Source organism: Roseibium album, from assembly GCF_001404515.1.
GTDB lineage: Bacteria > Pseudomonadota > Alphaproteobacteria > Rhizobiales > Stappiaceae > Roseibium > Roseibium album.
In genome coordinates this window covers 1-461,373 of the sequence record NZ_CXWE01000002.1, presented here as the reverse complement: position 1 = coordinate 461,373, position 461,373 = coordinate 1, and the positions used below count along the sequence as shown (strand labels likewise).

The following is a 461,373-nucleotide window of genomic DNA, read 5'->3' as shown; positions in this document are numbered from 1 at the left end:
CGTTTCGGAGTGGGCTGTCAGGATTATCTGGACATTTCCACAACCTTCGAGGACGGACAGGCGGCTTTCGGCATCGGCCTTGAGCGCTTCCATCTCACTCATGCGGCTTGCGTCGATCTCCATCACGAAACGGATGGTACCGTCTCCGATCTGGAGGGCGCGCACCATGCCCGAGGCGACGATGTTCTCGCCGGTGTTCGGATCCTTGACGGATTTCAGTGTATTCAGAACGGTTTCACGCGTCAGGGGCACGACCGGTTTACCCCTCGATCTCGCCGTTGACTTCGTGCGCCAGACCGATTTCCTCGATGGTCACGACCGCCTTGATCCTGTATTTCTTGCCTTGCGATGGACCCGCATTTCTGACCGCTTCTTCAATAGCCTGCTGAGAGGTGACCCCGACCTGTTTCAGGAATTTGCGCATGGACATGTTGAATTCGTCGCTCATTTTATCCTCCCAATAAGCGTTGTGTGAATTGACGGCCCGTGCCCGTGTACCCTAACGTCTGGTTTCGGCAACGTGAGGGAGGAGCGCGTGTGCTGTCGTCTTTTTCTTGTAGTCCTGTTCGGACTGGTTTTTGGTGCCGGGCTGCTGCCGTCAGGCATGGCTTCGGCAAAATCGTTTCGCGTGAGTGCGCCGGAAGACTTGGTGGCGTCGGGCTTCCTGAAACATCTGCTGCCGCGGTTTTCACTCAAGACCGGTATCCGAATTGAAATCGTTCCGGAAGATACCGCTGCAGATGCCGCTTTCTCAAGAACTTCCGAAGGGGTGCCGGCTTTTTCGGGAATAGGAAGCGACTGGTACTTTGCCGTCACCGATACCGGGAACGAGTTTGTCATCCGTTTTGAAGACTGGATAACAGGCGATATAGGCAGAAAAACAATAGACGCCTTCAAATCGGGGGGCGCGCAGCTTTTCACCGCGGCGGTCGCAAAACCGAAGGCAGATATTTCCGAGGCGGTTTCCGGTGATGTCGTCTTCGGCGAGAAACTGGCGGTACTGCATTGCGGGCGCTGCCACATGGTCAATGAGGCAACCCGGTTGACGACGATCGGGTCGTCACCGTCGTTTGCCGTCATGCGCAGTTTTTCGGACTGGAAAGTACGATTTGAGGCGTTTTTCGTGCTCAACCCGCACCCATCCTTTACCCAAGTTGAAGGTGTTACGGAACCGTTCGATATCAGCCGGCCATCGCCAATAGCACCGCTTGAACTCACGCTGGACGACCTTGATGCCATCCTGGCTTTCGTTTCAAGGATCCCTCCGGCAGATCTCGGCGCACCCATACAGTACCAGTGATCTTGATTTCCGTGGTTCAATGGTCGCGCCGCTTGCTGATGTAGTCTTCGGTGGTGCGTACCTTTGGTTTTTCGCCCATGGCGAATGGGTTGTTCTCCGAGTGATACACCGCGTTGACGCGGCAGTCGTCGCACATCTGAATGAGCTTGGCTGCCTTGTTGTCCTGGAACATTCCATGTTTGCCGGCGAGTTTCTCGGTCATTCGCTCCACCATCGAGCGGACACCGAACGGCTTGCCGCATTCGACACAATTGAACGGCTCCTCCTCCTTGAGGACAACAGGTGTCAACGCGTCGTCCGCAAGGTTCAGGCGTGGCTCCAAAGACAAGGCGCTTTCCGGGCAAAGATTTACGCAGATCCCGCATTGCAGGCAGGCATCTTCCTGGAAGCGCAGCTGCGGCTTGTCCGGATTTTCCTTCAGAGCACCTGCAGGACACAGAGAGACGCATGACAGACAAAGTGTGCAACTGCTCAGGTTCAGATCGACCGCACCATAAGGCGCGCCTTTCGGCAGCACGATCGGTTCATCCGTGTCATTCAGCGCCTTTGCCGCAAGACGGGTAACCTGCCGGCGCGACCCGATGGGCAGGATAGGCTGGGCGACAGGCTCGACCTGCCTTTCCTCGTAAAGATATGCTTCAAGCTGGTCCGGATCCGTCGGCTCAATCGATCGGATCTGATCGTTCCGGGCAATCGCGTTTGCCAGCTCCAACTGGAACGAAAGGCCGTCCCTTTCCGTTTCCGGTGACAACAACAGCGTCACCGACCCGAAGCCGCTGGCCAGGGCTGAGAGCATCTCCGAATGACCGAATCCGGCGAGTGCCTGTATTTCCAGGGGGATCACATCGTAGGGCAGACCCTTGCCGTAGCGCGCGCTGAGACGGATCAATTCAAGTCCGTGACTGCCGTCGTGCACGAGAAGATGCGGACTGCCGGTATCCAGTTTTCGCCATGTGGAGGAAAGTGTCCGGATCCGTTGAAAGATATGCTCCACGGGCGGTGCATCGTAGGAAATTGCGCCGGATGGACAGACAGCAGAGCAACTTCCGCATCCGGCGCAGGTCATCGCGTCGACAACGACATGGTCACCTGCCGGAGAGATCGCCCCGGTCGGGCAAAGATCGAGGCAACGTGTGCAGCCGGTCTTTTGAGCGCGCGAATGCGCACAGAGCTGTTCGTTCAGCTTGACGTAGATCGGTTTTTCGAATGTGCCGGTGAGCTGAGAGGCTTCGAGCAGGGCCTTTATGCGGGCCTCGGTGTTGCCGGGATCGGTTCGCAGATACCCTTCCCGCTTGTCCGGTGCCGGAAAGAGCGGTTGCACCGCCTTGCGCAGGTCCAGAATAATGTCGCATTCAGTCCGGCCACCACTGCGTGGTTCCGTCCAGCCGAAGGTTCCCCGGCCTCCTGGAATGCGCTCCTGAAGTTGTTCGAACGACAGGCTGAACTGTCCGAGCGCGCCGGTCGCCGCCTTGACCCTGCCGCGGACGATATCGAAACGCCGGTCGTCCGTGACCGGCAAGTCCGCGTCCGGTGCAAGCACGACCGTGACACTCAACGCGTCACACAGATGACCGGCAGCAGAAAGCGCAACCTCCGCATCGCCAAGAATGATGCAGGTTCCGGCGGACTGGACATCGAGAACCTTTTCGGCCGGCAACGGCAGCAGGGCGTCTGCAATCAGCGCCGCCATCTTGGGGGTCGGCGCGTTTGTGCTCGCAGTCCAACCGGCGCGATCGCGCAGGTCGACGAAGATCGGATCGTCGGCGTCGATGTCGGCTGCGATCTCTTCGAAAAAGGTCTGTTCCTGACCGCAGGCGATCAGAACGTTGCCCGCGCGAATCGCTTCTTCGGCAATTCCGGCTTCCGCGCGGCAGAGTTCGGTGTGAATTTTCGAGCAGGATAATCCGGTGGTTTGTTCAATCCGTTCTGGCTCGATTACCTGACTTTTCCGGCAATCGCACAGCAGAATCTTGCTGTCACTCATAATTGTTCGCGTCCTCTCCCGGGAACCGTCAGCTCCGTTTTCTCCTCACCGGATGCAGGTGTTCCAGCCCACATAACAAGGGCGGATGTCGTGTCAGGTCAAGTTCGACTTCTGCGGGGCTTGAATTTTATTCAGCTTGCTACAGCATGTAGGGAAATCCGCGAAAGCGATTTGTGACCCGCGGGTGGGAGGAGAATCCGCAGTGACAGGCGAAAGAATGCGAGCGATGCCGGTTGGTGTCGTGGTTAGAAGATTGCCCGGTGTTACGAAATGGCAGAAATGGAGCTGGCGCCCCGTTTCCCTGCTTCCCGGCGCCAAAGCTGCCGATTGGACCGTTCTGCGCAAAGAAGGCGAGGCGGTCGAATATCACGCCGCAACGCTGAGCCTGGAACTGCACCGCACTGATACCGAAGCCTACCTGACCGCGCTTTCCGACAAAGTGCCGTCCATTTACGTGATCATGCGTCCGGCCGACGAGGTCGAGCGCGACGTGCCGATGGACGTGATGCTGCTGACCGCATCGGCCTACGAGGGACAGGACTATGCGGATACGACGGATGTCATGGTCGAGAAAGTTCCCATGCCTCCGGGGCTGATTGCATGGATCCGCGAGTTCGTCGAACTCCATCACCAGGACGAGATCTTCATCAAGCGCAAGCGTGACAAGAAGAGGATCGATCTCAAAGAAGACGGGATCGGGGACGCCCGTATTCGCCAGATCAGCGATGTTTACCGGGCACCGGGACGAAAGCCCAAGGACACTTTGCAATGAGTGGGCACGACGAAACAGGCGGCGACTTCTGGTCGAGGCGGAAAGTGGCTGTTCGCAAGGCGGAACAGGCCGAACTGGCGGAGAAGGAAGCAGACGCCGTCGCGGAAGAGCGGGCCGAGCTGGAGCAGAAGAGCGACCAGGAAATTCTGGAAGAGCTGGGGCTTCCCGATCCGGACACGTTGACGAAGGAAGACGATTTTTCCGGATTTCTGTCGGCAACCGTCCCAGAACGGCTTCGGCGGCGAGCCCTCAGGAAACTTTGGGGGATAAATCCGGTCCTTGCCAATCTCGATGGGCTGGTCGACTACGGCGACGACTTCACGGATGCTGCAACAGTCGTTGAGAACATGCAGACCGTGTACCGGATCGGCAAAGGCATGCTGGATCAGTTCGCGCAGGCCGAAGACGAAGAAATTGATGTTCTTGCCGCAAACGACGAAAATCCGTTGCCGGCAGATGCCGACAAGACAAGCAGCGAAGAGCCAGAAGAAAATACTGCACTGCACAATGATTATATTGAAAATGAAAAAGCATCTGTGCAATTGACGCAAGCTGATCAGGTCGTGCAGGCTGACGAAATGCGCGCGAACCCAACGCAAATTCAAGAAACGGAAGAAATTCCAATAGACGCAGAACCACGAAATGTGCGGAGGCGTCTCCGATTCGACTACTCTTAGTACTAAAGTCGAATATATGGGGAGCAGTAAAACGTTGAAACTAGTACCGCGCATGAGGGAGGAACATCGCGGATGTCCGCAGCGATGACGGAATACGTAATCGATCCGGAAGACCGGGCTCGATCGGAACTCTATGATTTTATTGGATTGCTGCTGGTCAAATCGGCGAATGCTGCGCTGTTGCGTCAGGTTTCTCAACTTGGTGGTGATGAAACACCTCTCGGTAGCGCACTGACCGTTCTGGCGAAGATCGCCTCGGTTACGTCTCCCGAAGCGGCCGAACGCGAATTCAATGCTCTTTTTATCGGTCTGGGGCGCGGTGAACTGCTGCCCTATGCGAGCCACTACCTCACCGGATTCCTCAACGAAAAACCACTCGCCAATCTGCGTAGTGACATGTCGAGCCGGGGGATCGGCCGCGCGGAAGGCAAGCGCGAACCGGAAGACCATATCGCGTCCCTCATGGAAATGATGGCGGGCATGATTGTCGGGCGCTTTGGAACGGTCACTTCTGTTGCGGAACAGAAAATATTCTTCCAGGCGCATATCGAGCCTTGGTCAATACACTTTTTCTCAGATCTTCAGGCAACGAAGAGTTCCGTCTTTTACGGAGCTGTCGGTGCTTTGGGGCGGCAATTCATGGAGATCGAGGCCGAAGGTTTCGGCATGCTGCCCAATTGAGTTCACGTTGGCAATTTAGGCGGCTGCCAGCCGCTGCAAGGAGAGGAGGATTGCAACGATGAAAAAACCCGATCAAGCGGTGCCCAAAAGTGGGTCTGGCCGCCGGGATTTCCTGAAGCTGGCTGCTTTGTCAGCTCCTGCTGCCGTCGCTGCGACAGCAGCAACAGGAACCGCTGAAGCAGCGGAAGTTGATCCCACGTCCAGCAAAATGCAGGACACGGCGCACACACGCGCATACTTCGACAGCGCCCGGTTCTAACCGGACCCTGTATCACACCCGGTCTATGGTTGCGTGACGCCCGCTGACCGGTTCGCTGAAATCCAACCCAGCCGTATCGATTTCGGTACAAGCAAGGTAGGGCAATATGCTTAGGAAAAAGACAAATGGGGTCGCGCGACGCCCCCAGGGTGCAAGTATCCTCAGAGACACTGCACATAAATCGGTAGACCGCCGGACATTCCTCAAGGGATCCGGTGTCGCCGCGGGTGGCCTGGCTGCCATCACCGCAACGGGTGGTTCCGTTACCAAGGCCCAGGCTCAGTCATCTGACGATGCCGTCAATCTCGTAAAGTCGGTCTGCACCCACTGTTCGGTTGGCTGTACCGTGATTGCCGAAGTCAAGAATGGTGTCTGGACCGGCCAGGAGCCGGGATGGGACAGCCCATTCAATCTTGGTGCCCATTGCGCCAAGGGCGCTGCGGTGCGCGAGCACGCGCACGGTGAGCGCCGGCTGAAGTATCCGATGAAAAAGGTCGGTGGCGAGTGGACCAGAATCAGCTGGGACGAGGCGATCAACGAGATCGGTGACCAGATGATGCAGATCCGCGAGGAAAGCGGACCTGACAGTGTTTACTGGCTCGGATCAGCCAAGCACAACAACGAACAGGCTTACCTGTTCCGCAAATTCGCGGCCTATTGGGGGACGAACAACGTCGACCACCAGGCGCGTATCTGTCACTCGACAACGGTTGCCGGCGTAGCCAACACATGGGGCTACGGCGCCATGACCAACAGCTACAACGACATCCACAATTCAAAGGCCATCTTCATCATCGGCGGCAATCCGGCAGAGGCTCATCCGGTCTCACTGCTGCATTTGCTGCGTGCCAAGGAGCAGAACAATGCTCCGGTGATCGTTTGCGATCCGCGCTTTACCCGCACGGCCGCACATGCAGATGAATATGTGCGTTTCCGTCCCGGTACGGACGTTGCCCTGGTCTGGGGCATCCTCTGGCACATCTTCGACAACGGCTGGGAGGACAAGGAGTTCATCCGCACCCGCGTGTGGGGCATGGACCAGATCCGTGAAGAAGTTGCCAAGTGGAACCCGGAAGAAGTCGAACGGGTTACCGGTACTCCGGGAAGCCAGATGAAGCGCGTTGCGCGGACACTGGCGAACAATCGTCCGGGCACGGTTATCTGGTGCATGGGTGGAACCCAGCACACGAACGGTAACAACAACACTCGCGCATACTGCGTTCTCCAGCTTGCCCTCGGCAACATGGGTACGTCAGGCGGCGGCACCAACATTTTCCGCGGCCACGACAACGTGCAGGGTGCGACGGATCTGGGCGTGCTCAGCCACACATTGCCTGGCTACTACGGCCTGAGTGCAGGTGCCTGGGGCCATTGGGCGCGTGTCTGGGAAGAAGACTCCGATTGGCTGAAGGGTCAGTTTGCCACCGTCAAAGGTTCCGACGGCAAGGAAAAAAGCCTTCAGAACCTGACTGGTATTCCGGTCAGTCGCTGGATCGACGGTGTTCTGGAAGATCCCGATAATACCGATCAGCCGAACGCGGTTCGGGCAATGGTCCTGTGGGGCCATGCACCGAATTCGCAGACCCGCATGACGGAAATGAAAACGGCCATGGAAAAGCTGGATACTCTGGTCGTGATCGACCCGTATCCGACGGTCTCCGCCGTTCTTCATGATCGTACCGACGGTGTCTATCTGCTGCCGGCCTGTACGCAGTTCGAAACACGCGGTTCAGTGACCGCTTCGAACCGGTCTCTGCAATGGCGTGACAAGGTGGTTGAACCGCTGTTCGAAAGCCTGCCCGATGAAGTCATCATGGCCAAGTTTGCGAACAAGTTCGGCTGGGGTGACAGGCTCTTCCGCAATATCGAAATGGAAGATCCGGAAACGCCGAATGTCGAAGACATCACCCGCGAACTCAATCGCGGTCTGTGGACAATCGGCTATACCGGCCAGTCGCCGGAGCGGATCAAGTCGCACATGGCGAACCAGCACACATTTGACCGGACGACGCTTCAGGCGGTCGGCGGCCCGAATGATGGCGAATATTACGGCATGCCGTGGCCGTGCTGGGGAACCCCGGAAATGAAACATCCGGGTACTCCGAACCTCTACGACATGTCCAAGCCTGTCGCAGAAGGCGGTTTGTGCTTCCGCGCCCGTTTCGGTGTGGAACGTGATGGCGACAATCTCCTCGCTGACGGTGTTTCGAACCCAGGCGCGGAAATTCAGGACGGCTACCCCGAGTTCACCATGCAGATGCTGATGGATCTTGGCTGGGACGGCGACCTGACCGATGAGGAGCGGGCTGCCATTGAGGCGGTTGCCGGGCCGAAAACCAACTGGAAGACCGACCTTTCCGGCGGTATCCAGAGGGTGGCCATCAAGCATGGCTGTGCACCGTTCGGCAACGCCAAGGCACGCGCCGTCGTGTGGACGTTCCCGGATCCGGTTCCGCTGCACCGCGAGCCGCTCTATACCAACCGCCGGGATCTGGTGGCAGACTATCCGACCTATGAGGATCGGAAGTTCTATCGTTTGCCGACGCTCTATGCCTCGATCCAAAAACAGGACTTCTCGAAGGATTACCCGATAATCCTGACCTCGGGACGTCTTGTGGAATACGAGGGTGGCGGTGACGAGTCCCGGTCCAATCCGTGGCTCGCCGAACTTCAGCAGGACATGTTCGTCGAGATTAATCCGAGGGACGCCAACAATCTTGGTGTGCGCGATGGTGCGCAGGTCTGGGTTGAAGGTCCTGAAGGCGGCAAGGTCAAGGTCATGGCAATGGTGACCGAGCGGGTCGGCGAAGGCGTAGCCTTCATGCCGTTCCACTTCGGCGGTCATTTCCAGGGCGAAGACCAGCGGTCGAAGTACCCGAAAGGGGCCGATCCGTATGTCCTTGGTGAGAGCTCCAATACCGCTCAAACCTATGGCTACGATTCGGTGACGCAGATGCAGGAGACCAAAGCGACTCTCTGCAAGATCTCGGCAGCGTAAGGAGGATACGCAATGGCAAGATCAAAGTTCCTTTGTGACGCCGAACGCTGCATTGAGTGCAATGCCTGCGTTACGGCGTGTAAGAACGAAAATGAGGTGCCGTGGGGGATCAACCGCCGCCGTGTCGTAACCATCAATGATGGCCGGCCTGGCGAACGGTCGATTTCCGTGGCCTGCATGCATTGTTCGGATGCACCGTGTATGGCGGTGTGCCCGGTCGATTGTTTCTACCAGACCGAAGAAGGCGTGGTTCTTCACTCGAAGGACCTGTGCATTGGCTGCGGCTACTGCTTTTACGCCTGTCCGTTCGGCGCACCGCAATTCCCGCAAGCGGGCAATTTCGGATCGCGTGGCAAGATGGATAAATGCACCTTCTGTGCAGGTGGTCCGGAAGAAAACAATTCGACCGCCGAGCGTGCCAAATACGGTGCAAACCGTATTGCGGAAGGCAAGTTGCCGCTTTGCGCTGAAATGTGCTCCACCAAGGCCCTTTTGGCAGGTGACGGCGATGTCGTTTCAGCCATTTACCGCGAGCGCGTCGTCGCCCGCGGGTTCGGCTCCGGCGCCTGGGGCTGGGGCTCTGCCTACGGCCAGAGAGGCGGCTGACCAACGGATCATTCTGCGATGCCGGGGTGAACCCGGCATCGCCAGATCCGTTGTAATTCAAAATGACAAAGAGCTGGGGCGGCGCTTACCAATCCGATTGGTATCCAGCCGCCCCGTTTGTCCTTAACGGCATTTGTTCGAGGGTCCTTTCATGAAACGTTTGGCTCTGGCTGTGGTTCTGCTGTTTGCGTTTCTGGTTCAGGGAATTGCTCAGGATCAGACGCAAGGTCAGCAACCGGTAGACCGCTCCGCGACCGGAGGAGCGCAGACGCTCGAAGACATCATGAAGCGTCAACGCGGCGAAAAGGTCGATACCGGGTTCCGGCGCAATGAGACCGGCGATCCGAACTCCGCGGCTGGAATCTCCTCGCAACTCGGCACTCTGGGCGGCGCGTCCGATCCGGAGCTCTGGCGGGCACTGCGTTACGGATCGGCCGATATTACTGTTTCTTCCGGTGGCAAGGAGGCAACCGTGCTGATGCAGGACGGCGGTATGCGCTGGCTTGCCTGGCGCAAGGGGCCGCTGGCGACCTATGGCGCCTATCTCCTTGCGGGAACGCTTGTCTTCCTGGTGCTGTTTTTCCTCCTGCGTGGCCGAATCCGGATCGACGGGGAGAAAACCGGCCATACGATCACGCGGTTCAAGGCTATCGAAAGGTTCGGGCACTGGTTGCTTGCCGGCAGCTTCATTCTGCTTGCCATCACGGGTCTGATCACACTGTTTGGACGATTCGCGATCATTCCGCTGATCGGCAAGGATGCGTTCGGTCCGGTCGCGTTCGCCTCCAAATGGGTCCACAACAATGTGTCCTGGGCCTTTATGCTGGGCCTCGTCATGGTCTTTGTCATGTGGGTGGCGCACAACATTCCGAACAAGACGGATCTTAAATGGATTGCCGTAGGCGGCGGGCTCTTGAAAAAAGGCGTGCATCCGCCCGCACGGAAATTCAATTTCGGACAGAAGCTGGTGTTCTGGGGAGTGATCGTGCTCGGTGTGTCGATCTCCGCTTCCGGCATCTCGCTGCTGTTTCCGTTCGAATTCCCGATGTTCGCTGTCACGTTCGAGAAGCTGAATGCTCTGGGTCTGCCGCAACTGGTCGGACTTGGACCCCTGCCGACCGAACTCGCCCCGCACGAGGAAATGCAATATGCGCAGCTTTGGCATTCGATCGTTGCGTTCCTCATGATTGCTATGATCCTGGCCCATATCTATATCGGGTCGGTCGGCATGGAGGGGGCTTACGACGCCATGGGGTCCGGTGAAGTCGAGCTTCAATGGGCTCGTGAACACCATGGCCTGTGGGTCAAGGAAGTCGAAGAGGCGCAGCGAAGTTCGAAAGCGCCGGACAAAAATACGGTTCCTGCTGAATAAGGCAGGTAGTCAATGAAGGCCTTCTGCTTCCGAAAAATTGCCACAGGAGCGTGGAGCTTCTCGCTCTATCTGTCATGCCTTGCCTTCTTCAGCCTGGCACCGTCAGCAACTGCAGCGGAGTTCCAGACCCTGAAAGGGCATGGCGGTCCGGTGATGGATATTTCCGTGTCGCCGACAAACGGCATCGTTGCAACAGCAAGCTTCGACAATGCCGTCGGGGTCTGGGCAGGACGGAAACCGCGCTGGTTCGACGGCCATGCAGCAGCCGTCAAGGTCGTCAGGTTCGTCGACGAGAAACATATCGTTTCTGCCGGCGACGACAATGATCTGATCCTGTGGAGTCTCGACGACGGTTCGCGGAGACGACTGGAAGGCCATACGGCCAAGGTCACGGGACTGGCGATATCGCCTGATGGCAAGACGATCGCCAGTGCAAGCTGGGATTCGCGGATCGGGCTTTGGCCGGTGGAAGGAGGCGAGCCGACATTCCTGAGCGGGCACAACGCGGGTGTAAACAAGGTCGCCTTTTCAGCCGACGGCGCCTGGCTTTACTCCGCTTCCGTCGACGGGTCGATCAAGCTTTGGGATTTTGCCAAAAAGAGTGAAGTGCGTGTCATTGAACGCAACGGCTTCGGCATCAACGTGATGGTGCTTGGTGGTGGCAACAGCAACGAGACATGGGTGGCCTACGGCTCGCAGGACGGCGTGACCCGCATCGTTGACATTGAAACCGGTGAACGGCTGCATGACTTCACTCTGGAGCGCCGTCCGATCCTCGCAATGGCGCTCAGTCCGGACGGTAGCAGGATGGCGACAGGTGACGGACATGGATACATCACCGTATTCGACACGAAGTCCTGGTCCATCGAATCCGATTTCAAGGCGGCATTGAAGGGACCGATCTGGGCGCTTGCCTTCTCGAAGGATGGTGAATTGCTGCATGCCGGCGGTATCGAGGACATCGTTTATTCCTGGCCGGTCGAAGATTTGGGAGCGTTCGATCCGATGGCGCAGGAGACCCCCCAGTTCCTGCGCAAACCCGAAGACATGACCAATGGTGAGCGTCAGTTTGCACGCAAATGCTCCATCTGCCATGCACTGAGCCCGGATGGAGGCCGCAAGGCCGGTCCAACGCTTCACGCCGTGTTTGGCCGCCGGGCAGGAACCCTGCCGGACTATCCCTACTCGGAAACACTCACCGGATCTGATATTGTCTGGAATGAAGAGACCATTGATCAGCTGTTTCTTGACGGACCGGATCATTTCATTCCCGGTTCGAAAATGCCGATGCAGATCATCGCCCGTCCGCAAGACCGGATTGACCTGGTCGACTACCTGAAAGCGGCAACGGCCGGACAAGAAACCAATGGAGAAACACAATGAAGGCGATGTTCGCGGCTTTTGCCGCTATCGTGGTGATCGCGATAGGAGCCCACCAGATCCTGGAACGGTCAGGCTTTTCCAGTGCTGAACAGGCAACCAGTTCGTCGGTGAGACTTGGGGAGTAAGACGGCAAAACGGGGCCCCGAAATAGCCGCCATGAGGTGAGTGATATCAGATTTGAAATCCTGTCGAAAAGTTGCATTGCGCACTTCAGCAGCACCCGCGCCTACATCATCGCGCCCAGGGATTTCTCGGTGAACACCCGGATGTAGTCTCCAGGTGAAGAGCCGGCCCAGAATACCCAAAGTCGATGCGGGTCCTGCCCATCGACCCATACCCTGTCTCCCGGCTCAAGTCCCCGCAGTTCCGTGCTTATGTAGTTCACGCTGTTGTTTGCGAGAAAATCGGTCGCTGCCATCGTGTCCTGAAAGGCTGCAATCCCCAATACCGGCGCGTCGAAATCGACGTATCCGTAGTGAACACCGGCCAGGCTGTCGAAGAAGACATAGTGACTTGCAACAGTCTCGCCTTGCGCGATGACGCCATTGTCACCACCGAAGTCGACGCGGATCGGTTCCGTGAGGAGAATGTTCTGGTCCTCGTCGAAGGCATAAAGATTGTCGGTATTGAAATTGTCGGCGCCGACATCGAAGGGCACGTTCGTGTCCAGCAGGACAAATCTACCGTTGCCACGCTGGTCGACAATCTCACCGCCAAGAACAACGGCCATTGACGGAGTTGCCAGAACAAGTGCCAGCAACGCTGGAATGAGCCGGTGCAGCATGTTTCGCTCCAATATGTTGGGAAAGCACCATGCAGTATCTTCTTGTTTCCAAACAATCACAGCTCGATAACAGTCTCGTGTGCGAACCTGGCCGCGCACAGGCCAAACCATGTGCAACGTCATCCCGGAGCCGGATCGCCGAATGGATCTGTCGTGACCCGGCCCGGTTTTTCTGCTTCAGGCGATCAGCGAAAAAGACTGTTGTTGCCCCGGCACACCGTCCCTGCTTTCTGCAACTCAGCTCGAACCGTCATTCGCATTTGGAAAGAACAGCTGCTGGCCGTCGACCTTGTAGCCGGCGATCGCCTGTTGGCCTTCCCTGGACAAGAGCCAGTCGATGAAGGTCTGTGCCATTTCCGCCTTCACATGCGGATGGATTTTGGGGCTGACGAGGATCACGCCGTACTGATTGAACATCCTGGGGTCACCTTCGACCAGAATTTGGTGGCTGCCCTTGTTGCCGAATGCGATCCAGGTGGCGCGGTCGGTCATGATGTAGGCATCCATGCCAATTCCGGTGTTCAGTGTAGCCCCCATTCCGGAACCGGTCTCGCGGTACCAGCTGCCGGACTCCGCTCCCGCGTCGATGTCTGCTGCTTTCCAGAGGCGAAGTTCCGCCTTGTGCGTGCCGCTGTCGTCACCTCGTGATGCAAACGGTGCCGCGCCTTTCGCAATTGCCTTCAGCGCTGCGATAACGTCCCGTCCACCAGCAATGCCGGCCGGGTCCGCATCGGGGCCGACTATAACGAAATCGTTGTACATCACATCTGCACGGGACACGCCCAGGCCGTCGGCAACGAATTTTTCTTCCGACGGTTTGGAGTGCACCAGGAGAACATCACCATCCCCGTTGGCTGCATTCCTGATTGCCTGACCGGTTCCCACGGCGACGACCCGGACTTCAATTCCGCTCTTTTCCTGGAATTCCGGCAGGATTTCGTCGAACAGACCGGAATTCTGGGTTGAGGTTGTTGACTGGACGACAATGAACCTGTCTTCCCCACTCGCAGACTGGACGGTTGCGCTCCCAATCAGGGCGGCTGCTAGGATTGCCGCGAAAAAGCGTCTGTTCAAAAGGTCCTCCTGGAACGGTCGTTGATGGATCTGGTGTTGGCTCCGAGATAAAGCCGCCCGTCTTGCCAGGCACGGGCAGGTTCGCTCCGCGGCGCGCCGAGGACCTGGCTGGCCGGGCCGGCTTCGGCGACGCAGCCGTCCTGGAGAAAGATGACGTCTTGTCCCAGTCGTTTTGCCTGTCCCGAATCATGGGTGACGAGCACGATCGTGACGCCACGTGCATTTGCCTCCAGAACGAGGGTTTCGATAGCTGCCGTGGATGCCGGGTCGAGATTTGCCGTGGGTTCGTCCAGAAACAGCAGGTCCGGTTCACAGGCGAGCGCCCGGACAACCGCAAGACGTTGCTGCTCTCCGCCGGACAGAACGCGCGCCGGTTGTTTGGCGAGATGAGACAGTCCGGCAGCGGTAAGCGCCATGTCGATTTTTTCGGCGCGTTCGGCGCCGCGCAGACCGCGTACGGAGAGGGCGAACTTCAGATTTGCGAGGACGGAGCGGCGCAGCAGAACCGGGCGCTGGAACACCATCGCCTGCGCGCGCATTGCCTGTTTCGTCAGGGGTGAGCCCTGCCAGAGAACATCGCCTTGCGCTGGTTTGAGCAGCCCGTGGAGCAGCCGCAGGAGCAAGCTTTTTCCAGCGCCATTGGGGCCCATGACGAGTGTGCGTGCGCCTTTACGGATCGAGACATCGATGCCGCACAAAAGCCGTTGACCACCTGCTTCAAAGACGAGGTTGCTGGCTTCAAGGAGCATTTCATCCCTGGCAATCGGACGATAGCCGGATGGAGCGGCGGGCATGTCGAATATGGCGTCACGCATAGGCAGCTCTCACGGCAGAGGCCCTCAGGGCCATGACACATGCATTCACGGAAAATGCGATCAACAGGAGAATGACACCAAGTGCGAGTGCAAGCTGCAGGTTCCCCTTGGAGGTTTCCAGCGCGATTGTCGTGGTCATCACGCGGGTGACATGATTGATGTTGCCGCCGACGATAAGGACGGCACCGACTTCGGCGACAGCACGGCCGAAGCCGGCCAGGGTCACTGTCAAAAGGCTGTAGCGGGCGTCCCACAGGAGCGACAGCAGTCGGTCCAGGGCGCCTACACCGAGCGAAGCGAACTGTTCTGCATATTCACGATCAATGTCCTCGACAACCTGACGGGTGAGGGCGGCGACGATCGGCATCACGATAATCATCTGGGCAATTATCATTGCGCCTGGAGTGTAGAGCAGGCGGAGCGGGCCAAGCGGTCCGGACGCGGAAAGAAGAAGATAGACGACCAGGCCAACCACAACGGGGGGCAAGCCCATGAGGGCATTCAGGATCACCGCCAGCAAAGTGCGCCCCGGAAATCGGAAGGCGCCGACTGCCGCGCCAAGGGGCAGTCCGATCAGGCAGGCAAACAGGACAGCCGTAAGCGTGACCCGCATGGAAAGGCCGATGATTTCCAAAAGATCCGGATCGAGTGCGAAAACAAGGGCAAAGGCCCCGCCCAGCACGCTCCAGAAACTGTCCATTTCTGCGTTTCCTCCCGATTGTTGGGAAAAAATAACGTAAAATGCACAAAAAACCAATTCACTGTTGATGTTTTGGTGCGAAAAAAACGCAGCAATCCGGACAGGTGCAGTGAATTGGCCGGTTTCTGGTATTTCGTGCTGTCGTAACGCGCTCTCCAATATGCTTCCCCGGCCGTGAACCGGGGTCACATCTGAACACCTGAAGATGCCGTTTCCGGCCCGGGTCCGGAATTGCAGCGGACACGCGCCGGATCGGCATGGAAAATCACTTCCGGTTCGGGTCCTGTTCCTCCAGCACCTTCTTTGCGACCCGGAAGCACTCAAGTGATTGCGGGACGCCGCAGTAGATTCCAACCACATGAATGATCGCGCGGATTTCCTCCCTGGTGACGCCGTTGTTGATTGCGCCGCGACAGTGAATTTCCCACTCGGTCATCTTGCCGAGCGCGCCGATCATGGCGAGATTCATCATGGAGCGGGTCTTGGCGTCAATCACGTCATCGCCCCAGCCGAACCCCCAGCACCAGGCGGTCATGGCCTCCTGAAAGGGGCGGGTAAACTCGTCCGCCTTGGCCAGGTTGTTCTCGACATACTCGGCTCCGAGCGTTGCCTTTCGTTGTTCCAGTCCCTTTTCGAACAGATCCTGATCCATCTCTTACCTCAGCTTGATCGCAACATTCTTGGTTTGTACGTTGTTGAACAAAGCCTGTCGTCACTCGGCGCGTCAACAGAGCTAACCTTACTCGCGCAAAATCGAGTTATCCCTGATCGTTGCGCCTTTCACGCATCCTGCGTGGTATTCGGCGCGCTCGAAACATCAAGCGGCAGCTCTGTTTTGAAGCTGTGTCCCAGGGTCGGTTCGTCCGCTTTGCGGGTCTGAATGGAAGCAATGTGATTTTCATGTGAAATCACAGGTTCGTGCCTTATTTACTGCCTGAGGCGTGTCGTCGAGAGCTCGGAGGGCCAAATGAGGGTGCCACACCGATTTTTAGCAGCAATTGTCTATTCGTTTCTGTTGATTGTTAGCGGTCCCGGTGAAACGCGAGCGGAAGCCGTTGAGAACGTTGTCCGGGCTGAAGAAACCGCTACATTGCAGGAAAAGATCGGCCAGATGATTCTGGTCGGGTTTTTGGGAAACACGGTCGATCGAGCGGGCTTCAAGCAGGTCCGGGCGCAAATGGAAAGCGGCGAGATCGGCGGGGTTCTCTATCTTGGGCGGAATTTGAAGAACAGGCAGAGCGTGCGGCGGATGAATGCGGAGCTGAAGGAAGCTGCGCAAACCCATCTGCCGCCTTTGATTGCGATCGACCAGGAAGGCGGGAAAGTGCAGCGTTTGAAGCGGCATCACGGCTTTCCGCATACACCAGCTGCAAAACGAATGGCGCGTCGGGGGAACCTGCCCGAAGCGGCAAAGACCTACGGAGCGCTTGCCAGTGCACTTGCAGACTGGGGTTTCACGCTCAATCTCGGACCCGTCGTCGATGTTGATGTCAACCCACGCAATCCGATTATCGGGCGGCTTGGACGGTCCTATTCCTCAGATCCGGACCGCGTTGCAGACTACGGAGCAGCTTTTGTTTCTGCCCACAGGCATCATGGTGTTCTGACCGCGTTGAAACACTTTCCTGGGCATGGTTCGAGCCGACGAGACAGCCACAAGGGCGCAGTCGACGTAACGGCTACCTGGTCATCGGACGAGTTGGAACCCTTTCGGCAACTGATCGACGATGCAAATGTCGACCTGATCATGACAGCCCATGTCATCAACCGGTCGATTGAAAGTGTCAATGAGGATGTACCCATGTCTCTTTCAGAGACAGCGCTGGTGGAAGTTCTGCGAAACGATCTTGGGTTTGACGGCGTTGTCATTTCAGATGACATCCAGATGGATGCCATCAGATGGAACTTCTCGCTGGAAGAGGCCGTCTTACGGGCTGTTCAAGCACAAACCGACATCCTGCTCTTTGCCAACGACAAGCGGCCTGACCCGAGAATTCCTGAAAAGGTTGCAAAGATTCTCCTTGAGGCAGCCGAAAATGATCCGCTTCTGGTTCGGAAAATCGATGCGGCCTATGGCCGGATACTGACCCTGAAAGATCGTCTGCGTGAATCACATGATCCCAGGACATCCGATTCACGGATGCCGGACAGCAGGTTGTCGGCGATCGCGCCCGGCGAGCACCTTTGTCTGCTCTCACCGGATCAGTAAAGCGAACGCGGCAACCAGGTTGCGAGGATCGGGAACAGCCACAAGATGGCCACTGCGATGATCTGAAGCCCTATGAAGGGCACCACTCCGCGATAGATCTGGCCTGTGGTGATTTCCTTGGGCGCCGCGCCGCGCAGGTAGAACAGCGAAAAGCCGAACGGTGGCGTCAGGAACGATGTCTGGAGATTGATCGCGATCAGGACAGTCAGCCAGATCGGGTCAATCCCCATCAGGATGAGTGGCGGGATTAGCACCGGCAGGAGGATTACCGAGATTTCGACGAAGTCGAGGAAGAAGCCGAGGACGAAGACAAACAGCATTGCAAAGATCAACGCACCGGTTGCTCCGCCAGGCATTTCGTTCAGGATGGCATGCACCCTGTCTTCGCCGCCAAGGCCGACAAAGACGAGCGAAAAGAAACTCGCCATGAGGATGGTGGCGAAAATCATTGATGTGACCGTGAGGGTCGACAGGAGGGAGGCCTTCAAGAGACCGTCGGCAAATGCTGCCAGCAGGATGCGGACCACAACGCCAACGGCGAAGATGGCAAGGCCCGCATAGACTGCCGCAAGCAGATATCCAACGGGTGTGACGTCGGATCGTTGCAGACGGACCGGCATAAGTGTTGCGACAACTGCAAGGACGAGCAAAGCGAGCGTTGCCAGTACAATCAGCTTCGTGGAAACGCCAAGCCGGCGCCCGGCAAGAAGAATTGCGCCGACTGCACCGACGGATGCGGCTTCGTTCGGAGAGGCGATGCCGCCGAGAATAGAACCCAGAACAGCGATGATCAGTAGAATTGGTGGAACAATGGCGGCGGCGATTTCCTTGCCGGAGGGCCGGTCGACATTTTCGTTCATGGCCGGGGCATCACCCGGAAAGAGCCTGGCACGGGCCAGGACATAGACGCAATAGACGAGAACCAGCAGCAGGCCGGGGACCATGGCGGCGGCAAAGGTCTGACCCACGGATATGGTCTCTATCGTGAATTTTCCTTGTGCGTATTGCGCCTGCTGGAAGGCATTCGACATAACGTCGGCAAGGATAATCAAGAGGGTCGATGGCGGGATGATCTGGCCGAGCGTTCCGGCGGTGCAGACCATTCCGGAGGCGAGTTTCGGATCATAGCCATTCCGCAGCATGGTCGGCAGGGCAATAAGCCCCATGGCAACGACGGTTGCGCCGACAATGCCGGTAGAGGCCGCAAGCAGTGCTCCGACGAGTATGACGGAGACGCCGAGACCGCCGTTCATCCGCCCGAAAAGGCGTCCCATGGTCTCCAGCAGTTCTTCGGCAATCCGGCTCTTTTCCAGAATGACTCCCATCAGAACGAAAAGCGGAATTGCAGTCAGAACGGGATTGACGAGGACGCCAAAGAACCTTTGGCCCATCGCTCCCATGAGTTGGATATTGAAGTCTCCGAGCATCCAGCCGAGAAGCGCAAATCCCGTGGCAACTCCGGCTATCGTGAAAGCCACCGGATAACCGAGCAGAATGAAGGCGATCAGCGCTCCGAACATGATGAGGTCGAGTGGCAGGCTCATGCACGGGCACCTCTCAGCTTCGCAATGTCACGGATGAAGGCCGCAACGCCCTGGATGAGCAAAAGCACGCAGTAAGCCGGAATGAGGGATTTGAGCAGATAGGAGGCCGGAATGCCGCCGACGGATATCGGACCTTCCAGGATCGCCCAACTGCCGCGCACATAGGGCCAGGAAAACCAGATCAGCACGATGAGTGCGGGCGTGAGCAGAAAAAGGTGACCGAACAGGTCGATCCATGCCTGGGTCCGTTCGGTGCATTTGGCGTAGAAGATATCTACCCTGACATGGGCATTGACGAGGAATGTGTAACCTGCGCCGAGCATGAAGAGGGCTGCGTGGAAGTAAAGGACACCCTCATCCAGAAAAATGTAGCTGTAGCCAAAGACATATCGCAGGAGCACGATCACGAATTGCAGGAGCATCATGGCAAGCGCTGCCCAGCACAGCGTATTGCCTATGAGAGAATTGACGCGCTCCAGCACGTCCGCGAGTTTTAGCATTGCGGTTTGTCCTGCCCCTGTTGTTGCCTGATCTCTTAATGCTACGTCATCGCAGAGCAGGTCTCTGCAATCGGTGCCGTCACCATGCCGCGATTCCAATGCGGAGTGGAAGCGGAATGGATCCCGTGGTCAAGCCGGAGGATGACCCTGGAAGGGGGTGGTTTCCAGTCGCTTGTTTCTGTCATGCCGGCATAACCATTCGGGCCCGGGTTTCGAAACCATCGCCCTGTCTTGTCATCCCGGACGGAGCAAAGCGGCGATCCGGTACGCCGCCAGGCTCATCTTTCTTTTCAAAGTTCACGGCTACTGGATCCCAGCCTTCGCAGGGACGACAAAGGGTGTTTCGAGGGGCCTTTTGGGGGTCCCTCGAAACTTTGGAAAAGAGCCGTTGGAACAGCAACCTAGTCGTACTTGTAGTCCAGCAGCCGTGCGTTCATCTGGCCGTTGTCGGCATACGGCATGTACTCATGCATCAGCGCACGGTAGGCGAGGAAACTTTCCGTGATACGCTTGACCAGTTCGTCATCGCTGGAACGAAGATCCGTGATGACTTCACCAGCCGCGTTGCCCATGGCCACGATGACCTCGTCCGGCAACTTGCGCACCATCACGTCATGCTCGTTGACCAATTGGGTCAGGGCTTGAGCATGCTTGGTGTTGTATTCGGTCAGGACATCGTTGTAGAGGCTGGCACAGGCGTGCGAGACGGCAGCCTTCAGGTCGTCCGGCAGATCATTGTAGGCTTCCAGATTGACCGCACACTCTTCCGCGGAAGACGGTTCGCCGACGCCAGGCCAGTAGTAGTTCTTGGCAATCTGGTAGTAGCCGAGTGCGCTGTCGGTCCATGGCCCGATGAATTCACCTGCATCGAGTGCGCCGGATTGAAGCGCCTGGAACATGGCAGGACCGCTCATGGCCTGAACCGCCATGCCGAGCTTGGAACACATTTCGGAGGCCAGACCTGTCGACCGGAACTTCAAGCCTTTCAGGTCGTCGACACTGTTGATTTCGGTGCGGAACCAGCCTGCCCATTGCGGACCGGAGTTGCCGCAGAGGAATGGTTTCAGGTTGAACCCGCCATAGATCTCGTCGTAAAGCGCCTGGCCACCGCCGTGGATCAGCCATCCAGCCTGTTCGGGCGCTGTCAGACCAAAAGGCTGGGATCCGAACAGAAGGATACCCTTTGACTTGGAACCCCAGTAGGCCGGTACGGCGTGGTAAAGCTCCGCTGTGCCCTGACCGACCGCGTCGAAGACACCGTTGCCTGGAACAATCTCGCCGGCTGCAAAGAGTTTAACCTCGATGCGTCCACCGGACAGAGCCGTGATGCGGTCCGCAAGCATCTGGGCCGCGACACCGGGACCTGGCAGGTTTTTCGGCCAGGCAGTGACCATGCGCCACTGGCGGACGTCCTGGGCAATCGCCGGAGCGGCGAGCGCTGTTGCTGCCGCAGCGGCAGCGGTTCCGGTTGCACCGGCTTTGAGAAAATCACGTCTTTTCATGCTAATTCCCCTCAGTTCAAATTCGTCGGTTCAGGGCGTCCTGCCATGTTCGTTACTTGCCCAAAATGCCCGGCAGGTTGAGCCCCTGTTCTTTCGCGCAGTCCAGCGCGATCTCGTAGCCGGCGTCGGCGTGACGCATCACACCAGTCGCCGGGTCGTTCCAAAGCACGCGGCCGATCCGCCTGTCGGCATCTTCGGTACCGTCGCAGCAGATGACCATGCCCGAATGTTGCGAAAATCCCATGCCGACACCACCGCCATGATGCAGCGATACCCAGGTCGCACCGGATGCGGTGTTGAGCAGTGCGTTCAACAAAGGCCAGTCCGAAACAGCATCGGATCCGTCCTGCATCGCCTCGGTTTCGCGGTTGGGAGATGCGACAGATCCTGAATCCAGATGGTCGCGTCCGATCACGATCGGCGCTTTCAACTCGCCGCTGCGAACCATCTCGTTGAAGGCAAGACCGAGCCGGTGCCGCTGGCCGAGACCGACCCAGCAGATGCGCGCCGGCAGACCCTGGAAAGAAATTCGCTCTCGCGCCAGGTCGAGCCAGTTGTGCAGATGCGGATCGTCCGGAATCAATTCCTTCACCTTGGCGTCGGTCTTGTAGATGTCCTCCGGATCGCCGGAAAGAGCGCACCAGCGGAAGGGACCGATACCGCGGCAGAACAGCGGACGGATATAGGCTGGGACAAAGCCAGGGAATGCGAACGCGTTTTCAAAACCCTCTTCCAGAGCCACCTGGCGAATGTTGTTGCCATAGTCGAGGGTCGGTACTCCGGCATTCCAGAAATCAACCATTGCCTCGACATGGACCCGCATGGAGGCGCGCGCGGCCTTTTCGACAGCCTTGGGATCTGTCTCTGCCTTTGCGCGCCATTCGGCCACTGTCCAACCCTGTGGCAGGTATCCGTTTACCGGGTCATGCGCCGACGTCTGATCTGTGACGATATCGGGTTTCACGCCGCGTCTGACCAGTTCGGGAAAGACGTCCGCAGCATTGCCGATCAGGGCTACGGACTTCGCTTCGCCTGCCTTGGTCCAGCGGTCGATCAGTTCCAGCGCTTCATCCAGTGAATGGGTCTTTTCGTCCACGTATTGCGTGCGCAGCCGGAAATCGGCACTCTTTTCATCACATTCGACCGCCAGGCAGCAAGCGCCCGCCATGACCGCAGCAAGCGGCTGTGCGCCGCCCATGCCCCCCAGGCCACCGGTCAGAATCCAACGCCCATTCAGGTTGCCGTCGTAGTGCTGCCGTCCGGCTTCCATGAATGTTTCGTAAGTGCCCTGAACGATGCCCTGCGTGCCGATATAGATCCAGGATCCGGCCGTCATCTGACCGTACATGGCAAGACCCATCTTATCCAACTCGTGGAAATGGTCCCAGTTCGCCCAGTTCGGCACCAGATTGGAATTGGCGATCAATACGCGCGGGGCGTCCTTGTGGGTTCTGAAAATGCCGACCGGCTTTCCGGACTGGACAAGCAGTGTTTCGTCTTCGTCAAGCTGCTTCAGGCTGGCGACAATACGGTCGAAATCGTCCCATGTGCGGGCTGCCCGACCGATGCCGCCATATACGACGAGCTCGTGCGGGTTTTCCGCGACGTCCGGATGAAGATTGTTCATCAGCATGCGCAGCGGAGCCTCGGTCAGCCAGGACCTTGCATTCAGTTCCGTCCCGGTCGGCGGATAAACATCGCGCGCATTGTGTCGGCGATCATTCATGATGCGCTCCCTCGATCTTTGAATTCTGGTCGGCAAGCACCGGTGCTATGGCCTCAAGTGCCGCGAGGATGTCTTTGAGGTGGGTACGAAGCCTGCGTGCCTTGTCTTCGTCGTAGTCAAAGGGCAGATCTTCGGTTGCCAGATGGGTCTTTTGAGCCAGTTCCATCTGAATGGCGTGAAAGCCCTCCGACGGGCGGCCATAGTGACGTGTTGTCCAGCCGCCTTTGAACCGTCCATTGAGAACGGCGGAATACCCGTCCGCGTTTCTGGTGCGATCAAAAACAGCGGTTTCGAATTCCGGCGCACAGGTCACGCCATTATTCGTGCCCGTGTTGAAATCCGCCAGCGTTCCCTCAAAGAGAAACGGTACGACCGAACGTATGGAATGACAGTCATAGAGAATGGCGACACCGTGTTTTGCCCGGACACGCTCAAGTTCGGCACGAAGGGCTGCGTGATAAGGCGCGTGCCAGGCAAGGCGTCTGGATTCGATCTCGTCGGCGTTCGGTTCCTGGCCTTCGTGATAGATCGGCTTGCCGTCAAAGTCGGTTGTCGGGCAAAGGGTCGTGGTGTTCTGGCCGGGGTAGAGGCTGACGCCCTCAGGGTCCCGGTTGGCGTCGATCACATACCTATGGAAATTGGCGCGCACCATTGTGGCACCGGGCAGGAGATCTGAATAGAGACGGTCAACATGCCAGTCGGTATCGGCACGCTTTTGTCCCAGTGAATTCAACCGTTCCCGGATATCTACCGGTATGTAGGTTCCCGAGTGGGGCACACCGAGAACGAGCGGGCCGTCGCCCAGTGTGACGTCAAGCGGCTGCATGGTGCGTTCCCAGCTTTATCATGTGCTCGCCCGAGACCGTCGACACCAGTGCCCGGGACCGAACAAGGTCTGCGGCCGTTTCCAGATCTGGCGCGAGATAGCGGTCTTCGCTCAGGGCTGGAATTTCCGCCCGCAGCTTGGCGATGACCGACAGAAGTAACGGGCTGGTTCTGAGCGGTGCCCTGTGTTCGATGCCCTCGACCGCACACAGGATCTCGACGCCCAGGATATGTGACAGGTTCGCGTTCATCCGGCCAAGGCGACGGGCCCCATGCGCTGCCATGGAGACGTGATCTTCCTGATTGGCGCTGGTTGGCGTTGAGTCTGTCGAGCAGGGATTGGCAAGATGCTTGTTCTCGCTCATCAGGGCCGCGGTGGTGACCTCTGCGATCATCATGCCGGAGTTGAGGCCGGGATCCCTTGCAAGGAACGGCGGCAGGTCGAAGGACAGGGTCGGGTCGACCATCAGCGCAACGCGTCTTTGTGCAATTGCTCCGAGTTCGGCAACCGCTAGCGCGAGTTGATCAGCGGCGAAAGCGACGGGCTCCGCATGGAAGTTGCCGCCTGATACGATCCTGTCGGCATCGATCAGAACGAGGGGATTGTCCGTTGCCGCATTGGCTTCGACTTCAAGCGTCATTGCCGCCATGCGCATCAGGTCCACGCAGGCTCCTGCGACCTGAGGCTGGCAGCGGATGCAGTAAGGGTCCTGGACGCGGGTGTCGCCTTCCCGGTGACTTTCCCTGATTTCCGATCCGGACATGATGTCCCGCATTGTTCTTGCGACTTCTATCTGTCCGCGGTGGCCACGCAGTTCGTGAATTTCGGCAAGCAGTGGAGCCGTTGACCCCATGATCGCATCGGTGGAAAGACTTGCAGTGACGAGCGTGGCCTCCGCGAGGCGCCAGGCATCGAAAAGACCCGTCAGCGCGCAAGCGGTCGAAAATTGTGTGCCGTTGATGAGGCCGAGGCCTTCCTTTGGGCCGAGTACGACAGGCGAAAGCCCCGCGCTTTCAAGCGCTTTGCCGCCCGGCATCCGCTCACCGTCCAGCACTGCTTCGCCTTCTCCGATCATGACCGCCGTCATGTGGGCGAGAGGGGCGAGGTCGCCGGAAGCGCCAACGGAACCCTGGGAGGGGATAACCGGCGTCACGCCATTTTGGAGACAATCCTCGATCAGCTGCAGGACTTCTAACCTCACCCCGGAGGCCCCGCGCCCAAGCGAGAGAAGTTTCAGCACCATCATCAGCCTGGTCGTCGTGCGGTCAAGCGCTTCGCCAACACCGCAGCAATGCGACAGGATCAGATTGCGTTGAAGGGTCTCCGTGTCCTCAGCCGCGATCTTGACGCTGGCAAGCTTTCCGAACCCGGTGTTGACGCCATAGACGGCCTCAACGCCCCGAGCCGCCTTCGCCACGCGTTCAGATGCCTGCCTGATTGAAGCTTCGGCAGACCGGTCAACGCGAACGGGCAGTTCTTCCCGGTAGATGCGTTCCAGATCGGCAAGGATCACGGACCCCGGTGTCAGCGTGAGGGTGCTCATTCAGAGCCTCCAAAAATACGGTCATGAAGCGCGTTGAAACCGATGCGGTAGCTGAGTTCGGCAGGATGACTGACATTCCAGACGTTCAGGTCCGCGCGTTTTCCAACTTCCAGCGTTCCCTGGTCGTCAAGGCCGAGGGCCCTAGCTGCCTCGCGTGTCACGCCTGCCAGGGCTTCTTCCGGTGTCATGCGGAACAACGTGCAGCCCATGTTCAGGGTGAGGAGAATTGAGGCAAGCGGCGAAGACCCGGGATTGCAATCGGTCGCGAGCGCAATTGGCACCTTTTCCTGCCGCAGGAGGTCCAGGGGAGGTTGCCGGGTTTCGCGCAGCGTGTAGAAAGCTCCAGGCAGAAGCACGGCAACGCTGCCGCTTTCGGCGAGCGCCATTGCTCCGGCCTCGTCCAGGTACTCCAGGTGATCAGCCGAGAGTGCACCGTACGAAGCGGCGAGCGCGGCCCCGCCCAGGTTTGAAAGTTGTTCGGCGTGCAGCTTGACCGGGAGACCCAGCCTTCGCGCCTTGTCGAAGACCCGGTCAATCTGTTTGGGCGAAAAGGCAATTCCCTCGCAAAATCCGTCGACCGCATCGACCAGTCCCTCTGCGTTGGCAGCTTCAAGTGCCGGCAGGCAGACTTCATCGATATAGGCATCCGGACGATTTTTGAATTCCGCTGGAACGGCATGTGCACCGAGAAAACTCGTCCGGACGTGAACGGGCCTGACGCTGCCGATCTTTCTTGCAACGCGCAACATGCGCAATTCAGTGTCCAGGTCGAGGCCATAACCCGACTTGATTTCAAGCGCGGTGACACCCTCGGCGATCAGGGCATCGACCCGGATCAGGGCCTGGTCCAGCAAGTCTTCTTCGCTGGCTGAACGTGTCGCCTTGACTGTCGAGACAATGCCGCCACCGGCTCTCGCGACTTCCTCGTAGGTGGCGCCTTCGAGCCGCATTTCGAATTCTCGTGCGCGATTGCCGCCGAAAACGACATGCGTGTGACAATCGATCAGGCCGGGTGTTACCAGGCGTCCGGCGAGATCCTGCCGTTCCCAGTTCTGATAGGCAGCAGGAAGATCTGCCACCTTGCCGATCCATGCGATCTTGCCGCCGTCCAGCGCCAGGATACCTTCTTCGATCAAGCCATAAGGTGTGCCGTTGTTAGCAAGTGTTGCCAGGCTGGCGTTGATCAGGAGGCGCTGGGACAAGAACCATCTCCGGCTTGATTAGATTGCGTTATAAGATAATATGCATGCACATATTAATGTGTCAACGAAGGAAGCACAGTATGTCGGCAGTCCCTGGAGCAGGTGTTTTTGCGCAGAAGGCACTTTTGCCCGATGGATGGGCGGAAAATGTCGCCGTAACTGTTTCAGACGAAGGAAGAATAATTTCGGTCGAGCGAGATGCCGAACCTTCCGGACAAACCGTTGGTATTCTGCTTCCAGCGCCCGTGAACCTGCACAGCCATGCGTTTCAGCGTGCGATGGCCGGCATGAGCGAGCGACGAGGGCAGAACGCGCGCGACAGTTTCTGGACCTGGCGCCAAATCATGTTCCGATTCCTTGATACCCTGACGCCGGAGGATGTCGAGGCGATTTCCGCCTTCGTTCAAATGGAAATGCTTGAGGCCGGCTATGCCGCTGTCGGCGAGTTCCACTATCTCCATCACCAACCTGGCGGCACACCTTATGAAAACCTTGCCGAGCTGTCCGAACGCATCATCTGCGCAGCGTCCGAAACAGGGATCGGATTGACCCATCTGCCGGTGCTTTATCAGTATGGCGGCTGTGACAAACGCGGACTTGCCGCGGGACAGATCCGCTTCGGAAACGATTTCGACCGATTTGCAAAGCTTCGCGAGAAATCCGAAACGGCGATCAAATCGCTGCCGGATGACGCGGTTCTCGGGGTTGCGCCGCATTCCCTGCGCGCGGTCGACGAAGAAGGCCTCAGGGATGCGGTAGCCCTGGCTGGCCAGAGACCGGTTCACATGCACCTTGCCGAGCAGGTTGCCGAAGTGGAAGAGGTGCAGGAAGTCAGGGGCAAACGGCCTGTTGAATGGCTATTGGAAAACCAGGACGTTTCTCAAAACTGGTGCCTGATCCATTGCACGCAGATGACGCCTCGCGAAACCACTGATCTGGCGAAATCGGGAGCTGTTGCCGGTCTCTGCCCGATAACAGAGTCGAGTCTCGGCGATGGTATCTTCGACGGTGTCCGCTTTTTGCAGAATGATGGCCGGTTCGGTGTTGGATCTGATTCAAATATCCGCATCTCTCTTTCAGAGGAACTCCGGACACTTGAGTATTCCCAACGCTTGCGGGACAAGTGCCGGGCATCGGTTGCAACGCCAGAAAAATCCACCGGACGCATTCTTTTCGACGGAGCCGTTGCAGGCGGTGCGCAGGCTGCCGGGCGGTTGTCGGGAATGATCTCCACGGGTTGTCTTGCCGATTTCCTTGCCCTTGACGCGAACGCGATCGATCTTGAAGGACGCGACGGTGATGAAATTCTGGATACCTACATTTTCGCTGGCGATGACCGACTCGTTTCCGATGTCTGGTCTGCCGGGCGGCATGTTGTTCGAGACGGAAAACATGTAAAAGGCAACGCTATCCGCGCGAAATACCGGGCTACGATGGCGTCGCTGCGAGACAGAATGTAAGGAAATGACTTGACGCTGACGGACACGAATTCCTGGACAGGTATCCGTGAAGTGCTGCTGCGCCGGATACACAACCGGATCTGGCAACCGGGGGAGCTGATACCTCACGAAGCCGATCTGGCAGAGGAATTCGGTTGCGCCCGCACCACCGTAAACCGCGCCCTGCGGGACCTGGCTGAGAGCGGTCTTGTCATCAGGAAGCGCCGCGCAGGAACGCGGGTCGCCATCAATCCGCCCCAGCGGGCGACGTTGACCATTCCGATCATCCGGGAAGAAGTGGAGTCGCTTGGCCGGTCCTATCGGCATTCGGTTCTGGAACGGAACCTTCGGGCCTTGCCACCCATGCTGCATGGCGCTTTTCAGGTGTCGCTGAGCGAAGACGTTCTGTTTCTCAAGACGCTGCACTTTTCTGACGAGCGTCCCTATGCGTTCGAAGAGCGTCATATCAATCTCGACGCGGCCCCCGATGCGCGCGATTTGGCATTCAACGAGATCAGCGCCAACGAGTGGCTGGTTCACAATGCGCCCTACACGCACGGAGACCTGTCATTTTTCGCCGTGAATGCCGATGAAACCCTTTGCCGCAAGCTGGACGCAACAACGGGAATGGCCCTGTTTGCGATGGAACGCATAACCTGGGCGGGCGAAATGCCGATTACCCATGTGCGACTGATCTTCGCGCCCGGATATCGGATGCGGACGGAAATCTAGCGGACCACCTTGTCGTCAGATCAGTCTGACCGTTTGCCTGCTCGCATGTCGGATTGCGCTGACCGGGCAATGCGGTCATGACGTTGACTGCAACCGGTCTCCAGGCAGTCCTTACTAATACCAAGCTCAAGAAACAAGAACCTATCTGATGGCGCTGTTCCGGTTTGCCGGCAAGGCGCTTTGTGCAGGACGGCCGGGTTGGCCGCTCAAACAAGGCAACGCCGTCCGGAGAGCCGGAACAGGCCACCGAAGGCCAAGTTTAAAGGCTGTTCTGCCGCGTCGCAGGTTTTGGACGATAACCCATATCGCCCTACAACCTGCTTCTTGCCGAACAGCCTTCAAACCCGGTCAGATCGGTTCTTATTTCTTGAGCTTGGTATAAGGAGACAGGATCAGCAACAACATCAACAAAACAAGCTGGCGCCAGGCTTCAGAATCCCGGCTGATTTCAGGTTGTCCCGCCAACGGCTCTGATCCCGGAAACCATTTCCGGTGCATCCCAGACCCGTTCACCGATTGCGCCCAAGGCAACCTTGCCCTGCGGATCGATAATGTAGGTTACCGGCAAGCCGCGCAAAAACCACTTGGCCGGCATTTCCTTGTCGTTGTCGAGGAGAATGGACATGCCATCATGTTCGATTTCACCGAGGAACGCCTCGATCTTGTCCTGCCTGTCGCCGATGTTTACGGCCAGAACGGCGTAGTCATCGGTGCCGAGCTGCTGACCGAGGCGGGCCAGTGTCGGCATTTCCTTCCGGCAAGGCGGACACCAGGTAGCCCAGAAGGAAACAACCACCGTCTTGCCGCGGTAATCTTCAAGTTGATGGACCTTGCCGGCAAGGTCAGGGATGTTGAGTTCCGCGTCGACAGTGAAGGCCGGTTCTGCCAGGCCAAGGCTACGGAAATCGGTCTCCTGTGCAAAGGCGGGAGTGCCCGCGACTGCTACTGCAGCACTTCCCACCAGTATTTCCCGTCGGTTCAACCTGATCATGTCGGCACCCTGCGTTTGAATTGGCAACTCTCCAATGGCGATGCGTTTTCCAGAACGCCTCGCCGCCGGTTGCCTCACAGGTAATCCGTCCGGGCGCGATCGCAACTACACGGATTTTCAAATTCAGGCGATGGGAGCACGTCTTCAAGGCCTTCCTGTCGAAAATGCCTTTCGATCAGGATGATATGATGTGCGAATTCGAAGGCTCTTACGGCCCGGAAACATAATCGGCAAGCGTGTCGGTGACCCCAAGCCTCTGCAGTTTATCGGCGGCTTTTTCAAACTCCGCGAGAAAAACCGTATTGGTGGCAAGCGGACCGAAGAGTTCGGGCCAGACTGTCGCCGTACTGTCAGAAAATGCACTCTTTGCCCACGCTTTGAGGCTGTCGGCATTTTCGTCCTCAAGCAGGATTTCCCGTCCAGCCTCATCGCTGCCAAGGCAATACCGGCACCACAGTGCGGTTTCCAGCGCCAGACCGCTAATGTTCAGGCTGTTGTCCAGCCGATCCAGGATCACCGGAAGGATGAATTTCGGCTGCCGGTTCGATCCGTCCAGACACAGCCGTGAAATCGTGTCACCGACCGCCGCGTTCGAAAACCGATCCATGACCGTTGCCAGATAGGTCTGAAAGCTGACCCCCGGAATTTCGGGAACAGTGGGCAGGATTTCTTCCGATTCGAGTTTGTTCAGATAGGCTCGGATGAGCGGGTCGGTCATGGCCTCATGAACAAAATGGTGGCCGCGCAAGGCACCGACATAGGCAATCGCCGCGTGACCGCCGTTCAAGATTCGCAATTTCATGAGCTCGTAGGGTGCGACATCGCTCACGAATTCGACGCCAACCTTTTCCAGAGCGGGCCGGCCGGATGGAAAATTGTCTTCCAGAACCCATTGCCTGAACGGTTCGCAGACGACAGGAGCGGCATCTTCTATGTCGAAGGTTTCGCGGATGAGAGCTCTTTCGCGCTCTCCCGTCGCAGGTGTGATGCAATCCACCATGCCGCTCGGAAAAGCCACGTTTTCTTCGATCCAGTCAGCTTGTTTAGCCGAAACGGCTCGCGCATAGCCAACAACTGCCTGTCTTGCCATGAGGCCGTTTTCCGGCAGATTGTCACAGGACATGACCGTAAATGGGGCCATTTGCGTGGCTCTTCTTCGAGCGAGTGCAGCATAAAGCACGCCGAAGACTGTCGATGGTTTCTCCGGATTTTCAAGATCCGCCAGTATTTCTGGATGCGATACATCGAAGCCGCCGGTGGTCGGATCGACAAAATATCCGCCTTCCGTAATGGTCAGCGATACGATCCGGATGTCTGGTTGACAAAGTCTGTCGATCAGGGCGGGTGGATCAACGTCGACAAAGTCGATCATCGATGCGCATACCTGAGCGCTCAAGCCTCCCGGATCAAGTTCGACGACGGTGGTGAGCCAGTCCTGCGGATGCAGGCGGTCACGCATTGCCCTGTCGTAAGGCATGAGACCTGCACCCACGATCGCCCAGTCGAGGCCTTCACCGCGTTCGAACAATCGGTTCAAGTAAACAGCCTGATGCGCGCGGTGGAAGTTTCCGACCCCGATATGCAGGATGCCGGCGGATAGGGTCGACCGGTCGAAAGCCGGAGTTGCAATGGTGTCCGGAAGGGTGGAGAGCACAGTCATGTCCAGTTTTTTTGTCATTGGTCAGCTCATCCAGTTGCCACCGTCGACATTGTAGGTCTGGGCCAGGATGTAGTCGGCATCTGCAGAAGCCAGGAACACGGCCATGCCAGTCAGGTCTTCTGCGGTTCCCATGCGTCCGAAGGGGACTGAATCGCCCACGGCTGCCTTTTTCTCGCCCGGTTCGAGCCCTTCGTACTTTGCAAAAAGGGCGTCTACTCCGTCCCAGTGTTCGCCGTCGACGACACCCGGTGCGATGGCATTGACGTTGATGCCATGCTGAATGAGATTGAGACCCGCCGATTGCGTGAGGCTGATGACAGCGGCCTTGGTCGCACAATAGATGCCAACCAATGCCTCACCCCTGCGACCCGCCTGGCTGGCCATGTTGATGATCTTGCCACCCTTGCCACGCCTGATCATCGATTTCGCTGCCGCCTGCATCATGAACAGGGTACCGGCAACATTGATTTCGAAAAGACGCTGGTAACTCTCGCGGGTGATTTCAACAATGGGAGCCAGGTCAAACAGGGCGGCGTTGTTGACCAGAATGTCGAGACCGCCTTGTTGCTCCTCAACGGTGGCAACGACACGGTCGATCGAGGCCTGATCCGTGACGTCGAGGTGTACCGCATACGCGGCGGGTCCGATTTCGGCGGCCGTTGCCTGCGCCCGCACCAGATCGATATCCGCTATGGCAACCGTCGCGCCCTCACGGATGTACCGTTCGGCAAAAGCCTTCCCGATACCGCGGGCAGAGCCGGTGATCAAAGCAGATTTCCCCTCAAGGCGCATCACGCAATCCTTAAACCCTGATTGTCGAAACGATGGATCTTCTCGGGATCCGGCGTCAGGTGGATCATGTCTCCGTGCCTGAAGGAAACCTCGCCGCTGGAGCGTACGGTGACAGGGTCTTCGATGCCTTCCACGTCGACATAAAGAAAGGTGTCGGAGCCGAGATGTTCCGAAACGCCGACCTTACCCTTCCACTTGCCGTCTGTCGGGGAGACGGAAATGTGTTCCGGTCGGACGCCGATGGTCGTCGCATCGTACTCGGACGAGAAGGCGCCCATCATGAAGTTCATTTTCGGTGACCCGATGAAGCCCGCAACAAACCGGTTGCGGGGCGTGTGGTAAAGCTCCAGCGGTGACCCGACCTGCTCGATGATGCCTGCCTGCAGCACCACGATCTTGTCGGCCATGGTCATGGCCTCGACCTGATCGTGGGTGACGTAAATCATCGTGGTCTCGAGCGTCTGGTGAAGCTCGGAAATTTCCAGGCGCATATTGACGCGCAAGGCTGCGTCGAGGTTGGAAAGCGGCTCGTCGAACAAAAAGGCGGCGGGTTCGCGAACAATTGCCCGGCCGATCGCAACCCTTTGGCGCTGGCCGCCGGAAAGCTGGCCAGGCCGCCGTTCCAGATAGTCCGTCAGGTTGAGCACGCTGGCGGCCGACTCGACCTTCTTGTCCTGCTCTGCCTTGTCGAGACCGGCCATTCTGAGCGGAAAGGCAATGTTCTTGCGCACAGACATATGCGGATAGAGCGCATAGGACTGGAACACCATCGCGAGACCGCGCTTGGCCGGGGGCACTTCCGTGGCATCCCTGCCATCGATGCTGATTTCTCCGCTGGAAGTGTCTTCCAGTCCGGCAATCAGGCGCAGGAGGGTGGACTTGCCGCAGCCGGATGGCCCGACAAAGACAACGAACTCACCATCTTCGATCTGAAGATCCAGCGGCGGAATCACCTGGACGTCGCCGAAGCTCTTGGTGATCTGTTTCAGTGTGATCTGACCCATGTCGGGAACTCCTATTTGACCGCGCCGAATGTCAGGCCGCGCACAAGTTGTTTCTGGCTGAACCACCCAAGAATTAGGATGGGGGCAATCGCCATGGTCGAGGCAGCGCTCAGCTTGGCGTAAAACAGGCCTTCCGGGCTGGAATAACTGGCGATGAAGGCGGTGAGGGGCGCGGCTTTCGCTGCCGTCAGGTTCAAAGTCCAGAACGCCTCGTTCCACGCAAGAATGATGTTGAGAAGCAGCGTCGACGCAATTCCCGGAATGGCCATTGGCGTCAGGATGTAGAGGATCTCCTCCTTCAGCGTCGCACCATCCATGCGGGCTGCCTCCAGGATCTCCCCCGGAATTTCCTTGAAATAGGTGTAGAGCATCCAGACAATGATCGGCAGGTTGATCAGCATGAGCACGATCGTCAGGCCGACGCGGGTGTCCAGCAGACCAAGCTCGATGAACACGAGATAGATCGGGTAGAGCACGCCGACTGCCGGCAACATCTTGGTCGACAGCATCCACATGAGTATGTCCTTCGTGCGTTTGGAAGGCACAAAAGCCATCGACCATGCCGCAGGGACCGCGATAATCAGGCCGAGTACCGTGGAACCACCGGCGATGATCACCGAGTTCCAGAGATAGCGCATGTAGTTGGAGCGCTCCTGAACGACAGCGTAGTTCTCCAATGTCCAGTCGAAGAAAAAGAACAGTGGTGGATCGTTGATCGCCTGAGCTTCCGTCTTGAAGCTGGTCAGGATCGTCCAGAGGATCGGGAAGAAGATCAAGAGACCTATCGCCCAGGCGGCTAGGGTATTGATCGTCTTGCGGCGGGTGGTAACAGAGCGAGCCATTTCTTTCCCTCCTCAAGTGTCCAGGTTTTTGCCGACGATGCGCATCAGGAAGATGGCAACGATATTGGCAAGAATGATTGCGTAGACACCGCCGGCCGATCCGAGGCCAACATTCTGGCTTTCCAGAACTCGCTGGTAGATCAGGTAGGTCAGGGTCCGGGTGCCGAAGGCGCCGCTGGTCGTCACGAAGATTTCCGCGAAGATCGCCAGCAGGAAGATCGTCTGAATCAGAACGACAATGGTGATGGCGCGCGACAGGTGCGGCAGAATGATAAAGGCGAAACGTGAGAGCGGCGGCGCGCCATCCATTTCGGCGGCTTCCAGCTGTTCGCTGTCGAGGGACTGGATCGCTGTCAGCAGGATCAACGTGGCGAACGGTAACCATTGCCAGGAAACGATCAGGATGATCGAAAACAGCGACAGGTCACTCAACCATTCGATCGGCTGTGCTCCGAAGGCCTTCCACAGATGTGCAAACAGACCGTTCACGGGATCCATGAACATGTTCTTCCAGACGAGTGCGGAAACAGTCGGCATGACGAAGAACGGCGCGATTACGAGTATGCGGACAATGCCCTGGCCCCACATGGGCTGATCCAGAAGGATCGACAGCAGCACACCGAATATGATCGTGATCAGCAGGACACCGCCGACAATGATCAATGTCGTTTGAACGCTTGGCCAGAAGGCGCTTGACGAAACGAACCGGACGTAGTTGTCGAAACCCACCCATCCGAGATCACCACCGCGTAGGGGCAGATATTTCTTGAACGAGAATATCAGGGTCATCGTGAGCGGGATAAGCATCCAGCCGAGCAGCAGAATGACTGCGGGAGCCATCATGAAGCGGGCTGCGGAACGGGAGTGCTGGGTTGCCATGGACACACCTTCTCTGTTGACGGCAGCGAAACTACCGCGGCGAACTGGGCGATGGGGTGCAGGTTAACAAAAAGGGAGGGCGGAGTTATTCCGCCCTCCCAGTCGGGGGAGGATTCCCTTAGTAGCCGGCGGCTTCCATTTCCTCGGCGGTATTCGCCTGGGCTTTGGCAAGCGCTTCGTCAACGGTCTGTTGTCCAGCAACCATTGCGGAGAATTCCTGTCCGGCAGCGGTGCCGATACCTGCCCATTCCGGGATCGCGACATACTGGATGCCGACATAGGGGACTGGCTTGACAGTCGGGCTGTCCGGATTGGCGGCGTTGATGCTTTCCAGCGTCATCGCGGCAAACGGAACTTTCTGGTACTCGGGATTCTGGTAGAGAGAGGTCCGAGCGCCCGGGGGCACGTTGGCCCAGCCTTCTTTCGAAGCAACCAGTTCAATGTAGTCCTTGGACGTTGCCCATTCGATGAACTGCTTGGCAGCTGCTTCTTTCTGGGTTCCGGCCGGAATTGCCAGCGCCCAGGCCCAGAGCCAGTTTGAACGCTTGTCGACACCCTCTTTGTTGGGTGCAAGCGCAAAACCGACCTTGTCGGCAACCGTGGAGTCGTCCGGGTTGGTTACAAAGGACGCAGCAACGGTTGCGTCAATCCACATGCCGCACTTGCCCTGCTGGAAAAGTGCCAGGTTTTCGTTGAACCCGTTGGTGGATGCGCCCGGAGGGCCGTAGGTCGTCAGGAGATTGTTGTAAAAGCTGACTGCTTCTTTCCACTCCGGTGTGTCGAGCTGCGGCTTCCAGTTCTCATCGAACCAACGTGCGCCGAAGGAATTGGCGACCGTGGTGATGAACGCCATGTTCTCACCCCAGCCGGCCTTGCCCCGGAGGCAGATGCCGTAGATCTCGTTGTCCTTGTCGGTCATTCCCTTGGCGGCAGCCTCGACATCACTCCATGTCGGTGCGTCAGGCATCGTCAGACCAGCTTTTTCCATCAGGTCCGTGCGATACATGATCATCGAGGATTCGCCGTAGAACGGGGCCGCATACAGGCTGCCGTCATGGCTGAGGCCGGCGCGCATCGCAGGCAAAATGTCGTCTGCGTCATAGCTTGCCGGCAAGTCGTCCAGCGACACGAGCCATTCATTGCCAGCCCAGATCGGCGTTTCGTACATGCCGATCGTCAGGACGTCGAACTGTCCGCCCTTTGCGGCGATGTCCTGAGTGACGCGCTGACGCAGAACGTTTTCCTCAAGAGTGACCCATTCAACGTCGTGACCGGTCTTCTTGGTGAAATCTTCCGTCAGACCCTGCATCCGGATCATGTCGCCGTTGTTAACGGTTGCGATGGTGATCGTTTCGGCGAAAGCGCCTGTGGTGGTAATCAAAGTAAGTGCTGTGACCGCACATAATGCGTTCTTCAAAGACATCCTATGTCCTCCCTGGCTTGGATGTTGACCAGAGCCTGAGCCAAAAATTATCTGGCGTCAAGAGAAAATTTGCGCGCGTAAAATTTTAAGCTGACGCGCGCAGTATAAGTCGCGCTGCGAAAAGGGTTTCCTGGCGATCATTGAATGTGCCTCCGGCCTCGATAAGTTCGTTGAGCGTGCTGAAGGCATGGTTGGCAACTGAGTCATAGTCATGTGCGGCGGTGGTCAGAGAAGGGCAGGTAAACCGGGAGAACGGATGATCATCATGCGAGGCGACACGAAGAGCGCAGCCTTCGCCGCGGCCGACCCTGAAGCCCATTTCGTAGCAGGCAGACAAGAGGCCGATCGCGAGCCGGTCGTTGCTGCACAGTATTGTGTTCGTCGGGAAACCGCGAACTTCAAGGATACGCAATGCCCCTTGATGGCCGATCTCCTCGAAAGACCAGCCTTCACCTTCGACCTTTACGACGTGTGGCTCCAACCCCAGTTGGTCCATGGTCTCCAGATACGCCGCCCGGCGTTTGTTTGCATTCGGATTCGCCGGCGTCGTCATCTCGAAAAAACAGGGAGGTTCACCTGAACGCGTCAGATATTCAACAGTCTGAGAGACGAAGCTGAAATTGTCCGAGCCGACAAACGCTTCCCCGATGCCTTCGAGATTGCTGTCGAACAGAACAGTTGGAACATCCCTGCAAAACTTTTCGATTGAACCACGGTCCGAAGCCCGGCCCAAGGGGGCGAGAAGGACGCCGGCCGGCTTCAGGGATCGCAAACTGCTGAGAATGTCGTTTTCCAGACTTTGCTGGCCGTGGGAGCTGAACAGAATTGGCCAATAACCGGCATCGATGCATCGGCGTTCGATATTTCGGGCAATTTCTGCGAAGAAGGGATCGGCAAGATAGGGCACCACAACGCCAATATTCTTTGTGAGGCGCCGATTCTGGTTGATTGCGAAAATATTCGGCCGAAAATCGTACCGTTCCAGAGCTTGTTCAATGCGGTCACGTGTCGTCTGGCGAACACTTTCCGGGTCATTGAAGTATTTCGAAACAGTCGGCCTGGAGATGCCGCTTACCGAGGCGAATTCTTCCATGTTCTTGATTTTTCGATCTGCCATAATTCGCCTTGGCGTTCTGCCCTGTCTGTTTCGCTTGCAGTTCGCAACGTTCTCTCCATCAGGAAAGAGCAAAACTTTCCGCGTGTAAAATTTTTTATTTACAATAGAAACTTTGTGCCGGACTGGTCAAGAAGCATCGTCATCAAATCAATCGCCACTTTGTTGTTGATCGTTTTCGAGGGATCCGGAACAGCAGATTGGCCGAACAGGCAATAGGCAATCGGGAAACCGGCCGCCGTGATACGGACGGCCTTGCCGATCCGTTCGGCGTTGCGAGTCAATTTGGAAAAACAAAGGCGACGACGTTTCGTCAATTGGGCCGACATGCCGACGCACTGGTGTTGGCATGGCCACAAACCTGCGGCTTGGCGTTTTGACCTGACCGGCGCGGCCCTGTCCCCGATTGTTGCTTTCAAAGGTGCCGCAGACGGCGCTATGTGCTGCCCGAGTTGATTTTCTGTGCGCGGGTTCCCCGGGATGACATGGTTTCCTGAGGGCGTGAGAACCGTCAGCCGAACCAGCGCTTGAACCAGCGACGAAAACCACTCGTCGCGGCGGTCGCATGTTTTTCTGCGCGCACGCGCGCCTGTTCCGCGTTGTCACCGACATCATCGATGAACTCGTCAATATTCTCGACAACCGGATCGATGCGTCTGCGCTTGAAGGCTTGAACCGCCCGGAATATGAGATAGGCGATCAGCGCAAGAATCGTGAAGAATGCGATGTTGAACCAGGGGATCAGGATGGCATTGGGTCCCGCGACTTCCTGAATACTGATTATGTTCGGGAAGATCGTGAACAGTTGTATGCGCCAGCCATAGTGGGTTATGGCAACCCAGACTTCTCCCTGTTTTTTCGCCAAGTCCTGTGCCTGGGCAGTCACGTTACTGCTGTTGAACTTGAAATAGGGCGGCCAGCTCCACTCCGTGTCTTCGTTTCTGTAGACCCGAGGTTCACCGCTCGGCCAGACAGCGTTGATGAAACGAACGTCGCGTGTCCAGTTCGGGTTCGTGCCGGCGTCGGGTGCAGCCCAGAACAACGACGACGAGCCGATATCCATCCGTTTTACGTCAGTCCCAACGATGCGGACGACATCGCGCCCCGGCAGCGTGTACTGCGCAAACAGAAGCACAACCAGAACAAGCGGAATGCCGACGATCCACTTAACATACTTCATCAGTCGTCGTCCTCGTCGTCGTCGTCATCTTCATCGTCGTCTCTGGGAATGGCACCCCAGGGCCCCATGTTTTGTTCGGTGCGGAAGTTGTTGTCCTCGTCTTCACCACTCATGCCGGGTTCGGGGCCGAACAGCTCGGTGCGCGTTCCGACCTTGTCCACGACATATTCCTCGGAGAGGAACCGTGCGGCGAAAGTCTTCTTTGCATCGCTCCAGGACTGGTACTGGGTGTAAAACGAATCCTTGTTGCAAATGAAAAGCTGCCTGAAGTCCAACGGAGTCAGCTCCGACAACAGCATGTTGACAAGCTGTTTGTCTGCATGGTGCCGGGACCGGAGCAGATAAAAGAAGGCCGGGTCTTCAGGCGTGATCCTGGGTAGCCTCTCTCCCTTGACCAACTGTCGAACCACCCGCTCCAGATCGTGGTATTCGTCCGGGAGATCCCTGTGGTGTTTTCGCTTCAGGGCACGCAGGTCCCGCCGGGAAACGTCTGAGAGATCCTCACCCCTGGTCGCCGCCGTGTCTATTACAATGAAGTCGAGCTTTTGCCTGAGAATACTCTCGGCACGTCTTTTGTCAGCCTCAAAAACAGGCTCGACCAGTTTGTTTCTGGACAGGAAAGAGGCAATTTCACGCCGGTTCTGCAGCGTCAGGATATGTTTGACAGGAAGGTCATCAGCCTCCAGATGCTGCCTCGAAATGCAGGCAGTTCTCTTCACATTCCGGAAAACATAAAGGCCACCATAGTGGCTGGTGTAAAAGTTTCCCTGCTCGAAGCTTTGCGGTTGAAGGGCTATGGGGGTGCGGATGATATCGCCGGTATGTTTGGACAACTCGACCATCTCGGCGATCAGGACATCATCCCACCACCCGTCCGGTTCGGTCATGAACCGTTGGATCTTGTCCGTCAGTTCGTCCCCGGCTTCAACATGTCCACCAACCGTGTCGGCTTCCACATCGATCGTCCGGATATCGAACAGGTCGAGCGGGGTTCTGATTGAAAAGATCGTGTTGACCAGTTCGCCGACGACGGCGTCGCGGATGGAAAGAGCAAAAAGCTGCTCTTCGTTGTCTTCAATGAAGCGCCTGAGGATCGACCGTGATGTCGAAAAATGTGCGTTCAGCAGCGGCGCGGTCTTCTGAGCCACATTGAGCAGGATGAACTGCCTGTTGCAGCCGTTCGGGTTGAGATAAAGCGGGTCGTCAAACTCGTCGCCGATCTCGGGAGAAAACCCCGAAATGTCGATATGGAACTCTTTGAGGTCAGTCTGCTTGCCGGTCAGATGTTCGAGCGCACGATTGTAGCGGCCCACCATGGAAGGCGAAGAGACCTCCACAAGGTTTCCGTACATCAGCCCGTGTCTCACCAGTCGCATCATGAGCGTGACAATTCCATGTAACGGCGTTTTGCCTCTTCCATGCGCTGCATTTCCCGAACCGCGTTTTCAATCGCGACCTCGTCGGACTTGTCGGCATACCGGAATTCGCTGTCAGCGTAGCGATTGATTTCCTGGATCACCATCTCGACGGTAATCGGCCGGGCGAGTTCTGCAATCATCGACTTCTTGGTTTCATAGTCCTTGAACAGGAAGAGATCCGGATTTTCCATCCACTCGTCCGGCAGTTCGAAGTCCATCGCCCGGACCTTGACGGCGTCGGTAATGTTCTTGATCGCACGTCCCGTAAAGCGTTCGTCCGCATCCTGGATGGCCTTCAGATAAACACCGAGCCTTGCGATCGTGTCGAGGGCACCGACCTCGGCATTGACCCGGTCGAAGACACGCACCAGGGCATCTTCTTTCGGTCGCGCATGGCTTTCATAGGAAGCGGCAACCGCTTTCTGGATCACCTGCGCCTCGAAGAGGTCATGATCGCCAACAGGGATCGAGTGGTTCTTTCCCATCAGCAGATAAAGAATGTCGATATAGTCTTCCCGCGATTGCGGACCGTCGACGAGGAATCTGGCTCCCGCGCGCTGACGCAGAGCGTCGTCGACATTTTCGGGATAGTTGGAAAACATGCCGAAAGTACAATTGCCGCGCACGACTGTGTTCGCACCGGCGAAGCTTTCCATAAGGACCGCGGTGATTTCAAGTTGTCCGGCAGAGGACTGCCGGTCGCCGCGTTTGCCGGCAAGCTGATCTATATCGTCAATCGTGCCGAAGCCGATGACGTTCGGGTCGGTGACGGTCTTGATGAAGGCCTTGGCGTTCTGGGCGGATTTGCCCTGATAGCTGTCAATGCTCTCGGTGGAAAGGTTCTGGTACCGGAAGGCAGATCCGGCGTTGGAACAATAATCGTTGATCAGGCCGGCCATCATCTGGATCAGTGTCGTTTTGCCGGTTCCGGGTTTGCCGTCGCCCATGAAGGTGAAGATAAAGCCGCCAAGTTCCGCGAAGGGGTTCAGCTTGCGATCAAAATCATAAGCCATCAGCATCTTGGAGAGCTTCATTGCCTGATATTTGGCAATGTGGTTGCCGACAACCTCTTCGGGTTTCTTGAACGCCATGGTCAGAGCCGTGGAGCGGGCCCTGGCCGCCGGCGTAAAGCCGGTGATCTCGAAGTTGTCCTCTTCAACCCTGTACCGGGCTTCCGAAAAGGGTTGCAGCAGCGCGAGGCCCTCTGCGCGGAGGGTCACCTTCTCCATCAGCTGTTCGCAAAACGAGGTGACGAGAGCAAGAAGCTGAGTATCGGTTTCGACGGACGAGGTGGAAATCTCCTGATCAAGCTCCCAAAGCGTGCCGTGAAGCGCGAGCTGGTCGTTGTCGAGAAGGATTTCCTCCACGTCACCACACTGGATTTCGCTTTCCTCAGTCTCCGCGGAAAGGCCCGTGACAAGGTAATCCGTCATGTTGGCAAACACATGCAGCGAGATCAGCGCCGAGGCCGACAACAGTTGCTGAAACCTGTCCTTTTGCGATGCATCGAGCGTTCCCGCCAGGTTGCTGCGTTTCAGATCGGATAGCCCTGTCTGTTCCGCGAACTGGTCGGACATGACCTGGGCGACCGACAAGGCTCTGCGCAATGCTCTCAAGATGCCCGCCTGGAGGGGCGTTGTCAGTGCGTCGTCATCGCTTTCCAGTATGCGTGCGGACAACTGCACGCCTTCGGGACGCGCAGTCGACCGGGTGACGAGGCCGGGCGTTGTCGAGCGAAAGCGCCGTCTGGTGCCGAGGCCTGGAGAGCGTTCCTGGACGGTGCCGGGGTCACGTTTTGCAGCAATGCGGGGCGTGTGGTCAAACCCTGAAAGCATGGCTTCCGCGCTCTTGTATTTTTCGCGGATCTTGTCTTCTTTCAGTTCCATGAGGTCGTTGGAAAGGGTCACGCTGGAAACCTATTTGTAGCTGAGAATCTTGCCGCTCGGACTGACGGCATATTTGCGAATATTGGCCAATCCGGGCGGGTTCAGTTCCTCCAGGACCTGATAAGGCCGCTGCGGGAGGATAAGCGAGCGCTGCCGGTGCGTATGTCCTGCCGCTTCGTTCGTGTCGTCACCTGCGGCAGCAAACGGATCCAGATCATAGATTTGCCGCTCGACAGACGAAAAGAAACCGGTCGATTCCTGCTCGGTTCCGCTCGCCACCAGGGTTTCGGTTGTCCAGGCAAGGGCCCAGTCTTCCCCGGGCTTCTGGCCCGCCTGGGCCAGGACCTCGCGCAACGGGCCGGATTGCTGTGTGAAAGTGTGGCTGTACATCGGGCCGACGTAAAACCGACGGAGCCGTTTGGGATGCAGGTCGGCGAAGTCGTGATCGAAACCGCGCGCGATTGTCAGGAGTTTCAGACCGGCAGAAGACTGGGCAGTCAGATGACCCTGTACACGGGGCCAGCGGCGTTCGTCCTTGGCCAGTGGTCGCTTGCCGCTGTCTTCCAGATCCATCACATAGATCAGCGGTATGTTCTGCAAACTGTCATAGACAGCCCAGTGAATGCGATACTTCCTGCGCGCTTCGGTGACGTTTCCGGTCCAGGCAAGACGCGGATCATTGCGTGCCCAAAAAAGTGTCGCAGTATTCAGCTGTTCGTAATATTGCCGTTCGGAGGCTGCGAATTGCAGGTTCACCGGAGCAGTTTGCTCGCGCAGGATATGGTTCACCATGGCGACCTTCAGATCGCGCATGACGGGCAGGGACCTCAGGTGGTTTTCCGCCTGCATGGCATCATTGGCCATTTCAAGCAGCTCCTGATAAATCGGGAAGCCACTATCCTGCCGGTCGATGCTCAGGAGGTTCGGCATCTTGTCCGATACGCGGCCCGCCAGAAGATATTTGTAGGACAGGGCCGTGAAGGTTCCTGAGAGCGCCTCGAGATATTGTTTCAGGATCGGGATCTCGGAGAAAAGTGCCGTGTTTTCCGACACGACACTGTCCGCAACACCCTGGAGATGCGTAATGATGCGCTCAAATTTGGCGAAGTAGCGCCGGGTTTCGTGCGCTTCCTCGAGTACTCTGTGATCGAGTGTCAGGTCCAACGTTCAGACCTCAGGCTCCGTAGGCATTCTTGTCGTGCTTCTCGACAATCTGCTGGAACCGCCGTGCAAACCGTTCATCCGACTTCGCCTTCTCTTCAAGTACCTTGCGCGCAAAGACCATGTGGTCTTCGTGAGCCTCCATCATGTCGGCCATGCGCTGGTTTGTGGCAGAGCCGATGGCGGCCATAGCCGACTGGGCTTCCTTGTCGGTGGCAACGCCAATCTCGTTGATCTTGTGGGCGACGTCTTGCTGCTGCGCAGTTTTCAGAGACTTCACCAAGGCGTCATAGAGCACGACGCGCTGCTTCGTGTCCGTCTGCAACTTGTTGATCAGCACCATCTGAGTGGCTGCCTGGTTCTGGAGGCTGTCGACCCAGGTCTTGCCTTTTTCGACGTAGCGTTCGAGCGTCTGGCTTTCGGCAAGCTTGACCTGTTCTTCCTGTGCAAGCCGGTTGTACTCGGAATTCAGTTCGGCGAGTTCCGATTCAAGCTTGGTGCGGGCCGCGGCATCTGTTTCGACGGAAATCTTGTTCTCCAGGGCGATGATCTTCGGATCCATGCCCAAAAGTTCTTTCTTGATGCTCTCAAGAACGGCGACGGTCTGCTCGCGCTGGTTAAGCGTTTCGCTCAGATTGCCTTCCACGCGTTTGCTGTGATCGTTCAGAGTGTTCAGCTGATCCTGAAGCAGTTGCCCGATGACATCTGATTTGGCGATCAGGTCTTGCAGCTTGTCATCAATACTTGCCGTCCGCATGCGTTCCTGCCGAATGCTGTCGGACCTTGCCTTGGAGAATATTCCGATGAACGATTCCCAACCGGTTTTCGAGCGCATGGCGTCGAAATCCTTGGAAAAATTGGCGGTGACGTCGTCGAGACCCATGATGAGTTCAGCAATATTGGACCCCATGAGCTCGGTGTGGGCGTGGACGTCATCCAGCGTGGCATTCTCGATATCGATTGAAATATCCTGTCCTGAATCCAGCTTCGTTCGGGCGGTTTCGATCTTGGATGTGAGCTCGTCGATCTTTTGCTTCGCAGCTGCAACTTCCTTTTTGGATTTCTCAATCTGAGCGCTGAAATCTGCCATGTGCCCCTTCCCGAATATCTAAGAATATTTCAGTTTCTATGTAGCAACTCTGTGTAGAAATACAATTACAAAGCGGGAACCAAGGCCAGACAACCCCGGAAGTCATTGTTAACCAAGCGCGCGCGCATTACCGCGTTTTGCCGGTTCTGCCGCCGGTGCGTGCGAAGACTTGCACGCGCGTTACAAGTCACCGGGAAACACGGGATTTGTCCTTGATCCTGAGCCCTGGTTTTGGCTGCCGCGTCGTCGAATGGGGTATCGACCCCATACAGGGCAGACGCTTCTGCTGTCACCTTTCCATCATCGACATTTCGATGAGCCCGCTCTGAAGGAGCGCATTTTTGGAAAGGATTGAAAAGATGAAAACTATTGCAAAAACCGCCGCTGCCGCCGCCGTCGTCGCTCTGGGGGGAATTGCCTCGCTGACCGGTGTCCACGAAGCACACGCCGGCTTCGATATCTGCAAAAAAGTCAAGATCACCGTCAAGAACAGCACCGGAGCACCGGTCAAGCTTTTCGATCTGGACTATTACGATTATGGCTCGAACCGCAAGCGCTCCGAGAACATCTCCAACCGTGTCATTCCAAATGGCGGCTCCTACAGCTGGAAGCGCAATCTGGAAGGCGTGAACAATGCAAAGACTTATGTCCGGGCTCAATACACGCGGCTGAAATCGAATGGCCGTTGGGACCAGGGGCGCTATTGGTGGTCCAATTCCGGCACGTCCGTCTGCTCACGGGGCAAGAGTTTCCGGATCGTGCTGCGCTGATTTCCCTGCCATCTGAAACACCGCACCAGCAGGGGGTGCGGGTTTCAAACCACATACACCAGTTGAACCCGAGAGGACTACGCCTTCGGGCCGTGTCCTTCGGAGGTTCGGAAGGACTATTATCATGCTCCTGAGCAAACATCTCTCCAAAACAGTTTTGATCAGTTCGGCTTCCATTGTGACACTGGCCATGGTCGCCATCGCCGCACAGACTGTCGATTGGGCCGAATTGGGCGAAAGCCTCTCAAATCGTCAGGAAACCGTCGACGCTCGGATTTCAGAGGTGGAGCCAACCCCGGGCCCGCAGGAAAATCGGCAGGATGCGGTATTGCCGTTACCGGTGCCCAAACAACCTCTTCCGGCAGAACCACGTGCGAATTCAAAGGTTTCCAGCTCCGGTGGGGGTTTGTTGTCGCTCCACTCCTCAGTCCCGTCGAGTGCACGCACAGCCAGGCTGACAGCATCTGCCGACGGGGTGCGGCCCATTGCCCGGATGCCGGACCGCGAACGTTTTGCCAGCGCCGATCCCAATCCGCTGCGACAAACGGCTCTGGATCCGGTTTCGACATTTTCAATTGACGTCGATACCGCATCCTATTCCTTTGTCCGGGCGAACCTGAATGATGGACGCTTGCCTGGTCCCGACGCGGTCCGGGTCGAAGAAATGGTCAATTACTTCGACTACGAGTATCGCGTCCCGGATGGACGCGATGTGCCGTTTCAGACAAGCGTTTCCGTTGTCGAAACTCCATGGAACAAAGACACCAAGCTGATGCAGGTCGGCATACAGGGATACAAGGTTCCCCTTGCCGATCTCCCACCCCAGAATCTGGTGTTTCTGATCGATACGTCCGGCTCCATGGCGGATGCCAACAAGTTGCCTTTGCTGCAGCAGTCCTTCCGCCTCCTTTTGTCATCGCTGCGCGATGAAGACGAAGTCGCGATCGTGACTTATGCAGGAAGTGCCGGAGTGTTGCTCAAGCCGACGAAAGTGTCGGACAAGTCCTCCATTCTCGAAAAAATCAATGCGCTTACTTCGGGAGGGTCGACCGCAGGGCATGCCGGCCTGAAAGGTGCCTACGAGCTCGCAGACGAAATGACCGGAGATGGCGAACAGACGCGGGTTATTCTGGCAACCGATGGTGACTTCAATGTCGGTCTTTCAGACACCGAAAGCCTCAAACGCTTTGTCACAGAAAAGAGAAAGCAGGGAACCGCTCTTTCCGTCCTGGGATTTGGTCGCGGCAACTACAATGACGAACTGATGCAAACACTTGCGCAAAACGGCCAGGGTGTCGCCGCGTATATCGATACGTTGTCGGAAGCGCGCAAGGTCCTGGTGGATCAGGTTGTCAGTTCGATTTCCATGATTGCCCAGGATGTGAAAATACAGGTGGAATTCAACCCGGCCACGGTCGCTGAATACCGTCTCATCGGCTATGAAACCAGGGCGTTGAAAACCGAAGACTTCAAGAACGATAAAGTCGACGCTGGTGATATCGGTGCCGGGCACAATGTGACCGCGCTGTACGAGATCACGTCGGTTGATTCTCCTGCACGGAAATTCTCCGATCTTCGGTACGAAAACGAACACGAAGCCGAAAAACCCGTCAAGGGGTCTTACCAGGGTGAACTTGCCTACGTGAAGCTTCGCTACAAGATGCCTGGAGACGAGAACAGTCAGCTGATCGAAACGGCGGTTACAGCCAGCTCCAGCGACATTCCCGAGAAAGAAACTCTGTTTGCCGCATCGGTTGCTTCCTTCGGGCAAATGCTTAAGGGCAGCGATTATCTCGGTGACTGGACGTTTGAGGCAGTCGAAGACCTTGCGCGTGAAACCAGGGGTGAGGACCGCTTCGGTTACCGGTCTGAGTTCCTGACACTTGTCAGGCTTGCGCAGGTCGCGGAGCGCTGACTGGATAACTATAATCAAACACCGCCGGCGGGTTTTGCGACCTGCCGGCGGTTTATTGCTTTTCCCGGCTATCTGTCCCTGATCCAGTCCAGTGTGACCTGGGTGCCGTCAGCGTCGTTCAGATCCAGCCGGTTGGAAAGGATCAGGGACAACGCCCCGATATCGTTCGTTTTCCAAAGATAAAGCGTATGGCGGGTCGGTTCGAAGCGCGCGCAGGTCGTGGCACCGATATCTGCGATATACCTCGGTGGACCGTTTCGGCGAATATCAAAGGCTTTTGGTCCGCTGGCATCTTCCGGATTGTTCAGGCAGACAGCAACGAGACGCGAGCTGATTTCTTCGCTGAATCCAGGTCGGGGAGACGGAGTTTCCAACACTGGCGCGGGTTGAGAGGGAGCGGGTTCGAGCGTCTCGCTTTCCATTGCGGTATCTGCGGCAAGGCCGCTTGCTTGCGGCGCACCTCCTGCGTACAAGCCCGCGCCCTGGGTTTTCTCGACCGCTCGTGCGTCTTGTTCGTTCGCATCCGGCTTCGACAAGGGGGCCGGTGCCGGTTTCGCTGATGGTGGCGCAGTGACTGCGTCTTGCGGCATTATCCGTCCGGAACTTGCCTGTCCTCTCGTGCGCGCCTCCTGTCGGGCAGAGCTGTCTGCAGCCAATTGTTTCGTTACACGCGGCAAACTTTTGCTTCGCGATACGCTCACTGTGTTCTTGCGTGCGACAGGCAAAGGTTCGGAAACGCTCTGAGGGGCCTCCAAAAACTTCGCCATCGTCTCTTGCGTTGGTACGCCACCCATCTGGAAGCGGACAAGATCGTTGTCACCACTTTCCAGAAAGGTCGGCTGCGGTGTATCGCTTGCGACAGACAATCCGCATGTTCCAACGGTTGCAAGGCCTCCAAGAACAAGGCCAAGCACGACGTTTGCGTTTTTGTTTGAAGTGCGTCGCATACTGTGGCGAACTTTTCTGGTCTGTCAGGAAACCTGGGTTGCGTGCTGTTTGGTTCAGTTTTCAGAAGCAAGATAACGGGTATTTACCCAACCGGAAATCCTTCCTGAGCGGATCTGACACCAGCTGCCTTCGCAGATGTCGAAAAGTTCGACCGTGCATGTGTCGGCGGCAAGAGAACCTACGACCGGGTGCCGTGTTCCCGGTCCCGAACGTAGATTCAGCGTATCGTCTGCGGCTACCTTGACGCACATGGCGGCCGCGACCGATTCGACTTCGGGCGCCAGAATTCTCTCGCTCGGGGGTGGACTCTGGCAATAGCCGTCGATGTTCCAGCCACGTGCGCAAAGCGGTTTGACGGACATTGACAAAAGCTCCCATCGGTCATCCTGCAACGGAATGACGAAGCCGCGGTAATGCTCTCCGGACAGGCTGTCATCGAGGTAACCGGTCAGCACAATGTTCACGGCATAGCCGCCGTCTTCCTTTCGAATGCTCAATTGCATTCCGCTACTGCCTTCATCTCGTTCCGGGTGACCTTTCAAGAAGGGCAGCACCACGTCGATCATGTCGTCTGCAGTCGCAACGCCGGGGGCTACGCGAATTTCCCGAAAGCCCTCATCGTCGGTAACCGATTGTGCCTGCACTTGCGCGGCGGCGAGCAACGCGGCAAAGGCCAAGCCCTTGGCAATGACGCGTTTCATTGTTTTGATGGCAGGCATGAAGCAAATCCTTGTGTCAGACTGTTTCAGCAATGATCTCGTTTCCAAGCTGCCGGCACCATGGGGCAGATCCCCCAGTCTGCAGCTGTCCTATAGTTCCTTGGACGGATCGATCAGTCCTTCCTTCAGAGCACGGGCAATCAGTTGCGGCACGGAATGAACCTTCAGCTTCTGCATCAGGCTGGTGCGGTGCTTGTCAACGGTCTTGATGCTGATCCCGAAACCTTCCGCGATTTCCTTGTTCGATCTTCCCGACAGGATCATGTTGAGCGTCTGACGCTCCCTGTCGGTCAGAACCGGCGGTCTCGGCGTTTCTTCCAGGATCTTCTGAAAGTGTTCCGAGATGTGACGTTGGCCACGCAGGATACCCGGCAGTTTCCTGTAAAATTCGGAGTTGTCCGACGCCTTGGAAAAGAGGCCGTCAACACCGGCTTCTACAAGATCCGATACGAGACCCACTGCGGAGATGCCGGTCAACACGACGACCCTGGTTTCCTTCGACCATCGCCGAGCTTCCACCAGAACTTCGACACCGCCTGCCATGGGCATTGAAACGTCCAGCAGCAAAAGATCAGGTCGGTGTTTGCGCACTTCGGCGATTGCGCTCAAGCCGTCGCCTGCTTCCGCCAGCACACAAATGCCGTCAGGCTCTATCAAACCCGGTTTTTCCAGTGCATCTTTCAGGCCGGCCCGAACAATTGCATGATCGTCTGCGATAATTGCATTGTATCTTTGTTCGTTCACGACCCGGTATCCTGGAATTGCAATATGGATAACCCTTACATGCCTTTTGGGAAATGACCAGTTTGCTTCGTCTTGGTTTCAGTCTTCTTTTTTGTCTGATGATGCTGGCCGGCAGCCGGGCGGAGACTGTTTTCCTCGAACCAGGGCGCGGCGCTGCTGATCTGAAGGCGAGTCTGACCTATCACGCCGATCCTTCGAAGTCGCTTGGCGAGGTTCTGAAGTTGTATCGGGCAGGGGGATTCGGACGCGATCTGGATACGACCATGCTGGAATGGAATTATGCTCCCGAAGCATGGGCAGGTGTGGAAATCTTCAACGACACGATTGATGACGGTCGCGGGTCCGATCCGTTCGTACTCGTGGTCGATCTTCCCCTCGTCAGTGAAGTGGATGCCTATCTCATCAGGGAAAGCGGTTTTACGGAGGGCCTGATCAACTATTCGATCTTTGAGCCTTTCGTCGGTGAAGATCACTCCGTCACACGGCTCAGAACACCGGTTGTCGAGATCGCACCGCAGGAAACCGTCACATTGCTGGTGAACTTCAAGTTCGGTCCGTTTCAGTCCTTTCGCATGGCGCTTGAAACACCGGCCGAACTTGAACGATCCGCTTTCACCTCCGGCATAACGCACACGGCCTTTTATGCCTTTTGTATATCCAGCCTTGTATTTTTCTTCGGTTTTCACCTGGCCATGAAAAACTGGATCGGGATGCTTTACGCCATTCAGTTCAGTATCGGCCTTGCCCTGATCGCCTATATTGACGGCATCTGGTTCCGTTTCTTTTACCCGGACAGCCCTGGGCTGCAGTCTGCCGTGGGCTTCTTCCTGCTCTTTGCGCTTTCCGGTATCGGGTTTGTCATTTGCGGCCGGTCCGTCAGGACCGAGGCCGGAGAAACACGATTCTCCATTGCGCTAACCTTGCTCAGCCTGGTTTCCGTATTCGGATATGGCGTTTCGTTTTATTCGCCAGGACCCTACACGGCATTGTTCAGTTATGTACTGCTGGTCGTGATGTTTGCGGCAATGTTCGTTGCAAGCGGGATCTGGCGGAGAAACAATGGAGAGATCCACGTCACGAGCACGCTGATTTCGATCGTGGGGTTTTTGCTTGGTGTGGTGCTTGTTGTGCTTCTGGTCGCAGGAAGCCGTGCCGAAATCATTCCGGTCTCGACCGCCGTCAAAGGCGTCTTCTCGGTTCTTCTTGTTGCCACGATGACCGGTCTGACGGCGCATATCATCAATCTTCGCAGACAGCACTCCAAGGCCGTGCAGGCAGAACTTTCCGCACTCGAGGCCGAGGCCAGGCGCAGCCAGGAGCTGCTGGTCGCCGAGCGGAACTACTCGCGCTCCCGGGAGCTTGCAAGCCTGCGCCAAAGGCAACTTGCGACGGCTTCACACGATCTCAAGCAACCGATCATGTCACTGCGGATGAATGTCGACAGTCTTGCTACCAACATGGATCCGGAGGTTCGTGGCCGGTTGAAGGAAGCCTTCGACTATATCGAGGCACTGTCCAATGATTATCTGCGCCAGACCACGCCCGAAGCGCCGGGGCCGAGCGAAGAAGAGGGGGCAACAGAAGAGGACCGTGTGGAAGGCACGTCCAGTTCCGCCGCCGAGATCTATGAGATTTCCCTTGTCCTCGACACCGTGTTTCAGATGTTCAACGAGGAAGCAGTTTCCAAAGGTGTCGATCTCAGGCGTGTTCCGTCCAGCAAACGGGTCGTGGTTCCGCCGCTCATCGTGATGCGGATCGTCAGCAACCTTGTCTCGAATGCGGTGAAGTATACCGAGGCCGGGAAGGTCCTCTTCGGGGTTCGGGCTCAGGGGAACATGCTGAATCTGTGCGTGCTCGATACCGGTGCGGGAATGGATGCCGGGGAGATTGCGGAATATGCCGAAGCCTATCGGAAGGGAGACAATTCCGAGGGCCACGGTCTGGGGCTGTCCGTGTGCTATGAACTTTCGCGTGACAACGGCATGCAGCTTTCCTGCGCCTCGGAGAAGAACAAGGGCACACTGTTCGTTCTGACCATTCCGATGGCGTAATGAGGGACGGTCCAGGTTATCCGGAGCTTTCGACCGGCAAACAAACCAGATGCATCCGGCTGCTGAATGCACCTGGCGAGTTTTTTCACGACTTTATCCCGTCAATTATTCTTCACTCAGACAGTTCCGCCGAGAGAACCTTCGAGTTGAGCGAGTTCCTGACCGCCAGCCATGAGTTCCTGCAGTTCCTCGGCCTGTATGTTTCCGCGTTCTGCTGTGCCGAGGGTTTTTCCCCGGTTCAGGACCGTAAACCGGTCCCCGACGGCCATTGCGTGGCGCACGTTGTGTGTGATGAAGACAACGCCGATGCCCTTTTTGCGGACCTTGTCGATTGTGGCGAGCACGTTTGATGTCTGTCTGACGCCGAGGGCGGAGGTCGGTTCGTCGAGGATGAGGACCTTTGCGCCGAAATAGACCGCCCTTGAGATGGCGACGGTCTGGCGTTCTCCGCCCGACAGGGTGCCGACGGCCTGGTCTGGCGAGCGCAGATGAATGCCCATCTTGGCCATCTCGCTCATGGTGACCTGGTTGGCCCTGGTGAAGTCGAAGAACTTGAGCGGGCCGATCCGCTTTTCCGGCTCGCGTCCCATCCAGAAGTTTCGCGTGACCGACATCAGCGGGATCATCGCCAGGTCCTGGTAGACCGTGGCGATGCCGGCGGTCATGGCATCGCGGGGGCTTTCGAAGTTTACTTCCCTGCCTTCGATGAGGATCTTGCCATGGGTCGGCTTGTGGACACCGGACATGGTCTTGATGAAGGTCGACTTGCCCGCGCCGTTGTCGCCCAGAAGGCAGTGGCATTCTCCGGCCTTGACCGACACGGTGACCCCGTTGAGGGCGATGACCGGGCCGAAGTGCTTCTGGATGTCGACGAGTTCGATCAGTGCATCGCTCATGTCAACGTTCTCCCGTGATCATGCGGCGGATATAGGTGTTGAGGATCACCGCGAGCAGCAGGATCACGCCGAGGAAGACGCGGAAGAGCGAGCTCTCGACGCCGGCAAAGAACAGGCCCTGCTGGACGACACCGAAGATGAGGGCGCCGAGCGCGGCGCCGATGACCGAGCCGTAGCCACCGGTCAGCAGTGCCCCTCCGATGACGACGGAGATGATGGCCTCGAATTCCTTGAGCAGACCGCGGTCGGCGGCCGCAGAGCCGAACTCCATCACCTGGCAGGTGGCGAAGATGGTGGCGCAGAAGGCGGTGAACATGAACATCGAGATCTTGACCCGGTTGACCGGCACACCGACATAGCGGGCCGCCTGGGCATCGCCGCCGGAGGCGAAGATCCAGTTGCCGAACTTGGTGCGGGTCAACAGGAAATGACCGAAGATGATCAGGATCAGGGCCCAGATCATCAGCATCGGAATGCCCTCGACCACCGGCTGTCCGGCCTTGGGACCGGCAACGAACTTGCCGACCACGCCCAGATCGGCCAGCCAGACGAACAGCCAGTTGAAGACCTTGCCGCCGAAGAGCCAGGCGATGGGATCGCCCTCGGCCGCATCCTTGACGCCGCCGATGATGGTCTTGCGGGTGGTGGCAATGGCAATGAAGATCGTCAGACCGCGCAGGATGTACAAAAAGGCCAGGGTGACGATGAAGGAGGGCAGGCCGGTCTTGACCACCAGATAGCCGTTGAGGGCGCCGATGGCCAGCGCCAGGGCAAAGGCGACCAGAATGGCAAACCAGGTGGGAAAGCCCCACTGGACGCTCATCAGGGCAATGATGATGCCGGAAAAGCCGATCATCGATCCGACGGACAGGTCGAACTCGCCCGCGATCATCAACAGACAGGCGCCGACGGCGATGATGGCGAACTGGGCGGAAACCGTGCCCCAGTTGAAAATGCCTTCAGGCGCGAACATGCCGCTGTCGCTGGCAATACTGAGAAAGAACACGAAAACGAGTATTGTGCCGCAGATCGCGCCCAGCTCGGGACGGATCAGGGCCTTGCGCAAGGATGACATCTCGCGGACGCGTTCATCCTTTTGAGGCGCGGCGGTCGGTTGGGACTCAGCCATGGATTTCCTCCTGCGTGCCGTGTGGCCGGCCGCTTCACTGCGGCCCTGCCGCAAGACCTTTATGTCCTGGGTTGGTCGACAAGGCGGGACAGCGCCAGCCCGGTCTCTTGTGTGCTGTCCCAGGAAACGGACCTGCAAACGCGGTCGTTCCGGTTCGGGCCCGTGCCCTGAACGGAGAGGCAGCGCGCCGCCTCTCCAGGTGACCGCCGCGCGGCGGTCACAAGACGCTCCTAGCGATACTCGCCGGCAAACTCTTCAACCTTGGCAAGGGCATCCTTGGTGATGAAGCCCGGGCCGGAGTTGATGTTGTTGCCCGGCAGAACCCCAAAACGCTGGTAGTTCGCAAGAACGATCACCGGCAGGTAGGCCTGCAGGAAAGGCTGCTGGTCAATGCCCCACTGAATGGTGCCGTCCTTGATGCCCTTGACGATCTCGGTGCCCAGATCGAACGTGCCGAAATAGATCTCGCCGGCCTTGCCGATGTCCTGAAGAGCGCCGATGGTCGGGTCCGCAGAGGTCGGGCCGAGGGTCAGGATCGCGTCCACGTCCGGATTGGCAGACAGATACGCCTTGACCTTGTTCTTGATCTCGGCCGGATCCTGGCCGCTGTCGATCATGCTGTCGCCAAGATCAACACCAAGACCGTCGGCAAAACCGCGGCAGCGCTCGCCGACAACCGGGTTCGATACAACGTGGTTCACACACAGGAACGAACCAACACCATCCCGCTTGGCGCGCTGTCCAGCCGCCAGACCGGCATCATATTCCGGCTGGCCGACATACATCAGCGCGCCAACCTCGGCGGCCTGCTCGGGCGTGCCGGAGTTGATGATGATCACCGGAATGCCCTTGGCAACCGCATTCTGGATCGGGCCGCTCAGAACATCAGGATCGGCAAGCGTGGTGATGATGCCGTCAGGGTTGGACGCCGCCGTCTGCTCGATGATCCGCGCCATGTCGGCAATGTCACCCGTCGGCGGATTGCGATACTCAACCTCCGCACCAACCTGCTCACCCGCAAGAGCCAGACCGTTCTTGATCGTGTTCCACCAACTGTCGCTGTCAGGCGCATGGCTGACAAGAACAAAACGCTCCCCTTCAGCCAGAGCCGGTGTCGACAAACCCGTAAATGCAACAGCTGCTGCAGCCATCGCAAACAATGTCTTCTTCATCCGTTCCTCCCAAAATTACAGGCACAAAGTTGCACTTCCTTCACTTGGAAGCGTGCCTCAGATCAAACAAACACAATCCAGAGAATTTTGCAACCGGTTGCAAAAAAATTGACGAGGTTGGGCTTTCGTGTAGTTTCGGAGGAATTGGTGGCTGATTTGGTTGGGCAAGGGACTTGGCGGTTACATTAAAGGAAGTCGCAGAACTCGCAGGCGTTTCCCGTTCGGCGGTCTCGCGCACTTTCACCGACGGTGCCAGCGTGTCCGCGCGCACACGCGAAAAAGTGGAGAAGGCAGCAAAAACGCTCGGCTACAGGCCATCGCTCATTGCAAGAAGCCTTGCAACAAACCGAACCAAGCTGATCGGCCTTGTTGCCAACAATTTCCAAAATCCTGCGTTTCTTGATGTTTTCGACCTGTTCACAAGTGAGCTGCAGAAACGGGAACTGCGGCCCCTGCTGGTCAACCTTTCCGGTGAAACGTCACCGAGGAAAATCGTCGAACTTCTTCGTCAATACAGTGTCGACGGCGTCATCGTCGCGACATCCACGTTGCCGACCAGCTTTGCCACTGCATTTCAGACTGCCGGGATACCTGTGATCCATACATTCGGCAAATTCCAGGCAAATGCGAATGTCCATGTGGTTGGCATCGACAATGAATATTGCGGCGCGATGGCGGCGCAGACCTTTGCCGAACGTGGCTACAAAACCGTCGCGCTGCTCGGCGGACCTGAAAGCGCGACGTCGACACAGGACCGCTCGACCGGATTTGTGCAGACTGCCAAAAAACTCGGCCTGGACGTCGCAAAGATCAGTTACGCGGAAAACTATACATACCAGGCCGGCCGCGACGCGATGCGCGAGGTTCTCGATGACAGACGTGTGGAGGCCGTTTTTTGCGGTGACGACCTTATCTGCATGGGGGCAATGGACGCCGCCCGCGCCGCAGGCCAGTCGATACCGGAAGACATCGGTTTTCTGGGCTTCAACGATATCGGAATGGCCAGTTGGGACTCCTATTCACTCACCACCATCAGGCAGCCGATTCGCGACATCATCATGAGTTCGGTAGAACTCGTGGTGGGCATGGTCGAAAACCCCGGCAGAAGTCCCGAAATCAGGCTGTTTCCCTGTTCGGTGATCGACCGTGGTTCATTGCGGCCCGTCACCGATCCATAAGGGCGCAGCCGCCGCGGGGGCGACTGCGCGTCAGTGCCTACATGCCTACCCAGGCACCTCCGGATTTTGCAGACTTTGCCGCGGCCTCGATCGCGCGCATGGACCATAGTCCGTCCAGGGCGGTTGGGTAATCCAGCGCAAGAGGATCGGCGGCGCTTCCTAGTTTTTTCGCCCTCAATACCTCAGCCAGGTCGTGATAGATGTTGGCGAAGGCAACCGGCATGCCTTCTGCGTGACCAATCGGGATTCTGGAAGCCCGGACTGCCTGAGGTGACAATGCTGCGTCCCCACGTTCCAGAATCTGGGTTCGACCGTTCAACGGCGTCCAGTGCAGCTGTTCAGGGTGTTGCTGCTGCCAGGAAAGCCCACCTTTTTCACCAAAAACCTGAAGGGTCAGGCCGTGCATCCGGCCGACCGCGATAGCGCTGGTCCAGAGTCGGCAAAGCGCACCGTCCGACAGCCGGATATTGATCATGGCGTCGTCTTCCAACTGCCGGTCGCCGACCATGGAAGCAAAATCGGCAGAGAGCTCGGTCGGCGTCTGACCGGCGACGAAACAAGCCATGTGGAAGGCGTGAATGCCCGCGTCCGCGAACACGGCAGAGGTCCCTGCCTGCTCGGGATCGTACCGCCAGCGAATCCGCGGATTGTCCGCCTCTTCCGCGTCCGCATGGAATCCATGAGCGAATTCCGCCTTGATCAGGCGGATCCTGCCAAGTTCACCTTCGGCGACCATGGCCCGCATCTGCCGCACAAGGGGATAGCCGCTGTAACCATAGTTCACCGCGCAGATCCTGCCGGTCTCGCTGGTGATCGCGACGATCTGCTCGGCCTCGTCCGCAGTCATCGTCAATGGCTTTTCGCAAAGAACGTGAAAGCCGGCTTCCAGAAACGCGCGGGAGATTTCGAAGTGAGTCGCATTGGGTGTGGCGATGGTTACCAGATCGAGCCGATCCGGCCTGTCTCGCTCACCTGCCAGCATTTCCTGCCAGTTTCCATAGGCTCGGTCCTCGGCGACACCCAGTTGAACCGCGTAGGATTTGCCCCGTTCCGGATCAATGTCGAGTGCTGCGGCGGTCAGTTGAAAATGCCCGTCGAGAGACGCGCTGATGCGGTGAGCCGGGCCGATTTGCGAGCCTTCGCCACCGCCGATCATTCCCCATTTGAGCCTGGTCATGACGCGACCTCAAAACCGATAGAGTGAAGATAAGACCGATTTTCGCGCGCATCATCCAGCGGCGACTGGGCCTGTTCGGGATCGCAGTCCTGCTCAACCGTGCACCAGCCCTCGAAGCCAGCTGCTTCCAGCTTTGCCTTGACGGCAGGAAAGTCGACCGCGCCCTTGCCCAGGTTACAGAAAATTCCGTTGCCGCAGGCCTCGTAGAAATCGGTTCGATTGGCGACAGTCTCGCTTCGGACCTTTGGGTCGATGTCCTTGAAATGCATGTAGGAAATCCGGTCCATGTGGCGTTCCATGAACGCGAGGGGATCGAAATCTGCGTAAAGGCTGTGTCCCGTATCAAGGCAGATCTTCAGAAGGGAACTGTCGACCTCCTCAAGCAGGCGCTCGATCTCGTCCTCGAAGTCCATAAACCCGCCCGCATGCGGATGGATTGCGGTCACAAGGCCGTATTCTTCAGTACCCATCTTTGCAATGTCGTGGATCCTGGTGCGATAGTCGACCCATTCAGACGCCGACATCTTTTCGGCTTCCGACGGCCGGCCTGCCGTTGGAGCACGGCGCGGTGAAATGGAATCGATCAGCACAAGGTGCCGAGCGCCATGTGCCTTGAGCGCTTCACAGGTGCGCACGGCACCATCCTTCACATCATCCCACTTCGAAGGGTCGTGAAAGGGGCGGAACACGACGCCGCCGATCAGCTCAAGATCCCGTTCTTCCAGGGCAGCACCCAGTATTGCCGGATCTTCCGGCATGAAGCCGACCGGACCGAGTTCTATGCCCCGGTACCCGGCATCCCGGCATTGGTCCAGTACCGTCTGCCATGAGGGATTGCGCGGATCATCAGCGAATTCAACACCCCAGGAACAGGGCGCATTTCCGATCTTGATTGTCATGTGATTCATCCAGAAATGACGGTCAGGCAGCCTGTTTTGCCTAGACGTCGTCGAGTTTAATCCAGCTTTTGGATTCGTGTGATTTCCAGGCCGCCTCGATGACCTGGTTTACGTAAAGCCCGTCCTCAAAGGAGGGCCAGATGTTCTGTCCTGTTTCGATGGCGGTCAGGAAGTCCTTTGCCTCGATAATGATCTGGTCCTGGTAGCCGGTGCCATGGCCGGGACCAAGACAAAAATTGACATAGTCCGGGTGATGCGGCCCGGTCAGAATTTTCCGGAAACCTTCCCTTGCAGGGTTTTGGCCGCCTTCATACAGCCAAAGCGCGTTCTGATCTTCCTGGTCGAAACGAATGGAGCCCTTCGTGCCGAAGATTTCGTAGGCATAACCCATCTTGCGGCCCCAGGCGGTGCGGCTGATGTAGAGGGCTCCGAGGGCTCCGGAAGCGAACCGGCACATGAGTTGTGCCTGATCGTCATTGGTAACGGGTGTCATGCCCTGACCGGAAGGCCGTTCCTTCACGACAGTATCGATTTCGGCGAGCACACGTTCGATGGGGCCTGCGAGCGCCTGTGTGCCGTTGATGATGTGTGGTGCCAGATCTCCCATGTTGCCGTTGGCGCGGCCTTGCGCGCGCCACGTTCCCGGCAAGTTCGGATCCGCAAAGAAATCTTCGGTGTGTTCGCCGCGCAGGTAGGTGATGTCGCCGATCTCGCCCGCTTCGATGATTTCTCGTGCGAGCTGCGAAGCCGGTGTGCGGATATAGTTGAAGCCAACCATGTTGACGCAGCCCGAAACCTTCGCTGCGGCTGTCATATCGCGGCTTTGCTGGAGATCCTGTCCGAGCGGTTTTTCGCAAAACACCGGTTTCCCGAGTTCGAACGCGGTTGTTGCGATCTCAAGATGGGTGCCCTGGGGAGAGGCGATTACCACCGCTTCGACCCCGGGGTCCGTGACCAGTTCCCGCCAGTCCGCGGTTGAGCGTTTGAAACCGAGTTCGCGTGCCTTTGCCGCCGCGCCGTCCACTGTGGTCGTGCAAACCATTTCCAGCACGGGCCGCAATTTCGTGTCGAACACGGCGCCGACGGAATGCATGGCAACGGCATGAGCTTTGCCCATGTAGCCACCGCCGATGATGCCGATGCCGATCTCGCGCTTTTCCATTCGTTTTTGATCCATTTTTGCAACCGCTTGCAAAACAGCTAAACACCCATTAGCTTCCACAGTCAAGGGTCCCCAGGACCGCAAACAAAATATCCGTTCCGGGAGGTGTTGAGGCCTATGGTCCAGAAGACGGTACGCCTGACGATGGCGCAGGCTCTTGTTCGCTATCTTGCTGCACAGTTTGTCGAGATAGACGGCCAGACAATCAGGTTTTGCGCCGGAGGTTTTGGTATTTTCGGGCATGGCAACGTGACCTGCCTCGGCGAAGCGCTTTACGAACACAAAGAGGAATTGCCGCTTTGGCGCGGTCAGAATGAGCAGTCGATGGCCATGGCCGCCGTCGGGTATGCCAAGCAGCAGCTGCGCCGGCGCTTTATGTTCGCGACATCGTCCGCAGGCCCCGGGACCACAAACCTGCTGACGTCGGCCGGGATTGCGCATACGAACCGGTTGCCGCTCCTGATGCTGGCGGGCGATGCCTTTGTGACGCGTTTGCCGGATCCGGTTCTGCAGCAGGTCGAACATACCAACAATCCGGGCCTTTCGGTGAATGATGCGTTCAAGAGCGTGACGAGATACTGGGACCGGATCACCCATCCGGCCCAGTTGCTGCAGTCGTTGCCGGCTGCCATCAATACACTGGTCGATCCGGCTGATTGCGGCCCCGTGTTCCTGGGCCTGCCTCAGGATGTCCAGGGATGGGCTTACGACTACCCTGAAAGATTCTTTGAAGCCAAAACCCATTACCTGCGGCGGCAAATGCCCGATGAACGGGAACTGCATGTTGCAGCGGACGCGCTGAAAACAGCAGAACGTCCATTGATCATCGCCGGTGGAGGCGTTCAATATTCACTTGCGACTGCGGAGATGACGGACTTTGCTCATCGGCACCGGATCCCCGTTGTCGAGACGATAGCAGGTCGCGCCAACCTCGTTCATTCAGACGATCTGAATTGCGGGCCGATTGGCGTCACGGGATCGAATTCCGCCAACAACCTGGCAAAGGATGCCGATGTCATTCTGGCTGTTGGGACGCGGTTACAGGACTTTACCACAGGCTCCTGGACGGCCTTTGCCGAGGACGCGCAGATTGTCACGGTGAATGTAGGACGACATGACGCTGCAAAGCACCTGTCCACACCGGTTGTCGGTGATGCGAAACTGACCTTGCCCGCGCTTTCCGATGCGCTCGGCTCCTATGTGTCGCCATCGGGCTGGCTGGAACGGGCCGCGAATGAACGGGCCGATTGGTCGGTCTACCTGGACGACAACTCCTCTCCAGTAACCAAAGACGGAAGCAACCGGCCATTGTCCTATGCACAGGTGATCGGGGCGATAAACGACATATGCCATGCCGAAGACCGGGTCGTTGCGGCGGCAGGGGGACTGCCGGCTGAAGTGACCGCCAACTGGCGCACGAAATCCACCGGCAGCGTTGACGTCGAATTCGGCTTTTCCTGCATGGGTTACGAAATTGCGGGAGGCTGGGGTGCAAGACTTGGCCAGATGGAAAAAAATCCCGACCGGGAAACCATCATCTTTGTCGGTGACGGTTCTTACATGCTGCTCAATTCCGACATCTATTCGTCCGTCCTTGCGGGGGCGAAGATGATTGTCGTTGTCTGTGACAATGGCGGTTTTGCCGTCATCAACAAGTTGCAGAACAATACCGGTAACGAGTCCTACAACAACCTGATTGCCGACTGCAAACTGGCCGTCGAACCGTTCGCAGTCGACTTCGAATCTCATGCAAGGGCGATGGGGGCGAATGCCGAGACAGTGCATTCGATCGCGGACCTCCAGGATGCATTCGGCAGGGCGCGGCAGTCCGACCGGACCTATGTCATCTCGCTGAAGGTGGATGCCTTCGAAGGCTGGACCCAGGAAGGCCATACCTGGTGGGAGGTCGGAACACCGCAAGTCACGAACAGCGAGCGCGTGCGCAAGGCACACGAGGATTGGGAAGCCGGTCGCGCTCCTCAAAGAAAGGGCGTGTAACCTTGCCGGCCTCTCTCACTTCGCGCTCAAAGTTTCTGGTTCTCGGCCGGGCCGGGATGGATTTCTATGCCGACCCGCCGGGCGCGGAGGCAGAGCGCGCAACGCGGTTTACAACAGCGCTTGGAGGGTCTTCCGGCAATATTGCCGCGGGAATCGCCCGGCACGGCTTGTCGGTCAGTCTTCTGACGTGTGTTTCCGACGACTCAATCGGCCGCTTTGTCCTCAACCAGCTGAAAAACTACGGTATCGGGACTGAGCATGTCCGGGTTCTGTCGGGTGAATCGCGCACGTCGCTTGCGGTGACGGAAACCCGGATCGAGAACACACAAAACACCCTGTATCGCAATAATGCCTCCGATCTTCTACTGAGCGAAGATCAGGTTCTCGGTGTTGCTTTCGAGGCATTCGATTCATTGGTGCTGACAGGTACGGCGCTTGCCGCAAGCCCGTCCCGGGAGGCAACGCTCACGGCGATGGAACGCGCGCGCGCCGCCGGTGCGCTGGTGGTGATCGACCTTGACTACCGGCCGTATTCCTGGCCAAGCGCAAAGGAAGCTGCCGAGATCTACCGGGCGGCGATCGAAGCCGCGGATGTTGTGGTTGGCAACGATGACGAGTTTGCCGTCGTTGCCAATGGAACGCACGAGGACGGGCTGAAACTTGCCGGCAAACTGGGATCGTCCGACAAGACCACGATCTACAAGATGGGTGAGCGCGGGTCGATCGCCTTTTCCCCGGGCCGTTCGTTTGAAACCGGAATCTTTGCCGTTGATGCGATCAAGCCGATGGGGGCGGGAGATGCGTTCATGGCCTCGCTCATGGCGTCGCTTGCCGCAGAACTTTCCCTTGAAGACGCCGTTCTCAGAGGATCGGCCGCCGCCGCAATGGTCGTATCAAAATTTGGATGTGCGCCCGCGATGCCGACGCCTGCCGAACTTGGCGTATTTCTTTCCAATCACTCAGCCCCACAGTCCTGAGGAGACACACAGATGCACTTTCCTCCCTATGACAATGAAAACAAGGCGATCGTCGATGTCGAGGACAGCCGGGTTCCGCTGAACTACTTCAATATCGTCAAACTGAGCCGCGGCCAGGCTTTCGAATATACCGTGCCGGGATACGAAACCGCAGTCGTTCCTGCGACCGGAAGCGTGGATGTTGATGTTGAAGGTGTTGCTTTTGCTGCAATCGGCAATCGAGGTGTCGACGTCTGGGACGGGGAACCGGAAGGGGTCTATGTCCCCAGCGGCGCGAAAGCGCGGTTCGTCTGTGTAAGCGATGACGCGGAAGTTTTCATCGCCGGTGCCAAATACGACAAGGTGCTCGACCCCTTTGATGTCCGGGCTGCAGATATCGATCTTGTTCAATACGGATCTGACGACACCAAAACCCATCGCAAGATCAAGCATATCCTTGGAACGAAGTTTCACGACAAGGTCGGGCGGCTGCTCGTCTCCGAACTGTTCACGGTTGGGGAGGGGGGATGGTCCGGGTTCCCGCCGCACAAGCATGACACCGACCGTTTGCCGGAAGAGAGCCGTCATGACGAAACCTACAATTTCAGGTTCCGGCCCAAAAACGGCTTCGGCATGCAACTGGTCCAGCGAGAGGATGGCGAAGTCGGTGATGCCTATCATATCGTCGACGGATCCACGATCGTTCTGGACAAAGGCTACCATCCGTGTGTCGTCGCACCCGGATACCAGATGTACTATTTCACGATTCTGGGCGGTCTGTCGCAGCGTTCGCTTGTGCAGTTCTTCCAGCCGGATCACGCCTGGCAGATCGAAACCATCCCCGGCATCAAGGACATGATCGCGAAGTTCAAATGACAGCAGCAACGCTCGCCGACGTGCTTGAGCCGGCGATACACGGTCGTTACGCCATTGCCGGGCTTGTCGTGCTCGGCTGGGAGGATGCGGTCGCCTTTGTCGAAGCTGCCGAGGAAGCCGGGTGCGCCATCATCCTGCAGGCCGGTCCCGGATGCAGGGCGCACACACCCGTTCCCGTCATCGGAAAGATGATCCGTTATCTTGCCGATCAGGCGCGTGTGCCGGTCGTCTGCCATCTGGATCACGGCTATACGGTCGATGAGTGCAGAAGTGGTATCGATCACGGCTTCACCTCGGTGATGTTCGATGGGTCCAAACTGCCGATTTCCGAGAATATCGACCTTACGGCGGGCCTTGCAGAAGAAGCACATGCCGCAGGCGTTTCGGTGGAAGGAGAAGTTGGCTATGTCGGCTATGCGGACGGTGCGGCCTCGGCCTTCACCGACCCCCTTGAGGCCGGGCGCTTCGACCGCGAGAGCGGCGCCGATGCGATTGCGGTCTCGGTTGGCAACGTGCATCTGCAGACTGAAAAAACGGACGGAATTGATTTCGAGGTCCTGAAATCCATCGAAGATGTGACGTCAAAACCGTTGGTGCTCCATGGCGGGAGCGGCATCCCGCCGGAAATCCGCCGACGTCTTGCGCGTCAGACCCGGGTCTGCAAGTTCAATCTCGGCACGGAACTCCGCCAGTCCTTCGGAGCGTCGCTGAGGCAGACGCTCGAAGAGCAGCCAGAGATTTTTGACCGGCTGGCAATCCTGAAATCGACCATGCCGGCAATGCGAGCCAGCGTTTCGGAAATACTGGGGACAATAACGCAGGCCTGAGCCGGACACCGGTTCAATCGATCTGTGCAGTTGCCTCAATTTCGATCAGTGCGTCGTCTTCGATCAGACCGGCAACCACCACGACAGACATGGCAGGAAAATGCCTGCCGAAGACCCGCCGGTACGCCTGGCCGACTTCCTTTTGGCGGGCGAGATATTCCCGCTTGTCAGTGATGAACCAGGTCAGCCGAACAATATCCGTGACCTCTCCACCGGCTTCCCTGACGATTTCGGCGATATTCGCGAGTGTCTGTTCCATCTGACCAATGAAGTCACGGGACTCGAATACCTGGTCCCTGGTCCAGCCAATCTGCCCGCCGATATGCAGGGTTTTCCCGCTGGTCAGCATTCCGTTTGCATATCCCCTGGCAGGTGCCCAGCCCTCAGGCTGAATGAGTTTCGATGGCATGATGAAAGTTATTCCCTGGTTGATATTCTGCCGTTCAAGGCGACCCTGGTAACGTCAGCGAAACTCTAACTCGGCTTCACCTGTGAGTTCTTGTCGCTAAGGCTCCTGCCTTAGCCGGAAGCGCTGGATTTTTCCGGTTTCGGTTTTCGGCAAGATGTCGGAGAAGACGATCGACCGGGGGTACTTGTAGGGCGCAATGGTCGCCTTCACGTGATCCTGCAAGGATTTGCGGGTGTCATCGGTCGGATCAGCACCGTCGATCAAAACCACATGTGCCTCCACAATGGCACCACGGCTTTCGTCAGGGACGCCGATCACAGCGCACTCCTGAACCGACGGATGGGACAGGAGGGCCGCCTCCACTTCCGGTCCGGCGATGTTGTAACCGGAAGAGATGATCATGTCGTCGTTCCGGGCTGCAAAGTGGAGATGGCCGTCTTCGCTCATTGAAAAGCTGTCGCCGGTGATGTTCCAGCCGTCGACCACATAATCTCGCTGCCGCGCGTCTGCCAGGTAGCGACAGCCAGTCGGGCCGCGTACGGCAAGGCGTCCGGTTTCTCCAGCCGCGACAGGTTCCCCGTCGGCACCCAGAACCCTGACCTCGTAACCGCTCACCGGCTTACCGGTACAGGCTGGTTTATGATCGTCGAAGCGATTGGAAACGAAAATATGCAACATTTCCGTTGCACCGATACCGTCGAGCATCGGCTTGCCGGTCTTTTGCATCCAGGCGTCGTAGACGGGCGCCGGCAAGGTCTCGCCTGCGGAAACGGCGGCACGCAGCGACGAGAGATCCGCCCCGTCCTCCATTGCCTGAAGCATGACGCGGTAGGCCGTCGGCGCGGTAAAACAGACCGTTGCTTTGTATTTCTGGATTATCTCGATCATGTTGGGCGGCGTGGCGCTTTCCAGAAGCGTTGCCGCTGCGCCGAAACGCAGCGGAAAGACGGCAAGACCGCCAAGGCCGAATGTGAAGGCGAGGGGTGGTGAGCCGATGAAGATGTCGTCGGGCGTTACGCCGAGAACTTCCTTGGCATAGCCATCAGCGATGATCAGCAGGTCCCTGTGGAAATGCATGGTCGCTTTTGGCGTTCCGGTTGATCCTGAGGTGAAGCCCAACAGGGCCACGTCGTCGCTTCCCGTTGCAACGGCTTCATACCCGACCGGCTTTTCCAGGGCCAGGCGATCCAGTTCCGCGTCGTGATTGGAGGTTCCGTCAAAGCTGATGACTTTCTTCAGAAAGTCGGATGTCTTGGCACAGGCAACGAGTTCGTCCATCAGACGTGTATCGCAGAGGGCAAATTCGACCTCCGCCTTGTCGACGATCTTGGACAGCTCTCCTGCACGCAGCATCGGCATGGTATTGATGACGACGGCTCCGGCTTTGGTCGCCGCCAGCCAGCAGGCAACCATCGCGGGATTGTTGGCGGATCGGATCAGAACGCGGTTTCCGGGCTTGACACCAAGGTCTTCGGTGAGAGCGTGAGCCAGGCGGTTGGTCCAGTCCGCAAGTTCCTTGTAGGTCCGCCGCCTGCCGTTGCCGATGAGCGCCGTGTGGTCGCCGAAGCCCTTTTCAACCATCCTGTCGGTCAATTCGACGGCTGAATTGAGCCGATCCGGATAGTCAAAGCCATCGAGCAGAAATTCCGGCCACTGGTCTTCGGGCGGAAGGTTGTCGCGCGCGAAAGTATCCACATGCGCGGAAGGCGAGAGTGCACCGGCCATGATCGATGTGTGCTCCTTGTCGGCTGCCTGTCGCGCCAGAACCTTGTGCTTCCGGTCGGTTGGGATCGGGAGGTTCCGGCGCTGTTGAAACGTTGAGACTTCCTGTGCCTGGCCTAGTCGTTGGCTTCCGGCGGGAGAAAGTCCACATCGTGTTCTGCCGAGACACGCACGACAGCTTCCACATCCGTCATCTCGTGCAGCTCATCGAAAAGTTCCTTGAGCTTGCCTGCCGGGGACACCCAGAAAAGTGCGCGGCACGGGCTTTCCGACTTGTTGAAATAGCCATGCGGAACACCCATCGGCATGCGCACGAGATCACCTGCCCGGGCCTTGGTCCATTTCCCGTCGAGCTTGAGGTCGAGTTCGCCTTCCTGGACGAGAATAAATTCGTCCTGGGTCGGGTGAATATGAACAGGAACGAACTGACCGGGCATGGAATTCGTCTCAAAAGCGAACGTGCTTTCGCACCATGCCTTGGGGTAATAGGTCTGGCCGAGAATGTTGAGTTCTACGCCGTCAAAACCCTCACCGTTCGGAGTAATTCCACCTTCAAGTTTGTTGGTCATGGTCCTGTCTCTCTTTCTGCTTCGAATTCAGAGGATTTGCTGCAAGGTCTGACGCGCAATTATGATTTTCTGAACATCGGAGGCGCCTTCATAAATGCGTAGGGCCCGGATCTCCCGATACAGTTTTTCGACCGTTGTGCCCGAGCGTACACCATCACCGCCGTGCAGCTGAACCGCCTTGTCGATCACCTGTTGTGCCTGATCGGTGGAGAACAGCTTGGCCATGGCTGCCTCGCGCGTGACCCTTGGTGCGCCACTGTCCTTGGTCCAGGCAGCGCGGTAGATCAGGAGAGCCGCGGCATCGATGTCCAGCGCCATGTCGGCGATATGTCCCTGGACAAGCTGAAGATCAAAAAGCGGAGCTCCCTGGATGTTCCGGGTCGTTACCCGGTGCAGGGCCTCGTCGAGTGCCCGGCGGGCAAACCCCAGCGCAGCGGCGGCGACCGTTGAGCGAAAGATATCCAGTACGGACATGGCAATCCTGAAACCCGCGCCCGGTGTGCCGATCAGGCTGGATTTGGCAATACGGCAGTCCGTGAAACGCAGTGTTGCCAGGGGGTGCGGTGCGATGGTTTCCAGACGCTCGACGACCTCGAAACCTGAAACATCCGGTGTCACCAAAAAGGCAGACAGCCCCTTTGCGCCGGGCGCTTCGCCTGTTCGGGCGAACAGTGTGTAAATGTCGGCGATCCCGCCGTTGGAGATCCAGGTCTTTTCGCCGTTCAGCACATAGGCGTCGCCGTCATCTTCTGCGGTCATGGTCGAGTTGGCGACGTCAGACCCCGATTGCGGTTCGGTCAGGGCAAACGCGGAAATCGCCTTTCCGTTTCGCGTGAGCGGAAGCCATTCTTGCTTTTGTGCATCGGTGCCGAAAAGGGAAATTGCGCCGGTTCCGAGACCTTGCATCGCAAATGAGAAATCAGCGAGCCCGTCATGGCGCGCGAGCGTTTCGCGGATCAGGCAGAGACTGCGAACATCCAGGGTGCCACCCGGTGACCCGGTGTGTTGCAGAAATCCGGCATGACCAAGGTCGGCGACCAGGTGTTTGCAGGCCGTGTCCGTGTCGCTGTGATCAAGGTGGTCCAGATTTGCCTCGGCCCAAGTTTCCAGATCGGCTGCAAGTGCGCGGTGCCGGTCGTCGAGGAACGGCCAGGTAAGGAAGGTCTTGTCTGCCATCAGTCGCCCTCGAAAACGGGTTTTTCCTTCGCGGCAAAGGCCTCGTAGGCTCTACGGAAATCATTGCCCTGCATACAGATCGCCTGGGCCTGTGCTTCAGCCTCGATCGCCTGATCCAGGCTCATCGACCATTCCTGGGCAAGCATCGTCTTTGTCATTGAATTTGCAAATGTCGGTCCGGAGGCAATACGTCCGGCCATGCTCAAGGCAGTCGCCTCAAGGTCCCCCGTTTCAACCACCGCATTGAAAAAACCCCAGGCATGGCCTTCGTCCGCCTTCATGGAGCGACCGAGATACAAAAGTTCGGCGGCGCGTCCCTGCCCTATGATCCTGGGAAGGATCGCGCAGGCCCCCATATCGCAGCCGGCAAGGCCCACGCGGTTGAACAGGAAGGCGACCTTGGCGTCCGGTGTCGCGATCCGCAGATCGGACGCCATCGCCATGATGGCGCCGGCGCCTGCGCAGATTCCGTCGACGGCCGAAATGATCGGCTTTCCGCATCCAAGCATTGCTTTCACCAGATCGCCCGTCATACGGGTGAAGGCGAGGAGCTCCTTCATGGACATGCGGGTCAGCGGACCTATGATGTCATGGACATCTCCACCGGAACTGAAGTTGCCACCATTGGGCATGATCACCACGGCATGCACGTCGTCCGCATAGTGAAGATCGCGAAACCAGTCGCGCAGTTCTGCATAACTTTCGAAGGTGAGCGGATTTTTCCGTTCCGGCCTGTCGAGCGCTATTCGCGCGATTCCGTCGGCGATTTCACAGCGAAAATGTTTGACGTCGCTACGCATCCGCGCGCTCCTTTTCAGTGCCTTGGGCGAGCACTCTTTCGAGAGTATCGGAAAGGGTTTCGAGATCTTCCATCGCCAACGTATCCAGCAGCGTGTCGATCCAGCCTTCGTGATATCCGGCGAGCGTTTCGAATTCGGCCTCGCCCTTCGATGTCAACCGGGCGATCTGAGCGCGCTTGTCGCCGGGAACCGGGACCCGCTGAACGAGTTCTTCTTCCGTCAGCTTGTCGACAATGCCGGTCACGTTGCCGTTCGAGACCTTCAGGAATGAAGAGAGATCGCTCATTTTCAATCCGTCGGGAAACCTGGCGAGAGCGGACATGACGTCGAAACGCGGCAATGTCGTCCTGTGACCGTCCCGTAGGTTTCGGCGGATTTCGCCTTCAATGCCGTTTACGGTCTTCAGGAGTTTCAACCAGACGCGCAAACGTGCCTTGGAAAGGGATTCCGTGTCCGAGGTCACAACTCACCTCCCGCGAGACTGAGTGCCTGGCCGTTGACGGACCGGGCTCCATTCGTGCAAAGCCAGTATGCCATCTCGGCAACCTCGTCCGTTTGGATGAAGCGGCCCTGGGGATTGTCGGCTTTAAGCGCGTTTTCTGCGTCCTCCCGACTGAGGCCCGTCTTTTCGACTATTTTTGATATGGAGCGTTCGAGCATGGGTGTTTCAACGAAGCTTGGACAGATCGCGTTCACGGTAATTCCGGTTTTGGCGAGTTCCTTGCCGAGCGCCCGGGTCAGGCCGACGACGGCATGCTTGGCAGCACAATAGGCACTCACATATGGATACCCCCGCAATCCGGCAGTTGAAGCGATTGCAATCATGCGACCCCCGCCTGATGATTTCATGTCCGGAAGCGCGGCCTGCCAGACATTGGAGACACCGATCAGATTGACAGCCAGCAGGGCCTGAAGCACATCCGGCTTCATTTTGGCAAAGGGGACACTTTCTGCAGCCCCCGCATTCGCAATGACGATTTCGATCGGGCCTGCGAGTTCGCGCGCTGCACCGAACGCGCGTTCGACATCATCGATTTTGGTTACGTCGCAGACCTGATAGGGAAGGGATTGTGCGGCGAGGTTTTCTTCTGTCCGGCCAAGGATCGTCACGCGGGCACCCTTTGCAGCAAGGTAGTGCGCGCAGGCCGCACCGACGCCTGTTCCGCCACCCGTAACGACGGCGTGACGCCCTGAAACGCTCATGCACCCAGGCTCCCTGCGACTTTGTCGGTGAGGCGCCGTGTCAGGTTACGGCCGCTCGGGTCATCCCTCAACAACACAGTCCTCATTTGCTCCTCCCAATGTCGACGCTCACAGCGAAACACGTTTTCGAATTTGTTTCAAGGCTGAAATTTTAAGCTTAAAATATCTGGATGCACATTGCCTCTACCGACGAGGTTGAAGCGAGGCGTCACCTAGAGAGGTCTGACCCTCCGGCTGACCTGTCCGCGGATCCAGGTCAGGAACTCGGCAGCAGGCGGGCTGAGCTCGCCGGCCGGGGTTGCAAGATAGTAGTTGTGACCCGATCCGTCCTGAACGGAGGCCAGATTGACAAGGTCGCCAGACGCGAGTTCGGTTTCGATCAGATATGTCGGCAGAATGGCCGCGCCCATTCCATTCGCCGCCGCCGAGATAACGAGCGAAAACTGGTCGAAATAACTGCCGGTCTGAACATGCGCGGTCGCGTCATGAACCGTTTTTTGAAAGGCCTTCCATAGATGCGCCCGGGAGGTCATGTGAAGCAAGGGCATATCCAGAATGTCTGCCTTGCTTACCACCGGATGTGTTTCCAGCAGCGCAGGTGCAGCGACAACAATCAGGTCTTCCGGACACAACGGACTGAGTTTCGCGCCGGGCCAGTCGTTGGCGCCAAAATGGATTGCCACGTCAATTCCCAGTTCGACGAGATCGAACGGCTCGGAGCGGCTGTAGACCATGAGGTCCAGATTGGGGCGTCGGATCTTGAAGTCCCTCAAGCGCGGCACAAGCCAACGGGTTGCAAATGTCGGCAGGGCCGCAATCGTCAGGATCTCCTGGGTCTCACCCGCAGCGACGGCCAGACTGATCGTTCTGCGCAATCTTGAAAGGTCGGAGAAAACGCCGTCTGCCAGGGATCTGCCGGCCTGGGTCAGCCGAATGCCCCGCCCTTCCCGTCGAAAGAGTGTTGCACCGATCTGGTCCTCCAATTCCTTGACCTGACGGCTGACGCCGCTCTGCGTCAATCCGAGCTCTTCCGCGGCTGCGGTGAAGCTCTGGTGTTTGGCGGCGGCCTCGAAGCAGCGGAGGACCGAAATGCTGGGGATCGGTATGTCGCGTTCCATCAAATTATCCGAAGATATGAGTAATAGTCATGAATATAACTATTTTTCAGGTGTTTTTGTGCCGGTCAAGGGCGAGTATTCTGATCGGAGAAATTCTTCAGGGAAAAATCGCACATGAAAAAGATAGCGGTTCTCGGGCTAGGCAAGGTCGGTACGCTTGCAAGCGAGTTGCTTCATGAAAGCGGCTTTGCGGTGACGGGTTTTGATACCCACGTCATGAGCACCTTGCCGTTCGAAACGAAACAGGTTGATGTCGGCAATCTGGACAGGTTGAAGGACGCCTTGTCGGAGTTCGACGCGGTCCTGTCCTGCCTGCCGTATTTCCTCAATGTCGGCGTTGCAAGTACGGCGCATGAGCTGGGCCTGCATTATTTCGATCTGACCGAGGACGTGCCGACCACCAAGGCGATCATGGAACTTGCCAAGTCCTCAAAGGGACTGATGGCACCGCAGTGTGGCCTTGCGCCGGGCTTCGTGGGAATCGTGGGAGCCAGCCTGATCGAGGATTTTGACTCGTGCCGTTCCTGCCGCATGCGCGTCGGTGCCCTGCCGCAGAATCCGACGGGCCTGATGGGTTATTCCTTCAACTGGTCTCCCGAAGGTGTGGTGAACGAGTATCTCAATGATTGCGAAGTCCTTGAAGATGGCGAAATCAAGTGGGTTTCGCCGATGGAGTGGATCGAGAAAATCGTCATCGGCGGCATAGAGCTCGAGGCCTTCACCACGTCCGGCGGGCTTGGCACCATGTGTGAAACCTATCGCGAACGGGTTCCGAACATGGACTACAAGACCATGCGATATCCGGGCCACGTGCAGCTGATGAACTTCTTTTTCCACGAACTTCTGATGCGTGACCGGCGACAGGAAGCCGGTGAGATCCTGGTCAACGCCAAGCCGCCCGTCAGTGACGATATCGTCTATATCCACGTCGCGGCGGAAGGCGAGGTCGATGGGCGCACGCAGCGCAAGGAATTCGTGCGCGGCCTGAAGCCTGTCGAAATTGCCGGCAAGGAAAGCACTGCAATCGCCTGGACAACGGCTTCCTCGGTCGTCGCCATTATCGAGATGGTGAGGGACGGCACACTTCCTGCCCGGGGTTTCCTGAAGCAGGAAGATGTACCGCTGGAAGCGTTTTTGAAAACGAAGAACGGCGCTCGCTACAACAGATAAGCGCTGAAGGGAGAAAATCATGGAGCACGCACAGGTTCTAAGTGCGCTCGGATTTGTCGAGAACGAGCTTGCAGGCGGTGGTCTGCTGGTCAGATCACCGATCGACGGAGCTGAAGTTGCAAAGGTGGCCGAAACGCCTTCGGCAGATATGGAACACGTGATTGCGCGCTCGCGAGCAGCATTCAGCAAGTGGCGGGTCCTGCCGGCGCCGCGGCGCGGCGAACTGGTTCGTCTGCTGGGTGAGGAACTACGGGCGGCAAAAGACGAACTCGGCGCCCTCGTGACGCTGGAAGCTGGAAAGATTACCTCCGAAGGGGCTGGTGAAGTCCAGGAGATGATTGATATCTGCGACTTTGCCGTTGGTCTGTCACGTCAGCTTTATGGCCTTACCATCGCGTCAGAGCGTCCCGGTCACAAGATGTCGGAGACCTGGCACCCGATGGGGCCTTGCGGTGTCATCACCGCTTTCAACTTTCCTGTTGCAGTCTGGTCCTGGAATGCGGCGCTTGCGCTTGTGTGCGGCAATCCGGTCATCTGGAAACCATCGGAGAAAACGCCGCTCACCGCGCTGGCCTGCAAGAAGATTTTCGACAGGGCGGTTAGCCGCTTCGGTGCCGATGCGCCGGAGGGGTTGATGCAGGTTGTAATCGGTGGTGCCGACATCGGTGAAGCCCTGGTAACGTCAAAAGACGTTCCGATCCTGTCAGCGACGGGTTCCACCCGTATGGGTGGCATCGTCGGTCCAAAGGTTTCCGCCCGCTGGGGCCGGCCGATTCTGGAGCTCGGCGGAAACAATGCCATGATCGTCGCACCTTCCGCGGATCTGGAAATGGCGGTCCGCGCAATTGTCTTTTCGGCCGTTGGCACGGCCGGACAACGCTGCACCTCGTTGCGCCGGCTGATCGTTCACAAATCGATCAAGGACGATCTCGTGACCAAGCTGGCCAAAGCATATGGCAGCCTGCCGATTGGCGACCCGCGCGCGGAAGGAACGCTGATCGGACCACTGATCGACGACGCATCGCGCGATGCCATGCAGGCAGCGCTCGACAAGGCGAGGTCCGAGGGCGGTATCGTTTACGGAGGTGATGCGGTGACTGCAGGCGTGCCGGGCGGTGCGTATGTTGCCCCGGCGCTTGTCGACATGCCCGGTCAGACCGAGACTGTGAAGACGGAAACCTTCGCCCCGATCCTTTACGTCATGGAGTATGAGGATCTGGAGCAAGCGATCAATCTGCAAAATGACGTGCCCCAGGGTCTGTCGTCCTGCATCTTCACACTCAACATGCGCGAAGCGGAGACCTTCCTGTCGGCAACAGGTTCAGATTGCGGTATCGCCAATGTCAATATCGGCCCGTCGGGTGCGGAGATTGGCGGGGCCTTTGGTGGAGAGAAGGAAACCGGTGGCGGCCGTGAATCCGGTTCCGATGCATGGAAAGGCTACATGCGCCGCCAGACGTCGACAGTGAATTACTCAGCGGAATTGCCGCTCGCACAGGGCGTCAAATTCGATCTCTGACTGATGCGAAGGCGTGCAATTGTTGCGCGCCTTTGACTTTTGTGTCCTGTGGCTGACGTCGTCAGGCGGCAGCTTCGTGGTCGTAATAGAAAATCACTCTCAGAAAGCCGCCGTCGACACCCTTCTTGTCAGCCTCGAGTTTGACTTTCATCAGAAATTCCTGCTCAACGCGAAACGGGTTTTGGATGGGCATCTGCCCCGTGTAATTGCCGCCGTCAAATGCCAGTTTCAAATCCGTGACGGGAGAGACGTTACCCGCCAGGTTGTCTTCCAGGGCGAAGGTCTTCACCGTCACCCGCTTGCTGCCGGCGACGTTGTGCCCGGGAATGTAGACGAACCCGATTGCGACGACATGCATGATGCCGGGAACAAGGGCAGGTGCCCCGGTTTCGTTCGCCGCCATGTCTTCGATGATGAATTCCCCTGGTTCGTAGGGTTCGTAATCTTCAATGTTGAAGGTCTTGGCCTTTGCCATCTGTTCACCTTTGAGGTTGATCTCCTCCGGTCCGGAGCCTCTGGGTTTGTTTCGAAGCCAGTTGCGACCTGCCGGAATTGTTTTCGTTGTACGCTCGTTATCTGTCTTGGCCTTTGCTGCTCATCGCCGGTGCGCCAGTCAGCCGCGACAGCAGCGTGTGAGTGACTGCGGCATCGCGCGAAAGCCAACACTCCGTCAGGCGACCGCCATCAGGAATTCAGACGCCCGGACCTGTGTGCCATCTGCATATTGGCCGCGTAGGAATTCGGCGAACGGCGGCCAGGCAGATTGGCTTCCAGAACCAGTGTCTCCAGCAATCCTTCCTCGACGGTGACTTCGGCTGTGCGTGCCAACTTGCTCATCCGCCAGAACTTGAGGGGGCGGTTGTTCGGAAAATAATTACCCGGGAGTTCCTCTCCCTTTCCCGATACAACCATGATTTTCGGCTTGGGCAGCTCGTATTTCCTGCCCTCGTAGATATAGGCGTTGACAAGAGCCAGCTCGCAATTTGGCGTATGCCAGAGCTGAAGGGCTATGCGGCTGAAGCTGTTGCTGCCTTCGGTGTCAATCTTGACATCCGCGGCCCTGGGGCTGTTGATCCCTGAAATATTCATGCCTACCAGGACGATCTCGGACGGATCATAAAACTTATCCGGCTGAATTGTCGGAAGCTGGTCGTTGGAATTCTGATCTGTCATTTGTTAGTCCCCCATTGAAGAGTTTTTGTCGATGTTTCCACGTCTGGCTCAGGCTCGGACGACGATTTCCCGCCATTCAAGATTTTCCATAAGGATATCTCCAGCTTCCGGTGCGCCCATCGCATCGAACTGGTCCGCGATCGCGGCTCCCGCGACTGCATAGGTGAGCGTATTGGGATCCAGGGTGGCCCAGGATCTTGCGATTGCTGACCCCAACAGGTCACGGGCGTCTTCGAGCGTTGACTTGAGCAGGAAGGACCGGGCATCGAATGCTTCTGCGAACCGGTCGCCTATCAGCTCTATTTCATGGTGATCAAGTTCGAACAGCCGGTCATGGCTTACATCCAGAGGCAGATCGACAAATCCCCGGTCCACGGCATTTCGATGGTAGAGTTCCACAAGCGTGTCGAACATGGCGCCGGTAAACGGCTTGGAGAGGTCGTGGACCGCGTCGCTGACCGTGCTCATCTTCCGGTCGTTGCTTGCAGTGCGGATCTGCTTGTCGCCCGCAAGTTCCGCGATCCTGTTGAGTTCGTTCATTGTCAACAGGTTGCCTTGCGTCGATTGCAGCAGCCGGTCGAGCACGCTGTCGAAATGAAGCAAAGAGATGAGCGCGATAAGATCTGAGACGCTTTCGTGATAGCCAAAATACTCACGGCTTGCCATTCCATCGGGCGTGCCCATTTCCGCAAAAATTATGGCATGACCGAACTCATGCGCAATCACGTCGAAATTCAGTGCGTATGGGACAACATCTTCGCTGTTACCCCGTTCCGTTCCGAATTCCATGTATCCATAACCGGACTGGGCGTTGTTCCAGTTCACTTGTGGAATGATTTCCAGGCGCTCGTAGGTTTGCGCGAAGTGCCAGACGATATCGTGACCGAGATAGCTCTCCCAAATGTCCAGGACACGCCTGAGCGATGCGAAGACATGAGCACAGACGAATTGCCGGCTTCCCGGGTCAAGGTGATCAAAATGCCCGTCGGGACCGGCCTCGGCCGGTGGAAAGCGCTCGCCGACGAAAGGCGGTTGATAGGGATACTCGTAAACCGGTTTTTCAAACAGCGGATCGACCACATACATGCGCTGGTCGGCCGGGCCAGCCTGGATTTCGTTCGGAGGGGTGCTGATCCAGATTGTTTCCGGCTTCTCATAACCAGCAAGATGGGGAACCTGAGGATAGATCAGAAACCGCGTTCCCAGACTGCCTGTCTTTGGTGAGATTGTTCGCTGGTCCAGATGGATACTCAAATCGGCCTCGATAAATCGGATGTAAACCAGCCGGACAAACCGGTGTCGTGGATACAAGAGGTACGCGTTCGCCGCGAAAATTTTATTGTTTTGTTTTGCCCCTAACGAACGATATTATTATGGACCTGTTGGAGATTTTCGGTTTAACGCTAGGTAATTCCTAGAGGCTATCAATCAACCTTTAACGTGTCCAACGAAAAACCACCCGCAACCATGTCATGAAGAAAGACATCAGTTGCGAAAAACTTTGGAACAGATGCCGGGACCGGCCAAATTCCGTCTTTTTGCCGGTCGCGAAGCTCGCGCAGGAGGAGTTGGGCATCCTGTTGCTTTTGAGACCGGTTCAATATCCGGGAATCAAGATCCGCTAGTTCAGGCCGAAGCCTGGCGGCGTCGCGCAGAACATTCGGCATTGTTCGTCTCGTGTAGTGCAGCTTCTCGGCGACCTTCGCAAGGTCCTCAGCAGTCGCGCGATCGACCAGTCCGGCTCGCAGGGCGCGTTTGAAACTCATTCTCAGGTCTACAAGTGCATTTGTTATCGCTCCCCCGCCCAACTCCTGCGGAGCATGCAAGACCGCGACTGCATCGTCCGGTACAAGCGAATATCTGCGCAGCCACCGATAGACGAGACCGCGTCCCTGCATACCATGGAGCGACAGCTCGGCTGCTCGCATTGCGCCCATGCTGGCGGCACCATAGACCAGTGCACCCTGGTCGAGTGCCCAAAGAATTTCCTTGTGCCTGACGGCGGGCACACCCTGAAACAGGCCGTCGATCAGCGCGATTACACATTTTTCGTTTTGCTGGACGGCTGCAACAATGTCCCCCTGGGCCGCGGGGCCAAGTATCTCGGCGTCCAATCCTTCCGGCAGTCCGTTCGGCCCGAGGCTTGGCCCTGCGAAGACAACAACGTGACGCATCTGTTCAGTTGCCCTCCGCATTCGGAATGCCGAGCGTGACAACCCGTGTGATGAATAGCGGAATTTCCGAATTCGTCATCAGTGGCACGGCGACAGCCTGCTGTCCTTCTTCCTTGAGCATCCGGGCCAGATCGGAGGGTGTCTTGCTGAGTGGTGCTCCGGACAAGGGAGGTCGTCCTGCCGGTTTGCGATGCATTTGCGCGCGCTCGAACGCGATCAGGTCTTCGTCCGGCCGCCGGGGATAGTACTGCCAGGTTATGTCCTCCCTCCCGCCTGCGATCACCGAAACCCTGGTTTGGACCGCTTCCAGGAGAGCGGCAGTGAGCGCATCTGCTACCGTTTCACGGCAGGCAAATCCGTCGGCACAAAAGGGAAGCGATGTTGGAGAGGCGGATGCATCAAGAAGGCGGGCCCAAATGACCGGCAAGCCTTGTACCGCAGGACATTCATGAGCGGCGAAGAGAATACCTGCGTCCTTCAGGTTTCCCGCAAGGCGACGGCTGTTGCTGTCCATGAACTGATCAGGATCGAAGCGCGTCTTTTCAAAGAAACCGTGTGTCTGGGTGGCTTTGGCGGTGCTGAACCTTTCAAGCGTTTCGAACAATCCGTGCAGCAGGGCTTCGTCCGGGGTTGCGCCGCCGCCAAGTCCGGTTGTCGTTCTTTGAAAGGGTGTATCCGCATGAGGTGAAGCTGGCGTGTAGTCGGTGCTGACAAGTGCAGCCGGTACGGGGACGGGCGCGCCGGACAAGACGTCTGCTCCGTTGACAAAGGGCATCCCGGTTTCTTGCCATTTGTCATCTGCGTCGGGCAGAAGATGCCGGCACAGAATTTCTGCGGCCGCAGGGCCATATGTTTCTCCGGGCGTGGCGTTGCGATTGCCATTCTTGTCGACCTGTTCCCCGGCGAAAGTTTCCAGTGATTCCATCGCCGACGACACAGCGGCCTCTGCCAACGTCAATCCCTTTCCCTGACTGACGATGTTGGATCTGGCAAGCGGACGGATCGTCTGAACGACGGGAACCCCCACACGGTCAAGGCCGGTAACGTCGGCAAGCCGTGTTATCCCGAATGACTGCAAATGCGGCGTCAGGCGCTCAAGAAAGGTGTCTGCAGAAAACAGGCGCTGAAAATTCGATTTCCTGTGCTGGAGTTCCTGTTCCGGCGCATCACCTTCGGACACGGTGTCAGCCCCGTGACCCGGGCAGAAGTGCCAAGGCGCGATCGCGTTCGCGGCCGGCTTCGAGCTGTTTCAGAAAGCTGGCCGCGTCACTGCGGTGTTCACCAGTGGTCCGCTCCGGCAGAAGCATTATCCTGTCCGTCAGTGTTCGGAGAGCCAGCACGCTTGCATTTTGCTGTCTGGCGATATCTTCCGCTCTGGAAAGATCAGCGTCGACTTCAGTCTCATTTGATCCTGAGGCAGAGGTCAGGCGCGCGCGGCGGCGGTAAAGTTCGGCAAGCCAGAACGCATGGCCGGCAGCTTCGGCGCGTTCAATTGCAGAGCTTACGAGCCGAATGCCTTTTTCCTGCTGTCCAAGTTGTCCATCCAGCTCCGCGGCCATTTCCAGATAGACCGGGAAATCCTCTTCGGTGCCGATTTCCTGCTGGATCGCAAGACCCTGCGCAAGAGACTCTCGTCCATGAAACGGATCTCCTGCCATTCCGTTTGCCCAGCCGCCGAATATCAGGCTTTTGGCTTCAAGCGATTTGAGGTCATGTTCATCGGCAGCTTCACGCATCCGGCGTGCAAGAAGCGCGACCTGATCGATTTCGCCGCGATAGCGATGAAGCATGATTGCAATATCGAGAGCGTGACAGTTGCTGCCGACATGATCGATATGCCGGGCCCATCGTTCGGCTTCATCCAGATATCGAACAGCGGTTTCCGTCTGCCCCATGAACCAGGAGGACAGCGCCTTTTCGCCAAGACCGCAAACACGTGCATCATGGCCGCCATATCGCGTCCTGTGGTCGAGCGCTTCGTCTTCGTTATAGAGCTCCAGGCCTTTTGAAATCGCCTCCATGCAGTCTGTATGCTGTCCCGTATTGAACGCGGTTGCCCACCTGCAGTGCAGGGCCTGCAACTCGACTTCCTGATTGTTGGAACCGGCCAGATCGGCAAGTATAAGCTCGGCCCGCTCGCGCTGGGCCTGGAAGTCGGGTGCGGTAAACCACCAGCCCCAGTAGAGCGGAAAGCCAGCGGAGCGGTCTGTCTCCGGGTGCTCATGCAAGAGTTCAACACCGCGCTGATAAAGTTTGGAAGCCTCTTCGGAGCCTGTTCCATCCATAGTCGCCACGACCGGTCCCAGCAGTTTGACGATTTCGAGCTCAAGTGTGTCCGCTGCCGTTTTGTCCCTGAGTTTCACCGTGAGCTGCCTGGCATGGACCAATAACGCCCTTGCTTCCTTCAATGCAGATTGGGACGAAGCGGATCGGGCGGCATCGATATAGTGCCTGATGGCTTCTTCGCGCATTTGCGCATGCTCGGCATGCAGGGCCAGCTCAGCGCTGGTAAAGGTTTTGCCAAGCTCATCGTTCTGGGTAACGATCTTATAGAGTGCGGAATGAAGCGTTCGCTTGTTCGATCGCAGCAATCCGGAATAGGCCGCCTGTTGCACCAGCATGTGGCGAAACCGATAGGAATGCTCGATATCACTCGCCTGCTGTTCGATGAAACCGCCAGCAACGAGCTGTTGGAGGCTTTCTTCCGCCGATGCCGACGTTCCTGTTGTCGACAGGAGCGCGACCAGAGTGAGGACATTGAAGCTCCTGCCGATCACGCTGGCTGCCTGGGCCACGAACTTGGCGGATCCGAGAGCGCCAAGACGGGTCGCGAGCAGATCCTGAAGACTTGCCGTCTCATCAGACTCAAACAGTTTTTCCCACAACTTCTCATCAAGCGCGTCATCCGCACCCCGGTCCAGTACGAACCGCGTCAACTCTTCTGCAAAGAGCGGCACGCCGTCACATCTTGCAGTTATTGCCTCAACAAGCCTGGACGGCAGATGTGAAGCTCCTGCAAGGTTCTGGATCAACTCAACGATGCTGTCCGAATTCAATCGCGCCAACTGAAGCGCAGAAAAGTTCTCCGCGTCTTTCCATTCTCTTTCGGGCGGGTTTCTGGACGTGACAATCACATAGACGGGGGAGGATCTTATGCGAGCCCGTAATTGTGCAACGATCTCAAGTGTCTGGCTATCCGCCCAGTGCAGGTCTTCAATCTTCATCACGCAAGGCTTTGCGCTCGCGATTGCCATAACCGCATCGACCAGCGTCTCGACTGCGGAATGCGCCGGACCAGTCTTGTCCGGTTCAACTCCCTGAGCTGTCTGCGAAAGCGGTGCCATCAGAAATGCCATGGATTCGAAAAACTCGGCTGGATGATCACCCGGCAGGGACAGGGTGGCCCTGATAGCGTCGGCAGATGGCGCTTCGAAATCAAAATCAGGGTCGTGCCTTTGCAGCACCGTGCGCAGGCTCCTTACCACCGGGTAGTAAGGTGTATCCTGGCTCGCCGGCTCACACTGAAAGTCGAGCACGTGCGCGCCGTCGTTGCGGGCAAGTTCCACGACCTGGTGGCATAGACGGGATTTGCCGATCCCGGGTTCTCCATGCAGGTAAAGAACCTGCCCCTTGCCGGAAAACGCCTCCTTCCAGCGCAACTCGGCGTGTGAAAATTCGGACTCGCGAGCCAGAAACGGTTGAGACTTGTTTCGCAATGTCTCGAAGCGATCGTTCGATTTTCTCCGTCCCAGAGGCTGCCAGAGAGCATGGGGTTCATTGAATCCCTTCAGCTCCCGCGCTCCAAGGCTTTCGTAGTGAAACAGTTTGCGCGTCGCCTTGTAAGTCGCATTGGATACGGCGACCGTTCCGACATTCGCTTCACCTTGAATGCGCGCTGCAAGCGTTGGTGCGATTCCGACAATCTCATCGCGGGTTGCAAGGGCACCGCTGCCGGCCTTTCCGGCCACCGCGGTTCCGGTTGCAATTCCAACCCTGATCCTTATTGCCTCGTCAAAATTCTCCTGGACCTTTGTGCACTCGCGCAAGATCGCCAGTCCGGCTGACACCGCTTGAAAGGGGGCATCTTCATTTGGCTCGGGATAGCCGAAATAGGCCGAACCGCCATCGCCCATCAGAAGGTCCAGATGTCCGTCATACGCTGCAAGTGCGCGGTGCGCAGCCTGGTGAACTGCTTGCTGGATTTCACGGAAGTCTTCGATATCCATGTTGTTGACCATGGTCGTGGAACCGACCATGTCATAGAACAGGGCCGTAATCTGACGGCGCTCTCCCATTTCAATATCAATATCTCTGGAAGTGTCCCGTGTCATTTCCCGCCTTCGGCCTGCATCGCCAGAGTGAAGCAGAAGCGTCGATATTATCAACACTTCGCATGTCAGCTAGGGGTGAGCATATCCCGCCCCGGAACAAGGAGAATTGTCATTCGTTGTTGTCTCCAGTCTATCAGATAGCGAAAAAATCAAAACATAACTATTTGTTAATTCTGCAATTATTGTTTATCGCGCGCATGCATCCCGTGAATGCACAGTTTACCGTAATTCCCCGTTTCGACGACCTCGAGACGAGGCGCTGATCCGTGCCAGTTTCGCTGCGCTACAGAACCCGTCGGTACCGTGCGTTGGGGAAATGGTCAGACCCCCAGCTTGTCCCTCAGTCGGTAGACCAGGACAGACGGAGCCAGGAACCACGGGTTTCCGGTGTAGAGCGGCCGTGTCGGATAGGAAATGCGTTCGAACGCCGACGGCGTCTTTTCGGTGCCGGCGGCTTTCCGGCCCATCCGCATGCCAAGATAGCTGGCCATGCCAACCCCGGAGCCGCAATATCCCGTTGCGAAATAGAGCCCGTCATCCTCCCCACAATGTGCCAGCGTGTCGAAGGTATAGCCGACAAATCCCATCCACCCATGGCTGACCCTGACGTCTGCCAGGTCGGGAAACAGCGCAACCATGTCTTTGTGCAGCTTCGCCGCGCTGTTGTGCGGGTCGGTTTCTCGCAGGGATACACGTCCACCAAACAGGATCCGTTTTCTGTCGGGTGACAGCCTGTAGTAATAGACGAGCTTGCGCGTGTCCGAGAGCACGCGGTCGGTTGGGAACAATTTGTCGATTGTTTCCTTCGGTATCTCGTCCGTGGCGATGACGTAGGAGCCGATCGGAATAATCCGGCGCTGATGCCAGGGGGACAGCGCTCCTGAATACCCGTTGGTTGCCAGAATGATCCGGCCTGCCTTCAGGCTGCCCGCGCTCGTTGTCACCTTGAAACCATTTCCACAACGTTCGATCGAGTTCACCCGGCAATTGCCGCGGACGATCGCTCCCACCGAGAGAACCTTGTTCAGGAGTGAAGGAAGGTATCTGGAAACATCAATGCTGCAGTGCCGGGGCAGAACCATGCCACCGTGATAGGCATCGGTTCCGAGCTCGGATGCCATCTCGGTTTTCGGGACCATGAATGCATCGGTCTTCCACACTGGATGTGCCGCCTCGCATTCTCTCGCAAGGGACTCGTAGAGATGGCGTTTGTGCGCCCCGTGAAAGCGACCGACTTCCTGCAGGCCGAGGTCAAGACCCTCCTGGCTGGAAAGTTCGTGCATGTAATCGAGAGACGTCTGGCCCTCCTGGCAGAGTGCTACTGCAAGGTCGGTTCCATACCTTTTGGCTAGCTTCGAAAAGGATGGTTTCAGACTCGTTGATAGCTGGCCGCCATTGCGCATGGAACAGCCCCAACCCGGGTGTTCCGCATCGAGAACCAGGGTGCCGAGGCCCTCGCGCGCAGTCTGGAGGGCCGCGTTCAGTCCGGTGTAACCCGCGCCGATGACGAGGATGTCGATCTCGTCGGGCAGGGAAGTTTCCGGCACCTCCACTTTCGGTGCAATATCCTGCCAATATGGAGTTGTCTTGTAGTCGTTCGTGAACAGCTCCGCGCGCATCCCGTTTCTTTATGCCGCCCTTGTGTCTTCCAGGATCATGTCCGAACCCTTTTCGCCCACCATGATCGCAGGTGCGTTGGTATTGCCGGAGGTGACGGTCGGAAAAATCGAGGCGTCGACAACACGAAGCCCCTCAATGCCATAGACCTTCAGCCGGTTGTCGACCACGTTTTCGTTGTCATCCGGGCCCATGCGGCAGGTGCCGACGGGGTGGAAGACTGTCGAACAGCGATTGCGCACGTCCTCCAGAATTTCCTCGTCCGACTGTACGCCGGAACCCGGTTTGATCTCTTCTTCAATGATTTCCTGCAGGGCAGGGCTTTGCGCGATCTGCCGCAGCAACTTGCAGCCTTCGACCATCTCGTTGAGGTCATGGTTGGTGCTGAGCGAATTCGGGTGAATTTCCGGTGTGTCGAACGGATCGCCCGAGCGAAGTGCGATATGGCCTCGGCTCGTCGGACGGGTGGGCTGCATGCCGAGCAGGAAACCCGGGAAAGGGTCCGGGTTCATCAGTGGCCGCTTGCCCTGCGGGGCCTTGGTGTAGCTTACCGGTGAGAAATAGAGCTGCATGTTCGGCCGGGCGCACTCCGGATTGCTTTTCACGAAGCCGCCTGCCTGATTGACGCTGAGCGACAGCGGACCGCGCCGGGTCAGCACATAGCGGATGCCTTGTGCCAGCTTGCCCCACCAGGGATAAAGTTGCTGATTAAGGGTCGGGACCCTGGATCTGTAGAGGTAGTCATGCCCCAGATGATCCTGAAGGTTCTTGCCGACGGCCGGGTGATGAAGAACGGTTTCAATGCCCTTTGCCTGCAATTCGCTGCCATCCCCGATCCCGGAAAGCATCAGGATCTGGGGCGAGTTCACCGCTCCGGCGCTCAAGACGACTTCCCGCCGCGCGGTCACGGTCGTCTCTGCATCATTGCGACTGTAGACAACACCCGCAACCTTGCCCGCCTGTAGAACGAGCCGTGTGGCATGCGCCCGGGTGATCACCGTTACATTCGGCCGCTTTCTTGCCGGAGACAGATAGGCGCGCGCAGTCGACATGCGAAAACCGTCTTTGGCCGTTATCTGGTAGAGCCCGACGCCTTCCTGGTCAGCGCCGTTAAAGTCCGGATTTTGTGCGAAACCGGTTTCCTGCGCGGCAGCAAGAAAGTTTGCGCAAAGAGGGTGGACATCCCCTGTCACGCTGGAAACGTGCAAGGGGCCGTCGCCGCCCCGATAGTCGCAAGACCCTGCGTCATTGGTTTCCGAACGGCGGAAATAGGGCAGGACGTCATCCCAGCCCCATCCCGGATTGCCCATCGCCTTCCAGTCCTCGAAATCCGCGTGCTGACCTCGGATATAGACCATCGCATTGATGGAACTGCTTCCACCCAGCACTTTTCCGCGCGGCCAGTATCCGGACCGGTTGTTGAGACCCGGATCGGGTTCTGTCTGGTACATCCAGTTGATGTGCCGGTTATAGAACGCCTTGCCGTAGCCGATCGGCATCCAGATCCAGAAATTCAGATCCGATCCACCGGCTTCCAGAACGCAGACTGAGTATTTCCCGTTTTCAGAGAGCCTGTCGGCAACCACCGCCCCGGCGGATCCCGCTCCCACAATGACAAAGTCAAACTCGGCCATGATGTTTCCTTACCTAAACCGGGAATGCGGAGCCTATTGGCCCGACCTGTCGCGCTGTATCAAGATCGACAAGAGCGCAAGCAGGCCCGATCCGACCATCAGGAAGAACGAGACCGCGTTCAGAACCGGAGTGGAACCGACCTTTGCCATACGGTCATACATGGTGATGGTAAGCGGGGCTTCAGATCCGACCAGGAACAGGGTCGTGTTGAAATTTTCGAACGAGACCAGGAAGGCAACAATACCCGCGGCAATCATCGCGGGGCGCAGGAATGGAAGCGTTATCGTGCGCAAGACTCGCGCCCTGGAAGCTCCCAGGTTGAACGCCGCTTCTTCCATCGTTTCGTCAAACTTCTTCAGCCTGGCCGTAATCACCAGCGATGTGATGGTGGCGATGAAGGAAAACTGGCCGACGACTACAAGCAGAATGCCGGGTCGCAGAAACTCCAGTTCCAGATCGAACCGGTTCTCGACATAGTTTGCCGTGTCGCTGGCCAGCACCAGTATGGAGATGCCGAGGATCACACCGGGGATCACCAGCGGAACAACCATCATGATGTAGAAGAAGTTCTTGCCCGGAAATTCTCCACGAACGAACAGGAAGGCATTGGTCGTGCCGACAAAGACCGAAAGGGCCGACACGAAAATCGCGATGACAAAGGAATAATAGAGGCCCTGCAGAAGGCGCCGGTCATGAAACATGCCGAGTTTCGGTTCCGTGTCACCGAAGAACCAGTCCAACGTGAACCCCTGCCAGGGCAAAGCGGGGAACAGGCTGTCATTGAAGGCGAAGGCGCCGGCCGAGATGAGTGGCGCTGCCAGAAAAATGAAGAAGGCGACGACGTAGAGCCGGTAACCGAGCAGGAACGGCGTGGCCTTTTTTTGCACAAGCATGACGGTCCTCCTCAGCTCTTGGCGACAGTATTGGCCAGCGTCTGTCCGCTCAGTTTCAGGCCGAGCCAGATGACGAGGGAGGTGAAGAACAGAAGCAGCATGCCGAACGCCGCGCCGCCTTCCCAGTTAAAACGGGTGATGAACTGGTTGTAGATCTGTTCGGTGAACCAGCTCGAGTTCTTTCCGCCCAGCAGGATCGGTGTGAGGTACGAGCCTGCGGTCAACATGAAGGTCACGATGCAACCGGCGACGATGCCGGGCATTGCATAGGGAATGATGATGCGGCGCAGCACGGTAAACCCGCTGCCCCCGAGATTGTAACCCGCCTCGATCATCGCGTTGTCCATGCCGTCGAGGGTCGAAACCAGTGGCACGATCATGAACAGGATCACCGTGTAGGTCAGGCCGACGATGACCGCGACATCATTGTAGAGAAATTCGACAGGTTCGCCGATGAGCCCGGTCCAGAGCAGGAAATTCGAAATCACGCCCGTTTCGCGCAGAAGCAGAATCCAGCCAAAGGCGCGGATCAGGTCGCTGACCCACAACGGAATGAGACACAGGAGAAACAGACCGCCACGAGAACGCGGGCCCGCGATCTTGGCAATGTAGTAGGCAATCGGAAAGCCGATCAGCAGCGCCAATGCGGTTACCAGCAAGGACATCGATCCCGTGCGCAGGAGCGTGTTCCAGTAGATCGGCTCGTTCAGGAATTCCAGATAGTTGGCAAAACTGTATTCATAAACGCGCGGGGCGATTTTCTCCTTGAGCGAAAGGACAACCATGCCGATATGCGGCAGGATGACCAGAAGGATGATCCAGAGCGCGAAAGGCGCAAACAGCAGGTAGAGCGAAAGCCGCTTGATATCCTTGTTCTGCATCATGCTTTCCCCTGGTCGGCAAAGCACATGGACTGTTTGGACGACCAGACGAGATGCACGTCCTCACCGGGTTTCAGATCGTTTTCACCTGTCAGCGTGACATCGGATTCGACCAGCTCCCCGCTACCTGTGCGCACCAGCACCCGGCTGTTCGCACCATTGAAAAGCAGGCTGTCGACAATACCGTCCATCCGGTTTTCACCTGCGGCGTCCTGCAAGTCGCCGCCACCGGCCCGAACCGTCCTGATGAATTCGGGCCGAACAAAGATGTTGACCCTGGAGCCTTCCTGCATGGTTTTTTCACCGGCTGAGGAAAAACTCATCGGCAGACCCTGTTCGGTTTCCACCTTGCCACCCGTGCTGTCACTCGACTTCACGACACCAGACCAGCGGTTGCTGTCGCCGACAAAGCTTGCGACGAATGCGGTGCTGGGGTGGTGATAGAGTTCCTGCGGTGTGCCGATCTGCTCAAATTCGCCCTGATTCATGATGGCGACGTTGTCCGACATCACCAGAGCTTCCGACTGGTCGTGGGTGATGTAGACGAAGGTGGTGTTGAACTGGTGCTGCAGCAGTTTCAGTTCGATCTTCATCGCTTCGCGCAGCTTCAGATCGAGTGCACCAAGCGGCTCGTCAAGCAACAGAACGTCCGGATCGAGCACCATGCAGCGCGCAATGGCAATTCGTTGTTTCTGCCCCCCGGACAGCTGGTGTATTTCACGCTCAGCCACATCGGGCAGAGCAATGCGTTCCAGCACGTCGTGAACCTTGCGTTTGATTTCGGCATTGCCGACGCCGTTGCATCTGAGGCCATAGGCAATGTTCTCGTAGACGTTCATCATCGGGAACAGTGCCAGATGCTGGAACACCATCTTGACGTTGCGCTTGTTCGGCGGTGTGCCGAGAACAGATTTTCCCTTGATCCTGATGTCGCCTCCACTGGGGTCTTCAAAACCGGCAATCATCCGCATCAATGTCGTCTTGCCGCATCCAGACGGCCCGAGGATGGAAAAGAATGAGCCACTCGGGATGTCGAACGAAACGTCCTTGACCGCACGAATGGAGCCAAAGTTCTTGGATACGTCCAGGCATTCAAGATCGTAGGAAGGGTTGTCTGTCATCGGGGCACGCCAACTGGAAGTTCAGAAAGTTGGGGGATACCGGGTTGCCGCGGTATCCCCCAACTGCAGGTAATTTGAGCCTTTTTGCTCTTGTTCGACGGGCGGGTTCAACCTGCCCCGAACGGATCAGCCTCCGGTGGCCGCCTTGATTTTCTCAAGGGTCTTGCCTTCCATGTCTTCCACACCTGGAGGAATGTTCGCGAAAAACTTCAGGTTGTCGATGTCTTCGGCCGTGAATGCCGCATTCACGGCTGCCTTCTTGTCTTCGGGAAGAAGATCCTGACCACCCTTGACGGCCGCGATCGCGCCCGTGCTCGCGGACATCAGCGTGACATTTTCCGGGCGCAGGACGAAGTTGATCCACTTGTAGGCAGCATCGTCAGCCTTGGCCTTGCGTGGCAGCGCGAAAGTGTCGATCCAGGCAAGCGCGCCTTCCTTGGGTGGCACGAACACGATGTTTTTGTTCTGGTCGAACAGCTTGTAGGCCGTGGAGTCCCAGGTTTCGGAGCCGACGATTTCACCCGACAGCATCATGGCGGACAGATCGTCCCCGCCTTTCCAGTAGGCCTTGATGTTGCCCTTGCACTCGATCAGTTTCTCGGCAACCTTGTCCAGAATGCCCTGGTACTTATCAAGATCGGAATAGGCGGCAAAGGGATCCTCGCCCATCGAGAATGCCGTTCCCAGCAGGATCGTGCGCTTGAGGCGCATCGAGGTCTTGCCTTCGTAAGCGGGATTGCAGAGGTCTGCCCAGCTCTTCAGGTCCGGTGCCTTGGTCTTGTCAGCCATCAGGCCGGACGTGCCCCACTGGTGCGGGACCGCATAGACCTCACCCTCGATCGTGGTGTTTTCCTTCACACCGTCGAGAAGTTTGGCTTCCATGACGGAAGTATCGATCTTTGACAGATCCAGTGGCTTGTAGATGTCATATTCCAGCTGCGCGGCATAGATGCGGTCGTGGCTCGGCTGGGCAAGATCAAAGCCTGCACCGCCGGTTGCACGCAGTTTCGCGATCATTTCCTCGTTGTTCGAGAAAGTCACTTCAACATCAATGTCCGGATATTCAGCTTCGAATTTTTCGATCAGCTCATCCGGTGCATACGACCCCCAGGTCAACAGGCGCAGCGTTTCCGCCTGTGCGGATCCGGCCCCGGCGAGCATGGTCGCTGCCAATAGTCCGGCTAAAGTTGTTTTGAAATGCATGACTTCCTCCATGAATACACGCAGCAAAATTACCGATATCGAGGTTAGGAGTGAATTGGCCTGTGAAATATAGCCATTACGGATAATTTAGCAGTCCAATTGACTATGCCGATATGCGTCCACTTTGGCAGTCCGCGAGAATTTTCTCAAGTATGTTGATGCCCTTACGGATTTCATCGGGACCAGTACTGCCGAAGCCGAGTACAATACCGCGCTGCGAAATCGGGCCGAGGGCATATCGTGAAAGCGGTACCGTGGTGATGCCTTCTTCTGCCGCTCTTGCAACGATCAGATCTTCATCAAGCGGGGGCCGTACAAGCCCGACGGCATGAAAGCCGCTACTGGTCGGCTGCAGGTCGATCCGGCCCTTCAACCTTCCTGCTTCGTCCATCAGTGTGTCGTGGCGTTCCCTGTAAAGCTGACGCATCGTTCGGATATGCGTGGCGAACATGCCCTCGTCCATGAATTCGGCAACGATCGCCTGCGTGACGGTGGGTACCCCGGCAAGCCAGGTCTGGCAGACGCGCTCGAAACTTTCCACAAGGGGTTCGGGGACCAGTGCGAAACCAAGCCTGAGCGCTGGAAACAGAGATTTCGAGAAGGTGCCGACATAGATTACCCGTCCGTGCGTGTCGATGCTTTTGAGGGTCGGCGGCGGTTGATCGCCGTAGTAGAATTCGCCGTCATAGTCATCTTCCACGATCATCGCATCGGCGTCGTTCGCAGCTTTGAGAAGCGCAAGGCGACGGGACAGGCTCATTACATGTCCGAGTGGTTGCTGATGCGACGGAGTGACGAATGCCAGCCGGAAATGGGGTGACTTGGACAGTCCGTCGTCGATGCACAACCCATCCTCGTCGACCTTCACCGGCACCGGTGACGCGCCAATTGCAACGAAGGCATTGCGCGCACCGATCGCACCGGGATTTTCGAACCAGATCGGCTCGCCGGGATTGACCAGCATTCCGCCGATCAGCGAAAAGGCGCGCTGGGCTCCGTTGGTAATGAATATCTGCTCGGGGGAGCACTTGATGCCGCGTGAGGCGTTGAGTTGTCTTGCGATCGCATTTCTGAGGCCCGCGTAGCCGAATGGTTCGCCGTAGCCGGTGATATGGTCGCGGTCCTTGCGCCAGTGCCGGCCGGACAATTTCGCCCACTGCGCCATCGGAAAGGCGTCGAGGGCCGGCAATGCCGACACAAATGCCTGCGACTTGTGTGGCAGCCGCGCCCGCGGTGCAAGATCCGGTATGGCGTGCCTGGATGCATGCGACAGCCGGGGAACGACCGGAACGACATTGTCAGCGCTGCTGGAAGGCTTGGGAACCAGGCGGGCATTCAGTGCCTCGCTGACATATGTGCCGGATCCGACGCGGGCTTCCAGAAGACCCTCGGATATCAGCCTGTCGATGGCATCGATCACGGTTGTCCGCGAGACGCCGATTTCGCGCGCCAGCGTGCGGGTCGCCGGCAATCTGTCACCAGGTGTCAGGGCGCCGGTCAGCAGCAGGTCGCGCAAGGCCATGTAGAGCTGGATCGAGATTTTCTTTTCGGCGGTCTTGTCGATCTTGATGGATGACAGGACAGCGCCGGCGTGCCGTTTCATGATGCTCTCCCAATTGGTATGAGAGTTTCAGCAAAACGGACCTTAAATCAAGTCCAATTTTGAGTAGTTTGCAGTAAGGAAACCGAATTTGCCCTGTGGGTACATCCCCCTCAAGGACCTGATATGAATATGAAAATCCGATCCATCGAAACATTTACAGATGAATTTGTCTGCTTCGTCCGCGTGACGTCGGACAGTGGCGCAACCGGTTGGGGGCAGGTCGCACCCTATTATGCCGATATCACTGCCGAGGTGGTGCATCGACAGGTGGCTCCCTATGCACTGGGCGAGGATGCGCTCGATATCGAGAAGCTCATGGATGTCATTCCGGACCGGGAGCACAAGTTTCCGGGGTCTTACCTGCGCCGGGCGATGGGTGGGCTCGATACCGCCCTGTTCGACCTGAGGGGCAAGCTGGAAGGCAAGCCGGTTTGCGAACTTCTCGGAGGGACGCCAGGCCGGGTACGCGCGTATGGTTCGTCGATGAAGCGGGACATTACAGCTCGCGATGAGGCCGATCGGCTGAAGAAACAGCAGGACGACCATGGATTTACCGCTTTCAAATTCCGGATCGGTGCCGAATGCGGGCGCGATCAGGACGAGTGGCCGGGACGCACGGAAGAGATCGTGCCGACGATGCGAAAGTCATTCGCTGATGATACCGCCTTGTTGGTGGATGCGAATTCCTGTTACTCGCCGCAAAAGGCGATCGAAATCGGGCGGTTCCTCCGGGACAACGGAATATCGCACTATGAAGAACCGTGTCCCTACTGGCATTACGACCAGACCAAAGAGGTGACCGAGGCCCTGGATATCGACGTAACAGGAGGTGAACAGGATTGTTCGCTGGTCGACTGGAAACGCATGATCGATCAGCGGGTCGTCGATATCATTCAGCCGGATGTCTGCTATCTCGGCGGCATGGTGCGCACAATGAAGGTTGCGCAGATGGCTCAGGAAGCCGGGATACCCTGCACACCACACGCTGCGAACCTGTCGCTGGTGACGCTCTTTACCATGCATCTTCTGCGCGCGATCCCGAATGCCGGAAAGTACCTGGAGTTTTCCATCGAGCAGGAGGACTACTATCCGTGGCAATATGATCTTTACGTTTCATCGCCCTACACGATCACCGATGGACACGCCACGGTAACGGACGCTCCGGGCTGGGGCGTAGAGATCAATCCCGAATGGCTGGCGAAATCCGCTTACAAGATCAGTTCCCTGGAGCACTGACATGACCGATGCCAACGACCTGATTGCCGAATACCGCAACACCGGCACGCTCGGCTCGCTGCCGATGGGACATTTCATCGACGGCGCTTTCTCCGAACCGGTGCACAACCGGACCATGGAGAGTTTCGACCCCGGCACGGGTGTGCCTTTCGCACGCTTCACGGCCGGCACAAAGGAGGATGTCGATCAGGCTGTCGCGTCGTCGCGACTGGCGTTTGAAGCTGACTGGCGCGACATGGCACCGGTCGAACGGTCTCGCATCCTGCAGCGCGCCGCCGCACTGATCCTTGAAAACCTGGATCTTCTTGCGGTGGTGGAGACGCTGGACAGCGGCAAGGCCCTTCAGGAAGCAATGGGTGATGTTCGTGGTGCCGCGCGCACGTTCGAGTATTATGCCGGGGCTTGCGACAAGCTTCAGGGGGACAGTTTTCCGCTCGGTCCGGACTATATCGGGTATACGATCCATGAGCCGGTTGGCGTGACGGCCCATATCATTCCATGGAATTTTCCGATTTCAACAGCCGCGCGGGGGTTTGCGCCTGCGTTGGCTGCTGGGTGTACCGTTGTTGCCAAACCGGCAGAGCAGACGCCGTATACCGCCCTGATCCTGGCAGATCTGCTGCACAAGGCGGGCCTTCCGGCGGGTGTTTGCAACGTTGTCACGGGAACGGGGCCGGAAACCGGTGCTCCGCTGACAAACCATCCCGGCGTCGACCATATCACCTTCACCGGCTCCGTTCAGACGGGGCGGGCGGTGATGAAGGCGGCCGCGGAAGATATCACCCGTGTGGTGCTTGAACTCGGCGGCAAATCGCCTGTTGTGGTGCTTGGCGATTGCGACAGGGAGCAGGCACTTGCCGGTGTCCTTGGTGCGATTTACGAAAACGCCGGGCAGATCTGTTCAGCCGGCTCGAGGCTTGTGGTTGAAAAAAGCATTCACGACGAGTTTGTTGATGAGCTTGTCGCCCGAACCAGGGCGTTGAATTTGGGGCACGGACTGGCCAATCCGGATGTCGGGCCGGTGAATTCCTCGGAGCATCTGGCAAAGATTGCAGGCTTTCTCGATCGGGCCAGGAGCAGGGGGGCTGAAATCGTCACCGGTGGTTCGGTCACCGAAGACCCGGCAACCGGCCAGGGCTGGTTTTTCGAGCCGACAATCGTCAACTCGGTTGCTGCTGATGACGAATTGGCACAGGAGGAAATTTTCGGCCCTGTCCTGGCGGTGCAGGTCGCAGATGATGCTGACCATGCTCTGGCGCTTGCCAATGACTGCCAATACGGCCTGGTTGCCGGAATCTATACCTCGAATTTTGCGAAGGCACATCAGCTTGCCCGCAAGATCGACGCCGGGCAGATTTACATCAACGAATATTTCGCCGGTGGAATTGAAGTGCCGTTCGGTGGCAACAAGAAATCGGGCTTCGGCCGGGAAAAGGGTCTTGAGGGTCTGGCCAGTTACTGCAAGACCAAGAGTATTGCTGCCCGGATCGGCTGATACGACACGTTGACAGTTCAAGTTTGCACTGGCCGGCTTCAGGTTCCCCGAAGCCGGCTGTTTTTTTGTTCTGGCCGCTCCGACGCATCGGGTTTTTCCAGCAAGGATATCGCGATTTTGGTTCGGATTCACCGGAATTGGCGCTGAGGAATTTTGCTTTTTTTAACCTAAAAAATCAATTAAAACAATCTCTTGATAGGAGAATCTATTTTTCAAAAAACTTTGTCTGACATAATGTTTACAATGTCTGACAAAGTGATATCATTCGATCCAGCAACAGAAAGGTCGACATCGGTCCATGCCGGGAAAAGCACCGACAAAGAAACTCTCCACCCAAGAACACGCCGCAGAAGAGCCTCGTGATGTGCCGCACGCGCTCATCAAGCTGATCGAGGACGAAGGGCTGCAGGTTGGCGACCGGTTGCCACCGGAGCTGGAGCTCGTGCACCGGCTCGGTTTTGGTCGATCAACCATTCGCGAAACCCTGAAAACCTGGGAGAGCATGGGTGTCGTCAGCCGAAACAAGGGGGCGGGCACCAGGCTGATTGCAGAGATGTCCCGGAACACGTTGCGGGTGGCGCTGACCATCAAGCACGAAGCGGAAAGCCTGATCAGGATGCAGCAGGTCCGCAGGCCGCTGGAAATCGAAGCGGTGCGCCTGGCAACGCGGCTTGCCACCCCTGATCAACGCCGCGTCATCAATGCACGTGCTGCGGAACTTATTGCCGTTTTTGAGGCTGGTGAAGACTGGCGCCCGGCCGATCACCGATTTCACAAGGCGGTTCATGAAGCGACCGGCAATCTGCTGTTCGAACAGATCATCGACCAGATCCTGAAGTGCTTTCACGACATTTACGAAACGCCGTTCGGAAAACCCCATCTTGGTCAGGACACGATACCGCTGCACAAGCCGTTGGCCGCCGCAATCATCGCCGGCGATGAGGAAGAGGCCGCCGAACTGACCGCGCGTATCATCGACATGGTCTGTACCGAAACCCAGAAAATCGCCGAGGAATGCAATGACTGAGCGTCCTGATGGTGATTTTTCGATCGATACCTTGCTGGCCGCAGTCGCTGTCGGAGCGGGTGGCGCCGTTGTCCCACCCATTGTGCAGACGTCGCTCTTCTCGTTTGACAACTACAAGGCGTTCGAGGACCGGATGGCCGGCCGGTCCGACGATCCGCTCTACACCCGCGTCCAGAACCCGACCGTGGCGGCGTTCGAGAACATGGTTGCCGGCGCGGAGGAAGGCGAGGCAGCCGTCGGTTTCGCTTCCGGCATGGCAGCCATTTCCTCGACAGTTCTTGCGCTGGTCAAGCCGGGAGACCGCATTGCCTGCGTAGAACATGTCTACCCGGACGCGTATCGGTTCTTTGAGCGCTTGCTCCGGCCTTTCGGAGTGGACGTCACCTATCATCCGGTGGATGATTTCGAGAATGACCCGGACCTGCTTGCAGGCGTGAAAATCGCCTATCTGGAAAGCCCGAATACCGTGGTGTTCCAGGCGATGAACCTGCCGAAAGTCGCAGCTCATGCGAAACGGCACGGCGCGCTCACGGTGATCGACAATTCCTGGGCAACCCCGGTGTTTCAGCGTCCGCTGACCCTCGGGGTCGACATCGTGCTTCACTCAGCATCCAAATACCTGTCCGGACATTCAGACACGGTCGCCGGAGTTGTTGTTGCCAATGCCGAACTGATCGGCCGGATCCGCGACCTGTCGCTGTCGTTGCTTGGCGGCAAGCTTGCGCCTTTTGAAGCCTTTCTGCTCACACGCGGGCTGCGAACACTCGGCGCCCGCATGAGGCAGCATCAGTCCACAGCGAACCGGTTTGTCGACAATCTTTCCGCCCATGCGCTGGTCAGAAACGTTCTGTCTCCCGGACCTAATTCTGTGCCGGGACTGACCGGACGGTCAGGGCTTCTGTCCGTCGAACTCGACGAAAGAGTCAGCATTCCGGATTTTGCAGATGCGTTGAAGCTGTTCCGTCTCGGCGTGAGCTGGGGCGGATTTGAAAGCCTGGTTCTGCCGGCGCAAATCGCACTCAACCAGGCCGGGGAAGAAAATTCCCTGCAGCATTTCGGAGTGTCCGGCCGGATCGTGCGGCTGAGCCTTGGACTTGAAGACCCCAGAGACCTTTGGGCCGATTTCGACGCGGCCCTCAACTTAAGCGCCAACCGGAAATAAGGCGTGTTGCAAAACCATCAGGGAACCAGGAGGAGACTATGAGGAAATTAATTGGAACGATCAGCGCTCTCGCCGTTATGGCCACGACTGCTGTACATGCCGAAACCTTGAAGCTGGTCGAGGTGATCACCAGCCCGGAACGCACCGAGGTTCTTCAAGGTCTGGTGGATGAATTCGAGGCGGCGAACCCGGGAACGGAAGTGGAAATCGTTTCTTTGCCCTGGGGGCAGGCGTTCGAGAAATTCGCAACGATGGTTGCGGGTGGAGACATTCCCGATGTCGTCGAAATGCCGGATCGGTGGGCCGGTATCTACAAGGACAGGCTTGTCGACCTGAACGACAAGATTGCAGGCTGGGAACACGGCAAGACCCTGACCCAGAAAACAGTCGACATGGGTCGCCAGACAGACGGCAAGTCCATGCGGATGATCCCTTACGGGTTCTACCTGCGCGCCCTGTTCTACAACAAGAAACTGCTTGAAGAAGCCGGCGTCGCGGCGCCACCGAAAACCATGGAAGAATTCATGACGGCTTCCAAGGCGGTGTCCGAACTAGATGGCAAGTATGGCTATTGCCTTCGCGGTGGCCCAGGTGGGCTCAACGGTTGGATCATGATGGCCGCCACCATGAACGGCGACAACACCTTCTTCGACGAGAACGGCAAGAGCACGCTCAATCAGCCGGGTTCGGTTGAAGGCATCCAGTTCCTGATCGACCTCTATCAGAACGGGTATGCGCCGAAGGATGCCGTCAGTTGGGGCTTCAACGAGATCGTGGCCGGATTCTATTCGGGCACCTGTGCATTCCTTGATCAGGACCCCGACGCGCTGATCGCGGTTTCGGAGCGTATGGAGCCAGAAGATTTTGCCGTAGTTCCGATGCCTGTCGGCCCGGGCGGCAAAGCCTTCCCGACGATCGGGTTTGCCGGATGGGGAATGTTCGACACCACGAAGGATGAAGATCTGTCCTGGAAACTGATCGCGCATCTCTCCAACCCGGAAGCCAACAAGACCTGGGCAAAACGTGTCGGTGTCATTCCGATCCACGAAGGCGCCGAGCAGGATCCGCATTTCAAGACCGAGCAGTTCGCAGGTTGGTTCGAGACGCTCAACGGTGAGCAATACATCCCGACCGTCATGCCGACCTACCTGGAACAATTTGGCTACTTTGCTGACTCAATTGCGCTCGAAACCAGCCAGGAAGCGCTTCTTGGCCAGATCAGTGCACAGGAAGTAGCCGACCAGTGGGCCGCATTCCTGACCGAAGAATACGGCCGTTGGAAAGAAGCTCAATGACAGCTCGCGCTGACAACGCGCCCGGGGAGACCCGGGCGCGCGGTTCATTTTACATTCGCTACATGGTGGAGCCCTATCTCTACCTGTCGCCAGCGGTAATCGTGATTGCCCTGGTCATGCTCGTTCCTTTGGTGATCGGCATTTCCTATGCCTTTCAGGCGGTCAATCTGCTTCGGCCATTCGATACCGGCTGGGTCGGGTTCGAGAACTTCCAGGCGCTTTGGAGCGACCGGAAATTCTGGCTCGCGCTGAAAAACACGTTCTGGTGGACGGTCGGTTCCATCACCTTCCAGTTTTTCCTGGGTCTTGGTCTGGCACTTTTGCTGAACACCCGGTTTTACGGCAAGAGGCTCGTTCAGGCGCTCGTGTTCCTGCCGTGGGCTGTCCCTACTTTTCTGTCCGCGCTGACCTGGGCGTGGCTCTTCAACCCGACGATCGGTCCGCTGCCGCACTGGCTGGCAGCGCTCGGTATTCTTTCTGAGCCTTACAATATTCTCGGAGATCCGGATCTGGCCATGTGGGGGCCCATAACGGCCAATGTCTGGTTCGGTATTCCGTTTTTCGCAATCACGCTTCTTGCGGCACTGCAATCGATACCCGGTGAGCTTTACGAAGCTGCCGAGATCGATGGCGCGTCCGCCTGGCAGACATTCACCAAGATCACGCTGCCTTTTCTTGCTCCGATGATCGCCATCACCGTGATGCTGCGCACCATCTGGATCGCCAACTTCGCGGACCTGATCTTCGTCATGACGGGTGGCGGACCTGCAAATTCAACGCAGATCCTTTCCACCTACATCTTTACGACCGCGTTCAGGAAGCTCGACTTCGGTTATGCCTCCGCGATTGCCGTTGCGCTGCTCGGCCTGCTCCTGATCTATGCGGTCGTGCTGCTTGTTCTCCGCCGCAAGCTCGTCAAGATTTGAGGCCTGCAATGAATGCCTTGCGTCAAAGTTCACCATTGGCCGTGACCGGGAAATACCTGGCGCTGGCCTTTTACGTGGCCTTCGCACTTTTTCCGCTCTACTGGCTTGCCAAGATTGCGGTCACGCCCGACAAGCTGATTTTCAGCGAAGGAACCGCGCTCATTCCGAGCAAGTTCACCTTCGAGAATTTCCAGACGGTTCTGCTGCAAACTGATTTTGTCGCCTATTTCCGAAACAGCCTCATTGTTTCCATCGGAACCGCCGCCATTACAACGGTGATCGCGGCTGCCGCCGGCTATGCGTTTTCCAGGTTCGATTTCCGGGGCAAGAGACTGATCATCGCGCTAATGCTGATCACGCAGATGTTTCCCCTGCTGATGATCATCGCACCGATCTACAAGATTGTCGCGGCGCTCGGGCTCCTGAACTCGCTGACGAGCCTCATCATCGTCTACACGGCATTCAACATACCGTTCGCCACCTTCCTGATGCAGTCGTTTTTCGACGGTATCCCGAAGGACCTTGAAGACGCGGGAATGATTGACGGCTGCACGCGGTTCGAAGCCCTGCGCAAGATCGTGTTGCCCCTGACACTACCGGGTCTTGGTGCCACGCTCGGCTTTATCTTCACCGCAGCCTGGAGCGAACTTCTGTTCGCGCTGATGCTGATCAATTCCAACGACGCAATGACGTTTCCCGTGGGGCTTTTGACCTTTGTGTCCAAGTTCTCCGTGGACTGGGGACAGATGATGGCGGCGGGCGTGCTCGCACTGGTGCCGTCCTGTCTCTTCTTCATCTTCATTCAGCGGTACCTGGTCCAGGGTCTGACGACCGGAGCAGTAAAGGGCTGACGCCCCAGGGAGGACGATGTGGCAGGCATCGAGTTGAACAATATCGCCAAGTCCTATGGTTCCGTCGAGGTTCTGAGGGATATCAACCTGACGATCGAGGACGGTGAATTCATCGTTCTGGTTGGACCGTCCGGGTGCGGAAAATCGACCCTTCTGCGCATGATCGCGGGTCTTGAGCCGATCACCGGTGGTGAATTCCACGTCGACGGCAGGCGCATGAACGAGGTGCCTCCGCGTGACCGGGACATGGCCATGGTATTCCAGTCCTATGCGCTTTATCCGCATATGGATGTTTCGCGGAACATGGGTTTCTCGCTGGAAATCCGAAAGGCGCAGAAGGAAGAACGCAGCCGAAAGGTCGGCGACGCGGCCAGAACGCTCGGGTTGACGTCTCTTACGGAACGCCTTCCCCGGGCTCTCTCCGGCGGTCAACGTCAGAGGGTGGCGATGGGACGTGCCATCGTTCGTGATCCGAGTGCCTTTTTGTTCGATGAACCGCTTTCCAACCTTGATGCAGCCCTGCGGGTTGAGATGCGCCTGGAAATCGCGCGTCTTCACCAGCGGCTAAATGCGACCATGATCTACGTGACACACGATCAGGTGGAAGCCCTGACCCTGGCGGACCGGATCGTTGTGCTCAACGCCGGCGATATCCAGCAGGTCGGAACGCCGCTGGATCTGTATGAGCGGCCTTCCAACAAGTTCGTTGCGCAATTCATCGGCTCACCGACGATGAACATTCTCGGTGTCGACCGCGCGGAGACCGGGGTGAAGCTGAAGGACGGAACGATCCTGGACGTCGGATCCAGGGGAGAACAGAAGAGGGCGCACGAATTGGGTGTGCGCCCGGAACACCTTGATGTCGTGCCGGAGGAAGCGGCGCACATGAAAGGGGTTGCCGAACTCGTTGAGCATCTGGGATCCGATACCAATATTCATGCAAGCGTTCCCGGTGTCGGTCCCGTTCTGGTGCGCCAGCACGGGCATTTCCCGTTAAAAACCGGAGACGCCGTCAACATCGCGGTCGATCTTGAAAAAGCCCACCTCTTCGGGCCGGACGGGGTTCGTCTGGCCGCATAAGATCCATCTCGGCTGAAACTGGTTTCCGGTTTCGGTGACGTCAACCAAGTGCCGGAAACACGGCGGTCTTCTTCACCGTACCGTAGACGAAACTCGTATCTATGGAGGCAATGCCGCCGATCGGGTGTATCCGGTTGCGGATGAAATCCTCGTAAGCGTCAAGGCTCGCGACAACCACGCGCAACTGGTAGTCCATGGCTCCGGTCAGGACGTGGCATTCCAGCACTTCATCAATTGTCTGAACCCTGCTTTCGAAATGGCGGACATCCTCCTCGTTGTGTCGTTCGAGGCGAATGCGAACGAAAACGGTAATCGGCAAGCCGTATGTCTTTGGATCGACATCCACTGAAAATCCTCGAATGGCCCCCGAATTTTCAAGGTTCCGCAAGCGCCGGAGGCATGGAGACGGAGACAGGTTGACGGTTTCGGCAAGTTCCTGATTGGTCATCCGTCCGTCCTTTTGCAAGGCCCGGATAATCTGGCGGTCTTTTGAGTCCATTTGAATGCTCATTGGTAGATTCTGCTAATTTGAATACTAATACTGGTAGATTTTGAAATCTATCGCCCCTTGGCTTCAAGTATGTTGCTTAAAGACAAGAAGGAGACTGTCATGAGCCGAGCCAAGGGATTTGCAAGTCGCGCTATCCACCATGGGTATGAGCCGCGAGACAACGAAGGTGCATTGACGCCGCCGTTGCATCTGACGTCAACTTTTGTGTTCGAGACCGCCGAGGCTGGGGGAGAGCTCTTTGCCGGCGAGCGTTCGGGGCATGTCTACAGCCGGATTTCCAACCCCACGCTGGACCTTCTCGAGCAGCGAATTGCCGAGCTGGAAGGTGCAGAGGCAGGACTGGCTCTTTCATCAGGAATGGGTGCCATCACGTCGACGCTCTGGACGTTGGTGGGTCCGGGCGATGAGATCATCGTCGACAAAACGCTCTACGGCTGCACCTTTGCCTTCATGCGCCATGGATTGTCCAGGTTTGGTGTCAAGATTTCGCATGTGGACATGACCGATCCGGAAAACCTGCGCGCGGCCATATCCGAGACGACGCGCGTCGTATATTTCGAAACGCCTGCCAACCCGAACATGCGGCTGGTGGACATTGCCCGAATTGCAGATATTGCCCACGAGGCAGGCGCGACCGTTGTCGTCGACAATACTTATGCAACGCCCTATCTGACCCGCCCGATCGAGATGGGTGCCGATATCGTTCTGCATTCGGCAACCAAGTATCTGGGCGGTCATGGCGATGTTGTCGCCGGACTGGTGGTCGGCAATTGCGAACAGATCGGCGAAATTCGTCTCGTCGGCATGAAGGACATGACCGGCGCAGTTATGGCACCGTTCAACGCGCTACTGATTCTGCGCGGTCTGAAGACCCTGGCCCTGCGAATGGATCGTCACTGCGCGACGGCCCAAAGAGTTGCCGAATGGCTGGAAACACACCCTGCCGTTTGCAAGGTTCATTTTCCGGGACTTGAAAGTTTCGAGCAGCATGAACTGGCAGAACGGCAGATGGACCAACCGGGTGGCATGATCGCATTCGAACTCGAAGGCGGACTTCAGGCCGGCAGGGAGATGATGAACGCACTCTTGATGATCCAGCGGGCGGTTTCGCTCGGCGACGCGGAGACGCTGATCCAGCATCCGGCCTCGATGACGCATTCCACCTATACGCCCGAGGAACGGGCAGAGCATGGTATCAGCGACGGTCTTGTCCGGCTTTCCGTGGGTCTGGAAGATCTGAATGACATTCTCGACGACCTGAACCAGGCAATGCCGTCAAAACCGGTCGCAGCGGCGGCGTGACACGTGGTGTCAGGTTCTACGGTGTTCTGGCAACCCCTGACTTGACGCGGCGCAAAGGGATCGAGCTTTCGATATTGGCAACACCTGGAACCTTGGTGAGTTTCCCGGTCAGGAACGTTTCGAAAGCTGCAAGACCTGTCGTTGCCACGCGCAGCAGATAGTCACGGTTGCCGGTCATCAGCCAGCAATCGACCACTTCAGGAAATGCCTGGATTGCATTTTCAAACTGGTCCAGCGTCACGTCGACCTGCTTGTCGAGCTGAACCGAAACGAAGACAGAAACCTCGTAGCCAAGGGCGACCTCATCGATCAGGGCGCAGTAGCCGGTTATGATCCCGACGTCTTCCAGATGACGCAAGCGGCGTGCGACGGGGGTGGCGCTGAGCCCAATGCGTTCAGACAATTCCTGCAGGGAAATCCTGCCGTCGGTTCTCAACTCCCGCAGGATCTGAATATCGAATGCATCAATTTTGGTGGAATTCACTACAATCGTTCTCCAAGTGGGGCGTATTCCCCAAAACTTAGCCAAAATGGGTAGGAAATAGCAAGAATTCCATTCAACTCCGCCGCTAAATTGGGCGAAAGCATCGGATTAACAGGATCTTCGCAATGAGCACCGAGCATCTCAAAACGATCGAACAACGGCTGCTTTGGCTGTCACATTGGATGATCCATCACGCCAATCACATCCGGCCGAAGGTCGACGGGATCAAGACAGGCGGCCACCAGGCAAGTTCCGCGTCGATGGTGTCGATCATGACCGCGCTCTACTTCTCCGCACTCAGACCGGAGGACAGGGTTGCTGTGAAGCCGCACGCCTCACCGGTCTTTCACGCGATGCAATACCTGATGGGCAACCAGACGCGTGAGAAGATGGAAAACTTCCGTGGTTTCGGCGGCGTTCAATCCTATCCATCACGTACAAAGGATATCGACGACGTCGACTTTTCTACCGGTTCGGTCGGCCTTGGTGTCGCGATTACTTCCTTTGCATCCCTGGTACAGGATTACATTGATGCAAAATCCTGGTCGAAAGACCGCGCGCTTGGCCGGATGATCGCGCTGGTCGGCGATGCGGAGCTTGATGAAGGCAACCTCTACGAGGCTTTGCAGGAGGGCTGGAAGAACGATCTGCGAAACTGCTGGTGGATCATCGACTACAACAGGCAATCCCTGGACGGCATTGTCCGCGAAGGGTTGTTCGACAGGGTAGAGAAGATATTCGACGCATTTGGCTGGGACGTTGTCAGGGTCAAGTACGGGGCCTTGCAGCGATCCGCTTTCGGTGAACCGGGTGGTGAGCGTTTGCGGCAATGGATCGATGCGTGTTCCAACCAGGAATATTCGGCTCTGACCTTCATGGGGGGAGCGGTCTGGCGCCAGCGCCTGATGGATGATCTGGGAGATCAGGGAGATGTCACTGCCTTGATCGACCGGCGCAGCGATGAAGAACTCGCGGAACTGATGGAAAACCTCGGCGGCAATTGCACCGAAACCATGGCAGGGGCCTTTGCGGCAATCGATCACGACCGTCCGACCTGTTTCCTCGCATATACCATCAAGGGCTGGGGGACACCGATTGCCGGTCACAAGGACAATCACGGCGGCCTGATGAACAAGGCGCAGATGAGTGCCTGGCAGACGCATATGGGCGTGCACGAAGGCGACGAATGGGAACCGTTCGCAACGGTTGAGGACGTTGCCGGACTGAAGGCGTTTCTTGACGAGGCCGCGTTTTTCTCGAAAGGAAAACGCCGCTACTCGGACGCGTGTATCGATGTGCCCGGGATCGACCTCAAGTCAGGTGGAGAAACATCGACCCAGATGGCCTTCGGCAAGATACTCGATGATCTTTCGAAGGGAGACAGCAGGCTGGCACAACGGATCGTAACGACTTCGCCGGATGTCACCGGAACTACAAATCTGGGTCCCTGGGTCAATCGCCGCAAACTGTTTGCCCGCCACGCCAAGGCCGATGCCTTCATCGAACATCGTATTCCCTCGACCGCAAAGTGGGAGTTCACGCCAGAGGGCCAGCATATCGAGCTTGGCATTGCGGAAATGAACCTGTTCCTGCTGCTCGGAGCCGCCGGACTTTCACATACTCTATTCGGTGAACGTCTGATCCCGATTGGAACGGTCTACGATCCGTTCGTCTGCCGCGGGCTCGATGCCTTGAACTATGCCTGTTATCAGGACGCGCGGTTCATGATCGTCGGAACACCATCCGGCATAACATTGGCGCCTGAAGGCGGGGCGCATCAGTCTATCGGAACACCGCTGATCGGCATGAGCCAGGACGGTCTTGCCGCGTTCGAGCCGGCTTTTGCCGACGAACTCGCGGTTATCATGGAATGGGCCTTCGATTATCTTCAAAGGGATGGTGGAGGTGATCCGGATGAACGCACCTGGTTGCGCGATGAAACAGGAGGGTCGGTTTATCTGCGGCTTTCCACCAACCCGATCGAACAGCCGGTTACGCGGGCCGACGATGCCTTCCGGCAAGGAGCAATTGACGGCGCATACTGGCTGCGCAAACCCGGACCGAATTGTGATGTCGTGATCGCCTATCAGGGCGTCGTTGCACCAGAAGCGATCAAGGCTGCGGGTCTGCTCGCCGGCAACCGGCGGGACGTCGGTGTTCTCGCCGTAACTTCGGCTGATCGGCTCAATGCAGGCTGGACCGCGGCGCAGCGGGCGCGTTCGCGTGGCAATGATCTGGCAATGTCACATATCGAACGTCTGATGAGAGACCTGCCTGCCCATTGCAAACTGATCACCGTGATTGACGGACATCCGGCGACCCTTGCCTGGCTCGGCAGCGTTGCCGGCCATCAGACGATCCCGCTTGGCGTCGAGCATTTCGGCCAGACGGGGACGATCGGTGATCTCTATCGTCACTTCGGCCTTGATGCAGACTCGATCATCGAAAAGGTCAACGGTCTGACGCCCGGCCGGCGGATTCAACTGGTGCAAGGGTGATCCTGCCCGCGTTGTCGATCCAGAACAGGGCGGTCGGGGGGTGACCGTTCAATCGATCTGGGATTGTCACCTGCAATTCCCTAAGCCAGCGCCTGAAGACAGGCGGACAGGCAGTCTTCGCTGCCATGGTCGAGCATCGGCATGTGTGTGTGACCTGACCTCAGGTCGTGACCGGATCGGATCAGTGTGGCCCTGCCGCCGTGCTTCCTGTTCGTCACGACCCAATCGCTCCAGTGCTGTTGTCTTTCCTGCCAGCGGTGGTCGATGTCCAGAAAGTCGCCGGCAAAAAGAACCGTTGGAACGGGTGCCACCAGTTCGGGGTCGCTCAGGCGTGTGGATGGTTCAATACCGATGAAACCGGCGAACAGGTCCGGAACCTCCGCCATCGCATCCAGGGCGATCTCACCTCCTTGACTGTGACAGATGATGATGGCCGGGCCGAGCCGTTTCAAAACAGCGACCAGCGCGGCAACATGCAAGGGGGTTGTGGTGAGCCAGCGCGGCACCAGCATGCGCGAGAAGGCGTCGAACGACTTCACCGGAAATTGCCCATTTTCGAACGGAGTGCGAGTTGAAAACCCGCCTGACGGTCCGATCCTGAACAGCGTCCAGGCTTCTTGCTGCGAACGACAGATCGGGTCTCCTTCCCAGATCCCGGTCGCAAAGCCGGAGCGGCCACGTTCGACGTTGTCAACGACATGGGTTTCGTAACCGAGCCCAACCAGATGATTGACCCAACCCGGGCGACCGTCCGGCGTGGTTTCCCAGGTGCTACCGTGCATACCCCCACCATGGACCAGGACGACCGGCGGTGAACTGTTGCGATTTGCCGGCACGAAATACTGAACGTATGCGTGCTCGATCGCGAAGTGGCCTTTGGGATCGTAGGTGTAGCTGGCCGAGCGGGTGAACCGGATATTCCGGGGCTCGCCCACCGTCACCTCGTGCACACGACCGGCGACCGTGTAACTGCCGAAGTCCGACAGGCTGTAGGTCAACGCTGATGCTCCTCTAATATCCGGCACACTCATGGGTGCATTGCTGGCTGCACCCCGCTCAGCAGGGGCGGGGTGCGTGTTTTGGAATTGCAGTCAGTTCAGATCCGACAGGTTCTGATATTCGTTATAGTTCGCGGCAAACGCGCGATAACTGTCGATGACCTTCCTGAACATCTCGTTTTCAGCAGATTTTTCAGCATAGACTTCATCAGCGGCTGCGCGCAGGGCATCCATGACGCTGTCCGGGAACCGTTTTATCTCAACACCGTTTGCCCGGAATTCCTCCAGGATCGGGCTCTGAGCACCCGCGGCTACTCCCATTGCGTAGAGATTTGCATCAGCACATGATACCTCAATCGCGGTCCGTTGGGCGTCCGTCAGTCCGTCCCACTTGTCCTTGTTCATGTAAAACTCGATGAAGCCCGCCGGCTGGTGCCAGCCAGGGAAATAGTAGTGCTTTGCGACCTTGTCGAAGCCAAGCAGCTTGTCGACCAGCGGGAAGCTGAGTTCAGTGGCATCCAGGCGCCCGGTTTCGAGCGACGTGGAAATTTCACCCGCAGGCAGCGACATGGCGTTGGCACCAAGCTTGGCAAGAATTGCGCCGCCCAATCCACCTATCCGGATATTCAGCCCTTGCAGGTCCTCCGGGCTTTCAATCGGTTTCGTGTACCAGCCACCGGCTTCCGAGAGGATCACGCCACAAGCCATCGGGACGAGGTTGTAAGGCTCATACAGTTCCTGCCACAGTTCCAGTCCACCGCCGTGATGCAGCCAGCTGACATAAGATAACGGATCACCGCCAAAAGGTACGGAGCCGAACAGTGCCGCAGCGGGCTCTTTTCCGGAAGCGTAGGCCGCATAGGACCAGGCGGCATCGATCGCTCCGGCACTGACGTTGTCGAAAATTTCAAAGGGTGGTGACAGCTCTCCGGCGAGCAGGTAATCAAACTCGACTTCGCCGCCGGTCAGGGTGCTGATATTGCCGACGAAACGCTCGGCTGCCGGATTGAGAACAGGCAATGCACCGAACGCGCTTTGCAGCGTGAATTTTTCGGCCTGTGCCCCGGATGCGGTTAGCGCAACAAGCGCTGCGGCCATAAGTGTTCGTTTCATGGTTATTCCTCCCTTGGTCATATCAACCCGGTGATCAGTCCGGGAAACAGGATCAGCAGCGCCAGCACCAGGAGCTGCAATGCGATGAAAGGAGCGACGCCGCCATAGATTTCAGGTGTCGACAATTGATCACCGACCGCGCCTCGCAAATAAAACAGCGAAAAGCCGAATGGCGGCGTCAGGAAGGATGTCTGCAGATTGACGGCAACCAGAATCCCGAACCAGATCAGGAGCGCATCGCCCGCAAGGCCGTTTCCAAAGTCGAGTCCGGAAACAATCGGTGCGAAGATCGGCATCAAGATCAGGGTGATTTCGAGCCAGTCGAGCACGAAGCCGAGCAGGAAAATCGAAATCATCACGACAGCCAGGATCGTGTAGGGCCCATCGCCGAATGCTAGGATGCCGGTTTCCACAAGATCGTCTCCGCCAACTCCCTTGAAAACGGCCGAAAAGCATGTTGCTCCGATCATCAGAAAGAGAACTGTAGAGGTGGTGATCACCGTCTTGCGGGCGGCGTCGGATACCATTGCGAAGCTGAACCGGCCATAGAGCAACGTCATCAGAATGGCGCCAAAGGCACCCAGGCCGCTTGCTTCCGTCGGTGTCGCCACGCCGGCGATAATGGAGCCAAGAACGGCAGCCACAAGCCCGAGCAGCGGGCCAAGGTCCAGAAGGACCTGAAGGGGAGACGCCCGGTCGTCCCTGCTTATCCGCGGAAGGCCCCGTGACCGCCAGATCACGAAGAAAGCGTAAACCAGCACCAGCAAAAGGCCGGGGCCGATCGCGCCGGCGAACATCGACGGCACCGGCGTTTGCAACTGATCGCCGAGAATGATCAGCATGACCGACGGCGGGATCAGGATGGCAAGTGTGCCTGAAGCCGTCACAAGACCTGCTGTTGTCCGCTTATCGTAACCGGCCTCCAGAAGGCGGGGCAACGCGAGCAGGGCGAGCAAAACGACGGAAGCTCCGACAATTCCGGACGATGCAGCGAGCAATACCCCGACGACCAGGACTGAAATTCCCATGCCGGCAGCACTGCCGCCGAGTGCCTTCTGCGCGGCGCGGAGCGAACGTTCGGCAACGCCGGAGACTTCCAGGACCAGTCCCATGAAAATGAACATCGGGATCGCAACCAGTAACCAGTTGGACAAGACATTGGCATAGATGCGACTGATCAGGAGGTTGAAGAATGCGATCGGCAGATCCGAGATCAGAATGAACAGGGCAGCCGAACCGGCCAGAACCATGCCGACCCGATAGCCCAGCAGGATCGCGCCGAGTGTGAGACCGGCCATGGCAAGGGGCAGGAACGTCTCACTCATCTGACGGTCCGGATGAGACGGAGGGATTCAACCAGAACGGCGAGCGCCAACAGAAAAAGACCGACTGGCAGAATGGATTTTATCAGCCACAAGTCGTTTAGCCCGCCATTGCGCGAGGCTTCGTCCGATGTCCAGGCGCGCAGCATGAATCTTGTCGAGGCCGGCAGCATGAAGAAGAAAAAAGGAACCGCGAATAGCAGATTGCCTGCCAGATCAATGCGAGCCTTCCATTGAGGCGTCATCGGATTGTAAAGAAAATCCACCCGGACATGCGTTCCTTGAAGCCAGACCAGACCGGCTGGTACCAGTCCGATAATCACCAGAATATGCCATTGAAAATCCAGCAGCGAGTTCAGCGTGATCGCCTTGCCCAAAAGTGGGATATCGGCCTGGAAAGAAGCCAGCGGATTAATGTCAAGTGCGCTGCATACCACCTGGAGGACAATCGCCCCCATCAGCACGACGACCCCGGCGGCAAGAATCTTGAGGCTGACTTCCCGAAACGCTTTCACAGGCCTCTCCTTTTAGCTCCATATGGAACTATATATTTCCATCTGGAGCAATCTTTATTTTTCCATTATCGTGATGCTTATGAAACTGCTTGGTATTCTTGATGCGACGCCGTTCCCGATCGGCTATCGAATTTCATTTCTCACGAACTTCTGGCGCGAGCCTCTCCTGAGATGGATGGAGCGCGACACGGGGCTGATCCGTCCGGAATTGACAGTGCTCATGTGTCTCAGCTTTCAAAAGGACCTCAACGCGCGTGATATCTGTGAAATCACCGAACAGCCTTCAAACACGGTCAGCCGTGCAGTTACTTCGTTGAGTGATAAAGGCCTGATTTCACGTGTACCGGACACGGTGGATACGCGACGCCGCGTTTTGAACATAACCGAAGAAGGGCAAGCGGTTCACGACCGCCTGATGGCCCGGTTCGCCGAAGCGGAAAAGGTGATGCTGGAAACGCTTTCAAAGCAGGAAGTCGAAACACTTGAACACCTGCTCGACAAGCTGGCCCGCGATGTGCCGCGCTGGCGCCAACCCTAACCCTAACTTGCCATCTGGTCAGAAACAGAAATCCTGGTTTCAGGGCCGTGATACGACTGGCATCTTCCTCAGGAAACGGCTTGCAGTTCGCCTTGTCCAAGCTTTGTCAGAAGGAAGTTCGCCGCGAGAGATACATGTGCTTCGCATGGGCTGGATTGATGAACGGATATCACAACTTCTGAAAGCGGCGGCAGGCCTGTTGTTCCGTCTATGACCCTCAGGCCGGAAGGCATGACGGATGCCTCCATCGCGGATACTGCCGATCCGTCCGCCAGGGCCTTCTCCATCAGACCAATGCTTCGGGTTGAATATGTGATGCGCCAGGAGCGGTCGATGCTTTTCAATGCATCCAGGGCGATCTCTCGACAGACGCAACCGGCAGGGAATAGTACCAGTGAAAGCGGTTCATCGGGGTCGTCCATGAAATCGGGTGAGGCAACCCAATGAAGCGGTTCATGCCTGGCAATCTGTCCGGCCACTGCATCAGGACGATGTGTGGCGATGACCACGTCGAGTTGCCCCTGTTTCAGCATGGGCAGCAGGTCGCTGGCATTGTCGCACGTTACCTCGAACTGCAATCGCGGGTGCTCCTTTGCCAGGGCGGACAGGAGAGGGGGGATCAGAAATGTCGCGTAGTCATCCGGTGCCCCTATTCTGACCAGTCCGGCTGCCTCCGGGCGCTGAAGATGCGACAGAGCCGCGTCGTTTGCTGCCAGAATACGGTTTGCGTAAACCAGTAATGCTTCACCGGTTTGCGTTATGGAGACGGATTGACGGCTTCGCTCGAAAAGTCGCTTTTCAACAATGTCCTCAAGCCGTTTGATCTGAAGACTGACTGCCGATTGCGTGCGTCCGACAGCCTCGGCAGCACGTGTAAAGTTTCGATGCGCAGCAACAGCAACGAATGATCGCAGAAGGTCCATTTCGAGGTCACGTTTCATCCTGTATCATTTTCAGATCTCATCACGATAAGCAATATTATTCGTTTTTCTAATTATGTGCCTGGATCTACGGTTGCCGCAGGAGGTCCAGAAAATGCTAGATTTGTTCGCCAAATCCATGTTCGTGGCAACGCGGGTTGCTCCCTTGACCGGCCTGGCAGGCAGCGGAGACCTGCGCTCGCCGCTAAGCCTCAAAGTCGATGTGACAAAGAAGAAATCAGTATCAGGGAACAAAGCGCACCGGCAAAGGCTATCTGCGAACGCGGACAAGCGCAGCCGGTCAGGTCCGGCAGATTAGCGTCCATGCAATGTCCGCAGACATTGACGAAACTACCGGCAACGTCGGGGTGGACTGTTCAGAGCGGGTTTCTTGTTTCTGTCAGGCTGATGCCGAGCCCCGCCAGGATGCGACGGCGGGACATGAAGATGTGGTTTCGGGCGGCCAGTCCCAATCCGATGGGGTCTTCCAAGCGGATCAGACGGGCTAACTCGTCAAGTTCATCCGAGACTGCGACTATCACTTCACCCCAATTCAGAGATGGAAGCGAAATCAGCCACATGCGGGAAGTCTGGAAAAAGAGTTTCAGCATCATGTCACGCAAGCAACTGTTGGTGATCAACGATATCAGTCCGGTGTAGTAGCGGATATTGGCCCGGCCGAATCCGACCACATCACCCGGTTCGAGTGCCTGGAACACTTCCTTGTAGTCGACGAATTGCCTCGCCGTTCCCTCTGGAAAAGGCGAAGCGAAGAAATCCCCGGCGGATTGCGCCAGAATCATGCGAACAGTGTAAATCTCAACCAGCTCTTCAGGTTCGACCAGTGAAACCACGTTGCCGACACCGTGCTTCACCGCGAGCAATCCATCATGCTCAAGCGTGGTCAGGACGTTGCGGATCGGGGTGCGGCTGACTTCAAATTCTTCCGCCAGATCGGTTTCGCGCAATTTGCTTCCCGGCGGATATTCTACCGCGCAGATGCGATCCCGCAGGATTTGGTAAATCAGCTCCTTTCGGGCGTGAGAGGCGCTGCCGTCAGTGTCGGTGCTGGACTGTGTCATATAGCAACCTTGAACGGTATTTCTCAGTCAATGTGTATGTCGTCAGCGCAAAAACTCAGTGAAAATGAACTAATTCATGTTTGTCGTCTTAGAATGCGCCAAGTTGTATACTTCACCGAGATTTAAGAGACATCGCATTTTGTGAAGAAACAATGCCGGTCGCAAGCTTAGCCGCGCACGCCATACCGTTATGGCGATCGCAAATCTGCAAAGTGGGCGCAAGCTGTCCAATTCAATAACGAAAGCGTTTGCGGGGATTTCACAAACCAGCAACCGGGCGAGTTCATGCTGAGCGTGAATACACGTCTCCGGTCGGGCGCTTCTGATTTCTCGCCACCGTCAGATGATCGTTGTGTTGCGCCATTCAGATTGAGCGATGTTCATTCCCATGTCGAGCAACACCATGAATCCTGGGTGGCAGACTGGTAGTCTCGACGGCGTTCAAATTATCGGCGCCTTCGCTAGTTCAACCCATAAGCACGCAGGGCATTAAGCCCCAGAACGGCTTCTTTTTCATCGGGCGTGAGGCCGTTCAGAAGTGTCTCCGTGGCTTCGACCCATCTTTCGTAACTGCTTGCCAGAAGGCAGACCGGCCAGTCGCTGCCCCAGAGAATCCGTTGCGGGCCGAAAGTTGACAGAAGGTGATCGACATAGGGACGCAGATCGTCGACCGACCAGTCCGGTTTTGCTTCGGTGACCAGGCCGGAGAGTTTGCAAAAGGCGTTTGTGTCTGCTGCCAGTTGTTTCATGCTGGCCGCCCAGTCGTCGATCAGGCTGTCACGGATCAGAGGTTTTGAACCGTGGTCAATGACGACCCTCATGTCCGGATAACGGATGAGGAGTGCAGACAGGTTTTCAAGGTGCCGCGGAAAGGTCAGCGCATCGAAAGTCAGGTCGTTTGCGATCAGCGCTTCGAAAGCCGGCGTCAGATTGTCCCGCAACATCCAGTCGTCATCTTCTATGTCCTGGATCATCGGCCTCAACCCCACGAGAGCCGGGTGGGCGGCCAGGTCCGAAATGATCTGAGGAGCATCGGTGCTTTCGAAATCGACCCAGCCGACAACACCTTTCACGGCCGGGGAATTGTCGGCCAGCGACAACATGAAACGGGTTTCTGCAAGCGTGGGGGCAGCTTGCACCAGTATGGTCCCCGAAATGCCGTGGGCCTCAAGGTTGGGAGCAAGATCCGAAGGCAGAAAATTCCGGTAGATGGGTCCAAGTTCCGGCGTGAGCCAGTGATAGTCACCACGTGCGATATCCCAGAAGTGTTGATGCGCATCGATCCGTGTCATCCGATCACGCCCTTCTTGAGAATGATATTGCCGTAAAAGCGCCGCTCACCCGTTTGCACGATGGCAAATGTCCCGGCAGCCCGTTCGTAGAAGGCAAACCGTTCCAGCGTCTGGATCTCGGTCGGTTTGTCGGCGGTTTCGTTGATTATCCGCTGAAAGTCCGCAACTGCCTCAGGGACGGCGTCCGGGTCTCCGACAACCTGCATGGTCAGGGCGGGATCAGGGACGAAACTGTCCAGTGGCATGACGGAAAGGATCGCCTCAAGGACTTCGCTCGCCGTCGAACCATCCGCCCGGATGCAGTCAGGCCCGATGCCTTCGCCGGGAAAGTTCGCATCCGAAATGACGATTTCATCGCCATGACCCATGGCGCGCAGGACATATAGAAGTTGCGGCGAAAGGATCGGGTTGATGTTACGCAGCATGACTGGTCTCCGAAGGGAATGGCGCATCGGGACGGATTAGTCCCTGGTCGCGAAGGTCCGACCATAGTGCGGCAGGGATCGGTGTTTCCAGAACCTCAACATTCGCACTCACCTCCCGCGCATTGACCGCGCCGGGGATCACGGTCTTGACGCATGGATGCCCGAACACGAACTGCAGCGCAGCTGCGATCAAGGGTGTGTCATGAGCCTTGCAGACGGCTTCAATGTTCCTGACACGCTCCAATACATCGTCGGACGCATCGTCATAATTGTATTTTGCGCCCGGGACAGGCCCGGTTGCCAGGATACCGGAATTGTAGGGGCCACCCAGAATGATGCCAACGTCGCGTTTTTCGCAAAGCGGGAGGAAGCTCTCCAGTGCCTCCTGCTCCAGCAGCGTATAACGGCCTGCCAGCAGAAATCCGTCAAAGTCGCCCAGACCGAGAAGTTTTTCACAGACCTGCCATTCATTCACACCTGCGCCGATGGCGGCCACATCACCGGCATCTCTCAGTTCGCGCAGGGCACGATAACCGCCTCCGTCAAAAAGTTCCCTGACCTTGGCGTCGCTTGCTTCCTGTGAACCCTGGGAAAAGGCGCAGACGTCGTGGACGAGCAGAATGTCGACATTGGCGACGCCCAAACGCTTGCGGCTGGCTTCGTAACTGCGCATCACGCCATCATAGGTATAGTCGAAGACAATGCGTTTCTGGGGAACATCGACAAAGGCTTCCGGAGTTACCTCGTGCGGTTCGCAGTCTAGGAGAAGGCGGCCGATTTTGGTGGACAGTTGAACGTTGTCGCGACCGACCCGTTCCAGTGCGACACCGAACCGCTCCTCAGAACGGCCGAGACCGTATTGAGGAGCCGTGTCGAAATAGCGGATGCCGGCATCATAGGCGGCCTGCAGGGCAGCTTGTGCATCTTCCTCGGAGACCTTGCGGTAGAGATTTCCAAGCGGCGCACCACCGAAGCCCATGCGCGTCAGGGGAACGGGCCGTTTGGTCCGGGCGTTCAAAAGTGTGGTTTCGGTGACCTTCATGCCTGGTTCCTGTCTCAACGGGATTGGAATAGTTCTGGGCGTGTTTCAGCAAGGGCTTCGATACGTGGCATCAGCTGGCCCAGGTGGTGCCGCATAGCGCGTTGTGCCGCGTCCGCGTCCCGCGCCCGGATGGCGTCAACCACTGCCTGATGTTCATCCAGCGTCTCCGTTGCTCGCCCCGGTGTCGGCAGCAGCAGCATCCGTGCCCGGGTAACCTGCAATGAAACCATTCTGGCGACGGTCTTCAGGCGGGGATAGCCGGTGAACAGCATCAAAAGCGCATGGAATTCTTCGTCGGCCTGGTAAAATCCGGAATAGTCAAGATCTTCGACAAGCAGGGTCTGTAACCGCAGGTTCCTGTTGATCTGGGCGAACTGGTCCTCGCTCCGGTCTTCCGCAACCTTGGCCACGCTGGCAAGTTCGAGAGCCTGACGCAGAAATGTGCCTTCACGAATGTCTTCCATCGAAAAGTAGGCGACCCGCGTTCCAGACTGTGGAATCACATCGACGAGGCCTTCGTTTGCAAGACGTGCGATCGCCTCGGAGACCGGTGATCTTGAAACTCCCAGCTTTTCGCACACTGGTCCCTTGCGTATCACCTGTCCTGGCAGAAACTGTAGTGACAGGATAGCCTCCTGGAGTGCCAGGTAGACCTTGTGCGCCAGCGATCCATCAAAAGCGCTGATATCCTGAAGTCTGGTTGCGTCGATATCGGTCGTATTCATTGCCGCCTCTGGTTGACTAACATGTTAGTTTTCATAGTCAGCAAGTCAAGCGAGTTCGAAGAGCGCCGTGGTGTCGCAGGCATGACGGGAGAACCGGGTGTTTCTGGCGGAACGGAAGCAGCAATACCTCAAGGCTGAAATTCGAATCGCTCCAGGCTGTCTTCCTTGATCTCGATCGAGAAACCAGGCTGGACGGGTGGAAGATAGGCGCCGTTTTCGACGGTGCAGGGAGCAACGAAATGCTCATGCAAATGGTCGACGTACTCGATACGCCGGTCATCTTTTTTGCAGCTGATCGCAAGATAGTCGATCATCGACAAGTGCTGAACATACTCGCACAGGCCGACGCCGCCCGCGTGAGGCCAGACCGGAATGTCGAATTTATGTGCCAGGAGCATGACTGCCAGCACCTCGTTCAATCCCCCCATCCGACAGCTGTCGATCTGCACCACATCGATGGCCCCCGCGGTGATAAACTGCTTGAACATAATGCGGTTTTGACACATCTCACCGGTGGCGACCTTCACCGGGGCGATGGCGTCGTGAATTGCCTTGTGACCCAGTATGTCGTCGGGACTGGTTGGCTCCTCGATGAAATACGGGCGGGCAAACGACAGTTTTCTGACCCAGTCAATCGCCTGATCGACTTCCCAGACCTGGTTGGCATCGATCATGATGTTCATTTCGTCACCCAACTCTTCGCGTGCGATGGTCAAGCGACGGATATCGTCGTTCAGATCCCGGCCGACTTTGAATTTTGTATGGGTGAAACCCGCCTCGCGTGCCGCACGGCACAAGTGGCGCAGCTTGTCATCGGAATACCCCAGCCAGCCGGCGGATGTGGTGTAGCAAGGATAACCTTCTGCGTGCAGTTTTTCGACGCGTTCCGCTTTGCCGGATTCGGACTTTCGCAGGATAGCAAGGGCTTCGTCCGGTGAAAGTGCGTCGGTCAGGTAACGAAAGTCGACGAGTTTCACAATCTCTTCAGGCTTCATTTCCCCCACGAGCCGCCACACCGGTTTGTTTTCGGTCCTGGCCCACAAGTCCCAGGCAGCGTTGATCACTGCACCCGCCGCCATATGGATGGCACCCTTGTCGGGACCTATCCAGCGCAATTGACTGTCCCCGGTGACATGTCGCCAGAAGCGCCCCATGTCCTCGGTGATCCATGCCAGATCGAGCCCGACTACCAACGGTGCGAGAGCCTCGATGGCAGCGATGCATATTTCGTTGCCCCGGCCAATCGTAAAAGTCAGGCCATGACCTTCATGGCGACCATCTGTTTCCATTATCACGTAGGCGGCCGAGTAATCGGGATCGGGATTCATCGCATCCGAACCGTCGAGGGTGTCGGAAGTCGGGAACCGCAAGTCGTGTGTTCGGACTCGAGTTATCCTGGTCATTTCATCCCCCGTACAATGGATCCAATAGCGTCGAGTTGCTGGGGAGTGCTTGCGTCCTGACCCGCATGAATCTTTTTCGCTTTTGCTGACTAACATGTTAGTTGACATAGTCTGCAAGTCAAGCTAGTTCTCTGGCCTGGTTGAAACAAACCCGCGGCGACAGGAGAGGGGCGCGCAAATGAGTGGAGGCGACGTTCTCAAGCTGCAGGACAAAGACAATGTGGTCATTGCCCTGCGTGCACTTCCGGCCGGCTCGGAGCTTCAAGGTGTGGCGGAGCCCTTGTCTGCGGCCGTCATGCAGGGGCACAAGATTGCGTGTTCGACAATCGCCGCCGGCGAAGACGTTCTGCGTTACGGTCAGATCATCGGTCAGGCCAAAGTACTGATCAAGCCTGGGGAACATGTTCACACGCATAACCTGGGAATGGACGCCCACAATCTGCAGGACTACGAATTTGCCACGCAGAAAGACGCTCTCGAGCCGATTGCAGGCCAGCGCACATTCGATGGTTACCACCGGGCGGACGGCAAGGTCGGCACCCGCAATTATGTCGGTATCCTGACATCGGTGAACTGTTCGGGCTCAGTGGCGCGTTTCATTGCGGAGGCGGTTGAAAAAACAGGCCTTCTGGATGAATTTCCCAATGTTGATGGCGTCGTTCCGATCGTGCATGGCACCGGATGCGGCATGTCGGGTGAGAATGAGGGATACGCTGCGCTGTTCAGAACCTTGTCCGGCTATGCCCAGCATCCGAATTTTGGCGGCATTCTGCTTATTGGGCTTGGTTGTGAGGTCATGCAGGTTTCGGATCTTGTCGGCGGCAGGTCGATCCGGGCCGATGGTGCATTGCGATACATGACAATTCAGCATGAGGGCGGAACCCGGAAGACCATCGAAAAAGGTTTGGAGGAACTCCGCGGGATCTTCGAAATCGCAAACAGAGCGACCAGGTCACCGGCGCCGGTCAGCGAAATTACCATTGGTATGCAGTGCGGCGGATCCGACGGCTATTCCGGCATTACAGCCAATCCTGCGCTTGGGTTTGCCTCGGACCTTCTGGTTCGTCACGGCGGCACGACCATTCTCTCCGAAACTTCGGAAGTCTACGGCGCCGAACATCTGCTTACCCGTCGCGCCCAGTCGGTCGAGGTGGGAAAAAAACTTATCGAACGGATCCACTGGTGGGAGGATTACACCGCCCGAAATGGCGGTGAGATGGACAACAATCCCAGTCCGGGAAACAAACGGGGCGGGTTGACGACAATCCTTGAAAAATCACTTGGCGCAGTCGCGAAGGGAGGGACCGCTCCGCTTGCGGACGTCTATCAGTTCGCAGAGATTGTCGACAAGAAAGGCTTCGTTTTCATGGACAGTCCAGGGTTTGACCCCTGTTCCGTCACCGGACAGGTGGCCTCGGGCTCAAATCTCATAATTTTCACGACCGGCCGGGGATCGGTCTCCGGCTACAAACCTACGCCGTGCATCAAGCTGGCGACGAATTCCGAAATGTACGCACGAATGTCCGGCGACATGGATCTCAATTGCGGGGACATCGTCACGGAGGGCATCAGCATTGAAGCAAAAGGCGAAGAGCTTTTCGAATTGCTGATCCGTGTTGCTTCAGGTGAACAGACCAAGAGCGAAGAGCTCGGCTTTGGCGGCGCGGAGTTCGTGCCCTGGCAAATAGGAGCGGTAATGTAATGCGGCTGCAAGGAAAGACTATTCTCGTAACCGCGGCGGGTCAGGGCATGGGCCGGGCCAGTGCGATCGCATGCGCCGCCGAGGGCGCACACGTCATTGCGACCGACAGGGACGAAGCGTTGCTTGCAGGGCTCGATGCGATGGAAACCAGGGCGTTGGACGTTACCGATGGCGCTGCGATTGCACAGCTGGCGTCCGACATTCCGGACCTGGACGGTATGTTCAACGTGGCGGGCTTTGTTCATCACGGATCGCTGTTGGACATATCCGACGAGGATTGGGCTTTCAGTTTCGATCTGAATGTCACGTCAATGATGAAACTGACCCGCGCCTGTCTTCCCGGGATGTTGCGCAAGGCGGAAACGACAGGGTCTGCGTCCATTGTCAACATGGCTTCCATGGCCAGTTCGATAAAGGGATTTCCATTCCGAACCGCATACGGCTCGACGAAGGCCGCCGTGATCGGCCTGACAAAAGGGATTGCGTCGGACTTCGTTTCCAAAGGTATCCGTTGCAATGCGATTTGCCCGGGGACGGTGGATACGCCGTCGCTTCGTGGCCGCATTGATGCTGCTCCCGACCCGGTGCAGGCAGAAAAGGACTTTGTAGCAAGACAGCCCATGGGGCGTTTGGCAGTGGTTGGAGACATCACGCCTCTGGCCGTCTATCTCCTCTCCGACGAAAGCCAGTTTGTCACCGGTCAGGCGCTGCTGGTCGACGGTGGCGTGACGATCTAGAGCAGCAGGGGGGCTGGTCGTGGCACCAATCGTCAAAATGACAGGCATCGAAAAGCGTTTTCCGGGCGTGCATGCCCTGAAGAACGTGCAGTTCGAGCTGGAGCCGGGTGAAGTGCATGCCTTGATGGGTGAAAACGGGGCCGGCAAATCAACGCTGATGAAGATTCTGGCAGGGATCTATCGGTCTGATGCGGGCGACCTGTCCATCGACGGTGAAAGCGTGGAACTCGATTCACCGCGGGCTGCGCAGGACCGTGGTATCGGCATCATTCACCAGGAACTCAGCCTGATGAATGATCTCACCACCGCGCAGAATATCTTCATCGGCCGGGAACCGCGCAAGAGTTTCGGCAGGCTCGATGAGAATGCCTTGAACCGGAATGCAGCCGAGATCTTCGCCTCGATGAACCTTAATCTCGACCCGAAGGCGAATGTCGGCAGCCTGACGATTGCCAAGCAGCAGATGGTGGAGATTGCGAAGGCGCTTTCCTACAAGTCACGTGTCTTGATCATGGACGAACCGACGGCGGCGCTCAATGATGCGGAAATCTCCGAGCTCTTCATCATCATCAACCGTCTGAAGGCTGAAGGTGTCGGTATCGTCTATATCAGCCACAAGATGGATGAGCTGAAGAGAATTGCCGACCGTGTGACGGTGATGCGTGACGGTGAATATGTTGCAACCGTCGGCGCGTCGGATACTCCAATATCCAAGATTATCGCAATGATGGTCGGCCGGGAGGTGAACGAAGAGCCGGTCGAGGTGCCGGATCTGTCAGAAGCGGAGATCGCGCTCGAGGTGTCGGGCCTGTCGCGCGGCAAGGACATCCGGGATGTCGGATTTTCGCTGCGCAAGGGCGAGATTCTCGGGTTTGCAGGGCTTATGGGTGCGGGGCGGACGGAAGTCGCACGTGCCATTTTCGGCGCAGATCCGCGGGATGGCGGAGACATAAGGGTTCACGGCAAGGACGTGTCCGTGACGACACCGCACGACGCTGTTGCCGCCGGCATCGGTTATCTGTCCGAAGACCGCAAGCATTTCGGCCTCGCGACCGGAATGAATGTCCGAGACAACATTGCCCTTGCCTCCCTGGACAAGTTCACCGGTCGCGGCGGCGTCCTTGACGATGACGCGATGCGCAAGACCGCGCAGGACTACATTCGAAAACTCGGCATCCGCACACCGTCCGATATCCAGGAGGTCAGGCTTCTGTCCGGAGGCAATCAACAAAAGACAGTCATTGCCAAATGGTTGCTGAGGAACTGCGACATCCTGATTTTCGATGAACCGACGCGCGGCATCGATGTTGGTGCCAAATCGGAAATCTACAAGCTGCTGGAAAGCCTGGCTGAGGAGGGGAAGGCGGTAATCGTGATTTCCTCCGAGTTGCCGGAGATCATGCGGCTCAGTCACCGGATCGCGGTGATGTGCGAGGGACGGCTGACCGGCATTCTTCCGGGCGGCAAGGACACAACTCAAGAACAAATCATGCAGCTTGCCACGCAGCGCGAGGCAGCGATGCAACCGACGGGGGAAACACCTTGAAGACCGTGGAGGAAACGAAACCGGTCAATCTGCTTTCCAGATTGACCGATACCGGAGCGCATCAGAAACTGCTTGCCTTCGCGTCCCTGATTGCATTGCTGATCGCATTTTCGATCGCGTCTCCGAATTTCATGCAGACCTCGAACATGATCGCGATCCTGCAGGCCACCTCGGTGAATGGCGTTCTGGCGATTGCCGCAACGCTGGTGATCATCACCGGTGGCATCGACCTGTCGGTCGGCACGCTCATGACGTTCTGTGCGGTGATCGCCGGTGTCGTGCTGACCTATGCCGGCATGCCGTTGCTGCTTGGCGTGATGGCGGCCATCGCGGCCGGTGCCCTTTGCGGACTGTGTTCGGGAACGTTCGTCGCCAAGATGAAAATCCCGCCTTTCATCGCAACGCTCGGCATGATGCTTATCCTGAAAGGGCTTTCCCTGGTGATTTCGGGAACGCGCCCGATCTATTTCAACGATACGCCCGGTTTCGACCAGATTTCGCGCGGGTCGCTGATCGGGGAGATTCTTCCCTCGCTGCCGATACCGAACGGTGTTCTCATCCTGTTTCTCGTGGCAATGGCGGCAGCTTACATTCTCGGCCGCACGGTTCTGGGACGCTACACATTCGCGCTTGGATCGAACGAAGAAGCGGTCCGCCTGTCAGGTGTGAATACCGACGCCTGGAAAATGGCGATCTACGCTCTTGCCGGAGGCATCTGCGGCATTGCCGGCATTCTGATCGCGTCGCGTCTCAACTCCGCCCAGCCGGCGCTCGGGCTCGGTTACGAGCTGGAAGCCATTGCGGCGGTCGTGATCGGCGGCACATCGCTTTCAGGTGGTCGCGGAACCATCATCGGAACGCTGATCGGTGCGTTGATCATGGCCGTTCTGACCAATGGATTGCGCGTCCTTTCGGTCGCCCAGGAATGGCAGACGGTCGTGACCGGCGCAATCATCATTCTTGCCGTCTATGCCGACATGGTGCGGCGCAGACAGGCCAAGTGAAAACCAAGAAGAGAGCGGTCGACGTTCCAGACAAACAGCAAATAACTGAAACGCATAAGAGGAGGAGATTTCATGATTTCACGTCGTTTCGTAATTGGCGCCATAAGCGCGCTGGCAATGTCCATCCCAGCCACATCCGCTCTTGCAGACGAGATGTACATTCCGCTGGTATCCAAAGGCTTCCAGCATCAGTTCTGGCAGGCCGTCAAGCTGGGTGCGGAAAAGGCGGCGGACGAGGAAGGGGTACGCATTACCTTCGAAGGTCCGGATAACGAAACCATGGTGGACCGCCAGATCGACATGCTGTCGGCCGCCCTGGCCAACAAGCCGGTTGCGATCGGCTTTGCCGCGTTGGACAGCCAGGCAGCGATTCCGTTGCTCCGTCAGGCCCAGGAAGCCGGTATTCCGGTTGTTGCATTCGACAGTGGCGTCGACAGCGATATTCCGGTAGCCACAGCGACCACGAACAATGTTGCTGCAGCTTCGCTTGCCGCCGACAAGATGGCCGAGAAGATCGGCGGAAAAGGCAAGGTCGCAGTCGTCGCTCACGACCAGACGAGCCGGACGGGCATCGACCGCCGGGACGGTTTCGTCAATCGTATCGGTGAAAAATATCCTGACATTGAAATTGTCACCATCCAGTATGGACAGGGCGATCATCTGAAATCGACCGAAGTGACCAAGGCGATCCTGACTGCGAACCCGGATCTGAAAGGAATTTTCGGAACCAACGAGGGATCGGCAATCGGTGTCGTCAACGGTGTTCAGGAACTCGGCAAGGACGGATTGGTCATCATCGGCTACGACTCGGGCAAGGCTCAGAAAGAAGCGATCAAGAGCGGTGTGATGGCAGGGGCGATTACCCAGAACCCCGTCGGGATCGGTTATGAGACCGTCAAAGCCGCCGTTGCCGCATCAAAAGGCCAAGACGTACCGAATCTTATCGATACGGGCTTCTTCTATTACGATGCATCCAATATGGATGATCCGGAGATTGCCGCGGTTCTTTACGACTGATTGGCGAAAAGACAATTCGATCCGCCGGGATAACCGGCGGATCGTCAGCACATAGGAAAGATCTGTTACATGAAACTGCTGAGATACGGGCCCGTTGGGGAAGAAAAACCCGGGTTGCTGGATAACGACGGGCGTGTACGGGATCTATCCGCGCATGTGAACGATATTTCCGGTAACACCTTGCTGCCGGATGCAATTGCAAAATTGCAGGCTCTGAACATTTCCGACCTGCCACTGGTCGATGGGCAGCCGCAACAGGATCTGCGCCTGGGTGCGTGCGTTGGCAATGTCGGCAAATTCGTCTGCATCGGTCTGAACTATGCGGACCATGCCGCCGAATCCGGACTGGACGTTCCGCCGGAACCGGTGGTTTTCGGAAAGTGGACCTCGGCGATCGTCGGACCGGATGACAATGTGGAAATTCCGCGCGGTTCGGAGAAAACCGATTGGGAAGTCGAACTCGGTGTCGTGATCGGCAAGGGCGGAAAGTATATCGACGAAGCCGATGCCTTGCAGCATGTCGCGGGTTTCTGCGTGATCAACGATGTCTCTGAGCGTGACTTTCAGCTTAACCGGTCCGGAACGTGGGACAAGGGCAAGGGCAGCGACACCTTTGGTCCGCTAGGCCCCTGGCTGGTAACACCGGACGAAGTCGGCGATTTCGACCAGCTTGCGATGTGGCTGGAAGTTGACGGTCACCGCTATCAGAACGGGTCGACCGCAACGATGGTCTACAAGGTGCCGCATCTCGTCAGCTATTGCAGCCGCTTCATGAGCCTGCAGCCCGGTGATGTGATCTCCACCGGCACACCTCCGGGTGTCGGCATGGGGCAGAAACCGCCTGTCTATCTGAAGGGCGGCGAAATCATGCGTCTCGGGATCGACAAGCTGGGGGTTCAGACCCAGAACGTCAAAAACGCCTGAGGCTGCGGCCGGCCCTACTTGGTTTCGGCAACATAGACGCCGTCCCAGTCAGACGGGGGCGGCTCCTTTGCGAAACGCTCGATCCGCTCGCCGAACGTTTCTGCCAGATTTGCGAAATCGCTGTTACCCAGGTCAATCAATGCGGCGCACAGCGATTTTGCACGCTCCCAATCCTGTTCACGATAGGATTCGAGCATAGTTTCGAAATGTGACCTGGCCTCGCGGAACGCGCTGCTGCCGGCATAGGCTTCGTCTCCCAGCAAGGTGAATATCCGTTCCGGTTCCTGCTTGCCCTTGACCCTGATGAGGTCGACTTCACAAACGGCGAGCTTTTCCCTCACCGTCCGGGCGGTGTTGTTGCCAATCAGCGTGGTGACCCCGTAAGCCTTGGTCTGACCTTCCAGACGTGACGCAAGATTGACGGAATCGCCAAGGACCGAATAGTCGAAGCGGAATTCGGACCCCATATTGCCGACGACACAGTCTCCGGTGTTGATGCCGATCCCGACATTCAGCGGAAAGAACTCCCTGCCTTCCTTTTCGGCTTCCTCCTTGCGTTCGAGATTGATTGCACGCATGCGCTCAACCATGATCAGGGCTGCCTGGCAGGCATGGAATTCCTGATTGTTGTCATCAAGAGGGGCGTTCCAGAACGCCATGACGGCATCGCCCATATATTTGTCGATTGTGCCGCGCTTTTCCATGATGCCGTTCGAAAGCGGCGTCAGAAACCGGTTCATCAGCGTGGTTAGTCCCTGGGGATTGTCAGCGAAGCTTTCAGATATTTTCGTGAAATTGCGGACATCGGAAAACAGGACCGTCATGTTGCGCCGTTCGCCCCCCAGGGCAAGGCTTTCAGGGTTCCTGGCGATCTGTTCAACGTAGTCGGGCGCCAGATACTGGCCGAATGCCGAACGGATTTCCTGCCGCTGGATTTCCTCGCGGCGATAGTTGATGAAGACCAGTAGAAGAAACACGCAAAAGCTTGCAAACAGCGGGTACCCGGCGTCCAGAAGCAGCTTCTGGCTGGCAAACATGTACCAGCTTCCGGCAACCCAACTCGCGGCAAGAACGAAGCCGAAGGCAAGGACCGGCAGCGCACCGAGTATGGGAACCAGCAGGACGGTCAACAGGGACAGAGCCGTCGTTGCAATCAGTTCCGCACCCAACGCATAGTTCGGACGTGTCAGAAATGACTGGCTTAGAATGTTCTCCAGAATTTGCGCATGAACCTCCACTCCCGGCATGGCCGGATCCAGCGGTGTCGCCTTCAGATCGAGCAATCCGGTAGCGGACGGTCCCATCAAAATGAGGTGGTTCTTGATCCTGGTGACGTCAAACTCACCGCTGACAATGTCGGACGCCGAAACGTAACGCTCCGCATTCGACGGCGTGTAGTGAACCCAGATCCGCCCGTTGCGATCCGTGGGGACTTCGACACCGCCGACGACCAGTCCACTGATACCCGCTTCGTCACTTTTGACCGCGAACGCGTTTTGCCCTGTAGCAACACGCAGGAGCTCGACACTCAGCGCCGGCTGGATCTGGCCATCGGCCAACGCAGTCAGTGCCGCACGCCTGACGATGCCGTCCGGGTCCGGGTAGATGGAAAACAACCCTTTTCCGGCTGCGGCCTCTTCCAGTATCGGGATATTCCTGAGAAGTTTTGGATAATTGAACATGACGCCGGTCGGGTCCGGTCCCAACAGGGCAACCGGTGTCTGGCTTTGCTTCGGGCGACCGGTTTCGACAAAGTCGACACCGCCTGCCTGTCCGACGACGACGCGCGTTCTGCGCATGGCATCGCTCATGATCTTGTCAGTGCTCGGAAGTGCGGCCAGTTCGTCTTTCAGTGTTTGGCTGAGACCACCGATGGATTTGCTGTATTGGTCGGGTGACAGGCGATCCGGCTCTGGGAAGACGATATCGAAGGCCACCGCGATCCCGCCGGCCTGCGCGATGTTCTGGAGGATGGTCGCAAGGGTTGTCCGCGCCCAGGGCCACTGACCCAGTTCGGCAAGGCTTTTTTCGTCGATATCGACAATCGCGACCGGCAGATCCTGGTAGTCCCGCGGCTTGAGGGTCTGGTAGAAGTCGAAGGTCTTTAGTCGAACGAGCTCGACAACCAGGGGATCAAGGACCCGGACACCCAACAAGACAAGGAGCAAGAGGACGGCCGATAATCGTGCACTCCCGAACAGGAATGCCAATTTGCCGATCCCGCGTTTCATGTGGGAAAAATACCGGCGGCACTCGGCATATGGAGTTTGTCTTGCGAATTATCAGGCGACAATCGTGTCGGTTGCCTGAACCCCGTTATCTGAAAAGACAAAGTCAATGATTCCCCCTGCTTCAACGGACTGAAGCACGGCGACGTCTTTGAAGTCGTTCGCGGTGCCGGTGCCGTCTCGATCGACGCTGACAACCGCGCCGTCTCCCCTTTGTTCGACATCGACATAGTCGCCAACCTCTCCGGTGTTGAAATTGGCATCCAGCAAGGAAGACAAATCGAGCCGATCTTCCCCGCTCTTGAAATCGACAATCATGTCGGCGAGGTCGTCGTGTGACAGCACGAACGTGTCCGCACCGCCGCCACCGATCAGTGTATCCAGCCCCGCACCGCCATCAAGTGTTTCGCCAAGACTGGTGCCGATGAGGAGATCGTCCCCTGCGCCACCGATTGCACTTTCGATAACCGTCCCGAAGGCAATCCCGATGTTGTTGGTCATGCCGTTGGCAGATGAATAGGATCCCGGATTGAGGTCAATGATCGCAGGTGCATCCCAACCGGAAAAATCAAGTGCATCAACCCCGGCAGCGTCGTAAATCGTCAGAACCGGGTCCCTGTTGACCGCGAAATCATGAACGGTGCCGGTTTCCGAGCCGTTGAAGCCGTAGACCGTGTCTCCGCTGCGTGTTTCTTCGTTCGCGCCGTAGGCCAGCTGAACCGTCGCGATGTCCTCAATCATGGGGGTCTGTGCGTAGATCCACGATCCCGCATCGTTCCACCAGTGCGCACCGAGGGTGTCAGGCGAAACCGAAGACATGACGCTTTGTGCCTGCGTCAGGTCAGGAGGCGGATGATCAAGGCCGATGGCATGACCGGTTTCGTGGAGCAAAGCGAAGAAGCCGTGGGAGCCTGGTTGCGGGGAAATTATCTCGGCGAAGTCCGGATTGGTAACAATCGTGCTGCCGCTTTCGGTCTCAAAGATTTCGGCGAAAGAGACGCTTGTCGAATTCAGGAACCTGGCCGTCGGCGTTTCAGCCACTGCCGCTTCTGCTACCGCGAGACCTGAAACGTCCGCCCAAAGAGACAGAGCGGCAACGGCTGCGGCTTGCTGCGCGGGTGAATAACTTGCCAGTCCGTTGTTCGCAGGAGAGACGATAGGAAACGCATACGTGACCGTGTTTGCCGGCAGAGTTTCGTGCAGCGGAACGCCGGTTCCCGATGTTTGCATTGCGCCGGCAACCAGGCCATTTGACGAGGGCGCCGTCTGATCAGACACCGGCGCATATCGGAGCGGGATACCTGCGGCAGCGCTCCCGGTTCCGACAACATCGACTGACGCCGTTGCGGACGCAAACCCGCCATTTCCATCCGCAATCGTGTATTGGAAACTGTCGGTCGCCGTTTGTCCTTCCGCAAGAAAGGCAAAGGCAGAACCGGTATCGTAGACAACTTCGCTGCCAACCAGTGAAATGCTTGCTCCGAACGCGCTCGTTGAAGAAACGCCTTGGAGACTGAGCGTGTCTCCATCCGGATCAGATGCGTTTTCGAGGAAGCGGATTTGTCCGAAAGTCTGCGTCGCGCCTGCCGGGACACCGGTTCGGATCAGCCCTGCATTTCCGATGACCAGTCTTGCGCCAAGAGCGCCATCATCATTGGTATCGACACTGCCGATCCCGAATTCGATCTGGAAGTTTCCTGTGTCCGGGATCTGAATCTCGACGGATTTCACTTCACCGGACACATCGACGGGAGTCGATTCGCGAAAGACCAGGGTTCGTGCACCGGTTTCGACATTGACCAGCTCGGCCGTGTGCAAAGCCTCGTCGGCCCCGAAAAAGGACCGATATTCAATACTGACATATTCACCTGCAAAGGCGGTGAACGGGCTGCTGATCAAGGATGGTCCGGCAGCTGCGGCACTTTCAGAACCGTCCGACGAAGCGTCGAGCTGACCGGAAAATTCAACGACGGCAACGATGATGTCATCGGGAATGAGGGAACCGGACTGCGCGACATCGAAAGCCGTGACATAGGATCCGGCGATGAACTCTCCATTCGGTCCGGTCTCGGGCCCGACGACCTGTTGCCAGTTCGCAAAGCCGTCATTGAAGCTGCCGTTGAGGGTTCCAGGTGGACTCAGATCGATATCCGGCGCAACCGGATCGTCATTGAGGCCCAGAACCTCAATCGTGACCGTCGCGGGTACTTCCGAAACCAGTCCGGTGCTGTCCACTGCGCTATATTGAAAGCTGATTTCCTGAGATGTGCCAGCCGTCAGATTGTCGAAATCGCCATTCGTCCCGAATGTGAACGTGCCGTTGTCGAAGACTTCGAGTGTGCCCAGGGATGGCTCAGACAGTGCAAAGAGGGTGAGGGTATCGCCTTCGTCCGGATCGTACCCAACGAAGGGTGCCGAGATGCTGCCGTTTTCATCTACGGTGAGATTGATATCGAAAACAGCCGGTGCATCCTCCACAGGTTCGATTGTTACAGGAAGGTCTGCCAGGAGTGTGCTCTCTCCGTCGAAGACTGTCAGACTCAATCCACCTGTTTCACTGTTTGGGGAAGGCGTATATGTCATGCCCGAAAGGGCAGCATTGATGTCCGCTTCAGTGCCGCTAAAGGCGACCGTCTCGTCATCGAAACCGTCGCCCTCAAGGAACGTCAGTCCGGTAATCCGGGCGAGCGTGACCGTGGATCTCGCGACAATTGTGACTGTGCCTTCGCCGTCTCCCGGAATCTCGACATTCAAGCCACGCAGAGTGATCGCCTCGTCTTCCAGGGTGAAAAGGTCGGGCGGCAGGACGACAGACAGATCGTCTCCGCCGGTGTCGGGTATGGAGCTGTCGTCGAAAGGCACAGTCGGACCTGGATCATCCGACGGGTCGCCACCGCTCGAAGATGCGGGCGCTTCCGGCACCAGGGGTGAAGACCGGCTTCCACTTCCCGAACCTGTGGGGATGTCTCTGCTCAGTCCCCCGTTCCGGTCGCCCAGAGGAGACAGGTCAGGATCGGACAGATCGGGAACCGGGCCGCCGAAAAGCTGATCAAGTCCGGCATCCGTCTGATCCGGTCCCGGCGCGTTTTGAGCGCCATCGTCACCGTCATCACTGCTCTGCTGTCCGAGACCGGCTGCGGAATAGGCATCAAATGCCTGCTGCAATTGACCTTCAACGGATGCTGACTCGGCTGGCGTTCGCGGAGTGACAACGGGGGCTGTTCCAGCGGACTGAATGAAATATGTCGCGTCGGTCGAGTCGACCGTTCCAAGCAGTTGACCGGAAATTCGGTCAAACAGCTGATATGACCCGATCAAACCGTTCGGATCGACGGCCAGTGCAAATCGTGTCGCGCCATCCAGTGCATCGATCTGCACGATAGGAGTTGTCCCTCTGATGCCCATCGTGGCGGTCGGCGTTTCGACCCGCATGTCGCCGGTCGGAGCCACTTGCCCGGTGACGAACACGAAGCTTCCCTGCACCAGGTTCATCACCATGGAGTTTCCGGAACCGTTCGGCGTGTAGATCAGTTCGTCCAGAACCATACGGGCGCCGGCTGACAGGGAGAACAGGGTTTCATCAACAAAAACGATCACCAGGGAAGAGTTCTCGGCCGTTTCCACGACATCTCCCTGAAATACAGGATCACCCGAGGAGAGCGTCACCGTGGTGCCGTCGGTTCTCTGCGCGGTAACGGTTCCTGCAGAGGTCTGCACGTTTCCGATCGGAGCGCCGGCAAGACCGGAGCCAGCCTGCGCATACTGTCCCGGGGCCAGGGGCCCCGCCAATTGTGCGACCGTGTCACCTTCAAGGACGGCACCATTTGCCGCAACCAGATCAGGCAGCTTGTCTTGCAGAAAGTAGTTGGCGATCGTCAGGGAACCGTGTTCGGGATGGCTGATCAACAGATCCGATCCCTGCCTGGCATAATCTCCGCGAAACAGAAGAGGAGCATCCACAATGGGTGGCAGGGGAACTGCCGCGTCTAGCACCGCAGTTTCTTTTGTATCCGGCGATGATATTCCGGAGTTCGGAATGTTCGACACGACCCACGCTCACCAGTATGTCAACTATTAAAGGAAATGCGGACGTTAAACCCAAATATAGGCTTAACACTTTTTTAACAAAAAATCTTTGCCGCGTCCAAATAAACTGCGTTATGGTTATTTGGTGGGTTGAGCAAATTATAATCTTTCTTGTTCAATGTGGGAAAGTGCCGTTAAGTTAGTTGTCTTGGTTGGAAAAAGAGCTTTCCGATTGAATTGGTTCGTTGGCGTTTGGCAGGGTGGAATGAGGTGCAGGACTCAATTTGAGCTTGTAGGTGGGAGTTTATCCTTTCAGGATCCACGTCCGTTTGCCTGTTTCCGGCGCCTGATAGGTGTGACGGCGCTATCCCTGTCCGCGATTGTTTCTTTTTCGGTCGATGCTTCCGCAATGACGCTGGAAGAAGCAATCGCGCGAGCTGTAACCACAAATCCGCAGGTTCTGGCTGCGGCTGCAAACCGGCGTTCTGTTGATTACGAATATGATCAGGCGCAGGGCGCCTATCTTCCCTCCGTGGATCTGGAAGCTTCCTTCGGCGCGCAGTATATCGACCGGCCCAATTCGCTTGAGGTCACGGACAATCGTGAATGGCGAAATGCAAGGGATGCCACACTGATTGCTCGCCAGGTGTTTTTCGACGGATTCGCGCGGGCAAACGAAATCTACCGGCAATCCGCGCGCGTTGACGGATCGGCGGCACGTGTCATGGAGCGCGCCGAGTTGATCGGTCTCGATGCAACAGAAGCGTTCCTCGATGTATTCCGGCACCACAGGATCCTGCGGGCCGCAGATGCAAACATTCGCGAGCATGTTCGGCTGCTCGGAATTGTCCGTACTAAAGTGCAAGGCGGGTCGGCGACAGAAAGCGAATTGCGTCAGGCGGAAGAGCGGGTTGCAGCCGTTCACGCGGTGCGCGCGGATGTCTTGAGAGAGCTCGGTGCGGCCAATGCCCGGTTTGAAAGCGTTATCGGTGTCGCGCCACCGTCGCTCAAGTCCCCCCGGCGACCGGAGTCTCTTCCCGCGACCCAGGCCACTGCCATTGCCACGGCGCGCAACAACCATCCGTCACTCCGGGCCGGGTCTGCCGATGTCGACGCGGCAGCGGCCGATTATGACAAGTCCCAGTCACTGTTCCTGCCCAACCTGGGTGTGGAAGGGTTGGCCTCTGTCGGTGAAGATCTTGACGGAACACCGGGCCGAAACAATGAATTTGCGGTCCGCATGACCATGTCCTGGAACCTTTTCAACGGGACGATCGATACCAGTCGGCGACGCCAGCTTGGTGAAAAGGTCACAGAAAGCAAAATGCAGCTGGATCATCTTCGGCGATCTGTCGATGAAAGCGTGCGCAGATCCTGGAGCGATATCGTCACCAACGACATCCGTCTCAAGGCCCTGCGGGAGCAGACGGTTGCCGCTGATGCCGTTATCAAGAGTTACGAAAAGGAATATGAAGCCGGGCTTCGGGATCTCCTGGACCTTCTGATAGCGCAAAATTCTGCCTTTACCTCTCGTGTTCAGCTCATCAGTTCGGAAACAATCTCCGTGTTCTCGCGCTACCGTCTACTCGCCTCCACCGGAAGTCTTCTTGCATCTGCCGGTGTTTCCGCGCCTCCGGAGAGCCAGGCAGGGTCTGCGGAGGTTCCCTGGTTTGTGGGTTCCAGGGGGCTCATAGAACCATTGCGCAAGTGGTGAGGCGGTTGTTGTGGATGGAGGGGAGCCGACAGTTCGCCTGGGTAGTCATCCTGCCGCTCCAACACAGGTGACGAGTTCCGGGGACCCCGCTCGCGACCAGCATCCAGCATCCAACGGTCTTCTGGAGGCTCTCGTCAGGGTCGCCCGGTATCACGGCCTTGTTGCCAACACGTCCGAACTCTCGCGTGGTCTCCCCGTCGGGGAGCAGGGGCTTGCAGTCAGCAGTCTTGAAGAAGCAGCGCGTCGGCTTGGGCTCGCGGTCCGGATAGAGCAACTCGATGTTGCCTCTATTCCGGTTGTCACGCTTCCGGTGATTGTTCTTGTGGAAGATGAGCCGGCAGTCGTTGTGGAACAGATTGACCGCTTGGCTGGAACTGCACGGATACATTCTGCTCTTGAGCCCGGGGGTGTTCGAAATGTGCCGCTGTCCTCATTTGAAGGATTGAAACTGCCGGTCGTAGCGTTTGTCGGTCTTATGCCTTCACAGGCGCAGGCCGAGGCCTCACCGGAAAAACCCAAGGACTGGTTCTGGTCTGCCGTGCGCCGGTTCTGGCCCAACTATACTCAAGTCATCATTGCAGCTTTGATCGGCAACCTGCTTGGCCTTGCCAGTCCATTGTTCATCATGAACGTCTACGACCGGGTCATACCCAATCTGGCAATACCGACACTCTGGGTTTTGACGCTTGGTGTCCTGATCGCGTTTCTGTTCGACTTCATCTTCAAGATGCTTCGCATGAAAATCGTCGATGAAACCGGCAGGCGCGTAGACATGGCGGTTGCCGGCCGCATGTTCGATCACTTTTTAAGACTGAAAATGGCGGCGCGGCCGGCGTCGACCGGTGGAGTTGCCAATCAGGTCCGCGATCTGGATTCCGTGCGGGATGCTCTGACGTCATCAACGGTCATTGCTGCGACCGATCTTCTGTTTATCGGCATTTTTGTCTGGGTGATGTGGTTCCTGGTCGGACCGCTGGCCTGGGTTCCGGCGTTTGCCGTTCCGGTCGTGATTGCCGTGACCGGTCTTGTTCAGGTTCCGCTGTCAAGGGCACTCTCGGAAAGCCAGAGCGACGCCGCGCGTCGTCAATCGATACTCGTCGAAACGGTGTCTTCTCTGGAAACCATCAAGGTGAGTGGCGGAGAAAGCTGGTTCCGCCGGGCCTGGGACCGGGCGGTCGCTGCCGCCAGCCGTTCGACCACGAGGGCAAGATACTGGGCAAATGTCGCGGCATCCTTCACCGGGGTGGTGTTTCAGCTTGTTTCGATCGTGATCGTGGTCTGGGGCGTGTTTCTTGTCCTGGAGGGCCGGATCACGGTGGGCGCCCTGATTGCTGCCAACATCCTGGCGGGGCGTGTTCTTGCGCCGCTCAACAACATTTCTCAGACACTGGCGCGCCTGCTTCACGCACGAAGTGCGCTCAGAAGTCTTGACGTTCTGATGAAATCGGAAACAGAAGGAGGCGTGACCGCTCGTGACCTGAACTCATCGGGGAATGCAGGTGTCGCCTTTCAGAACGTTTCCCTGACCTATCCCGGAAGTCGTGTTCCTGCTCTGGAAAACATCAGTTTCACGGCTGAAACCGGTGAAAAAATCGGCGTTATCGGGAGGGTGGGATCCGGCAAGAGTACGCTGGTGCGCATCCTGTCCGGTCTTTATGAACCACAATCGGGCACCTATTTGCTGGGTGGCATCGACACACGCCAGTTTTCTGCCGCCGACCTGCGGTCGACTGTCGGATTGTGCCTGCAGGATGCCGAGCTCTTTACAGGTACCTTGCGTGAGAACATCCTCATGGGGGCCCCCAACGCCAGCGCATCCGAGCTCGAACGGACCGTGCACCTGGCAGGTGTTGATTTTTTCACGTCGCGCCATCCGGACGGCCTGGATATGCATATCGAGGAGCGTGGAAGAAGTCTCTCTGGCGGACAACGGCAGGCAGTCGCGCTGGCCCGATGCCTGATCCGGTCACCGAAAATCATCTGCCTGGATGAACCGACCGCTTATCTCGATATCATGTCGGAGAGGCAGTTGTGCGCGCGACTCAAGGAGATTGCGAATGAAGGCATCACGCTCTTTATCGCAACACATCGTGACGGGCCTCTCGATCTGGTCGATCGCATCCTGCTGCTCGACAAGGGCAAGCTTCTGATGGACGGCCCCAAGGACGATGTTGTCTCCCGCCTGAAGGCAGGTGCACAGGCAGGACACAAGACGCCTTCTTCAAGTCCGGGAGGTGGTCATGCCCCGGGTGGATGAGGATTTTGCCAACGATGTGCGCGCGGCGCTGGAACGGCGAAACAACGCCGGCATCTGGGGTCTTCTTCTGGCCATGCTGCTTATGCTTGGCGCTCTTGTCGTCTGGGCCTATTTCGCCAGGATCGAGGAAGTCACAACGGGCGACGGGCGGGTGATCCCGTCCAGCCAGATTCAAATCGTGGAATCTCTGGAAGGCGGGCTCGTTGCGGAAATCTTCGTCAGGGAGGGTGATGTTGTTGATGTCGGCGAACCGCTGATAAGGATCGACGATACCGACTTTGCGGCCAATCTCGGAGAGCTTGAGGAGCAGCGAAACGCGCTTGTGATAAGAGCCAGGCGCCTGGAAGCGGAGGCCCACGGCGAACTTCTCGTTCTGGATGAAAGTGATGCCGGCCGACCCGCATCGGCCCGAGAACTTGCCTTGTTCAACGCTCGCCAGACCGCATTGAAGCAGGAGCTTTCCGTCATCGAACAACAGCTTTCCCAACGGAAGCTGGAAAAGGTTGAACTCGAAACGCGCCTTGTCAGCGAACAACTGTCTTCAGAATTGCTGAACGAGGAACTGCAGAGCGCTCGCAAACTCTCGGAAGCAGGTGCTTATCCGAAGATGGACCTCCTGCGGCTCGAACGCGAAGCCCAGGGGGGCAAGCTGGAAGTCGAACTTCTCAATGCCTCCATCCCGCGGTCGGAAGCGGCTATCACGGAAGCCTCGGCACGTCTTGAAAGCGCGGTTCTTGGCTTTCGTGCCAAGGCACATGAAGATCTGACGCAGACATTGAACGAGCTGACAATCCTGGACGAAACGATCAAGTCGGCGAGCGACAAGGTCAATCGCACTGTGCTCAGGGCGCCAGTGCGCGGGATCATCAACAAGTTCTCGGTTGCCACGATCGGTGCTGTGGTCTCACCGGGAGAGAACATCTCTGAACTCGTCCCACTTGATGACACTCTTCTGATCGAAACACAGATCCGGCCACAGGATGTAGCGTTCCTGTTTCCGGGACAGGCCGCCCGTGTGCGTGTCACGGCATATGACTATACAGTCTATGGAGACATTCCAGGTGTCGTTGAGCGCATCGGCGCGGATACGATCACCAACGAAGAAGGCAATACCTTCTACAGGGTGATCTTGAGAACGGACCGGAACTGGCTCGGGTCGGAAAGCAATCCTTTACCAATAATTCCGGGAATGGTCGTCAGCGCTTCGATCTTAACCGGCGATAAAACGGTTCTCGACTATCTGTTGAAGCCAATAATCAAGGCACGCTCGGAAGCATTGCGCGAAAGATAAGCAAGCATCGTCGTGCCTGAACAGGGCAGATGTCGATGCGAGTTTCTTTCGGTTTTCAGCCGGTGCTGGTGCTTTTGTGCATCCTGGGCGCAAGTGTGGGAGCGCTGCTTCCATCGCAGGTACATGCGTTCGAATTCAGGTTTGCGGCCGGTATCGGAAAACATGTAGCGCCGAACGGGCAGGGGCAAGTTGCCGGTTCGCGTCTCGTGCCCGTTCATTACTCACAGCCAGACCGTGAGCTGAAACGAAGCTCAGGTACGGTTCTCGCGCGGCGCTGGGCGATGACAAGGGCACGGGTGCAGGCCGAGGCCGATTGGTTGCAATCTTGTGAAAAAGGTGCCTGCCGCGACTGGCGCGCAGCGACCTGGCGGAAGCTGGTTTCCCGGGTCGAGGCCGTGCCGCAGGCAGTCCAGCCCGCACTGGTCCACGAGATTGTCAATGGAAACATCAGGTATCTCAGGGACGAGGCAACCGACGACCATTGGGCAAATCCACTCTCGACGCTGCTCCGCGGTGCAGGTGACTGTGAAGATCATGTTCTCCTGAAACGTGCCGTTCTGACCGCAGCCGGGTATCGGGAAACCGATACGCGCCTTCTCATTCTTGAAACAGCGTCCGGCGCAGGGCATATGGCGCTGGAAGTCGATGCCGATACAATTCTTGTTCTGGACAACCGGTATCGATCCCCAAGAACTGAACGCTCGCTCGCCGGAGACCGGGTTGCAGCGATCGCGACGGATCGGGGATATTTTTCCGTTAGGTAGGGCGCCTGTCTTTGACAGGTCGACGAGCGAGTTGCTTCGGTTGGTGTTCGTGGGAACGGACGTAACCGTTCTTCGAAGTCCTTCGGCAACGACAGCGGAGCGTTTTCGTGCCTGCTGCGGCCGTTTGCTCATGCTCCTGCCACGATGGAACTCAAAGAGCGTTTTGCTGTGACCCGTTGCGGTCAGATGACCTGATCCTCCGCCTTGGCCGACAAGGAGACGCCCCGCGCCCTGGAAAGATATCTTGGAGTTTCTATTCACGCACGACACCCGTGCAGGGTCTAGTCGAAGACGTATCCGATACCACGCACGGTCCGGATGGTTTCGGGCTTGGTTGGATTGTTCTCGATTTTCCTTCTCAATCTGGAAATTCTCAGGTCGATCGAACGGTCAAAAGGTTCCCAACCCTTGTCGTGGGCCTGTTCGAGAAGCTGATCGCGGTTGAGAACACGGCCGCGGTTTTCCACAAATACCCTTAGCAGGCTGAATTCCATCGCGGTCAACGGGATTTCATCGCCGCCCTTGTCGAACAGTCTCGCTCCGTCAAGGTCGAGCCGGCATGGCCCGAAAACAACTGTTCCGCGGACCTTGTCCTTTTGCTCTATCTCCGCATGTACCAGGTTCTGGCGGCGCAGGGTTGCCTTGATACGGGCCTCCAGTTCGCGCAAGTCCACCGGTTTTCCGACGTAATCATCGGCACCCATTTCAAGACCTATGACACGGTCGATCACTTCGCTTGCCGCCGTCAGCATGATGACCGGGATCTCGGAAGAAGACCTGAGCTCCCTCAGCGCCGTCAGTCCGTCCGTACCGGGCATGTTAATATCCAGAACAATCAGATCGGGTGTCCTGCTTTCAAGCAGGGATTTCATATCCGACGCACTGGCGGCCTCCAGAATGCCATACCCCCGTTCGCTCAGATATTCGGCAACCATTTCCCTGAGATGAGGTTCGTCGTCACAGACGAGTATCAGTCTGTTGTCCGTGATTGCATTCATGGCTGGTTCTCCCGGGCACCAAGCTGCCTGACCAGGGCCTCCAGCTCGGTTCTGGAAATCGGTTTTTCAATGTGGGGACGTTCGCTTTCGGTCAGAAAATGCGTCACCGCCTTACCCATCGAGTCTCCCGTCACGAATCCAATACGATCCATGTATCCGGGCATGCTTTTTTGCAGGGCTGCGTAAAATTCCTCGCCGTTCATGCCCGGCATCTTGAAATCGCTGATAATGATATCGAAAGCAATGTCGGAGAGAAGTGAAAGAGCTTCTCTTGCACCTGGCGCCAACGTGGTCTCGCATCCCATTTCCGTCAGAAGATCGGTGATCAATTCACCGACATCGGGCTCGTCGTCGATGACAAGAACACGCTGCTTTACCAAAGTCTCGGCTGGTGCGTCCGTCATCGGCCGCTGCGTCGTATCAGGTCTTTTGGCGCGCAGGCGGACGAAAAAACTGGTCCCGATATCGGGGTCGGAAGCAACTTCGAGAACCCCGTCATGCGTGTCGATAATGCGATGAGAAAAAGCCAAACCCACACCAGTTCCTTCTCCGACATCCTTGGTCGTAAAGAACGGTTCGAATATGCGCGCCTGAAGTTCCTTCGCAATACCGGGACCGTTGTCCCTTACTTCGATCACCGAATGATCGTTGTCGACATCGTGGAAGGAACGGAGCACAAGCACACCGTTTTCTCCCAGCGGGGTCAACGCGTGTTCCGCATTCACGATGAGATTGGTGAAAACCTGAACCAGCTGATCACCGTCACCTGCGACTGGAGGAAGAGATTCATCGAAATCCGTCACGACCTGAACACCGTTGGCACGCAGCCCATAGCCGCCAATCTCCTGTGCGATCGAGACAATGTCGTTGAGCGAACATTGCTCTATCCTGGCCGGTTTCTGCCGTGCCATTGCAAGGAAGGTCTTTACGATCCTCGCGCTTCGGTCTGCAGCCTGCGCAATTCTGTCGACCCGCTTGGAAAGAACCGGATCGTCCAGCTTGCCTTCCAGCATCTGTGCGTAGCCGACAACAATGGACAGCGGATTGTTGAGTTCGTGGGCAACCCCGGCGAGAAGTTCCCCCAGGGCTGACAGTTTTTCATTCTGATGAGAGATTTCGCGTTGTTTTTCCAGTTCTTCCTGCATTGCAAGCTGATCGGAAATATCCCGCGTCGAGGACACGATCACGTCCTCGCCCTTGTAGTCGGTTATCCGCGCCGCTGTCAGGCCCTGCATGATCGAGCCGTCCGCGCGGCGGAACTGGACCCGGTAGTCATCCAGTGATCCCGTCGGCAACAGGGCTTCGAGGTATTTTTCACGATCTTCAGGGTGCATAAAGAAGCTCAAGGTCGATTTGATCTTGCCGAAGCGCTCGCGCGAGGCCGGCGGGCAATAAATGATCTTGCCGTCTTCCACGCGCGAAACGAGAAAGTTTGCGGGGCAGGCTTCCACGATCGTGCGCAGCAGGAGGTCAGCCTCCCGCTGTTCTTCTTCGGCTCTTCGCTGTTCGGTAATGTCGGTGAATGAGAGAAGGTAGCAGTCAAGCTCCGTCTGGTGCGCAGAGGCAAGCAATATTGTGCCGTCGGCGAGTTTGACCGTCTCGTTTTTCCGGTAGGTGCCAACGAGCCCTGTCAACCGGTCAATATAGTCCTTTTTGGCGATCCCCTCCGGTATCAGCATAACACCGGCGTCGAACAAACGGTTCAGAAGAGAGACGAGATTTTCATTTCCATCAGGTGGTGGTTCGTTATTGAAATAGAGGTCGAAATACTTTCGGTTGCCCATGACGAAATTCAGATCGGTGTCGAACAGTGCCAGCCCCTCATCGAGCGACTCGATGGCATCGTTGAGCACTTCGAGGCTTCGTGTTTCCGCCCTTTTCAGGGCCGTGACATCGGTGACAACGACAACCCTTCCGTCATTTTCGGTGAAAGCGCGCTCGACAACATAGTGCCGCCCGTCCTTGAAAGTGACCTCCATCGGCATCAGCGTTGCACGCTGCAGCGTGACCGCCTGCCTGAAAGCCTCGGCGGCACTGTCTCCAACGGGTATGCCCTTGATCGTGGCGATCTGTGGTGCCAGAAGCGCAATTCGTTCGACATCGGAGTATTCCAGGATCTCCTTCGATGTCAGATTGAAGGGTCCTGCGAATGCGTCATTGCAATGGGTGAACTGCCCTTCGGGGCCTTCGATTGCGACCCCTACCGGAAGACGCGCGACAGCGTCGGTGAACAGGCGTTCGGCCCGGGCCTGTTCCGTCACGTCCTCGATCGTAAAAAGCCGGCCCTGCAAGGCAGTTTCGTAGACATTGCCAACCAGCGAGCTGCCGTGGTTGTTGGGTATCTGGAAGCCTTTGGCTGCCTCCCGGATTAACTGATCCAGATCATCGAGCAGCGCGTCCGGTGCAGCGCCGGGTGGAAGCGGGAACAATCCGGTTCTGATGGCTTCGGCATGTATTTCGCGCATGGTTTTTCCAGCTGTCAGCAGATTGCCGTTCGGGTCGCCAAGTTGGCGAAACTTCCGGTTGGCGAAAACAAGCCGATCATCATCACCAACCAGCGCGATGCCGAAATCAACACCTTCGATGGCGTCGTTGAGCAATTGCCGTGCGCGGGCCTGGCTCGTTCTTTGTTCCGTGATATCGCGTGCTGTTGCGACAATGCCGCCATCCCTGAGACGGGCGAGCGTGATCTCCCGCTGGGTTCCATCAGCCACTTCAACTTCGATCTTGAGATTTCCTCTCCCTTCAAGGGTTCGCAGTATACCGGCGATGCCGCCGTCGGGACCCCTGGTGATCGAGATCTGCCCGCTGGCGACAGCTTCGCCGACGATGACCTGCATGGGGACGCCAGGAACCAGAAGACAACTGTGCGGCCCCAGCATTTCGGCGTAGCGGCTGTTGGCAAAGACCAGCCGCTGGTCCTGATCATAAAGAACAATACCTTCATCGAGAGCCTCTACCGCATCTCTCAGTTGCGCGTTTGCACGATCCCGTTCGCCGTGTTCGGGCGGCGCGACCTTCCGTTCCGTGGTGACATCAAGGGCAGATACAAGAAAGCCACCTGTTTCGGTGAGACTTCCCGTGAGAGACACGATGCGGCCATCGGCGCGCTTCACTTCCACCTCTCTGGTACCGTCACGCAGAATGTCGACAACGGCGGTGCTCAAGGCGGAGATGTCGGTCTCTTCCGGAAATACAAAACAGCCGCTATTGAAACTTTTCAGAAAGAGATTTTCAGCGCTTTCGCCGGTTTCGGGAGCAGGTGCGTCCACTGCGCATGCGAGATTGCGATAGGTGTGGTTGCACATCCGGAGCCGGAAGGATGCATCAAAGAGGGCGAAGCCTTCCCGCAGTGCACCGGCAGCTTCTCTCAGCAGCGCCAGTTCCGCCGCGTCCTGTTCTGCATCGGCACTTCGGCCGGCAGCGCTTCCCTCGACCGTTCGCAACATCAGTTCCCACTCTGTCCTGCCTGCCAGTACCGATATCGCAAATGTGGCAAACCGGCCAAACCCGAATACAGCGCCAGCTTATCAGTTGGGCATTGCCGAATGTATCAATTGTATCAACCGATCCGGAAGCGTCTCTGGATTAGTTGAACATGGCGTTCGGTATGAGAAGGGCGATGTCGGGAAAGGCCACGATGAGGGCCAGGGTCGCGATCATCGCGAGCCAGAACGGCATGATGCCGGCAAAAATAGTCTCGATCGGAACGTCGGGTACCACGCTTTTGACGATGAAGACATTGACGCCGACGGGCGGGGAAATCAGGCCCATCTCCAGTACGATCACCATGACGACACCCAGCCAGATCGGGTCGAAGCCGAGGCCGACGATCAGGGGAAAAACAATCGGCAAGGTGATGACCAGAAGAGAAAGCCCTTCGATGAACATTCCCAGAATGACGTAACCGAGAAGGATGAGAAAGAGCGTGCCGTAGGGGCCGAGCGCCAATCCGGTCATGCTGTCGGCGATTGTCGCGGGCAGATGGGACAGTGCCACAAAGGGCGCGAATACATTGGCACCGATGAGGATAAAAAAGGCCATCCCCGTTGTTTTCAGCGTTTCCGCGCTGATCTGATAAAGTTCCGGCAGCGTGCATTTGCGTCGGACAATCAACATGACCAGGGCGAAGAAGGCACCAACCCCCGCCGCTTCGACCGGCGTGAAGAATCCGGTGTAGATGCCACCGATTGTGATCAGGATAATCACGCCGATCCCGGTCGCCCGGAGCAGGCTCGCGAGTTTTTCGCGAATGCCGAATTCCGGACCGCGCGGAGCTTCATCCGGCCGCAGAAAGGTGACGAGGGCAATCGCCATGAGAAACATCGACGTCAGGAGCAATCCGGGCAGAACCCCGGCCATGAACAGGCGGCCGATCGACTGCTCCGTCAAGATGGCGTAGATCACGAAGCCGGTGGAGGGGGGAATAAGGATACCGAGTGTTCCGCCCGCCGCGATGGACCCTGTTGCGAGCCTGGCGCCGTAGTTGAACCGTCGCATTTCCGGATAGGCGACCTTTCCCATCGTCACGGCAGAAGCGATGGACGAGCCTGACAGGGCGGCAAACCCGGCACAGCCCATGATCGTCGCGGCGGCCAGTCCGCCTTTCATGTGGCCGATCACCTTGTGGGCGGCCTCGAAGAGATCCCGGCTGAGACCGGCGGACGACGCAAGATTTCCCATCAGGATGAACAAGGGAATGATCGTCAGTTCATAGACGGTCACCGTCGCAAAGACCTGGCCGCTCAGCGTGAAGGCGGCGGCTGTGAAGCCTGACAGAAGGACTGTTCCCGCAAAGCCGACGACGAGGAGTGAAATGGCAACGGGCGTGCCGAGTGCCAGCAGCAGGAAAAGCGCTGCGAAACCGAGAACGCCGTAAATTTCGGGGCTCATTTGGTTATTCTCTCCAGCAACAGCACCAGGGCGGACAGGCCACAGCCGATCGCAACCGCGTAGTAGGACGGCGCAAAGGGGAGCTGCAGCAAAAGTGTCGTTTCCCCGAATGTCGCAGCTTCCAGTGCATTGAAGAAGGACCGCCAGGCAAGATAGGCGAGCATTGCAATTCCGAGGATCGTCGTTGACCAGTCGAGAAGGCTTTGCACGGGCGCAGGAAAGCGGCGCAAAAGCGTATCGATGGCGATCAGGCGGCCGGAGAGCACGCACAGAGGGAAACTGATCGCGATGGCAAAGGACAGCAGGATCTGTGCATAGTCGTTCGCGCCGAAAATGGGTTTGTTGAAGAACGACCTGAGCAGGGCATCGGAGACGGACAGTCCCATGAGCGCGAAGATGATCGCTGCCCCTGAAACCACCAGCAGTATCTCCAGCCGCTTGAACCAGCCCGCAGGACGCGGGCCGGTCTCTTCAGGGGACGGTGAACCCACGGTTTACTGACCGCCGAGGGCTTTGACGATTGCGTGCGCGTCACTGCCGGACTGTTTGCCCTTCTCGTCGATGACCGCGGTGAGCGCAGGCCCCATCTTGCTGCGGAACTCGGCTTCTGCGTCCGGAGTGATCTCGATCAGTTCCAGGCCGGTATCGGCCGCCAGTTTCAAGCCGGCCTGACCGGCCTCGTAAAAGGCCTTGGCACCGCGCAGGCTGATTTCCCGGCCAGTCAGCTCGGTCAGCCTGGCCTTGTTCTCATCGCTCAGGCCATCCCAGCTGGACTTGTTCATCAGCAGATAGAAACTGTCGAGTGCCGAGGGAATGTTGGTAGTCACATACTTGCCGGTTTCGTTGAGCTTGTAGGACCGGATGCCGGACGGACCGATCATGACGGCATCGATGACGCCGGTGTTCATGGCGTTATAGACATCGGGAACCGGCATGGAAACGGGAATGCCACCCCAGGCCTCGACAAGCGCGGCCATGACCGGGTTGGGCGTGCGGATCTTCATGCCTTCCATATCCGCCAGCGTGTGGACCGGTTTGTCGCGGGTGATCAGGACGGAGGGATTGTTTGCCCAAAGGCCGAGCAGCTTGGCCTGTGCGAACTCGTCCTCGATCAGGCCGATATTGTCCCAAAGGGCGTTGGTCGCTTCCGTGCCGTTGGCAAAGAGGCCCGGAATGTGAACGAGGCCGGTTTTCGTGAACTGTCTGGGCGTGTATTCGGGAATGCCGAAGACGATGTCGGCAACACCCGTCACAACGCGTTTATACTGCTGTACCGGACCCTTGCCCAACTCGCCCGACGGGTAGATACGCATGGTGACTTCGCCATTTGTAGCGGCATCGATTTCCTCCGCGAGAGGGGTCATCACGCCCCGGTCCATCGGATGCATGGACGGCATGAAGTGGGCAATCTTGAGTTCGTCCGCCAGGGCGGACTGCATGCCCATCAAAACGACTGCCGACGCGATCGCAGCCGACAGTTTCGACCGCAGCCCAAGAGCATTCACGTTCATTGTTTCTCCCTCCCGAAACTGATAACTCAGTTAATTAACTTGAATAATTATCATTGTTAACTGCATAAGAGGATATGGTGGATACCAAGTCAACCCGGTTCGTCGGCGAGGAGTGGAATGGCTGAGGAATACACGCTGCACAACCGGATCGGGTTCAAGGTGACACGCCTTGCAAGGATCATGGAAGCGCGGTTGGAAAAGCAGTTGTCGGAACATGGCATCACGCGGCTGATGTGGTGCGTTCTGCGTGGCGTCGGCATGGAAAACGTCACAACGCCGTCCGGACTGGCCGACTACATCTGCATTACCCGCCCTGCCGTTTCCCGGTTGCTGAAAACCATGGAGGAACGCGGTCTTCTTGCGCGCACCGGAATGGACGACAAGCGGTTTACCGAGGTGGCGCTGACGAAGCTGGGCGAGGAGAAGACGAGGGCTTGCCATGTTCTGGTGCGCGAGCTGAACGATCACTTTGCCGGCAAACTGGATCCTGGAATTTATGAAACCTTCATGACCGCGATCGACGAACTGACACAGGACGAACAGGTTCAGCTGATGCGCCTTTGAGGCTGAGCGAGGGGACGGGCACATTGAAATTCTTTTCCGACAAGACAAGGCCGGTTCATCTCGGTCCGTTTCCGATGGAACGGCTCGCCAGGGCGACCGGTTTGCCCGACCTCGAAAACGTGCCGGCCTTCACCCGGATGCCCTTTCAACTCAGGGAAGACCCTGAAAACATCATCAACGCGATGAGCGAGGGGCAGGCAATGCTTGACGCCATCCGCGACGGCATCGTCAACAAGGCGCGGGCCGACGTGCCATCGGACCCGGAAGAGCGCAGCAACCATCTGAAGTCCTTCGGCTATTTCTCTGATGCCTCAATGGTGGGAAGCTGCGCTTTCGGTCCGCAGATGACCCTCGAAGTGCCGTTCCGCAATCCGGATATCGACAAGCTGGCGGAAAAGCTGCGCACCTCGCAGACCAAGACGCTTGCCTCGGGCATCGACATGATCATGGCGGATCTGCGAGATGCCATGAATGCGCCGCCAAGGGGTGTTTCGTCCCACAAGCACGCCCTGGTTATCGCGGTCCAGACACCACGGGACATGCGGCCGGGTGAACCGGGCGAAGCCTGGCTCAAGGGGGCAGGGGCGCATCGCTCGGCGCTGCGCGCGATGGAAATCGCCGTTGTGCTTGCACAGTATATCCGCCTGCTCGGCTATGAGGCCTGTGCACACGGTCACTCGTCTTCCGATGCCGATCTCAACCGGCTCGCCGTTGCCTGCGGTCTGGCGACCGTCGAAGATGGCCATCTACACAATCCCTATCTCGGCTCCGGCTTCGCCCTTGCCGCCGTAACAACGGACTTCGAGTTCGCCCATGACAGGCCGCTGCTGCCGCTGGCCGAGCAGCCGAGGGGCAGGACCCACGGGATTGCCTGGCAATTCGGCTACCGCACGGCCAAAAGCGCCGGAAACCTCGACCCATACGCAAAGCGCCGCTTTGTCGACGGTCCGCATCCGTTTGAAAAGCTGAAGCGGGTCGACACGCCGACCACCTATTTTGACGAGGAACGCATCGCCCGGGTGCCCAAGCGCACGGACATGTTCGCCCGTTCCCAGTTCGGCGACATGGGCAAGAAGAACCAGCAGGCGGCGACCAACGGCCACTATGCCCGCAAGTCCGCGCCCTCCATGGCGCAGAGACGGGCGCTCGGCGCCTTCGTGCTGTTGCAGGACGGTGATCCGGTGCCGGAAAAGGCCAGTTCGACTTCCGAGCCGGAGCGTAACGCCGAAAATCTCAAGGCGATGTGCTATTTCCTCGGTATCGATGCCGCGGGTGTCTCCAGGTGTCCGGACTGGGCCTGGTATTCGCACGACGCGACCGGTGCATCGCTTGACCCACCGCATGACCAGGCGATCTCGATGGTCGTCGACCAGGGCTACGAGACGATGGAAGGCGCCTCGGGTGACGACTGGATCGCGGTGTCGCAGTCGATGCGGGCCTACTTGCGCTTTTCGGTCCTCGGCAGTGTTGTTGCAAAACAGATCCGCAATCTCGGCTACCGGGCAAAGGCCCATACGGTCCTGGACGGCGAGGTGCTGCAGCCGCCGCTGCTGCTGCTTTCCGGCCTCGGCGAAGTCAGCCGGATCGGCGAGGTTATCCTCAATCCCTTTCTCGGACCGCGGCTGAAGTCCGGCGTCGTGACGACGACCATGCCGGTGGCCCATGACAAGCCGATCTCATTCGGTTTGCAGGCATTTTGCGAGAACTGCAACAAATGTGCGCGCGAATGTCCGGCCGGAGCAATCACCGCAGGGCCGAAGCTGATGTTCAACGGCTACGAGATCTGGAAGTCCGACAGCCAGAAATGCACCACCTACCGCATTACCAACGAAAGCGGAGCTATGTGCGGGCGTTGCATGAAGACCTGCCCGTGGAACCTGGAAGGCCTGTTCTCCGAAGCGCCGTTCCGGTGGGCTGCGATGAACCTTCCGGGCGCAGCACCGGCGCTGGCAAAGCTGGACGACATGGTCGGCAATGGCGAGCGCAACCCGGTCAAGAAATGGTGGTGGGACATCGAGCTTGACGAAGACGGCGCCTATCGCGCGGCGAAGCAACCGGTGAACCGGCGCGACCTGCAGAAGGATCTCGATCTCAAATACGAGGATCAGACCCTCGCCGTCTATCCCGCCAATCTTGCCCCGCATCCCTGGCCGTTTCCGTTTCCGATGGACCGGGAAAAGGGCATCGAGGCCTACCAGGCCCTGATCACGGCGGAGCAGTACAAGGCACGGCTTGAGAAAGGCGAGACCGACGGTCTTGCCCATGAATATTCGATTGCCGGTGATGCGCCGGTGATCCGGGTCGAGATCGTCAAGGCCGAGCAGATGACAGGCGGTGTGACCAAGTACGAGTTCGCGTCGCTTGACGGCGCGCCGCTGCCCGAATGGCAGGCGGGCGCCCATCTCGACATTGTCGTGGCGCCGGAATTCCTGCGCCAGTATTCGCTTTCAGGTGATCCGGCAGATCGGAGCAAATACCAGATCGCGGTGCTGAAGGAAGACGAAGGCAGAGGCGGCTCGAAGCTGCTCCACCGGATTTTCACCGAAGGCCGCAAGATCTTCATTTCCAAGCCGATCAACCACTTTCCACTGCAGGACGCCGCAAAGACCTTCCTGATGGGCGGTGGGATCGGCGTTACCCCCATGATCGCGATGGCGCACGAACTTCATGCCAAGGGCGCCGACTTCGAGCTGCATTATTCCTGCAGCAGGAAAGACGATGCCGGGTTTCTGGAGGACTTTGGGCACTTCCCCTGGAAGGACAAGGTCAGCTTCTATTTCAGTGACCAGGGCACGCGGGCCGATCTCGACAAGGTTCTTGGCCCATACCAGACGAGTAGCCACGTCTATGCCTGCGGCCCGGACCGCTACATGACCTCCGTGATGGAAGCCGCCGAACGCGCCGGATTTACAGATGACGAACGTCATGTTGAATATTTCAACGTGCCGGACGTCCCCGACTACGTGAACCACCCATTCACGCTCAAACTCGCCAGCTCGGGCCGCGAGCTGGAAATCCCGGCCGACAAGTCGGCGACGGATGTTCTGAATGAAAACGGTATCCCCATCGACATCAAATGCTCCGACGGCATCTGCGGCGTCTGCAAATGCGGACTGGTGTCGGGGGAAGTCGAGCACCGGGACTTCGTACTGTCGAAGAAGCAGCGGGAAGAGGCGGTTATTCTTTGCCAATCCCGGGCAGCGGAAGCCGGGGGTGTGGTGGAGGTGGATTTGTAAAGGGGAGGCTTTGCGTCCTCAGATGGGTCACCATGACTTCCAGGTCTCGGCGGTGAACACTATATCGGCAGCAGCAACAATCGATCACAATTCGGCCGCGGCTGAAAGAGGAACCGATCCCGCCGGTGAGGCTCAATCTCGCCGGCGGTGATTTCGGATAGTCTTGGTAATGCTGGCCGAAGTCACAGTCTGGAAAATGAGCTTCGCTCGCAAACGCGCATTTCAGCTTCGACCATTTTCTTGATCTTGTCCTGGAGCCCGGCAACGCCTTTGAAGGGGTTCATGTTGACCTTGCCAACCATAACGTTGAAGGCCTGCTCCTTCAGGAGCCGGTTGAAACTGGCCTGATAGGAACAGTCCGGTGCTTCGAGGCCGACGGGTGCCACTGTAACGGTCGAGACGTGCTGCCTCTTTTCGCGTGCGGCTTTGTTGACAGCCAGCGCCGCGGCTGAGTTCAATCCATGAAGATCCTTCAACGGCGTATAAAAAATCCCTTCGAAAGCTGAATTCATCGAGAGTGCGCGCCCGCATTTCATCTCGATATCGGAATATTGCATCTGGATACCGGATTTCCTTATCTGCTTGAGCATCTGACCGCCCGCAGACTGAAGGACAACTAAAACCACGCCCGGATAGTCCTGGTTATGGTAAAGTTGAATCCACTCGGCCCTAGTGTCATGCTTCTTGGCAAATACTTTCCATGACATGAACGTTGTCTCCATCTTGATAGCTTTTATCGTCTGATGCTTGATGGATGCAGTGACACCGTTTTTTGTCCGTCACAAATGACCGCTCACGCGATCATGGAACGTTAAAAATGCGCCAAATCAGGAGTGTCGGCAGGTGCAGACTATTCCGGGACAGCTGTCGGCGATCCCGCCTGCCGCATGTGTTCTGCACCAACGCGGCGCGCTGGAAACTCAGTTGGCCATAGGATCCTCTGTGAACAAGGCCCGTCTGGTTGGGCAAAGCAGTGGTTCAAAATTCGTCTGGAAAGATCGACATCAGCATCAGGGCGCCGTATTCGCTCCCGCAAGCACCTGATGTGATCATTTCGCTAAAAATCCTGCGCCGTTCGGCGGCGTCCATTTGGGTGGTTTCGTCAGCCTTCTGTTGGCCCTTCCAAAAGAACCGGCTGAGAAACGAAAGCGGAGAAAGGGGCAAAACAGTCATCTTCGGCTCCTAAAATTTGTCAGAAGCAAAATACGCCGGAAGAAAGTTCCGCTGGTATCCGCCACGGCACCGTGCTGTTATGCAAAAATGCAGAGCCGGTTCAGAGATTGGGGAGACGTGCGCGTATTCCTCGCTGTCATGCGTGAGGGATCGACCCTTGCCGCTTCGCGGCATCTGGGCCTCAACCAGACCACTGTCGCGCGGCGCATCGACGTTCTTGAACACATCTTTGACGAGACGCTCTTTGACAGGTCCACGCGCGGTGCAGAACCGACGGAGCGTGCGACCACCTTGTTACCCTATGCCGAAAGCCTCGAGCAGGCAGCTCTTGCGTTTGAGGCGGAAGCCCTGAAGGGCAGGGCCAGCGCACCGATCCGCATCACCGCGTTTGAAGACGAGACCTTCGGAAACATAGGCGCCGTGGTCGCCGAGTTTGTTGAAGAGAACCCCGGTATCAGTTTTGAGTTCGTGTTCTCGGAACGGCATTTGGACATGATGAAGGCAGAGGCTGATGTTGCCCTGCGTATGGCCCCGGCGATCTCCGATGGCAGGCTGGTCGCCCGGAAGGTCGGTCAAACCCAATGGACCTATTATGCGTCCGGAGCCTATGCCGCCAAACATGCTCTTCCGGTAGAATATTGCGATGATATGGAAGACCATACGGTCCATCTTTTGAACCATGTTAAAAGCAAACGGCATAACCTTGTTCGGTGTGCGACATCGAACGACATATTGATAGCGCTCCAGACCGGACAGGGCATCGGCCCGTTGCCGGTGACTGTCGGAGATGCCAACCCGAATCTGGTCCGCTGCTTTGACCCGCCCGATCACGCCAGCCTGCCGATCTGGCTGATCACCTCTCCAGCTGCGCTCAAGCGCCCGGACGTCCGCCGCTTCACCACCTTCGCCGCACCCCGGCTGGTCCGCAACCTCAAAAATTCGAACCGAGTCTCGGATCAGTAGGGCTTTTTGCCGCCGAGTGTGCCGCGTTCCACTAGGCAGAACGCCACCTTGACCGTTTCAACGCGCCGGAGGGGCCTGGCGACGTGAACCACCCTTTCACGAGCAATCTCGTCCGCTCCGGCCGCGAGCTGGAAATCCCTGCCGACAAGTTGGCGACGGATGTTCCGAATGAAAGCGGCATTCCCATCGACATCAAATGCTCCGGCGGCATCTGCGGCGCCTGCAAATGCAGGCCGGTGTCAGGCGAGGTCGAGCACCGGAACTTGGTGCTGTCGAAGATGCGGATATTCTTTGCCAATCCCGGGCAGCAGAAGCCGGGGGTGTGGTGGAGGTGGCTTTGTAAGGGGTTTTCAGGCGTCCGGCTTGCGTTGCCTAAATTGTCGATCTCGAACTTAAGAAATCGTCTTTTACAGACAGTGATTTTACTTGATACGCTAGGTAAATTTTTTTCAGATCCCCTAGAGGTTGGTCTTGCATTGTCGGTCAAGTCGATCCACCATGCAGAGAAGTTACTTGTCATGCAGTGTCCCGTGGCGCGCCAATTCTTGTGCGCTGCGAAGCATAATATGCTTCTCAAAAGTATTGAATGCATTGAAAGCACGATAGACGATTTGGAACTTGACCTATGCCAACTGTCTTCGCCCCGCGTATACCCATGTTCGGCTTCGATGCCTCAGCATCACCCAAGTGGCAAATGGTCCCGAGGGGGTGGGAGCGCACGCTTGTGGTGCGGGGGGCGGGAGCCCTGATTCCTGACTTGATCCCCAACGACATTGCCAAAATCACCTATAGCCGTGTCGGCGCTGATCATCATTTGACAATCAAAGGACTTAAGGCCGGCAAGGGGTTTATTCGTTTTGTGCCGAACGCAGGATTTACAGGCCCCGTCCTCAACAGCGACATACTCGAAATCTCGGTCAAGACCGAAGTCAAGATCAATACGGCATTCCACTATGTCAAAGACAACGCCGGCCACAAGACAAACCGCAACATAGGCGACCTCAACGCCCTGATACGGGGCGTCAATCGTTTGCTGGACACCCAGGCCAACGTGCGGATGTACAGAAAGAGTGCGCGCTCTATAACGGTTCCACAGAACCTGGGCGCAACTGTGCGGTTTTCCAGTCACCTGCCGGGCGTGGCAGCCGCTGAACATGAATGGGACGACGTCACGAACTTTGCTGACGCTGCCGCAGACTTCAATGTCTTCTTCGTATGGCAATATGAGCAGGATGCGACACCTGCGGTCAACAACACCCGTGCCGGAACTTTGGCGGGCGAAAAAAACTGCCTGATGCAGGACGTCATCACTGGTTCATCTCATGCTGAAACCCTGGCGCACGAGACCATTCACCTGCGTGGGATCGGTCCGCACAGCGGTACTGCAACGCACCTGATCGCAAGTGGGGCGGTGCGAACGGGGCAGCTCATTTCGCGCGCTCAGGCCAACACTATCAATCCGTCGGGCACATAATGGCTCGACACCGCAACCTGGCCAGAAACACCGCATGGGCGTTTCTGTTCACTTGGCTTGCAGGAAGCACCATGGCAGACGACATGAACCTTGAGGCAGTTATCGAAACCGCGTTGGCCGGAGGTTCCTCGAAGGCTCTGGTAGAGGCAGGTCCGGCTGCCGTTGCGCTGCTGGCTGTACGCTTGGCCGCGGCAGAGACCATTGACGCGAAATCGAACCTGGTGGATCTGTTGGCTGCCGTTGGCGGTGCAGAGGCACTGGCGCCCGTGTTACCTTATGTCGGCGCCCCGGACCCGGATCTGCGAGCCCGCGCCAGCGCTGCTGCGCTCAAATTCGTGTTGGCCCATGGCCCACCAGCCGACCCCGTCGCCACGCAGCTTCGAACCACGGTGATGGCGGCTCTCGCGGCACCAGATGCTGAAGGGGGCGTATTGCTCCTGGGGGCATTGGTACCCGGAGCGGAGGCCGTGCTCTCGGCTCACCTTTCCGGCACCCGCCTGGTTAAGGCACAACCACAGGAGCCGACTGTTCCGGCGGGCTTGGCAGCGCGGCTGGCGCTATCGGCATTGGGTGACGGGCAAGCGCGGACCAGTCTATTGACACAAATCCCCCAGGCCGACCCTGACAGCCTCGTATTCATGCTCAAGGCCTTACCATTGATTGATGCGCCTGAGGTCCTGCATGCCCTGTCCGCCTCCGCATTGGCCTCGGACGCTCCCGTCGGAGATGGGCGCCCCAGCGGACTCACACCTGCCCGGGAGGTTGCCGACGTCGCGGTCGAGGCGTTTGTAGCCCGGTTGAGCCTCACTCCCAGCTTCGCGATCAAGCCGGGAGCCATCTATACGGCGGAACAACGGGCCGAAACCGCCAGGCTTATCGCCGGGTCCATCCCAAACTAGTTCGTATCGTTTCTGATTGGGTCGGCGGATCTCTTGAGCGTTGGTCGAAGTGAGCTCAAGGCGGGCCTACGTTGCAATCTATCCAAATAACCGCTTCGCGCTCCAAATTCGGACGTTCGATGCATCCGTGTGTTTCACCGATAAGAGACAATGTTTCAGTCGATACAGGAAGCTCGTCCCGAATGTAGATGACGGGCGGAATTGAAAGAACTCCTTGACTGCCGGGAAATACACTGTCGAACTCAACCGGTCCTCGATGAATGCAGTGTCAAGGCGGAATCCATTCCGTTCTTATGAAGGCACAAGTCTTCCTGCTGGCGCGAGCAAAAAACAATTTCGTCACGTTTACGCATAATCAGGCCGCTTGCCGCGTCATCGACCGCAGCTTGTCGGAGAATTTGGCAACCTTGCCGCCGCCGGGAAGGGACTTGAGGCAGGCCAGCGTTTCGGCGCGCTCTGGTCTGGTTCCGGCCTCTACATGCAGCTCATACAATAGTTCCAGCATGCCGCCCAGATCGCGTGGACATTGCTCCGGTTCAAAATCAAGGAGCAAGCCGATCACCTCGCATACATGCCGGGAAGCGCCTGCCTCGGCCATCGCGGTGAACCCTTTGGTCCAGCGCGCAGTCGGCAAAGACCCCGACAGCATGAAGGTTTTGACGGCATCGGCAAAGACATTTGCTGACAACCGGCCGTCTGCCAGGACGGTTACTGCGGCTTCCGCGGCTAGAGACGAAACGGACTTGTCTTCGACCGCCAGATAATAGGCCAGCACGCCAGCCGCCAGATAGCTGACGTCAAACCCTGGACGGAAGAACGGTTCGAGATAACCACGCGTGTGGTTGTCGGTAAGCTTTTGCCAGACATCTTGATGAAGCAGCGCCTGACGGAAGAATGTGTCGGACGCCGCAGGCAGGCTGAGCGATGCCCACGAGACATCCGCAAATGTGCGTCCGCAATGGAGAACCGGGAAATAGCGCCGCCCTACCGAACAGGTTGGCGTCGCAGGTAAAACGATGCTTTCGCCGGTGATCTCGGGTTCAATCGGAACAGTGACCTTGACCCAGAAGTATTCGCCGCCGCGACTTTCCTCCCGAACGACATTCAGCTTTGTTCTTGCCGGAACGCCGCAGTCCGGCATCTGCGTTCCGAAAAGAGATACAATGCGCTGATCTTCCTTGTTGGGCCGCCTGGCCCGCCATGCCGCTGCCCAAAGTTCCGGGGTTGGCCCGATGTCCGCATCGCGGCCCATCGCGTAGGCGAACGCACGCTCCGCCTCTGAGGATTGTGGCAGATCCTCAACGCAATCCCGTGCGTTTCCAGCCAGACGCAGAAGCGCCAATGACAGGTCGGCAACTCCCGGGGTTGCTCCGGCATCACGGTAATCTGCGAGCCGGCCAGCCAAATCCCAGGCAGCGACTGTGCCCGAACTGTCGCTCGGCAGGGATAGGATCGGCAGCGAGGTTCCCGACAAGATCCTCTCAACCATTTCGCCGTTTCGCGCCAGATGCAGGCTTTGCAGCGAGCTTTCTTCGATCGGCCGACGGTAGTCGCCTTCGGTCTCTTGTCTCAGTGCCGCGATAGACGTGCCTTCGCACAGCGCGCGGCCCGTAAGTGAGAGGACGGCGCGGATGTCGGCATCGCCAGGGTTCTTGCAGACCTGTCCGGCGCGTTTCTTGAGAGGGGAAAGGCGCGCCCCGTCGTTTTTCAGTTCGACGCCAAACCGCGAAATGCCATCAACAGCGCGCTCGACCTCGAAAGGATCGCGCGGCGATTCAAGAACCGTCAGAAACAGGGCAAGTGCATCTTGCGCACCAGCGACCGGCTTCAGTTGCGTTGCCGTTGGAATATTTGCTGGCAACATCGGTTTCGGGGCAGCCTGTTGTACAGCAGTCCCAGCCATCAAGGCGATACGCGTGCGCAGTGACGGGGCAACCATATCGACATAGTCCGCCAACGACGCGCGGACGTGTTCAGAATTGTCCTGATCCAGTTTGTCGACAAGGTCCAGTGCTTTGCCCTGGACGGCGGGGTCTTCAGACACCAGAGACAGTGTCGCAGCGTGCGCGGCGTCGGTCCTGATAGCCTTGTCTCGCTTCGCCGTCCGCTCGACAAGCTTCAAGGCGGCAAGAGCAGGTCCTTTCGCGCGGGCTTGAAGCGCCGGTTCAAGGCTTGCAAGCAATCTGGCAGGTTCGACAGGGGAACTCCTGTCCAATGCCTGGACATATTTCAGAGCGAAGGAAACAGTCGGCGGTACGGAAGACGACAGCAATCCCAAATAGCGTTCGGTGCGCGCGGCGATTTCGTCCGCGGTCGGTGCGAGAGCAGTATGGAAGCGCGAATACCAGCCAGCCCGGTACTGTCCGAAATCTCGCTCAAGAGCATCAAGAGACGCGTCGAGGAGCCTTTGTCGGTCGAGCCGTCCTTCTTCGGCATAGTTGATCAGCCGGGTAGACCAAGTCTCCATTCCGGGTTTGACGAACTTGTCGTGATTGGCGAGGCTTAACTCCCCGGCACCCTCGACTTCAAAAAAGCGCCAGACGTCTTTGGAGAGCAGGAGCTCTTCGTCGACGCCCCGACGCGCATGCCAGAGCCCGTAGTATCCATGAATGATCCCGTCACTTTCCGGCCGTTGCGCCAAGCCACTTTGCCAGAGCGGCGCAATGGATCCGATCGCATTGGGATTGTCTTCGACCAGATAGTCCACCAGATCCTGGGCCCAATTCAGCTCCAGGGCCCGAAAAACGTCTTCGATTGGCACGGATGCAGGCGTTGGTACATAACCAAGCTTTTTGAGCTCAGACAGTGTCGCCGTCGCAAAGAGACCGATGATGACCGCATCCTGGTCGTGCGGTCTGATGCCCTTGGTCTTGTCCTGCTGAAACGCGAACAACACCCGATCATTGTAAAGTCTGGCCACCGCTTTTGCATGCTTGCGACGCTCTGCCGGTGCAATAGCAGCCAGGGCTTCAAGCGCTGCGCGCGCTTTTTTCCTGGATATGATCGAAATCAGATTGTCTTCGCTCACGCTTGCTTCTCCAATTGCATTTCGACCGCCAGAACATGCTTGCAAGGCCCCCTTTTGCGGCCATGTTTGGCAAACCAAGGACACGTGCAGCGCCATCCCTCATCGCTCTGATTGACGCTGTGAACGATGCCCTGGCTTGTGACGTCAGCGCCAGCCGTCGTCAGCTTCACGGCCCCGTCGTCAAGCAGCTCGATTGCGGCCTTCAGGCGCGGGTTGAGATCGTCGAGTTGTTCCAGGTCGAAGGGAAGAACGCGGTGGAAATATCCGTTGCGGCTGAGGTCAAAACCAACGAGGCCTCTGGCCGCGAGCTCGGCCAATGCGCTCTCAACCATCTGGGGCGTGTGTCCGGTTGCCGTCGCCAGGGAACTGACATCGATCTGATCCTGCCAATTGAGCTGTGCGCGTAATGCTGAGACTGCATCCGCACCTGACTTTGCCATGCCGGACAAGGTACCACCGTCACCAGAAAATCCGCGCCAGGGGTCTGCGTTCAGAACCAGCCAGAAGCGCTGAACGCCAAAATCAAGAGCCCACGCACTCGCGCCCGTCGCATCGGATGCGAACACCTCCAGCCCCTCGGACCGACCGACCAGCGGTTCCAGGACGCGCAGCCTGTGACTGCCCCGTAACGGGATTGAACCGTCATTTGGACGAGCCGACAGCTGCGCCGCACCTCCACGGACGGAAACAAACTGAACCTGATCATTTTTGCCGCGCGGCAACGCCCGCAAAAACCGTTGTGCCGCAACCCGAGGCAAACGGAAAGTTGGCCGCATGTTCGCCATGACGACCTGTACCTCGGCAAATCCCTTTATCCAGCGGGACGGCAACGGCACTTTCTTTTCAACGATCGTCCGGTTGTTCCGGGTAATACCGACGGCGTTTTCCTCGATGCTGAGTCTCAGCTCCGCGTTGGCGCCGACATTGGCAAGTGCCCCGCGAAGCTCCTGCCCAAAATCGACATTCGTGGTCCCGTTCCGCCGAAAAGAAACGTCAAGTGCTCCTTCGTTCAGGTCCATTCGGGCATATGCGCTGCAGCAGCTGGAGAACCCTTCGAATCTCACCGCTCCCGGACTGACTGTCGCGACCGGATCAGCCTCGCGCAGGGTCTTCGCCAGCATCGTAGGGGGAACGTAATAGCGTGCGGCCACCACCTCCGAGACCGCCCGAAGTCCTTTTGCGGAGATGTCGGGTATGAGCGCGCGTGCTTCCAAAAAACGTTTGAATCCATCGAACGCGGTCGTGCTGTCGCTGGTGAGAGACAGCCGGCTTGCGTCAGTACCTGTCAGATATGCGGAGGCGCGCGCGTAACGATAGGTTCTGTCAATGGCGGACAAAGCTGGGAAATCCTCGTCAGACTCAGAAACAATGTCTCCCCTTTTTCGGTGTTTCCGATTAAATTGAAGTGAAGCTGAAATTTACAATTGTCTTGAGTTTTCTTGCCTGAACGAGCGGAATTGAAGACGTCCGGTCGCCAGATTCTCTCCGGCCCAGACCGGATTTCAAAAAGTGACGTGTTGTAACACTCCGCCGCGCCTGAAACGGTTGGGTTTTTGGAATGTGCGCGGTTCTTTTTGATGGTCGTGCTGCCTGTTCTGACCGGAAAGCTGCCCGCCTGAGCAGTTTTTCCGTGTCAATCTGTCAAGCTGAAAGATCGGGGCGACAAGTGTTCGCCAAGAGCATCAAACGTCAACGTGCCCTCCGTTTCAGCGCCAGTAATCCGGCCAGGACGATCAGGATCATGCCCGTTACCGATGCCCAGCCCGGTGACAGTCCGAAGACCAGGATGTCCCAGAGGGCGACAAACGCCAGATAGCTGTATTCAAAGGTCGAGATAAGGGCGGGCGGTGCAGCCTGATAGGCTCCTGCCAGCATCATGCCGATAACGATTGCAAGGCCTGCGAGCAGCAGGAGAACAAGCCAGTCCGTCCATTCGACTTCAGACCATTGGCCGAGAATATAGGGAAAGTCCCGGGCGAGGCCGCCCTGAGGCTTCAACCAGAGTAGCAACAGACTGACAATGACGCCGGCCGCCAGCATGACGATGGTCTGGGACAAGGCCAATGCAGGGAGGGGAGTGTTCTGACACTTCGCGCGTGTGGTGATGTGCGCCAGCGCATAAAAGCCGGCTCCGACAATCGGGAGGATCGCCCAGGCCGAGAAGGCGTCCGTGCCCGGTTGCAGCAGGACAATGACGCCTGCAAAGCCAAGCAGCACGCCCAGCAGGCCAAAAGGCCCGACGGCCTCCCCGATCGCGTAAGCGGACAGCAGCATCACGAAGACGGGTGCAATGTAATTGGCCGCGCCAACGGTCGACAGGCTCAGGAACGGGATCGCCGCGTAAAAGGCGAGAAACGTGGTCGTGATGAAGACCGACCGCAGAAGTGACCATTTCCCGAGTGCCGCGCGCAAAACGCCGCGATGGGTGTCCCTTACCCAGAGCAATGCAAAAAGCATCGGCACCGCAAGGATGCCGCGGAGCGCAAAAATCTGCCAGAGGGTCAGGTCGCTGCTGTGGAGTTTGAAAACGACATCCTGGATCGAGATCGTGAAGGCTGCCGCAACGATCAGCAAGACCCCGCCGGCAATGTTGTGCGGGCGGCTCTCTGCGCCGTGGCTCAAGGCAATCTCCTTGTCTCCGGGTGGGGTCGACCAGAACTACAGCGATGCCATTGATTTGTGTATCCATTGCAAACTGAAGTCATTATTTGGTAATTTCAAACAATGGAGCGCATACCCACCCATGGCATTGAAGTCTTCCTGACCATCGTTCGCGAAGGGTCCATGCGCGCGGCAGCGGCCGCGCTCGGGGTCGGAGCATCGGCCGTCAGCCTGCAACTGAAGGCGCTCGAAGACCGGCTCGGCATCGAACTCTTCTTCCGAACGACCCGCAGCGTTGAACTGACCGAAGCCGGAAAGATCTTGTTCGAGGCTGCAGCCCCGGCGCATCGTGATCTGACCTATGCGTTCAAGAAGACAAGGGAGATGGCCCGGTCCACCACGGGAACCTTGCGGCTGAGTCTGTCGCGCGGGGCCTATATGGCAGCGCTCGCACCCGTGTTGAAGGCGTTTCTGGCCGAGAACCCCGGTATCAAACTGGAGATTTCGTGGGATGAAGAACTGGTCGACATCAATCGCCAGGGGTTCCACGGCGGTATCCGCATGGGTGACGCGCTGAGCCCGGACATGATCGCGGTCCGCATCACCCCGCCGATCAAGTCGGTCTTCTTCGCCGCCCCGTCCTACCTCCAGGCCTTTGGGGCTCCCGAACACCCCCGTGATCTGCTGGATCATCAGTGCATCCGGCACCGGCACCCGACATCAGGCAAGCTGCGGGAATGGCGGGTAACGGAAGATGGCCAGGACATAAGCATAGATCCGCCGGCACGGCTGATCTTTGATTCAGCGGCGGGTGTCATTCAGGCAGCGCGTGAGGGGCACGGGATCGGCTGGTCGATGAAGGCAACGATGGCAGACCACCTGAAGACGGGCGAGTTGGCGACGCTCCTTGAGCCATTTGCCAGGGACCTGCCACCGTTTTATCTCTACTTTCCAAAGCAGAACAAACGTGTCGAGTGTCTCAGACTGCTCGTGAATTTCATGAAGACCCAGCTGAAAGAACGCCAAAGGTCCAATGCCGAGATTGCTGCGGAAAGGTGAAAGACAGGGTTGCCTGCCGGGTGCCTGACCTGCCGAAGACGAAAGCCAAGTTGACCATTTCAAAGCGCCGGATGCTCCGACGACGTGAACCACTTGTTCACGCTCAAATTCGCTCGTTTCAGTCATCAGCTGGGAAACCTGGCGAACAGGACCGCGACCGATGTTCATCGCAAGAGCGGCATTCCAGTCTGCATCAAATGAACCGATGGCATCCGTGGCGTCGGCAAACCCGGGCTGGTGTCAGGAGAGGTCGAGCATCGGAATTTCATTTCGTTGAAGAAGAAGCCGCGAGACGTTGCTGCCGACTAAGTGTTGCGCGTAAACTTGCTCACGGCCCAAACCACATGAAAAAGCGTTCAATGAAACTCTAACGCATTCCAGCGCCCGTAAGTGCTTCCGTCAGTGCGTCAACCTCTCTTCGAACCGGATATGGAAACATGCGTTTTGAATGGGCGAGACCATACCTGGGAGCGATCTCCCTGACCCTATCAACCATCTGCTGTGCTTCTTCAGCATCGCCGATCTCCCAAAGCGCACGCACCAACTGGATACGGGCAGGAATGAAACGCTCGACGCGATCAAGCACAGATCGAAAATGCCCTATGGCCGTCTCCTGTTCGCCAAGCAAAAGTTGGCGATGGCCTTGGGGGAATTCCCAACTGGGTGGCAAAAAACTGTCTTTTGAAAATACTGTGTCCAGAAGAGGGCCGGCCTCGTCCGGGCGTGCCAACCTGTTCATCGTTTCGCCATACGCCAAAAAAGCCTCGGAGTTATCCGGATCTCGGGTCAACGCGGCTTCAAATGCGGCAATGGATTCTTCCGGTCGCCCAAGATAACCCAGCACCCACCCAAGTCTTGCGTATCCGAGTGCTGAGTATTCGTCCCGTTGAATGGCCTCGCGGGCGAGGTTCTCTGCCGCATCAAGCGTTTTGTCGCTTCCGGGCAATCCAAAAACATACAGCGTTGTGCGGCAATATGCCTGTTGTGCGTATGCGTTCGCGAAGTCGGGATCGATCTCTGCCGCTTTCGTGAAATGTGACAAAGCGTTGACAAATGCCAGGGGTTCATAGCGAAAATAGGCGTAGCGCCCTTTTTGGTATTCATCATAGGCTTGAGAATTCAATGTGCCGCGCCGCTTTTGGGCCGGTCGGGAATGATCCGGCGCAAGCACGCCGAGCAGTCGATCGGCGATCAGATCATGGCCTGCCAAAAGGCTTTCCGGCGAGAGATCAAATGTCTCTGCCCAGGTTTGCCGTTGTCCATTTCCAGTCAGGATCACTGCGGTCACGCGCGTGCGCGATCCGCTTTTTCGGATATTGCCATCAACGATGTGGGTGACGCCGTAAACCTTTGCCGGAACCGTGTCCTTCAATGCTTGGGACGTGTTGTATGACAGCACGTTCAATGCTCCGTTTCGGGACAAGCCGTTGATCAGATCTTCCGCAAGTCCGTCCGCGAGATAGTTGAGCTGCGTTTCCTCGCCTGCAGACCGAAAAACGCGGATCAGGACTGTTGGTTTCGGCGCAGGAGGCTTTTCGGGTGTTTTGGAAATGACATCCGACACAAAGCGAAACCCTCGTCCATGGATCGTCTTGATGAAACTCCGGTCGCGAGCGGTATCGCCAAGCGCAATCCGAACGGCCTTGATCGCCCCCGAAATCGCCCAGTCACTGATCGCTCGGCCTTGCCAGATTTCCTCGATCAAATCGTCTTTGGAAACCACGCGATCCCTGTGACGAATAAGAAAGATCAGGATGCGTAGACTTTGCGGTTCAATGGCAACCGGGACGTCAGATTGTGTGAGTTCGCTGCACGCCTCATCAAGTGCGAAAGCACCGAAGGTCCAGACCTGAGAGTTATTTTGGGTCAAAAACATTCCTCCAAAAATCCTCCAGAATCCGGTTCTCACAGGGTCTAGACATTGGACGGTCCCGGTACCGCTCGGGAAAATGGACACCCAGGAGACAACCATGAAAACACTTATCGCACTAGCGCTTATCGCGACAACATTCGCAGGCACCGCCATGGCAGAACGTATCAATGTGGCAAGCAACGCAAACGTTGACCGATCGGTGCAGCGCCTGGTCGACGCGGTGGAAGGGGCAGGTGCACACGTTTTTACAAAGGTCGATTTTGCCCGCGGATCCGCATCGGTTGGCGAAGCCTTGCGCCCGACAACGGTCGTCATTTTCGGCAGTCCAAAAATTGGCGCCAAGGCACTGCAGCAAGGTCAGACCATGGCGCTAAATCTGCCGCTGCGGATGTTGTTTTTTGAAGATGCAAATGGACAAACCTGGGCGGTCTATGACGACCCGACAACGATTGCACCGTCTCATGGGCTTGCGGCAGATCACCCGGCGGTTTTGGCGATGAGGGGTGCATTGGAGAAATTCTCCGCAGCGGCCACGGGAGAATAGCCGCGCGCCAGATGGTGAAGCCTTCGCGCTTCACCATACCGGCCATTCGAGAACGCCGCAGTGTTTGCCAATAGGCTTTTGGTCGTCTTTCGTTGAACTGGTGACCAACGGCTGTTTCGGGCCGATCTTTCCATCATGACAGTAGGATTTGCTGGCCAACAAATGTTCGGACTATCCTTGGCATTAATGTGTCGGATATCGAGGAGGTTTCATGGCCGGAAAACATGTTGTTTATCACATACCGGTTTGTCCGTTTTCGCAAAGGCTGGAGATCCTGCTGGCGTTACGGGGCCTGGACGATGCCGTTGAATTTCGCGTGGTGGACATCACCAAGCCGCGGGATCCAGAGCTGCTGGCGAAAACCCGAGGGACAACAGCCCTACCTGTTCTGGAAACATCCGGAGGCGCAATTATCAAGGAAAGTCTGGTCATTCTTCGGTATCTCGACGAGGTGCTTGAAGGGCAGGCACTCCGGCGGAGCGCCCCTTTGGAACATGCAATCGAATCGATGCTGATCGCTCGTGAAGGCCCATTCACGATGGCAGGATATCTTTATGTCATGAACCAGGATCCAGATCGCCGCAAAGAACACCGTGACAAACTGCTTGGCCTTTACCGGGACATTGATGGTTTTCTAATGGAGCACAATCCAAACGGAACGTATCTCTTCGACGATTTCGGACTTGCAGAGGCTGTGTTTACACCGATGTTCAAACGCTTCTGGTTCCTCGGCTACTACGAGGGTTTCGAACTTCCGGATGACAATGCATACGCTCGGGTGCGTGTGTGGTCAGAAGCCTGCATGTTGCATCCGGCTACCAAACAGGTGAGCGAAGAAGAGATCGTCAAGCTTTACTATGACTATGCGCTGGGAGCCGGCAACGGGGCTTTGGTCGCTGGCAGGGCCGTTTCGAGTTTTGCCTTTGAGCCAAAGTGGCAAGACCGCCCCTGGCCAGCAAGAGACAAGTATTCCGGAACAGCATCCGACGCGGAGCTGGGTTTGGCTGGCTAGACCAACCATGCAGCATTTCCTCTCTCCGATTAATGGTTTGCCATCCGTCGATCATTGCTCGTAAGCTTTTGTCTTGTGGAGGGGGAACACATCATGAAAGCGATTTTTCTATTTGGCGCACTGGGCCTTTTTATCATGCCGAGCATCACCTTGGCGGAACCAAGTGTTGATCGCGGACGCTATCTCGTCGAAGGTATTGCCGGGTGCGGCAACTGTCACACGCCCATGGGACCCAATGGGCCAGTCTTGGACGCAAATCTGAGCGGGCGCCTTGTTGAAGAAAATCCTGCATTCAAAGCAATTGCTCCGAATATTACACCGACGTCACGGATCGCCGGTTGGTCAGATGATGAGCTTGCACGCTCGATCCGGGAAGGTCTTCGTCCTGACGGATCCCTGATAGGACCGCCAATGCCCTTTACGATGTATCGCGGTCTGTCAGACGACGACGTGATGAGCATGGTCCTTTACCTTCGAACGATCCCGGCGGTCGAAAATGACCCGGGTGAGAGCGAATACAAGATTGATTTGCCACCGGCATATGGCCCGCCCGTCGGCTCCGTGGCGCAGCCGGCTGAAGGTGTTACGATCGAGTATGGGCGATACTTGGCGGGTCCAGTTGCGCACTGTATGGAATGTCATTCTCCGATGAGCCCAAAAGGACCGATGGTGGAGACCCACCTAGGTGCGGGAGGCTTCGAATTTCATGGTCCGTGGGGTGTGTCGGTCGCCTCCAACCTGACGAGCCATGAAGATGGGTTGGCTGATTACACGGATGCCGAAATCAAAACGATGATCGTCGGAGGCAAGCGACCGGACGGAAAACCAATGCTCCCGCCGATGCCCTACGGCAATCTGGCACAGATGAGCGACGACGACCTCAGTGCGATAGTGCTCTACCTTCGAAGCCTTCCGCCTTTACCCGACTTCGAGGGTTAGCTCTGCATCGTTTCAGGCCGGTTAGAGACGGCTTATGCGGGGTGGCGGTAAGCCGCCTCGCGTGCTTGGCCATTTGCCGGAAAAGCAGACATTGACCGGCAAGGCGAGCAATGTCCGGAGAGGGCCGGAAGCGATTGCATGCCTGGGGCACGCGAATCTCAGCAACCGTCCCTAATGCGGAACCGGTCGTGAAGCCATGCACCACAAGCTCCATGTTTCGAATCAAACCACGCCAACTCGTGGCGGCCGTATCGATCCTCGTGCGAAGTCTCGGCCTTCGTCTCAAAACTTTCAGCAACCGACTGCAAATGCCAAATTACCCGACTGGTGATGGTTCTCCTTTTTGAACGCACGGACTTCCCGCAGGACTGGCTTCGAGATCCGGCCGCCGTTCGCAAATGCGGCGAACGACCGGTCGCAACCGAGTTCAGCAAGAGGTTCCAGATTCACGTCCGTGACGTGGGGTATGCACCGGGTGCCTGAAGCTCAACAGCCTGTCCAGAAAACTGACATTTGTTGTCATGAAGGCAGATGACCGCCTGGATGACCACGCTCTCAGATCGCCCGTATCCGGTTGTTTCGAGCGTTGTGTTCCAGTTCGGCCAGTCCCAGGAGTTCCAGCGTCGGACCTACATAATTTGCGAAGCGACCGCGGTAACCCTTGCGCAGACCGTAGTAGCCGCCGACGGGGTTGTCCCTGGAACGCGCCCAGTCTTCCAGGGTTTCGGGCTTGGTCGGTTTTCCCTCGTCTGCGTTGCCGAGCGGCATCCAGTCTCCATGGCTTTTCAGCATTTCATGTGCATCTTCCAGAGCGCGGAGCTGATAGGAGAGGCGGGTCTTGCCAACTTGCACGACCAGAGCAGGTGGGTCGTTCGCTTCATCCTTCCAGACCTGGAATTCTGAGGTCAGCGGGGGTGTTTTCAAAATCCACGGATCTTCCGGCGTGCCCGAACCGTATACGACATCATCCATGATGCTCTGCCTTTTCCTTCAGTGCGTTAGCAAACTTTTCAAAACTCGATGTCAGATCCGGCATGGACTTCACGATCAGACCGGACAACAGACCGCTGAAGACTTCTTCCATGTCAAATCTCGTCGTCCCGCCAGCCGTCGACAAGGAGAATTTCCGGGTTCCCGTAAAGAGCCTCAGCGGCATCCCCCCGCGCCAGACCATCGTGTGAGGGGGCTGGAAGTCGGTCACGGTTAGCGCAAATGTTCGCTTCGGTTCAATTTCGGACCAGAGCTTTATGCGGCTCCCAGCAGCAAGTGTGCCGTCGATCCGAAGAATGCCGAATGGATCCGGATCGCGCGGCAGGTCTTCGGTCAAGACCTGCCAGACCTCACTGATCGGGGCGTCGATGTCGATGGATTTCCTGTAGGTTTTCATGCCGCTCCTCTTGATTGACACTGGAACGCTTAAAGGAGGTAACATGACATCTTATGTCATGTTTGGAGATTTCTCATGCGCGCGGCCCGCTTGCTGCAAATCCTGCTTGTCCTGCAAAACCGGGGACGGCAGACGTCGGTTCAACTGGCAGAGGAGCTCGAGGTTGCCCCGCGCACCATTCTGCGCGACGTTGATGCCATGACCGAGGCCGGATTGCCGATCGTCGTCTACCAGGGCAATGGCGGCGGCATTGAGCTGGGGTTCAATTATCGCACGCGCCTGACGGGACTTGCTCAAGACGAAGCGACCGCACTTGGCCTCATTCTGTCGGCCGAGACACCCATGGTGTCTGCCCTGGGTCTGGAGAATGCGGCAAAGCGCGCCCAGGCGAAGCTGATCGAAAGCCTGCCGGACAAGACCCGGCTGGAAGTCAGGACAGCCACAGAGCAGTTTAGCCTGAACCGGAACACTGCGGTGGATGATCTGCGTGTCCGCGCCATGTCATTGGCGGTACGCGCCGGCACCAAGGTCAGGTTGCGTTTCGCAACACCGGACGAATTGTCGATCCACCCGGTCGGGTTGGCGCTGGATGACACGAACTGGTCCGTCAGGGATGATGTGACGCAAGAGTCGATACCGCTGGATGACTGGGGCCGGGTGAATATTTCCTCCATCAGGTTTCAGAGGAAAGAACGCGGCTGAACCATACTCTTCCGGATTGTCATGCAGGCGAAGGCGGATATTCGGCAGACGTTTGCCAGACCGTGTTGTTTTTTCGCCGGTCTCATGGCGTGCCGGATCCCGGATCTCCCCTGCGCCTTGTTCGGGATGACAAGGTGGAGAGACATGGCTTTTGTGCCGGAGGCTGAACTAGCCCGACTGTTTCAGAACACGCTCACGCCACATCATGTAGAGGCCCGAGAAGACGATCAGCGATGCTCCTGCAAGGACCGGGAGGCCAGGGCGCTCATCGAAGACCAGCACGCCCAAAATCAACATGAAGACGAGGCGTGCATATCGAAAGGGAGAAACGACCGAAATGCTGGTCGCGCGAATGGATGCGGTGAGCAGCAAATATCCCAGCGACCCCAGCAGGATGATGGAGATCAGCATCACCCAGTCTGCCTCCGGTGGCAGAAAATTGTCTCCATCCAGAAGGATCCAGGCCATGGCAAAAGGCAACGCCGCTACCGCCGAATAGGCAGCAAGGCTTGCGGACGCCATGTCGGGTGGCGTCATGCGTGTTGTCAGGTCGCGGACAGACAATCCAACCATCGAGAAAACCGCCCAAAGGGCCAGGGCATCAAAGCCTTCGGCACCCGGTTGAACGATGAGCAGAACACCGGCAAATCCCAGGACAATGGTGCTCCAGCGCCGCCAGCTCACTTTCTCTCCGAGGAACAAGACGGCTCCAAGGGCAACCAGCAGGGGCGTCGCCTGGATTATCGCTCCTACCGCTGACAGCGGCACATGGGCCAAGGCCATAACCATGCCGACCATGGCAACGACTTCTGCGAGATAGCGAACCAGGAAGACGGGCGCGATTGCACGGCGATCAATCAGCCGCGCACCTTGCGCCTTGGCCATCAGGCAAAACATGACCGAGCCACCGGCCATCATCAGAAACATGATTTGTGCCGGAGCGACTTCTCCCGACACAAGTTTGATCAACGTGTCGGCCATTGCGAAGGCGCCCATGGACAGAACCATCAGGATGATGCCACGTGCATTCGCTTCTGAATTCTGTTGCATATCGCCTTTGTGATTCTCTGTTGGATTTTATCCTGGCACGCATATGGACCTAATTTCTCAAGGTCGGCAATGGTTGGAAAATGCACGTAACTGGAAAGGGCCTTCAGCGACGGTCCGTTCTGGATGTGGGAATGTCCGAATTTCCTGACTGAAGACCCCCAAGGCACCGGTCCGCTCGCGATGATGTCAAAACCAATCGGAACCTCGGTCCTTCTGTCGGCAAGCACCTGCGGGCCGAGGTGGGCAAAGGTGCGGAGGAAAGCACCGTCACCGTTGCAGAGGGCTGAGATGTAGCAGCGTCTTAAATGCATTGGTTGAGCGCAGCCATTGGACGCGGGAAGACGAAAACGGGAAGGCGGCTTCGCAGCCTCAGGCGTTCAGTCTGCCTTTGACGCTGAAGTACGGCTGTCGTCACCCTTGGCGGAGCGGGGCGGAAATGGCTATGTTCGTTAGTGCAAGAGCGGATATTGGTGATGTGAGGGAGAGGGATGTCGTATCAGCCGTTATCGGAGGTCCGGGAAACCCTGAAGCCGCAATGGTATCGCTCGAAGATGCCGCCGGCCAGGTTTCGGGAGCTCTCCAGGCGCGACGACGCCAAGGGCTGGTTCCAGGCGGGCGGCCATTTCGCCCTCTTCTGCCTCACGGGTCTGGCGGTCTATCTGACCTGGGCGCTGAACCTTTGGTTTCTGTTCGCGATCGCGCTCTTTGCTCACGGCACCGTGGCGTCATTCTTCAAGGGTACCGCTGTCCACGAACTCGGCCACGGGACAGTGTTCAAAACCAAGTGGCTCAACGACTTCTTTCTCTATCTCTTCAGCCTGATTTCCTGGTGGAACCCGTTCGACTATGCCGCCAGCCATACCTATCATCATCGCTATACCCTGCATCCGGAAGGTGACCGGGAAGTCCTGCTGCCTGTGCACCCGAATGTGGGCCGGACGTTCCTCTTGCAGATGTTCACGGTCAACCTCATGACCCAGCCGGGGAGGACATTCGGCAAGGGCGGTTTTGTGTCGGCCGTCTGGTTGACGGTACTGGACGCGCTCGGCAAGACCGGCCCGGTCGAGGTTCCGGCCAACGAATGGCTCGAGGCGCTGCATGAGGACCAGCCGGACCAGCACAGGAACTCGATCCGCTGGTCCAGAATCCAGCTGGCATTTCACGGCACCGTGCTCATTGTCGCGATGGTCACGGGTCTGTGGGTATTGCCGCTGATCATCACGGTGCCGAGTTTTATCGCCAACTGGCTGAGTTATTTTGTCGGGCTGACGCAGCATTGCGGATTGATGGAAGGCACGAATGATTTCCGCAAAAGCACCCGGTCCATTCGCCTGCCGAAATTCGTCGAATTTCTCTATTGGCACATGAACTGGCATGCCGAGCATCACATGTATGCGGGCATTCCCTGCTACAATCTGCCGATGCTGGCAGAAGAGATCAGGGACGACATGCCTGAACCGCGCACTCTTACGGGAGCCTGGCGCGAAATGCTTGACACCTGGGAACGGCAGAAGATCGACCCGGACTACGTATTCGACACGCCCTTGCCGGCGACCGCAAAAACCGAGAGACAGCAACCGCCGGAAGTTGAAGAAGGCTCGATTGGCGACCTCGCACCAAAAGGCTTGTCGTGAAGCCGCCGGTCCTGCGCACCAGACGGACTTTTTTGAACGGTGTCAGTCACTCTCTTTCACGGGATAGGAGACGGGCGTGCGATGCTCAGCGGCGTCGTGCATTTGCCAGTACATAGTCCTGATGTGCTTGTAGAGCGGGCCGATTGCGCCCGATCCGATCGACTTTCCGTCAATGCGTGTCACCGGCATAATCCCCCCGGCGGTTGACGTTATGAAGACCTCGTTCGCTGATCTCAGGTCCTTAACCGAAATGTCTTGAGACCGGCATGTGAGATCCATCCTTGCGCAGATATCGAAGACGGTCCGGCGGGTAACGCCCAACAGGATGCTTGTGTCCGGCGTGGTCACCAGGCCGTCCTTTACCGCGAAAATGTTGAAGCCGGGCCCCTCGGATATGTTGCCCTTGCCGTCAACCAGAACCGCCGTGTCCGCACCGCGTTCATAAGCAGCGTAAAGGCCTTTCACCAGGTCCAGCCAATGGTAGTTCTTCACGGTCGGATCGACCGAGCTCGGCGGAATGCGCAGGACATCTGTTATTGCCAGATGCAGACCGTGTTCCATCTGTTCCTCGTTGGCCACGGACCCGAACGGAAGGGCAAATGCGATGAGGCGGTTTTCAGAATTCCTCGGATCCCGGCTGAATTCCGGCGACGTTCCCCTGGTGCAGATCACCTCGACATAGGCGTTCCTGAACCCGGACAAGGCCACGCAATTGCGGAGAACCTCCGTAACCTGTTCCTTGTCGTAGCCGATGGACATATGCAGTTCGTCCATACCGCGAAAAAAGCGGTCCAGGTGATCCTGCAGTCTGAAAAACGAGCCGTTCCACACATGAGCCACATCATAGGTCGCGTCCGAGTGGAGAAAGCCGTAGTCCAGAACCGAGATTTTTGCCTCGTTCATCGGCAGATACTGGCCGTCCATATATGCCACTCCCGGCGGGTAGGCGCGGTGATCGATGTGACGTCGGGACAATTCAGGCAGTTTGCGCATGATCAGGCCTTCGATTGGTGCAATGGGTTCCTTGGCAAAGACTAGCGGAGAAAATTGAGCAACTTGCCTGTTTTTTCGCTCCTGATAGAGTAAATTGTTGCAAAATTTGGTATGAGAGCAAGCAAAATGCCCAATGTCATGGATGATGCCGACAAGCGGCTTCTTGAGATTCTTCAGCGAGACAATCGCCTGACGGCTGACGAACTGGGCGAACAGACCCGATTGTCGCGGTCATCCGTTCAACGTCGTCTGAAGCGGTTTCGGGACGAGGGAATTATCGAGGCGGATATTTCAGTTCTGTCGGCCAAGGCGGTCGGACGTCCCATGACCTTCATCGTCGAAGTGGAACTGGAGCGGGAGCGCACAGACCTTTTGGATGAATTTCGGCGCTCAATGATGGAGTTGAAGGATGTTCAGCAGTGCTACTACGTCACGGGACATACCGATTTCATCCTGGTCGTGACTTCAACGGATATGGCGGCGTATGAAGACTTCAGCCGCCAGGTGTTCACGGACAATCCAAACATCCGCCGGTTTCATTCCAACGTCGTGGTGAACCGTGTGAAAGTCGGGCTGCAGGTTCCAGTTTAGCGTTAGACCCTGTCGTGAGACCGAAATGCCCGATCGTCAGACAGTTCCGTGCGTGCCAGGACCGACGCTCAAGACGAATTGATTAAGCGGCCCGGAGAGGCGCTGGTAACTCTTTCTCATGCGCTACCTTATTCTGATGTTCGCAGTTCTTGTCACCCCTGCCAACGCGAGTGAACACGTCGCCTTTCGTGGAACCTGGGGTACGAAGGCGCAGTGCGCGAGGGCGCCGGTCCAGCCCGACGGGACGGTGCTGTCGGAACCGTTCGAGATCGGGCGGAACTGGCTCAGACAAGGGCAGCTCTGGTGCGCTCTCAGGTGGGGGCCGGTCGAGGCGAGAAAGAACGGTGCATTCACTGCAGCTAATGCGCAATGCGGTGAAGATTCCGTGCGCAGCTATCTCATAGGAATGCAGCTCACCGGCGATGAGTTGATCCTGCGCTGGAATTTCCCGCACAAAAGCGGGCCGTTGAAACGCTGCCCGGGTTCGTGAGTCTCAGGGCAGCATCTTTGTGAAATCGATCCTCGCGACATTTGCCGAAAGGCAAGCGTTCAACCGGGGTCACATGCTAAGAGCCTGCCAGTGGCCTGTGACCACTGGCACTCTTTTTCATGCGGTTGATGTCCACAAGCCGAGCCGCCTGTTGCACCCGGTCTGCACGGGTTTGTCCTGACGGTCCTTGCATAACCGGCTGGGTCAGTTGACGCCGATGCGCATGCCATCGAACCGGTTGCCGAATTTGCGGGCCGGCTGGACATCTTCGGCGAGGGGGTTCTTACCCTTGGCAAATGCCTGGCCTGAAAACTGTCCTGAAACACTCTGGAACTGGCCATCGGTTTCGCCGGAGAAGGTCAGGTCATAGACAATTTGCGACGCACCATTGCCATCGGCTGTTGTTTCCGGGTCGTTGAAGTCGATGATGGCAGCGCGGGCCGTGTCCGGTCCTGTCATTTTCCAGCTTCCAAGTCCGGATGTGTAACCGCGAACCTGTTGTCCCTGGCTGACAAGATTGACCGAACCGCCGGGGTTGAGGGCGAGGACCCGCTGGCTTTCGTTGGGCTGCACCAGCAGATAGGTGCCTTCGATCGCCGTGCTGTCGTTGCTCGCTGCCAGAGCGACCGGCGCGGCAGCCAGCGTGGTTACCAAAACGGCGGCAGGAAGCAGGGTTTTCATCATGTTCAATTCTCCTCACAAGTTGTATCTGCCCCATGCCGGGGCGGCTGATCAGCAACTGGGGACGAAATGTGGCAGAGACCAGCCAACGGAATCCCGGGCATCGAGATGCATGTGTTTTTTTCGAACGATCAACACCCTGCTGCCGACCATCGAAATCACGGTGTCGCCTGACACGTGATGTGGCATTCGGATCGATCTCTTCCTGTTCATCAGGTGAAAGGATCGGGCATTCCGGGTGGCCTCGGCGAGGCGGTCATGTTTGAACCGATAGGCTTGACGTATTTCAGAAATATTAATTTTTACAATAACTTGAATGGTTCTGGCAATTGCCTTGCCGACGTCTCTCATGTCGTAACAAAGATGTTTCAATGACTGCAAGGCGTGGTATCTGGCAAAGCGCCGTGTTGCGGCAAGTCACACGACATCGAGGAGGCGAAACCTGCGAAATTCGGCGAGATCTTTCCGGCTGTTTTGGAAGGTTTGGTCCTTACAATTAAATCTTTGTAAGATGGTGCACTGGATCAGACCTGGCGGAATTATTAGAAAAGAAGTTCACATTTCTATATCGGAATTTGTCGCCGAAATGTTGCACCTGCCCATTGTTCAGGCTTCGCGCAAGGAATGCCCAGGGACAAAATTGTTCTCCCGCAAACGGCCAACAGCCATTTCGGTTTCAGGCCCTGAATTGCCATGGGATTTCCTGAACCTGTCAGTTTCGGAAACTCTTGAGTTGATGATGTACGGACTGGCTGTCCCGCCGGTGACGCTTCGCATCTGCGGCGAAACGGATTGATGTCATGGCCAACAAACCGTTTCGCGAGGTTCGATTGGACCGGCGGTCCTACAAGTATGAAATAGCGACGGCACCGGTTTTCGGCTTGATGGACGCCGGGTCGATGACGCCCGCCTGAACCATCTTGCCAAAAGCTGCCTGTGCAATCGCCCCCGCTGCTTCCATCGCGGCTTCATTGGGATACTTTGCCACGACAAGTCCGGCTCCATCGCCGAAATCGATGATATCTATGAAGACTGCACCAGCATCTGCGAGATCGCCGCGTAAATCTTCGGCGGCCACCATTGCCGCTCCCATATCCGGTGAAGAAAATTCAGTAAATCGATATACAGTCATCTCGTTTTTTCCCCCTCGTTTTTCTATATTCCGAGATTAGGTCATGTTTTCCAAGTATTGCAAGAGATTAAGATGAAATGCTCCGCAGGGGAAAGTGAACTTTTATTCCTGTCTATTTGGAATTCGATGCCTTCCCATTTGAATTGTCCCTGAGCGGCAACAGAAACCAACGCGGCCATCAGGTTGCCCAAATCGCAACGCTCCGGGAATGGGGGCCGGCAGAACATTTTCAGCGGAATGGTTGTTGTTTGGAGTGCTTATTCAATACCGGTTCGTTCAGCGCCTTTCGTGGTGATCAAGGTATTGAAGGTCTAGTTCACACCAGGGTTGAAATTCACTACAGAAACTGTCTGAAAAATGATTTTGTGTGATATAATTTATTGATCTGAAAACTGGAAGCCGCATGTCGACCGCCGAAGTAAACACCAAATTCCAAATGTTGCCGGGTGCGGATGTTCCACGTGCGCCTGTCTTTATCGTCACGCTTTACGGGGACGCGATCGAGCCGCGTGGCGGCACGCTCTGGATGGGGGATCTTGTCACTTGCTGCGCCCGCCAGGGCATCAGCGAAAGTCTCGTCAGAACAGCCGTGTCCCGGCTGGTGACCGCCGGCAAACTTTTCGGTGAACGCATCGGACGCAAGAGCTTCTACCGGTTGACCGGGCAGGCGCGGGCGGAGTTCAGGCAGGCTGCCCGGGTTCTTTATGCGCCGCCCCCTCCCGCCCGTGGCTGGCTGGTTGCTGCCAAGGCTGCCGAGGCCCTTCCGGAAGGCTGGGCATCCCTGGGGCAGGGGGCCGCGATCGCCCCTAATCGTGAAGACATTGCTTTTCCGGCCGGCCCGTTGCTTTCCGCAGAAACCGTTGGGGATCCGGCAGGTTGGCCTGCTCTGGCGGCGGACTACTGGGATCTTCAGGGCGTTGCCGACCGGTACAAGCGTTTCCTGTTGCGCTTCGAAGCTCTCGGCGCGCTCTTGAAATCTGGCAATGGCACCGTTGACCTTGAAGGCGAGGAGGCCCTGGCCCTGCGGCTGCAACTTGTCCATCACTACCGGTTGGCAGCGCTCAAGGATCCTCGCCTGCCGCGTGACGCTTGGCCTTCCGACTGGCCCGCAGAAGAGGCGAGACAGTTGTTCGTCCGGGCCTATCTGTCGCTCACTGCCGAGGCGGACTCCTTTATCGGCCTGACATTTCGTGATGCCATCGGCCTGCTGCCATCGGCCACCGAAGAGACCTGCCTCCGCCTCGATCGACTTGAGCGAGAGATGGCAATGCTAACGTGCTGATGCAAAAAGACAATTTGTTCCGTGATTGAAAAGCATCACGTAATTACTTAAAAAAGAGTTTGAGGTGTGATGTTTTAATGCTACAACACTGACCGATCGGTCGGTGAATTTTGCGTCGACCAAGAGGCTGCGTTGGGAGAGAAGAATGTCGGAAGCCTTTATCTGCGATGCAGTGCGCACGCCTATCGGACGCTACGCAGGCGCCCTTGCATCCGTGCGAGCAGATGATCTGGCAGCCATACCCCTTGCAGCGTTGAAAGAGCGCAATCCGGACGTGGACTGGGACGCGGTCGACGATGTCATTTTGGGTTGTGCCAACCAGGCAGGTGAAGACAACCGCAACGTCGCACGCATGGCGGTGCTTCTTTCCGGCCTGCCGGTCTGCGTCCCCGGGACGACGGTCAACCGGCTGTGCGGTTCGGGGATGGATGCCATCGGACTTGCGGCCCGCACCATCCGGGCTGGAGATGCCGGTTTCATGATCGCGGGTGGCGTGGAAAGCATGAGCCGCGCTCCGTTCGTTGTCGCAAAGGCGGGGACAGCGTATTCGCGAAATGCGGAAATGTATGACACGACCATCGGCTGGCGCTTCAAGAACTCGGAGATGGACCACGCATTCGGAACGCATTCCATGCCGGAAACGGCGGACAACGTTGCCGAAGACTACAACATCTCCCGGGAAGACCAGGACCGGTTTGCCGCGCAAAGCCAGCGCCGGTGGGAGGTGGCACAGAAGGCAGGTGTCTTCGCTCAAGAGATTGTTCCGGTAACGATCCCCCGGCGCAAAGGGGACCCCGTCGTCGTCGACAAGGATGAGCACCCGCGTCCGGGAACGGGCCTTGAGGCGCTTGCGAAGCTGCGCGGTGTCAATGGCCCCGGTCTGACGGTAACTGCGGGCAATGCCTCCGGCGTCAATGACGGTGCCGCCGGCGTGATCGTTGCCTCGGCCGCGGCGGCGGCCGGAAACGGTCTTGTGCCGAAGGCCCGTGTCGTTGCCATGGCTGCAGCCGGTGTGCCTCCCAGGATCATGGGCATGGGGCCCGGGCCCGCTTCAAAAAAGGTTCTGAAGATCGCGGGACTGCGCCTCGACCAGATGGATGTGATCGAACTCAACGAAGCCTTTGCCTCCCAGTCGCTGGCGGTTCTGCGGGAACTCGGGCTGCCGGACGATGCGGCGCATGTCAATGCCAATGGCGGTGCTATTGCCATGGGCCACCCACTTGGCATGTCGGGCGCGCGGCTTGTGCTGCATGCCGCCTATCAGCTTCAGCGAACAGGCGGTCGCTATGCGCTCTGCACCATGTGCGTCGGTGTAGGGCAGGGCATCGCACTTGTACTGGAGCGGGTGTAGGTTTGAAAGTGATCAGGGCCTGAACAGGCACTATTGGAGGAAATGCCATGTATGCGCAGCTCGTGAAATCTGAAGGTCTCAAATCACGTGAGGAAATGTCGCCGCAAGAGCAGGCTTTTCAGGACCGCGTCGACAAGGGCGAGAAGATCGAGCCGAAAGACTGGATGCCGGAGGGATACCGCAAGACGCTTGTGCGCCAGATCGGCCAGCATGCACATTCGGAGATCGTCGGTCAGCTGCCCGAGGGAAACTGGATCACACGGGCGCCGACACTGGAGCGCAAGGCGATCCTGCTGGCGAAGGTCCAGGATGAAGCAGGCCACGGCCTTTATCTCTATTCGGCTGCGGAAACTCTCGGTGTTTCCCGTGACGAACTGCTGGACAAACTCCATTCCGGCAAAATGAAATACAGCTCCATCTTCAATTACCCGACGCTGAACTGGGCGGATATCGGGGCTGTTGGCTGGCTCGTTGACGGGGCAGCGATCATGAACCAGGTACCGCTGCAGCGCACTTCCTACGGGCCATACAGCCGCGCCATGATCCGGATCTGCAAGGAAGAAAGCTTCCACCAGCGCCAGGGCTACGCGATCATGATGAAGATGGCCCAGGGCACGCCGGATCAGAAAAACATGGCGCAGGACGCGCTGAACCGGTTCTGGTTTCCGTCCCTGATGATGTTCGGCCCGTCCGACAAGGACTCGGTCCATTCGGCCCAGTCCATGGCATGGAAGATCAAGATCAACACCAATGACGAGTTGCGCCAGAAATTCGTCAACGAGACCGTGCCGCAGGCGAAATATCTCGGCCTGACTGTCCCGGACGAAAAGCTGGAATGGAACGAGGAGAAGCAGGGCTATGACTTCTCAGAGCCGGACTGGTCGGAGTTCTTCGAGGTGATCAAGGGCAACGGGCCCTGCAATCGGGAACGCATGGATGCCCGGGTCAAGGCCTGGGAGGACGGTGAATGGTTCCGCGACGGCCTCAACGCCTATGCCGACAAAGCCGCCGACCGCCGCAAGGCTGCGTCTGTCGCCGCCGAATAATCGAGAAAATGGGCTATTGAGGGAGAACCAGCCATGTCCAAGAAAGAATGGCCGCTCTGGGAAGTCTTCATCCGGGGTCAGCATGGGTTGAACCACCGTCACGTTGGCAGCCTGCATGCACCCGACGCGGAAATGGCGATCAATCATGCGCGCGACGTCTACACCCGCCGTCGTGAAGGTGTCTCGATCTGGGTAGTGCCTTCAAGGGAAATTACCGCGTCAAGCCCGTCCGAGAAAGGCCCGCTGTTCGATCCGGCCGAGAGCAAGACCTACCGTCATCCGACATTTTTCGACATTCCCGATGAAGTTGGAAAAATGTGATGCCGGATGTTGAAACAACAGTGGACGTCGCAGCGAACGATCCGATCATGACTGACGCTGCCCTGCGGCCCGCATTTTTTGAATGGCTGTGCAGGTTGGGAGACAATGCGCTGATTCTCGGCCACCGCACGTCCGAATGGTGTGGTCACGGCCCGGTTCTGGAAGAGGATATCGCGCTTGCAAATACGGCACTGGACCTGATCGGACATACCCAGATGTGGCTGGGTCTTGCCGGCGAACTGGAAGGGGAAGGCCGCGACGCCGACACTCTCGCCTATCTTCGGGACGCGATGAAATTCCGCAATATCCTGCTGGTCGAACTGCCCAAGGGCGACATGGCGGTGACGATGATGCGGGAATTCCTTTTCGACGCCTATCATCATCTGCTGTTGACCTGGTTGTCGAGCAATTCCAGTAGCCCGCGCGTTGCTGAAATCGCCGCGAAGGCGGTCAAGGAAGTCAGTTATCATCTTGACCGGGCTTCCGATATCGTCGTCCGTCTTGGCGACGGTACTGCGGAAAGCCATCGCCGGATGCAGGACGCGCTCGAACTGCTTTGGCCTTACACCGGAGAGATGTTCAAGGCAGATGAAGTCGACGAGCGGCTTTCCGATGCTGGAGTTGCTCCCGATCTTGCGCAATTGCGCGGCGCCTGGGAAACAAAAGTGCGGGACATTCTGGAAGAAGCCACTTTGACCATGCCGGATCCGGCAGGTTACGCCCATCTGGGCGGAAAGCAGGGGCGGCACACCGAGCATCTCGGTTTCATTCTAGCCGAAATGCAGTTTCTGCAACGTGCCTATCCCGGCGCGAGCTGGTAGGAGCGGGCGATGTCCACCACGCTTCTGCCAACGATCGACGAGGTCTGGAGCTGGCTTGCAGAGGTTCCCGATCCTGAAATTCCCGTTGTCTCGGTGACGGAACTCGGGATCGTTAGAGACGTTCGCTACGAACATGAGACGCTGGTTGTGGCCGTCACACCGACTTATTCGGGATGCCCGGCAACGGCAGTGATCGATCTGATGATCGAGGACAAGCTTCGTGAAAAGGGTGTGGCGGACATGCGACTGGAGCGTCGGTTGTCACCCCCCTGGACAACGGACTGGGTGACAAAGGCCGCGCGGGAAAAACTGAAGGCCTTCGGCATCGCACCGCCGATCGACGGAACGGCATCGGATGGCATGAGCGCCAAGGCCGCGCGGCTTTCCGGCCAAAACAGTCTCAGTGTTGCGTGTCCGCGCTGCGGTTCGGTCCAGACCGAGAGGATCAGCCAATTCGGATCTACACCCTGCAAGGCTGCATGGCGCTGCAAGGACTGTCTCGAACCGTTCGACTATTTCAAGTGTATCTGAAACCCGAAGGAGGGTATCGCCCATGGCTCGTTTCCATTCGCTCGAAGTGACCGACATCCGCCGCGATACGCGCGACGCGGTCGTGGTAACGCTCAAGCCCGAGGAAACGGAGGCCGACGCATTCGGTTTCGTGCAGGGCCAGTATCTGACATTCCGCCGGAATTTTGACGGCGAGGAACTGCGCCGGTCCTATTCGATCTGCACGGGTCTCGACGAGGGTTGTCTGAAGGTTGGCATCAAGCGGGTCGATGGCGGTGCCTTTTCAACATGGGCAAACGAGGAGTTGAAGGTCGGCGACCGGTTGGAGGCCATGACGCCGATGGGCCGATTTTTTACGGAGCTGGAGCCAGGGGCTGCGAAGAGCTATCTCGGTTTTGCCGGTGGTTCGGGCATTACCCCGGTTCTGTCCATCATCAAGACTGTGCTGGCGCGGGAGCCGCATAGCAATTTCACACTTATCTATGCCAATCGTCAAACCAGTTCGATCATGTTCCGAGAGGAGCTGGAAGACCTGAAGAACAGGTATCTCGGCCGCTTCTCGCTGATCCATATTCTGGAAACGGAGTCCCAGGAAATCGATCTGTTCACCGGCCGGATCGACGCTGAGAAGATGGAGATGCTGTTTCGTCTCTGGATCGATGCGGAAGAGGTCGATACGGCATTCATTTGCGGACCTGAACCGATGATGCTGACGATCGCCGACAGCCTGCGCAGTCACGGGCTTGGCGATGACCAGATCCGTTTTGAACTTTTCGCGTCTACCCAACCCGGGCGCACCAAGAGCCCGGTTGCCTCCAAGGCGGTCGCTGCCGGATCGGGCACCTGCGAGGTGTCGGTTACGCTCGACGGTACGACGCGCAACTTCCAGATGGACAAGAGTGGGACATCCGTGCTCGAAGCTGCGGTCGCTAATGCCATGGACGCTCCATTTGCATGCAAGGCGGGGGTCTGTTCCACCTGTCGCGCCAGGGTGATCGAGGGTGAGGTGGAGATGGAAGTGAACCATGCGCTGGAGGACTACGAGGTCCGTGCCGGTTACGTCCTTTCCTGCCAGTGCATCCCCGTTTCCGACAAGGTGGTGATCAGCTATGACGAGTGAAGCAATCCTTCCGCAGGACGACGCCATGTCCCTTTCCGACTATCTTGAAAGGGGCGGCAAGCTGACATCGCCGGAGAACGTTTCGCCGCGCTACCGTGGTGAGCTTCTGCGCCTGATGTCTTCCTTCGTGGACAGCGAACTCGCCGGTTCTGCGGGTTTTGCAGATGCCATCAACTGGGCGCCGGGCCTGAAGGAGAGGATCGCAGCCAGCCGGATCACCCTGGAGAAGGTGGATCACGCGGAACGTGTTCTCGATCTGATGAGCGAATTCGGCACGGACAAGGCGCTCTACAACAAGACGCACGCCTGGTCGGCGCGGCAACCACGCGATGCCCGGATTGACCCGAAACGGCAGGGGGGCGACATGCGCCTGTCTGTCTTTCACTATCCCCTTGAAAGCTGGACCGATGCTGTTGTCATGAACACGCTGATGGGAATGGCGACCGTCTATCAGCTTGAGGAACAGGTCCTGACTTCCTACCAGCCGCTCGGCGAGATCTTTCGGGAAATCCTGCCGAGGGAAAAGCGCCATATGGAACTTGGGCTGGAGGGCCTTCAGCATCTGGCGGAGGACGATACAACCCGTGCCGAGGTTCTGGCTTCGGTGAATTACTGGCTGCCCCGCGTGGCGGAAACTTTCGGCCCGGCTCAGTCAGACCGTTTCGAGCGGATGAAGAAATTGGGCCTGCGTCACACCGACAACGAGACGCTGCGTGCCGCGTGGAAAGCCGACGCCGAGGCAAGGCTGGCCGAGCTGAAACTCGGCTGAACATTCAGAAAGGACGATCCATGGACGGGACGGGAACGGTTCAGCGCCGGCTGGAAAGCTATGTCGGGGGCACATGGCGGCGGGGTGACGGCGATGGCAGGCCGGTGCTGAATGCGGCAACCGGTGAGATGCACGCCCTGATCGGCACGGAAGGCCTTGATTTCAAGGGTGCGCTTGAATGGGGACGCGAGGTCGGCGGCCCGGCTCTGCGCGCCATGACGATCCATGAACGCGCGTTGATGCTCAAGGCAGTCGGCCTGAAACTCATGGAACTTAAGGAAGAGTTCTATCTGGAGAACTTTGCCACCGGTGCGACGCGCAAGGACGGCTGGATCGATATCGACGGGGGCATTGGAACGCTTCTGACCTTCGCGTCCAAGGCGCGTCGGGAACTGCCGAACACGAAGGTCCTGAGTGAAGGCCCCGTCGAGTTGCTTTCCCGCGACAACTCTTTTGCCGCACAACACATCCTGATGCCGCTGCAGGGTGTTGCCGTCCATATCAACGCCTTCAACTTTCCCGTCTGGGGAATGCTGGAAAAGATCGCTCCGACCCTGATTGCAGGCATGCCCTGTCTGGTCAAACCTGCCTCGCAGACCGCCTATCTGACCGAACTGGTGGTGCGCAGGATCCTCGAAACCGGCATTCTACCCGCAGGAGCACTGCAGATCGTTACCGGATCAGCCGGTGATCTGCTGGAGCATGTCATCGAACAGGACGTCGTCACTTTTACCGGCTCGGCTTCAACAGGACAGAAACTGAAATCCGGCCCGGCGATCCTGAAGAACTCCGTCCGCTTCACCATGGAAGCCGATAGTCTCAATGCCTCGATCCTGGGAATTGATGCGGCGCCCGGAACGGAGGAATTCGATCTCTTCGTCAAGGAAGTCAGTCGCGAGATGACGGTCAAGGCAGGGCAGAAATGCACCGCCATTCGCAGGATCATCGTGCCGAGGGAAAATGAGTCAGCGGTCGTCGAAGCGCTCTCCGCCCGACTGACATCCACGCCGATCGGTCTGCCGGACAATGAAAACACCCGTATGGGTGCGCTGGTTTCCCTGAAGGACCGAGATGACGTCAAGTCGAAAGTGAGTGTCCTGGCAGAGGAAGCGGAAATCGTCTCCGGTTCGATAGATGCCGTTGATCTTGTCTCGGGAGATGCCGACAGGGGCGCCTTCATGTCGCCAGTGCTCCTGCGCTGCGCCAATCCGACCTCAGCGGAGGCCGTGCATTCCGTTGAAGCCTTCGGACCGGTCGCAACCGTCATGGCCTATGATGGAAATGACGAAGCGGTTTTTCTCGCACAAAAGGGGCGCGGATCACTGGTTTCCTCACTCTTTACCAATGACGGAAACGTGGCCCGGGACATCGTTACGGGTCTCGCGCCATTCCACGGGCGCGTCCTTGTCGGTAACCACCGTTCGGCGAAGAGTTCGACCGGTCACGGCTCACCGCTGGCGCCGCTCGTTCACGGCGGTCCCGGCCGGGCCGGGGGCGGCGAGGAAATGGGTGGCATGCGCGGCGTGAAGCATTTCATGCAGCGTACGGCGGTTCAGGCGACCCCGGAGCTGCTTTCTGCGATCACCGGTCAATGGATGGACGGCGCCGGTGTCCGTACCGATGTCCATCCTTTCCGCAAGTCGCTGGCGGAGTTGAAAATCGGCGATCAGATCGTCACCAGGGCGCGGAAAGTCACGAAAGAGGACGTCGAGCATTTCGCCGAGTTCACCGGCGATACGTTCTATGCCCATATGGACAGCGAGGCGGCCAGGGCCAATCCGTTCTTCGAAGATCGGGTCGCGCACGGATATCTGATCGCTTCCTTTGCCGCCGGTCTCTTCGTCGATCCGGATCCGGGACCGGTTCTTGCAAATTACGGGGTCGACAATCTGAGATTTCTCACGCCGGTCTATTTCGGTGACGCATTGAAGGTGCGTCTGACCTGCAAGGAAATCAATCCGCGCGAAAACGCCGAACATGGTGAAGTGCGCTGGGACTGCCAGGTGACCAATCAGAGCGATGAAGTCGTCGCCCAATATGATGTCCTGACCATGGTGGCAAAGGAGTGGCCGGTTGGTGCCAGTTGACGAGGTTGCCGGGGCAGCGGAAATTCGGGTTACATTCGAAGAAATTGCCGGTACGTTTCGATGGATCTTGTTCAGATCGAATGTGGTCGGGTGGTGCATCTGCTGCCGGCAGGTAATCGGAGTGGAGTTTCAGAGGTGATCGCCCATACCCATCTGCATGTCAGCGACTACGCGCGATCAAAAGCGTTTTATGAAACCGTGCTGGCGACCCTCGGCTATACGGTCAGCATGGAGGTTGGAGAGGCGGCAGGTTTCTTTGACGGCAGGAACACAGACCTCTGGGTGGTAAAAGACCCGGTCGTTCCAACGCATATTGCGTTTGAGGCAGCCAGCCGTGAGGCGGTCGAGGCATTCTACTCTACAGCCCTGGACGCGGGCGCGGCAGACAATGGCCAGCCTGGATACCGACCGGAATACCGGCCCGGATACTACGCGGCCTTTGTCCTGGATTTCGACGGTCATAATATTGAAGCGGTCTGGTATGACCACGGCAAGGAAGGCTGATCACTCAATGCAGCGGTGCGGATCGTTGAAACCGCCAACAGGCTGATACATTCTGAGCCGATTGCGTTTGATGTCCAGAATATCGGTTTTGTCCGCTGTCTCTCTTGAAGATGTCCCTGTTGGAGGGAGAGCCGGTGCGTCGATCTGGTTCAACGGTATGACCAGCTTGAACTCCGCGAGATCACGATCAATCCACATTTGATACTGGTCCTGTATACGCAGATCGTTGAATATCGTGTTTGACCGGTCACTTGAGCAACCCCCGAAAACTGTCAGGGATGTCTCCTGGTCGTAACACCGGCTTGCCGCATTTTTTACGCTGACAAACCCACAAAAAACGGCCGGTGATGAACCGGCCGAATCTGTTTGTTTAGCCGGCTATTGTCAGCCGAGCAGGCCACCATCGTCACGGGTTACCGTGATGATTGCCGAACGCGGCACAGCGTCGCCGCCCTCCGGCCAGTGGCTGTCACCGCGTTCACCCGGATGTTGAATGCCGACGAACATGGTGCGGCGGTCCGGCGACCAACAAAGACCGGTGACTTCACATTCTTTCGGCCCGACGAGGAAGCGACGGATTTCACCGGTGACAGGGTCGCCTGCAAGCATCTGGTTGTTACCCTGACCGGCGAAGTCGCCTTCGTTCTTGTAGCTGCCGTCGGTCTGGATCCAGAGCAGGCCGTTGGCATCGAATGCGAGGCCGTCAGGCGAGTTGAACATGTTGTCGGCATTGACGTTTGACGACCCTGCATAGGCATCGGAATGCACGGTCGGATTTCCGGCCAACACATAAAGGTCCCAGGTGAAGCCCGGCGTGGTGTGATCGCCTGCATCCGGACGCCAGCGGACGATCTGACCGTAGTTGTTCTTTTCGCGCGGATTCGGACCCATGGCCGGTGTTTCATCACCTCCGGCATTGGTTTTCACGCCGCGGTTCTTGTTGTTGGTCAGGCAGCAATAGATCTCTGCTTCCTTGGGGTTTGCCGCAACCCATTCCGGACGATCCATTGTAGTCGCGCCAACGGCTGACGCGGCCTGACGGGTGTGGATCTGGATTTCTGCCTGCGACCCCAAGCCAGTGGTTTCCGGGGTTAGCGGGATCCAGGCCCCAGTACCGTTTTCGTTGAACTTGGCGACTGAAAGGGTTCCGTTTTCCATCAGTTCGTCGGTATCGACGCCAGCTGCATAGACCCCGTTCGAAACATATCGGTAGAGGAATTCACCACGTTCGTCGTCACCCATGTAAATGACGACACGTCCGTCGTTGTTGATGACAGTTTCCGCATTTTCATGCTTGAAGCGGCCGAGGGCTGTGCGTTTCTTGGGGTTTGAATTCGGGTCGCTGGGATCGATTTCCACGACATATCCCGCACGGTTCGGTTCATTGGCGTGCTTGGCAACGTCGAAACGCTCGTCAATTTTCGCCCAGCCGTAGCCCCAGTCCTTGGTGCTGACACCATAGCGTTTCATTTCAGGAGTAATGGATTTCGGGTTGTCGTCCTGAACGTCTTCGCTGGAGGAGAAATAGCCGTTGAAGTTTTCTTCGCAAGCCAGGTACGTGCCCCACGGGGTTGCACCGTTGCCGCAGTTGTTCCAGGTGCCGAGCGCTTTCTTTCCGGCCGGATCAGCCGCGGTTTTCATCAGGTCATGGCCTGCGGCCGGGCCGGTCAGTTCCATTTCGGTATTCGGTGTGATGCGACGGTTGTAAGGGCTGTCCTTGACGATATGCCACTTGCCGTCCGTGTTGGCGATTTCGACGACAGAAACGCCGTGCGCCATCATGCCCTTGGCAATGTCGTCGTCCGAAGCCGGTTTGGCATCCGGATTGTTGCCCCACAGGATGTCCCGGTTGGTGTATTCGTTATTCACCACGAGAAGGGTCTTACCGTTGTGGAAGAAGACATCCATTCCGTCGGTATTGTCACCGAACGCACGCTCCTGACTTGCTGCCGTGCCACGGGTGGCGTGATCGAATTCCTGCGCGTCTGACCAGAGAGGGTCCCCCCAACGAACCAGAACTTCTGCCTTAAATCCGGGCGGAACAACGACATCGTCTGCCACGGATGTTCCAATTGCCTCGAATGCAAAGCGATTTGAAGCTGCCTCTGCGGGCGAGAACCCGCCACCGACGGCGGCAAAACTGCCGAAAGCAAGAACGCCACCCAGGAAACCACGACGGCTGAGGGCTGCTTCAACAATCCGGTCAAAGTCGCATTCTTCCGGGCGGGGGTTGATCATCTCGTCGTAATCGTCAAACGAGAGCGTGTGGTTCTCGGTGTCTTTCATCGGTTTTCCTAACTCGCTTATCAGATGATTAGCTGGCTACTGAGTTGACGCCGCCGCCCTGTCGGAATTTGCATCCGAAACGGGTACTTTCCTGTCAGGTGGCAAAAAGAGTGTGCCGCAGAGTGCTTCATGTGTACACCCATAAGGTGAGGCCTTCGTCGCGCTGTCACGGTATATCGCGCTCCATTTTGTTTTGATGACAGAACGGAGGATCTTTTGTCTCTCTGCCGCTGTTTTTTTTGCCTGTATCCGGGTCTGGACCGGGAAGATGCGAGCGGGCGCAAATTCACATTCCCTCTCTTTCTTCACATTGCGTTGATAGGCCGAATTCCACCGGACAAGATCAATCCCCGGCCCTAATCTGAGGCTTCAGGCTTCAATGCCGGTTATCACGAATGTTGCGTGCCGTTGGAGGCCGCCAGAAAATCGAAGGTTAGAGTTGTCCAGTCTGTTTTCCCCTTTCAAGCTGCGCGGAATCACGTTCAAGAACCGTATTGCCGTCTCCCCGATGAGCCAGTACAGATCCCGTGAGGGATATGCGAATGACTGGCATCTCGTTCATTTGGGTCGCTTTGCCATGGGCGGCGCCGGGCTGGTGTATGCCGAAGCCACTGCGGTGGAAAAGGACGGGCGCAGGACACATGGAGATCTCGGTCTTTGGGACGATGCGCACGTGGACGCCCTCAAACCAGTTGCGGCGTTTATTGACCGCGAAGGTGCGGTTCCAGGCATTCAGATCGGACATGCAGGCCGCAAGGCCTCGGAACGGCGTCCGTGGCATGGCGAAACACCGGTCGATCTCGAAGATGTATCGGAAAGAAACGAGGCGCCGTGGCAGGCAATTGCGCCTTCCTCGATACCCTATGCTGACGGCTGGCCACTTCCGGCCGAGATGTCCGAGGAGGATATTCAGCGTGTGATCCGCTCCTTCGGGCAGGCCGCCCGCAGAGCAGGAGACGCCGGTTTCAGGATTTTGGAAGTCTATGCCGCCCACGGGTTTCTGGTTCATCAGTTCCTGTCTCCAATCTCGAACCGGCGAGAGGACAGGTGGGGCGGGAGCCCGGAAAACCGCCGCCGGTTCGCAATTGAAGTCGCCCGATCAATCCGCGCAAACTGGCCGGAAGAATTTCCGCTGGCGTTTCGACTTTCGGCAACTGACTGGCTTGACGGAGGAATTGAAGTTGAAGAGACGGTGGAGACGGCGAAGGCGCTAAAATCGCTCGGCGTCGACATGATCGACTGTTCGAGCGGAGGCATTGGCGGAAAGGAGAGGCCGCGACGCATGGTCATCGAAGAAGGTTTCCAGACGCCATTTGCCGAAGAGGTTCGCAAGACGGCCGGTATTGCCACCATGGCAGTCGGTTTCCTGTGGGGTGGCAAAGCGTGTGAGGACATCGTTTCGTGCGGGAAGGCCGACATGATCGCGCTGGCGAGGGAATTGCTCGATGACCCGAACTGGCCGCTTCATGTCGCGGAGGAACTGGGATTGGATGAAGGCCATCAAATGTGGCCAATGGAGTCTGGATGGTGGCTGATGAAACGAGACCGGCTTTTGAAAAAGCTGGGACTTCGCCAGGCTCCGGATAATCGGACGTAGCCGAACATGGGGAGCAGCAATCTAGCTAGCCAATTCTGGAAATCTAAGAGCACCAAAAGCAGGAATTGCCACCTCCAGCGCGCCTGGATTAATCCCGGCGACAAGACCCAGAAAGTTGATTTCCAAGCCACGTCCGCCTCCGGCAACGACACCGAAATATCCGCCCAGTGTCGCGAAAAGTGCGCCGTTCTTGCGACGTCCGATCCACCTGCCATCGGCAGGAAAATCCCGACCGATAGCGGTGCTGGGCGTGGCTGCGGCGAGGCCGGGAATTTGCCCCAACACGCTTGCGACAAACGTGTTGGAGTTTGGGCCGGGCCAAATCGTGTAGTCACCGCGCTTGCGCCAGCGATAGGCAGCAATGGCTTTTTCCACCTGCGGCAACAATAGTTCAGCTTTCTTGCCGGTCAGCCTATAGCTGATCTTGGGTTTGTTTGAATACCAATGGCCATCCGCATCATAGGCGTTTTTGCGCACCGGATTTCCCCAACCCACAACATCGTAGCGGTCGTAGGTGCTTGCACCCAACGGCTTCAATACCAGCCAGGAATGCGTTGCAAATGCGCCTTTGATCCCGCCGGTACGGGCGGTCATGACATAAATTGTCGCTTCGTCCGGCGAAGGGGTCAGCGGCAAGATACCGGCACTGGACCAGGTCGCCTGGCGCCATCCGTCAGGCCGATCCGTCAAGCTCCAGACGCCGAGATGGAGGAGGGCCGGCAATATGAATACGGCCAGTAAAAAAAGCAGCAGCCGGCGAGAGAAGCGAAGAAAGAGCTTTGCGAATGAAATCATGAAATCGATTTGTGGTGCAAAATCATGGAATCATCGTGGCCATGTCCATTCGAATTTCAAAAATGCGCATCGTCCTGTCCCGTTTTCATGAGTGCGTGCATCCGGTTCAGGATCCAGGACAGCAAGGTTTGGATGTCTTCGCGCAGCGTCTTGGTCCAATTTGCCTGAGCGCGAAGAAAATCAGGCACGCAGGACAAATTCGGCCGGTCTGCTTTTGGTCGAAACAAGCTCGGCATTCGGCAGGTCATTTTCGGCAAGTTTTTTTCGGCAATCCTCAGGAGAGAGGTCCTGCCAGCGTTCCGACAAGCGTCTTTCAAGCTCATCCAGGGGAACATCAAGAAAAACCGTCGTATCGAACAGCGGTACCAGTTCATGCCAGGGCGACTGATCCAGAAGCAGGTAATTTCCCTCAACGACGAGATGGCGAACGGAGCGGGGAATTATCCGCGCGCTGTTTCGCGCAATCTCGATGCTGCGATCGAAAACCGGAACTGCGATCTCCGCTTCTTCGTTTCGCTTCAGGCGTATCAGCATCTGCGCAAAGCCGGCGACATCGAACGTATGCGGCGCTCCCTTGCGTGCGCGCCAGCCACGAGCATTCAAAATGAGATCGTCGAAATGATAGCCATCCATCGGAAAGACCGCAGCGCTGTCGGTTTCCCGGTCATTCAGGTGCGCGGCGAGCGTGTCGGACAGTGTGGATTTTCCCGCACCCGGGGCTCCGCAGACAGCAGTGATGCTGCGCGCTTTGGAGCCGCGTTCCAGCGCAGTGGCCACAAGTTCCTCAAATGATGTTTCACGCGTATCGTTCATGACAGATCAAGTCCGGCGGCCTGCGCCTGTTCGACAATGAAGGGGAGCCCGATATCGATGACATCTTCCGGCCGATCGGCAACCGGGCGCCACACAGCAAGCCCCGAAGCGATTTCCGGAGCCAGATAAACAAAACTCTCCAGGGTCATTGTGCCCTGATAGCCAATGTCTGCGAGAGCCTTGAACGTTGCTGCCCAGTCGAGCGTTCCCTTTCCCGGGACGCCGCGGTTGGATTCTGACAGGTGCACATACCCAAGGTGCTCGCCCGCATCTTCAAATCCGGCTGCCATGCCTGCCTCCTCGATGTTCATGTGATAGGTATCAAGGTGGATAAAGACATTTGCAGCACCGACGCGTTCAATGATCCCTGCAGTCTGTCTCGCTGTGTTGAGCAGATGCGTTTCGTACCGGTTGCAAGGCTCAAGTCCCAGACGCATGTTGAGCGTTCTCGCCTTCTGGGAAACCCGGTCGACAAGACGGCAGATCGCATCGCTTTCGGCTTCGGTGACGGGGCCTCCCGAGGTCTTGCCGATGGTGCCGTAAGTAACACCCGAAAGCGAAGCGGCACCGGCATCCCGTGCGACCTGCAGAGCAAAGCCAAGATAGTCGACGGCATCGCCATGGTTTCGGACGATATCGAATTCCGCTGGAAGTCCGAGCGAGCAGACGATCTCGACACCGTTGCGTTCCGCGGCGCGTCTGGTACCGGTACTGTCGTAGTTTTGAGGATCCAGCAGGGGCGTCTCGATGACCGACACGCCATGGGCAGTGATCGGTGGCAGCAGGCGATCGGCTTCGCCTGGGTTCCAGAGAGGCGTGAAGGCAAGGCCATGTAGTCCAAGTCGGGGCATACGCTTTCCTATCCGTGGGCGCCTACAATATAGGAGACGACTTCCGCCATGTCGGTTTCGTCCCGTTTCAGGTCAGCAATAACATTGCCGCGGCGGAGTACGACGATCCGGCCGCAGGCTTCGAATACATCGTTGAGGCGATGACTAATCAGGATGGTCGCAATGCCCTCTTCCTGCATCTGCCGTATCAGGTTCAGGACGCTTTCCACCTCGCGTACCGCGAGTGCCGCAGTCGGTTCGTCCATGATCACGAGCTTCGGCTTGAACGTCAGCGCGCGGGCAATGGCGATGGTCTGTTGCTGACCACCGGAGAGCATGCCGACCGGAATCTGGATCGAGGGGACATGAACGCCCAAACGGTCGATCATCTCCTGAGCCTGGGCGTCAATCTTTGCCTTGTCGACGAAACGTGGAAGGATCCCGAGGAATCTCTTGGTCGGCTCTCTTCCCAGGAAAATGTTGTTGGCGACATCCTGTTGCGGTGCAAGCGCGAGATCCTGATAGATCATCTCGATACCCCGTTCGCGCCTTTCGCCCGGATCGCGGCCGGTGACATCCTGATCGTCAAACGTTATGCGGCCGCTGTCGGTAGTGTAGACCCCGGTGATGGTCTTCATGAGCGTCGATTTGCCCGCACCATTGTCACCGACTAGCCCGACAACTTCACCGGCCGCCACTGACAGGTTCACTCCGTGCAGAACCTGCACCGGGCCGAAACTTTTCTCGACACCTGAAAGCTCCAGAAGGCTCATTGCAACGACCTCCCTCTGGTCCGGATCTGGTCGAGCCAGACTGCGGCGATCAGAACGGCACCAATTGCCATCTGCTGGTAGTAAGCCTGTACGGCCATGAGGTTGAGGCCGTTTTGCAGAACGCCCATGATCAGGGCACCGATCATGGTCCCGAGGATCGAGCCGCGTCCGCCAAACAGGTTGGTTCCGCCGATGATGGCCGCGGTAATGGCCAGAAGCTCGTAGTTCAGGCCGGCCGTCGGATCTCCGGTGTTCACGCGCGCCGTGAAGATCAGGCCGGCGATCCCCGCCATCAGCCCCGAAATCGTGTAGAGCATCATGCGTTGACGGCGGATGTTTATACCTGTGGCCCGGGCCGAATTCTCGTTGTCGCCAAGCGCGAGGGTGTGATGCCCGAACGGGGTGTGCGCGAGGACGTAATGCGAGGCCAGGGCGACGAACAGCATGATGAAAACAGGTGTCGGGACGCCAAACGGGCGGGCCTGGCCCAAAAACAGGATCTCTTCCGGCAACCCGTAAATACCCCGGCCGCTTGAGATGATCAGTGCCAGACCACGCGCGATCCCGAGCATGCCGAGGGTAACGATGAAAGCGGGAACATGTCCTCGCGTGATGATGAAGCCGTTGACTGCACCCGCTGCTGCGCCGGCCATGAGCGAGCCGATGATTGCAAAGTACCAGGGCAATTCGAGCGTCACGACCAGTGCCGCTCCCGTAACCGAAGCCAGGCCGAGAACAGAACCGAGAGACAAATCGATCCCGGCCGAGCTTATGACGAATGTGGCCCCGATCGCCAGAATGCCAAACGTGGCACTGGCCAGGATGATGTTGAAGAAGTTGTTCGCGGTCAAAAAGACCCGTACGCCGGAACCGGTCACCGGAGACAGAAATGCCATGACGATGATCAGTGCCAGGAGCACCGCGAGCGATTCCACGCGAACGTGCGTTCTTTCGAGAAATTTCAGCATATGCCTACCCGATAAATGCGGGCCTGGAGTGTCTTTCGTTCAAACGAACGCACAAAGATGTTCAATCGATTTCGATTGAACATCCGTTGACCCGGGGCCCGCATTGTTGCTGTTACTTGACGTATTCGAGCATCGGGTCGGAACCGCCTTCAAGGACTTCCTTGGTCAGAACCATGGTCGGCACATAAATCCAGTCAGGTTGTTCGCCGCCGGCCTTGACCATTTCGACTGCCTGCTTGCCGACGAGGTAGGGCAACTGCGCGACGGACGCGTTAAGACGTCCGGACTTGATCGATTTCACCGCATCCGAGTTGCCATCGACGCCAATCACGGTCACCTGATCGCCTTTTCCGGCTGCATAGACCGTTTCAACCGCTCCCAGGGCCATGCCGTCATTGGCGGCAAAGATGGCCACAAGCTCCGGATTGGCGGTCAGAATATCGTTGGTGATGTTGGCTGCCTTGCCGCGGTCCCAGTCGCCCGGCAGCGACGCCACGATTTCCAGTCCGGGTGCCAGTTCGGCAAGTTTTTCAGAAAAGCCGTTAGCCCGTTTCTGGCCGGTGACGTTGCCTGAAAGACCTTCTATCACAAGGATCGGTCCCTTTGCGTCCGCACCAACCTGGCTGACCAGCCATTCTGCGCCCTGTGCACCTGCCGCGACATTGTCCGAGCCGATGGAGAAGGCGATATCGACACCTGCATCTGTTGCGATCTTGTGGTCAAGGTTCCCATCGAGGTCGACAACGGGGATGCCCATTTCGGTCGCACGTTTCAGGCAGGGGAGCAGGATGGTGGAATTGATCGCGGCGGTGATCATCGCATCCGGCTGGCGCTCCAACATCGTGTTGCAGACATTCAACTGCGGCTCGGCGGCCTGGTCACTTTCAACTGCCTGGAGGTAATACTCCACACCAGCCTCGCTGGCGCCATCCCTGACACCGAGTTCCATCGCGCCCCAGAACGGGTTGGACAGGGTTTTCATCAGAACACCGTACGTTTCAGCCTGAGCCGGAACGGCGAGCAATGCCACGAGGGCAGTTACGGTCAGTTTCTTGAACATTTGCTTTCCTCCACTTTTCGTCTCTGCGTACTGGCGCTTCTGCGTCACCTTCTGTTTCTGCCGGCCGCGTAGCTGCCGACAGTATTCTTCCAACCGGCTTCGAACTGCGCCGGGATCAGTGTGCCCCTGGCTTCGAGCCGGCAATTGATACGGACGGTCGCCGGGGGCGACGTGTCACCTTCTATTCGGGCCAGCAGCCGCTCCCAGGCGGTCCTGGCAATCTCTTCCACTGGCTGAACAATTGCGGCAACCGGCGGGTGGACATGCGCCATCCAGGCACTGTCGTCGAAACCTGCGAGTGCGGTATCCTTCCCCAGGACATGTCCTCGCTCCTGGAGAAGGCCGTAACTCGCCAGCGTGGCGGTGTTGAACAGGCAAAAAACAGCGCCGGGTGCCGGATTGTTGTCGAGATATTCTTCGAGGGCCGACCGAGCTCCACCGACGCTGTCGCCTGTCGGCAGGTAGTCGACAACAACCTTCTGTCCATGGTCGGCAACGGCCTTTCGAACACCGGCAAGCCGTTCGGCGACGTTGTCAAGTCCGTCGCCAAGATAGGCGACCAAAATACGGATATGCCCGGCATCGAATAGCTGTTGCATCATCATCGCGCTGGCATCCGCGTTGTTCACGCCAACGCTGTCCGCACCTGCTTCCTGCAGCAGACGGTCGAGAACCAGAAAGGGTGTTTCGCTTGAACCGATCAACTCCGCTGAACGCGATTGAAGCGATGGAATGAGAAGAACTCCGGCAACCCGCCAACCAATCAGCTCGTCTATTTCACGGGCTTCAATCTCCGGATCTTCGCGGCTGGAGGTTGCGACGATGCGGTAGTTGGTGGCTTCCGCGCAATGCTCGAGTTTTGCCACAAGCTCTGCAAAAAACGGGTTTTCGAAATTGGGAATGACAAGGCCGATGATCCGGCTCTGGCTGCGCCTCAGGTTGGACGCCATCGTGTTGCGGCGATAGCCGAGTTCACGCACGGCCTGCAAGACGGCACGTCCGATCGGGTCGTCATTGCGTCGCCTGCCATTGATCACATTGGAAACGCATCCGGGTGAAACACCCGCTTGTCGCGCGACATCGCGAATGGACGGTCTTGCTCCCGACTGCCTTTTTTCAGTCTTGCCGGACATCAGCGTCCTCCTCCTTGCACTTATGTTAGAAAAAACGTTTTATGTTGTAAATCGTTTTTCGAGAGGAGCGGTGATGCGCATTCTATACGATCCGGCCCCACGCAGAACCGAGGAGATCTTCAGCGATGCGGACAGGGACAGGTTTTTTTCGAAATTTCAGGTGGTTGAGATTGATCCAGCCGACAGAGAACAAGCCTACCTGCGCCATCTGCCGACGACCGATGTCCTGATCAGCCAGCAACCCATGGGAGCGGATCGCCTAGCGCAGGCACCCGGTCTCAAGGCAATCGTCAACGTGGAAACCAATTTTCTCCCGAATATTGACTATGGCACCTGTTTTCAACGCGGAATCCACGTTCTGACACCCGCCTCGGTTTTCGCGTTGCCTGTTGCCGAAATCGGTTTGTGCATGGCGCTATCCCTGGCGCGCGGTGTTCACACCAGCCATGGTGACTTTCTGACCGGGCAGGAGAAATACGGTCTTGAAGGCAACGCCAATGCCGAGTTGCTTACCGGAAGCCGGATCGGATTCATCGGTTTTGGAGATCTGGGAAAGGCGCTGCACAAGCTGCTTGCTCCCTTCCAGGCCGACATGCTGGCTTATGATCCCTGGTTGCCCGACAATCACCTGCGTCGGCTTGGTGTTCACCCCGCGCCACTGGACAAGGTGCTGCAAACCTGTCGCGTGATCTTTGTCGTGGCGTCCATCACGACCGAGAACGCGTATCTTCTGGACAGTGAAAAACTCGCGCAGATGCAGGATCACGCAATGCTCATACTGCTGAGCCGTGCTGCAATCGTCGATTTCGACGCTCTTGCCAGGGAGGCCAGCGACGGTCGGTTGCGGATCGCGACCGATGTTTTTCCCGAGGAACCGGTTCCCGAAGGCGATCCAATTCGCAGCATTCCCGGCATTCTCTTTTCCGCGCATCGTGCAGGTGCACTGGCATCAGCGTTGCAACAGATCGGCGCGCTGACGCTGGAGGATCTCGACCAGATTGCCAAGGGGCTGCCACCTGTCGCATGCCGGCGCGCGGAACCGGAAACCGTCCAGCGCCTGAACAGCAAGCCTGTCGAGTTCACGTAGGAAAGTGCTTCTGCCAAACCCTGTTGATGGACATTGTTGCGGTCAACCGGTTCGCAAACCTGGCTGTTCAACAACCCGTCTGCCTGTCTGTCCGAAGGAGATTTATAGAGGATCTTCCTTGAAGTTCCTTGTTTCTGCCCGACCCTTGGGTGTCAGTGCAAAAACACCACGCTCAACACGTTCAAACCAGCCGTAATGGTCGTCGGCCATCATCCTGGTCGCCCGATCAACACCTGTTGATTTTGCCACATCCGCGCCGCGACTCGGTCCGTTGGCTTCCAGATGTGAGGCGCACCGAAGCGCATCCTGTCGATAGGCGGTAACCAGGGTTACACGCGTCGACCCGCCGGTGTTGGGATCACCCACGCGGCGGGAAAACTCCCTGAGCAGCCTGTCCTTGCGTGGCTTGGACTTGCGCGGTGCATATGGCGCGGGGTCGAGATGAACCTCGACAAAACTGTCTGAAAGCCGGACTGTCATCAAACCGAGACCGAGACGCCGGGCCAGTTTGGTGTTGCTCTTGAGCGATTGCTGAAATCGCCGCCCGGTTCCCCTGGCAACCGCGACATAGACCGCATCGGTCATGGACAGGCGCGCAATGGCTTGATGAAAAAGGCTCAAGGTGAATCCGGTCTTCAATTCGACGATCACGGGATCCGCATCACCCCGGCAGGCGACAACGTCCGCAGCCCCGACTTCGGCTTTCACGTCGTAGCCCTGTCCGACAAGAAAAGTCTTTACCGGAAGGTAGAGTTCGGTTTCCAAAATGCGCGCCATGCCGACACCCTACGCCCGGAAAACTTACCCTGTGGTTAGCTTCGGTCCAGTTTGATCTGATCGGTTTGCCGAAGCTTTCTGCAAAACCCGATTTGCCGACAATTTGTTTGACCTTGTCAACCGGAACACATTGCCCTTCGAACGCTTGTCCTAAAGTGCACTAGGCGGCCACAATCCTCGTGCTAGGCTGATCGAGAAATGGCAAAAACCGGCGAAAACCGCCATTGGCGCGATATCGAGACATGCGCATTTTGCCTGGTCTGTCTCTCGGCGATGTCCTCGCCGGATCCTCGATTGTCCATCTGAGGCCAACACGCTGAGGGAAGGCTGGTGATTGGGGGTGGTGGCAATCCGGTACTGTTTCCTGGGGGGGCACGATGAAAACCGCGGTATTTTGGTCTCTGTTCTTTCTTTCAGGTGTTTACACCGGTTCGGCTTTTGCATTTTCACTGGGGGGCGAAAAGACCGTCAATCTGGTTGACCAGAATGGTGAAAGGCATCAGGTGGCGACTATCGTCTTTGACAGCGCCGGCAAGGACATAACCTACAGCATCGACTGGCACGAAGAGGCCTTCGCAGACCATTTCCTTTCCATGAGACCCTTCAAATGTTTCGAGGGACCGGACAAATACTGGTGCCGCGTACCTTACCCGTATGAGATCCGGCGCTCCGTTTCCAAGCAGGATTTCACGGATCTGGAATACGATCTTCTGTTTGTGTGGAAGGGGTCAAACGAATACGGCGTCAACCTTTGGAACGGGATCTACTACAAGCTCGCGGAACAAGACAATCAGCTGGTGGGAACGCTTCACGAGATGGACATGGACAAGTTGGGTGTTCCCCCCGAGGCAGGAGATCTGAGACCTGTTGGCGAAACGGATCTTGAGGCGGGCGATCCGGACAGCCATTGGCTTCCGAGGCTCGTCATCGAATAAGCAGAACGGGCCAACCCTTTGGCCGTCCCGTTCCGCCGGTTTCCGATCCCGCAAAGCGACTTTGGAATACGCTGCCTGACCAGTCGACGCGGTGCCGCGTCCCAGGTGCAATCATGTCAGACCACGGCGTGCTCCTGTCGATCCAGTCGGGGCGTTTTCGCATGGGTAGAGCCGGTGATTTTTTCGAGCATCGGTCCCAACTCGGGATGGTGAAACTCAAAACCACGATCCAGGAGCCGCCTCGGTGCGACACGCACGCTCCCGAGCATGGTTTCACGGGCCATGTCACCAAGCAAGGCCGACAACAGCCAGGCAGGAAAATGCAAGAACGCGGGCCGGTGCAGGGCGCTTGCAAGATCACGAGTGAACTCGCTGTTGCGGACCGGTTCCGGTGCCGTCGCGTTCAGGCTGCCTTTCAGGCTCTCGTCTGCCATCGCGTGAACAATCACGCGAATGAGGTCGTCCCGTTCTATCCAGGACATCCACTGGCGTCCTGTACCCATCGTGCCGCCGCCGCCGAATTCGAACGGCGCGAGCAACCTTGCGAGCATGCCGTCATCAACGCCAAGCACAAGACCGATGCGCAGAACGACAACACGGATGTTTTCCGCAGAGATCTGATTGGCCGCAGCTTCCCATCTGTCGCACACCTCGTGCGTGAAAGCGGGCGCCGGTGCGGATTCCTCGGTGAGAACTTCCTCGCCGCGCAAGCCGTACCACCCGATAGCCGACCCGCTGATCAGGCATTCCGGCTTGTGTTCCAGCCGTTTGACAACCTTGTGGAGCGCTTCGGTCATCTCCACCCGGGACTTTATGATCCGATCACGCTTCTTTTTGGTCCAGAGGCCATTTGCGATCGGGTCTCCTGCAAGATTGACGATCGCGTCCACGCGGTCGCTGGCATGGATCCGGTCCAGGTTGGTAATCACCCGCACAGGATGGGCCAGCTTGTCCGCATTTCGCAGGTCACGGGTGAGAACTGTGACGTGATGCCCGCTCGAGACCAGAGCTTCCACCAGCCGACGTCCGATAAAGCCGGTTCCACCGGTAACCAGAACATGTTGGGGAGACGGCAGACCCTCCGCAAGATTTGCAGGGTCTGCGAGCCCAATACGATCGCTGCGGGCAGCGGCCAGCAGGTCGCGTGCCGAAAAAATGGCGACGCCGAGGGCAGCCACTGTTGCCATTGCGCTCCACCAGCCATAGCTGACGGGGATGATTGCACTCGGCAGAAGCGACCAGTGCCAAAGCACAGGCGCGAGAAACGCAAGGATCGCGCCATAGTTCAGGGTCAGCAAAGTGTGGTTGATGCGTTCCGTCCAGGGGAGTTTGCGTGTCATGTCCTCTTCGACGAAGTCCCACAACGTGATGATGACTTCGGCCAGCAGAACAAAGCCGAGTGAGATCGCGAATGCGCCGTGAGGCTCCATCCAGGCAAAGCAGAGAAAGATCAGAGCGTAAAAGAAATTGCGCACCCCATGCAGGCGCAATTCAAGCTTTTGGGAGGCGCGCCAGGCAAGCCGTTCGGTACCTTCATGATGGACCAGCGTATCGTAGAGACCCATGAAGATCTGAATGGAGATCAGTGTCCACAGAACGGGATTTTCCATTGTTATTGCTCCATGTCGTGAAAGAGGGCGTCCTGATGGACGAGTTCGCCGAAAAGCCGGCTTTTCAATGTGAGTGAAAACAGGAACCGCGTTTTGCCGAGGTCCCGGTGGCTGATGGTGAGCGCGCCTGGGCTGAGCCAGGCGGGAAGCCGCAGTTTCCTGTTTCGGATCTGCAGGAAATAGTGATCGCTCTTGAAACTCAGACCGTTCTGGTTGATGCCGACGCGCAGCGCTATTCCCAATCCCGCGCCGATGTATTCTTCAATGCCGGTCGGGCCGGAGAATCTCTTGGAACTATGTATGACCTGCGGGAAACCGGATGCCCGGCCATATTGACGTATCCAGAACTGGCCATCGCCAGCGCAATCCTCTGTCACCGACACCACCGCCGGTTGCCGGACGGATGACAGGTCATGGGGAAGGGGCCCGCCAATGAGCCTGGCGAGCTGTGACAAGAAGAATCCGGCAAGGTTCCTGCGCATTGAAACAACGACACCCTGATAGACGACACTTGCGCCGCCTTTCAGGCGCTTGCCGAAGCGCCGGCGGACGGATACCGGGAGCGTGTTCCACGCTTTTTCACCGACAAGATCGTGGAAACGATAATCTGGAACAACATCCTGAGGATGGATTTGACGACAAGCCTGTTTCATACCGTTCTTCCTGTCATATCCGTTATTTCTGTATAAAGAGAAATTTAGATTTAAAAAATTTGCCTAGTCCGTTTTTCCGCCGCCGACCCTCAAAAGAGTCAAAACCTTGGTGCCCATCTTCATCAAAGCGGAAAGGTTTGATTTCGGAACGCTCAGCATCTGGTTCGACCACTTGTCGGCCGTGGCCAGAAAGTCCTGCATCGCATGCATCCGGGATAGCACCGCGGGATCGAGCTTGGTTTCGGTTTCCGCCTGGGTGACGCACATGTCGATCGCACGGATGGCGGGGTCGATCTCACGTTCCTTGCGGCCCCTGGCAATCAGCAGCGCCATTTCCCATACGTCGGTTTCCGCGACAAAGTGCTCCCGCCGGTCACCGGCGACGGGAACCCGCTGGATCAACCTCCAACCCACAAGTTCCTTCAGGGAGTTGGAGACGTTGGACCGCGCAATTCCGAGCTCCTCGGAAATCTGTTCGGCGTTCAGCGGGTCGGTGCTGAGGTAGAGCAGCGCGTGTATCTGGGCCACCGAGCGGTTGACGCCCCACTGAGTGCCCATGTCGCCCCAGTACAGAATGAACTGAGCTCTTGAGGAATTGTCGTTTTTGTCAGTAATTTCTGTCATGACAGAAATATCAGATATAACTGGAGAAGAGTCAAGAGTGCGAGAAGAGGTGAAATTGTCCGGCCCGCATGCCGGTGCGGCGATTCTTCCTTTCAGGTGGGAAGGTGCAACCGATCAGGTGATTGCTTGCCTGCCGCATTTCCAATTCAGTTCCTCACCAAATGCTGATGCATCGTGATTGGAAGCGAAGCGCCTCGCGGCCTCTTTTATAGGGCCAGCACGCTTACACGGAACTGGTTCCCGGCCGGGTCCGCATGCTCCATGTGCTTGTGGTTGTACACGCGAGGCTTCAAGCCGCGCGCGTGCTCCACTGGATGAAAACAGCAGTCGAAAGGTGTTTCCATGGCAAATGCGACGTGTTCCCAATCCCGCAACGCTCTTGTTGCGTTGCTTGCAGCCTTTGCCCTGATGTGGACGTCCGTTTCATATAGCCAGGATCGGGAGGCCTTGCCGGACTATGTGATCAAGCAATACGGCGAGCCACCGGCCATACCGGGGGGCGATCTGCCCGAAGCGTTGCAAGCGGCCGTGAAGACAGCTTTTGTCGACAGCCTGACACAATCGACATGGGGCCGGGACCAGACAATCGCGCTCGGGGAAGTCGCCGCATCGAAAGATCCGCGCCTTGTCTGGATCATCGCCGACTTGATGCGCTTCACGTCCGGATCTCAGCTGAGTGCTTCGCTCACCGATGCTGCCGGGAGCCTGCTGGAAAAAGACATTCCGACCAGCAACAACTGGGGTGTTGTCACGGATCACCTGATCGCGTGGGACATACCAGCGCCGCCTGACTATCTCCCTGTCAAACGCGCCATTTTCACAACCATCGTTCCAGGCTGGGACAAGATCTTCGTCGAAGGGAAAATCGACTGGAGGCACGTTTCGTGGGGGGGCGTTCTCATCGATGACCGTCCCTACGACAAGACCAATGAAGTGTGCAACTGCATACCGGCGGCAGACAATCCGGCTGTAAGCACCGTCGAAGAGGCCAAATGGCTGAAGGATGATGATATTGTTTTCGGCGTTGAAGTGAACGGCGAGTACCGGGCCTACCCGAGGCGTATCATGGAGGTGCGCGAGATGGTCAACGACACATTGGGTGGACGCGATCTCGGAATTCCGTATTGCACCTTGTGCGGCGCGGCACAGGCCTATTTCACCGATCAGTTGCCGGAGGGTATCGAGCGCCCTGTTCTGCGCACGTCCGGATTGCTCATCCGTTCAAACAAGGTCATGTATGACGTCAATTCCTATTCGGTGTTCGATACTTTCCTGGGCAAGGCGGTGACCGGTCCTCTTGCGGAGAAGAACCTGCAGCTGGAGCAGGCCAGTGTCGTGACAACGGACTGGGGAACCTGGAAGGAAGCCCATCCTGAGACAACGGTGTTGATCGAGCCGCTGGCGCTCGGTCGGGATTTTGATTTCCGCAATGGCCGGGATGCCAACGGACCGATTTTCCCGGTGGGTGATGTCGACCCCCGGCTGCCGGTACACGAAGATATCATCGGCGTCGTCACCGCATCGGGAAAACCGGTAGCGTTTCAACGGAGCAAGGCTGTTGCTGCGTTGAAAAAAGGCGACGATATCGCATACGAGAACGTGCGCCTCAAGCTGGACGCCGGTGGGGTCAGGGCGGTTGACGCAGAAGGTTCGGACCTCGGCAGCCATCAGGCGTTCTGGTTTGCCTGGTCGCAGTTTCATCCTCAGACAGAGCTTTGGCCAGGGTGAATTCGGCTGTGTGATCTTGATATCGGGTCGGTCCGGGCACATTTACTTGCCCGACCGCCGCGATTTCCCGGATCGCGGGGTTTTGTTTCCGGTCAATATGGGTGCGCCGGGCAAGATGAAAAGATGCGCAATTGACGGCTTGACCTAGGACCCGCGAAGGAACAAAATAAGAACAAACTTGGCGTCGTGAGGGAGCAGCCATCGTGACAGACCTTCGTCGGTACAAAGCAAAATCAGGCACCTTTTTGCCTGTCTGGACACTGGAGATTCAGACGTTGCCGGAGGATACCGACCGTATCCTTGATGAAGTTCAAAAGGTTCATCCAATGAGTTTCGGCCGTTATCAGCGTAATGCGAGCATCTCCGCTGTCGGCATGGAAACATCGCAACCCGAACCGGGGTCGACAACGACGACGCATGTCGATGGTTTCGAAGCCGGAGAAACCGAAACCTATCCGATGGTTGAGCTCAAAATATCCATCGAGAGGGATCTCGGCATACTGGAAAAAGTGATGGATGCCGTGCTTCATGCACACCATTACGAAGAGCCTGTGATCTTCCTGCGTGAGGACTGGGCCAGCAGGGCGGCCTATGATCCCGAAAGCGACAATCCAAATCGCTGGTGGAACAACGGCCGGGGGTTGCCGCAGCGGCTCTCCTGATCGATAGTCGTTGTCGCCTTCTCAGACAGTATTGGAGCTTTCCGCAAGTGCTCAAGCTCGACCACCTGACCGTGATTGCCCCAACGCTGACCGAAGGGGTGTCGCATGTCCGCGAGTGCCTTGATCTCGACGTGCCCTTCGGGACACGCCATGACTACATGGGCACCCATAACCACAGGCTTCAACTCGGCGACAGGATCTATCTGGAGATCGTTGCGCTTGATCCGGACGGCCGAGCACCTGGCCGTGCAAGATGGTTCGGGCTCGATGATCAGGAACAAGTCAGAACGGATTGGGACGACGGCCGGCGCCTGCGCGGCTGGGTCGCCAGTACCCACGACATTCAGGTCATTGTGTCAAAGCATGACAAGGTCTTCGGAGAGGTCGTCGCGCTTCCGTTCAATCGACCGGAATTTGCGTTTTCGATCCCCGATGACGGGTCGCTTCCCCTTGACGGTGGTGCGCCTTCGCTCATCGATCACCAAGGCGATCCGACGTCGATGTCGGACATCCCCGATATGGGTGCACGCCTTCTGTCGCTGACGCTTGAGCATCCGCATCCCGATACCGTGTCAAAGCTTTATCGCGAGCTGTCACCGGATCGCCCTCCTGATGTCACCCCGGGTACTCAAATCCGCTATCGGGCAAGTATCATGACGCCGTCCGGACGCAAGGAGCTCACCTGAACGGATGGACGACGCCGCAATATCGAGATGTGGTTTCCGTCATCACTCGATCCCAAAAAAACCACGTATTAAAAAATCCGCTGGGCCCAAGCCCGGTGCTGATCCGGGTGCGGCATTCGTCTATAACCGGGATGTCGTGATCGGTCCCATTCTCTGTTCATCAGTCACAAAGGGCTGCCACAAGCCGGATCACACCATCGGAAAGTGCCTGCGGTGGAAACGCCGCATACCCCATCACCAGGCCTTGCCGCGCTGCCGGACCAAAGTAGAAATTCGACAGGGGAGCGAGACGCAGGCCAGCCTCATGAGCGCGTGCAGAGACTTCGACGTCGCTCATTCTGCCGGCAAGCCCGGGACCGAGTTCAGCGACAAGATGCATGCCGCTGGTTTCTGGATCGGCAGAAAGAAGACCCGAAGCATGTGTGTGCAATGCGTTCAAGAGAGCCTTCTGGCGTTCTGCATACAATCTGCGCATTCGTCGAATATGCGTTGCGAACGAACCGCTTGCGATAAATTCTGCCAGGACCGGCTGCGCGTGGAGTGCGGCCTTCGGGCCGATCCGGCCAAGAATTGCTGCGACGTTTTTCTGGAGACGATACGGGACAATCATGTAGCCAAGTCTTAGTGCCGGGAACATGACCTTTGAGAAGCTGCCGATATAAATGACCCGCTCAGAGTCATCCAGGCTCATCATCGCCGGAAGCGGTTGCCCCTGGTAGCGAAACTCCCCATCGTAATCGTCCTCCAGAATGAAACCGTCGCAATTCTTTGCCCAGTCCAGCAATTCCAGCCGACGTGTCAGGGAAAGGGTCATGCCAAGCGGATATTGCCGGGATGGAGTGACCGCGACGGCGCTTGCGCAGAGGTGTGCCTGTTCACCGCTGGACAGGTTGAAGCCCTGGGCATCGACGCGGACCGGATTGCACGTCACGCCGCTTCCAGCCAGTGCATTGGCCATCACCTGGTGACCGGGATCCTCCACCAGGACTGTGTCACCAGCCGCAAAGGCAGCCTTTGAAATCAACTCGACTGCCTCCACCAGGCCCGAAGTCACGACAATTTGCCCAGGTGAGCACTGAATGCCGCGCCACTCATTCAGATGTTGGGCAATGGCGGTCCGCAGCGGCCCAAATCCCATCGCGGGCGGTCGACCAAGGATACCGGCGTTCGGGGCACGCCAAATGCGGTCATGGATGCGGGTCCACTCACGGTAAGGGAACGTTTCAAGATCAGGAAAACCGACATCAAATGGCACCAGGGGGTCATTCAATGGCAGCGTTTGTCGTGAATCCGGGGACCCGTCCTTCGCTGTCCGGACCGGCAAACTAGGCAGGTCGGCAGCAATGAAGACACCGGACCCCCGGCGTCCCTCAAGATATCCTTCTGCAACAAGTTGCTCGTAGACGGCAGTCGTCGTCACCCGCGATACCCCAAGTTCCTGTGCAAGGTTCCTGCTTGAGGGAAGCCTGGCTCCAGAGCGAAGGCGGCTGGTATGAACCAGCTCCCGAAGAGCGTGCGAAAGTTGTGTCTGCAATGGAATTTTCGACGAGCGATCCAATGAGATAGACAAGATCGCAGCTTCTGAAGTGGCCTTATTCATATTCCAATTATTGGACATTTTGAAAGACCACTCAAGTTTGTAGGTTGAGTGAAATGGTGCGGAGGGGCCTTGCGTTTCATCGTGCCGCCGGTTCCTTGTCCGTATCCACTCATCCTTTCCCTGGAGCATAGGCCTTTGTCCCGTATCTCGACTTTCTGTGTCTATCTGCTTGCAGTCTTTCTGCAGGCAGGTGCTTACGGTCTGACTTTCATGTTGCCGCGTCTTTATTCAGGCTTCGGTGCGAATGAGAAAGCGGTCGGGGTATCGTTGTTCATAGCGACGGCCTCAACATTGCTTGCCGTCTATTATGCGGGACATTTGTCGGACTGGTTCGGCCGTGTTGCCACGCTTGGCATGGCCTGTCTGTCTATCGGAGCAGCACTTGGATTGTTCGGACTTGCCGTCACTGTCGGGTCGCTCACGGTGATCGCAAGCATTCTTCTGGGAGCAGGCTGGGGTTTGACTTATGCCCTTGCTCCCGTTGTCCTGACACGACTTGTCTCGGCGCAGGAAAGAGTACGCTATTTTGCGTTGCACTCAGTCGTGTTGATGGCCGGATTCGGCCTGTCGCCGGTCATGGCGGCTAAAATCGAGAAGGCAGGCGGGAGCGTGTCGGATGCGTTTTTCATCACGGCTATCGGTTGCCTGGTGAGTGCTCTGCTGTTCTTCGTGCTGATCCGGCCGGTCCGATCTCATGCCATCAACGCCGGCCCGGAAGCCAGTTCAAGGCTGAGCTTGAAAGGTGTCGGAACAATATTGCGTTCCCGCGCGCTTGTTCCGGTTGTCATGGTTTTTCTTGGCGCCAGCGTGTTCGCAGGGTTGAACAATTTCCAGACCGTCTTTGCCGATGAGCGCGGGTTGGATTACGCGGATTTCTTTCTGGTCTACACGATCACCGTGGTGATCTGCCGGATTGCGCTGGCGCAATTCAAGGGTGGCAGGCATCCCTATCTGACGATCGCCCTGCTGCAATATGTGATGGCAGGCAGCGTCCTATTGTTCATCTTCTCGGGAACCAGCCAATCGGCGTATGTTGTTGTCGCAATCCTGTTCGGGATCGGCTACGGGGCTTCCTATCCCATCCTCGTCGCCATGGCTGCAAATGATGCGAACCACGATCTGGTGCCGCAAACGCTCCAGCTTTTTGCATTGACCTATTTCATCGGTATCTTCGGATTTCCGTTGGTCGCCGGATGGATGATTGTCGACGTCGGCGTTACGCCGCTTCTGGGATTGATTGTCGTGATGGCAGCCTTTGAGGCGACAATGGCACTGTTGCGCGTGCAAAAAGACGCATTGGCTGCCCCCAAACGGACGTGAGGATGGCAAGATGCCGACCAATGAAAAGCAAACGTTTGTTCCATGCTTCTCCGCAGCCGCGACGGTCAACGAAGGCGGAACGCCTCCGGTATCACCCTGGGCCACGTTCGGTATGCTCGACCGCCAGGCGACTGTCTTTGGAACTGTCCGCGCACCTGGGACGTTGCGGAACCGGGAGTTTGTTAATGCTCCCGCGGAACAATAACCGCTCTACTTAACCTTCTTCACACCTTCAAGGATCAGGGTCGTTGCGACCCGGGCGTAGTCCTCTCGTGAGATCGGGCCGCCTTCCTTGAACCACATATAGACCCAGTTCATCATGCCGAAGAGCGACATCGTGACCGGCATCAGGAGGGGGCGTTCCGGGTCTTCCAGCTTTGGGTGGATGGTCTTCAGGGCACTGGAAAAGTGGCGTACGATCCGGCGTTCAATGGCTATGATCTCAGCCTTTTGTTCGTCAGAAAGTGCCGGACCTGCGTTGAGCTGGACCTTGTGCTGGTCATCGGCGCCGCGATAGCTGTCCAATACCGTCATCACCAGCTTCTGAAGCCTTGCTTCGGGTGGAAGGGAGGCATCATCTGCCTTTTCCAGCGCCTGGTCGAGGATCGCAAGGTGCGAATGGATGATTGCAAAGATCAGGGCACCCTTGGACGGATAGTAGTGATAGAGCAGCGATTTGGAGACACCTGCCTCCTGTGCGATCTGTGACATGGAGGCTTTTTCCATGCCCTGGGTCGCAAAGACATTGGCCGCCGTCAGCAAGAGGCCGTGCTGCTTTTCCTCAAAATCACTGGCGCGGGTTCTTGCCATGCGTATCGGACTCCGTTTTCGGACCTAAGGTCGCGCCTTGATAGCGTTTTTAGCCTGATCGACCAGGATTGACCAGCCGGTCCGTCAATTAACGGTGGATCGGCCAGGGCGCTGTTTCTTCGGGACCCTTGATCCCTGGTAGTCAAGCCTTTTGCTCTTTGCGGCGCTTTCCCGACCGATTGAACTGAGCAACGGGCTCCGCGTTTTTCTTCGTACGGGACGTTGGAGGCCTTTGGCCTTCGTGATTATTCCTTGGGACGGTTGTCGACCACCCGCTGTGCCTTGCCCTGCGATCGGGCGACGCCATCGGGTTCATGGATCTCGACCTTCGAGGAGATGCCGATGGTCGATTTGATGTGATGGGCAAGCTCTCGTTCCGAGGCGCTGCGGGCCTCAGCACTGCTGGCGGCTGGCGTTGCTTCCGCGTGAACGATCATCGCATCCATGCGTCCGGTACGCACAAGCTCGATTTGGAAATGAGCGGAAAGACCGTCACATTTCAGGATCTGTTCCTCGATCTGCGTCGGAAATACATTGACCCCACGCAAAATGATCATGTCGTCGCTTCGACCGGTGATCTTCTCGATCCGGCGCATGGATCGTGCCGTGCCGGGAAGTATGCGGGTAAGATCCCGGGTCCGGTAGCGGACCATGGGCAGGCCTTCCTTGGTCAGGGTGGTGAATACCAGCTCGCCCATTTCGCCGTCCGGCAGAACGTTCTCGCTCACCGGATCGATGATTTCAGGGTAGAAATGGTCTTCCCAGACATGAAGGCCATCCTTGGTCTCAACGCATTCCTGCGCGACGCCAGGCCCCATGATTTCCGACAGGCCATAGATGTCGACCGCGTGCATGTCGAAGGCTTCCTGAATTTCCTCCCGCATGGCGTTGGTCCAGGGTTCGGCACCGAAGATGCCGACTTTCAGGGAGCACTTGCGAGCGTCAAGGCCGCGGTGTTGGTATTCGTCCAGGATCGAGAGCATGTAGGAAGGGGTTACCATGATCACGTCCGGGCGAAAGTCCTCGATCAGGGTTACCTGTCGTTCCGTCATGCCACCCGATATCGGTACGACAGTGCAGCCGAGGCGCTCTGCACCGTAGTGGGCACCAAGGCCACCTGTGAAAAGACCATAGCCGTAGGCGTTGTGAAGAATGTTTCCCTTGCGCCCGCCGGCGGCACGGATCGAGCGCGCGATCAGGTCAGACCAGTTCGAAATGTCGTTTGCGGTATAGCCGACGACCGTCGGTTTGCCGGTCGTGCCGGAGGATCCATGGATGCGGACGAGGTCCTCTCTCGGGGTTGCGAACATGCCGAAGGGGTAAGTGTCGCGCAGATCCTGTTTCACCGTGAAAGGGAATTTGGCAATGTCGGCAAGAGACTTGAAATCGCCCGGATGCGCGCCGTGATCGTCGAAGCGTTTCCTGAAGAAGTCCGAATTCCGGTACGCATGATCAAGTGTCCAGGTCAGGCGCTTTTCCTGCAACCCGGCAATCTCGTCGCGGCTTGCGATTTCGATCGGGTCGAGACTGTTGCGATCAGGAGTGAGGTCGATCATTCAAGGTCCTCCCAGGGCGCGGGTCGCGCCGGTTTTCGTCATTCGGTCAAGAAAGTTCTGTTGATGGTACGGGAATGGCCACGGAACTCTGCGATCACGGTTCCGTCCTTCCGGACAAGCCTGACGTCGTAAATGCCGGAGCGTCCCTGCCTTGAGACCTCCCGTGCTTCCGCCGTCAGTATGTCGCCTAGGGATCCTGGTGCGATGTAGGTGATTGAGCAGTGCTGGGCAACAGCCATCTGATTGTAGGTGTTGCAGGCAAAGGCAAAGGCACTGTCGGCGAGTGCGAACAGGTAACCGCCGTGCATGTTGCCGTGACCGTTTGTCATGGCCTTCGTGACCGTCATGCGGATAGCGGCCTGGCCTGGCGCTATCCGCATGATTTCCATGCCCAGCTCCTGCGAGGCATTGTCACCGTCCCACATGATCCTGGCACAGGTTTCGGCCAACTCCTGCGGGGTCATCTCCGATACGCTTTTCATGTTATTCGCCTTTGAAGACCGCAGGACGTTTTTCAAGAAACGCTGTTACACCTTCAGCATAATCGTTCGTGAAACCCGCAGCACGCTGGCAATCCCGTTCCATGTCGAGATGGGTGTCGAGATCCTGGGTTCCGGCGGCCTGGATCAGACGCTTGGTGAGGCCGAGACCGATTGTCGGGCCCAGTGCCAGCCTGTCTGCAACTGCCGTCGCGGTTTCCAGAAGCGCGTCGTCTTCGACCGCCTTCCAGATCAGGCCCCAGTCTTCGGCCTGTTCTGCCATCAATGGTTCGGCCAGAAGGGCCAGGGCCTTGGCACGCGGCTCGCCGAGAATGCGGGTGAGGGACCAACTGCCGCCGGCATCGGGTATCAGACCGATTCTCGAAAAAGCCTGGATGAACCTGGCTGACCTGGCGGCGAATACGATATCGCAGGCAAAGGCAATGTTTGCACCTGCACCTGCGGCGACACCGTTCACGGCACAGACGACAGGTTTTTCCAGGTCACGTATCAGACGCAGTGTCGGGTTGTAGAAGGTGTCCAGTGTGTGACCAAGGTCAGGTTTTTCGTCACTCTTGCGTGGATCCCGGTCACCGAGATCCTGGCCGGCACAAAAAGCTCGGCCGGCACCGGTCAGCAGAATTGTTCTCACAGAACTGTCATCGTGCGCCCGCTCAATCTGTCTGCGCAAAGCCAGGTGCATGTCTTCGTTAAAGGCGTTAAGTTTGTCAGGACGATTGAGGGTCAGCTTCAATACGCCGTCATCCAGGCTTGATATAACGGTTTGATTTTTCGTCATTCTCATCTCCCTGGCACCATCGTCTTCACGGGCCTCCAAACAAATTGTTGCATAAACCGTCCGGTCGGTCAATTATAACAATTGCATCTGCAAATGCACCCGGCAGTGTTGAGGAGAACCCATGCCGCATCTTTTCAAACGGAATCGTGCCCTGCTGGACGGCGCTCTGCAAGCGATGAAAACACGCGAGTTCTGGACGCCGTTTCCGGAAGTCCCTTCGGGCAAGATCTATGGCGAGACTGCGCGTGCGGACGGCGAGGCCGACTTTGCCGCTCTTGTGGGCAAACCGTTCAGCATTCCGGATCACCCGGAAGACGTTCACCTTGGCAAGGAGCAATCTCCCTGGGGACTCGAGCTTGATCTGAGCTATCCGGCAGCACCGGTACAGACATTGCTTGCAGCTTCTGAAGCGGCATTCGCAGAGTGGTCCCAAACAAACATCGAGACCCGGGTCGGGGTTCTTCTGGAAGTGCTCAGCCGCCTCAACAAGAAGAGTTTTCTGATCGGTCATGCAACGGTTCATACCACCGGGCAGGCGTTTCCGATGGCCTTCCAGGCCGGTGGCCCACATGCGCAAGATCGCGGCCTGGAGGCCGTTGCCGCAGCCTACGCGGAAATGACGGCAAGCGCGCTCGACGCGGTCTGGCAAAAGCCGCAGGGAAGGGGAGAGCCGATTGTTCTGCGAAAGCACTGGACAGTTGTACCGCGCGGCATATCCCTGACAATCGGCTGCAATACCTTTCCTTGCTGGAACAGCTATCCGGGGCTTTTTGCCAGCCTTGCCACCGGTAACACGGCAATCGTAAAGCCGCATCCGATGGCTATCCTGCCGCTTGCGATCACGGTCAAGGTACTGCGAGAAGTACTTGCCGAAGAAGGTTTGCCTGTTGATACGGTCCTGCTGGCCGCAGATGAACCGGAAACACCAGTCACCCGGGAGATTGTTGAGGCGGCTGCGGTCAAGATCGTCGACTACACGGGATCTTCCACTTTCGGTGGATGGATCCGCAAGAATGCCGGCGACGCCCTTCTCTTCACCGAGGAAACCGGCGTGAATTCCGTGGTGATCACCGGCACCGGCGATTTCAGCGGCATGTGCGCCAATCTCGCCTTCTCCTTTGCGCTCTATTCCGGTCAGATGTGCACTTCGCCGCAGAACATCTATGCGCCGAAGGCGGGTATCGATACGGACGAAGGTCACAAATCCTTTGATGAGGTGATCTCCGGAATCGCGGCAGCGATCGACCATCTGCTCGCCGATCCGGAACAGGCCTCAAGTATTTGCGGGACCATCGTCAGTCCGGCCACGATGAAGCGTATCGAGACTGCGAGGTCTGCAGGCCGGATTGTGCGAGACAGCGGCACGGCGAGCGCCGGACGTTCGGCGACGCCGCTGATAGTCGCGGTTGGCGACGAAGACAAACTGCACGAACAGGAATGCTTCGGGCCGGTTGTCTTTGCGATTGCCACGGGGACAGCGGCGGAGGCAATCGATCGGGCAGCCTGTCTTGCCCGTGACAAGGGAGCGATTACCGCTGCGGTTTATGCGACCGATCAGCACCTGATAGATGGGGCTGCCGCGTCATTTGCGCGGGCTGGCGTCAATCTCTCGGTCAATCTCACCGGGAACATATATGTCAATCAGTCTGCGGCATTTTCCGACTTTCATGTTACCGGCGCCAATCCGGCAGGCAATGCGAGCTTGACCGACACCGCTTTTGTCGCGCCGCGCTTTCGACGTGTGATGATCCGTTGGCCGATATCGGACTGATGACCCCGGGCCAGGCAACCAGACTGACACCGCTGGACGCTCCGTATTTGTCGCGATGACAATTGTGCATGATCGATCGGGCGCGCAGCACTTTACCGGAGGGCACTGGTGTGTCTAATCTTGACGGGATCCGTCCTTGCAGCGAGCCGGTCGATCGAATGAGACCAGAAAAAGTCGATCTTGCAAATTCTCCCCTCGTGCGGACGCGCGCTCGCGCGCAATCCGTGGACGAATTGACGAGCAATATCCGTAATGTTTGTGGAGATTTCGAAATCGAACCGGCTGATGTTTCAACCGGCCGCGTCATTGGCGACGTCTCGACAATCAGCGTCTCGCGATTTGAGACGGCTATTGTATCGCTGAATGCGAAACGGGTCCTGCGTGACAAACGCATGATCAGGCGAGATCCGGGCGAGCACCTTTTTCTGGTGGTCCAGGACAAGGGAAATTGCTGGATCCACCAGAATGAGACATCTGTTCAACTGACACCCGGTGACATGTATCTGGTGGACAGCGCGCACAGTTCTGAGTTTGTCTACAACGGGGTGGACGCGCGACAGGTGTCGATCCATCTTCCTCGTGAGGAAATGCTGCATCGCTTTGGCCGGGTGTGCACCGGTGGGATTGCCATTGATCGGGGGGACCCCCTGTTCCTGGCCATGCGGGCGGTGCTGACCAAAATCTTTTCAGACGATATCAGCGTTGCCCCGCATCACGGTGAAGCCTTTCTCAGCATTCTCGGTGCTTACTTCCACAGCGTCGAACATCAGGAGGCGCTCAGGGACCGAACGTCCAAAGGTGTGCTTTCACGCGCACTGTCCCTGATCGACAGACATGCGATGGACCCCGATTTCGGCCCCCAAAGGCTGGCCGAACTGCTTCAGGTCTCGCCGCGGACGCTTCAAAGGCAATTCGGAATGCTCGGAGAACCGGTGGGCCGGCGTCTCCTGGCCGTCCGGCTCGAGACGGCGCGAGCCCGGCTCAATGCGGGCGATGAAAGTTCCGGGCGCAATACCATTGCGGCGGTCGCCTATGAGAGCGGTTTCAATGATCTTTCCTATTTCTACCGGGCATTTCGCGAAAGATTTGGCATGCCGCCCGGAGACATTCGAAAGAAAGTGTCGCTCTGAACCAAAGCCTTTGGCGCCCTCGCCCAAGACTGCAGCGGTTCCTCAGGTATCGTTTGCGGTGAGGGAACCGGTCCGCGCAAACACGCATTTGATCACGAAACAGGAGGACGTTTTGTGATCCGGCTTATCTGACGTGTTTTCAGTGATCCGGTTTCGGGCTCTAGAAAAGAGAAACCGGAGAGGGTTCATGACAATCAAGCAGATCCTGGCTTCAAGTGCGCTTGTGGCCAGTTTTGCCGCCAGTGCTCTGGCGCATCCGCTGGACGGATTGACGGCTGAGGAATACCAGAAGATCAGCCAGATCCTGAAAGACAGCGGAACCGTGACCGACAAGACGTTGTTTCCGCTGATCGAGCTGAAGGAACCACCAAAAGCCGATGTGCTTTCCTGGAAAGAAGGCGATGAGCTCGATCGGAAGGCCATGGTGCAGTTCACCACGGCAGACGGTTTCAGCGAGGCTCTCGTCAACATTACACAGGAAACCGTTGAAAGCAGCTCGGCGATACCGGACTCCGGCCAGCCGATGATCCTGTTTGCCGAATTCATGACCGCTCTGGAAGGTGGCCTGACGCATCCGGACATGATTGCAGGACTTGAGGCACGCGGGCTGAAGCCGGAAGACGCCTTTTGTCTTCCGTTGACGGCGGGCAACTTCTTCACACCGGAATTCGAAAATTCGCGCCTGATGAAGATCCCCTGCTACCAGAATCCGACCGGTTCGAATTTCTACGCCAAGCCCATCGAAGGCCTTTTCACGCTGTTTGATGTCGGCAAGAAGGAAGTCATCGAAGTTGTCGACACGGGCGCCGTGCCGATACCGGCGGACCCTTGGGGATATACGGAAGAGGAAATCGCCGAACGTGCCCCGCTGCGTCCCGAAACCAACCGCGTGCTTCTGAAGCAGGAGGGCGACCCCAACTACAAGATCGACGGCAGTCATGTCGAGTGGGATATCTGGCGTTTCAACTACCGTGTCGACAAGCGTCCCGGACTGGTAATCTCCAATCTAGATGCCAACGATCAGGGGACCTGGCGTTCCGTGATCTACCAGATGCATTTGTCGGAAGTGTTCGTTCCCTACATGGATCCGACCGAAGGCTGGTACTGGCGCACCTATATGGACAGCGGGGAATACGGGTTCGGGCTGTTCCTGACACCTTTGAGGGCCGGCATTGATTGTCCGGACTATGCGACCTTTCTTCCCGCACTGATCACCGATGACAGTGGTGGCCCGCTGGAAATTCCCGATGCGATCTGCATTTTCGAACGTAATATCGGCGACCCCGCATGGCGTCACTTCGAGATCTTTGCGCAGGGACCGGATCAGTTCACACCCGCCGAAGGCCGCCCGGAGACGGAACTCGTCGTCCGGACTGCCTCGGAAGTCGGCAACTACGACTACCTGATTGACTACAGGCTGAAACAGGACGGGCAGATCTTCATCAAGATCGGTGCAACCGGGCTGGATGCGGTCAAGGGTGTCGCCTCCACGTCGATGAACGATGCAACGGCCGCTGAAGACACGAAGTACGGCACGCTGGTCGCACCGAATCTGGTCGCGGCCAATCACGATCACTATTTCAATTTCCGGATCGACTTCGATATCGATCAACCGGTCAATCACATGGGAACGATGGAAATTGTTCCGGCGGAAGTCGATCCGAACCACCCGCGCAAGTCGATGTGGACCTGGAAGCATGAAATGCCCGACAGCGAGCTGGACGCCCGCTACCGCTTCAGTGCGGCGAAGCCGAAGCATGTGCACATTTCCAATCCGGCGCGGGAAGGCTATCTCGGGCAGACACCTGGATGGATGATCCATCACGGCTCGATTGCCTACGGACCGTTCGATTTTGAAAACGATCCGCCGTTCAAGCGGAACGCCTATATCGAATATTCCGCCTGGACGACGGTTCACGATCCGGACCAGCGCTATGCCGGCGGCAAATACGCAATGCAGAGTGACGGGACGGATACGCTGGCCGAATGGGTCAAGGAGGACAAGCCACTCATGGGACAGGACGTGGTGTCATGGTTCACTGCAGGCTTCCACCATATTCCCCGCATGGAGGACTGGCCGGTCATGTCGACGGAATGGAAGACAGTTCACATCATTCCGTTCAACTTCTTCGCCCATAACCCGGCAATGACCTTGCGGAAATAAAACGATGGCCGGGACATCACTGTCCCGGCCGCCAATTATGACGTTGCAATCCGGCCTCTTTGCGCGACTCAATATGTGCGAGAGCGTGCGGAGAAGCACATTTGCTTCGTTTCAACGTCGAAATCAGGCTGCTGCTCTGCAGAAAATTGCCAAAGTTTTGTCGAATCCGCGAGCCGGAAGGTAGCCTTGGTGCATCAGAACTGCATTTGGAGTAGAGCTCTCGTTTCAACCTCGGTTTGTGTTTGTTCTTTGGATTTTCTGGCTCCAGGCGTATTGTGACAAATATTACTTGAATTTTTTTTATAGGTATTTTCCTGTATAGTCTTCAATTTTTTAAACCTGAGATTGTGTCGATATATTTCTTCTACAATATTTAAAAAACCACTTTTTACGCTTCACTTGGTAATCTGGATCAATATTTCTTTTACCTTCCCGTGCGTAATATTCCGTCAGGTGCAAATTATGCTTCCAAAGGGATGAAAATGACGGTCTTTTTCGGCAATTCATGGAAGGCCACGGTCGAGGCGTTCAGTCGCTCCCAGGCCATGATCGAGTTTACCCCGGACGGGCACATTCTCGATGCAAACCCGAATTTCCTGGGTGCGATGGGCTACACGCTGGACGAGATCAAGGGCCAGCATCACCGAATGTTCGTCGATCCGGATTATGGTGGCAGCCAGGAATACGCTGACTTCTGGGCAGATCTGGCAAGTGGTGAATTCAAGGCTGAAGAATTCCTGAGGTTCGACAAGCACGGCAACGAAGTGTGGATCCAGGCGTCCTATAATCCGGTCGTCAATTCTGCGGGAAAAGTCGTCAAGGTCGTCAAGATTGCCTCCGACATCACTGAACAGAAAATGCGCAACGCCGACTTTGAGGGCCAGGTCGATGCGCTCAACCGGTCGCAGGCGGTGATTCACTTCGAGCTCGATGGCACCATTCTCGATGCCAACGAAAATTTCCTCGGCGCCCTGGGATACTCGATCGACGAGATCAAGGGACAGCATCACAGCTTGTTTGTCGATCCGGAGTATCGGGAAAGCGCCGAATACAGCCGGTTCTGGGAAGAGCTCTCCAGAGGTGAATTCAAGGCCGATGAATTCAAGCGTGTTGCCAAGGGCGGGCGGGAGATCTGGATCCAGGCGACCTATAACCCGATCATGGACGCGGCTGGGCGTCCATTCAAGGTGGTGAAATTTGCGACCGATATCACGGATCAGGTCGCGGAACGCCAACGCCGCAGGCAAGTTCAGGAGACGATCGATGCGGATCTGACCGAGATGGCGCAGTCGATTTCGGAAACAGCCCATCAGGCCAGTGAATCGGCATCGGCATCCGAGCAGACGTCTTCAAGCGTCCAGACAGTCGCCGCCGCATCGGAAGAGCTTGTCGCCTCCATTCAGGAGATCAGCCGACAGGTCCAGGTGGCCATGGAAGTCTCCAACAACGCACAAGGCGAGGCCGAGCGATCCAGCGAGATCATGTCCGGTCTTTCCGAGGATGCCAAGACAATCGGCTCCGTCATCGAACTGATCGACGGGATTGCCGACCAGACCAACCTCCTTGCGCTCAATGCGACCATCGAGGCCGCCCGCGCGGGTGAGGCGGGCAAGGGATTTGCGGTCGTTGCCTCCGAAGTGAAAAGCCTGGCATCGCAAACGAGCAAGGCGACTGAAGAAATCTCGGCACAGGTCAGTTCCGTTCAGGAAACCACCGAGAGAGCCGTGGAAGCAATTACCTCCATCATGGGGGTCATCAAGAACATTGCCGAGATTGCAACAAGCATCTCGACCGCGGTCGAGGAACAGACAGCCGTTACCAACGACATCTCCCAGAACATGCAGTCTGCAGCCCAGGGTGTTGACGTGGTGACCACAAATCTTCAGGCAATATCGTCGGTTGCTTCGCAACTGGACGGAACAACCAACAACGTCAGGGAAGCTTCACGGTCGTTGATGTAAGTTTCACTGCGTCCGGTTTGTTTCCAGGCCGTAGGGCGCGGGCACTTTCCGGGGCATGACTTCATCGGCGCAATCAATGAAGATGTGCACTTGCGGATCGATGAATTCCGGCCGGCATGAACAAGTCTGACCGGGATGTCGGCGCCGATCAGCTCCGGAAGAACCGGTATGAGCATTCCGGTGTTCAGTTCCCCGGAAGCCGCGGCTGACGGCAGAAGCTCAATGCCCTGTCCTTCAAGAACGGATGCCTTTACCAAGCCCGGTTCATTGGCGGCCAGACGACCTGAAACCCGCATCATACTGCTGTTCAGCAATGCCATGAGTTGCCTGGAGACCAGTCTCCCGCAACGCCGACCATGCGGTTTATGCATCTGGACACAGTCGGCAGCTTCTCAAAGATCAGTCGTGACAATGGAATTCGGCGGATGATCGAGGCTGGCATCGAGCCGATTGCCTGGAATGCCGATCCCACCGAGTTCCAGCGCGACCAGGCACGCGCATCCAAGCCCTCCGAAGTGACGCGTCTTTCTCATGGAACATCTTTTCAAGGTCGACCCGAATGCAAGCTGGAACTGATCGGCTGGAAAGGCGCGCGATGCGACAGGGCCTTTCACCGATGGGTGACCCAGCCGAAAGCTTGCGCATTTTTCATTCAGCGGCTGCCGGCTCCTGCCATCTGCCGATTATGATCCCGCTCTCATTTTCCCTGTCCCGAATTTCCATGACCTCGTCGTCGGTCATGGTGGTCCGGTTCTTTCTGGCTAACAGTCTTTCCAGAAGCCTGTTGTGCATTTCCTGGCGGATCTGTTCATGACCTGATGAACGCCCGAGGTCGATGAACTCGTCGGGATCCTCGCCCAGATTGAAGAGTTGGGGCGGAAACCCCTTGAAATGGATGTATTTCCAGTGGTCCGTCCGGATCATGTAGCCCCGGGCATCCGAAGGGCCGAGTTTGAGGGTTTCGCGAGCCGCGTAAAATGCGTAGTCAATTTCGGAAAATACACTGTCGCGCCAATCTTCCGGCGTTTCACCGCGCAGGAGTGGTATCAGCGAACGTCCTTCGAGCCTGTGGGAAGCTGCGCGGGCGCCAGTTGCCTCCATGAAGGTCGGAACAAGGTCGATCGCCTCGACAAAGGCATCCGAAACCGTGCCGCGTGTTGCGTCCGCTTCCTTGCGCGGATCGCAGACAATCAGCGGCACGCGCACGGATTCTTCGTGAAAGAGTTCCTTTTCACCCAGCCAGTGATCGCCCAGATAATCGCCGTGATCGGACGTGAACACGATCATGGTATCGTCCGACCGCCCGGTTTCCTCCAGCCAGCCGAACAGACGGCCCAGGTGATCGTCAATCTGTTTGATCAATCCCATATAGGCCGGCAGTACCGTTTCGCGAGTACCCTGTTCGGAGAAAGTCCGGCTGACTTCCATTTTCATAAATGCTTCAAATACGGGATTGGGATCGCGCCTTTCGGCCTGGGACCGATGCGCAGACGAGAAAGATCCGGGCCCATACATGTCATGATAGGGCGCCGGGGCGATGTAAGGCCAGTGCGGTTTGATGTAGCTGAGGTGGCAAAGCCAGGGCGCGTCGCCCATTTCTGAGATGAATTCACGCGCCCGCATCGTCATATAGGCGGTTTCCGAGTGCTCTTCCCTGATCCGGGCGGGCAGATTGGAGTTTTTCAGGTACCAGCCGGACAGTACTTCCCCGTCAGGTCCTTCGCCGGCGTTTGCATAGTCGTTCCAGGGATTTTCCCCTTCATATCCGAGCGAACGGAGCCAGTCATTGTATCGGAGTTTCCCCCCTTTTTTGCGCAGAAGCGGATCGGGGTGCAAACCGTCATCGCGTTCATAAGGGTCAAATCCGGGTTGACTGACGAGGCAACCTATGTCGGTCGACCCGTTGAGCCCAAGCCGTGCCATACCCTCACGATCCGGGATCATATGCGTTTTGCCGACAACGGCAGTGGTCACGCCATTCGGTCGCAGATAATCTCCGAGCGTGAGTTCACCGATCGGCAGCGGGACCATGTTCCAGGTGGCACCGTGGCTGAAGACCGTGCGGCCGGTATAGAACGAAGCGCGCGAAGGCCCGCAAACGGGCGACTGGACATAGGCGCGATCAAAGCGGACACCCCGCTCGGCCAGACGATCGATATTGGGTGTCTTCAGATGCGGATGACCATAGCAGGACAGGTAGTCCCAACGTAACTGGTCCGCCATGATGAACAGGATATTCTTGATCTTGGGCATGGCTTACCTTGCGATTGACGGAAGGAACGTTGCGATCTGCGGGACGGCAAAAACAGTGATCAGACCAATACCAAGTGCAACGATGTAGGTTGTGACACCACGGAAGATGTCGGTGAGTTTGACACGTGGCAAAACCGATTTCACCACGAAGACGTTCATGCCGATTGGCGGTGTGATCAGCCCGATCTCGGTGACGAGCACAACGATGATCCCAAACCAGATCATGTCGACACCGGTCGCGTAGAGAGCAGGCAGGAAGACAGGCACCAGAAGAACGACGATGCCGATGGTTTCGAAAACCATGCCCATCAACAGGGCGATCAGGCAGATGAAGGCGACCAGTTCTGTAGGCGAAAACTGGGCGTCGTCGACAAAGTCGAGGAGATCATATGGCATTCCCGACATGTTGATGAACTGGGTAAAGACCACGGCGCCGAACAGGACGATGAATATCTTTGCGGTTGTCGTCGCTGCTTCGACCAAACAGACGCGCAAGGCGCCAATCGACCGAAGATGACCGCGGATCACGGCTATGACAGCAGCTCCGAAAGCGCCAATGCCCGAGGCCTCGGTTGCCGTAAAAACGCCGCCGTAAATGCCCCCCAGAACGACTGTGAACAGGATCAGCACAGGCAATGTTCCACGGATCGCGTTGCGCTTGCGTTCCTGGTCGAGGTCGGCCGCAGCCGGTGCAGAAGCCGGGTCGATACGCACCATGACGACAACTGCGAGCAGGAACAGAAGAACGAGCAGCATTCCGGGAAGGATGCCCGCAATGAACAGCAGTCCGATATCCTGTTCGGCGACGATGCCGTAGATCACAAGCGGAACGGAAGGCGGGATCATGATGCCCAAGGTTCCGCCCGCAGCGATGGTTCCGGCGGCAAGGCGGTCTGAATAATTGTAGGCTTTCATCTGTGGCATCGCGACCTTCGACATGGTCGCGGCGGTTGCCAAAGTTGATCCGCACACGGCTGAAAAGCCGCCACAGGCAAGCACTGTCGCGAGCGCAAGCCCACCCCTGAACTTTCCAAGCGCCGCATAGGCCGCATCATAGAGATCGCGGCTGATGTCCGAACGGTAGATGAATACACCCATCAGCACGAACAGCGGAATCACCGAGAGATTGTAGTTCTGCGCGTCCTCCGTGACCTGCTGCGCGACCATTGTGAGTGACGCGGACCAGCCTCGCTCCAGCGCAAAACCGACGAAACCTACCAGCAAGGTCGCGAAACCGACACGGAAGCCGTAAAAGCACAGTGCCAGCAGCACGGCAAAACCAAGGAGGGCGGTGATCATCTGGGCTGACCTGCCGCCGACTTCCTGACGTTGAGAATCTTGAACGCCACACCTGCGATCTGCGATACGACGCTGATCACCGCAAACACGGCGATGGACGCGGTGACATAGTAGAGCGGCATTTCAAGCACGACCGTCAGTTTGTTGAGGGTGTAAGACTCCCAAGCATGTTCAAAGAGCACCAACGCAATCAGTCCCATGCAGAAGACCGAAAAGAGCTGGATCGTGATTTCGTAGACCAGCGGTGTCATCAAACGCTTGATGGGGGCTTCGAACAGTTCCACGGTTATGTGGTCGTCGCGCGCATTGATGACACCCAATCCGGAAAAGATTGCAAGTGCGAGCAGGGCGGAAATGATTTCCGTTCCACCGAAAATCGGGCTGTGAAAGAGGTAGCGTCCGATCACGTCGATAAAGGTCAGCAGCATCATGATCAGGATCACGAAGCCCGATATATTCTCGAGGATCGTGACCGCTGTCGTAAGAGAGGACCTGACGATAGCCCTGTTTTCGGACGCGCCGCTCATTCGGAAAGTTCCGCGGCACGTTTCCGGTAGTGGGCAAGCGCCGCAGGGCCGTCGATGCCGGCTTCCGACGCTTTTGCAAGCCAGGCCTCGGTTATGGGCTCTGCGGCTTTGACAAGCGCTGCTTCCAGAGCCGGGTCGATCTTGTGCTCCAGAATGCCCTGCTCATCAAACGTGGCCTGAACTTCCTCCGACACGCTGTCCCAGAGACCTGCAGCGACCTTTCCCACGCTTGCCTGTGAAATAGCGCGAATGGCTTCCTGATCTTCGGGCGAGATTTCAGCCCATTTGTCCGCGTTGACAAAAAACGAAAAGGTAGTCGTGTAGACCGGACGCGAAACACGCGTTACGGACTTTGTGTAAGGCAGGACCTGGAAGGCTTTTAAACCGTCTCCATTGAGACCCATGTGGCTGTCCACGACGCCGTTGGCGATGACCTCGTTTGAGCGGACAGCAGGCGTTGCGACAACTCCTGCTCCGAGTTCCTTTGCGATATTCGCCAAGGGACCGGGCAACGCCCACATCTTGCGTGACTGAAAGTCCTCTAGAGTGATGATCGGTGTGTCCGTACCGGAGTAAATGTCACCCGGAGTAATCACCCACTGGGCGAGAAGCTCGACGGTGTCGAATTCATCCGGATAGAATTTCTTGTTGGTTTCCCAGGCCGCCTCGGTCATGGCAATACTGTTGCGTGTGCCGGAAAACGGCTGCATCGCTGTCAAGGCACCGGTGACGCGGTTACCGATCAGGCCATTGAATTGTACTGCCGCATCGACCAGGCCTTTTTCAACGGAAGCGAGTTGCTCCGGCGGTGGTGACACGGATTTCGGGGGAATATTCGCGGTCACCCGCCCCTCTGTCACCCGTTCGACTTCTTCGATCCATCCCGGCAGAACCTTGGTGCAGACGAAGTGCTGAGGCGGCCAGAAGCAATTCACGATCAGGCGTGTCTTGGCTATTGCGGCTCCGGGCAGGCTGGACACGGTCATGGCGATCGCTAGCGTGATCGCGGCAACATGCAGTTTCATGGGTTTCCTCCCTCGAAATCGGGCAATTTTTTATCGATATTCTACCCCTGCTTAGATGTTTGACGAAAAAAACATATCCGTCTAATGTTATTTTGGTACGATATTATGTGAATCTGATATGTTTATTGACCCACGACACCTTGAACAGCTTGCCGTCATCGTCGATTCGGAGACACTGCAGGAAGCAGCGGACAAAATCGGGACGTCCCAGCCGGCCCTGAGCCGCATGATCAAGTCGCTCGAAGCGCGCTCGGGCATGACGCTGTTTGACAGGGACAGCAAGCCTCTCAAAGCAACGCGTCTTTGTCTTGAACTCGCCAACCAGGGCAAGGCCGTGAAATCCGCACAGCGCAGAGCGATGGAATGCGTACAGCTTGCAGCGCAGGGGCGGGGTGGGTTCCTGAAGGTGGGTGTACCGCCTTTTCTCTGCCGGAGACTGGTTTCGGAAGCGGTGGCGAAATTCGTGTCTGAGCAGTCGGCAGCGCATATCGAACTTGTGCCTGATTATTATTCGGGTCTGCAGGAAAGGCTGCTTCAAAATGTGATCGATGTGATTGTCGCACCATCGAAATATGTCGATCACAGCAACGCGGATTTCATTCTGGAGCCGTTGTTCGAAGACACCAACGTGATCGTCGGCCGCGCCGGACATCCGCTATTTGGCAAGCGACAACTCACTGCAGAGGACTTGTCTGCCGTTACGTGGATAGGCCACTCCGACAGCAGCGTCTTGCGCTACGACATGGAGACAGCGCTGAAACTCCTGGGATTGCGGCATTTGCATCTGGCCTTTCAGAGCGGATCGGCGGACGCGATCATCGAGGTTCTTCGCAATACCGATCTGCTGACCGTTCTGCCTCGCTATGCCATCTGTTCCGACAACAGTGATGGCATGGCAATCGCACCGGTCGATCTGCCCAACTCGGTGCAGGTGATCTGCATGATAACTTTCTCGGGTCGGAATGAGAGCGAACTCATGCGGGCATTCAAGGTACACCTGCGCGAGCATGTCGCCGCAAAGAACATGAATGTCGACCTTCAATCTGCGTTGTGAGCGATCGAACCGGGAACTATGAAACTTCTTCTTTCCTGTCGGGACCCGGGATCTCCCTGTCCCGCGATTGGGCGTGAGGCGATTGCGCACGCGATCCAAGCACCCGTGACAGCAGGCGCTGTGTTTTCACACAGCATTCATTGAGCTCATATCGGGACGCTACGGTTTTTCTTGCTTCCGTGCGCATCGCGTGGAACAGGTCAGGTTTCCAGAGTGCCTCTTCAATTCTTTCTGCAAACTCTTCGATCTTCCAGAAATCCACGAGCCGGCCGTTGACACCGTCTGTGACAACTTCTCGGACGGGAGGGGTGTCGGAAGCGATAATGGGGGCCCCGCAGGCCATGGCTTCGAGAAACGACCAGGACAACACGAACGGGTAGGTCAAGTAGACATGAGCTGCTGATACCTGAAACAGGCGCAGCAGATCCCGATGCGGTATCTGTCCAAGAAAGTGGATCCGCTCCGGAGGAAGTCCGGTTTCTTCCAGAAGGAGCTTCCGCCAGTTGGAATTGCCTTCGGGTCCGCTGCCGTAGCTGACTCCATCACCACCGGCAACCACGAACCTTGCTTGAGGATTTCGTTTGCCGACGATGGCAGCAGCTCGCATGAACTGCGGAAAACCCCTGTATGGTTCAAGATCGCGCGCGGCGAATGTGACAACCGGGTCGCCTGAACTGAGGAGTGTCCCGTCCGGCAGACGGAATGTGGCCAGTGGATCAGGTCGCGCCCGTGACAGGTCGATGCCTTCGTGTTGCGCGACGATTTTCCGTTGATAGGCGCTCGGATAGCGGCTTCTTTGCCATTGAGTCGGGCTGACGCCGCAATCCATCTGATCGAGTGTGGAAAGTTGTACGGCATTGCGCAGGCGCAGTGTCTGCCGCCTTGCAATGTCCATCTCCTCGGAAGGGGCAAAACCGACGTCGCCGCCTTTCGGCTGGAAGTAGTATTCGCAAAACCCGACCATTGCCGTGTCGGGAAGTGCATCCTTTACAAACATCATGCCGCCCCAGGCGATATGACCCATGACGATATCGGGGGGGCGGCCGTGCCGGGCGAGCCGCTGGAGGATATCGGCGACCCGTCGTCCGGCTTCCACATAGGGAACCGCCACGTCACCTTGTACGGCTCGCCCGGAGTCGGCTGCTGCGCCATTTGCATAGCGAAGCACCCGAAGTCCCGGGACGGGCCTGTCAACGCTTTCGCACACCAGGGTAACAGTCCACCCGTCCAGAATGAGGCGGCGGGCAATATGAACGAATTGCCCGGGACCGCGCCGGTGCACGAAAACAATATGCATGGACAGAGACTCTGGTCAGAAACCGTTCCCCATGAGACGGCCGTTCCCCTGCTGGAGATCCGTTGCCCAGATCACTTCAAGCTTTCGCAGCAGCGCAAAGGTTTCTTCCAGGGCCATCCGGTCGCGTTCATTGCGGACAATCTGGGCCTGATTGACTTCGTCAGCAGCCTTGATCGCCTTGCAAAGGAGCTTGCCTTTCTCGGTCAGCCTGATCCGGGCTGAGCGTCTGTCTCTTGCCGATGCCGTTCGGTCGACATATCCGGACTGAACGAGCTGTTTCAGGCTGTAGGAAGCATTGGATCCCAGATAGTGACCACGATCCATCAGATCGCGCACAGACAGATCGTCGTCCCCGATCGTAAACAGAAGCATGGCGTGCGACGGCGAGATGTCATCGGCACCGATCCTGATCAGATCAACCCGCAACCGGTCGAGATATCGCCGGTACATTCTTTCTATCACACGCACGAGTTCGAAATGGTTTGCGTGAGCGTAGGGATTCAAATCGGCACGTGTGCCGGTTTCCGCTACATCATACGTATTGCTTTCCACCTTTGGTTTAGGGATGTCGATTCGACCATTTATTTGTTGTGGTGCATCAGTGAAGATTTTGTGCATATGCCCCTAACTCCCACCAAATTTCGAACTAAATTCGAAATAAATTCATTACCAAGTTGCTCCTTGTCTTCGCGAGGCTTTCGTTTTTTATTTATAATTTTATCTTTTGCATGGGAATCAATCGCATGCCACAATTAAATCCCAAACTTCATTCAATTTAGTCTACAAACCTTCGCCATTTATAGGGAAAAGATGTGTCGTTTTCTAGGCAATTACTAATTTTTTTCGCACCTGCGAATTCGTCTTTGAGTTGAATAGTTGGAGAATGATGCATGGCTGAGCAGGTGGAAGCGGCCGCAAAAGACCCGTCCCGGCTGGTTCGGGAAGCTCGCAAGACCTTTGCAACTGGTCTGATCGCGGCAGCCATCTTGAGCGGGTTCATCACGCTTTTGCAGCTGACCGCACCGCTGTTTATGCTCCAGGTTCACGACCGTGTTTTGAACAGTCAGAGCCTGGACACGCTGGGAATGCTTGTCGTAATCGCGGCCGGTTCGCTCGCTCTTTACGGTATTCTGGAGTTCATTCGCAGTCAGATTTTTCAGGTCATGGGCACGGAGTTCGTGCGCAGGCTCAATCACAGCGCGATCGAAGCAGGCGTGAAGTCATCTCTGGAAAAAGGGGGGAGTCTGGCTTCGGAAGTGCTCCGGGATCTGAATGACCTGCGCTCATTCATTACCAGCAACGCGATCAGTGCCCCCCTGGAAGCCCTCTGGGTGCCGATCTTCCTTGCGGTGCTTTTTATACTTCACCCGCTTTATGGTCTCCTGGCGGTTATTTCGGCTTTTGTTCTCATCGGCCTCAACATCATCTCCGACATGGCGACGCGTTCGCTTCTGAAAGAAGCCAATACCGCAAATGTCGAAAATGTCGCGACCATGGCGTCCACTTTGCGCCATGCGGAGACGATCGAGGCGATGGGGCTGATGCCTGCGCTTGCGCGGCGCTGGCGGAAAAATCAGGTGAATGCCAGCGAGCTGATGGCGCATGGTAGCCGACGGGGAAAGGCCATCCACGCGCTTACGCGCAGTTTGCGATTCGGCATGCAGATCGCCGTGCTTGCTCTTGGCGCCGACCTTGTTATCCAGGGGGAGGTGACGGCCGGAACAATGATTGCCGCGAGCATCATCACCGGACGATTGCTGCTGCCGTTCGACAACATGACCGAAAACTGGCGGCAGTGGGTCTTTGCCTTCACGGCGTGGGGACGGGTGCGCGAGGTTCTGGAGAACCATTCCTCCATCCGACAGTCCATTCCAACGCCGCCGAGTGAAGGCCCGCTCAAGGTCGACCGGCTGGTGTTCGTCGCGCCGAACACTCCGCTTCCGGTCATCAAGGGCATTTCGTTCACCCTGGATCCAGGTGACGTTCTAGGCATCGTCGGACCCTCGGCGGCAGGGAAATCCACCCTTGCCCGGCTGCTGGTCGGAGCTCTGCAGCCGACAACGGGCGGCGTGTTCCTCGATGGGCATAATGTCTATCTTTGGGAACGGGCTTCCTTCGGGGCCATGGTCGGGTATCTGCCGCAATCGGTTTCGCTTCTCGACGGAACCGTCCGTGAAAACATCTCGCGCATGTATGATGCAGATCCGCAAATGGTGATCGACGCCGCCCGCTCGGCTGGCGTTCACGAGATGATCGGCCGCATGCCGCTTGGTTATGACACACCGGTCGGCGACAACAAGTACACCCTTTCTGGAGGGCAGAAACAGCGTGTCGCGCTCGCACGGGCCCTGTTCGGACGTCCGAGGCTGCTTGTTCTGGATGAGCCCAACGCAAATCTCGATACCGAAGGTGAGGTTGCCCTGCTCAGGGCGATCTCCAGCGCCAAGAAAAACGGAGCAATCGTGATCGTGATCGCGCACCGCCCGGCGATCATGGAGGCGACTGACAAGATCCTGGTCCTGGAAGACGGGCGGATCGGCCAGTTCGGTGAAAGAACCGAAGTCGTTAGCAATATTACCAGGCGATTGCCTGCGCCGAGCGCAGATCGTGCCCTGCCTGCAAGTGGAGAAGTGGCATGACGTCGCGCGCGGACAGCGAAACCAAAGTTCCGGCAAAGCTGCCGGACCTTGCGGTCAAGCCATTCTGGCAGCAACCGGAACCCCCTGAACACAACAAGACCTCGAGCCTGCGTGGTCCGCTCATCGCGGCCTTCCTTGCGGTCGGGATTGGATTTGGCGGATTTCTGCTATGGGGATTGACCGCAGATCTTGACAGTGCCGCCGTGGCGACCGGAAAGGTGGTTGTCGACAGCAAGCGAAAGACGATTACGCATCTGGAAGGCGGGATTCTGCGCAGGCTGCTCGTGCAGGAAGGCGACTTCGTGAAATCAGGGCAGCCTCTTGTGGAACTCGATGATACGCGGGCGCGAGCGGATCTCGCGCAGTTGCGCGGCAAGAGGATCAGCCTGTTGGCAACGCTGGCGCGGCTGCGCGCCGAGCGCGACCTCAAGGGCGAGATCGAAATGCCGGCCGAGCTTTTGAGCAGCGATGCACAAACCGTGTCGGATGTGATGATCGCCGAGGAGCGCTTTTTCGAAAAGCGCCGCAAGGTCTACGAAGGCAAGGTGGCATTCCAGCAAAAGGAAATCGAGCAATTCGCAGCGCTGATAGAAGCCGCCGAAGCGCAGATCAAATCGAATACGCACCGTCAGTCCCTGATGGCAGAGCGGGTGGATGCCCTGAGCGGCCTTGCGAAGAAAGGGTTCGCATCAAAGGCCATGCTGAGTGAGGTCCAACTGGAGTTGAGTGAACTGATCGGCAACGGCGGCGAACTGGCGGCGGAAAAGGCCAAGTCGGAAAAGGCGAAGCAGGGGGCGGAAGTTGCCTTGCTGCAAGCCGAGCAGGAACTTCAGAGCGAAATTGCAAGCGAGATACTCCAGGCACAGCTGGAGCTGAACATTACCAACGAACAAATCATTTCTGCCAAGGACGTACTCGACCGGCTTGTGGTCTACGCACCGCAGGGGGGGATCGTCTACGATATCGAGAAACGGACACCCGGTGGCGTGGTCGAGCCGGGCAAGGCGATCATGGATATTGTCCCGCAGGACGAAAAGATGCTTGTTGAAGTCCGGATGAACCTCAAGGATATCGATCACGTCCGGGTAGGATCTGAGGCGCGCATCAGGCTGACCGCCTATGACAGGCGAAATGTACGTGCTCTCGATGGAGAAGTGACCTACGTCGCCGCCGACCAGAGCATCGACCAGCAGACGCAGGCCGCATTTTATGTCGTCAGGGCGGAAGTCAGTCCGCAGGAGTTGGCAAACAACCCTGTGGTCGCGCTTTATCCGGGCATGCCTGCGGAGGTGCTTATTGTTCGCAGGGCGAGAAAAGCGATGGAATATCTGCTTGAGCCACTTACGGAAAGTTTCAATCGCGCCTTCCGGGAAGATTGACCTTTTCCGATCGCATATCCGGCATATCCATCAATATAAAAATAGCATGCAGCGCGCTGCATGCTATTTGTGCACTGCGGTATAAAAACCGGCACGCGCTTATTTCTACTCAAGAATTACAATCGTACATTCTATCAGAGCGAGCGTTCCGGATTCGGCAGGATTTCATTGTTTTTATTGTAACTATCAGAATTAATTGATAAAATTGAGATTTTCAATATTTGGTTGCAAGTCGGGTTTAGCTGATATTAATTCGAATTTATATGTAAAAAATGCACAATAGTCTGGTAATTTAAAAACATCATTCGAGTAATATTATATAAAATACTCAATAAACAAAATATTGCCTTATTTTTTTCACTATTCATCACTTTGAATTGAAAGATAAATGTGTATTGTAACTTTTGCATCGCAAGAAAACGGGGTTTGTGCGGCGCGGGGTGCCACGGTTTCCGGGGCGTTGTTTGAGTGACGTTAACTTCAGGAGTAAGCTATGGCCACAATAGAAGGCAGTGCTTTCGAGGATTTCCTATCGGGCACAAATGCCCAGGATTTCATTTTCGGTCTGGGCGCGTCGGATGTCATCGTCGGCAACGAAGGCGATGACTTTTTGTTCGGCGGCAAGGGCGGTGACCTCATCGTTGGCGGTGACGGAGCTGACAAGATTTTCGGGCAGGGTGGCGACGACGTTATTCTTGGCGGAGATCACAGCGACATCATCTTTGGCGGTTCGGGGTCCGACTATATCGAAGGCGGAGATGGTGGCGACATCATCCTCGGCGGCGAAGGAACCGACATCATTGACGGCGGTGCCGGTAATGATGTGATGTTCGGTGGCGGAAACCACGATGTTTTCGTTTTCAGTGGTGGTGGCGGCAACGACATTATCATGGACTTCCAGGTGGGTGATCTGGTTCAGATCTCCGCAAACATCAACAGCACCGGAATTGGTTCGGCTGCCGACGTTGCGGATCGCGCAACACAGGTCGGCAACAACACGGTCATCGATCTGGGCAACGGCGACACCGTCACGCTCAACAACATCGATACAGATGACCTGAAGGACAATCCGGAAGGCTTCATTGTCGTGACATAACATACTGTCCCCGGGCGCCCGGCTTGCCGGGTGTTCGGGGCAGTGCCTTTCTGCCCGGGCGCCTCTGTGTGCCCGGCATTTGTTCTCGCGTAATGAAGTTTAAACATGCTCGAAACTCTCGGCACATATGCGGAATCACCCTTTGATGCGCCGCAGTTTCTGCAGCTGACGCCCGATGTTTATCTTGTTGCCTGGGATCCTCCACATGCAGTCAACGCAGCGCCGCGGCTGGAAGAACTCGGGAGCGCCCAGTTTTCCGCAATGGCGAGTGTTCGTCTGGCGTTGCTGGATGGACGGTCGAGAATAATCTGGGCGCTTGCTCCGAAAGACAAATCCAGGCTGAATTTGAAACTGACGGCAGGAACCATCGGATCCGGAGCGGAACTCACGGCGGACTTCAGTCAGTCCGTAAGTGCTGTGGACCCGTTCGCCCTGACGAATGGCCTGACACAGAACGCCTGCGCGTCGCTTGTCACAACGATCCTGAACACCTGGGCAGGCATGTTCAAGTTGGCGAGATCACGCAGTTTCGTCGGCTTCGCCACCAAGTTGCTCCAATCAGTCAATGATGCGCCGAGTGTTGCCGACTGTGTTGCTTCGGTGAGCGGGACGTACCTTCTGGAAACATTTCTCAATAGTGAATGCGCAGAAATCTCGTCGGCTATCCTGATTGGTGACGCCGGTGTCAAGCGGCTTGATGGCGACATTTTCAATGAGTCCTACAACAACGGCCGGAACCGGCTGTTCCTGGGCACTGTTGATTTGGCGCAGCCACCTGCCAGGAGCCATCTGGTGTTGTCCGGTCCATGGGGACTTGCGATCCGGCGGCTGGAAGCGGAGGGCGCGGCGCGCTCGCTCGGAACATGGTGGGCTTCCAACGCGCGCAAACTTCCCGAAGTGCGCGACTATCTCATTACCAGACTGGGCGGAAGAACGCCGACGGCAAGGGCAGCCGTACGTGATCTGCAACTTGCTGAACCCATGCCGGCACGGCGGTATGGTGCGCTTGGCGAAACCGCGGCCTTTTGTGCTGTCGAAACGGCGATATCCGTTGACAGCGGTGTTCTGGTCGGGGGCTGGATGCGGGATCCAGGCAAATCGATCGAGGGCCTGGATGTTCTAACGGTCGAAACGGAACCGGTTCCCCTTGAGCTGCATGCGTTTGACGGCGTTCTGCCGGAAACGCAGGGTGGATACCCGATCAAGAAGTTCGTTGCATTCGCGCAGACCGGAGGCGCGCTGAGGCACCACATCCAGCCACGTCTGGAGCTTCGACTCGCGTCCGGAGAACGGACCTCGCTTGTACCTCCGCCGCAACCAAGCGATGCCGCAGAAAGCCGCGCAAACGCTCTTTCCATTATTCCGCCCCGGCATGCGACAGATGCGCTGATCTCCGGATGCCTGGCACAACCTCTTGCAGACCTGCAGGATAACTTTCGCAAGCAGGTCGGTGGTCCAACCGAGATTCTGATCGGAACGCAGACACAAAATCCTGTCGTTTCCATCGTGATCCCGCTTTACAAGATCTACGAATTCATGAAGCCGCAACTCGCCGCATTCGCGGCGGACAGATGGCTTGCTGAAAATGCAGAAATCATCTTTGTGCTCGATTCCCCGGAGCAGGCGACGCATGTCGAAGACCTGCTCATCGGTTTTCACCTTCTTTATGGTTTGCCGATCCGGATGATCGTGATGGAACAGAACGGCGGATACGCGCTTGCCTGCAACGCCGGCGCTTCAAAGGCCAACGGCCGATACCTGGCGATGGTCAACTCTGATGTGGTGCCTCTGGACAGCGGCTGGCTGGAGCAGCTGTGTGCCTGTCTGATGATGGATGAACAGGTCGGTGCGGCGGGGGCCAAACTGCTCTATGCCGACAATGCCATTCAGCATGCCGGTCTCAAATTCATTCAGGATGAAAAAGGCCGCTGGTTCAATCATCACTATTTCAAGGGGTTTCCGCGTCACTTCCCGCAAGCCAGCACCTCGCGCGAGGTCCCAGGGGTAACGGGCGCCTGTCTCGTTCTGTCACGCTCCGATTTCGAGGAGGCGGGAGGATATACGACCGACTTCATCATTGGTGACTATGAAGACAGTGATCTTTGTTTGAAATTGAGAAGTAGTAATAAAAAGATTTATTACCTTGGCGATGTTGAGCTTTATCATTTTGAGCGCGTTTCCATAAGCAAAAATGGGGATTACACGCGCGGTGTTGCTTCTCAATACAATCGCTGGCTTCAGCAATTCAGGTGGGAACAGGAAATAATGGATGTGATGTCCTCGATTGGTGCTCGGGACGGGATGGCAATCTGATGAACTCTCCCGTCATGATCGAAGACACCGTGAGACTAAAACCCGCCGCCATCGCGGGCGACCGGTTGGCGCTTCTTCAAAAGACCATTCAGCGCAACCGGTATCTGCCGGTGCCGCCGAGCGAGGAGAACTTCGTCGGTGACGGAGATTTTTTGGCAATCGGTACTGAATTTCTTGGATATTTTGTCGAACTCGGCGGATTGAACGAGCACGAACGAGTATTGGATATCGGCTGCGGGATCGGGCGCATGGCGGTGCCTCTGACCCAATATCTCGATCATGACAGAGGGCATTACACCGGTATCGATCCCGCATCTCCCGGCATTCAATGGTGCACGCGGCAGATCGGGTCCATCTATCCGAACTTCCGGTTCATGCACCTTGATATTGCAAACGATCTCTACAATCCGGACGGCTACATAAAAGGCGCGGAAATCAAGTTGCCGTTCGCCAACGGGTCCTTTGACTACGCAATCATGACCTCCGTCGTAACCCATTTGCCGCCAACTGAAATCGAGCCCTATTTTCACGAAGTGTCCCGGCTGCTGGACAAGGGCGGGCGGCTGTTCCTGTCGGCATTCATCATGAATACCGACACGCAGCCCGGCTCAGAAAAACTCACTCCCAGAATCCGGTTCCAGCGCGCAGGCGCGGGTCCCGCCTGGTACGGCAACGCGCAAGCCCCGCTGGCAGCAGTGGCATTTGATGACGGTTTTCTGGACAGGGCCCTGAACGCGGCCGGTTTTGAAATCGCGTTGAAGAAACTCGGTCACTGGCGCGGACAGACCGGAAGCCAACACTACCAGGACATGTTCGTCGCGGTGAAAACATCGCGGGGCCGGCGTTGATGAAAATTCTGGTCTTTGCCCACAATCATCCCGAACTTCATCCCGGTGGAACCGAGACCGTTGCACTCGAGTTATCGAAGGCTTACCGGGAAGCGGGGCACGAGGCCCTTTTTGTCGGTGCAACCAATCAATTGCATCGGGAGCCGCATCCCGGAACCAGTTTTCAGGCGATCAGCGACAGCGGCGACGAACTCCTGATGTGGGCGGGGCACTTCGACCGGTTCAACATGAGCCAGGTGGATCTGCGTGCCTTTGTTCCAGACATGACAGCGCTTCTGGAAAGCTACCGGCCTGACGTCATCCACATTCACCATCTGCTGCTTTTCGGCGTTGAGTTACCGGTTCTGATCCGGCGCGTCCTGCCAGACGTTCGTATCGTCATGACGCTTCACGACTACTATGCGATCTGTGCCAATGACGGGGTCCTGATGCAGAGCCCCGATGAACCCTGCGCAGCTTTGGGACCAGGTGGCTTGTGCAAGTGCCTGGAGGCTGCGAAGCCCAACGACATGCGATTGCGCGAGCGTTTCATCAAGACCCATCTGGGTGCGGTGGACCAGTTTGTTGCACCCAGTGCATTCCTGCGGGATGTTTATGTCCGCTGGGGTCTGCCTGCGGACAAGATCGGTATCATTCGCAACGGCAGGCCGGACGTGGAACCGGTGCCGGGCCGCGCGTCGAGCGACGTTCCCAAGCGAGTGTTCGGCTTTTTCGGAAATCTGACGCCCTGGAAAGGCATTGAGGTTCTGCTGCAGGCTGCGCAGGTCCTGATCGAGCGCGAAGTCGAATTCGAATTGCGCGTGCACGGCGGGGCCCCGTTTCAGAGCACCGAGTTTATCGAAAGGATCGAGACCCTGTTCAAGGCGACCGCGCCTCATGTCGTGAGGCTTGGTCCATACAAACCTCACGATGTTCCAGACCTTATTGGTCCTGTCGACTGGGTGGTCGTGCCATCGGTCTGGTGGGAGAATGCGCCGCTTGTCATTGCCGAGGCACAGCAGCATGAACGGCCGGTGATCGTCACTGGAGTTGGCGGCATGGCCGAGGCCGTCCGGGACGGCACAGATGGCCTGCATATCCGTCGAAATGACCCGATCAGCCTGGCCGCCGTGATGAAGGCTGCCGCAGACGATCCGGGCCTTTACCGCAACCTTGCAGAAAACACACGACGGCCACCCGATGTGGCGACGGTGGCGAAACAGTATCTTGAGTTGTTCATTGACCAGCACCGGAGAGTGAGTGACCCGGCAGCCTAGCGAGACGATCATGACCGCAGCAAAGTTGGAAGACAAAACTGCGCAGGCAGAAGCAGACCAGAACAGCGCTCCGAAGATCCAGGGGCGGGTGGATGCGTATGAGCAGGGCCGCCTGCTCGGTTGGGCCTGGGATGCAGCGAACCCTGCAGACCGGATGACGATCCATGTGCTTCATGACGGCGAACGTCTCATGAGCAAGACCGCGGATGCACAGCGTATCGACCTGCAACGCAACGGGATCGGTGACGGGGCCTACGCCTTTGATCTTGAACTGCCCCAGGCTGCGGCGTCGGCCCCTGAGGGACTGTCCATTGTCGCTGAATCGCCACGAGACGGAACGCAGTCGACGCTGCCGCGTCCGAGCGTGGAAGAACGCGCGGCGGAGGCAGCAATCGCGCTGCCATTGTCGCTGGTGATGAAAAAACTGGACCGGGTGATCTCCATTCAGGGAAAGAGCGCAATCGGCCAGCGGGACGCGACCGAATTGCTGAAGAAGACAACCCAGAGGATCGACACACTTGCCTCGAAAGAAGGAGAGCTTGGCGAGGCAATGGCCATTCTCAAGAACGGTCAGGGCGATCTTGCGCAGCGCGTCAAGGAACTCGAGGTGTTTCTGCTGCGTTTCGATACGACTCTCAAGAGCTTTGACGACCGCTTGATCGCGCTCGGTGACAGAAACCGGAACGGTCTCAAGGTGCATCTGCTTTTGCTCGCAATATTACTCGGCTTCGTCGGCGGCATGGTGTTTGCCGCTGCAGGCGGATTGTGGAGCTAGAGCAATGGAACAGGTCGTCACACTCGAAGGAGCACAGAAACTGACCGGCACGAACCTGGAACAAAGGGGTATCGCTCCGGGAGCCTCCGGTCAGCCGGTACCCGTTCTTCCTCTTGACGGCCGAAGCGTTGTTTACACTGTGTTGGATCACGATACGGTAATCGTTGCGGGGGTAGGCGAAAATTTCGCGCCGAACCTTCCGGCTGTGTTGAATGACGACCCAAGTGACACGGCACAGGCCACAATGGTGATGTTGTCCGGCAACACCCAGAAATCGGCGCCGTTTCTCGCGATCCTGTTCCTGCATTCTGCGGCGCCTTCCAAACTGGAACGCGTGACATTTCGTGCCAAGGGACATGCTCATCCCTACACGGTCAAATATGGCCCGGTCGAATTCGACACTTTTGCGAAGCTTGTTACCGATGCTGCCCCGCAATCCGAAACGAGTGTCGTCGACAAGCTGATCGATGTTCTTTTCTCGGGAAAAACCGAAGCGAAAAGTCAGCAACTGGCTGCCAAACTCGTTGGACATGTTGCCCGTCGGGACGGGTTTGTCGAAATGATCGGCCAGTTTGACGAAGGCGATATCTACGTCCAGGGCTGGTCGAAGGAATTGCCTGCCGGAAACAACCGCGTCTTCGTTTTCGACGGGTCCCTCAACGTGGCGGATTTCAGCTGTTGCCTGTTCGAGAGAAAGGACACGGGAGGCAAGGCGGCAGGTTTTTCAGGCATTCTCGATCCGGGTGAGCCGCTGGCCACATCATCGATACGCAATCTGTTTTTTCGTGGACGTTCCGGCTGGAACAAAGTTGACGTCCACGACAAGCGCACAATCTCAACTGCGCGTGCCCTTCCGGGGCAAATCCGGGCTCTCCTTCCCAGGCTCGGCGTTGCCGGGGATGGAAGAAGCAGGCTTGAAACAGCAGCTCAACGGTTTGATGGTCGGGAGACCGTCAGCGAACTGGATGTGCCGGTCCGTGTCGGTATTGATTTTTGTGCTGCGACAAACACGGGAGAGGTCATTCTGTGCGGCTGGTTGCTTAATCCCGAGGACCATGTGGATGCGGTTCATCTTCGCGCCGGAAACACGTTTGCGCGGCTCGACGAGACATGGACGTCTTTGAACCGTCCGGATGTTACCAAGGCCTTCGAAGATCTTTCACCGTTCCTGCGCGGGGCCGGCGGGCAAAATCGTCATGGGTTCCTGGTGTGTGTCGGGGAATTGGATACCTGCCTGAAGGAGAAGCCGTATCTGGAGATCATTCTGAAGGATGGTCGGTCTGCCTATGCGCCGCTTGCTCTCGGGCAGACAACGCTGCGGTCTGCGCTGCGCCGGCTTGTCGCCGGGCTTGATCCTGCGGTTGCTTCCGAGACAGACATTATCGAACGCCAGTTTTTGCCCATTCTGGGCACCGCCGTTTCGCCCGAACCCTCGGTCGCCGATTTTCTGGATATTGGTGCCGTTCCCGAAACGGCATCCAGATCCATTGTGGTGGGTCTGGACGGTGCGGTCGAAAAGATCAGAACACTCCTCCCTATTCTGGCACTCGATCCGTTCCTGCGCGGAACTCCGATCGTGTTGTCGGCTTCTTCCTCCGTGCTGAGTGAACAGCTCCAGGAAATAAAACGGATCGCGACGCTGTATGGAATGGCGGTGCGAACTGTTGCAGCCCGAAACGTTGAGGACAAACTCGACGCCCTCCAGGCCGGGATGGAAACGGCGCCTTCCGATATGGTTGTTTGCCTCAATTCCAGCGTTGTACCCTTGGTGCCCGGCTGGCTGGAACCGTTGGTATCTGCTTACCAGGAACGAGAAGGCAGCTGTCTCGTGACACCGACAATCCTTTATGAGGACGATACGATCCGCTGGGCAGGAACCTGGATCGACAAGGAAGGTGGCAGCCATGTCCTGAAGCAGCATTATGTCGGGTATCCGCGGCGAACCCTTCTTGGGGCGGAAAGCTGCGAAGTGGTCGCATCGACCTTCGATTGCTGTGTGTTGCCGAAGTCGGCGTTGCCGGAATCCGGCGGCTTTGCGCGCAGCTATCTCGGTACGGATGAAAAAGGTATGGACGCGACGCTGAAGCTGAGGCGTTGGGGTTTGAAGTCCTACTGGGTGCCTCAAGTGGAAATGGTTCACCCGGAAGACGGACGTGGCAGTGAACGCCTCTGGAACAAGATTGTCGGCCAGCACGACCGAAGCCAGTTTGAGCGCACCTGGACAACGTCGTTTGCCGGGCTGAAGGAGACATCGTGATGGAGACGGCAGCGACATCGGACGACAAGCCGGAAAGCGAAACCGTGCGCGTGCTGGTCATATCACACGGACATCCCGAACTTTCGCTCGGCGGTGCCGAAGTTGCGTCCTACAATCTGCATCAGGGATTGAAGGCGGTTTCCGGTTCACAGTCTTTTTTTCTTGCGCGTGTAGGAGACGGATATCCAAGGCATGGCAGGTCCGCCCTTATGGGTGTTGCTGACGCGGAAGATGAACTGCTCTTTCATGCCGACGAATATGACCCGTTCCTGATTTCCAATCGCAACACATCAGATCTGCAGTCTGACCTGCGCCGCTTTGTTGGGTCTCTCAAACCCGACATTGTCCATTTTCACCATTTTATCGGGTTGGGGCTGGAAGCGCTTCACGTCGTTCGCGACGCATTGCCGGACAGTACAATCTTCGTCACTCTTCACGAGTTTCTGCCGATTTGTCACAACCATGGCCAGATGGTCAAAACCGGGACGCATGCGCTGTGCCGGACGGCTTCGCCGATCGCGTGCCACAACTGTTTTCCGGACATTGAACCCGGGACATTCCTGCGTCGGAAGCAATTCGTTCAATCGATGCTGGGTCTGGCTGACCGCTTCATAACGCCGAGCAGGTTTCTTGCCGAGAGATATCAGCAATGGGGGCTTCCCGGAGACAAGATTTCGGTTATCGAAAACGGTTTGAACGTCAGAGAAAAAGCGGAGCCGCGACGGCTGAAAAATGATGGGGATCGTCGCTCGCGCTTCGCCTTCTTCGGACAGATGACCCCCTACAAGGGTGTCGATGTGTTGCTTGATGCCGTGCAGCGTATTCCGGAGGACGTCTGGGGCGACGATGCTTCCTTGACGATTTTTGGTGGCAACCTCGAGCGGCAACCCGAAGATTTCCGGGCGAAAATTGCCGATCTCATCGAAAGGACCGGCAATCGGGTCCGGTTTGCCGGTCCATACCAGAACAAGGATATGCCGGCCCTCATGCGCCAGGTTGATTGGGTCCTGATGCCTTCTGTCTGGTGGGAGAATTCGCCGGTCATCATCCAGGAAGCCTTTTTTCACGGCCGGCCACTGATCTGCAGTGGTATCGGAGGGATGGCGGAAAAGGTGCGTAACGGCGTCGACGGATTGCATTTTCTGGCAGGCAGTCCGGAAGACCTGTCGGATCGTATGTCGGAAACTCTTGAAAACAAAGATCTTTGGAACACGCTGCGAGCGGGTATCAAGGAGCCGAAGGACTACCGGTCCAGTGCCCGGGAACACCTGGCGTCCTATCGCTCAGCCATTGGAAGCCGGTTTTCCGCGGGACCTGCGCTCCCCGGTGAGCTGCGGCAAAGCGCGTGAAAATAATAAAAGGAACAGAGATGCCTCGCGTATTGGTCATGATCCCGTCGGGTGAAGTTTACAATCACGACAGTGTGCGCTGGTACAGGTATCAGGATGTTCAAAGGAGCATAAATCACTACCACAATATTGGTGATGCCTTTGTTTTCGATTCAACGCTGAAGCTGCTGAATTTCACCAAGTTACGGACGCTGACGATCAGCGAATTCCGAGAAGAAGATGTCGACCGGCTTCGTGAGGAATTCGACTATGTCGTGCTGCGCGGCTCAAACTACATTCACAGCGAGATGGACTGGGAGTGTGCCGAGGCGGTTCTAAAACGTCTTGGATTGCCGGTTCTGGCTTTCGGTATCGGTGCGCAAGCGCCGGTTGACGGCAGGATCGAACTGTCGGAATCCACCAAAAACGTGTTGAGGCTGATTTCAGATTCCACAGAAAGTGTCGGTGTCAGGGGAGCTTACACGGCGCAGGTTCTCTCGGATCTTGGAATTCGCAACGCGAGGATCATCGGTTGCCCCACGGCGTTTCGCAAGAATGACCCCGAGTTGAAGATTTCGCTTCCCAAAGTTGATGAGGTGAGAAAGATCGGTCTCACGATTCGGCGAGAGGTTTCACCTGCCTATGCCAGGGACATCAGACAATATCTCACTTTTCATCGAAACCTGATCAAGTCGTTCGCGGGAAGGTTCGAGACCACTCTGTTTGCCCAGGGCGAGATCGAGGAAAAGAAGCTCGTTCTCGGAACACCGGACCAAAAAGAGGAGGCCATATCGTCCTTGAAGGACAATTCATGGGTCTCGCAATGGTACATGGATGAAGACGTCGAGCGGCTCTACCGCACACGTCTTTTCTATTCAGACGTGGTTGCCGACTACGACGCAGCAGTAAGCGCATGCGACCTGGTGCTCGGTTACAGATTACACGGTAACCTCATGGCGCTGGCGAACGGCATTCCGTCGATCTATTTCACTTATGACAGTCGAACCCGCGAGTTTGCAGATACGTTCAAGATACCCAGCTTCGACGTTTTTTCAGACAAAGTGTTCCGGTTGAGCGACTTTTGGGATCAATCCAGCTTCGATGGGTTCAACGGCGCCTACCGGCAGGTTTTTGCTGCAATGCAAAATTTTCTGAATGAAAACAACATTGATCATAAAATGGGTAAGAGTAGTGAAATTTCCCAATTCAAAAAGGCTGCTACCGTGTAATTTTGCAAATAATATTTCGAAATTCATCGTAATTTATGAATACTAATTGACTATTTTCCAAATAAACTAATAGATTAATTTAATAAAAGACGTTAAATACATAAAAAACTTGAAATATTACTTTTATATGCCGTATTGTCGTCACAAAATAGCATGAGTTTCTGGCTATGTACTTGGTTATCTTGCGGCGGCATTTCCCGAAAATTATGCCAAAGCAGTGCAAATTTTGGGGGCGTTTATGACAGTCGTGGCCACGCAAGAGGCATATCCAGTCGACAAACCGGCGATTGAGGAGCGCCTCCTCAAGGACCTGACACTGATCGTCGTCGGAGTTGCGAGGCAGGAGCTGCCAATGGCCCTGCTGGGTGCAGTGCAAACAGTCTGGTTCGAAGGCGTGTCGGACGGACATGCTCTGTTCTCCGACGAAAAGGGATCGGTTTTTCAAGTCGTCGAGGCACCGGTTTTGCCGCTGGCAATCCTGGCTGATCCGGGGGCGTCACCTGAAGCGGACACCTTGTACAAATGGTTGCATCGGCAGGACGCCGTGCAGCTTCCTTCCGTCGTCGGCTGGGCCCGCGGGCGCGAAAGTGAGGCGATTTCTTCGATCGTTGCACTGGTGGCAGAACACGTCAAATCGGCCGCCAGACGCCTGGTGTTGTCAAACAGGGAACTCAGGACACTCCGGAACTTGAACGATGATCTGCAGAACCGGTTCGCCGCGATTGAATCGTTCCTGAACAGGCATGGCCTTCAACCGCTCGATCTGGTGTTCAGCAATGAACCGGCGGAAAATCCACTCAACGCCAACGTATTGGCCAGTGCTTCGCGCGACGGGATCAGTCAGATCCTGCCTGTGCCGAGTTCGGGCGTGAGCGGTGTTTCGGTTCATCTTGACCAGCCGGTGGGCCGCCAGGATCTCAAGTTGCGCGCGCAACTTGTCACTCTCGAGGACCTGCGCATTGTCGATACGTGGCAGATTTCCAGCGGTGACCTGACAACCGGCTGGAACATTTTCGGCTTGTCCAAGTCAACGGCTGGGCTCAACCGCACCCTGGAATTCCGGCTTCAGGTCGAAGACGCTGATGAGGACGTGCCGCTTCTGTCGCTGGGAAGCCTGCAGCCGATCGAGATGTTCCAGGTGCGGGATGCCGCAAACGGCATGCCCGTCCTGAAGAACAGCCTGGCCTTGCAGGTCTGGGGTGGCATCCCGGGCGTGTCGATGCCGCCGTCGGCAAACTACATTCCCGCACAATCGCAGCAAGTCGGGCTCAGCGAAGGGTTCCGCGACATGCCGATTGCCCCTGGCATTCTTGAGCATGCCAGCCTCGCAAACACGGATGAAGTCTCTTTTGATTTTGAAGCGATCATGCCTTTGCCTGCGGAACGGGCCATTGGCTGCCATCCACCGGCCGAAGGAATAACGATCGGAGAACTGCCCGCCGCGTGTCCACCGCAAATCATCCGTATGTCCGCCAAGGCCTTCATCGACAACAGCCGTGCTGCTGATATCGATTTTGCGATAGCGGTTGCCGGAAATCTCGAAGCGGCCAAGGCATTGTTCCGTGAACAACGGGAACAGACTGTCGGTGAAGCCTTTTCCGGATGGAAAACCGTGTCCTTCGGCGAGAGTGCCCACTTGAGCGCATTTGCCAGCGAGCAGGTTGGTGCCTGGCAGAATGTCTATTTCGCAACGAGGATGAATGAAGCAGGTGGCAATGATTTCGCCTGGGCAAAATTTGCGAATTTCCGCGCTGTTGTGAACGGATGACGACCATGCTTCGTCAGACCGCAGCTGGTCAGGGTCATCCGAATGTGCGCTATGCCCAGTTTGGAAGTTCCGAAAAGCCATCCGCCACGATTGCCATTCTCATTCCGGTGTTCAAACACTCCGTCCTGTTGACGGAAGCGATCGATTCAGCACTCACGCAAGAGGCACCATTCAATATTGCAGTCGTCATCGTTGATGACGGCTGTCCCTTTCCGGAAACGGCACAGGTCGCGCAGGCGTATGCGCTCGCGCACGACAATGTCTATTATTTGAGAAAGCCCAATGGCGGATTGAGTTCGGCGCGAAACTACGGCATCGACTTCGCGTTGCGCACATTCGCAGATCTCGAGGCCGTCTATTTTCTGGATGCCGACAACCGCATCACGCCGACGGCAATGCGCGTTCTCCTGGAGTATCTGCGGGCGAACAAGGGCATCGACTGGATCTATCCCAATATCGACAAGTTCGGAATTGAATGGAACGGGAATTACACGGCGCAGTATTCCCGTCTGTTACATGTGACATTCGACAATATCTGCGAAGCCGGAAGCCTGGTTTCCAAGGCTATCCTCGATGCCGATGTCCGGTTTGACGAAACCATGAAATCCGGTTTCGAGGATTGGGAGTTCTGGCTCCAGGCAATTTCCAAAGGTTTCAAAGGGGCGAACTACCCGTTTTTCGGATTTGAATACCGGCAGCGCGCGGAAAGCATGCTGCGGGATTCCAACCGCACGCGCGAGAGCATTCTGGGCTACATCCGAACAAAGCACAAAAAGCTGTTTTCGGCGGACACGCTTCTGCGCTGGGAGCATGAGGAGACGCCTCGCTATCTTGCCTTCGGCACCGATTCCTACCTGGTCGACCTGTTCACGGATCCGGTTGTTTCGCATGACAGGCGCGGTTTTGAAGAGTTCGTGAAAATGTTCTGGGCCGCGCGTGCCGAGCCGGAAACATTCGGGGTTCCACCATTCTGGCTCTGGATGTCACCGGCGCATCGGGACGCGTTGAAGGATTTCGGGCTGCTTCACAATGTTCTGTGGCTGGGCGAACGCCTTTCCCAGACCCACCACTTCGTTGCCATCCGCTTTGAAAGCGACAGGGACAAACTGGGTGTTGAGGTTGCCACGCTCGGCGACGACAGGGAACTTAACAAGAAGCCACTTGGCTGGATGTGCTCTCTCGGGATTATCCAGCAATGCGTCGAGGACAAGTCGGATGACTGGGTGCGGACGCTCGGCAAGGCGAAACCATCCCCCAAGATTGCAGAGATCGTTGTGAGCGGTCCCTTTTCGGCTGACGATATGCAGGGGACTGCGCTTTCTTCGACCAACAGTCTGCTTGCGACGCTGGGTGCATTGCGGGACTCCGGCTATCGGAGCGGTACGGACAAGCGATGGATCTGGCGGTCTGCCTACTTCCCGGACCGGAGCAAATATTACGAACTTCTGCGTCATTCACTTGGCGCTGCGCCACTGATGCCGAGACTGGCACAGGAGAACGGCCCGATTCGGGTAGGGCTTCTGCTGCCGATAGCGAGTTTCGGCGGGGTTGAAAAGGTGGCCTATGCTACGGCTCGCGTTCTGAAAAGCGCCGGCTGCGAGGTCCATCTCTACGTTTTCGGCAAGCCGGTTTACAATCGCATTCCGGACAATGACGGCATTTTCGACAGCATAAACTTCCTTGCGGATGACTATCCTCTCTGGGGCGGACCGAACACATTTTCCGGGCATGACATCCTGATGGGTCATGACGCGGACGCGCGCTCCGAGGAGGTAATCGGCTTTCTTTCCGGTCTCGATGTGATCATCAACAATCAGCTCGCACCGGCAAATGCCATTTTCGGTGAACTCAGACGGCGCGGCGCAAAGATCGTGAACTATGTGCATGTGCTGGACGCGTCTGAAAGCGGCCGTCCGGCTGGCCATCCCTATCTGACGCTTGCCTATGAGCATATCTACGACAGCGTCCTCACATGTTCGAGGGATATGGCCGAATGGCTGCACGGCATGGGTGTTCCGAGCGCCAAGTTGCTTCATATCCCCAACGCGGCCGGCTACCCGCTTGCTCCGGAGGAGGTCAAACGGCTGACTGCCGGACGAACGGGCGAACGGGACGGAGCTGTCAGAGCGCTGTTCCTGGGCCGGCTGGATCGCCAGAAGGGCATAGAACGTATCTTCGCCGCCGCGCGGACCTTGAAAAGGCGAGGTGTCGAGATCGACTGGCGTGTCGTTGGATCCGACATCATGGATGCAGGTGCAGGAGGGTCCTGGAAAGATCGTTTCGCCGAAATTGGCATTCGTGTCGAACCGCCCGTCTATGACAGCCGTCATCTGAGCAAGCTGCTTACCTGGGCCGATGTCTTCATTCTCCCCTCCAGATGGGAAGGAGCGCCGCTCGCGATCATCGAGGCACAGCGTCTTGGATGCGTGCCGATTGCCACAGATGTCGGTGCCGTTTCGGAACTGATCGACCACAAAGTTGACGGGCTGCTCTTGAGATCGAGCGACGACGGGGTCGTGACCCATGACCTGACAGCCGTGCTCGAAGGCATCATAAAATCGCCGGGTCTCCTACAAAAACTCTCCAAGCAGGCGGCGGCAAGATCCACGGATCGAAGTTGGGACAAAAGCCTGCAGCCGCTGCTAAGGCAGTTGCACACGTGGTTCCCCGACCGGCTTCAAAGCATCAGGCGGACCAAAGTTATCAAGTCGCAAGCCGGCAAACTATCAGATGCTCCCCTGGTTCGCGGGGCATATCGCAAAGATCCGGAAATGCCACCGCTGAACCGTCATTCCTCAGCCCGTTAACAAGAAGGGCGCTTGTGGCCCAAATACTGGAAGGTGTAGTTCACATGAAAAAGCTCTTCGTATTGAATGGCGGCGCTGCCGTAAAGCCAGGCAATAAATCCGCATTTCTGAAAATCGACGATCCTCTTTCTTCATTCTCCCGCGGCGGCATCAATACGGGCGACGTACTGGTCTATGACGCGATGCTCAAGGCGCTTGCCTACGATCAGATCAAGAACCTGCAGTTTGCGCATGCTGGTGACGAGAAACTCTGGCCGCAGGAAGACTACGATGCCACGGTCATTCGCGGGTCCAACTATCTGACCGAAACCGTTGATATCAGCAATGTCATTCCGCTTCTGAAAAAGCTCAAGGGCCCGATCGTCCCGGTCGGCGTGGGTGCTCAGGCAGCAAAGTACAAGAAACTCGAATTGCCGAAAGGCAGTGTCGAAGCCTGGAAGATCATTGCCGACAAATGCGAAACGATCGGTGTTCGCGGTGTCTACAGCGCGGAGGTCTTCAATGACATCGGCATCAAGAATGTCCGTATCATCGGCTGCCCGAGCTTCTACCGCAATCTGCGTCCGTCGATTGAAATCCGTCCGATCGATCCGGCAAAAGCCCGTGTAGGTCTGACGCTCAACCGGTATCTTTCAGCGGATTATGCATCCAACGCGACAAAGACCAACCGCATGCAACGTGCGCTGATCCAGGCTGTTGCTCAGCGGCCGGTCAACCGGCTCTATTCCCAGGGCGAGCGGGAAGAGACACTTGCCATCTTCGCAAAGGGTGAGGAAAAGCAGAAACATATCCAGTCAATCCTGGAGAAGTACAATCTCGACGGTGACAAGGATGTCGAAGCGCTGGTGAGCGACCGGATGCAGGCCTTCTTTGATGTCGACGAGTGGGCCGCGGACGCCAAGGAAAATGTCGACGTTCTGGTCGGCTTCCGGCTCCATGGAAACGTGATCGGTCTTCATCAGGGAATTCCGGCGGTGTTCTTCACCTACGATTCCCGCATCCGCGAACTCTCGACACTCTTCGCCATACCCTCGGTCGAGGTCGAGGACTACATGCCGATCAATCTGGAGAACATTTTCGAGAAGGCCGACTTTTCGAAAGTGCAGCATGTTTATCGGCTGAACTATGCTGAATATCACCGGTTCCTGACGGAAAATGGCTTGAACCACGTGCTGGCAAATCCGGTCACCGCACCGCCCAAGAAGGCGCTTGAAAAGCCGAACCTTGTTCAGACGGACCAGAACCTTGGTGAGGTCACAGACTGGTTCCAGGATGAGGTGGGATACATGACAGGCGAGATCCAGACCCTGCGCGACCGTGCCTGGAAACTGGAGCTGGCACTTCGCGAACTGAAGGCTCCGAAACCAAACGCCAAGCTGGCAAGTTGACGGTGATGAGTTCAATTTTGCCGCCCTATGAGACACTCAGCCGCCGCCGCTTTCTGAAAGCCGCGGCGGGTGGTGCGTCCACCCTGGCAGCTCTGGCTGTGCCAGGACATGTTGCGGCGTTTTCGGGAGGAGATCTGCCGACGCCATTGCAGCAGGCCAGCGGAGACTGGAAGCTGACATTCGAGGATGATTTCAACGATCCTGTAAGATTTCACGCGATGTGGGAACTTCTCAAACGCGGCGGGCACAAACATCTGACGATGCGGTATCCCCGCAATGTCGTGGTCGAAGACGGCGAGCTTGATCTCAATCTCGGACATCAGAATGATCCCAAGCGACCGTTTACCGGGGGCTATATCCGGTCCCGTTCGTTCCGCCAGACATACGGATATTTCGAATGCGAAATGCGCATTGCGAATGAAGCGGGTGTCAACAATGCTTTCTGGATGGTTTCCGACAGGTCCTTGCAAGGGGACACCCAATTCGAGCTGGATGTGGCCGAAGTCAAGTATCCGAACATCGTTCAGGTTTCGGCACGGCGATGGAAACCCGAAAAGATCGTTCTTGCCGCCACGTACCGGTCGAACATGCGGCTGGATGAGACCTTTCACCGCTACGCGATGCTTTGGAACGAGAACGAATTCCGGTTCTACGTGGACGATCTGGAGGTCTTTGACGTGGAAAATTCATTCGCGCACACACCGGCGATGCTCCTGTTCAGCAACGCCGTAGCACCCTTTGCCGGCAAGAACGACGGCGATGTTGCGGGCGCTGCGACCACCGTGCGGAACGTACGCGTGTTCCAGGATCTCAGCGCCTAGTTCATCTGGCGACATCGGTGAGCGGCAGCTATTCCGCCGCGTCGCGCATCGTCTCCGAAAGGCGCGTGTAACCATCACGCGTCTGGGGCGTTTTCATGCCGAGGATGCTTCCTGCGATTTGCGTGCGCAGGATTTGCGTTGTCCCACCTCCGATGGTGAACATACGCACGTCCCGGTACATCCTTTCCAGGGGTTCCTGATCGCCGTAACCGCGTGCGCCGAACATCTGAAGCGCGTCGCTGACCACCTTGATTGCCATTTCAGAAGCAAAAAGCTTTGCGCGTGCGGCCATCGTCATGTCCGGGTAGCGACTTCCGCTTGGACCGCGGGAACGCGCCGCTTCGTGAACAAGCAGGCGGGCGGCATGTATCTGCGTATCCATGTCTGCGAGCATCCACTGCAACCCCTGGAATTCGGCGAGTGGGCGCCCGAACTGCTTCCGGTCAAGCAAGTGGCGTTTGGCATGATCGAGCGCTCCGGCGGCAACCCCAACGGCAATCATTGCAGCACCGACGCGCTGCGAATTGTAAGCGTTCATGAGATCGGCAAAGCCGTGCTTCAAGCCGGATGGCGGGTGAAGCAGCCATTTTGCATCAATTTCAACATTGTCGAACTGCAGCTCAGCCTCGGGCATGCCGCAGAGGCCCATCGTGTGTTCGCGCCCGACGACGCTGAAACCCGCGGGGGAATTCTCGTTGGCAGGATCGGCGAAGAGGATGAACGCGCCGACGCCCTGCTCACAGCCTGCCTCATCCAACACACGGGCAAAGACAAGATGCAGCTTCGACACGCCGCCACCGGTGATCCAGTGCTTCGTCCCGTTGAGAACAAACCTGCTTCCCTTTTTGCGCGCTGTTGTTCGCATTTCGGTTGCGGCACTTCCAGCTTCCGGTTCCGTTATGCAGATGGCAGGTTTGTCACCTGCCAGCACATGGGGTGCACAGAATGCCTTTTGCGCATCGCTGCCGTAACCCATGACAGCGCTGATGCCGCCCATGTTCCCTTCGACGACAATTCGGGCAGTCAGTGTGCAGGCCCTGGCTATCTCTTCAATCACCATGGCGACGTCGAGAAAGCTTGCTCCCTGACCGCCATATTCCTTCGGGATCGACATTCCCATGATCCCTGCATGCGCCAGCTCGCTGACATTCTGCCAGCAATATGTGCGGGACCTGTCCCATCCGGCGGCGCGCTTTTCAAAGCCTGAAGACAGTTCGTTCGCGATGGTCACCAGCGGATGCGTCATGACAGTAGCCTTCAATAACGTTTCCGTGAGAATACACTTGCTAAAGTTCAGGACAATCGAATAAAAATGTATATCAAATACAGGAAAGTTTGAGTTGTGCAGACGCGATCGCTCAGAAGTCTCGTGAAAATCGCGAAGATTGGCTCCTTTGCCAGAACGGCAGAGCAACTCAACATGACGCTTTCAGCGCTTTCAATGCAGATAAAGGCGCTTGAAACCGAGCTCGGAGTTGACCTGTTCGACCGGTCGGTCCGGCCACCGAGATTGACGCCGATAGGACGGTCCATCGTGACCGAGGCGATCCCGCTGCTGCGCCGCGAGGAAAGCCTGCTGGAGATCTGCCGGCCGACCAACACGCTGGTCGGGCGGTTCAGGATCGGCTTTGTCACGACAGCAGCCGTGCGATTGCTTCCCAAGTTTCTCAAGAATGCCCAGCGCAAAGCGCCACATGCGGCTTTCGAATTCGAGACGGGTCTTTCCAAAACCCTGCAGACGAAGGTCGTTAACGGTCAGATTGATGCTGCCGTTGTGACAGACGCCGACGGTTTGCCTGACGCTCTTTCCGGACGCATCATTCGCGAGGAACCGCTTGTCTTTGCGGCTCACGAGGATCTTCTCGCCAATGGGCTGAAGGGCCTCCTGATGGGCCATTCCTTTTTCCATTTCATGCCTGATACGGGAATTGGCAAGCTCATTGCCGCGGAGATGGCGACCCATGATCGCCCACGCAATGCCAAGACGGTGATGCTGGATAATCTCGAGGCGATCATGGAATGCGTTACAGCGGGCCTCGGCTTTACATTGCTTCCCGAGCCGGATGTCCAACGATACCGATCCGGATCCGTGCAAACCGTTCCTTCGCCAAAGCATTTGCGGCGCAAGCTGGTTTTGGCCACAGCAACCGATGGCACGCTTGCGAAGCGTGAGGCTGCCCTGGCCAACCTGTTGGGTGTCACACTCCCGGTGTGACGTGGAAATGAGTGGCGCAGATGAGCCGCTGTCACAGATACGATCTGCACCAGGTGCCTGTTGAACTGATTGCCTTCAAATCACGATCATTGTGGTGCGAAGACATGTGCTTTCCGGTGCACCGCCTATCAGATCGAACGAAACCTTCGATCAGGACGCCGTCGTTTCGTAGCCGCGGGGGTTTTTGCAGACCCAGTTCCAGGTGTCGCGGCACATGGCATCCAGGTCGTGTTCAGCCTTCCAGTCGAGCAGTTTTTCGGCCTGGTCCGTGTTTGCATAACATTCCGCGACATCGCCGTCGCGCCGGGGGGCGAAGGAAAAACGGATCTCCTTGTTCGATGCGCGCTCGAACGCCTTCACCATTTCCAGAACGCTGTAACCGTTGCCGGTGCCGAGATTGACCGCAAAGCAGTTGGAGGGAGCAGATCCTGATGCGAGAACCTCATGGGCTCGCAGATGTCCTTCGACCAGATCGGTGACATGGATGTAGTCGCGCACGCCTGTTCCGTCACGGGTGTCGTAGTCGTTGCCGAAAACCGACAGTTTCTCCCGGCGCCCGTCAGCAACCTGGGTGATGAACGGCATCAGGTTGTTCGGTATCCCAAGAGGGTTTTCGCCGATCTGGCCGCTGTGATGCGCGCCGACCGGATTGAAGTACCGCAGGATCCCGAAACGCCAGGCAGGATCACTGGCGGCGACGTCGCGCAGCATGTCTTCGATCACAAGCTTGGTCCGGCCGTAAGGGTTGACGGCACTGGTGGGGTGATCCTCGGTGAGGGGAAGAAACTGGGGCTCACCATAGACTGTCGCCGAAGACGAAAAGATCATCTGCCTGACGCCGCAATTGGCCATGGCAGACAGCAGCCTGTGCGTGCCGACGACGTTGTTCTCATAATAGACGAGCGGGAGCTTGGTCGATTCACCAACAGCCTTCAGGCCCGCAAAATGGACGACTGCGGTGCAGTTATAGTCCCTAAGTATTTGCTCAAGTCTAGCCTGATCCCTGATGTCGGCGATTTCATGCGCAATTTTCTGACCGGTGATCGCAGCGATACGCTCAAGGCTGGCGCTGCTTGCGTTGGACAAATTGTCAAGCACAACAATGTCGTAACCGGCCTGCTGAAAGGCAACGCAGCAATGCGATCCGATGTAACCGGCACCGCCGGTAATGAGAACTGTCATAAGACCCCCGTATTGCAAATGAATCAGTTGCGTCCTGTGAAACTGATGACAGCTTTTAATTTCAGTCCTTTGTCTAAAATGTGACGTTTAAATATTTAGTTATTTTCGTTTTATACTTAATTTAAATGTTGAATTCTACAAAATTGATCTAAATCGCGCGCGGTCCTGGCCTGGCTGTAAACGGAACTACTCTTCCAAATATTATCCTCAAATCGCGGCCGGCCACTGCGTGGCATATTCAGCGATCCGGTTCAGCAGGTGTTCCGGCACCTCTTGTGCATGGATCAAATGCCAGTCGAACCGGATCGGTTCACAGTCGAGATCGGCGGCGGCAAGGCGGTCCGCATAGTCGGACAGGCCGATGCAAAGGCCCGGAAGTATGGAAGCACCGGATCCTTGTGAAACAAGTCTGCAGATGAGCTCCGTGGATTCTATCTTTACGGCTTCTGCGGGAAAGGATCTTCCTCGCTGGAAGAAGCTGTCATACTCCCAGCCTGGCTCCGGCCTGAGGTCGTATGTCAGAAAAGTTTTTCCGGCGAAATTCTGAGGCCGTACAGGCATGGCCTCACCCGAGAAGTCGACTTTCGAAAAGATGGCAACAAGCTTGTCGGAAAAAACCGGTCTGGAGGCCAGGCCGGGAAGTCGCGGTTTACCCGGGACCAATGCGAGGTCAGCTGTCTTCTCCCTGATGGCAGCAACGATTCCCTCGGCTGAAACGCGTGTGATTTCAGCCGACAAATCCGGCAACTCACGCCGGCACATTTCGATCAGGTTCATAGCCAGCGCCGGCGGGTCAAATTGGCTCATTGCCACACGCAGCCTTTTTGAATTCCGCTTTCCCTGCCAGATCGCATCGTTTTCGGCCTGCAGCAGGATGGGCTGAGTCTGGGCCGCTGCCTGCGCGAGTATCCGCCCGGCTTCGGTGAGAACAAGTGTCCGGCCAACTTTGTGTGTGAGCGAAACTCCCAAACGTCTTTCGGCTTCCTGCAGCCGTTGGGTCGCTGCCGACTGCGTAATTCCGAGACCGATTGCAGCGGCTGACAATGTCTCCTGGTCTTTTAGCGCGAAGAGGAGCGACCAATGAGTGACGTCTAACAAATGCATTAGTTTGACTTATGTTTTTGAATGCAGAACCCATTTTACCGGCGGAATTGGAAATGTCATTCATCTTGTTAACTAATTCTTATCGAGGGACAATGACATGAAGCATGATCAGGATGCGCCTTCAATCGCAGCGCTTGCCTGTGTCGATCTGGAGCGCTGGCCAATCCATCAACCCGACAGTAGCGCCTATGGTCGACGGCTTTCAGAAGTGCGAGCTGCCCTACGCAATCAAGGGTGTGCCCGGATCGATGGTTTCATTCGTCGGGACTGCCTGAAAATGTTCGATGCCGAGGTGACCGGTATTGCTCCGGGGGCGCATTTTTCCAGCTCCTCCATCAACCCCTATTTCACGCAAGATGATCCGTCGCTGCCCCCAAGCCATCCGCGTCGTCGATATTCGGAAAATACCAACGGCTTTGTTGCCATGGACCGGTTTCCCGAATACGGGCCCAGCCTGTCGCTTTACCGAAGCGCCCACTTCCAGAGGTTCATCGCAGACAGCCTTGAAGAGGAGCAACTTTTCACTTTCGACGATCCGCTTGCCGGTGTCGTGGTGAATGTCATGAAAGAGGGCCAGCAGCTGGCATGGCACTACGACACCAACGAGTTTATCGTCAGCCTGTTGACGCGCAAGCCGGACCAGGGTGGCACTTTTGAATATGTACCGGGTCTACGCCGGCCCGGAGATGAGTGTTATGAAGAAGTGGAAGACGTGCTGGACGGCAAGAGCGATCGTGTCCAGTACTTGTCGCTTGAATTGGGAGATCTTCAGATCTTCAAGGGCAGGTTCTCGCTGCACCGTGTTGTCAAAGGCAAAGGCGAACGCCACACGGTGATTTTCGGCTATGCCCGGGAGCCGGGATTCATTGGCCGCGTCGAACGTACCAGAAAAGTGCATAACCGGGTGACCCAGGCCCATATCGATGCGGAAAAATATACCCGAAGCGATGGTCTGGCGGATTGAACCGGTGATCGCGAAGGCTCGCATTGCTTACTGGCTTAAATTAGATAATTCGCAAGTCGGGATTATGTGCAAGCTGTCTCCCAAACGACTGCTGCCGGAAACGGTTCCCCGGTTCCGGCAGATCAGTCGATATGATTTGTTGCCGCTGACTAGGGTTTGACGACCACGTAAACAGTGGTTCCATCCTGCGTCACGGCCTGGTAGTAGACGCCGCCGCAATTGTAGTAGGCGTTGTAAGGTGTGCAGCCTGAAATCGACTGACGCCGGTTGACCCTGCGAGACGTTCTGCGGGCTGTGCGACGGGCGGTATTCTGTGAAGCGGTCTGGGCGTTTGCGTCGGCTACCTTGAATGAAAGGGATCCGGTTGACTGGGGAGAGGGCAGATCGACGTTTCCGACATATCCGATTGAAAATGCTGCCGCTGCGAGTGTGAGTGCTTTTGTGTTCATTTCACTATTCCTTTGATTTGGGTGCCGCGATGCTGATCTGTTTTGGACGCGCGGCTGATAGATAGTTGTCCGATGCCAGCAACGGGCGTCAGAATTCAGTTGTTTTCGTTTGCGTTTTCTGCTGCTTCATGGCGCCGGTTCACGCGGCGTGACGTCCGGCGGGACGTGCGGCGTGCTGCATTCTGGGATGCTGTTTGTGCGTTGGCTTCGCTCAATTGAAACGAAACGGGTGCGCCTGACGGTATGGAGGAAAGGTTGACTTCGCTGACATAGCCGATCGAAAAGGCGATTGCTGCGAGGGTGAGTGCTTTAACTTTCATGGGACTGCTCCTTAGATGTTCACCGCCCCCCAAAAGGGCAGTTTGTTTGTTGACAAGCGGAATATGGTTGAACTTCAGGGCTGCTTCTTTAGGCGTCTGGCCATGTGTTTTTTTGTTCTGGCCAAAATGTTCACAGCAAGTTTCAGCGTCATCCAATCACGCTGTAGAGTTCAGTTTATTTTTCAAAATATTCATTTCTGTCAAAGAGTTATGGTTAATCACGCAGCTGTTTGCAGCCCAGCGCCAGCAGAGGCAAGAGCAAAAAAAACTCCCGGAAGTTGCACCGGGAGTCGAATTTGAGACCCAACCAGATATGGTCTGATCTAGTGGCTTGAGCCCGCAAGGCCGATGCCGGATGCGAGACCGAGCCAGGCCTTTATGCGCAGGCCGACAGCCTTGATGATGCCGAGTGCTTCGATCACGTGCGCCGTCATGCTGCCCTCAAGAGGGCCCTTGAGGTGAGTGGTATAGGTCTGGACGATGCACCCGCTTCCCGGGACGAGGAGGTCCTGGTGCTCAGGGTGCACGAGATCCAGATGCGCCACGACCTGACCGCGTTTTGCGCGTTCCGAGGGTTCCATCAGCCGGCCGGTGGGGGCCATCTGACCGGATGAGATCGGCTCCTGTATCCGTGTGATACGCGCCGGCAGGACGGTGTTTTTCATCGCTATGTTGAAGTTGCTTTCGCACGCTATTTCGGCAGCCATGCCTTCATAGAGTTCGGTGCGTGACACCTGGGAAAACCCGGCGACGATTCTTGCCTTTTCCCTGCGGCTGCGATCCGGGACGATCATCATCGCCGGGCTCATTGCCGCCTGGGCGGCACGGGCACCCACATTCAGCGCCAGCTGTTCAACAGTTCCATCGACAAAGCTATGCACACGGGTCTTGTCCAGCTCCACCTGCGCCTGTTTCAGTGAAGCCCTGGCGCTTTCAAGCTGCGCCGGAAGGATTGCAGTTTCCTGGATTTCGGCAGTTGCCAACCTGCTTGCCGCCGCATCAACTTCTGCCTTGCGGCTGTCGCGTTGTGACTTTGCACGCTCCATCTGGCTGTGCTGATAGGCCGCCGAGCCCCGGGCCTGAAGTTCGAGATGATCTGCGAGTGTTAGTTCCGCCTGCTTCAAGGCAGCTCGTGCAGCCGCAAGCGACGCCGCGGCGGTCTCGACCTCCAGATGCGCCGCATCGATGGCAGCGTCAACCTCGTCCACCTTGCGCTGGCTGTATTCAACCTTGGCGAGTTCAGACGTATTTTCGATCGCAAAAAGCGGATCGCCCGCTTTCACGTGGTCGCCACCTTTGACAAAGATCTCCGTTACGGTGCCGCCGGTTTCGGCAACAACCGGAACAGTGCGGTAGGGCACAAGGCCGGTATAGGACTTGGGGTAGTAGTAAAAGACGGCAAAGAAGACGATCAGGGCCAGAACGAACCACAGGAACAGGGCCCGGTGGACGTTGTAAAGGGTGACGGGCATCCCACGCCAACGAAGATACATCACCCGCAAGACAAACGGGAATGAAGTTACGAGGATCTCGATCATCGTGCTGCCTCCGCATCTTCGGGCCGCCACCACAGCATGAAGTCTCGGGCAATGGCGGTCATGACGAGTGCAGCTGGCAGCAGAATGCTGAAATGGTCGAGTGCCGGCATGATTTCATATGCCAGCGCAACCGTCAGCATCGTCGGGATAGTGGTGCGCAGCGGCGTGCCCTTGGCGCGGTGCTCCGCATAGTGATCGAACTGGGAATAAAGGTGCACCACCAGGAATATCGCAAGCAGGAAGATTATCAATCCGACCCAGGTGTAGGTGTCGGTTTCTCCCGGTGAGACCCACCATCTCGGATCGCTTCCGGCTGCGGCGGCCTGCGTGGTCATTGCGCCGACTGACATGAGTGTCGGCAGTGCGAGTTTTTTCACGATATGTGTCCCTTGCTTTTTCGGTAAAGCCACCCCCCAAGGGCAGCAATGTCTGTTCACACCGGTGAGATGGTGAAAAGTCGTGGTTCGTTCTTTTGAGGTCTGGCCACGTATTTCATTTTTCTGGACAATCAGGCAGCATCGACCAGCGGAAGAGAGGTGTTCGCCGGGAAAGCGGGGTTGGTATAGAGAAATGCCGAAAATTAGCGCCTACCGACTGAAGCACGTGGCCCGGGTGTATGCGCAAGAGCCCGGAGCCGTGCAGCCATTCACGGATTTTCTGAAAAATGCCGGTGTCGAACCCTCCGTGCTGACCGATCAAAATTCAAAGGTGGAGTTGGCGGCTGAAGCCGCCTTGGTGACACAGGCGTGCGATGCGCTGAAGGATCAGACCTTTGCAGCCCGAACGGGGCTCGCGACGCCAGGTTCAAAAACTCTTCTGGCATATCTGGCCAATGCAAGTGCAACGGTTGGTCAGGTTTTCGGATTTGCCCAAAAATACTATGCGCTTGAAGACCCGCATCTGCAGTTCAAACTCCTGAAAAACGAGAACGGGCCGATTGTTGCGCTTGAAAGCGCCGTGCTGTCAGGTCATCAGGCCCCGCGTCATCGGGAACTTCTCGTTTTTGGAATGTACAAGAGGGTGACGCAGATTGCCGGACCTGATTTCGGTCCCCTGACGCTTCATCTGGACTGCAACGACCAGGCTCACTGCAAGCGGCTGTCGGAGTTCGTGAGTTGTGAGATTGTCAATGGTCAGTCCATGAGCGGACTGCAATTGCCGCGAGATGGTCTGAGCTATCCGATCCCCACATTCGATTCCGCCTTGCTCGATCATCTGCAGGCCCACGGCGATGCGCGCCTTGAGCAGATGCCACGAGAAAGTCAGAGCCTTTCGGAAAAAGTCGTCGCCGTAGTCCGCAAGCAACTGCCGGGGCATCTGCCCAGCGGGGACGAAGTTGCCGAGCAGCTGTTCATGACCCGGCGGACGCTGACGCGTCGCCTCGGCGCGGAAGGAACCAGTTACAAGGCGCTTGCAGAGGCTGCAAGATGCGATATTGCCAAGCGTCTTCTGATCGGGGAAAGCAGCATTGCCCAGGTCGCTTTCCTGCTCGATTTTTCCGACCAGGCCGCTTTTTCGGTAGCGTTCAAGCGATGGACGGGGACAACGCCGGCTCTGTTCAAGCGATCCAACGGATGATCGGGATGTTTTCGGTTTGAAGCGACATTGACAGCTTCGAACCACTGTCCGGTTCTGCTTTTCCGGCGCACATATGACGTTTGGCGCGCGTAGTGCGGCGGCGCCCGTCAATCCCGATTTTCATGGCTTCATGCCCAACTCGCGAAGCAGCCTTTTTTCACCTGCGATGTCCAGTGGCTCGCCGAGGCCTGAAGACAACAACCAGGTTTCCAGGGCTTCCAGTGACGATGCCGGTGCAAAATCGCCTGACTGCTCCTTGTTGGCGGCGATCGCGATCCTTGGTTGCCAGGTGCCGCCTGAATGACATGCGACCGAGACGATGGATGGTCCCGTGGCCTTTTCGTAATCGAACTCACGGCACAATTCATCATCCGCATCGACGAAGGACGCAATGAGGTTCAGTGTTGCACCAGAGCCCAGGGCGATACTGCTGCCCGATCCAGCATTGGAAAGCGCTTCCGAAATTTCAGGATCTGCAAGTGCGGCAATTCCGAATGGGGGCTTGCCGGCGGAAGTGCCGGATGGTCCGATCGCGATACCGGTACCGAGACCGATGGCAAGCGTTATGGAGGCTGCAAGCGCTGCGGGCCACTGGCGTATCCACTTTTTCGGTGCAAAGGCGACGACATTGTCCGAGGCACCAAGATTGCGCTCCGCAGTGTCGGCTTCGAGCAGGGACGAAACCCGCTGGGCCAGAGCGTCGGGAACCGGTGGGATGTCCTTTGCGGCTGCCTTCAACCTGTGCGCGGTTTCCTTGTAGAGATCAATTTTTTCGCGGATGACCGCATCCGTTCGCGCCGCGGCTTCGACCTCTTGTGCCTCCGCATCCGGCAATTGGCCGTCCGCATAGGCCATGATGAGTTCATCTGTCATCTTTGTTTTATCCGTCATTGGTCTGGTCCTGGGCGGAATACGTTTCAAAGCTCATTTTATTCCAACTTTCACGGCGATGGCGGTGCGTGCACGCGACAGCCGGCTCATGACCGTCCCCTTGGGAATGTCAAGAATTTCGGCGGCTTCTGCATAGCTCAATTCTTCGAAACATATGAGGATGAGGACTTCACGTTGCTCCAGGGGGAGAGCTTCGACAGCGTCCACGACATTGGCAACCATCAATCTGTCGTCGCCCTTGTGGTTTTCCTGTCCGGCCAGATCAGGTGCGTCGTGAATGTCAAATTCCTGTCCTCTCACGCGCTGCTTCCTGGTGATGTCAATCCAGGCGTTTTTCAGAATGCGAAAGAGCCAGGCCTCTATTCTCGATGCGGGATCGTAGCTGTTTCTGGCTACCAGCGCCCGTTCCACCGTGATTTGAACAAGGTCATCGGCCAGATGTGAAGCCTTGCACAGTGATAGCGCAAACCGCCTGAGGTTGGGCAATTTTTCGGTAAGTGCGACGTGGAAGGAATCCGGCATTCAACAACCTTCTGGAAATCAGGCAGCCGATGGAATTTTCAGGCCGCTCAAACGTAATTGATAGGAATACGAATGACACACTGGTTTATTCCCGAAAAAAGTGCCGGTGCCTGAAAGGACTGAAAATGAGCAAGTTGATCGCCCTTGGTTTCGCATTTTTCCTCTTCTTTCCCGTGTTTGAAACCGGCCTTTCAAAAGAGCTGTTCCTGTCATCGGCGATCGCTGACGACGACGATGGTGATGATGATGGCGACGACGACGATGACAGTGACACGAACTCAGGACAAGGGACCGGAGCAGGTTCAGGTTCTGGCGCGCAGCAACGGACCTTGCCGCGTTCGGACCGATCGGCCTCCGGTGTTTCAGGTGCGGGCTCGATCTTCGCGCCATTGCGGAGGTTGCTTGGCGCGGGCGACAGGCCGGCGTCGCAACCGCGCAGGACGACGGCTCCACCGGTTCTTTTCGTGGCCGGCGAAATTATTGTTCTGAACATCAATACCGAAGATCTGCAAAGCCTCCTGGATGAAGGTTACAGGGTTCTGGAGCAACGCTCCGTCGTGCGCGGCCAAGACTACTACCGGCTGGCGGTGCCCGACGGCCTGCCGCTGCAGGATGCACGAGATGCCGTCCGGTCGCTACCCTCGGTCGGGGACACGGATTACAATCATTTTTACCGGCCCGAGAGCGAGGGCACGACATGCGTCGGTGAGACTTGTGCAGCTTTTCAGCTTGTAAACTGGCCTGACCCGGTTCGCCGGGACGAAGCCTCGTGCACCCGGTCCGGGGCCATTGGTATGATCGATACCGGTATCAACGAAAAGCATCCTGTATTCGCCGGCGCCGACCTGACCGTCCAGCGGCAGACGCGTGACCAGCGTCCTGCTTCAAAGGCCAGTCATGGCACCGCGGTTGCAGCGTTGCTGGTCGGACAGCCGGGAACGCGGGTTCCGGGACTGCTGCCAAATGTGCGCCTGGTCGCCGTTGATGCATTCCACCGGGCGGGACGTGATGAACGGGCAGATGCCTTTACGCTTGTGGCAGCGCTTTACAGTCTTGCCGCGCAAAATGTCTCCGTGATCAACCTCAGCCTTGCCGGACCGCAAAACACCGTCGTCGGTGCGGCGCTGCGGGATCTGGCCAGGCAACAGAACGTTGCCATCGTCGCTGCGGCGGGAAACAACGGCCCGAATGGGGAGCCGGTCTATCCGGCAGCCTATGAGGAGGTGCTTGCGGTCACCGCGGTCGATCGGAACAAGCGCGTCTATCGCCGCGCCAACCGGGGTGCCTATATCGATCTGGCAGCCCCGGGTGTGAATGTCTGGACCGCTGCCTCGGTCAAGGGGGCGAAATGGAAAACAGGAACATCTTTTGCAGTCCCCTTTGCATCGGCAGCTGTCGCCTTGCTGCGGGCGCGTCACACCGAAAAGACACCTGAAGAGATTTACGAACTTCTGAGGGCGAGCGCACACGATCTGGGGGAGAGCGGCCATGATCCGGTTTATGGCGCAGGGTTGTTGCAGGCAGAGGGTCTTTGCTGAGCACACCGGAAGCAGAACGTCTGCTTCCGGGTTTTCTCTAAAATGACAACCGGTGTTTCCGTGAGTTGATCGAATTTCACGAAGGGTCATTTTTCGCCAGAATCACAAGTGTTGTTCCGTGGTCAGTTGCAAGCTCCTGCAAGCGCAACGCCAGACAGTCATTGCCGCTCAGGCTGTCGTCATGAACGATGAGCAATTTGGGTTTTCTCAAAAGAGCACGTGCAATGCGGATCCTGACCCGTTCGGACTCAGGCATTTTTTGTGTCACGCCTGCCGTCCAGTCTTCGTCCAGTCCCAAAGACGATCTGACGGCAGCCTGCTCGTCGCCGCATGGATCCCTTCTGGCGCCGAACAGGAAGGCGGGGCGGTTTTTCTGATAGGCAGGGATCCCGTTTTCGGGAGAGAGCAGCGCGACGTTGCGCCAAAGCGATTTCCGGCCGATATCGGCGAAGGTGACACCGTCAATCAAAATTCGCTCTTGTGACGGCCTTCTGGTCAGACCGCTCAGGCTCAAGGCGATGTGCCTCAGGTCCCTTGTGTTGTCGTGGCAGATCCTGGTGCAGGCGCCAGCTTCAATTCCGGCCGACAATTTTTCGCCCGACGGCAATTCAAGCAAGACGATTTCGATCGACTTTTGCCAGTCGGGGACCTGTTCCGCCACGGTCTTGAATGGTGCGAGCGTCGGCAGATTGAAGACCCTTTGCAGTTTGTCACGCGCAACCCTGTACGCCTCGAAGAACTCCAGTCCTGCAGCTCCGGATTCAAGCTGCGTTGACACGAAACCGAAAATCAAAAGGAACAGCGCGATTTTTCCGCCCTCAATGCCTTCCGTCAACGCAAAGACACCAGCGGCGCAGGGAAATGTTGCGCGGCTCAGTGCGCGCATCGCGCCGGACCAGGTCGCGCGGGTGACGAGCAGGTTGCAAACTTCGGTGCTTGTCCGGGTGAGCCTGTCTGTCACGGGTGCGAGTTTGCCATGCATCAACAGCGGCAAGCGCTCTGGCAGTGCCCGTCCCAGCAGGACGGCGAGACGTCCGCGCTTCTGACGCGATCGCCTGATGCTTTTACGCAGCGGGGCCAGCGCGAGGGCAATGCCAAGCGTCCAGAGGGCCAGGCAGGACACCAGCGGGACCAGGAAGGAACGTTCCGCCAGTGCGAGCCACAATGTCAATGTGAGCAGGGAAGCTGCCAGCGTTACCAGGGCCAGCAGACCTCTGGAGAGCCAGAGCTTGACGGCACCAAGGTCATTTACCAGACGCGTCAGTGACAGTCCGAGTTCAGGGGACTTGCCGTCAAACGGCAGCAACAGCACATGCCGGGCGTAACACACCCTCACATCGTGCACGTAAGAAAGAGCAAAGCGCTCGGCTGTCCTGTGCTGGACAACAAATGAAACGAACCCGGTCAGGGCCGCGGCGACAAGAGCCGGCGCAACGGGCAGGCCATGGATGTTCTTTGCCCCTGTGAGAAGAGCGGCGGCGCTGCTTGAAAGCGCAATGGCGCCAAGCGTCTGAACAATCCCGATGAGGATCAACCCGGTGCAAACGATGACGCGCCGGACATTCCACAGGGGTGGAATGCCCGGATCAGCTTTTTGGCGCGGCATGTCACTGCGCCGCTACAAGCCGGCCGGACACCGTGTTGTCCATGATGCCGGAAATGGTCACGGGGCTTTGCAGGTCTGCCAGGGAATACGCAGGTATGTTCAGGTTCACCGTCGCTTCGCGAACGGCCAGCGGCGACCGCATCACTGAACCGGAAATTCCGAGCACCTGATAGCCGTGAGCCTCGAGCCTGTTGACCCCGGCAACAGCGCCGAGCGCATCTCCGGCCGCGAAGACGACGCTGTCAAACAGGGAGTGCATCAGCGGGCTTGCCGCGAGCTGACGTGTTTCGTCCTGATAGAGGCCGTCCGCGATCTCGACGACGGCAACGTCGCAATCGGATCTGTGCAACGTTCTCAACAGGTTCCGGGTTGTTCCGACGATCGTGTCGAGCGGCGTACCGAAGGTTGTGGCGAGGCCGCCATCGGTGAAATCGAGCACGTGGGCAGCACCAGAATCCTGCATCAGCCAGGGGTCTCCGCCGGCGGCTGTTCCGGTGACCTTTACGGCTCCCACCGTATAGCCACTGGCCGCAAAACCGCGCACAAGGGAGGCTGCAGTCGCTGTCTTGCCGGCATTCATGGAAGTGCCGAAAACGCCGAAGACAGCGGCCGGCATCGGACAAGCCACCGTTGGCAGGGCGAACTGCTTCAGGTTGACCACCGTTCCATCGGAATGACACAGGACGCCGACCGGTTCAATCCCGGTGGGCCCGGACAACCTGTCGTGCCATGACACCGCGCAGGCCGCAATCCCGCCGGCAGCTACCATGTGGCACGGTTCCAGCGTTTCGGGAACGTAGGCTTCGTATTGATCGGGAGCATACCTGTTGCCGTAGGCAAGGAGGATTTCGTCACCTTCGTGCAGCGTGGCTTTCCGGCCGTTCGGCAGTTCGATACGCTTGTGCGATCCGATTGCCTGGACCCGTGCCAGAACCAGGTCGCCCGGCTCCGGCCTGAAGGCAGTCTTGACGATGTGGGTGCACTCGGCAAGGTTCACGCGGCGCACGGCATAAGAGCGTTTGGCTGCCATCAGGCGGCAAGGGGCAATCGGTTCCATATCGGTCTCTCTCAAAAAGTATCGAGCCGCAACAGCGCGGTCATGAGGGAAACGGATCGGATGACGGATTATTCCCGACGGGGAATTTCTTTTTCGACTGGCAGCATGAAGGTGCCGTGGCGCGGCGCCATTTGAGCGCGGTTACGTTGATGTTATTCGGCGAACTTGATGCCCACTGTTCCGAATTGTCCGAAGTCGGCATGTATTTCAGTGCCTGCGGGGCACTCGATTGGCCGGATGAAGCTACCGGAGAGGATAATGTTTCCGGGTTCGATGTTCTGGCCATATCCGGCCATGCGACGCGCCAGCCATGCGACACTCTCGGCCGGGTCGTTGAGCACGCCGGCACCCAGGCCCGTTTCCTCGATGTCACCGTTGCGAAAAACCAGCGCACCGACCCAGCGCAGGTCGAAGGCGTCTGCCGGATGACGTTTGTTACCGAGAACCACACCCGCATTGGAGGCATTGTCGCTGATGGTGTCATGGACCGTCCGGACCTTGCCTGTTTCAGGATCGGCCCGCTGAATCCGGGTGTCCAGGATTTCAATGGACGGGGCGACATGCCCGGTGGCCGCCAGAACGTCATCCCGTGTCACATTCGGGCCACCGATTGCTGCCTTCATGATGAAAGCGATTTCAGCCTCGATGCGCGGCTGGATGAACCGGCCGCCGGGAACCGTTCCCCCGTTCTGAAATGCCATGTCGTCGAACAGGATGCCGCTGTCGGGAATGTCGATCCTGAGCGCGGATTGCATGGCCCTGGAGGTCAAGCCGATCTTCCAGCCGATGACCTTTCGTCCCTCGGCAAGCTTTTGCGCATAGATCGCATTCTGGATGGCATAGGCATCGTCCATGCCGATTTCCGGATGACGGAGCGACAGAAGCCCGATCTGCTCTCCGGTCCTTTCCGCCTCAAGCAGGTCGGCGGCTGCTCTTGCGTGATCGTCCGGTGTCATTGTTCGTCCTCCACGCCGTTGCGTAGAACACCGATCCCGTCCACCTCTATTTCGACCACGTCGCCGGGTTTCAGATAACGCGGCGGATCGAAGCGCGCGCCGGCGCCGGTCGGCGTTCCGGTGACGATGATGTCGCCCGGCATGAGCGTCATGAAGGTGGAGATATAGGCAATCTCCTCGCGGACCGGGAACATCATGCGCTTCAGATAATCGTCCTGCCGAACCTCTCCGTTCACACGGGTGATAATCCGGGCTTCATCCAGCTGGGAAGCATTCCTGAACGGTACCAGCCAGGGGCCAAGGGCGCCGGACCTGTCCCAGTTCTTGCCCTGGGTGACATTGAACTTGGCGTGCCGCACCCAGTCACGGATCGTGCCTTCGTTGCACAGGGTCAGCGCGGCGATGTGGTCGTATGCGTCTTCCGCGCGGATCCGACGGCCTTTCTTGCCGATAACAATCGCGACCTCGCCCTCGTAATCCAGCGTGTGGTTTTCAGGCGGCCGGACCAGGGGGCGGTCATGGCCGGTAAAGCCGCTGGCAAAGCGCGGGAAAAGGGACATGTATTCGGGCTGCGCACTGCCATCCTTGTATTCCGCGTTTCGATCCGGAAAGTTGACGCCGACGCACAGGATCCGTGGCGCATTCGGCAGGACCATCTCGTAGGAGAAACTTGCATGCGTGACCGGCCGTCCCTCGGCGGCGGCAGAAAGGGTGTCCAGACCATTGGCCGCCACTGCGTCATAGAGGGTCGGCCATTCGGGAAAGAGAGGGGAAAGGCAGATCGCACCGGCATCGGTTATCGCCCCGTAAAAGGTCTCGCCATCCGTGGTATAGGTCGAAAACCGCATTCTCATGTTCCTCGAAGGGGCCTGACGGTGGGTGCGCCGAGAACGTCAAAAACCTGAAAACCGTTCCGCGGGCCGGGGTTGCGGAAAGTTCGGGTGCTACGAGCGGCGCTATTTTTTCTTAACAGCACAATATTTGCTATGTTAAATATATTGAGATCGCGATGTCAAACTTTTTGTGTCCAACCGCACCACAATTCGCTATGAGCCGACAATGACCGACGATCTGAATGCCACTGGCGCCCTTGCGCTGCCTTCAACGAAACGCTCCGTTCCGATCGCCCTGATCCGGGCGCGGGAAAAGGTCATGGGCCCGATACGCGAGATGCTGTCGGATTGCGGCATCACCGAGCAGCAGTGGCGGATCCTCAGGGTTCTTGAGGAGTTCGGTCCGCAGGACGCGTCATCACTGGCCGAGCGGGCCTGCCTGCTCTTGCCGAGCCAGACCCGGATCGTGCAGACGCTCCTGGAAAAGGGTCTTGTGACCCGACAGGCGGACGAGAAGGACCGGCGCAAGCAGACGGTCGCCATCACCGGGGCCGGTCAGGCGATCATCCACGACAAGCTGGACCAGGCACAGGCCATCGCGACCCGCATCGAGGAGGTCATCGGCAAGAAGCGCCTGGCGGAGCTGCTGGATATTCTGGAAGACTTCCAGAAGCTGTAGATACAACCTGTGGATAAGCGATCATCGATGGCGCGTTAGACTATTAAAAACACCTTCACTGCCGCCGCATTGCCACCCGTTACGAGAAGCGGGCCGCCAACTTCCTTACCTTCGTGAAGCTCGCGGCGATCCGCCTTTGGCTACGCGTTTATGAGTCCACGGCCTAGTCCACCCCAGATACTATGGGGCGCACTCCGCTCCAAAGCGCGTTTCGGGCGGCACGTTGAGTAATCACTCCAAATCGGAAATAGCCTAACTTCAAAACAAGGACAAACAAAGCAGCAGATCACATGCTACAAAAACACGCAGATGCTTCAGGTATCAGTAGGCCTGCGCTATGAATTTTTTTCTTGAAAGCTGATGTCTCCAAGAAAACAGAGCATTTATCGCCGTGACAAGAAGTTGCCGTTTTTCGATATCTGACGCATCGGTCGCTACAAAAATTGCTGCTGCCAGTAGATCAAAAGCACTTAGGTCGTAACCGTATTGTCGCGCTATTCCCGCATTGAAGACTAGTTGACGAGATCTCGTGATTCTGTCTCCCATTGAACGCAGTTCTGCTAGGCGCGTGAGTAGTAACGTAACTGACTTTTGGTCCAGATTTGATGCTGTTGCTCCAACAACGCCATAAACCGAATTCACAATCTCTCCGGAATTTTGTGCGAAACTGCTTTCTGAAGAGAGTGTAGCAAGCTGTTCAGGGGAAAACATGAGCGCCATAAAAATTTCTCTATGGTGTTCATTAAATTCCACAATGTTGCCTTCACAATTATGGTCGGTCGATGAGTCGAGATCGGTCGGCAACGTTGCGATTGCGTGTTCTTGAAGCGCAGAAATATTTGAAGAAACGATGAACTCTAAAACGGCGTTAGTGTAAACAATTCTACAGTTGCTTTCCTCGAACTCCCGAGCGAAATTTAATGCAGTTGACATGAAATTTGGGACAAGGTCATAGCGACCTCTCATTTGTAGTTCGCGAACAATCTGCTTAACTTCCGAAACGCCCTTACCTTTTTCATGGTACCTGCGCATAGTTAGATGCAAGGCTTTTTCATTTTTTTGCACTAATTCGCTTGTGATTTTTTCGTAGATAGCCTCTTGACTCTTTAGCTTCTCAAATTCGTTCAAATAAATTTTTTGAAGATCCTGGCTTGGGAAGAACGCGAGCAAACGTCTAGCCAAACTGAAATTTCTATCCAAGATAAGCTGGCTGATAAATTTAGAGCTAACGCTGTCACTATCTGCCTGATCTTTGATCCATTCAGAGATTATCTTAGCCTCGTAACCGGACTTTGATTGCTTTCCAAATTTTTCAATTCGTCGAACAACTCTATGCAAAACTAAAATTTTTCTATCTATCTTGGCGGTATTGCCTTCAAAGTCTTCGATGAAATTCATAAATTCATGGAAATCCTTAGATCTATTTTCCACAATGCTTACGTAGATCAACCACTCAACGGCCGCATTTATTGGTCTCGCACTTGAAAATGCGCCTGAGCCTATCCGTTCAGGATAAGCCATGCGAAAAAAATGTTTGGCGGACTCGATGTCTCCTTCCAACGAATAGTAAACCGACAGATCTGCCCAAATCTTCAGTTGAGTCGAAGGTAGCCGTGCCAACCCTTCGGTCGGAATTTGTCGGATTTTGGACTGTTGCTTCAACGATACTGCGACATCTGAAGCTACGTGAGCTGCACACTCAAGATCTTTGTCGACCATGCAGCCCAAAAAAAGATCAAATAATGTGTCATTGCTTGTTTCACTTAATATTACTTGTGATGAAGTAAAATAAAAAAATCCAGTAACAACGCCAAATATCAAAAATCGGCTCAATTTAGACATAAGAGTTACCTGATTAGTCTTTCTAAGAGCAAGTTTGTTAATAACCAAAAAACAACCTCCTGTAGAATGCTCTTTTTGCATGTTCTTTAAGCATCACCAATGCTGGGTTTTGAATTCTTTGAGCGACTTTTTGTGCGACAGCCTAGAGGTTCAATCGCAATTATTAGCATTCCATTTACAACGGATTTCTTGGATTTTCTGGCATTAGTTAATATGACCCGAGCTTATGCTGTATTTGTACGTAGGAGGGTCTGATCAGCCCAATATTCAATTGAATTGGTGACGAGAGGTTCAGCACTCTCTTTTTTCTTGGTCAGCGTTTTTTGAAAGAGTTCAGCAGGCGAAACTCAAGGGTTTTGACTTCACGCCCATGTTTGAAATCTGATCCTTGCCGAAGCCTCGCCAAAGAAACGGAAACGGTTTTTCGGTTCCATGGCTTCGAGCAGTCGGTCCGCGCGGGAATTTTGGTGACGCGGGTCCTGCATGCCGGTTGCAGTTGATCTTCAGCAAGCCAGTTTGCCAAAGCTCAGATTAAGTATAGAGAAGAAACAATGCCCTATTTCATGACGACGAGTTACAGAAATATCCCCGACATAGACGAAGATAAATATTGGGATGATAGTTGGGGTGATATCGTGGATGATTTCATTCATCCTTTGAAATTTGGTCTAGAAATAGATGTGAGATTTTTTCCTAGGAGCGGCTTCTTAGAACAAAAAACAGCTATGATTCCTAACCTATTTAGCATCCAGTTTTGGTACTGCAGCGACGTAATCAGAGATGCCGTTGAGCGTTTGGAGCCGGGACGGCACTACTTTCATACTTATGTTTTACGCAATGCTCCAAACGGTGAGGAAATCGCACAACTCTACATCATCAACATCGTTGATCCAGTCGATGCGGTCGATGTTGAGCGGTCCGAGAATTTGCGAATCTACACAGACTCAACTGGAAAGGAAAAAATGTCTGTAAGCCCAGCATATTTGTCAAAAGATAAACGCGAAATCGCGTTGCACGGAGAGCTTGTCAAAGATCGTCATCTTTGGATCGGCCCGGGCGTTTATGGACCGGGGAATGCATTCGTATCTGATGAGTTGCACGACATTACTAAGCAAAACGACACTTCTCCTTCACCGCTCAGATTTTACCGCACCAAATAATTCCAATCTTGCATACTAGGAAAAAGCTTCGTGATTACCGATGACGAGATCGAGAGAGAGCGTGTAAAATCTCGTGCAGTGGTTGAAAAAATATTCGGCAGAACCGGTCTTATGCCCTGCATCGTTGTGTCGTGAACAGGACCCCCGCTGCACTCATTCTGCGCTCAACCCGCATCGTCCTTGACGGACTGCATCGACACGTGGGTGGAGGTGTTGCCGACATGGGGCAGTGAGGAAATGGTTTCGCCGAGGATCGCTCGGTAGCTGGCAATGTCTTTTGTGCGCACCTTCAGCAGGTAGTCGAAAGCACCGGCAATCATGTGGCACTGTTCGATTTCAGGCACCGCTCGGACGGCGTCGTTGAAGGCGCTCAGCGCCTGTTCGGTCGTGTCCTTGAGCTTGACCTCGACAAAGGCGATGTGTTCCAGCCCGAGTTTTGCCTGATCAATAACCGCCTTGTAGCCGCGGATATAGCCTTCCGCCTGCAGCCGCTTCAGCCTCACCTGGCAGGGGCTCTTCGACAGTCCCACGCGTTTTGCAAGGTCCGTCACGGGCAAACGGCCTTCCCGGCTGAGTTCTTTCAGGATTTTCTGGTCGAAGCGGTCAAGTTTCCCGACTTCCGTTTCTTTTGCCGTCATATGACCTGTCAAACCCTGTAATTTTGATTTTCTTGATTGCAAGATAGCACATCTCGGGAAAAGTGCCTTTTGAAGATTGAGTATAATGGCGGAAAGTTTCACCGATGAGGTTTTCCGTGCCAGACCTGACCGATATCCGCTCTTCCATCCGTGCCAATCACCTGCGCGGCGAAGCCGCCGTCCTTGCGGACCTCAAGGGGGCCGTGCCCGTGCCGCCAGATGTCCGGGAAAAGGCAAAAACCCGGGCAGTCACGCTGGTCGAGGCCATACGATCGGACACCAGGCCTGGCCTGATGGAGGTCTTCCTGGCCGAATACGGCCTTTCGAGCGAAGAGGGCATCGCGCTGATGTGTCTTGCCGAAGCTTTGCTTCGTGTGCCGGACGCGGAAACCATTGATGCGCTGATCGAGGACAAGATCGCGCCATCGGCCTGGGGTGAACATCTCGGCAAGTCCAGTTCGTCCCTGGTCAATGCGTCCACTTGGGCCCTGATGCTGACCGGAAAGGTGCTGCAGGAGGGTCAGGGCATGGCGGCCGTCCTGAAGAGCGCGATCAAGCGCGTCGGCGAGCCGGTGATCCGCACCGCCGTCGGGCGGGCAATGAAGGAAATGGGACGGCAATTCGTGCTTGGCGAAACGATTGCCGAGGCGGTCAAGCGTGGCGCGAAGAAGGAAGAGGAGGGTTATACCTATTCCTACGACATGCTCGGCGAGGCGGCGCTGACCGCGCGCGACGCGGACGCATTCTATACCTCCTATTCCGACGCGATCGGGAACCTTGCCCCGCTCTGCCGGTCAGATGACATCCGCAACAATCCGGGGATCTCGATCAAACTGTCGGCGCTGCATCCGCGCTACGAAGTCGGTCAGCGTGACCGGGTGATGAGCGAACTGGTCGCGCGCACGCTGGAGCTTGCGAAAATGGCCCGTGATGCCGGCATGGGGCTCAACATCGATGCGGAAGAAGCAGACCGGCTGGACTTGTCGCTGGACGTGATCGAGGCCGTGCTACGCGACCCGTCGCTGGCGGGCTGGGATGGTTTCGGTGTCGTCGTCCAGGCCTATGGCAAGCGGGCAGGTCCCGTGATCGACTGGCTCTACGAACTGGCGAGCGCGCTCGACCGAAAGATCATGGTGCGCCTCGTCAAGGGAGCGTATTGGGACACGGAGATCAAGCGGTCGCAGGTCGAGGGACTGTCCGGATTTCCCGTGTTCACGCGCAAGGCAGCGACAGATGTTTCCTATATCTGCTGCGCGCAGAAGATGCTGGGCATGACCGACCGGATCTATCCGCAGTTTGCGACCCATAATGCGCACACGGTTGCGGCAATCCTGGAGATGGCGGCCGATCCGTCCGCCTATGAGTTCCAGCGCCTTCACGGCATGGGCGAAGCGCTGCACGACCATGTGATGGCCGCAGGCAACAGCCGTTGCCGGATCTACGCGCCGGTGGGTGCCCATCGCGACCTTCTGGCGTACCTTGTCCGCAGGCTTCTGGAGAACGGTGCGAACAGCTCGTTCGTCAACCAGATCGTCGATACGCAGGTGTCGCCGGAAACGGTGGCCGCGGATCCATTCGAAACGCTGAGAACGGCTGCCGGAAAAAGCCCGATCGCCGAACCGGCTGATCTTTATGGTTCCGAACGGCAGAACTCGAAGGGCTGGGATCTCCACGATACGGACGATCTGGCCGGGATCGAGGCCGCGCGCTCGCCCTTCAGGACACACAAGTGGCACGTGGAACCGCTGATCCTCGGCGAAGTCGACAGCGCCGAGGTGAAGCCGGTAATAAATCCGGCGAACCATGAGGATGAAGTCGGCAGCGTGGTGCTTGCCTCGGAAACGGACGTCGAGACAGCGCTTGCCGGTGCGAAGGCGTGGCCGGCGTCCGCGGGCATGCGCGCGGAAGTGCTGAGACGTGCGTCCTGTCTTTATGAAGCGAATTTCGGCGAACTCTTTGCCGTCCTGACCCGGGAGGCCGGCAAGACACCGCTCGACGCGATCGCCGAGTTGCGCGAGGCGGTGGACTTCCTGCGTTATTACTCCGCCCGGGCCGAGGAACTCCGGATGCCGGCACGCGGCCTGGTTTCGTGCATTTCGCCCTGGAACTTTCCACTTGCGATCTTCACCGGACAGATTGCAGCAGCGCTTGCCGCGGGAAACGGTGTGCTGGCAAAGCCTGCAGACCCGACATCCCTGACCGCCAGTGTCGCGGTTCGTCTGTTGCACAAGGCGGGAGTCCCGCAAGCCTGCCTTCAATTGCTGCCTGGAAGGGGGTCAGTGGTCGGCGCGAAACTCAGCGCGGACCAGCGCATCAAGGGACTGTGTTTTACAGGCTCGACGGCGACTGCGCAGACGATCAACCGGGCCATGGCCGGTGCCCTCGATCCTTCGGCGCCGCTGATCGCCGAGACCGGTGGCCTGAATGCTATGATCGTCGACAGTACCGCGCTGCCGGAGCAGGCGATCAAGGACATCATCGCGTCCGCCTTCCAGTCGGCGGGTCAGCGCTGCTCAGCGCTGCGCCTACTTTATCTTCAGGAAGATATTGCCGAGCCGTTTCTGGAGATGCTCTACGGTGCCATGGACGAACTCGTTGTGGGTGATCCCTGGTCCTATCGCACGGATCTCGGTCCGGTTATCAACGAAGGTGCGCGTTCGGAAATTGATGCGCATGTCGAAACCGCGCGCAAAGAAGGGCGCCTTCTCAAGCAACTGGGCACACCTTCCGAAGGAACATTCGTCGGACCTGCTGTCATCAAGGTCGGCGGCATCGCGGACCTGACCAGGGAGATTTTCGGACCGGTGATGCATGTCGCAACATTCCGGTCTGATGAACTGGATGCGGTTGTTGATGCCATCAACGCGACCGAATACGGCCTGACCTTCGGCATGCACTCGCGGATCGACGACCGGGTCGAACAGGTCACGTCGCGGCTGAATGTCGGCAACATGTACATCAACCGGAACCAGATCGGAGCGATTGTCGGATCCCAGCCGTTTGGCGGTGAGGGGCTGTCCGGCACCGGTCCGAAGGCAGGCGGCCCGAACTATGTGCCACGGTTTGCAAAACCGGGCATGGAGACCCTGAAACCTGTTTCGGGACCCGAAGCTGACCCGGCGGACGTGACTGCGCTGCTCGCAAAGGCGAGGCAGCAGCGGTATCCAAGACTGGAATCGATTTCCCTGCCGGGTCCGACCGGTGAATCCAACCGGCTTTCAACTTTTGGCCGGGGTACTGTTCTTTGCCTTGGTCCAACAGCGGCTGCCGCGGATCGTCAGGCAGATACGGCACGGGCAAATGGCTGCACTGCGGTCGTTGTTGTTCCTGGAGCCAGCGGTGTGAGCAGCGTGGACGGGTTCCTTTCCCGAAAGGCGCTGGAAGACATCGACGGCTTTGATGCCGTCGCGCTTTGGAGCGAAACGGACGATCTCGCAACCACCCGCAGGCATCTGGCCAATCGGTCAGGCCGCCTGATCCCGCTCCTTGCGGAAGACGATCTGGCGGCACGGTGCCGGATGGAGCGGCATGTGTGTATCGACACGACGGCCGCCGGTGGCAATGCAAGTCTGCTTGCAGAGGCGAGTTAAACGACGGTTCCAAAGAACCCGGTTCGCAGCGCTTGTGCCGGGCAGCAGTTCACAAATGAACGCGCTGCCCGTATCGGGAATTGGTCGCCAAAGCGGACGTCGTCAGATGTCGTTTCGGAACCGCAGATTGTCCCGGCTCAACTGGTCCAGACTGGTGATTCCCATCAGCTTCATGTCGCGTTCGATTTCCGTTCGCAGATTGCCCAGGGCGCGTTCGACGCCGGCCTGGCCTGCGGCGGCAAGCGCATAGAGGTAGAGACGGCCGCCGGAGCATGCCTTTGCACCGACCGACAGGGCCTTGAGAACATGCGTGCCGCGCTGAATACCGCCTTCGCAGATCACATCTATCTTGTCGCCGACCGCATCGACGATTTCGGCAAGCTGGTCAAACGGACTGCGCGAACCGTCCAGCTGCCTGCCGCCATGGTTCGACACCATGATCCCTGTGCAGCCGATATCAACCGCCCGCTTGGCATCTTCAACGCTCATGATGCCCTTAAGAGCAAACTGCCCGTTCCATTTGGCGCAGAGCTCTTCGGCGTCTTTCCAGTTCATGGACTGGTCGAGCATCGTGGAAAAATAGTTGCCGACGGAAACGGCGACATTGGTTCCCTCGCTGACGTAACCGGACAGATGCGGCATGTCGAACTTGGGCTTGGTGTAAAAGTTCCACGCCCACATGGGATGCGCGGCAAAACTCAACAGGGATTCCAGAGTGAGTTTCGGCGGCGAGGTAAAGCCGGTCCTCAGGTCACGCTCCCTGTTGCCGCCGGTGATGGTGTCAACGGTAAGCGCCAGGACCTCGAAATTTGCCTCCCTTGCACGTTCCAGCAAGGCATCGTTCAAGCCACGGTCCTTGTGGAAGTAGAACTGGAACATCTTCGGCGTGTTGGCAATCGTTGAAATCTCTTCGACCGTAACGGTGGCAAGCGAAGACACACCGAACATCGTCCCGTATTTCGTTGCCGCACGCGCGACCGCGCGTTCACCGTCATGGTGAAACAGCCTTTGCAGGGCGGTCGGTGCGCAATAGACGGGCATGTCGAGTTTCTGACCCATGACCTCGACACTCATGTCGACGTTTTCGACGCCGGCAAGAACATTGGGAACCAGGTCGCAGGATGCATAGGCTTCGGTGTTGCGGCGGTAGGTCACTTCGTCGTCGGCTGCGCCGTCGATGTAGTGGAAGATCGGACCTGGAAGACGCTTTTTCGCGAGTTTCCTGAAATCCTGGAAATTGTTGCAGTCACTCAGTTTCACACCAGCACTCCCAATGGCCAGACAGTCGCGAAAATCGCGATTGGTATATTTTTCTTACCAATTTAACACAAGGAGCACAAGGCGGCATTCTGGCTGCCTTCCGGAAACGGACGATACGTCGAAATGGATGCTATTGGGAGGGACGTATGTTTTTGTGTTTTTTCAATGACTTATGATGAAATCGGTGGAGTCGGCGCGCCGAAAATCCGGCGAAAACGCAAAGGTTCTTTTCTCAGACGGCAAAAAACCCGGGGGCGATGAACCACCTCCGGGTGCCTTGTCCGATGTAATGTATCGATCCCAGATGCGCGCCTCGCTTTCCGATGTAACGAAAGTCGATGCGACCTGAGCTGCCTGTTCCAGTCAGTCTTCGTAGCGACCGAACAGTCCGTATGTATCGCATTCGCGCTGCAAAACATTGGCGGCGAGCGTCAGGGCTTTGCCATGGCGCGCGATCAGTTCCGTTCGGCGGACGGGATCATGCGTGGCTTCAATTGCGCCCCAGATTGCCGACAGCGTTTCTGATGTCTCGCGCAGTTTTGAAAGCGCTTCGGTGTCTTCCGCAGCCCTGGCAATGTTTCCTGCGGACACTGCACCAACACCCGGAACCGTCTGTACCCCGGAACCGACGTATCCGTCCGGGACCTCGCCCTTGACGTTGATCACCTTGCGATAGCGGATTGCACTCAGGATCTGGTCGACAGCCTGCCTGGCACCTTCGACCCGGGATGTATGTTCGGTATCGGCTGCAGCGTGGGGCAGCAGTTCCAACCGGTCAGGATAGGACTCAATCAGTGGCCGGTACGGCACCATCGGACCAAACAGGCTGCCGTCGTCGGCCACGAAAAGGTCGGCGTCGATGGCGGCATGGCGGACCTTGCCGCTTGCCAGGGCCACTGCGAGCGCATCGGTATCGACCACTTCGCCGCGATCGTAGTTGACGAGAACCGCTCCGTCGTTCAAGCGGCTCAGAACAGAAGTGCCGACAAGACCGGCATTGGCAAAGGTTCCGTCTGCTCCCTTGGCGCCAAGACCGGTGTGCGGCGACAGCACGTCCGCTCCTGCCGCAGCCTCTTCGGCAGTTGCGGCATAAACAAATCCTTCCGATTCGATCCAGTCCCGGTGATGCGCGCGCGCATGGATGGTGACCGTCATACCGAAGGCCTGGGCCAGCTTTGCAACTTCGCGGCCGATATTGCCATAGCCGATCACACCCATCCGTTTGCCTTCCAGCTTTTCGGTGGGATAGTCGCGCAGGTGCTTGCCGGTGTCGAAGTCACCCTTGACAACGCGGTCATGCATTTCGGCGACGTCGAGGTCCGGCATCACCTTGAGCAGGGATTTCATCACCATCTGCGCGGTCGCCCGGCTGTTGAAACTCGGTGTATTCATCAGCGGAGCCGATCCGCCGGTGCCGTTGCCGCCGCCCCAGCAGGCGCAGGTCATGTTGCCGGTGCCGGCACCGATGCGTACGCCGCCTTCCGGGAACGTTGCATTTTCAGGGAAGAATGTCGCCGCTGCGATCACCGCATCATACTGATTGCCGCAGCATGCTGCGGTCAGTTCCTCGTGCGTGCTGAGGTCCGGCAAATAGAAAAAATGCTGACCAGCCGGAAGGTTCGACCCGTCCCAACCTCCCGGAGTGAACGTGGCACCGCGGGCTTCAATGTGGGCACTGACCTCGGACGGGTCGGGTTGTCCGTCGGCACCGGGCTTCAAGCCGACCAGGTCCGCGATCAGAATGCGATAGGCGCGGTTCGGATCGTCCTTGCGTGTGGTGGTTTCTCCTGTCGCCTCGACTTCGAATGTCGTGCCGGTCTCGGCCAGGACTTCTTCCAGAACAACGACCTTGGCGCGGTAATAGGCATAGGTGATGTTTTCGAGCAGGGCGACGATGTCATCTGTATCGCGAATACCTCCGATCCAGGCCCGGTAATCGCCAGGGGTTCCGGGAAAGGCATTCACGTAACGCGCGGCGTCCAGCCCGGGCTCGTGCCAGCCGTTTGGATGTGTCAGGCCTTCGTATCCGAGTAGCTGCTTGGACCGCAAAATGATGCGGTTGTGAATGTCGGGATCGGTGATACCAGGGTCATTGATCCTGAGCAACGTGACTGCGGCGCCGCGCTTTTCAGCATTGTCGACACCTGGCTCCAGCAGGCTCTGACCGGCGAGCCAGTCATTGATGCACTGGCGGTTTGCAGCCGAGCGCCGGTTCATGACGGAAACCGGTCCAAACATGTTTTCAACGCGCAGCAAACCGTATGTGGTCTCGGCGAATGCAAGGGAGGAAAACGTGTTGATCACACCACCGGTCATCTTGTTGGCGTCCGGATCGTAGAAAGGACCTAGTCCGACGGTCTTGTCACCGGTCAGAGGCTTTTTCGCGTCTTTCGGCACGACTAGTTTCAACTGGCGTGCAATGGCCCAGGCCGGATTTTTCTGGTTGTCCTCGATTAGCTGCATGGCAGTGGGAGTGAAAGAGGCCAGGAAATAACCCGAAATCCCGCCGATCGCCTTCTGGAACGGCGTGAAAAGGCAGCACTTCGACATGAAGGCATCCACAACCTCCTGCGACCAGGGCATGGCACCCAGCATCGATGTTGCATCAATCATTGCGTGGCGGTTGTCCGGGTCGCGGTCCAACCAGGCGAGCAGCGAAACAACTTCTTCCTCCGTGTAGGTGGTTGCACCGGTGGTCTCGTGACCAACACCAACGAAGAGAGAAATGTTCAGGGCTTCCAGTTGATCAGCGCTTGGGATCGTTCCTTCACGACCGGCGAAGACAACGTTGTCCATGTGGCCGTTATTTGCAAACTGCTGCAGCTCCAGGATCTGCGTGCCCCAGCTCTGGCGGAAAAAACCGCCGGCCCTGGCGTCGTCCGATTCAGGCTTCGGGGTATCGACAAAGAGCTTCTGCCCCTCAAGATTCGGGTTCATCATGTGCATGATGGCGACCGTGAAGCCGCTGTGCCCACCACCCAGACCGACAGCAACCTGATTGGACTTCGGGAAACCGAAATAGCGGTGGATGTGGTGCATCATATCGAGAAGGATGGCATCCGCCGGATAGCCACGGTGCATGGATCTGCCGATTTCGGAGGTAGTGAACGGTCCGATGTCGTTGCCCTTGTCATCCAGTTTCCGATACGTGCTTTCAAGCCAACGATTGAACGCGAGGGTATTTTTGCGACCTTCCGCGTCGTCCAGCACCATGTCGGTGATCGGGCCGACGCCGAAAAAGGGGTTCTTGGTGCGTGCAGGTTGCCCTTTGCGGGTCATTTCAATGCAGTGTTCGCGTTGCGCAGCTAAATCGGACACGTTGACTCCCAGCTTGCTAGAGGAAATGGGTTCGCGAACCGGTGGAAGAAGACGTATTGGCGTCCTTCTTCTCAGGTTCGAAACCTAGAAACCGGGTTGCAAAGTAATCGGTTCGCAAGAAAGCAAATGTCGAAATTGCGATACAATTCCAGCAAAAAGCGTCTTCTCACGGATCGGCCAGCAAAGATTTCTAGTATCAATTTGACTGCATTGAGATCGTTAGCATCCCAAAAACGCGGTGATCAGATTTCCGACAAAGGTATCTTTGGTGTACGCGTCCGGAAGGCTTGTGTGAGCAGCTATGTCTATCTGGCGCGGCTCACTCAAGGCATTCAGGAACATGTTGATGGCGTCGATCGCTTCAACCGAGACCGGGTCGACGAGCATGATCGCATGTGCAAGAATGGCGTTTCGGCTTCTGTCGGCCTTGCTTCGGCGGATCCGCATGGCGGTTCCGGCAAATTTCAGGCCGTTGAGCTGTACATTGTACTCACCGTCACAAAAGGCGCCCGGCTTCCACCCCCGGCTGGCACCGGTTCCAAGAGCTTCTTCGATTGGTGTGCAGAGACGATCGTATTCCTGTTTCAGATCGACCGGTGTGCCGGACCGGGTGGCGTAGACGTGGGACACATTCAGTATGCCTGCGCCCTGCGGGGTCACGTCGCCTCCTGTACTGCGCACATTCACCGGCCAGCCTTCCGTTTCAAGCTTGTGTGATGCCTGTTCAAAGAGTGGATTGGTGGTCAGGTTCTTCGGCGCGACCAGGCATCTGGGGCATTCCCAGAACCACAGGTGCCGATGTTCGGGGTTGAGGCTGACGTCCTCCAGGAGCTCCAGTTCTCGCGCCAAAGCGTCTGCGGCATCCAGGAAGTCTACCAAGCGTCACCCTCATTCTGGTCGGACACATCGATCAGCAAAACGCTCTACTGTAACCTTGCCTAAAAGACAATCGGGTCCGGTACGGCTTCTCAAAGTCCGACACTGGCAATGAGCAGGAGGATTTCGGTTTTCGACTTTGGACACCAGGGGATTGGGGGAGGGAGGCTGCCGGCTTGCCTGCCGGGTCGTTTGCGGAACAGGCTGTTGCGTTTTTCGATCCAAAACCCGAAGTCTGGCGGAAAAATCACAGGAATTGGTCGACCTGACCCTTCACTTGGCTGCGGAATCCGATAGATCGGACGGATCACGATGTCCTTAGAGCCGGACAGCGGGATTTCGGTCTGTCTCCTTGTCCGTTCGCGTACAGTTTGGTGTCACGTGTCAGGGTGCTGAAAATCAGGGAAAGAACAAGACGTGGGTCAATTTGCAGACGATACGAACCGGATACACAAACTGCTGTCTGACGTTTTGAAACCAACTCCGTTTCAGCGAAGCCAGTACCTTTCCGATCTTCATCAGGCAGACATCTGGCTCAAGCGGGAAGACCTGACTCCCGTGCGCAGCTACAAGGTTCGCGGCGCCTATGCCTTCATCCGCGAAGCCCTGGAGAGCGAACCGGACCGGTCCCTGTTTGTATGCTCGTCTGCTGGCAATCACGCGCAGGGGTTTGCTTTTGCATGTCGTCACTTCGGCAAACGGGGGGTGGTCTTCATGCCCTTGACGACACCGCAGCAGAAAATTCTGAAGACAAGATCCTTCGGTGCTCCGCTGGTCGAGATCCAGCTGCTCGGAGACGGCTTCGACGCTGCGAACAATGCAGCCATCGACTATTGCGCGTCTCACAACGGGTTGATGGTGCCGCCGTTTGATCATCCGACAATCATTCGCGGTCAGGCGACCGTGGCAAAGGAAATTCTTGAACAAAGCCCGGACGGATACACCTGGGACCGCCTGATAATGCCGGTGGGCGGCGGTGGACTCGCGGCTGGTGTTACGAAATACTTTGAAGAGACCGGTATGAATGCCGAATTCACTCTCGTCGAACCTGACATGGCGCCCAGCCTTCACGAAAGTCTGCTGGCCGGTGAACGTGTCCGTCTGGAAAGGGTTGATAACTTCGTCGACGGGGCGGCCGTCGCCCAGATCGGCCGGGAGAATTTCAAACAGCTGTCCCGGCTCTCCCCGGAACAGGTGGTGCTGGCGCCGACGGACGGCGTCTGCGCGACCATGATCGACATGCTCAATATCGAAGGGGTCGTTCTGGAACCGGCCGGAGCGCTGGCCGTCGATGCCTTGAACAGGCTGCCGGAGGACCGGGTCAGGGGCAAGAAAATCGTCTGTGTCATTTCGGGTGGCAATTTCGACTTTGAGCGGCTTCCGGAAGTGAAGGAACGGGCGCTGAAATTTACCGGCCTGAAGAAATATTATGTGATTCAGCTGCCTCAGCGGCCGGGTGCCCTGAAGGACTTCCTGTCTTTGCTTGGTCCGGAAGACGATATCGCGCGTTTTGAATATCTGAAAAAGTCAGCCCGCAATTTCGGATCCGTGCTTTTGGGCATCGAAACGAAACGGCCGGAGAACTTTCAGGCATTGCACGAGAGTTTCGACCGTTCCGACGTTCGCTGGGAGGACATAACCTTCAACGAGGCGATCGCGAACTTCGTGATCTGATTGTCCAGTACCACGTTGATCAATCGTCAGGTTTTCAGGCTTCGGGGGGTGACAAGGTTCACCATAAGCCGGAAAGCGCCGGGCACAAGTTTCTCCATCTGGTGATGGAGGATGAGCGAACAGTGAACATGCCGGCCTTTGCCGATTTCTGCCGCCAGAAGCGAGCCCCTGTGAGGCGCTTCTCCTGGATCGGCCATTTCCAGCAAGGGGACGTAGGCGGCATCCCAGCTTTTCGCAAAATAGAGCCCTCGTTCCTTGTGCCAGCCAGCCCAGTCATCCTTTTCAATGACATTGGGTGTATTCAAAAGAGGGTGGTCGGGCTCCAGGACTTTCACTTCGGCGTTCTGGTCGGTCACCCGCCAGCGCAGCGAAGGCTGACCGATTTCCAGACGGGCCGGCGGTGTCGTATCTGGAAGCCAGTTGTCCCAGGGCCGATGGTAGAGGGTCACCAGCGTGCCGCCGCCCAATATCCAGCGATGCAGCAGAGGCAAAGCCGCGAACAGGTCCCTTCGTGTCTTCATCGCAAAGATTCCGATGACGATCGTATCGAAACGTGCGAGCGCGGTTTCGCTTTCAAGGTCACTGGCGGTAATCCCGGCGACATTCAGGCCCAAGCGCCTCAGCCAGTCATCCACCCTGTCGTTGCCGCCGCCTATATAGCCGATACGGGCTGCCGTCGTACCTGCGTTGACAACCCTGACGGAGACTTCCGACGGCAGGCAAAGGGCGCGGGACGGAAGATCGTCACGTGTGACGGGCTGAACGCTTTGGCCCGGTCTCGCGTCCAGAAACAATTTGGCCTTGAAGAGTCCCGCCTCGACGAATTCCGGAGCGGCAATCTCGAAACCCTGATCCGTCCTGACAACCGACCACCGGTCCGGAACATCAAGAGAGACATTCGTGCCGACCGGTCTCAAGTCACTCAACCCGATTTGAAGTTCATTCCGCTGCGCAGCCACGTTCACCACAGTCGAGGCAGGGGACAGGGTCGCGCTTTTTTCCGGCAAGATAGAAGGCGCAATGTCAAATGGAACCAGGGTTTCACTGGAGACCCCGTGCGTCACAATTCCGACTTTCAGGCATGGTGCTACAGGTTCGTCCGGGAGATGTTGCGCCGGATACGGATCGCTCACGGGAGCTCCCAGGGTTCGGATCGATGCCAGATCGCCTTCCCAATGTTCGGGAAGGTTTATCGACACATCAAGTTTCTCCGCATTTCCCCGATCGATTTGTGTATGCACCGTTGCCTGATCGTTTGGACCGAGAACGTCCTTGCCGAGCCACGCATGGCACTCGACCTGGGCAGCAATTCGGATCAGTTTTGCGAGCTGGCCTTGCTTGCGCGCGACCTTGTGCCTTTGTCCGGGAGCAAGTGTTGCTGCGCCGAGGCGCAGTTCTGCAAGAGCGGTACTCGCGTGCTTGAGGATTGCAGTTGCATCCGGAAAGGCCGCAAGAGCCGCATCCATTTCGGATTGCGCGTTGGCAAGCGCCGGGCCGCCGTCCAAATCCGAAAGGGTGGATGCAAGGCCTGCCTCCAAAGAAACTGCACCGTCCGGGACATTGCAGATCTTCAGATGTAGCGGCCAATCATGCTCGCTGCCATGCGGGACCCACCGTCCCATGCCCTGGCTTTTGTGGAACGCACGGCTCTGTTCGCCCAACTGAAAGAACGATGCGCCCGTGGCAGGGTCGCGTCCCCGGCCGGACAGTTCGATGGTCGCCGGTGGCGGCGGCAGGTCGTCGTCATAGGACTGGCCTGCGCCTGACCAGGCGGGAAGATACATCTTGGCGACTTGCCATGGCGGCAGATCGCTGTGTTTGTAGCCAACGTCCGCTGCCAGCGCCATGGCCTCTTCGGCAGCCTGCGTCATGGCGCGATGGTGCCCGTGTTGTCCGGGCACGTCGAGAAACGTCGGGCAGATGATGTCAGGTCTCTCGGCGCGCAGGATGTCGACGAACCGTTTCAAGGTTCGTTCGTGCCCCCAGTTCCGCAACGTCTCGACGCCAGACTTGGAAAAACCGAAGTCGAAAATCGGATCGTCAGGGGTTTCCGACAACCAATAGAGACGGAGCCCGAGGGCTTCCGCGCCCTGTTCCATCTCCGCGGTGCGCAGAATTCCAAGCAGGGCTCCCGCCTCGCGGCCCATGACGTTCTGGCCGCCTTCCCCGCGCGTCGAACAGGCATAGGAGAGATCGAGTCCGCGGTCGAGACCGAGAGACGCCAGCATTTCCGAAGTTTCGTCATCCGGATGCGCACCCGTGTTCATGAATGAAACCACGGACTTCAACGGGACCAGCGCGCGCCAGAGCCGGGTGAGGAATGGAGTGTCCTTTTGCCGGGCAATCCGCTGCAGATCGGTCAATGGCATGGATTGGTCCTGAGGTTCATGAAACGGTTATCGGAGTGAAGGCGCTGTGAAGCACCAACGAAGCTGCTCCGAGTGTCGCGGTGAGCCGGCCGCAAGCGCCGCGTTGAAGCCGAGGCAACAAATTGTCATTGCGATTGGCAACAGAACCCGCCGGAAGCGGGCATTTCGAAATCAGATGATCGATAAGCTCGGGAGGCATCGCGCCACCCAGGATAATGGTTTGCGGGTCGAGGAGATTTTCCAGGGTCAGAACCGCATGTCCCAGGGCCTTGGCTGCCCGGTCCAACCAGTCGATCAGGCGCGGATCCCTTGCGCTGAAAAGCTCGGAAAGCTGATCAAGGTCCAGAGGTTCATCGCAACCGATGAAGGCCTGAATGGAATCGCGGCTCAAAAGGCTTTCCAGCGGGACGGGCCCGCCAGGTCCGTGAACGGGAATATGGCCGACTTCGCCCGCATTGCCGAAAGCTCCTGAAACGAGCCGTCCATCCTGAACAATTCCAAGACCGAGTCCACGACCGAAATAGATATAGGCATAACAACTTATGCCCTGTGCGAGGCCCGTCAGATTTTCCGAGAGTGCTGCGGCATTTGCGTCGTTGGACAGCTCGACCACACCGCCCAGGGTTTCCTTGAACAAGGGCAACGCATCGACATTCTCCCAACCCTGCAGGTCGGAGCTGCGTCCACTCAAACCGGTATCGCCGAACGGTCCCGGCATGACAATGCCCGTTCCCAGAATCGCGTTCATCGAAACGGATGAAGAAGCAAGCATGGCATCACGCAGCCGAAGCACGTGGGTGGAGACCGCTTCCGGAGTATTGTCCCTCAGGTTGGTACGTTCCGTTGCGATTCGGGTGCCGGAAAGATCAAGCAGCGCCGTGAATATCGCATCTGGCCGAATTTCAACGCCAAATGCGTAAGCCCCTTTTGGATTCAACCCGTATTGCACTGCAGGAAGTCCGCGTCCAGAGACACGGGCGCCCTTTTCTTCAATCAGACCGTCAGCAAGCAACTCCGCGATGATATTGGATGCCGCCTGGGTGGTCAGTCCCAACGAACGTCCGATTTCCGCCCGGCCCATCGTGCCTGCGGCCTGTAGGCTCCCCAGCACCGCCTGCCGATTGCGGTTCCGGCTGCGCAGTGGATTTGAACCTCGAATCTGAGTGTCGATCTTCATAATTGTTCTATTAACTCAAGATAATTGACAATTCAATTTATTTGACTTAATCAATTTTGAAACAGGCGGCAAAGACCGTTCTTCCAGAAACAAATGTGCACGATACCAGACGGGAGCATCAGCAATGTCCAGATACATGAAGCGTATGGCGTTGAGTGGGTTAACCGCTCTGGCGACCCTCTTCGGCAGTTCCGCAATGGCTGTCGAGATCGAATACTGGCAGTATTTCTTCGACGCTCGGGTCGACGCCATGGAGCAGCTGATCGAAAAATTCGAGGAAGCCAATCCCGACATTACCGTGAAGATGACGCATTTCCCCTATGCGGATTATCGCACGAAGGTTGCAGCCGCGATCCCTGCGGGAGAAGGTCCGGATGTGGTCCAGCTTTTCTACGGCTGGCTGAATGACTACATCGAGGCCGGCCTGATTCAGCCGTTGCCGAAAGACGCTTTCGACCCGGCGGTGATTGACGCGGAATTCTTCCCGATGGTCCAGGCGATGAAGCGCGATGGATCTTACTACGCGCTGCCCACCGCGGTTCGCTCGCTTGCCCTGTTCTATAACACGCGTCTGTTCGAAGAAGCCGGCATTGAAAACCCGCCCGCCACCCTCGACGAACTAGTGGAAACGGCGAAGAAGCTTGCCAAGGTCGACGGCGCAGGGAACCTCACCCAGGTCGGTATCACCACCGGCATGACCGCCCAGGACCATCACTGGTGGCGTGAAGTTCTGGTGCGCCAGTTCGGAGGCGACCCTTATTCGGACGACTACAAGACCGTGAACTACACCGGAGACGCAGGTCTTGATGCCTTGAATTTTTATGTGGGCCTGGAAAAGGACCACAAGGTCACACAGTCTGGCTTCATGGACGAGCCGCAAGCCGCATTCAAGGGCGGGCGCGCCGGAATGCATATCGACGGCTCATTCCGGATCGGATCGCTCAACAAGGTGCGTGGTCTGAAATGGGGCGTTGCTGAACTGCCCGCGGGACCAGACGGCACCAAGTCCAATTACTCTTCCTACTGGGTCAACGGTATCACGACCAAGGCGGAGGGCGAAAAATATGACGCAGCCGTCAAGTTCCTGCAGTACCTGACGTCCGATGAAGCAATGCAGCTGTGGCTGGACGTGGTCGGAGAACTGCCTGCCAAACCGTCTGTCGGCCTGATTGAAGAGAATGCGAATGATCCGACATTCGGTCCCTTCATCAAGGGGCTTGAATACGCCAACACGACCAAGTTTGCCAACGAGTCGGCTCAGCGTCAGGCCATGGTGGACATGGTTGCCCGTATCGATATCGAAGGACAGGATCCTGCGGAGAGCCTGGCTGCGGCCGCCGCCGAGGAGCAGAAGGTCCTCGACGAATACTACAAGAAGTGACGGCTTAAGCGAGGGAGCTGCCGCCATGCGGCAACTCCTCCGGCGGGAATGGCGCGGTACAAATGTCTGCCTATAAAAGACTCTCTATCAGGCAAAAGCAGATTGTCTGGGCGTGGCTGTTCCTGGCCATTCCGACCTTGTTTTACGGCCTGATCCGGTTCTATCCGACCGGAACCGCGTTTGTGATTTCGTTCCAGGACTGGAATCTCCTCGGCGAGCGTACTTGGACGGGGCTTTCAAATTATCAGAAGCTCTGGAACGATCCCGTGTTCTGGAAGGTGTTCAGAAATACCTTCGCCTACCTGATCCTTGGAACACCTGTCTCGCTCGTCATCAGTTTCGTCATTGCATATCACCTGGACAAAACCAGGTTCATGCACGGTTTTCTCCGGATGCTCTATTTTCTGCCGTTCATGACCTCGGCTGTCGCCATGGCCTGGGTCTGGCGGTGGTTCTACCAACCCGTTCCAATCGGCCTCTTCAACAATTTCCTGGCTTCAGCGGGAATACCCCAGATCGCATTCCTGAACTCGACAACAAATGCATTGCCTGCGGTTCTTGCGCCCGCAGTCTGGGCGGGGCTTGGTTTTCAGGTGATTATTTTCATGGCCGGACTGCGCGCCATTCCGGGGAGCTACTATGAAGCTGCAAAGATTGACGGCGTCGGCTGGTGGACAGTTCTGACACGGATCACATTGCCGTTGCTCAAGCCGACCATCGTCTTCATCGTGGTTTTTTCTTCGATCGGTTTTCTGCGCATCTTCGATCATGTTTTCAACATGACGACCAACAATCCGGGAGGGCCGCTGAATGCGACCAAGCCGCTGGTGCTGATGATTTATGAAACGGCGTTCAGCAGCTTCGATATGGGTTACGCGGCCGCGCAGACCGTTGTCCTGTTTCTGATCCTGCTGCTGGTCAGCCTGTTGCAGCTTTGGATCCTGAAGGGGGACAATTCTTGACCGCTGTCTCCGACACAAGCGAGCTGCCGTCGGTGAAGGCCGAAACCGTGTTGTCGGCCCGCTCGCGCAAGCCGGCAAATCTGGGCCAGATCCTGCGCTGGCTGCTGCTGTTCCTGGGCGGCCTGCTCATGATCGCTCCGATCACCTACATGATTTCCACGTCGCTGAAATGGCCTCACGAAATCTACAACGTCAATCTCATTCCCGAAGAGCCGACAATCGAGAACTACACCTATGTGCTCGAGGACGGCCGGTTTTATCTCTGGTTTATCAATTCGATCATCATCGCGGTGATCACGACGGTGTCGAACCTGTTTTTCGACAGTCTCGTAGGCTACACGCTTTGCAAGTTCCGCTTTCCGGGCCGGTACATCGTGTTCATCGCCATTCTGTCGACATTGATGATCCCGACGGAAATGCTTGTGATCCCGTGGTACATGATGAGCCAGTCGTTCGGCTGGCTCGACAGTTACTGGGGAATCATGTTCCCGGGTTTGATGACCGCATTCGGTACGTTTCTCATGAAGCAGTTTTTTGAAAGCGTCCCGGATGATTTCCTGGAAGCTGCAAGGATCGATGGTCTGAACGAGTTTCAGATATGGTGGAAAATCGCCATGCCGCTGGTGAAGCCTGCCCTGGCAGCGCTTGCGATCTTCGTTTTCCTTGGAAACTGGACTGCCTTCCTCTGGCCGCTGATCGTGACCAATTCGGTTGAAATGTACACCGTGCCGGTCGGGCTGTCCGGATTTGGCGATGAAGTGGACGTCGCCTGGGAGCTGATCATGACAGGTGCTGCGATTTCCACGCTGCCTACGCTCGTGGTCTTTCTGATCTTTCAAAGGTTCATTATTCGCGGAGTTGTCATGGCGGGGCTCAAGGGATGACCGGACCCATCAAGGACGCCACCGAGTTTCCCGACCCGGTTTATCGGCAGACCGTCCTGTCGGAGTTGTTCGAAGGCGTAAAAGAGCACTATGCCGGCCACATGAAGGCGATCAATCAGGCCCATCTGATCATGCTGACGGAAACGGGCATATTGAGTGCGGTCCAGGGGCCGCAGATCGCGCAGGCCCTCGATGAAATCGACAGGGAGACCGACGTAAAAGCCCTGTCCTATACCGGTGAGCACGAAGACTATTTCTTTTTCGTCGAAGCCCAGTTGCGCGGTAAGCTCGGCGATCTTGGCGGCATGTTGCACACCGCGCGTTCGCGCAACGACATGGATCACACGCTGTTCAAGCTCGCGCTCAGATCCCGTCTGGCATCGCTCTGGCAAGATGTGTCCGGCCTGGCAAATGCGCTGATCGGGAAGGCACGCCAGGAACGGGACACCGTCATTGTCGCCTATACGCACGGCCAGCCCGCCCAGCCAACCACGTTCGGGCACTATCTGTGCGCGGCCCTTGAAGTGCTGCTGAGAGACCTTGAGCGTCTGAACCTGGCAGCGGAACAACTCGATCATTGCCCCATGGGCGCCGCCGCGATTACCACAACAGGATTTCCGATCGACCGGGAGCGTGTTTCGTCGCTACTCGGGTTTTCCGAACCGCTCCTGAATTCCTATGGCTGCATTGCCTCGGTAGACTATGTCACCGGTCTCTATTCGGCACTGAAACTGATCTTCATCCATCTCGGTCGTCTGATCCAGGATCTTGCCTTCTGGTCATCGTTCGAGGTTGGCCAGCTTTACGTGCCGAACAAGTTTGTGCAGATCAGTTCGATCATGCCGCAAAAACGCAATCCGGTCCCGATTGAACACATGCGGTTGCTGGCGTCCCTGAGCGCAGGGCGCTGCGACACAATCGTCAACACAATGCACAACACGCCATTCACCGACATGAATGACAGCGAAGGCGAGGTGCAACGGTCGGGCTATGAAGCCTTTGCGTCGGGAGAACGGATGCTGCGATTGCTGGCGGAGTTTGTCTCTTCATGCCAGATCGACCCGCAACGGGTTCGAGCCAATGCGGATGCCGCCTGCGTCACCGTCACTGAATTGGCCGACACGCTTGTCAGGGATGAAGACTTGAGTTTCAGGCAGGCACACGAGATTGCCGCCGCGACCTCAAGGTCCGTTCTGTCTGACGGCCAGGCGTTGTCGGAGGGATATCAGGCGTTTCAGGGCGCGTTCCGGAATGAGACCGGACGCATGCCTGCCATTACCGGGGAAGCGTTCCAGAAAGCTGTCACGCTCGAAGGCTTTATCTCGTGTCGCAGCAGACCGGGAGGGCCGGCACCGGAGGCACTTGACCGCGCGCTGCAGATCTATCGCGAACAACTGACCGACCTGGAACAACAACAATCGACGCGGCAGAAACGCCATGAGGAGGCCGGGCGGACTCTTCACCAGGCGTTTGGTGACCTGCTGGGGATTTGAGGCAATGGCGAAACTGTCTTTGAAAAAGCTGACCAAATCCTATGGCAAGGTCGAGGTTCTGCACGGGATCGATCTCGATGTCGACGACGGCGAATTCGTCGTTTTCGTGGGTCCCTCGGGATGCGGGAAATCCACCAGTCTCCGGATGATCGCCGGACTGGAAGAAATCACGTCCGGCGAAATCTGGATCGGAGACCGCAAGGTCAACGACCTTGAGCCCAAGGACCGCGACATTGCCATGGTGTTCCAGAACTACGCCATTTATCCGCACATGTCCGTTCGCAAGAACATTGCCTTCGGCTTGTGGAACGCGCCATTGAGCAAGGCGGAAAAGGCAGCCAGGATCGAAGAAGTTGCCCGTATCCTCGATATGTCCGAGCTCCTGGAACGCAAGCCGTCACAACTTTCCGGAGGGCAGCGTCAAAGGGTTGCGATCGGCCGGGCCATGGTCCGCAATCCCGCGGTGTTCTTGTTTGATGAACCCCTGTCCAATCTCGATGCACAGTTGCGCACCCAGATGCGTCTTGAAATCAAGAAACTTCACCAGCAGGTCGGGAATACGATCATCTTCGTAACCCACGATCAGGTCGAGGCAATGACCCTTGCCGACCGGATCGTGATCATGAAGGACGGCCATATTCAGCAGGTCGGGACGCCGGAAGACGTGTTTCACGCGCCAGCCAATACCTTTGTCGCGCAGTTCATCGGCGCACCGTCCATGAACATGCTGAAGGTCACCGGAGCCGGCGATGAAATCTCGCTCTCAAGTGGCGTCAAAATGCAGCCGGGACGGCAGACACAAACCGGCCGGCCTCTGCTGTTGGGTGTGCGTCCGGACGATCTGTCGGTTGACGATCAAAACCCGATTGTGACCGGAAAGGTTGTGGTGCGGGAGCCGCTCGGATCGGAAACTCTTATCTACGTCAGTGGCCCGCAAGGCGAGATTGTCGCCAAGGTTCCCGGCAAGAGCGGGGTTAAGGTTGGCGATGAAGTCAAGCTTGGGGCAACCCCGGAAGCGCTTCATTTCTTCGACACTGAAACCGGGGACGCGCTGGTCTGATGCCGAACACGGACACCTCGCCTCAAATTCTGTGCGTCGGACGGATCTACTGTGATCTGGTGTTTTCCGGCGTTTCCAGGATGCCCAGTCTCGGATCGGAGGTGTTTGCCGAAAACGTGACGTTGCATGCCGGTGGCGGTGCTTTCAACACGGCGTCGGCTTTTTCGGCGCTGGGCCGAAGGACTGCTTTATGCGGTGTTTTGCCTGCTGCTCCCTTCCAGGATCAGATCTTGCAGGAAGGCAGGTCGATGGATCTGGACCTGTCGTTGTGTGTGCCGGCCGGCGTTGATGCCTCACCACAGATCACGGTTGCCATCGCGTTGCAGGGCGACCGGTCGTTCCTGAGCCAGAAATCGGGCGACGCATTCCCTTGTCCGGATTTGTCCGCACCGGTCTGCCGGTCTGTAAAGCACCTTCATATCGGGGAGTTGAACAGCCTTTGCGAAACACCAGAGATACTCGATCTTGCACGTCAGGCAGGATGGACGGTTTCGCTTGATTGCAGCTGGGACGACGCCTTGCTGCGTCAGGGCCGGAAAATTTCCGAGCTGATCCGAACCGTTGATGTGTTCCTGCCCAACCAGCAGGAATTCGAGGCGCTGGAGGCGTCTGGCCTGACGCCGGAAAGTGGTCCGCTCATTGTTGTAAAGCAGGGTGCTGCGGGTGCCGCTGCCTACCAGGGGCAAAGGCGAGTTCATGTGGCAGCCCAAGAGGTCGAAGTGGTTGACGCAACCGGGGCGGGGGACGCGTTCAATGGCGGTTTCCTGTCAGCCTGGCTGGCAAATGAAAAGCTTGCTTCCTGTCTTGAAAACGGAAACCGGTATGGGGCCCTGGCGGTTCAATCGTCTGGTGGTGCCGGCTGGACAAGAGAAAACGGGTTTGTGCCATAGACCCTGCAAGTCATGCCGGATGCTTTTCCGTCGGGAACAGTAGCCTGGCACATCATGTTTGCGAGGCGTTACCCTGGATTGGATTGGGTTCTTTTCCGGTGTGCCGGGTGGAGTGTTCAGCGCGGGCCGCGCGTGTTGACCCCGATTGGAACCTGCACGGTATGGCGACACCAAAAAAATATTGCATACCATTGTATACTGAAATATGAGTGCCCCAAGCAAGCTTGTTCCGGCGCGCCAGAAAATTCAGCGAACCGGTGTTCAAGCTCCCACTACCATCAACGCGCCGGGATAATCATGAGTTTGTATGCCGACTATCTGAATGAGATCGATACCCGAAAGACCGAGGGTTTGAATCCCAAGCCTATTGAAGACGGCGCGCTGGTAAAAGAGATCGTATCGCAAATCAAGGATCTCGGTAACGAACACAGGGAAGACTCCCTTAAGTTCTTTATTTACAATACATTACCTGGAACAACGAGTGCCGCGGGCGAGAAGGCCAAGTTCTTGAAAGAGATCGTTCTCGGCAGTTCGGTCGTGGAAGAAATTCCGCCACGCTTTGCCTTTGAACTGCTGTCTCACATGAAAGGCGGTCCCTCGGTCGAGGTGCTTCTCGATCTGGCTCTTGGCGACAATCCCGCAATCGCAAGAGACGCAGCAGAAGTCCTCAAGACCCAGGTCTTTTTGTATGAGGTGGATACCGATCGGCTGAAGGCGGCCTATTCGGACGGGAACGAAATCGCCAGGGACATTCTTGAAAGTTACGCAAAAGCCGAATTTTTCACCAATCTTCCCGATATCGATGAAGAGATAAAGGTTGTGACCTACATCGCCGCAGAAGGCGATATTTCCACTGATTTGCTGTCTCCGGGAAACCAGGCGCACTCCCGTTCAGACCGGGAACTACATGGCAAGTGTCTGATCTCGCCCGAAGCGCAGGCCGAAATCCGCGCGTTGCAGGAACAACATCCCGACAAGGTTGTGATGCTGATCGCCGAGAAGGGCACAATGGGTGTCGGCTCGTCGCGGATGTCCGGGGTCAACAATGTTGCCTTGTGGACCGGCAAGCAGGCCAGCCCCTATGTGCCATTTGTGAATTTTGCTCCGATTGTTGCCGGAACCAACGGGATTTCACCCATCTTTCTCACCACTGTAGGTGTGACCGGGGGCATTGGGATTGACCTGAAGAACTGGGTCAAGAAACTGGACGAGGACGGCAACCCGATCCTGAACAATGATGGCAATCCCGTTCTTGAGCAGAAATACTCCGTCGAAACGGGAACCGTTCTGACCATCAACACAAAGGACAAGAAACTCTACAACGAAGCGGGTGACGAAGAGCTCGTTGAAGTGTCTTCCTCCTTTACGCCGCAGAAACTCGAGTTCATCAAGGCCGGGGGCTCCTATGCGATTGTCTTCGGCAAGAAGCTGCAGAGTGTTGCCTGTGAAACGCTCGGGATCGAACTGAAGTCCGCTTTTGCACCTTCAAAGGAAATTTCTCATGAAGGGCAGGGCCTCACCGCGGTTGAAAAGATCTTCAACAAAAACGCGGTCGGAGTGAAGGAAGGTACCGTTCTGCACGCCGGGTCAGATGTCCGGGTGAAGGTGAATATTGTCGGATCGCAGGACACGACCGGTCTGATGACCTCGCAGGAACTCGAAGCGATGGCGGCCACGGTCCTGTCACCGACGGTTGACGGTGCCTACCAGTCCGGCTGTCACACCGCATCGGTCTGGGATCTGAAGGCGCAGGCCAACACTCCCAAACTCATGTCGTTCATGCACAGGTTCGGTCTGATCACCGCGCGCGATCCGAAGGGCGTCTACCATTCCATGACAGATGTCATTCACAAGGTTCTGAATGACATCACGGTCGACGACTGGGCCATCATCATCGGCGGCGATTCGCACACACGGATGTCCAAAGGTGTTGCATTCGGAGCCGACTCGGGAACCGTTGCGCTCGCTCTGGCGACAGGGGAGGCGACAATGCCGGTTCCTGAGTCCGTGAAAGTGACCTTCAAGGGCAGCATGGCAGACCATATGGATTTCCGCGACGTGGTCCATGCAACACAGGCGCAGATGCTGAAGCAGTTCGGCGACAACGTCTTCCAGGGCCGGATTATCGAAGTCCACATTGGAACTCTGCTCGCAGATCAGGCGTTTACCTTCACGGACTGGACGGCAGAAATGAAGGCCAAGGCGTCCATCTGCATTTCAGAGCCCGAGGTGCTTATCGAGTCACTCGAGATCGCCAAGAGCCGCATCCAGATCATGATCGACAAGGGCATGGACAACGACAACCAGATGCTGCAAGGGTTGATCGACATCGCCGACAAGCGGATTGCGGAAATCAGGTCCGGGGACAAACCGGCGCTGGCTCCTGACACCAATGCCAGGTATTTCGCCGAAGTCGTTGTCGACCTGGATCAGATCGATGAACCGATGATCGCCGACCCTGACGTCAACAACGCGGATGTTTCCAAGCGGTACACACACGACACGATCAGGCCGATTTCCTACTACAGGGCGGAAAAGAAGGTCGACCTGGGCTTCGTCGGGTCCTGCATGGTTCACAAGGGCGACGTGAAAATCGTCGCGCAAATGCTCCGCAATCTGGAAAGCAGTCATGGCAGCGTCGAATTCAAGGCGCCGTTGGTCGTTGCAGCACCAACTTACAACATCATCGATGAGCTGAAGGAAGAGGGCGATTGGGCCGTTCTGCAGAAATATTCCGGCTTCGAATTCGATGATTCGTCACCCAAACACGTTGCCCGGACTGAATATGAGAACGTTCTTTATCTTGAACGCCCGGGATGCAACCTGTGCATGGGCAATCAGGAAAAGGCAGCAAAAGGCGACACCGTTCTGGCGACTTCTACACGCCTGTTCAAGGGACGTGTCGTTGAAGATGCAAGCGACAAGAAGGGCGAATCCCTGCTGGCATCAACGCCGGTCGTTGTCCTGTCGGCCATTCTCGGCAGAACACCGACGGTTGAAGAGTACAAGACTGCCGTTGAGGGGATCGATCTGACCAAGTTCGCTCCGCCGCTGCAAAAACCGGCAGCTACCCGATCGGCTCACTTTTAAGGGTCACGAATCCCGGATCAGCCGGGCCGTCAGTGTGTTGTCTGTCCTTGCGACAATTGCAGGCAGTTCGACACACTGACGGCCCGACGACGTTCTGGAGCTCAGGTGCGGAACTCCTTTCAACCGGGAAAAAGAAGGGCATGGAGACACGCCACGTCAACAGCCATGTGTTCACAATAGACAATCCTGACTGGCCGGGCAGCAATAGCCGGTTGAAGGATCCTGAAAGGTCGTACATGACAACCGCGAATTGCCGCTGAAAACGATCGGTGCTAATTAGCTTCGGCCAAAGTGGAATTACCAGGTCATGAACACACACAACGATCAAGTCATTGACTTCATCAGATCGCAATTCGCATCGAGTTCAGCTTCGACATCGAAATACGAAGGTCTTTGCAATGCAATAAAAATTGCGATTGAGGAGGATATCCTGCTGCCCGGATCAACCCTTCCGGGAGAGCGGAAACTGGCTGACCTGCTCGATATCTCCCGCATCACCGTTCGCAATGCCATCGATGAACTGGTTAGCGACGGGCAACTGGTGCGTCGCCACGGCGCAAGGACCAGTGTCTCCGAAAAGGTAAGGAAACAGATTTCAAATCTGGTTGGGTTTTCCGAAGACATTCGATCCCGCGGCATGACCCCTGGCGCCAGACTTTTGAGCGCGGAAAGTGTTGAGGCCAATGAGGCGGAACGCACAAGGCTCAAGCTGGGCCCCGGGGACCGGGTCATTCGCCTGCACCGGGTCAGGCTGGCAAATGACCGTCCCATCGCGCTCGAGCGAGCCGCCATTCCCCATTCGGTCGTCAAATCCCCAGATGCCATCGGTCCGTCCCTTTACGCGACGCTGGATGCGCTTGGAATGTCTCCTCAGCGCGGGTTTCAGAAAATAACCGCCAAGATTATGGACGAAGAGGAAGCAGAATTGCTGGAAACAAAGGTCGGCGCCCCGGCTCTTGTCATCGAGCGTTGCTGTGAAACTGCGTCCGGTATTCCCATTGAATACACGCTAACCTGTTACAACGCCGAGGCTTTTGACTTCTCAAACGAGCTTCAGCGTTAGAACAGGTTATGACCAGTTGACAACTGGACCTTAACTGGTATTATTTCCTTCCGGCTTTGGGGGGTGATTTGTGCTGGAAAACCTGAAGAACAATCTGATCGTTTCCTGCCAGCCTGTCGTCGGCGGACCCATGGATTCACCTGCGATCATCGCAGCCATGGCGAAAGCCTCGGTGGCTGGAGGAGCTGCCGGCGTGAGGGTAGAGGGCGTTGCAAATGTCGCGGCCGCCAGAGCAGCTGTCACGTGCCCGATCATTGGTATTGTCAAGGTGGCTCTTGAAACCAGCGCGGTTAAAATCACTCCTTTCGCACAGAATGTCGTCGATCTGATCTCTGCTGGAGCGGATATAGTTGCGGTCGATGCAACCGATCGCGATCGCCCGGAAACCATTGGTTCTGCAATCGAGATTACCAAGCAGCACGGTGGCCTGTTCATGGCCGACTGCTCGAACCTAAAAGACGGGGTCAATGCGCAAAGACTTGGTGCGGATATCCTGGGCACGACCATGTCCGGCTATACCGAACGCACAACGCCTGAAGAGCCGGACCTGGAGCTCGTAGGAGAGTTTTCCAGGCTTGGCACCTTTGTCATCGCCGAGGGCCGCTACAACACACCTGACCTTGCAGCAAGGGCCATCCGCTCCGGAGCCGACGCCGTGGTGGTCGGCTCGGCGATCACGCGGCTGGAAGTGGTGACGAGATGGTTCCGCGATGCAGTGGATGAAGTAGGTGTGAAACGATGACGGTCTCGCCTCAATCGCAGGAGCCGACCGTACTGGCCGCCGATATCGGCGGTACCAAGACACTTGTCGCGCTGGTTCGGGGCAGAGACATAATCGCTTCAAGGAAAATTCCGACGGAACGCTCGTCCACTCCCGATGTCTGGGTCGCATCTGTTCTGGAGATTGCTCAGGAATGGTCAGGCGCTTACAGGGCAGCTGCGATCACTGTTACCGGACAGGTTCACGCCGGACTCTGGAAAGGTGTCAATCACGATACGCTTCGCGTGAGTGAATTTGACCTGGCAGCAGCGATTTCGAAATTCGGCGTGCCATACGAAATTCTCAACGACGCCCAGGCAGCAGCCTGGGGCGAACACATCTACGGCTCCGTACCCGGGTCGGACCTTGTCTACCTGACGGTGTCGACCGGACTGGGCGGGGGCATTGTCGCCGGTGGAAAATTGCTGCGAGGTCATCGCGGACTGGCCGGTCATTTCGGACTTTTTTCTCCAGATCTGCTTTCCGGCGACAATAATCCTCAACCCTTTGAAAATGCCGCGACCGGGCCCTGGATCGCCCGTGCGGGCAGCGAGGCATCCAAAAATCCGCAAACCGCCAAATCGGTCTTCGAACAGGCACGCACGGGTGAGGAATGGGCTCGCCGGATTGTCGAAATGTCCGCAAGTCGGGTTGCGAGCCTTTGCAGGGACATCTCGTTTGCCATCGATCCGCCGATAATCGTCATCGGCGGCGGTGTCGGATTGGCCGATGGATATGTCGACAGCGTCAGGCGGCACTTTGCCGAACAAATGCCTGGCCAGAAACCAGAAATCCTAATTTCCGAATTGCAGGAGCATGCCGGGATTGTGGGTGTCGCCGCATTCGCGGCGCAAACTCATCTGAAAAATGGAGGTGAATAAGATGAGAACGGTCAGGAAACTGTTTTACGGCGGCGCCGCATCCGCCCTTTTGCTGGCAACTTCGATCGCGCAGGCCGATGTTACCGTACTTGGATGGCCCGGCGGGCCGGAGGAAACCGCCTTGCGTGCCGCAACAGAAATATACAACGCGCGCGCCGAAGTTGCCGAAGATGACAAAGTGAAGCTGATATTCTTCAGTCGTGACGGTTTTTTCGACAAGTTGCAGGCCGACCTTGCTGCTGGAACCGACGCATTCGACGCCAATCTCCTCGCGACATATTCGATTGGTCGCTACGCGCCTTACATGACCCCTGTTTCCCTTTCGGAAGATGCGGCGGACGTGTTCGGTGAAAGTGTGCTGAAGACCATGCAATTCGATGGCAAGCAGTACGGGGTCCCGACGGATCTTTCCCTGCATTTCCTCTACTACAGAACGGATTTGATTGAGGAACTGCTTGCAGATGAATCTGCGGCCGCGAAGTATGGCGACATCTCGGAGAAACATCTCGGTGTGCGGCTGGAACCCAAGAGCCCTGACGATTGGACCTGGCAGGATTTCGCCGCCAACGCGCTCTACTTTTCCAAAGCGGTCAACCCCGATAGTCCGACCCGCTACGGAACCGTGCTGCAGCTGAAAAACCTGCTTTTCAACATCATGGTCTTCCATTCACTGCCACGTTCTTATGGCGCGGACTGGATGGATGCGGACGGGAACATCACGGTCGACTCGGACGCCTACCGGGAAGCACTGAAGATGTACAAGATCCTTGTGGAAGCAGGCGCAACGCCCAAGGATTCGTTTTCCTATGAATATGCGGAGGCAAATTCGGCGTTCGGATCTGGCCAGGTTGCCGCGATGATTCAATGGAATGCCGCCGCCGCCGATCTGACCGATACGGAAAAAACACCGGTCACTGCCGATGTCACCAAGACAATCGCGCCGCCGACCGGGCCGGACGGCCGCTTTACCCACGTTCATGGTCTGGGTCTTGGAGTAAACGCAAACGGCAAGAACCCGGATGGTGCCAAGGCATTTATCGAATGGCTCTCAACTGAAGACGCCGCGAAAGCGTATGCGTTGGCAGGCGGTGCCACAGGCCTGACCTCGGGCGTGGTTTCCGACATTGCGAACGAGCGTCCGGACCTCGTACCGCTTGGTGAATATGCGTCCAACTACGGCTTCGTCATGAACGGCGGTACTTCCGCCAAGGCCCTGTCTGTTTACGAGTTGCAGGCAAAGGAGTTCACTGACTATCTGTCAGGTGGAAAATCGCTGGATGAGGCGCTGTCCGCAACCAAAGACGGTATGGCAGACCTTCTGAACTGAAGCTTCGTGCAGCCGGCCTTTTTTCAGGGCCGGCTGCAACAAATTCTGGATTGAGACATGACCCGATCGACCGAGAATCGGATCCTGGCGACCCCGTTGGTTCTGTTCCTTCTGGTGATGCTGGGATTTCCGACAATCCTGGATATCATCTACAGTTTTTCCGAGGTTTCCTTCGAGAACCTGCGCTCTCCAACATTTAATGGCGGTCAGAACTATATTTCCATCCTCAATGATCCCGAGTTTTGGTCGGCGTCCTGGTTTTCGATGAAATTCGGGTTGGCAACCGCGTTTGCCGAATGCATCCTGGGCCTTGTTCTTGCCGTGTACCTTGCACCGATCATTCGCAAGAATACCTGGATGATTGCCGTCCTCATCATGCCCATGATGATCGCGCCCGCGATGATGGGGCTGATGTACCGGCTGTTGCTGCATGAATTTGTAGGTGCCCTGCCGCACTATATGTTCTACTGGCTGGGCGACAGTCCCGCATTCTTGAGCAGGGAAAACGTGTTCACGACGGTCTTCACGATCGAAACGCTGCAATGGACACCATTCGCATTCCTGTTGTTTTTCATGGCCTACGAGGCCATCCCCGGAGAAATGCGGGAGGCTGCCGCCGTTGATGGTGCACGCGGGCTGCGCATGTTCTGGCACATCGAAATGCCCATGATGCTCCCGACGATCGCAGTCGCGTTCTTCGTCCGGTTCATCGACGGCTTCCGTGTTTTCGACAATATCTTCGTCCTGACAGGCGCTGGTGCAGGCGGGGCGACGACATCCCTGTCGATCTACATCTATCTTTCGTTCTTCAGGTCCGGCGAAATTGGCAACGCGATTGCCGCATCCGTGATCCTGTTTTGTGTTTCATTTCTGGCCCTGTTTTTTGCGGGACGGCTGCTTCGCAGGAGCGGTGCATGAGTCAGAAGGTCAAAAATCTGATCCGTTGGCTGGTTTTCATTCTGGTAGCGTTGATCATCAACTTTCCGGTCCTTGCCACTCTGTCCGCATCACTCAAGACAGCGGCTGAAATCAGCCGAAATCCGGGGATTTTCGTGCAGAGTCCCACGCTTGAGAATTATGCTTCGATTTTGGAAGTTTCCGAGCGTCTGAACATCTTTTCCTATCTCCAGAACAGTCTGATAGCGTCGACAATCGCGTCCGTGCTGCCGATTGTTCTCTGTTTTCCGCTTGCATATGCGGTTGCCCGGAGGGGCTATGGCAAGAGTTTGATATTTCCGACCGTCGTAAACCTGCGGGCGATGCCGCTGATCATCTTCGCGATCCCTCTTTACATGATGTACCAGAGCGTTGGATTGCTCGACACACCACTTGGACTTGGCTTGATCCTTGCGGTGGTCAATTTGCCTCTTGCGCTGCTGATCCTTGTCAACGCCATCAATGATGTTCCGTTCGAACTGGATGAAGCGGCGCGGATCGACGGTGCGCGCATCTTCGTCATCCTGCTGAAGATCGTGTTTCCCATCTGCCTTCCGGCCTTGGCGACGGTCTTCATATTCAGCTTCATTACGGCCTGGAACGAGTTTCTATTCGGTCTGATGCTGACCACGACGGACGCCGTTCCGATGACCGTTGGTGCATCGTTTTTCTTTTCGTCCGGTGGTGGTGGCGTTCAATGGGGTGTCGCAGCAGCCGTTATCATCGTGGCGTCCGTCACGCCCGTGGTCCTCGGGATCCTGATGTACAAGCACATCAGCCGGTCAATGATCGCTGGAGCGGTAAAGGGATAACTTGTGACCTGTCACGATTTATTCCGGCATCGGATCCACGAAGTACCCTTTTCAAGGTGCTTTGCTCCATCCGCAGTGCTTACCCCCGAAAACCCCGTGTCATCCAGTCTTGCATTCATGGAGGCGGGTGTTTCCGGGAGTTTGCGTCATTGCCATTCACGCGGCGCGCAAGGATGCGAGAAACTGCTGAAGCTCGCGTTTCAGAACATCGGATTGACTGTTGAGGTCGTCCACTACCGAAACAACGCGTCCGGCAGCCTCGCTGGATTGTTGCGCAGCGCTGTTAACTTCCAGGATGTTCTCGGAAACATCCTGCGTTCCCGATGCCGTTTGCTGGATGTTTGTCGCAATGTCGCGGGTTGCCGCGTTCTGTTCTCCGACGGAGAATGAGACCGCTTCTGTCATTTCGCTGATTTGAGACATTGCCTGCACAACATTTTCGATTTCGCCAACAGTAACGTTCGTCGATTCCTGCATGGTACCGATCTGCTGCCTGATTTCCTCAGTCGCCTTTGCTGTTTGCGATGCAAGTTCCTTGACCTCGGATGCGACCACGGCAAAGCCTTTCCCGGATTCGCCCGCTCTTGCGGCTTCGATCGTCGCATTCAACGCCAGAAGATTTGTCTGCTCTGCGATCGCGTTGATGAGATCAACCACGTCACCGATCTTTTGTGCGCCATCCGACAGACCTTGCACCGCCTGGTTGGTCGATATCGCACGTTCCTTGCCCTCGGCTGCCAATCCTTTGGCGTCATCAACCTGGCGTGTGATCTCCTGGATGGAATTCGATAATTCCTCCGAGGCGGACGCAACCGTTTGTGCTGTGACGGTAGCCTCTTCAGAAGCGCTTGCGACAGTGGTTGCACGAGACGTGGTTTGTTCAGAAGCTTCCGACATGAATTGCGCGGTGGCTTTCATCTCATCTGCTGCAGATCCCACCTTTTCAACCACACTCATTACGCTGGCTTCAAGATTGTCGGCCATTTCCAACGTTGCGTTTCGCTTTTCTTCCTCGACTCGCAATTCATTCCGGGTCTGCTCTTCGCGCAAACACTCGGATTCTATTGCATTTTCCTTGAACACCTGAACCGCATCCGCCATTTGTCCTATCTCGTCCCGGCGCCCCCGCGCCGGTATCGTTGCGGACGTATCTCCACTGGCAAGTCGCTCCATGGATGCCGTCATTTCCACGACTGGCCTGGAGATGGCACGACCGGTCAAAAAGGCAAGCAAAACACCGATCACGATGGCCGCACCCGCAACAGCCTCAACCGTGACAACCGCGTTTTGAATATCTTCAGTGGATCGCGGCCCGACGGTATCCTGGGTTTGTTTGTTTGCCAGCTTGATTTGTTCCATTTCGTCAGCAAGCCTGGGCCCGATCTTGTCGAGCGTATTTGCAATGACGCTGTTGCGCGCCTGGATGACTTCCACAACCTTTTTGAACGTCGATTTGTAGCCGCCAGCAAGCTGAACCAGCTCCGTAGCAAGTTGCCTGCGCGTAGGATCTTGCAGTTCCTTGAGCATCTCTGCTGCTGTTTTTTCAAAATCGTCGAGTTCCTGGTTGGACCGGTTCGCACTGGCTTGTTCATTGTCGACAAGAAAGCGATTGGAATAGAGCCTTGCCAGCAATAGATGACGCAGTGAGATACCTGCTGAAAACGCGGCAGATGCGTCGCCATCTTCGTAGGCGCTCTTCATGATCCTGGTCAGCGTGCGTTCTGATTCCGGTCCGACAGTGTTCAGTTCGTCTACCAATCCGTTTCTATCTCCAACAAGCTTGGTGACCTGGTCGAAGGACGAGCGGTAAATCGCGATCTGGTCAATCGCAGAGACGATCGTTTCAAGATGCTCGCTGTCCTGAAAGAGGGCTTCTGCTTCCTGGATGATTTTTTCGGTTGCTTCTGCGCGGGTTCTAACAACCTCGGCAGCATCTTCGGAATTCTTGATGATATAGTCTTTGACACCAAGACGTGCAGACAGAAGGTTTGCCTGTATGCGGCCCATCTGGTTGGTCTGGCGCGCAAGCGTCCTGTAGTCTTTAAAGTCCTGATTGGCGCGAGTAAGACCGAAATACGAAGCGGCAGATACAATTGCCAGGAGGACAAGTATTATACTTGACCCCAATGCTATCTTTTTACCAACCTTCAAGTTTGTCAGAAGGTTTCTTTTGTTCGAAAGACCTTCACGTGATTTCTGATCTTTTTTAAGGAACATGGAATTTTCCTTTCGACTACCCATCGAACGTGATGCGCAAATCCGGATTCATTGCCCAATTGCGGCAGCAACAACTCGGTACACGTTATGCGAGAGCAACCTAAGGTAGGGTTAACGGGAAAATTGCTTTATTTAGGTGCAAATACTTATTAATTGGATTTTTTTCAATAATATGGAAAATATACCTGACTATTTTGAAATAAATTTCAAAAATATACGCTAGTTAAAATTGTATGGTAAATGCACTAGCAAATTCTATTTCGTAAAAATGACAATATGTATTAAACTATTCCTACGTGACGTGGTTATTTCAAGCGTCAATAGGGTCAAAACATACACAGAGGACTGAGCGGGAGCTGGAGACCGTTGGCTATCGGCTCAGTCTTCGCCCGAAAATGTCTTTCCGCGGAACTCAAGATTCGGCTATTCTCTCAAGACCGCCATGCTGTCGCTGTCCCATCCGATCCATACGGGTTCGGAGCCGACCGATTGACCGACATCCGCATCCACAAAGGCGCGCAGCCTTGCGCCTTGCGCTTCCTCGATCATCAGATCGACCGACATGCGGCTCCCGAGAAAGGTCTTGCCGACAACAGTTCCCTTCACCGCATTTTTGTGATCGGGGCGGGCCGCATGAAACCCCAGCTTCTCCAGTCGAACAGATGCAGTGATGGTGTCACCCACCCGGGGCCGATGGCCCTGTGATTGGCCTTTCAGGGTCTGGCCGAACCAGTCCATCACGATCGCTTCACCGTCCTGACCGCGCATCTCGCAGGTCAACAGGTTTGTTTCGCCAATGAATTCAGCGACAAATCGTGTGGCCGGGTGGAAATACAGTTCTTCAGGTGTGCCGTCCTGTTCGACCCGGCCATGGTTCATAACCACAATTCGGTCGGACATCGTCAAGGCTTCTTCCTGGTCATGGGTCACGAAGAAAAAGGTCTTGTGCGTTCGCCGCTGGATCGCTTTCAACTCCTGCTGAACCTGACCGCGCAGTTTTGCGTCCAGCGCAGCCAATGGCTCATCCAGCAGCAAGAGCGCGGGATCAGGTGCAAGTGCCCTTGCCAGAGCCACACGCTGTCGCTGTCCTCCGGACAACTGACCCGGATATCGATCGCCATAGCCATCCAGTTCCAGGAAGGACATGATCTCGTCCTGTCTAAGGCGAATGTCGGCCTTGCTCATGCCCTTGAGTTCAAGTCCGAAAGAAATGTTCTGGCGCACGGTCATATGAGGAAAGAGCGCATAGTCCTGAAACACCATGTTCACATGCCGCTTTTCCGGCGGCTGCAGTGTCACATCCACATCGTCCAGAATGACGCGGCCAGCCGTCGGACGCTCAAACCCACCCAGGATGCGGAGTGTCGTCGACTTGCCGCAACCTGATGGGCCCAGGAAAGTGACAAATTCGCCTCTCGCGATATCCAGCGTGAGGTTGTCAAGCGCAACGGTGTCGCCGAATTTCTTGGTGACACCCTCAATACGAACAAGAGGATTTGAGTCAGTCATTTCAGGTATCCTTGCTCATTCGGCGCGTGAAACGCTCCGCCCAAATGCCGATTGCCGCCGTCAGAACCAGGGCGATGGTCGCAATGGCATTGATTTCAGGTGACATGCCGGACCTGAGTTTGGCGAAGATCAGAACGGGCAGGGTCGGTTCGTAACCTCCAAGGAAGAAGGAGCGAACGAAGTCATCAAAACTGAGAAGCAGACAAAAGATGCTGGCGCCTAGGATGGCCGGCACAAGATAGGGCAGCGTAATCCGCAAAAAGGCGATGATCGGGTCCGCACCCAGATCGCGCGCAGCTTCAATCTGGCTTTTCGGCAGTGTCGACAACCGCGCCATGACCACCAGGGCCACAAAAGGCACGTTGTGGACCGCATGCGCCCAGACGATCGCTCCCATTCCCGGCTCGATACCAAGCCACCGGGCATAAATCCGGAAAGCAATTGCGGAAATGATCCCGGGGACCAGCGCAGGCAAGACGGTCAAACCGAACATCGCTGTCCGGCCGAGGAATTTCCGGCCTTCCAGAAGAACCGCGATCCAGGTTCCCACAAAGACGGAAATCATGGTTGCCAGTACCGCAATGACGACCGAATAGACAAACGCAGACGGTACAGCGGCGTCGTCGAAGACCCCGGTATACCAGTCAAGAGTCCAGGATCGGATCGGAAAGCCTATGAACTTGCTGTCCTTGAAACCCATGAGGATCATCAAAAGCAAGGGAACAAAAACATAGAGAACAAATGCCCAATAAACGCAGGAGAGCAGAATGCGGTTACCACGGTTCAATTCGTGTCTCCTTTGCGCAGAGAGTTCATGAGTTTCTGGAATGCACCGGTAAGGAAGATTGCGGCGACGAACATGATTGTTGCAAAGGCCGCACCTGTCGGCCACTCATCGCCTGCAACATGGAAGAACCCTGCAATCGTTTCTGCAAACACCGTCGTGGACGGGCCTCCGAGCAGAACCGGGGTTGCATAAAAACCGGTCGATATCAGGAATACCAGAGTGCATCCCGAGGAGATCCCTTCAAGCGTCAACGGAAGCGTAATCCGACGAAAACGTGTCCAGGCCGAAGCGCCAAGGTCTGCAGCAGCCTCGTTGTAACTTCTGGGAAGTTTTTCCAGCGCGGAATAGAGCGGCAACAGCATGTAGAGCGCGGTCAGGTACACGATCCCCACACCCATGGAAAAGCTTGTGTACATAAAGGGGATTGGCCGATCGATCAGGCTGAGCCACTTGAGCAACTGGTTTACCGCGCCGGTGTTTCCCAAAAGGATCATGATGGCATAGGTGCGCACGATTTCACCGACCCAGAACGGGATAAGCAGCAGCAGAAGCATCAGCATCTGGTTTTTGCGACTGACATGGCGCGCAAGAAAGTAGGCGACCGGATAGGTCAGGATCAATGTGCAGAAGGTGAAGACACCGGCGAAGGTGAGTGTCCGGAAAAACGGCTGCCAGAAAATGTAATCACCGAAAAAGCGGGCATAGTTGTCCAGGGTGAAATGCTGTTCGACCCCCGGTGCCACCGGATAGGCGTCGGTAAAACTCACCCGCAGCATCTGCAGCATGGGTCCAAGGTGCTGGGTGAGCACCCATAACAGCGGAAATGCCGCGAGAATAAGAAACTGGCGGCGTGGTGATGCAGTCGCAAGCCCGACCACCAACCGGTATGGTGTCCAGCTTGATAATGTACCCCAGAACGTCAGACGCTTTCTGTCCGCGGTGTCAGGGCCGCGACCAGCGCGTGGAGCGACGTCATCGCTCATGCCGGATTCTCCCAATCAATCTTGAATGCCTTGCCCGCCCGACGGGCGGGCAAGGGTACATCTGCCGGTCAGAGCAACGGCTCAGGCGGCCTTGATGGCTTCAACCGCCGGATCGACAAGCCCGTACTTCATCTCGTTTGCCTCGGCACGGAAGAACTGAAGGTTCTCAAGTTCGTCATCCGAGAACGAAGTCGACTTCTTTTCCAGGTCCGTCAGGTATTGCGACGCATCCTTGTAGGTGGAGATAAAGCCGGACGCCTTGGTCATCGATGCGCCGATCTCCGGAGAGGCAAGGATGGCGTCAAGGAAGGTATAGGCATTGTCCGCATTGGGTGCGTTGTTGGCGATGTTGTAGGTATAGACGAAGCCGTAGGAGCCTTCCTTCGGTATGGTCATGGCCAACGGAAAGCCGTCATTGATGAGAGCCGCCGCCGGACCGTTCCAGCTGTGCCCCAGGGCGATATCCTGGTTGATGAACATCTGCTGCACTTCGGCGCCGCTGTCGTAATACTTTCTGACCAGCGGCTTTTTCTCGATCAGGAATGCCTTGGCTTCCTCGACGATTGCAGCTGCTTTTTCCGGGTCGTCAAGATATGCGACCATGTTGCCGTCGTAGCCCATCTTGAGCATGACGATCGACATCATGTCCTGGATGATATAAGCGGTCTGACCCTTGTATTTCTCGGAAAACAGAACGTCCCAGCTCCTGGCTTCCTCGGGGCTGACGAGGTCCGTGTTGTAGGACAGGACTTCCATGCCGGACAGGATCGGCGCACCCCATTTGTTGCCGTTGATCGTGGACCAGTCGCTTTCCGAGAACGTTGGATTGATGTTTGCCCAATTGCTCAAACGGCCGGTGTCGAGCGGAGCAAGAAGGTCGCTGTCGATGAACTGAAGGAAACGGTGACCCGCCACAGTCATGATATCCACTGTGGGATTGGGTGCTTCGGCGGCGAGCAGGTTGAACTGCTTGCCCTGGTCGTCCACCAGGCGGATGTTCACCTTGATACCGGTGTCCGCTTCAAACTGCTTCTTGAAGGCTTCAGGGACAAAGTCGTTATACGTCCAGATATTCACTTCACCGCCAGCGGCGTTCGCGCGGCGGAGATAGGCTGGGCTGGCCAGAGTTGCCGCGCCAACGGCGGCAGTCCCCAGGAAGCGTCGGCGGTTAATGGTAAGTTTGGTCATCTTAGCGTCTCCTAGTCGGTTAAGTTTGATCCATCCTTTTTGCATTATGTTTCTGGAGTGGATGGTCTGTGCAGCACCCCGGTCCGGGACGCATGCTGCAAGTCGCAAAGGCTGTAGCTTTCCATATCCAGCGCATGGAGAAATTCGTTTTCCTGCGCGAATTCCCGGCCATACATTGCCGAAAATAACCTAATCCCGGCCTCATGCAACGCGGCGGGTCTGTCTACCAGCCGGCCCAGTGCAGCTGTCACCTGAAGTCCATAGGGAACGTCTTCGGTAACATAGCGGCTGTCCGCCGTCGTCGGGCCAAGACCGCCGTAGCCGTGGGTGTGCATTTGCTGGTTCATTTCAGAGATCGTCCCGATGGGCACATGAAAACTCTGGTGAAAGTGCTCGAAAATGGTTTTCACATCCAAATTCAGTGCTTTGGCAATTGCAAGCCGCTCAAGGTCAAGTTGTTCCAGCAAGCGTCCCACCTTCGGTGTCACGTTCAGGCCCTGGCTCCAGTCTTCGCCCCGTTCCATTCGGGTGATGTTGCAAAGAGCAATCCCGAGGTGGTTCTGCGGATTGAGATTGGACAGCAAGATGGCCAGCAAGCCGTCACGTGGTTTGAACCGGTCACCAAACAGCAATTGGCACAAATCCAGTCCATCATCGGATGCGGCCTCAGGTACCGTACACAGGTCAACGCGATTGCGAATGGTGTTGACGCGTACCTTGTTTCCTTCAAGCCGGCGGCCGGAGACGATGGTTGTGCCCCACGCGGTGACCGGTGCGCTTACGCCGCGCGCCATCAGGGCCTGTGTCAGGTAAACGGCACCGAAGGAAGCATGGGAGGAGATGATGATATGCTGACCCTCACGGATATGGGGTACCAGCGCATCCATGACACTCTTGTGTCCGGTCGCGGGCAACGCGAGGATCAATGCGTCGCAACCCTCTGCCAGTTCCTGCGCGGAATTGGCAATGTCCGGCGTGAATTCCGTTTCGATCACGCCATGGGCCAGCAGGGGGGTGGTTTCAAAGACCGTCGTGCTCGTGCCGGAAGGCGACCAGAGCGTGGGTATGTGCTTGTTTCGGTGCAATAGCGCTGCGGTACCGCATGCTATCGCACCCGCACCAGCAATGCCTATGCGCATCGGGTTTTTCATGCCGTTTCCTTTCGGCTCACCGGATCACCCAGAACGTGCATCAACCGGTTCGCCCATCCGAACAGAGACGAAGACAGGATCAGATCAAAGATCTCTTCGTCGGACAGGCCGGCATTCGCCAAGGCCTCGATGTCTTCCGGACCTGCAGAAGGCGGCGCCTCGGCGGCCTTTCGGGAGAAATCGAATATAGCCCTGTTTCTGGGGTCCAGGTCCGCCTTTTCACCCTTGGCGAACAGCTCGTCGGTTACGGATTCATCCTTTGACAGTTTTGCATGACGGTCTGCATGAACCGCCGCGCAATAGACACAGCGATTGACCATCGAAGCCGCAAGGGCGCCAAGTTCGCGTTCCTCGCGCGACATGCCGCCACGGTCATACATGATGGCGTTGAACAGCGGTGAGCGAACGGACAGGCTTTCAACATCATGGGCCAGGGTCAAAACGTAATCCGACACCTTCGTGTTGGAAGGGGTGACCTTGAGTGCATCGAGTTGTTGCGGAGTTGCTTCCTCAAGCTTGACCGGCACAACGCGGGGCTGCCATTCGGGAACCTTGCGGGTGAACTTGTGGACGATACGGGTCATGCGCTCTCTCTTTGCATCAGTCGCAATCCTGCGATCACGCGCACCTGGAAAGCGAGAAATGCGACCAGTTCGCACAGCCGCACGATATCGGCGTCGGAAACACCTGCAGCCTGCAATCCTGCAACATCTTCCGCGGCGGCTTCCCTTGTCTGGTTCGCAACCTTGTCGACGAAGGACAAGACAGCGGCCAATTCGTCCTGCTGACCTCCTGTTTCTTCAGGGTCAGCCAGAGTTGAATACTGCCCCGCATCCGCAGCATAATAGGCCGCAAGCCTCTCGTCGCCGGCCAAGCGGGCGACGCGCGCGGCAATTGCGGCGCGCAGGTCATGCGCGAATGCTCCAGAGTCCTTCGGACGCAGCACGGCTTCCTCGGCAACTTGTGCCATTCCGATTATGTTGCCGCGCGAAGACACGACGCCGGACAATGCGCTGTTCTGTGTCACGCCGGCTTTGCTCAAGATCGTCATGTCGGAGATGTTCATACCGCCTGGCTCTCTTTCGGTCGTGCGCCGGCCTGAAGCTCCGTCGGTTCCCATTCGTCACCGAGTAGTTCAGGCGTGTCGTAATCCTGCATCCCCTGCCAGTGGGCCCCGATATCCTCGCTGTAGAGCGAGGCTGCAACGGCGCGGCACAGCCAGGCGGCTCCATCGCTAATTCCCGGAATGTCGCCACTCACCTTGCCCAGGCTCGCGGACGCGCCGTAGTTGAAGCAGTAGACATTCTTCAGCCAGGGTGCCTTGCCGGGTGTCTTTTCCCGGAAGGTGAAATCGGAATTCAGATAGGGAAAACGTCCCAGGTCATCGGACTCTTCACCGTCCGGCGCAGTATACACGTCGTGCCACAGAAGGATCTCGGCTGCCTTATCGCCAAATTCCGTCCTGGCCATGGGGTCAATGACGAAACCGGTCCCCAGGATGACGAAATCCGTCTCGTATGATGTGCCGTCGGCAAAATGGATGCGTGCACAGCTGCCGCTTTGCTCGATACGGGTGGTCGCCTTGTTGAAATGGAAGTACGCATTCGGATGACGGCTGACACGCAGCGTCGACCCGCGTGGCGACGGGGTTTGCGTTGCAAAGCTGTATTGCATGAAGCGCCAGCGCCACTCGTCGGGCAACTCGGCATAGCCGGCGGTAAATCCGTAGCTGCCGATACCCATCATCTTGTTGATCGTTGGCATTTCCTTGCGGCGGACCAGGTGACGAACCTCCGTCGCACCGTGTTCGAGCGCTTCCGCAGAATTATCCACCGCGGATGCTCCCACGCCGATAACGGCAACGCGTTTGTCCTTCAGGCTGGCGAAATCAATCTCGTCCGCGGTGTGCGCCCACAGATGCGCCGGAAGTCCCTTGATGAAATCTGGAATGTTCGGACCACCCGTACCGTCCCGGCCCGTTGCAAAGACCAGCTTCCGGGTCATGATCGTGCCTGTTTCCGCTCCGGAGACGGTCAGCTTCAGCAATTCACCTTCCGGCTCCACGTGGTCGACGGAAACACCGTTTTCGATCGGTACCTCAAGAACGTCGCGATACCAGGACAGGTAGTCCATCCACATCGTGCGAGGTATCTTGTCCAGGCTGTCCCAGGCCTCAGTCCCAAACTGCGCGCGATACCAGGCCTGGAACGTCAGGGAGCCATGTCCGTATGCAGGTCCGGTCAGAAATTTTGGTGACCGCAGGGTTTCCATGCGCGCATATCCCAGCCATGGCCCCTCGTATCCTTTGGTGGCCCGGTCCAGGATGCGCATATTGCGTATGCCACCGGTTGTCATTGCCAACCAGGCGACCATGCCGCACATGCCGCCACCGATGATGACGACATCGGTTACACCGTCTTGTTGCGGTACCCAGTCCTTGGAAGGATAGCAAAGAAAATCCAGATCATCCTTGAGCCGCGCCTCAAGCACCGCCAAGCCTTTCGAGTCAATAGAACTTGGAATTTGATTCATCGTACAGGCCATCCAGGACTTTCTCTGAAACAGAGCTCAAACGATCAGTGGTTCGTTGACACCGCGATACGGGCAGGGGTGTTTTGCAAGCGCAACAGGGGAACGAATACAGGTGAGGTGCGCCAGTCAGATACGCCAGAGCCTGAAACTCTGCCGACGACCACGTTCATGACTGCTGCGATGGCCTTATTCCGTTCCGATCTGAACATCTCAAAGACAACCGCATTCATAAATCCAAATGTCATTGCGCCGGTCCCCTTACCGATTGCACAGTAGCTTGCTATGCTAATTCTGCATATTCATGCGTCAATGATAGCTTACCGTAATGATAGGTTCTCTAGTATGTCAACAAAGAATAATGGGCGACCTGACATTCGCTCAATGGAAGCATTTGCTGCGGTGGTCCGATATGGATCCATGACGGCTGCTGCCCAGAAGCTGTCGGTGAGCCAGCCTGCGGTCACGAGAATGGTAAGAGATCTGGAAGCGCGTGTGGGGTTTGCGCTCTTTGAACGCAACGGACCCAAAATCTCTCCCACGGAGAAAGGGATCAAGTTTTTCGAAGAATCGCAGCGGGTCATGGCGAACCTGTCGCAGTTGACCGAACGGGCGCACGCAATCAGGGACGAAAGAATTGCGGCCATAGATATCGTCGCAACCCCGACAATGTCGGCTGGTCTGGTGGGGCCTGTGCTGTCGCGTGTCTCGGATGTTCTGCCCGATTTTGTACATGTCGAAACGACGACCTCCGAACGGGTTCTGCATGCCCTTCGTCAACGTACGGCCGATCTGGGATTTTCCGCCTATCCAGGGGACCATGATCAATTGAAGTGTCTTGCACGCTTTGAATCGCTGGTTGTTGCAGTGGTCAAGAAAGGCAGCCGTCTTGATGGCGACGGGCCAATTCCTCTGTCAATTTTCAACACCGAACGGCTGGCAACAATTTGCAATGGATATGGCATTCGTGACGCAATCAATCGCGCATTTGAAAAGCAGAAGATCAAACCATCCTCCGAAATTGCCACCAATTCTTCCTTGAGTGCGGCAATGGCCGCGCGGGCAGGCCTCGGCGTTGCCCTGTGCGACCCGGTCACCGCGCTGGGCGTGCCGATTGACGGCGTGTCGATTCGGCCCTTGTCCGCAAAAATAAGCTACGCCTGGGGACTGTTTGCCAATGATGAAAACCCGCTGAAAGACCGGCTCAACCTGCTGGTTGACGCCTGCACGGCGGAGAGTGAAAAAATCGTGCAAAACGTCAACAGGCTGTGCAAGTGACCACGGCTGAGCGCTCGGTCTCATCACTCGCCGGACAGACGGCAGCAGGTGACACCGCCGCTGTCATCGGTTTGGGAAACTACCGAAATCCTTGAGAAACCCGGCTTCTCAAGTCTTGATCTTTGCCATTTTCGGGTCGTAAAGTGGTGCAAGCGTAACCTCCGCTTTCACGCGTTCGGTTCCAACCTCAAGCTCATAACCGGCGTCAAGGACGTGGTCCCTGGTCACGCCGCCGGGATGGCGCACATAACCAATGCCGATACTCTTTCCAAGTGTATGGCCATATCCTCCCGAGCTGAGCCAACCACAACGTTCGCCGTCGCGATAGATCGTTTCCCGGCCTGACAGGATAACGTCGCCGTCGGTTGTGAACGTTGCGAGCATTTTCTTCACGCCGCCCTCGCGCTGCGCCTGAACGGCACTGCGCCCCTTGAAATCGGCATTGGTCTTCATTTTGACCGCCCAGCCGAGACCGGCTTCGTCGGGTGTATGATCAGGGCCGATATCGGACCCCCAGGCGCGATAGCCCTTTTCCAGACGCAGGGTCTCAATTGCGCGGTAACCGGCATTTCTCATGCCGAGCGGCATTCCTGCCTCGTGCAACGCGTCGTAAACCGTTTGCGCATATTCGGTCGGCAGATGCAGTTCCCAGCCGAGCTCCCCGACATAGGTAATGCGAAGCGCCAGCACCGGGCAGCCGGCGATGCCGATGCGGCGCGCCTGGCCGAATGGGAACGCCCCGTCGCTGACATCGGCGCGCGTACAGCCCGCCAATATGTCGCGCGCCTTCGGGCCAAACAGGGAAAGCACGGCATTTGACGATGTGACATCCACAAGCTGGGCGTTCAACCCATCAGGTATGTTGCGATTTATCCAGTTGAAGTCATGCGTGGCAAAGCCAGTCCCGGTGACGATGTAATATTCGTCAATGGCCGTGCGGACACAGGTCAGGTCACACTCAATGCCACCTCGATCGTTCAGCATCTGGGTGTAGATGATGGACCCGACGGGTTTGTCCACGCGGTTGGCGGCAATCCAGCTCAGGGCCGCTTCCGCGTCGGGCCCTTTCAGGATGAATTTGGCGAATGACGTCTGGTCGAACAGAACGGCGGCCTCACGGGCAGCCTTGTGTTCACGCCCGACCGGATCGTGCCAGTTCGGTCGCTCGAACGTATAGATATCACGCGCTTCCTCATCGGCCTCCGCGAACCAGTTGGGGCGTTCCCAGCCAAGTTTTTCACCAAATACGGCGCCGGCAGATTTCAACCGGTCGTAAAGCGGAGACCGCCGGCAGGGCCGACCGCTGTCATGTTCTTCCGATGGCCAGGCCATTGTGTAGTGCTTGCCATAGGCTTCCAGTGTGCGGGTCCGCACCCAGTCCGTGTCCGTGTGCGGGCGGCCGAAGCGCCGGATATCAACCGGCCAGAGATCATAGGGTGGTTCGCCCTTGGCAACCCATTCAGCCAGTGCCATTCCAGCGCCACCGCCTGCTGCAATGCCAAAGGCATTGAAACCGGCTCCGATGAAGACATTCGCCATTTCGGGTGCTTCGCCCAGAATGAAATTGCCATCCGGGGTGAAGCTTTCCGGTCCGTTGACCAGTTGTTTGACGCCAACGCTTTCCAGAGCGGGAACGCGGGGCAACGACAGCTCCACCAGTTGTTCGAAGTGATCGAAATTGCTGTCCAGAAGCTGGAAATCGAACGGATCCGGCACACCGCCGACGGCCCAGGAAATGCCATTGGGCTCGTAACCGCCCATGACAAGTCCGCCGACTTCCTCCTTGTAATATGTCAACCGGTCCGGGTCGCGGAGCGTCGGCAAGTTCGAGGGGACGCCAAAGGCTTCCGTGATCATGTATTGGTGCTCGACCGACACGAGGGGCACCGTGACACCAATCGTTGCTGCCAGTTCGCGTGTCCACTGGCCACAGCACAGAACCAGCTTTTCACAGGCAATATCGCCTTGCGCGGTGCGTACTCCTGTAATCTTCCCATGTTCGGTCAGGATTTCGGTGACCGGCATGTTTTCAACCAGTTTCGCACCACCAGCCCGTGCTCCCTTGGCAAGGGCCTGGGTGATGTCCGAAGGGCTTGCCTGACCGTCCGTCGGCAGAAAGGCGGCGCCAACGACATCGCTGATATCCATGAGCGGCCACAGGTCCTGCGCTTCCTTTGGTGTCAGAAGCTGCATGTCCAGGCCGAAACTGTGTGCCGTAGTCGCCTGCCGTTTCACCTCTGTCCAGCGTTCTTCATTGCAGGCGAGCCGGAGACCGCCGTTCATCTTCCAGCCGGTGGCCTGCCCCGTTTCTGCTTCCAGCCTGTCATAAAGCGAGATCGAGTAGCCAAGAAGCTGGGTAATATTGGCGTTGGAGCGCAGCTGACCAACCAGGCCTGCAGCATGCCAGGTGGATCCGGACGTCAGGGCCGCCTTTTCCAGAAGCAGGACTTCCTGACCCATCTGCGCCAGATGAAAGGCCGTGGAACATCCGACAATACCGCCGCCAATGATAATGATCTTCGAAGATGAGGGGAGTGTCATGAGGGCTCTCACAATTCACGGAATTCGGAAAGGGCGGCGTTCAGCCGGTCCATGTTTTCGCTTGTGTATGCGGCGTAGTCGAAGTCCAGGTCCGAGTGGATTTCGGAGGTCATTGACCAAAGGGTTTCACGCATCAGGGACGTGCATTTCATGGCCTTGTAGGCACGCCAGTTTGTTTCGGGGCGGGCATCAAAATACTGCTCGAGCATGGCGCGTTCCTGCAATTCGGTCAGGCCATTGTTGGAGGCAAGTCCGGCAAGATCGAACAGAGGCGAATTGAAACCACCATATTCCCAGTCGATCAGCCACAGTTTGTCGCCATCATCGAGCAGATTGGCGGCAAGAAGATCATTGTGACCGACAACAAGATCGACCGGTCCGACCGCTGCCTCGAGATCAGACAGAGTGTTCATCAGACCCGGCAGCACTTCCGAATGAGGGGACCGGTCAGCACTCAGGCGGGCGGCATAGGTCCGATTGACCTGGAATGGCCAGAAGGCCAGCACCGGTCCTGTCAGGTGGGCGCCAAGATCGTGATGCACCCTGGAGATCAGGGCAACAATTCTTTGAAGGTTTTCCGGTTCCCTGACGTCGGCCTCCCCGAATGTTTTTGCTTCAAGAAAGTCCAGCACCAGAACACCGGGCTCCTGGTAGACAACCGCAGGCGAAAGTCCGGCACGTTCGGCGGCGCGGCTCAGAGCCAGCTCGTTCCATCGCATGACACCATGCTCGGGTATGTCATCGCCAAGCCTGACAACGAAGCGCCGGTCGCCGTCACGCACGATGAGATTGACATTGGTGATGCCTCCTCCCAGCGGAGTGATGTCCCGAGGATCGGAAAAGCAGCCAAGCGCCGCGGCGCGGGCAATTGCGGTTTCAGACATTGCTAGATCCCCAATCTTTCACGCCGACCGGATGCAAGCGCGTTGATGACCCGATCCGTTATGATCGCGATGAACGCCACCGACAGACCGGCGACAATGCCCTGCCCGGCGTTCGCCTTGGTCAGTGCGATGTAAACTTCCTGGCCGAGATCCCTTGTGCCCACGAGCGCCGTGATCACCAGCATGGAAAGCGCGAGCATGATGGTCTGGTTCAGGCCAAGGAACAGGTGTGGTGTGGCAAGTGGCAGCTTGATGCGCCACAGCAGTTGCCGACGGGTGCAGCCGGACATAAGACCCGCCTCGATCAAGGCTGGCGGGACTTCCTTGAGGCCGTGCGCCGCGTAGCGTACCGCAGGCGCCAATGCATAGAGGATCACCGCGATCATCGCGCTGAAGTCACCGACCCGGAACAGCATGACGACCGGGATCAGGTAAACAAAACTCGGCAGGGTTTGCAGGGTATCCATCAGCCCGAGAATGACACGGCCGGCCCGCGGGCTTTCGGCCGCCCAGATGCCAAGCGGAATGCCGATAATGGTCGCGATCAGAACCGACACACCGCACAGGTAGATCGTCACCATGGCCTTGGACCAAAGTCCCGACGCTGCGATGAACATCATCAGGAAACCGGCGAGCAGCCCGATTTTCCAACCACCGACCCTCCAGGCGATCAGGGCAGTTGCGATAATTCCCCATGCCCATGGAATTCCTGTGAAAAATTTCTTCACCGGAATGAGCAACCACTGCAGGATGACGGTCTTTATGGCTTCGAACGTGTCGAAGAAGTTCACGTTGATCCATTCCATCGCATTCGACCAGAACGGGCCGGTCGTCAGCGTGAGGGCGTCCGGATAGGTTTGAACGGCCGGTACGAACTGTCCGAGGATCAAGGTTGAAGCGATCACCAGAAAGACGGTGCCGGTCCATGGGTGGCGTTGCAGGATGTTGCCTTCCAGGGGATGGCGCATGCTGCGTTTCGCAAAGGCCTGACTTGCCCGGTCGAGCGCGATTGCCATGGCCACGATACCAAGTCCTGCCTCGATCCCTCCACCGATATCCAGCCGGCGCAGACTGGAGAGAACATCGAACCCGAGGCCGCCGGCGCCGATCATGGAAGCGATGATCACCATGTTCAGCGTCAGCATGATCACCTGATTGACACCAACCATCAGCGTTGGAATTGCAGAAGGAACAAGGACCTTCCACATCATCTGGCGATTGCGGCACCCGGCCATGCGACCGGCTTCGATCACTTCCTTCGGAACCGAATTCAGCGCAACAATGGTGATGCGAACCATGGGCGGCATGGCATAAATCACGGTTGCGACGAGCGCAGCGACGGGACCAAAGCCGAACAGGATCAGGATGGGGACGAGATAGGCAAACACCGGAACGGTCTGCATCAGGTCCAGGATCGGTCGCAATATGCGCTCGAACCAGCCTACCCGGTATGCCAGAATGCCGAGAAGAAGGCCGCCAACCACCCCGATCGGTACGGAAATCAAGACCGAGGCAAGCGTGATCATGGCACTTTCCCACTGTCCGAAGACGGCGAGGTAGAGAAAACAGACGCCGACAAGAACAGACAGGAACCAGTCGCGTGCATAGTGTCCGACCGCCATGATCGTCACGATGACCGCGATCCAGCTCAGCGCAGGTGCCACTTGAACGGCGGTCTCCCCGACACCGCTGGTAAACCCCTCGACCAACAGGTTGCGCAACACCTGGTAGGGGGCTTCGATCATTGCAGAAATGGCCCGGGTGAGATCACGGAACGAAAAGAAATAGAATCCGGCACTGCCGACCAGCCAGTCCAGGAACTCGCTGATATGGTTTTCGAGCGGCAACTGCCAGCTTTTGGGAAACCGGACGATCCAGCGGGCATCAAGTGCCTTGTAAAGTTGAAACGAATAAGTCGATAAAAGCCAGGTGCTTGTGAACAGCACCCCCCAGAATAGTGCGTCTGATTTCAGAGCGCGGGGGATCATCTGCGCCCTACCAGCACATCAATCACCGCCTTGCGGGAAATCTGACCAACCTGCCTGTCGCCTTCCATGACCTTGTGAGGCAGGTCGGAGGCTTCCACCGGATCCGCAATGACCTCGATCACGGCATCATGCGCAACCTCACCGGCGAAGCTGTCGCCGTTCACGGGCTCCATCACCGAGGCAGCGCGTATCACCTTCGCACGGCTTACATGCCGCGTGAACTCCGCCACATATTCGGTTGCAGGCTGCAGGACGAGGTCCTCTGGGGTCGCGACCTGTTCAATGATCCCGTCCTTCATCACTGCAATGCGATCTGCCAGACGGATGGCTTCGTCGAAATCATGGGTAATGAAGACAATCGTCTTGTGAAGGATGTTTTGCAGACGCAGGAATTCATCCTGCATTTCGCGGCGGATCAACGGGTCAAGCGCCGAGAAAGGCTCGTCGAGAAACCAGATTTCAGGTTCGGCCGCCAGGCTGCGGGCAATGCCGACACGCTGCTGCTGACCACCTGAAAGTTCACGCGGGAAATAGCTTTCACGCCCCTTGAGACCCACCAGTTCCACAACTTCATGCGCGCGTGCTTCACGGGTCTTCTTGTCGACGCCTTGAATTTCAAGGGGGAAAGCCGCGTTTTCCAGGACCGTCAGGTGTGGCAGGAGCGCGAATTGCTGGAACACCATGCCCATCTTCTTGCGCCGGATCTGGATCAGTTCTTCTTCGCTTGCGCTGAGAAGATCTTTACCCTCAAAGCGGATTTCTCCAGCAGTGGAATCCACAAGCCGCGACAGGCATCGCACAATCGTCGATTTGCCGGAGCCCGACAGCCCCATGATGACAAATATCTCGCCCTTCCGGATCTGGAGATTGACCGCCCGCACCGCCCCGATGAGATTTGCCGCTTCCAGATCTGCTGAGGACGGGTCAGGGTTGGTGTTCAAAAACGTATCGGCCTGTGCGCCGTAGAGCTTCCATACGTTCCGGCAATCGAGAATTACGGGCTTCGTCATCCAGTCCTCGGTGGAGGTTTATTCCCGGGGTCGGGAAACTTGTCTTGGCTGTCATCCGGACAAGTGTCCGGCACGCACCAAACTCAGGCTGGTGCGTGCAGGAATTATGGGACGGGTTTATTTGGCGATCCAGCCTGACCAGGTGTCCTTGTTGTCAGCCATCCAAGCTGCAACCGTATCGTCGACCGACTTGCCGTCGAGATCGACTTCGGTGACCATGGCACCATAGTCGGCATTGGAGAGTTTGAAGTTCTCGATCGCCTTCGCGGCTCCGGGCCACTTGTCCGCAACACCTGCCCAGCTGACTTTCCAGATCGGGCCCCGCGGCTTGCCGCAGTCATAGGCTGCATCCGGGTTTACCCCGACCGATGGGTCGCTGTAGCACTCGGGCGAGAACGGCGGGAATTCAACGAATTCGCCATCGTATTTTGCAGGCGCCCAGTGTGGCGCATAGACCCAAAGGATGATCGGGTCCTGCCGTTGATACGCTGCTTCCAGTTCAGCGAACAGAGCCGCATCCGTGCCTGCATGGACCACTTCAAAGTCCAGTCCCAGAGCCTCGACACGTTCCTCATCAAAGCCACCCCAGGTAACCGGACCACCGAGATACCGGCCAAAGGGGGCTGTTTCAGGCGTGGAGAATTCTTCTGCGCAATCCTTCAGCGCTTCCCAGTTCGGCAGGCCCGGGCACCGCTCCTTCATGTAGGCCGGATACCACCATTCCTCGATCGCCTGGAGACCGGTTTCACCCAGATTAACGACGTCGCCTGTCGCGAATGCCTCATCCATTGCCTCGCGGCCGGTGGTTTCCCAGATTTCCATGGCGACATGCAGGTCGCCGGTCTTCAATCCTGCGAACTGGGCGATGTAGTCAGCCTGGACATATTCAACATTGTATCCGGCTTCCTTCAGGACTTCGCCCATGAGCTTGGTCGTGATCAACTGGCCGGACCAGTCGTGCAGAGTAAGTTTGATCGGATCGCTGGACTCGGCTGCGAGTGCAGGCGCAACGGCCAGCATGGCGGACAGTGCTAATGAAACGCGCTTCATAATTTCCTCCCTGTCGAGAATTGCCAATACGGAACTGCGCATGCGTCACGCTCTCGGCAGCTAGCCAACTTGGCAAAACACTCCCTAGACTGTCAGCATAAATCAACAAAAAGCAACATTTAGGTTCGACTTTTGTGGATTTTAGATACATTTTGAGCCTTAAGCGTTCATTCAACAGACAAAAAACATGAGAAACACGGGAGATTCACAGTATGCCGGATTATTCGGACAGACTGGAAAAGGCATTGGAGATCACAGGAGACGCCGCAGCTGTCAGTCTCGCCTATTTCCGGAATGATCCTGCAACCGAAACCAAGGCAGATCAAAGCCCGGTCACGCTCGCGGACAAGGCAACGGAAAATTCCCTCAGGGACAGCATTCAACGAAACTTTCCGGGTGAAGCGATCTTCGGTGAAGAATTCGGCCAGACCGGAGATGGTGACAAGATGTGGATCATCGATCCGATTGACGGCACGCGGTCGTTCATTGCCGGATTGCCGCTTTTCGGAATGCTGCTTGGATTTCTGGTCGAAGGACGTCCGAAAATGGGTGTCATCCGGATGCCGGCGCTCGATGAAGTCTATTCAGGAGGTGAGGGGCTGCACGCCGCCTGCAACGGGACATCGATCAGGGTCAGCGAATGCCGTTCGCTGGATGGCGCACGTCTCTTTGTCAATGAAGGTGACAAGCTGGCCGTACGCGAACCTGAGGCATTTCAGCGCCTCGTTCGTGCGAGTCAGTTGCGCAGGATGGCGGCTGACTGCTACCCGCACGCGCTTGTGGCACGCGGGCTTGCGGATGCCGTCGTGGACTACGATCTGCAACCCTATGACTATCTGCCGGTTTCCGCCGTGGTCGAAGCGGCCGGCGGTATCATGACCGACTGGCAGGGCAACCGGCTGACAATGGCATCGGACGGGCGAACTGTCACAGCGGCAACCCGGGAGCTGCACGCCGAAATCCTGGCTTTGCTCAACCAGCCCTGACGGCAGCCACATGGGCATCGAAGGCAGGGTCCTGCATCAACGCGCGGCAACGGTCGAACCGACCGGTCGCATAAGCCCAGAAGTCCTCGGCAGGATTGTTGTCGGCAAGTTGAATGAGCCCCCAAAGGGTCCACAACAGGTCGCACATGGCCTTGTAGATCACTACGCGGCCCGTTTCTGCCGCCGTGGGACCACGTTTGAAATACGCCTCCAGCATCTCTGCGTCCTGTTCTGGGGTCATGCCGGCTTCGACCGAAAGGTCACCAAGATCCCACAATGGATCGTTCATGCCGGAATATTCCCAGTCGACGATCCACATTGTCGTGCCGTCATCCAGGAAGTTTTCGCAAAGCGGATCGCAATGACACGGAGCAAGTGGCAGATCGGCAGCCGCCAACACGTCTCCGATGGGCATCGCTGCTGCGACGACATCCTGGTAGCCTTCCGGGAGCGAGACATCCTTGGTTGAAAGAACCTTCAGGTAGTCATCGATCATGGAAAAAAGTTCGAATCGAAACCGGAAGGTTTCGCCGGAAGTGTGCAGCTTGGCCAGCGCCATCCCCGCGCGGCCCGGGGAACCGGTGCGTGACCTGAAAAGATCGGGGGTCATGGTTTCGATCCCGTCTATCGTGCGCGTGATCATGATGCCGGTTGCAGCATCCGCATAAAGAACATCGGCGGAGACACCGGCGTCGGCCGCGGCTTCCGCGTTGTGCTTTTCCACGGCGCGATCGATGTATTCTTCGGTGTTTTCACCCGGAATGCGGACGATGACTGACTGGTCGGCAAGATCCACACGGTGCACCAGGTTGGTCAGGCCGCCGAGACGCGTGACATGCCTTGCTGAATTGACATGTGCAAATTGCGGCGCAGAGCGCAGTGCCTCGAGTACTTTTTCAGCATGTTCAGTCATGTTTCCCCCGTTCATCCCTTGAGCGCGGTGTCGTCCGGATCATAGAGCGGGCTCTCCGCCTGCGTGACCGGGTAACGCTCGCCAAAAACCTCCAGACTGAATTCAGCCCGGTCCCAATGCTCCTTGTCCAGATAACCACGCACAATCGTGCGGTTCACCGTATAACCAAAGCCGACAGAGGTCGTCGACGAGACGACCTGATCTCCCAGCAATATGGTTTCGCCACCCGTGAGCGGCAGATGGTCCTGTGTCACGAAAGTGCACAGCCTGCGTTCGATGCCATTCTTCTTTTGTGCTTCCAACACCTGCCGTCCGAGAAAATCGCCTTTGGATTTCAGGTGAACACGAAACCCGAGACCTGCCTCGATCGGCGTGTAATCCGGTGTGACATCACCCGACCAGTAGACATAGCCTTTTTCCATTCTAAGGCTCTCGATGGCCCGGTATCCGACATTGGCGATGCGGTGTTTTGCTCCGGCCGCCCAGAGTGTGTCGTAGACATGAGCCGCAAATTCCGTCGGGACATGCAGTTCATAACCGCGTTCTCCGACATAACCGATCCGTGCTGCACGTACCGGCGCCGCGCCAACGACAATTTCCCTCATCGTCGAAAAAGGGATGGCTTCATTGGAGACATCACTTTCAGAAGCCGTTGCCAGAACATCGCGCGACTGCGGACCGACAATGTTGATCACGGCATAACCGCTCGTGACTTCCACAATGTGCACAGAAGAATTCTCCGGCAGGTTGCGTCTGACCCAGTCGCTGTCGTGGACGCCAAAACCGGATCCGGTCACCAGATAGAAGCGGTTCTGATCCAGGCGGATGATTGTCACATCCGCCTCCACGCCGCCGGACCCGTTGCACAATTGCGTATAGATGACCGAGCCGACCGGCTTGTCCATGTTGGAGACGGCCATCTGCTGCAATGCATCGAGCGCGTCGGCACCGATGATCTCGAATTTCGAAAAGCTGGACTGGTCGATCAATGCGACCCTCTCCCGCACAGCCCTGTGCTCTTCGGCGGCATATTTCTTCCAGCCTGGATCGAGGAAGTCCAGCTGATCAACCGGCTCAACCCCGTCAGGCGCGAACCAGAGCGGTCGTTCCCAACCGTTCTTCGAGCCGTAGACAGCTCCGCGATCCTTGAGTTTCTGGTAGAGCGGCGACAATCTCAGTTGCCTGGCGCTTTCATGCTCCTGTCCCGGATACCTTTTCTTGTAGTGATGGGCATAGTGCTCGACAGCGCGCGGATACATGAAGCTCCGGGTTCCGTGATGCGGTCCGAAGCGGCGCACGTCAAGGGGCCAGAGATCCAGCGACGGGCGTCCTTCAACCACCCATTCGGCAATCATCTCCCCGGCGCCGCCGCCGGCGGCGATGCCATAGAGAAATCCCGTTGCCATCATAAGATTGTCGAAGCCGGGTTGCCAGCCCATGACAAAGTCACCGTCCGCGGAATAGGGGATCGGACCGTTGATGACCTGGCGGATGCCGACTTCATTGACAATTGGTGTCACCTGGCTGGCAAGGTTTGCCAACGGCAGAAAGCGATCCAGATTTTCAGGCAGCAGCTGGCGCACGAAAGATCCGGGAATACCATGATCTCCGAAGGGAAGGGTGCCTTCTTCATAGCCACCAATGACCAGGCGGCCGGCGACATCCGGCTTGTAGTACACAAGACGTTCCGGATCCCGAAGTGTCGGGAAATGGCCGACTTCGGTTCCGGTGGGTTCGGTAACGATATATTGGTGTTCGACTGCGCAGGCAGGTACACGAATGCCCAGCTTTTCTCCAAGTTCACGGCTCCACATGCCGGCTGCCAGGATGATCGTATCTGCTTCGAATGTTCCCTGGCTCGTCTCGACTGATGTGATCCGTCCGTTTGAGACGGTAAAATCGCGTACCTCGCACCCCTGGCGGATGTCGGCTCCCTGGCGACGCGCAGCGCCGGCGACGGCCTGGCAGAGTGAGGCCGGATCAACATAACCGTCAGAGGGAATGAACGCTGCACCTTCCAGGCCGCGTGCCTCGATCAGAGGGAACAGATCCTTTGCTTCGCCGGGCGAGACTATCTGCATTTCCAGATCGAAACTGCGTGCCATTGTTGCCAGCCGCCTGGCCTCCAGCAGGCGCTCCGTGGTTGCCGCAAGTCTGAGCGAGCCGGTTTTCTTCCAGTCGAATTGCATGCCTTCCTCGTTCTGAAGGCGGTCATACATTTCGACGGATTTCTTCAGCATGCGGGTCGTGTTGCGTGACGAGCGCAACTGTCCGACCAGACCGGCCGCGTGCCAGGTCGCCCCTTCCGTCAGGCCAGCGCGTTCCAGAAGAACCACATCCCTCTCCCCCATTCGGGTCAGATGATAGGCAATCGAGCAACCGATGATGCCGCCGCCGATGATCAGATGTTTGGCAGAGTGTTGGGTCATATTTGCAGGTCCGCATGCTGTCCGTCGGAACAAATCCTAACAAAAATCAACATCTTCACAATAGTATTGTTGATTTTTGTTGAATTCGCGGTGCAGAATAGCCTTATTCGACCAGGAACTTTGGTGTAAACAGGCCTCATGTCGAAATACGAAACAACGCTCTTACAGACAGTGGATATGCGCGGCACCGTCAGCGTGCAGGAGCTTTCGCGTATCCTTGGGGTATCGGATCAGACCATTCGGAGGGTCTCGCGGCCGTTGGTCGATCGGGGGGCTCTGCAAAAGGTGCACGGTGCACTGGTATCGACCAAGTCGGCACCGGACCTGCCCTATCTGGCCCGCATGAACCTGAATCGCGAGGCCAAGGTGGCGATCGCCGAAGAAGTCGTGAAGATCATCAAGGACGGCGACAGCATTGCCATCGATACCGGGTCGACGTCCGGATTTGTCGCACAGGCCCTTCGCAGCCTGCGCGAACTCACCGTTGTCACGAACTCAGCCTATGTCGCGAGCACGCTTGCAATGATCCCGGGCAACAATGTCTCCATGGCCGGGACACAGCTACGGGATCACGACGGAGCATCCTTTGACCGTTCGGCATTTGACGTCATAGACCGGATGCAGGTGGATTACGTGCTCCTGTCCGCATCGCTTGTTGATGCCCGGAACGGTTTTCTCGTTCACGAGCAGTGCGAGGTCGACATCGCGAGTGCGATGCTGGCCAATGCGGGACGCGCGATCATGGCAGTCGATCACTCGAAGTTCGAGCCGCAGGTCCGCAAACCGGTGCTTCGTCAGCCTACGCTGAAGCCCGGAGATTACCTCGTCACCGATCGGGTTCCTCCGGATGAATTTTCCACGCTGTTTGCCAATCTGGAAGTTCGGGTGGCCTAGTCGCGGATCGCAGGCAGTCAGATAGAGAGCAGTAACGTTTGTTTTGCCGGCAAAGCGACGGACGTAATTCTTTCGGAACCGCAAATTGATGATATTGCGCCCAGGCCAAACCACGAATTTCGATACGATATCCGGGGCACATGCAGGCGCCGATGGGACGGATTGGACCATGACACAGATTTTGAAGGTTCTGTTGTTAGCGGCCGTTGCTTTCTGGATGTCAAGCGCGCACGCCCAGGAAGACGTGACACTGTCGATCAGGAATGTGATCGAGCGGCAGGCACTTTTTCACAAGGCACCCGGTTCCACCGGTGTCGTTCTCGTTCACCAGTCGGGGAATGATGCCGCCAGCTGGGCCGACATTGCCATCCAGCTCCAGGAGGCAGGTGTCGCCTCGATATCACTTGAGTCGGTCTCGGTAGAGGACGTCAAATCGGGGATCGATTTTCTCCGCCAGCGAGGCAAGCGTCGGATCGTGTTGATCGGTGCAAGTCTTGGCGGTGCGGCCGCACAGGGCGCAGCCTTGCACAAAGGCGAAGTTTTGGCCGATCTCGTAATCCTGCTGGGAACAGCCCACGGAGACATGTCAGACGCTGTTGGCGTCGACAAGCTGTTCATTGTGACCGAAAGGGATTTCTTCCGGGCTCGAACACACTCAAGCTTCAAACAGGCGTCCGAGCCGAAAGAACTGGCTATCTACCCCGGCTCCGCGCACGGACAGGACATGTTCAATGAAGACTTTTCTGACGACCTGTTGAGACGCATACTGGCCAGGGTGACAGGTTTGGAGTAGTCGGGGCCCCCTAACAGCGATTTTGATCAAGGACTGGAAGGGGCATTGGCAAAGCCCATGCAAAGCCCATGCTCTGGCTGAAAGCGGTTGTTGATCACGGGGCCTGGCAATCGGTGATCTGATCCATTTTGAAGGGTCGGCCTAAAGTGCTCGGGCAATTTTCCGGAGGCCGTCTATTGCTGTTTCAACTGCCGCCGCATCGATCGGGTCATTTTGGTAGACCAGATAGGCAGGCCTTTTCAGCAACGGGGCTGCTTCCAGCCGGAAAAGCCTTTTCTCCTCGATCAGTTCCCGGACGACCCTTATTGGGAAGTAACCAGAACCGCCGAACTTCAGGATATATTGCAGCCCCTGTGTGCCAAGCCCGACGGTAATCGCAGCCGTTTCCATTTCCGGAAAGGCAGCAGCGTGGGCGTCCAGATAAACGTCGCCCCAATCCACAAACACGAAATCCTCGACCCATCCGGATGACACTTCGCGCATTTTCGTGCTTACGAGAACAAGCTCGTCATCCAGCAGTTTTTCAATCGTCAACCCTGTTGTGTGGCGCGGCTGGTACATGATGCCGATGTCCATCAGACCATCGGACAGTTTTGACATTTGGGCGGGTGAATAGTCCGCCTGTAAATCGAGTGCGATATCCGGTGACTGATCGCGCATCCATGCCATCCAGTCGATCACCAGGCTGTCCCAAAAACTGACCTGTGCACCGACGGTCAACACGCCGCGGAACTCGGGCCTGAGCGTCACTGTTTGCAGTGATTTTTGCCAGAACATCTGGATGTTGGCGGCGTGTGACAGAAACTGATGGCCGGCGGCTGTCAAACGGCAACCGGAATGCTCGCGTATCAAAAGCGCGTGACCAAGTGCCTGTTCGAGCATCTTCAACCGCGCGCTCACGGTTGACTGAGTGACGTTCAGAGCTTCGGCGGTTCTGTTGAAATTGCCGGTTTTGGCAAGGACAATGAAGGTTTTGATCTGGTCGAGTGTCATGTGGCATCCACGAAATCAATCGGAATAATCGATTGAGCTTATCATATTATTTCGTTTTTCAGATCGATTGTTGTTGCTCATTATTCGCCTTATCCGCGATATCGGGAAGGCAGTTAGGGCATGACAACCAATCTCAAGCAGGGCCTTCTGCTCAAGGGTGCAAAGCTTCATCCGGAAATTGACGGGTCGGTTCAGGGAATTGTTCTTATTACCCTTGGTATCAGTGTTTTCAGTATTCAGGATGTCTTGATCAGGACCCTTGGGAGTACTTACCCGGGATTCGAGATAATGTTCTTTCGAGGATTGGTGGCCATAGTTCCCATTTTTGTGTTTGTTATCTTTAGTGGCGGCCTGGAGACGCTGAAAGTTTCTCACCCCTGGCTGAACATACTGCGGGGGCTTCTCGCGTTGACATCCTATACTTTCTATTACATGGCTTTGCAGGCATTGCCGCTTGCCGTCTCGACTGCAATCTTCTTTTTATCGCCTTTGATCGTCACGCTGCTGTCCGTGATATTGCTGCGCGAAACTGTCGGAATTCGGCGTATGGCGGCAGTGCTTGCCGGATTTGTCGGCGTGATGATGATTGTCGGTCCCACCGACGGAGACGTTTCAGCCGAGATGATCCTGCCCATACTGGCCGCCGTGGCCTATGCGATCAGCATCATAATCACGCGCCATATCGGGAAATCACAAACCGGTTCATCACTCGCGTTCTACGCCATGTCGACGTTTATCGTGGTCAGCGGACTGGCAGGATTGTTTCTGGGCGGCCAGACAGATGCGGCTTCCCATCATCCGAGTATTGCCTTCCTGCTGCGTGACTGGGTTGTGCCAACAGCCGGTGATGCGTTCCTGATTGCCGTTTGTGGCGTGATTTCCGCATTCGGCTTCTACTGCCTTGCGCAAGGATATCGAATTTCACCCGTGAGCGTGGTTGCCCCATTTGAATTCGTTGCAATGCCTCTTGCGGTTTTCTGGGGGTTTCTTGTGTGGGCGGAAGTGCCTTCAGGTCTTACCTTGTCCGGGATACTGGTCATCATTTTCAGCGGAATCTATGTTTTGCAGCGGGAAGCGCGACCGGACAGAAAGCGTCTGACGTCGGGCCGGACCGTTCGTCTGCGGTTGTGAGCCGGTCGGTGCACGGCGCTGCGATAACAAAGCGCCCGGCTCGGCGAGTTCCTGATCTCCGCAGGACCGTTCCCGGTTGCAGGTGCACGTCATCAGCACCCGGTATTTTTCAGGCTTTACCGGAATTCCAAAACGCGTATCCCGGCCTCGTGCAGCATCTGGCGTGACACCTGAAAACTGTGGTCGAGGGCTCCGTCCGATTGAGGAATGGGCGGTGCAACGATTTGTGGAATGCCGGTCTGGATGATTGCCCGGCCACAGTCCGCGCAGGGAAACCGGTTGACATACAAAGTGCAACCGGCGAGGCAGATCCCGGCACGTGCCGCATTATAGATCGCGTTCCTCTCCGCATGCTCGAACCAGAAGAATTTCTCGCCGCTTTTCCGATCAAATCTCGCCGGATCGGCGGGTGAAACCCCACGCGACAATCCGTTGTATCCAGTGGATCTGATTTCATGGCCAGCGGGAGATACTATGACGCACCCAACCTGAAAATCACGATCTTCAGACCACAGGGAGATATGGTCGCAGAGCGCCATGAAGCGCCCGTTCCATGTCTGTGCGTCTGCCATCCTCTTCAGCTCCCGTCCAGATTTTTGCTCAGTTGCTCGCCAACGGTTTCCGGCAAGGCTGTAAAGGGTGGCAACACCCGGCGCCACCCGATGTCATTCGATCTGAGGCCTACCAGAAACTTGATGCCGGGTATCAGTGTCGGACCCGCAAGCAAGCCACGCTGGCGTGCGATTTCATCACTGATCGTCCTTGGCGGTGCAGCCCGTCTGGACCAGGCTTGCGCGGCGATCGGAGCGGTGACGTTAACGCTCGCCGAGATGCATCCTGCAAAACCGTCAACTGCAGCACTTTGCAGGACTGTTTCAGAACTCGGAAAGACGTTCAGGGAAGGGCAGGTTGAAACAATCGAGCGGCAATAGTCCAGGTCACCTGAGGAATCCTTGATACCCGTGAACCGGTTTGGCGCGACCGACACCAGGTCCGAAATGACTTCGACAGGTATGGAAATTCCTGTCATCTGGGGGAAATTGTAGAAATAGATCTGAATGTCGCGTGACCCCAGAGCATCATGGAGCGCGAGGTACCATGCCTGCAGGCCCGACGGTGACAGGGGTTTGTAATAGTATGGTGGCAGTACCAGAGCGATGGGAAAGCCGAGGTCATCGGCAAAGGTCGTAAGTGCGACGGTCTCCTGAAGCGATGGTGTGCCCGTGCCGACCATGAGGCGTTCCTTGGGAAACGCTTCGACGGCCCAGGCCATCACCTGCCGCCGTGACGCATTGTCGAATGAATTGGCTTCACCGGTCGAACCGAGAACATTCAGACCGTCGCCACCGTTCCTGAGTATCCAGTTGCAATGCTCGATAAACGGCTCTCGCATCGGCGAACAGGTCGTGTCGACCGGCGTTGGGACTGCTGCGATCACGCCTTCCATCAGACCACCCCTGCGTCGGCTCGCTGTGCGGCGAGGGCCGTCAATCCGGGCGGATCCTTGAGAGGATCATCGCCCTTTGTCCACCCACCCGGTTCCAAAAGGGCGTCGGCCTCGTTCCTGAAGGCTGCATCGTTCACTGCAATAAAGGCGTGCTCGGCATCTTCGACTTCATCGGCATAGCGGATTGCGTCTACCGGGCAAATACTCTCGCACATACCGCACTCGATACACTCGGTCGGGTGAATGTAGAACATGCGTTCGCCCTCGTAGATACAATCGACGGGGCATACCGTCGTGCATATGCCGTCCTTGACATCAATGCAGGTGCTCGTGATCACAAGGGTCATCCGGTTCAGTTTCCTTTCCAGACAGGTGCCCTCTTGTCCCGGAACGCGGCAACACCTTCGTCAGCGTCACTTGAATTCAGTGCTGCCTCAAGTTCCCTTGTCGGGTACTGAAAGGCGTCCTGCAACGGCAGATGCGCCGTCTGCCGGGCGACCGCCTTGATGGCCTGCAGGCTCAGTGGTGCACACTTCAGGAGTTCGGCGACCCAACGGTCCGTTTCCTCATCCAGCTGTTCAGGTGAAACGACAGCGTTCAGCAGCCCGTGACGCTCCATTTCGGATGCTTCCAGAAGCTGGCCGGTCATCATCATTCCCATTGCGATGTTTCGCGGCATCAACCGGGGAAGCAGCACCATGCCGCCATCCAGGGGCACACGGCCGACCTTGGCTTCAGGCAGGCCGAAGCGCGCCGTGTCGGCGGCAATGACGATGTCGCACCCGAGAACCATTTCCAGTCCACCGCCAAGCGCAAGGCCATTGACCCGGGCGATCACAGGTGTCGACATCCTACGCAGCGCAATTCCCGAAAAACCGGACGTGCTGATACGTTTCCAGTATTGCATTCCGGACAGTCCGGTTTCTTCTTTCAGGTCGGCGCCGGCGCAAAACGCCCTCGTACCTGCACCGGTCAGAACGGCGCACCGGATTTCCGGTTTGCGCTCGACTTCGTCCCAGACCTCTGCAAGCCGGGCATGGGTCGCACTGTCCACCGCGTTCAGACTGTCGGGCCGGTTGATCGTCACGCGTGCGACATGTCCCGAAACTTCGAACTCGACACTCATTCAGCCGCCTCGTTGTTCAGAAACATCGCCAGTTCCTGAAGCACTTCATCGGTGTGCTGACCGAGGCGGGGCGGCAGATGCCTCACGATCATTGGTGCTTTGCTCAGGTGAACGGGAGACCCGGCAAGCGTGATGTCTCCAAGAACGGGATGGTCGATCGACTGCAGCATGCCGTTGATTTCGGTCTGCGGATCTGCCAGGGCTTCCCCAAGCGAGCGGACCGGTGCGCAGAGCAGGTCCTGGGCTTCCAGCCTCTCAAGCCAATAGGACGACGTATTCCCGGCAATCGCCTCCGAGAACCGTGCCTGAAGAAATGGCTTGTGCTTGCGTTGGGTCTCCAGGGTCGGATAGTCGGGAGACAGGTCCTCGATTTCCAGAGCTGTGCAGATATCCTGAAGCGGGTTCGCCTTGAACGCACCCACGATCACGATGGCACCATCGCTTGTGTCGAAGACACCTGTCAGGGGCATGGCAGCCCAGTTCAATACCTCCCTGTGTTTGGACCACTGAGCCGCTTCCTGCATCTGCATCGCGATCATGCTGTCGTAGAGCGAGACCTCAACTTTCTGACCATGACCTGTTTTGTCGCGCATCAGCAAGGCTGCCAGAATTCCCTGAACCAGATGCATCCCGGCCGAATAGTCGCACAATGTTGTCGGATAGATCGACTTGGGAATCGACGGGTCCTGGGTCTTTTCCATGACGCCGGTCATTGCCTGCGCCAGAACGTCCTGTCCGCCCTTGTGGGCATAAGGGCCGGTCGATCCGAAGCCGGTTCCGGAGGCACAGATCACTTTCGGGTTGATTTTCGAAAGGGCGTCATACCCGAAGCCGAGACGATCCATCACGCCTGCGCGAAAATTGTCGACCACCACGTCGGCAGTCTTGACCAGATCGAGAACCTGCTTGTGTCCGGCTTCGGACTTCGTGTCGATCTCGATCGAGCGCTTGTTCCGGTTCAATGACGCGAAAACGGCATTGTTCAATGCTTCTTCGGTCTGCAATCCATAAAACCCACGGCTCAGGTCTCCGGTGCCCGGTCGTTCGATCTTGATGATGTCTGCTCCGAAATCACCAAGCATCTGGGTTGCGCACGGGCCCAACATGACCTGCGTAAAGTCAATGATGCGAATGCCATCGAGTGGCATGATATTCTCTGACATGAAAACCTCTGTTATTCCGCCGCGACGTTGTCTTCGATGAGTGCGTTCGGCGACGGCCTGTCTCCCGGGTCTGCGCCCTGTGCGCGCATCTGTTTCTGGATGGCCGTGTGATCGACCATGCGCAGTGGAACGTCGCCGTTCAGCGCCAAGGCAGTTGCGACGCCCGCAGCTTCGCCCTGTGCCATGCAGGGGGGGATTTCGCGTGACAGTTTTTGAGCATCACTTTCAACCGAGTAGTGACGACCGGCGACAATCAGATTGTCGATGCCCTTGGGAAGCAATGCGCGATACGGCGTGTAGTAATCGCGGCCACGGCAAACCGTGTCGGTGAAATAGCGCCTTGATTTCACGTCATCCTTGTTGACGACATACTCGCCCTGCAGCATCCGTGTCTGCCGGACACCCATTTGCTCGGCGGCGCCTAGCATTGTGGCGTTTTCGAAGCCGGGAATGTTCTCTTTTGCGAACTTGTGGAGTTTCATCATCCGCTCGCGGCCCTCTATTTCAGAGGCAACCATGTCCTCAACCGAGAGCCCGTCATACCCGGGCATGTGCGGGCAATTGCACCACACAACGCCGGGTATCGGCGTTTTGAGCCACCACATGCCCCAGGCCCCGCCAATCCGGCGCCGCGCTTCGCGGTCGAGCTTCTTGTATGTCTCGGGATCGGAGAATTCGAACGCCACGGCCTTGTCGGTGTCGACGTTCGAGAGGCGGAACACCGTCGTGACAATATACTGGCCGTCGATGTACTTCGCCCCGGCCGCCACGCCGACATCCAGGTCACCGGTGGCATCAACCACGTATTTGGCGCGGATAGCCTGCCGACCGAGCTTGGTCTGCGCTATCACGCCGGTAATACGTCCGTTTTCCATCAGAACATCTGAAAACCAGCTGTGTGTGCGCAGGTTCACCTTCGCCTCGACCACCATGTCGAGACTGACGCGTTTCCAGGCATCGGGGTCAAATGCGACGGCGTGAATGATCGGCTGCGGCATCATGGCCTTGTGGAAGTCGATACAGCCCCAACGAGACCACTTTTGCCACATGTCCCAATTGGTCTGACATTCTGCCGGCGGTGGGTAGACGGCGGCATCCTGGCGCTCCATACGTTCGACGAATTCGCTGACAACCCCGGTCGTGACGATTTCATTGCCCTCGTTCACCATGTCGTCCAGTACCAGCACCATGCCGCCTGAAGCCATGCCTCCAAGATGGTGATATCGCTCCAGAAGCGTTACCGAGGCGCCGTTCCGGGCTGCCGAGACCGAGGCCGCGTGGCCTGCGGGTCCCGCGCCGACAACGACAACATCGCAATCTGCAACAACGGGGACCTGCGCCCCTTCCACCTGGACCGTGGTTGTATGACGCTCTGCCATAATCCTTGTTCCTTGTTCTAAAATCTCAATCGCTTTTGAAAGGTCAGGTCCGCTACCAGCGAATGACGAGTTTCTCGGCGACAGAAACGGCAGTGAAGAGAAGCACCGACAGCCCGGAAGACACGAAAACCGTCGCGTAGAGAAGCGGTGAGCGGAAATTGAAAGTGCTGTCTATGATCAGCGCACCCAATCCGACATCCGCACCGATCCATTCGCCTACAATTGCCCCGATCACGCAGGTCGTTGCAGCGATCTTCAAGGCGGAGAAGAGAAACGGCAGCGAAGACGGCAGGCGGATTTTCCAGAAAACCTCCGACTTGGAAGCCGACAAAATCCGGGCAAGCTCAAGCGTTTGCGGCGACACGGCCTGCAAACCGCGTACCATGTTCACCAGGGTCGGGAAAAAGCAGATCAGTGCCGCGATCACCACTTTTGCGGTCATGCCGGCTCCGAAAATCAGCACGAGTATCGGTGCGATGGCGAGGATCGGGATCGTATTGATGAAGACGGCGATCGGGAAAAACGCTTTTTCGATTGACTGGCTGTGCACAAATGCGACAGCAATCAGGATCGCAGCCAGATTACCGACCAGGAAACCCGACAGGCTCTCGATCAGGGTCGGCCAGAAGTTCCTCATCAGCAGAGCGAATTCATTGGTGAAAACGGCCAGAACATCCGTAGGTGCCGGGGCGATATAAGTCGGCACCTCGAACAGTCTCACACCGATCTGCCAAATGAGAAGCAGCGAGACGGCGGTACCGAGCGGGATCGCTACGCTGCCCGCGCGCAGCCTGATCTGGTCAAGCACAGTCGGTTTCGGGTCTTCAGCTTGTGCGGAGACTTGAACCAGGGACATCAGCACTCCTCCAGAAGCCGGCGAAGCTGGCCGCAATACCGGTTGAATTCGGGGGTTTCACGCAATGCGATTTCGCGTTCTGAAGGCAGGTCAATGTCGACGACCTGCTTCACCCGGCCCGGGTTTGCCCGCAGCATGAGCACTTTCTGCCCCAGGAAAACCGCTTCGGGGATCGAATGGGTAACGAAAAGAATGGTGACACCGGTCTCGCGCCAGATGTCGCGAAGCTGCAGATTCAAATGGTCGCGCGTCATCTCGTCGAGTGCGCCGAACGGTTCGTCCATCAGCAGGAGCTTCGGTTTGCAAACCAGCGCCCTGGCAATGGCAACGCGCTGGCGCATACCGCCTGACAATTCGTGCGGCAACGCGTCTTCGCGGCCTTTCAACCCGACCAGATCAAGCAGATCCTGCGGGCTCTTGTCCGACATCGGGATTTTCAGACCCCGTTTGCGGCCCATCTCCAGCGGCAGTTCCACGTTCTTCAGGGCACTGCGCCAGGGCAACAGGGTCGCGTCTTGAAAGACGAACGCGAATTCGCGTGCGAGACGGGCTGCTTCCGTTGTCTTGCCCAGGATTTCAACGTTTCCCGTTGCGGTAGGAACAAGGTCGGATACCAACCGTAACATAGTGGATTTGCCGCAGCCCGATGGTCCCAATATCGTCCAGAATTCGCCTTCGCCGATTTCCAGGCTGATGTCTTCAAGTGCGGTGAAGCTTCCGAACTTCACCGATGCCCCGGACAGGCAGGCCGCAACATTGCGGCTTGCCATGTCCTGATGTGGACCTTCGTCCGCAATATCAGCCAAACGTTGGACGGGCATCTTTGGTCGCCTCGAGAATGTCCAGCGTCATGATGTCGGAGACCTTCGGCGCTCCACCGGTGAACTGTTCAAGGCTGTTATAGGTGTCGATCTGCTCCTGCCAGTTCTCCGTGGTCATGATGCCCCAGCCACCGGCCTTGGTCTTGTCGTTGAACGAGAAGCCCAGAACCAGGTCGACAGCTTTCATTTCACTGTCCTTGTCGAGGTTCGGGTATCGTTCGACCAGTGCGTCGACACCGGCGGTCGGGTTTTCGTAGACGGCACCCCAGCCCTTGGATATCGCGCGGATCGCACCGATTACCTTGTCGCTATGTTCCTGAAGAACGTCGTCCGTCGTGTAGTAGGGATTGGCATAGAGCTGTATTCCGGCGTCCCAGAGTTTCATGTCGACCCGCTCGTCCCCGAGAACGGACAGCGCACCGACATTGGTCTGCCAGCCTGTTGCCACATCGACCTGACCAACCTTCAACGGTGCCATGTCACCACCCATGACCGATACTTCCACCTGATCCTCTTCGATGCCGTTCTTGGCCAGAAGTGCGCGAAGCAGAATTCTGGCTGTGCCCTGTGTGGCGACTTTCTTGCCGATCAGATCCTCCGGTTTGCGTACCGGATTGCTTTCCATGGAAAAGTAGGTGAACGGATGCTGCTGATAACCGGCTGCAACACATTTGATCGGCAGACCTGCGGATCTCGCCAGCATCAGTGAAGGTGACGATGAAATCGAACCGAAATTGTTTGCGCCCGATGCAACCGACGCCACGCCGTCGATATTCGGTCCGCCCGGAATAATTTCCAACTCCAGACCTTCGTCGGCAAAGTAGCCGAGCTTGTCGGCCATGACCTCGCCAAGGATGCCGTTCGAGGCAAGCCAGCCGAGCTGCATCTTGATCTTGAAGTCAGCAGCCTTTGCCGGTTCGATCGAAAAGAATGTACCTGTTGTCGCCAGACCGGCGGCCGCGCCGAAGCCCTGAAGAAGATGCCGGCGATTAAGTCCCCAATTTGTCATGTGTCCGTCTCCTGGTAGGTGATTTTTTTTGTATCTCCCTATTCCTTTCAGCCTAGACGCGTGCCGGGTGCTGCGGATAGAATTTAGTTTTGCACATAGCGATGCCTTTTTTGCATCGCCTGAGGATTGAACCGGATGCACAGCAAGTTCCTGAACTATTTTGATGAGGTTGCCCGGCAGGGTTCGATCCGGCGCGCCGCCTCGGTCCTGCATGTGTCTTCGTCATCGGTGAACCGTAAGATTCTAGACATCGAGCAGCAGTTGGGCGTAAGGCTCTTCGACCGCCATGCGGAAGGTGTCGAACTCACGGCAGCAGGCGCTGTTGTCCTTGAACATTGCAGGAAGACGATTTTCGATTACGAAAAGATACTTCATCTTGTCGCTGACATTCGGGAGATGCGTGCCGGTCACATTGACATTGCGTCACTGGATTCCGTTGCTTTGAGCCTTCTGCCCTCGGTCATCGACCAGTTTGCCCGTGAATATCCGGACATCACCTATACAATCAGGACAGCGCAACCGGACGAAATCGTTCGTGCGGTCGCCGAAGGGGATGCCGGGATCGGCGTTTCCTTCTGTAACGACCTTCACCCGGGCGTAAGGCTGCGCACGGAGAAATCAGCTCCCATCGGGGCGATCCTCAACAAGAACCATCCTCTTGCAGAACGCGACGCACTGGATATCGAGGATCTGACACCGTTTTCGCTCATTCGCTCCTATGATGCGCTTACGGAGCGCTCGCTCGTGAATCTCGCACTTTCCGACGACAAGGTCCCGCTGAAAACGGCCTGCTTCACGAATTCTCTTCCGCTCGCCCGATCAATGATCCTGAGCGGGCATGGCGTTGGCCTTTATTCGAAAATCGGGTTCCTGAATGAAATTGAAGCCGGGAAGTTGCGTTACATCTCTCTCAAGTCCAGTTTTCTGAAGGATCTCAGGATCGGCATCCTGATCCCGGGCCGCAGCAACCAGACCCCCATCGAGAATTCGTTGTGCCGGATCCTCTCGAAATCTCTCAGATCGCTGCGTCTGGACTCCTGACCCGCCATACAACGAGGGTCAATTCCTCGATCCGGCAACTGGGTGCGTCACCTCAACTTCGTTCCGGGTCACACCAGGCGGTCGAAATGATCGCTATCTGGTCAGTTCTACCGGATCTACACCGCGCCACGTGCCTTTGCTCGCCATCACGCGATTGCGCAAATAGCATGTACGGTCAGCAAGTTTGTCGGATTTTTTGCACGTCGAGACAGGTTCAATGTGTGCCATCCCCATAGGCCGCCTTCCGCATGGCAGCGTCGGTCTTCCATATGGAGAACGTCATTCCATCAATATCGGCAAGTCGGTGCTGAAAGTTGCCGTTGATCAGGCTGCCGTCAAGCGTGTCATACCAAGCACGGACCTCATCAATCTTGGCAGTGAAGTCCAATATGCGCGGCAAGTCGGATTGGTCGCAGGTTGGCATACAACGCCTCGGTATTGGCAGGCAGAGATGAAAAATGCTGCTCCGCGTTGTCAAATGCCGTCTGGGCACTTGTCGGATCGGAATGAAAACCGGCACCGGTCCAGGACGATCCATTGCAGGTTCGAATGATCTTTGGATCCCGGTTGCTGTCGGGCCCGCACATCCAGAGGTCGCTGTCGTCAGGTGCGGTTGGCGCCAGGCCTGTGTGCGAATGTTCTGCCTGAAATGACCAATGACTGTAGAAAACCCACCCGACACGTCTCATTTTTTTCGTCCATCTGAGATGATCCCACCACTCCCAGGGTGGTTGGGTGATGTCGCGGACGCACGGTATGGCCCAGCACAGTGTTAGGCAACGAGAGGACCGGTCAGCGGGAAATCGCCCACGCATTCAGCTCGCCCGTTCGGTCTCCCGACATTCAGAAAAAGCCTGGATAGTTGCTGCGTGAGCTCTTGCCGGGCATTGGCGACAGCCGTTCCGAATATCCGTATTGGCTGGAGGCAGAATTATGCAGCGGGTTGCAGGAATGACTATTTTTTGGAATCGAAATCAGATTTATGGCTTTGGCGGTTCAAGGGCCCGAAGCCGGTGTCAATGAGGGGGCCTTTTCGTTGAGGCGCACCTGGTTTGCCGGGGATGATGCGTTCAATTGTCAGGCCAGGGCTTCTGCGAGGGAGGATTTGAAAGATTGTTTTTCCTTCAGATCCAGGCCTGAGTGCAGATCGATGATGTGGCTCTTCTGGATCTCTTCAGCCGCGCTGCAATCCCGGTTTTTCAGCGCATCCAGAAGCGCGTGATGCGAATGACTTTCGCAGGCCGTGTCGGACCGCTTCCAATAGAGCGCGATGATGAGCGAGGATCTGGAGATCAGCGATCGCACCATGCTGGAAAAGACCCGGTGATCCGCAATCTCCGCGATTTCAGTGTGAAAACTTCCTGAAAGGGCGAGTGCCCGACCCATGTCGCTCGCGTGGAGCGCATCGTGCTCTGCTTCGAGGTGCTTGTGAAGTCGGGAAAGATCGTCTTCGGTGATGGATTCAGCTGCAAGGCGGGCCACGGCAGGTTCAATGAGCGCACGGGCCTGAAAGACTTCATGCGCCTCCCGGATCGTTGGTTTGGCGACAAATGCGCCGCGATTCTTTTCGATTGTTACCAGACCCGAATGGGCAAGCGCTTGAAGGGCCGCACGGACCACAGTGCGGCTGGCGCCATAGATTTCCCCGACCTCATCTTCGGAAAGTTTCACACCCGGAGCGAGACGGTGCTCCAAAATTGCTGTCTGCAGTTTCAGACAGATGTCGAGGGCGCGGCCTGCGGGCAAGGCAAAAACCTCGTGCAGGGATCTGGCCGAGCCGGACTTTGAAGATGAGATAGGTTTGGGCATCTTTGCTGAGAACTATCGGGCTGGTGTTTGCAGGATGATAGTCGGGGATGCCTGACGCGGCAAACATATATTGTATACGATTAGTGATTAAAACGTACTCAATCAGATTAAAAATCGTGCGAGTTGTTGGGCGTTGGGCATTCCGGAAATGCCGATGAAATACAATAATTCATTTTAAAACAAAAGCTTAATATGTTTGGCATGGACATTGCTCATTCCGATGGAATTGAATTCTTTCGGAGAGACACCATCAATGGCGAAGTCCCTTGATCTCGAACTCGCTGCCGTTACCAAGAAATATGGGACGACGGTTGCCGTTGAGGCCATCTCGCATCGCTTCCAGGCCGGGTCCTATTCCTGCCTGCTTGGTCCTTCGGGGTGTGGCAAGTCTTCGACCCTTCGCATGATCGCCGGTCACGAAGTGGTGTCGGAGGGCGACATTCTCCTGGGTGCATCCAATGTCACCGACTTGCCACCGGCCCGCCGCGGCACGGCAATGATGTTCCAAAGCTATGCGTTGTTTCCACATTTGAGTGTCATAGACAACGTCGCCTTTTCCCAGAAAATGAAAGGTGTCGACAAATCTTCACGCCTGAAGAAGGCGCGCGAGTTGCTCGAGCTTGTCGATATGGCCGCGTTTGCGGCGCGCCTGCCCGAACAGCTGTCCGGCGGGCAACAGCAGCGGGTTGCCCTGGCGCGGGCCTTGATCACGGAACCTTCGGTTCTTCTGCTTGATGAGCCATTGTCGGCGCTTGATCCCTTCTTGCGCATAAAGATGCGTCTGGAGCTGAAAAGGCTTCAGCGGGAACTCGACATATCGTTCATTCACGTGACCCACAGCCAGGACGAAGCGCTTGCGCTCGCCGACGACATCATCGTCATGAACAATGGCCGGATCGAACAGGCCGGATCTCCGAGGGATGTCTTTGAAAGTCCCGCGACGGAGTTCGTCGCGCGTTTCATTGGCGGTCACAACATCCTGGAAAGCCGTGGAGCACCTTTTGCGCTACGGACTGACCGGTTGCAGGTCGCAAAGACCGGGGCGGAGAGCGGCGACAGCCTCGCTGCCACGGTGCGGGATGTCGAATATCTCGGCGCGACTGTCAATCTTGCCCTGGAGACCGGGGCTGGCAGTGACCTGACAGCAGCTCTGCCCGACGGGCTTTTCTTTCAAGACCCAATCGAGATCGGCTCAACCGTCTTCCTCAGCTGGAAGCCGGAAGATGCCCACCACTTGGCGGGGTAATCGCCGCCAGAAACAGCCCACCCAAGGGGCTCAAGACACCTTCCACGGGGAACAGGAGTTGAAAGTGATTGAGAAAACAGTGAGCAAAAAAGGTTTTAGCCGGCGGAGCATATTGAAAGGCGGCGCGGCAGCAACTGGCGCGGCGATCGGTTCGGGTGCCGTTTCCGGGTTTCCGACGATCTGGGCGCAAAACATCAAGGATGTGACCCTTCGCCAATTCGGAACGGGCGTCTCGAACCTCAATGAGGTTGCGCAGAAGGTAAAGGAAGATCTCGGTTTCAATCTTGAAATGACGGCCCTGGATTCCGATGCCGTGACACAGCGCGCGGCCACACAGCCGGACAGTTTCGATATTGCCGACATCGAATACTGGATCTGCAAAAAGGTTTGGCCGACTGGCAACCTGCAGCCGATGGATACGTCCAAAATCAAGAATTACGACAAGATCGTGGGCATTTTCAAAAGTGGCAAGCTGACGCCGGAGTCGGACATTGCACAGGGAACGGCGCCACACACTGTCGGTTTTGTTGACGGACCCGACAGCAAGAGTTTTGCGACTGAAGAAACTGGCTGGATGACGCTGATCCCGACGATCTACAACGCCGACACCTTGGGCATTCGTCCGGACCTGATCGGCCGTCCGATCGAAAGCTGGACGGAACTGCTCAACCCGGAGTTCAAGGGAAAGGCTTCGATCCTCGACATCTCGTCCATCGGTATCATGGATGCGGCGATGGTGTGTGAAGCCATGGGGGAAGTCCAGTATGGCGACAAGGGCAACATGACCCGTGAAGAGATCGACAAGACCATGGCGATCTTCACCGAAGCCAAGAAAAACGGCCAGTTCCGCGCTTTCTGGAAGACCTTCGATGAAAGCGTCAATCTGATGGCTTCCGGGGAAGTGATCATCCAGTCCATGTGGTCACCGGCCATTACAGCGGTGAAGTCCCGCGGAATTCCGTGCGTCTATCAACCACTCAAGGAAGGCTATCGCTCCTGGGGCGGCGGTATCGGCCTATCCAAGAGCTTGTCCGGTCTCGAGTTGGAAGCCGCCTATGAATACATCAACTGGTATCTCGATGGCTGGGTTGGCGGCTTCCTGATGCGTCAGGGTTACTATTCGGCCGTTCCGGAAACCTCCAAGAATTTCATGTCCGAGAACGAGTGGGGCTACTGGTTCGAAGGCAAGGAAGCAACCGGCGATATCACCAGCCCGTTCGGAGATGTGCTGGCAAAGGCCGGTGACACCCGCGATGGCGGGGCTTTCCTTGAGCGAATGGGCGCCGTGGCGTGCTGGAACGCCGTCATGGACGAGAACCAATACATGGTTCGCAAGTGGAACGAATTTATCGCCGCTTGAAGTGTCGCAACAAACTGGCGTCCAGGGCCTCGCCCTGGACGTTTCCTAAACCATTGGGCACTCCCGTTCATGACTGATTTGACCGTTTCAAACGATACTGATCGCAAGGAAGAAACACGCCTGCAACCAGGTGTATCTGCAAAAGTCCGAAAACCGGTGTCGGATGCCGTGTCCGGGTGGCTCATGTCTCTGCCGATGGCCGGTGTTCTCGTGTTCTTCCTGGTGCTGCCGATCATCATGATCGTGGTGGTCAGTTTCTGGGGTGCCACGGAATTCTCGATCTACCCGGCATTCGTGTTCGACAATTATGAATTCCTGCTGACGTCTCCAGTTACCTATTCTGTCTTCTTGAACACGGTGAAATACGCCTTGATCACCTGGGCGTTGACGCTGGGGATCGGGTTCACCATCGCCTATTTCCTGGCTTTTCATGTGAGGTCTCTGACCTGGCAGATCGTCCTGTTTCTGCTCTGCACGATTCCTTTCTGGACCTCCAACATCATCCGGATGATTTCCTGGATTCCCTTCCTGGGTCGCAATGGAATTGCCAATTCGGCGCTGATTTCACTGGGTGTGGTTGACGAGCCGCTCGACTGGCTGCTGTTTTCCGATTTCTCGGTAATTCTGGCGTTCGTGCATCTCTACACATTGTTCATGGTCGTACCGATTTTCAACACGATGATGCGCATCGACAGGTCTTTGATCGAGGCGGCCTATGATGCCGGTGCGAGCGGATTTCAAACCCTCACCAATGTCGTTCTCCCGCTCACGAAGCCGGGGATCATGATCGGGTCGATCTTCGTGATCACGCTCGTCATGGGCGACTTCATCACAGTGCGATTCATGTCCGGCAGCCAGAAAGCAAATGTAGGCCGGCTGATTTCCAATGACATTGCGCTTCTGCAGTACCCGTCAGCGGCCGCAACGGCCGTCATCCTGCTGATTACAGTCCTGATCGTCATCGCCACCCTGTTGCGCTTTGTAGACATCCGGAAGGAGCTCTGACCATGGAAAAACGACCGCGGTCCTTCTACGTCCTCGCAACGTTCTTTGCGCTGTTTCTGCTGTTTCTCTACGGACCGACAATCACCATCGCGATCTTGTCCTTCCAGGGGCCGCAAGGCGGTCTGACTTTTCCAATGCGCGGGACATCGTTCCATTGGTTCGGCGAACTGTTCGAGCAACAGGCCGTCGGCGATATCTGGGGCAGTTTCAGCCGATCGCTTGTCCTTGGCCTGATGGTCATGACCACAACGGTTGTCGTGTCGGTGATGGGCGGTTCTGCCTTCCGCAAGAAATTTCCCGGCAGCAGCGTGATCTTCTACCTGATCATCACATCTCTGGTGATCCCGTCAATCCTGGTTTCACTGGGTGTGGGGCTGATCTTCTCCCAATCCGGCCTGCCGGTGCATTGGTCGACATCCGGATTTGGGGCGCAACTGACTTGGACGTTGCCCTTCGGACTTCTGATCATGTTCGCGGTCTTCAACCGCTTCGACAAATCCTATGAAGAAGCCGCGCGGGATCAGGGAGCAAGTGCCTGGCAGACGGTCCGGCACGTTGTCTTGCCGATCATCGCGCCGATGCTGATCGGGGTGGCTCTGTTCGGCTTCACCCTCTCCTATGACGAATTCGCGAGAACGCTGTTGACCGCAGGCAGCTACAATACGTTGCCCCTGGAAATATATGGCATGACGACCAACGTGACGACGCCGGTGATTTTCGCGCTCGGCACGCTCACGACCGCCTTCTCGTTCGGGGTGATTGCCGTTTTCTTGCTGATCGTTTTGCTGATGAAGAAACGTCAGACCCGTCATGGTTCGGACGCCGGTCAGGGACTGGTTTAGGAGAGCTGACAAGATGGTGCAAAAGCACATTCTGCTGATCAATCCGAATACGACCAGTTCCATGACGCAAAAAATCGACGCGGCTGCCCGACATGCGGCCGGACCTGCTGTGAAAATCACGGCGGTCAATCCCGCGACCGGTCCCTCGGCAATTCAAGGGGCAGAGGACGGCAGAAATGCACTGCCGGGTCTTTTCAAAACGTTCGAAGACCATGTTCTTGAACATCGCGGCGTCGACGCCGTCATCATCGCCTGTTTTGACGACACCGGGCTTTGGGAATTGAAACGCAAGAGCCCGGTACCTGTCCTAGGTATCGGCGAAGCGGCCTATCATGCTGCCAGCCTGTATGCAGAGCGGTTTTCCGTTGTCACGACACTACCGGTTTCCGTGCCGGTTCTGGAAAAGAACCTCGATCTCATCGGCCTTGCCAGGCGGTGCGCAAAGGTTCGTGCTTCCAATGTACCTGTCTTGGAGCTGGAAGACCCTGAAAGCCCGGCGCGTCATCGGATTGAAGCGGAAATCAATCTGGCGATCAAGGAAGATGACGTTGGTGCAATTGCTCTCGGTTGCGCGGGCATGGCAGATCTTGCCGCAGACCTTTCAAGACAATTCGAAATTCCTGTTATCGACGGAGTTGCCGCTGCAACTCGGTTTGCAGAGCAACTGGTCAGCTAGGATATCTGGCAAAAACAAATCGCCAAAAGAGTTCTTGGCCAGATTGCATGGTAGCGATGACACCATCAAACTGGACCACTCATCCATCGTTAGATGCGTTCGCGGTCTCCCTAGGGTGCAATGATTGGCGGAGGTTTGCGACGCTTGCCGGAGATTGCGTTTCCGGCAATCGCGGCAAGCAGCACGGTACCGCCAATCAGCGTGTCCGGGCTTGCTGTCTCACCAAGGAAAAGCCAGACCCAAACCGGGCCAAGCAAAACCTCGGCAAGTGAGAGCAGGGCAAGCTCTGCCGCGGGGAGGCTACGCGATCCAAGCGTGTAGAGGATCAATCCGGCCCCGACCTGGAAAACGCCCATGCCCATGGATATTGCGCCGTCGCGAATGCCGAGAGAGACAGACAGCCCCGACAATTGGCAAATTCCATATGTGACGAAGGCAGCGAACAGACCTGACAGGAACACAGATGGGAGCATTTCGCCGGTTCGTCCCCATCGCAAGGCCACGGTAAAGACAGCGAAGCCAAATGCGGACCCGAGCGCGGCAAGGCTGCCTTTCAGGACGATGCTGCCTGACTGGTCGGCAACCATGATTGCGATCCCGCCAATGGCAACGGCGATTGCAACCCAGGTTGCCACGCGCACTGGCTCACGCAAGATTATCCAGCCCAGGACCGCAGCCATGAAGGGTGCCGTTGCAAAAAGCAGCATTGCATTCGCGACCGAGGTATTCTGGATCGAGTAGATCCCACCGGAGTAGGCTGCAACCAGTGAAAGACCGGCGATAACTGCAGGAAAGCCGAGGCGGCGAACCTGAACAAAGGGGCTTTCGCCCGACCGCACCCGAATGACCACGTAGAGAAACAGCGACATGCTGATTGACCGGTAGAGCAAAATTTGCCAGACGACGGCGTCTTCCACCATGCGAATGCCAAGACCAACCGTTGACCACAGAACCCCTGCCGCAAAGACGAAAAGCACACCATATTTGTGAGCATCCGCTGCGGACGTGGGAGGGGTTGGAGATGTCATGTCCTGCCATTCGATGAAGTTTCGCCTGCACGATAAACATTGCGGCAGATCTCATATCCTACGAATGCGACATTCAGGAGCGTTTCAGAGGACCCGACCCGAAAATTTCGACCTCAATGAGGTCCACAACGACTGATGGCCAATAACTGGATTGAGGAAGCTGCGACACAGCAGGCACCGATCAGATAAACGCCAGGTATGGGTCGGAAACCGTCTGGACGGTTATCCTGGAAATCAGTCGAAGTTGGTTTGCGCAGATCATGATTTCCTGGCCTATTCGCCGACACGGAGTTACGCCGTGCGGGGCGGTTGTTTGACGTTTTGCGGTTCGAACAAAAGTTTCTTAAAAAAATTATGTTATTCTTTTCATATGGTTACGTACAGAATTGTCAATTTTGTCAGCATAAGTTGAGGGGCGACTGTTGCAATGCACCCTCAGCTTGTTAATGTCCGCGCAGAATTTGGCGCCAAGATGCGTGCGAACAGAAAGCTGCAAGTACAGAGATTGAATCTGTCGCCGCAGCTGGCCGGGGCCTCCTGCTCTGCCGATGTGCGCATCGTGCCTCCAGGTCCGGCTATGGCCCTATCTCAGGGGCATCTTTCCACTCCGTGCATTTGCCATGCACTTCTGGCCGGACGCAATGCTGAAAAGATCCGTTTGAAGCCACCTGCCACGCAGGCGGTTTGCCAACGCGTATGCGTCTTGCACTGCGCCGTACATTCGGATTTCAAAATAGGAGATCGGGGCCACGCAGCCAGGGCAATCGTCGACGAAATCCGAATGAAATTTGTTGAATGCATCGCATGACACGAAAGTAAAGAGCGCCTTTATTCCGGGTTACGCAAACAGTCTACCTGGTTTGCACCCACCGGTAATCGCAAGCGCATCCAGCGAGGAATTCCAGAAGAGCCGTTCGGGTCTTTCTCGATCGGGTCGGGTTCGTGCGTTCGGAGCAACAGGTTTTTCGCAATCAGGTCTCTTTGGCTCCGGAACGGACAACGTTCCGGGACGTGAGCCGTATTGCGCCTGAACCATTGCCTTTCACAGGTACTTTTAAACTGAAAAAGGAAGACTAATGAGCAGTAGAACATGGCTTTTTACCAGTGAATCCGTGTCAGAAGGTCATCCCGACAAAGTATGCGACCGTATTTCCGATACTATTCTTGATGCGTTTCTCGCCGTTGATCCGCATGCCCGCGTCGCCTGCGAGACACTGACGACGACAAATCACGTGACGGTTGCCGGCGAGGTGCGCGGACCTGAAAACGTGTTGAAGGACGTTGAGCAGCTTGTACGAGATGCGGTCCGGGACATCGGTTACGAGCAGGACGGATTTCACTGGCAGACGCTGGAAGTCGTCAACAGATTGCACCAGCAATCCGCAGACATTGCCATGGGCGTGGATGAAGGCAGTAAGGGTGAAGAGGGGGCAGGCGATCAGGGCATCATGTTCGGATATGCCTGTAACGAGACCGAAGAACTCATGCCAGCACCAATTCTGCTGTCCCATAACATTTTGCGCTCAATGGCCGAAGCACGAAAAAACGGGAAAGAAACGCGTCTGGGTCCGGATTCGAAAAGCCAGCTGACGCTAAAATATGAAAACGGTCGCCCGATCGGGATCGATGCGGTCGTCGTCTCCACACAGCATGGTGAAGATGTCAGCCAGGATGATGTTCGCGATGCGGTGTTGCCGTTCATTCTGCATGCACTGCCGGTCGGCTGGAGCGTGCCTCAGGATCGAATATTCATCAATCCGACCGGACGGTTCGTGATCGGCGGGCCTGACGGCGATGCCGGCCTGACGGGCCGCAAGATCATTGTCGATACCTATGGCGGCGCGGCTCCCCACGGTGGGGGTGCCTTCTCCGGAAAAGATCCGACCAAAGTGGACCGGTCGGCGGCATATGCCGCTCGATACCTGGCGAAAAACGTGGTTGCCGCCAACCTGGCGGACCGCTGCCTGATCCAGCTTGCCTACGCAATCGGTGTTCCCGACCCGGTTGCCGTTTACGTTGATACGCACGGCACCGGAAAGGTCGACGAGAGAGAACTTGCAAAGGTCCTGCGAGAGACGGTTCGTCTGACCCCACGCGGCATTCGTGATCATCTCGGCCTGTCGAAACCGATTTATGCGCGCACTGCAGCCTACGGCCATTTCGGCCGCTCTCCCGATGAAGACGGCGGATTTGGCTGGGAGCGGACAGACCTGGCGCAGGATCTGGCACTTCATTTTGGCGCGCGCGCCGACGCGGCCGAGTGAGATTCAAACCTGAATTTGCAGAGAACACCCGCGGCATTCGCAGTGTCGCAGGGTGTTTCTGCGGGCAATCCATGGAGTGAGTAGATGACGAGCAATTCCGATTTCAACGAGATCAATGAAGCCAAGGCCTGCATGGACAACATCTATGATCAGGCTGACCCGAGGCCCTATTTTCGTGAACTGAAAAAACTCGGCTATGCAATTCCCAACGAAGCCAAGCCGGTTTTTCAAAGGCTGATCGATCACCTGCAGCAACGGCAGGAGGGCGCTGTCAAACTTCTGGATCTGGGCTGCTCCTATGGCGTCAATTCGGCTATTCTCAAGCACGACTTGTCGATGTCGGAGCTCTATCAACACTGGGGTCAGAAAAGAACAACGGACGAAACGCCGAAGGAAAACGTAGAGTATCACAAGCGTTTTTTCGCCAACCTCGATGGCCCTGAAACCATTGAAGTCATTGGACTTGATGTGGCAGAAAACGCGGTCTCCTTTGCAGAAGACATAGGTCTCCTGGACAAAGGCCTGACCTGCAACCTGGAAGCTCAACCGGTACCGGCATCGGCAGAAGAAGAATTGGCCGCTGTCGATCTGGTAACGTCGACGGGGTGCGTTGGCTACATCACGGAAAAGAGCTTCGATCACCTGCTGCCGACGATCACCCGCGGACGCCAACCCTGGATCGCAAATTTTGTGCTGCGGATGTTTCCGTTTGACACGATCGAGGAGTCTCTCTCGCGATTTGGCTACGTCACGGAGAAATATGAAGGCCAGACCTACGTTCAACGCGACTTCGCATCGACGGAAGAACGCGACCAGGTTTTGGCGCGGCTGAGCGACGAGGGAATCGATGCGACCGGGAAGGAAGCTGATGGTGAACTCCTTGCCGAATTTTATCTGTCTCGCCCTGAAAAAGAGGCCGCAGAACTGCCCATCGAGCGCCTGTTCGCCGCTTGAGCCTGTTGTCCGTCGAACCCAGCCAGCGGTGTGTCATCGGTGTGTGATTTCTAGATCCAGCACTGAAATCGGGATATCCGGCGCTTTGCATCGGCGATGAGTTGGTATCGCAGGGGAAGAACGCCGATCAGGTTATTGGAAGCGATTCAATCCGGTGCTGGTGCAGCGGGTTGAATCGCTTCCGCCTCTTTTCATTACCCTTGCTCATTTGACCGATCTTCAGACCAACATGCGTCTCGGGTCCTTGAGAAGACCAGCGTAGTATGTCAGGAACCGCGCGGCTTCCGCTCCGTTGATCACGCGATGATCGTAACTGAGATCCAGCGGAACCATTGGTGCGGGCAGGAAGACTTCACCGTCCCAGACAGGGGCGATTTCGGTTCGGGTGATGCCAAGAATAGCGACTTCCGGCGGATTGACGATCGGAGTGAACGCGGTGCCGCCGATGCCTCCCAGGTTGGTGATTGTCATTGAGGCTCCGCCCATTTCGTCCGGACGGACCTTCCGCTCCTGAGACCTTGCGGCAAGATCGGTAATCTCGCGCGCGATCTGCCAGAGACCCTTGCTGTCAACATCCCGCAGGACCGGCACCATGAGACCATGTTTCGTATCGACCGCAATTCCGATGTGAACATATTCCTTCAAAAAAAGGGTCTTGCCGTCGGAGCTCAGGGATGCGTTGAACCAGGGAAATTCACGCAAGGCCCTGGCAAGCGCCTTCGCGTAAAAGGAAAGTGCCGTCAGCTTGAGCCCGCGATCCCTGGCTTCGGATTTCAGGTCCTTCCGGAATTCCTCTATCACGGAGACATCAGCCCGGTCGTGATGGGTCACGGCCGGAATGAGCGCCTGTGCTGCCGCCATATTCCGAGCGGCTACCTGGGCAAATCGGCTCATTGGTTCTTGCCGCACAGGTCCATATTGAGAATGGTCAACGTCCCAGTAGGACCTGTCGGAGGCCGCAAACTGCGTCGCGGCCGGAGCTGCACCATCTGCTTCCAGATCCTCGCGTGCGATGGACGTTCGGCCGATGTCCCTGGCCAGCGCTTCGATATCGATCCCCTTTTGGCGCGCGAGCGCCCTGACGGAGGGTGGGGCGATGATGTCAGACATATTGCCCCCTACCAGCCAGCAGAAATGTACTGGGTTTCCATGAATTCCAGCATGCCTTCATGCCCGCCTTCGCGTCCGAGGCCGGACTGCTTGGTGCCGCCGAACGGGGCAGCCGGGTCCGAAACCAGGCCTCGATTGAGGCCGACCATACCGTAGTCCAGGCGTTCGCAAACCTTGAGTCCGCGTTTCATGTCCTCGGTGAATACATATGCCACCAGACCATACTCCGTGTCGTTTGCACGCTGAATGACATCGTCTTCGTCAGTAAATGTCTGGAGAGCGGCCACAGGGCCGAAGATTTCGTCGTGAACGCATTCGGCCGTCTCGGGCACATTGGAAAGCACGGTCGGCGTATAGAAGAAGCCTTTGCCGTCGGGAGCCTGGCCCCCGACTTCGATGCGCGCACCCTTTGCCACGGCGTCCGCGACAAAATCTGCAACCTTGTCGCGTGTTTCAGCATTGACGAGTGGCCCGACATCGACGGAAGTATCCGTGCCGTCACCGACTTTCAATTTGCCCATGGCTTCTGCCATCCGGCTGGTGAATTCTTCCGCGATTGCCTCATGCAGATAGATGCGGTTGGCCGCGGTGCAGGCTTCTCCCAGATTGCGCATCTTGGCGAGCATTGCGCCTTCCAGGGCAACGTCAAGATCGGCATCGTCGAAGACGATCAGCGGCGCGTTTCCTCCGAGTTCCATTGCCGGCTTGAGAACCTGGTCGGCCGCAGAATGAAGCAGCTTGCGTCCAACCGCCGTCGAACCGGTGAAGGATACGACGCGCACACGCGGGTCATGCAGCATGTGATCGACCAGCGCACCCGTGCGCTTTGACGGCAGGACATTGACCAGCCCGGGAGGCACGCCTGCCTCCTCCAGCAACGGCATCAATGCAAGCATTGTAAGCGGGGTTTCCGAGGCCGGTTTGATGATGACTGCGCATCCGGCGGCGAGCGCAGGTGCGATTTTCCGGGTGCCCATGGCAGCCGGATAGTTCCAAGGTGTTACCAGAACAGCCAGACCGGCGGGTTTGTGCTGCACGATGATGCGTGCCCCGGACGCCGGGGCAGTCGTGATCAGGCCATCTGCGCGGACGGCTTCCTCGGCAAACCAGCGGAAAAACTCCGCTGCATAGGCCGCTTCGCCCATGGCATCCGCACGTGCCTTGCCGTTTTCAAGAGTGATCAGTCGCGCAAAGTCGTCCAGGCGCACGGTCATCAGCTCCCAGGCCTTGCGCAGGACTTCAGAACGCTGCCGTGGTGTTCTGGCCGCCCAGTCCCTCATGGCCTGCTCGGCTGCGTACAAGGCGAGGTCTGCATCCTCGATGTCCGCCGATGCAACGGACGCAAGCACGCCTTCGGTTGCCGGATTGATGACGTCGAAACGCTCGCCCCTTGCTCCCTGTCGCCAGGCGCCATCGATATAAAGGTCGGTAAAGTCCATGATGCACCCCACGGGTCAAAGCAGGTGGCGGAGCGGTTGCTCCATCCGACCCGCGAAATTGGAAAGCAGGTTCACAGCCTCTTCTGCGGTGAGACGATGACCCGCAATTTCAAGTGTCAGGCGCAGGCCGCGTCCCGCGCGTGAAATGCTAATTGTCGGGCAATCCTCAGCGCCAAGGTCTACGGAGCTGATCCTGGTGAAACGCAAGTCGCGCACATGAAGATCGAAAGGCTTGCTACTCTCCGCAGCGGCGACCTGACCCAGCCAGGTCGAGGGAACCGCATAGATCGTCCGGTCACCAGCACGATCGACCGCAACGTTTGCCGGCAAGCGTCCCAGACTAAGCGCGGCAAATCCTGCAAGCAGAGCCCCCTGATCCTGACAGGCCCCGGTGGTTGCCGCCCAACCTGCAAAATCAGCGAAGGCGTCGTCGTCCCCGGTTTCGGCAACGAGGCGCCGCACTGTGTGGGGGCCCGATGCCGCGGTTCCGGTTGGCGGCAGCGTTTTCAGCGTTTCCAGGTCCTTCACGTGGAAGGGTTGAACATGGCCTGCCTCGACAAGGCGATTGAGGTCCAGATCCATTTCTCCGGCGAGCCGGCGCGCCTTGGGCGAAGCCAGGATTTTTCCCTCGCTTTTCGGAATGGCGATTGGTGCCTTTTCCGGCAACCTCGCGGATTTGAGACCGTCTGAAGCCCCCGGTGCTTCCTCGACGCGCGTGTTGCCGGCAGCCTTGTCAGGAACAATCGGCCCGGAACTTTCTTCCTCTACCGCCGCTAGGTCGGGTTGTTCTGCGCTAATGACGGCAATGGTTTCGCCGACGGGCACTTCCTGGCCGGCTTCAGCCAGAAGTTTGGCGATAAAACCGTCGAAACCGGCATTGACCTCCATGGTGCTCTTGTCGGTTTCAACCTCGAAGAGAACATCATCGGCGTTTACCGCTTCACCGGGTTGCTTGAGCCAGCCGACCAGGAGCCCGGTGTCCTGGGCCATGCCGAGGGCAGGCATGATGACCTCATGCGGCATGGATCAACTCTCCGCGGCAGATCCTGCGTGCGTTCTCGGCAACGCCGGCGGCGTTGGGCACCGTCAGATCCTCAAGGGCAGGCGAGAAGGGAACCGGTACATCCATTGCGCCCATCCGGATCACCGGGGCGTCCAGATGATAGAAAGCCTTTTCTCCGATCCGTGCAGCGATTTCCGCCGTCACACCGTAACTTTGATGACCCTCATCGATCACGATGGCGCGGGAGGTCTTTCGGACCGAATTCAGGATCGTTTGTTCATCAAGTGGAACGATCGTCCGAGGATCTATGACCTCGGCGCTGATCCCGTCCCCGGCCAGCGCTTCGGCAGCTTCTTCCGCAACCTGCACCATTGAGGACGTTGCGACCAGCGTCACATCACGACCTTCGCGTTTGATATGCGCCTTTCCGAAAGGGACAAGGTATTCTTCTTCCGGGACGGGCGCCTTGTCCTGGTACATGAGCTTGTCTTCGAAGATCACGACCGGATTGTCGTCCCGAATGGCCGTTTTCAGGAGGCCCTTGGCCTCATAGGCCGACGACGGCATGGCGACTTTCAGTCCGGGAATGTGCGCGACTAGAGCCTGCAGGGACTGGCTGTGCTGAGCTGCGGAGCGGCGTGTCGCACCCATATTCGTCCTGAGAACAAGGGGAACCGTCAGCTTGCCACCTGACATGTAGTGGGTCTTTGCCGCCTGATTGCAGAGTTGATCCATGACCAGATACAAAAAATCTCCGAACATGAGATCGACCACCGGCCGCAAGCCCGTCATGGCGGCTCCGACAGCAATGCCCATGAAACCCGGCTCTGATATCGGCGTGTCGATGACCCTGTCGGTCCCGAATTCCTCCACCAGTCCCGAAAGGACCTTGAATGGCGTTCCGGCTTCGGCAACATCTTCGCCAAGCAGGATGACAGATGCGTCGCGACGCATTTCTTCAGCGATCGCCTCGTTGACCGCTTTGGAGAGAGTGATTTCGCGGGTCATCGGTGCGCTCCTCCTGTATATTCCAGTGCGTGGTCGACACCGGAAAAGACATGCATGTCGACCTCGTTGACGTCGGGATAAGGTGCGTCCAGCGCGTATTGGACCGCTGCCTGTGCGTCAGCGCTTATTTCTTCGTCGATCGCCACCAACTCGTCTGCGGACATGATCTTCTGGTCGATCAGCCATTTGCCGAAATTCGTGATCGGATCGCGGAGCTTCTTCCATTCGGCTTCCTCGTCCCTGGAGCGGTAGTAGTCGCGATTGATGTCTCCAACGTGGTGACCGTGATAGCGGTAGGTGTCCAGCTCGATGAAGAACGGGCCTTCTCCCTTTCGGCAACGACCGACGAGCTGTTGTGTCAGCTCGTTCACCGCAAGCACGTCCTGTCCGTCGACCTGAAAGGCTTCGACGCCGAATGCCTGCGCACGCGCGATCAGCGAACCCGCCGCGATTTCCTCGGTTCGGGTGTATTCGCTGTAGCCATTGTTTTCACACGCATAAATGACCGGAAGCCGCCAGAGTGCAGCCATGTTCATCACTTCATACCAGAGACCCTGGGCAGTGGCGCCGTCCCCGAAGAAGCAGACCGTCACAAACTCCCTGCCCAAACGTTTGGCCGAAAGCGCAGCGCCCGTGGCAATGCCCATGGATCCGCCCACGATGGCGTTGGCGCCGAGATTTCCATGGGACTGGTCTGCAATGTGCATCGATCCGCCCTTGCCGCGGCAGTAGCCTTCAGCCTTGCCCAGCAATTCGCAGAACATCGTCTTGAGGTCTGCGCCCTTGGCAACGCAATGACCGTGCCCGCGGTGTGTCGATGTGATGCGATCCTCATCGGTCAAGGCTTCGCAAATGCCGACGGCCACCGCTTCCTGCCCGGAATACATATGGGTCAGACCGGGCATCCTGGCGGAGAGATACAACTGGTTCGCATTGTCTTCAAAGGCGCGGATACGAACCATTTGCCTGTACATCTGCAGGTAATCTTCCGTGTTGTGCCTGTTCTTGGCAGCACTCATGTCTTTGTCCCTAGAAAAGGACCCGGCCCCTGGAGGGCCGGGCAAGTTGGGGAAGTCAGTACCGGTTCGCGATCGGGAGTTCCTCTGCCGGGAACAGGCTGATGACTTCGACACCCGTGTCGGTCACGACCACTTCTTCTTCGATACGGGCGGCAGAATAGCCGTCGGCGGCAGGGCAGTAGGTTTCCAGCGCGAACACCATGCCGGTCTTGATTTCCATCGGATGATCAATGGAAATGGCCCGGGAGATGATCGGACGTTCGTGCAAGGCCAAACCCAGGCCGTGACCGAATTGCAGGCCGAAGGCAGCATCTTCGTTCGGAAAGCCGAATTCTTCCGCTTTCGGCCAGACCTCGGCCACCTTGTCCGTGGAGACACCCGGCTTGATCATGGCGATGGAGGCATCGATCCACTCGCGCGCTTTTACATAGGCATCATGCTGTGCCGGTGTTGCCCGGCCAATGTTGAACGTTCGGTAGTAACAGGTCCGATACCCCTGATAAGATTGAAGAATATCGAAGAAGGCCTGATCGCCCGGACGGAAATAGCGGTCGGTGAAATTGTGTGGATGCGGATTACAGCGTTCGCCCGAGATTGCGTTGATCGCCTCGACATCGTCCGAGCCCATCTCGTAGAGCATCTTGTTGGACATGGCGACGATGTCGTTTTCCCGAATGCCCGGTTTCAGTGCCTCGTAGATCATGTGATAGACGCCATCGACCATGGAGGCAGCCTGGGTGAGCAACTGGATTTCATCCCAGTTCTTGATCTCTCGCGCGGCCAGCATGATCTGCTGCCCGTCAATGACATTCAGTCCTTCTTCCTGCAATGCGTGAAACATTGCCGTCTCCGCGTAGTCGACACCCACCGGCATATCGGCCATGCCTGCATCCTTGATGAGCCCCGCAATCTGCTTTGCGTATTTGCGCATCAGGCCGAATTCCGGTGGAATCGTACCCCGCATTCCGACGACGCCCGCAAGACAATGATCGGGTTCGAGCCAGTCGGAAAATTTCTTGTGGTGGTAGGCGGCGGAACCGAAATCCCAGACATAGGGGGAATCATCACCAGTCAGCAGGCAGAACCGGCACATCTTGTCCCGTTCCCATTCGCCGATCTTGGTTGACGACACATAACGGATGTTGTTCACGTCGAACAACAAAAGCGTTCCCGCCGGGGAGGCCTTCAGGGCCTGGCGCGTCCGCGACAACCTGTAGCGGCGCAGTCTGTCATGGTCTACTCGGCGTTCGAAATCCACCGACGTATGGCCCCAGGCCGGCAAACGGCCTTCCCATCTCCAGTTTGGTTCGAGGTCCTGAGGGGTCAGGACGTGTGGTGTCAGTGCGCGGGACATAAGTCTCTCCTGCGGGCGTTGTTACCGCCGCATGTTACGTTTCAAGATTGACGGGTTTTCAGGTCATTGCATGATCATGCCGCCATCGATCATGATGAGCTGGCCGGTCATGTAGTCGCTTTCGTCGGAACACAGGAACGCGGCGGTTCCCTTGACGTCGTCTGGCGTGGAAAGTTGTTTCATCAGGATCATGGTTTCTGCCAGGTGATCCATCGACTGGCCTTCCTTCTCGAACATGCCGATCTCGACGAGATCCTTGTCGAGCTGCTCCCATAGCTCTGTCTTCACGACGCCCGGCCCGTAGCCATTGACCGTGATCTTGTGTTGCCAGAGAGCCTTTGCACCGCCAATGATCATTGCCAGGGCGCAGTATTTGGAGCAGGAGTACGGCACTACATCCAGAAACGCGGTGCGGGACACGATGCTGCCGACATTGATGATCTTGTAAGGATGATCATCCATCGGCCCCTGATCGATCATCTTCCTGGCCGCTTCCTGCATGCCGAACAGCATGCCCTTGGCGTTGATGTTCATGATCAGATCCCAGTTGTCCTCGTCGATGTCGAGGAACATCTTGGGTTTGTTCACGCCGGCATTGTTGAGCATGATATTGATCGAACCGAATTCATCTGCCGTGGCGTTGACCGCGGCTGTGTGGTCGGGTCTTTTGGTCACATCGAGTTTCATGGAAATCGCCTTGCCGTTGCCGCGGGCATTGATCCGGCCGGCAACCTCGTTGACCCCGTCGACATTGATGTCGCCGAGCGCAACATTGGCGCCGTGTGCGGCAAAATATTCGGCATTCGCTGCACCCATGCCTTGTGCGGCTCCGGTGATCAGAATGTTCTTTCCCTTAAGACGATTGGGGTCCATGAGTTCCTCCCATTAGAGTTTTCCTGCCTCCCTCAAGATCCGGTCGGCACGATTCTGGGCTGCTTGAAGCGCAGCTTTTGGTGATTGAACGCCGCGCAGCATGTCGTGGCATTCCTCTCCGCAGATGCGGATGATGTCGTTGATTTCCGGGATTGGCGGCCGCGGCCAGAATTGCAGCTCGTCGTGCCAGGACATGGAATCCACGGCTTCGAAGATCGGTGAGAGCCTGCGTACTTCGGGATCGGCGCCCACGGAGTATCTCGGATTCGTCCTGCTGCCGTTTTCCACGTAGAGCTTTTGCGCTTCAGGCGATGTGAAAACGATCAGGGCCTCGGTGGCGGCTTCAAGGCGGTCTGGCGCGATGTTGGCCGGAATGCAGAGCAGGTATCCGCCGACCGGTGCGATATTGGGTGCCTTGCATCCGGACGGATGCGGCAGGTAACCGACTTTTCCAAAGGCAGCGCAGGCAGGGTTCTGCTCGAAATAAGGGGCGAGCAAGGTATAGCCATATGCCATTGCAACCTTGCCGTTGGCAAAGGGCCGAACACGTTCGTACCAGGCCATGGACAGGATATCCGGCGGAGAATAGCGCAGGAGCGCCATCAGATACTCGGCGGCAAGCAGACCGCGCTCGGTATCGATCGTTGGTCGGTAGTCTTCCTGTGCGAGCCTGGATGCATCGTAACCGCCGGCCTGCTTTGCAAGATCAAGTACAGGCTGACCAAAGTCGGCACAGGCCATCATGAATGTGTGGCCGAGCGCTGTGCCGCGGGCCGCGTTCCAGGCGATGCCGTAGCGTCCCTTGGTCGGTTCATGCAGTTCCTCGGCTGCCTCCAGCAGGGCATCGGTCGTGTGCGGGGGTTCAAGCCCGGCTTCTGCCAGCAAGTCCTTGCGGTAGAACAGAAGTTCAGGCGTTGTCTGCGAGGGAACGCCGAAAGGCCGCTTGTCCCAATGGGCTGCCATCCAACCGGCTGTGTGAAAATCGCTTGGGCTCAGCCGTTCGACGTCCAGAACTGCATCGATCGGGTGCAGGTAGCCCTTCGCCGCGAATTCTCCGACCCAGGGCAGGTCAAGCGCGATCAGGTCATACCTGCTGGTCGTGCGCTGGGCGTTCTTGACTGCCTCTTCGTGAAGCCGGTCAATTGAAAACGCCCGTTGCTGGATCGGGCAGCCGACGACCTGTTCGAATTGCCGCTTGAGCCCGTGCATGACCATGAAGGTCGGGTCACCGTGAACCAGAACCCGCAGCCCGCCCGAGAGCTTGAGAGGTTCGAGCAGAACCTGCGGAGGCTGGATGGTCTGGGCTTCCAGGTAGGAGCCCGCGAAATAGTAATCCTGCGTGTCGGCCCGGGGAGCGTCCGACCCGAAGGCCTGTGCCGCCAACCTGCGCATCCTGCCACTGAACTGGGTCCAGGCTTCGAGCATCTCTGCACTTGGATGAAGAGAAAAGGAACGTCCGCTTGAGGTTCGGGGCCGTTGCTCGACCAATCCGTCGTCGATCATCTTCCTCAGACGCCGGGTGGCGGTTGCATACGGAACGCCCGAAGCGCCGATCAGCGATGTCGGCGTCACGACCTTTGCCTCCAGATGTCTCCTGACCAGGTATGCCGACATTTTGACATATGGGTTGGGAGCCGAAATTTCGATCAGACCGTCAAGCTCGTCTTCGAAACTCTCCAGAAACGTAAGCGCCTTGAGAATTTCCGTTTTGGCCTGAGGCGTGAGAAAAGACGTCTCCTGAACCAGCTCTCCCTTATGATGGTTCATCTCGCGTCTCCAGTTTCCGGACGGGACAAACCACTTTTGCATTTCCTCAAAATGAATATTTTTTGGATCGACATTGACCTTCCTCCAAAGAGTGGGTGAGCCTGCATCGAGGCTAAACCGGCAAAATGTTCATATTGAATATTAAAACATCCATTTTGGATATTTTCGATAGGGCAGCATCACGAAGAGCTGTGCAGGTTTAAGAACGACGCTCGCGATGAGTGCGCATTCCACGTCCGGAGGGGACGCGGACATGACAGAACCTTCAAGGGTTCCCAAGGGAGGATTTCGGAATGACGAGCAAGTTTCGTTCGTTGCTTGTGGCAACGACTGCCATCACTGGTCTGGCGCTGACCGGCGCAGCTTCTGCTGAATCGATGAAAATCGGCATCACGCAGAACAATGTCGGTGTGGACAGCTACCAGACGACCTATGAAAAGGCCTTTATTGCCGCTTCGGATGCCAATTCGAATGTCGAGGCTGTTGTTCTCGACGCCGGTGGCGACGTTGCGCGCCAGATTGCACAGATGGAAGATCTGATCCAGCAGGAAGTCGACGCCATCATCATCTGGCCAACAAATGGCGAGGCGGTCATTCCCGCTGTCCGCAAGGCGCACAAGGCGGGCATTCCCGTGATTGTCACAAACTCGAACATCGCCGAGCAGGGGTTCGATTTCGTCAAGTCCTTCTCCGGGCCGGACAACATCACCCAAGGGTCGAGATCTGCCGAGATCATGTGTGACAAGTTCAAGGACATGGGCATCGAGAACGAAGCCAAAATCGTCCAGATTTCCGGTCAGCCGGGATATACGACAGCGATCGAGCGCGCCAAGGGCTTTGAAGATCGGCTCCCGGAAGTTTGTCCGAACGTCACCCTGGTGGAAACGCAACCCGGCGACTGGAACCGCGAAAAATCCCAGAAGGTCATGGAAGCCTTCCTCGTCAAGTATGATGACATCGACGGTGTCTATTCAGGCGATGACAACATGGGCGTCGGTGCCCTGAACGCCGCCAAGGCTGCCGGGCGCGAAGGGATCATCTTTGTGGGGGCGACCAACTTCTCCGTCGGATACGAAGCGATGGAGCGCGGTGAATACTGGGGTTCCATTTACCAGTCTCCGGTGGATGACGCGGAAGCAGCCCTGAAAACTGCAATCGATGTTCTTTCCGGTACCGAAGTCCCGTTCCTGAACTACTTCGACACACCGAAGATCACACAGGACAACATGGCTGAATACAGCAAACCGGTATTCTGATCCCAACGGCGCGGGATACTCCCGCGCCTTTTTTCATGAGATATTTCAACCGGGAGGAAAACCATGGGCCGTGTGTCCGGGCGTTCCTGTATTGTGACCGGCGCGGCCAGAGGTATTGGCCGGGCCATCGGTGAAGCACTACTGAGCGAAGGTGCCGACGTCTGTTTCGCCGACATCAACGGCGATCTCGTTCAATCGGTTGCCGCGACCAATGAAGCCCGCGCCAGGGTCAATCACGCCAACGTCACCTGGGCGCAGGTCGATGTGACCCGGCGGGATCAGGTCTGTGCGATGATTGAAAAGGCAGTGGCGGCATTCGGCAAACTCGACGTAAAATTCAACAATGCCGGCGTCAACAAACCGATGAATTTTCTCGATGTGACCGAGGACAACTGGAACTCCATCATGACCGTGAACGGCCTTGGGTGCCTGATCGGGACGCAGGAGGCCGCCCGGCAGATGATCGCGCAGGGCGGGGGTGGCAAGATAATCAACACGGCTTCCATAGCCAGCCGCCAGGGCTTTGATAACGTGGCGCCCTACTGCGCCTCCAAGTGGGCGGTCGTGTCGTTGACGCAATCGGGCGCAAGGGATCTGGCGAAACACAACATAACGGTCACCGGGTTTGCACCGGGTGTCGTTGCCACGGAAATGTGGGAACAGGTGGATCAGGATCTCATGCAGATCGGCGCCGCGGAGCGTCCGGGTCAGGCCATGGAAGAGTTTTCCGCGGACATCCTGCGCGGCAGGGTCGCGACCCCTGCGGATATCACCGGGACGACGACCTTTCTGGCTTCGCGCGAAAGCGATTACATGACCGGGCAGATTGTGATGATCGATGGCGGTATGACGCTTTTATAGAAATCAACAGGTTAGGGAGGATCTGTTGTCTGACGTCTCAAGCAAGTCAGCCGGTCCCGAAAGTGGATCGAAGGAGAAGACGATGCGGCCATTCAACCTGTCAGGCATTGGCGGATTTCTGGCCAAGCAGGGCATACTTGTCGCATTCGCGCTGTTCATCATCGGCTTCACGATCGCCAATGAGCGTTTTCTGGCCCCTGACAACATCATGGGCGTCGTGCGCTCTTCAGCGATCCTCGGCGTGATGGCGCTGGGCGTCACGTTTGTCGTCATCAGCGGAAATCTCGATCTCTCAGTCGGATCCATGATGTCTTTCGCAACGATCGTGGTTCTGGATCTTCACGACCAGATCGGCCCGGCACTTGCCATCCCGTCCATGTATGCGATGGTCCTGTGTCTCGGTGCCTTCATCGGATTTCTTGTCGGATACCTCAAGCTCAACTCGCTGATTGTGACGCTTGGCATGTTGTCGGCCATTCACGGGCTGACGCTGACCTATTCCGGCGGCAAGAACATGGATATCGCCGACAAGGAAGGGACCTGGTTCAGCATGTTCGGTCAGTCCGACGCACTGGGTATTCCAATTCCGATCCTGCTCTTTGCGCTTGTCGCCTCGGTGCTCGGCATCGTGCTGGCCAAGACACCGTTCGGGCGCAAGGTCTATGCTGTGGGCGGCAACGGCACGGCCGCAACTTTCTCCGGCATCCAGAGAGCCCGGGTCGTGTTTACCTGTTACCTGATGTCTGCCTTCTGCGTGGCTACGGCCGGCCTCATCCAGGCCAGCAGGTCTCTTGGAAGTCAGAACACGGTCGGGCAGGGGCTTGAGCTGGAGGTTCTGGCGGCGGTGATTCTGGGCGGTGCGTCCCTGCTTGGCGGGTCGGGCACCATTTTCAAGACCGTCATTGGCGTCCTGATCCTTGGTTTCATCCAAAACGGACTTCTCCTCGTCGGACTTCAGTTCTACGTCCAATACGTCGTGACCTGGATCATCATCATACTTGCCGTCTGGCTCGATGTTGCCGCCAAGCGCGGCAAACTCTGGTCACCGATCGCGTGAGGAAGGGATACATGGAACCTGGAACTCTCAGTACCTTTTTGAAACGCGGCGCGATCTGGGGATTTATCGTTGTCGAGCTGCTCTTCTTCTCGATCGCCGGCGAATACCTGTCGCTCAGCAACAAGGCCTTCATGGATCTGGACAACATGCTGCTGCTGTTCAAACAGTCGGCACCAATCGGTATTATCGCCATCGGCATGACGATCATCATGGTCAACGGCAACATCGACCTCAGCGTCGGCGCGACCTTTGCCCTCAGTGCCATCGTGCTGCTCAACAGCATGACATGGCCGGTGTTTGCCGGCCTCGGCGACGGCGTCATTCCGATTGCATGGGCACTTGCTCTTGTGACCGGCATTCTGCTGGGTGCCTTGAACGGCCTGATCGTCTGGAAGACCGGCGTCGACGCGTTTATCGTCACGCTCGGATCCATGCTCGGGTATCGCGGGCTCGTCTTCATGTATAACGGCGAGCAGCCGACTTCCCACCTCAACTGGACCCTGGTCGACTTCGCGGAAGCCCAGTTCATGGGCCTTCACACGGCGACCTGGTTTCTGCTCGTTGTGACTGCCGTTATCTGGTTCGTCATGAACCGGACGGTGCATGGCCGCAATGCCTATGCGATCGGTGACAACAGGACGGCGGCCATCAATGCCGGCATTCGGGTCGGACCGCACATGATGATCAACTTCATGATCATCGGCTTTCTCGCGTCTCTTTCCGCCGTGGTGTTTTATTCCGAATCCGGGTCGGTGAACCCGAATGACGGTGAGCTGTACGAACTCTGGGTCATTACGGCGGTGGTCCTGGGAGGAACGAAACTGACCGGTGGCGCTGGCTCGGTCCTGTCGACGCTTGGAGGGGTGCTGGCAATCCAGCTCCTGCGCAAGGGGTTGGGGCACATCGGTGCAGATACGGAAACGGTCAATCTTGTGATCGGCCTGATCCTGATCGCGGTCCTGTTTCTCGATCGCCAGCTAAATCTGAAGGGCAGGGAGGCACTGAGGATATGAGCAGTCAAACACCGGCCCTGCGCCTTGAAGGGATCGTCAAGACATTTCCCGGCGTGCGCGCGCTCGACAATGTGTCCTTTGACGTCATGCCCGGGGAAGTCCATGCCCTGATGGGTGAGAATGGTGCCGGAAAATCGACGCTGATGAAGGTTCTCGGCGGTATCTACCAGCCGGATGAAGGCAGGATCGTTGTCAACGAGCAGCCGGTTGTGATGACGTCGCCACTGCAGGCAAAAAGCAAGGGCATCATGTTCATCCACCAGGAACTGAGCCTTGCCGAAGAACTCAGCGTTGCCGAGAACATCTATCTTGGTGAATTGCCGAAAAAGAGCTTCGGCCGTGTCGATTGGCAAAAACTCTATTCCGAAACCAACGAGATTCTCGGCAGGCTCAAGGTCGGTTTCGACGCAAAAACCAAGGTCGGTGACCTGTCCATCGCAAATCAGCAGATGGTCGAGATTGCCAGGGCTCTGACCGTCGAGGCGAAAGCCGTGATTTTCGATGAGCCGACCGCTTCACTGACCGATGCGGAAAAGGTCGTGCTTTTCGACGTCATAGGCGATCTGAAAACGCATGGTGTCGGCATCATCTACATTTCTCACCGCATGGAGGAAATCTTCAGGATCACCGACCGGATAAGTGTCTTGAGAGATGGTCAGTATCGCGGAACGCTCGAAACGCCGGAAACGGACGAAGAGGAAGTGACCCAGCTGATGATCGGACGAAAGCTCGATCTGTCTCGAAATGTCAGCCACCACGAATTGGGTGACGTTGCGCTGGAGGTTCGTGGTCTTGAATGCGGCAAGCTGTTCCACAATGTCAGTTTCAGCGTTTGTCGGGGCGAAGTCGTCGGGTTCTACGGATTGGTCGGGGCAGGCCGCACGGAAATTGCCGAGACGCTTTTCGGTCTTCGCGACCCGACAGCAGGGCAAATTCTTCTGGATGGCCAGGAAACCACGATCCATTCGCCGGCAGACGCGATTGAAAAAGGCATTTCGCTGGTTCCCGAGGACCGCAAGGGACAGGGGCTTGTTCTCGGCATGAACTGCCGGGACAACATGACCCTGCCCCAGGTCAACGACCTGAAAGCCGGGCCGTTTGTGGCCGAAGGGGCGGAAATTGCCATTTTCGACCAATATCGCGATCGGCTCGATATCCGCACACCGGGTTGGAAACAGCTTGTCGGCAACCTGTCGGGCGGCAATCAGCAGAAGATTGTCATCGGCAAGTGGCTCTCCATGCACCCGAACATCCTGATCGTCGATGAACCCACCCGCGGGATCGATGTCGGCAGCAAGTCCGAGATCCACAATCTGATCCGGGAACTGGCGAGCCAGGGCTACGCGGTCATCGTCATCAGTTCGGAAATGCCGGAAGTACTACATGTCAGTGACCGGATCATCGCAATGTTCAACGGCGAGATCATTCGCACATTCACCTCCGATGAAGTGACAGAAGACAATCTCATTCAGGCGATCTCCGGAATCATTCCGGAGAAAGTGGCGTGATGCGGGTAGGGTTTGCCGGGCTTGGCCGGATGGGCGTGCGCATGGCCGCCAATCTGGTGACCGCGGGTCACACGGTGACTGTCTGGAACCGGACCGGTGAAAAAGCCGAGGCCTTTGCACGAGATCACAATGCTGAGAGTGCGCCGTCTCCGTCAGAACTCAGAGCCAGGTCGGATGTCGTCATCACGATGCTGGCCGATGATGCTGCGGTCGAGGCTGTCTATTTCGGATCCGACGGCCTGCTCACTGGACCGGGTGGCGCATCCGTTTTTGCAGAGATGGGAACGATATCCGTTCAAAGCGCGGCGAGGATCCACGAGGCAATGGCAGACGCGGGCCTGAGTTTTGTCGATGCCCCCGTCTCAGGTGCCACCAAGGCTGCCCAGGACGCGCAGCTTCTGATCATGGCAGGTGCGGAAGACAAGAGTGTCCCTCTGCTTGATGCGCCCTTTGAGGCTCTCGGCAAGCGTACAATCTGGCTTGGCGGACCTGGCCGGGGGGCAGCCATGAAACTTGGCGTCAACATGCTGCTTCATGGGCTCAACCACAGTCTAGCAGAAGCCTTGACGCTTGTGTCAGACGCCGGAATTGCCACGGAAACGGCCTATGAAGTCATTGAGAACTCGGCAGCCGCTGCCCCATTCATTTCCTACCGCAAGGGGCTTTATCTTGATGAGGAAGCACATGATGTCAGTTTCACTGTCGCCCTGGCGCGCAAGGATGTGGGTCTGGCGCTGGACCTTGCCCGTTCGCTCGGTATCACCCTGCCGCAGGCGGATCTGAACGAGGCCATGCTGACCGCTGCCTGCGAAGCCGGGTATGACGCCCGCGACATGGCGTCGGTCCTGTCATTTGTGAGAAAGGGATTTAAGTGAAAGCCGTATTGTTTGTCGGTGGTTGGGAAGGTCACGCCCCCACGCAATTCAGTGACTGGTATGAGGCGTTGCTGAGCGAGAACGGGTTCGAGGTCGACGTCTACGACACGATGGAGCCACTGGAACGACCGGAGGACCTTGCCGATGTCGATCTGATCACCCCGATCTGGTCCTCCGCCCGCTCCGGACACAAACTGGAGTTCGGCAACATGACCAAGCCGCAGGAAGACGGGCTCCTGAAGCTTGTTTCCAACGGATGCGGGCTTGCCGGCTGGCACGGGCACATGGGAGATGCGTTCCGTGATCGACCGACCTACCACTTTCTGATCGGAGGCCAGTTCGTCGCGCATCCTCCGGGCTGGCCTGACAACCTTCAGCCCAGGGAAGACTATATCGACTACGATGTGACCATCTGCCGACCGGCGGACCCGATCGTCAAGGGCATCAGGAGTTTCCGCCTGACATCCGAGCAATACTACATGCTCGTCGATCCTTCGAATGAAGTGCTTGCGACCACGACTTTTTCCGGCGAACACCTGTGGTGGATCGAGGGTACGGTTATCCCCGTCATCTGGAAGCGACGCTGGGACAAGGGGCGTGTCTTTTATTGCTCCATCGGTCATGAACTGGACGATCTGAAAATCCCGCAGGTTACGGAAATGATCCGGCGCGGCTCTATATGGGCTGCCGAGGGCAGAGGGCTTGTCCGAGAAGCCTGATATTGCTTGCCTGTCGTGGACTTTGAGTGATCTCGGGCAGCTGTTCGCCGTATCGCTTTTTGAATGGTTTTGTTCAGTTCCATCGCAGGCTGACCGAAAGACCTTTCAAAGCGGAGCCTGCGCCCCGATTGCAGCGATATGCATCTAGGTTGTCCGGGATCCGGTCCTGTTTTCCGGAATGTCAGCACCTTTTTGTGTCTTTGTCCGCCCATCAAGGCAGAAGACGACACAACCGGCGAACACGATCAGAGCCATCCCGCCCAATTTATATTTGTCGGGGATTTCTCCAAAGAACACGAACCCCCAAAATCCGGCGAATGGCAGATGGGCGTAGTCGAAGGTCGCGATGACCTGCGGTTTGGGTGACTGGTAGGCCCTTGCCAATCCAATGCTGATACCGATCATCAATACGGCCAGCAGGATTACGACCGGCCAACTGGTCACAGACCAGGTGCCGAACAGGAACGGATAGTCGATACCGGACCCTGCGCCAAAACCTGCAATCAGTAGCGAAGCGGTGGCCCCCAACGCGAACAATGTGACGTTTAGCCAGAGCGCGAGCGTGAACGCGGGAACGGCTGCACACCTGGACCTGGTAATCACGGCCGCCAGAGCGTAGAGAAACCCGGCGGAGACCGGTATCAGCGCAAACGGAGAGAAATCCGCCGCAGCGGGCCGGACGATCAGCAGAACGCCAAGGAAACCGATCAGGATTGCCGCCCAGTGTCGTGTCGTGATCGGTTCACGCAAGGCGAGTGCCGACAACGCAACGATGAACAGCGGCCCGGTGTATAGCGATGCGGCAATCACCGACAGGTCGAGCAAAGGTATCGCTGCATAGATGCCGAGATACATCAGCGTCAACGCCAGACTGCGCAGGAGAACCCATCCAAAGGCAATTGGCCGGAGCGTCCGGCGGGCCAGAAACATGAGGACCGGTGCTACAAGCAGCGTTCGCAGCACGTAGATTTGCCAAAGGGTCATGTCACTGCTTGCGAGCTTCACAATGGCGTCGGTGAGCGCCATCGCGAAAACCGTGACGAGAATTGTGACGATGCCGAAAAGGATCTGGTGGCTTTGATGGTCGCGCATGGTGTTCTCCCCTGTGCCCGGGTGCGAACCAGAGTTTGACAATGCGAGATTGTTTCGAATAGGCGTGCTAATAATAATTGAATGTTACAGGAAATCGAATAATGGATCGATCGGATCTGGCGGCATTGCAGACATTTGTCATGATTGCCAGGCACGGGTCGTTGCGCGCTGCAGCCCGCGCCCTGGGGATCAATCCGCCAGCTGTTTCTCACCAACTCAAGACGTTCGAAGAGCGTCTCGGAACCAGGTTGTTCGTGCGGACCACGCGTTCCCTGGCGTTGACCGATGCCGGGCAACGTCTTCTCGACAGCAGCGGGCACTTGCTTGAGGCAGTCAGTGAAGCGCTTGAAACCGCACGCAATGCGAAATACGCGGGAAGCGGACGGTTGAAGGTTACGCTGCCTTTCCGGGCGTGGCAGACCGTCGTTGCGCCGGAGCTGCAGGCCTTCCAGAACCTGCATCCGGGTATCGAACTCGATCTGACGATAGAAGAAGCACTGACAGATATCGTTGCTCGCGGATACCATGCAGGCATACGGCTGGGTGACCATCTCCAGGACAACATGATTGCCGTCCGTCTGTCCGAAGACGAGCAGGCAGTATTGGTTGCTTCACCGGATTATCTCAAGCGGCATGGCAGACCCGACACACCGATGGATCTTCTGTCTCATGCCTGTATTCGTCACAGGGGTATGAGTACAGGAAGAATCGCCGCGTGGCGGCTCGAAACACCAGAAGGGATGACGTCGATCGATGTTTCCGGCAACCTTGTCTTCAACGATTTGAGGACGGTGGTCGACGCTGCCTTGCGTGGCTTCGGCATCGGGTGGTCATTGCGCCGCGGCGTTGCCGAGGACCTTGATGCCGGAAGGCTCGTCGAGATCCTGCCCGGTATGACACCTTGCAGACCGGGTTTTCATCTCTACTTCCCGAAACCGCTGCAGGATTTCGGATTGCTTCGCGCCTTTTTGGATCACTACCGCTTGCGTCGAATGTCACCCAAAGACAGGCCCTCAATTCAATGAGCTCTGCAAAGGCTTACAGGTGTTCAACCTGAAATATTTTCGGCAGCATGTTCCAGGCCCAAAGGGAAGGTGTCCGGCATTTGCAAAAGCGCGGATGGTGGAAAGTGGAAACCATGCCGGGAGAGTGTGTCCTATCCCGCTCACAATCGGGTCCTGCTTCCATCAGGAAGTTTTTCCGCGATCACGACCGTCTGGCCCCAAATCTAAGGCACGGGTGCTTAATTATATTATAAATCAGAATACTGAATCTATTTTAGCGCCGTTTCTTTTGAATTTATAGATAATAGATATGTTCTCGTTGGGGCCAGACTCTTCCGGTCCTTTCTCAGATCCTGGCCAAACAAGCGATTGCAGATCATGTGCGGTCGCGGGAGACAGAAAGCGAGAATTCCTGATGAAGTACGATAACTTCAACACATTCAACGTTCGCACCGACAACGGCATCGCCTGGGTGACGTTCGATTTCCCACCTGTGAATGTTCAGGGCCAGCAGATGCTGGCTGACCTGAACAGTCTTGCCATGCGACTGGAGCGAGACCGCGAAACAAAAGTGGTCGTATTCCAGTCCGCCAATCCGGAAATCTGGGTGTGTCACTACGACACCGAGCTGCTGAAGGACATGTCAGACGAGGCGGTTTCGCGCGAAGAGGTTCAGTTGCTCGACCTGCAAGCGGTCTGCGAGCGGATCAGCAAAGTTCCCCAGGCTACAATTGCAAAGCTTGAAGGGTTTGCGCGCGGCGGTGGGCATGAACTTGCGCTGGCGCTGGACATGAGATTTGCAGCACGCGGAAAATACAAGTTCATGCAGATGGAAGTTGGCATGGGAATTCTACCTTGTGGAGGAGGGGCGTCGCGGATGGCGCGGCAGACGGGTTTGGGCCGCGCGCTCGAGATCATCCTCAGTGCCCGCGACTTTGATGCCGACGAAGCAGAGGCCCTCGGCACCATCAACAAGGCCCTGGATCCAGACGAGATCGGTGACTACGTCGAAGCTCTTGCCAGACGGATCGCCACGTTCCCGGCGGAATCAATCAACGCCTGCAAACAGGCCGTTTATGAATCCATCGATCGACCCATCAACGAAGCCCTGAAGGCGGAAGCCTACTGGCTCTATCAGGCAACCAGCAAGACGCCGGCGCTCAAGCGGTTTACAATTGCGGATGAACAGGGCCTTGAACACGACATTGAAAACCAGAGAAACTGGAACGAACTTGTCATGAAGGTCCAGGAAATCCAATAGGCGCAACCGGGGAGCACATCAGGTCGCTCACACATACCTGAGAAGGTTCCGCAGCCAGGACCTGCACCGTCTTGACCTTGCCGCTCAAGACCGGATTGAGGCCTGACAGCGGAACTGCGCTATGGCCGACGGGGTCGCTCATGTTAGGCATGCCGGGCGCCATTCCATCTGCCTGTGGCGGGTCTGGAATCGTACAGGCGTTGTCACTCAGGCGGGCGCCCAATAACTGTCAGGTGGCGGGCCGAAGTCGATCAAGGCGCAGGAATAGACGGCCGTTTCGTCAAAGGGATAGCGTGCTTCCATGTCCGGTGTCAGGGTCAAACCCAGGCCGGCGGCCGTCGGACGCAACAGCTCGCCATCGACGATCCTGCCCTGGTCGCCAATCATCTCGGCTCCGAGCGGAAAGGTCAGCATCGGATATTCGACGAGCTTGCCGCCTGCCGCGAAAGCCGCGTGGTAGCTTGCCATGATCGCAGCAGCTCCGCCCCAGGCGTGGACAACAACATCGGTCTCTTTTTTTCCCGCAGCTGCAAACACGTCCATGACAGCCGATATGCCGCCCATGACCGATGCATCCGGCTGCACGAAATCATAAACATCGGCATTGATTCGTTCGATCATTTCCTTCGGCGTCGTGATGATTTCACCGCCGCACACCGGCACATCGATCCGGCTCCGCAGTTCCCTGAATTCATCCGGACAGTCGGGGCCCAGTGCCTCCTCGACGAAGATCATCCGCTGATCAGTCCGGGCATGCACCGCTTCGACGAATGAGACGACATCCTCCACCGCTTGCGGCGGGTCCGCAAGGTTCTGACACATGTCGACGCCGACCCGGACACCGCGTTTGCCGGCTTCCTCGAGAACCCAGACAGTGCGCAGAATGTCGGTTTTCACCGACCGGATCTTGTAGCGCGTGATCCCCAGGCCAGCGAGCTGGTCGAACTCCCGGCGAAACTGTTCCTTTGCATCGCAGCAGCCACCCGATCCGTAAATCGGTATCTTGTCGGATTTCGCGCCACCAAGGAGATCGTAAACCGGCAACCCCAGAGACTTGCCCTTGGCATCCTGCAACGCGGTTTCGAAGGCAGCGATCACATGGCGTGCGGCGCCCTGCAGGGACCAATAATCGCAAAGCGACCGCAGATCGCGCACACGCCGCGCGATATCGAAGCCATCCTTGCCCCTTACCTGCGGTGCGCAGAGTTCGACGATGGATTTGAAGACCAGCGGTGCGAAGACCGCCAGATATCCTTCTCCCAGTCCGGTAACACCGTTCTCCAGCGTCACCTCCACCATTCCGATCGTGCGTTTCGGACCGTTTGGAAAGCACTCCTTGATTTCGGGATCGTCCTTGTCGGCATAAGGCGAGCTCAAAAGAACGCAGCGAATTTCCGTAATTCTGGACATCAGTATCCTCTTGCGATGTCAACGACGCCCGACAAGGGTTCGCCTCGGCGGTATCGAGATAGATTGTTTAGAAAAACGTCAATCTTCCGGTCCAGCTCATCGTGACTTCCGCCGCCGGAGTGCTGCGTGAGAAGGGTATTGGGGCATTGCCAGAATGGATGGTCGGGTGACAGGGGCTCTTCCTGTGTGACATCAAGGACTGCTCCTCCCAGTTGCCCGGCGTTGAGAGCATGGGAAAGCGCCGTCTCATCAACGATCGATCCACGACCGAAACTCGCGAACACGGCATGGTCCGGCATCAAACTGATCCGATGCGTATCGAACAGGTCGCGGGTCGCAGGTGTGTCAGGTGCCGTGCAGACAACGATATCCGCACTTGCCAGGGAGTCGTCCAGCTGTTCAAGCGACGTTGTGCTGAGGATCGGCGTTATCCTGCAAGAAAAGGGTGCCAGCAAATCTGCGAGGCGCCTGTTGATCGCGCCGTAGCCAACCATCACGACATGCGACCCTGCTAGGGTTCGGGCCCGGGTCCTGACAGGGTCTCCAAGCCAGCTTCCGTCGCTTTGAGCAAGGACGAGCGTGTCGATCCGGCGCGCGAGGGCGAGCAGACCCGCCAGGGCTGTTTCAGCCACGGCTTCGGAAAAGAAACCGGCAAGGTTGGTCAAGGTGATGCGCGCGCCGATATCGGTCCAGTCAAGATCGACATATTCACCGAAACCGACAGATTCCAGCTGAACCCATCGCAAGTCCGGGGCATCTGCAAGTTCCCGGGGAGCAGGGTTTCCGAATGCAATTTCGCAATCGGCGACGCTGCCGTCCTCACGCAGGTCCGCATCGCCGATGCCGGTTCGCAGCCGGTCCGTTTGATCGGCAGAAAGCTCTACCAGAAGAGCGACCCTCGTCATGCGGCATGTCCCGAGTTGGTCGACAGGATTCCGGTTTCGAGTTTTTTCCCAATCATCAAAAGATTGCGGCTGTCAGTGCCGAGAAGTCCGCTCAGCTCACGTGTCATGCCCATTTGTTTCTCCAGCATCAGGAAGACGGGTCAGGTGCGCCGTACCGAGATGTGCCACGGGATCAGCAGACGTTCGGCAAGTGTCACAATGCCGAAAAGCGACAGGCCCAGTAATGTCAGGAAGAATATTCCCGCAAAGGCCAGATCAGGTCTCATGTTGCCGGTAACGATCTGGATATAGAACCCGAGCCCCTTGTCGGATCCGATGAATTCGGCAATTGCCGCTCCGACGGTGGCGTTGATCGCAGCGTACTTGAATCCGACGAAACACTGGGGCAGGGCGGCCGGCAACCGAACCTTGAAAAACGTGCGCCAGACCCCTGCTCCCGTGGATCGGCAGAACAGCGTGAGTTCCTCGCTGAGAGAGCTGAACGCCAGAATTGCGTTCAGGACGATCGGGAAGAAGCAGACCAGAAAGACGATTATGACCTTCGGCAGCAGACCGAAACCAAGCCAGGATATGAACAGCGGGGCGAAGGCGATCTTCGGAACCATCTCGATACATACGATGAAAGGATAGATCGTCCGCTTCAGCAGGCTGGAAAAGGCGATTGCAAGACCGAGGGGCAACGCCAGAATGACGGCCACCCCGTAACCCAGAACGACTTCCGTTCCGGTGACGTAGGTGTAGTACAGGAGCCGGTCGAGATCTGCGGCACCCTTTTCCACGATCAGGGAAGGAGGTGTCAGGATATAGAGCGGAATGTCGAAAAAAATGACCGAGTATTCCCAGACCAGAAAGAAGCCGATGAAAAAGGCCACGAACATCCAGGAATTCTGCAGACGAAGTTTCATCGCCGCGAACATCGGTTTCTTGTCAAATGACTCCATAGCCTCGAAAGATCTCCTGTATTTCGCGTACGTATGCGGCAAATTCCGGGGAATTCTTGACGTCGAAATCACGCGGAAACGGTAGGTCGATTTCGATGATGCGTTCGATCGTGCCCGGCCTCGGCGTGATGACCGCAACTTTCGTGGACAGCTGGACCGCTTCTTCGATCGAGTGGGTGACGAAGATGACAGTGGCGCGTTCCTGCATCCAGAGACGCTGAAGGTCACTGCGGATCCGCTCCCGGGTCATCGCGTCAAGTTTTCCCAGTGGCTCGTCGAGAAGCATGGTCTTGGGATCGTGCACCATGGCCTGGCAGAATGCTGCACGCTGTTGCATCCCCCCGGACAGCTCATAGGGGTGTCTATCCGCGAAATCTTCCAGATGAACGGAGGCGAGCAGATTGTCGATCTTGTCGCTGAATTCCTTCAGCGACTTGCCGCGCATTTCCAGTTGCAGCTCGACATTGCCGCGCACCGTTCGCCAGGGCACCAGGGTGTTGTCCTGGAACATCACACCGATGTCGGTCTGCGGACCCTTTACCTGAGAACCACCGATGGTGACGGTGCCTTCGGTTGCTTCCAGCAAGCCCGACGTCATCATCATCAAGGTGGACTTTCCGCAGCCGGAGGGACCGAGAAGCGAAATGAATTCGCCCTCGGCGATGCTCAGATCCACCGGGCCGAAGGCCTGGACGGCATCAGGGCCGGTTCCAAACACCTTCTTCAGACCGGCAAATTCGATGTGATGGCTCATTGCTCTTGCTTTCGGAATGACCGGGGCCTCGCAAGGCCCCGGCTTGGGAAGTACTTATTCAGTCACGAACTGGTTGGTGTAGAAGTCCGATGCTTTGGCGGATGAGTCCAGGTCGTTGTATTCCTTCATCAACTTGACCATGCTCTCCCAGTCGGACGCAACATTCAGGCCCAGTTGCTTGTCCTGGTTCGCTCCTGAATAGAGCAGCCCCAGGGTCACATCGAGAACTGCGCGCGACTGTGCCTTGCCCTGATCTTCAGCCATCGTGCCACCAACGATATCGGCTATGGCGTTTACCGCTGCGTCAGGGTCGGCCTCGGTCTGCTTGTATGCCTGGATGGTCGCGTCGACGAACCTGTTCACCAGATCGGGATTTTCCTCGATCAGCTCCTTACGCGTTGAAATGCAGTAACCGACCTGGTCGACACCGTAGTCCGAGTAGGGGAGCAGAACAGGATCCTCACCTCCATTGGCGCGAATTTCCGCCGGCTTGTCGTCGAGGCCACCCAGGATGCCGACCGCTCCACCTGATCCTTGCAGATAGCTGGAGACGAGTGCCCCATCCGGCACGTTGGTGATCGTGACATCGTCAGGGGTCAATCCGGCATTCGCCAGAACGATCGGGAAAAACGTGTTCACGCCTGCATTGGCTGTGGTCAGGATGGTTTTGCCCTTGAGATCCGCGACCGAGCTGACACCGCTGTCCGGCCGCAGGATCACGGCTTCCGCGCCCATCGCGTCGATGACTGCCACCGAGGTGATCTCCGCACCCTGGCTTGCGAGATTGATCAGCGCGCCACAGGAACCATAGGCGAAATCGCTGTCGCCGTTGGCGACGAGCCGGTGCGCAGAGCTTGATCCGTTGCCCGAGCGGATATCGAGATCGATACCTGCCTTGTCGTAGATGCCGCTGTCCTTGCCGAAGGCGAAACCGGCATGCGAACCGTAGTACATCCAGTTCAGCCGCAGACGGATATCGTCTTCCGCGATAGCACTTGTTGCGACCACCGCACTGGCGGTCATGGCGAGCATTACGATTTTGAGAGTCTTTTTCATCGTCGTCTTCCTCTGTTAGGTTTTTTTGCTGGCTTTGTGGTCAGCCATTCAGGGGGAATTCCGCAGCCTCGGTACGCCGATCTTTTTCATCATTTCGTGGGTTGCGGTGTGATGTGTCCGGCGGATATCGCGCGTCGGCGGACGGCACCGGCTGGACGGCAAGCCGATGAGTTCCATGCAGAGCTTGTCGAGATATCCGTCGCCCGACGTGTAGTTTCGCTCGATATCCATCCAGAGCTTGTAGAAGGGCATGCCTTCCTCAACGAGCATCCGGGTGACCTCGGCATAATTGCCGGTCCGGACTTCATCGATCAGCTTGATGCCCCACTCGGGCCAGAAATTGCAGTGGTGCACCTCAAAGGCGCGCGCACCGAGGGAGGGCATGGCGCTGAGACCGAAGAAGAGATTGTTGTCGATGATCGTGAACCGGCTCGAAAAATGGGAGCAGACGTCCTCGAATTCCATTGCGTCGGTGCGCGGCGCCGCCCATTTGAGGCCGACGACATTCGGAATCTCCGCCAGCCTCTCGACCATCGAATATGACAGGTCCCGGCTTGTCCAGAAGGTGTTGTAAACGATGATCCCCAATTCGGGTTCGGCATCGGCTGCAGCTCGGACATACTCCTCAAAGTCAGCTTCCGTATGGGCGAAGTAGAACGGGCAGGAAACCTGGATGAAATCCACGCCGATCCGTTTCGCGGCATGGGCGAGCCGAACCAGTTCCAGCGTACTGGTCGTCTGCGCGCCCATCGCGATCGGAACAGCGCCGGCAGCTTCGTCAACGACGATCTCAGCCACCTGCAACCGTTCTTCAAAACTCATCGTGGAAAAGTCCCCGGCGGCCCCGCCGGCAAGCAGGGTTGCGTAATTGCCGTTCAGGCCGGAATCGACGAGAAATCGCACGTAGGCGCGCAACGCCTGGACGTTCAGCTCCATGTCGGGCGTGTCGTGGAACGGCGTTGGTATGGTTACGTAACACCCTTCCAGCATTTTCTTCAATTGGTCCACGTCGGTCTATCGCTCCATGCCACGGGCAAAATTCTGCCGTTCGCGGCATGCCGCATGCCGCGCTGAGGAATATCTGCTCAAAAGTATTTTCCCTACGTTCCGCGCTGCTCAAGGCGAGCTTCCTTTGCGCGGCGTGAAATCATAGTCGGCCCGGATTTTTGAAATGGCTTGACTAAAATGGCTGCCGATTTAACTCTTCTTGCCAATTTTGCGAATTTTTACGGAGGTGTTGAAATGCCGGAAGACCGGTGCGCCCGGTTTGCCCTTGTCCTGCAACCGGAGTTTTCTCTGACCACGCTGACAATCGCAACGGAGGCCTTGCGCATTGCGAACCAAAATTCGGGACAGCGGCTGTTCGACTGGCAGATTGTTTCCGAAGATGGCGGGAATGTTCGCGCCAGCAGCGGACTGTGGTTTGCCGCCGATTGCGATCTGGCGTCGGCTGAAATTGCCGACGTGACACTGCTTTTCGAGGGCAATCTTCCAACGCAACACCTGTCGAAACATCTGCTGGGATACCTTCGGAGGGCAGCGCGTTTCGGGTCTGTGGTCGGTGGCCTGGACAGTGCGGCTTATGCCTTGAGCCAGACGGGGCTCGTCGGAACGGAGACTTCGCCGGAAGTCGTTCTTCACTGGGAAGCCGTCCCGTCATTTCGCGAGTGGTTTCCTGATGCCAGGCCGCTCAACAGGATCTTCCAACTTACACAGAACAGGGCCCAGTGCGCGGGCGGAATTGCGACTCTCGATCTCATGCTCGAACTCATCGCGCGTTTTGCAAGCGAGGCGATGGCAAATGAAGTTGCCAATGCCCTCATCCATACGCGGCGCGGCAGCCACACGCGCCAGCGCAGCGACCAGAGCTTTTACGGGGAACCGCTGAAACCTTCCGCGCGGATCGTAAGTCTCATGAAGGACAATCTCGATACGCCCCTGGCGCTTGAGGAACTCTCCTTTCGGCTGAGCATGCCGTCGCGAACCATGTCGAGGATCTGCAAGGCGACGTTCGGCGTGTCACCCATGCGGCTTTACCTGCGTATCAGGCTTCAGGCAGCCCGCAACTTTCTTTTCTATGAAGAACATTCGATCAAGGAAATTGCGGAAGCTACCGGCTTTTCCTATCCGGCCACGTTCTCGCGATGTTTCCAGAACCAGTTCGGACAGTCGCCGTCGCAGTTTCGACTGCGTCTAAGGCAGAAACAGCGCTTTGCCGAGCACCCGGAAATTCACCGCCTTGTGGAAAGCGGCTACAGCTCGGGCGGGTGAGTGCCTTATTCGGCATTCGCATGACGCCGGCACAGAGCAGAAAGAAACCGGATTGACGTTCTGACAAAATGGATCCATGATTTATTTATGAAACGAGAGCAACGTCCGTTGACAGTCCTTGAATGGACAACCCTGACACTGAGGGAAGAACTTCTGTCGGGGGAGTTGCGTCACGGTGAACCGTTGAAGCAGGATGCGATTTCCAGCCGACTGGGCGTCAGCCGCATGCCGGTGCGTGAGGCGATACGTACGCTGGCGGCCGAAGGGCTCGTGATCGAAAGACCGAACAGGAAGGCGATCGTTGCGCCGCTTTTTGCCGATGACGCGCTGGAGCTCTTTCAAATTCGCGCAGAACTTGAGTGCCTCGCCGTCAGACTGTCCTTGCGAGGCCTGTCTTCCAAGCAGCGTGAGCACATCTCTCGCGCGCACGAAAAACTGGTCGTATCACCAGAGCGCGATTATCCGGCGCGTCACCTGGAATTTCACAACGCACTTTACGCCGGAGCGGGGCCGCGCCTCAAGGCGCTGATCGAACAACACATCAAATTGGCCGAGCGTTACCTTCGTGTCGAACGCTCGCGATTGCAGGTAACAGAGGAAGACCGCGAGGAGCACGAAGCCCTGTTGAATGCGGCCATGGCCGGGGACACGGAGCTTGCTGTCGAAATTCTGCACCCGCACATAGCGGAAGGCGGTCGTGCGATTGCGGAGCTGTTTTCAAGGAAAGACACAGACCGATGACATTTTCAGCCAATGAACTGGCCAGACTTCGCGCCGACACTCCCGCCTGTTCCGAAGTTCTGCATTTCAACAATGCCGGGGCCGGGCTGATGCCGCAGCCCGTGTGCGATGCCGTTTTTCAGCATCTTGCGCTCGAACGCGACATTGGCGGTTATGAAGCAGAAGCAAGCGCACGTGGAGCAATCGAGCACATGTATGAAGCGTTCGCACAATTGCTGCATGCCGATGCGAGCGAAATTGCCTATGTGGAGAACGCCACGCGCGCATGGGACATGGCATTTTACGCCTTGCCGCTGAAGCAGGGTGACCGGATACTCACGCATACCTCGGAATATGCTTCCAATTATCTCGCCTTCCTGCAACTGGCTCGAAGCCGGGGCCTGGAAATCGATGTCGCGCCGAGCGACGCAAGCGGACAGATCGATGTTGACGCCTTGCGCAGTCTGATCACTCCCAAAACACGGGTGATCGCGATTACCCACGTACCGACCCAGGGCGGCCTCGTGAATCCGGCAGCCGAAGTTGGGAAAGTCGCACGCGAACATGGTCTGACCTATCTGCTCGATGCCTGCCAGTCGGTCGGTCAGATGGACGTGAACGTCAGGGAAATCGGGTGTCACATCTTGTCCGGAACCGGCCGGAAATTCCTTCGCGGGCCGCGAGGCACAGGTTTTCTATATGTTTCGAACCAGATCGTTGACCAGCTTGAACCGCCTTTCATCGATCTGCATGCCGCCACCTGGATCAACGAGGATACCTATGAGCTTTCGCCAGGCGCAAAGCGGTTCGAAAACTGGGAAAGCTATGTCGCCGGGCGGATCGGTCTCGCAAGAGCCGTGGATTACGCACTTGATATTGGCCTCGCCGAAATCGGAACGCGGGTGGAAAGCCTGGGAGCCCGCCTTCGTGCGACGCTGTCCGATATCGGTGCGACCGTTCACGATCAGGGAATGAGGAAATGCGGGATTGTCACGTTTTCGCTGGCAAACAAACAGGCTCGCGAGATTGCTGCATTGCTAAAGGCGCAGGGATGCAATGTTTCCGTTTCAGAACCGTCATCCGCCCGCCTCGACCTCGGTCGCAGAAGTCTGCCGCCGGTGCTCCGGGCGTCCGTGCACTACTACAATACAGAAGAAGAAGTTGACCGGTTTGGTCGTATCGTGTCCAAGATCGCGTGATTGGTCATGTTTGCTGATGACAGCCGCAACTTCAAGGATCTGCACACGCGACATCGACTGGACAGGCGAACCCGGAAGTCAGGCGCAATGGGCGACTTGTTGAAGATCTGAATGTCCGGGACGTTAATCGGAAACTGCAACATGCTGTTGATCTAGCTCTGAATGTCGACGTTTTTGGACCATTTGTAGGTGCCGGTCCTTAGCCGGAAGACGTCTTCGCATATCGAAGCGATAGCTGCCACACAGACAAGGAAGCCGGATATCGGAACGATGGCAACGGCATATTTCTTGGGCATGTAGTTCGGCTTGAAGACAATCTGGCCGTCTTCCCAGGCAAAGTACCACATCTCCCAGTATTTCCCGCCCATGGTTGTGACCACTTCAATTCCCCAGATGATCATCACCAGGCCGAGACCGAATATGACCATTGACCAGAATTGCTGGATGCAGAACGAGACTTTCGGCGGCAGCCAGGAATAGATCAGATCCAGGGCAATGTAGTCCTTGTCGCGGACTGTCAGTGCCAGAGCAAAGAATACGAGCCAGATGTTGCTCAGAACGGTCAACAGATCGCCCCAGACCGGGGGGTTCTCGAACACATAACGCATCACCACGGAATAGACGGTGAAGGCAACCATGAGCAGAAGCAGGATCGCACAGAAGCTCGTGAGAGTGTTTCTGACGATACGATCGATGAACGACATGGCAGCTAACATCGCAGTGGTTTCCTATGTCTTCCTGAGATCAAGTGGCGATGGCATGATGTCAAAACCCGAACAAACGTGGCAGGAACATCGTGATATCGGGCGCAATGATCAAAACGAACAACAGTGCAAAAAGAGCCACCAGATAGGGCAACATGGCGACGGCCACCTTTTCCAGACGCACTTCGGCGATGGCGCCCGCGGTGAAGAATGCAACGCCCACAGGTGGCGTTACGGACCCGATCAGGAACCCGACCACGACGACCAATGCCGCCTGTACGTCAGGGTATCCGGCCTTCACCATCACGTCGACGAGCACGGGCCCGACAACGATGATATTCGCTGCCGAGTCCATGACCATCCCCAGAAGGCAGATGAACAGAACCAGCACAAGGGCAAACAGCAGTGCGTTATGGGTATAACTCAGCAGCCACATTTCCAGCTGGTTGATCGCACCGAGGGAGGTCAGCAGCCAGCTGAACGGACCGGAGGCGGCAATGATGATGAAAACCATTGCAGAGTTCCTGAATGCCCGCACGACCGCGCTCTTGCAATTGGTCCAGGTGATCGTCCTGTAGATGAACAACCCGACCAGGAGCGCTATCGTTGCCGTCAGGGCGCCGGCTTCGACAACACCAGCAATTCCAAAGACCACCGAGCCGACAAGAACAATCGGGATCAGCAGCGCAAAAGAAGACTTGTAGCTGACGATCGCAATGGCTTTCAGACTGAATGGCTCCTCGCTGCGTTCGAAATTGTTCCGGCGGGCAATGATGTAGTTGATAATCATCAGCAACAGGCCGATCATGATGCCCGGCACTATCCCCCCCGCAAACAGGGCTCCGACCGAGATGCCGCCGGCATTGGCCAGAACAATCATCATGATCGAGGGCGGAATAATGCCGCCGATAGTCGAACTGACCGCCGTGATTGCTGCTGCAAATGACGCTGGATAACCTGCCTTCTTCATGGCGGGAACCAGCAGGGAACCAACCGTGGCCGTGTCTGCCACCACCGAACCGTTCATGCCTGCAAAGAACATGCTCACCAGGACATTGGCCTGAGCCATCGAGCCTCGCATCCGGCCAATCAGGCGTTGACTGAGTTCGACCAGCCTGTCGGTGATCGTGGCGCTGGTCATAAGCTCGCCGGTCAGCATGAAAAACGGGATCGCAGTGAGGGGAACGGAGTCGATCGCGCTGAACATCTGGCTCGGGATCAGGATCATCGGAGCCGCGTCGGTGATCAGGATATACACCACGGGGATCAGAACCATGGTGAAGCCGACCGGAGCGCCGAGCATGATCAGCACCACCAGTATTATCAGAAGCACAACGCTTTCCATGTAGGGGCAGTCCTGTTTGCAGCTGGGCTGGTGAAGTCGGCGTCAGATAGAACAAGCGGCGCGAATTGAACCCGCGCCACCTGAATTGGAAAAGATCCGCTGTAGCTTACAGAGCGCCGGCTTCTTCCAGCTGAGTGATAAAGCCGGTCATTCCCTGTTCTTCCAGAACGCGACGGGCGGTTTGCGGATCATATGTGCCCTTTGCGTTGAGCCATGCGTCGATGGCACCGGCACGCCATTGTACGAGCTCTTCTTCGGAGGGAACATACCATTCGTCGATTTCGGCCTTGATGGCGGTTTCACCGGCCTCGACCCAGGCGCGGTCAAGTTCCTGCACCTTCTGTCCGAAAGCCTGGGCGGCAATCTGCAGCCATTCCTGTTCCTGCTCCGTCAAGGCATCGTATTGTCGTTTGTCTATCGACAACTGGTTGCCTGACCAGGATCCACCGATCTCGGTGAAATACTTCGCAACCTCGTGCAACTTTGCAACGTGCTGCCATGGCGTTGCCACGTATTGTCCTGAAACGACTCCGGTCTGCAGGCCCTGGTAGAGCTGGGACCAATCATACGGTACAGGCACCGCTCCCCAGTTCTTGACCAGCGTGTATTCAATCGGACTTTTGGTTACGCGCCACTTGATGCCTTCCATGTCGGAAGGAACGTGTACGGGTCCGTGGGCATTGCCGAGCTGGCGAAAACCGCCGCTGGAATAGACCGTCAGACACACATGGCCTGCTTCCTCGGCTGCGATGTCGCACTGCTTCTTGGCGAGCCACTCCGACGAAATACGATCGGCATCTTCAATGCTCTTGAAGATGTAGGGCAGATCGAAAATGGCCAGCGACGTTCCGAAATTGCCGAAATTCGCAGTCGAACTCGTCCATAGCGCGATCAGGCCCTGATTGGCCTGTTCACCGCAGGACTGTTCGCTGCACAGCGATTTGCGGTAATGCGGTTCGATGGTCATCTTGCCGCCGGAGACTTCCTCCAGCGTCGGTATCAGGGCCTGGTCGATGGCATCGCCAATCGGCATTCCCAAAAAGCCGACCGTACCGAGTTTCAGAACTTTTTCGGCGGCAGCAGGTTGTGCAAAAAGTGCAAGTGTGGACGCAATGCACACGGCCTTGCAGACGGTTTCAAACCTCATCAAACTCACCTCCCGTTGAATGATGCATGCTGGAAATCATCTTTTACCGCTGCCCCGACCAAGGAAAGTGACAGATGACTTGAATGAAAAGGACAGATGCGTTTCAACGCTGACGACCGGTGTTGAACAATCTAGTTTCCGATGAAAGACTTTTCGCTTCAGTGCACAGGAGGGAATGTTGAGTTCGACCACGCCTCGATTTCTGAAACTCCCGGAAACCTCGAGCCTCAGTCTGCGCGATCAGATCTGTGAAGTGGTGAGTGCGGCGATCATGTCCGAGTCGTTGGCTTATGACCGTCCCCTGCCTTCCTGCCGCGAACTCGCGGAACAGTTCAGCGTATCCCGGAATACAGTCTTTGCCGCCTATAATCGCCTGATAGATCTCGATTTTCTGGTCTCGCGGGATCGATCCGGCTATTTTGTCAATCCGCAAATTTCGAACCTTCGAAAACCGCAGGACGACGCGGACTCCGATGATGGCGACGTCGTTCCCTGTCCAGTTTCCTTTTCTCCCAATGGCCTTATGCCCGTGGTCAATCCGCTTGATTGGCACACCTATCCCTACCCGTTCATTTACAATCAGATCGACCCGGACCTGTTTCCAGTCGACAGTTGGCGCGAATGTACCCGGCAGGCACTGGGACGAAAGAAAATGCCTGTCTGGGCCAGCGATTCCGTCGAGAGCGACAGCCCGCAACTGGTGCAGCAACTGCGCCAGCGTCTGCTGAACACGCGCGGCATCTATGCCGAAGACGACGAGATCCTGATCACATTGGGGTCTCAGAATGCGCTGTATATCCTGGGATCCATCTTTGCCGGGTTCGGTAAACCCGTCGCGCTTGAAGACCCCGGTTTTTTTGGTGCGCGCAACGCGTTTCGTCTCGTCGGCAGCGAATTGATCGGCGTTCCGATCGACGGGAACGGCATCATTCCCTCGGCGATACCGGATAGTTGCCAGCTGGTGTTTACAACGCCGAGCCATCAGTTCCCCACGATGGTCACCATGAGCCAGCAGCGTCGTGCGGAACTGCTGGAGACCGCCGTCGAAAAAGACTTCCTGATCATTGAGGACGATTATGAGGCGGAGATGAATTATGTCGCCAAATCTTCTCCCTCCATGATGTCGATGGACAAGTCCGGGCGTGTGATCTACGTGGGCAGTCTTTCAAAGACGGTTTCACCAGGCATTCGACTTGGGTTTATCGTGGCGCATCGCGACATCATTCGCGAGGCGCGTATCGCGCGCGGCGTAATGATGCGTCATCCGCCAACAATCGTTCAGGAGATAGTGGCGCTGTTTTTTCAACTAGGCCATTACGATGCCCATTTGAGAAACATCGAGCGGCGCTACCAGAAACGGTGGCACACGATGGACATCGCGCTGTCCAGGCATCTGGGCATGCTGCAACGGACGAATTCAGAGGGCGGCACGTCCTTCTGGCTGACCGGTCCCAAGGATTTTGACGCGTCGGAGCTGGCGGTAAGGTTGCGGGCAAAGGGAGTTCTGATTGACAGAGGTCAGGACTACTATCTCAACTACGACGACAGCCGGAGTTTCCGGCTGGGCTTTGCCTATGTCCCTGTTTCGAAACTCGAAGATGGCGTCAAGGTTATCGCGGACGAAGTTCTGACACTGATGTGACAAACTGCCTGTATGGGATGCATCTGTCCCTTCGAAAGGCCGCACCTGTCACTCGTCACGTTCCCGGATTTGCTTTTAGCTGAACACCAATTGCTCCAGGCAGACAGCCTCGAGTGACTTTTCCTTTCGATCCGGGGAACTGGCCTTTTGAAACACTGCATTACATCCAATCCACATGTCAGGCCGTTTCAGTTTCATGTACCAGATGAGGTTCTGGCGAATATCGAGCACCGCGTCGCAACCTATCCATGGCACGAAATGCCTGACGATGGCGGCTGGAACTATGGCACGAACATCGACTACCTCAAGGACCTGTGCACCTATTGGATTGACGAGTTCGACTGGCGCGCCCAGGAGGCCCGGATCAACTCCTTTTCCCACTACAAGGCGCCGGTAGACGGCATCGGCATGCACTTCATCTTCGAAGAAGGAAGTGGACCGGACCCGATGCCGCTGATGATCAGCCATGGCTGGCCCGGGTCGGTTGCCGAGTTCTTTGACCTGATCGAACCGCTTGCACATCCGGAGCGTTTCGGCGGCGATGTCAGCGACGCGTTCACCGTGGTTGCGCCCTCCTTGCCCGGATTCTGTTTTTCCGGACGGCCACCACGTCCATACGGGCCGCGCAAAATGGCTTCCGTGATCAACGGGCTCATGACCGACACGTTGGGCTTTGAAAGCTATCTCGCACAAGGTGGCGACTGGGGTGGTGCGATCTGCTCCTGGCTTGGCTTTGATCACGCACCCGCCTGTTCGGCCATACACATCAACGTTTTGACGATGCGCCACCCGGACGGTGCCCAGACCCCTGAAGAGGAGGCATGGGAAGCACAGTTCGATCGAGATCAGGTGATGCAAAACGGGTATCGCACGCAGCAGGCGACCCGGCCCCAGACACTCAGTTATGCAATGATCGACAGTCCGGTTGGTGTCGCGGCCTGGCTGATTGAAAAATTTCACGACTGGTCGGATGTCGAAACAGGGGACATCGAAAGCGCCCATTCAAAGGATGCGTTGCTGACCAACATCATGATCTACATCACGACGCGAACATTCAATACGGCGTCGTGGATCTACTACGGACGTCGCGAGGAAGGCGGGCGCATACTCTCGCCGGAAGGGCGCCGGGTTGAAGTTCCTACCGGATGCGCAGTGTTCCCGGCCGAAATGCTCAACTGGCCTCCGCGCTCTTATGCCGAGCGGCTCTACAACATCCGGCACTGGACCGAGATGCCAAGCGGCGGCCATTTCGCTGCAATGGAGGAGCCGGAGATGCTGCTCGATGACATCCGCAAATTCGCGCGCACATTGCGCAGTTAGTCCGGTTTCCGAAATCGATGAATTCGCAATTGACCAGATGAGAGTGGAGCAGTCCCATGACCCTTTCGCATGCTGAATATCAGGCTATCGCAAACAAGCTCAGGCCAAACGGGCAGGCGTTCATTGACGGCAAGTTCTGTGATGCGTCCGATGGCGAAACCTTTCAGACAACCAATCCCGCGACCGGCCAGGTGTTGTGCAGTGTCGCGCATTGCAAAGCTGCGGATGTGGACCGTGCGGTGACTGCCGCCAGAAGGGCATTCAACGCCGGTGTCTGGTCTCGCGCAGAGCCCGAAGCTCGCAAGGAGGTCTTGCTCAAGATCGCCGATCTGGTACGCGATCACACGCATGAACTGGCGGTTCTGGAGAGCCTGGACACCGGCAAGACGATCAATGACTGCATGGATGAAATCGGCGGAGAAGTGCCAAAATTCTTCCAATGGTATGCGGAGCTGGCCGACAAGGTTTTCGGGAAAATCGCGCCGACCGGACCCGAGGCTCTGGCGCTGATCACCAAGGAACCTGCCGGGATTGCCGGCGCCGTCTTGCCGTGGAACTTTCCGCTGGTGATGGCTGCGTGGAAGATCGCGCCGTCGCTTGCAGTTGGCTGTTCCGCAGTCATCAAACCGGCGGAGCAAACCCCGTTGAGCACGATATTTCTGGCCGAATTGATGCAAAAAGCCGGTGTGCCCGACGGCGTCGTAAACATCGTGCCGGGGTTTGGTGAGACTGCAGGCAAGGCAATCGGTCTTCACAATGATATCGACACCGTCTCTTTTACCGGGTCGACCGAGGTTGGCCGCATGTTCATGCGGTATTCCGGTGACAGCAACCTCAAGGGCGTCGGTCTTGAGATGGGAGGGAAAAGTCCGTTCATTGTGCTGGAAGACGCCCTGCTCAACGATGATCTGATTGAACATGCCGCCATGTCGGCCTTCTGGAACGGGGGGCAGAATTGTTCTGCAAACATGCGCCAGTTGATTGCAGCGCCCCTGGTTGAAGACTTCACCGGACGCATCATGGACAGGGTGAAGTCGTTCAAACTGGGGGATCCGCTGGATCCGGATACCGATATCGGATCGATGATCACGAAGGACCACAAGGACATGGTGATGAACTACATCCAGAGTGGCATCGATGACGGCGCGCGCCTCCTGACGGGAGGAGGCAGCGACCTGCCTGGATATTTCATAGAGCCAACCGTGTTTCAGGGCGTCGCACCGGACATGAAAATCGCGCGGGAAGAAATTTTCGGTCCGGTTCTGGGTATCATGCCGTTCAAAACCGCGGACGAGGCGCTCCGGGTTGCCAGCGACACCGACTACGGCCTTCATGCGACGGTCTTCTCGCAGGACATAGACCGCGCGCTTCACATGGCCCGATCTCTTCCTTGTGGCACTGTATCGGTCAACGGCTTTTCAGAGGGCGATATCAAGACACCCTTCGGTGGTTACAAGCAGTCCGGGTCGTTGGCGCGTGACAACGGCACCGAGGCGCTCGACCAGTATCTCCAGACAAAAACCATCTGGATCCAGACAAGGGCGATGTAACTCTGCTCAGCGGCAATGTCTCCGGGTGTTGCCGATGGTCGCCACGTTTTGAAACGTCAACAACCTTGCTGTGGATGTGATCGTATCATTGTGCGGTTGCAGCTTTTCCGGCCTCCGGAATTCCCGCAAGAAGCGCTGGACATCATTGCCATGCCTTGCAGGCCACGTCATTCACGCGGGTCCGGAAACAGGTTCTTGAACCAGGCGGCGTTTGTGTTGACGAACCGTTTGTCCGACGGTGGATTGTCCTTCAGCAGCCGGTCGGGTCGCCGGGGGCGCTGAACCTGGTCGCCGCCGCAATTCGGACAGATCCTGTCAAAATACGTGTCGCTGCATTCTGTGCAGAATGTACACTCAAAGGTGCATATCCGGGCGTCAGGCGAGGACGGTGGCAGATCCCTGTCGCAGCATTCACAATTTGGCTTGAGAAGTAGCATTCCTGGCTCCTTTCACGAGAAGACGGCTAGACTATCGCAACGGGATTTGGCACAAATGCCATTATGCCCTCGAAAAATGCCATATCCCGGAAGACAATTCTGTTCGTTGTTTTTCCGCAGGTGAAACTTCTTGATATTGCCGGTCCGCTCCAGGTTTTTTCAGATGCAAATGAACAGTTGAACGATGTCTACAAAGTGCTGGTCGCCTCGGCCGGAGGCGGACTTGTTGCATCGGATACGGTTCTGCCAATTGCGACGGTTGGGCTTGAGGAGCTCAAGGATCTTGCGCTCGACACATTGATCATCTCGGGAGGGAGTGGCGCACTCGCTGCGTCACGCGATGCAGAATTCGTGGAATGCATAGAAAAACTCGCGCAGCGCAGCCGGCGGGTAGGGTCTGTCTGTACGGGCGCTTATGTACTCGCTGCGGCAGGACTGACCAATGGCCGGAGGGTCGTCACCCACTGGAACGATTGCGCGCAACTCCAGTCCGATTTTCCTGAAACTCTTGTTGAACTGGACCCGATCTACGTCAATGACGGCGGTGTCTGGTCCTCTGCAGGTGTCACGGCCGGCATCGACATGTCGCTTGCCATGCTGGCGGAGGATTGCGGGAAATCCGCGTCGCTCGCGGTGGCGCGGTCGCTGGTTACCTATATGGTGCGGCCTGGTGGCCAGTCGCAGTTCAGCGCTATTTTGTCCAATCAGTCGAAAGACAACGCTGGACGATTTGATGTCCTCCATTACTGGATTGAAAACAATCTTTTCCGGCAAATCACCATTGAAGCCATGGCCGAGATCGCGAAAATGAGCCCCAGAAATTTTTCGCGTGTCTATAAACAGCATACGGGTCAGTCTCCGTCCAAGGCCGTCGAGGCCATCCGCGTGGACGCCGCACGCAGACTGTTGGAAGACAGCAAGTTGCCGGTCAAGACGATTGCCGCAAAGACCGGATTTGGAGATGAAGAACGGATGAGGCGCGCCATGCATCGGAACGTGCAGGTTTCACCGAGCGCGTATCGGGAAAGGTTTGGCTCGTCCTGAGCCGTGCCTTTTCAAAGGCGAAGATCATGTCCCGTTTTGAAGTCATAAATTCGTGGGACGCCTGACCAAGAATTCACCGACGTGTTGGCGGTCTCGACATCTTTTCGAATGCCGGGATCGACCGGTCGATGACGTCCCAGGACACTGCGCTGCCGGTGTACAGGACCCGTTCGGGTTTAACGGCCTCGGGATCATCCAGCGAAGATGTCCTCAGCACCACCATGCCTTCGAGACCATCGCGGGTGTGGAAGATTGCACTGCCGCATGTCGGACAGAAACGCCTGTTGATGCGATTGCCGCTATCGGCGACTTTTTCATATTCCGTCAACGCACCCGAGCACTCGAATGCATCCGTCGTGACGACAGTGTGTGTGGCGTGACCGGTACCGCCAATCCTTCTGCAATCGGTGCAGCAGCAATGAACCGTGGTGATCGGCGCGACGTTGCTTACATATCTGACTTGCCCGCAAAGGCAGCCTCCTTCAAAGCTCATAAAGTCCTTCCTTCCACATTGAGACCCGGGTTCAACTTAACCCCGGACGTCGAACGATTCCGCCGTTCCGTCCTGCAACGATAGTCAGACGGCAGCATAAGGAAATCATCTTCTGAAGATGTCAGCATACATGGATGTGTCGAACGCAACACGAGCGCCTAGTATGTGATAGCTGGTGAAGTGTATGAACGGATTTCCGGTCCGAACCGTGAACACAGCCTTGCCCATGCCGATGAGTGTCTGAGTGAGGAAAATGTAGCTCACCGAAACCCATCCGTTTGTGGCGCTCGAATAGCTCGTTCCCGGATCAAACAGGCTGAACATTGCATAGACGAGCCCGCCAAGCATGATGACAAGCAACTGGTTGTCCAGGAGAAGGCTCAGGCGCGGCAGAATGATCAGATGGATCATCACCAGAACCGGCAAACCTGCACCGATCGTATTGGCTACAATCCCGAACGGAATTGCATAGGAATAGTCCGCGGGCGCGACATCGAAAAAGTCGGATATGAAGGCGACCGACAGGAATTCCCCTGCCCAAAAAGCGATCATCAGCCAGACGTCACGCTTCCAGTCGATGCCGGTTATGAGTTTTCTGAAACCAAAGCCGCGTCGTCGAAGCCAGATATAGGGCAAAAGCACGAAAACGGTTACCTGGAGGGCAGCCCACCGGATGACCTCCTGATGGTCGTGACTTCCGTTTTCAAAGACATCGGGTCCGGGAAAATGCAGCCCGGTGTTGAAGACCGCGCCCAAAATCAGGTGGCCCGCAACCAGGTAAGCAAGCGCAAAAGCAAGGTCTCGCGTCATCGAATGCCTCGCGACCGCAAAACCTTGCCATGTCGGTCTTGTTCTGTTCCGTGTGAAATAGAACACGGTGGCCAACGTGAATACCATTAGCGGCAGATAAAACTGCCATACATCGCGTAACCCTTCTGCGGCGATTGGCGGCGTCAAGCCGGCCGAACCATTTGCCCAGATGAATGTTGCCAGCATTGCGAGCCAAAAGGCGACAGGTGCCAGGAGACGTGCTGACTTCCTTGTTTGCGTCATCGCGCTCAACCTTGTCTGTGTAACCGAAAGGGGATTTCAATATAGTGCGAATTCGGACTATATAGTCCGATGTCGAACAAATAAAGTCCGATATCGAATTAAATTAGATAATTTTACGGAACCGGGTCGACACACAGAAAGGAATTGCGTGGATTGGGATATCTGCAAGCAGGTCATGCGCCGGACTTTCAGCGGCCGGCACCATTCACTCGCCCGTTCGGTGAACGCTTGTCCAAATCCAATACGTGAATAAAGTGGTCCGGCATAAACCGGACGACGCAACCCGAGAGGGATGTTGTTCCCGTCGACGGGGCGGAAACTGGCAACTCGAGTAACTGAAAGTGCTGTTGGTGCCCGGAAGCTCCGCAACAGTCAGGCTGTCCGATTTCATTCCCAAGAAAGATGAATGCAGTCAGCCAGCGCTGAAATGTGTTTCAAGGTGCTGGAGTGCCAAGATGTAGCTGCCCAAACAGCCATGAACCGGATGTTCGAAACTGAAGATCAGATCCGCGCGGCCGCAATCTGCATCATCAGGTCAAGCTCATTGAACAGTTGCCATTCCTTCGTGATCTTGCCGTTTTCCACCTGCCACTGGGTAATTCCCCAAATCTGGCATGCCTTGCCCGTGGGAGACCGGTAAAGCGTTCCTCCCGTGTGGGTGGCCTCCGCGCTCCAGCGGGTTGAGACGAGCCACCCGTCTTCATCGTTGCCCATCCAATAGACCTCGTCCACCTGAAGCTTCAAATCGGGAAACGCCTCACGCATTTCCTTTGTGTAGCCGAGAAAGGCTGCGTGCCCGGCAAATCGTCTTTCCGTGGTTCCCTCAAACTCAAACCCCGGCGCATAGCAGGTGACGATTGTCGTCTGGTCACCGTTCCAGATGTTGTCGTGGACCGCACGTGCGAACTGGTCGGGATCAAAGCCGGCAATGGGATCGGCAACTGAAAGAGGCTCGTCCGGGGCAACTGCGCGGCGCAGATCATTCCATAGCTGATTGCTGCGTGGCCAGCCGGCGGGTGGATCCGCCGCAAGTCGCTCTGCTTCCTGCCACAGATCGACACCAAGCTGCTTCAGCATTGCCGATGTGTTGTAAAGCACGTGCTCCAGAAAGATGTCGTTTCCGAGCGCGACGCAATTCGCGATCACCAGCAAGTTGACCCTGGCACCGGTTGGAGCGCCATACCGGCTGGGACCGGTGTTGGTGCCGATAATGCGAGTCCTGTGAGAGGTATGAAACCCGATCGTGTCGTCGCCTGCCCAGATGACTTCTTCGGCGTCCAGTATGATGTCCGGAAAAGCGCGTGTGGTGTGGTGCGTGTCGGCCACGATCTTCTTGTTGCCCGTTTGCAGCCCATAGTCGTCATAAACCAGGCTGTCGGGCGCGTAGCAGTCCGCAATATACTCAACGCCATTTGCATCGGTTTCCCAAATTCTATGCGTGATGCGAACGATGTAGTCGACAATATTGCGATAGTCCGGATCAAATCCTTCCAGGCTTTGCCGTGGTCCGAAATTTTCAGGAATGCGAACAGTGCGGCCACTTGTGTAGCCCGCAAGAGAGACATCAAAGCCGTCTGGCATGTGAGCACGGTCCAAGGCGGAAGCAGGATGGTTTGAACCTTGGTCGCGATTGGTTGAGAAATTCGTCATGTCCGGCCAACCTCACGGCAACGAGCCAGAATATCTACGCCCTGCTGATTCCAGAAATGCAGCAAGTCGATGAAAATCCAGTTCTCGGCAAGTTTGTCGCCATCCCTGCGATACATGTCGATGACCCGCATATCCGAAGGTTTGCCTGTGGCAGGCATACCCATGAAGCCGCCCGTTGGTGTCAGGGTCAGATTCGGCCAGCCAAAGAACCCTCCGAACTTGCCTTCCGCCATACGGCAGACATGTCCGTTGAAATGCCGGGTACCAAGACCGTCCCGGAAGGGTCCCGAGTGTCCCTTGATGTAGCCTTCGATGGTGTAGGACGCGCCGATGCCGGCCGGACCCCACCAGATCATATCGTGGTGCCAGCTGCGCGGCAGCTCGACCTCAAGGGGGCGTTCTTCCTTGCCTTCCCAATCGCCCATGTCGCCAATCATGAAATTGATTGCGCCAAGGGTTTTGTCGCCCTCGACAGGGTCTTGCGGTTCAAAGCAAAGGCCCTCGTGGGTGGCGGGCCCGGGCTGGATCAGGTGGGCACCGGTCTGTCGCGGAAACGGTTGGAGCCCTGCCTGTATCATCACCTGGGGAATGTCGAAGAAAAGCGCCGTTTCGGTGATTTTGCCGTTTTCAACCTTGTGAAATTCGCAATAACGCATCATCGCGATCTTGCCCGTCGGCGGGATGCCGAGCCAGGGCGCATCGAAATTTCCCATCAGGTGACCCATGGAAGTCACCCAGGTCGACTTGAAGCCGTCGATCTCGTTCTTTCCGGCAATGAAGATATCCATTCGGCGCTGCATGTGACGAAAGGCGCTGCGGAAAGGTTGCCAGAATTGCTCAACGACTGCCTTGCCGCTGCTCTGCTCGTGAAAGGGATGGTAGCCGCGCCACAGGTAATCCGTACCAACAAAACGATCCATGACCGCAACCAGCTCGTTTTCCGGAGCCGCGTCCAATGCGACGTAGAAATCGCGAACGAGTTGCTTTTCAGATTGAAAGTCCAATTTGATTATCCTTTGACAGCGCCTGCGGTCAGGCCGCTGACGATTTGGCGTTGGAAGAAGAGAACAAGGAAGAACAGGGGCACAATGGCACTGACGACCGCGGACACCGCGAACATCACATTGCCCTGCTCGCGCACCGTTCCAAGGAAACTTGCGATACGCGGCACCATGGTCTGGTTCTCGGAACTCAGAAGCATCGAGGTTACGGCGAAGTCGTTGTAGGCAAGCAGGAAACTGAACAGGCCGGTGGTAATCACACCTGGCCACATGACCGGAACGATGACATGCCAAAAGGCCTGAAAACGGGTGCAGCCGTCAACCAGTGCGCTTTCATCCAGTTCCTGCGGGATGTTGAGAAAAAAGGAATGCAGCATCCAGAGGGTGAAGGGCTGGTTGATGGCCACCAGGACAATGATCGTGGTGCTGAGACGTCCCCAGAGATTCCACTCAAAGAAGGGAAGCAGGTAACCTGAGACCAGGGTGATGTGGGGCATTGCCCGAAAGATCAGCGCGGCAATCAGGATAATGAACGCATAGCGGTATCCCGAGCGGGCAAGAGCGTAGCCCCCGAGAGTGCCGAGCGTTAGCGAAATAATGACTGTGAAGACAACCACGACGGCAGTGTTCAGGGCATTTCGCCAGAATTCTTCCTGAACCCAGGCGCCCCAGTAACCGTTGCCGGTAAAAGGCTCACCGGTTTCGATTGTGGTCATCACCCCGTAAATCGCATTGCGCCAATCGGCCTTGGAGAAAAAGTCTCCCTGTACCTTGAACGAGCCCCACAAGGTCCACACAAATGGCCCGATAGCGATCAGAAGCCAAAAGACCACCATGCTGGTTGCAAACCAGCCGAACAATCCGTAATTGCCTTTTGCCATTGTGGACATTTTTCTCCCCACTCAAGTGCTCTTGCGGTGGAAATCGCGCCAGGTCCGGATCAACACGGGCGTCAGCAAGATGCAAACGGCAGTTATCGTGATCACCGAAGTGGCGGCGGCAGAGCCGTAGAGTTTGCTGTCTCCGAAAAGGTCGTTGAAGATGATCCAGCTCAGCGATGTGGCCTTTGCCGATGCCGAAAATCCGACGATGGGCTCAAACACGCGCAAACCGTCCATGAGCTGCATCAGCGTGATGAAAATAACCAGCGGCATCATGAAGGGTACAACGACATAGCGCACCTGCTGCCAGCGCGAAGCTCCATCAATCCTGGCGGCTTCAAGCGTTTCGTGCGGCACCGCCTGGAGCCCGGCGTAGAACACGACGAAGGCGAAGGGGGTGTTGTGCCAGACGCCGTAAACAAACAGCATGATCCACGTCAATGGTGCGGACGCCTTGAGTGAAAGATCGCCGTCTTGAAACAAAACCTGCAGCGTTGCCCCCAGAATGCCGTCGGCGTCGACCATCCAGAAAAGGATCAGGGAACCGATGAGCGGCGTGACGATCATCGGCAGGAGTGACGCGAAAATTGTCGGCCCCTTTGTGATCGGAGGCAGGCGATTCACACCCAGGGCGATAAACAGGCCGAGGATCAGAACCAGCGGCGTGACCACGATTGTATAACTCAGAGTAAAGAACAGCGCCTTGTAAAGCGGCAAGTTGTAGACACCTGCAACAAAGTCCTCCCAAGTCTCTGTCTTTGCCCAGATTTGCCCCACTTCCTCGAATGCCAAATGAGCTCGATTGGTGTAGGTTCCAAGGCCGTTGAAACGCCCGAGCGGGGCTTCTTCCTGCAGTCGCGCCGTGGTTTCGTTGTCCACCTGAAGAACTGTCTCGCACTTGAACGGGCCGCAGTTTTCAACTTCCTTCATGACCTGTTCGTGTTCAACAAACAGCGACTGGATTGCCACGGAGAAAATCGGCAAGGCGATGAACAGGACCATCGCTGCAAGTGCCGGCAGGATGAACCAGAAAAAGTATCGATGTGGCATGGTCGGCCCGCTATGAAACAGCGTGACGGCACGCGCGCCGTCACGCGTTTTCCGTTACTTCAAGAAGCCTTGCTCCGTCGCAGCCGTGACATAGGCAGCTTCGATATCGGCGAGAGCCTGTTCGGCGGTCTCATTTCCCTGAAGAAAGTCAGGCAATTCCTGGAAGAGTGCCTGATGCATCAAGCCCATGAAGGGAAGCATCGGATAAGGTTCTGCGCCGGCAGCAGCCGTCGCGGCAACGCCTTCCGCCGCCTTGCCTGGAACATAAGCGTCCATCAGCCAGACCGCACTGTCGTTGTTGGCTCGCACCATATCGTCCGAAATACCGTGTACCATCGCGATGAATGTGGCTTCGGCGTCTTCATCGCTGATGTTTTTTGCAATCGTGAAGCCGTCCCACCACAGCGTGGATGCGGGCGTGTTGCCACCGGCAACCGTCGGCGCGGCAAGCGGAACAGTTGCCGCGACAACCTCAGGCGTTGATCCCTCATCATCAAGCAATTGTCCGCCCGTCGAGCCCCAGAGTTGGGCGATGGCGATTTCTCCCGACTCCCACAATGGCGCCACGGTAGACGTGTTGTAGGTCAGAAAGTCCGGATTTGTGTACTCGGTCAACGCCTTGAGCATGTTGAGCGTTGCAGTGCCGGTCTCGTTGTTGATGGCGGGCTTTGCAGTTCCCGGTTCAAAGAATTTCCCGCCATGTCCCACATACATGTTCACGAACTCTTCGCCCAGGTTCCAGTCAGACTTGAAGAGCGCTGCAAACGGGTACTCCATGATGCCGGCTTCACGGATCGCCTTGGCGGTCGAAAGCACCTCTTCCCATGTCGTGGGGGCAGGCATGCCGATCTGGTCCAGGATATCCTGACGCACAAACAGGTGTTGCGCGTTGGCCATGAATGCCACGGCCATGACCTTTCCGTCTATCCGGATCAGCTGGTTGGGCTTCAGGCTTTGACCGTGTTTGGCAACGAGGTCGTCAAGCGGGCGTATGAGATCCTTGTTCAGGAGTGGAACGATCGAGGAATTCGCAACGATTTTGGACGTGTATTCGGCAGGATCGGCGCTCAGTGCCGCAACCGAGATTTCGTTGTGCTTTGCCGTGTGGTTCTTGTTGAACGTGATCCCGTCGCCGGCGCAGCTCTCGGCGGTAGAGACCACCGCGTGGAGCGCTGGAAAATCATTGGCCAGTACGCTGATGTTGCCACTCGATATCCCGCAATCGGCGTGTGCCATGCCGACGGTCAGAGACAGGGCGGCGACGGCCCCAAATATCCGAAATTTCCCCATGATGTCCTCCCAGGGTTTGCGTCACTTGAATTGACGCAGGTCGCTCGCATATTTTTGCATGCGTAGTCAAATTATTGGACAAAACATACAAAAACACAATAGCAATCTCCCAAACAATTCAAAACAGCGAGATCGAAAACTGCTCGACTGAAACGGATCTTTTTGCTCAATGGTTTATCTGATACCAAGTCAAAAACGCCCAAATACATTGAATAACGATAAAAATTGCTCCATCGCGTTGCCTTTGGTCAGGAGGAAAACCGCGTCGCGATCACTGCGGATTTGATCACATTAAACAGATAGATTGACATTTTGACTGCGCATGCAAAAAATGATGCAAACGGAAGCGGAGAATTTGGTATGTCGAACAACCCATTGGAAATTATCAAAGCTATGGAGGCCGCACTCGGCCGTGGCCAGACCGACTTGTCGGAGTTCTTTCACGATGATTTTGTCTGGAGCGCCAACAAGGGATGCGGCACAAAAAACGGTCTGGAGGCGTTTGAGCGAAATTGGTATGGACCCTGGCGGGCGATATTCGGAAACCAGGTATTCAAGACAGAAAGATATCTGGCAGACGGGGACTGGGCTGCCTGTTTTGGCGCCTGCCATGCCACGCATGACGGACCGTTTATGGGTCTTGCTCCAACAGGCAAATCCGTGCGCATTCCCTATATTGACTTTTGGCGATTTGCCGATGGAAAGATCATTGAAAACCGCGTAAGCGTGGACTTTGCGGATGTGCTGGCGCAACTGGGCACAGATGTCTTCAACGGTCATGGCTGGGAGGCCTTTGATACAGGGGCCAGGATCCCACCGGGAGCGTCGTGAAGGAATTCAGATGGGCGAAAAAATCACCTCGTATATGGTGGCGAAAAGGGCAGGGGTCAGCCAGTCGGCCGTAAGCAGGGTTTTCAAGCCAGGTTCCTCCGTTTCTGAAAAAACCGCGCGCAAGGTTCGCAAGGCGGCGGAGGAACTGGGATATCGACCGAATACCCTCGCACGTGCAATGGCGTCGGGGCGAAGCCGCATTATTGGTCTGGTCGTCGCTTATTTTGAAAACCAGTTTTACCCGGAGGCCATTGAAAAACTGGCCAATACACTGCAAGCAAACGACTACCACGTGCTCATGTTCATGTCCTGGGACGAAACGGAAGCACCCGAGACGGTGATCAACGACCTGCTGGACTACCAGGTCGACGGAATCATTGCCGCTTCTGTCGGTGTGACAGATGTTTTGACCAAAAGATGCGAAGCTGCCGGTATTCCCGTCATGCTGTTCAACCGGCATCAAAACGACGACAAATTGTCCGCTGTGACGTCGGACAACTTTACCGGAGGCCGCAAACTTGCCGAGTTTCTGGTGCGCGGCGGGCATGAACGGATTGCGCATGTTGCGGGATGGGACGGTGCATCGACGCAGCGCGACCGCGAGGCAGGATTTCTGTCGGGACTGGCTGCCCATGGAATGACCCTGTTCGCAAGAAGCTGCGGCAATTTCCACCGTGATCAGGCGCAGGAAGCGGCGCGTGTGCTGTTGCGGGCCGAAGTACGCCCCGATGCAATCTTCGTATCCAACGACCACATGGCATTTGCCGTGATGGACGTCATTCGCTCTGAATTCAAACTGCGAATTCCGGAAGACATCTCGATTGTCGGCTACGACGACGTCGCAATGTCGGAGTGGCCGTGTTTCGATCTGACCACTGTGCGACAACCCACCAATCGCATGGCCGAAGAGACCGTGCGTATTCTATTGCAGATGATCGAAAACGAGGAATCGTTACCTTGCCGTATTGCGCTCGATGGACCGCTGGTTGTTCGCGGGTCCGCGCGCCTACCTGTCGATGAGTGATTGCACACGGCCATCGCCACCTTCCAAGATGCATCTGTCTTGCCTCGGTGCGGCGCTGTGCTTCCAAAACAATTGGCCACCGGTAAGAATAGCGATCGGAAATACCCGTTTTCACCACGGAGGATAATGTGCCGCGATTTGCTGCGGCCAGGGAATCCGGCTTCGAAGCTGTAGAGTTTCTGTTTCCCTACGACTTTTCAGCCGATGAGGTGGGAAACGCGGTGCAAGAAAACGGCCTCGTCATATCCGTTTTCAATCTTCATCCGGGAAACTGGAGCGGAGGCGACAGGTGCATGGCAGCTTCATGTCATGGCGGGAATAGCGGATCGTGTTGCCGAAACGGAGCAGGTCCATATCGACAACATCCACCACGCGGCCGATCGCTTGTCACCCAAAGGCATTCAGTCGATGACGAACTGCTCAGACCGGATCGATCAAATTCAAATTGCCGGCGTTCCGGATCGTCACGAGCCGGATTCGGGTGAACTGAACTACTCCGAGATCTTTCGGCACATGGACGAGATCGGGTATGGAGGCTGGGTCGGTTGCAAATACACTCCGTGAAACGGAACCCGAGATGGCCTCGACTGGTTTAGGCAGGCAACGCGCATATAAGGTCCGGAACCTCCAGGCTGCTGCGCTTTGTTCAGACCACCGACTTTTCCCTGCTTGCAGTGCACCTCCAATATCACGTCTCCCGGATTGAACCGGGTTCTTGCCGTGCATGCGTGCGTGATTGCGAATGCAGGAGCATTGCGGAGTTCATGCGGGAGCAATCTCCACCAGGCAGGAATGCGCAGAAGGACCCTGTGCAAGACTGGACGTGCCGATATCGGGTGTAAGCACGTTCGGGTTACCGCCTTTGCATGTCCCGTTTTCGTCAGGGTCATACCAGGCACCGGTGTTGATCTGAACCACGCCTGGACGAATGTCATCGTCCAGAACCGCTGCCGCCCTGCATGTGCCGCGCTCGTTGAAGATCTTTACGCGTTGCCTGTTGGATATTCCCCGGGCAGCCGCATCCGCAGGGCAGATATGCACTGGTTCGCAACCGTCAATTTTTGCGGCCTGACTGACCGGCCCGTGATCAAGCTGCGAATGCAATTTCGTTTGGGGTTGAACGCAGATCAGGTGCAATGGATAGCGTTCCTTATCAGGACTTCCCAACCATTCATCCGGCGGTAGCCACGCTGCATGACCCGGACAGTCGCGATAACCGAAAGCGGCAACCTTTTCGGAAAAAAGTTCGATACGACCCGAAGGTGTTTTCAGCGGAGCAGTTTCGGACGATTTTCGAAAGGCTTCGAGCATTACCGTTGGCTCGTCGGGCATGTCAATCTTGTGCCAACCGGCGCTTTTCAAGTCGTCGAGTGTGGGGAGTTCGAGCCCCGCCCGGGCAAACCTTTGTCGCGAACTGTCATAAATCCATGTGACCCACTCCTCGGCAGTCTTCCCCTCTGTGAATTCGAGCTCCAGGCCCATTTTCCGCGCAATTGCGGAAAATATCGAATAGTCGTCGCGCGCATTCCCCGTGGGCTGGATGGCCTGTTGCATGGACACGACATAGGCATCGCGCGGAGACAGGGCCAAATCAGCTCTTTCCAGGTGTGTTGTGCAGGGAAGGACGATGTCGGAGAAGCGGGCGGTCGACGTCCAGCACCAGTCATGCGTTATGATCGTTTCAGGCACCTGCCACGCCCGGTCCAGGCGGTTCAGATCCTGGTGATGATGAAACGGATTGCCGCCAGCCCAGTAAACCAGCCGGATGTCCGGATAGGTGTGTGTTTCTCCGTCATAGGTGAAGGTTGATCCCGGATTCAAAAGCATGTCGGCTATGCGCGCGACAGGAATAAAGCCGGAGACCGGATTTTCACCCTGGGGAAGACTTGCATAAGGCAGGCGTTGATACTGGGCGCCTATCCCGTTTGTGGCGCTGTATCCAAAACCGATGCCGCCGCCCGGCAATCCGATCTGCCCCAGCATCGCGGCAACGGTTATCCCGGCCCAGAACGGCTGCTCGCCGTATTGTTGACGGGTCAGCGACCAGCTCACAGAGATCTTGCAACGTTTTGCTGCCATCTTGCGAGCAAGGCTTCGAATGTCTTCAGAGGCGATCTGACAGATGCCGGCTGCCCAATCAGGTGTTTTGGCGACACCGTCAATCCGGCCCTGAAGATACTGCTCAACTTTTTCAATGCCGACTGTAAACCGTTCCAGAAATTTCCGATCGGCCAAATCCTCTTCCAGCAGGACATAGGCAAGAGCAAGCATAAGCGCCGTGTCTGTGCATGGGCGAATGTCGAGCCATTCGGCATTGACCTCTGCGGGCATGGATGCCCGCGTGGGACTGACATTTACAAAAGACGTGCCGTTGCGGGCGGCTTCCAGAATGCCGGTGCGCTGACCATGTTCACCGACACCCCCATTGTCTATCTGGCCGTTCTTGACCGGCACACCGCCAAACGCGACAAACAGTTCGGTATTTCCAGACACTGAACTCCAGCTGGTCGTTGAATTCACAAAGGTCTTGAAGTCGCCGAGCACATGAGGGATCGCGACTTCGGCCGCGGCGTAACTGTAGGTGTTCACGGAGCGGGTATAGCCACCTATGCAATTCAGGAACCGATGGATCTGGCTTTGCGCGTGGTGGAACCTGCCTGCGGATGCCCAACCATAAGATCCTCCGTAGATAGCGCTGTTTCCAAAAGTACGGCGTACGCGATTGAGCTCGTCCGCAACAAGACTTTCGGCTTCATCCCAACTTACCGCTTCGAAAGTGTCCCGTCCTCGTTCCCCGTCTGCCGATTTCGACGTGCCGTTTCGCCAGCCTCGCCGGACCATGGGAGTGCGAATTCTCTTGTCATCATCAATCGTCGCCGCAATTCCATGTCCGATCGGCGAGGGGTCAGGATCGCGTTCGAACGGATGCAGGGCAACGACCCGTCCGTCGGAAACCTCCACGCGGTAGGTACCCCAGTGGGTGCTGGTAAGCGCCATATCCTTCTCGGGCATAGAATTGTTCTCTCAATTCAGGACGCTTGGCAACCAGGTTGCGGACCCCGGCAGAAAGATCAGGATCAGGCCGAAGACAATGCCGACAAGGATGAACAGGGGCACCTCCCGGAATGCTTTTTCGGGGCTTTCCCGCACGACCCCTGCGGCTGTGTAAACTCCGACACAAACCGGCGGCGTAATCATGCCGATACCGGCAAAAGCGACGAAAACGACGTAGAGGTGCAAAACGTCCAGACCCAGTGACAATGCAAGGGCAGCGAAGATCGGCACCGTCAGGTAAAAGACAGGGACGATCTCAACGAATGTTCCCAGGATGAGGCAGATCATGGCTACTGCGAGCCAGAACATCATTGGCGTTCCACCGAGTTCCGTGAAGTAGGTGATGATCTTCTGCGGCGCCTGAGTGTAGGTCAGAACGACACTCAGGAAGGTTGCCATCGCTATGATGGCGAAAATCACCGCGGTAATCTTTGCCGTTTGTCTGAGGCACTCCATCAGGCCGCCGATCGTGAGTTCCCGATAGACGAAAAACCCGATGAACAATGCCCAAACCCCTGCCATGGCGGCAGATTCAGATGGTGTCAGCAACCCGGCATAGATGCCACCCAGAATGATTACCGGAGAAAAAAGGGCCGGAATCGAGGCGAAGAAGGCGTTCAACTTTTCGGATCCGCTGGAGCGTACCGGATTTCGCAAGTGCCGGCACTTCCACATGACCACCGCTGACATGAGCACAAGGAGAATGAGACCAGGTATCATGCCGGCCGCAAACGTCCGGTCGACGGGAACATCCGTAAGCGCACTGAACAGAATTGCCGCGTTCGAAGGTGGAATGAGGGACTCCAGCAGAGCTGCGGAGGCAGCCAGCACAATAACAAACGGCTTGGGATAGCCTTGCTCGATCATTTTGGGCATCATTATTGTGCCCACTGCCGTAATGGCTGCGAGAATGGAGCCACAGAAGGCGGCGAAGAAACCCATTGCGATCACCATCGCAATTCCAAGTCCGCCTGGCCAGTGACCGACAAGAGCGGTCGCAAATCCCACGAGACGCGCAGCGGCTCCGCCGCGCAACATTGCCATACCCGTGAATATGAACAGGGGAACGGCAATGAGCACATGCTTGGTCATGGAGCCGAATGCGACCTGGATGAGAGTGGACCAGGGCAGGTTCAATCCCCAGATAGCACTTGCCGAACTGCCCAGACCAAAAACCATGAAGATCGGAACCGAGAGGAACAGGAGGATGGTGGAGAAACCGATTGCCAACAGGTTCATGAGGGTTCTCCCGCCGTCTCGGCCCTTGTGCCGGCAAACAGTGCCCGTAGCGTCTCAAGGATCAGTTCCAGCGCGAAAAGCGCCAGCATGCCAAAGCCAACCGGGAAGGCGAGATACATCCACCAGATGGGAATTTCGATTTCGAGTTCCATCAACTGTCCGAGCCTGTGGAACAGGGCCACGGCCTCGTTGCCGGCGACAAGAAATATCAAAGCGCCGATAAATGTGAGCGTGTAGCAGAACAAATTCAGATACAGCGTTTTCCGTGCCGGAAGAAAGGTCGGAAGAAGATCGACCTTGATATGATCACCGGATCTCAGCAAAGGGCCCAAAAGCGGAAACACCAGCCAGGGCACAAGGGCAGGGGGCAGTTCTATCAGCCAATCGTAACCTGTGCCGGATATGTAGCGCGTTATTGCGCTGGCGGTGAGCGCCGTCACCATGATGGCGACAATAGTCATCCCCAAGTAGTTTGACAGACGCGCCAAGACGCCATTGACGCGACGCAGCGCCAGCAAGAGGCCATTCATACGATCTACCTGTCCATGATACTTTCAAGCAAACGGCGACTGTGTGGGCACAGTCGCCGTCATTGGGAGAAACAGTCTACTCGGAAACAAACTCCTGTGCTGCACCGAGCACTGAATCGTCAATCAGATCAACCATTGCAGGCACGACTTCGGCCGCCATCAAGGCGTCGAATTCAGCCTTTTTTTCACCCGACAGTTCCGTCACGACGCCGCCGCGTTCCTTGAACTGCGCGAGGGTTTCCTCACCGGTTTCAATGATCTTGTCGGTCGAGATCGCACCGACTTCCGCCCCGACTTCCTGAAGCAATTGCTGCAGGTCGGCAGGCAGACTGTTGTACCATTCGGTGTTTGCCATCAGATAGGCGTCAGAAAAATACTGGTACGGAAGCTGGGCATATCCCAGATACTCCCACCAGCTGTAGGCCCTGATGCTGCCGGGTGGGCTGTTGATGGTGTCGATCATCCCGGTCTGAAGTGCGGTATAGACTTCGCCGGTCGGCAGGGAGACCGTGTTGGCTCCGTATGCTTCCCACATTGGCCGTTCGCTTTTGATGAGCGCACGTGCCTTCAGCCCTTTCATTGCCTCAAGGCTGTCAAGTTCGTGGGCGCCGCTGAATGTCATGACCGGACCGACCGGATTGTACATCAGCAGCGTGGTGCCCGACTTTCCGGTTATGTCATTCCAGATTTCCTGTCCTGCTTCGGATTCCGCGAAGAACCGGCGTTGCTGGTCATAGGAATTGAACATGCCGGGAAAGGCGGCAACGTTGTAGTTCTTGTTGACCGGTGGAAAGCTGACGATTGGCACAATGCCACCGATTTCAACCGCACCGGACGTAATCGCGCCGAGTTGTTCGCGAATACCAAAGAGCTGTCCCGAAGGAAAAACCTCGATCTTCAAACGTCCATCGGCACGTTTGTTGACCTCGTCGGCAAACATCTGTGCGTGTATTGCACTGTGATGAGTGGGGCTCCAGTGGAAAGAAAGTCGTGCGGTGTGCTCTTGCGCAAAGGCGGATCCGGCGAAAAAACCGGCAGAAACGATAGCGCCTACCAGGATAGCTTTCGCACCTTTGTTTAGCTGCTTCATGGTGTCCTCCCTGACATCAGTACCCGTTCCAACTTTTCTCTTTGGTTTGCAGTTTCGGCCATCGGCAATTCACCGCTCGCAGTCCGGGTATCCCAGACAGGGTAAAGCCGTCGTCACTCATTTAGCGAATAGAATCATCAGTAAAACTCATTCGGTTTTGCTATGTGTTGTTCCGCCCGGTCCTGATTGAAGATTGCGGCCCCGGCACCCTGGAAAGTGCCGGGAAGTTGCCGATTTGATCGGCAGACAGAGGCCCTCAAGGAGCTGCCTGACGGCAAGATCATGACCTGACCATCTCGACGAGCCTGTGGACCTCCTGCTCGCCGGAGAGATGCATGAGTTCAACCGGGCCCCTTGCGAACGTGAATGCCTTGCGGGCGCCGTTGTCTATGGCTTCAGGGGTGGCAACCCGCTCCTCCAGCTCTTCGAGCACGGCCAGAAAAACCGCGCCTTTCAAACGATCTCCAATTCGCCTGACCGTATTTTCGTCCAGTGGTGCGTTTGCAGAGCTCATATCCCAGTATCCGTCGGCATCACCCAATCTCTGCAAGCTGTCTGCGGGTGCATAAAACTCTCCCAGTTCGGCAAGGTTGCGAACCGCGGCAAGATTTATCCGCGGCTTGACGATGTTCATGACCGCAAACGGTCCAATGCCAACGCCGAACTCCTCCATGGCGATTTCGTCGATCTGGGCCGAGGTTCCAAGGCCGTCGTCAACGCATCGGGCTGCTTCGTTGGTATAGGGGCAAAAGAAACGGTTGAGCGCAAACCCTGCGTGGTCACGGCACTCAATAGGTTCCTTGCCGGTGGATTTCAGATAATCGAGAACGGCAAGGATCGTCGTGTCCGCTGTCTTCGTCCCGCGTACGACCTCCACAACGGGATTGACCTCCGCAGGGCTAAAGAAATGCATGCCGCAAAGCCGCTCCGGAGCCACGAGACCAGCTCCGATTTCACTTACCTTCAATGCGCTGGTATTTGTCGCAAGCGTGGTATCGGGACCAACGGCCCTTTCAAGGTCCTTGAAAACCTGCCGTTTCAGCGCGAGATCCTCAAAGACTGCTTCAATGCAGAGTTCGGCCTTGCTGACTTCTTCCAGGTTTTCAGCAAACAAACAACGTTCCTGGGCAAGCGATGCCGCATCTGCACTCATCTTTTCCTTTTCGACCTGTCGCGAGAAGAATCTCTTCATTTTCGATAGAGACCGTTCCAGTGCAGGACGTGATGCGTCGACGAGAATGACGTTCAACCCGGTCCGCAGGGCTGAGAGCGCAATACCCGTTCCCATCGTTCCGGCACCAACAACCGCAACGGTTTCGATTTTTGTCATGCTGAGTGCTCCGCGTTTTCGACAATTACGGCAATGCCCTGACCTCCGCCGATGCACATCGTGGCAAGACCGAAGCGGCCCGCGGTCCGCCGCAGCTCGAAGACAAGTTTGATCAGAATGATTGCGCCGGAAGCGCCAACCGGATGTCCCAACGCGATCGCCCCTCCATTCGGGTTGGTGATCTCTTCCGGGAACCCGAGTTTTTCGGCCACAGCACAGGCCTGCGCCGCGAAGGCTTCGTTGGATTCGATTACCGACAGGTCGCCAATGCCCAGACCGGCGCGGTCGAGCGCCTCTGTCACGGCAGGCACCGGCCCAAGACCCATTACCTCGGGTGCCACGCCGCCCAGCGCAGCGGACCGGATGAAGGCAAGTTGCGGCAGTTTGAACCTGTCGGACGCTTCGCGAGACGCGAGCACCAGGGCGGCGGCACCATCATTGATGCCGGATGCGTTGCCAGCTGTCACGCTGCCTTCGCGCGCGAACGCGGGCCGCAGGTTCCGGAGGTCTTCCGCCGAAATATCGGATCTGACGTGTTCGTCGATTTCAAAGACAGTTTCCCTTCGGCCCCTTTTCACAGCGAACGGCAATATCTGATCTTTGAAATGTCCTGCCTCTATCGCTGCGGCGGCCCGTTTATGGCTGCGCAGCGCGAGTGCATCCTGGGTGTCTCTGTCAATTCGTTCGCCGACGGCAATGTTCTCCGCTGTGACGCCCATGTGCCCGTTGCCGAACGGATCCGACAACGCCCCAACCATCATGTCGGTTGCCGAGATGTCTCCCATTTTTTGTCCAAAGCGGGACGGGCTGATCAGGTGTCCGGCACGGCTCATGTTTTCAGCGCCACCTGCGAGCGCTACCTCGGCATTGCCGAGCGCAATTGCTTCTGCTGCCGTCACAACGGCCTGCAACCCGCTGCCGCACAAGCGGTTCAGCGTGAGAGCAGGGGACGTAACCGGCATGCCTGCACCGATTGAAGCAACGCGCGCAAGATACATGTCCCGCGGTTCCGTGTGGATGACATTGCCGAAAACGGCCTGCTGAACCGCATCTGGTGTTATTCCCGCACGGCTGATTGCCTCGGCGGCAACGGCCCGGGCAAGATCGCAAGGTGTTGTACCTGCCAGGGCGCCTCCGAAGCTACCAATGGCAGTGCGAACGCCGGATGCTATGACGACGTTTTCGAGCACGATAAGTCCCTCTGAGAGTGAAGTTGAGTTGCATGCCGCCGGCTCGCCGGCTGGCGCGATGTCAGTCTATGGTTTCAATCGGCCCATTCGCGGCTATCCAGGCAGTGAACCCGCCGTCAACATGTGCAACCGGGGACAGGCCCATCGTCATTGCTGTTTTTGCGCTCAGTGCCGATCGCCAGCCGCTTGCGCAGTAGAAGACGTATGTTTTGTCCTGATTGAATATCTCCTTGTGATACGGGCTTTCAGGATCGATCCAGAATTCCAGCATGCCGCGCGGACAGGAAAATGCGCCCGGCACCTTGCCGGTCCGATTGATCTCGCGAATATCCCGCAAATCGACGAAGACGTGATCATCCCTATCTGAAAGCCGGACAGCTTCATCAAGTGGCAGGGTCGTAACTTCTTTCCGGGCCTCTTCGAGCAGGTGCTTGATCCCGACGGTAATCGACTGGGCCATCGCGCTGGTCTCCTTCGTGCAGACATGCAGTGTTCGAAATTTTTTTGACAGCGGCTGAAAGAGCGTCTCCAACCGGGTGGACGGGTCAGCCGGGTCGGTGCAGCACCGGGACAGCAGCAGGTGTGCCCACGCTGGTGCTGCCATGAAGTTCAACCGTCTTCGTTCTCATTGTTCAAATCGAAAGGTGGAGTTTCGGCTTCCAGAACGGGCGGAACAGTTCGATCTTGGGGCAGCGGTTCATCACCACCTTCATTCCGGCTTCCTCCGCCAGCCTGGCGGCTTCGTCGTCGCGGACACCAATCTGGCCCCAGAGGACTTTCGCACCAATGGCGACGGCATCACGTGCAATTCCCAAAAGGTCTTCCGAACGCCGGAACACTTCGACCATATCCACAGGACGGTCAATCGACTGGAGTGTAGGGTAGACACGGATGCCCCGGATTTCCGTGAGGCCTGCACGCGGGTTCACCGGGATCATGTCATATCCGGTTTCGTGCAAAACCCTCAAAACGCCATAGCTGAACTTGGTCTTGTCCGGACTCGCGCCGACCATGGCGATCGTCTTGACGGATTTCAGAATCCCCTGAAGGTAGGCTTCTGTGTAGGGTTCGTCGTGGTTCATGTGTTTTCCTTCATGGGCGCCGCAATGTCTGCCTTCAATTCATGATCAGCCAACGGGTCGAGGAAGGGATTGCGATAAAGTTTGCCATGACTGTCGACGCCTATCTCGAGGCAACAGTCGCTCAGCGGTCGTGCAACACACAAGATGATGTAGCCGTCATTTATCTGGCGGTTGTTCAAGGCAACCTGCGCCGATTGATTGACCGAGCCGCTCATCAGTCTGGCGGCGCAGGTGATGCATCCGCCATACTTGCAGCCATATGGCAGGTCGACGCCTTGCTCGCTCAAGGATGCCAGCAGGGTTTTGCGAGGATCGACCTCAAATGTCTGGCCTTGCCGGTTGGCCAGCGTGACGGTGACCTTGGTCATATCCAGATATCACTTGTACAGTCGCCGCCCGGGTAGCGCGTTTCATGACACCGGCTCGGGCCATTCGGTTCCTTGCCGAAGTCGACCACAAAGTCCGGATCGATTTCCATCCCTCCGTTTTCCGTGTCGCAATTGACCATCAGCATGCAACCGCCATTGGTCCGGATCTCCGGGTAGAACTGATTGTCCCAGGTCGAAAAGAGGGACGTGGTCACAAATAGCCGTTTCCCGTCCAGACTGAGTTGGATCATCTGCGGACCACCGGTTACCTTGACGCCGTTGACTTCCGGAGCTTTTCCAAGCAATCCGCCCATCCAGACCTGTCCCGTCAAAACCGGCTTGTGCGGATCGGAAATGTCATATTGCCTTATGTCTCCATGGAGCCAGTTGCACAGGTAGAGAAACCGGTCGTCCATGGATAGAAGAATGACCGAGATTACGCCCGGGATCGGGATCGGCCAGTCCGGATGCGGCTCGTTGTCAACGTCGACGATTTTTTCCCACTGCCATTCTCCGGCCGTGTCTTTCCACCAGTGGATGATATTGGCGGACAGGGCAGCGCCGACGAAACCATGGCTGCTGTCGGGATTGTGGTGAAAGCGAACTTCAAGAGGAATGAGACCGTCTTCCCCGAGATACATGGTTTGCCTTGGTTCCTTCTTCTCGAAGTCCCAGAAATGCAATTCGCGGCCATACTTGAGATGTCCGACCTCCTCCAGGTCAAATCCCGGCATGAAGGTGTTTGGGGCGGCCCATTCGGATGAAACCATCACATTGTGCCGAGGCTGGTACCAGAAATCGTAACCGAACTTGATCTCGCCCATGGAGTTTTCCCACCGGCCGATGATGTTGAATTCCTTGTCCAGATGAAGATATCCACCAGGTGCATTGCCCTGGGCATCTCCCAGCATGGAGATAATGATTTCAGACCCGAGGCAGTGCACGGTGTGAGGCGCCGACAGATTGGTCGTGGCTTTGATCTCGGACCCTTCGATAACCTTGAAGAGGGTCGGATTGCGCGGATCCGTGCCGCAGTCGACGATGTGCAGATTTGTTGACCGGACACCGGGCACGATCAGATACTTGCGTTCCATGTTTTCATCGTCATGGCAAGAAGAGCAGGCGTTCCAGCCCATGTGGTGCAACTCATCGCCAATGCCGGGCATCTCCAGCCGACTGATCACCTGCGAATAGGTCGGACTCTCAGGGTCGGCGTCGATCGTACACAGATAGTCCGGTTTCTGGATGCCGGTGCCCGTGTAAATCGCGATCGTATAGAGAAGTTTTTCACGTGGGGCCTGCATCGCTTCAGCGGGACTCGCATAGCCTGGTCCGCAACATGCTTTCGCCATTCGTCAATTACTCCCGCCATTTGTTATGATGGTCCGCGTCATTCACTAACGCTGCCAGTTCGCTTCGCGTTTTTCCAGAAAAGCCGAAATCCCTTCCTCGGCATCCGGTAGCATCATGTTGACCGTCATCACTTGCGAAGCAAAACTGTAGGCCTCGGTGAGCGGCATTTCAATTTGGCGATAAAACGCCTCCTTGCCTATCCTGAGCGTGGCAGGTGCCTTCGAGGCGATCTGGGCAGCCAGGTCTTCCGTTACCTCCTCAAGCGATCCGGTTTCGGCAATCCGGTTTATCAGGCCGATGCGTCTTGCCTCGTCCGCCTCGATCATTTCACCAGTCAACAGAAGCTCCATTGCTGCCTTGCGCGAGACATTGCGAGACAGCGCCACCATGGGTGTCGAGCAGAACAACCCGATATTGACGCCAGGGGTCGCAAATCGGGCTCCCCGTTCCGCGACCGCGAGATCGCAACTGGCCACCAGTTGTGCTCCGGCGGCAGTCGCGATGCCGTGTACCTGTGCAATCACGGGTTTGGGACAATGGACAATTGCCGTCATCAACTGCGAACACTTGCTCATCGTTTCCTGAAAAAAGGACTGCCCCTTGTCCGGCTGCAGACGCGCGGCAGTAAGTTCCCTGAGATCATGGCCGGCACAAAATGCAGGCCCGGTACCGGACAGGATGATGACGTGAACATCCGGAGTTTCTCCGAGACGCAATATCCCATCATGCAATTGTTCGAGCATCGCGACCGACAGGCTGTTTCGCGCGGCCGGCCGGTTGAGCGTCAGGCGGGCAAGGCTGCCGACCCGCGTTTCGAACAGAATGTGTTCTCCTGACATCTCTCAGTCCCTGAAAAGTCCACGGGCGATCACGACTTTCATGATTTCGTTGGTGCCGGCGTAGATGCGTTCAATCCTGTTGTCGCGATACATGCGTTCGATCGGATATTCGCTCATCACACCGTAACCGCCGAAAAGCTGGAGACATCTGTCGATGATCCTGGCCTGGAGATCGGTCAGCCAGTATTTGGCCATCGATGCCTTTTCCGTCGACAACCGGCCTTCCAGGTGTTCCGAAATGCAATGATCCAGAAAGACCTTGGCAACCGTCGCCTCGGACGCACATTCCGCAAGAACGAATTCGGTGTTCTGAAATTCAGAAATCTTTCTGCCGAAAGCAGACCTTTCCGACACGTAATCCAGTGTCAAACGGAGCGCGCGCTCCATTCGGGCCACCGCATAAACGCCGATAAGAAGACGCTCCTGGGGAAGTTGCTGCATCATCTGCACAAACCCCTGGCCCTCTTCGCTGCCCAGGAGTGCGGATGCAGGAACCCGCATGTCGTCGAAAAACATTTCGGATGTGTCGTTGGACTTCATTCCGAGCTTGTCCAGGTTGCGGCCGCGCCTGAAACCTTCAACAGTGTCAGTCTCCACCAGGAACAGCGATATTCCCCTGCCGCCCGTTTTTGGATCGGTTTTCGCGACGACAATGACAAGATTTGCAAGAGCCCCGTTCGTAATGAAGGTCTTTGATCCTGAAATCCTGTAGTGGTTGCCGTCCTTGATGGCGCTGGTCTTGATCGCCTGCAGATCCGATCCAGCTCCGGGCTCGGTCATCGCAATTGCGCCAATCAGCTCTCCACTGACCAGTTTCGGTAACAGATTTTGCTTCTGTTCTTCGGAGCCGTAGTCGATGATGTATGGAATGACAATGGAGTTGTGCAGGCCACCGCCCCACCCGTCGATGCCTGCAAGATTGCCCTGGTAGGCAATGACGGCGTCGTGGGCGAAACTTCCGCCCGGTCCGCCATAAGCTTCCGGAACCTCGGCGCCGAGCAGACCCATCTGGCCTGCCTTTTCCCAAATTTTCCGGCCGACATCACCGCGCGCTTCCCATTCCTCATAATGCGGGACGCATTCGCGTTCGTAGAACTGCCGGCACGCATCCTCAAGAAGAAGCAGTTCCTCGTTCATCCATGGAGATTTGGGGAATTCCAATGCCATGCGGCGATGTCCTGTATTCGACAAATTTGGCGCAAATCTAGGGTGGAATTTTGCAGCGCACTAATCCAATTTGATTTACAATTCATTCGGATCTTGAATACATTCACGCGACGTTCCGAGAAGATCCGGAGATGAATTGGCATTTCGTCTGATGAACTAACCAAATACTGACGACTGCGCCAATTCCAATTGGTGATCCACCCGATCTAAACTTGCTATTACGCTAGAAGCCGTCGGCGTTCATCGCGCGATTTTCAAGAATCTTGCCGCTTTTCCAATTCCCGTTCGCAACTTCGCTTGCCAGTATCTTGCGGACGATCTCGTAGGTCACTTGCGCCGAATTCGACAGCTGACGAAAATTGGGAACAGCAAGGCACACCGTTCTGGAAAGGCTGGGTTTGCAGATCCTGCGGGCATCGACGTCGCCTGAAAACCAGAGATCCGACATCGACGGCCAATTCATGACGGTTGCACCGATCCCGGCTTTCACCATGCTTCTTATCGTCAGCAGCGACTGCTGTTCGTAACAGATGTTGAGCCGTCCACCGATCTTGATCATCATGTTTTCAAGATTGCGCCGGACGTGGACCTTGCGGTTCGGCATGACCAACGGGACCGCCTGCAGGTCTATGAGGTCGATGTCGGTTGTGACGGGTTCGTGTTCTTCGCGTTTTTTGAAGAAGAACAAATTCTCTTCAAGGACCGGGTCAAATGTGACGTTCTGAAGATTTCCCACGTTTGCAAGGATACCGAAGTCTGCCTTGCCCGCTTCAAGAGACTGGCCTGCCTGATAGCCAAGACCGTCTTCGAGCTTCACCGATATCCCGGGATACTGCCGGGCGACCTGCTGGACGATGAGAGCTGCAAGTTGTGCGGCAAGACCAACCGGCAGGGCTATGATGACATCTCCGGTAAGCAATTCGGACTTCAGTTGCATGTCCGATCTGGCGGTGTCGATCTTTTCCAGAATTTCCCGCGCGTGATTGTAGAACTTCTGTCCAGCGTCGGTCACCGAGGTTCCGCTCGGCCCACGAACCAGCAGCTGGCAACAAAGTTCGTTTTCAAGGTCGGAAACCTGTCTGCTCAGGGCTGGCTGGGCGACATTCAGGTCTCGCGACGCGGCAATGAAGCCGCCTTGGTCGACGATGCTGCAAAAGTATTGCAACTGAATGAGTTTCATATTCAACCCGCTCTTCAGTGATGCTGTATTGCTATCAAGTGCGAGAGGATAGGATCAAATATCATCGCATGTCGAGCTTAGATCTCCGGTCGCTTTCCGAATGATTGATCCGGCTATGCTCAATACCTGATACCGATTTGGCATGAGATGTATATCGGAAAACAATTAGAAAAAATGATGCCAATGTATAGTTTTCGCTTGCATGAGACTATCGGGATCGCCGCTATTTGCCTGGGAGGAGCAAATGAAAATGTTCGACAAGTTGTGCCGTGCTTCAATTATCTCTGCAATCGTACTGAGCCTTGGAGGCCAGGCCGTTTTCGCAGAGGATTATCCGAACAAACCGATTGAAATGATAATCGGATTCAAACCGGGAGGCTTTTCCGATGCCATGGCGCGGAAACTTTCCGAACCCCTGGCGGAGGCTCTCGGGCAGCCCATCGTCCATAGTTACATGGGAGGTGCCGGTGGCAGTATTGCCGCGACCGCGGTCAAGGAAAGAGATCCGGACGGCTACACGGTCGTGGTCGCCACAAGCCTGACATTTGCTTTCAATCCTCACCAGGGCGAAGTCACCTATTCCAAGGACGACTACGATTATCTGCTCACGATGGCTCGCTTCGAAACTTCGTTCGTGTCTCTGGCTGACAAACCATGGACCGATCTGCCATCCATGCTCGAACATGCGAAATCCACCGGCATGCCATTGAAATTCGGGTCTCTCGGTCCCGCAGACCGCTTGCAGGCCAAGGCGATTTCGGAGGCGACGGGCGTCACGATCATACCGCTTCCGATCAAGGGCGGCGCGAACATGATGCAGTCCATACTTGGCGGTCATGTCGACTTCGGCCTCAGCGGCGGACCGCATATCAAATATGTGCAGTCAGGAGAAATGATCGTGCTGGCGGCTTCCGGTTCTGAGCCTCTCAACGCGACGCCGGACGCAGCGACCATGGAAAGTCTCGGTTATCCGGCAGTGAGCTACAACTCCGTGATCGCTGCACCGAAGGGACTGCCCGAAGATGTGAAGGCCAAGCTCGAATCCGCATTGCTTGAAGCGGCGAACAGCCCGGAATTCCAGAAACTGGTCCAGGGACGGCATGTCGGCATTCCTCCAATGGGTGCAGATCAAACAGCTTCCTCGATCGACACGATTTCAGCGACGATGGAAAACGTCATCAAGGGTTCCGGTAGCTAACAGCCTGACCTTGAACGGACCGAGCCGGGAGCAAAGACGTGTCGCTGACAAACCGAAACAAGGCAGCCCTGGTTTTCGTCTTGTTGTCTGGCATCGCCCTTTGGGGCCTGCCAGACCAGGTTCGCGGGCAAAACGAGTTGTTCGGAATGAACGGCACTTTGCTCCCGGCCCTGGCACTCGCCTTGATCTGCGGTTTTTCATTGCTGGACCTAGCGCTGAGCCTGTTGGTTTCACGTCGTTCAGACACCAACCGGGAGACGCTCAGGGCAAATGACATTCTTCTGTCCGCAGGCTTCGTCTACGGTCTTCTGCTGGTTGCCCTGAGTGCTGCCCTGTTCACGCTGCTCTTGCCCTGGATCGGCTACCTGCCCGCCTCATGTGCACTGGTTCTGACCTTGATGTTCGGGTTGGGCGGGCGCAAGCCGGTAGCAATACTTGTCATTTCTTTCGTTGCCGTTGTGGCGTTGTATCTCGGCATGCGTTTTGGCCTTGGCATTCATATGCAAGCCTGGCCAATCAACATCTTCCGGGCGAACTGACAATGGAAGCACTGATCGCCGGAATTCAAAACGCCACCGCCGCCGGGCCGTTACTGGCAATCGCCGCCGGTGTGTTCGTCGGTATTTTCATGGGCGCCGTACCCGGCTTGACTGCCGCTATGGCCATCGCTCTTCTGGCGCCGCTGACCTTTGGTCTGGACCCATTGACCGCCGTTGCCTTTCTCATCGGTATCTACAAGGGCGGTACCTTCGGGGGATCGATATCGGCGATATTGCTCAATGTGCCGGGTTCTCCCGAGGCTGCGGCGACAGCTTTCGATGGTTATCCGCTTTCGCGATCCGGCAAGGCCAGGCAGGCATTGCAGATGGCGCTTTTCGCATCGGTCGCGGGAGCCATTTTGGCAGATCTCCTGCTTTATCTGGTGGCGTTGCCTTTTTCGAAAATTGCGCTGAAATTTGGCCCGGCAGAACTCACGTTTGTCGTTCTCTTTGCCTTTACCTTCGTTGCCGGACTGACGGGCAGGTCGATGTTGCGTGGCATGACCGCCTGTGCCTTCGGGGTCTTGTGTGCAATGGTCGGCCTGGATCCGATGTCCGCTTCGCCGCGCATGACTTTCGGCCATGTTGAATTGCTTGACGGGCTGCCTCTGCTGCCGATCGCCATCGGTATGCTGGGGCTGGCGGAAGTCATGGCTGCCGCGGAGCGAGCCTTTGATCGCAGGCGCGCTTCCCCCGACACCAAAAGCGCACCCATCAGTTCAAGCAGCGGGCCCGGACTGTCACTGCCGGTGTTCCTGTCGCACTGGAAAACGGTATTGCGGTCAAGCCTGATCGGTACAGCGATCGGCGCATTGCCGGGCATCGGAGCCTCTCTGGCGGCTTTCGTCGGATACGGGTCAGCGCAGCGATATTCAAAGACACCGGAAAAGTTCGGACAAGGTGTCCTCGACGGTGTTGCCGGACCGGAAGCGGCCAACAGTGCGGTCGTCGGCGGAAGTTTCGTGCCGCTGTTGACACTGGGTATCCCGGGAAATGTCACGACAGCTCTGTTGATAGGGACGTTCCTTGTTCACGGAATCGAACCCGGCCCGCATGTCTTCAAGACCGAACCGGACCTGATCTACGGAATTTTCACGGTTCTCTTCATAGCGAACTTTGCGAACCTGGCGATTGGCCTGATGGGGAGTGGCCTTTACAGCCACATCGTGAAAGCCCCGGAATATGTCAGCTACTCGATTATCGGACTGACCTGCCTGACTGGTGTGTTCGCCTCGACCAACAGCCTGTTCAACCTCTACATCATGATCATCTTCGCGCTGATCGGCTTCTTCATGAAGAAATTCGACTATTCCTTCGTTGCATTCCTGATCGGGTTTGTCCTGGCGCCAGAGTTTGAAGTGTCGTTCCGATCCTTCCTGCTGGTTGCCCAGGGGGACCTGGTCGGGTTCCTGATGCAACGCCCCATCGCACTTTTGTTCTGCATGATGACGGTATTTGCGGTCGTCCGCATCGCATGGTCGGAGCACCAGAAGCGAGCCGTGTCGTCAACCACGACGCCGTCCCAATCCGAACAGAAATAGACACTGGAGACGAACATGAACGTTCAAACCAAAATTCGTGGCGGTGCTCTTCTGGCCCGGGCGCTGAAGGAAAAGGGCGTTGATCATGCCTTCACGCTGGCGGGAGGATTTTGCAACCCGGCGCTGGAAGGTTTCATGGAATGTCAGATGCCGATCGTGAATTGCCCGCACGAACAAGTTGCCGGTCATCTCGCCGACGGGCATACGCGGATCACCCGCAAACCCGCGGTCTGTCTCGTCGGTCCCGAAGGATTTGCCAACGCGGTTCCGGCGATGCTGGAAGCGTGGGGCGAACGCTCGCCCGTGATCTTCATTACGGGGTCTTCGACCCTGAAGCGTCAGGGAGCGGGAGGGTTCAAGGAAATCGACGATGTCGCGATTGCCGCACCCCTGACCAAATATTCGGTGCAAATCACGGACGGCGAGCGCATCAGTGAATTTGTTGATCGCGCCTGGCGTGCTGCGACCACCGGTTATCCGGGTCCGGTTCACCTGGCGTTGCCGGTCGACATCATGTTCTCGTCATTCAACGAAGATGCCGGCCGCAATGAGCGTCCGTTCGACCGATCTGACCGGCCCGTGCCACGCGCCTGGCCGGATCCGGAAAGACTTGAGCAGATCCTGGCAATGGTTCGTGCCGCCGATCGTCCCGTTCTGATCGGCGGGCACGGTGTCTGGTGGTCAAGAGGGGAAAGCGCACTGGCCGATGCCGGCACCAAGCTGCGTATACCAATCTTCAATGTGCCTTATCACAGCAAGATGCTGGGCGAGGAATGCGATGCCTACATGGGTCTTGCCGATTTCCACCAGTATCACCCCTCGAAAGCCGCGATCCAGGAAGCCGACCTGGTGCTGATGGTAGGTTGCCGATTGGACAACCAGATGAATTTTGGCAATCCGCCGTTCATTCCACCTGAAACCAAGCTGGTATGTGTCAACGGAAGTCATGAGGAACTGGACTACAACATTGGTGCGGATGTGCAGCTCCTGTCCGACCCGGCAGCATTTCTCAATTCCCTGTCCGATGTCAGCCAGACATGGGATGGGTGGCTTGAACTGCAAAGCGCTCGCCGCGCCGAATGGGTTGGGGAATGGTCACGCCACATTGCAGCCGAGACAGCCAAGGACGAGCTGGATGGTGGCAAATTGCATCCGTTGCAGCTGGCTCTGGACGTTCAGGCGGGCATGCAAGATGGCGATTGGCTGGTTTTTGACGGCGGCAACACACATTTCTGGAATGAGATCGCCACAAATATCGCAGCTTCCCGTGGGCGCAGACTGGGCGGGATCCTTCATCCGGGAAACTACAGCCTGCTGGGTGTCGGGGTTTCCTTCGCGCTGTCCGCGAAGAACGTCCACCGCGACAAGACGGTCGTGCTGGTGACAGGAGACGGCGCGTTTCTTTCAGGCGGACTATCAATCGAAACCTGTTTTCAGGAAAATATTCCGATCATTGTCGTCGTCGACAACAATGCCGGGCTTGATTGCATCAGCCAGCAACAGGAACGCCTGTTCAAGAACCGGCAGCACTACGCCACGGATTTTCGCGACATTCCGTTTCACACCATGTTCGAAGGTCTCGGCGGACATGGTGAGTTGGTCAACAGGCGCGAAGAATTTCCGGCTGCGATGCAACGGGCAATTGCCAGCGGCAAGACCGCCTGCATCAACGTGAAATGCCGCGGAGTGATATCGCCCATTGTTGCGGCGACCTCCGACAAGCGCGAAAAGGCGTCAATCGAGTAATGGCTGTCGTCACGTCGCATGCCCTGAACAGCGTGGACGGAAGTCATGCAGACGGCATCGCCGTGCGGCTGACCCGCCTGGGATCTGAGAGATTGCCTCTCTTTGCCACTCGCACGGATGCCTCGGGCCGGGTGTCGGAAGGTGTCGACATTCGGGAAGCAGACGCAGCTTCAGTTTATCAGCTGGTTTTCGATACGGCGCCCTATTGGGCGGACCGTATCGGTTCCAGACCCGACATCGGTTTTATCGAGCAGATTGTTCTGCGCTTTCAGATGCCTGACCCGGCAGGGACCTATCACATGCCCGTCATTCTGTCTCCAAACGGGTATTCTGTCTGGTTGTCCGGCTAACGATGGAGAGGAAGGACAAGTGATGGCTGACGCCTTGCCGGACACACCGTTTTTGGAGCGGATAAATTCCATCGTCGGCTCGGCCGGCTGGATCGATCCGACGCGAGCTGACGGTTATTTTGTCGATGCGCGGAACAGGTTTCGCGGCGATGCGCAATTGGTCGTGCGTCCATCATCGACCAACCAGGTCTCGCAAGTCGTCGCACTTTGCAATCAGTGCGGCGTTGGTCTGGTTCCTTACGGTGGCGGCACGGGCGGGTCGGCTGGCCATATCGATTTCGAACGACGGAAAATCATCGTGTTGTCGCTCGAGCGAATGAATGCGATCCGGTCGGTCAGTCAGGACAACGACACGATAGACGTGGAGGCCGGATGCGTTCTGGTGAATGTCAAGGAAGCGGCCCGTCAGCACAATCGCTGCTTCGGTCTGTCGCTGGCTTCGGAGGGCAGTTGCACGATCGGTGGCAACCTGAGCAGCAACGCCGGTGGTATCCAGGTCCTTCGTTACGGCAACGCTCGCGACATGTGCCTTGGAGTCGAGGTTGTTCTGCCTGACGGGGCGATCCTGAAGAACACCGGGGCGTTGCGAAAAGACAATACGGGATACGATCTCCGTCACCTGATGATCGGGTCTGAAGGGACGCTGGGGATCATTACCGCGGCAACGCTGAAGCTCTTTCCCGTGCCGAAAGAGATTGCAACAGTCATGTGTGCGTTTCCGTCCCCAGGTGCTGCGCTGGCCTTGCTTGGCGACTTGCGAAACGAGGTTGGCGAAGCGGTTACGGCTTTTGAGCTGATGTCGAGATTCGGGATGGACCTGGCCACACGCCATTTTCCGGAACTGGGCGATCCGTTCGAGCAATCCCATTCCTGGTTCGGCCTGGTCGACGTTGAGGGACATATCGGCATCGGAGCGCAGCTGGAAGGGGTGCTTGAGCGCATGTTTTCGTCCGGCATCGTCACGGACGCTGTTCTTGCGCAGTCGGGAAAGCAACGTCAATCACTGTGGAACCTCCGGGAACTTGCCTATGAATACAACAGGCAGGAAGGCGTGATTTTCAGTTCGGACACCTCGGTGCCGATTGCGGAAGTGGAAAACTTCATCGCGGCGGTGGAGTGTGCGCTTGCCGGGATCAATCCCTTGCTTCGCGTCAACTGCTACGGTCATGTCGGTGACGGCAACATCCACGTGAACGTATTTCCACCGAAAGGAGTTGCCAGGTCGCGATTCCTGCTCGTGAACCCGACCATCCAGAATGAGCTGGATATTGCAATCAACGAGACGACTGCTTCCTGCGGCGGATCAATCAGTGCCGAACACGGAATTGGCAGGGTCAAACGGGACGCGCTGCTGAAATTCGGCGATCCCGTCAAGCAGGCGACCATGCGCGCGATCAAGGCAGCGATTGATCCCAACAACATCATGAATCCCGGCGCCGTGTTCGCGAATTAGCCATGTTCGCAAACTGCAGTTGGTTTTGCCGGTCGAGGACAGGGGACGTTCAACGTGACATACGAGACGATAGAGGTCCGGCCCGTGACGCCGTCGCTGGGTGCCGAGGTCGACGGGGTTGATCTGACCAGAACATTGGCACCCCTCCAGATCCGGGAAATCCAGCATGCCTTGTTGGCCCATCAGGTTTTGTTCTTTCGAAACCAGAGGCTGACTTTTGAACGCCACAAGGAATTTGGCCGTCTGTTCGGCGACCTGGCTGTGCATCCTTATGCGGCCTCGCAGGAAGGACATCCCGAAGTGTTGCCCATCTATGCCGATGCCAATTCTAAACAGATCCCCGGTGAACGCTGGCATTCGGATGTCTCTTGCGATCCGGAACCGCCCATGGGGTCGATACTGCACATTCACACACTGCCACCCGTCGGTGGGGACACCTTGTTTTCAAACATGTACGCGGCTTACGAGGCGCTCTCGGACAGGATGAAAACCTACCTGGACACCCTGGTTGCGGTTCACGATGGAGCACCGGGTTATCGCATGCGAGCCGCGAAGGACGGGAAGCAGGAAAACAGGGAATTTCCACAAGCAGAACATCCCGTTATTCGAACGCATCCGCAGACAGGACGGAAACTGATTTTCGTCAATCCGGTGTTTACGACGGCAATTCTTGATTTGCCGGCTGCAGAAGGTGACATGGTCCTGCGGTTTCTCTTTGATCATTGCAATCAACCGCAGTTTCATGCCCGGTTTCGCTGGCAGGAAAACTCGGTCGCTTTTTGGGACAATCGCTGCGTTCAGCACATTGCAATGTGGGACTATTTTCCACAGACCCGAGCCGGAAACCGGGTAACGATCAGGGGCGACAAGCCCTATTGACCAGAGTCTGGGGCACAGAAATCATTCACGGGTTTTCAGATGCCGGATGTTCCTCTTTGTATCTGCTGCACATGAGTTCCGGATAGTCTGAATTCGAAATGGCGTCTTGCTCCGGCAGGAAACAGACATTCCGTCGTGTTTGCCCGACGAGATTGGCGGGCTGGCGCGAATTGATTTTCAATTCATTTGGTTTTCAAATATATTTGCCGAATGCATCCAGATTTTGCTTGTCTGGACAAGCCAGTGCATCGATGCCGTGACGGCGCAGGGCTACAAATACCTGGAGGACAGATTGAACCTACGACAGCTCGAGGCCTTTCGAGCGACCATGCGCAGCGGGTCGATTACCGAGGCAGCTGAAATGCTGCACATCTCGCAGCCGAGCGTCAGCAGGCTGATCGGAGATCTGGAGCGTTCGGTCGGATTTCCGTTGTTCTTGCGGTCGGGCCGGGGATTGACCGCCACCGTGGAGGCAAAGACCTTCTACCAGGGGGTGGAAGGCATGTTCGTCAGCGTGGACAGGCTGCGGGAACTGGCTGAATCCATTCGCACAACGACCGGTGGGGTCATCTCGATTGGAACCATTCAGTCGATCGCAACAATCGAGTTGCCGAAGGCGTTGAACAAGCTTTATCGACGGTATGACGATATCAACTTCATGGTCCATTCACGCAATACGCCTGCCATTCTGGATGCGGTGCAGTTGCATCAATTCGATCTTGGGATCGTGGGTCGGCAACCGCCTTACGAAGGAGTTGAAGTTCTTTCGCAACTCGCTGCACCTTATGTTTGCCTGATGCCGGAGGATCATCCGATCGCGGACCAGCCTGGTGCGGTCGATCTGGAGGAGATCGTCGACAAGGAGAATTTCGTGACGTTCGGCGGGGTGTTTCCCGATGCGATGTCCTCGATTGACAGCGATCTTTCCCGCAGAATGCAGAGACGCTCGCGGATTTCCGCAACCAATATTCCCGTTGCTGCCTCCATGGTGCGTGAAACGGGTGTATTTGCAATCGCGGATCCCTTTTCTGCCGAGCAGGCCGTGCGGATGGGAGAGGTCGTTTTTCGGCCTATCCAACAGGATCTGCGCTACTACATCTCCCTGATTGTTCCAGGGCGCGAACACCTGTCGCGGCAGGCACTGGAATTGGCCGACATTCTCTCTGCGCAACTGTCCGAGCGTGTCGAGGCAGTTAACAATTTCAACACTTAGTTTGCGGTGCAGAGACGAATCCACTTGGGATTTTTGAAAGACATCGACCAATTCATAGCAAATTCAAATACGTCGCAGATCTATTTCGATTGGTTCAAAAATTCTCTTCCGCACTAACATAGGCCCAACCTCTTGATTGTGGCGAGGGCCTTGAAATCGCGACCGAACCAGACAAAACAGCTGAACAAAGCAAGCGCATTTTCTCCACGGAAGACGCGCGTCAGCTTGCAAGCCGTCGACAGCCGAGACTGATCTTTGATTTTGTCGAAGGAGCAGCCGGCCGGGAGTTTGCCGCGGCGCAAAATATCCGCAAGTTCGAAGATGTCATGCTTCAGCCAAAAGTCATGGAAGACGTTGCGCATCGGACGTTGCTGAAACCATTCCTGGGCAAAAAATACGATCTGCCGTTTGGCATTGCGCCCATGGGCATGTGCAACTTGTCCTGGCCGAATGCCGATCATCATCTGGCTCAGGCCGCCAAACACTACAATGTTCCGGTCTGTCTCTCCTCTGCCGCTTCGAGTTCGATTGAGGAAATGTGGCAGTGGGCGGGCAAAAATGCCTGGTTTCAGCTTTATGCCGGACAGTCGGTGGAGCAGTCCCTGTCACTGATCGAGCGGGCTGGCCGCGCAGGTTACGAGACCGTCATACTGACGGCCGACGTTCCGCAGGTTTCGCGAAGAGTGCGGGATCTTCGCAACGGGTTTCACATGCCGTTCCGCATGACGCCAAAACTGTTGCTCGATTTTGTTCTGCATCCCCACTGGTCCCTCGCAACCCTGTTCAACGGCGCTCCGGAACCGAAAAACTTCAAGACCGCGAACGGAACCACGCAATTCGATCGCAGTGCGAGCCGAGCCAGCGCCGACTGGAAATTTCTGGAGCGGCTGCGGGCAGAGTGGCCAGGAAACCTTGTCGTCAAGGGCGTAACCTCGCCTGCAGATGCCGTCCGCATCCAACAAGCCGGTGTCGACGCGGTTTATGTCTCCAATCACGGTGGACGCCAGCTCGACAGCGTCCCCGCGGCAATCGACATACTTCCGCAAATCCGGACAGCGGTCGGACCCGACTATCCGTTGATTTTCGACAGCGGCATCCGAAACGGAGAAGACATCGTCAAGGCGCTGGCGCGGGGTGCCGACTTTGTCATGATCGGACGGCCGGTTCTCTACGCGCTGGGGGCGGATGGAGCGCGCGGTCTCAATACGCTTTTGAGTATTTTTGCCGAAGAAGTGAGCCTGACATTGGCACAGCTAGGCCTGAGCGACGTCGCGGATGTGGATGCGGAAGTCCTGGTTTGCCCTGACGACACAAACACGAGCGACGCGCCTGTCGCTACCCACTTTAACAAGAAACTGATGCGCTAGCCGAGGAGGCGTCCCAATCATGAACGCTGTTGCGAAAATTCGCGGCGGAGCATTGCTTGCCCGTGCATTCAAGGAAAAGGGTGTGGACCATGTCTTCACTCTTGCCGGCGGGTTCTGTAACCCGGCCCTGGAAGGGTTCATGGAGTGTCAGATGCCCGTGATCAACTGCCCGCACGAGCAGGTATCAGGACATCTGGCGGATGGTCATGCAAGGATCACTCGCAAACCCGCCGTCTGCCTGGTCGGGCCGGAAGGCTTTGCCAATGCGGTGCCTGCCATGCTGGAGGCCTGGGGGGAACGCAGCCCGGTCATTTTCGTCACCGGTTCGTCGACGCTCAAACGGCAGGGGGCAGGTGGTTTCAAGGAGATCGACGACGTCGCGATTGCCGCACCGCTGTGCAAATACTCCGCGCAAATAGTCGATGGCACACGCATCAGCGAATTTGTCGATCGTGCCTGGACCGCGGCCACGACGGGATATCCCGGTCCGGTTCACCTGGCGCTGCCCGTGGACATCATGTTTTCTTCATTCGAAGAAGATGCTGGCCGGGCCGAACGTCCGTTTGACCGGTCAGATAGACCACTCCCCCGCGCGTGGCCGGACCCCAGCCGACTGGCGGAAGTGCTGGATCTTGTGAAGGCGTCGGAACGGCCGGTGATGATTGGCGGGCACGGGGTCTGGTGGAGCGGAAGCGAAGCAAAACTCGGCGTTGCCGGCACCAGACTGAAGATGCCCGTTTTCAATGTGCCCTATCACACCAAGATGCTGGGAGAGGATTGTGACGCCTATATGGGGCTCGCCGACTTTCACCAGTACCATCCCTCCAGACCAGCCATTCATGAAGCCGATCTGGTCCTGATGGTGGGATGCCGACTGGACAACCAGATGAATTTCGGCAATCCGCCGTTCATACCGCCGGAAACGAAGTTGATCTGTGTGAACGGCAGCCATGAAGAGCTCGAATACAATATCGGAGCCGACATTCAGCTTCTGTCCGATCCCGGAGCGTTTCTGGAGGCCCTGGCGGGTGTATCTGAAACCTGGACCGACTGGCTGGAACTCCAACGCAGGCGGCGTTCCGACTGGGTGTCGGAATGGTCGGATCATATTGCCGCAGAAACCGCTGAAGACACCGCGCAGGGCCGCCAGATGCACCCTCTCCAGCTTGCACTTGATGTCCAGGCCGGCATGACCGATGGCGACTGGCTGGTCTTTGACGGCGGCAATACCCACTTCTGGAATGAAATCGCCACGAATATTGCTGCCGCAAGAGGACGCACACTTGGCGGAATACTTCACCCGGGCAACTACAGCCTGCTGGGTGTGGGGGTTCCATTTGCACTCGCCGCAAAAAACACGCATCCCGACAAGACCGTGGTGCTCGTGACCGGTGACGGGGCGTTCTTGTCGGGCGGACTGTCGATCGAGACCTGTTTTCAGGAAAATATTCCGATCGTGGTTGTCGTTGACAACAATGGCGGCCTGGATTGCATCAGCCAGCAACAGGAACGACTGTTCAAGAACCAGCAGCACTTTGCGACCGACTTCAGGGACATACCCTTTCACTCGATGTTCGAAGGTCTTGGAGGATACGGCGAACTTGTAGAGCGCAGGGAGCAGTTCGGCCCGGCACTTCAGCGGGCAATCGCAAGCGGCAAGACGGCATGCGTCAATGTCAAATGCAGAGGGGTTATCAGTCCGATTGTTGCCGCGACATCCGACAAGCGCGACAAGGCCTCGATCGAGTGATGGCCGTTGTCTCTTCTCATGTCCTGAACGGGGTTGATGGAACACATGCGGGCAGTGTCGGCATTGTGCTCCACGAGATAGGCCAAGACGGGTCCAGAAGATGCGTCTTCGCGAGCGAAACGGATCCGGGTGGTCGTTTGGTCGAAACGATAGACGCAAGCGAGATCGATCCATCGGCCGACTACGAACTGGTTCTTGGGTCTGGACGTTATTGGGCTGAAATACACCCGGAAGCAGACAACAATCAGATCATTGGCGAAGTCGTCCTGCGTTTTCGAATGCCCGACAACAATGCCAGGTATCACATGCCGGTGATACTCTCGCCGAACTCTTATTCGACGTGGCTTTCACGATGAGAACTGCTCGACAGTCAACCTGACCAAGTTTACGCGGCGACCTGATACCAATTTGAATGTGCACGAGCGTAGATGCCCACCATCGCTAGCCAACCGAACCTCACGGCATTCTGCACCAGGAGGGGAAACCGGTTGGCGGCATCCGGCATTGCTCCATTGTGACCGGTCGAAAATCCGGCTGGCGCGGGCCGGCCGGAGTTCCAGTTTGCCGGCTCAGTATGTCGCCAACTTCCAGTTTCCGATGAACTGGCGAACGCGGCGATAGCTGTGACAATTGCTCAAAAAAGCAGTTTGTTCTCCAGGCGGCATTGAATGTTCCAACGAAGCCGACCTGCGCCGGCTAATCTGAAGCGAACCTTTTGCAAGTGGCAATATTGTCCGCTGAGGGGATCCTTCCCAGGGGAGCAGTTATTCCCGACTTGCCGATTGTCCGGTTTCCTTGATGTGCACTAGCTCGTCTGGCCTCTGATGGTGTCGTGCAACGCGTCAATAAAACTCGATATCCGCGCAAAATTCCGAACTGGTGTTCCGGCGCCGTTGATTTGAATTGAGTTGCCGGAACGACCGGCAACTTGACCTCGTGACCTCAAAGTGCAATATTTTGCATCAGTGCAATATTTTGCAATTGAGCGATGTGAATGGCGGTAGAGGCAAAAAACAATCCTGATGTGGCTGCTCGTGCCGCCTGGCTGCATTTTGTCGGCGGGCTCACGCAAGGCGAAGTGGCCCGTCATCTCAACGTCACCAATACCCGGGCACACCGGCTGATCGCACGTGCGCAGGCGGACGGTCTGGTCCAGATTTTCGTCGATGTTGAAGCGACCGAGTGCGTCATGCTGGAACGGCGGCTCATGGAGCGGTTCGGTCTGAAGTTCTGCCGGGTCGCAATGGAGATTCCCGAAAGCGGACCGATGCCTCTTCGATCGCTTGCAACCGTGGGCGCGCAGTATCTCATGGAGGTTTCAAGCGGCAAACGCCACAAGACGATCGGTCTTGGCAATGGCCGGACGCTTACCGGTTCGGTCAATGCCATGGGGCGGGACCCTGTCGTCGGCAAGCAGTTCGTTTCCGTGCTTGGTGGACTGACCCGTTCCTTTGCCGCCAATCCCTATGACGTGATCTATCGGCTGGCCCAGAAGACGGGCGCGGAGGCGCATCTTCTGCCTGCCCCGCTCTATGCAAATACCGCGGAAGACAAGGCGGTGATGATGAAGCAGTTCGGCATTGCCGACACGATGGCGCTGATCGACGAGGCGTCGCTGGTTGTGCTCGGTGTCGGAAGTCTCGATCCGGATTCAGGCAGCATCATCGACACGGCGATAGACGATCCGAACAAGACGAGAGAACTCCGTGAAGGCGGAGCTGTCGCGGAATTGCTTGGCCAGTTCTTCGACATCGACGGGCAACAGATCGAGACGGAATTTGACCAACGGGTCATGGCGCCGCCGATCAAAAGCCTGAAAGGACGCGAAGTGACCGCGATTGCTGGAGGAGCAAACAAGGTCAAGGCGATTACTGCTGCACTGAAGAACGGTCATCTGACCGGTCTACTGACAGACGAGGTAACTGCAAAAGCGCTTGTAGAAGACCACGAATGACGCGACGAGCCAGGATTCACTAGGGAGGAAATACAGATGTACGAAAAGGAAAAAGATGCCATAGGGGCGTTCCTGCGCGGGGAGATGGATCGCAGAGCGCTTATTCGACGTCTAGGCGGACTTGGCATGACCGCAGCATCTGCGGGAACGCTCTACAACATGATGGCGAACAATGCGCATGCCGCCGATTTCGATTGGCAGAAACATAAAGGCAAGAGCGTAAAACTGCTGCTGAACAAGCATCCCTATACGGATGCCATGATAGCGAACCTGCCGAACTTCAAAGACATGACCGGAATGGATGTTTCCTACGACATCTTTCCCGAAGACGTCTATTTCGACAAGGTGACGGCTGCGCTGTCGTCTCGCTCGAGCGAGTATGATGCGTTCATGACCGGCGCTTACATGACCTGGACCTACGGTCCGGCGGGCTGGATTGTCGACCACAATGAATGGCTCAACGACCCTTCGAAAACCAATCCGAACTACAATTGGGACGACATGCTGGAAGGCGTGCGCAAGTCCTGTGCCTGGAATGGTGTTCCGGGCGGTGAACTCGGTTCGCCCGATGCCAAGCAATGGTGTATCCCCTGGGGTTACGAGCAGAACAACATCACCTTCAATGCGGCGATGTTCGAAAAGGCCGGCGTCAAGGTGCCGACCAACCTGGACGAGATGCTGGAAGCTGCCGCTGCGGTTCAGGCAGCCAATGACGGTGTTTATGGCGTCGGCGTTCGCGGGTCACGCTCCTGGGCGACGATTCACCCGGGTTTCCTTTCGGCCTACGCGAATTTCGGCGAGCACGACCTGTCGAATGACGGCGGCAAGCTGAGCGCGGCGATGAACACGGCCGGGTCCAAGGAATTCCACTCCAAATGGGTCAAGATGATCCAGGAAAGCGGTGCGAGCGACTGGTCGACCCATACCTGGTACCAGGTCGGAACGGATCTGGGTGCCGGCAAGTCCGCGATGATCTTCGATGCCGACATCCTGGGCTATTTCATGAATGGCGGCGAGAACGCGATGGCAGGCCAGTTGCAATTTGCCCCATTCGCGGCGAACCCGGCAGCATCGGCACCGACCCCCAATATCTGGATCTGGTCCCTGGCCATGTCAAAGTTCTCCAAGGACCTTGATGCAACCTGGTACTTCATGCAGTGGGCCTCGGGGCCGGAGCACGGATTGTTCGGTGCGACGGAAATGGACTTCGTGAACCCTGTCCGCAAGTCGGTATGGGACAGCGACGTCTTCCGTGAGCGGTTGAACAAGAACTATCCGGGTTACGTGGAAATGCATGACGTTTCAGCACCCGGAGCGTCGATCAAATTCACCGCACAGCCATTGTTCTTCGATCTGACCACAGAGTGGGCGGCCACCTTGCAGCGGATGGTTGCCAACGAGGTTCCGGTCGATGAAGGCCTTGATCAACTCGCACAGAGCATGAATTCCCAGCTCAGTGAAGCGGGATTGAGATAGGTCGCAGCCTGCGGCATGCGCGGTACCCAACACCGCGCATGCCGTCTTGAGCCAATCAACAAAGACACTCCAAGCCTGGTGTTTCCATGACCGACACCTTGACGACCCGGCGACGTCAACTGATCTCGCCAAAGGTGCTTCCCTATGTCCTGAGTCTTCCAGCGCTTCTTGTGTGCATAGGGATACTCATTCCGTTCGTTACGGCGATTTTCTACTCGCTGCAGCGCTACAGGATGTCCCAGCCCTGGAACCGGGGGATGAACTGGGGTGAGAACTACGTCAAGTTTCTCACCGATTCCGATTTCTGGAACACTCTGAAGGTATCGCTGGTTTATGCCGGCTCCACGGTGGTCCTCGAATTGTTGCTCGGTCTGGCGATCGCGCTCCTGCTGAAAAAGCGGAGTACCGTCAACAATTTCGTTTCCATCATGCTGCTTTTGCCGCTCATGACGGCACCGGCCCTCGCGGCACTGATGTTCAAATTGATGACCAATCCGAATTTCGGGATCCTGAGTTACTTCATGCAGGTGATCGGGTTCGATGATTTTCGCTGGGGATCTTCGCCGGGAACGGCGCTGTTTACCGTGATCCTCGTCGATATCTGGGTCTATACGCCTTTCATGATGATCCTTCTGCTCGCCGGTTTGCGATCACTGCCAACCCAACCCTTCGAGGCCGCTGCCCTTGATGGTGTGCCGCAACTGGAACAGTTCTGGCGGATCACGTTGCCGATGCTGATGCCTTATATCCTCACGGCAGCTCTGTTCCGGCTGCTCGATTCAATCCAGCAATTCGATATCATTTATGCGATGACCCAGGGCGGACCGGGGGACACGCTGATGGTGTTCCAGGTGGAAGCGTATCTGAATTTCTTCCAGTCGACCAATGTCGGACGATCTGCGGCTTTGCTGCTGATCCTGTGGGCAATCACATATTTCTTGTCCAACATATTCGTCAAAAACTGGCTTCGGCTGCGTGAACGCGCAAAAGGGGGCGCGTAAGATGGATCATACTTCTTTCCTGGAACGCTGGTTCCGACGAGTCGCGCTCTCCATCATCATCGTCTTTTTCATGTTTCCGATTTTCTGGATCGTGCTCATGAGCTTTCAGACGAACGAAACGATCCTGCGGTCGCCGCCTTCGATGTCCTTTACGCCGACGCTGGACAACTACATGGCGATCATTGCCGGGCGGCTCGATTCAAACGTTGCCAGCATGGGCATCGATTTTGTGAACAACCTGATGAATTCGATTATCCTGTCGGTGTGTTCGGTCGCCGTTGCCCTGGTCCTTGGTGTGCCTGCGGCCTATGCCTTTGCGCGGCACAAGTTCAGGGGCTCGGAAGATATCGCCTTCACGCTGCTGTCTTTCCGCTTTGCCCCACCACTTCTGGTCCTGCTTCCTTTGACGCTCTACTTCCAGGAAATAGGTCTTGCCGATACGTATCTCGGGCTCGTCTGGGTCTACCAGCTGATCTGCCTGCCGCTAATCCTGTGGATCGTGCGCGGCTATTTTGAAGATATCTCACCGGATATCGAATACGCCTACAGGATCGCGGGCCATAGCTGGTTTTCCACTTTCCGCAAGATTGCCTTGCCGCTTGCCGGTCCGGGTATTGCCGCAGCCGGCCTGCTGGCATTCATCTTCGCCTGGAACAATTTCATCTTCGCGCTGGTGCTTGCCTCCGCAGACAAGCAGCCGGTCACAGTCGGGGCGCTTGCCTTCGTGACTGCGTCCGGCATTCAATACGGGCAGATCGCGGCCGCAATCGTGCTGTCGATCGCGCCGACACTGGCGCTCGCCCTGTGGGCACAGCGATATCTTGTCGAAGGGCTTTCCCTCGGTGCGGTGAAGGGTTGATGCGGATGGAATTTCTCGAACTCACCTCACTTTCGAAATCCTTCAGCGGCGAGACCGTTCTGGACGAGGTATCGCTGAGTGTGCAGGAAGGGGGGACGCTCGTGCTGTTCGGCAAGTCCGGTGCAGGGAAGACCGTCTTGTTGCGCAGCATCGCCGGGGCGATCGAACCCGATGACGGAACCGTCGTCATCGACGGTGAGGATGTGACGAGCGTGCCACCGGAATATCGCGGCATCGGAATGGCGTTTCAGAATTTTGCGCTGTTTCCCCACATGACGGCGTATGACAATATTGCCAGTTCGCTCACATCGAAGCGCATGTCGGCCTCGGAGATCCGCACGAAAGTGGATGCGGTCGCGAAGCTCCTGAAGATCGAACATGTCCTTTCGCATGCGCCCAAGGCGCTCTCGAATGGTCAGAAACAGCGCACGGCGCTTGCCCGGGCCCTGGTCTCCGAACCCAGGGTTCTGCTGCTCGATGATCCCCTGCGCAACGTGGATGCAAAATTGCGATTTGAAATGCGCCTGGAGTTGCCGCGCCTCCTGGCGGATCGTGGCGCGACGATCATTTACGTCACGCAGGACTACAAGGAAGCCATGGCTCTCGGAGACCGTATCGCCGTTCTGGACCAGGGCAAGATTGTCCAGATCGGATCTCCCGACGACATTTATCGGCGTCCCGCGAACACGCAGATTGCGCAACTTTTCGGAGACCCGACCATCAACCTACTCGACGTTGTTCCCAAGGAAGACGACCGGGGCCTGCACGCATTCCTGTCCGATCAGAGGGTCGACTTTCATGGCAAGTTTCCGGGCGTTGCCGGCAGGGATTGCATTGTCGGATTGAGGCCGGAGGCCCTGTCATTTACGGAGACCGGTGGATTTCCGGTCACAATCGAGGCGGTCACCCCGTTCAACGAAAAGACCGTGACGCTGGTGACGACATTGCGTGGGCGGGAAATTCTTTTGTCCCAACCGGCTCAGGATCCGGTTCCGACCGGTCCCAAGGTGAACCTGCAGATCGCGGCGCGGGACGCGATCCTGTTCGATCGGGAAACGGGAAACAGGATCGCGCCCGAGCCTGACGGCAACCGGGTGGAGGAAGCAGCATGACGGCGCAACTCCACCTGAAAACTGTCAACAAAAAATACAATCCCGGCACTGCGCACGAGGTGCACGCGGTCCAGGATCTCGATCTTGAGGTTGAACGCGGCGAGATCGTTGCATTGCTGGGATCATCGGGTTGTGGCAAGACATCGACGCTGCGCATGATCGCAGGATTCGAAGAAGTGAGTTCGGGCGAGGTCGACATTGACGGGCGCCGGATTGACCGGCTCGCGCCGGCAAAGCGAGGCGTCGCAATGGCGTTCGAGGGCTATTCTCTTTATCCGCCCCTGACAATCCGCGAAAATATCGCGTTCGCCCTCAAGTCTGAAAGGCTACGCCAGGCGGAAGTCAATACAAGGGTCGAGCAGATCGCGGCGCTTCTGGAAATCAGCGACATTCTGGACAAGCACCCGAACGCGATATCCGGCGGGCAACAACAAAGGGTCAGCCTGGGGCGTGCGCTTATCCGTCGTGCCGACCTGCATGTCCTCGACGAGCCGATGGGACAGCTGGAGCCTCAGCTCAGGGCGATCCTGCGCGGCCGGATCAAGCACTACATCAAGGAACACGAGTTGACGGCGATTCTCGTGACTCATGACCAGACCGAGGCCAATGCGCTTGCCGATCGCATTGCGGTCATGGAAGGCGGTTTGTTGCAACAATACGATACGCCCGAGAACCTGAAAAACAGGCCCGCCAACATCTTCACCGGCGCATTTATCGGCGAGCCGCCGATGAACCTTTTTGCGGCGGTTGCCGAGGTCGTTGCCGACCGTGTCGATCTGCGGCTTGCACCGGACATTGCACTGTCCTATCCGTCAGCCGCGTTTTCCGAAGAATTGCAGCAGCGCATCCAGCAGGACCAGGGGGTGATGATCGGAATACGTCCGCATTCTGTCCAATTGACCGAAGAAGGACTGCCGGCAGAGGTCTACGCCAATCAGTGGCTTGGTGACCAGACCCATATCGCTGCGCGCTTTGCGGGTGGAAGCATCGTTTCGGTCGTTCATGACCTCGCGCTTCCCAAACCGGGTGATCGGATCAACCTGTCCATTTCGGCACATGATCTGCACATATTCGACAACAACACCGGAGATGCACTCAGTCATGGAGGACAGTTGGCATGAGTGCAAAGGATCTCCTTATCGGGATCGATGCCGGAACTTCGGTGATCAAGGCCGTGGCCTTTGATCTTGCCGGACGACAAGTTGCCCTGGCCAGTCGTCGAAACGAATACACGACGCTGCCGGGGGGCGGTGTCGAACAGGACATGAACCGGACCTGGCACGACACGGCGCAGGTGCTCGCTCAACTGGCGGAAGAGGTACCGGACTGTGCCAGGCGTTGCGCGGCAATCGGTGTCACAGGACAAGGTGACGGAACCTGGCTCATCGACAGTGACGGCGAACCTGCGCATGACGGCTGGCTCTGGCTCGACTCGCGGTCAGCGGCAACCTCGCGCCGATTGGCGGAGATGGATGGAAGCCGCGTCATCTACGAACGTACGGCCACCGGCATCAATGTTTGCCAGATGCGCACCCATCTTTGCTGGATGCAGGAGAACACGCCAGATCTGCTGAAGAAAAGTGCGTCTGCACTTCACTGCAAGGACTGGCTCTACTACAAGCTCACCGGCGTGCTGGCGTCAGACATTTCCGAGGGTGTTTTCACGTTCGGCGACTTCCGGACAAGAGATTACAGCCCCGATGTCCTTGAGCTGCTCGGACTTTCCGATCACGCGGATCTGCTTCCTCCGATCATTGACGGTACAAAGATATCCCATGGTCTGACACGGGAAGCCGCGGAGCTGTGCGGGCTGGTCGAGGGAACACCGGTCAGTCTCGGTCTTGTCGACGTCATGTGCAGCGCACTCGGCGCGGGACTTTACGACCCCGCAGTGCTGCCGGGCCTGACAATTCTTGGATCGACCGGAATGCATATGCGTTTCGTCGGGGATGCCGATGCCGTTGTTTTGAACGACGACGCGTGCGGCTACACGATGCCCTTTCCCGGTGGGGCATTTGCGCAGATGCAGACCAATATGGCTGCCACACTGAACATAGACTGGGCGCTCGGCCTGGCGGCACAGGTCTTTGCGTCCCAGAATCTCAGCGTCGATCCCGAACAGTTCCTTGTTTCGATGGACGATATGGTGCTCGACGCAAAGCCGGGCAGCACGTTTTACCATCCCTATATTTCGGCGGCCGGTGAACGGGGTCCATTCACCAACCCCGATGCAAGAGCGAGTTGGACAGGCCTCGACCAGACGACAACTTGGGCCGATATGCTTCGCGCTGTATTTGACGGTCTCGTTCTGGCCGCCAGGGATTGTTACCAGACGATGGGAAGCATTCCCGGTGAAATCCGTTTGACCGGTGGGGCCGCAAAGTCGCGTGCATTCCGGATCCTATTGTCTGCCTGCCTGCAGGCACCGGTTCGAACAATCGGCCAACCGGAAGCCGGAGCCGCGGGAGCTGCAATGATTGCTGCCGTGCAGCAGGGCCTGTTCAAGGATATCGCAGCTGCCGTGGACACCTGGGTTACCCCGCTCCTGAACGATGCGATTCTCCCGGATGACCGGCTTACCGGATCCTACGACACCCTTTTCAAAACCTATCTGGAGACGAGGCTAATCCTGCCGAAGGCGTGGGACAGCCAAGCGCAGGCCAGGCGGGAGCTGAGCAAATGACGACTGTTGCAATCATTGGTGACCGGTTCATGGAGTCGTCAGTATTCGAGAGAGAAATTCTGGCTCTGTGCGGTGATCGTGTCACTTGCAAATGCATGGATCTGACATGGCCTGACGAACCGATGGAACACGGATACGCCGCTCCCGGACTGGAAGGTTTGAAGGAGTACATGGGGACGCCTGAGATGGTCCTCTCTCACTTGCAGGACGCGCAGGTGCTGGTGACGCATCTTGCACCCGTTTCAGCCGGCGTTCTGGAATCCGCGCCCAATCTCAAGCTGGTCGGGGTATCGCGCGGCGGGCCGGTCAACATTGCGATGGAAGAGGCGCGCCAAAGAGGTGTGCTGGTTGTCAATACACCCGGGCGAAACGCGTCCGCAGTTGCGGAATTCACGATCGGGGCAATCATTGCCGAAACGCGCAATATAACCAAGGGGCATGAATCCCTGCGGGCAGGTGATTACCGGGGGGATCTGTACCGCGCGGAAATTGCAGGAAACGAACTGTCCGACATGTGTGTCGGCGTCATCGGCTACGGGAATGTCGGAACGCGTGTCGTGAAGCTGTTGCGCGCCTTTGGCACCCGTGTGCTTGTCAATGACCCTTACGTCCAGTTGTCGGTCGACGACAGTCGCGGCGGTGTTGAACAGGTTTCTCTCGACACCCTGCTGAAGGAAGCCGACGTCGTCACGTTGCACCCCAGGGTCACCAAGGAGACGACCGGAATGATCGGCGCGAATGAATTCGCGGCGATGAAGCCGGGTGCCGTTGTGGTCAATACCGCCCGGGGTCCGTTGATGGATTATGATGCGCTGTTTGAAGCCCTTTCAAGCGGGCACCTCGGTGGAGCGATGCTGGAAACATTTGCCGTCGAGCCGACGAATCCCGAGGACCCTCTTCTGCAACTGCCGAATGTGACGCTTACACCTCATATTGCCGGCGCTTCCCGAAAGACAGTGAAGATTGCCGCGAAGAAGATCGCCGAAGAAGTGCGGCGCTGGATCTCCGACGAACCTCCGCTCAGTCCGTGTTGAGGTCACGATGAACCTGTTGACACCTGACCATTCCAAGTATGAACCGGCGGGACGATCCGCAGAGCGTCCCGTGGATCTTCTGGTTGTCGGCGGTGGAATTAACGGTGCAGGTGTCGCCCGCGATGCGGCCGGGCGCGGATTGTCTGTCATCCTTTGCGAAAAAGGCGATCTGGGTGAAGGGACCTCGTCACGATCGGGGAAATACATCCACGGAGGTCTTCGTTATTTGGAGTATTACGAGTTCCGGCTTGTTCGCGAAGCACTGAATGAGCGTGAAGTCGTGCTGGAAGCAGCGCCGCATCTCTCCTGGCCGCTGCAGCTTGTGCTTCCCCACAGTCCCGAACAGAGACCGAGATGGCTCATTCGGCTGGGTCTTTTCCTTTATGACAATCTGGGTGGTCGAAAGAGGGTCCCGGGCTCCAGTTCCCTGGATCTCGGCTCGAACGTTGCGGGCAAGCGGCTGAAAGGCAAATTCCGGAAGGGTTTCAGCTACTGGGATGTCTGGATCGATGATGCCCGTCTCGTCGTCCTGAATGCGGTGGATGCTTCCCGCCGCGGCGCCCAGATTTTTACCAGGACGGCGTGCCTGTCGGCCCGGCGGCACGGAAAAGTCTGGCGCGCCGAATTGAAGAGCGACAATCCCGGTAGCCCTTCTGTCGTGTTCGCAAAGGCGATTGTCAACGCGGCCGGTCCCTGGGTCGAGAAGGTCATCGGCGAGGTTGCGGGGGTGAATTCCCGCATGAGCGTGCGTCTGGTCAAGGGGAGCCATATCGTTCTTCCCAAATGGTGGGAGGGCGACCATGGCTATGTGCTGCAGGCACCCGACAAGCGTCTCATTTTCGTCAATCCGTATTTTGACGACATGGCGTTGATCGGCACCACGGACATTCCGTTTGAGGGCCGGGCTGAAGATGTCGAGATCGACGCGTCCGAGATCGACTATCTGCTCGGTATCCTCGAAAGCTACTTTGATCAAACGTTCAAGCCCGAAGATGTGCTCTTCGACTATTCCGGCGTACGGCCTCTCTTTGACGACGACGCAAACAAAAGCGCATCAGCTGTTACCCGCGATTATCAATTCGAGCTGGATGGGTCGCTGGAACCTGACAGCGCATTGCCGCCGCTTCTGTCGGCTTTCGGCGGAAAACTGACAACCTATCGGAAGCTTTCCGAACAGGCCTTGCAGATGCTGGCGCCCTTTTTTCCGGAGATGGCCGGATCCTGGACGGCGAAGACCCCGCTTCCGGGTGGAGATCTTCCCGACAAGCAATTTGAGGTATGGTTCAAGGGCTTTCAAAAACGGTATGCGTTTTTGCCGGAGAAACTGCTGCGCCATCTGGGGCATTGCTACGGGACCGATGCAGTAAGGCTGCTTGATGGTGTGAATGAGCTATCCGATCTTGGTCAAAATTTCGGGAGCTGTTTCTTTGAACGCGAAGCGGTCTGGCTGTTGCAGAATGAATGGGCGGTCAGCGCTGAAGACATTCTGCTGCGCCGTACCAAACACGGATTGTTTCTGACCCCAGAAGAAAAGTCCGGTTTTGAAGTCTGGTTGGATAAAAGGCTGGCAATCCATGAACCCGTTTCTTGATCTGCGACGCGGCAGGGAATTTGAAAGTCTCTGTGCTGTTTCCACCGAACTGGGTAAGGACCCCTTGCAGGTGCAAGGACCAGGTGGCAACACATCGCTCAAGAAAGACGGACGGATGTGGATCAAGGCTTCCGGTACCTGGCTTGCCGATGCTGACGAGCGCGATATCATGGTTCCCGTTCATGCAGACCGGTTTTCAGCTGCCTTGAAAACCGGGGACGAGCGCGCGGCCGATACGGCAAGCTTTCTTGCCTCGGTGGAGGGCGCGCCCGACCTTCACTCTTCTATTGAGACTTCTGTTCACGCGCTTCTCGACAGTCCGGTTGTCCTGCACACGCATTGTGTCGCGACAATTGCCATTGCCATTCGATCGGATGCGGAAGATCTGGTTAAAGACAAGCTTGCGGATCTCGATGCGGTTTTCATACCTTATCAGAAGCCGGGGCTGGATCTTGCGCGGGCGATCATGGCACGCGCCACAGGTCGCACCAGGGTGCTGATCCTGGGAAATCATGGTCTGGTGGCTACGGGATCGAGTGCAATTGAAGCCAAAATATGCCTGTTGGAAGTATCACGGCGACTCGAGCCTGCCGTGGATGTTGCTTTGGCAGAGCCGGATCGAGACTGGGTTCAGTCCCTGCAGGATACCGGCTGGATCGCGGCACCGTTTCAGACAACGCAGGCCATTGCTTTTGACGATAATCTTCTCGAGATTGCGTCCGGCAACTCGCTTTATCCCGATCATGTCGTTTTTCTCGGACCGGGCTGTGTGATTGCCAAGGATGCCGAAACGGTTAACGAAGCGGCACAACGCGGTTCGCAAGGACGGTCGGAACGCAAACTTGTCATTTGCCCCGGGAAGGGCGTCGCGGTGCCCGCTGCTTCGAATGCGGCGACGTTGACCCTGGTGCGTGCCTTTGGCGATGTTCTGGTGCGTGCAGCTCCCGGCTCCGAAGTGACACGCCTTACCGATCTCCAGGAAGACGAATTGATCAACTGGGACGCGGAAAAAATCCGTCAGGCCCTGAACACGACTGAAAGTGCAAGCGCATGAACCAGCGTCTTGCGTTGGGGATCGATGTGGGCACGTCAGGTGTCCGGATTGCCGCGCTCTCACACGACCTCAATGTCGTCGTCGTCACCAAGGCGGCAATGGATCTCTCCACGGGACCTCGACACGATCCAGCGGTTTGGTCGCGGGCGTTGACGGAAGCATTGTCCTCAATGCTTCAGACAATCGATCCGCGGGAAATTGATGCAATCTGTGTCGACGGAACTTCGGGTACCGTGCTTGCGCTTGACCAGGATGATCAGCCGCTCGGTACAGCGCTGATGTATAACGACGCTGTCGATGATCCGGCGATCCCTGCAGCAATTGCACAGGTCGCGCCCCGGCAGAGCGCAGCTCACGGACCAAGCTCGGCGCTCTCACGATCCATCGCGCTGCAAACCAGGCCGGGTGTCGTGCGCATAACCCATCAGGCAGACTGGATCGCCGAGAGACTTGCCGGAAAAGCATTGCCCAGCGACGAAAGCAATGCGCTCAAAACGGGATACGACCCGATTGCCAGAGCGTGGCCGGACTGGATGGCCGCAACGGGTATCGAAATGAAACTGTTGCCGGACGTCGTTGCGACGGGTACGAAGACCGGCGTTACTTCTGGTGCTCTTGGTTTGCCGTCAGGCATACCGATCGTTGCCGGTGTCTCCGATGGGTGTGCGTCCTTTCTGGCGACAGGTGCCTCCAGACCCGGAGACGCGGTGACTGCACTTGGAACGACATTGACGCTGAAGTTACTTTCAGAACGGCCAATTTTCGCACCGGAATTCGGGATCTACAGTCATCGTATCGGTAGTCAATGGCTGGCGGGCGGTGCTTCCAACAGTGGCGGCGGGGCACTTGCTGCCCATTTTACTCCTGACGAGATCAGCAGTTTGAGTGACCTGATCGATCCGGATGTTCCAAGCGGGTTCGATTACTATCCATTGCCGGGGCCCGGAGAGAGGTTCCCGGTGAACGATCCGGACCTTGAGCCTCGGGTTGATCCGCGACCGGAGTTGCCGCAAGCGTTTCTGCATGGATTGCTGGAAGGGATTGCGAAGATCGAACAGCTCGGTTTTGAAAGGCTTGCCGAGCTCGGTGGGCCAAAATTGACATCCATCCGGACCGTCGGGGGAGGCGCGGGCAACAGGATCTGGACTCGCATGCGCACACGCCTGCTGAATGCGCCCGAAGCTGCGGTTGCATCGGGAGAGGCGGCAGCCGGATCCGCCCGGATCGCCTGGACATTCCTGAAGGGTCAGACATGAGCCGGGACATCTCGGGACTGAGAGACATTCTGGATCAGTTCGATGGTATTCTGATCGACCAGTTCGGCGTTCTTCACGACGGCAATGAACCATTTCCCGAGGCCTTGCCATGCCTTCGGAAAGTGGCGCAAAGCGGTACGCCGGTCGTTGCGATTACGAATTCAGGGCGCATGAAAGAGCCCAACAGGAAACGACTTGATCGCTTCGGTTTCACGGCCGACCTGATCGGAGACATTGTCACATCGGGAATGGTGGCACGAAGCCGGATTGTCGACATGCTGGCAGAAGGTGACCTGACCCCCGGCGATGCCGTCCTGAATCTCACACGCGAGAACGACGTCACTGTTTTGGAAGGCCTCGGACTTGTGGCGTTGAACGAGGTCGCTTCCTCGACCCGGCTCGTTCTCATTTCCGGCCTCAAACCCGAAGAACTGTCACGCCAGGACTATCTGCAACTGCTGAAGCCTTTGGCCGAGCGCGGCATTCCGGCGATCTGCGCAAATCCGGATCACATGGTTTATTCGCACGGCAAGGCTGCTTTTGGACCTGGGCTTGTTGCCGCCGATTACGCCGAGGCAGGCGGAGATGTAACCTTCGCTGGAAAACCCGGTTCGGAAATTTTTCTCAAATCTCTGCAGTCTCTCGGGAATCCAGACCCGTCCCGGGTCCTGATGATTGGCGACAGTCATCACCATGATATCGCGGGAGCGGCCCGCGTCGGCTGCAAGACATTGCTGATTGCAAGCGGTGTTCAGGCACAAGGCGCGTCGCAAGACACGGAGCCCGATTTTTCAATCGACGCTCTTCGTTATTGAAGAATGCAAACTACACGTTCCTGTATTCCGGTCGATAGCTTGCAAACTGTCGATCTGAAAGCTCGCGCCACGCCTGATACGAACCTGGATCCGGCATGACAGGCGCGCTTTCTTCACTCATTTCAGCGGCTGCCTCATCCAGCGTCTCAAACCAGCCAGCTCCGTAGGCGGCGCTCATGGCCGCGCCAAGCGAGGATGCTTCCAGGCTTTGAGAAACATGGACAGGCAGGCCCGTTGAGTCCGCGAACATTCGTGTCCAAAGGGCGCTGTTGCCCCCGCCGCCGACTGCAACGATCTTTTCTATCTTCAGGCCACTTTTCTTCATCGACGAGATCGCTCGCGCGCTTTCCAGGGTCATGGCCTCCAGGACAGCGCGATAGAGATGGCCCAGCCCGTGGTTCGGAGACAGTCCATTGAAACTGGCCCGCGCGCCGGTATCCCAGTGCGGATCCATGCAGCCGGTCAGATAGGGGCACACCGTAACACCCTCGGAGCCGATGGGGATCTGTGCCGCTTCTGCCTCAAGTTTTGAAAAGACCGACGGGTCGTCACGACCCCCGGCGAATGTGTCGACAAACCAGTTGAGCAGGAAAGCGCCTGCACGCTGGCAGCCCTCCAGAAAATAGCCGTTTCCGGTCGGCGACGTCATCGTGCGCCAGTTGAGACTGATCATGGGATCAGGTGCCCAGGCCCCGGTAATCAACGCGGTTCCCAGGTTGAGATACACCACACCCTCGCGGGCCGCATTGACGCCCAGTCCGGCACATTGACCATCCCCGCCGGCCGCAATGAGCGGCAAGCCCACCGGCAAACCAGTCTGGACTGACGCTTCCGGAGTGATCTTTCCAACAAGCGTGCCTGGACGCGCGAGCGTGCCCAGCTGTCTCGTATTTATTCCCAAGTGGTCGAGGAAATTCCCGGACCAGGTCATGCTCTGGATATCAAGTACGCCGAAAGGATCTGCACTTGTCCAGCTCGACGTCCAGTTTCCGGTAAGTCGTCCGCTCAGGAAACAATGAACATCGGCAAACCTGGCGGTCCGGTCCATGATGTCAGGCTGGTTGCGGCGGAACCAGGACAGCCTGAAAATAACCGGCGTAATGTCGACCGGTTTTCCCGAAACACTGTGCAATGTGTCTTTTCCGATCTCCTCGCAAAGAAGGTCGACTTCATGCCTGGCCCTTTCATCCAGCCAGACCACCGCAGGGCGAACCGCGTTGCCATTGGCATCGACAAAGGCAACCGTTTCCCGCTGGTTGGAGATTGCCAGTGCCGCGACACGGGACATGTCCAGTTCACCTGCCAGCTGACGCAGGGCGGAGCAGGCAGCAGACCACCAGTCCTCGATATCCTGTTCAACCCAGCCCGGTTGAGGTTGGGACAAGGGGATCGAGGCACGTCCTTCCGCCACGGGCTCTCCCTTTGCTGTCCAGGCGACTGCCTTGGTCGATTGCGTTGAACTGTCGAGCCCGATAACCAGGTCTTTTGTCATTTGTCCTCCCTCAACAACCGGTCGGCAGTTGCCTTGTCAGTTACCAGATCTGTGACATAGCCTCCGGTGAGGCATGCATGCAGCGCATCCAGTTTTTCGTCGCCACCGGCGACGCAGATGCGTTCCGGTACGGCTTTCAGGTCCTGAAGTTCCATGCCGATCTGAAGGCCGGAGAGCGCGCCTTCCAGGGCATCACCCTGCGCATCGATAAACCGGCCGATGACGATGCCGGCGGCTCCGGCTTTCATGTAGTCCTCGGCAGATGGCTGGATCAGGTTGTTGCCGTCGGCCCATCTGGTTTCGTCGTTGAGTTCGCCGACACCGAAAACAACCGTGGAGCAGCTGTGAACGCGTTCAAAATGGCGCTTCAGTGATGGCTCCTGAAGCAGTGCCGTGCGCAGTTCCGGAGTGGTGACAACAGCGGGTGCGTGAAAATTGTGGCATCTTGCGCCAAGCCGGTTTGCGATGAAAAGCGTACAGGCTTCCGGCGACGAAGCGTCATCCCCAAGTGAACTCCCGGATACCTGCACGACACGCAGGCTCTCCTGGCTGCGCTCCGGGAGCGCATTTGCGAGCTCGAGCATCGTGCGTCCCCAGGCCACGCCGAGTGTCATGTCTTTTCGCAAACGCGACAGGAGGATCTGCGCTCCGGCGATCCCGAGACGTTTTCGAAGCAAGGTCGGGTCGCCGTCTTCTTCACTGACATGCGGTGCAATGAATGCGCCCTTCAATCCGAAACGGGCTGCGAGCCTCTGACTCAAGTTCGCCTGCTCAAGAAGGTCTGGTGCAAGACTTATGGTAACGAGCCCCCGCCTGCGTGCATCTGCGAGATAGTTGGCCACCGACGCCCGGGACACTCCCAACGCCTTTGCCACTTCCGCCTGAGTTCGAGACTCGGCGTAGTAGAGCCACGTCGCCCAGGCCGTGGTGTCCTCGACAAATCTTACATTTTCCGCGTCTGATCCGTCGATTTGTTTGTCTGACATCGTCTTGCTGTCGCCTTTGCGTTCCCTGAAGTTTGAAATTCGATTTGACAAATGTCAATAGATGCTGTCATTTGTCATTTGTGAGTTGAAGGGTTTGGAATGTCCTCAATTAGTCATCAGACTTCATCTTTAGCAGAACGACCGCAAAACGGTTGGATGGAGCATATTGAAGACGTCTACCAGGGGCGCTGGGTCAATCCGGAAACCGGCGAAGCAGGTCCGAGGGCGCCGGTCGACAAAATCCTGATTTCTGAATCTATTGACGGAGCAGAGGCGGACCTCGCGCGCTCCGTAGGCATCGGCGATTTCACCGCGATGGTCGCCGATGCCAACACTTGGGACGCTGCCGGATCACGGATTGCCAAAAACCTGACCAAGGGCGGGTTCAAGGTCAACGAAGTCATCCTCAACGGAAAACCGCATGCGACTGTTTCCGAAGCAGATGCACTGGCATCGCGTTTGCAGGATTTTTCGTCCGTCATTGCGGTCGGCTCCGGCACCGTGAACGACCTGACCAAATATGTCACGGCTCGAAACAAGCGTTCGTACTGCGTCTTTGGAACCGCGGCCTCGATGGACGGATACGCGTCGACGACCGCCTCCATGGGGCTGCCAAGCGGCTTGAAGATCTCGCTGCCTGCGCATGCGCCAAAGGGAGTTTTTCTCGACCTTGGCGTTATCGCGAAGGCTCCGGCCCGGATGGCGGCGGCCGGCTTCGGTGATTGTCTTTGCAACAGCGTCGCAAGGATCGACTGGTGGATGTCCCACAAGTTGCTGGGCAGCCGGTTCTGGAATGAACCCTACCTGATCAGCGAGCATGACAAGGGACTGCTGGAAGCCCATGCGGACGGACTGAAACAGGGAAACATCACGGCGGTCGGATATCTTGTGAGAGCTCTGGTCATGTCGGGGCTAGGTGTCGCCCATACCGGTGTTTCAAATCACGGGTCCATGGGCGAGCACCAGATTTCCCACTATATCGATTGTTTTGCCGGTGACCGGCACCAGGGAACGTTGCACGGCGAACAGGTCGGCGTTGCGACGTTGACGATGGGGCGCATTCAACAGTGGTTTCTTGACCAGGAAAGCCCCCCGGAAATACGCCCGACGCATGTTGACGGACAAGACATGGCGCGCCGCATGGGGCCGGAAATTGCTGTACAGTGCGAGGCTGAATACCGGAAAAAGGCACTGGACGAAAACGGCGCGGCCCGTCTGAATGAACGGCTGCAGGAAATCTGGCCACAGTTGCGCGAGGATTGCCGAAAGCTGATTGATCCGGTCGATGCCATGGTTGCGAAACTCAAACAGGTCAACGGAGCGACAAGCGGGTCGGAACTGGGGCTGCCATCCGGGTTTTATCGCGAGGCGGTGCGGCACGCACACGAAATGCGAAACCGGTTCTCGTTTGCCGATCTGGCATGTGATGCGGGCCTTCTTGACGCATTTGCGGACAGGGAGGTCTGACCGGTATGCGGCCACTCGACAAGATGCCGGCTGAGACGGCAGCTTCCATCCACACAGTCATGGCAGATATCGACGATACGCTGACAACCGACGGCCGTCTGCCGTCAAACGCCTACACGGCGCTTGAGAAACTCAAGGCTGCAGGCTTTCGCGTGGCTGCGATTACAGGCCGCCCGGCCGGCTGGTGCGACATGATTGCACGGTTCTGGCCGGTCGACGGTGTCGTTGGTGAAAACGGCGCGCTTTATTACGCCTATGACCGCAATGCCCGCAAGATGTCCCGGGTATTTGCTGCCAGCGACGCGATCCGCCGCGAAAATCAGGTCCGCTACGCCCAGATCGCTGAACGCATCTTGAGCGAGGTGCCCGGCGCGGCCGTCTCGGCTGACCAGCCGTTTCGCGAAGCTGACCTTGCCATCGATTTCTGTGAAGATGTCCCGCCGCTGGGCCGCGAAGACGTCGACCGGATCAAGGCGATCTTCGAAGAAGAGGGGGCGGTCGCCAAGGTCTCCTCCATTCACGTCAACGGATGGTACGGGTCCTACGACAAGCTTACGATGACACGCAGGTTCGCGGCAGATGTGCTTGCCGTCGACCTAGAGGCCGAAAAAGACCGGATCGTGTTTTGCGGCGACAGTCCGAATGATGCGCCCATGTTCGGATATTTTCCAAATGCATGCGGTGTTGCCAACGTTCTGGACTTTCAGGGCCGGATCGAGGCGGAGCCGGGCTGGATCGCTTCGGAGCGCGGCGGAGACGGCTTTGCCGAAATCGCGGAAGTGCTGATTGCGGCTAAGACTTTATCAGACAGGAGAATAAGTGCATGAAAAAGGCCGAATTGGCTCTGCGCGAAGAGATTATTGCACGGTGCCGGGAAATGAACTCGAGCGGTATCAATCAGGGGACATCCGGCAACATATCCGTTCGGTTCGAGGACCGAATGCTGATTTCTCCGTCGGCAACACCTTATGATCAGATGACGCCCGAGATGATCGCCTCCGTTGGGCTGGAGGATACCAGTGGCCGTTATGATGGACCGTTGAAGCCGTCGACGGAATGGAGATTTCATCAGAAGCTGCTTCGCGGACGTCCGGATGCAGGTGCGGTCGTTCATGCCCATCCGACCTATTGCACGACGCTGGCGATCGCCCGCAAGGAAATTCCATCCTGTCACTACATGATCGCGGCGTTCGGTGGCAACAATGTGCGCTGCGCCGGATACGCAACCTTCGGGTCCGAAGACCTGTCGGAACTGGCGATCGACGCCATGACCGACCGGACCGCTTGCCTGCTTGCAAACCATGGCATGATTGCCATCGGCGAAAACCTTGCCAAGGCGATGTGGCGTGCAATCGAACTCGAGACAATTGCAAAGCAATACTACCTGAGCCTTGCGATCGGCGGCCCTGTTCTGCTGAGCGATGCCTCCATTGACGACACGCATCGCGGTTTCGCCGGCTACGGCCTTCAAGATTCAGACAAGGACAAAAAACCGAAACCCAAGCGCAGGGCCCCCAGAAAGCCGGCAGCGAAGAAGAAGTGATGAAGCCATGATCAGGGGAGGGTCGGAATGGCGTTTGTAGGAACCAGAGGATTGCGAGGCTATATCACGGGCGATAGCCCGGTGCCCTGGCTTGCGCCACTGGTCGCCATGCTCATGGTCTTCACCATCTATCCCCTGTTTTACAACATCTGGCTTTCGTTTCACGAATATGCGCCCTTCAAGCGACAGCTGGTCTATGTTGGAACGGAGAACTGGAACAATCTGTTTGCAGATCCACGGTTCTGGGAAGCCCTATCCGTCACTTTCACCTATTTCTTCGTCCTCCTGGCAATCCAGATCGTGCTGGGGATGTTCATTGCTCTTCTTCTGGATTCCGACGAGCCGGGGTTCGGGCTGTTGCGAGGCCTGCTCACGCTGACGCTCGTGATCCCGCCGGCGATTACCGGCATGATGTTTCTTCTGCTTGAAGATCCCGAGTTCGGTGTCCTCACCTACATACTCGAAGGCATGGGAATCCTGAGCGGTCAGAACCCGATCCTTGCAACAAGTTCGACGGCCCTTGCAGGTGTGATGCTGGCCGATATCTGGCAGTGGACACCTTTCATGGTACTGATCTTTCTTGCCGGTTTGAGATCACTTCCCCAGGAACCGTATGAAGCGGCCATGCTGGATGGCGCATCGGCATTTCAGACGTTCCGCCGGATCACGCTGCCGATGATGTCCAAGGTGATCGCCGTTGCGGTTCTGATCCGGGGCATCGATCTGTTCCGGGCGTTCGACTACATGTTCGTGATGACCTCCGGAGGTCCGGGGACCTCGACCTACACGCTCTCCCTCTATGCCTGGCAGCAAACGTTCAGCTTTATCAAATGGGGGTATGGAGCAACGCTGAGTCTTGTGAGCCTGGTGCTCATTCTGGTGATTGCCAATCTCTTCATCTGGATTGCGAAGGTGCGCTGGTGATTGTTGAAAGCAAAAATCGGCGCTATGCGCGCATGGCTGCCGCGTGGTTTATAACCGCGCTGTTCGTGTTTCCGCTCTACTACTGGGGAACAACGGCCTTCAAGCAAGCCAAGGAAATCTTTTCCGTTCCACCAACTGTCTGGTCGTTTACGCCAACACTCAGAAACTTTGAGGAGGTGTTCGGCATTTCCTTCGGGTTCCTGCGTCAGCAGGAAGTGCTGCCGGGTGGCGGAAACTTCTACATGGCACCGCGCCTTTGGGACTCCATTGTCGTCGGCCTCTTCTCCACCGCCCTTGCCATTGCCATCTCCACCTTCGCCGCATATGCGCTGAGCCGAATGGACTTTCGCGGAAGACATCATTTCGTCGCCTGGGTTCTGTCGACAAGAATGATGCCGCCAGTCGCTGTCGCGATACCGATGTTCTTTATCTACAAGGACATCGGACTGATGGATTCATACACGGGCATCATTCTGATCCATGCGCTGATGAACCTGCCGCTCGCGGTTCTTCTGCTCAAGAGTTTCTTCGACGACATTCCAAGGGAGATCGACGAGAGCGCCATTGTCGACGGGGCATCGCGCTGGAAGATCTTTCGCCGGATTATTCTGCCAATGGCAAAGGGTGGCATCGCGGCGACCGCGGTCCTTTGTTTTATCTTTTCGTGGACGGAGTTCATTTTTGTTCTGACGTTGACACAGACCGGACTGAAGACGGTCCCGGTCGTGTCCTCGAGCTTCGTCACGTCCACCGGCACGGCCTGGGGTAACATGGCAGCCTTGGGAGTGGCTGCCATGGCTCCGGCTTTCCTATTCATCCTGCTGGTCCAGAAACAGCTGGTCCGCGGGCTGACACTCGGTTCCCTCAAGCAATAGGAGAAACTGTCTTTACGGGACCATCACTCAAGTACCATGGGAGGAGTTAGTCATGAGAGATTCTGACAGGAAGCAATATCTGGCCAATATGGTGGACGCCTATGTTCACCGGCGAATGGGGCGACGGGCTTTTCTGAAAAATGCCGGCCTGCTCGGGCTTAGCGCGGCAGCATTCGGTGCGGGTATGCGCCGGCCGTTCGGACTGGGGTCCATGCCAGCTGCAAACGCGGCCGACGATCTGCGACCATCCGACGAGGTTCTGAAGTGGGTCAAGGACGTATCCGGCCCCTTCAAAGGCACAACTTTGAAACTGGCGACCGAGTCCACTCCGCCGTCAAATGCAATCAACAGCCAGCTGAAGAAATACTTCGAAGAAGCGTCGGGAATGACTGTGGAGATCGAAGTCCTGCCGCTTGAGCAGGTTCTTCAGAAAATGACGCTGGACATTGCCTCGCAGCTTGGCACCTACGATCTTTACTACATTGACCAGAGTTGGGCGGCCTCGGTGAGCCAGGATGTCTTTGATCCGCGCGAGCAGATTGAAGCCAAGCCGGATCTTGCGATGCCGAATTACAACATCGACGATTTCCTGCCGGCACTTGTCGACGGCATCGCCAAGTATGAAGACCGCTGGGTCGGTGTCCCCTACGACATTCCGATCTTCATCATGATGTACCGGAAGGACATCTGGGAAGAAATGGGTTTCCAGGCGCCGACTTCGCTTGAGGAATACTACCAGCAAGCCAAGGCGATCACCGATGCCAAGGGCCCGGATCTTTATGGTTCAACCGGACAGATGAAATCGGGACACTACAGCCTCGAGTGCGACTGGACGGCCTGGCTCTGGGGACATGGCGGTTCCATCTTCACCCCGGACGGCAAGTTCGCCGGCAACGACGAACGCGGTCTGGAAGCCATGGAGTACTGGACCAACCTTTGGAAAACAATGCCACCGGGTGTCACCGGCTGGACTTGGGACGGCCAGGGGCAATCCGTCGCCCAGGGCGTTGCCGCGTCGATGATGAGTTGGGGCGAGTTCTTCCCGTATTTCGACGATCCGTCGGCAACCAAAGTCTCCGGCCTGATGGAAGCGGTTCGCTGTCCACCACCGTCGCGCGCGCTGCGTACCAGTGACGAGACCGGCTTTGGAGAGATCCCCGGTGTTGGTCACCAGGGCGGCTCGTCGCTTGCGGTCTCGAAAAACTCCAAGAACCCGGATGCAGCCTGGATCTTCATGCAATGGGCAACGAGTTACGATACGCAAGTGCTCATCACGGCTCTGGGCGGCGGTACAGGACCGACACGCGCAAGCGTCTATGATGATCCGCGCATCATAGCCAACAATCGCGTTGGGCCGGGCACGACACGCCACCTGAACGTCGTTCGTGACACGATCGCGATGGATATGGGTTCTGAACCGGATCTGCCGCAATGGGCGGAACTTTCCAACGACACGATCCCTGTCAGGCTCGGCAAGTACTTTGCCGGCGACTACGGTTCGCCGAAGGAGGCAATGGACGATATTGCCGTGTCTGTCGACAAGATCGTATCCGGATAAGCAATCCGGACAAGAAGCAAAGGGGAGGGTGGCAACACCCTTCCCGGACACTGGGTTTGGGAGGATCCTGTGGAAGATAAACCACTTGTTGCAATAACCGGGGCGAGCTCGGGAATCGGCGAAGCAACCGCGCGCGCCTTTTCGGCTGCCGGTCATCCTGTTCTCTTGATGGCCCGACGCATGGACCGGATGGAAGCACTCGGACTTCCCAATGCGGTTCTTCGTCAGGTGGATGTGCGCGACCGCAACGCGATCGCCGCGGCGGTACGGGATGCTGAAGCCGAATTCGGTCCGGTTGACATGATGTTCGCCAACGCAGGCATCGCCCGTCTGGCCGATATCGGCCGGCAACCTCCCGAAGAATGGGATGAGATGATCGACATCAACACCAAGGGTGTGATGAATACGGTGCATGCGGTGATGAATGGCATGATGGATCGCAAGCGGGGCACGCTTGTCATGATGAGCTCCATCGCAGGCCGCAAGGTTTATCCCGACCACACGGTGTATTGCGGCACGAAATATTTCGTTCACGCGGTTTCAGAGAGCCTGCGCGAATATCTTTCCGCGCATGACGTACGCGTCGTCGTTGTCTCGCCAGGTGTGATTGAGACTGAAGTCCTTTCGGGTGTTCTGGATCAGGAAACGCTTGAAAACTACAAGAACAACAAGGTCAAGATGGGTGGTGGTATCGGTGCGGACATCGTCGCCGACCTGATACTCAATGCCTATCGATTGCCGCAAAAGGCCCTGGTTCAGGAGATCTGCCTGACACCGACGCGGCAAAGCTACTGAGGAAATCTGCATTAATGGCCGAGGTTGCCTATCACAATATCTGCAAATCCTACGGATCCGTTGAAGTCATGCGCGACCTGTCGCTGTCAATTCAGGACGGTGAGTTTGCAGTGCTGCTCGGGGCATCCGGTTGTGGCAAGACCACGTTGCTCAGGATGACCGCCGGGCTGGAAAACATCACCGGCGGTGAATTGACCATTGACGGCAAGGTCATGAACGAGGTGCATCCTCGCGACCGCGACATTGCAATGGTGTTTCAGAACTATGCGCTCTATCCGACCATGAAGGTTTTCGACAACATCGCGTTCAGCCTGGAAGTCAAGCGCCTGAGCAAGGAAGAGATCAAGAGGAAAGTCAACGAGGCGGCCGCAGTCCTGAACCTGACAGACTATCTGGACCGGTACCCGCGTGAATTGTCCGGCGGTCAGCGGCAGAGAGTGGCCATGGGCCGTGCCATGGTGCGCGATGCAAAGGTGTTTCTGTTCGATGAGCCCCTGTCGAATCTCGATGCGAAGCTCAGGGCACACATGCGCGTTGAAATCCGGCAACTCCACGAGCGGCTCAAGGCAACAACAGTCTACGTCACTCACGATCAGATCGAGGCCATGACAATGGCCGACAAGATCGTGCTGATGAAAGGCGGCCGGATTGAGCAGGTCGGAACACCGGATGACCTGTACGATCGGCCCGCGACCCGATTTGCCGCAGATTTCATCGGATCGCCCTCGATGAATTTCGTCGAGGGTGACATCACGGCGGAGGACGGGAAACCGCACTTTGTCGGTCCGCATATCAATCTGCCGCTAGACACTGGGCTGAAGGCGGAACAGGGTCAGAAAGTGATCTGCGGCTTGAGGCCGTCGGACCTTGTGACAACAAAGAGCGGCGAAATAAAAGGAACGGTCAAACTGGTTGAAAAGACCGGTGCTGACGTGAATATCCATGTGGATCTGAGCGAGACAGCAAACCTGGTCGCGACAATGGCCAGGGACAATGGCGCAGTTGCAGGCGATTCCATCGAACTGACGATACCTCCCAGGGCGGTTCACCTTTTCGACGCAGAGACAGAAAACAGGATCGAAACTCAGACGGCTGGGTAACAGAGCCATGGGCTGACGGTGCGGTTCCCGATTGGCAGCGCAACGAATGAAAAGAATGGTGCCGCGGAGATCCAGTCTTGATCTTTGGGCCATTTGACCGTGCACTCCGCACCGCGCACGGCACCTCGGAGGCGTGTTGTCTCGTCTCCACAAAGCGAGTTGAAATTCCGCGATGGCTCCAGGAAATGTTGTGCCACCAACATAAAGGACCTGCGTGCGGATCATGCTCTGGATCCAACTCCTCGAGCAGGTGCAGCATGCCGGAATTCTAGAGTGTCGAGGCAAGGTCCGGTCCCGGTCACGCATCTTTGTGCTTTAGCCGACGTCCAAAATACCGGTAAACCTTTAGCCGTTCAGACAACCCGGGCCCTGAGCAACCGTTCCGGGTCAATTCGTCCACACAGCACAAGACCCGAAATGGATGTGAAATGATCTCGGAAAAGACTGAATCGGAATTGCTAGGCCTTCTGCGCGCCACTGCTAGAGCTGAAATTCTCCCTCGGTACCGGGCGCTCGGACATGATGACATCACGAGCAAAACGTCAGCAAGCGATCTGGTTACGATCGCGGACCAGGGCGCGGAGAAGATGATCAGCGCCGGCATTGCGAAAATTCTGCCCGATGCCGAAATCGTGGGTGAAGAGGCTGTATCGGAAAATCCGAATGTTCTGAAGCGGATCGGAGACTCGGAGCTCAGTGTCATTATCGATCCGATCGACGGCACCTGGAACTTCGCAAAGGGATTGCCGCTGTTCGGTGTCATCCTGGCAGTCGTTCATCGGTCGGAAACGGTGTTTGGTGCGCTCTATGATCCAGTGATGGATGATGCCACGACAGCTCGCAAAGGACAGGGCGCATTTCACGTTTCCCGCGACGGTTCACGCAAGCAGCTACATCTTTCGAAGCCCGAAAGGAAAGGCCTTGCCGACATGATTGGAGCCGTTCCGCATTGTCTTTATACGCCTGAGGAACGGCAAAGGATCGCGACCCGGTTCGTGGCCTTTGAAAGGGTGCTGTCCTACAGATGTGCTTGTCACGAATACCGGATCCTCGCTGAAGGAAGTCTTGACTTTTCGATGTCCGGTCCGCTCAAGCCCTGGGATCATGCGGCGGGTGAACTGATCTACCGGGAAGCGGGCGGTTTCGCTGCAATGGTGGACACGATGACACCTTACCGTCCGGACATGACCGAAGGCCGATTGCTACTGGCGCGCTCCAGGGAGGCATGGCGCGAGATTCACGAAGCGCTCTTTTAAATTCTCCGCGGTCACGCCAGCGAAAAGGCCACCGGGATCACGGACCAGTCGGGCTGAGGTGGACGATTTCTAAGCCAGAACAAGTCGCATGACGGTGTCTATGTTGAAGGCGAGCCGCTGCTCGAGAGCGTCTTCAGACATGTAGTCACGCTCAAACATGACTGCACCGGTGAACCTGTTGGTAAGGTAGTAGTACCCGATGGCGGCGATCGTGATGTTCAACTGAACCGGGTCTACCCCGGTGCGAAAAGTACCTTCTCCGGCACCGCGCTCCAGAATATCCCGCACCATTTCGACAAACCTGCGACTGGCGACTCGAAGGCGTTCCGACCCTTCCAGGTGGCGCCCGCGGTGCAGGTTTGCGCTGTTGACAAGTGTTATGAACTCAGGGTTGTCGAGGTAGTACTGCCATGTGAAGCGGACGAGTGTTTCAAGCGCTTCGCGGGGAGAAAGGTGATCCAGTGCAAGGGCTTGCTCTGCGTTTCTGATGTCCAGGTAGGCTTCTTCCAGCACAACCTTGAAGAGATCTTCCTTGCCGCCGAAGTAGTGGTAGATCATGCGTTTGTTGGCTTGCGCTCTTTCCGCGATTTCATCGACCCGGGCGCCTCCCAGACCGACCCGCGCGAACTCGGATTTCGCTGCCGCGAGAATGCGAGCCTTGGTTGCATCCGCGTCACGAATTTTGCGCGTTGTTGCCTTCATCACGATTCACCCCCGCTTTCGCCTGACCCTGAACTTGGCACAGGTTTCGCGCCAAGCGAACCACCAATACCGCATGGGCTCTTATAACCCACTTGACAGGAAAGTTAAATTGTAAGTAACTAACTAGTGCGTTACCTATCAAGGTGTAGTTGCTGCCCACATTGTGAAAGCGGCCTCCGCGACTGGTGTGCAGCGAGGCGGGCCTATTGTCTCAAGGCGAGGCAGGCCCAAAAACGGGAGGAGCCACATGTCATTCATCAAGAAGTTCATCGAGCAGGAAACGGTTTCGCGTCGGAATTTTCTGTTGGCCTCGGCCTTCGGAATTTCAGGTGCGGCTGCAGCACGCATGTTTGGTCCGTCACCTGTGCAGGCGGCAACCTATTCGGATCCGACAATCGCGTGGTCTTATCGAAATCGCACAAACCCATACTGGAACGAGATCGTGTCCGGTGGCGAGGCATTTGTGGAAAGTCTTGGCAAGTCCAAGGGAGACCTGACTCATCTGATCAACGAAGGGTCTTCCGAAAAATCGCTTGCGGATGTGAAGGCGCTCCTTGCCAAAACCAACGGCGAACTGGCTCTTGCAATTGATACCAACGACGCCCCGAACGCGCGTCCGGTCGTCGAATCCTGTGTCGAGGCCGGCGCCTATGTTTCCACCTTGTGGAACAAGACCGATGATCTGCACCCTTGGGATTTCGGCGACAATTATGTAAGCCACATGAGCTGGTCCGACGAGGGACCGGCGGAACAGACCGCACGTATTCTGCTGGATGCCATCGGCGGCAAGGGCGGTGTTGTCCATCTGGGCGGTATTGCCTCAAACAATCCGGCAATAGAACGCCTGGCAGGTTTGAAGACCGCGCTTCTCGACTATCCCGATGTCGAACTTCTGGATGCCCAGCCGGCCGATTGGGACACGCAGAAGGCAAACCAGATCATGTCGTCCTTCATCACGCGCTATGGAGACGAGATCAAGGGCGTGCATTGTGCAAATGACACGATCGGATACGGGGTTCTGGAAGCATTGCGCGCAGAAGGCATGGATATTCCGATTGTAACCTATGACGGCAACCCGCAGGCGGTGGACCTGGTACGCGAGGGCCGGATCCTTGCGACTGTCTTCACCAACCCGCACTGGGGTGGTGGTATCACCGCGGCGCTCGCCTATCATGCCGCAATCGGCACTTTCAAACCTTCCGAAGAACCCAAGGAGCATCGTGAATTCTACGGGCCGACCATCATGGTCACACCGGACGATGCCGCGGCGTTCAAGGCAAACTACATCGAAAATGTCCCGACATATGACTGGACGGACTTCTGGGGGCCTGCCAACGGCCAGATCCAGTACAAATAGTCAGTTGCGGTGGCCGCCCGCGTGGCGGCCACCCTTGCAGTTCATCGAGATTGTTTGTGGAGGAGCGAGGCATCGCCCGTGAGACCGGGCAGGCGATCATTTCTCTTTTCCATTCTGACATTGCAATGCGCCGGTGCCGGCGCTGACGACCCGCTAGGAGACGAGGATCATGACGGAAGTTGTCGCCCAGACAGCCCCGCGGGCGAGCTTTCTGACCAGAGACAGGATCATCAAATGGGCCCCCCTTCTGGTCCTGGTTTTCCTGACGCTCGTCTTTCCGTTCTTCGAGTGGCTCGAAGACCTGCAGGAAGGCAAGCAACACTTGTTTCTGGTCGACAGCCGTTTCTTTTCAATCCGGAATGCAGCGCGCATCCTGATCGCGTCGACCCCGGCATTGATGGTTGCCATCGGTGTCACCTTCATCATCCTCATGGGATCGATCGATCTTTCGATGGAAGGCACGGTTTCGGTGTGCGCCGTGATTTTTGCGTTTGCCTTCATTTCCTGGGGCGGGACGCTGGCAAGCTGGGCGTGGCTTGCAATCCCGCTTGCGTTGGTGGTCGGGGCTGTCCTCGGATTCATCAACGGTCTGGTTCATGTCCGGCTCAAGATACCGAGTTTCATGGCTTCGCTTGCCATGGGGTTTGTCGGGACGGGATTTGCATTGCTCTTGACGGGCGGTGACCGCATCCGGGTCGAGGACGAGATCTTTCGTTCGCTGCTGACCGTGCGCTGGTTCAATTTCCCCATCATGGTCTATGTCGCGCTGGCGATGACGCTGCTTGCCTGGTTTATCCAGTCGAGGACGACCCTCGGACGCAATTTCTACGCAGTCGGCGGGGGAGAGGAACTGGCGCATGCGAGCGGTCTGAATGTCACCCGCGTGCGCCTGATGGGTTTCACTCTGGCAGGCGTGTTCTTTGCCATGGGCGCGCTGCTGGCAGTCGGGCGGATCGGGATCGCAGAGACGGCGACCGGCAACAATTTCATGTTCATTTCGATCACCGCTGTCGTGGTCGGAGGAACCGCACTCTGGGGCGGTATCGGCGGGGTCTGGAACACTCTTGTCGGTGTTCTGATCGTGAATGTCATCAACAACGGAATGGTTGTGATCGGACTTCCAAGTTACGCACAAGACGGTGTTCTTGGTCTTCTGGTGATTATCGCCGTGGTTCTGTCCACCGACCGCAAGTCGGTCAGCTTCGTGAAATAGGGGGGCGGTGCATGTATGAGCTTCGACAAGTCGACAAGCACTTTCCCGGCGTTCACGCGCTGAAGGGTGTCGATTTCAAGGTGAAACGCGGCGAGATCGTTGGACTGGTCGGCGAAAACGGTGCCGGCAAATCCACCCTGATGAAGGTGATCTACGGAGCCTACCAGCCGGACGGCGGCAACATCGCACTCGACGGCACCACGGTTCGTTTTCAAAACCCCCGTCAGGCGATGGAACACGGTATCGGCATGGTGTTCCAGGAACAATCGCTGATCCTGAACCTGACGGTGATGGAAAACATCTTCCTGGGCTACGAGCAGCAGTTCGTGAAATTCGGCGTCATCAACTGGAAGGCGATGTCCGAGGCGGCCCGCATGCAGCTTGCAAAGGTCAAGCTGGACATTGATCCGGGCATGACGACATCCGAACTCAGTTTCGCACAACGCCAGCTGGTGGAACTTGCCAAGGTTCTGACGCTGGAAGAGCGGATCGATGGGGATCTTGTGATCCTGCTTGACGAACCGACCTCGGTTCTTGCCAAGGAGGAAGTCGAGCTGCTGTTCAACCTCGTGAAGGATCTCAAGCAACGGGCGAGCTTTATTTTCGTCAGCCACCGCATGGACGAAGTCCTGCGGCTCTCGGATCGTATCTACGTGATGAAGGACGGTGCCGTTGTCGATGTTGTGTCGCACGACGAGGCCGAGGTGGATGCCATTCAGCACAAGATGGTCGGGCGGGAAGTCGACAAGGAATATTATCGCGAGCAGAAGCAGCGGCCTTACGACGCCGGCAAAGTGTTGCTGACATTCGACGGCGTGAGCTGCGACAAGCGCTTTGAGGATGTTTCCTTCGCGTTGCATCCAGGAGAAGTGATCTGCCTTGTCGGCACGGAGGGGTCGGGTCGCGAGGCGATCTTGCGCACGATCTTCGGTCTCGAAACACCGACCAGCGGCTCTGTCGCGATCAGGAACCAAAAGGTGACCCGTTTTTCCGCGCGCAGTGGTGTCGATGCGGGAATAGGCTACATCCCGCGGGAACGAAAGGTCGAAGGCATCGTTGCCGGCATGAACGTCTATGAAAACATGACGTTGAGCCAGATGAACAAATACGCGAACGCGGGCGTTCTGCGGGTGAGCGAAGAAAAGACACTTGCCCGCAACTGGATCGAGCGCCTCGGTATCAAGACCCCTGATGTCTACAAGGATTGCGGTGGTCTGTCCGGCGGTAACCAGCAGAAAGTGGTCTTGGCGAAATGGCGGTCAGGCGGCGCAGAGATCATGCTTCTGGACCATCCGACGCGCGGGCTCGACATCGGTGCCAAGGAAGACGTCTACGAAATGATACGCGAGATGTCGCATGCCGGTGTCGGCATCGTTCTGGTGGCTGATACGCTGGAGGAGGCAATCGGGCTCAGTCACACAATTCTTGTCCTGAAGGATGGCCAGTTTCAGAAACGCTTTGACTGCGCACCCGGCGCGAAGCCGTCGCTTTATGACCTTGTTCACCACATGATCTGAGGCTGAAAATGTCATTCGAACGTATCAAGCCGCATCTTCCCTGGATCACGCTTCTCGTGCTGGTCCTGCTGGTCGGTATTGCCAATCCCAGCTTCTTTGACCCCGCGGGCCTGTTGTCCCTGGTCACCGATGTGGTGCCGCTGTTCATCATGGCGCTGGGCATGACTTTCGCCATCTATATCGGCGGGATCGACCTCTCGGTTCAGCAGCTTGCCAATCTGGTGACCGTGATCGCCACGGTCTATCTTGCCAAATTCGGTGTCGGGGTTGCCCTTGTTGCTGTCGCGGCGGGATTCATTGTTGGCGCGATCTCCGGATTCGTGACGACGCGTCTTTATGTGCCGAGCTTTGTCTCCACGCTCGCCATGGGCTTCGTCGCGCTTTCTGCGGCGAAGTATTTTTCCGGTCAGCGCGCACTCTACATGGATGCCGAGCTGCGGAATTCGAGCTTCGGCTGGATGTTCGGCAACACGGCGGGTGTCCCGCACGAGCTGGTAATCGCAATTGTTCTGTTGGTGCTGGCGTGGTTCCTGCAGACACGGACCACATTCGGAAGGTCCTTGAAAGCGGTCGGTTCCGGCGAACCTGCAGCAATTGCGTCCGGCCTCAACGTCGACCGAGTGAAGATCCTTGCTTTCGCCATTTCCGGCGTCTTCGCCGCCGTCGCCGGACTGATCTTTTCCGTGAAACTATCCGGAGGCGATGCCAACCTGGCGAACGGATTTCTGCTGCTTGCCATCGTGGCCGTACTGGTTGGCGGCACGCCGTTGACCGGCGGTGTCGGTGGTGTGCTCAACACCGCGATCGGGACACTTATCGTCATGGTGATCCGGGCCGCCATGGTCTACCTGGAAATCGACGCGACCCAGCAGCAGATGGTGTTCGGGATCGTGCTGATCGCCGCCATCGCACTGACGATCGACCGGTCGAAACTCAGAGGCGTTGTCAAATGACGATGCTGGCGGCATATCTTGTCAAACCCGGCAGGTTTGAGTTGCGCAACGTGCCGATGCCGTCGGTCGGTGACGATCAGGTGCTGGTCAAGATTGCCCGAACCGGCATCTGCGGTACGGACATGCATATTTTCAACGGTCACTACGCGGCCGACAAGCTGCCGCTGATCCCGGGTCACGAGTTCACCGGGACGGTCGTCGAAACCGGAAAAAATGTTGAGGGCACGAAGGTCGGACAATCGGTTGTGGTCGATATGAACATCGGCTGCGGACACTGCTACTGGTGTCGGCGCAACGAAATCCTGAACTGTCCGGACATGCAACAGATGGGTATCACCATCAACGGTGCCTTCGCTGAATTCATTGCGGTTCCGGCGCGTCTGGTCATTGCTGCTCCGGACAAGACACCACAAGCCGTTCTGGCGCTAACAGAACCGCTCGCCTGCGTTGTCCGTGCCGCCCGGAAAGCCCGGATCACCTTCGGGCAATCGGTTGTGGTGATCGGGGCAGGGCCAATTGGCAATCTTCATGTCCAGCTTTTGCGCACGATCGGCGCAGCACCGATAATCGTCTCCGACATTTCAAGAGACCGTGTTCGCCTGGCACTGGAAGCGGGTGCCGATTACGGTGTCACTGATCCAGCCGAACTCGAAGCAACCGTGATGCGTGCCACGGAAGGGCGTGGCGCGGATATCGTGATTGAGAGTGTCGGTCACCCTTCGCTCTACCAGACCGCCATGCAGCTCATTCGCAAGGGCGGCCACATAGCAGCATTCGGACTGACCGGAGCCGGCGAGACGTTACCGGTCGACATATTACGGACGATCCTTGAAGAAAACTCGATCAAGGGCTCCGTCGCCGGTATGGGGCAGGACATGCATGACAGCCTGACGCTTCTGACCCACGGCCGTATCAGGACCGAGGCGTTTACCGGCGCGACGTTTCCGCTTGCCGACATCCAGTCGGCCTTCGACAGTCTGGTCGACCGACCGGAAGACTTGAAAACGCAAATCGTGATGTGAAGAGGGCAAGTTGAAATGACTACCGAAGCCTACATGTCCAGACCGCAGGGCCGGATTCCCAACAACCGGTTTCCACTTCTTGTGCATCGCAATGTTGTCCCGGGCGGCGGTGCCGATGCAATCAAACGGCTATTTGTATCAAATGGATGGTCGAACAACTGGGACTACCCGGGGATCTACGAGTACGCACATTTTCACTCGACAACACATGAGTGCCTGGGCTGCGCACAAGGCTGGATTGAGTTCAGCCTGTCTGTCGGAGAAGGCGGATGGACAAAAGTGAAGATCGACGCGGGTGATGTCATTCTAATGCCTGCCGGGGTCAGCCACGAAATGATCGCCAGGTCGGACAATGTCCATATGTGCGGCGGCTACCCGGATGGTCGCGACTGGGATGATATTCAGGAGGCCTTTTTGTCTGACGAGGACTACAAAAGAGCCTGCAAACGAATAATGATGCTCCCCATTCCCTCAAGGGATCCCGCCACGGGATTGCCGATGCCCGAATGGCATGCCGCACCTTCTTCGGTTGAAGGTGGTTGGAATGAATGGCGTACCAGCCTCGACGCAACCTCTTAAATCCAATTCGCTTCAAATCCGGTTTCCGAAGTTTCTTCGTTGGGGAATGAAAATGAGTGATTCAAGCATCGTACTAAGCCTTCCAGATCAACCCAGGGAATTCGGGTTTTTCGTAGACGGTTCCTGGTCGCCGATAGAAAGTCGCGAGGTGTTTGAAAGGTTTTCGCCCGGGCATGGCGTTCCTGTTACCCGGATCCCGAAATGCACGGATGCCGATCTGGATGCAGCCGTTAATGCTGCCCGGAAAGCCTTTGACGACCGGCGCTGGTCGGGTCTTTCGGGCGCTGACCGTGCCGCTGTGCTTTTGAAAGCTGCTGAAGGTGTCCGGACGCGAGCGGAAGAAATCGCCTACTGGGAGACTTTGGAAAACGGCAAGCCGATCTCACAGGCGCGTGCGGAAGTCGGGGGCTGTGTCGGCATGTTCGAATATGCAAGCGGGCTGGCACGGTCTCTTCACGGCGACAGTTTCAACAATCTCGGGGACGGCATGTTCGGCGTCGTAACACGCGAACCTGTCGGTGTCGTTGGTGTCATTACGCCGTGGAACTTTCCATTCCTGATCCTGTGCGAGCGCATTCCGTATATTCTTGCGGCCGGTTGCACGATCGTTGCCAAACCCTCGGAAGTCACTTCGGCAACAACCCTGATCCTCGCGGAGATCTTGCATGATGCGGGATTGCCGGCAGGCGTGTTGAATGTCGTGACCGGTTCCGGCAGCACAATAGGGCAGGGCTTGATCGAACATGAGCAGGTTGACATGCTGTCTTTTACCGGCTCGACGGCGGTCGGTCGCCGTGTCGTTGAAGCGTCGGGAAAATCCAATTTCAAGAAGCTGGGGCTGGAACTGGGCGGCAAGAACCCGCAGATCGTATTCGCAGATGCGGATCTGGAAGATGCCGCGGATGGTGTTGCCTTTGGCATAGGATTCAATACGGGTCAATGTTGTGTTTCGGGTTCCAGACTGATCGTTGAGCGAACCGTTGCCGAGAAATTTGCGTCCATGGTCGCGGAAAAGTTCAGGAAAGTGCGCGTTGGTGACCCTCTGGACGAAAGGACCCAGGTTGGGGCGATCACGACCGATGCCCAGAACACGACGATCATGGGATATATCGAGAAAGGCCGTGCCGAGGGCGCGACGCTGATCCATGGGGGCGAGCAGCTTGATTTCGGCCATGGGCAATATATCGCTCCGACGCTATTTGGAAACGTCACCAGTGAGATGACGATTGCACGCGAAGAGATTTTCGGTCCCGTATTGACTGTCATGCCATTCGATACGCTCGAAGAGGCTGTGGCGATCGCAAATGACACCGAATACGGCCTGGCTGCCAGTGTCTGGACCAAGAATATCGACAAGGCTCTTGTCGTCACGCGGCGTGTGCAGGCCGGGCGTTTCTGGATCAATACCACCCTCTCCGGCGGGCCGGAACTCCCGATTGGCGGTTTCAAGCAATCCGGGTGGGGTCGCGAAGCCGGCATCTACGGGGTTGAAGAATACACCCAGGTCAAATCCGTGCACATTGAGATCGGAAAACGGACACCGTGGGTGGCGTGATGACTGAAAGCGGCTATGATTTTGTCATTGTGGGCGGCGGGTCAGCCGGTTGCGTTCTGGCCAGTCGGCTGAGCGAGAATGCAGACGCGCGCGTGCTGCTGCTCGAAGCCGGTGGCAGGGATTCCCACCCCTTGATCCACATGCCGGTCGGCTTCGCCAAGATGACGACCGGTCCGCATACATGGGGCCTCGTCACGGCACCCCAAAAGCATGCAAACAACCGTGAAATTCCATATGCCCAGGCGCGTGTCATCGGTGGGGGCAGTTCAATCAACGCGGAAGTCTTCACCCGCGGAAACCCTGTGGACTATGACCGCTGGGCGCATGAGGAGGGGTGCAAGGGCTGGTCCTTCAGTGAAATCCAGCAGTATTTCCTGCGCTCGGAGGGCAACACCGTGCTTTCCGGCGACTGGCACGGAACGGACGGTCCGCTTGGTGTCTCCAACATTCCTGATCCGCAAGTCATGACAAGGGCTTTTGTGCAGGCCTGCCAGGAGCGTGGAATTCCTTTCAGCCACGATTTCAATGGTGAGACGCAGGCCGGTTGCGGTGTCTACCAGACGACCACGAAAAACTACAGACGTTGTTCAGCCGCCGTTGGCTATCTGAAACCAGTGTTGAACCGGAAAAACCTGACGGTTGAAACCGGCTGCCTTGTCCGGAAAATCACGTTCCAGGGCAATCGGGCAACCGGTGTCGAGTACGTCAAAGATGATGTGAAGCACAAGGCAAATGCCGAGAGCGAAGTCGTCGTCACGTCGGGGGCAATAGGTACTCCGAAAATCATGATGCTCTCGGGCATCGGACCGGCCGCGCATCTCAGGGAGCATGGCATCGATGTCATTCATGATCTGCCGGGTGTGGGGGAGAACCTGCACGATCACTTCGGGATCGACATCGTGGCCGAGCTCAAGGGACACGATAGTCTCGACAAATACAACAAGCTGCACTGGGCCGCATGGGCGGGGATGGAGTATCTGCTGTTCAGGTCCGGGCCGATCACCTCCAATGTCGTCGAGGGAGGTGCGTTCTGGTACGCCGACGCCGACCAACCGGTTCCCGATCTTCAATTCCACTTCCTGGCAGGCGCGGGCGCCGAGGCAGGCGTGCCGAGCGTGCGCAAGGGGGCTTCGGGGATCACGTTGAATTCCTACGCGCTTCGCCCGAAGAGCCGGGGCACGGTTCGATTGAGATCAGCCGATCCCGACGACCTTCCGATCGTTGATCCGAATTTTCTGGCTGAGCCTGATGATCTGAAAACGGGCATCGAAGGTGTGAAGATCAGCCGGGAAATTTTCGAGCAACCTTCCTTGCAGAAATACATCAAGTCGACCCGCTTTCCCGATGACACCGTCAAGTCCCGGTCAGACCTCGAGGCATATGCGCGTCAGTACGGGCGAACGTCCTATCACCCGACCTGCACCTGCAAAATGGGCGTGGATGAGATGGCGGTGGTCGATCCGTCGCTGCGTGTGCGCGGACTGGAGGGAATAAGGATATGTGACAGTTCAGTGATGCCCAGTGTCATCGGCTCGAATACCAATGCGCCGACCATCATGATTGCCGAAAAGGCGAGCGACCTCATTCGGGGCAATAACTGAACGGGCTTCCCCAACTGAAAAGGGCGATCAGGTGATCGCCCTCTTTTTTGCCTGTCTGTAACCGGCCCCGATCAATCCCATTCAGGGGCCCATGGAACGAGATCCCTGGTGACGATCCGGTAGTTCCGGTGTGTCAACTCATCGATGCGCGCCATGTCCACCGAAGACAATGTGAAATCCATGATGTCGAAGTTTGACCGGATGTTTTCCGGCTTTGTCGACATCGTGTTTATGCTGACACCCTTTTGCAGGATCCAGCGCAGAACAACCTGGCCGGCGTTCTTGCCGTAAGCCTTGCCGATGTCCGCAAACAGGGGCTGTTTGAAAACTTCGCCGCGTGCAACCGAAGAGTAGGAGGATAGCGGAATGCCGATTTCGTTCGCACCCGCCAGGAGCTTGTCCTGATTCAACAGCGGATGAAATTCCACCTGGTTGGTGACGATCGGCGCATCGACGATGGCAACCGCGTCCTTCATCATCTGCACGGTATAGTTCGAAACGCCGATATTCTTCGTCAGGTTTCTGTCCCGGGCCGACTGCAATAGCTCAAGAGACGGGGTGATATCGCCGCCAACCGGCGGCCAATGCAGCAACAGGATGTCGACGTAGTCCGTTTGCAGATCCCGAAGGCTTTTTTCCACCGAGGCCAGGAAAGCATCTTCACCAAAATTATCGGGATGCACCTTTGTCGTGAGGCACAGATCCCCGCGTTTCAAGCCTGTTGCCTTGAGCGCTTCTCCGGTTTCTTTTTCATTGCCGTACATCTGGGCCGTATCGAATGCACGATAACCTGCCTCCGCCGCAGCCAGAATGGCGTTTTTTGCCTGGTCGCCCGTCAGCGGATATGTGCCAAATGCACGCTGGTTGGTTTTCTGGAACGATACATTCATCTCAGCCTCCCTTGAACCTGATGGCTTGTAACCTTTTGGTTACTTAATTTGTAACTCATTAGTTACTTAAGAGGAAGGGGAATTTGTCGACTGTTTGATTTTTAAAGGAAATCCGGGGTTGATTCAATGCTCACGGATTGGCATAGTTTAATAACTAACTAGTTACTTCGGGTAAATATCCGAATCACGGAGGACGCTGTGACCAAACAGAAAACCGCGGCTGAAGCTGTCGCGCTTATCCCCGACAACGCCGTCGTTGCAGTGAATTCCTCAAGCGGCCTTTGCTGTCCGGACGCGGTGCTGGAGGCGCTCGGCGAACGGTTCGACGCGGCAGGTGCTCCCCGAAATCTGACGACGATTCACCCGATCGCGGCGGGCGACTTTTTCGGCACAAAGGGCGTTGATCACATCGCCAAATCCGGGTGTCTGACAAAGATCATCGGAGGCAGCTATCCATCGGGTCCATCAAAGGCGGAGCCGCCGCTTATCTGGCAAATGATCATCAAGAACCAGGTCAAAGCCTACAATCTTCCCTCCGGTATCATTTTTGACATGTTGCGCGAAGGCGCCGGACACCGGCCCGGTGTCCTGACGAAAGTCGGTATGGAGACGTTTGTGGATCCAGACCTGGAAGGCGGTGCCATGAACCCGGCGGCGGCCGCCGAACCACTGGTGCGTCACATGGAGTTTGAAGGAGAAGACTGGCTGTATTTCCCGGCGATCAAACCTGACATCGCGATTATCCGGGCGACCACGGGCGATCAGAGAGGCAACCTGAGTTTTGAATCGGAAGGGGCCTATCTCGGTGCGATGGAAATGGCACTGGCAGCGCATAATTGCGGTGGTACCGTCATCGCACAAGTGCGCAAGGTCGGTCAGAACGGCTCGATCAGACCTCACGACGTTCATGTTCCGGGAATACTTGTTGACGTTGTCGTCGAAGCTCCGGAGATGCTGCAGACAACCGCCACACCCTATGATCCGGCCATATCCGGTGAGTTGATCAGGCCGCTCGACAGTTTTCAGTTGATGGAATTCAGCGTGCAGAAAGTGATCGCACGCCGTGTTTCGCAAGAGCTGAAAAAAGGTTGGTCGGTCAATATCGGGTTCGGTGTTTCTGCAAATGTACCGAGGGTTTACCTGGAAGAGGGACGTCATGGTGACGTGACCTGGGTCATCGAACAGGGCGCTGTCGGCGGTATTCCGCTTCTCGACTTCAAGTTCGGCTGCGCGGCGAATGCAGAGGCCTTCGTTGCTTCCCCTCACCAGTTTGCCTACTTCCAGGCGGGAGGATTTGATGCATCGCTCTTGTCCTTCCTTGAAATAGGTGCGGACGGTTCGGTCAATGTTTCCAGGCTAAAGGCAACGCCACACAGAACCGCGGGCGCGGGGGGATTTGTCGATATTACCGCGCGGGCCAGGCGGATCGTGTTTTCCGGCACGTTCAACGCGGGCGCTAAAATGCATCTCGACGACGGTCGGTTGGTGATTGACCGGGAGGGTCACACCTCAAAAATCGTTCCTGCGGTCGATCAGGTGTCGTTCTCCGGAAAGCGTGCGCTGATGCAGGGGCAGGAGGCCACCTATGTGACCGAGCGATGCGTGATAAAGCTGACGGAGCATGGCCTTATGGTGACCGAGATTGCTCCGGGAATGGATCTGCACCGGGACATTCTCGAGCAGGCGTCAACTCCTCTGCGGGTGGCAGACAACTTGCAAGTGATGAACGGCGCGCTGTTCAGACCCGAGCCGTTCGGGTTGACGCCATGAGTCAGGTTACCGTGTCCGTGGAGGGCGCGACCGGACATCTGCGCCTGTCCCGTCCGGAAAAACTGAACGCGATGGACACCGCAATGGTCGAAGAACTTTCATCGTGCTGCAGACAGATCGAGCACCGCGAGGACATTCACGTCGTCATCCTGTCAGGTGAGGGCAAGGTTTTCTCGGCCGGTGGTGACATCGATGCCTGGTCAAAGGAAAACGCTGTTCGTTTCGGCAGACACTGGGTGCGCGACGGGCACACGATTTTTGATGCGATTGCCCGACTGCGGCAGCCGGTGATTGCCGTCCTGGACGGTCATGCGCTCGGTGGTGGCCTGGAGCTTGCCGCGTGTGCAGACTATCGCATCGCTGAAACCCAAATACAGATCGGACAACCGGAGACTGGTCTCGGGATCATTCCCGGATGGTCGGGCACGCAGCGGGCTGTGCGCCGGTTCGGTGCGCAAGTGGTCCGGCGGATGGCTGTCTTCGGCGAGACCTACGGTGCCGAACAGGCACTGGCGGCCGGGCTCGTGGACAAAGTGGTTGAGACCGGTTTGGGACTCCAGGCGGCGCGGGAAATTGCAGCAGTTGTTCTGCAGCGCGGCCCAAGGGCAACAGAGCTTGTCAAGATGATGATCAATGCCGCTGAAGGCGAGGAGCGTGAACGCGTCATCGACGCGCTTGCCGGCACCGTGGCTGCGCAATCTCCGGAGCTGAGAGAAGGGCTTGCAGCTTTTCGCGACAAACGAACACCTGAATTTGGAAAAGGGGATGGGCAATGATCCGCCATTTCGTGGCCTTGCACTTTCGGGCAGGCACACCTGCCGACGTCAAGAACAATCTGATGAGCGAACTTGCATCTCTAACGGATCGCATTGTCGGGATCGCCGATTTCCAGGTTCGCCCGAACATCAGTGTGGAAGATCCGCTGGTCCGGGGGTTCCGGGATGTTTTCTGGTTCGACTTCAAGGATGAAAACGTTCGTGATGCCTATCTCCAAGACGAAGTGCACCAGGCAATCGGTAGCCGGATCGTCGCTGAGCTTGAGGGGGGAGCCGATGGTGTTTTCGTGTGTGACTACAAGGTGTGAGTAGCATTTGCGGGCAGCCCGGACCCGGACACGTCGGCAGCAAATCGGGGCCTCTGCCGCCTATCGGTAGACCAGGAGCTTGTTCGAGCCGTCCTGCACGATCTCGCCACGCTGGTTCGTGACAGAAAAAGCGAGTGTCAGAATACCGCGATCGGGTTTCGTCACCTTTCGCTTTTCCATGATTTCAATCACTGCGCCAAGCTCGTCGCCTACAAAGACAGGGCGGCGGAAGGACCAATCCCATCCCAGGGACGCGATTGCCCTGAACTGGGCGTCTGACTGGTTTTTTAATCCGTCAACAAGCGAAAGCACGAGGAGACCATGCGCGACCCGACCCGGAAATCCGTGGTTTCGGGCAGCTGCGTCATCCATGTGGATTTCGAAGCGGTCACCGAACTGCGACGCAAAGGCGTCAATGTCCGAAGCCGTTACAAGGCGCTTCGGCGTATGAATTCTGTCGCCAGTGGCCACTTCGTCGAAGCCGTAGCGTCCGGGGGGCAGCTGTAGATTACTCACGGGGTCGGCGCGTCTTCGCGCAAAAGACCTTTTGCCTTCAGTTCCGACCAGAACTCCACTGGTATCGGGTGGCTGAACCAGTCGAGATTTTTTTGCAACTGTTCGACGGTGCGTGTTCCGGCAATGAAACTGGGTATCGCCGGGTGCGCGACCACAAATTGCAGCGCAGCGGCGGGAAGCGGAACACCAAACTCGGCGCAGACTGTTTCGATCCTGGAGACCTTGCCCATGATGTCGGCAGGTGCGGGGGCGTAGTTGTATTTTGCTCCCTCGATGGCACCTGTTGCAAGTATCCCGGAATTGAACCCTCCGCCGACAACGACGGCTGCGCCGCGCTCTTCGCATAATGGCAGAAATTCGTTCAGGGATTCCTGCTCCAGAAGCGTATAGCGTCCTGCGAGCAGGAAACAGTCGAAGTCGCGTTGTTTGAGGGCTTCGTGGCAGACCTGCCACTCATTGACGCCAACCCCGATCGCCTTGACGACACCCTGGTCCCGCAATTCCAAAAGCGCTTTCCAGCAACCGTCCATTGCCTGTTTGAAAACTTCGGGTTGTTCATCGCCGCGGGTGAACCGGTCGATGTCATGGATGAAACAGATGTCCATCCGTTCGAGATTCAAACGCTGAAGCGAATCTTCAAAGCTGCGCATCGTGCCGTCATAGCCATAGTCGAAATTCACTTTGAAGCGGCCGGCATTTGTCCAGGGCGCATAGTCGATGTCCTGCTTGCGCGCGGGTTTCAAAACACGACCCACCTTGGACGACAGAACATAGTCATCCCTGTTCTTCCAGCGCAGGCTATGCCCGGTGCGCAACTCCGATAACCCGTGGCCATACATCGGTGCGGTGTCATAATACCGGACCCCGGACTTCCATGCGGTCTGGAACATGTTGTCGGACGTTTCCTCGTCGATCTCACGGAAAATGTTTCCAACTGGTGCGGTGCCGAATCCAAAAGCGGTAACTTCCAGATCCACACGTCCGAATTTCATTTTGGCATCAGGCTGCATACCGTGTCCCTTCAAAGTAACTAATTGGTTATTTAACTCGCCAAATGTCAACTCTGCAAGGAGAATTTGGAATCGGAACCACTTGACCATGCGATCGGAGTGCGGATAAAGTAACTAGATAGTTACAAATGGATACGCAGATGTACATCACCGAAACGCATATTCAGGTACGCGACATGGCGCGCGATTTCGCCAACGAGGTCATACGGCCTGCAGCCGAAGAGCTCGATAGCGAAGAGCGCTTTCCCGCACAGCTCTACGCGCAGATGGGCGATCTCGGCCTGTTCGGAATCGGCGTCCCGGAGGAGATGGGCGGTCCGGGGTTCGACACGCTGGCATATGCGCTTGTGATGGAGGAACTCTCGAGAGGATACGCCAGCGTCGCCGATCAGTGCGGGTTGATCGAACTGATCTCCACACTGCTTGTGCGTCACGGGACGAAGGAGCAGCGCGCAAGGTGGTTAGCCGGGGTGATGACTGCAAAGACCAGGGTCGCCTATTGCATTACCGAACCCGAAGCCGGAACGGATGTTTCGGGAATTCGTACCGAAGCGGTCCGGAACGGTGACGGCTGGATCCTCAATGGCGGCAAGATCTGGATCCACAATGCACCGGTCGCCGATGTCGGGTTTGTGCTTGCACGGACCGACCGGGAGGCGGGCAGGCGCGGCATGTCGATCTTTATCGTCGACCTTCACGCCGAAGGTGTCGAGCGGGGTCCCAAGGAGCACAAGATGGGACAGCGCGCCAGTCAGGTCGGTGCGTTGAATTTCTCGGATGTTGAGTTGCCCGCGGATGCCCTTCTGGGAGACGAGGGACGCGGATTTCACATGATGATGAGCGTTCTCGACAAGGGACGGATCGGCATTGCGGCCCTGGCTGTCGGCATCGGTCAGGCGGGGCTGGAAGCATCCGTGGACTATGCCCAGCAACGCAAGCAGTTCAAGCAGCCGATTGTCGAATTCCAGGGCGTGCAATGGCTGTTGGCGGACATGGCGAAAGATGTCGAGGCGGCGCGGCTTCTGGTTCATTCAGCAGCCGTGAAGATCGACCGCGGCGAACTGGCGACAAAGGCCTGCTCCATGGCGAAGTGTTTTGCCGGAGACATGGCCGTCGCGCGCACAGCCGACGCCGTCCAGGTGTTTGGCGGATCCGGCTACATCAGGGGCTTTGAAGTGGAGCGCCTTTACCGGGACGCAAAGATCACGCAGATCTATGAAGGAACCAACCAGATCCAGCGCATGATCATCGCTCGTGAGCTGGTCAAACACGGAGCCGCGTCATGACCGGACAGGCGGTATTGGTGTCCGGGGCTAGCCGGGGGATCGGGCTGGCTGCCGCGAAGGCGTTGGCCGCCGAAGGTTTCGCGGTTGCGCTCAATGGGCCACTTGATGACGACGAACTTCGAAACGCCGTCCGGGAGGTCCGCTCGATTGGCGTTGCCGCCGTGGCAGCTCCTTTCGATGTTGCCGATCTGGGCAAGCATGAAGCGGCGCTCGACGCTATCGAAGCAGTTCTCGGACCACTCACCACGCTGGTCAACAATGCAGGAGTTGGTGTCCTGCAACGTGGAGATCCGCTGGACGTTTCCGAGGAGAGCTGGGACCGCTGTCTTGAGGTAAATGCAAAAGCCATGTTTTTCTTGACGAAAGCGTTTGCCGCGCGGGTCCTGACACGGACGCGCAATCCGGAAATTTTCCACGCGATCGTCAATGTGACCTCGTCAAACGCCGTTGCCGTTGCCGTCCCGCGCTCGGAATACTGTGCCTCCAAGGCGGCCGCGGCGATGGTATCGAAAATCTGGGCGGTGCGGTTGGGGGCAGAAAACATAGCCGTTTACGACGTTCAGCCGGGGTTGGTCGAAACCGATATGACAGCACCCGTGATTTCCCAATATGAGGACCGGGCCAGGGCGGGTTTGACACTGTTCCCGCGTGTCGGCCAGCCGGAGGACATGGGAGCAATCATCGCCGCGCTGGCATCCGGCAAGTTACCTTACACCACCGGACAGGCCATATCGGCAGATGCCGGAATGCTGGTTCCCCGCTTTTGAGGATCGCTCGATGAGAATTGCCCTGCCGGACCCAAACGGAAAACTGGCCGACTACACGCTGAAAGGCTCGCCGATCGAAGCGGTTCCGCTCGGGCCGGATCCCGCACGGATCGTGTTTTCGGCGGCTCATGTCGTTGCCGACCCCTTTTCTGCAGCAGATCCGTCCGGGGCCGCGGTGGTCGATTGGCAATCGACCATGGCCTTCAGGCGCCACCTCGCCGATCTCGGTCTGGGGATCGCGGAAGCGATGGACACGGCGCAGCGCGGAATGGGGCTCGACTGGCCCGGTGCGCTTGAACTGATCCGCCGAACGCAGGAAGAGGTTCCGGACGCCCTCGTTTTCAACGGCTGTGGCACCGACCAGCTTGTTCTGTCCGATGCGTTGACGCTTGACGATGTTCTGGCTGCTTATCTGGAACAAGTCGAAGCGATACAGCGTGTCGGAGGACGTTTGATCGTAATGGCGTCGCGTGCGCTCGCACGTGTGGCAGCCTCGCCGGAAGACTATCTGCGTGTCTATTCTAATGTTCTGTCGGCCTGCGACAAGCCGGTCATTCTCCATTGGCTCGGCGAAGTGTTCGACCCTGAACTGGCCGGTTATTGGGGGGGCGACAGTTTTGAGGATGCAATGGCAATCGCCCTGGAGGTGATTGAGGCGAACACCGCCAAGGTCGATGGCATCAAGATATCGCTTCTCGACAAGGAAAAGGAAATTCTGATGCGCCGGCAGCTGCCTGCCGGTGTGAAGATGTATACCGGAGACGACTTCAACTATCCGGAGCTGATCGCGGGAGACGACACGGGTGTTTCCCACGCGCTTCTCGGCATTTTCGATCCTCTTGCGGTTGCCGTCGGAAAAGCTGTTGGTCAACTCGGTGCCGGAGATGTCGATGGGTTTCGCGCGACGCTGGACCCAACCGTACCTCTTGCGCGCCTGATCTTTCGAAGCCCGACGCAATATTACAAGACCGGTGTTGTTTTTCTTGCCTGGTTGAACGGGTTCCAGGAACATTTTGTCATGCTGGGTGGGGCACAATCGATGCGGCCGCTGCCTTATTTCGTCGATTGTTTCAAGTTGGCCGAGCAAAACGGTCTGTTGCGCGACCCTGATCTTGCGGTGAAGAGAATGAAGGCGTTTCTGACGCTCTACGGCCTGTGATGCGGGATTTCTCCAGGGATACATCGGCGCTTGCGCTGAACACGGCAACGCTCGGCCATAACTTTGACGGGTTCGGCGCCGGGTGGCCGCCGGAAAGGATAATCGAGGCCTGTGCCGAGCGCGGCTTCGGGGGCATCGTCTTCTGGCGGCGGGAGCTTGACAATCAGGCCCGGGAGATCGGCGAGCGTGTCCGTGCCGCCGGAATGCAGGTCGTTGGATTGTGCAGGACACCTTACATCGTCGGCTCAGGAGCTCCGGAGCAGCTCGACGAAGCGCGAGAGACGATCGATGTTGCCGCGAACCTGGGCGCGCCGGTTTTGACGATCGTGACCGGCGGGACAGAACCAGAGACCAAAGGCATCCTGGAAAGCCAGAAAATCCTGGCAGAGCGCGTTGCGGTGCTCAGCGACCATGCTGCGGACATGGGTGTGAAGCTGGCGCTCGAACCGCTCAATCCGATGTTCGGCGGCAATCGCACGGTGCTCATGACCGTACGCGACGCGGTGCGGGTTTGTAACTGGGTCGGCACGGCGAATGTTGGCGTGGCGGTCGATGCCTATCACGTCTGGTGGGATACCACGATTGCCGAGAGCCTGAGGGAAGCAGGCGGCGAACGGATCTATGGCTTTCACCTGTGCGACTGGCTTGAGGAAACCGGTGACATGCTCCTGGACAGAGGCATGATGGGAGATGGTGTCGCCGATCTGAAAGGCTTGCGGGCAGCTGTGGAAGCAGCCGGCTATTGCGGCCCGTGCGAGGTTGAGGTGTTTTCCTCCCGCGACTGGTGGCAGCGGGATCCCGGCGAAGTTCTGGACACGATCGTGGAAAGGTTCCGGACAGTCTGTTGAGCGTGTCATGGTCGGAAACCGGACATTGAATGACACTGCTTCAGGTCTCTGCAGAACCATTTTGTCTGAGGGAAAGGACCCATAGTCATGTCATTGACCATACGCACACAGGCGGTCATTTCATATGCAACGGCTGCCGACCTTGTTCAGGGAGCGTTGTCGCACGCAGAAGATAACGGCTGGGCGGTCGCTGCCGTTGCTGTTGATCCCTGGGGGGCTGTGGTCGCGTCAGGACGCATGGACGGAGTTCCGGCACCCATCCTCGAATTTGCGACAGACAAGGCCTACACCGCGATACTCGGGAAACCGACAAGGGATTTCAACGAGCGCATGTCGTCTGGCAAGGGTTTGGAGCTGGGCATGGTCAACAGACCGCGCCTTTGTGCCTGGGAAGGCGGGTTGCCTGTTTATGTCGAAGGCGTCCTGATCGGTGCCCTGGGTGTGTCCGGAGCAGCCGGCCCGGAAGATGCAGCGTGTGCAACGGTCGCGGTTGCGAGGCTTCAGGCCGATTGAATCAGGATCATCACTTTGGTTTTGGTCTGTTTTGATGCTGACCGGCAAAATTTGAATTGTGACGGGAAGTCCTGCTCTTGGACGGGCGTTTTGACAATTGCCTGACAATCAGGGTCAGAGCTGGCTTTCTGTTTGCCAAAAAAAGAGCGAGGCCCTTTTGGCCTCGCAGTTTGGGGGGAACGTCCTTGTCTA

The 461,373-nt window shown here is 57.0% G+C and carries 405 protein-coding genes and 2 pseudogenes (1 of these 407 only partly in view); 198 read left to right on the top strand and 209 right to left on the bottom strand.

The features are described 5' to 3' along the window. On the bottom strand, window positions 1-252 hold the 5' end (the start) of the coding sequence (locus LA5095_RS07355) for an Mrp/NBP35 family ATP-binding protein (protein WP_055113517.1). Its footprint begins 840 nt before the window's first position; only the first 252 of its 1,092 coding nucleotides appear in the window; the start codon lies at window positions 250-252; its stop codon lies beyond the left edge, outside the window. A gap of 7 nt (window positions 253-259) precedes the next feature. Further along, window positions 260-448 (bottom strand): DUF6494 family protein, encoded by a 189-nt coding sequence (locus LA5095_RS07350; protein WP_055113514.1) that lies wholly within the window; start codon window positions 446-448, stop codon window positions 260-262. Between the two features lie 87 nt (window positions 449-535). Between LA5095_RS07350 and LA5095_RS07345 the strand changes: the two genes are divergently transcribed. Further along, the gene (locus LA5095_RS07345) at window positions 536-1,300 is read left to right on the top strand and encodes a cytochrome c family protein (RefSeq protein ID WP_208992585.1); all 765 of its coding nucleotides are present in this window, start codon (window positions 536-538) and stop codon (window positions 1,298-1,300) included. 16 nt (window positions 1,301-1,316) lie between these two features. Here the strand turns inward: LA5095_RS07345 and LA5095_RS07340 are convergent, their stop codons facing one another. Further along, window positions 1,317-3,284, bottom strand: coding sequence for a 4Fe-4S binding protein (locus LA5095_RS07340; protein ID WP_055113511.1), 1,968 nt, complete (start codon window positions 3,282-3,284; stop codon window positions 1,317-1,319). A 202-nt stretch (window positions 3,285-3,486) separates the two neighbouring features. On the opposite strand from LA5095_RS07340, the gene LA5095_RS07335 reads away from it, so the two are divergent. The 9 genes from LA5095_RS07335 to LA5095_RS33390 all read left to right on the top strand — a co-directional run bounded on the left by LA5095_RS07335 (window position 3,487) and on the right by LA5095_RS33390 (window position 12,157). Further along, the gene (locus tag LA5095_RS07335; protein ID WP_208992584.1) at window positions 3,487-4,056 is read left to right on the top strand and encodes a DUF3305 domain-containing protein; all 570 of its coding nucleotides are present in this window, start codon (window positions 3,487-3,489) and stop codon (window positions 4,054-4,056) included. Then, window positions 4,053-4,733, top strand: a complete 681-nt coding sequence (locus LA5095_RS07330) for a DUF3306 domain-containing protein (RefSeq protein WP_055113509.1) — start codon at window positions 4,053-4,055, stop codon at window positions 4,731-4,733. Before LA5095_RS07335 ends, LA5095_RS07330 begins: the two co-directional genes overlap by 4 nt. A 72-nt stretch (window positions 4,734-4,805) precedes the next feature. Further along, window positions 4,806-5,414 (top strand): TorD/DmsD family molecular chaperone, encoded by a 609-nt coding sequence (locus tag LA5095_RS07325; protein WP_055113507.1) that lies wholly within the window; start codon window positions 4,806-4,808, stop codon window positions 5,412-5,414. A gap of 58 nt (window positions 5,415-5,472) precedes the next feature. Beyond that, complete coding sequence (locus LA5095_RS07320; protein ID WP_055113505.1) at window positions 5,473-5,673, top strand: hypothetical protein; 201 nt, start codon at window positions 5,473-5,475, stop codon at window positions 5,671-5,673. Between the two features lie 106 nt (window positions 5,674-5,779). After that, window positions 5,780-8,671 carry a molybdopterin-dependent oxidoreductase gene (locus tag LA5095_RS07315; protein WP_055113503.1) on the top strand — a complete coding sequence of 964 codons (2,892 nt, stop codon included), beginning with the start codon at window positions 5,780-5,782 and terminating at the stop codon, window positions 8,669-8,671. Between the two features lie 12 nt (window positions 8,672-8,683). Further along, window positions 8,684-9,277, top strand: a complete 594-nt coding sequence (gene fdh3B / locus LA5095_RS07310) for a formate dehydrogenase FDH3 subunit beta (protein ID WP_029064789.1) — start codon at window positions 8,684-8,686, stop codon at window positions 9,275-9,277. A 151-nt stretch (window positions 9,278-9,428) separates the two neighbouring features. Continuing rightward, on the top strand, window positions 9,429-10,649 hold the full coding sequence (locus tag LA5095_RS07305; RefSeq protein WP_055113501.1) for a formate dehydrogenase subunit gamma: 1,221 nt from the start codon (window positions 9,429-9,431) through the stop codon (window positions 10,647-10,649). A gap of 12 nt (window positions 10,650-10,661) precedes the next feature. After that, window positions 10,662-12,032 carry a c-type cytochrome gene (locus tag LA5095_RS07300; RefSeq protein WP_082442645.1) on the top strand — a complete coding sequence of 457 codons (1,371 nt, stop codon included), beginning with the start codon at window positions 10,662-10,664 and terminating at the stop codon, window positions 12,030-12,032. Next, window positions 12,029-12,157 (top strand): hypothetical protein, encoded by a 129-nt coding sequence (locus LA5095_RS33390; RefSeq protein WP_268873263.1) that lies wholly within the window; start codon window positions 12,029-12,031, stop codon window positions 12,155-12,157. Before LA5095_RS07300 ends, LA5095_RS33390 begins: the two co-directional genes overlap by 4 nt. Window positions 12,158-12,258: 101 nt before the next feature. On the opposite strand, the gene LA5095_RS07295 is transcribed toward LA5095_RS33390, so the two are convergent. From LA5095_RS07295 to LA5095_RS07275, 5 genes are all read right to left on the bottom strand, one after another. Then, a complete protein-coding gene (locus tag LA5095_RS07295) occupies window positions 12,259-12,816 on the bottom strand; it encodes a hypothetical protein (RefSeq protein WP_055113499.1) in 558 nt (185 codons plus the stop codon). A gap of 237 nt (window positions 12,817-13,053) precedes the next feature. Then, window positions 13,054-13,890: an ABC transporter substrate-binding protein gene (locus tag LA5095_RS07290; RefSeq protein WP_055113497.1), complete on the bottom strand. Its 837-nt coding sequence runs from the start codon at window positions 13,888-13,890 to the stop codon at window positions 13,054-13,056. Continuing rightward, entirely contained in the window at window positions 13,887-14,705 is an 819-nt protein-coding gene (locus LA5095_RS07285) for an ATP-binding cassette domain-containing protein (protein WP_055113495.1), read from the bottom strand. Before LA5095_RS07285 ends, LA5095_RS07290 begins: the two co-directional genes overlap by 4 nt. After that, window positions 14,698-15,405: an ABC transporter permease gene (locus LA5095_RS07280; protein ID WP_055113493.1), complete on the bottom strand. Its 708-nt coding sequence runs from the start codon at window positions 15,403-15,405 to the stop codon at window positions 14,698-14,700. Before LA5095_RS07280 ends, LA5095_RS07285 begins: the two co-directional genes overlap by 8 nt. 265 nt (window positions 15,406-15,670) lie before the next feature. Then, window positions 15,671-16,057: a carboxymuconolactone decarboxylase family protein gene (locus LA5095_RS07275; RefSeq protein WP_055113491.1), complete on the bottom strand. Its 387-nt coding sequence runs from the start codon at window positions 16,055-16,057 to the stop codon at window positions 15,671-15,673. Between the two features lie 315 nt (window positions 16,058-16,372). Here LA5095_RS07275 and LA5095_RS07270 point away from each other — a divergent pair, with 315 nt between their 5' ends. Then, window positions 16,373-17,614 carry a glycoside hydrolase family 3 protein gene (locus LA5095_RS07270; protein WP_055113489.1) on the top strand — a complete coding sequence of 414 codons (1,242 nt, stop codon included), beginning with the start codon at window positions 16,373-16,375 and terminating at the stop codon, window positions 17,612-17,614. Here LA5095_RS07270 and LA5095_RS07265 read toward each other — a convergent pair. From LA5095_RS07265 to hutI, 7 genes are all read right to left on the bottom strand, one after another. Next, window positions 17,608-19,158: a TRAP transporter large permease gene (locus tag LA5095_RS07265; RefSeq protein WP_055113486.1), complete on the bottom strand. Its 1,551-nt coding sequence runs from the start codon at window positions 19,156-19,158 to the stop codon at window positions 17,608-17,610. The two genes, LA5095_RS07270 and LA5095_RS07265, sit on opposite strands and share 7 nt — an antisense overlap. After that, window positions 19,155-19,658: a TRAP transporter small permease subunit gene (locus LA5095_RS07260; protein ID WP_055113484.1), complete on the bottom strand. Its 504-nt coding sequence runs from the start codon at window positions 19,656-19,658 to the stop codon at window positions 19,155-19,157. Before LA5095_RS07260 ends, LA5095_RS07265 begins: the two co-directional genes overlap by 4 nt. Before the next feature lie 401 nt (window positions 19,659-20,059). Continuing rightward, complete coding sequence (locus LA5095_RS07255; protein ID WP_055113482.1) at window positions 20,060-21,160, bottom strand: TRAP transporter substrate-binding protein; 1,101 nt, start codon at window positions 21,158-21,160, stop codon at window positions 20,060-20,062. Window positions 21,161-21,212: 52 nt separating this feature from the next. Further along, window positions 21,213-22,886 (bottom strand): urocanate hydratase, encoded by a 1,674-nt coding sequence (hutU, locus tag LA5095_RS07250; protein ID WP_055113479.1) that lies wholly within the window; start codon window positions 22,884-22,886, stop codon window positions 21,213-21,215. Continuing rightward, complete coding sequence (hutG, locus tag LA5095_RS07245) at window positions 22,879-23,712, bottom strand: N-formylglutamate deformylase (protein ID WP_055113477.1); 834 nt, start codon at window positions 23,710-23,712, stop codon at window positions 22,879-22,881. Before hutG ends, hutU begins: the two co-directional genes overlap by 8 nt. Then, window positions 23,699-25,255 (bottom strand): histidine ammonia-lyase, encoded by a 1,557-nt coding sequence (gene hutH, locus LA5095_RS07240; protein WP_055113474.1) that lies wholly within the window; start codon window positions 25,253-25,255, stop codon window positions 23,699-23,701. Before hutH ends, hutG begins: the two co-directional genes overlap by 14 nt. After that, the gene (gene hutI / locus LA5095_RS07235; RefSeq protein WP_055113473.1) at window positions 25,252-26,457 is read right to left on the bottom strand and encodes an imidazolonepropionase; all 1,206 of its coding nucleotides are present in this window, start codon (window positions 26,455-26,457) and stop codon (window positions 25,252-25,254) included. Before hutI ends, hutH begins: the two co-directional genes overlap by 4 nt. Before the next feature lie 80 nt (window positions 26,458-26,537). Between hutI and LA5095_RS07230 the strand changes: the two genes are divergently transcribed. Continuing rightward, window positions 26,538-27,917, top strand: coding sequence for a formimidoylglutamate deiminase (locus tag LA5095_RS07230; RefSeq protein ID WP_055113471.1), 1,380 nt, complete (start codon window positions 26,538-26,540; stop codon window positions 27,915-27,917). Window positions 27,918-27,926: 9 nt separating this feature from the next. Then, a complete protein-coding gene (hutC, locus tag LA5095_RS07225) occupies window positions 27,927-28,628 on the top strand; it encodes a histidine utilization transcriptional repressor HutC (RefSeq protein ID WP_055113468.1) in 702 nt (233 codons plus the stop codon). A 448-nt stretch (window positions 28,629-29,076) separates the two neighbouring features. Here hutC and LA5095_RS07220 read toward each other — a convergent pair whose 3' ends face one another. From LA5095_RS07220 to LA5095_RS07180, 8 genes are all read right to left on the bottom strand, one after another. Further along, a complete protein-coding gene (locus LA5095_RS07220) occupies window positions 29,077-29,619 on the bottom strand; it encodes a TlpA family protein disulfide reductase (RefSeq protein WP_055113466.1) in 543 nt (180 codons plus the stop codon). 208 nt (window positions 29,620-29,827) lie between these two features. Next, window positions 29,828-31,297, bottom strand: coding sequence for a mannitol dehydrogenase family protein (locus LA5095_RS07210; protein ID WP_055113462.1), 1,470 nt, complete (start codon window positions 31,295-31,297; stop codon window positions 29,828-29,830). A 3-nt stretch (window positions 31,298-31,300) separates the two neighbouring features. Beyond that, window positions 31,301-32,074, bottom strand: a complete 774-nt coding sequence (locus LA5095_RS07205; RefSeq protein WP_306359374.1) for an L-iditol 2-dehydrogenase — start codon at window positions 32,072-32,074, stop codon at window positions 31,301-31,303. After that, window positions 32,071-33,075 (bottom strand): ABC transporter ATP-binding protein, encoded by a 1,005-nt coding sequence (locus LA5095_RS07200; RefSeq protein ID WP_055113457.1) that lies wholly within the window; start codon window positions 33,073-33,075, stop codon window positions 32,071-32,073. The genes LA5095_RS07205 and LA5095_RS07200 overlap by 4 nt, the downstream gene beginning before the upstream one ends. Before the next feature lie 11 nt (window positions 33,076-33,086). Beyond that, complete coding sequence (locus LA5095_RS07195; protein WP_055113456.1) at window positions 33,087-33,917, bottom strand: carbohydrate ABC transporter permease; 831 nt, start codon at window positions 33,915-33,917, stop codon at window positions 33,087-33,089. A gap of 12 nt (window positions 33,918-33,929) precedes the next feature. Further along, window positions 33,930-34,796, bottom strand: a complete 867-nt coding sequence (locus LA5095_RS07190; RefSeq protein WP_055113453.1) for a carbohydrate ABC transporter permease — start codon at window positions 34,794-34,796, stop codon at window positions 33,930-33,932. A 118-nt stretch (window positions 34,797-34,914) separates the two neighbouring features. After that, window positions 34,915-36,219: an ABC transporter substrate-binding protein gene (locus LA5095_RS07185; RefSeq protein WP_055113451.1), complete on the bottom strand. Its 1,305-nt coding sequence runs from the start codon at window positions 36,217-36,219 to the stop codon at window positions 34,915-34,917. Window positions 36,220-36,304: 85 nt separating this feature from the next. Beyond that, window positions 36,305-37,336: a LacI family DNA-binding transcriptional regulator gene (locus LA5095_RS07180; RefSeq protein ID WP_055114243.1), complete on the bottom strand. Its 1,032-nt coding sequence runs from the start codon at window positions 37,334-37,336 to the stop codon at window positions 36,305-36,307. A 197-nt stretch (window positions 37,337-37,533) separates the two neighbouring features. Here LA5095_RS07180 and LA5095_RS32330 point away from each other — a divergent pair, with 197 nt between their 5' ends. Next, window positions 37,534-37,713, top strand: coding sequence for a hypothetical protein (locus LA5095_RS32330; protein WP_144435923.1), 180 nt, complete (start codon window positions 37,534-37,536; stop codon window positions 37,711-37,713). A gap of 131 nt (window positions 37,714-37,844) precedes the next feature. Here the strand turns inward: LA5095_RS32330 and LA5095_RS07170 are convergent, their stop codons facing one another. From LA5095_RS07170 to LA5095_RS07150, 5 genes are read right to left on the bottom strand one after another with little or no spacing between them, the layout of a single operon-like run. Beyond that, the gene (locus LA5095_RS07170) at window positions 37,845-38,513 is read right to left on the bottom strand and encodes a DUF1523 family protein (protein WP_055113447.1); all 669 of its coding nucleotides are present in this window, start codon (window positions 38,511-38,513) and stop codon (window positions 37,845-37,847) included. Then, the gene (locus LA5095_RS07165) at window positions 38,513-39,892 is read right to left on the bottom strand and encodes a DUF6638 family protein (protein ID WP_055113445.1); all 1,380 of its coding nucleotides are present in this window, start codon (window positions 39,890-39,892) and stop codon (window positions 38,513-38,515) included. Before LA5095_RS07165 ends, LA5095_RS07170 begins: the two co-directional genes overlap by 1 nt. After that, entirely contained in the window at window positions 39,889-41,838 is a 1,950-nt protein-coding gene (locus LA5095_RS07160; RefSeq protein WP_055113444.1) for an ATP-binding protein, read from the bottom strand. The genes LA5095_RS07165 and LA5095_RS07160 overlap by 4 nt, the downstream gene beginning before the upstream one ends. 9 nt (window positions 41,839-41,847) lie before the next feature. Then, window positions 41,848-42,981 (bottom strand): hypothetical protein, encoded by a 1,134-nt coding sequence (locus LA5095_RS07155; RefSeq protein WP_055113443.1) that lies wholly within the window; start codon window positions 42,979-42,981, stop codon window positions 41,848-41,850. 10 nt (window positions 42,982-42,991) lie between these two features. Then, entirely contained in the window at window positions 42,992-44,068 is a 1,077-nt protein-coding gene (locus LA5095_RS07150) for a coiled-coil domain-containing protein (protein ID WP_055113440.1), read from the bottom strand. Window positions 44,069-44,427: 359 nt separating this feature from the next. Between LA5095_RS07150 and LA5095_RS07145 the strand changes: the two genes are divergently transcribed. Then, window positions 44,428-44,838: a hypothetical protein gene (locus LA5095_RS07145; protein ID WP_029064833.1), complete on the top strand. Its 411-nt coding sequence runs from the start codon at window positions 44,428-44,430 to the stop codon at window positions 44,836-44,838. Between the two features lie 124 nt (window positions 44,839-44,962). Further along, window positions 44,963-46,753 (top strand): vWA domain-containing protein, encoded by a 1,791-nt coding sequence (locus LA5095_RS07140; RefSeq protein ID WP_055113436.1) that lies wholly within the window; start codon window positions 44,963-44,965, stop codon window positions 46,751-46,753. Window positions 46,754-46,821: 68 nt separating this feature from the next. Here LA5095_RS07140 and LA5095_RS07135 read toward each other — a convergent pair whose 3' ends face one another. From LA5095_RS07135 to LA5095_RS07125, 3 genes are all read right to left on the bottom strand, one after another. Then, window positions 46,822-47,619, bottom strand: coding sequence for a hypothetical protein (locus tag LA5095_RS07135; protein ID WP_144435924.1), 798 nt, complete (start codon window positions 47,617-47,619; stop codon window positions 46,822-46,824). Window positions 47,620-47,754: 135 nt separating this feature from the next. Beyond that, the gene (locus tag LA5095_RS07130; protein ID WP_055113432.1) at window positions 47,755-48,420 is read right to left on the bottom strand and encodes an SH3 domain-containing protein; all 666 of its coding nucleotides are present in this window, start codon (window positions 48,418-48,420) and stop codon (window positions 47,755-47,757) included. Window positions 48,421-48,510: 90 nt separating this feature from the next. Beyond that, complete coding sequence (locus LA5095_RS07125) at window positions 48,511-49,164, bottom strand: response regulator (RefSeq protein WP_055113430.1); 654 nt, start codon at window positions 49,162-49,164, stop codon at window positions 48,511-48,513. 53 nt (window positions 49,165-49,217) lie between these two features. On the opposite strand from LA5095_RS07125, the gene LA5095_RS07120 reads away from it, so the two are divergent. Further along, window positions 49,218-51,215, top strand: a complete 1,998-nt coding sequence (locus LA5095_RS07120; RefSeq protein WP_055113428.1) for a sensor histidine kinase — start codon at window positions 49,218-49,220, stop codon at window positions 51,213-51,215. Window positions 51,216-51,331: 116 nt separating this feature from the next. On the opposite strand, the gene LA5095_RS07115 is transcribed toward LA5095_RS07120, so the two are convergent. From LA5095_RS07115 to LA5095_RS07105, 3 genes are all read right to left on the bottom strand, one after another. Continuing rightward, on the bottom strand, window positions 51,332-52,111 hold the full coding sequence (locus tag LA5095_RS07115) for an ATP-binding cassette domain-containing protein (RefSeq protein ID WP_055113425.1): 780 nt from the start codon (window positions 52,109-52,111) through the stop codon (window positions 51,332-51,334). Between the two features lies 1 nt (window position 52,112). Then, on the bottom strand, window positions 52,113-53,240 hold the full coding sequence (locus tag LA5095_RS07110; RefSeq protein ID WP_055113424.1) for an ABC transporter permease: 1,128 nt from the start codon (window positions 53,238-53,240) through the stop codon (window positions 52,113-52,115). Between the two features lie 230 nt (window positions 53,241-53,470). Next, entirely contained in the window at window positions 53,471-54,412 is a 942-nt protein-coding gene (locus tag LA5095_RS07105) for a sugar ABC transporter substrate-binding protein (RefSeq protein ID WP_055113422.1), read from the bottom strand. A 173-nt stretch (window positions 54,413-54,585) separates the two neighbouring features. Between LA5095_RS07105 and LA5095_RS07100 the strand changes: the two genes are divergently transcribed. After that, window positions 54,586-55,590, top strand: coding sequence for a LacI family DNA-binding transcriptional regulator (locus tag LA5095_RS07100; RefSeq protein ID WP_055113419.1), 1,005 nt, complete (start codon window positions 54,586-54,588; stop codon window positions 55,588-55,590). Between the two features lie 37 nt (window positions 55,591-55,627). Here the strand turns inward: LA5095_RS07100 and LA5095_RS07095 are convergent, their stop codons facing one another. Genes LA5095_RS07095 through LA5095_RS07085 form a run of 3 tightly spaced genes read right to left on the bottom strand, consistent with a single transcriptional unit; the run spans window position 55,628 to window position 58,843 of the window. After that, complete coding sequence (locus LA5095_RS07095) at window positions 55,628-56,767, bottom strand: Gfo/Idh/MocA family protein (RefSeq protein WP_055113417.1); 1,140 nt, start codon at window positions 56,765-56,767, stop codon at window positions 55,628-55,630. After that, the gene (locus LA5095_RS07090; RefSeq protein ID WP_055114241.1) at window positions 56,764-57,666 is read right to left on the bottom strand and encodes a TIM barrel protein; all 903 of its coding nucleotides are present in this window, start codon (window positions 57,664-57,666) and stop codon (window positions 56,764-56,766) included. Before LA5095_RS07090 ends, LA5095_RS07095 begins: the two co-directional genes overlap by 4 nt. A 40-nt stretch (window positions 57,667-57,706) precedes the next feature. Then, window positions 57,707-58,843: a Gfo/Idh/MocA family protein gene (locus tag LA5095_RS07085; RefSeq protein WP_082442644.1), complete on the bottom strand. Its 1,137-nt coding sequence runs from the start codon at window positions 58,841-58,843 to the stop codon at window positions 57,707-57,709. 102 nt (window positions 58,844-58,945) lie between these two features. Here LA5095_RS07085 and iolD point away from each other — a divergent pair, with 102 nt between their 5' ends. From iolD to LA5095_RS07065, 4 genes are read left to right on the top strand one after another with little or no spacing between them, the layout of a single operon-like run. Further along, window positions 58,946-60,826: a 3D-(3,5/4)-trihydroxycyclohexane-1,2-dione acylhydrolase (decyclizing) gene (gene iolD, locus LA5095_RS07080; protein WP_055113413.1), complete on the top strand. Its 1,881-nt coding sequence runs from the start codon at window positions 58,946-58,948 to the stop codon at window positions 60,824-60,826. Between the two features lie 2 nt (window positions 60,827-60,828). After that, window positions 60,829-61,803 (top strand): 5-dehydro-2-deoxygluconokinase, encoded by a 975-nt coding sequence (iolC, locus tag LA5095_RS07075; RefSeq protein WP_235808814.1) that lies wholly within the window; start codon window positions 60,829-60,831, stop codon window positions 61,801-61,803. A 12-nt stretch (window positions 61,804-61,815) separates the two neighbouring features. Continuing rightward, window positions 61,816-62,658: a 5-deoxy-glucuronate isomerase gene (locus tag LA5095_RS07070; RefSeq protein ID WP_055113409.1), complete on the top strand. Its 843-nt coding sequence runs from the start codon at window positions 61,816-61,818 to the stop codon at window positions 62,656-62,658. Continuing rightward, entirely contained in the window at window positions 62,655-63,485 is an 831-nt protein-coding gene (locus LA5095_RS07065; RefSeq protein ID WP_055113408.1) for a class II fructose-bisphosphate aldolase, read from the top strand. The genes LA5095_RS07070 and LA5095_RS07065 overlap by 4 nt, the downstream gene beginning before the upstream one ends. Before the next feature lie 13 nt (window positions 63,486-63,498). On the opposite strand, the gene LA5095_RS07060 is transcribed toward LA5095_RS07065, so the two are convergent. The 8 genes from LA5095_RS07060 to LA5095_RS07025 all read right to left on the bottom strand — a co-directional run bounded on the left by LA5095_RS07060 (window position 63,499) and on the right by LA5095_RS07025 (window position 70,482). Then, window positions 63,499-63,894, bottom strand: coding sequence for a RidA family protein (locus tag LA5095_RS07060; RefSeq protein WP_055113406.1), 396 nt, complete (start codon window positions 63,892-63,894; stop codon window positions 63,499-63,501). A gap of 96 nt (window positions 63,895-63,990) precedes the next feature. Then, entirely contained in the window at window positions 63,991-65,619 is a 1,629-nt protein-coding gene (locus LA5095_RS07055; RefSeq protein ID WP_055113404.1) for an AMP-binding protein, read from the bottom strand. A 113-nt stretch (window positions 65,620-65,732) separates the two neighbouring features. Next, window positions 65,733-66,185, bottom strand: coding sequence for a cupin domain-containing protein (locus LA5095_RS07050; protein WP_055113403.1), 453 nt, complete (start codon window positions 66,183-66,185; stop codon window positions 65,733-65,735). A 27-nt stretch (window positions 66,186-66,212) separates the two neighbouring features. Then, on the bottom strand, window positions 66,213-67,361 hold the full coding sequence (locus tag LA5095_RS07045; protein ID WP_055113401.1) for an acyl-CoA dehydrogenase family protein: 1,149 nt from the start codon (window positions 67,359-67,361) through the stop codon (window positions 66,213-66,215). Further along, the gene (locus LA5095_RS07040) at window positions 67,361-68,161 is read right to left on the bottom strand and encodes an enoyl-CoA hydratase family protein (protein ID WP_055113399.1); all 801 of its coding nucleotides are present in this window, start codon (window positions 68,159-68,161) and stop codon (window positions 67,361-67,363) included. The genes LA5095_RS07045 and LA5095_RS07040 overlap by 1 nt, the downstream gene beginning before the upstream one ends. Beyond that, window positions 68,154-68,624, bottom strand: coding sequence for a MarR family winged helix-turn-helix transcriptional regulator (locus LA5095_RS07035; protein WP_055113397.1), 471 nt, complete (start codon window positions 68,622-68,624; stop codon window positions 68,154-68,156). Before LA5095_RS07035 ends, LA5095_RS07040 begins: the two co-directional genes overlap by 8 nt. Next, the gene (locus tag LA5095_RS07030; protein ID WP_055113395.1) at window positions 68,621-69,364 is read right to left on the bottom strand and encodes an SDR family NAD(P)-dependent oxidoreductase; all 744 of its coding nucleotides are present in this window, start codon (window positions 69,362-69,364) and stop codon (window positions 68,621-68,623) included. The genes LA5095_RS07035 and LA5095_RS07030 overlap by 4 nt, the downstream gene beginning before the upstream one ends. Window positions 69,365-69,576: 212 nt before the next feature. After that, the gene (locus LA5095_RS07025; RefSeq protein WP_055113394.1) at window positions 69,577-70,482 is read right to left on the bottom strand and encodes a LysR substrate-binding domain-containing protein; all 906 of its coding nucleotides are present in this window, start codon (window positions 70,480-70,482) and stop codon (window positions 69,577-69,579) included. Window positions 70,483-70,596: 114 nt separating this feature from the next. Here LA5095_RS07025 and LA5095_RS07020 point away from each other — a divergent pair, with 114 nt between their 5' ends. Beyond that, window positions 70,597-71,652, top strand: coding sequence for a saccharopine dehydrogenase family protein (locus LA5095_RS07020; protein ID WP_055113392.1), 1,056 nt, complete (start codon window positions 70,597-70,599; stop codon window positions 71,650-71,652). Between the two features lie 19 nt (window positions 71,653-71,671). After that, window positions 71,672-73,171, top strand: coding sequence for an L-piperidine-6-carboxylate dehydrogenase (gene amaB / locus LA5095_RS07015; RefSeq protein WP_055113390.1), 1,500 nt, complete (start codon window positions 71,672-71,674; stop codon window positions 73,169-73,171). A 61-nt stretch (window positions 73,172-73,232) separates the two neighbouring features. Here amaB and LA5095_RS07010 read toward each other — a convergent pair whose 3' ends face one another. From LA5095_RS07010 to pdxR (LA5095_RS06950), 13 genes are all read right to left on the bottom strand, one after another. Then, window positions 73,233-73,646 (bottom strand): hypothetical protein, encoded by a 414-nt coding sequence (locus LA5095_RS07010; protein WP_055113388.1) that lies wholly within the window; start codon window positions 73,644-73,646, stop codon window positions 73,233-73,235. Between the two features lie 209 nt (window positions 73,647-73,855). Continuing rightward, window positions 73,856-74,344 carry a hypothetical protein gene (locus LA5095_RS07005; protein WP_055113386.1) on the bottom strand — a complete coding sequence of 163 codons (489 nt, stop codon included), beginning with the start codon at window positions 74,342-74,344 and terminating at the stop codon, window positions 73,856-73,858. A gap of 48 nt (window positions 74,345-74,392) precedes the next feature. Further along, window positions 74,393-75,598: a gluzincin family metallopeptidase gene (locus tag LA5095_RS07000; protein WP_055114239.1), complete on the bottom strand. Its 1,206-nt coding sequence runs from the start codon at window positions 75,596-75,598 to the stop codon at window positions 74,393-74,395. 170 nt (window positions 75,599-75,768) lie between these two features. Then, window positions 75,769-76,518, bottom strand: a complete 750-nt coding sequence (locus tag LA5095_RS06995) for a TfuA-like protein (RefSeq protein WP_158510353.1) — start codon at window positions 76,516-76,518, stop codon at window positions 75,769-75,771. 4 nt (window positions 76,519-76,522) lie between these two features. Next, the gene (locus LA5095_RS06990; RefSeq protein ID WP_055113382.1) at window positions 76,523-77,698 is read right to left on the bottom strand and encodes a YcaO-like family protein; all 1,176 of its coding nucleotides are present in this window, start codon (window positions 77,696-77,698) and stop codon (window positions 76,523-76,525) included. A gap of 4 nt (window positions 77,699-77,702) precedes the next feature. Beyond that, window positions 77,703-80,849 carry an ATP-binding protein gene (locus tag LA5095_RS06985; RefSeq protein WP_082442642.1) on the bottom strand — a complete coding sequence of 1,049 codons (3,147 nt, stop codon included), beginning with the start codon at window positions 80,847-80,849 and terminating at the stop codon, window positions 77,703-77,705. 320 nt (window positions 80,850-81,169) lie between these two features. Next, window positions 81,170-82,468 (bottom strand): NAD(P)/FAD-dependent oxidoreductase, encoded by a 1,299-nt coding sequence (locus LA5095_RS06980; protein WP_055113378.1) that lies wholly within the window; start codon window positions 82,466-82,468, stop codon window positions 81,170-81,172. Between the two features lie 9 nt (window positions 82,469-82,477). Beyond that, the gene (locus LA5095_RS06975; RefSeq protein ID WP_055113376.1) at window positions 82,478-84,100 is read right to left on the bottom strand and encodes a GMC family oxidoreductase; all 1,623 of its coding nucleotides are present in this window, start codon (window positions 84,098-84,100) and stop codon (window positions 82,478-82,480) included. 33 nt (window positions 84,101-84,133) lie between these two features. Beyond that, window positions 84,134-84,994, bottom strand: coding sequence for an ABC transporter permease (locus tag LA5095_RS06970; protein WP_055113374.1), 861 nt, complete (start codon window positions 84,992-84,994; stop codon window positions 84,134-84,136). 11 nt (window positions 84,995-85,005) lie between these two features. Further along, a complete protein-coding gene (locus tag LA5095_RS06965; RefSeq protein WP_082442641.1) occupies window positions 85,006-85,878 on the bottom strand; it encodes an ABC transporter permease in 873 nt (290 codons plus the stop codon). Continuing rightward, window positions 85,875-86,996, bottom strand: coding sequence for an ABC transporter ATP-binding protein (locus tag LA5095_RS06960; protein WP_055113372.1), 1,122 nt, complete (start codon window positions 86,994-86,996; stop codon window positions 85,875-85,877). Before LA5095_RS06960 ends, LA5095_RS06965 begins: the two co-directional genes overlap by 4 nt. Window positions 86,997-87,122: 126 nt before the next feature. Continuing rightward, window positions 87,123-88,199 (bottom strand): extracellular solute-binding protein, encoded by a 1,077-nt coding sequence (locus LA5095_RS06955; protein WP_055404236.1) that lies wholly within the window; start codon window positions 88,197-88,199, stop codon window positions 87,123-87,125. A gap of 103 nt (window positions 88,200-88,302) precedes the next feature. Next, window positions 88,303-89,802, bottom strand: a complete 1,500-nt coding sequence (gene pdxR, locus LA5095_RS06950) for a MocR-like pyridoxine biosynthesis transcription factor PdxR (protein ID WP_055113368.1) — start codon at window positions 89,800-89,802, stop codon at window positions 88,303-88,305. Between the two features lie 123 nt (window positions 89,803-89,925). Here pdxR (LA5095_RS06950) and LA5095_RS06945 point away from each other — a divergent pair, with 123 nt between their 5' ends. From LA5095_RS06945 to LA5095_RS06910, 8 genes are all read left to right on the top strand, one after another. Then, window positions 89,926-91,038 (top strand): mandelate racemase/muconate lactonizing enzyme family protein, encoded by a 1,113-nt coding sequence (locus tag LA5095_RS06945; RefSeq protein ID WP_235808813.1) that lies wholly within the window; start codon window positions 89,926-89,928, stop codon window positions 91,036-91,038. A gap of 1 nt (window position 91,039) precedes the next feature. Beyond that, window positions 91,040-92,533: an aldehyde dehydrogenase family protein gene (locus LA5095_RS06940; protein WP_055113366.1), complete on the top strand. Its 1,494-nt coding sequence runs from the start codon at window positions 91,040-91,042 to the stop codon at window positions 92,531-92,533. Between the two features lie 298 nt (window positions 92,534-92,831). After that, window positions 92,832-93,560 carry a FadR/GntR family transcriptional regulator gene (locus tag LA5095_RS06935; protein WP_055113364.1) on the top strand — a complete coding sequence of 243 codons (729 nt, stop codon included), beginning with the start codon at window positions 92,832-92,834 and terminating at the stop codon, window positions 93,558-93,560. Beyond that, window positions 93,553-94,722, top strand: a complete 1,170-nt coding sequence (locus LA5095_RS06930) for an aminotransferase class I/II-fold pyridoxal phosphate-dependent enzyme (RefSeq protein WP_055113362.1) — start codon at window positions 93,553-93,555, stop codon at window positions 94,720-94,722. Before LA5095_RS06935 ends, LA5095_RS06930 begins: the two co-directional genes overlap by 8 nt. Window positions 94,723-94,760: 38 nt before the next feature. Further along, complete coding sequence (locus LA5095_RS06925; RefSeq protein WP_055113361.1) at window positions 94,761-96,017, top strand: ABC transporter substrate-binding protein; 1,257 nt, start codon at window positions 94,761-94,763, stop codon at window positions 96,015-96,017. Between the two features lie 62 nt (window positions 96,018-96,079). Beyond that, window positions 96,080-96,943 carry a carbohydrate ABC transporter permease gene (locus tag LA5095_RS06920; protein ID WP_235808824.1) on the top strand — a complete coding sequence of 288 codons (864 nt, stop codon included), beginning with the start codon at window positions 96,080-96,082 and terminating at the stop codon, window positions 96,941-96,943. Window positions 96,944-96,960: 17 nt separating this feature from the next. Then, window positions 96,961-97,794, top strand: coding sequence for a carbohydrate ABC transporter permease (locus LA5095_RS06915; protein ID WP_408009558.1), 834 nt, complete (start codon window positions 96,961-96,963; stop codon window positions 97,792-97,794). Window positions 97,795-97,812: 18 nt separating this feature from the next. Further along, a complete protein-coding gene (locus LA5095_RS06910; RefSeq protein WP_055113354.1) occupies window positions 97,813-98,874 on the top strand; it encodes an ABC transporter ATP-binding protein in 1,062 nt (353 codons plus the stop codon). 40 nt (window positions 98,875-98,914) lie between these two features. Here LA5095_RS06910 and LA5095_RS06905 read toward each other — a convergent pair whose 3' ends face one another. Continuing rightward, the gene (locus LA5095_RS06905; RefSeq protein ID WP_055114233.1) at window positions 98,915-99,373 is read right to left on the bottom strand and encodes an Lrp/AsnC family transcriptional regulator; all 459 of its coding nucleotides are present in this window, start codon (window positions 99,371-99,373) and stop codon (window positions 98,915-98,917) included. Window positions 99,374-99,484: 111 nt separating this feature from the next. On the opposite strand from LA5095_RS06905, the gene LA5095_RS06900 reads away from it, so the two are divergent. Continuing rightward, on the top strand, window positions 99,485-100,687 hold the full coding sequence (locus LA5095_RS06900; RefSeq protein WP_055114231.1) for a methionine gamma-lyase: 1,203 nt from the start codon (window positions 99,485-99,487) through the stop codon (window positions 100,685-100,687). 16 nt (window positions 100,688-100,703) lie between these two features. On the opposite strand, the gene LA5095_RS06895 is transcribed toward LA5095_RS06900, so the two are convergent. After that, a complete protein-coding gene (locus tag LA5095_RS06895; RefSeq protein WP_108874973.1) occupies window positions 100,704-101,171 on the bottom strand; it encodes an Lrp/AsnC family transcriptional regulator in 468 nt (155 codons plus the stop codon). A gap of 125 nt (window positions 101,172-101,296) precedes the next feature. On the opposite strand from LA5095_RS06895, the gene LA5095_RS06890 reads away from it, so the two are divergent. Further along, window positions 101,297-103,669, top strand: coding sequence for a thiamine pyrophosphate-binding protein (locus LA5095_RS06890; RefSeq protein WP_055113352.1), 2,373 nt, complete (start codon window positions 101,297-101,299; stop codon window positions 103,667-103,669). A gap of 80 nt (window positions 103,670-103,749) precedes the next feature. Here the strand turns inward: LA5095_RS06890 and LA5095_RS06885 are convergent, their stop codons facing one another. The 4 genes and pseudogenes from LA5095_RS06885 to LA5095_RS06870 all read right to left on the bottom strand — a co-directional run bounded on the left by LA5095_RS06885 (window position 103,750) and on the right by LA5095_RS06870 (window position 107,617). Next, window positions 103,750-104,667, bottom strand: coding sequence for an alpha/beta hydrolase family protein (locus LA5095_RS06885; protein ID WP_082442640.1), 918 nt, complete (start codon window positions 104,665-104,667; stop codon window positions 103,750-103,752). Window positions 104,668-104,760: 93 nt separating this feature from the next. Continuing rightward, window positions 104,761-105,657, bottom strand: a pseudogene (locus LA5095_RS06880) (TRAP transporter substrate-binding protein); the annotation flags it as partial. A gap of 140 nt (window positions 105,658-105,797) precedes the next feature. Further along, on the bottom strand, window positions 105,798-107,105 hold the full coding sequence (locus LA5095_RS06875) for a TRAP transporter large permease (protein WP_055113345.1): 1,308 nt from the start codon (window positions 107,103-107,105) through the stop codon (window positions 105,798-105,800). Then, entirely contained in the window at window positions 107,102-107,617 is a 516-nt protein-coding gene (locus tag LA5095_RS06870; RefSeq protein ID WP_055113343.1) for a TRAP transporter small permease subunit, read from the bottom strand. The genes LA5095_RS06875 and LA5095_RS06870 overlap by 4 nt, the downstream gene beginning before the upstream one ends. A gap of 22 nt (window positions 107,618-107,639) precedes the next feature. Between LA5095_RS06870 and LA5095_RS06865 the strand changes: the two genes are divergently transcribed. Then, window positions 107,640-108,155: a MarR family winged helix-turn-helix transcriptional regulator gene (locus tag LA5095_RS06865; protein ID WP_055113341.1), complete on the top strand. Its 516-nt coding sequence runs from the start codon at window positions 107,640-107,642 to the stop codon at window positions 108,153-108,155. A 68-nt stretch (window positions 108,156-108,223) separates the two neighbouring features. Here LA5095_RS06865 and LA5095_RS06860 read toward each other — a convergent pair whose 3' ends face one another. Next, window positions 108,224-109,096, bottom strand: coding sequence for a LysR substrate-binding domain-containing protein (locus LA5095_RS06860; protein ID WP_055113339.1), 873 nt, complete (start codon window positions 109,094-109,096; stop codon window positions 108,224-108,226). Between the two features lie 94 nt (window positions 109,097-109,190). Between LA5095_RS06860 and LA5095_RS06855 the strand changes: the two genes are divergently transcribed. Continuing rightward, the gene (locus LA5095_RS06855) at window positions 109,191-109,394 is read left to right on the top strand and encodes a hypothetical protein (protein ID WP_144435926.1); all 204 of its coding nucleotides are present in this window, start codon (window positions 109,191-109,193) and stop codon (window positions 109,392-109,394) included. 58 nt (window positions 109,395-109,452) lie between these two features. Here the strand turns inward: LA5095_RS06855 and LA5095_RS06850 are convergent, their stop codons facing one another. From LA5095_RS06850 to LA5095_RS06825, 6 genes are all read right to left on the bottom strand, one after another. Continuing rightward, window positions 109,453-110,157, bottom strand: coding sequence for a GntR family transcriptional regulator (locus tag LA5095_RS06850; RefSeq protein WP_055113335.1), 705 nt, complete (start codon window positions 110,155-110,157; stop codon window positions 109,453-109,455). Window positions 110,158-110,618: 461 nt separating this feature from the next. Beyond that, window positions 110,619-111,449, bottom strand: coding sequence for an amidohydrolase family protein (locus LA5095_RS06845; RefSeq protein ID WP_055113333.1), 831 nt, complete (start codon window positions 111,447-111,449; stop codon window positions 110,619-110,621). Beyond that, window positions 111,446-111,874, bottom strand: a complete 429-nt coding sequence (locus tag LA5095_RS06840) for an RbsD/FucU family protein (RefSeq protein WP_055113331.1) — start codon at window positions 111,872-111,874, stop codon at window positions 111,446-111,448. Before LA5095_RS06840 ends, LA5095_RS06845 begins: the two co-directional genes overlap by 4 nt. Then, window positions 111,864-112,916, bottom strand: a complete 1,053-nt coding sequence (locus tag LA5095_RS06835; RefSeq protein WP_055113329.1) for an aldo/keto reductase — start codon at window positions 112,914-112,916, stop codon at window positions 111,864-111,866. The genes LA5095_RS06840 and LA5095_RS06835 overlap by 11 nt, the downstream gene beginning before the upstream one ends. 14 nt (window positions 112,917-112,930) lie before the next feature. Next, entirely contained in the window at window positions 112,931-113,641 is a 711-nt protein-coding gene (locus LA5095_RS06830) for a GntR family transcriptional regulator (RefSeq protein WP_055113325.1), read from the bottom strand. A gap of 128 nt (window positions 113,642-113,769) precedes the next feature. After that, the gene (locus LA5095_RS06825) at window positions 113,770-115,044 is read right to left on the bottom strand and encodes an L-fuconate dehydratase (protein WP_055113323.1); all 1,275 of its coding nucleotides are present in this window, start codon (window positions 115,042-115,044) and stop codon (window positions 113,770-113,772) included. A gap of 178 nt (window positions 115,045-115,222) precedes the next feature. Between LA5095_RS06825 and LA5095_RS06820 the strand changes: the two genes are divergently transcribed. From LA5095_RS06820 to LA5095_RS06795, 6 genes are all read left to right on the top strand, one after another. Next, the gene (locus tag LA5095_RS06820; RefSeq protein WP_055113321.1) at window positions 115,223-116,746 is read left to right on the top strand and encodes a UxaA family hydrolase; all 1,524 of its coding nucleotides are present in this window, start codon (window positions 115,223-115,225) and stop codon (window positions 116,744-116,746) included. Then, window positions 116,746-117,483 (top strand): SDR family oxidoreductase, encoded by a 738-nt coding sequence (locus LA5095_RS06815; protein WP_055113319.1) that lies wholly within the window; start codon window positions 116,746-116,748, stop codon window positions 117,481-117,483. Before LA5095_RS06820 ends, LA5095_RS06815 begins: the two co-directional genes overlap by 1 nt. A 37-nt stretch (window positions 117,484-117,520) precedes the next feature. Beyond that, the gene (locus LA5095_RS06810) at window positions 117,521-119,029 is read left to right on the top strand and encodes a sugar ABC transporter ATP-binding protein (protein ID WP_055113317.1); all 1,509 of its coding nucleotides are present in this window, start codon (window positions 117,521-117,523) and stop codon (window positions 119,027-119,029) included. After that, window positions 119,026-120,033: an ABC transporter permease gene (locus LA5095_RS06805; RefSeq protein WP_035900640.1), complete on the top strand. Its 1,008-nt coding sequence runs from the start codon at window positions 119,026-119,028 to the stop codon at window positions 120,031-120,033. Before LA5095_RS06810 ends, LA5095_RS06805 begins: the two co-directional genes overlap by 4 nt. 72 nt (window positions 120,034-120,105) lie before the next feature. Continuing rightward, window positions 120,106-121,050: an ABC transporter substrate-binding protein gene (locus LA5095_RS06800; protein ID WP_055113315.1), complete on the top strand. Its 945-nt coding sequence runs from the start codon at window positions 120,106-120,108 to the stop codon at window positions 121,048-121,050. Between the two features lie 69 nt (window positions 121,051-121,119). After that, a complete protein-coding gene (locus LA5095_RS06795; RefSeq protein WP_055113313.1) occupies window positions 121,120-121,974 on the top strand; it encodes a fumarylacetoacetate hydrolase family protein in 855 nt (284 codons plus the stop codon). A 14-nt stretch (window positions 121,975-121,988) separates the two neighbouring features. On the opposite strand, the gene LA5095_RS06790 is transcribed toward LA5095_RS06795, so the two are convergent. Further along, on the bottom strand, window positions 121,989-124,205 hold the full coding sequence (locus tag LA5095_RS06790; protein WP_055113311.1) for a CHASE2 domain-containing protein: 2,217 nt from the start codon (window positions 124,203-124,205) through the stop codon (window positions 121,989-121,991). Window positions 124,206-124,256: 51 nt separating this feature from the next. Then, window positions 124,257-128,195: a M10 family metallopeptidase C-terminal domain-containing protein gene (locus LA5095_RS06785; RefSeq protein ID WP_158510352.1), complete on the bottom strand. Its 3,939-nt coding sequence runs from the start codon at window positions 128,193-128,195 to the stop codon at window positions 124,257-124,259. A gap of 388 nt (window positions 128,196-128,583) precedes the next feature. On the opposite strand from LA5095_RS06785, the gene LA5095_RS06780 reads away from it, so the two are divergent. The 4 genes from LA5095_RS06780 to LA5095_RS06765 are packed head-to-tail and all read left to right on the top strand — an operon-like array spanning window position 128,584 to window position 134,254. Next, window positions 128,584-129,942 carry a TolC family outer membrane protein gene (locus LA5095_RS06780; RefSeq protein ID WP_055113306.1) on the top strand — a complete coding sequence of 453 codons (1,359 nt, stop codon included), beginning with the start codon at window positions 128,584-128,586 and terminating at the stop codon, window positions 129,940-129,942. A 10-nt stretch (window positions 129,943-129,952) separates the two neighbouring features. Continuing rightward, a complete protein-coding gene (locus tag LA5095_RS06775; protein ID WP_082442638.1) occupies window positions 129,953-132,199 on the top strand; it encodes a type I secretion system permease/ATPase in 2,247 nt (748 codons plus the stop codon). Continuing rightward, complete coding sequence (locus LA5095_RS06770; protein ID WP_055113302.1) at window positions 132,183-133,490, top strand: HlyD family type I secretion periplasmic adaptor subunit; 1,308 nt, start codon at window positions 132,183-132,185, stop codon at window positions 133,488-133,490. Before LA5095_RS06775 ends, LA5095_RS06770 begins: the two co-directional genes overlap by 17 nt. 35 nt (window positions 133,491-133,525) lie before the next feature. Beyond that, on the top strand, window positions 133,526-134,254 hold the full coding sequence (locus tag LA5095_RS06765; RefSeq protein ID WP_158510351.1) for a transglutaminase-like cysteine peptidase: 729 nt from the start codon (window positions 133,526-133,528) through the stop codon (window positions 134,252-134,254). A 281-nt stretch (window positions 134,255-134,535) separates the two neighbouring features. Here LA5095_RS06765 and LA5095_RS06760 read toward each other — a convergent pair whose 3' ends face one another. From LA5095_RS06760 to LA5095_RS06740, 5 genes are all read right to left on the bottom strand, one after another. After that, on the bottom strand, window positions 134,536-135,243 hold the full coding sequence (locus tag LA5095_RS06760) for a response regulator (RefSeq protein ID WP_208992613.1): 708 nt from the start codon (window positions 135,241-135,243) through the stop codon (window positions 134,536-134,538). Between the two features lie 5 nt (window positions 135,244-135,248). Continuing rightward, a complete protein-coding gene (locus LA5095_RS06755; RefSeq protein ID WP_055113296.1) occupies window positions 135,249-138,701 on the bottom strand; it encodes a PAS-domain containing protein in 3,453 nt (1,150 codons plus the stop codon). 139 nt (window positions 138,702-138,840) lie between these two features. Next, entirely contained in the window at window positions 138,841-140,145 is a 1,305-nt protein-coding gene (locus LA5095_RS06750) for a TRAP transporter large permease (RefSeq protein ID WP_055113294.1), read from the bottom strand. Next, window positions 140,142-140,636, bottom strand: coding sequence for a TRAP transporter small permease (locus tag LA5095_RS06745; protein ID WP_055113292.1), 495 nt, complete (start codon window positions 140,634-140,636; stop codon window positions 140,142-140,144). The genes LA5095_RS06750 and LA5095_RS06745 overlap by 4 nt, the downstream gene beginning before the upstream one ends. A gap of 3 nt (window positions 140,637-140,639) precedes the next feature. Further along, window positions 140,640-141,656, bottom strand: a complete 1,017-nt coding sequence (locus LA5095_RS06740) for a TRAP transporter substrate-binding protein (protein WP_055113290.1) — start codon at window positions 141,654-141,656, stop codon at window positions 140,640-140,642. Window positions 141,657-141,773: 117 nt separating this feature from the next. Between LA5095_RS06740 and LA5095_RS06735 the strand changes: the two genes are divergently transcribed. Together LA5095_RS06735 and LA5095_RS06730 are read left to right on the top strand one after the other, a co-directional pair. Then, window positions 141,774-142,220: a MarR family winged helix-turn-helix transcriptional regulator gene (locus LA5095_RS06735; RefSeq protein WP_055113288.1), complete on the top strand. Its 447-nt coding sequence runs from the start codon at window positions 141,774-141,776 to the stop codon at window positions 142,218-142,220. Window positions 142,221-142,243: 23 nt separating this feature from the next. Beyond that, complete coding sequence (locus LA5095_RS06730) at window positions 142,244-145,456, top strand: 2Fe-2S iron-sulfur cluster-binding protein (RefSeq protein WP_208992583.1); 3,213 nt, start codon at window positions 142,244-142,246, stop codon at window positions 145,454-145,456. A 182-nt stretch (window positions 145,457-145,638) separates the two neighbouring features. Here the strand turns inward: LA5095_RS06730 and LA5095_RS06725 are convergent, their stop codons facing one another. Both LA5095_RS06725 and LA5095_RS32325 read right to left on the bottom strand, forming a co-directional pair. Next, a complete protein-coding gene (locus LA5095_RS06725; protein ID WP_144435927.1) occupies window positions 145,639-146,163 on the bottom strand; it encodes a hypothetical protein in 525 nt (174 codons plus the stop codon). A 271-nt stretch (window positions 146,164-146,434) separates the two neighbouring features. Then, entirely contained in the window at window positions 146,435-146,629 is a 195-nt protein-coding gene (locus tag LA5095_RS32325) for a hypothetical protein (protein WP_055113284.1), read from the bottom strand. 117 nt (window positions 146,630-146,746) lie between these two features. Here LA5095_RS32325 and LA5095_RS06715 point away from each other — a divergent pair, with 117 nt between their 5' ends. The 4 genes from LA5095_RS06715 to LA5095_RS06705 all read left to right on the top strand — a co-directional run bounded on the left by LA5095_RS06715 (window position 146,747) and on the right by LA5095_RS06705 (window position 149,965). After that, window positions 146,747-147,592: a LysR family transcriptional regulator gene (locus LA5095_RS06715; RefSeq protein WP_158510350.1), complete on the top strand. Its 846-nt coding sequence runs from the start codon at window positions 146,747-146,749 to the stop codon at window positions 147,590-147,592. Between the two features lie 83 nt (window positions 147,593-147,675). Further along, window positions 147,676-148,341 carry a 2Fe-2S iron-sulfur cluster-binding protein gene (locus tag LA5095_RS33505; RefSeq protein ID WP_082442636.1) on the top strand — a complete coding sequence of 222 codons (666 nt, stop codon included), beginning with the start codon at window positions 147,676-147,678 and terminating at the stop codon, window positions 148,339-148,341. Next, entirely contained in the window at window positions 148,248-149,066 is an 819-nt protein-coding gene (locus tag LA5095_RS06710) for a hypothetical protein (RefSeq protein WP_055113279.1), read from the top strand. Before LA5095_RS33505 ends, LA5095_RS06710 begins: the two co-directional genes overlap by 94 nt. A gap of 71 nt (window positions 149,067-149,137) precedes the next feature. Next, a complete protein-coding gene (locus LA5095_RS06705) occupies window positions 149,138-149,965 on the top strand; it encodes a hypothetical protein (RefSeq protein WP_144435928.1) in 828 nt (275 codons plus the stop codon). A 355-nt stretch (window positions 149,966-150,320) separates the two neighbouring features. On the opposite strand, the gene LA5095_RS06700 is transcribed toward LA5095_RS06705, so the two are convergent. The 3 genes from LA5095_RS06700 to LA5095_RS06690 form a co-directional block, all read right to left on the bottom strand. Next, window positions 150,321-152,993, bottom strand: a complete 2,673-nt coding sequence (locus LA5095_RS06700) for a DUF6493 family protein (RefSeq protein WP_055113276.1) — start codon at window positions 152,991-152,993, stop codon at window positions 150,321-150,323. After that, window positions 152,990-154,330 carry an SWIM zinc finger family protein gene (locus tag LA5095_RS06695; RefSeq protein WP_055113274.1) on the bottom strand — a complete coding sequence of 447 codons (1,341 nt, stop codon included), beginning with the start codon at window positions 154,328-154,330 and terminating at the stop codon, window positions 152,990-152,992. The genes LA5095_RS06700 and LA5095_RS06695 overlap by 4 nt, the downstream gene beginning before the upstream one ends. Before the next feature lie 352 nt (window positions 154,331-154,682). Then, a complete protein-coding gene (locus tag LA5095_RS06690) occupies window positions 154,683-155,615 on the bottom strand; it encodes a DMT family transporter (RefSeq protein WP_055113272.1) in 933 nt (310 codons plus the stop codon). Between the two features lie 102 nt (window positions 155,616-155,717). On the opposite strand from LA5095_RS06690, the gene LA5095_RS06685 reads away from it, so the two are divergent. Next, window positions 155,718-156,653, top strand: coding sequence for a LysR substrate-binding domain-containing protein (locus LA5095_RS06685; protein WP_055113271.1), 936 nt, complete (start codon window positions 155,718-155,720; stop codon window positions 156,651-156,653). A gap of 367 nt (window positions 156,654-157,020) precedes the next feature. Here LA5095_RS06685 and LA5095_RS06680 read toward each other — a convergent pair whose 3' ends face one another. After that, window positions 157,021-158,523 carry a winged helix-turn-helix domain-containing tetratricopeptide repeat protein gene (locus LA5095_RS06680; protein ID WP_158510349.1) on the bottom strand — a complete coding sequence of 501 codons (1,503 nt, stop codon included), beginning with the start codon at window positions 158,521-158,523 and terminating at the stop codon, window positions 157,021-157,023. A gap of 100 nt (window positions 158,524-158,623) precedes the next feature. On the opposite strand from LA5095_RS06680, the gene LA5095_RS06675 reads away from it, so the two are divergent. The 3 genes from LA5095_RS06675 to LA5095_RS06665 all read left to right on the top strand — a co-directional run bounded on the left by LA5095_RS06675 (window position 158,624) and on the right by LA5095_RS06665 (window position 161,021). Then, window positions 158,624-159,070: a DUF302 domain-containing protein gene (locus LA5095_RS06675; RefSeq protein WP_158510348.1), complete on the top strand. Its 447-nt coding sequence runs from the start codon at window positions 158,624-158,626 to the stop codon at window positions 159,068-159,070. 211 nt (window positions 159,071-159,281) lie between these two features. Beyond that, complete coding sequence (locus LA5095_RS06670) at window positions 159,282-160,082, top strand: glutathione S-transferase (RefSeq protein ID WP_055113265.1); 801 nt, start codon at window positions 159,282-159,284, stop codon at window positions 160,080-160,082. Between the two features lie 93 nt (window positions 160,083-160,175). After that, the gene (locus tag LA5095_RS06665; RefSeq protein WP_208992582.1) at window positions 160,176-161,021 is read left to right on the top strand and encodes a c-type cytochrome; all 846 of its coding nucleotides are present in this window, start codon (window positions 160,176-160,178) and stop codon (window positions 161,019-161,021) included. Between the two features lie 555 nt (window positions 161,022-161,576). Here LA5095_RS06665 and LA5095_RS06660 read toward each other — a convergent pair. Both LA5095_RS06660 and LA5095_RS06655 read right to left on the bottom strand, forming a co-directional pair. Further along, the gene (locus LA5095_RS06660; protein ID WP_055113263.1) at window positions 161,577-161,993 is read right to left on the bottom strand and encodes a DUF6855 family protein; all 417 of its coding nucleotides are present in this window, start codon (window positions 161,991-161,993) and stop codon (window positions 161,577-161,579) included. Further along, window positions 161,986-162,408, bottom strand: a complete 423-nt coding sequence (locus LA5095_RS06655; protein WP_055113261.1) for an SRPBCC domain-containing protein — start codon at window positions 162,406-162,408, stop codon at window positions 161,986-161,988. The genes LA5095_RS06660 and LA5095_RS06655 overlap by 8 nt, the downstream gene beginning before the upstream one ends. A gap of 75 nt (window positions 162,409-162,483) precedes the next feature. Between LA5095_RS06655 and LA5095_RS06650 the strand changes: the two genes are divergently transcribed. Next, a complete protein-coding gene (locus LA5095_RS06650) occupies window positions 162,484-163,110 on the top strand; it encodes a helix-turn-helix transcriptional regulator (protein ID WP_055113260.1) in 627 nt (208 codons plus the stop codon). 168 nt (window positions 163,111-163,278) lie between these two features. Here the strand turns inward: LA5095_RS06650 and LA5095_RS06645 are convergent, their stop codons facing one another. Beyond that, window positions 163,279-164,160, bottom strand: coding sequence for a DMT family transporter (locus tag LA5095_RS06645; protein WP_082442630.1), 882 nt, complete (start codon window positions 164,158-164,160; stop codon window positions 163,279-163,281). A gap of 488 nt (window positions 164,161-164,648) precedes the next feature. Here LA5095_RS06645 and LA5095_RS06635 point away from each other — a divergent pair, with 488 nt between their 5' ends. Next, the gene (locus LA5095_RS06635) at window positions 164,649-165,794 is read left to right on the top strand and encodes a fatty acid desaturase (protein ID WP_055113253.1); all 1,146 of its coding nucleotides are present in this window, start codon (window positions 164,649-164,651) and stop codon (window positions 165,792-165,794) included. Between the two features lie 42 nt (window positions 165,795-165,836). Here LA5095_RS06635 and LA5095_RS06630 read toward each other — a convergent pair whose 3' ends face one another. Next, on the bottom strand, window positions 165,837-166,787 hold the full coding sequence (locus tag LA5095_RS06630; RefSeq protein ID WP_055113251.1) for an aminotransferase class IV: 951 nt from the start codon (window positions 166,785-166,787) through the stop codon (window positions 165,837-165,839). Between the two features lie 126 nt (window positions 166,788-166,913). Here LA5095_RS06630 and LA5095_RS06625 point away from each other — a divergent pair, with 126 nt between their 5' ends. Together LA5095_RS06625 and LA5095_RS06620 are read left to right on the top strand one after the other, a co-directional pair. Further along, entirely contained in the window at window positions 166,914-167,378 is a 465-nt protein-coding gene (locus LA5095_RS06625) for an Lrp/AsnC family transcriptional regulator (RefSeq protein ID WP_196905320.1), read from the top strand. Window positions 167,379-167,496: 118 nt separating this feature from the next. After that, window positions 167,497-167,868, top strand: a complete 372-nt coding sequence (locus LA5095_RS06620) for a hypothetical protein (RefSeq protein WP_055113247.1) — start codon at window positions 167,497-167,499, stop codon at window positions 167,866-167,868. 204 nt (window positions 167,869-168,072) lie between these two features. Here LA5095_RS06620 and LA5095_RS06615 read toward each other — a convergent pair whose 3' ends face one another. Together LA5095_RS06615 and LA5095_RS06600 are read right to left on the bottom strand one after the other, a co-directional pair. Beyond that, window positions 168,073-168,552, bottom strand: a complete 480-nt coding sequence (locus LA5095_RS06615; RefSeq protein ID WP_055113245.1) for a hypothetical protein — start codon at window positions 168,550-168,552, stop codon at window positions 168,073-168,075. 841 nt (window positions 168,553-169,393) lie between these two features. Continuing rightward, window positions 169,394-169,681: a hypothetical protein gene (locus LA5095_RS06600; protein WP_144435929.1), complete on the bottom strand. Its 288-nt coding sequence runs from the start codon at window positions 169,679-169,681 to the stop codon at window positions 169,394-169,396. 403 nt (window positions 169,682-170,084) lie between these two features. On the opposite strand from LA5095_RS06600, the gene LA5095_RS06595 reads away from it, so the two are divergent. The 10 genes from LA5095_RS06595 (at window position 170,085) to LA5095_RS06550 (ending at window position 179,492) form a co-directional block, all read left to right on the top strand. Further along, entirely contained in the window at window positions 170,085-170,963 is an 879-nt protein-coding gene (locus LA5095_RS06595) for a PaaX family transcriptional regulator C-terminal domain-containing protein (protein ID WP_208992581.1), read from the top strand. A gap of 145 nt (window positions 170,964-171,108) precedes the next feature. Further along, the gene (gene pcaF / locus LA5095_RS06590) at window positions 171,109-172,314 is read left to right on the top strand and encodes a 3-oxoadipyl-CoA thiolase (protein ID WP_055113237.1); all 1,206 of its coding nucleotides are present in this window, start codon (window positions 171,109-171,111) and stop codon (window positions 172,312-172,314) included. 47 nt (window positions 172,315-172,361) lie between these two features. Further along, entirely contained in the window at window positions 172,362-173,360 is a 999-nt protein-coding gene (gene paaA / locus LA5095_RS06585) for a 1,2-phenylacetyl-CoA epoxidase subunit PaaA (RefSeq protein ID WP_055113235.1), read from the top strand. Window positions 173,361-173,393: 33 nt separating this feature from the next. Continuing rightward, window positions 173,394-173,681 carry a 1,2-phenylacetyl-CoA epoxidase subunit PaaB gene (paaB, locus tag LA5095_RS06580; protein ID WP_055113233.1) on the top strand — a complete coding sequence of 96 codons (288 nt, stop codon included), beginning with the start codon at window positions 173,394-173,396 and terminating at the stop codon, window positions 173,679-173,681. Further along, window positions 173,681-174,502 (top strand): 1,2-phenylacetyl-CoA epoxidase subunit PaaC, encoded by an 822-nt coding sequence (gene paaC, locus LA5095_RS06575; protein ID WP_055113231.1) that lies wholly within the window; start codon window positions 173,681-173,683, stop codon window positions 174,500-174,502. The genes paaB and paaC overlap by 1 nt, the downstream gene beginning before the upstream one ends. Window positions 174,503-174,511: 9 nt before the next feature. Next, window positions 174,512-175,033, top strand: coding sequence for a 1,2-phenylacetyl-CoA epoxidase subunit PaaD (gene paaD, locus LA5095_RS06570; protein WP_055113229.1), 522 nt, complete (start codon window positions 174,512-174,514; stop codon window positions 175,031-175,033). A 22-nt stretch (window positions 175,034-175,055) separates the two neighbouring features. Further along, window positions 175,056-176,132: a 1,2-phenylacetyl-CoA epoxidase subunit PaaE gene (gene paaE / locus LA5095_RS06565; RefSeq protein WP_055113227.1), complete on the top strand. Its 1,077-nt coding sequence runs from the start codon at window positions 175,056-175,058 to the stop codon at window positions 176,130-176,132. Further along, the gene (locus LA5095_RS06560; protein ID WP_055113225.1) at window positions 176,122-176,901 is read left to right on the top strand and encodes a Phenylacetic acid catabolic protein; all 780 of its coding nucleotides are present in this window, start codon (window positions 176,122-176,124) and stop codon (window positions 176,899-176,901) included. Before paaE ends, LA5095_RS06560 begins: the two co-directional genes overlap by 11 nt. A gap of 20 nt (window positions 176,902-176,921) precedes the next feature. Then, window positions 176,922-178,988: a phenylacetic acid degradation bifunctional protein PaaZ gene (gene paaZ / locus LA5095_RS06555; RefSeq protein WP_055113224.1), complete on the top strand. Its 2,067-nt coding sequence runs from the start codon at window positions 176,922-176,924 to the stop codon at window positions 178,986-178,988. Window positions 178,989-179,048: 60 nt separating this feature from the next. After that, window positions 179,049-179,492 (top strand): VOC family protein, encoded by a 444-nt coding sequence (locus LA5095_RS06550; protein ID WP_235808811.1) that lies wholly within the window; start codon window positions 179,049-179,051, stop codon window positions 179,490-179,492. On the opposite strand, the gene LA5095_RS06545 is transcribed toward LA5095_RS06550, so the two are convergent. Then, window positions 179,493-179,690 carry a hypothetical protein gene (locus LA5095_RS06545; protein ID WP_055113222.1) on the bottom strand — a complete coding sequence of 66 codons (198 nt, stop codon included), beginning with the start codon at window positions 179,688-179,690 and terminating at the stop codon, window positions 179,493-179,495. Between the two features lie 186 nt (window positions 179,691-179,876). Next, entirely contained in the window at window positions 179,877-181,778 is a 1,902-nt protein-coding gene (locus LA5095_RS06540) for a PhoX family protein (protein ID WP_055113220.1), read from the bottom strand. Between the two features lie 439 nt (window positions 181,779-182,217). Between LA5095_RS06540 and LA5095_RS06535 the strand changes: the two genes are divergently transcribed. Next, window positions 182,218-183,375, top strand: a complete 1,158-nt coding sequence (locus LA5095_RS06535; protein ID WP_055113218.1) for an NADH:flavin oxidoreductase/NADH oxidase — start codon at window positions 182,218-182,220, stop codon at window positions 183,373-183,375. A 21-nt stretch (window positions 183,376-183,396) separates the two neighbouring features. Here LA5095_RS06535 and LA5095_RS06530 read toward each other — a convergent pair whose 3' ends face one another. From LA5095_RS06530 to LA5095_RS06500, 7 genes are all read right to left on the bottom strand, one after another. Continuing rightward, window positions 183,397-184,065 carry a DUF3750 domain-containing protein gene (locus LA5095_RS06530; protein WP_199485823.1) on the bottom strand — a complete coding sequence of 223 codons (669 nt, stop codon included), beginning with the start codon at window positions 184,063-184,065 and terminating at the stop codon, window positions 183,397-183,399. Between the two features lie 285 nt (window positions 184,066-184,350). After that, complete coding sequence (locus LA5095_RS06525) at window positions 184,351-184,983, bottom strand: nucleoside/nucleotide kinase family protein (RefSeq protein ID WP_055113213.1); 633 nt, start codon at window positions 184,981-184,983, stop codon at window positions 184,351-184,353. Further along, window positions 184,980-185,834 (bottom strand): sugar phosphate isomerase/epimerase family protein, encoded by an 855-nt coding sequence (locus LA5095_RS06520; protein ID WP_055113211.1) that lies wholly within the window; start codon window positions 185,832-185,834, stop codon window positions 184,980-184,982. Before LA5095_RS06520 ends, LA5095_RS06525 begins: the two co-directional genes overlap by 4 nt. 8 nt (window positions 185,835-185,842) lie before the next feature. Further along, window positions 185,843-186,586 carry an ATP-binding cassette domain-containing protein gene (locus LA5095_RS06515; RefSeq protein WP_055113209.1) on the bottom strand — a complete coding sequence of 248 codons (744 nt, stop codon included), beginning with the start codon at window positions 186,584-186,586 and terminating at the stop codon, window positions 185,843-185,845. Beyond that, window positions 186,583-187,554: an ABC transporter permease gene (locus LA5095_RS06510; RefSeq protein ID WP_055113207.1), complete on the bottom strand. Its 972-nt coding sequence runs from the start codon at window positions 187,552-187,554 to the stop codon at window positions 186,583-186,585. Before LA5095_RS06510 ends, LA5095_RS06515 begins: the two co-directional genes overlap by 4 nt. A gap of 112 nt (window positions 187,555-187,666) precedes the next feature. Continuing rightward, window positions 187,667-188,614, bottom strand: a complete 948-nt coding sequence (locus LA5095_RS06505) for a sugar ABC transporter substrate-binding protein (protein ID WP_055114218.1) — start codon at window positions 188,612-188,614, stop codon at window positions 187,667-187,669. 44 nt (window positions 188,615-188,658) lie between these two features. Continuing rightward, on the bottom strand, window positions 188,659-189,747 hold the full coding sequence (locus LA5095_RS06500) for a LacI family DNA-binding transcriptional regulator (RefSeq protein WP_055113205.1): 1,089 nt from the start codon (window positions 189,745-189,747) through the stop codon (window positions 188,659-188,661). A gap of 73 nt (window positions 189,748-189,820) precedes the next feature. Here LA5095_RS06500 and LA5095_RS06495 point away from each other — a divergent pair, with 73 nt between their 5' ends. Beyond that, entirely contained in the window at window positions 189,821-190,834 is a 1,014-nt protein-coding gene (locus tag LA5095_RS06495) for an NAD(P)-dependent oxidoreductase (protein WP_055114216.1), read from the top strand. A 102-nt stretch (window positions 190,835-190,936) separates the two neighbouring features. Here the strand turns inward: LA5095_RS06495 and LA5095_RS06490 are convergent, their stop codons facing one another. After that, a complete protein-coding gene (locus tag LA5095_RS06490; protein WP_055113204.1) occupies window positions 190,937-191,611 on the bottom strand; it encodes a DUF2161 domain-containing phosphodiesterase in 675 nt (224 codons plus the stop codon). Between the two features lie 377 nt (window positions 191,612-191,988). On the opposite strand from LA5095_RS06490, the gene LA5095_RS06485 reads away from it, so the two are divergent. Continuing rightward, window positions 191,989-192,546: a hypothetical protein gene (locus tag LA5095_RS06485; RefSeq protein ID WP_055113202.1), complete on the top strand. Its 558-nt coding sequence runs from the start codon at window positions 191,989-191,991 to the stop codon at window positions 192,544-192,546. 116 nt (window positions 192,547-192,662) lie between these two features. Here LA5095_RS06485 and LA5095_RS06480 read toward each other — a convergent pair whose 3' ends face one another. The 3 genes from LA5095_RS06480 to LA5095_RS06470 all read right to left on the bottom strand — a co-directional run bounded on the left by LA5095_RS06480 (window position 192,663) and on the right by LA5095_RS06470 (window position 195,433). Next, window positions 192,663-194,156, bottom strand: a complete 1,494-nt coding sequence (locus LA5095_RS06480) for a TIGR01777 family oxidoreductase (protein ID WP_055113199.1) — start codon at window positions 194,154-194,156, stop codon at window positions 192,663-192,665. Window positions 194,157-194,158: 2 nt separating this feature from the next. Beyond that, a complete protein-coding gene (locus tag LA5095_RS06475) occupies window positions 194,159-194,809 on the bottom strand; it encodes a DUF4166 domain-containing protein (protein WP_055113197.1) in 651 nt (216 codons plus the stop codon). Between the two features lie 63 nt (window positions 194,810-194,872). Further along, window positions 194,873-195,433, bottom strand: a complete 561-nt coding sequence (locus tag LA5095_RS06470; RefSeq protein ID WP_055113195.1) for a GbsR/MarR family transcriptional regulator — start codon at window positions 195,431-195,433, stop codon at window positions 194,873-194,875. A 342-nt stretch (window positions 195,434-195,775) separates the two neighbouring features. Here LA5095_RS06470 and LA5095_RS06460 point away from each other — a divergent pair, with 342 nt between their 5' ends. From LA5095_RS06460 to LA5095_RS06450, 3 genes are all read left to right on the top strand, one after another. Further along, on the top strand, window positions 195,776-197,161 hold the full coding sequence (locus tag LA5095_RS06460; protein ID WP_055113191.1) for a DUF3179 domain-containing (seleno)protein: 1,386 nt from the start codon (window positions 195,776-195,778) through the stop codon (window positions 197,159-197,161). Between the two features lie 203 nt (window positions 197,162-197,364). After that, window positions 197,365-197,823, top strand: a complete 459-nt coding sequence (locus tag LA5095_RS06455) for a hypothetical protein (protein WP_208992580.1) — start codon at window positions 197,365-197,367, stop codon at window positions 197,821-197,823. Between the two features lie 47 nt (window positions 197,824-197,870). Further along, the gene (locus tag LA5095_RS06450) at window positions 197,871-198,509 is read left to right on the top strand and encodes a VOC family protein (protein ID WP_055113187.1); all 639 of its coding nucleotides are present in this window, start codon (window positions 197,871-197,873) and stop codon (window positions 198,507-198,509) included. A 160-nt stretch (window positions 198,510-198,669) separates the two neighbouring features. Here LA5095_RS06450 and pdxR (LA5095_RS06445) read toward each other — a convergent pair whose 3' ends face one another. Continuing rightward, a complete protein-coding gene (gene pdxR, locus LA5095_RS06445) occupies window positions 198,670-200,043 on the bottom strand; it encodes a MocR-like pyridoxine biosynthesis transcription factor PdxR (protein WP_208992579.1) in 1,374 nt (457 codons plus the stop codon). Between the two features lie 201 nt (window positions 200,044-200,244). Here pdxR (LA5095_RS06445) and LA5095_RS06440 point away from each other — a divergent pair, with 201 nt between their 5' ends. Beyond that, entirely contained in the window at window positions 200,245-201,429 is a 1,185-nt protein-coding gene (locus LA5095_RS06440; RefSeq protein ID WP_055113183.1) for an MFS transporter, read from the top strand. A gap of 210 nt (window positions 201,430-201,639) precedes the next feature. Here LA5095_RS06440 and LA5095_RS06430 read toward each other — a convergent pair whose 3' ends face one another. From LA5095_RS06430 to paaG, 4 genes are all read right to left on the bottom strand, one after another. Beyond that, window positions 201,640-202,239: a TetR/AcrR family transcriptional regulator gene (locus LA5095_RS06430; protein WP_055113179.1), complete on the bottom strand. Its 600-nt coding sequence runs from the start codon at window positions 202,237-202,239 to the stop codon at window positions 201,640-201,642. A 245-nt stretch (window positions 202,240-202,484) separates the two neighbouring features. Further along, complete coding sequence (gene paaK / locus LA5095_RS06425) at window positions 202,485-203,795, bottom strand: phenylacetate--CoA ligase PaaK (RefSeq protein ID WP_055113177.1); 1,311 nt, start codon at window positions 203,793-203,795, stop codon at window positions 202,485-202,487. Window positions 203,796-203,833: 38 nt separating this feature from the next. Continuing rightward, the gene (gene paaI / locus LA5095_RS06420) at window positions 203,834-204,277 is read right to left on the bottom strand and encodes a hydroxyphenylacetyl-CoA thioesterase PaaI (RefSeq protein ID WP_055113175.1); all 444 of its coding nucleotides are present in this window, start codon (window positions 204,275-204,277) and stop codon (window positions 203,834-203,836) included. A gap of 1 nt (window position 204,278) precedes the next feature. After that, window positions 204,279-205,073 carry a 2-(1,2-epoxy-1,2-dihydrophenyl)acetyl-CoA isomerase PaaG gene (paaG, locus tag LA5095_RS06415; RefSeq protein ID WP_055114215.1) on the bottom strand — a complete coding sequence of 265 codons (795 nt, stop codon included), beginning with the start codon at window positions 205,071-205,073 and terminating at the stop codon, window positions 204,279-204,281. 121 nt (window positions 205,074-205,194) lie between these two features. On the opposite strand from paaG, the gene paaN reads away from it, so the two are divergent. From paaN to LA5095_RS06395, 4 genes are all read left to right on the top strand, one after another. Beyond that, on the top strand, window positions 205,195-206,844 hold the full coding sequence (paaN, locus tag LA5095_RS06410; RefSeq protein WP_055113174.1) for a phenylacetic acid degradation protein PaaN: 1,650 nt from the start codon (window positions 205,195-205,197) through the stop codon (window positions 206,842-206,844). 158 nt (window positions 206,845-207,002) lie between these two features. After that, window positions 207,003-207,974: a helix-turn-helix domain-containing protein gene (locus tag LA5095_RS06405; protein WP_082442628.1), complete on the top strand. Its 972-nt coding sequence runs from the start codon at window positions 207,003-207,005 to the stop codon at window positions 207,972-207,974. Window positions 207,975-208,161: 187 nt separating this feature from the next. Beyond that, a complete protein-coding gene (locus LA5095_RS06400; protein WP_055113172.1) occupies window positions 208,162-210,138 on the top strand; it encodes a copper amine oxidase in 1,977 nt (658 codons plus the stop codon). Window positions 210,139-210,620: 482 nt separating this feature from the next. Beyond that, window positions 210,621-212,099 carry a methyl-accepting chemotaxis protein gene (locus tag LA5095_RS06395; RefSeq protein ID WP_055114211.1) on the top strand — a complete coding sequence of 493 codons (1,479 nt, stop codon included), beginning with the start codon at window positions 210,621-210,623 and terminating at the stop codon, window positions 212,097-212,099. A gap of 392 nt (window positions 212,100-212,491) precedes the next feature. Here the strand turns inward: LA5095_RS06395 and LA5095_RS32650 are convergent, their stop codons facing one another. The 5 genes from LA5095_RS32650 to LA5095_RS06365 form a co-directional block, all read right to left on the bottom strand. After that, window positions 212,492-212,632 carry a hypothetical protein gene (locus tag LA5095_RS32650; RefSeq protein WP_158510347.1) on the bottom strand — a complete coding sequence of 47 codons (141 nt, stop codon included), beginning with the start codon at window positions 212,630-212,632 and terminating at the stop codon, window positions 212,492-212,494. Window positions 212,633-212,747: 115 nt separating this feature from the next. Next, window positions 212,748-214,352 (bottom strand): alkaline phosphatase family protein, encoded by a 1,605-nt coding sequence (locus LA5095_RS06380; protein ID WP_055113165.1) that lies wholly within the window; start codon window positions 214,350-214,352, stop codon window positions 212,748-212,750. A 3-nt stretch (window positions 214,353-214,355) separates the two neighbouring features. Beyond that, complete coding sequence (locus tag LA5095_RS06375; protein ID WP_055113163.1) at window positions 214,356-215,651, bottom strand: TRAP transporter large permease; 1,296 nt, start codon at window positions 215,649-215,651, stop codon at window positions 214,356-214,358. After that, window positions 215,648-216,178, bottom strand: a complete 531-nt coding sequence (locus LA5095_RS06370; protein ID WP_055113162.1) for a TRAP transporter small permease — start codon at window positions 216,176-216,178, stop codon at window positions 215,648-215,650. The genes LA5095_RS06375 and LA5095_RS06370 overlap by 4 nt, the downstream gene beginning before the upstream one ends. After that, a complete protein-coding gene (locus LA5095_RS06365; protein ID WP_055113160.1) occupies window positions 216,175-217,203 on the bottom strand; it encodes a type 2 periplasmic-binding domain-containing protein in 1,029 nt (342 codons plus the stop codon). Before LA5095_RS06365 ends, LA5095_RS06370 begins: the two co-directional genes overlap by 4 nt. A gap of 118 nt (window positions 217,204-217,321) precedes the next feature. On the opposite strand from LA5095_RS06365, the gene LA5095_RS06360 reads away from it, so the two are divergent. Further along, a complete protein-coding gene (locus LA5095_RS06360) occupies window positions 217,322-218,257 on the top strand; it encodes a LysR family transcriptional regulator (RefSeq protein WP_055113158.1) in 936 nt (311 codons plus the stop codon). A gap of 16 nt (window positions 218,258-218,273) precedes the next feature. Here the strand turns inward: LA5095_RS06360 and LA5095_RS06355 are convergent, their stop codons facing one another. Both LA5095_RS06355 and LA5095_RS06350 read right to left on the bottom strand, forming a co-directional pair. Then, window positions 218,274-219,554: a glycosyltransferase gene (locus LA5095_RS06355; protein ID WP_082442627.1), complete on the bottom strand. Its 1,281-nt coding sequence runs from the start codon at window positions 219,552-219,554 to the stop codon at window positions 218,274-218,276. A 15-nt stretch (window positions 219,555-219,569) separates the two neighbouring features. Continuing rightward, entirely contained in the window at window positions 219,570-220,106 is a 537-nt protein-coding gene (locus LA5095_RS06350) for a MarR family transcriptional regulator (RefSeq protein WP_055114209.1), read from the bottom strand. Window positions 220,107-220,444: 338 nt separating this feature from the next. On the opposite strand from LA5095_RS06350, the gene LA5095_RS06345 reads away from it, so the two are divergent. From LA5095_RS06345 to LA5095_RS06280, 14 genes are all read left to right on the top strand, one after another. Next, window positions 220,445-222,193 carry a type I secretion system permease/ATPase gene (locus LA5095_RS06345; protein WP_055113156.1) on the top strand — a complete coding sequence of 583 codons (1,749 nt, stop codon included), beginning with the start codon at window positions 220,445-220,447 and terminating at the stop codon, window positions 222,191-222,193. After that, window positions 222,190-223,572, top strand: a complete 1,383-nt coding sequence (locus tag LA5095_RS06340; protein WP_082442625.1) for an HlyD family type I secretion periplasmic adaptor subunit — start codon at window positions 222,190-222,192, stop codon at window positions 223,570-223,572. The genes LA5095_RS06345 and LA5095_RS06340 overlap by 4 nt, the downstream gene beginning before the upstream one ends. 493 nt (window positions 223,573-224,065) lie before the next feature. Then, on the top strand, window positions 224,066-224,668 hold the full coding sequence (locus tag LA5095_RS06335) for a calcium-binding protein (RefSeq protein ID WP_055113154.1): 603 nt from the start codon (window positions 224,066-224,068) through the stop codon (window positions 224,666-224,668). Window positions 224,669-224,773: 105 nt separating this feature from the next. After that, entirely contained in the window at window positions 224,774-226,981 is a 2,208-nt protein-coding gene (locus tag LA5095_RS06330) for a glycosyltransferase family 2 protein (protein ID WP_055113152.1), read from the top strand. Further along, entirely contained in the window at window positions 226,981-227,829 is an 849-nt protein-coding gene (locus LA5095_RS06325) for a class I SAM-dependent methyltransferase (protein ID WP_144435931.1), read from the top strand. The genes LA5095_RS06330 and LA5095_RS06325 overlap by 1 nt, the downstream gene beginning before the upstream one ends. Beyond that, a complete protein-coding gene (locus LA5095_RS06320; protein WP_055113150.1) occupies window positions 227,829-229,085 on the top strand; it encodes a glycosyltransferase family 4 protein in 1,257 nt (418 codons plus the stop codon). Before LA5095_RS06325 ends, LA5095_RS06320 begins: the two co-directional genes overlap by 1 nt. 10 nt (window positions 229,086-229,095) lie before the next feature. Beyond that, entirely contained in the window at window positions 229,096-229,860 is a 765-nt protein-coding gene (locus LA5095_RS06315) for a hypothetical protein (RefSeq protein WP_144435932.1), read from the top strand. A 4-nt stretch (window positions 229,861-229,864) separates the two neighbouring features. After that, complete coding sequence (locus LA5095_RS06310) at window positions 229,865-232,117, top strand: hypothetical protein (RefSeq protein ID WP_055113146.1); 2,253 nt, start codon at window positions 229,865-229,867, stop codon at window positions 232,115-232,117. Continuing rightward, window positions 232,117-233,466, top strand: coding sequence for a glycosyltransferase family 4 protein (locus LA5095_RS06305; protein ID WP_055113144.1), 1,350 nt, complete (start codon window positions 232,117-232,119; stop codon window positions 233,464-233,466). The genes LA5095_RS06310 and LA5095_RS06305 overlap by 1 nt, the downstream gene beginning before the upstream one ends. Before the next feature lie 20 nt (window positions 233,467-233,486). Then, a complete protein-coding gene (locus LA5095_RS06300) occupies window positions 233,487-234,674 on the top strand; it encodes a polysaccharide pyruvyl transferase family protein (protein ID WP_055113142.1) in 1,188 nt (395 codons plus the stop codon). Window positions 234,675-234,912: 238 nt separating this feature from the next. After that, the gene (locus LA5095_RS06295; RefSeq protein ID WP_055113140.1) at window positions 234,913-236,442 is read left to right on the top strand and encodes a DUF6212 domain-containing protein; all 1,530 of its coding nucleotides are present in this window, start codon (window positions 234,913-234,915) and stop codon (window positions 236,440-236,442) included. A 5-nt stretch (window positions 236,443-236,447) separates the two neighbouring features. Further along, window positions 236,448-239,249: a glycosyltransferase gene (locus LA5095_RS06290; RefSeq protein ID WP_055114202.1), complete on the top strand. Its 2,802-nt coding sequence runs from the start codon at window positions 236,448-236,450 to the stop codon at window positions 239,247-239,249. Window positions 239,250-239,293: 44 nt separating this feature from the next. Next, window positions 239,294-240,637: a polysaccharide pyruvyl transferase family protein gene (locus LA5095_RS06285; RefSeq protein ID WP_055113138.1), complete on the top strand. Its 1,344-nt coding sequence runs from the start codon at window positions 239,294-239,296 to the stop codon at window positions 240,635-240,637. 5 nt (window positions 240,638-240,642) lie between these two features. Then, window positions 240,643-241,458 carry a family 16 glycosylhydrolase gene (locus LA5095_RS06280; protein WP_055113136.1) on the top strand — a complete coding sequence of 272 codons (816 nt, stop codon included), beginning with the start codon at window positions 240,643-240,645 and terminating at the stop codon, window positions 241,456-241,458. 28 nt (window positions 241,459-241,486) lie between these two features. Here LA5095_RS06280 and acdA read toward each other — a convergent pair whose 3' ends face one another. After that, window positions 241,487-242,704, bottom strand: coding sequence for a 3-sulfinopropanoyl-CoA desulfinase (gene acdA / locus LA5095_RS06275; RefSeq protein ID WP_055113135.1), 1,218 nt, complete (start codon window positions 242,702-242,704; stop codon window positions 241,487-241,489). 96 nt (window positions 242,705-242,800) lie between these two features. On the opposite strand from acdA, the gene LA5095_RS06270 reads away from it, so the two are divergent. Beyond that, entirely contained in the window at window positions 242,801-243,673 is an 873-nt protein-coding gene (locus LA5095_RS06270; protein ID WP_082442624.1) for a LysR family transcriptional regulator, read from the top strand. 150 nt (window positions 243,674-243,823) lie between these two features. Here LA5095_RS06270 and galE read toward each other — a convergent pair whose 3' ends face one another. Beyond that, window positions 243,824-244,855, bottom strand: coding sequence for a UDP-glucose 4-epimerase GalE (gene galE / locus LA5095_RS06265; RefSeq protein ID WP_055113131.1), 1,032 nt, complete (start codon window positions 244,853-244,855; stop codon window positions 243,824-243,826). A gap of 207 nt (window positions 244,856-245,062) precedes the next feature. Further along, window positions 245,063-245,959: a LysR family transcriptional regulator gene (locus tag LA5095_RS06260; RefSeq protein ID WP_082442623.1), complete on the bottom strand. Its 897-nt coding sequence runs from the start codon at window positions 245,957-245,959 to the stop codon at window positions 245,063-245,065. 97 nt (window positions 245,960-246,056) lie between these two features. Between LA5095_RS06260 and LA5095_RS06255 the strand changes: the two genes are divergently transcribed. After that, window positions 246,057-246,923 carry a HalD/BesD family halogenase gene (locus LA5095_RS06255; RefSeq protein WP_055113127.1) on the top strand — a complete coding sequence of 289 codons (867 nt, stop codon included), beginning with the start codon at window positions 246,057-246,059 and terminating at the stop codon, window positions 246,921-246,923. 149 nt (window positions 246,924-247,072) lie between these two features. Here the strand turns inward: LA5095_RS06255 and LA5095_RS06250 are convergent, their stop codons facing one another. From LA5095_RS06250 to LA5095_RS06235, 4 genes are all read right to left on the bottom strand, one after another. Beyond that, a complete protein-coding gene (locus tag LA5095_RS06250; protein ID WP_029061276.1) occupies window positions 247,073-247,372 on the bottom strand; it encodes a hypothetical protein in 300 nt (99 codons plus the stop codon). Between the two features lie 95 nt (window positions 247,373-247,467). Beyond that, window positions 247,468-247,692 carry a hypothetical protein gene (locus LA5095_RS31985; protein ID WP_082442678.1) on the bottom strand — a complete coding sequence of 75 codons (225 nt, stop codon included), beginning with the start codon at window positions 247,690-247,692 and terminating at the stop codon, window positions 247,468-247,470. Window positions 247,693-248,015: 323 nt separating this feature from the next. Further along, window positions 248,016-249,230 (bottom strand): HlyD family secretion protein, encoded by a 1,215-nt coding sequence (locus LA5095_RS06240; protein WP_055113123.1) that lies wholly within the window; start codon window positions 249,228-249,230, stop codon window positions 248,016-248,018. After that, window positions 249,227-249,607, bottom strand: coding sequence for a hypothetical protein (locus tag LA5095_RS06235; protein WP_055404224.1), 381 nt, complete (start codon window positions 249,605-249,607; stop codon window positions 249,227-249,229). Before LA5095_RS06235 ends, LA5095_RS06240 begins: the two co-directional genes overlap by 4 nt. A 193-nt stretch (window positions 249,608-249,800) precedes the next feature. Between LA5095_RS06235 and LA5095_RS06230 the strand changes: the two genes are divergently transcribed. Next, complete coding sequence (locus tag LA5095_RS06230; protein WP_104701055.1) at window positions 249,801-250,808, top strand: helix-turn-helix domain-containing protein; 1,008 nt, start codon at window positions 249,801-249,803, stop codon at window positions 250,806-250,808. 120 nt (window positions 250,809-250,928) lie between these two features. Here the strand turns inward: LA5095_RS06230 and LA5095_RS06225 are convergent, their stop codons facing one another. Together LA5095_RS06225 and LA5095_RS06220 are read right to left on the bottom strand one after the other, a co-directional pair. Next, complete coding sequence (locus LA5095_RS06225) at window positions 250,929-251,699, bottom strand: anti-sigma factor family protein (RefSeq protein WP_055113121.1); 771 nt, start codon at window positions 251,697-251,699, stop codon at window positions 250,929-250,931. A 33-nt stretch (window positions 251,700-251,732) separates the two neighbouring features. Beyond that, complete coding sequence (locus LA5095_RS06220; RefSeq protein WP_055113119.1) at window positions 251,733-252,221, bottom strand: RNA polymerase sigma factor; 489 nt, start codon at window positions 252,219-252,221, stop codon at window positions 251,733-251,735. Window positions 252,222-252,346: 125 nt separating this feature from the next. On the opposite strand from LA5095_RS06220, the gene LA5095_RS06215 reads away from it, so the two are divergent. Further along, entirely contained in the window at window positions 252,347-253,759 is a 1,413-nt protein-coding gene (locus tag LA5095_RS06215; RefSeq protein WP_055113117.1) for a S8 family serine peptidase, read from the top strand. A gap of 76 nt (window positions 253,760-253,835) precedes the next feature. Here LA5095_RS06215 and LA5095_RS06210 read toward each other — a convergent pair whose 3' ends face one another. The 4 genes from LA5095_RS06210 to LA5095_RS06195 all read right to left on the bottom strand — a co-directional run bounded on the left by LA5095_RS06210 (window position 253,836) and on the right by LA5095_RS06195 (window position 258,226). After that, on the bottom strand, window positions 253,836-255,365 hold the full coding sequence (locus tag LA5095_RS06210) for an ABC transporter ATP-binding protein (protein WP_055113115.1): 1,530 nt from the start codon (window positions 255,363-255,365) through the stop codon (window positions 253,836-253,838). 1 nt (window position 255,366) lies between these two features. Then, window positions 255,367-256,422, bottom strand: coding sequence for a P-loop NTPase family protein (locus LA5095_RS06205; RefSeq protein WP_055113113.1), 1,056 nt, complete (start codon window positions 256,420-256,422; stop codon window positions 255,367-255,369). Window positions 256,423-256,574: 152 nt separating this feature from the next. Continuing rightward, a complete protein-coding gene (gene hpaH, locus LA5095_RS06200; RefSeq protein WP_055113111.1) occupies window positions 256,575-257,378 on the bottom strand; it encodes a 2-oxo-hept-4-ene-1,7-dioate hydratase in 804 nt (267 codons plus the stop codon). Continuing rightward, window positions 257,375-258,226, bottom strand: coding sequence for a fumarylacetoacetate hydrolase family protein (locus LA5095_RS06195; RefSeq protein WP_055113109.1), 852 nt, complete (start codon window positions 258,224-258,226; stop codon window positions 257,375-257,377). The genes hpaH and LA5095_RS06195 overlap by 4 nt, the downstream gene beginning before the upstream one ends. A gap of 211 nt (window positions 258,227-258,437) precedes the next feature. On the opposite strand from LA5095_RS06195, the gene hpaR reads away from it, so the two are divergent. Both hpaR and LA5095_RS32315 read left to right on the top strand, forming a co-directional pair. Continuing rightward, on the top strand, window positions 258,438-258,890 hold the full coding sequence (hpaR, locus tag LA5095_RS06190; RefSeq protein ID WP_055113107.1) for a homoprotocatechuate degradation operon regulator HpaR: 453 nt from the start codon (window positions 258,438-258,440) through the stop codon (window positions 258,888-258,890). 56 nt (window positions 258,891-258,946) lie between these two features. After that, window positions 258,947-259,057 (top strand): annotated as a pseudogene (locus tag LA5095_RS32315) (IS5/IS1182 family transposase); the annotation flags it as partial. Between the two features lie 154 nt (window positions 259,058-259,211). Here the strand turns inward: LA5095_RS32315 and LA5095_RS06185 are convergent. After that, window positions 259,212-260,732: a hypothetical protein gene (locus tag LA5095_RS06185; RefSeq protein ID WP_144435933.1), complete on the bottom strand. Its 1,521-nt coding sequence runs from the start codon at window positions 260,730-260,732 to the stop codon at window positions 259,212-259,214. Between the two features lie 551 nt (window positions 260,733-261,283). On the opposite strand from LA5095_RS06185, the gene LA5095_RS06180 reads away from it, so the two are divergent. Continuing rightward, on the top strand, window positions 261,284-261,892 hold the full coding sequence (locus LA5095_RS06180; RefSeq protein ID WP_055113103.1) for an imm11 family protein: 609 nt from the start codon (window positions 261,284-261,286) through the stop codon (window positions 261,890-261,892). 164 nt (window positions 261,893-262,056) lie between these two features. Here the strand turns inward: LA5095_RS06180 and LA5095_RS06175 are convergent, their stop codons facing one another. Further along, a complete protein-coding gene (locus tag LA5095_RS06175; RefSeq protein ID WP_055113102.1) occupies window positions 262,057-262,530 on the bottom strand; it encodes an Lrp/AsnC family transcriptional regulator in 474 nt (157 codons plus the stop codon). A gap of 104 nt (window positions 262,531-262,634) precedes the next feature. Here LA5095_RS06175 and putA point away from each other — a divergent pair, with 104 nt between their 5' ends. Continuing rightward, on the top strand, window positions 262,635-266,120 hold the full coding sequence (gene putA / locus LA5095_RS06170; protein WP_055113101.1) for a bifunctional proline dehydrogenase/L-glutamate gamma-semialdehyde dehydrogenase PutA: 3,486 nt from the start codon (window positions 262,635-262,637) through the stop codon (window positions 266,118-266,120). A 102-nt stretch (window positions 266,121-266,222) separates the two neighbouring features. Here the strand turns inward: putA and LA5095_RS06165 are convergent, their stop codons facing one another. The 3 genes from LA5095_RS06165 to LA5095_RS06155 form a co-directional block, all read right to left on the bottom strand. Continuing rightward, complete coding sequence (locus tag LA5095_RS06165; protein ID WP_029061262.1) at window positions 266,223-267,380, bottom strand: alpha-hydroxy acid oxidase; 1,158 nt, start codon at window positions 267,378-267,380, stop codon at window positions 266,223-266,225. Between the two features lie 363 nt (window positions 267,381-267,743). Then, complete coding sequence (locus tag LA5095_RS06160; RefSeq protein ID WP_055113099.1) at window positions 267,744-270,659, bottom strand: NAD(P)-dependent oxidoreductase; 2,916 nt, start codon at window positions 270,657-270,659, stop codon at window positions 267,744-267,746. 258 nt (window positions 270,660-270,917) lie between these two features. Next, the gene (locus LA5095_RS06155; RefSeq protein ID WP_208992577.1) at window positions 270,918-271,577 is read right to left on the bottom strand and encodes a lipoyl protein ligase domain-containing protein; all 660 of its coding nucleotides are present in this window, start codon (window positions 271,575-271,577) and stop codon (window positions 270,918-270,920) included. 414 nt (window positions 271,578-271,991) lie between these two features. On the opposite strand from LA5095_RS06155, the gene ilvA reads away from it, so the two are divergent. Next, on the top strand, window positions 271,992-273,248 hold the full coding sequence (ilvA, locus tag LA5095_RS06150) for a threonine ammonia-lyase IlvA (protein ID WP_055113097.1): 1,257 nt from the start codon (window positions 271,992-271,994) through the stop codon (window positions 273,246-273,248). 26 nt (window positions 273,249-273,274) lie between these two features. Here the strand turns inward: ilvA and LA5095_RS06145 are convergent, their stop codons facing one another. Further along, a complete protein-coding gene (locus tag LA5095_RS06145) occupies window positions 273,275-275,617 on the bottom strand; it encodes a PIG-L family deacetylase (protein ID WP_055113095.1) in 2,343 nt (780 codons plus the stop codon). Window positions 275,618-275,633: 16 nt separating this feature from the next. Beyond that, window positions 275,634-276,794, bottom strand: a complete 1,161-nt coding sequence (locus tag LA5095_RS06140) for an ROK family transcriptional regulator (protein ID WP_055113093.1) — start codon at window positions 276,792-276,794, stop codon at window positions 275,634-275,636. A 124-nt stretch (window positions 276,795-276,918) separates the two neighbouring features. Between LA5095_RS06140 and LA5095_RS06135 the strand changes: the two genes are divergently transcribed. The 13 genes from LA5095_RS06135 (at window position 276,919) to LA5095_RS06075 (ending at window position 292,333) form a co-directional block, all read left to right on the top strand. After that, a complete protein-coding gene (locus tag LA5095_RS06135; RefSeq protein WP_055113090.1) occupies window positions 276,919-278,175 on the top strand; it encodes a sugar ABC transporter substrate-binding protein in 1,257 nt (418 codons plus the stop codon). 62 nt (window positions 278,176-278,237) lie between these two features. Beyond that, a complete protein-coding gene (locus tag LA5095_RS06130) occupies window positions 278,238-279,137 on the top strand; it encodes a carbohydrate ABC transporter permease (protein WP_055113088.1) in 900 nt (299 codons plus the stop codon). A 32-nt stretch (window positions 279,138-279,169) separates the two neighbouring features. Then, window positions 279,170-280,021 carry a carbohydrate ABC transporter permease gene (locus LA5095_RS06125; RefSeq protein ID WP_199485826.1) on the top strand — a complete coding sequence of 284 codons (852 nt, stop codon included), beginning with the start codon at window positions 279,170-279,172 and terminating at the stop codon, window positions 280,019-280,021. Beyond that, window positions 280,018-281,514, top strand: a complete 1,497-nt coding sequence (gene argH / locus LA5095_RS06120; RefSeq protein ID WP_055113085.1) for an argininosuccinate lyase — start codon at window positions 280,018-280,020, stop codon at window positions 281,512-281,514. Before LA5095_RS06125 ends, argH begins: the two co-directional genes overlap by 4 nt. Before the next feature lie 4 nt (window positions 281,515-281,518). Further along, window positions 281,519-282,574, top strand: coding sequence for an ABC transporter ATP-binding protein (locus LA5095_RS06115; protein ID WP_055113083.1), 1,056 nt, complete (start codon window positions 281,519-281,521; stop codon window positions 282,572-282,574). Beyond that, window positions 282,574-283,464 (top strand): carbohydrate kinase family protein, encoded by an 891-nt coding sequence (locus LA5095_RS06110; RefSeq protein ID WP_055113081.1) that lies wholly within the window; start codon window positions 282,574-282,576, stop codon window positions 283,462-283,464. The genes LA5095_RS06115 and LA5095_RS06110 overlap by 1 nt, the downstream gene beginning before the upstream one ends. Window positions 283,465-283,761: 297 nt before the next feature. Continuing rightward, on the top strand, window positions 283,762-286,554 hold the full coding sequence (locus LA5095_RS06105) for a bifunctional aconitate hydratase 2/2-methylisocitrate dehydratase (protein ID WP_055113079.1): 2,793 nt from the start codon (window positions 283,762-283,764) through the stop codon (window positions 286,552-286,554). 307 nt (window positions 286,555-286,861) lie between these two features. Beyond that, window positions 286,862-287,617, top strand: coding sequence for a GntR family transcriptional regulator (locus LA5095_RS06100; RefSeq protein ID WP_055113077.1), 756 nt, complete (start codon window positions 286,862-286,864; stop codon window positions 287,615-287,617). Between the two features lie 70 nt (window positions 287,618-287,687). Then, complete coding sequence (locus tag LA5095_RS33185) at window positions 287,688-288,359, top strand: N-acetylmannosamine-6-phosphate 2-epimerase (RefSeq protein WP_055113075.1); 672 nt, start codon at window positions 287,688-287,690, stop codon at window positions 288,357-288,359. Continuing rightward, window positions 288,356-289,258, top strand: a complete 903-nt coding sequence (locus LA5095_RS33180) for an ROK family protein (RefSeq protein WP_055113073.1) — start codon at window positions 288,356-288,358, stop codon at window positions 289,256-289,258. The genes LA5095_RS33185 and LA5095_RS33180 overlap by 4 nt, the downstream gene beginning before the upstream one ends. A 1-nt stretch (window position 289,259) precedes the next feature. After that, entirely contained in the window at window positions 289,260-290,585 is a 1,326-nt protein-coding gene (locus LA5095_RS06085; protein WP_055113071.1) for an extracellular solute-binding protein, read from the top strand. Window positions 290,586-290,642: 57 nt separating this feature from the next. After that, entirely contained in the window at window positions 290,643-291,503 is an 861-nt protein-coding gene (locus LA5095_RS06080) for a carbohydrate ABC transporter permease (RefSeq protein WP_055113068.1), read from the top strand. Then, window positions 291,500-292,333: a carbohydrate ABC transporter permease gene (locus tag LA5095_RS06075; RefSeq protein ID WP_029061246.1), complete on the top strand. Its 834-nt coding sequence runs from the start codon at window positions 291,500-291,502 to the stop codon at window positions 292,331-292,333. Before LA5095_RS06080 ends, LA5095_RS06075 begins: the two co-directional genes overlap by 4 nt. A gap of 156 nt (window positions 292,334-292,489) precedes the next feature. On the opposite strand, the gene LA5095_RS06070 is transcribed toward LA5095_RS06075, so the two are convergent. The 9 genes from LA5095_RS06070 to LA5095_RS06030 all read right to left on the bottom strand — a co-directional run bounded on the left by LA5095_RS06070 (window position 292,490) and on the right by LA5095_RS06030 (window position 302,700). After that, window positions 292,490-294,550 (bottom strand): HAMP domain-containing methyl-accepting chemotaxis protein, encoded by a 2,061-nt coding sequence (locus LA5095_RS06070; RefSeq protein ID WP_268873262.1) that lies wholly within the window; start codon window positions 294,548-294,550, stop codon window positions 292,490-292,492. 423 nt (window positions 294,551-294,973) lie between these two features. Next, a complete protein-coding gene (locus tag LA5095_RS06065) occupies window positions 294,974-296,059 on the bottom strand; it encodes an ABC transporter ATP-binding protein (protein ID WP_055113064.1) in 1,086 nt (361 codons plus the stop codon). A gap of 1 nt (window position 296,060) precedes the next feature. Beyond that, window positions 296,061-296,846 carry an ABC transporter permease gene (locus LA5095_RS06060; protein WP_029061243.1) on the bottom strand — a complete coding sequence of 262 codons (786 nt, stop codon included), beginning with the start codon at window positions 296,844-296,846 and terminating at the stop codon, window positions 296,061-296,063. Continuing rightward, complete coding sequence (locus LA5095_RS06055) at window positions 296,843-297,829, bottom strand: ABC transporter permease (RefSeq protein WP_055113062.1); 987 nt, start codon at window positions 297,827-297,829, stop codon at window positions 296,843-296,845. The genes LA5095_RS06060 and LA5095_RS06055 overlap by 4 nt, the downstream gene beginning before the upstream one ends. Before the next feature lie 81 nt (window positions 297,830-297,910). After that, complete coding sequence (locus LA5095_RS06050) at window positions 297,911-299,017, bottom strand: ABC transporter substrate-binding protein (RefSeq protein ID WP_055113060.1); 1,107 nt, start codon at window positions 299,015-299,017, stop codon at window positions 297,911-297,913. A gap of 44 nt (window positions 299,018-299,061) precedes the next feature. Beyond that, window positions 299,062-300,156 (bottom strand): NAD/NADP octopine/nopaline dehydrogenase family protein, encoded by a 1,095-nt coding sequence (locus tag LA5095_RS06045; RefSeq protein WP_208992611.1) that lies wholly within the window; start codon window positions 300,154-300,156, stop codon window positions 299,062-299,064. An 8-nt stretch (window positions 300,157-300,164) separates the two neighbouring features. Beyond that, on the bottom strand, window positions 300,165-300,752 hold the full coding sequence (locus LA5095_RS06040; RefSeq protein WP_055113055.1) for a peroxidase-related enzyme: 588 nt from the start codon (window positions 300,750-300,752) through the stop codon (window positions 300,165-300,167). Continuing rightward, a complete protein-coding gene (locus LA5095_RS06035; RefSeq protein ID WP_055113053.1) occupies window positions 300,749-301,234 on the bottom strand; it encodes a hypothetical protein in 486 nt (161 codons plus the stop codon). Before LA5095_RS06035 ends, LA5095_RS06040 begins: the two co-directional genes overlap by 4 nt. Then, the gene (locus LA5095_RS06030; RefSeq protein WP_055114194.1) at window positions 301,231-302,700 is read right to left on the bottom strand and encodes an NAD(P)-binding domain-containing protein; all 1,470 of its coding nucleotides are present in this window, start codon (window positions 302,698-302,700) and stop codon (window positions 301,231-301,233) included. The genes LA5095_RS06035 and LA5095_RS06030 overlap by 4 nt, the downstream gene beginning before the upstream one ends. Before the next feature lie 381 nt (window positions 302,701-303,081). Between LA5095_RS06030 and LA5095_RS06020 the strand changes: the two genes are divergently transcribed. Continuing rightward, a complete protein-coding gene (locus LA5095_RS06020; protein ID WP_055113049.1) occupies window positions 303,082-303,975 on the top strand; it encodes a LysR family transcriptional regulator in 894 nt (297 codons plus the stop codon). Between the two features lie 108 nt (window positions 303,976-304,083). Here the strand turns inward: LA5095_RS06020 and LA5095_RS06015 are convergent, their stop codons facing one another. From LA5095_RS06015 to LA5095_RS05995, 5 genes are all read right to left on the bottom strand, one after another. Further along, window positions 304,084-306,516, bottom strand: a complete 2,433-nt coding sequence (locus LA5095_RS06015; RefSeq protein WP_055113047.1) for a GcvT family protein — start codon at window positions 306,514-306,516, stop codon at window positions 304,084-304,086. A gap of 8 nt (window positions 306,517-306,524) precedes the next feature. Continuing rightward, the gene (locus LA5095_RS06010; protein ID WP_055113045.1) at window positions 306,525-307,400 is read right to left on the bottom strand and encodes a choline/ethanolamine kinase family protein; all 876 of its coding nucleotides are present in this window, start codon (window positions 307,398-307,400) and stop codon (window positions 306,525-306,527) included. A 2-nt stretch (window positions 307,401-307,402) separates the two neighbouring features. After that, the gene (locus LA5095_RS06005) at window positions 307,403-309,388 is read right to left on the bottom strand and encodes an ABC transporter permease (protein WP_055113043.1); all 1,986 of its coding nucleotides are present in this window, start codon (window positions 309,386-309,388) and stop codon (window positions 307,403-307,405) included. Further along, the gene (locus tag LA5095_RS06000; protein WP_055113042.1) at window positions 309,385-310,398 is read right to left on the bottom strand and encodes a quaternary amine ABC transporter ATP-binding protein; all 1,014 of its coding nucleotides are present in this window, start codon (window positions 310,396-310,398) and stop codon (window positions 309,385-309,387) included. The genes LA5095_RS06005 and LA5095_RS06000 overlap by 4 nt, the downstream gene beginning before the upstream one ends. A gap of 117 nt (window positions 310,399-310,515) precedes the next feature. After that, window positions 310,516-311,448: an ABC transporter substrate-binding protein gene (locus tag LA5095_RS05995; RefSeq protein ID WP_055114192.1), complete on the bottom strand. Its 933-nt coding sequence runs from the start codon at window positions 311,446-311,448 to the stop codon at window positions 310,516-310,518. A 212-nt stretch (window positions 311,449-311,660) separates the two neighbouring features. Between LA5095_RS05995 and LA5095_RS05990 the strand changes: the two genes are divergently transcribed. Next, window positions 311,661-312,434, top strand: coding sequence for an inositol monophosphatase family protein (locus tag LA5095_RS05990; RefSeq protein ID WP_055113040.1), 774 nt, complete (start codon window positions 311,661-311,663; stop codon window positions 312,432-312,434). Here LA5095_RS05990 and LA5095_RS05985 read toward each other — a convergent pair. Both LA5095_RS05985 and LA5095_RS05980 read right to left on the bottom strand, forming a co-directional pair. Beyond that, window positions 312,421-313,347, bottom strand: a complete 927-nt coding sequence (locus tag LA5095_RS05985; RefSeq protein ID WP_055114190.1) for a choline/ethanolamine kinase family protein — start codon at window positions 313,345-313,347, stop codon at window positions 312,421-312,423. The genes LA5095_RS05990 and LA5095_RS05985 overlap by 14 nt on opposite strands. A gap of 11 nt (window positions 313,348-313,358) precedes the next feature. After that, window positions 313,359-315,776 carry a GcvT family protein gene (locus LA5095_RS05980; RefSeq protein WP_055113038.1) on the bottom strand — a complete coding sequence of 806 codons (2,418 nt, stop codon included), beginning with the start codon at window positions 315,774-315,776 and terminating at the stop codon, window positions 313,359-313,361. A gap of 138 nt (window positions 315,777-315,914) precedes the next feature. On the opposite strand from LA5095_RS05980, the gene LA5095_RS05975 reads away from it, so the two are divergent. Both LA5095_RS05975 and LA5095_RS05970 read left to right on the top strand, forming a co-directional pair. Next, window positions 315,915-316,670 (top strand): DeoR/GlpR family DNA-binding transcription regulator, encoded by a 756-nt coding sequence (locus LA5095_RS05975; RefSeq protein WP_055113036.1) that lies wholly within the window; start codon window positions 315,915-315,917, stop codon window positions 316,668-316,670. Window positions 316,671-316,839: 169 nt separating this feature from the next. Continuing rightward, window positions 316,840-317,463 carry a hypothetical protein gene (locus LA5095_RS05970; RefSeq protein WP_144435934.1) on the top strand — a complete coding sequence of 208 codons (624 nt, stop codon included), beginning with the start codon at window positions 316,840-316,842 and terminating at the stop codon, window positions 317,461-317,463. 141 nt (window positions 317,464-317,604) lie between these two features. On the opposite strand, the gene LA5095_RS05965 is transcribed toward LA5095_RS05970, so the two are convergent. Next, complete coding sequence (locus tag LA5095_RS05965) at window positions 317,605-318,456, bottom strand: LysR family transcriptional regulator (RefSeq protein ID WP_055113032.1); 852 nt, start codon at window positions 318,454-318,456, stop codon at window positions 317,605-317,607. A gap of 120 nt (window positions 318,457-318,576) precedes the next feature. On the opposite strand from LA5095_RS05965, the gene LA5095_RS05960 reads away from it, so the two are divergent. Then, window positions 318,577-319,587 carry a DMT family transporter gene (locus tag LA5095_RS05960; protein ID WP_055113030.1) on the top strand — a complete coding sequence of 337 codons (1,011 nt, stop codon included), beginning with the start codon at window positions 318,577-318,579 and terminating at the stop codon, window positions 319,585-319,587. Window positions 319,588-319,703: 116 nt separating this feature from the next. Here LA5095_RS05960 and LA5095_RS05955 read toward each other — a convergent pair whose 3' ends face one another. The 9 genes from LA5095_RS05955 to LA5095_RS05915 are packed head-to-tail and all read right to left on the bottom strand — an operon-like array spanning window position 319,704 to window position 327,388. Continuing rightward, window positions 319,704-320,159 (bottom strand): deoxycytidylate deaminase, encoded by a 456-nt coding sequence (locus LA5095_RS05955; protein ID WP_055113028.1) that lies wholly within the window; start codon window positions 320,157-320,159, stop codon window positions 319,704-319,706. Between the two features lie 5 nt (window positions 320,160-320,164). Beyond that, entirely contained in the window at window positions 320,165-321,034 is an 870-nt protein-coding gene (locus tag LA5095_RS05950) for a dihydrodipicolinate synthase family protein (RefSeq protein WP_055113026.1), read from the bottom strand. Continuing rightward, a complete protein-coding gene (locus LA5095_RS05945; RefSeq protein WP_055113024.1) occupies window positions 321,034-321,381 on the bottom strand; it encodes a 4Fe-4S dicluster domain-containing protein in 348 nt (115 codons plus the stop codon). The genes LA5095_RS05950 and LA5095_RS05945 overlap by 1 nt, the downstream gene beginning before the upstream one ends. 5 nt (window positions 321,382-321,386) lie before the next feature. Continuing rightward, window positions 321,387-322,160 (bottom strand): enoyl-CoA hydratase-related protein, encoded by a 774-nt coding sequence (locus LA5095_RS05940; protein WP_055113022.1) that lies wholly within the window; start codon window positions 322,158-322,160, stop codon window positions 321,387-321,389. Next, a complete protein-coding gene (locus tag LA5095_RS05935; protein WP_055113019.1) occupies window positions 322,157-323,323 on the bottom strand; it encodes a CaiB/BaiF CoA transferase family protein in 1,167 nt (388 codons plus the stop codon). Before LA5095_RS05935 ends, LA5095_RS05940 begins: the two co-directional genes overlap by 4 nt. A gap of 11 nt (window positions 323,324-323,334) precedes the next feature. Then, entirely contained in the window at window positions 323,335-324,702 is a 1,368-nt protein-coding gene (locus LA5095_RS05930) for an FAD-dependent oxidoreductase (protein ID WP_055113017.1), read from the bottom strand. A gap of 52 nt (window positions 324,703-324,754) precedes the next feature. Next, window positions 324,755-325,558, bottom strand: coding sequence for an ABC transporter permease (locus LA5095_RS05925; protein ID WP_055113015.1), 804 nt, complete (start codon window positions 325,556-325,558; stop codon window positions 324,755-324,757). After that, window positions 325,558-326,328: an ABC transporter ATP-binding protein gene (locus tag LA5095_RS05920; RefSeq protein ID WP_055114188.1), complete on the bottom strand. Its 771-nt coding sequence runs from the start codon at window positions 326,326-326,328 to the stop codon at window positions 325,558-325,560. Before LA5095_RS05920 ends, LA5095_RS05925 begins: the two co-directional genes overlap by 1 nt. Before the next feature lie 28 nt (window positions 326,329-326,356). Further along, entirely contained in the window at window positions 326,357-327,388 is a 1,032-nt protein-coding gene (locus LA5095_RS05915) for an ABC transporter substrate-binding protein (RefSeq protein WP_055113013.1), read from the bottom strand. A 135-nt stretch (window positions 327,389-327,523) separates the two neighbouring features. Here LA5095_RS05915 and LA5095_RS05910 point away from each other — a divergent pair, with 135 nt between their 5' ends. After that, window positions 327,524-328,429: a LysR family transcriptional regulator gene (locus LA5095_RS05910; RefSeq protein ID WP_055113011.1), complete on the top strand. Its 906-nt coding sequence runs from the start codon at window positions 327,524-327,526 to the stop codon at window positions 328,427-328,429. A gap of 214 nt (window positions 328,430-328,643) precedes the next feature. On the opposite strand, the gene LA5095_RS32310 is transcribed toward LA5095_RS05910, so the two are convergent. Together LA5095_RS32310 and LA5095_RS05900 are read right to left on the bottom strand one after the other, a co-directional pair. Further along, window positions 328,644-328,853: a hypothetical protein gene (locus LA5095_RS32310; RefSeq protein WP_144435935.1), complete on the bottom strand. Its 210-nt coding sequence runs from the start codon at window positions 328,851-328,853 to the stop codon at window positions 328,644-328,646. A gap of 653 nt (window positions 328,854-329,506) precedes the next feature. Further along, the gene (locus tag LA5095_RS05900) at window positions 329,507-330,238 is read right to left on the bottom strand and encodes a GntR family transcriptional regulator (protein ID WP_082442617.1); all 732 of its coding nucleotides are present in this window, start codon (window positions 330,236-330,238) and stop codon (window positions 329,507-329,509) included. A gap of 253 nt (window positions 330,239-330,491) precedes the next feature. On the opposite strand from LA5095_RS05900, the gene LA5095_RS05895 reads away from it, so the two are divergent. From LA5095_RS05895 to LA5095_RS05875, 5 genes are all read left to right on the top strand, one after another. Further along, complete coding sequence (locus LA5095_RS05895) at window positions 330,492-331,484, top strand: ABC transporter ATP-binding protein (protein ID WP_055113007.1); 993 nt, start codon at window positions 330,492-330,494, stop codon at window positions 331,482-331,484. A 64-nt stretch (window positions 331,485-331,548) separates the two neighbouring features. Beyond that, on the top strand, window positions 331,549-332,844 hold the full coding sequence (locus LA5095_RS05890; protein ID WP_235808810.1) for an ABC transporter substrate-binding protein: 1,296 nt from the start codon (window positions 331,549-331,551) through the stop codon (window positions 332,842-332,844). A gap of 69 nt (window positions 332,845-332,913) precedes the next feature. Then, window positions 332,914-333,849 (top strand): ABC transporter permease, encoded by a 936-nt coding sequence (locus LA5095_RS05885; RefSeq protein ID WP_082442616.1) that lies wholly within the window; start codon window positions 332,914-332,916, stop codon window positions 333,847-333,849. 2 nt (window positions 333,850-333,851) lie between these two features. After that, window positions 333,852-334,691 (top strand): ABC transporter permease, encoded by an 840-nt coding sequence (locus tag LA5095_RS05880; protein WP_055113005.1) that lies wholly within the window; start codon window positions 333,852-333,854, stop codon window positions 334,689-334,691. A 13-nt stretch (window positions 334,692-334,704) separates the two neighbouring features. Then, window positions 334,705-335,367, top strand: a complete 663-nt coding sequence (locus LA5095_RS05875) for an aspartate/glutamate racemase family protein (RefSeq protein ID WP_055114180.1) — start codon at window positions 334,705-334,707, stop codon at window positions 335,365-335,367. A gap of 110 nt (window positions 335,368-335,477) precedes the next feature. Here LA5095_RS05875 and LA5095_RS05870 read toward each other — a convergent pair whose 3' ends face one another. After that, window positions 335,478-336,395, bottom strand: coding sequence for a DMT family transporter (locus LA5095_RS05870; RefSeq protein WP_055113003.1), 918 nt, complete (start codon window positions 336,393-336,395; stop codon window positions 335,478-335,480). Window positions 336,396-337,471: 1,076 nt separating this feature from the next. On the opposite strand from LA5095_RS05870, the gene metK reads away from it, so the two are divergent. Continuing rightward, window positions 337,472-338,659 carry a methionine adenosyltransferase gene (metK, locus tag LA5095_RS05860; RefSeq protein ID WP_055113000.1) on the top strand — a complete coding sequence of 396 codons (1,188 nt, stop codon included), beginning with the start codon at window positions 337,472-337,474 and terminating at the stop codon, window positions 338,657-338,659. A gap of 84 nt (window positions 338,660-338,743) precedes the next feature. Continuing rightward, the gene (locus tag LA5095_RS05855; protein ID WP_055112998.1) at window positions 338,744-339,613 is read left to right on the top strand and encodes a hypothetical protein; all 870 of its coding nucleotides are present in this window, start codon (window positions 338,744-338,746) and stop codon (window positions 339,611-339,613) included. Between the two features lie 219 nt (window positions 339,614-339,832). On the opposite strand, the gene LA5095_RS05850 is transcribed toward LA5095_RS05855, so the two are convergent. The 8 genes from LA5095_RS05850 to LA5095_RS05815 form a co-directional block, all read right to left on the bottom strand. After that, window positions 339,833-340,723 carry a 2-oxo acid dehydrogenase subunit E2 gene (locus tag LA5095_RS05850; RefSeq protein ID WP_055112996.1) on the bottom strand — a complete coding sequence of 297 codons (891 nt, stop codon included), beginning with the start codon at window positions 340,721-340,723 and terminating at the stop codon, window positions 339,833-339,835. Window positions 340,724-340,731: 8 nt separating this feature from the next. After that, a complete protein-coding gene (locus LA5095_RS05845) occupies window positions 340,732-342,162 on the bottom strand; it encodes an NAD-dependent succinate-semialdehyde dehydrogenase (protein ID WP_055112994.1) in 1,431 nt (476 codons plus the stop codon). Between the two features lie 15 nt (window positions 342,163-342,177). Beyond that, a complete protein-coding gene (locus LA5095_RS05840; RefSeq protein ID WP_055112992.1) occupies window positions 342,178-343,185 on the bottom strand; it encodes a biotin/lipoyl-containing protein in 1,008 nt (335 codons plus the stop codon). Then, window positions 343,175-344,173, bottom strand: coding sequence for an alpha-ketoacid dehydrogenase subunit beta (locus LA5095_RS05835; RefSeq protein ID WP_055112990.1), 999 nt, complete (start codon window positions 344,171-344,173; stop codon window positions 343,175-343,177). Before LA5095_RS05835 ends, LA5095_RS05840 begins: the two co-directional genes overlap by 11 nt. Continuing rightward, window positions 344,170-345,192 carry a thiamine pyrophosphate-dependent dehydrogenase E1 component subunit alpha gene (locus LA5095_RS05830; protein ID WP_055112988.1) on the bottom strand — a complete coding sequence of 341 codons (1,023 nt, stop codon included), beginning with the start codon at window positions 345,190-345,192 and terminating at the stop codon, window positions 344,170-344,172. The genes LA5095_RS05835 and LA5095_RS05830 overlap by 4 nt, the downstream gene beginning before the upstream one ends. 55 nt (window positions 345,193-345,247) lie before the next feature. Then, window positions 345,248-346,546, bottom strand: a complete 1,299-nt coding sequence (locus LA5095_RS05825; protein WP_055112986.1) for a M24 family metallopeptidase — start codon at window positions 346,544-346,546, stop codon at window positions 345,248-345,250. A gap of 63 nt (window positions 346,547-346,609) precedes the next feature. Beyond that, complete coding sequence (locus LA5095_RS05820; RefSeq protein WP_029061205.1) at window positions 346,610-347,419, bottom strand: SDR family NAD(P)-dependent oxidoreductase; 810 nt, start codon at window positions 347,417-347,419, stop codon at window positions 346,610-346,612. A 12-nt stretch (window positions 347,420-347,431) separates the two neighbouring features. Further along, window positions 347,432-349,186 (bottom strand): extracellular solute-binding protein, encoded by a 1,755-nt coding sequence (locus LA5095_RS05815; protein ID WP_082442675.1) that lies wholly within the window; start codon window positions 349,184-349,186, stop codon window positions 347,432-347,434. A 293-nt stretch (window positions 349,187-349,479) separates the two neighbouring features. Between LA5095_RS05815 and LA5095_RS05810 the strand changes: the two genes are divergently transcribed. From LA5095_RS05810 to LA5095_RS05780, 7 genes are all read left to right on the top strand, one after another. Further along, on the top strand, window positions 349,480-350,442 hold the full coding sequence (locus LA5095_RS05810) for a sugar ABC transporter substrate-binding protein (protein ID WP_055112984.1): 963 nt from the start codon (window positions 349,480-349,482) through the stop codon (window positions 350,440-350,442). Between the two features lie 63 nt (window positions 350,443-350,505). Beyond that, window positions 350,506-351,303, top strand: coding sequence for an SDR family NAD(P)-dependent oxidoreductase (locus tag LA5095_RS05805; protein WP_029061202.1), 798 nt, complete (start codon window positions 350,506-350,508; stop codon window positions 351,301-351,303). Window positions 351,304-351,328: 25 nt separating this feature from the next. Beyond that, entirely contained in the window at window positions 351,329-352,360 is a 1,032-nt protein-coding gene (locus LA5095_RS05800) for an ABC transporter permease (protein ID WP_235808809.1), read from the top strand. A gap of 11 nt (window positions 352,361-352,371) precedes the next feature. Continuing rightward, on the top strand, window positions 352,372-353,373 hold the full coding sequence (locus LA5095_RS05795; RefSeq protein ID WP_055114174.1) for an ABC transporter permease: 1,002 nt from the start codon (window positions 352,372-352,374) through the stop codon (window positions 353,371-353,373). After that, a complete protein-coding gene (locus tag LA5095_RS05790) occupies window positions 353,370-354,881 on the top strand; it encodes a sugar ABC transporter ATP-binding protein (protein WP_055112982.1) in 1,512 nt (503 codons plus the stop codon). Before LA5095_RS05795 ends, LA5095_RS05790 begins: the two co-directional genes overlap by 4 nt. Continuing rightward, window positions 354,881-355,756 carry an NAD(P)-dependent oxidoreductase gene (locus LA5095_RS05785; RefSeq protein ID WP_055112980.1) on the top strand — a complete coding sequence of 292 codons (876 nt, stop codon included), beginning with the start codon at window positions 354,881-354,883 and terminating at the stop codon, window positions 355,754-355,756. The genes LA5095_RS05790 and LA5095_RS05785 overlap by 1 nt, the downstream gene beginning before the upstream one ends. Beyond that, window positions 355,753-356,475 (top strand): ThuA domain-containing protein, encoded by a 723-nt coding sequence (locus tag LA5095_RS05780; RefSeq protein WP_055112978.1) that lies wholly within the window; start codon window positions 355,753-355,755, stop codon window positions 356,473-356,475. The genes LA5095_RS05785 and LA5095_RS05780 overlap by 4 nt, the downstream gene beginning before the upstream one ends. A 144-nt stretch (window positions 356,476-356,619) precedes the next feature. Here LA5095_RS05780 and LA5095_RS05775 read toward each other — a convergent pair whose 3' ends face one another. Continuing rightward, a complete protein-coding gene (locus LA5095_RS05775) occupies window positions 356,620-357,567 on the bottom strand; it encodes a DMT family transporter (RefSeq protein WP_082442615.1) in 948 nt (315 codons plus the stop codon). 101 nt (window positions 357,568-357,668) lie between these two features. On the opposite strand from LA5095_RS05775, the gene LA5095_RS05770 reads away from it, so the two are divergent. Then, window positions 357,669-358,592 carry a LysR family transcriptional regulator gene (locus tag LA5095_RS05770; RefSeq protein WP_055112976.1) on the top strand — a complete coding sequence of 308 codons (924 nt, stop codon included), beginning with the start codon at window positions 357,669-357,671 and terminating at the stop codon, window positions 358,590-358,592. 394 nt (window positions 358,593-358,986) lie between these two features. Further along, window positions 358,987-359,832 carry an enoyl-CoA hydratase/isomerase family protein gene (locus LA5095_RS05765; protein ID WP_055112975.1) on the top strand — a complete coding sequence of 282 codons (846 nt, stop codon included), beginning with the start codon at window positions 358,987-358,989 and terminating at the stop codon, window positions 359,830-359,832. Window positions 359,833-360,039: 207 nt separating this feature from the next. Here the strand turns inward: LA5095_RS05765 and LA5095_RS05760 are convergent, their stop codons facing one another. From LA5095_RS05760 to LA5095_RS05735, 6 genes are all read right to left on the bottom strand, one after another. Next, complete coding sequence (locus LA5095_RS05760) at window positions 360,040-361,242, bottom strand: mandelate racemase/muconate lactonizing enzyme family protein (RefSeq protein WP_055112974.1); 1,203 nt, start codon at window positions 361,240-361,242, stop codon at window positions 360,040-360,042. Beyond that, entirely contained in the window at window positions 361,242-362,147 is a 906-nt protein-coding gene (locus LA5095_RS05755; RefSeq protein WP_055112973.1) for a D-2-hydroxyacid dehydrogenase, read from the bottom strand. Before LA5095_RS05755 ends, LA5095_RS05760 begins: the two co-directional genes overlap by 1 nt. Window positions 362,148-362,287: 140 nt before the next feature. Next, entirely contained in the window at window positions 362,288-363,088 is an 801-nt protein-coding gene (locus LA5095_RS05750) for an ABC transporter permease (RefSeq protein WP_196879660.1), read from the bottom strand. After that, entirely contained in the window at window positions 363,075-363,842 is a 768-nt protein-coding gene (locus LA5095_RS05745; RefSeq protein WP_055112971.1) for an ABC transporter ATP-binding protein, read from the bottom strand. The genes LA5095_RS05750 and LA5095_RS05745 overlap by 14 nt, the downstream gene beginning before the upstream one ends. 54 nt (window positions 363,843-363,896) lie before the next feature. Further along, window positions 363,897-364,898 (bottom strand): ABC transporter substrate-binding protein, encoded by a 1,002-nt coding sequence (locus LA5095_RS05740; protein ID WP_055112969.1) that lies wholly within the window; start codon window positions 364,896-364,898, stop codon window positions 363,897-363,899. 48 nt (window positions 364,899-364,946) lie between these two features. Next, window positions 364,947-365,906, bottom strand: coding sequence for a dihydrodipicolinate synthase family protein (locus LA5095_RS05735; RefSeq protein WP_196896307.1), 960 nt, complete (start codon window positions 365,904-365,906; stop codon window positions 364,947-364,949). Window positions 365,907-366,140: 234 nt separating this feature from the next. Between LA5095_RS05735 and LA5095_RS05730 the strand changes: the two genes are divergently transcribed. The 3 genes from LA5095_RS05730 (at window position 366,141) to LA5095_RS05720 (ending at window position 369,088) form a co-directional block, all read left to right on the top strand. Then, window positions 366,141-367,169, top strand: a complete 1,029-nt coding sequence (locus LA5095_RS05730; RefSeq protein ID WP_158510345.1) for a GlxA family transcriptional regulator — start codon at window positions 366,141-366,143, stop codon at window positions 367,167-367,169. Between the two features lie 108 nt (window positions 367,170-367,277). Then, complete coding sequence (locus LA5095_RS05725; protein ID WP_158510344.1) at window positions 367,278-367,910, top strand: GntR family transcriptional regulator; 633 nt, start codon at window positions 367,278-367,280, stop codon at window positions 367,908-367,910. Continuing rightward, complete coding sequence (locus LA5095_RS05720) at window positions 367,907-369,088, top strand: aminotransferase class V-fold PLP-dependent enzyme (protein WP_055112962.1); 1,182 nt, start codon at window positions 367,907-367,909, stop codon at window positions 369,086-369,088. The genes LA5095_RS05725 and LA5095_RS05720 overlap by 4 nt, the downstream gene beginning before the upstream one ends. A gap of 152 nt (window positions 369,089-369,240) precedes the next feature. Here LA5095_RS05720 and LA5095_RS05715 read toward each other — a convergent pair whose 3' ends face one another. The 3 genes from LA5095_RS05715 to LA5095_RS05705 form a co-directional block, all read right to left on the bottom strand. Next, complete coding sequence (locus tag LA5095_RS05715; RefSeq protein ID WP_055112960.1) at window positions 369,241-369,804, bottom strand: TRAP transporter small permease; 564 nt, start codon at window positions 369,802-369,804, stop codon at window positions 369,241-369,243. A gap of 49 nt (window positions 369,805-369,853) precedes the next feature. After that, the gene (locus LA5095_RS05710) at window positions 369,854-371,137 is read right to left on the bottom strand and encodes a TRAP transporter large permease (protein ID WP_055112958.1); all 1,284 of its coding nucleotides are present in this window, start codon (window positions 371,135-371,137) and stop codon (window positions 369,854-369,856) included. A gap of 106 nt (window positions 371,138-371,243) precedes the next feature. Next, window positions 371,244-372,284, bottom strand: a complete 1,041-nt coding sequence (locus LA5095_RS05705; protein ID WP_055112956.1) for a TRAP transporter substrate-binding protein — start codon at window positions 372,282-372,284, stop codon at window positions 371,244-371,246. Window positions 372,285-372,462: 178 nt separating this feature from the next. On the opposite strand from LA5095_RS05705, the gene pdxR (LA5095_RS05700) reads away from it, so the two are divergent. From pdxR (LA5095_RS05700) to LA5095_RS05690, 3 genes are all read left to right on the top strand, one after another. Beyond that, window positions 372,463-373,926 (top strand): MocR-like pyridoxine biosynthesis transcription factor PdxR, encoded by a 1,464-nt coding sequence (pdxR, locus tag LA5095_RS05700; RefSeq protein WP_082442674.1) that lies wholly within the window; start codon window positions 372,463-372,465, stop codon window positions 373,924-373,926. A gap of 147 nt (window positions 373,927-374,073) precedes the next feature. Beyond that, entirely contained in the window at window positions 374,074-375,246 is a 1,173-nt protein-coding gene (locus LA5095_RS05695; protein WP_082442614.1) for an epoxide hydrolase family protein, read from the top strand. Between the two features lie 56 nt (window positions 375,247-375,302). Continuing rightward, entirely contained in the window at window positions 375,303-376,796 is a 1,494-nt protein-coding gene (locus LA5095_RS05690) for an aldehyde dehydrogenase (RefSeq protein ID WP_055112952.1), read from the top strand. Window positions 376,797-376,963: 167 nt separating this feature from the next. Here the strand turns inward: LA5095_RS05690 and LA5095_RS31980 are convergent, their stop codons facing one another. Then, the gene (locus LA5095_RS31980; protein ID WP_082442613.1) at window positions 376,964-377,233 is read right to left on the bottom strand and encodes a DUF1272 domain-containing protein; all 270 of its coding nucleotides are present in this window, start codon (window positions 377,231-377,233) and stop codon (window positions 376,964-376,966) included. A gap of 63 nt (window positions 377,234-377,296) precedes the next feature. Here LA5095_RS31980 and LA5095_RS05680 point away from each other — a divergent pair, with 63 nt between their 5' ends. Then, entirely contained in the window at window positions 377,297-378,277 is a 981-nt protein-coding gene (locus tag LA5095_RS05680; protein ID WP_055112948.1) for a GlxA family transcriptional regulator, read from the top strand. Between the two features lie 73 nt (window positions 378,278-378,350). Here LA5095_RS05680 and LA5095_RS05675 read toward each other — a convergent pair whose 3' ends face one another. The 7 genes from LA5095_RS05675 to LA5095_RS05645 all read right to left on the bottom strand — a co-directional run bounded on the left by LA5095_RS05675 (window position 378,351) and on the right by LA5095_RS05645 (window position 385,695). Continuing rightward, on the bottom strand, window positions 378,351-378,770 hold the full coding sequence (locus LA5095_RS05675; RefSeq protein ID WP_055112946.1) for a GFA family protein: 420 nt from the start codon (window positions 378,768-378,770) through the stop codon (window positions 378,351-378,353). Between the two features lie 105 nt (window positions 378,771-378,875). Continuing rightward, window positions 378,876-379,823 carry a hypothetical protein gene (locus tag LA5095_RS05670; protein ID WP_055112943.1) on the bottom strand — a complete coding sequence of 316 codons (948 nt, stop codon included), beginning with the start codon at window positions 379,821-379,823 and terminating at the stop codon, window positions 378,876-378,878. 501 nt (window positions 379,824-380,324) lie between these two features. Continuing rightward, entirely contained in the window at window positions 380,325-381,404 is a 1,080-nt protein-coding gene (locus LA5095_RS05665) for a nuclear transport factor 2 family protein (protein WP_208992575.1), read from the bottom strand. Window positions 381,405-381,469: 65 nt separating this feature from the next. Next, window positions 381,470-382,477 carry a nuclear transport factor 2 family protein gene (locus LA5095_RS05660; RefSeq protein ID WP_055112939.1) on the bottom strand — a complete coding sequence of 336 codons (1,008 nt, stop codon included), beginning with the start codon at window positions 382,475-382,477 and terminating at the stop codon, window positions 381,470-381,472. A 5-nt stretch (window positions 382,478-382,482) separates the two neighbouring features. Continuing rightward, on the bottom strand, window positions 382,483-383,364 hold the full coding sequence (locus tag LA5095_RS05655; RefSeq protein ID WP_208992574.1) for a carbohydrate ABC transporter permease: 882 nt from the start codon (window positions 383,362-383,364) through the stop codon (window positions 382,483-382,485). A gap of 12 nt (window positions 383,365-383,376) precedes the next feature. Beyond that, the gene (locus tag LA5095_RS05650) at window positions 383,377-384,405 is read right to left on the bottom strand and encodes a carbohydrate ABC transporter permease (RefSeq protein WP_055112937.1); all 1,029 of its coding nucleotides are present in this window, start codon (window positions 384,403-384,405) and stop codon (window positions 383,377-383,379) included. A gap of 54 nt (window positions 384,406-384,459) precedes the next feature. Then, a complete protein-coding gene (locus LA5095_RS05645) occupies window positions 384,460-385,695 on the bottom strand; it encodes an ABC transporter substrate-binding protein (protein ID WP_055112934.1) in 1,236 nt (411 codons plus the stop codon). Between the two features lie 360 nt (window positions 385,696-386,055). Between LA5095_RS05645 and LA5095_RS05640 the strand changes: the two genes are divergently transcribed. The 3 genes from LA5095_RS05640 (at window position 386,056) to LA5095_RS05630 (ending at window position 388,114) form a co-directional block, all read left to right on the top strand. Continuing rightward, a complete protein-coding gene (locus LA5095_RS05640) occupies window positions 386,056-386,526 on the top strand; it encodes an ester cyclase (protein ID WP_055114168.1) in 471 nt (156 codons plus the stop codon). 10 nt (window positions 386,527-386,536) lie between these two features. Further along, window positions 386,537-387,550, top strand: coding sequence for a LacI family DNA-binding transcriptional regulator (locus LA5095_RS05635; protein ID WP_055112932.1), 1,014 nt, complete (start codon window positions 386,537-386,539; stop codon window positions 387,548-387,550). A gap of 204 nt (window positions 387,551-387,754) precedes the next feature. Next, window positions 387,755-388,114 (top strand): TIM barrel protein, encoded by a 360-nt coding sequence (locus LA5095_RS05630; protein ID WP_055112930.1) that lies wholly within the window; start codon window positions 387,755-387,757, stop codon window positions 388,112-388,114. A gap of 198 nt (window positions 388,115-388,312) precedes the next feature. Here the strand turns inward: LA5095_RS05630 and LA5095_RS05625 are convergent, their stop codons facing one another. From LA5095_RS05625 to LA5095_RS05565, 13 genes are all read right to left on the bottom strand, one after another. Beyond that, window positions 388,313-390,562, bottom strand: a complete 2,250-nt coding sequence (locus tag LA5095_RS05625) for a molybdopterin-dependent oxidoreductase (protein ID WP_055112928.1) — start codon at window positions 390,560-390,562, stop codon at window positions 388,313-388,315. A 12-nt stretch (window positions 390,563-390,574) separates the two neighbouring features. Next, window positions 390,575-391,843, bottom strand: a complete 1,269-nt coding sequence (locus LA5095_RS05620) for a TRAP transporter large permease (RefSeq protein WP_055112926.1) — start codon at window positions 391,841-391,843, stop codon at window positions 390,575-390,577. Next, on the bottom strand, window positions 391,840-392,373 hold the full coding sequence (locus LA5095_RS05615) for a TRAP transporter small permease (protein WP_055112924.1): 534 nt from the start codon (window positions 392,371-392,373) through the stop codon (window positions 391,840-391,842). Before LA5095_RS05615 ends, LA5095_RS05620 begins: the two co-directional genes overlap by 4 nt. A gap of 76 nt (window positions 392,374-392,449) precedes the next feature. Beyond that, entirely contained in the window at window positions 392,450-393,463 is a 1,014-nt protein-coding gene (locus LA5095_RS05610) for a TRAP transporter substrate-binding protein (protein WP_055112922.1), read from the bottom strand. A gap of 280 nt (window positions 393,464-393,743) precedes the next feature. Then, on the bottom strand, window positions 393,744-394,793 hold the full coding sequence (locus LA5095_RS05605; RefSeq protein ID WP_055112920.1) for a 3-hydroxyacyl-CoA dehydrogenase: 1,050 nt from the start codon (window positions 394,791-394,793) through the stop codon (window positions 393,744-393,746). Next, entirely contained in the window at window positions 394,790-395,983 is a 1,194-nt protein-coding gene (bktB, locus tag LA5095_RS05600) for a beta-ketothiolase BktB (protein ID WP_055112918.1), read from the bottom strand. The genes LA5095_RS05605 and bktB overlap by 4 nt, the downstream gene beginning before the upstream one ends. A gap of 61 nt (window positions 395,984-396,044) precedes the next feature. After that, a complete protein-coding gene (locus tag LA5095_RS05595; protein ID WP_055114166.1) occupies window positions 396,045-396,443 on the bottom strand; it encodes a rhodanese-like domain-containing protein in 399 nt (132 codons plus the stop codon). 172 nt (window positions 396,444-396,615) lie between these two features. Then, a complete protein-coding gene (locus LA5095_RS05590) occupies window positions 396,616-397,065 on the bottom strand; it encodes a CoA-binding protein (RefSeq protein WP_055112915.1) in 450 nt (149 codons plus the stop codon). After that, complete coding sequence (locus tag LA5095_RS05585; RefSeq protein WP_055112913.1) at window positions 397,062-397,433, bottom strand: 2Fe-2S iron-sulfur cluster-binding protein; 372 nt, start codon at window positions 397,431-397,433, stop codon at window positions 397,062-397,064. Before LA5095_RS05585 ends, LA5095_RS05590 begins: the two co-directional genes overlap by 4 nt. Then, entirely contained in the window at window positions 397,430-398,785 is a 1,356-nt protein-coding gene (locus LA5095_RS05580) for a selenium-binding family protein (RefSeq protein WP_055112911.1), read from the bottom strand. The genes LA5095_RS05585 and LA5095_RS05580 overlap by 4 nt, the downstream gene beginning before the upstream one ends. A gap of 45 nt (window positions 398,786-398,830) precedes the next feature. Then, window positions 398,831-399,625: an enoyl-CoA hydratase gene (locus LA5095_RS05575; protein WP_055112910.1), complete on the bottom strand. Its 795-nt coding sequence runs from the start codon at window positions 399,623-399,625 to the stop codon at window positions 398,831-398,833. A 3-nt stretch (window positions 399,626-399,628) separates the two neighbouring features. After that, a complete protein-coding gene (locus tag LA5095_RS05570; RefSeq protein WP_055112908.1) occupies window positions 399,629-400,792 on the bottom strand; it encodes an acyl-CoA dehydrogenase family protein in 1,164 nt (387 codons plus the stop codon). A 223-nt stretch (window positions 400,793-401,015) separates the two neighbouring features. Then, window positions 401,016-401,972, bottom strand: a complete 957-nt coding sequence (locus LA5095_RS05565) for a LysR family transcriptional regulator (RefSeq protein WP_055112906.1) — start codon at window positions 401,970-401,972, stop codon at window positions 401,016-401,018. A gap of 244 nt (window positions 401,973-402,216) precedes the next feature. Here LA5095_RS05565 and LA5095_RS05560 point away from each other — a divergent pair, with 244 nt between their 5' ends. The 23 genes from LA5095_RS05560 (at window position 402,217) to LA5095_RS05450 (ending at window position 428,843) form a co-directional block, all read left to right on the top strand. Continuing rightward, window positions 402,217-403,170, top strand: coding sequence for a tripartite tricarboxylate transporter substrate binding protein (locus LA5095_RS05560; protein WP_055112904.1), 954 nt, complete (start codon window positions 402,217-402,219; stop codon window positions 403,168-403,170). Window positions 403,171-403,208: 38 nt separating this feature from the next. Continuing rightward, window positions 403,209-403,709 (top strand): tripartite tricarboxylate transporter TctB family protein, encoded by a 501-nt coding sequence (locus LA5095_RS05555; protein WP_055112902.1) that lies wholly within the window; start codon window positions 403,209-403,211, stop codon window positions 403,707-403,709. A 2-nt stretch (window positions 403,710-403,711) separates the two neighbouring features. Then, a complete protein-coding gene (locus LA5095_RS05550; protein WP_055112900.1) occupies window positions 403,712-405,250 on the top strand; it encodes a tripartite tricarboxylate transporter permease in 1,539 nt (512 codons plus the stop codon). A gap of 15 nt (window positions 405,251-405,265) precedes the next feature. Beyond that, window positions 405,266-406,996, top strand: coding sequence for a thiamine pyrophosphate-binding protein (locus LA5095_RS05545; RefSeq protein ID WP_055112898.1), 1,731 nt, complete (start codon window positions 405,266-405,268; stop codon window positions 406,994-406,996). Then, window positions 406,996-407,346, top strand: a complete 351-nt coding sequence (locus LA5095_RS05540) for a hydroxyisourate hydrolase (protein WP_055112896.1) — start codon at window positions 406,996-406,998, stop codon at window positions 407,344-407,346. The genes LA5095_RS05545 and LA5095_RS05540 overlap by 1 nt, the downstream gene beginning before the upstream one ends. 22 nt (window positions 407,347-407,368) lie before the next feature. Continuing rightward, window positions 407,369-408,799, top strand: coding sequence for an FAD-binding oxidoreductase (locus LA5095_RS05535; protein WP_055112894.1), 1,431 nt, complete (start codon window positions 407,369-407,371; stop codon window positions 408,797-408,799). Between the two features lie 54 nt (window positions 408,800-408,853). Next, a complete protein-coding gene (locus LA5095_RS05530) occupies window positions 408,854-409,678 on the top strand; it encodes a TauD/TfdA dioxygenase family protein (protein ID WP_055112892.1) in 825 nt (274 codons plus the stop codon). Between the two features lie 292 nt (window positions 409,679-409,970). Next, window positions 409,971-410,891: a LysR family transcriptional regulator gene (locus LA5095_RS05525; protein WP_144435937.1), complete on the top strand. Its 921-nt coding sequence runs from the start codon at window positions 409,971-409,973 to the stop codon at window positions 410,889-410,891. A gap of 155 nt (window positions 410,892-411,046) precedes the next feature. Beyond that, a complete protein-coding gene (locus LA5095_RS05520; RefSeq protein ID WP_208992608.1) occupies window positions 411,047-412,258 on the top strand; it encodes an alpha-hydroxy acid oxidase in 1,212 nt (403 codons plus the stop codon). A 19-nt stretch (window positions 412,259-412,277) separates the two neighbouring features. Next, window positions 412,278-414,008 (top strand): thiamine pyrophosphate-binding protein, encoded by a 1,731-nt coding sequence (locus LA5095_RS05515; RefSeq protein ID WP_055112886.1) that lies wholly within the window; start codon window positions 412,278-412,280, stop codon window positions 414,006-414,008. Further along, the gene (locus LA5095_RS05510; protein WP_055112884.1) at window positions 414,008-414,364 is read left to right on the top strand and encodes a hydroxyisourate hydrolase; all 357 of its coding nucleotides are present in this window, start codon (window positions 414,008-414,010) and stop codon (window positions 414,362-414,364) included. Before LA5095_RS05515 ends, LA5095_RS05510 begins: the two co-directional genes overlap by 1 nt. A gap of 638 nt (window positions 414,365-415,002) precedes the next feature. Next, the gene (locus tag LA5095_RS05505) at window positions 415,003-415,962 is read left to right on the top strand and encodes a sugar-binding transcriptional regulator (RefSeq protein ID WP_055112882.1); all 960 of its coding nucleotides are present in this window, start codon (window positions 415,003-415,005) and stop codon (window positions 415,960-415,962) included. A 36-nt stretch (window positions 415,963-415,998) separates the two neighbouring features. Further along, window positions 415,999-417,438, top strand: coding sequence for an extracellular solute-binding protein (locus tag LA5095_RS05500; protein ID WP_029061153.1), 1,440 nt, complete (start codon window positions 415,999-416,001; stop codon window positions 417,436-417,438). Between the two features lie 86 nt (window positions 417,439-417,524). After that, window positions 417,525-418,439, top strand: coding sequence for a carbohydrate ABC transporter permease (locus LA5095_RS05495; RefSeq protein WP_055112880.1), 915 nt, complete (start codon window positions 417,525-417,527; stop codon window positions 418,437-418,439). 1 nt (window position 418,440) lies between these two features. Then, entirely contained in the window at window positions 418,441-419,298 is an 858-nt protein-coding gene (locus LA5095_RS05490; RefSeq protein ID WP_055112878.1) for a carbohydrate ABC transporter permease, read from the top strand. A gap of 5 nt (window positions 419,299-419,303) precedes the next feature. After that, window positions 419,304-420,410 carry an ABC transporter ATP-binding protein gene (locus LA5095_RS05485; protein ID WP_055114164.1) on the top strand — a complete coding sequence of 369 codons (1,107 nt, stop codon included), beginning with the start codon at window positions 419,304-419,306 and terminating at the stop codon, window positions 420,408-420,410. Beyond that, window positions 420,407-421,531: an ABC transporter ATP-binding protein gene (locus tag LA5095_RS05480; protein WP_055112876.1), complete on the top strand. Its 1,125-nt coding sequence runs from the start codon at window positions 420,407-420,409 to the stop codon at window positions 421,529-421,531. Before LA5095_RS05485 ends, LA5095_RS05480 begins: the two co-directional genes overlap by 4 nt. Next, window positions 421,528-423,093 carry an FGGY-family carbohydrate kinase gene (locus LA5095_RS05475; RefSeq protein WP_055112873.1) on the top strand — a complete coding sequence of 522 codons (1,566 nt, stop codon included), beginning with the start codon at window positions 421,528-421,530 and terminating at the stop codon, window positions 423,091-423,093. Before LA5095_RS05480 ends, LA5095_RS05475 begins: the two co-directional genes overlap by 4 nt. Continuing rightward, window positions 423,090-424,127, top strand: a complete 1,038-nt coding sequence (locus tag LA5095_RS05470; RefSeq protein ID WP_055112871.1) for a 2-hydroxyacid dehydrogenase — start codon at window positions 423,090-423,092, stop codon at window positions 424,125-424,127. Before LA5095_RS05475 ends, LA5095_RS05470 begins: the two co-directional genes overlap by 4 nt. A 7-nt stretch (window positions 424,128-424,134) precedes the next feature. Then, window positions 424,135-425,718, top strand: a complete 1,584-nt coding sequence (locus tag LA5095_RS05465) for a glycerol-3-phosphate dehydrogenase (protein WP_082442609.1) — start codon at window positions 424,135-424,137, stop codon at window positions 425,716-425,718. After that, on the top strand, window positions 425,702-426,772 hold the full coding sequence (locus LA5095_RS05460) for a class II aldolase/adducin family protein (protein WP_055112869.1): 1,071 nt from the start codon (window positions 425,702-425,704) through the stop codon (window positions 426,770-426,772). The genes LA5095_RS05465 and LA5095_RS05460 overlap by 17 nt, the downstream gene beginning before the upstream one ends. Beyond that, on the top strand, window positions 426,769-428,028 hold the full coding sequence (locus tag LA5095_RS05455) for an FGGY-family carbohydrate kinase (RefSeq protein ID WP_055112867.1): 1,260 nt from the start codon (window positions 426,769-426,771) through the stop codon (window positions 428,026-428,028). The genes LA5095_RS05460 and LA5095_RS05455 overlap by 4 nt, the downstream gene beginning before the upstream one ends. Further along, a complete protein-coding gene (locus LA5095_RS05450; RefSeq protein WP_055112865.1) occupies window positions 428,025-428,843 on the top strand; it encodes a TIGR01459 family HAD-type hydrolase in 819 nt (272 codons plus the stop codon). Before LA5095_RS05455 ends, LA5095_RS05450 begins: the two co-directional genes overlap by 4 nt. A 10-nt stretch (window positions 428,844-428,853) precedes the next feature. On the opposite strand, the gene LA5095_RS05445 is transcribed toward LA5095_RS05450, so the two are convergent. Together LA5095_RS05445 and LA5095_RS05440 are read right to left on the bottom strand one after the other, a co-directional pair. Further along, entirely contained in the window at window positions 428,854-430,335 is a 1,482-nt protein-coding gene (locus tag LA5095_RS05445; RefSeq protein ID WP_055112863.1) for a xylulokinase, read from the bottom strand. After that, window positions 430,332-431,321, bottom strand: a complete 990-nt coding sequence (locus tag LA5095_RS05440) for a sugar-binding transcriptional regulator (RefSeq protein ID WP_055404230.1) — start codon at window positions 431,319-431,321, stop codon at window positions 430,332-430,334. Before LA5095_RS05440 ends, LA5095_RS05445 begins: the two co-directional genes overlap by 4 nt. 156 nt (window positions 431,322-431,477) lie before the next feature. Here LA5095_RS05440 and LA5095_RS05435 point away from each other — a divergent pair, with 156 nt between their 5' ends. From LA5095_RS05435 to LA5095_RS05395, 9 genes are all read left to right on the top strand, one after another. Beyond that, window positions 431,478-432,788, top strand: coding sequence for an iron-containing alcohol dehydrogenase (locus LA5095_RS05435; protein ID WP_199485821.1), 1,311 nt, complete (start codon window positions 431,478-431,480; stop codon window positions 432,786-432,788). 5 nt (window positions 432,789-432,793) lie between these two features. Beyond that, window positions 432,794-433,615, top strand: a complete 822-nt coding sequence (locus LA5095_RS05430) for an HAD-IIB family hydrolase (protein WP_055112858.1) — start codon at window positions 432,794-432,796, stop codon at window positions 433,613-433,615. Beyond that, window positions 433,612-434,331, top strand: a complete 720-nt coding sequence (locus tag LA5095_RS05425; protein ID WP_055112856.1) for a class II aldolase/adducin family protein — start codon at window positions 433,612-433,614, stop codon at window positions 434,329-434,331. The genes LA5095_RS05430 and LA5095_RS05425 overlap by 4 nt, the downstream gene beginning before the upstream one ends. A 27-nt stretch (window positions 434,332-434,358) precedes the next feature. After that, window positions 434,359-435,255: a carbohydrate ABC transporter permease gene (locus LA5095_RS05420; RefSeq protein WP_055112854.1), complete on the top strand. Its 897-nt coding sequence runs from the start codon at window positions 434,359-434,361 to the stop codon at window positions 435,253-435,255. A 32-nt stretch (window positions 435,256-435,287) separates the two neighbouring features. Further along, window positions 435,288-436,130 carry a carbohydrate ABC transporter permease gene (locus tag LA5095_RS05415; protein ID WP_029061138.1) on the top strand — a complete coding sequence of 281 codons (843 nt, stop codon included), beginning with the start codon at window positions 435,288-435,290 and terminating at the stop codon, window positions 436,128-436,130. 52 nt (window positions 436,131-436,182) lie between these two features. Then, window positions 436,183-437,688 carry an ABC transporter substrate-binding protein gene (locus LA5095_RS05410; RefSeq protein ID WP_055112852.1) on the top strand — a complete coding sequence of 502 codons (1,506 nt, stop codon included), beginning with the start codon at window positions 436,183-436,185 and terminating at the stop codon, window positions 437,686-437,688. A 69-nt stretch (window positions 437,689-437,757) separates the two neighbouring features. Next, a complete protein-coding gene (locus LA5095_RS05405) occupies window positions 437,758-438,483 on the top strand; it encodes an SDR family oxidoreductase (RefSeq protein ID WP_055112851.1) in 726 nt (241 codons plus the stop codon). A 14-nt stretch (window positions 438,484-438,497) separates the two neighbouring features. Next, window positions 438,498-439,583 (top strand): ABC transporter ATP-binding protein, encoded by a 1,086-nt coding sequence (locus LA5095_RS05400; RefSeq protein WP_055112850.1) that lies wholly within the window; start codon window positions 438,498-438,500, stop codon window positions 439,581-439,583. A gap of 428 nt (window positions 439,584-440,011) precedes the next feature. Then, on the top strand, window positions 440,012-440,839 hold the full coding sequence (locus LA5095_RS05395) for an inositol monophosphatase family protein (protein WP_055112848.1): 828 nt from the start codon (window positions 440,012-440,014) through the stop codon (window positions 440,837-440,839). Between the two features lie 69 nt (window positions 440,840-440,908). On the opposite strand, the gene LA5095_RS05390 is transcribed toward LA5095_RS05395, so the two are convergent. After that, window positions 440,909-441,541 carry a TetR/AcrR family transcriptional regulator gene (locus LA5095_RS05390; RefSeq protein WP_055112846.1) on the bottom strand — a complete coding sequence of 211 codons (633 nt, stop codon included), beginning with the start codon at window positions 441,539-441,541 and terminating at the stop codon, window positions 440,909-440,911. A gap of 247 nt (window positions 441,542-441,788) precedes the next feature. On the opposite strand from LA5095_RS05390, the gene LA5095_RS05385 reads away from it, so the two are divergent. The 8 genes from LA5095_RS05385 to LA5095_RS05350 all read left to right on the top strand — a co-directional run bounded on the left by LA5095_RS05385 (window position 441,789) and on the right by LA5095_RS05350 (window position 451,338). Then, window positions 441,789-442,898, top strand: coding sequence for a sugar ABC transporter substrate-binding protein (locus tag LA5095_RS05385; RefSeq protein ID WP_055112844.1), 1,110 nt, complete (start codon window positions 441,789-441,791; stop codon window positions 442,896-442,898). 169 nt (window positions 442,899-443,067) lie between these two features. Next, window positions 443,068-444,111 carry an ABC transporter permease gene (locus LA5095_RS05380; RefSeq protein ID WP_055112842.1) on the top strand — a complete coding sequence of 348 codons (1,044 nt, stop codon included), beginning with the start codon at window positions 443,068-443,070 and terminating at the stop codon, window positions 444,109-444,111. Between the two features lie 11 nt (window positions 444,112-444,122). Then, the gene (locus tag LA5095_RS05375; protein WP_055112841.1) at window positions 444,123-445,628 is read left to right on the top strand and encodes a sugar ABC transporter ATP-binding protein; all 1,506 of its coding nucleotides are present in this window, start codon (window positions 444,123-444,125) and stop codon (window positions 445,626-445,628) included. Between the two features lie 8 nt (window positions 445,629-445,636). Further along, window positions 445,637-446,581, top strand: coding sequence for an ABC transporter permease (locus tag LA5095_RS05370; RefSeq protein ID WP_055112840.1), 945 nt, complete (start codon window positions 445,637-445,639; stop codon window positions 446,579-446,581). After that, a complete protein-coding gene (locus LA5095_RS05365) occupies window positions 446,578-447,603 on the top strand; it encodes a zinc-dependent alcohol dehydrogenase (RefSeq protein WP_055112839.1) in 1,026 nt (341 codons plus the stop codon). Before LA5095_RS05370 ends, LA5095_RS05365 begins: the two co-directional genes overlap by 4 nt. A gap of 15 nt (window positions 447,604-447,618) precedes the next feature. Next, window positions 447,619-448,182, top strand: a complete 564-nt coding sequence (locus LA5095_RS05360; protein ID WP_055112838.1) for a hypothetical protein — start codon at window positions 447,619-447,621, stop codon at window positions 448,180-448,182. A gap of 52 nt (window positions 448,183-448,234) precedes the next feature. After that, window positions 448,235-449,737, top strand: coding sequence for an aldehyde dehydrogenase family protein (locus LA5095_RS05355; protein WP_055114160.1), 1,503 nt, complete (start codon window positions 448,235-448,237; stop codon window positions 449,735-449,737). Continuing rightward, a complete protein-coding gene (locus tag LA5095_RS05350; RefSeq protein WP_055112837.1) occupies window positions 449,737-451,338 on the top strand; it encodes a GMC family oxidoreductase in 1,602 nt (533 codons plus the stop codon). Before LA5095_RS05355 ends, LA5095_RS05350 begins: the two co-directional genes overlap by 1 nt. Before the next feature lie 71 nt (window positions 451,339-451,409). Here the strand turns inward: LA5095_RS05350 and LA5095_RS05345 are convergent, their stop codons facing one another. Beyond that, the gene (locus tag LA5095_RS05345; RefSeq protein WP_055112836.1) at window positions 451,410-452,228 is read right to left on the bottom strand and encodes an aldo/keto reductase; all 819 of its coding nucleotides are present in this window, start codon (window positions 452,226-452,228) and stop codon (window positions 451,410-451,412) included. 198 nt (window positions 452,229-452,426) lie between these two features. Here LA5095_RS05345 and LA5095_RS05340 point away from each other — a divergent pair, with 198 nt between their 5' ends. The 3 genes from LA5095_RS05340 to LA5095_RS05330 are packed head-to-tail and all read left to right on the top strand — an operon-like array spanning window position 452,427 to window position 455,082. After that, window positions 452,427-453,998 (top strand): acyl CoA:acetate/3-ketoacid CoA transferase, encoded by a 1,572-nt coding sequence (locus LA5095_RS05340; RefSeq protein ID WP_055112835.1) that lies wholly within the window; start codon window positions 452,427-452,429, stop codon window positions 453,996-453,998. Beyond that, the gene (locus LA5095_RS05335; protein ID WP_055112832.1) at window positions 453,995-454,774 is read left to right on the top strand and encodes an enoyl-CoA hydratase/isomerase family protein; all 780 of its coding nucleotides are present in this window, start codon (window positions 453,995-453,997) and stop codon (window positions 454,772-454,774) included. The genes LA5095_RS05340 and LA5095_RS05335 overlap by 4 nt, the downstream gene beginning before the upstream one ends. Further along, window positions 454,771-455,082 (top strand): Dabb family protein, encoded by a 312-nt coding sequence (locus LA5095_RS05330; protein WP_055112831.1) that lies wholly within the window; start codon window positions 454,771-454,773, stop codon window positions 455,080-455,082. The genes LA5095_RS05335 and LA5095_RS05330 overlap by 4 nt, the downstream gene beginning before the upstream one ends. 60 nt (window positions 455,083-455,142) lie before the next feature. On the opposite strand, the gene LA5095_RS05325 is transcribed toward LA5095_RS05330, so the two are convergent. Then, window positions 455,143-455,598: a MaoC family dehydratase gene (locus LA5095_RS05325; RefSeq protein WP_055112830.1), complete on the bottom strand. Its 456-nt coding sequence runs from the start codon at window positions 455,596-455,598 to the stop codon at window positions 455,143-455,145. Next, the gene (locus LA5095_RS05320; RefSeq protein ID WP_055112829.1) at window positions 455,595-456,608 is read right to left on the bottom strand and encodes an aldo/keto reductase; all 1,014 of its coding nucleotides are present in this window, start codon (window positions 456,606-456,608) and stop codon (window positions 455,595-455,597) included. The genes LA5095_RS05325 and LA5095_RS05320 overlap by 4 nt, the downstream gene beginning before the upstream one ends. A 140-nt stretch (window positions 456,609-456,748) precedes the next feature. On the opposite strand from LA5095_RS05320, the gene LA5095_RS05315 reads away from it, so the two are divergent. The 5 genes from LA5095_RS05315 to LA5095_RS05295 all read left to right on the top strand — a co-directional run bounded on the left by LA5095_RS05315 (window position 456,749) and on the right by LA5095_RS05295 (window position 461,181). Further along, window positions 456,749-457,894, top strand: coding sequence for an acyl-CoA dehydrogenase family protein (locus LA5095_RS05315; protein ID WP_055112828.1), 1,146 nt, complete (start codon window positions 456,749-456,751; stop codon window positions 457,892-457,894). Next, window positions 457,891-458,661 (top strand): 3-ketoacyl-ACP reductase, encoded by a 771-nt coding sequence (locus tag LA5095_RS05310; RefSeq protein ID WP_055112827.1) that lies wholly within the window; start codon window positions 457,891-457,893, stop codon window positions 458,659-458,661. Before LA5095_RS05315 ends, LA5095_RS05310 begins: the two co-directional genes overlap by 4 nt. Before the next feature lie 10 nt (window positions 458,662-458,671). Beyond that, window positions 458,672-459,820 carry a dihydrodipicolinate synthase family protein gene (locus LA5095_RS05305; protein ID WP_055112825.1) on the top strand — a complete coding sequence of 383 codons (1,149 nt, stop codon included), beginning with the start codon at window positions 458,672-458,674 and terminating at the stop codon, window positions 459,818-459,820. Then, window positions 459,820-460,668 carry a sugar phosphate isomerase/epimerase family protein gene (locus LA5095_RS05300; protein WP_055112824.1) on the top strand — a complete coding sequence of 283 codons (849 nt, stop codon included), beginning with the start codon at window positions 459,820-459,822 and terminating at the stop codon, window positions 460,666-460,668. Before LA5095_RS05305 ends, LA5095_RS05300 begins: the two co-directional genes overlap by 1 nt. 87 nt (window positions 460,669-460,755) lie before the next feature. After that, entirely contained in the window at window positions 460,756-461,181 is a 426-nt protein-coding gene (locus tag LA5095_RS05295) for a GlcG/HbpS family heme-binding protein (protein WP_055112823.1), read from the top strand. The last annotated feature ends 192 nt before the right edge of the window (window positions 461,182-461,373 follow it).

Coding starts and splice junctions, on each gene's coding strand:
- LA5095_RS07350 (WP_055113514.1), bottom strand. CDS start 448: ATGAGCGACGAATTCAACATGTCCATGCGCAAATTCCTGAAACAGGTC.
- LA5095_RS07340 (WP_055113511.1), bottom strand. CDS start 3,284: ATGAGTGACAGCAAGATTCTGCTGTGCGATTGCCGGAAAAGTCAGGTA.
- LA5095_RS07330 (WP_055113509.1), top strand. CDS start 4,053: ATGAGTGGGCACGACGAAACAGGCGGCGACTTCTGGTCGAGGCGGAAA.
- LA5095_RS07325 (WP_055113507.1), top strand. CDS start 4,806: ATGTCCGCAGCGATGACGGAATACGTAATCGATCCGGAAGACCGGGCT.
- LA5095_RS07320 (WP_055113505.1), top strand. CDS start 5,473: ATGAAAAAACCCGATCAAGCGGTGCCCAAAAGTGGGTCTGGCCGCCGG.
- LA5095_RS07315 (WP_055113503.1), top strand. CDS start 5,780: ATGCTTAGGAAAAAGACAAATGGGGTCGCGCGACGCCCCCAGGGTGCA.
- fdh3B (WP_029064789.1), top strand. CDS start 8,684: ATGGCAAGATCAAAGTTCCTTTGTGACGCCGAACGCTGCATTGAGTGC.
- LA5095_RS07305 (WP_055113501.1), top strand. CDS start 9,429: ATGAAACGTTTGGCTCTGGCTGTGGTTCTGCTGTTTGCGTTTCTGGTT.
- LA5095_RS07300 (WP_082442645.1), top strand. CDS start 10,662: ATGAAGGCCTTCTGCTTCCGAAAAATTGCCACAGGAGCGTGGAGCTTC.
- LA5095_RS33390 (WP_268873263.1), top strand. CDS start 12,029: ATGAAGGCGATGTTCGCGGCTTTTGCCGCTATCGTGGTGATCGCGATA.
- LA5095_RS07295 (WP_055113499.1), bottom strand. CDS start 12,816: ATGCTGCACCGGCTCATTCCAGCGTTGCTGGCACTTGTTCTGGCAACT.
- LA5095_RS07285 (WP_055113495.1), bottom strand. CDS start 14,705: ATGCGTGACGCCATATTCGACATGCCCGCCGCTCCATCCGGCTATCGT.
- LA5095_RS07280 (WP_055113493.1), bottom strand. CDS start 15,405: ATGGACAGTTTCTGGAGCGTGCTGGGCGGGGCCTTTGCCCTTGTTTTC.
- LA5095_RS07275 (WP_055113491.1), bottom strand. CDS start 16,057: ATGGATCAGGATCTGTTCGAAAAGGGACTGGAACAACGAAAGGCAACG.
- LA5095_RS07270 (WP_055113489.1), top strand. CDS start 16,373: ATGAGGGTGCCACACCGATTTTTAGCAGCAATTGTCTATTCGTTTCTG.
- LA5095_RS07265 (WP_055113486.1), bottom strand. CDS start 19,158: ATGAGCCTGCCACTCGACCTCATCATGTTCGGAGCGCTGATCGCCTTC.
- LA5095_RS07260 (WP_055113484.1), bottom strand. CDS start 19,658: ATGCTAAAACTCGCGGACGTGCTGGAGCGCGTCAATTCTCTCATAGGC.
- LA5095_RS07255 (WP_055113482.1), bottom strand. CDS start 21,160: ATGAAAAGACGTGATTTTCTCAAAGCCGGTGCAACCGGAACCGCTGCC.
- hutU (WP_055113479.1), bottom strand. CDS start 22,886: ATGAATGATCGCCGACACAATGCGCGCGATGTTTATCCGCCGACCGGG.
- hutG (WP_055113477.1), bottom strand. CDS start 23,712: ATGCAGCCGCTTGACGTCACACTGGGCGACGGCCCGCTCGTTCTCGGT.
- hutH (WP_055113474.1), bottom strand. CDS start 25,255: ATGAGCACCCTCACGCTGACACCGGGGTCCGTGATCCTTGCCGATCTG.
- LA5095_RS07230 (WP_055113471.1), top strand. CDS start 26,538: ATGTCGGCAGTCCCTGGAGCAGGTGTTTTTGCGCAGAAGGCACTTTTG.
- LA5095_RS07220 (WP_055113466.1), bottom strand. CDS start 29,619: ATGATCAGGTTGAACCGACGGGAAATACTGGTGGGAAGTGCTGCAGTA.
- LA5095_RS07210 (WP_055113462.1), bottom strand. CDS start 31,297: ATGACAAAAAAACTGGACATGACTGTGCTCTCCACCCTTCCGGACACC.
- LA5095_RS07200 (WP_055113457.1), bottom strand. CDS start 33,075: ATGGGTCAGATCACACTGAAACAGATCACCAAGAGCTTCGGCGACGTC.
- LA5095_RS07195 (WP_055113456.1), bottom strand. CDS start 33,917: ATGGCTCGCTCTGTTACCACCCGCCGCAAGACGATCAATACCCTAGCC.
- LA5095_RS07190 (WP_055113453.1), bottom strand. CDS start 34,796: ATGGCAACCCAGCACTCCCGTTCCGCAGCCCGCTTCATGATGGCTCCC.
- LA5095_RS07185 (WP_055113451.1), bottom strand. CDS start 36,219: ATGTCTTTGAAGAACGCATTATGTGCGGTCACAGCACTTACTTTGATT.
- LA5095_RS07180 (WP_055114243.1), bottom strand. CDS start 37,336: ATGGCAGATCGAAAAATCAAGAACATGGAAGAATTCGCCTCGGTAAGC.
- LA5095_RS07170 (WP_055113447.1), bottom strand. CDS start 38,513: ATGAAGTATGTTAAGTGGATCGTCGGCATTCCGCTTGTTCTGGTTGTG.
- LA5095_RS07165 (WP_055113445.1), bottom strand. CDS start 39,892: ATGATGCGACTGGTGAGACACGGGCTGATGTACGGAAACCTTGTGGAG.
- LA5095_RS07150 (WP_055113440.1), bottom strand. CDS start 44,068: ATGGCAGATTTCAGCGCTCAGATTGAGAAATCCAAAAAGGAAGTTGCA.
- LA5095_RS07145 (WP_029064833.1), top strand. CDS start 44,428: ATGAAAACTATTGCAAAAACCGCCGCTGCCGCCGCCGTCGTCGCTCTG.
- LA5095_RS07140 (WP_055113436.1), top strand. CDS start 44,963: ATGCTCCTGAGCAAACATCTCTCCAAAACAGTTTTGATCAGTTCGGCT.
- LA5095_RS07130 (WP_055113432.1), bottom strand. CDS start 48,420: ATGCCTGCCATCAAAACAATGAAACGCGTCATTGCCAAGGGCTTGGCC.
- LA5095_RS07120 (WP_055113428.1), top strand. CDS start 49,218: ATGACCAGTTTGCTTCGTCTTGGTTTCAGTCTTCTTTTTTGTCTGATG.
- LA5095_RS07115 (WP_055113425.1), bottom strand. CDS start 52,111: ATGAGCGATGCACTGATCGAACTCGTCGACATCCAGAAGCACTTCGGC.
- LA5095_RS07110 (WP_055113424.1), bottom strand. CDS start 53,240: ATGGCTGAGTCCCAACCGACCGCCGCGCCTCAAAAGGATGAACGCGTC.
- LA5095_RS07105 (WP_055113422.1), bottom strand. CDS start 54,412: ATGAAGAAGACATTGTTTGCGATGGCTGCAGCAGCTGTTGCATTTACG.
- LA5095_RS07095 (WP_055113417.1), bottom strand. CDS start 56,767: ATGACCAGGCTCAAATGGGGAATGATCGGCGGTGGCGAAGGCTCGCAA.
- LA5095_RS07090 (WP_055114241.1), bottom strand. CDS start 57,666: ATGACAATCAAGATCGGAAATGCGCCCTGTTCCTGGGGTGTTGAATTC.
- LA5095_RS07085 (WP_082442644.1), bottom strand. CDS start 58,843: ATGGATCAAAAACGAATGGAAAAGCGCGAGATCGGCATCGGCATCATC.
- iolD (WP_055113413.1), top strand. CDS start 58,946: ATGGTCCAGAAGACGGTACGCCTGACGATGGCGCAGGCTCTTGTTCGC.
- LA5095_RS07070 (WP_055113409.1), top strand. CDS start 61,816: ATGCACTTTCCTCCCTATGACAATGAAAACAAGGCGATCGTCGATGTC.
- LA5095_RS07065 (WP_055113408.1), top strand. CDS start 62,655: ATGACAGCAGCAACGCTCGCCGACGTGCTTGAGCCGGCGATACACGGT.
- LA5095_RS07060 (WP_055113406.1), bottom strand. CDS start 63,894: ATGCCATCGAAACTCATTCAGCCTGAGGGCTGGGCACCTGCCAGGGGA.
- LA5095_RS07055 (WP_055113404.1), bottom strand. CDS start 65,619: ATGGCCGGTGCACTCTCGCCTTCCGCGCATGTGGATACTTTCGCGCGC.
- LA5095_RS07050 (WP_055113403.1), bottom strand. CDS start 66,185: ATGACCAACAAACTTGAAGGTGGAATTACTCCGAACGGTGAGGGTTTT.
- LA5095_RS07045 (WP_055113401.1), bottom strand. CDS start 67,361: ATGGCAGACAAGACCTTCCTTACCTGGCCGTTCCTCGACGACCGGCAC.
- LA5095_RS07040 (WP_055113399.1), bottom strand. CDS start 68,161: ATGCGTAGCGACGTCAAACATTTTCGCTGTGAAATCGCCGACGGAATC.
- LA5095_RS07030 (WP_055113395.1), bottom strand. CDS start 69,364: ATGAGCGTTTCAGGGCGTCACGCCGTCGTTACGGGTGGCGGAACAGGC.
- LA5095_RS07025 (WP_055113394.1), bottom strand. CDS start 70,482: ATGGAACGCGACATACCGATCCCCAGCATTTCGGTCCTCCGCTGCTTC.
- LA5095_RS07020 (WP_055113392.1), top strand. CDS start 70,597: ATGAAAAAGATAGCGGTTCTCGGGCTAGGCAAGGTCGGTACGCTTGCA.
- amaB (WP_055113390.1), top strand. CDS start 71,672: ATGGAGCACGCACAGGTTCTAAGTGCGCTCGGATTTGTCGAGAACGAG.
- LA5095_RS07010 (WP_055113388.1), bottom strand. CDS start 73,646: ATGGCAAAGGCCAAGACCTTCAACATTGAAGATTACGAACCCTACGAA.
- LA5095_RS07005 (WP_055113386.1), bottom strand. CDS start 74,344: ATGACAGATCAGAATTCCAACGACCAGCTTCCGACAATTCAGCCGGAT.
- LA5095_RS06995 (WP_158510353.1), bottom strand. CDS start 76,518: ATGCGTCACGTTGTTGTCTTCGCAGGGCCAAGCCTCGGGCCGAACGGA.
- LA5095_RS06985 (WP_082442642.1), bottom strand. CDS start 80,849: ATGACACGGGACACTTCCAGAGATATTGATATTGAAATGGGAGAGCGC.
- LA5095_RS06980 (WP_055113378.1), bottom strand. CDS start 82,468: ATGCGCGCGGAGCTGTTCACGAACGACTACAAGACAACTCCATATTGG.
- LA5095_RS06975 (WP_055113376.1), bottom strand. CDS start 84,100: ATGGCCGAGTTTGACTTTGTCATTGTGGGAGCGGGATCCGCCGGGGCG.
- LA5095_RS06970 (WP_055113374.1), bottom strand. CDS start 84,994: ATGCTTGTGCAAAAAAAGGCCACGCCGTTCCTGCTCGGTTACCGGCTC.
- LA5095_RS06965 (WP_082442641.1), bottom strand. CDS start 85,878: ATGATGCAGAACAAGGATATCAAGCGGCTTTCGCTCTACCTGCTGTTT.
- LA5095_RS06960 (WP_055113372.1), bottom strand. CDS start 86,996: ATGACAGACAACCCTTCCTACGATCTTGAATGCCTGGACGTATCCAAG.
- LA5095_RS06955 (WP_055404236.1), bottom strand. CDS start 88,199: ATGCATTTCAAAACAACTTTAGCCGGACTATTGGCAGCGACCATGCTC.
- pdxR (WP_055113368.1), bottom strand. CDS start 89,802: ATGAAACGGCACGCCGGCGCTGTCCTGTCATCCATCAAGATCGACAAG.
- LA5095_RS06945 (WP_235808813.1), top strand. CDS start 89,926: ATGAATATGAAAATCCGATCCATCGAAACATTTACAGATGAATTTGTC.
- LA5095_RS06940 (WP_055113366.1), top strand. CDS start 91,040: ATGACCGATGCCAACGACCTGATTGCCGAATACCGCAACACCGGCACG.
- LA5095_RS06935 (WP_055113364.1), top strand. CDS start 92,832: ATGCCGGGAAAAGCACCGACAAAGAAACTCTCCACCCAAGAACACGCC.
- LA5095_RS06930 (WP_055113362.1), top strand. CDS start 93,553: ATGACTGAGCGTCCTGATGGTGATTTTTCGATCGATACCTTGCTGGCC.
- LA5095_RS06925 (WP_055113361.1), top strand. CDS start 94,761: ATGAGGAAATTAATTGGAACGATCAGCGCTCTCGCCGTTATGGCCACG.
- LA5095_RS06920 (WP_235808824.1), top strand. CDS start 96,080: ATGGTGGAGCCCTATCTCTACCTGTCGCCAGCGGTAATCGTGATTGCC.
- LA5095_RS06905 (WP_055114233.1), bottom strand. CDS start 99,373: ATGGACTCAAAAGACCGCCAGATTATCCGGGCCTTGCAAAAGGACGGA.
- LA5095_RS06900 (WP_055114231.1), top strand. CDS start 99,485: ATGAGCCGAGCCAAGGGATTTGCAAGTCGCGCTATCCACCATGGGTAT.
- LA5095_RS06890 (WP_055113352.1), top strand. CDS start 101,297: ATGAGCACCGAGCATCTCAAAACGATCGAACAACGGCTGCTTTGGCTG.
- LA5095_RS06875 (WP_055113345.1), bottom strand. CDS start 107,105: ATGAGTGAGACGTTCCTGCCCCTTGCCATGGCCGGTCTCACACTCGGC.
- LA5095_RS06865 (WP_055113341.1), top strand. CDS start 107,640: ATGGAACTATATATTTCCATCTGGAGCAATCTTTATTTTTCCATTATC.
- LA5095_RS06860 (WP_055113339.1), bottom strand. CDS start 109,096: ATGAAACGTGACCTCGAAATGGACCTTCTGCGATCATTCGTTGCTGTT.
- LA5095_RS06855 (WP_144435926.1), top strand. CDS start 109,191: ATGCTAGATTTGTTCGCCAAATCCATGTTCGTGGCAACGCGGGTTGCT.
- LA5095_RS06850 (WP_055113335.1), bottom strand. CDS start 110,157: ATGACACAGTCCAGCACCGACACTGACGGCAGCGCCTCTCACGCCCGA.
- LA5095_RS06845 (WP_055113333.1), bottom strand. CDS start 111,449: ATGACACGGATCGATGCGCATCAACACTTCTGGGATATCGCACGTGGT.
- LA5095_RS06840 (WP_055113331.1), bottom strand. CDS start 111,874: ATGCTGCGTAACATCAACCCGATCCTTTCGCCGCAACTTCTATATGTC.
- LA5095_RS06835 (WP_055113329.1), bottom strand. CDS start 112,916: ATGAAGGTCACCGAAACCACACTTTTGAACGCCCGGACCAAACGGCCC.
- LA5095_RS06830 (WP_055113325.1), bottom strand. CDS start 113,641: ATGAATACGACCGATATCGACGCAACCAGACTTCAGGATATCAGCGCT.
- LA5095_RS06825 (WP_055113323.1), bottom strand. CDS start 115,044: ATGACCAGGATAACTCGAGTCCGAACACACGACTTGCGGTTCCCGACT.
- LA5095_RS06820 (WP_055113321.1), top strand. CDS start 115,223: ATGAGTGGAGGCGACGTTCTCAAGCTGCAGGACAAAGACAATGTGGTC.
- LA5095_RS06815 (WP_055113319.1), top strand. CDS start 116,746: ATGCGGCTGCAAGGAAAGACTATTCTCGTAACCGCGGCGGGTCAGGGC.
- LA5095_RS06810 (WP_055113317.1), top strand. CDS start 117,521: ATGACAGGCATCGAAAAGCGTTTTCCGGGCGTGCATGCCCTGAAGAAC.
- LA5095_RS06800 (WP_055113315.1), top strand. CDS start 120,106: ATGATTTCACGTCGTTTCGTAATTGGCGCCATAAGCGCGCTGGCAATG.
- LA5095_RS06795 (WP_055113313.1), top strand. CDS start 121,120: ATGAAACTGCTGAGATACGGGCCCGTTGGGGAAGAAAAACCCGGGTTG.
- LA5095_RS06790 (WP_055113311.1), bottom strand. CDS start 124,205: ATGAAACGCGGGATCGGCAAATTGGCATTCCTGTTCGGGAGTGCACGA.
- LA5095_RS06770 (WP_055113302.1), top strand. CDS start 132,183: ATGCCCCGGGTGGATGAGGATTTTGCCAACGATGTGCGCGCGGCGCTG.
- LA5095_RS06765 (WP_158510351.1), top strand. CDS start 133,526: ATGCGAGTTTCTTTCGGTTTTCAGCCGGTGCTGGTGCTTTTGTGCATC.
- LA5095_RS06755 (WP_055113296.1), bottom strand. CDS start 138,701: ATGTTGCGAACGGTCGAGGGAAGCGCTGCCGGCCGAAGTGCCGATGCA.
- LA5095_RS06750 (WP_055113294.1), bottom strand. CDS start 140,145: ATGAGCCCCGAAATTTACGGCGTTCTCGGTTTCGCAGCGCTTTTCCTG.
- LA5095_RS06740 (WP_055113290.1), bottom strand. CDS start 141,656: ATGAACGTGAATGCTCTTGGGCTGCGGTCGAAACTGTCGGCTGCGATC.
- LA5095_RS06735 (WP_055113288.1), top strand. CDS start 141,774: ATGGCTGAGGAATACACGCTGCACAACCGGATCGGGTTCAAGGTGACA.
- LA5095_RS06725 (WP_144435927.1), bottom strand. CDS start 146,163: ATGTCATGGAAAGTATTTGCCAAGAAGCATGACACTAGGGCCGAGTGG.
- LA5095_RS32325 (WP_055113284.1), bottom strand. CDS start 146,629: ATGACTGTTTTGCCCCTTTCTCCGCTTTCGTTTCTCAGCCGGTTCTTT.
- LA5095_RS06710 (WP_055113279.1), top strand. CDS start 148,248: ATGTTCGGCTTCGATGCCTCAGCATCACCCAAGTGGCAAATGGTCCCG.
- LA5095_RS06705 (WP_144435928.1), top strand. CDS start 149,138: ATGGCAGACGACATGAACCTTGAGGCAGTTATCGAAACCGCGTTGGCC.
- LA5095_RS06685 (WP_055113271.1), top strand. CDS start 155,718: ATGGAGCGCATACCCACCCATGGCATTGAAGTCTTCCTGACCATCGTT.
- LA5095_RS06675 (WP_158510348.1), top strand. CDS start 158,624: ATGAAAACACTTATCGCACTAGCGCTTATCGCGACAACATTCGCAGGC.
- LA5095_RS06670 (WP_055113265.1), top strand. CDS start 159,282: ATGGCCGGAAAACATGTTGTTTATCACATACCGGTTTGTCCGTTTTCG.
- LA5095_RS06665 (WP_208992582.1), top strand. CDS start 160,176: ATGAAAGCGATTTTTCTATTTGGCGCACTGGGCCTTTTTATCATGCCG.
- LA5095_RS06660 (WP_055113263.1), bottom strand. CDS start 161,993: ATGGATGATGTCGTATACGGTTCGGGCACGCCGGAAGATCCGTGGATT.
- LA5095_RS06655 (WP_055113261.1), bottom strand. CDS start 162,408: ATGAAAACCTACAGGAAATCCATCGACATCGACGCCCCGATCAGTGAG.
- LA5095_RS06650 (WP_055113260.1), top strand. CDS start 162,484: ATGCGCGCGGCCCGCTTGCTGCAAATCCTGCTTGTCCTGCAAAACCGG.
- LA5095_RS06645 (WP_082442630.1), bottom strand. CDS start 164,160: ATGCAACAGAATTCAGAAGCGAATGCACGTGGCATCATCCTGATGGTT.
- LA5095_RS06635 (WP_055113253.1), top strand. CDS start 164,649: ATGTCGTATCAGCCGTTATCGGAGGTCCGGGAAACCCTGAAGCCGCAA.
- LA5095_RS06630 (WP_055113251.1), bottom strand. CDS start 166,787: ATGCGCAAACTGCCTGAATTGTCCCGACGTCACATCGATCACCGCGCC.
- LA5095_RS06625 (WP_196905320.1), top strand. CDS start 166,914: ATGCCCAATGTCATGGATGATGCCGACAAGCGGCTTCTTGAGATTCTT.
- LA5095_RS06620 (WP_055113247.1), top strand. CDS start 167,497: ATGCGCTACCTTATTCTGATGTTCGCAGTTCTTGTCACCCCTGCCAAC.
- LA5095_RS06615 (WP_055113245.1), bottom strand. CDS start 168,552: ATGATGAAAACCCTGCTTCCTGCCGCCGTTTTGGTAACCACGCTGGCT.
- LA5095_RS06600 (WP_144435929.1), bottom strand. CDS start 169,681: ATGACTGTATATCGATTTACTGAATTTTCTTCACCGGATATGGGAGCG.
- LA5095_RS06595 (WP_208992581.1), top strand. CDS start 170,085: ATGTCGACCGCCGAAGTAAACACCAAATTCCAAATGTTGCCGGGTGCG.
- pcaF (WP_055113237.1), top strand. CDS start 171,109: ATGTCGGAAGCCTTTATCTGCGATGCAGTGCGCACGCCTATCGGACGC.
- paaA (WP_055113235.1), top strand. CDS start 172,362: ATGTATGCGCAGCTCGTGAAATCTGAAGGTCTCAAATCACGTGAGGAA.
- paaB (WP_055113233.1), top strand. CDS start 173,394: ATGTCCAAGAAAGAATGGCCGCTCTGGGAAGTCTTCATCCGGGGTCAG.
- paaC (WP_055113231.1), top strand. CDS start 173,681: ATGCCGGATGTTGAAACAACAGTGGACGTCGCAGCGAACGATCCGATC.
- paaD (WP_055113229.1), top strand. CDS start 174,512: ATGTCCACCACGCTTCTGCCAACGATCGACGAGGTCTGGAGCTGGCTT.
- paaE (WP_055113227.1), top strand. CDS start 175,056: ATGGCTCGTTTCCATTCGCTCGAAGTGACCGACATCCGCCGCGATACG.
- LA5095_RS06560 (WP_055113225.1), top strand. CDS start 176,122: ATGACGAGTGAAGCAATCCTTCCGCAGGACGACGCCATGTCCCTTTCC.
- paaZ (WP_055113224.1), top strand. CDS start 176,922: ATGGACGGGACGGGAACGGTTCAGCGCCGGCTGGAAAGCTATGTCGGG.
- LA5095_RS06550 (WP_235808811.1), top strand. CDS start 179,049: ATGGATCTTGTTCAGATCGAATGTGGTCGGGTGGTGCATCTGCTGCCG.
- LA5095_RS06545 (WP_055113222.1), bottom strand. CDS start 179,690: ATGTGGATTGATCGTGATCTCGCGGAGTTCAAGCTGGTCATACCGTTG.
- LA5095_RS06540 (WP_055113220.1), bottom strand. CDS start 181,778: ATGAAAGACACCGAGAACCACACGCTCTCGTTTGACGATTACGACGAG.
- LA5095_RS06525 (WP_055113213.1), bottom strand. CDS start 184,983: ATGAACGATACGCGTGAAACATCATTTGAGGAACTTGTGGCCACTGCG.
- LA5095_RS06520 (WP_055113211.1), bottom strand. CDS start 185,834: ATGCCCCGACTTGGACTACATGGCCTTGCCTTCACGCCTCTCTGGAAC.
- LA5095_RS06515 (WP_055113209.1), bottom strand. CDS start 186,586: ATGAGCCTTCTGGAGCTTTCAGGTGTCGAGAAAAGTTTCGGCCCGGTG.
- LA5095_RS06510 (WP_055113207.1), bottom strand. CDS start 187,554: ATGCTGAAATTTCTCGAAAGAACGCACGTTCGCGTGGAATCGCTCGCG.
- LA5095_RS06505 (WP_055114218.1), bottom strand. CDS start 188,614: ATGTTCAAGAAACTGACCGTAACTGCCCTCGTGGCATTGCTCGCCGTT.
- LA5095_RS06500 (WP_055113205.1), bottom strand. CDS start 189,747: ATGTCCGGCAAGACTGAAAAAAGGCAGTCGGGAGCAAGACCGTCCATT.
- LA5095_RS06495 (WP_055114216.1), top strand. CDS start 189,821: ATGCGCATTCTATACGATCCGGCCCCACGCAGAACCGAGGAGATCTTC.
- LA5095_RS06490 (WP_055113204.1), bottom strand. CDS start 191,611: ATGGCGCGCATTTTGGAAACCGAACTCTACCTTCCGGTAAAGACTTTT.
- LA5095_RS06485 (WP_055113202.1), top strand. CDS start 191,989: ATGAAAACCGCGGTATTTTGGTCTCTGTTCTTTCTTTCAGGTGTTTAC.
- LA5095_RS06480 (WP_055113199.1), bottom strand. CDS start 194,156: ATGGAAAATCCCGTTCTGTGGACACTGATCTCCATTCAGATCTTCATG.
- LA5095_RS06475 (WP_055113197.1), bottom strand. CDS start 194,809: ATGAAACAGGCTTGTCGTCAAATCCATCCTCAGGATGTTGTTCCAGAT.
- LA5095_RS06470 (WP_055113195.1), bottom strand. CDS start 195,433: ATGACAGAAATTACTGACAAAAACGACAATTCCTCAAGAGCTCAGTTC.
- LA5095_RS06460 (WP_055113191.1), top strand. CDS start 195,776: ATGGCAAATGCGACGTGTTCCCAATCCCGCAACGCTCTTGTTGCGTTG.
- LA5095_RS06430 (WP_055113179.1), bottom strand. CDS start 202,239: ATGGCAAGAACCCGCGCCAGTGATTTTGAGGAAAAGCAGCACGGCCTC.
- paaK (WP_055113177.1), bottom strand. CDS start 203,795: ATGATCGACCTCACTCCTGATCGCAACAGTCTCGACCCGATCGAAATC.
- paaI (WP_055113175.1), bottom strand. CDS start 204,277: ATGAAAAGCGTATCGGAGATGACCCCGCAGGAGTTGGCCGAAACCTGT.
- paaG (WP_055114215.1), bottom strand. CDS start 205,073: ATGACGAAAAATCAAACCGTTATATCAAGCCTGGATGACGGCGTATTG.
- paaN (WP_055113174.1), top strand. CDS start 205,195: ATGCCGCATCTTTTCAAACGGAATCGTGCCCTGCTGGACGGCGCTCTG.
- LA5095_RS06405 (WP_082442628.1), top strand. CDS start 207,003: ATGAGACCAGAAAAAGTCGATCTTGCAAATTCTCCCCTCGTGCGGACG.
- LA5095_RS06400 (WP_055113172.1), top strand. CDS start 208,162: ATGACAATCAAGCAGATCCTGGCTTCAAGTGCGCTTGTGGCCAGTTTT.
- LA5095_RS06395 (WP_055114211.1), top strand. CDS start 210,621: ATGACGGTCTTTTTCGGCAATTCATGGAAGGCCACGGTCGAGGCGTTC.
- LA5095_RS32650 (WP_158510347.1), bottom strand. CDS start 212,632: ATGAGAAAGACGCGTCACTTCGGAGGGCTTGGATGCGCGTGCCTGGTC.
- LA5095_RS06380 (WP_055113165.1), bottom strand. CDS start 214,352: ATGCCCAAGATCAAGAATATCCTGTTCATCATGGCGGACCAGTTACGT.
- LA5095_RS06375 (WP_055113163.1), bottom strand. CDS start 215,651: ATGATCACCGCCCTCCTTGGTTTTGCCGTGCTGCTGGCACTGTGCTTT.
- LA5095_RS06370 (WP_055113162.1), bottom strand. CDS start 216,178: ATGAGCGGCGCGTCCGAAAACAGGGCTATCGTCAGGTCCTCTCTTACG.
- LA5095_RS06365 (WP_055113160.1), bottom strand. CDS start 217,203: ATGAAACTGCATGTTGCCGCGATCACGCTAGCGATCGCCATGACCGTG.
- LA5095_RS06360 (WP_055113158.1), top strand. CDS start 217,322: ATGTTTATTGACCCACGACACCTTGAACAGCTTGCCGTCATCGTCGAT.
- LA5095_RS06355 (WP_082442627.1), bottom strand. CDS start 219,554: ATGCATATTGTTTTCGTGCACCGGCGCGGTCCCGGGCAATTCGTTCAT.
- LA5095_RS06345 (WP_055113156.1), top strand. CDS start 220,445: ATGGCTGAGCAGGTGGAAGCGGCCGCAAAAGACCCGTCCCGGCTGGTT.
- LA5095_RS06340 (WP_082442625.1), top strand. CDS start 222,190: ATGACGTCGCGCGCGGACAGCGAAACCAAAGTTCCGGCAAAGCTGCCG.
- LA5095_RS06335 (WP_055113154.1), top strand. CDS start 224,066: ATGGCCACAATAGAAGGCAGTGCTTTCGAGGATTTCCTATCGGGCACA.
- LA5095_RS06330 (WP_055113152.1), top strand. CDS start 224,774: ATGCTCGAAACTCTCGGCACATATGCGGAATCACCCTTTGATGCGCCG.
- LA5095_RS06325 (WP_144435931.1), top strand. CDS start 226,981: ATGAACTCTCCCGTCATGATCGAAGACACCGTGAGACTAAAACCCGCC.
- LA5095_RS06320 (WP_055113150.1), top strand. CDS start 227,829: ATGAAAATTCTGGTCTTTGCCCACAATCATCCCGAACTTCATCCCGGT.
- LA5095_RS06315 (WP_144435932.1), top strand. CDS start 229,096: ATGACCGCAGCAAAGTTGGAAGACAAAACTGCGCAGGCAGAAGCAGAC.
- LA5095_RS06310 (WP_055113146.1), top strand. CDS start 229,865: ATGGAACAGGTCGTCACACTCGAAGGAGCACAGAAACTGACCGGCACG.
- LA5095_RS06305 (WP_055113144.1), top strand. CDS start 232,117: ATGGAGACGGCAGCGACATCGGACGACAAGCCGGAAAGCGAAACCGTG.
- LA5095_RS06300 (WP_055113142.1), top strand. CDS start 233,487: ATGCCTCGCGTATTGGTCATGATCCCGTCGGGTGAAGTTTACAATCAC.
- LA5095_RS06295 (WP_055113140.1), top strand. CDS start 234,913: ATGACAGTCGTGGCCACGCAAGAGGCATATCCAGTCGACAAACCGGCG.
- LA5095_RS06290 (WP_055114202.1), top strand. CDS start 236,448: ATGCTTCGTCAGACCGCAGCTGGTCAGGGTCATCCGAATGTGCGCTAT.
- LA5095_RS06285 (WP_055113138.1), top strand. CDS start 239,294: ATGAAAAAGCTCTTCGTATTGAATGGCGGCGCTGCCGTAAAGCCAGGC.
- LA5095_RS06280 (WP_055113136.1), top strand. CDS start 240,643: ATGAGTTCAATTTTGCCGCCCTATGAGACACTCAGCCGCCGCCGCTTT.
- acdA (WP_055113135.1), bottom strand. CDS start 242,704: ATGACGCATCCGCTGGTGACCATCGCGAACGAACTGTCTTCAGGCTTT.
- galE (WP_055113131.1), bottom strand. CDS start 244,855: ATGACAGTTCTCATTACCGGCGGTGCCGGTTACATCGGATCGCATTGC.
- LA5095_RS06260 (WP_082442623.1), bottom strand. CDS start 245,959: ATGCATTTGTTAGACGTCACTCATTGGTCGCTCCTCTTCGCGCTAAAA.
- LA5095_RS06255 (WP_055113127.1), top strand. CDS start 246,057: ATGAAGCATGATCAGGATGCGCCTTCAATCGCAGCGCTTGCCTGTGTC.
- LA5095_RS06250 (WP_029061276.1), bottom strand. CDS start 247,372: ATGAACACAAAAGCACTCACACTCGCAGCGGCAGCATTTTCAATCGGA.
- LA5095_RS31985 (WP_082442678.1), bottom strand. CDS start 247,692: ATGAAAGTTAAAGCACTCACCCTCGCAGCAATCGCCTTTTCGATCGGC.
- LA5095_RS06240 (WP_055113123.1), bottom strand. CDS start 249,230: ATGATCGAGATCCTCGTAACTTCATTCCCGTTTGTCTTGCGGGTGATG.
- LA5095_RS06230 (WP_104701055.1), top strand. CDS start 249,801: ATGCCGAAAATTAGCGCCTACCGACTGAAGCACGTGGCCCGGGTGTAT.
- LA5095_RS06225 (WP_055113121.1), bottom strand. CDS start 251,699: ATGACGGATAAAACAAAGATGACAGATGAACTCATCATGGCCTATGCG.
- LA5095_RS06220 (WP_055113119.1), bottom strand. CDS start 252,221: ATGCCGGATTCCTTCCACGTCGCACTTACCGAAAAATTGCCCAACCTC.
- LA5095_RS06215 (WP_055113117.1), top strand. CDS start 252,347: ATGAGCAAGTTGATCGCCCTTGGTTTCGCATTTTTCCTCTTCTTTCCC.
- LA5095_RS06210 (WP_055113115.1), bottom strand. CDS start 255,365: ATGCCGCGCCAAAAAGCTGATCCGGGCATTCCACCCCTGTGGAATGTC.
- LA5095_RS06205 (WP_055113113.1), bottom strand. CDS start 256,422: ATGGAACCGATTGCCCCTTGCCGCCTGATGGCAGCCAAACGCTCTTAT.
- hpaH (WP_055113111.1), bottom strand. CDS start 257,378: ATGACACCGGACGATCACGCAAGAGCAGCCGCCGACCTGCTTGAGGCG.
- LA5095_RS06195 (WP_055113109.1), bottom strand. CDS start 258,226: ATGCGGTTTTCGACCTATACCACGGATGGCGAGACCTTTTACGGGGCG.
- hpaR (WP_055113107.1), top strand. CDS start 258,438: ATGACCGACGATCTGAATGCCACTGGCGCCCTTGCGCTGCCTTCAACG.
- LA5095_RS06185 (WP_144435933.1), bottom strand. CDS start 260,732: ATGTCTAAATTGAGCCGATTTTTGATATTTGGCGTTGTTACTGGATTT.
- LA5095_RS06180 (WP_055113103.1), top strand. CDS start 261,284: ATGCCCTATTTCATGACGACGAGTTACAGAAATATCCCCGACATAGAC.
- LA5095_RS06175 (WP_055113102.1), bottom strand. CDS start 262,530: ATGACGGCAAAAGAAACGGAAGTCGGGAAACTTGACCGCTTCGACCAG.
- putA (WP_055113101.1), top strand. CDS start 262,635: ATGAGGTTTTCCGTGCCAGACCTGACCGATATCCGCTCTTCCATCCGT.
- LA5095_RS06160 (WP_055113099.1), bottom strand. CDS start 270,659: ATGACCCGCAAAGGGCAACCTGCACGCACCAAGAACCCCTTTTTCGGC.
- LA5095_RS06145 (WP_055113095.1), bottom strand. CDS start 275,617: ATGCCATTGACCGATCTGCAGCGGATTGCCCGGCAAAAGGACACTCCA.
- LA5095_RS06140 (WP_055113093.1), bottom strand. CDS start 276,794: ATGAAGATCGACACTCAGATTCGAGGTTCAAATCCACTGCGCAGCCGG.
- LA5095_RS06135 (WP_055113090.1), top strand. CDS start 276,919: ATGTCCAGATACATGAAGCGTATGGCGTTGAGTGGGTTAACCGCTCTG.
- LA5095_RS06130 (WP_055113088.1), top strand. CDS start 278,238: ATGTCTGCCTATAAAAGACTCTCTATCAGGCAAAAGCAGATTGTCTGG.
- argH (WP_055113085.1), top strand. CDS start 280,018: ATGACCGGACCCATCAAGGACGCCACCGAGTTTCCCGACCCGGTTTAT.
- LA5095_RS06115 (WP_055113083.1), top strand. CDS start 281,519: ATGGCGAAACTGTCTTTGAAAAAGCTGACCAAATCCTATGGCAAGGTC.
- LA5095_RS06110 (WP_055113081.1), top strand. CDS start 282,574: ATGCCGAACACGGACACCTCGCCTCAAATTCTGTGCGTCGGACGGATC.
- LA5095_RS06105 (WP_055113079.1), top strand. CDS start 283,762: ATGAGTTTGTATGCCGACTATCTGAATGAGATCGATACCCGAAAGACC.
- LA5095_RS06100 (WP_055113077.1), top strand. CDS start 286,862: ATGAACACACACAACGATCAAGTCATTGACTTCATCAGATCGCAATTC.
- LA5095_RS33180 (WP_055113073.1), top strand. CDS start 288,356: ATGACGGTCTCGCCTCAATCGCAGGAGCCGACCGTACTGGCCGCCGAT.
- LA5095_RS06085 (WP_055113071.1), top strand. CDS start 289,260: ATGAGAACGGTCAGGAAACTGTTTTACGGCGGCGCCGCATCCGCCCTT.
- LA5095_RS06080 (WP_055113068.1), top strand. CDS start 290,643: ATGACCCGATCGACCGAGAATCGGATCCTGGCGACCCCGTTGGTTCTG.
- LA5095_RS06075 (WP_029061246.1), top strand. CDS start 291,500: ATGAGTCAGAAGGTCAAAAATCTGATCCGTTGGCTGGTTTTCATTCTG.
- LA5095_RS06070 (WP_268873262.1), bottom strand. CDS start 294,550: ATGTTCCTTAAAAAAGATCAGAAATCACGTGAAGGTCTTTCGAACAAA.
- LA5095_RS06065 (WP_055113064.1), bottom strand. CDS start 296,059: ATGACTGACTCAAATCCTCTTGTTCGTATTGAGGGTGTCACCAAGAAA.
- LA5095_RS06055 (WP_055113062.1), bottom strand. CDS start 297,829: ATGAGCGATGACGTCGCTCCACGCGCTGGTCGCGGCCCTGACACCGCG.
- LA5095_RS06050 (WP_055113060.1), bottom strand. CDS start 299,017: ATGACCAAACTTACCATTAACCGCCGACGCTTCCTGGGGACTGCCGCC.
- LA5095_RS06045 (WP_208992611.1), bottom strand. CDS start 300,156: ATGCGCATAGGCATTGCTGGTGCGGGTGCGATAGCATGCGGTACCGCA.
- LA5095_RS06040 (WP_055113055.1), bottom strand. CDS start 300,752: ATGACCCGTATCGTCCACAAGTTCACCCGCAAGGTTCCCGAATGGCAG.
- LA5095_RS06035 (WP_055113053.1), bottom strand. CDS start 301,234: ATGAACATCTCCGACATGACGATCTTGAGCAAAGCCGGCGTGACACAG.
- LA5095_RS06030 (WP_055114194.1), bottom strand. CDS start 302,700: ATGAATCAAATTCCAAGTTCTATTGACTCGAAAGGCTTGGCGGTGCTT.
- LA5095_RS06020 (WP_055113049.1), top strand. CDS start 303,082: ATGGAAGCATTTGCTGCGGTGGTCCGATATGGATCCATGACGGCTGCT.
- LA5095_RS06015 (WP_055113047.1), bottom strand. CDS start 306,516: ATGACACTCCCCTCATCTTCGAAGATCATTATCATTGGCGGCGGTATT.
- LA5095_RS06010 (WP_055113045.1), bottom strand. CDS start 307,400: ATGTCTGAAACCGCAATTGCCCGCGCCGCGGCGCTTGGCTGCTTTTCC.
- LA5095_RS06005 (WP_055113043.1), bottom strand. CDS start 309,388: ATGATCCCCCGCGCTCTGAAATCAGACGCACTATTCTGGGGGGTGCTG.
- LA5095_RS06000 (WP_055113042.1), bottom strand. CDS start 310,398: ATGACGAAGCCCGTAATTCTCGATTGCCGGAACGTATGGAAGCTCTAC.
- LA5095_RS05995 (WP_055114192.1), bottom strand. CDS start 311,448: ATGAAGCGCGTTTCATTAGCACTGTCCGCCATGCTGGCCGTTGCGCCT.
- LA5095_RS05990 (WP_055113040.1), top strand. CDS start 311,661: ATGCCGGATTATTCGGACAGACTGGAAAAGGCATTGGAGATCACAGGA.
- LA5095_RS05985 (WP_055114190.1), bottom strand. CDS start 313,347: ATGACTGAACATGCTGAAAAAGTACTCGAGGCACTGCGCTCTGCGCCG.
- LA5095_RS05980 (WP_055113038.1), bottom strand. CDS start 315,776: ATGACCCAACACTCTGCCAAACATCTGATCATCGGCGGCGGCATCATC.
- LA5095_RS05975 (WP_055113036.1), top strand. CDS start 315,915: ATGTCGAAATACGAAACAACGCTCTTACAGACAGTGGATATGCGCGGC.
- LA5095_RS05970 (WP_144435934.1), top strand. CDS start 316,840: ATGACACAGATTTTGAAGGTTCTGTTGTTAGCGGCCGTTGCTTTCTGG.
- LA5095_RS05965 (WP_055113032.1), bottom strand. CDS start 318,456: ATGACACTCGACCAGATCAAAACCTTCATTGTCCTTGCCAAAACCGGC.
- LA5095_RS05960 (WP_055113030.1), top strand. CDS start 318,577: ATGACAACCAATCTCAAGCAGGGCCTTCTGCTCAAGGGTGCAAAGCTT.
- LA5095_RS05955 (WP_055113028.1), bottom strand. CDS start 320,159: ATGGCAGACGCACAGACATGGAACGGGCGCTTCATGGCGCTCTGCGAC.
- LA5095_RS05950 (WP_055113026.1), bottom strand. CDS start 321,034: ATGGAAGGCGTGATCGCAGCAGTCCCAACGCCGGTCGACACGACCTGT.
- LA5095_RS05945 (WP_055113024.1), bottom strand. CDS start 321,381: ATGACCCTTGTGATCACGAGCACCTGCATTGATGTCAAGGACGGCATA.
- LA5095_RS05940 (WP_055113022.1), bottom strand. CDS start 322,160: ATGAGTGTCGAGTTCGAAGTTTCGGGACATGTCGCACGCGTGACGATC.
- LA5095_RS05935 (WP_055113019.1), bottom strand. CDS start 323,323: ATGTCAGAGAATATCATGCCACTCGATGGCATTCGCATCATTGACTTT.
- LA5095_RS05930 (WP_055113017.1), bottom strand. CDS start 324,702: ATGGCAGAGCGTCATACAACCACGGTCCAGGTGGAAGGGGCGCAGGTC.
- LA5095_RS05925 (WP_055113015.1), bottom strand. CDS start 325,558: ATGTCCCTGGTTCAAGTCTCCGCACAAGCTGAAGACCCGAAACCGACT.
- LA5095_RS05920 (WP_055114188.1), bottom strand. CDS start 326,328: ATGGCAAGCCGCAATGTTGCGGCCTGCCTGTCCGGGGCATCGGTGAAG.
- LA5095_RS05915 (WP_055113013.1), bottom strand. CDS start 327,388: ATGACAAATTGGGGACTTAATCGCCGGCATCTTCTTCAGGGCTTCGGC.
- LA5095_RS05910 (WP_055113011.1), top strand. CDS start 327,524: ATGCACAGCAAGTTCCTGAACTATTTTGATGAGGTTGCCCGGCAGGGT.
- LA5095_RS32310 (WP_144435935.1), bottom strand. CDS start 328,853: ATGCCAACCTGCGACCAATCCGACTTGCCGCGCATATTGGACTTCACT.
- LA5095_RS05900 (WP_082442617.1), bottom strand. CDS start 330,238: ATGCCCAAACCTATCTCATCTTCAAAGTCCGGCTCGGCCAGATCCCTG.
- LA5095_RS05895 (WP_055113007.1), top strand. CDS start 330,492: ATGGCGAAGTCCCTTGATCTCGAACTCGCTGCCGTTACCAAGAAATAT.
- LA5095_RS05885 (WP_082442616.1), top strand. CDS start 332,914: ATGACTGATTTGACCGTTTCAAACGATACTGATCGCAAGGAAGAAACA.
- LA5095_RS05880 (WP_055113005.1), top strand. CDS start 333,852: ATGGAAAAACGACCGCGGTCCTTCTACGTCCTCGCAACGTTCTTTGCG.
- LA5095_RS05875 (WP_055114180.1), top strand. CDS start 334,705: ATGGTGCAAAAGCACATTCTGCTGATCAATCCGAATACGACCAGTTCC.
- LA5095_RS05870 (WP_055113003.1), bottom strand. CDS start 336,395: ATGACATCTCCAACCCCTCCCACGTCCGCAGCGGATGCTCACAAATAT.
- metK (WP_055113000.1), top strand. CDS start 337,472: ATGAGCAGTAGAACATGGCTTTTTACCAGTGAATCCGTGTCAGAAGGT.
- LA5095_RS05855 (WP_055112998.1), top strand. CDS start 338,744: ATGACGAGCAATTCCGATTTCAACGAGATCAATGAAGCCAAGGCCTGC.
- LA5095_RS05850 (WP_055112996.1), bottom strand. CDS start 340,723: ATGTCTGACATCATCGCCCCACCCTCCGTCAGGGCGCTCGCGCGCCAA.
- LA5095_RS05845 (WP_055112994.1), bottom strand. CDS start 342,162: ATGGACTTTACCGACCTTTATATCGATGGCGCCTGGCGACAGGGAGCA.
- LA5095_RS05840 (WP_055112992.1), bottom strand. CDS start 343,185: ATGCCGCATGAGGTCATCATGCCTGCCCTCGGCATGGCCCAGGACACC.
- LA5095_RS05835 (WP_055112990.1), bottom strand. CDS start 344,173: ATGACCCGCGAAATCACTCTCTCCAAAGCGGTCAACGAGGCGATCGCT.
- LA5095_RS05830 (WP_055112988.1), bottom strand. CDS start 345,192: ATGAGTGCTGCCAAGAACAGGCACAACACGGAAGATTACCTGCAGATG.
- LA5095_RS05825 (WP_055112986.1), bottom strand. CDS start 346,546: ATGTCCCGCGCACTGACACCACACGTCCTGACCCCTCAGGACCTCGAA.
- LA5095_RS05820 (WP_029061205.1), bottom strand. CDS start 347,419: ATGGACCCCAATCGTCTTAAGGGAAAGAACATTCTGATCACCGGAGCC.
- LA5095_RS05815 (WP_082442675.1), bottom strand. CDS start 349,186: ATGAACCATCATAAGGGAGAGCTGGTTCAGGAGACGTCTTTTCTCACG.
- LA5095_RS05810 (WP_055112984.1), top strand. CDS start 349,480: ATGACGAGCAAGTTTCGTTCGTTGCTTGTGGCAACGACTGCCATCACT.
- LA5095_RS05805 (WP_029061202.1), top strand. CDS start 350,506: ATGGGCCGTGTGTCCGGGCGTTCCTGTATTGTGACCGGCGCGGCCAGA.
- LA5095_RS05795 (WP_055114174.1), top strand. CDS start 352,372: ATGGAACCTGGAACTCTCAGTACCTTTTTGAAACGCGGCGCGATCTGG.
- LA5095_RS05790 (WP_055112982.1), top strand. CDS start 353,370: ATGAGCAGTCAAACACCGGCCCTGCGCCTTGAAGGGATCGTCAAGACA.
- LA5095_RS05785 (WP_055112980.1), top strand. CDS start 354,881: ATGCGGGTAGGGTTTGCCGGGCTTGGCCGGATGGGCGTGCGCATGGCC.
- LA5095_RS05775 (WP_082442615.1), bottom strand. CDS start 357,567: ATGCGCGACCATCAAAGCCACCAGATCCTTTTCGGCATCGTCACAATT.
- LA5095_RS05770 (WP_055112976.1), top strand. CDS start 357,669: ATGGATCGATCGGATCTGGCGGCATTGCAGACATTTGTCATGATTGCC.
- LA5095_RS05765 (WP_055112975.1), top strand. CDS start 358,987: ATGAAGTACGATAACTTCAACACATTCAACGTTCGCACCGACAACGGC.
- LA5095_RS05760 (WP_055112974.1), bottom strand. CDS start 361,242: ATGTCCAGAATTACGGAAATTCGCTGCGTTCTTTTGAGCTCGCCTTAT.
- LA5095_RS05755 (WP_055112973.1), bottom strand. CDS start 362,147: ATGACGAGGGTCGCTCTTCTGGTAGAGCTTTCTGCCGATCAAACGGAC.
- LA5095_RS05750 (WP_196879660.1), bottom strand. CDS start 363,088: ATGGAGTCATTTGACAAGAAACCGATGTTCGCGGCGATGAAACTTCGT.
- LA5095_RS05745 (WP_055112971.1), bottom strand. CDS start 363,842: ATGAGCCATCACATCGAATTTGCCGGTCTGAAGAAGGTGTTTGGAACC.
- LA5095_RS05740 (WP_055112969.1), bottom strand. CDS start 364,898: ATGAAAAAGACTCTCAAAATCGTAATGCTCGCCATGACCGCCAGTGCG.
- LA5095_RS05730 (WP_158510345.1), top strand. CDS start 366,141: ATGCCGGAAGACCGGTGCGCCCGGTTTGCCCTTGTCCTGCAACCGGAG.
- LA5095_RS05720 (WP_055112962.1), top strand. CDS start 367,907: ATGACATTTTCAGCCAATGAACTGGCCAGACTTCGCGCCGACACTCCC.
- LA5095_RS05715 (WP_055112960.1), bottom strand. CDS start 369,804: ATGTTAGCTGCCATGTCGTTCATCGATCGTATCGTCAGAAACACTCTC.
- LA5095_RS05710 (WP_055112958.1), bottom strand. CDS start 371,137: ATGGAAAGCGTTGTGCTTCTGATAATACTGGTGGTGCTGATCATGCTC.
- LA5095_RS05705 (WP_055112956.1), bottom strand. CDS start 372,284: ATGAGGTTTGAAACCGTCTGCAAGGCCGTGTGCATTGCGTCCACACTT.
- LA5095_RS05690 (WP_055112952.1), top strand. CDS start 375,303: ATGACCCTTTCGCATGCTGAATATCAGGCTATCGCAAACAAGCTCAGG.
- LA5095_RS31980 (WP_082442613.1), bottom strand. CDS start 377,233: ATGCTACTTCTCAAGCCAAATTGTGAATGCTGCGACAGGGATCTGCCA.
- LA5095_RS05680 (WP_055112948.1), top strand. CDS start 377,297: ATGCCCTCGAAAAATGCCATATCCCGGAAGACAATTCTGTTCGTTGTT.
- LA5095_RS05675 (WP_055112946.1), bottom strand. CDS start 378,770: ATGAGCTTTGAAGGAGGCTGCCTTTGCGGGCAAGTCAGATATGTAAGC.
- LA5095_RS05670 (WP_055112943.1), bottom strand. CDS start 379,823: ATGACGCAAACAAGGAAGTCAGCACGTCTCCTGGCACCTGTCGCCTTT.
- LA5095_RS05665 (WP_208992575.1), bottom strand. CDS start 381,404: ATGCCAGACGGCTTTGATGTCTCTCTTGCGGGCTACACAAGTGGCCGC.
- LA5095_RS05655 (WP_208992574.1), bottom strand. CDS start 383,364: ATGTCCACAATGGCAAAAGGCAATTACGGATTGTTCGGCTGGTTTGCA.
- LA5095_RS05650 (WP_055112937.1), bottom strand. CDS start 384,405: ATGCCACATCGATACTTTTTCTGGTTCATCCTGCCGGCACTTGCAGCG.
- LA5095_RS05645 (WP_055112934.1), bottom strand. CDS start 385,695: ATGGGGAAATTTCGGATATTTGGGGCCGTCGCCGCCCTGTCTCTGACC.
- LA5095_RS05640 (WP_055114168.1), top strand. CDS start 386,056: ATGTCGAACAACCCATTGGAAATTATCAAAGCTATGGAGGCCGCACTC.
- LA5095_RS05635 (WP_055112932.1), top strand. CDS start 386,537: ATGGGCGAAAAAATCACCTCGTATATGGTGGCGAAAAGGGCAGGGGTC.
- LA5095_RS05630 (WP_055112930.1), top strand. CDS start 387,755: ATGAGGTGGGAAACGCGGTGCAAGAAAACGGCCTCGTCATATCCGTTT.
- LA5095_RS05625 (WP_055112928.1), bottom strand. CDS start 390,562: ATGCCCGAGAAGGATATGGCGCTTACCAGCACCCACTGGGGTACCTAC.
- LA5095_RS05620 (WP_055112926.1), bottom strand. CDS start 391,843: ATGAACCTGTTGGCAATCGGTTTCTCCACCATCCTCCTGTTCCTCTCG.
- LA5095_RS05615 (WP_055112924.1), bottom strand. CDS start 392,373: ATGAATGGCCTCTTGCTGGCGCTGCGTCGCGTCAATGGCGTCTTGGCG.
- LA5095_RS05610 (WP_055112922.1), bottom strand. CDS start 393,463: ATGAAGCAGCTAAACAAAGGTGCGAAAGCTATCCTGGTAGGCGCTATC.
- LA5095_RS05605 (WP_055112920.1), bottom strand. CDS start 394,793: ATGACAAAAATCGAAACCGTTGCGGTTGTTGGTGCCGGAACGATGGGA.
- LA5095_RS05595 (WP_055114166.1), bottom strand. CDS start 396,443: ATGGCCCAGTCGATTACCGTCGGGATCAAGCACCTGCTCGAAGAGGCC.
- LA5095_RS05590 (WP_055112915.1), bottom strand. CDS start 397,065: ATGAACCACGACGAACCCTACACAGAAGCCTACCTTCAGGGGATTCTG.
- LA5095_RS05585 (WP_055112913.1), bottom strand. CDS start 397,433: ATGACCAAGGTCACCGTCACGCTGGCCAACCGGCAAGGCCAGACATTT.
- LA5095_RS05580 (WP_055112911.1), bottom strand. CDS start 398,785: ATGGCGAAAGCATGTTGCGGACCAGGCTATGCGAGTCCCGCTGAAGCG.
- LA5095_RS05575 (WP_055112910.1), bottom strand. CDS start 399,625: ATGTCAGGAGAACACATTCTGTTCGAAACGCGGGTCGGCAGCCTTGCC.
- LA5095_RS05570 (WP_055112908.1), bottom strand. CDS start 400,792: ATGGCATTGGAATTCCCCAAATCTCCATGGATGAACGAGGAACTGCTT.
- LA5095_RS05565 (WP_055112906.1), bottom strand. CDS start 401,972: ATGAAACTCATTCAGTTGCAATACTTTTGCAGCATCGTCGACCAAGGC.
- LA5095_RS05560 (WP_055112904.1), top strand. CDS start 402,217: ATGAAAATGTTCGACAAGTTGTGCCGTGCTTCAATTATCTCTGCAATC.
- LA5095_RS05550 (WP_055112900.1), top strand. CDS start 403,712: ATGGAAGCACTGATCGCCGGAATTCAAAACGCCACCGCCGCCGGGCCG.
- LA5095_RS05545 (WP_055112898.1), top strand. CDS start 405,266: ATGAACGTTCAAACCAAAATTCGTGGCGGTGCTCTTCTGGCCCGGGCG.
- LA5095_RS05540 (WP_055112896.1), top strand. CDS start 406,996: ATGGCTGTCGTCACGTCGCATGCCCTGAACAGCGTGGACGGAAGTCAT.
- LA5095_RS05535 (WP_055112894.1), top strand. CDS start 407,369: ATGGCTGACGCCTTGCCGGACACACCGTTTTTGGAGCGGATAAATTCC.
- LA5095_RS05515 (WP_055112886.1), top strand. CDS start 412,278: ATGAACGCTGTTGCGAAAATTCGCGGCGGAGCATTGCTTGCCCGTGCA.
- LA5095_RS05510 (WP_055112884.1), top strand. CDS start 414,008: ATGGCCGTTGTCTCTTCTCATGTCCTGAACGGGGTTGATGGAACACAT.
- LA5095_RS05505 (WP_055112882.1), top strand. CDS start 415,003: ATGGCGGTAGAGGCAAAAAACAATCCTGATGTGGCTGCTCGTGCCGCC.
- LA5095_RS05500 (WP_029061153.1), top strand. CDS start 415,999: ATGTACGAAAAGGAAAAAGATGCCATAGGGGCGTTCCTGCGCGGGGAG.
- LA5095_RS05495 (WP_055112880.1), top strand. CDS start 417,525: ATGACCGACACCTTGACGACCCGGCGACGTCAACTGATCTCGCCAAAG.
- LA5095_RS05490 (WP_055112878.1), top strand. CDS start 418,441: ATGGATCATACTTCTTTCCTGGAACGCTGGTTCCGACGAGTCGCGCTC.
- LA5095_RS05485 (WP_055114164.1), top strand. CDS start 419,304: ATGGAATTTCTCGAACTCACCTCACTTTCGAAATCCTTCAGCGGCGAG.
- LA5095_RS05480 (WP_055112876.1), top strand. CDS start 420,407: ATGACGGCGCAACTCCACCTGAAAACTGTCAACAAAAAATACAATCCC.
- LA5095_RS05475 (WP_055112873.1), top strand. CDS start 421,528: ATGAGTGCAAAGGATCTCCTTATCGGGATCGATGCCGGAACTTCGGTG.
- LA5095_RS05470 (WP_055112871.1), top strand. CDS start 423,090: ATGACGACTGTTGCAATCATTGGTGACCGGTTCATGGAGTCGTCAGTA.
- LA5095_RS05465 (WP_082442609.1), top strand. CDS start 424,135: ATGAACCTGTTGACACCTGACCATTCCAAGTATGAACCGGCGGGACGA.
- LA5095_RS05460 (WP_055112869.1), top strand. CDS start 425,702: ATGAACCCGTTTCTTGATCTGCGACGCGGCAGGGAATTTGAAAGTCTC.
- LA5095_RS05455 (WP_055112867.1), top strand. CDS start 426,769: ATGAACCAGCGTCTTGCGTTGGGGATCGATGTGGGCACGTCAGGTGTC.
- LA5095_RS05450 (WP_055112865.1), top strand. CDS start 428,025: ATGAGCCGGGACATCTCGGGACTGAGAGACATTCTGGATCAGTTCGAT.
- LA5095_RS05445 (WP_055112863.1), bottom strand. CDS start 430,335: ATGACAAAAGACCTGGTTATCGGGCTCGACAGTTCAACGCAATCGACC.
- LA5095_RS05440 (WP_055404230.1), bottom strand. CDS start 431,321: ATGTCAGACAAACAAATCGACGGATCAGACGCGGAAAATGTAAGATTT.
- LA5095_RS05435 (WP_199485821.1), top strand. CDS start 431,478: ATGGAGCATATTGAAGACGTCTACCAGGGGCGCTGGGTCAATCCGGAA.
- LA5095_RS05430 (WP_055112858.1), top strand. CDS start 432,794: ATGCGGCCACTCGACAAGATGCCGGCTGAGACGGCAGCTTCCATCCAC.
- LA5095_RS05425 (WP_055112856.1), top strand. CDS start 433,612: ATGAAAAAGGCCGAATTGGCTCTGCGCGAAGAGATTATTGCACGGTGC.
- LA5095_RS05420 (WP_055112854.1), top strand. CDS start 434,359: ATGGCGTTTGTAGGAACCAGAGGATTGCGAGGCTATATCACGGGCGAT.
- LA5095_RS05415 (WP_029061138.1), top strand. CDS start 435,288: ATGGCTGCCGCGTGGTTTATAACCGCGCTGTTCGTGTTTCCGCTCTAC.
- LA5095_RS05410 (WP_055112852.1), top strand. CDS start 436,183: ATGAGAGATTCTGACAGGAAGCAATATCTGGCCAATATGGTGGACGCC.
- LA5095_RS05400 (WP_055112850.1), top strand. CDS start 438,498: ATGGCCGAGGTTGCCTATCACAATATCTGCAAATCCTACGGATCCGTT.
- LA5095_RS05395 (WP_055112848.1), top strand. CDS start 440,012: ATGATCTCGGAAAAGACTGAATCGGAATTGCTAGGCCTTCTGCGCGCC.
- LA5095_RS05390 (WP_055112846.1), bottom strand. CDS start 441,541: ATGAAGGCAACAACGCGCAAAATTCGTGACGCGGATGCAACCAAGGCT.
- LA5095_RS05385 (WP_055112844.1), top strand. CDS start 441,789: ATGTCATTCATCAAGAAGTTCATCGAGCAGGAAACGGTTTCGCGTCGG.
- LA5095_RS05380 (WP_055112842.1), top strand. CDS start 443,068: ATGACGGAAGTTGTCGCCCAGACAGCCCCGCGGGCGAGCTTTCTGACC.
- LA5095_RS05375 (WP_055112841.1), top strand. CDS start 444,123: ATGTATGAGCTTCGACAAGTCGACAAGCACTTTCCCGGCGTTCACGCG.
- LA5095_RS05370 (WP_055112840.1), top strand. CDS start 445,637: ATGTCATTCGAACGTATCAAGCCGCATCTTCCCTGGATCACGCTTCTC.
- LA5095_RS05365 (WP_055112839.1), top strand. CDS start 446,578: ATGACGATGCTGGCGGCATATCTTGTCAAACCCGGCAGGTTTGAGTTG.
- LA5095_RS05360 (WP_055112838.1), top strand. CDS start 447,619: ATGACTACCGAAGCCTACATGTCCAGACCGCAGGGCCGGATTCCCAAC.
- LA5095_RS05355 (WP_055114160.1), top strand. CDS start 448,235: ATGAGTGATTCAAGCATCGTACTAAGCCTTCCAGATCAACCCAGGGAA.
- LA5095_RS05350 (WP_055112837.1), top strand. CDS start 449,737: ATGACTGAAAGCGGCTATGATTTTGTCATTGTGGGCGGCGGGTCAGCC.
- LA5095_RS05345 (WP_055112836.1), bottom strand. CDS start 452,228: ATGAATGTATCGTTCCAGAAAACCAACCAGCGTGCATTTGGCACATAT.
- LA5095_RS05335 (WP_055112832.1), top strand. CDS start 453,995: ATGAGTCAGGTTACCGTGTCCGTGGAGGGCGCGACCGGACATCTGCGC.
- LA5095_RS05330 (WP_055112831.1), top strand. CDS start 454,771: ATGATCCGCCATTTCGTGGCCTTGCACTTTCGGGCAGGCACACCTGCC.
- LA5095_RS05320 (WP_055112829.1), bottom strand. CDS start 456,608: ATGCAGCCTGATGCCAAAATGAAATTCGGACGTGTGGATCTGGAAGTT.
- LA5095_RS05315 (WP_055112828.1), top strand. CDS start 456,749: ATGTACATCACCGAAACGCATATTCAGGTACGCGACATGGCGCGCGAT.
- LA5095_RS05310 (WP_055112827.1), top strand. CDS start 457,891: ATGACCGGACAGGCGGTATTGGTGTCCGGGGCTAGCCGGGGGATCGGG.
- LA5095_RS05305 (WP_055112825.1), top strand. CDS start 458,672: ATGAGAATTGCCCTGCCGGACCCAAACGGAAAACTGGCCGACTACACG.
- LA5095_RS05300 (WP_055112824.1), top strand. CDS start 459,820: ATGCGGGATTTCTCCAGGGATACATCGGCGCTTGCGCTGAACACGGCA.
- LA5095_RS05295 (WP_055112823.1), top strand. CDS start 460,756: ATGTCATTGACCATACGCACACAGGCGGTCATTTCATATGCAACGGCT.